This window comes from Comamonas sp. lk, from assembly GCF_900564145.1.
Taxonomy (GTDB): Bacteria; Pseudomonadota; Gammaproteobacteria; order Burkholderiales; family Burkholderiaceae_C; genus Comamonas.
The window spans coordinates 451211-777576 of the sequence record NZ_UOOB01000002.1 but is presented as its reverse complement, the minus strand read 5'-3'; the positions used below and the strand labels follow the sequence as shown (position 1 = coordinate 777576).

309 protein-coding genes and 3 tRNA genes (1 of these 312 cut by a window edge) are annotated in these 326366 nt (G+C 61.8%); 178 read left to right on the top strand and 134 right to left on the bottom strand.

Going from position 1 to position 326366, the window contains the following annotated elements:
* Window positions 1-262 precede the first annotated feature (262 nt).
* The 7 genes from EAO39_RS22400 to EAO39_RS22370 all read right to left on the bottom strand — a co-directional run bounded on the left by EAO39_RS22400 (window position 263) and on the right by EAO39_RS22370 (window position 5072).
* Window positions 263-1030: a class II glutamine amidotransferase gene (locus EAO39_RS22400; RefSeq protein WP_120971852.1), complete on the bottom strand. Its 768-nt coding sequence runs from the start codon at window positions 1028-1030 to the stop codon at window positions 263-265.
* 121 nt (window positions 1031-1151) lie between these two features.
* Window positions 1152-1340, bottom strand: a complete 189-nt coding sequence (locus tag EAO39_RS22395; protein ID WP_120971851.1) for a 4-oxalocrotonate tautomerase — start codon at window positions 1338-1340, stop codon at window positions 1152-1154.
* A 173-nt stretch (window positions 1341-1513) separates the two neighbouring features.
* Window positions 1514-1702 carry a 4-oxalocrotonate tautomerase gene (locus tag EAO39_RS22390; protein ID WP_120971850.1) on the bottom strand — a complete coding sequence of 63 codons (189 nt, stop codon included), beginning with the start codon at window positions 1700-1702 and terminating at the stop codon, window positions 1514-1516.
* Window positions 1703-1755: 53 nt separating this feature from the next.
* Window positions 1756-1989: a cysteine-rich CWC family protein gene (locus EAO39_RS22385; RefSeq protein WP_120971849.1), complete on the bottom strand. Its 234-nt coding sequence runs from the start codon at window positions 1987-1989 to the stop codon at window positions 1756-1758.
* Window positions 1990-2255: 266 nt separating this feature from the next.
* Window positions 2256-3227 (bottom strand): tripartite tricarboxylate transporter substrate binding protein, encoded by a 972-nt coding sequence (locus EAO39_RS22380; protein WP_120971848.1) that lies wholly within the window; start codon window positions 3225-3227, stop codon window positions 2256-2258.
* Between the two features lie 56 nt (window positions 3228-3283).
* On the bottom strand, window positions 3284-3673 hold the full coding sequence (locus EAO39_RS22375) for a hypothetical protein (protein WP_120971847.1): 390 nt from the start codon (window positions 3671-3673) through the stop codon (window positions 3284-3286).
* Window positions 3666-5072 carry an acyclic terpene utilization AtuA family protein gene (locus tag EAO39_RS22370; RefSeq protein WP_120971846.1) on the bottom strand — a complete coding sequence of 469 codons (1407 nt, stop codon included), beginning with the start codon at window positions 5070-5072 and terminating at the stop codon, window positions 3666-3668. The genes EAO39_RS22375 and EAO39_RS22370 overlap by 8 nt, the downstream gene beginning before the upstream one ends.
* An 80-nt stretch (window positions 5073-5152) precedes the next feature.
* Here EAO39_RS22370 and EAO39_RS22365 point away from each other — a divergent pair, with 80 nt between their 5' ends.
* Window positions 5153-6049 carry a LysR family transcriptional regulator gene (locus EAO39_RS22365; protein ID WP_120971845.1) on the top strand — a complete coding sequence of 299 codons (897 nt, stop codon included), beginning with the start codon at window positions 5153-5155 and terminating at the stop codon, window positions 6047-6049.
* Window positions 6050-6210: 161 nt separating this feature from the next.
* Here EAO39_RS22365 and EAO39_RS22360 read toward each other — a convergent pair whose 3' ends face one another.
* The 4 genes from EAO39_RS22360 to EAO39_RS22345 form a co-directional block, all read right to left on the bottom strand.
* On the bottom strand, window positions 6211-6870 hold the full coding sequence (locus EAO39_RS22360) for a DUF799 domain-containing protein (protein ID WP_120971954.1): 660 nt from the start codon (window positions 6868-6870) through the stop codon (window positions 6211-6213).
* 16 nt (window positions 6871-6886) lie between these two features.
* Window positions 6887-7255: a DUF4810 domain-containing protein gene (locus EAO39_RS22355; protein ID WP_120971844.1), complete on the bottom strand. Its 369-nt coding sequence runs from the start codon at window positions 7253-7255 to the stop codon at window positions 6887-6889.
* Window positions 7256-7268: 13 nt separating this feature from the next.
* Window positions 7269-7967, bottom strand: coding sequence for a CsgG/HfaB family protein (locus EAO39_RS22350; protein ID WP_120971843.1), 699 nt, complete (start codon window positions 7965-7967; stop codon window positions 7269-7271).
* Between the two features lie 138 nt (window positions 7968-8105).
* Window positions 8106-10295, bottom strand: a complete 2190-nt coding sequence (locus tag EAO39_RS22345; RefSeq protein ID WP_120971842.1) for a malate synthase G — start codon at window positions 10293-10295, stop codon at window positions 8106-8108.
* A 736-nt stretch (window positions 10296-11031) separates the two neighbouring features.
* Here EAO39_RS22345 and EAO39_RS22340 point away from each other — a divergent pair.
* The 8 genes from EAO39_RS22340 to EAO39_RS22305 all read left to right on the top strand — a co-directional run bounded on the left by EAO39_RS22340 (window position 11032) and on the right by EAO39_RS22305 (window position 19224).
* A complete protein-coding gene (locus EAO39_RS22340) occupies window positions 11032-11967 on the top strand; it encodes a LysR family transcriptional regulator (RefSeq protein ID WP_120971841.1) in 936 nt (311 codons plus the stop codon).
* Window positions 11968-12093: 126 nt separating this feature from the next.
* The gene (locus EAO39_RS22335; RefSeq protein ID WP_120971953.1) at window positions 12094-12540 is read left to right on the top strand and encodes a DUF2214 family protein; all 447 of its coding nucleotides are present in this window, start codon (window positions 12094-12096) and stop codon (window positions 12538-12540) included.
* 150 nt (window positions 12541-12690) lie between these two features.
* Window positions 12691-14400 (top strand): arginine--tRNA ligase, encoded by a 1710-nt coding sequence (gene argS / locus EAO39_RS22330; protein WP_120971840.1) that lies wholly within the window; start codon window positions 12691-12693, stop codon window positions 14398-14400.
* Between the two features lie 33 nt (window positions 14401-14433).
* Entirely contained in the window at window positions 14434-15174 is a 741-nt protein-coding gene (locus EAO39_RS22325) for an SPOR domain-containing protein (RefSeq protein ID WP_120971839.1), read from the top strand.
* Between the two features lie 102 nt (window positions 15175-15276).
* Entirely contained in the window at window positions 15277-15927 is a 651-nt protein-coding gene (locus tag EAO39_RS22320; RefSeq protein ID WP_120971838.1) for a thiol:disulfide interchange protein DsbA/DsbL, read from the top strand.
* Between the two features lie 156 nt (window positions 15928-16083).
* Window positions 16084-16755: a lipopolysaccharide transport periplasmic protein LptA gene (gene lptA, locus EAO39_RS22315; protein WP_120971837.1), complete on the top strand. Its 672-nt coding sequence runs from the start codon at window positions 16084-16086 to the stop codon at window positions 16753-16755.
* Window positions 16752-17528: an LPS export ABC transporter ATP-binding protein gene (lptB, locus tag EAO39_RS22310; protein ID WP_120971836.1), complete on the top strand. Its 777-nt coding sequence runs from the start codon at window positions 16752-16754 to the stop codon at window positions 17526-17528. The genes lptA and lptB overlap by 4 nt, the downstream gene beginning before the upstream one ends.
* A 97-nt stretch (window positions 17529-17625) precedes the next feature.
* Window positions 17626-19224 carry an RNA polymerase factor sigma-54 gene (locus EAO39_RS22305; RefSeq protein WP_120971835.1) on the top strand — a complete coding sequence of 533 codons (1599 nt, stop codon included), beginning with the start codon at window positions 17626-17628 and terminating at the stop codon, window positions 19222-19224.
* An 81-nt stretch (window positions 19225-19305) separates the two neighbouring features.
* Here the strand turns inward: EAO39_RS22305 and EAO39_RS22300 are convergent, their stop codons facing one another.
* A complete protein-coding gene (locus EAO39_RS22300) occupies window positions 19306-20229 on the bottom strand; it encodes an aspartyl/asparaginyl beta-hydroxylase domain-containing protein (protein WP_120971952.1) in 924 nt (307 codons plus the stop codon).
* A 372-nt stretch (window positions 20230-20601) separates the two neighbouring features.
* On the opposite strand from EAO39_RS22300, the gene EAO39_RS22295 reads away from it, so the two are divergent.
* The 9 genes from EAO39_RS22295 (at window position 20602) to EAO39_RS22255 (ending at window position 29196) form a co-directional block, all read left to right on the top strand.
* A complete protein-coding gene (locus tag EAO39_RS22295) occupies window positions 20602-21549 on the top strand; it encodes a sugar ABC transporter substrate-binding protein (protein ID WP_120971834.1) in 948 nt (315 codons plus the stop codon).
* 56 nt (window positions 21550-21605) lie between these two features.
* Window positions 21606-23126 carry a sugar ABC transporter ATP-binding protein gene (locus EAO39_RS22290; protein ID WP_120971951.1) on the top strand — a complete coding sequence of 507 codons (1521 nt, stop codon included), beginning with the start codon at window positions 21606-21608 and terminating at the stop codon, window positions 23124-23126.
* Complete coding sequence (locus EAO39_RS22285; protein ID WP_120971833.1) at window positions 23123-24127, top strand: ABC transporter permease; 1005 nt, start codon at window positions 23123-23125, stop codon at window positions 24125-24127. The genes EAO39_RS22290 and EAO39_RS22285 overlap by 4 nt, the downstream gene beginning before the upstream one ends.
* Window positions 24128-24152: 25 nt before the next feature.
* The gene (gene rbsK, locus EAO39_RS22280; RefSeq protein ID WP_120971832.1) at window positions 24153-25085 is read left to right on the top strand and encodes a ribokinase; all 933 of its coding nucleotides are present in this window, start codon (window positions 24153-24155) and stop codon (window positions 25083-25085) included.
* Between the two features lie 23 nt (window positions 25086-25108).
* Window positions 25109-25504, top strand: coding sequence for a D-ribose pyranase (rbsD, locus tag EAO39_RS22275; protein WP_120971831.1), 396 nt, complete (start codon window positions 25109-25111; stop codon window positions 25502-25504).
* A gap of 158 nt (window positions 25505-25662) precedes the next feature.
* Window positions 25663-26952 carry a THUMP domain-containing protein gene (locus tag EAO39_RS22270; RefSeq protein ID WP_120971830.1) on the top strand — a complete coding sequence of 430 codons (1290 nt, stop codon included), beginning with the start codon at window positions 25663-25665 and terminating at the stop codon, window positions 26950-26952.
* Window positions 26949-27443 (top strand): putative toxin-antitoxin system toxin component, PIN family, encoded by a 495-nt coding sequence (locus EAO39_RS22265; protein WP_120971829.1) that lies wholly within the window; start codon window positions 26949-26951, stop codon window positions 27441-27443. The genes EAO39_RS22270 and EAO39_RS22265 overlap by 4 nt, the downstream gene beginning before the upstream one ends.
* Before the next feature lie 257 nt (window positions 27444-27700).
* The gene (locus EAO39_RS22260) at window positions 27701-28021 is read left to right on the top strand and encodes a multidrug efflux SMR transporter (RefSeq protein ID WP_120971828.1); all 321 of its coding nucleotides are present in this window, start codon (window positions 27701-27703) and stop codon (window positions 28019-28021) included.
* A 44-nt stretch (window positions 28022-28065) separates the two neighbouring features.
* Window positions 28066-29196 carry a 3-deoxy-7-phosphoheptulonate synthase gene (locus EAO39_RS22255; protein WP_120971827.1) on the top strand — a complete coding sequence of 377 codons (1131 nt, stop codon included), beginning with the start codon at window positions 28066-28068 and terminating at the stop codon, window positions 29194-29196.
* A gap of 102 nt (window positions 29197-29298) precedes the next feature.
* Here the strand turns inward: EAO39_RS22255 and EAO39_RS22250 are convergent, their stop codons facing one another.
* The 6 genes from EAO39_RS22250 to ureE all read right to left on the bottom strand — a co-directional run bounded on the left by EAO39_RS22250 (window position 29299) and on the right by ureE (window position 33114).
* Window positions 29299-29919: a hemerythrin domain-containing protein gene (locus EAO39_RS22250; RefSeq protein WP_120971826.1), complete on the bottom strand. Its 621-nt coding sequence runs from the start codon at window positions 29917-29919 to the stop codon at window positions 29299-29301.
* A 93-nt stretch (window positions 29920-30012) separates the two neighbouring features.
* Entirely contained in the window at window positions 30013-30525 is a 513-nt protein-coding gene (locus EAO39_RS22245; RefSeq protein ID WP_120971825.1) for a GNAT family N-acetyltransferase, read from the bottom strand.
* The gene (locus EAO39_RS22805) at window positions 30522-30686 is read right to left on the bottom strand and encodes a hypothetical protein (RefSeq protein ID WP_162989672.1); all 165 of its coding nucleotides are present in this window, start codon (window positions 30684-30686) and stop codon (window positions 30522-30524) included. The genes EAO39_RS22245 and EAO39_RS22805 overlap by 4 nt, the downstream gene beginning before the upstream one ends.
* A gap of 529 nt (window positions 30687-31215) precedes the next feature.
* Window positions 31216-31881: an urease accessory protein UreG gene (gene ureG, locus EAO39_RS22235; protein WP_120971823.1), complete on the bottom strand. Its 666-nt coding sequence runs from the start codon at window positions 31879-31881 to the stop codon at window positions 31216-31218.
* The gene (locus tag EAO39_RS22230; RefSeq protein WP_240467178.1) at window positions 31878-32597 is read right to left on the bottom strand and encodes an urease accessory UreF family protein; all 720 of its coding nucleotides are present in this window, start codon (window positions 32595-32597) and stop codon (window positions 31878-31880) included. Before EAO39_RS22230 ends, ureG begins: the two co-directional genes overlap by 4 nt.
* Window positions 32587-33114, bottom strand: a complete 528-nt coding sequence (ureE, locus tag EAO39_RS22225) for an urease accessory protein UreE (RefSeq protein WP_120971950.1) — start codon at window positions 33112-33114, stop codon at window positions 32587-32589. Before ureE ends, EAO39_RS22230 begins: the two co-directional genes overlap by 11 nt.
* A 95-nt stretch (window positions 33115-33209) precedes the next feature.
* On the opposite strand from ureE, the gene EAO39_RS22220 reads away from it, so the two are divergent.
* Complete coding sequence (locus tag EAO39_RS22220) at window positions 33210-33746, top strand: gamma-glutamylcyclotransferase family protein (protein ID WP_240467169.1); 537 nt, start codon at window positions 33210-33212, stop codon at window positions 33744-33746.
* A gap of 10 nt (window positions 33747-33756) precedes the next feature.
* Here the strand turns inward: EAO39_RS22220 and EAO39_RS22215 are convergent, their stop codons facing one another.
* From EAO39_RS22215 to EAO39_RS22195, 5 genes are all read right to left on the bottom strand, one after another.
* Window positions 33757-34221, bottom strand: coding sequence for a GNAT family N-acetyltransferase (locus tag EAO39_RS22215; protein ID WP_120971821.1), 465 nt, complete (start codon window positions 34219-34221; stop codon window positions 33757-33759).
* 8 nt (window positions 34222-34229) lie between these two features.
* Window positions 34230-35948: an urease subunit alpha gene (gene ureC / locus EAO39_RS22210; protein ID WP_120971820.1), complete on the bottom strand. Its 1719-nt coding sequence runs from the start codon at window positions 35946-35948 to the stop codon at window positions 34230-34232.
* The gene (locus EAO39_RS22205) at window positions 35948-36253 is read right to left on the bottom strand and encodes an urease subunit beta (RefSeq protein WP_120971819.1); all 306 of its coding nucleotides are present in this window, start codon (window positions 36251-36253) and stop codon (window positions 35948-35950) included. The genes ureC and EAO39_RS22205 overlap by 1 nt, the downstream gene beginning before the upstream one ends.
* Before the next feature lie 15 nt (window positions 36254-36268).
* Window positions 36269-36877 carry a HupE/UreJ family protein gene (locus EAO39_RS22200; protein WP_120971818.1) on the bottom strand — a complete coding sequence of 203 codons (609 nt, stop codon included), beginning with the start codon at window positions 36875-36877 and terminating at the stop codon, window positions 36269-36271.
* 66 nt (window positions 36878-36943) lie between these two features.
* Entirely contained in the window at window positions 36944-37246 is a 303-nt protein-coding gene (locus EAO39_RS22195; protein WP_120971817.1) for an urease subunit gamma, read from the bottom strand.
* A 282-nt stretch (window positions 37247-37528) separates the two neighbouring features.
* Here EAO39_RS22195 and EAO39_RS22190 point away from each other — a divergent pair, with 282 nt between their 5' ends.
* The 7 genes from EAO39_RS22190 to urtE all read left to right on the top strand — a co-directional run bounded on the left by EAO39_RS22190 (window position 37529) and on the right by urtE (window position 46548).
* Window positions 37529-39592 carry a TonB-dependent receptor gene (locus tag EAO39_RS22190; protein WP_240467168.1) on the top strand — a complete coding sequence of 688 codons (2064 nt, stop codon included), beginning with the start codon at window positions 37529-37531 and terminating at the stop codon, window positions 39590-39592.
* 14 nt (window positions 39593-39606) lie between these two features.
* Window positions 39607-40338, top strand: coding sequence for a DUF4198 domain-containing protein (locus tag EAO39_RS22185; protein WP_120971948.1), 732 nt, complete (start codon window positions 39607-39609; stop codon window positions 40336-40338).
* A 219-nt stretch (window positions 40339-40557) separates the two neighbouring features.
* Window positions 40558-41835, top strand: coding sequence for an urea ABC transporter substrate-binding protein (gene urtA / locus EAO39_RS22180; protein WP_120971947.1), 1278 nt, complete (start codon window positions 40558-40560; stop codon window positions 41833-41835).
* Between the two features lie 96 nt (window positions 41836-41931).
* Window positions 41932-43554 (top strand): urea ABC transporter permease subunit UrtB, encoded by a 1623-nt coding sequence (gene urtB / locus EAO39_RS22175; protein WP_120971815.1) that lies wholly within the window; start codon window positions 41932-41934, stop codon window positions 43552-43554.
* Window positions 43555-43573: 19 nt separating this feature from the next.
* On the top strand, window positions 43574-44785 hold the full coding sequence (gene urtC, locus EAO39_RS22170) for an urea ABC transporter permease subunit UrtC (protein WP_120971814.1): 1212 nt from the start codon (window positions 43574-43576) through the stop codon (window positions 44783-44785).
* Window positions 44782-45660, top strand: a complete 879-nt coding sequence (urtD, locus tag EAO39_RS22165) for an urea ABC transporter ATP-binding protein UrtD (RefSeq protein ID WP_120971813.1) — start codon at window positions 44782-44784, stop codon at window positions 45658-45660. The genes urtC and urtD overlap by 4 nt, the downstream gene beginning before the upstream one ends.
* Before the next feature lie 195 nt (window positions 45661-45855).
* Entirely contained in the window at window positions 45856-46548 is a 693-nt protein-coding gene (gene urtE, locus EAO39_RS22160; protein WP_120971812.1) for an urea ABC transporter ATP-binding subunit UrtE, read from the top strand.
* A gap of 78 nt (window positions 46549-46626) precedes the next feature.
* On the opposite strand, the gene EAO39_RS22155 is transcribed toward urtE, so the two are convergent.
* Window positions 46627-47616, bottom strand: a complete 990-nt coding sequence (locus tag EAO39_RS22155; RefSeq protein ID WP_120971811.1) for a TauD/TfdA family dioxygenase — start codon at window positions 47614-47616, stop codon at window positions 46627-46629.
* A gap of 26 nt (window positions 47617-47642) precedes the next feature.
* Window positions 47643-48710 carry a tripartite tricarboxylate transporter substrate binding protein gene (locus tag EAO39_RS22150; protein ID WP_240467167.1) on the bottom strand — a complete coding sequence of 356 codons (1068 nt, stop codon included), beginning with the start codon at window positions 48708-48710 and terminating at the stop codon, window positions 47643-47645.
* Window positions 48711-48932: 222 nt separating this feature from the next.
* Here EAO39_RS22150 and EAO39_RS22145 point away from each other — a divergent pair, with 222 nt between their 5' ends.
* Window positions 48933-49790, top strand: coding sequence for an urease accessory protein UreD (locus EAO39_RS22145; protein WP_120971945.1), 858 nt, complete (start codon window positions 48933-48935; stop codon window positions 49788-49790).
* 26 nt (window positions 49791-49816) lie between these two features.
* Here the strand turns inward: EAO39_RS22145 and EAO39_RS22140 are convergent, their stop codons facing one another.
* Together EAO39_RS22140 and EAO39_RS22135 are read right to left on the bottom strand one after the other, a co-directional pair.
* Complete coding sequence (locus EAO39_RS22140; RefSeq protein WP_120971810.1) at window positions 49817-52165, bottom strand: cytochrome P450/oxidoreductase; 2349 nt, start codon at window positions 52163-52165, stop codon at window positions 49817-49819.
* A 123-nt stretch (window positions 52166-52288) separates the two neighbouring features.
* The gene (locus tag EAO39_RS22135) at window positions 52289-53275 is read right to left on the bottom strand and encodes a tripartite tricarboxylate transporter substrate binding protein (protein WP_120971809.1); all 987 of its coding nucleotides are present in this window, start codon (window positions 53273-53275) and stop codon (window positions 52289-52291) included.
* A gap of 222 nt (window positions 53276-53497) precedes the next feature.
* Between EAO39_RS22135 and EAO39_RS22130 the strand changes: the two genes are divergently transcribed.
* Window positions 53498-54334 carry an IclR family transcriptional regulator gene (locus tag EAO39_RS22130; protein WP_240467166.1) on the top strand — a complete coding sequence of 279 codons (837 nt, stop codon included), beginning with the start codon at window positions 53498-53500 and terminating at the stop codon, window positions 54332-54334.
* 9 nt (window positions 54335-54343) lie between these two features.
* Here the strand turns inward: EAO39_RS22130 and EAO39_RS22125 are convergent, their stop codons facing one another.
* On the bottom strand, window positions 54344-54802 hold the full coding sequence (locus tag EAO39_RS22125) for a VOC family protein (protein ID WP_120971807.1): 459 nt from the start codon (window positions 54800-54802) through the stop codon (window positions 54344-54346).
* Between the two features lie 175 nt (window positions 54803-54977).
* On the opposite strand from EAO39_RS22125, the gene EAO39_RS22120 reads away from it, so the two are divergent.
* Window positions 54978-55619, top strand: coding sequence for a response regulator transcription factor (locus tag EAO39_RS22120; RefSeq protein WP_120971806.1), 642 nt, complete (start codon window positions 54978-54980; stop codon window positions 55617-55619).
* A gap of 21 nt (window positions 55620-55640) precedes the next feature.
* Here EAO39_RS22120 and EAO39_RS22115 read toward each other — a convergent pair whose 3' ends face one another.
* The gene (locus tag EAO39_RS22115; RefSeq protein WP_120971944.1) at window positions 55641-58235 is read right to left on the bottom strand and encodes a PAS-domain containing protein; all 2595 of its coding nucleotides are present in this window, start codon (window positions 58233-58235) and stop codon (window positions 55641-55643) included.
* Window positions 58236-58504: 269 nt separating this feature from the next.
* Here EAO39_RS22115 and EAO39_RS22110 point away from each other — a divergent pair, with 269 nt between their 5' ends.
* The gene (locus EAO39_RS22110; RefSeq protein ID WP_120971805.1) at window positions 58505-59824 is read left to right on the top strand and encodes a dicarboxylate/amino acid:cation symporter; all 1320 of its coding nucleotides are present in this window, start codon (window positions 58505-58507) and stop codon (window positions 59822-59824) included.
* Between the two features lie 486 nt (window positions 59825-60310).
* Here EAO39_RS22110 and EAO39_RS22105 read toward each other — a convergent pair whose 3' ends face one another.
* Together EAO39_RS22105 and EAO39_RS22100 are read right to left on the bottom strand one after the other, a co-directional pair.
* Window positions 60311-61054, bottom strand: coding sequence for an RIO1 family regulatory kinase/ATPase (locus EAO39_RS22105; protein WP_120971943.1), 744 nt, complete (start codon window positions 61052-61054; stop codon window positions 60311-60313).
* 163 nt (window positions 61055-61217) lie between these two features.
* Window positions 61218-62963, bottom strand: coding sequence for an FMN-binding glutamate synthase family protein (locus EAO39_RS22100; RefSeq protein WP_120971804.1), 1746 nt, complete (start codon window positions 62961-62963; stop codon window positions 61218-61220).
* Between the two features lie 203 nt (window positions 62964-63166).
* Between EAO39_RS22100 and EAO39_RS22095 the strand changes: the two genes are divergently transcribed.
* The 14 genes from EAO39_RS22095 (at window position 63167) to EAO39_RS22030 (ending at window position 76772) form a co-directional block, all read left to right on the top strand.
* Window positions 63167-63964 (top strand): YecA family protein, encoded by a 798-nt coding sequence (locus EAO39_RS22095; RefSeq protein WP_120971942.1) that lies wholly within the window; start codon window positions 63167-63169, stop codon window positions 63962-63964.
* 46 nt (window positions 63965-64010) lie between these two features.
* The gene (locus EAO39_RS22090; protein WP_120971803.1) at window positions 64011-64325 is read left to right on the top strand and encodes a helix-turn-helix domain-containing protein; all 315 of its coding nucleotides are present in this window, start codon (window positions 64011-64013) and stop codon (window positions 64323-64325) included.
* 403 nt (window positions 64326-64728) lie between these two features.
* Complete coding sequence (locus EAO39_RS22085; protein WP_120971941.1) at window positions 64729-64911, top strand: Flp family type IVb pilin; 183 nt, start codon at window positions 64729-64731, stop codon at window positions 64909-64911.
* 7 nt (window positions 64912-64918) lie between these two features.
* Window positions 64919-65389: an A24 family peptidase gene (locus tag EAO39_RS22080; protein ID WP_120971802.1), complete on the top strand. Its 471-nt coding sequence runs from the start codon at window positions 64919-64921 to the stop codon at window positions 65387-65389.
* A 21-nt stretch (window positions 65390-65410) separates the two neighbouring features.
* Entirely contained in the window at window positions 65411-65911 is a 501-nt protein-coding gene (locus tag EAO39_RS22075) for a TadE/TadG family type IV pilus assembly protein (RefSeq protein WP_120971801.1), read from the top strand.
* 49 nt (window positions 65912-65960) lie between these two features.
* A complete protein-coding gene (gene cpaB, locus EAO39_RS22070; protein ID WP_120971800.1) occupies window positions 65961-66956 on the top strand; it encodes a Flp pilus assembly protein CpaB in 996 nt (331 codons plus the stop codon).
* 25 nt (window positions 66957-66981) lie between these two features.
* The gene (locus EAO39_RS22065) at window positions 66982-68337 is read left to right on the top strand and encodes a pilus assembly protein N-terminal domain-containing protein (RefSeq protein WP_120971799.1); all 1356 of its coding nucleotides are present in this window, start codon (window positions 66982-66984) and stop codon (window positions 68335-68337) included.
* A gap of 10 nt (window positions 68338-68347) precedes the next feature.
* Window positions 68348-69682, top strand: a complete 1335-nt coding sequence (locus tag EAO39_RS22060) for a histidine kinase (protein WP_240467165.1) — start codon at window positions 68348-68350, stop codon at window positions 69680-69682.
* Entirely contained in the window at window positions 69679-70998 is a 1320-nt protein-coding gene (locus EAO39_RS22055; RefSeq protein ID WP_120971798.1) for a CpaF family protein, read from the top strand. Before EAO39_RS22060 ends, EAO39_RS22055 begins: the two co-directional genes overlap by 4 nt.
* Window positions 70991-71941 carry a type II secretion system F family protein gene (locus EAO39_RS22050; RefSeq protein ID WP_120971797.1) on the top strand — a complete coding sequence of 317 codons (951 nt, stop codon included), beginning with the start codon at window positions 70991-70993 and terminating at the stop codon, window positions 71939-71941. Before EAO39_RS22055 ends, EAO39_RS22050 begins: the two co-directional genes overlap by 8 nt.
* 3 nt (window positions 71942-71944) lie before the next feature.
* A complete protein-coding gene (locus tag EAO39_RS22045) occupies window positions 71945-72895 on the top strand; it encodes a type II secretion system F family protein (protein WP_120971796.1) in 951 nt (316 codons plus the stop codon).
* Window positions 72892-74421 carry a hypothetical protein gene (locus EAO39_RS22040; RefSeq protein WP_120971795.1) on the top strand — a complete coding sequence of 510 codons (1530 nt, stop codon included), beginning with the start codon at window positions 72892-72894 and terminating at the stop codon, window positions 74419-74421. Before EAO39_RS22045 ends, EAO39_RS22040 begins: the two co-directional genes overlap by 4 nt.
* 30 nt (window positions 74422-74451) lie before the next feature.
* The gene (locus EAO39_RS22035) at window positions 74452-74862 is read left to right on the top strand and encodes a DUF3613 domain-containing protein (RefSeq protein WP_120971794.1); all 411 of its coding nucleotides are present in this window, start codon (window positions 74452-74454) and stop codon (window positions 74860-74862) included.
* 17 nt (window positions 74863-74879) lie between these two features.
* Window positions 74880-76772: a TadG family pilus assembly protein gene (locus EAO39_RS22030; protein ID WP_120971793.1), complete on the top strand. Its 1893-nt coding sequence runs from the start codon at window positions 74880-74882 to the stop codon at window positions 76770-76772.
* On the opposite strand, the gene EAO39_RS22025 is transcribed toward EAO39_RS22030, so the two are convergent.
* From EAO39_RS22025 to apaG, 6 genes are all read right to left on the bottom strand, one after another.
* Window positions 76766-77266 carry a CinA family protein gene (locus EAO39_RS22025; protein WP_120971792.1) on the bottom strand — a complete coding sequence of 167 codons (501 nt, stop codon included), beginning with the start codon at window positions 77264-77266 and terminating at the stop codon, window positions 76766-76768. The genes EAO39_RS22030 and EAO39_RS22025 overlap by 7 nt on opposite strands.
* Window positions 77267-77372: 106 nt before the next feature.
* Window positions 77373-77873, bottom strand: a complete 501-nt coding sequence (locus tag EAO39_RS22020; protein WP_240467177.1) for a phosphatidylglycerophosphatase A — start codon at window positions 77871-77873, stop codon at window positions 77373-77375.
* Window positions 77874-78013: 140 nt separating this feature from the next.
* Complete coding sequence (locus tag EAO39_RS22015) at window positions 78014-79666, bottom strand: DUF4139 domain-containing protein (RefSeq protein ID WP_120971791.1); 1653 nt, start codon at window positions 79664-79666, stop codon at window positions 78014-78016.
* Between the two features lie 47 nt (window positions 79667-79713).
* The gene (gene thiL, locus EAO39_RS22010) at window positions 79714-80694 is read right to left on the bottom strand and encodes a thiamine-phosphate kinase (protein ID WP_120971790.1); all 981 of its coding nucleotides are present in this window, start codon (window positions 80692-80694) and stop codon (window positions 79714-79716) included.
* A gap of 15 nt (window positions 80695-80709) precedes the next feature.
* Window positions 80710-82674 carry a site-specific recombinase gene (locus EAO39_RS22005; protein ID WP_120971789.1) on the bottom strand — a complete coding sequence of 655 codons (1965 nt, stop codon included), beginning with the start codon at window positions 82672-82674 and terminating at the stop codon, window positions 80710-80712.
* 91 nt (window positions 82675-82765) lie between these two features.
* Window positions 82766-83173, bottom strand: a complete 408-nt coding sequence (apaG, locus tag EAO39_RS22000) for a Co2+/Mg2+ efflux protein ApaG (RefSeq protein WP_120971788.1) — start codon at window positions 83171-83173, stop codon at window positions 82766-82768.
* 31 nt (window positions 83174-83204) lie between these two features.
* Between apaG and rpe the strand changes: the two genes are divergently transcribed.
* Window positions 83205-83891 carry a ribulose-phosphate 3-epimerase gene (rpe, locus tag EAO39_RS21995; RefSeq protein ID WP_120971787.1) on the top strand — a complete coding sequence of 229 codons (687 nt, stop codon included), beginning with the start codon at window positions 83205-83207 and terminating at the stop codon, window positions 83889-83891.
* Between the two features lie 100 nt (window positions 83892-83991).
* Here rpe and EAO39_RS21990 read toward each other — a convergent pair whose 3' ends face one another.
* The 3 genes from EAO39_RS21990 to EAO39_RS21980 are packed head-to-tail and all read right to left on the bottom strand — an operon-like array spanning window position 83992 to window position 86992.
* Window positions 83992-85029: a phosphotransferase gene (locus EAO39_RS21990; protein ID WP_120971786.1), complete on the bottom strand. Its 1038-nt coding sequence runs from the start codon at window positions 85027-85029 to the stop codon at window positions 83992-83994.
* Window positions 85026-85799, bottom strand: coding sequence for an SDR family oxidoreductase (locus EAO39_RS21985; protein ID WP_120971785.1), 774 nt, complete (start codon window positions 85797-85799; stop codon window positions 85026-85028). The genes EAO39_RS21990 and EAO39_RS21985 overlap by 4 nt, the downstream gene beginning before the upstream one ends.
* The gene (locus EAO39_RS21980) at window positions 85796-86992 is read right to left on the bottom strand and encodes an acyl-CoA dehydrogenase family protein (RefSeq protein WP_120971784.1); all 1197 of its coding nucleotides are present in this window, start codon (window positions 86990-86992) and stop codon (window positions 85796-85798) included. The genes EAO39_RS21985 and EAO39_RS21980 overlap by 4 nt, the downstream gene beginning before the upstream one ends.
* A gap of 167 nt (window positions 86993-87159) precedes the next feature.
* Here EAO39_RS21980 and EAO39_RS21975 point away from each other — a divergent pair, with 167 nt between their 5' ends.
* From EAO39_RS21975 to EAO39_RS21965, 3 genes are all read left to right on the top strand, one after another.
* Entirely contained in the window at window positions 87160-87834 is a 675-nt protein-coding gene (locus EAO39_RS21975) for a GntR family transcriptional regulator (RefSeq protein WP_120971783.1), read from the top strand.
* 281 nt (window positions 87835-88115) lie between these two features.
* Window positions 88116-88751, top strand: a complete 636-nt coding sequence (gene gph / locus EAO39_RS21970; RefSeq protein ID WP_120971782.1) for a phosphoglycolate phosphatase — start codon at window positions 88116-88118, stop codon at window positions 88749-88751.
* A gap of 11 nt (window positions 88752-88762) precedes the next feature.
* Window positions 88763-89143, top strand: a complete 381-nt coding sequence (locus EAO39_RS21965) for an S-adenosylmethionine decarboxylase (RefSeq protein WP_120971781.1) — start codon at window positions 88763-88765, stop codon at window positions 89141-89143.
* A gap of 40 nt (window positions 89144-89183) precedes the next feature.
* On the opposite strand, the gene EAO39_RS21960 is transcribed toward EAO39_RS21965, so the two are convergent.
* A complete protein-coding gene (locus EAO39_RS21960) occupies window positions 89184-89831 on the bottom strand; it encodes a chalcone isomerase family protein (RefSeq protein ID WP_240467164.1) in 648 nt (215 codons plus the stop codon).
* 446 nt (window positions 89832-90277) lie between these two features.
* On the opposite strand from EAO39_RS21960, the gene trpE reads away from it, so the two are divergent.
* The 5 genes from trpE (at window position 90278) to trpC (ending at window position 94717) form a co-directional block, all read left to right on the top strand.
* Entirely contained in the window at window positions 90278-91777 is a 1500-nt protein-coding gene (gene trpE / locus EAO39_RS21955; RefSeq protein ID WP_120971938.1) for an anthranilate synthase component I, read from the top strand.
* 8 nt (window positions 91778-91785) lie between these two features.
* Window positions 91786-92136: a chorismate mutase gene (locus tag EAO39_RS21950; protein ID WP_120971937.1), complete on the top strand. Its 351-nt coding sequence runs from the start codon at window positions 91786-91788 to the stop codon at window positions 92134-92136.
* Window positions 92137-92140: 4 nt separating this feature from the next.
* Complete coding sequence (locus EAO39_RS21945) at window positions 92141-92722, top strand: aminodeoxychorismate/anthranilate synthase component II (RefSeq protein ID WP_120971779.1); 582 nt, start codon at window positions 92141-92143, stop codon at window positions 92720-92722.
* A gap of 118 nt (window positions 92723-92840) precedes the next feature.
* Entirely contained in the window at window positions 92841-93881 is a 1041-nt protein-coding gene (gene trpD / locus EAO39_RS21940) for an anthranilate phosphoribosyltransferase (RefSeq protein ID WP_120971778.1), read from the top strand.
* Between the two features lie 35 nt (window positions 93882-93916).
* Window positions 93917-94717 carry an indole-3-glycerol phosphate synthase TrpC gene (gene trpC / locus EAO39_RS21935; protein WP_120971936.1) on the top strand — a complete coding sequence of 267 codons (801 nt, stop codon included), beginning with the start codon at window positions 93917-93919 and terminating at the stop codon, window positions 94715-94717.
* An 11-nt stretch (window positions 94718-94728) separates the two neighbouring features.
* On the opposite strand, the gene EAO39_RS21930 is transcribed toward trpC, so the two are convergent.
* Window positions 94729-95121, bottom strand: coding sequence for a winged helix-turn-helix domain-containing protein (locus EAO39_RS21930; RefSeq protein WP_120971777.1), 393 nt, complete (start codon window positions 95119-95121; stop codon window positions 94729-94731).
* A gap of 186 nt (window positions 95122-95307) precedes the next feature.
* On the opposite strand from EAO39_RS21930, the gene EAO39_RS21925 reads away from it, so the two are divergent.
* On the top strand, window positions 95308-96036 hold the full coding sequence (locus EAO39_RS21925; RefSeq protein WP_240467163.1) for a uracil-DNA glycosylase: 729 nt from the start codon (window positions 95308-95310) through the stop codon (window positions 96034-96036).
* Window positions 96037-96054: 18 nt separating this feature from the next.
* Here EAO39_RS21925 and EAO39_RS21920 read toward each other — a convergent pair whose 3' ends face one another.
* From EAO39_RS21920 to queA, 3 genes are all read right to left on the bottom strand, one after another.
* Window positions 96055-96951, bottom strand: a complete 897-nt coding sequence (locus EAO39_RS21920; RefSeq protein ID WP_120971775.1) for a DMT family transporter — start codon at window positions 96949-96951, stop codon at window positions 96055-96057.
* A 270-nt stretch (window positions 96952-97221) separates the two neighbouring features.
* Window positions 97222-98121 (bottom strand): Wzz/FepE/Etk N-terminal domain-containing protein, encoded by a 900-nt coding sequence (locus EAO39_RS21915; protein ID WP_240467162.1) that lies wholly within the window; start codon window positions 98119-98121, stop codon window positions 97222-97224.
* Window positions 98122-98205: 84 nt separating this feature from the next.
* Window positions 98206-99306 (bottom strand): tRNA preQ1(34) S-adenosylmethionine ribosyltransferase-isomerase QueA, encoded by a 1101-nt coding sequence (gene queA / locus EAO39_RS21910; RefSeq protein ID WP_120971773.1) that lies wholly within the window; start codon window positions 99304-99306, stop codon window positions 98206-98208.
* Between the two features lie 409 nt (window positions 99307-99715).
* Here queA and recG point away from each other — a divergent pair, with 409 nt between their 5' ends.
* From recG to ubiA, 3 genes are all read left to right on the top strand, one after another.
* Window positions 99716-101839, top strand: a complete 2124-nt coding sequence (gene recG, locus EAO39_RS21905; protein ID WP_240467176.1) for an ATP-dependent DNA helicase RecG — start codon at window positions 99716-99718, stop codon at window positions 101837-101839.
* A gap of 284 nt (window positions 101840-102123) precedes the next feature.
* Window positions 102124-103089, top strand: coding sequence for a LysR substrate-binding domain-containing protein (locus EAO39_RS21900; protein WP_120971772.1), 966 nt, complete (start codon window positions 102124-102126; stop codon window positions 103087-103089).
* 101 nt (window positions 103090-103190) lie between these two features.
* Window positions 103191-104084: a 4-hydroxybenzoate octaprenyltransferase gene (ubiA, locus tag EAO39_RS21895; RefSeq protein ID WP_120971934.1), complete on the top strand. Its 894-nt coding sequence runs from the start codon at window positions 103191-103193 to the stop codon at window positions 104082-104084.
* A gap of 99 nt (window positions 104085-104183) precedes the next feature.
* On the opposite strand, the gene proC is transcribed toward ubiA, so the two are convergent.
* On the bottom strand, window positions 104184-105017 hold the full coding sequence (proC, locus tag EAO39_RS21890; RefSeq protein WP_120971771.1) for a pyrroline-5-carboxylate reductase: 834 nt from the start codon (window positions 105015-105017) through the stop codon (window positions 104184-104186).
* A 232-nt stretch (window positions 105018-105249) separates the two neighbouring features.
* On the opposite strand from proC, the gene aqpZ reads away from it, so the two are divergent.
* Window positions 105250-105948, top strand: coding sequence for an aquaporin Z (gene aqpZ, locus EAO39_RS21885; protein WP_120971770.1), 699 nt, complete (start codon window positions 105250-105252; stop codon window positions 105946-105948).
* A gap of 128 nt (window positions 105949-106076) precedes the next feature.
* Here the strand turns inward: aqpZ and glpK are convergent, their stop codons facing one another.
* Genes glpK through EAO39_RS21870 form a run of 3 tightly spaced genes read right to left on the bottom strand, consistent with a single transcriptional unit; the run spans window position 106077 to window position 108820 of the window.
* Window positions 106077-107573 (bottom strand): glycerol kinase GlpK, encoded by a 1497-nt coding sequence (gene glpK, locus EAO39_RS21880; RefSeq protein ID WP_120971769.1) that lies wholly within the window; start codon window positions 107571-107573, stop codon window positions 106077-106079.
* Between the two features lie 18 nt (window positions 107574-107591).
* Window positions 107592-108059, bottom strand: a complete 468-nt coding sequence (locus EAO39_RS21875) for a GNAT family N-acetyltransferase (protein ID WP_120971768.1) — start codon at window positions 108057-108059, stop codon at window positions 107592-107594.
* Window positions 108056-108820, bottom strand: a complete 765-nt coding sequence (locus EAO39_RS21870; protein ID WP_120971767.1) for a DeoR/GlpR family DNA-binding transcription regulator — start codon at window positions 108818-108820, stop codon at window positions 108056-108058. The genes EAO39_RS21875 and EAO39_RS21870 overlap by 4 nt, the downstream gene beginning before the upstream one ends.
* Window positions 108821-109307: 487 nt before the next feature.
* On the opposite strand from EAO39_RS21870, the gene EAO39_RS21865 reads away from it, so the two are divergent.
* The 20 genes from EAO39_RS21865 (at window position 109308) to EAO39_RS21770 (ending at window position 121729) form a co-directional block, all read left to right on the top strand.
* Window positions 109308-110900 carry a glycerol-3-phosphate dehydrogenase/oxidase gene (locus EAO39_RS21865; protein WP_120971766.1) on the top strand — a complete coding sequence of 531 codons (1593 nt, stop codon included), beginning with the start codon at window positions 109308-109310 and terminating at the stop codon, window positions 110898-110900.
* A gap of 457 nt (window positions 110901-111357) precedes the next feature.
* The gene (gene rplN, locus EAO39_RS21860; protein WP_120971765.1) at window positions 111358-111726 is read left to right on the top strand and encodes a 50S ribosomal protein L14; all 369 of its coding nucleotides are present in this window, start codon (window positions 111358-111360) and stop codon (window positions 111724-111726) included.
* 12 nt (window positions 111727-111738) lie between these two features.
* Entirely contained in the window at window positions 111739-112056 is a 318-nt protein-coding gene (gene rplX, locus EAO39_RS21855; protein ID WP_120971764.1) for a 50S ribosomal protein L24, read from the top strand.
* A gap of 10 nt (window positions 112057-112066) precedes the next feature.
* Window positions 112067-112606 carry a 50S ribosomal protein L5 gene (rplE, locus tag EAO39_RS21850; protein ID WP_066541321.1) on the top strand — a complete coding sequence of 180 codons (540 nt, stop codon included), beginning with the start codon at window positions 112067-112069 and terminating at the stop codon, window positions 112604-112606.
* Between the two features lie 8 nt (window positions 112607-112614).
* On the top strand, window positions 112615-112920 hold the full coding sequence (gene rpsN, locus EAO39_RS21845) for a 30S ribosomal protein S14 (protein ID WP_120971763.1): 306 nt from the start codon (window positions 112615-112617) through the stop codon (window positions 112918-112920).
* Between the two features lie 20 nt (window positions 112921-112940).
* The gene (gene rpsH, locus EAO39_RS21840; protein WP_120971762.1) at window positions 112941-113336 is read left to right on the top strand and encodes a 30S ribosomal protein S8; all 396 of its coding nucleotides are present in this window, start codon (window positions 112941-112943) and stop codon (window positions 113334-113336) included.
* Window positions 113337-113360: 24 nt separating this feature from the next.
* A complete protein-coding gene (gene rplF / locus EAO39_RS21835; RefSeq protein ID WP_120971761.1) occupies window positions 113361-113894 on the top strand; it encodes a 50S ribosomal protein L6 in 534 nt (177 codons plus the stop codon).
* Between the two features lie 11 nt (window positions 113895-113905).
* A complete protein-coding gene (gene rplR / locus EAO39_RS21830; RefSeq protein WP_099735459.1) occupies window positions 113906-114271 on the top strand; it encodes a 50S ribosomal protein L18 in 366 nt (121 codons plus the stop codon).
* 16 nt (window positions 114272-114287) lie between these two features.
* Window positions 114288-114809 (top strand): 30S ribosomal protein S5, encoded by a 522-nt coding sequence (rpsE, locus tag EAO39_RS21825; protein ID WP_120971760.1) that lies wholly within the window; start codon window positions 114288-114290, stop codon window positions 114807-114809.
* Window positions 114810-114823: 14 nt separating this feature from the next.
* Window positions 114824-115006 (top strand): 50S ribosomal protein L30, encoded by a 183-nt coding sequence (rpmD, locus tag EAO39_RS21820; protein WP_120971759.1) that lies wholly within the window; start codon window positions 114824-114826, stop codon window positions 115004-115006.
* An 11-nt stretch (window positions 115007-115017) separates the two neighbouring features.
* Window positions 115018-115449 carry a 50S ribosomal protein L15 gene (gene rplO / locus EAO39_RS21815; RefSeq protein ID WP_120971933.1) on the top strand — a complete coding sequence of 144 codons (432 nt, stop codon included), beginning with the start codon at window positions 115018-115020 and terminating at the stop codon, window positions 115447-115449.
* A gap of 24 nt (window positions 115450-115473) precedes the next feature.
* Window positions 115474-116787 (top strand): preprotein translocase subunit SecY, encoded by a 1314-nt coding sequence (secY, locus tag EAO39_RS21810; RefSeq protein ID WP_120971758.1) that lies wholly within the window; start codon window positions 115474-115476, stop codon window positions 116785-116787.
* 134 nt (window positions 116788-116921) lie between these two features.
* Window positions 116922-117035, top strand: a complete 114-nt coding sequence (gene rpmJ, locus EAO39_RS21805) for a 50S ribosomal protein L36 (RefSeq protein ID WP_003050535.1) — start codon at window positions 116922-116924, stop codon at window positions 117033-117035.
* Between the two features lie 22 nt (window positions 117036-117057).
* Complete coding sequence (gene rpsM / locus EAO39_RS21800) at window positions 117058-117423, top strand: 30S ribosomal protein S13 (protein WP_120971757.1); 366 nt, start codon at window positions 117058-117060, stop codon at window positions 117421-117423.
* Between the two features lie 17 nt (window positions 117424-117440).
* Window positions 117441-117845: a 30S ribosomal protein S11 gene (gene rpsK, locus EAO39_RS21795; protein ID WP_120971756.1), complete on the top strand. Its 405-nt coding sequence runs from the start codon at window positions 117441-117443 to the stop codon at window positions 117843-117845.
* A gap of 88 nt (window positions 117846-117933) precedes the next feature.
* Complete coding sequence (gene rpsD / locus EAO39_RS21790; protein WP_120971755.1) at window positions 117934-118557, top strand: 30S ribosomal protein S4; 624 nt, start codon at window positions 117934-117936, stop codon at window positions 118555-118557.
* 112 nt (window positions 118558-118669) lie between these two features.
* Window positions 118670-119668, top strand: a complete 999-nt coding sequence (rpoA, locus tag EAO39_RS21785; protein ID WP_120971754.1) for a DNA-directed RNA polymerase subunit alpha — start codon at window positions 118670-118672, stop codon at window positions 119666-119668.
* 107 nt (window positions 119669-119775) lie between these two features.
* Window positions 119776-120162 (top strand): 50S ribosomal protein L17, encoded by a 387-nt coding sequence (gene rplQ, locus EAO39_RS21780; protein WP_120971753.1) that lies wholly within the window; start codon window positions 119776-119778, stop codon window positions 120160-120162.
* A gap of 39 nt (window positions 120163-120201) precedes the next feature.
* Window positions 120202-120278, top strand: a tRNA-Met gene (locus tag EAO39_RS21775).
* A 197-nt stretch (window positions 120279-120475) separates the two neighbouring features.
* Complete coding sequence (locus EAO39_RS21770; protein WP_120971752.1) at window positions 120476-121729, top strand: Hsp70 family protein; 1254 nt, start codon at window positions 120476-120478, stop codon at window positions 121727-121729.
* A 73-nt stretch (window positions 121730-121802) separates the two neighbouring features.
* Here the strand turns inward: EAO39_RS21770 and rsmI are convergent, their stop codons facing one another.
* On the bottom strand, window positions 121803-122726 hold the full coding sequence (gene rsmI, locus EAO39_RS21765; protein ID WP_120971751.1) for a 16S rRNA (cytidine(1402)-2'-O)-methyltransferase: 924 nt from the start codon (window positions 122724-122726) through the stop codon (window positions 121803-121805).
* Here rsmI and EAO39_RS21760 point away from each other — a divergent pair.
* The 3 genes from EAO39_RS21760 to EAO39_RS21750 all read left to right on the top strand — a co-directional run bounded on the left by EAO39_RS21760 (window position 122726) and on the right by EAO39_RS21750 (window position 124493).
* On the top strand, window positions 122726-123130 hold the full coding sequence (locus EAO39_RS21760) for a YraN family protein (RefSeq protein WP_120971750.1): 405 nt from the start codon (window positions 122726-122728) through the stop codon (window positions 123128-123130). The two genes, rsmI and EAO39_RS21760, sit on opposite strands and share 1 nt — an antisense overlap.
* A 104-nt stretch (window positions 123131-123234) precedes the next feature.
* The gene (locus EAO39_RS21755; RefSeq protein WP_120971749.1) at window positions 123235-123843 is read left to right on the top strand and encodes an SIS domain-containing protein; all 609 of its coding nucleotides are present in this window, start codon (window positions 123235-123237) and stop codon (window positions 123841-123843) included.
* Window positions 123840-124493, top strand: coding sequence for a BON domain-containing protein (locus EAO39_RS21750; protein WP_120971748.1), 654 nt, complete (start codon window positions 123840-123842; stop codon window positions 124491-124493). The genes EAO39_RS21755 and EAO39_RS21750 overlap by 4 nt, the downstream gene beginning before the upstream one ends.
* 58 nt (window positions 124494-124551) lie before the next feature.
* On the opposite strand, the gene EAO39_RS21745 is transcribed toward EAO39_RS21750, so the two are convergent.
* The 3 genes from EAO39_RS21745 to EAO39_RS21735 all read right to left on the bottom strand — a co-directional run bounded on the left by EAO39_RS21745 (window position 124552) and on the right by EAO39_RS21735 (window position 127733).
* Entirely contained in the window at window positions 124552-125463 is a 912-nt protein-coding gene (locus EAO39_RS21745; protein ID WP_120971747.1) for an NAD(P)-dependent oxidoreductase, read from the bottom strand.
* A 20-nt stretch (window positions 125464-125483) separates the two neighbouring features.
* Window positions 125484-126620, bottom strand: a complete 1137-nt coding sequence (locus tag EAO39_RS21740) for a PilT/PilU family type 4a pilus ATPase (protein WP_120971746.1) — start codon at window positions 126618-126620, stop codon at window positions 125484-125486.
* A 69-nt stretch (window positions 126621-126689) separates the two neighbouring features.
* Window positions 126690-127733: a type IV pilus twitching motility protein PilT gene (locus EAO39_RS21735; protein ID WP_120971745.1), complete on the bottom strand. Its 1044-nt coding sequence runs from the start codon at window positions 127731-127733 to the stop codon at window positions 126690-126692.
* A 37-nt stretch (window positions 127734-127770) separates the two neighbouring features.
* Here EAO39_RS21735 and EAO39_RS21730 point away from each other — a divergent pair, with 37 nt between their 5' ends.
* A complete protein-coding gene (locus tag EAO39_RS21730; RefSeq protein WP_120971932.1) occupies window positions 127771-128493 on the top strand; it encodes a YggS family pyridoxal phosphate-dependent enzyme in 723 nt (240 codons plus the stop codon).
* A gap of 175 nt (window positions 128494-128668) precedes the next feature.
* On the opposite strand, the gene EAO39_RS21725 is transcribed toward EAO39_RS21730, so the two are convergent.
* Both EAO39_RS21725 and EAO39_RS21720 read right to left on the bottom strand, forming a co-directional pair.
* Window positions 128669-129916 (bottom strand): branched-chain amino acid ABC transporter substrate-binding protein, encoded by a 1248-nt coding sequence (locus tag EAO39_RS21725; RefSeq protein ID WP_120971744.1) that lies wholly within the window; start codon window positions 129914-129916, stop codon window positions 128669-128671.
* A 96-nt stretch (window positions 129917-130012) separates the two neighbouring features.
* The gene (locus EAO39_RS21720) at window positions 130013-130765 is read right to left on the bottom strand and encodes a TetR/AcrR family transcriptional regulator (protein ID WP_120971743.1); all 753 of its coding nucleotides are present in this window, start codon (window positions 130763-130765) and stop codon (window positions 130013-130015) included.
* Window positions 130766-130939: 174 nt separating this feature from the next.
* Between EAO39_RS21720 and EAO39_RS21715 the strand changes: the two genes are divergently transcribed.
* The 5 genes from EAO39_RS21715 to EAO39_RS21695 all read left to right on the top strand — a co-directional run bounded on the left by EAO39_RS21715 (window position 130940) and on the right by EAO39_RS21695 (window position 138170).
* The gene (locus EAO39_RS21715; protein WP_120971742.1) at window positions 130940-132538 is read left to right on the top strand and encodes an AMP-binding protein; all 1599 of its coding nucleotides are present in this window, start codon (window positions 130940-130942) and stop codon (window positions 132536-132538) included.
* A gap of 55 nt (window positions 132539-132593) precedes the next feature.
* Complete coding sequence (locus EAO39_RS21710; RefSeq protein WP_120971741.1) at window positions 132594-135890, top strand: carboxyl transferase domain-containing protein; 3297 nt, start codon at window positions 132594-132596, stop codon at window positions 135888-135890.
* 219 nt (window positions 135891-136109) lie between these two features.
* Window positions 136110-137258: an aminotransferase class V-fold PLP-dependent enzyme gene (locus tag EAO39_RS21705; protein ID WP_120971740.1), complete on the top strand. Its 1149-nt coding sequence runs from the start codon at window positions 136110-136112 to the stop codon at window positions 137256-137258.
* A gap of 2 nt (window positions 137259-137260) precedes the next feature.
* Window positions 137261-137698, top strand: a complete 438-nt coding sequence (locus EAO39_RS21700) for a hypothetical protein (RefSeq protein ID WP_120971739.1) — start codon at window positions 137261-137263, stop codon at window positions 137696-137698.
* Between the two features lie 61 nt (window positions 137699-137759).
* Window positions 137760-138170: an FKBP-type peptidyl-prolyl cis-trans isomerase gene (locus EAO39_RS21695; RefSeq protein ID WP_120971738.1), complete on the top strand. Its 411-nt coding sequence runs from the start codon at window positions 137760-137762 to the stop codon at window positions 138168-138170.
* A gap of 32 nt (window positions 138171-138202) precedes the next feature.
* Here the strand turns inward: EAO39_RS21695 and norR are convergent, their stop codons facing one another.
* A complete protein-coding gene (gene norR / locus EAO39_RS21690) occupies window positions 138203-139795 on the bottom strand; it encodes a nitric oxide reductase transcriptional regulator NorR (protein ID WP_120971737.1) in 1593 nt (530 codons plus the stop codon).
* 149 nt (window positions 139796-139944) lie between these two features.
* Between norR and hmpA the strand changes: the two genes are divergently transcribed.
* Window positions 139945-141123: an NO-inducible flavohemoprotein gene (hmpA, locus tag EAO39_RS21685; protein WP_120971736.1), complete on the top strand. Its 1179-nt coding sequence runs from the start codon at window positions 139945-139947 to the stop codon at window positions 141121-141123.
* A gap of 57 nt (window positions 141124-141180) precedes the next feature.
* Here the strand turns inward: hmpA and EAO39_RS21680 are convergent, their stop codons facing one another.
* The gene (locus EAO39_RS21680; RefSeq protein ID WP_120971931.1) at window positions 141181-141426 is read right to left on the bottom strand and encodes a DUF3297 family protein; all 246 of its coding nucleotides are present in this window, start codon (window positions 141424-141426) and stop codon (window positions 141181-141183) included.
* A gap of 142 nt (window positions 141427-141568) precedes the next feature.
* Between EAO39_RS21680 and EAO39_RS21675 the strand changes: the two genes are divergently transcribed.
* A complete protein-coding gene (locus EAO39_RS21675; protein ID WP_120971930.1) occupies window positions 141569-142882 on the top strand; it encodes a DUF445 domain-containing protein in 1314 nt (437 codons plus the stop codon).
* 102 nt (window positions 142883-142984) lie between these two features.
* On the opposite strand, the gene EAO39_RS21670 is transcribed toward EAO39_RS21675, so the two are convergent.
* The 4 genes from EAO39_RS21670 to EAO39_RS21655 all read right to left on the bottom strand — a co-directional run bounded on the left by EAO39_RS21670 (window position 142985) and on the right by EAO39_RS21655 (window position 146079).
* Window positions 142985-143428, bottom strand: coding sequence for a hypothetical protein (locus EAO39_RS21670; RefSeq protein WP_120971735.1), 444 nt, complete (start codon window positions 143426-143428; stop codon window positions 142985-142987).
* A 45-nt stretch (window positions 143429-143473) separates the two neighbouring features.
* On the bottom strand, window positions 143474-143899 hold the full coding sequence (locus EAO39_RS21665; RefSeq protein ID WP_120971734.1) for a hypothetical protein: 426 nt from the start codon (window positions 143897-143899) through the stop codon (window positions 143474-143476).
* A gap of 116 nt (window positions 143900-144015) precedes the next feature.
* The gene (locus EAO39_RS21660) at window positions 144016-145380 is read right to left on the bottom strand and encodes a heavy metal sensor histidine kinase (protein ID WP_120971733.1); all 1365 of its coding nucleotides are present in this window, start codon (window positions 145378-145380) and stop codon (window positions 144016-144018) included.
* A gap of 3 nt (window positions 145381-145383) precedes the next feature.
* Entirely contained in the window at window positions 145384-146079 is a 696-nt protein-coding gene (locus EAO39_RS21655) for a heavy metal response regulator transcription factor (RefSeq protein ID WP_120971929.1), read from the bottom strand.
* A gap of 148 nt (window positions 146080-146227) precedes the next feature.
* Here EAO39_RS21655 and EAO39_RS21650 point away from each other — a divergent pair, with 148 nt between their 5' ends.
* The 4 genes from EAO39_RS21650 (at window position 146228) to EAO39_RS21635 (ending at window position 153481) form a co-directional block, all read left to right on the top strand.
* Window positions 146228-147481 (top strand): TolC family protein, encoded by a 1254-nt coding sequence (locus EAO39_RS21650; RefSeq protein WP_120971732.1) that lies wholly within the window; start codon window positions 146228-146230, stop codon window positions 147479-147481.
* A gap of 22 nt (window positions 147482-147503) precedes the next feature.
* Complete coding sequence (locus tag EAO39_RS21645) at window positions 147504-148823, top strand: efflux RND transporter periplasmic adaptor subunit (protein WP_120971928.1); 1320 nt, start codon at window positions 147504-147506, stop codon at window positions 148821-148823.
* A gap of 146 nt (window positions 148824-148969) precedes the next feature.
* Complete coding sequence (locus EAO39_RS21640; RefSeq protein ID WP_120971731.1) at window positions 148970-152092, top strand: CusA/CzcA family heavy metal efflux RND transporter; 3123 nt, start codon at window positions 148970-148972, stop codon at window positions 152090-152092.
* 45 nt (window positions 152093-152137) lie between these two features.
* Window positions 152138-153481, top strand: coding sequence for a D-serine ammonia-lyase (locus tag EAO39_RS21635; RefSeq protein ID WP_120971730.1), 1344 nt, complete (start codon window positions 152138-152140; stop codon window positions 153479-153481).
* Between the two features lie 9 nt (window positions 153482-153490).
* On the opposite strand, the gene EAO39_RS21630 is transcribed toward EAO39_RS21635, so the two are convergent.
* The 4 genes from EAO39_RS21630 to purU form a co-directional block, all read right to left on the bottom strand.
* Window positions 153491-155038, bottom strand: a complete 1548-nt coding sequence (locus EAO39_RS21630; RefSeq protein ID WP_120971927.1) for an FAD-linked oxidase C-terminal domain-containing protein — start codon at window positions 155036-155038, stop codon at window positions 153491-153493.
* 149 nt (window positions 155039-155187) lie between these two features.
* A complete protein-coding gene (locus EAO39_RS21625; RefSeq protein WP_120971729.1) occupies window positions 155188-156309 on the bottom strand; it encodes an ABC transporter substrate-binding protein in 1122 nt (373 codons plus the stop codon).
* 136 nt (window positions 156310-156445) lie between these two features.
* Entirely contained in the window at window positions 156446-157372 is a 927-nt protein-coding gene (locus EAO39_RS21620) for a LysR substrate-binding domain-containing protein (protein ID WP_120971728.1), read from the bottom strand.
* Window positions 157373-157430: 58 nt separating this feature from the next.
* Complete coding sequence (gene purU, locus EAO39_RS21615) at window positions 157431-158279, bottom strand: formyltetrahydrofolate deformylase (protein WP_120971727.1); 849 nt, start codon at window positions 158277-158279, stop codon at window positions 157431-157433.
* 51 nt (window positions 158280-158330) lie between these two features.
* Between purU and EAO39_RS21610 the strand changes: the two genes are divergently transcribed.
* Window positions 158331-160667, top strand: a complete 2337-nt coding sequence (locus EAO39_RS21610; protein ID WP_120971726.1) for a GGDEF and EAL domain-containing protein — start codon at window positions 158331-158333, stop codon at window positions 160665-160667.
* Between the two features lie 50 nt (window positions 160668-160717).
* Here the strand turns inward: EAO39_RS21610 and EAO39_RS21605 are convergent, their stop codons facing one another.
* Window positions 160718-161650, bottom strand: coding sequence for a ChaN family lipoprotein (locus EAO39_RS21605; RefSeq protein ID WP_120971725.1), 933 nt, complete (start codon window positions 161648-161650; stop codon window positions 160718-160720).
* A gap of 134 nt (window positions 161651-161784) precedes the next feature.
* Here EAO39_RS21605 and EAO39_RS21600 point away from each other — a divergent pair, with 134 nt between their 5' ends.
* Complete coding sequence (locus EAO39_RS21600; RefSeq protein WP_120971724.1) at window positions 161785-162879, top strand: AbrB family transcriptional regulator; 1095 nt, start codon at window positions 161785-161787, stop codon at window positions 162877-162879.
* Between the two features lie 44 nt (window positions 162880-162923).
* Here EAO39_RS21600 and EAO39_RS21595 read toward each other — a convergent pair whose 3' ends face one another.
* From EAO39_RS21595 to EAO39_RS21585, 3 genes are all read right to left on the bottom strand, one after another.
* A complete protein-coding gene (locus EAO39_RS21595) occupies window positions 162924-163211 on the bottom strand; it encodes a DUF3567 domain-containing protein (RefSeq protein WP_120971723.1) in 288 nt (95 codons plus the stop codon).
* A gap of 208 nt (window positions 163212-163419) precedes the next feature.
* On the bottom strand, window positions 163420-164574 hold the full coding sequence (locus EAO39_RS21590; protein ID WP_120971722.1) for a DUF3108 domain-containing protein: 1155 nt from the start codon (window positions 164572-164574) through the stop codon (window positions 163420-163422).
* A 23-nt stretch (window positions 164575-164597) separates the two neighbouring features.
* Entirely contained in the window at window positions 164598-165401 is an 804-nt protein-coding gene (locus tag EAO39_RS21585; RefSeq protein WP_120971721.1) for an IclR family transcriptional regulator, read from the bottom strand.
* Between the two features lie 113 nt (window positions 165402-165514).
* Here EAO39_RS21585 and EAO39_RS21580 point away from each other — a divergent pair, with 113 nt between their 5' ends.
* The 3 genes from EAO39_RS21580 (at window position 165515) to EAO39_RS21570 (ending at window position 168746) form a co-directional block, all read left to right on the top strand.
* Complete coding sequence (locus EAO39_RS21580) at window positions 165515-166570, top strand: fumarylacetoacetate hydrolase family protein (RefSeq protein ID WP_120971720.1); 1056 nt, start codon at window positions 165515-165517, stop codon at window positions 166568-166570.
* Window positions 166571-166589: 19 nt separating this feature from the next.
* Window positions 166590-167672: a TraB/GumN family protein gene (locus EAO39_RS21575; RefSeq protein ID WP_240467161.1), complete on the top strand. Its 1083-nt coding sequence runs from the start codon at window positions 166590-166592 to the stop codon at window positions 167670-167672.
* 99 nt (window positions 167673-167771) lie between these two features.
* A complete protein-coding gene (locus EAO39_RS21570; protein WP_120971719.1) occupies window positions 167772-168746 on the top strand; it encodes a tripartite tricarboxylate transporter substrate binding protein in 975 nt (324 codons plus the stop codon).
* A gap of 98 nt (window positions 168747-168844) precedes the next feature.
* On the opposite strand, the gene EAO39_RS21565 is transcribed toward EAO39_RS21570, so the two are convergent.
* The gene (locus tag EAO39_RS21565; protein ID WP_120971925.1) at window positions 168845-169747 is read right to left on the bottom strand and encodes a LysR family transcriptional regulator; all 903 of its coding nucleotides are present in this window, start codon (window positions 169745-169747) and stop codon (window positions 168845-168847) included.
* Window positions 169748-169924: 177 nt separating this feature from the next.
* Here EAO39_RS21565 and EAO39_RS21560 point away from each other — a divergent pair, with 177 nt between their 5' ends.
* From EAO39_RS21560 to EAO39_RS21540, 5 genes are all read left to right on the top strand, one after another.
* The gene (locus EAO39_RS21560; protein WP_120971718.1) at window positions 169925-170644 is read left to right on the top strand and encodes a pirin family protein; all 720 of its coding nucleotides are present in this window, start codon (window positions 169925-169927) and stop codon (window positions 170642-170644) included.
* Window positions 170645-170728: 84 nt separating this feature from the next.
* The gene (locus EAO39_RS21555; protein WP_120971717.1) at window positions 170729-171406 is read left to right on the top strand and encodes an isochorismatase family protein; all 678 of its coding nucleotides are present in this window, start codon (window positions 170729-170731) and stop codon (window positions 171404-171406) included.
* 104 nt (window positions 171407-171510) lie between these two features.
* Window positions 171511-173400 (top strand): amidohydrolase, encoded by a 1890-nt coding sequence (locus tag EAO39_RS21550; protein ID WP_120971716.1) that lies wholly within the window; start codon window positions 171511-171513, stop codon window positions 173398-173400.
* Complete coding sequence (locus tag EAO39_RS21545; RefSeq protein WP_120971715.1) at window positions 173401-173808, top strand: DoxX family protein; 408 nt, start codon at window positions 173401-173403, stop codon at window positions 173806-173808. It begins immediately after the preceding gene.
* Window positions 173798-175426: an MFS transporter gene (locus EAO39_RS21540; RefSeq protein WP_120971714.1), complete on the top strand. Its 1629-nt coding sequence runs from the start codon at window positions 173798-173800 to the stop codon at window positions 175424-175426. The genes EAO39_RS21545 and EAO39_RS21540 overlap by 11 nt, the downstream gene beginning before the upstream one ends.
* 192 nt (window positions 175427-175618) lie before the next feature.
* Here EAO39_RS21540 and EAO39_RS21535 read toward each other — a convergent pair whose 3' ends face one another.
* A complete protein-coding gene (locus EAO39_RS21535; protein WP_240467160.1) occupies window positions 175619-177199 on the bottom strand; it encodes a sensor domain-containing diguanylate cyclase in 1581 nt (526 codons plus the stop codon).
* A gap of 188 nt (window positions 177200-177387) precedes the next feature.
* Entirely contained in the window at window positions 177388-179448 is a 2061-nt protein-coding gene (locus EAO39_RS21530) for a molybdopterin oxidoreductase family protein (RefSeq protein WP_120971924.1), read from the bottom strand.
* Between the two features lie 221 nt (window positions 179449-179669).
* Between EAO39_RS21530 and EAO39_RS21525 the strand changes: the two genes are divergently transcribed.
* Window positions 179670-180881, top strand: coding sequence for a M20 aminoacylase family protein (locus tag EAO39_RS21525; RefSeq protein WP_120971712.1), 1212 nt, complete (start codon window positions 179670-179672; stop codon window positions 180879-180881).
* Window positions 180882-180957: 76 nt separating this feature from the next.
* Here the strand turns inward: EAO39_RS21525 and EAO39_RS21520 are convergent, their stop codons facing one another.
* Window positions 180958-181971 (bottom strand): AraC family transcriptional regulator, encoded by a 1014-nt coding sequence (locus EAO39_RS21520; RefSeq protein ID WP_120971711.1) that lies wholly within the window; start codon window positions 181969-181971, stop codon window positions 180958-180960.
* 154 nt (window positions 181972-182125) lie between these two features.
* Between EAO39_RS21520 and EAO39_RS21515 the strand changes: the two genes are divergently transcribed.
* From EAO39_RS21515 to EAO39_RS21495, 5 genes are all read left to right on the top strand, one after another.
* The gene (locus tag EAO39_RS21515) at window positions 182126-182974 is read left to right on the top strand and encodes a TauD/TfdA family dioxygenase (RefSeq protein WP_120971710.1); all 849 of its coding nucleotides are present in this window, start codon (window positions 182126-182128) and stop codon (window positions 182972-182974) included.
* Between the two features lie 43 nt (window positions 182975-183017).
* A complete protein-coding gene (locus EAO39_RS21510; RefSeq protein WP_120971709.1) occupies window positions 183018-184076 on the top strand; it encodes a 3-keto-5-aminohexanoate cleavage protein in 1059 nt (352 codons plus the stop codon).
* Between the two features lie 23 nt (window positions 184077-184099).
* The gene (locus tag EAO39_RS21505) at window positions 184100-185068 is read left to right on the top strand and encodes a tripartite tricarboxylate transporter substrate binding protein (protein ID WP_120971708.1); all 969 of its coding nucleotides are present in this window, start codon (window positions 184100-184102) and stop codon (window positions 185066-185068) included.
* Between the two features lie 314 nt (window positions 185069-185382).
* Window positions 185383-186498, top strand: a complete 1116-nt coding sequence (locus EAO39_RS21500) for a porin (protein ID WP_240467175.1) — start codon at window positions 185383-185385, stop codon at window positions 186496-186498.
* Between the two features lie 228 nt (window positions 186499-186726).
* A complete protein-coding gene (locus tag EAO39_RS21495; protein WP_120971706.1) occupies window positions 186727-186981 on the top strand; it encodes an acyl-CoA-binding protein in 255 nt (84 codons plus the stop codon).
* 118 nt (window positions 186982-187099) lie between these two features.
* On the opposite strand, the gene EAO39_RS21490 is transcribed toward EAO39_RS21495, so the two are convergent.
* On the bottom strand, window positions 187100-188104 hold the full coding sequence (locus tag EAO39_RS21490) for a 2OG-Fe(II) oxygenase family protein (protein ID WP_120971705.1): 1005 nt from the start codon (window positions 188102-188104) through the stop codon (window positions 187100-187102).
* A gap of 111 nt (window positions 188105-188215) precedes the next feature.
* Between EAO39_RS21490 and EAO39_RS22800 the strand changes: the two genes are divergently transcribed.
* The 6 genes from EAO39_RS22800 to EAO39_RS21465 all read left to right on the top strand — a co-directional run bounded on the left by EAO39_RS22800 (window position 188216) and on the right by EAO39_RS21465 (window position 192925).
* Entirely contained in the window at window positions 188216-188581 is a 366-nt protein-coding gene (locus EAO39_RS22800) for a hypothetical protein (protein ID WP_162989670.1), read from the top strand.
* A gap of 21 nt (window positions 188582-188602) precedes the next feature.
* On the top strand, window positions 188603-189619 hold the full coding sequence (locus EAO39_RS21485; RefSeq protein WP_120971704.1) for an ABC transporter substrate-binding protein: 1017 nt from the start codon (window positions 188603-188605) through the stop codon (window positions 189617-189619).
* Between the two features lie 12 nt (window positions 189620-189631).
* Entirely contained in the window at window positions 189632-190156 is a 525-nt protein-coding gene (locus EAO39_RS21480; RefSeq protein WP_120971923.1) for a nucleoside deaminase, read from the top strand.
* 39 nt (window positions 190157-190195) lie between these two features.
* Window positions 190196-191224 (top strand): ABC transporter substrate-binding protein, encoded by a 1029-nt coding sequence (locus EAO39_RS21475; protein WP_120971703.1) that lies wholly within the window; start codon window positions 190196-190198, stop codon window positions 191222-191224.
* Window positions 191225-191297: 73 nt separating this feature from the next.
* On the top strand, window positions 191298-192146 hold the full coding sequence (locus EAO39_RS21470) for an ABC transporter ATP-binding protein (RefSeq protein ID WP_120971702.1): 849 nt from the start codon (window positions 191298-191300) through the stop codon (window positions 192144-192146).
* 11 nt (window positions 192147-192157) lie between these two features.
* Window positions 192158-192925 (top strand): ABC transporter permease, encoded by a 768-nt coding sequence (locus EAO39_RS21465; protein ID WP_120971701.1) that lies wholly within the window; start codon window positions 192158-192160, stop codon window positions 192923-192925.
* A 73-nt stretch (window positions 192926-192998) separates the two neighbouring features.
* Here the strand turns inward: EAO39_RS21465 and EAO39_RS21460 are convergent, their stop codons facing one another.
* Entirely contained in the window at window positions 192999-194720 is a 1722-nt protein-coding gene (locus EAO39_RS21460; RefSeq protein WP_120971700.1) for a phosphoethanolamine--lipid A transferase, read from the bottom strand.
* Between the two features lie 124 nt (window positions 194721-194844).
* A complete protein-coding gene (locus EAO39_RS21455) occupies window positions 194845-196053 on the bottom strand; it encodes an aminopeptidase (RefSeq protein ID WP_120971699.1) in 1209 nt (402 codons plus the stop codon).
* Window positions 196054-196084: 31 nt separating this feature from the next.
* Between EAO39_RS21455 and EAO39_RS21450 the strand changes: the two genes are divergently transcribed.
* From EAO39_RS21450 to EAO39_RS21440, 3 genes are all read left to right on the top strand, one after another.
* Window positions 196085-196702: a hypothetical protein gene (locus EAO39_RS21450; RefSeq protein WP_120971698.1), complete on the top strand. Its 618-nt coding sequence runs from the start codon at window positions 196085-196087 to the stop codon at window positions 196700-196702.
* A 94-nt stretch (window positions 196703-196796) separates the two neighbouring features.
* Complete coding sequence (locus EAO39_RS21445) at window positions 196797-198059, top strand: class I SAM-dependent methyltransferase (protein WP_120971697.1); 1263 nt, start codon at window positions 196797-196799, stop codon at window positions 198057-198059.
* A gap of 8 nt (window positions 198060-198067) precedes the next feature.
* Window positions 198068-198397 (top strand): DUF1840 domain-containing protein, encoded by a 330-nt coding sequence (locus EAO39_RS21440; RefSeq protein WP_120971696.1) that lies wholly within the window; start codon window positions 198068-198070, stop codon window positions 198395-198397.
* Window positions 198398-198462: 65 nt separating this feature from the next.
* On the opposite strand, the gene EAO39_RS21435 is transcribed toward EAO39_RS21440, so the two are convergent.
* The 8 genes from EAO39_RS21435 to EAO39_RS21395 form a co-directional block, all read right to left on the bottom strand.
* On the bottom strand, window positions 198463-199452 hold the full coding sequence (locus tag EAO39_RS21435) for a tripartite tricarboxylate transporter substrate-binding protein (RefSeq protein ID WP_120971695.1): 990 nt from the start codon (window positions 199450-199452) through the stop codon (window positions 198463-198465).
* 193 nt (window positions 199453-199645) lie between these two features.
* Window positions 199646-200893 carry an AMP-binding protein gene (locus tag EAO39_RS21430; protein ID WP_120971694.1) on the bottom strand — a complete coding sequence of 416 codons (1248 nt, stop codon included), beginning with the start codon at window positions 200891-200893 and terminating at the stop codon, window positions 199646-199648.
* Window positions 200894-201011: 118 nt separating this feature from the next.
* Complete coding sequence (locus EAO39_RS21425) at window positions 201012-201851, bottom strand: ABC transporter ATP-binding protein (protein ID WP_120971693.1); 840 nt, start codon at window positions 201849-201851, stop codon at window positions 201012-201014.
* Between the two features lie 191 nt (window positions 201852-202042).
* The gene (locus EAO39_RS21420; protein WP_120971692.1) at window positions 202043-203359 is read right to left on the bottom strand and encodes an ABC transporter substrate-binding protein; all 1317 of its coding nucleotides are present in this window, start codon (window positions 203357-203359) and stop codon (window positions 202043-202045) included.
* A gap of 231 nt (window positions 203360-203590) precedes the next feature.
* Window positions 203591-204655 (bottom strand): branched-chain amino acid ABC transporter permease, encoded by a 1065-nt coding sequence (locus tag EAO39_RS21410; RefSeq protein WP_120971691.1) that lies wholly within the window; start codon window positions 204653-204655, stop codon window positions 203591-203593.
* Window positions 204656-204672: 17 nt separating this feature from the next.
* The gene (locus EAO39_RS21405; protein WP_120971690.1) at window positions 204673-205602 is read right to left on the bottom strand and encodes a branched-chain amino acid ABC transporter permease; all 930 of its coding nucleotides are present in this window, start codon (window positions 205600-205602) and stop codon (window positions 204673-204675) included.
* Between the two features lie 11 nt (window positions 205603-205613).
* Window positions 205614-206399 carry an ABC transporter ATP-binding protein gene (locus EAO39_RS21400; RefSeq protein ID WP_120971689.1) on the bottom strand — a complete coding sequence of 262 codons (786 nt, stop codon included), beginning with the start codon at window positions 206397-206399 and terminating at the stop codon, window positions 205614-205616.
* An 11-nt stretch (window positions 206400-206410) separates the two neighbouring features.
* Window positions 206411-208339 (bottom strand): AMP-binding protein, encoded by a 1929-nt coding sequence (locus tag EAO39_RS21395; protein ID WP_120971688.1) that lies wholly within the window; start codon window positions 208337-208339, stop codon window positions 206411-206413.
* Window positions 208340-208596: 257 nt separating this feature from the next.
* Between EAO39_RS21395 and EAO39_RS21390 the strand changes: the two genes are divergently transcribed.
* From EAO39_RS21390 to htpG, 3 genes are all read left to right on the top strand, one after another.
* Complete coding sequence (locus EAO39_RS21390) at window positions 208597-209328, top strand: Crp/Fnr family transcriptional regulator (protein ID WP_120971687.1); 732 nt, start codon at window positions 208597-208599, stop codon at window positions 209326-209328.
* Window positions 209329-209436: 108 nt separating this feature from the next.
* Window positions 209437-211581, top strand: a complete 2145-nt coding sequence (locus EAO39_RS23055) for a pseudouridine synthase (RefSeq protein ID WP_240467159.1) — start codon at window positions 209437-209439, stop codon at window positions 211579-211581.
* A gap of 204 nt (window positions 211582-211785) precedes the next feature.
* Complete coding sequence (htpG, locus tag EAO39_RS21380; protein WP_120971686.1) at window positions 211786-213729, top strand: molecular chaperone HtpG; 1944 nt, start codon at window positions 211786-211788, stop codon at window positions 213727-213729.
* Window positions 213730-213996: 267 nt separating this feature from the next.
* Here the strand turns inward: htpG and EAO39_RS21375 are convergent, their stop codons facing one another.
* The gene (locus EAO39_RS21375; protein WP_120971685.1) at window positions 213997-214233 is read right to left on the bottom strand and encodes a hypothetical protein; all 237 of its coding nucleotides are present in this window, start codon (window positions 214231-214233) and stop codon (window positions 213997-213999) included.
* A gap of 176 nt (window positions 214234-214409) precedes the next feature.
* Here EAO39_RS21375 and EAO39_RS21370 point away from each other — a divergent pair, with 176 nt between their 5' ends.
* Window positions 214410-215801 carry a PLP-dependent aminotransferase family protein gene (locus EAO39_RS21370; protein ID WP_120971684.1) on the top strand — a complete coding sequence of 464 codons (1392 nt, stop codon included), beginning with the start codon at window positions 214410-214412 and terminating at the stop codon, window positions 215799-215801.
* Between the two features lie 185 nt (window positions 215802-215986).
* Here the strand turns inward: EAO39_RS21370 and EAO39_RS21365 are convergent, their stop codons facing one another.
* Together EAO39_RS21365 and EAO39_RS21360 are read right to left on the bottom strand one after the other, a co-directional pair.
* Complete coding sequence (locus EAO39_RS21365; protein ID WP_120971683.1) at window positions 215987-217192, bottom strand: MFS transporter; 1206 nt, start codon at window positions 217190-217192, stop codon at window positions 215987-215989.
* Window positions 217193-217238: 46 nt separating this feature from the next.
* Window positions 217239-217700, bottom strand: coding sequence for a RidA family protein (locus EAO39_RS21360; protein ID WP_120971682.1), 462 nt, complete (start codon window positions 217698-217700; stop codon window positions 217239-217241).
* A gap of 152 nt (window positions 217701-217852) precedes the next feature.
* On the opposite strand from EAO39_RS21360, the gene soxR reads away from it, so the two are divergent.
* Window positions 217853-218344, top strand: a complete 492-nt coding sequence (gene soxR / locus EAO39_RS21355) for a redox-sensitive transcriptional activator SoxR (RefSeq protein WP_120971681.1) — start codon at window positions 217853-217855, stop codon at window positions 218342-218344.
* Between the two features lie 9 nt (window positions 218345-218353).
* Here soxR and EAO39_RS21350 read toward each other — a convergent pair whose 3' ends face one another.
* Window positions 218354-219565 (bottom strand): MFS transporter, encoded by a 1212-nt coding sequence (locus tag EAO39_RS21350; protein ID WP_240467158.1) that lies wholly within the window; start codon window positions 219563-219565, stop codon window positions 218354-218356.
* A 326-nt stretch (window positions 219566-219891) separates the two neighbouring features.
* Here EAO39_RS21350 and EAO39_RS21345 point away from each other — a divergent pair, with 326 nt between their 5' ends.
* Complete coding sequence (locus tag EAO39_RS21345) at window positions 219892-220359, top strand: hypothetical protein (protein ID WP_240467157.1); 468 nt, start codon at window positions 219892-219894, stop codon at window positions 220357-220359.
* Between the two features lie 24 nt (window positions 220360-220383).
* Here EAO39_RS21345 and EAO39_RS21340 read toward each other — a convergent pair whose 3' ends face one another.
* Entirely contained in the window at window positions 220384-221424 is a 1041-nt protein-coding gene (locus EAO39_RS21340; RefSeq protein ID WP_120971679.1) for a serine/threonine protein kinase, read from the bottom strand.
* A gap of 132 nt (window positions 221425-221556) precedes the next feature.
* Here EAO39_RS21340 and EAO39_RS21335 point away from each other — a divergent pair, with 132 nt between their 5' ends.
* The gene (locus EAO39_RS21335; RefSeq protein WP_120971678.1) at window positions 221557-222237 is read left to right on the top strand and encodes a 2'-5' RNA ligase family protein; all 681 of its coding nucleotides are present in this window, start codon (window positions 221557-221559) and stop codon (window positions 222235-222237) included.
* Here EAO39_RS21335 and EAO39_RS21330 read toward each other — a convergent pair.
* The 5 genes from EAO39_RS21330 to EAO39_RS21310 form a co-directional block, all read right to left on the bottom strand.
* Window positions 222234-222650 carry an organic hydroperoxide resistance protein gene (locus tag EAO39_RS21330; RefSeq protein ID WP_120971677.1) on the bottom strand — a complete coding sequence of 139 codons (417 nt, stop codon included), beginning with the start codon at window positions 222648-222650 and terminating at the stop codon, window positions 222234-222236. The two genes, EAO39_RS21335 and EAO39_RS21330, sit on opposite strands and share 4 nt — an antisense overlap.
* Before the next feature lie 180 nt (window positions 222651-222830).
* Window positions 222831-223229: a hypothetical protein gene (locus EAO39_RS21325; RefSeq protein WP_120971676.1), complete on the bottom strand. Its 399-nt coding sequence runs from the start codon at window positions 223227-223229 to the stop codon at window positions 222831-222833.
* Between the two features lie 5 nt (window positions 223230-223234).
* The gene (locus EAO39_RS21320; RefSeq protein ID WP_120971675.1) at window positions 223235-224563 is read right to left on the bottom strand and encodes a serine hydrolase; all 1329 of its coding nucleotides are present in this window, start codon (window positions 224561-224563) and stop codon (window positions 223235-223237) included.
* Window positions 224564-224584: 21 nt separating this feature from the next.
* Window positions 224585-225400: a crotonase/enoyl-CoA hydratase family protein gene (locus EAO39_RS21315; protein WP_120971674.1), complete on the bottom strand. Its 816-nt coding sequence runs from the start codon at window positions 225398-225400 to the stop codon at window positions 224585-224587.
* Window positions 225401-225475: 75 nt separating this feature from the next.
* Window positions 225476-226324, bottom strand: coding sequence for a 3-hydroxybutyryl-CoA dehydrogenase (locus tag EAO39_RS21310; protein ID WP_120971673.1), 849 nt, complete (start codon window positions 226322-226324; stop codon window positions 225476-225478).
* Between the two features lie 201 nt (window positions 226325-226525).
* Between EAO39_RS21310 and EAO39_RS21305 the strand changes: the two genes are divergently transcribed.
* Window positions 226526-228118 (top strand): choline dehydrogenase, encoded by a 1593-nt coding sequence (locus EAO39_RS21305; protein ID WP_120971672.1) that lies wholly within the window; start codon window positions 226526-226528, stop codon window positions 228116-228118.
* A 2-nt stretch (window positions 228119-228120) separates the two neighbouring features.
* Here the strand turns inward: EAO39_RS21305 and EAO39_RS21300 are convergent, their stop codons facing one another.
* From EAO39_RS21300 to EAO39_RS21290, 3 genes are read right to left on the bottom strand one after another with little or no spacing between them, the layout of a single operon-like run.
* The gene (locus tag EAO39_RS21300; protein ID WP_120971671.1) at window positions 228121-229329 is read right to left on the bottom strand and encodes a GGDEF domain-containing protein; all 1209 of its coding nucleotides are present in this window, start codon (window positions 229327-229329) and stop codon (window positions 228121-228123) included.
* Between the two features lie 11 nt (window positions 229330-229340).
* Window positions 229341-230834, bottom strand: a complete 1494-nt coding sequence (locus EAO39_RS21295) for an AMP nucleosidase (RefSeq protein WP_120971670.1) — start codon at window positions 230832-230834, stop codon at window positions 229341-229343.
* 12 nt (window positions 230835-230846) lie between these two features.
* Entirely contained in the window at window positions 230847-232916 is a 2070-nt protein-coding gene (locus EAO39_RS21290) for a bifunctional diguanylate cyclase/phosphodiesterase (RefSeq protein ID WP_120971669.1), read from the bottom strand.
* Window positions 232917-233032: 116 nt separating this feature from the next.
* Here EAO39_RS21290 and EAO39_RS21285 point away from each other — a divergent pair, with 116 nt between their 5' ends.
* The 3 genes from EAO39_RS21285 to EAO39_RS21275 all read left to right on the top strand — a co-directional run bounded on the left by EAO39_RS21285 (window position 233033) and on the right by EAO39_RS21275 (window position 236351).
* Window positions 233033-233986, top strand: coding sequence for a cation diffusion facilitator family transporter (locus EAO39_RS21285; protein ID WP_120971668.1), 954 nt, complete (start codon window positions 233033-233035; stop codon window positions 233984-233986).
* A 79-nt stretch (window positions 233987-234065) separates the two neighbouring features.
* Window positions 234066-234515 carry a D-aminoacyl-tRNA deacylase gene (gene dtd, locus EAO39_RS21280; RefSeq protein WP_120971667.1) on the top strand — a complete coding sequence of 150 codons (450 nt, stop codon included), beginning with the start codon at window positions 234066-234068 and terminating at the stop codon, window positions 234513-234515.
* Between the two features lie 54 nt (window positions 234516-234569).
* Entirely contained in the window at window positions 234570-236351 is a 1782-nt protein-coding gene (locus tag EAO39_RS21275; protein WP_120971666.1) for a dipeptidase, read from the top strand.
* A 41-nt stretch (window positions 236352-236392) separates the two neighbouring features.
* Here EAO39_RS21275 and EAO39_RS21270 read toward each other — a convergent pair whose 3' ends face one another.
* The gene (locus EAO39_RS21270) at window positions 236393-237718 is read right to left on the bottom strand and encodes an amidohydrolase (RefSeq protein ID WP_120971665.1); all 1326 of its coding nucleotides are present in this window, start codon (window positions 237716-237718) and stop codon (window positions 236393-236395) included.
* 162 nt (window positions 237719-237880) lie between these two features.
* Between EAO39_RS21270 and dbpA the strand changes: the two genes are divergently transcribed.
* Window positions 237881-239290 (top strand): ATP-dependent RNA helicase DbpA, encoded by a 1410-nt coding sequence (dbpA, locus tag EAO39_RS21265; RefSeq protein ID WP_120971664.1) that lies wholly within the window; start codon window positions 237881-237883, stop codon window positions 239288-239290.
* Between the two features lie 99 nt (window positions 239291-239389).
* Here dbpA and EAO39_RS21260 read toward each other — a convergent pair whose 3' ends face one another.
* From EAO39_RS21260 to EAO39_RS21250, 3 genes are all read right to left on the bottom strand, one after another.
* Complete coding sequence (locus EAO39_RS21260) at window positions 239390-240178, bottom strand: sulfite exporter TauE/SafE family protein (RefSeq protein WP_240467156.1); 789 nt, start codon at window positions 240176-240178, stop codon at window positions 239390-239392.
* A 126-nt stretch (window positions 240179-240304) separates the two neighbouring features.
* Complete coding sequence (locus EAO39_RS21255) at window positions 240305-240616, bottom strand: hypothetical protein (protein WP_120971663.1); 312 nt, start codon at window positions 240614-240616, stop codon at window positions 240305-240307.
* A gap of 67 nt (window positions 240617-240683) precedes the next feature.
* Complete coding sequence (locus tag EAO39_RS21250; RefSeq protein WP_120971662.1) at window positions 240684-241583, bottom strand: MBL fold metallo-hydrolase; 900 nt, start codon at window positions 241581-241583, stop codon at window positions 240684-240686.
* A gap of 79 nt (window positions 241584-241662) precedes the next feature.
* Here EAO39_RS21250 and EAO39_RS21245 point away from each other — a divergent pair, with 79 nt between their 5' ends.
* The 3 genes from EAO39_RS21245 to EAO39_RS21235 are packed head-to-tail and all read left to right on the top strand — an operon-like array spanning window position 241663 to window position 242896.
* Window positions 241663-241998, top strand: a complete 336-nt coding sequence (locus EAO39_RS21245) for a metalloregulator ArsR/SmtB family transcription factor (RefSeq protein ID WP_120971661.1) — start codon at window positions 241663-241665, stop codon at window positions 241996-241998.
* Between the two features lie 20 nt (window positions 241999-242018).
* Window positions 242019-242465 (top strand): YeeE/YedE thiosulfate transporter family protein, encoded by a 447-nt coding sequence (locus EAO39_RS21240; protein ID WP_120971920.1) that lies wholly within the window; start codon window positions 242019-242021, stop codon window positions 242463-242465.
* A 2-nt stretch (window positions 242466-242467) separates the two neighbouring features.
* On the top strand, window positions 242468-242896 hold the full coding sequence (locus EAO39_RS21235; protein ID WP_120971660.1) for a YeeE/YedE family protein: 429 nt from the start codon (window positions 242468-242470) through the stop codon (window positions 242894-242896).
* Between the two features lie 114 nt (window positions 242897-243010).
* Here the strand turns inward: EAO39_RS21235 and ybeY are convergent, their stop codons facing one another.
* On the bottom strand, window positions 243011-243472 hold the full coding sequence (gene ybeY, locus EAO39_RS21230) for an rRNA maturation RNase YbeY (RefSeq protein ID WP_120971659.1): 462 nt from the start codon (window positions 243470-243472) through the stop codon (window positions 243011-243013).
* 49 nt (window positions 243473-243521) lie between these two features.
* Window positions 243522-244535, bottom strand: coding sequence for a PhoH family protein (locus tag EAO39_RS21225; protein ID WP_120971919.1), 1014 nt, complete (start codon window positions 244533-244535; stop codon window positions 243522-243524).
* A 50-nt stretch (window positions 244536-244585) separates the two neighbouring features.
* Here EAO39_RS21225 and ruvA point away from each other — a divergent pair, with 50 nt between their 5' ends.
* Window positions 244586-245161, top strand: a complete 576-nt coding sequence (gene ruvA, locus EAO39_RS21220; protein WP_120971658.1) for a Holliday junction branch migration protein RuvA — start codon at window positions 244586-244588, stop codon at window positions 245159-245161.
* A gap of 50 nt (window positions 245162-245211) precedes the next feature.
* Window positions 245212-246780, top strand: coding sequence for a trypsin-like peptidase domain-containing protein (locus EAO39_RS21215; protein ID WP_120971657.1), 1569 nt, complete (start codon window positions 245212-245214; stop codon window positions 246778-246780).
* Window positions 246781-246802: 22 nt separating this feature from the next.
* On the opposite strand, the gene EAO39_RS21210 is transcribed toward EAO39_RS21215, so the two are convergent.
* On the bottom strand, window positions 246803-247342 hold the full coding sequence (locus EAO39_RS21210) for a peroxiredoxin (RefSeq protein WP_120971656.1): 540 nt from the start codon (window positions 247340-247342) through the stop codon (window positions 246803-246805).
* A 131-nt stretch (window positions 247343-247473) separates the two neighbouring features.
* On the opposite strand from EAO39_RS21210, the gene ruvB reads away from it, so the two are divergent.
* Complete coding sequence (ruvB, locus tag EAO39_RS21205) at window positions 247474-248580, top strand: Holliday junction branch migration DNA helicase RuvB (RefSeq protein WP_120971655.1); 1107 nt, start codon at window positions 247474-247476, stop codon at window positions 248578-248580.
* Window positions 248581-248667: 87 nt separating this feature from the next.
* On the opposite strand, the gene EAO39_RS21200 is transcribed toward ruvB, so the two are convergent.
* The 4 genes from EAO39_RS21200 to EAO39_RS21185 form a co-directional block, all read right to left on the bottom strand.
* Entirely contained in the window at window positions 248668-249387 is a 720-nt protein-coding gene (locus EAO39_RS21200; RefSeq protein WP_120971654.1) for an MgtC/SapB family protein, read from the bottom strand.
* Window positions 249388-249404: 17 nt separating this feature from the next.
* Window positions 249405-252149 (bottom strand): magnesium-translocating P-type ATPase, encoded by a 2745-nt coding sequence (gene mgtA / locus EAO39_RS21195; protein WP_120971653.1) that lies wholly within the window; start codon window positions 252147-252149, stop codon window positions 249405-249407.
* A 12-nt stretch (window positions 252150-252161) separates the two neighbouring features.
* On the bottom strand, window positions 252162-252563 hold the full coding sequence (locus EAO39_RS21190) for a hypothetical protein (protein ID WP_120971652.1): 402 nt from the start codon (window positions 252561-252563) through the stop codon (window positions 252162-252164).
* A gap of 226 nt (window positions 252564-252789) precedes the next feature.
* Complete coding sequence (locus EAO39_RS21185; protein WP_120971651.1) at window positions 252790-253005, bottom strand: hypothetical protein; 216 nt, start codon at window positions 253003-253005, stop codon at window positions 252790-252792.
* A 35-nt stretch (window positions 253006-253040) separates the two neighbouring features.
* On the opposite strand from EAO39_RS21185, the gene EAO39_RS21180 reads away from it, so the two are divergent.
* Window positions 253041-253385 (top strand): hypothetical protein, encoded by a 345-nt coding sequence (locus tag EAO39_RS21180; protein ID WP_120971650.1) that lies wholly within the window; start codon window positions 253041-253043, stop codon window positions 253383-253385.
* A 46-nt stretch (window positions 253386-253431) separates the two neighbouring features.
* On the opposite strand, the gene EAO39_RS21175 is transcribed toward EAO39_RS21180, so the two are convergent.
* Window positions 253432-255237, bottom strand: coding sequence for a lysoplasmalogenase family protein (locus EAO39_RS21175; protein ID WP_120971649.1), 1806 nt, complete (start codon window positions 255235-255237; stop codon window positions 253432-253434).
* Between the two features lie 296 nt (window positions 255238-255533).
* Here EAO39_RS21175 and EAO39_RS21170 point away from each other — a divergent pair, with 296 nt between their 5' ends.
* The 9 genes from EAO39_RS21170 (at window position 255534) to EAO39_RS21130 (ending at window position 265568) form a co-directional block, all read left to right on the top strand.
* Window positions 255534-256529 (top strand): tripartite tricarboxylate transporter substrate binding protein, encoded by a 996-nt coding sequence (locus tag EAO39_RS21170; protein WP_120971648.1) that lies wholly within the window; start codon window positions 255534-255536, stop codon window positions 256527-256529.
* Between the two features lie 3 nt (window positions 256530-256532).
* Window positions 256533-257762, top strand: coding sequence for a M20 aminoacylase family protein (locus EAO39_RS21165; RefSeq protein ID WP_120971647.1), 1230 nt, complete (start codon window positions 256533-256535; stop codon window positions 257760-257762).
* An 8-nt stretch (window positions 257763-257770) separates the two neighbouring features.
* On the top strand, window positions 257771-258508 hold the full coding sequence (locus EAO39_RS21160; RefSeq protein WP_120971646.1) for a phosphoribosyltransferase: 738 nt from the start codon (window positions 257771-257773) through the stop codon (window positions 258506-258508).
* A 348-nt stretch (window positions 258509-258856) separates the two neighbouring features.
* Window positions 258857-260365 carry an amidohydrolase family protein gene (locus tag EAO39_RS21155; protein WP_120971645.1) on the top strand — a complete coding sequence of 503 codons (1509 nt, stop codon included), beginning with the start codon at window positions 258857-258859 and terminating at the stop codon, window positions 260363-260365.
* 89 nt (window positions 260366-260454) lie between these two features.
* Window positions 260455-261552 carry an ABC transporter substrate-binding protein gene (locus tag EAO39_RS21150; protein ID WP_120971644.1) on the top strand — a complete coding sequence of 366 codons (1098 nt, stop codon included), beginning with the start codon at window positions 260455-260457 and terminating at the stop codon, window positions 261550-261552.
* A gap of 5 nt (window positions 261553-261557) precedes the next feature.
* Complete coding sequence (locus EAO39_RS21145; protein ID WP_120971643.1) at window positions 261558-262397, top strand: ABC transporter permease; 840 nt, start codon at window positions 261558-261560, stop codon at window positions 262395-262397.
* Window positions 262394-263266 (top strand): ABC transporter permease, encoded by an 873-nt coding sequence (locus EAO39_RS21140; protein ID WP_120971642.1) that lies wholly within the window; start codon window positions 262394-262396, stop codon window positions 263264-263266. The genes EAO39_RS21145 and EAO39_RS21140 overlap by 4 nt, the downstream gene beginning before the upstream one ends.
* Before the next feature lie 33 nt (window positions 263267-263299).
* Window positions 263300-264160, top strand: a complete 861-nt coding sequence (locus tag EAO39_RS21135) for an ABC transporter ATP-binding protein (protein WP_120971641.1) — start codon at window positions 263300-263302, stop codon at window positions 264158-264160.
* A gap of 34 nt (window positions 264161-264194) precedes the next feature.
* Entirely contained in the window at window positions 264195-265568 is a 1374-nt protein-coding gene (locus EAO39_RS21130) for an LLM class flavin-dependent oxidoreductase (protein WP_120971640.1), read from the top strand.
* Between the two features lie 129 nt (window positions 265569-265697).
* Here EAO39_RS21130 and EAO39_RS21125 read toward each other — a convergent pair whose 3' ends face one another.
* A complete protein-coding gene (locus EAO39_RS21125; RefSeq protein ID WP_120971639.1) occupies window positions 265698-266882 on the bottom strand; it encodes a DSD1 family PLP-dependent enzyme in 1185 nt (394 codons plus the stop codon).
* Window positions 266866-267507, bottom strand: a complete 642-nt coding sequence (locus EAO39_RS21120; protein ID WP_120971638.1) for a histidine phosphatase family protein — start codon at window positions 267505-267507, stop codon at window positions 266866-266868. Before EAO39_RS21120 ends, EAO39_RS21125 begins: the two co-directional genes overlap by 17 nt.
* A 399-nt stretch (window positions 267508-267906) precedes the next feature.
* Here EAO39_RS21120 and EAO39_RS21115 point away from each other — a divergent pair, with 399 nt between their 5' ends.
* Genes EAO39_RS21115 through EAO39_RS21100 form a run of 4 tightly spaced genes read left to right on the top strand, consistent with a single transcriptional unit; the run spans window position 267907 to window position 273180 of the window.
* Window positions 267907-269496, top strand: a complete 1590-nt coding sequence (locus EAO39_RS21115) for an ABC transporter substrate-binding protein (protein ID WP_120971918.1) — start codon at window positions 267907-267909, stop codon at window positions 269494-269496.
* Between the two features lie 6 nt (window positions 269497-269502).
* Window positions 269503-270468, top strand: coding sequence for an ABC transporter permease (locus EAO39_RS21110; RefSeq protein ID WP_120971637.1), 966 nt, complete (start codon window positions 269503-269505; stop codon window positions 270466-270468).
* Window positions 270469-270478: 10 nt separating this feature from the next.
* Window positions 270479-271426 (top strand): ABC transporter permease, encoded by a 948-nt coding sequence (locus EAO39_RS21105; protein ID WP_120971636.1) that lies wholly within the window; start codon window positions 270479-270481, stop codon window positions 271424-271426.
* A 2-nt stretch (window positions 271427-271428) separates the two neighbouring features.
* Entirely contained in the window at window positions 271429-273180 is a 1752-nt protein-coding gene (locus EAO39_RS21100; RefSeq protein ID WP_120971635.1) for an ABC transporter ATP-binding protein, read from the top strand.
* 102 nt (window positions 273181-273282) lie between these two features.
* On the opposite strand, the gene EAO39_RS21095 is transcribed toward EAO39_RS21100, so the two are convergent.
* The 5 genes from EAO39_RS21095 to EAO39_RS21075 form a co-directional block, all read right to left on the bottom strand.
* Window positions 273283-273771 carry a DUF2501 domain-containing protein gene (locus EAO39_RS21095; protein WP_120971634.1) on the bottom strand — a complete coding sequence of 163 codons (489 nt, stop codon included), beginning with the start codon at window positions 273769-273771 and terminating at the stop codon, window positions 273283-273285.
* Window positions 273772-273888: 117 nt separating this feature from the next.
* Window positions 273889-274572, bottom strand: a complete 684-nt coding sequence (locus EAO39_RS21090; protein WP_240467155.1) for a DUF4136 domain-containing protein — start codon at window positions 274570-274572, stop codon at window positions 273889-273891.
* 90 nt (window positions 274573-274662) lie between these two features.
* The gene (gene ttcA, locus EAO39_RS21085) at window positions 274663-275637 is read right to left on the bottom strand and encodes a tRNA 2-thiocytidine(32) synthetase TtcA (RefSeq protein ID WP_120971633.1); all 975 of its coding nucleotides are present in this window, start codon (window positions 275635-275637) and stop codon (window positions 274663-274665) included.
* Window positions 275631-275999: a dihydroneopterin aldolase gene (locus EAO39_RS21080; RefSeq protein WP_120971632.1), complete on the bottom strand. Its 369-nt coding sequence runs from the start codon at window positions 275997-275999 to the stop codon at window positions 275631-275633. The genes ttcA and EAO39_RS21080 overlap by 7 nt, the downstream gene beginning before the upstream one ends.
* A gap of 30 nt (window positions 276000-276029) precedes the next feature.
* Complete coding sequence (locus EAO39_RS21075) at window positions 276030-276815, bottom strand: SDR family oxidoreductase (protein ID WP_120971631.1); 786 nt, start codon at window positions 276813-276815, stop codon at window positions 276030-276032.
* Window positions 276816-276825: 10 nt separating this feature from the next.
* Between EAO39_RS21075 and EAO39_RS21070 the strand changes: the two genes are divergently transcribed.
* Window positions 276826-277941 (top strand): SAM-dependent methyltransferase, encoded by a 1116-nt coding sequence (locus tag EAO39_RS21070; protein ID WP_120971630.1) that lies wholly within the window; start codon window positions 276826-276828, stop codon window positions 277939-277941.
* 174 nt (window positions 277942-278115) lie between these two features.
* On the opposite strand, the gene EAO39_RS21065 is transcribed toward EAO39_RS21070, so the two are convergent.
* Entirely contained in the window at window positions 278116-279108 is a 993-nt protein-coding gene (locus EAO39_RS21065; RefSeq protein WP_120971629.1) for a tripartite tricarboxylate transporter substrate binding protein, read from the bottom strand.
* A 293-nt stretch (window positions 279109-279401) separates the two neighbouring features.
* Between EAO39_RS21065 and EAO39_RS21060 the strand changes: the two genes are divergently transcribed.
* Both EAO39_RS21060 and trxC read left to right on the top strand, forming a co-directional pair.
* Window positions 279402-279602, top strand: coding sequence for a DUF2905 domain-containing protein (locus tag EAO39_RS21060; protein WP_120971628.1), 201 nt, complete (start codon window positions 279402-279404; stop codon window positions 279600-279602).
* Between the two features lie 105 nt (window positions 279603-279707).
* Window positions 279708-280142, top strand: coding sequence for a thioredoxin TrxC (trxC, locus tag EAO39_RS21055; RefSeq protein WP_120971627.1), 435 nt, complete (start codon window positions 279708-279710; stop codon window positions 280140-280142).
* Window positions 280143-280187: 45 nt separating this feature from the next.
* On the opposite strand, the gene EAO39_RS21050 is transcribed toward trxC, so the two are convergent.
* Both EAO39_RS21050 and EAO39_RS21045 read right to left on the bottom strand, forming a co-directional pair.
* The gene (locus tag EAO39_RS21050; RefSeq protein WP_120971626.1) at window positions 280188-281468 is read right to left on the bottom strand and encodes a multifunctional CCA addition/repair protein; all 1281 of its coding nucleotides are present in this window, start codon (window positions 281466-281468) and stop codon (window positions 280188-280190) included.
* Window positions 281469-281498: 30 nt separating this feature from the next.
* On the bottom strand, window positions 281499-282182 hold the full coding sequence (locus EAO39_RS21045) for a glutathione S-transferase family protein (protein WP_120971625.1): 684 nt from the start codon (window positions 282180-282182) through the stop codon (window positions 281499-281501).
* A 121-nt stretch (window positions 282183-282303) separates the two neighbouring features.
* Here EAO39_RS21045 and queC point away from each other — a divergent pair, with 121 nt between their 5' ends.
* Complete coding sequence (gene queC, locus EAO39_RS21040) at window positions 282304-283071, top strand: 7-cyano-7-deazaguanine synthase QueC (protein ID WP_120971624.1); 768 nt, start codon at window positions 282304-282306, stop codon at window positions 283069-283071.
* Window positions 283072-283179: 108 nt separating this feature from the next.
* On the opposite strand, the gene EAO39_RS21035 is transcribed toward queC, so the two are convergent.
* Window positions 283180-283467 (bottom strand): hypothetical protein, encoded by a 288-nt coding sequence (locus tag EAO39_RS21035; RefSeq protein WP_120971623.1) that lies wholly within the window; start codon window positions 283465-283467, stop codon window positions 283180-283182.
* A complete protein-coding gene (locus tag EAO39_RS21030; RefSeq protein WP_120971622.1) occupies window positions 283464-284036 on the bottom strand; it encodes a 5-formyltetrahydrofolate cyclo-ligase in 573 nt (190 codons plus the stop codon). Before EAO39_RS21030 ends, EAO39_RS21035 begins: the two co-directional genes overlap by 4 nt.
* Before the next feature lie 15 nt (window positions 284037-284051).
* Here EAO39_RS21030 and EAO39_RS21025 point away from each other — a divergent pair, with 15 nt between their 5' ends.
* Both EAO39_RS21025 and EAO39_RS21020 read left to right on the top strand, forming a co-directional pair.
* Window positions 284052-286031 (top strand): lytic transglycosylase domain-containing protein, encoded by a 1980-nt coding sequence (locus tag EAO39_RS21025; RefSeq protein WP_120971621.1) that lies wholly within the window; start codon window positions 284052-284054, stop codon window positions 286029-286031.
* Window positions 286032-286381: 350 nt separating this feature from the next.
* Window positions 286382-288541 carry a TonB-dependent receptor gene (locus EAO39_RS21020; protein ID WP_120971620.1) on the top strand — a complete coding sequence of 720 codons (2160 nt, stop codon included), beginning with the start codon at window positions 286382-286384 and terminating at the stop codon, window positions 288539-288541.
* Between the two features lie 248 nt (window positions 288542-288789).
* Here the strand turns inward: EAO39_RS21020 and EAO39_RS21015 are convergent, their stop codons facing one another.
* From EAO39_RS21015 to EAO39_RS21005, 3 genes are all read right to left on the bottom strand, one after another.
* A complete protein-coding gene (locus EAO39_RS21015) occupies window positions 288790-289482 on the bottom strand; it encodes a Fe2+-dependent dioxygenase (protein WP_120971916.1) in 693 nt (230 codons plus the stop codon).
* Window positions 289483-289685: 203 nt separating this feature from the next.
* Window positions 289686-292010, bottom strand: a complete 2325-nt coding sequence (locus EAO39_RS21010) for a catecholate siderophore receptor Fiu (protein WP_120971619.1) — start codon at window positions 292008-292010, stop codon at window positions 289686-289688.
* Between the two features lie 304 nt (window positions 292011-292314).
* On the bottom strand, window positions 292315-292773 hold the full coding sequence (locus EAO39_RS21005; RefSeq protein ID WP_120971618.1) for a MarR family transcriptional regulator: 459 nt from the start codon (window positions 292771-292773) through the stop codon (window positions 292315-292317).
* A gap of 75 nt (window positions 292774-292848) precedes the next feature.
* On the opposite strand from EAO39_RS21005, the gene EAO39_RS21000 reads away from it, so the two are divergent.
* Window positions 292849-293667 (top strand): siderophore-interacting protein, encoded by an 819-nt coding sequence (locus EAO39_RS21000; RefSeq protein ID WP_120971617.1) that lies wholly within the window; start codon window positions 292849-292851, stop codon window positions 293665-293667.
* Window positions 293668-293779: 112 nt separating this feature from the next.
* On the opposite strand, the gene EAO39_RS20995 is transcribed toward EAO39_RS21000, so the two are convergent.
* Window positions 293780-294733, bottom strand: coding sequence for an MBL fold metallo-hydrolase (locus tag EAO39_RS20995; RefSeq protein WP_120971616.1), 954 nt, complete (start codon window positions 294731-294733; stop codon window positions 293780-293782).
* 213 nt (window positions 294734-294946) lie between these two features.
* Between EAO39_RS20995 and EAO39_RS20990 the strand changes: the two genes are divergently transcribed.
* The 9 genes from EAO39_RS20990 to rrtA all read left to right on the top strand — a co-directional run bounded on the left by EAO39_RS20990 (window position 294947) and on the right by rrtA (window position 305983).
* On the top strand, window positions 294947-295465 hold the full coding sequence (locus EAO39_RS20990) for a sigma-70 family RNA polymerase sigma factor (RefSeq protein ID WP_120971615.1): 519 nt from the start codon (window positions 294947-294949) through the stop codon (window positions 295463-295465).
* Entirely contained in the window at window positions 295462-296442 is a 981-nt protein-coding gene (locus EAO39_RS20985) for a FecR domain-containing protein (RefSeq protein ID WP_120971614.1), read from the top strand. The genes EAO39_RS20990 and EAO39_RS20985 overlap by 4 nt, the downstream gene beginning before the upstream one ends.
* 153 nt (window positions 296443-296595) lie before the next feature.
* Window positions 296596-299202 (top strand): TonB-dependent receptor, encoded by a 2607-nt coding sequence (locus tag EAO39_RS20980; RefSeq protein ID WP_120971613.1) that lies wholly within the window; start codon window positions 296596-296598, stop codon window positions 299200-299202.
* Between the two features lie 53 nt (window positions 299203-299255).
* Entirely contained in the window at window positions 299256-301379 is a 2124-nt protein-coding gene (locus EAO39_RS20975) for a choice-of-anchor tandem repeat GloVer-containing protein (RefSeq protein ID WP_240467154.1), read from the top strand.
* Between the two features lie 46 nt (window positions 301380-301425).
* Window positions 301426-303330, top strand: a complete 1905-nt coding sequence (locus EAO39_RS20970; RefSeq protein ID WP_120971914.1) for a choice-of-anchor tandem repeat GloVer-containing protein — start codon at window positions 301426-301428, stop codon at window positions 303328-303330.
* Window positions 303331-303425: 95 nt separating this feature from the next.
* Entirely contained in the window at window positions 303426-304073 is a 648-nt protein-coding gene (locus EAO39_RS20965) for a biliverdin-producing heme oxygenase (RefSeq protein ID WP_120971612.1), read from the top strand.
* Window positions 304074-304106: 33 nt separating this feature from the next.
* A complete protein-coding gene (gene gspN, locus EAO39_RS20960; RefSeq protein WP_240467153.1) occupies window positions 304107-304946 on the top strand; it encodes a type II secretion system protein N in 840 nt (279 codons plus the stop codon).
* A gap of 93 nt (window positions 304947-305039) precedes the next feature.
* Window positions 305040-305384, top strand: coding sequence for a YbaN family protein (locus EAO39_RS20955; protein WP_120971611.1), 345 nt, complete (start codon window positions 305040-305042; stop codon window positions 305382-305384).
* 56 nt (window positions 305385-305440) lie between these two features.
* A complete protein-coding gene (rrtA, locus tag EAO39_RS20950) occupies window positions 305441-305983 on the top strand; it encodes a rhombosortase (RefSeq protein WP_240467152.1) in 543 nt (180 codons plus the stop codon).
* Between the two features lie 84 nt (window positions 305984-306067).
* Here the strand turns inward: rrtA and EAO39_RS20945 are convergent.
* The 3 genes from EAO39_RS20945 to EAO39_RS20935 form a co-directional block, all read right to left on the bottom strand.
* Window positions 306068-306142 (bottom strand) — tRNA-Val (locus EAO39_RS20945).
* Between the two features lie 5 nt (window positions 306143-306147).
* Window positions 306148-306222 (bottom strand) — tRNA-Val (locus tag EAO39_RS20940).
* A gap of 71 nt (window positions 306223-306293) precedes the next feature.
* Window positions 306294-307991: an AMP-binding protein gene (locus tag EAO39_RS20935; protein WP_120971610.1), complete on the bottom strand. Its 1698-nt coding sequence runs from the start codon at window positions 307989-307991 to the stop codon at window positions 306294-306296.
* Between the two features lie 213 nt (window positions 307992-308204).
* Between EAO39_RS20935 and EAO39_RS20930 the strand changes: the two genes are divergently transcribed.
* Complete coding sequence (locus EAO39_RS20930; RefSeq protein WP_240467151.1) at window positions 308205-309122, top strand: alpha/beta fold hydrolase; 918 nt, start codon at window positions 308205-308207, stop codon at window positions 309120-309122.
* Here EAO39_RS20930 and EAO39_RS20925 read toward each other — a convergent pair.
* From EAO39_RS20925 to hppD, 4 genes are all read right to left on the bottom strand, one after another.
* Window positions 309119-311566 (bottom strand): DUF3772 domain-containing protein, encoded by a 2448-nt coding sequence (locus tag EAO39_RS20925; RefSeq protein ID WP_120971608.1) that lies wholly within the window; start codon window positions 311564-311566, stop codon window positions 309119-309121. The two genes, EAO39_RS20930 and EAO39_RS20925, sit on opposite strands and share 4 nt — an antisense overlap.
* Window positions 311567-311788: 222 nt before the next feature.
* Window positions 311789-312640: a phenylalanine 4-monooxygenase gene (gene phhA, locus EAO39_RS20920; RefSeq protein ID WP_120971911.1), complete on the bottom strand. Its 852-nt coding sequence runs from the start codon at window positions 312638-312640 to the stop codon at window positions 311789-311791.
* Window positions 312641-312695: 55 nt separating this feature from the next.
* A complete protein-coding gene (locus EAO39_RS20915) occupies window positions 312696-313661 on the bottom strand; it encodes a tripartite tricarboxylate transporter substrate binding protein (RefSeq protein ID WP_346427114.1) in 966 nt (321 codons plus the stop codon).
* A gap of 107 nt (window positions 313662-313768) precedes the next feature.
* A complete protein-coding gene (hppD, locus tag EAO39_RS20910; protein WP_120971606.1) occupies window positions 313769-314884 on the bottom strand; it encodes a 4-hydroxyphenylpyruvate dioxygenase in 1116 nt (371 codons plus the stop codon).
* 259 nt (window positions 314885-315143) lie between these two features.
* On the opposite strand from hppD, the gene EAO39_RS20905 reads away from it, so the two are divergent.
* The 10 genes from EAO39_RS20905 to EAO39_RS20860 all read left to right on the top strand — a co-directional run bounded on the left by EAO39_RS20905 (window position 315144) and on the right by EAO39_RS20860 (window position 324421).
* On the top strand, window positions 315144-315626 hold the full coding sequence (locus tag EAO39_RS20905; protein ID WP_120971605.1) for an Lrp/AsnC family transcriptional regulator: 483 nt from the start codon (window positions 315144-315146) through the stop codon (window positions 315624-315626).
* A gap of 141 nt (window positions 315627-315767) precedes the next feature.
* Complete coding sequence (locus tag EAO39_RS20900; protein ID WP_120971604.1) at window positions 315768-316490, top strand: GNAT family N-acetyltransferase; 723 nt, start codon at window positions 315768-315770, stop codon at window positions 316488-316490.
* 181 nt (window positions 316491-316671) lie between these two features.
* Window positions 316672-317553, top strand: coding sequence for a transporter associated domain-containing protein (locus tag EAO39_RS20895; RefSeq protein ID WP_120971603.1), 882 nt, complete (start codon window positions 316672-316674; stop codon window positions 317551-317553).
* 129 nt (window positions 317554-317682) lie between these two features.
* A complete protein-coding gene (gene lnt / locus EAO39_RS20890; protein WP_120971910.1) occupies window positions 317683-319284 on the top strand; it encodes an apolipoprotein N-acyltransferase in 1602 nt (533 codons plus the stop codon).
* Between the two features lie 225 nt (window positions 319285-319509).
* Complete coding sequence (fabA, locus tag EAO39_RS20885) at window positions 319510-320034, top strand: bifunctional 3-hydroxydecanoyl-ACP dehydratase/trans-2-decenoyl-ACP isomerase (RefSeq protein ID WP_120971602.1); 525 nt, start codon at window positions 319510-319512, stop codon at window positions 320032-320034.
* Complete coding sequence (fabB, locus tag EAO39_RS20880; RefSeq protein ID WP_120971601.1) at window positions 320031-321254, top strand: beta-ketoacyl-ACP synthase I; 1224 nt, start codon at window positions 320031-320033, stop codon at window positions 321252-321254. The genes fabA and fabB overlap by 4 nt, the downstream gene beginning before the upstream one ends.
* Before the next feature lie 153 nt (window positions 321255-321407).
* On the top strand, window positions 321408-321983 hold the full coding sequence (locus EAO39_RS20875; protein ID WP_120971600.1) for an HAD-IIIA family hydrolase: 576 nt from the start codon (window positions 321408-321410) through the stop codon (window positions 321981-321983).
* A gap of 181 nt (window positions 321984-322164) precedes the next feature.
* Window positions 322165-322905, top strand: coding sequence for a lysophospholipid acyltransferase family protein (locus EAO39_RS20870; RefSeq protein ID WP_120971909.1), 741 nt, complete (start codon window positions 322165-322167; stop codon window positions 322903-322905).
* Window positions 322906-322953: 48 nt separating this feature from the next.
* Window positions 322954-323952, top strand: coding sequence for a SprT family zinc-dependent metalloprotease (locus EAO39_RS20865; RefSeq protein ID WP_120971599.1), 999 nt, complete (start codon window positions 322954-322956; stop codon window positions 323950-323952).
* 43 nt (window positions 323953-323995) lie between these two features.
* On the top strand, window positions 323996-324421 hold the full coding sequence (locus EAO39_RS20860) for a rhodanese-like domain-containing protein (protein WP_120971598.1): 426 nt from the start codon (window positions 323996-323998) through the stop codon (window positions 324419-324421).
* A gap of 31 nt (window positions 324422-324452) precedes the next feature.
* Here the strand turns inward: EAO39_RS20860 and galE are convergent, their stop codons facing one another.
* Entirely contained in the window at window positions 324453-325475 is a 1023-nt protein-coding gene (gene galE, locus EAO39_RS20855) for a UDP-glucose 4-epimerase GalE (protein ID WP_120971597.1), read from the bottom strand.
* Window positions 325476-325558: 83 nt separating this feature from the next.
* Window positions 325559-326029 (bottom strand): peptidoglycan-binding protein LysM, encoded by a 471-nt coding sequence (gene lysM / locus EAO39_RS20850; protein WP_120971596.1) that lies wholly within the window; start codon window positions 326027-326029, stop codon window positions 325559-325561.
* Between the two features lie 173 nt (window positions 326030-326202).
* Between lysM and EAO39_RS20845 the strand changes: the two genes are divergently transcribed.
* On the top strand, window positions 326203-326366 hold the 5' end (the start) of the coding sequence (locus EAO39_RS20845; protein WP_120971595.1) for a type III pantothenate kinase. 613 nt of this gene lie beyond the right edge of the window; only the first 164 of its 777 coding nucleotides appear in the window; the start codon lies at window positions 326203-326205; the stop codon falls past the right edge of the window.

Genomic DNA, 326366 nt, shown 5'->3' with positions numbered 1-326366 from the left:
TTCCCATCCCGAACAGGACAGTGAAACGAATTTGCGCCGATGATAGTGCGGGTTCCCGTGTGAAAGTAGGTCATCGTCAGGCTCTTACAGTGAAAACCCCGTAGTCGAAAGGCTGCGGGGTTTTTTTTATGGTGGCGGCGAAAGAGCGGCCGCAAAAAAGATAGTGGCCAGTACTTGCTGCATAAGCAATGCAGTCATGAAATACAGCAGACCCAATAAAAAGAGAGCGCTATGCGCTCTCTTTTTATTGGTGCCTCAGAGATCAAAGTGGGAGGCATTGCCCGTTCGCAAACACCTTGAGTTCACCGGATTGGATGGGGGTCCAGGTTTCGTTATTGGTCAAGGGCGCTGTGACGATGATGGCGACTTTGTCCTGGGGAGTGGTTTCCCGCGAGAAATCCACGCTCAGATCTTCATCGGACAGATGTGCTTGGCAGAAGGGGTGCCGGCGCTCGATATAGCAAAGATGGGTGGTTGCGTGGGCCCAGAGAGCTTCGCCATTGGAGAGCAGGAAGTTGAAAGTGCCGTGGGGAGCGATCTTGGCGGCAAGCTCGCGCAGGGTGTGGGTGAGCTCCTCGATGCTGGGCAGGCCTGCGTGGGATTTCCAGAGCTCCTGCATGATCCAGCAAAAAGCCTGCTCGCTGTCGGTGTTGCCTATGGGCTGAAAGTGGGCGTGCAGTTTGGGCGAAAAGTTCTTGAGGTCACCGTTGTGCGCAAAAACCCAGTTGCGGCCCCAGAGCTCGCGCACAAAGGGGTGGCAGTTTTGCAGGCTGACCACGCCTTGGGTCGCTTTGCGGATGTGGGCAATGACGTTGGTGCTTTTGATCGGATATTCACGAATCAGCTTGGCCACCGGTGAGTCAATGGCGCGCTCATGATCCACGAAGTGGCGCAGGCCTTTGTCTTCAAAAAAAGCGATGCCCCAGCCGTCGGTGTGATCGCCGGTATTGCCTGCGCGCTGTGTGAAGCCCGAGAAGCTAAAACGCACATCGGTGGGCGTGTTGCAGTTCATTCCAAGCAGCTGGCACATGACAGTTCTCAAACCTGTTGATAGGGAAAAGCCTTTTATAGCCCAAGCTGGGTGCTTACCCAAGCAGACGGACATGAAAAAGCAGCCTGAGCTGCTTTGACGAGAAAGGCCGGGCTCTGGCTTACTCGCGCTCGGACCAGAGCTTGCCGCCGGTGGCCCAGTCGTGGCGCTTGATGTCGGTGATGATGATGTCTACCGATTCGGGCGAACCGCCCAGCACTTCCACGCTGACGCGGGTGATTTCTTCCACCAGCTTGCGCTTTTGTTCGACGGTGCGGCCTTCCATCATTTCTACATGGTAGGTGGGCATGGGTTTGACTCCTTGGGGGGTGAGAGGTGAAGCGACAGCCTCAGATCATAAATGTGCCGCGGTATCGCTCAAGCTTGGGCTGCCTGACATGGAATGGATTCCACAGAGCCGAGCACCATCTGATGGCCTACCTCTGAGCCGTCATCGCTGCGTGCAAGGCAGCGTGAAAAGGCTTAGGCCTGCTCAGACCAGAGCTTGCCACCTGTGGCCCAGTTTTCGCGTTTGACGTCGGTGATGATGATGTCCACGGACTCGGGCGCGCTGCCCAGTACTTCGGTGGTGATGCGGGTGACTTCTTCGACCAGCTTGCGCTTTTGTTCAAGGCTGCGGCCTTCAAACAGTTCGATGTGATAGGTGGGCATCAAGTTCTCCTGGGTGGTTTGAATGCACGAGCTGCGCAAAGACTGTCGCAGTGTCAGGCCGTTGTGGAATCTCTGTCGCTGGGCTGTGCGCAGACTGGGCAGATGCAGGCTTTGCCGCGCGTTTCGGGCGGAAGCTGGGCCAGAGCGTCTTGCGACACCGGAGTCTGCATGCACCAGCAGCTTTGCGGCGGCAGGCCAGCGGTGATGGCGCATTGATTGGCCTGGCCGCATAGCGGGCAGCGGCTGGGGTCCAGAGGCTGGATGTGGTGGAGGCTCTCGGAGGGCATGGCGCCAGTGTAGAAGCCATACCCCCAAAAAATGCACTCGATGTACGGACATAGAGTGCATTTTTGATAGCGTCTTGCGCCTGCCAATCAATAAGTACCGCTAAAAGTATAGGTGGGACTCATGCTTGGCAAGCGGTAGCTGCTCTGAAAACAGATGTGACCCATTCGATGCTTTTGGGCCTCAGGTCTGCGGCAGGGAAAGGTGTAGCCCTATTTAAAACAGCTTTTCAACGATGGCCTTGGCATTGCATGGGAGCCAAAGGCGCTCACTCCGGCGTAATGCCGGCAGCCTTGATGACCTGACCCCACTTTTTGGTTTCAGCAGACTGGAACTGGGCCAGCTCGGCAGGCGTGGTGGTCCAGGGCTCGGAGCCCGACATATCAAAGAAAGACTTGGCGGCGGCGCTGGCCACGGCGCTGTTCAGCAACTGGTTGAGCTTGGCAACCACGGGGGCGGGTGTGTTGGCCGGTGCGTAGGCCGCAAACCAGTAACCCATGTCATAGCCTTTGACGCCGGCCTCGGCAATGGTGGGCACATCGGGCAGCTGGGCGCTGCGTTTTTGCGTGGAGTAGCCTAGGGCACGCAGCTTGCCGGCCTTGATCTGGGGCACGCCGGTGGAGACATCGGTGATCATCAGATTGATCTGCCCGCCCAGCAGGTCGGTAATTGCCAGCGGGTTGCTTTTGTACGGCACGTGCAGGATATCTACGCCCGCCAGTTGCTTGAGCATTTCACCGGCCACACGGCTTGAGGAGCTGCCGCTGCCAAAGCTCAGCTTGCCAGGGTTGGCCTTGGCGAAAGCGACCAGCTCGCCCACCGATTTATAAGGCGCGCTGGCCGGTACCACCAGCACCTGACCACCCTTGCCCAGGCCGGACAACGGGGCGAAGTCCTTGACCGGGTCATAGGCCAGTTTTTTGTACAAATGCTCGTTGGCCGCGTGCGTGGTGTTGGTGGTGATCAGCACGGTATAGCCGTCTGCCGGTGCCTTGGCCACGGCCTGAGCCGCAATCATGCCGCTGGCGCCGCCCTTGTTTTCCACCACCACCGGCTGCTTGGTTTTCTCGGTGATGGACTGACCCAGAGCCCGTGCTAGCTGATCCGTGGCACTGCCTGCCGCAAAAGGCACGACAAAGGTGATGGGCTTGCTGGGGTAGTCGCTTTGCGCAAAAGCCGTGTGAGCAAAGGCGAGGCCCAAGCTGCTGGCCAGCAGGCAGCGGCGTGTGAAAGAGGTCATGGTTTGTCTCCTGATCGGGTGCTTGTGGTGGAAAAGGCGGGACGATCTGATGTCGTCTATTCGTTGTCGGCCGGGCCGGCCAGATAAGGTTGCAGCTGTGGCATGTTTTCGGCGGGTATGCGGATGGGCATTTGCAACACGCGGTAGCACAGGGTCTTGCCATGGCTGTCGAGATTCAGGGCGTCGTTGACGCCGCCATCCAGCACATCGTCCAGCACCAGATTCATAGCCTGCAGCTGCGGCAGCAGATAGCGTTTGACCTGCCTGGGGCGGCGGTCGGCAAACAGAGCGCGCACGGCATCCTCGCTGACCTGCTCGCAGATCAGCTCCCAGAACGCCGGGTGCCAGGCGATGACGCTGATGTTGGAGCGGTTGCCTTTGTCGCCGGTACGGCCATGGGCCAGGCGGTACAGCGGAATGGAGAGGGTGTTGCTGGCCTCAGACATGGCGAGCCTCCTTGGTGTTCTGGGCATGCTGTGGCTCGGCCCATTGGAATCCGGTGCGTATCTGTTCCTGCGCTACCAGGCAGGAGGTCAGGCCCAGGCGCTGGCGCATATGGGTGCGCACGCCGCCGCCGCCGGCCGGGCCGCAGCAATACAGGGCATTGATTTCGCGCGGTAGTCTGGCAGCCGTGGCGTGCTCCTCATGCTGCCAGGCCATGCGCAGGCGCACGTCGGTCGAGGCCTGGCTGAGATCGGCGTGATCAAGCCAGTCGCTGCCATCGTTGCCCCAGACGCTGGTCACGCCAATCAAGTCGGTGCGCAGCGGTGCGATGCCCGCAAGGCGCCGGGCAATGGTCTGCCCGGCTAGGCGAGCGCGCTCGGCGGAGCGCGGACCGGCATAGGAGATCTCGCCTTCGGCAAACCAGCCCGTGGCATAGCAGACATTGACCTTGAGCGTGGCCGGCCGGGGGTGGCCGATCACGCCTTGCAGGCGCACGCGGTCAGGTGCCAGGGCAATGACTTCGGCCTGCGTGATATCGGCGATGACATCGGGCGTGAAGTACTGGGCCGGATCGTGAATTTCGTAGAGCAACTGCTCCTTGACAGTGGCCGTGCTGATGCAGCCACCCGTGCCCTGGGGCTTGAAAATGCTGCAGTGGCCGTCGGCATCGATCTCGGCAATCGGGTAGCCCAACTGGTCCATGTCGGGCACATCTTTGTAGCCCGGATCGGCAAAATAGCCGCCGCTGACTTGGGTGCCGCATTCCAGCAAATGGCCGGCCATGGTGGCGCGGGCTAGGCGGTTCCAGTCATCCCAGGCCCAGCCAAAATGGGCCATGGCCGGGCCTACGACCAGGGAAGGGTCGGCCACGCGGCCGCAGACCACGATATCGGCTCCGGCCTGCAGCGCATCGGCAATCGGACGTGCGCCGATATAGGCATTGGCGCTGACCAGGGGCTGGCTGGGCATGCGCTCGGCCAGCGCATTCTGCAGCAGCGGGCGCTGATCGGGGGCGCTCAAATCGTCGCCATGGACCACGGCAATGCGCGGCGCTCTCAGGTCCAGCTCTTGCGCCAGGCGGGCAATGGCACGCGCCGCACCGGCAGGATTGGCGGCGCCGAAGTTGCTGACGATGCGAATGCCGTGCTGCAGACAGTCGCCCAGCACCGGGCGCAGAAAATCCAGCATCAACGGCTCAAAGCCTGCATCGGGATTGCTTTGGCGTGCCAGCTGGGCCAGGGCCAGGGTGCGCTCGGCCAGGGTCTCGAAGATCAGCACGGCCGGCTTGGCCTGGCGAATCAGCTCTTGTACGACCGGGCCGGCCGCATCAACGCGGTCGCCCGAGAATCCGGCGGCGCAGCCAATCAGCAGGGGGGTGGGGTAGGGCGTGGGTGATGTCATGGAATCTCCTGCTGACCACTATAGGAAGGCTTGGGTAAGCTGTGAAATCGATAATTAAGATGAATTGATTTGGAAGACAGATGAATCTTTCGGCGCGCGATATTCAGGCATTTCTGGCTCTGGCTGAAGTGAAGAACTTCACCCGTGCGGCGGTGCGTTGCCATCTGTCGCAGCCCGCGTTCAGCGCGCTCATCAAGGCGTTGGAGGCCAGCGTGGGTCTGCAGCTGTTTGACCGCAGCACGCGCCATGTGCTGCTGACACCTGAGGGCGAGCGCTTTTGGCTGTCGGCCCAGCGTATTGCGGCCGAGCTGGAGGACTGCGCCAAGGCCATGCGCGACACGGCCCAGCTGGCACGCGGCCATGTATCGGTGGCGCTGCTGCCCTCGTTGGCGGCGGGTTGGTTGCCGCAGGTGCTGGCGCAATTCATGGCACGCCATCCCGGGGTGGATTTGGCGGTGCACGATGTGCTGTCCGAGCCCTGTATTGCCGCCGTGGCCAATGGCGAGGCCGACTTTGCTCTGGCTGCCATCCGTGCCGATACGCCAGAGCTGCAGGCCGAGCCGTTTTGCCGTGACGACTTTCATCTGGTGTGCCGGGAAGACCATGCGCTGGCGGCGCAGCAGACGCTGGGCGTGGCCGATTTGCTGCCCTGGCCTTTTGTGCATCTTGCCCGTCATAGCAGCGTGCGCCAGTATCTGGATGCGGCTTTCTTTCCGCAGAGCATGCACACCCTGGTCGAGGTGGAGCAACTGGCCACGGTGATGGGGCTGGTGCAGGCCGGCCTGGGCATCAGCGTGGTGCCGGCGCTGTCGCTGTTTCACTTCGACAAGCCGGGCCTGATCACGCGGCCGCTGGCTTTGCCGGGGATGGAGCGGCAAATCTATTTGGTGCGGCGGCGAGAGCGCAGCCTGTCTTTAGCGGCACAGGCGCTGTATCGATTGATGCTGGAACAACGCCCGCAGTTCTCTGCGCCATAAAAAATGCACTTCCGAGGAAGTGCATGTAGGTTTGAATTTGCTCTTCAATTGATAGCGGTTGGCGTTCTACCCATAATGCATTCAAGAAGAATTCATTCGAAGTCTCGAGGAGTATTGCGCTGATTGCTACTGTTTTGATAGAGCAGCGAATACTAGCCGTCTCAGTTCTTGCCGTACAGAGGCGAGCGCGGGCCGTAGAGCAAGCCGTTAGGGGTGCCCGCTGCCAGCATGCGATTGGTGGCCAGGCCTGCGACGGGGTGGGCGGCATCGGTGGCGGAGTTGATGATTTGATTGACCAGCGCCGTCACCAGCATGCCGACCAAACCGCCGCCCGAGTTGTTGCCGCCTTCCTGATTGGAGGCCGAGGCACGCCCATCCCATAGCGGCTCGCCGGTACGCAGATCCACCAGCCTGGCTTCGACACTGACGACGGTGGCGCTTTGAATCACCTGGTAGCTGGTGCCGTAGCGGGTGATGCGTATGTACAGAGCGGCATCCGAGCCAAAGATCTGCTTGAGCTTGGCGGGCGCCACGTCCTGGATGTCACTGGCGATTTCCAGACCGTTTTGCCGGAAGGTTTCGCTCATCAGCGTCACCGGCATCACGTAGTAACCGGCTTCGGCCAGCGGCAAGGTGGCCTGGGACAGCACGCTGGCGCTGGCCTGGACTTCAGGGGCGTCATTGACCGGAGGCAGCACCAGAATGGAGGCCGGTTTGGCCGCACGGTAGGCGCTGTAATCCTTGCCTTGCTGTGGTGCCGCGCAACCGACCAGCCAGGCGCTGACGGCCAGTGTCGCAGCGCATTTGAGAACGCGTGCCATCAGAGGGGTGTGCATCTCAGACTCCGTTCTTCTTCATATTGCCGACCAGGTAGTCGATGTACTGAGCCGATTCGGGAAACTGCTTTTTCTCTTGTGCCCAGGCGGCCAGTGCCTGGTCGGTGCGGCCGGCGTTCAGGTATAGCAGCCCCAGATGGGCCTGGTAGCCGGGCGGCAGTTGCGCACCCTTGCTCGCCGCTTGTTGCACACCTTTTTCCAGCACCAGAATCTGCTCTTCTGCTGCGGGTGCATCGCTTTTGAGATAGCTGTACACCTGAGTCTGGTAGCCATTCCAGCTGTAAAGCGGCTGGGGAGCGGTGACACAGCCCACCAGCAAAGCCGTCAGCGCCAGCGCGCTGCCTGCGCGGATTGCCGAGAAGGTTTTCATGGCGACCTGCCTTTCAGCGCTGGCTTGTGTTGGCCGAGAGGCTGGGCAGAGCGCCGGCGTCCACGGATTCACCCAGACGGTCCACGGCTTCGCGAATGGCCAGGTCCAGCACCTTGCCATTCAGCGTGGAGTCATAGCTGGCCGTGCCGCCGAAGCCCACGATTTCACGGTTGGAGAGTTGGAACTCACCTGCGCCTTGCACGGAACGGACGACTTCCGAGGTGCGGATGTTCACGATGTTCAGCGTGACCTTGGCATAAGCCACCTGGGTCTTGCCGCGGCCCAGCACGCCAAACAACTGCTTGTCGCCGGTTTCCTTGCGTCCGAACTCCGAGATATCGCCGGTCACCACGTAATCCGCGCCCTTGAGCTGCTGCGCTGTGCCCTGGATGGCGGCTTCCTGCTTGATTTCCGCCATGTTGTCGCGATCCAGCACGTTGAAGCGGTTGGTCTGCTGCAGATGGCTGAGCAAAATCGTCTTGGCCTGGCTGCCCAGACGGTCCGCACCATCCGAGAACGCACCGCGCAGATAGCTGGAGCGATTGTCAAACTTACCGACAGCGATGGGGCGGCGAACGCCTTGATAGCTGCGCGCAGCGCTTTGCGTCTGAGCAACGCTCAGGGATTGCGAGGACTCCGTCGCGCAGCCGGTCAAAAACAGCGGTGCAGAGACAAGAGCCAGGGCGGCCAAAGCAAGTGGTGTACGCAGCATGGGACAAGCAGATGAGGTTGTTAGGGTGAGTCAATGTAACAAATAAATCTAATAGTTGATTGTTATCTAACGTGACAAAACAAAGGCACCCGAAGGTGCCCTTGTTAAGTCAGCTGATTTGTCGAATGGACTGGCGATTTAAGCGCCGGCCTTGACCTTCAGACGCCAGGCGTGCAGCAGAGGCTCGGTATAGCCCGAAGGCTGTTCCTTGCCCTTGAAGACCAGGTCCAGAGCGGCCTGGTAAGCCGCACCGTCAGGGTTGGCGACCAGGCTCTTGTAGGCGGCGTCGCCGGCGTTTTGCTCGTCCACGATCTTGGCCATGCGGGCATAGCTGTCGCGCACCATGGCTTCGGTCACGATGCCGTGCTGCAGCCAGTTGGCGATGTGCTGGCTGGAGATGCGCAGCGTGGCACGGTCTTCCATCAGGCCCACGTTGTGGATATCGGGTACCTTGGAGCAACCCACGCCCTGGTCGACCCAGCGCACCACATAGCCCAAAATGCCTTGCACGTTGTTATCCACTTCCTGCTGCTTTTCAGCATCGGACCAGCCGGTGTTGGTGGCAACGGGCACTTGCAGGATGGCGTTGAGCAGGTTGTCGCGCTCGGCATCGGCACTGGTTTTTTCCAGCTCTTTTTGCACTTCGGCCACATTGACCTGGTGGTAGTGCAGAGCGTGCAGGGTGGCGCCGGTGGGCGAGGGAACCCAGGCGGTGTTGGCGCCGGCCTTGGGCTGGGCAATCTTCTGCTCCAGCATGGCCTTCATCAGGTCGGGCATGGCCCACATGCCCTTGCCGATCTGGGCGCGGCCTCGCAGGCCCATGCCCAGGCCGACCAGCACATTGCTCTTCTCGTAGGCAGGCAGCCAGGCGCAGGTCTTCATATCGGCCTTGCGCACCATGGGGCCGGCATACATGGCGGTGTGCATTTCATCGCCGGTGCGGTCCAGGAAACCGGTGTTGATGAAGGCCACGCGTGCAGGAGCAGCGGCGATGGCGGCCTTCAGGTTCACTGTCGTGCGGCGCTCTTCGTCCATGATGCCCAGCTTGACGGTGTTCTCGGGCAGACCCAGCACTTTTTCCACGCGGCCGAACAGCTCATTGGCAAAAGCGGCTTCGGCCGGGCCGTGCATCTTGGGCTTGACGATGTAGACGCTGCCGGTGCGTGAGTTGCGGATGCCGTTGGCACCGCCCTTGAGGTCATGGATGGCGATGGCGGTGGTCACCACGGCGTCCAGAATGCCTTCGGGGATTTCCTTCTTGTCCGCGCCCCACAGAATGGCGGGGTTGGTCATCAGATGACCGACGTTACGCACAAACATCAGCGAGCGACCGTGCAGCTTCACGCTTTGGCCGTCGGCGCCGGTGTATTCGCGGTCTGCGTTCAGGCCGCGGGTCACGGTCTTGCCGCCCTTGTCAAAGGATTCGGTCAGCGTGCCCTTCAAGATGCCCAGCCAGTTGGCGTAGCCGTTGATCTTGTCTTCGGCATCCACGGCGGCCACGGAGTCTTCCAGATCCAGGATGGTGGACAGAGCGGCCTCGACCACCACGTCGGACACGCCAGCCGCATCGCTGCTGCCGATAGGCGTGGCCTTGTTGACGATGATGTCGATGTGGATGCCGTTGTTCTTCAGCAGCACGGAGGTGGGAGCTGTTGCATCGCCTTGGTAGCCGATGAACTTGGCTTCTTCCTTCAGGCCGGTCTTGCTGCCGTCCTTCAGGGACACGACCAGCTTGCCGCCTTCCACAGCGTAGCCGGTGGAGTCCTTGTGCGAGCCGTTGGCCAGAGGTGCGGCCTGATCCAGGAAGTCGCGAGCGAAGGCAATCACCTTGGCGCCGCGCGCGGGGTTGTAGCCCTTGCCTTTTTCTGCGCCGCCTTCTTCGCTGATCACATCCGTGCCGTACAGCGCGTCATACAGCGAACCCCAGCGGGCGTTGGCTGCGTTCAGTGCATAGCGGGCGTTCAGAATGGGCACAACCAACTGGGGGCCGGCCTGAATGGCCAGTTCCGCATCCACGTTTTCGGTCGTGGCCTTGGCGTCCTTGGGCTGCTCGACCAGATAGCCGATTTGCGTGAGGAAGCTGCGGTAGGCCGCCATGTCGGTGATGGGGCCGGGGTTGGCCTTGTGCCAGCTGTCCAGCTCCACTTGCAGGCGATCGCGCTCGGCCAGCAGGGCGGCATTCTTGGGGGCCAGATCGGCCACGATGGAATCAAAGCCTGCCCAGAAGGCTTGCTGGTCCACGCCCGTGCCAGGCAATACCTGGGTGTTCACGAAGTTGTACAGATCGGTAGCGACTTGCAGACCGTGGACTTGAGTGCGATCAGTCATTGGGAACCTCTGGTTGATGTCTCTGAGTGTTGACGATATCTAAAGCATTGCGATGCCCATCTTGGGCAGCCTGTATGCACACTGTATTTGATTTTTTTGAGTACATAAATATTCGAATTAGTTCGAAACTAATGATATTTTTGTGGCTAATACAGGCTTGATCTGTAGGTGCTCGCGCCGTTCTGGTGCAACCCTTGGTGGCGGCGATGCTTCGCGGGCTTTTTTGCCTAACCCAGTTCTGATGTGGGTTGAAGCGTTTGTGGCGAACGTACAGCGCAGTTCCCCAGGCCGAGGCTGGGGACAAAAGCCTGCCGGCTGGCCTTTGCGGCAGACCACCGATTTCGTGCAAGCGCGCCTTGCGGGCGGAAGAACCTGGCGCAAATCATCGCTGCCAACCCGCGATAGAGCAGGTCTGGCCCGCCTATTGATGGGCTGGAGGAATAAGCGATATGCCCGTGCCGGAACTGCTGCAAATCCATGTATTTAGGTATATAAATATTTGAGTTCTTTAAAGACTCATGACTTCTAAGTAAAAATCTAGAAAAATGAATTTCATGATCTTGACTTGTGAAAAGTGAAAACATGTGCTCAAGCTACTTAAATTGATAGCTGCAAGCGTATGAATAACGCGGATTTCAAGCCGATTTCATCCATAAGAAAGCTGCTGTTGCGGTAAATGCTCCTTGAATCAGAGCAGTCCGTGCAGGAGACAACACGCAACGAGACAGGAGCAGTCATGGACAAACTCAAGGCATTTGAGTCCTTTGTATCAGTGGCCACGCGCGGCAGCCTTACGGCAGCGGCCAAGGCCGAGGGCGTGGCGCCCGCCATCATGGGGCGGCGCCTGGACGCGCTGGAAGAGCATCTGGGCGTCAAGCTCATGGTGCGCACCACACGCCGCATTTCGCTCACGCATGAGGGCAGCGCCTTTCTGGAGGATTGCCAGCGCCTGCTGTCCGATGTCTCCAATGCCGAAGCCAGCGTCAGCGCGGGCGGCGTCAAGGCCACAGGCCATTTGCGCATCACGGCACCGGCCGGCTTTGGCCGCCGCCACGTGGCACCGCTGGTGCCGCGTTTTCGCGATTTGCACCCCGATGTGACGATTTCGCTCAATCTGTCGGACCGGGTGGTGGATCTGGCCGGCGAAGGCTTTGACTGTGCGGTGCGCGTGGGCGATTTGCCCGATTCGGCCCTGGTCAGCGTGCGCATTGCCGACAACCGCCGCCTGTGTGTGGCCACGCCCGACTATCTGGCGCGGCGCGGCACGCCCAAGCACCCCAGCGAGCTGACGCAGCACGACTGCCTGACGCTGTCCAGCGATGCTTCGCAAACCCGTGGCTGGGCGTTTCGCATTCCGCATCCCGAAAGTGGCACCAGCGAAGTCGTGCACTTCAAACCCGGTGGCCCGCTCGATTGTTCCGATGGTCAGGTGCTGCACGACTGGTGCCTGGGCGGCTGGGGCATTGCCTGGCGCAGCACCTGGGAAGTGGAGGCCGAAATCGCCGCCGGCCGCCTGATACCCGTGCTCGAAGAGTTTGCCGCCCCGCCCAACGGTATTTTTGTGGTCTTTCCCCAGCGCAAGCACATGCCGCTGCGGGTGCGCATGTGGATCGACTACCTCAAGCACTATTACAACCAGGCCGATTTCTTTCGCATAGGCCTGGCCGGCTGAAGCGTGGGGTCTGATTTTTCGCGCACGGCATGCTCCGCTGCCGGGCGTGGGAAAGGGTAGACAATGGATTTCTCGCCGCTTTGGAATTTTCTCTGGAGCACCACGGAGTTCTTCTACCGCTTAGCCATGACCCTTGAAGCTGTTCTCGCCAGCGTCCACCTGCTGGCCATCTTGACCCTGGTGGTGTTTCTCTCCAGCCAGGCGGCGCTTTGCCGTGTGGAGTGGATGAATGCCGCCGTCGTTCAGCGGCTGGCGCGGCTGGACATGATTTACGGCATCGTGGCCGTGGTTCTGCTGCTCACGGGTCTGGCGCGGCTGTTCTGGGGCGTGAAGGGCATGAGCGGCTATATGGCTTCTCCGCTGTTTCACCTCAAGATGAGTTTGTTCATTCTGGCCGCGCTGCTGTCCATCAAGCCCACCCTCAGCTTCCGCCGCTGGCGCAAGACTCTGGTTGCCTCCGGGCAACTGCCGGCCGCCGAAGAGGTGGCTCAAACCCGCAAATGGGTGATGTGGCAGGCTCATGTGGTGCCGGTGATCGCCGTGGTGGCGATTTTCTGGGCACGGGGCATGTAAAACGCCTGGGCCGGCGCAGTCCGGCTTGCCGGGTGAACCCGGTTTCGCGGGCTGGTTTCGTCCCCTCAAAATGCTGCGTTGCAACGACTTGTTGCTTGCACGCAATCCAGCGAGTCAGCGCAGGTGAGGGCAGGCACGTAAAATCCCCCGATGCTCTCCGTCAAACAGGAATTGCTCGCAGCCCTGGCTGCTGAGCTCGAAACACTCTCGCCCGGCGCTGGCGCACGCGCTGCGTTCGAAAACCCCAAAGTGGCAGCCCATGGCGACTTCGCCTGTACGGCGGCCATGCAACTGGCCAAGCCGCTCAAAGCCAACCCGCGCGCTTTGGGCGAACAGCTCAAAGCCGCTTTGGAAGCCACACCGGCCTTCCAGCAATGGGTTGATGCGATTGAAATTGCAGGCCCCGGCTTTTTGAACATTCGCTTGAAGCCCGCCGCCAAGCAGCAGATCGTGCGCGAAGTGCTGGCGCAGGGAGCCGAGTTCGGCAACCAGGCCAGCCGTGGCGAAAACATTCTGGTCGAGTTCGTCTCCGCCAACCCCACCGGTCCGCTGCACGTGGGCCACGGCCGTCAGGCTGCGATTGGCGATGCCATCAGCAATCTGTACTCCACCCAGGGCTGGAAGGTGCACCGCGAGTTTTATTACAACGACGCGGGCGTGCAGATCGACACCCTGACCAAGAGCACGCAGCTGCGCGCCAAGGGCTTCAAGCCCGGTGACGAGTGCTGGCCTACCGACGGCGAGAACCCGCTGGCCAAGAATTTCTATAACGGCGACTACATTGCCGACATCGCCAACGCCTTCCTGGCCAAGGAAGCCATCAAGGCCGATGACCGCGAGTTCACGGCCAATGGCGATGTAGAGGATTACGACAACATCCGCCAGTTCGCTGTGGCCTATCTGCGCAACGAGCAGGACAAGGACTTGCAGGCCTTCAACCTCAAGTTCGACGAGTACTACCTGGAATCGAGCCTGTACGAAAACGGCCATGTCGAGGAAACCGTCAAGCGCCTGATCGCCAACGGCAAGACCTACGAGCAAGACGGCGCGCTGTGGCTCAGGTCCACCGACTACGGCGACGACAAAGACCGCGTGATGCGCAAGACAGACGGCGGCTACACCTACTTCGTACCCGATGTGGCCTATCACATCCAGAAGTTCAAGCGTGGCTTCACCAAGGTGGTGAACATTCAGGGTACCGACCACCACGGCACCATTGCCCGCGTGCGCGCCGGGCTGCAGGCGGCCGATGTGGGTATTCCTCAGGGCTACCCCGACTACGTGCTGCACACCATGGTGCGCGTGGTGAAGAATGGCGAGGAAGTGAAGATCAGCAAGCGTGCCGGCTCCTATGTGACGCTGCGCGATCTGATCGAGTGGACCAGCAAGGATGCCGTGCGCTTCTTCCTGCTCAGCCGTAAGCCCGACACCGAATACACCTTCGACGTGGATCTGGCCGTGGCCCAGAACAACGATAACCCCGTGTACTACGTGCAATACGCCCATGCGCGTATCCAGTCGGTGCTGCGTGCCTGGCAAGAAGCCGGCGGCGCCGGCCTGCCGTCGCTCAAGGACGTGGACCTGTCGGCGCTGGAAGGCCCGCAAGCCCAGGCCCTGATGCTGCTGCTGGCCAAGTACCCCGAGATGCTGACGGCCGCTGCCGAAGGCAATGCTCCGCATGACGTGACGTTCTACCTGCGCGATCTGGCTTCCTGCTATCACAGCTACTACGATGCCGAACGCATCCTGGTGGATGATGAAAAGCTCAAGCTGGCCCGCCTGGCCTTGGTCGCAGCCACCGCTCAGGTGCTGCACAATGGTCTGGCTGTGCTGGGTGTCAGTGCACCCGAGCGCATGTAATCAAAGCGTCAAGCGGAAAGCCTTTAGCGACCTATGAAGAAGCAGCAACGCGGCGGCACCATCCTGGGACTGATTTTCGGCATGGTCATTGGCCTGGCAGCGGCTCTGGCCGTGGCCGTCTATGTGACCAAGGTGCCCGTTCCCTTTCTGAACAAGGGCGGTAACAACACGGATCGCGACGCCGTCGAGGCTGAGCGCAACAAGAACTGGGACCCGAACGCACCGCTGCAAAGCCGTGCGCCGCTACCGACTCCTGCTGTGCCGCCGGCTGCCGTGGAAACGCCTGCCGTGCCCGTAACGCCAAGCACGCCGGTGGCTCCGGTCACGGCCACAGGCACTGCTGCGCTGGACCCCGTGACCGGCAAGCCGGTCACGCCTGCCCAGCCCCATGTCGATCCCGCCAAGCCGGTCAAGCCGGCCACGGGTGATCCTCTGGGCGATCTGGTCAAGGAGCGCTCCGCTGCCGCCGAGAAGGCTGAAAAAGCCCGTGCCGACAAGGAAAAAGCAGCTGCCGTGGCGGCTACTGGCGGCGAGCCCGGCTTCAACTACTTTGTGCAGGCCGGTGCTTTCCGTGGCGAGAAGGAAGCCCAGGCGCAGCGCGCCAAGCTGGCCATGCTGGGCTGGGAAGCCCGGGTCAGCGAGCGTGAGCAAAACGGCATCACCGTGTTCCGTGTGCGCGTGGGTCCGTTCAACAAGCGCGATGAGGCCGAGCAGCTCAAGGGCAAGCTCGACGGCGCCGGTGTGGATTCCACCCTGGTTCGCGCCGCAAGGTAAAACATCTTTGAGGCCCAGGCTGTGCCGGGCTTGAGAGCTGGGTTGAACTTTTTATGGCTGATGGCCTCTGACACTGCAGACCTGATTTAGGAGTTGGTTTTGATGAAACGCCGCGAATTTTCTCTGGTTGCATCTGCTGCAGCCACTGGTGCTTTGACACTGGGTTCCTCTGCCACCTGGGCTCAGGCCGCAGGCTTCAAGGAAGGCAAGGACTACCTCAAGCTCAGCAAGCAAGCCCCTGTTAGCGCGCCCGCCGGCAAGGTCGAGGTGATCGAGTTCTTCTGGTATAGCTGCCCGCACTGCAATGTTTTCGAGCCCACGTTTGCGGCCTGGAAGAACGCAGCGCCTGCCGATGTGGTGGTCAACCGCGTGCCCGTGGCCTTCAATGCCTCTTTTGTGCCTCAGCAAAAGCTGTACTACACCCTGGAAGGCATGAATCTGCTGGGTACGCTGCACGCCAAGGCCTTCCACGCCATTCACGTGGAACGCAACCGTCTGGCCACCGATGACGCCATCTTCGAATGGGCCGGCAAGCAGGGCGTGGATGTGGCCAAGTTCAAGGAGATGTACAACTCCTTTACCGTCTCCAACCAGGTGCGCAAGGCCACCCAGCTGCAGCAGGCCTACGACGTGGAAGGCGTGCCTGCCATGGGCGTGGCCGGCAAGTACTACACGGATGGCACCAAGGCCGGCAACATGGAAAATGTGTTGCGCGTGGTCAATGCCCTGATCGTGTCCAGCCGCAAGGGCTGATACGGCGAGCGCAGCTTGTACATCCCAAAAGCCCGCCAGGTCTGCCTGAGCGGGCTTTTTCATACCCGTATGGCGAGGTTTTGATCCGGGCCAGTGTATGTTTGCGGCGGCGCCAAAAAGGGAATGACTACAATGTATGCAAGAAACGTGCCCTCCATGACCAAACGACTTCTCTCTTTCGTGCTGGCCTCGGCTTTTGCCGTATTGGCCGGCACGGCGCATGCCGAAAAGGCCGATAGCGCCAAGCCCATGAATATCGAGGCCGATGCATTGCGCCACGACGAGCTTCAGCAGACCAGCGTTTTCACCGGCAATGTGGTGATGACCAAGGGCACCATCGTGCTGCGCGGTACGCAGCTGGATGTACGCCAGGATGCCGAAGGCTTTCAGTACGGCGTGGTCAAGGCCGAGCCGGGCAAGCGTGCCTTCTTCCGCCAAAAACGCGACACCGAACCCGGTCAGCCCGATGAGTTCATTGAAGGCGAGGGCGAGGTCATCGAGTACGACGGCAAGGCCGATATCGTCAAATTCATTCGCCGTGGCGAGATGCGCCGCTACCGTGGCGGTCAGCTCAGCGACCAGGTCACGGGCTCGGTCATCGTCTACAACAACATCACCGACGTCTATACCGTCGACGGTCAAAAGACCAGCGGTGGCCTGCCCAGCTCCTCCGTGGGCCAGGGCGGTCGGGTGCGCGCCATCATGGCGCCCAAGGACGGCACGCCAGGCGCCCAGCCCAAGCCAGCCCAGCCCAAGGCCGAGCCCTTGCGCCAGAGCATGACGCTGGGCGGTGAGAAAGCCAGCGACAAGGCAGGTGACAAGAAATGAGCCGTGACAGCACCCTGCGCAGCGGCGAAGCGGACAGCCGCCTGGAGGCCAGGCATCTGGCCAAGTCCTATGGCAGCCGCAAGGTGGTCAAGGACGTGTCTTTGTCCGTGCAAAAAGGCGAGGTCGTCGGTCTGCTGGGCCCCAACGGCGCGGGCAAGACCACCTCGTTTTACATGATCGTGGGTCTGGTGCGCAGCGATGGCGGCGAGATCTTCATCGACGGCCATGCCGTGGGCAATATGCCGATTCACCAGCGCTCGCGCCTGGGACTGTCCTATCTGCCGCAGGAAGCCTCGATTTTCCGCAAGCTCAGCGTGGAAGAAAACGTCCGCGCCGTGCTGGAACTGCAAAAGGACGAGCAAGGCAAGCTGCTCTCCAAGGAAGAGATAGACAAGCGGCTGAACAATCTGCTCAAGGAATTGCGCGTGGAGCATCTGCGCCAGTCTCCGGCGCTGGCCCTGTCCGGGGGCGAACGCCGCCGGGTGGAAATCGCCCGCGCCCTGGCCACGCAGCCACGCTTCATTCTGCTCGATGAGCCGTTTGCCGGTATCGACCCCATCGCGGTGATCGAAATCCAGCGCATCATCGGCTTCTTGAAAGAGCGCGGCATTGGCGTGCTGATTACCGATCACAACGTGCGCGAAACCCTGGGTATCTGTGACCACGCCTTCATCATCAGCGACGGCCATGTACTGGCCGAAGGTACGCCAGAGCAGATCGTGGACAACGCCGATGTGCGCCGAGTCTACCTGGGTGAACACTTCCGCATGTGATGCGTGAGTTGACCACCGCGCTCCCCCGTTTCCTGTGGCTGCTGTCCCTGCATCGGGGGCATGCCGGGGTCGCTTGCACATCAAGGATGTTCAGTTGATGAAGCCGGGCCTGTCCTTACGCGTATCCCAGCATCTGTCGCTCACGCCGCAGCTGCAGCAGTCGATTCAGTTGCTGCAACTGTCCACGCTGGAGCTGGCGCAGGAAGTCGAACAGATGCTGGTGGACAACCCGTTTCTGGAGCGCGACGGCGACGACGTCGATGCGCCGATGGACGCTCCTTCTATGGAAGCGGCTGCCGCCGAATCCATGGGCACTTCAGATGGCTACTCATCTGAAACTGAATATTCATCAACACAAGCAGCTTCTGAAACCATAGCGGAAACGCCGACCACCGAAACCCCCGAGACGCTGGACTGGAGCGGCGACGGTGCCGACGGACAAGACGGGGAATGGGGGGGCGAATCCAGCAGCGAATGGGATGGCCCCTCCTCGTCCGGCAGCCGCAAAAGCGATGGCGACGAGGAAACCGACGCCATCGATCTGGCGCGCGAGCATGAAAGCCTGAGCGATTTTCTGCACCGCCAGGCGCTCAGCCTGCGCCTGAGTGCCGAGGACTGCGCGGCGCTGCGCTTTCTGATCGAATCGCTGAACGACGACGGTTATCTGGAAGAGCCTCTGGCCGATCTGGCCTACAGCCTGGCCGGTGACGACCTGGAAGAGCGCGAAGAGCTGGAGCAGCGCTTTGCCATGGCGCTAAAGTTGCTGCAAAGCCTGGAGCCCGTGGGCGTGGGTGCACGCGATCTGGCCGAATGCCTGCAACTGCAGCTGCGCGATCTGATTCGTCTGGCCGAAGATGAGGGCACGACAGCAAAGCACTGGGATGTGCTGCAACTGGCCCTGTCCATGTGCTGCCAGCCCATGGACTTGCTGGCGCGACGCGATATGCGCAAGCTCTCCAGCCTGTGCGGCGCGCGCGAGGAAGCTTTGCGCGAGGCCCTGGCCCTGATTGCGCGGCTGGAGCCGCGACCCGGCCGCCGCTTCGTGGATGTGGAGCGCCATATCGTGGTGCCCGATGTCATCGTGCGCCCGGTGCGTGTCGGCTCGGGCCGGATGGAGTTTTCCGTTCGCCTCAACACCGAAGTCATGCCGCGGCTCAAGGTGCATGACATTTATGCCGGCGTGCTGCGCCGCCACAAGAACAGCGAAGGCCATGCGGCACTGCAGCAGCGGCTGCAGGAAGCGCGCTGGTTTATCAAGAACATCCAGCAGCGCTTTGACACCATCTTGCGGGTGTCGGAAGCGATTGTGGAGCGGCAGAAAAACTTCTTTGTGCATGGCGAGCTGGCCATGCGCCCGCTGGTGCTGCGCGATATTGCCGATGCCCTGGGCCTGCATGAATCCACCATCAGCCGCGTAACCACGGCTAAGTACATGGCCACGCCCCAAGGCACGTTCGAGCTCAAGTACTTCTTCGGCTCGGGCCTGGGCACCGAGACCGGCGGCAGCGCCTCCAGCACGGCTGTGCGGGCGCTGATCAAGCAGTTTGTGGATGCGGAAGACACGAAAAAACCGCTGTCGGACGCCAAGCTGGCCGATATGCTCAAGGAGCAAGGCATTGAATGCGCCCGTCGCACCGTGGCCAAGTATCGCGAGCAGCTGAAGATCCCCACCACCACGTTGCGCAAGGCGCTGTAAGCCACGCCCAACAAAAAAGCCGCTGATGCCATGCTCAGCGGCTTTTTAATTTGGTGCGCAAAGCGCCTCAGGCGGCATCCATCAGTTCGGGATCAACCACCAGATGAATAGCGCCAGCACGGCAATCATCAGCCCAAATTTGAGGACCTTGTAGAAGGTCGGGTTCCAGCTGCGGAAGGCGCGGCGGTACTTGCCGGCGTAGAAGGAAATCTTGAAAAGCTTGCTGATCATGCCGCGGGGATCACCCTCGTTGTTGGGCGAGCTGGCGGCGGCCACCACATTCTTGCCCAGCCAGTGATTGAGCCACTGGGCAAAACCGTTGGTCATGGGGCGCTCCACATCACAAAACAGCACGATGCGATTGCCTTCCGAGCGGTTCTCGGCCCAGTGCATATAGGTCTCGTCGAAGATCACGCCCTCGCCCTCGCGCCAGCTGTAGGGCTGACCATCCACTTCGATCATGCAGCGGTCGTCATTGGGCGCCAGCACGGCCAGGTGGTAGCGCAGCGAGCCCGCATAGGGATCGCGGTGCAGATTGAGCTTGGCACCGGGCGGCAGCTCGGCAAACATGGCGGCCTTCACGCTGGGAATGGATTTGACCAGCGCCGTGGTCTTGGGGCACAGCTCCATGGCCGAGGGGTGGGCATCGCCATACCACTTCAGATAAAAGCGCTTCCAGCCGGTCTTGAAGAAGGAGTTGAAGCCTGCATCGTCATTGTTGGCGGCGGCCTTGATCTGCATGTTTTTCTGCAGATTGACGGCTTCTTCGCGGATTTCGCGCCAGTTGGCCTGCAGCGGCGCCAGCTCGGGGAAGGTGCTTGTGGGCAGATAAGGCGTGCGCGGCACCTTGCTGAACATCAGCATGAAGACGTTGAAGGGCGCGGTGAAGGTGGAATGATCAAACAATTGCTTCACCACCTTGTGACGCACCTTGCCGCGCAGGTGCATGTACAGCCCGCAACCGAAAAACAGCACTACCAATGCCAGGACGATGATTTTTGCCATGGCGGCAATTTTACCGGGGTGCTCCAGCAGAGGCCATGGCACAGGTCAAACAGCGTTTTTCTTGAGGGCTCTCAAAGTTGATAGCTGAAGGCGCTTTCTATTCAATGGCTTGAGTCGATATTGATGCCGATCTATTGGAGATAGGCCCGGCTTGGCGCCACCGGGCCGCTGGTCGACGGGAGAAATCGACGTCTAGACAGGCAGGGGATTATTCCTACCCCTATGCACAAAGCCTGAGCCTATAAAACAAGGACTCGGTTAAGGGATTGAGCGCTTGAGGTCTATTTGCGTGGGCGCGGGTTAATACCGATGGCAAACCTATAATCCGGCCCTTTTTTCCAAATTGATGGGCCTGAGGCCCGGGAGAGCGGTATGTTGCAACGTCGTCACGCAGTGGTTTCGGTCGGTCTGACAGCCTTGGCGCTGGCTGGCGTCTGGGCTCCGGCAGCTCAAGCCCAGGACAAACCCAAGGTGGCCTTGGTCATGAAGTCCCTGGCCAATGAGTTCTTCCGCACCATGGAAGACGGTGCCAAGGCGCACCAGAAAGCCCACGCAGGCGAGTACGTGCTGCTGAGCAACGGCATCAAGAACGAAACCGACACCGCCGCCCAGATCAAGATGGTCGAGCAGATGGTGGCCCAGAAGGTGGATGCGCTGGTGATTGCCCCGGCTGACTCCAAGGCCCTGGTGCCGGTGCTCAAGCAGGCGGTGGACAAGGGCGTGCGCGTGGTCAATATCGACAACCGCCTGGATGCCGCCGCCCTCAAGGAAAAAGGCCTGGTCATTCCTTTCGTAGGCCCCGACAACCGTGTGGGCGCCCGTCTGGTGGGCGAGTACCTGGCCAAGCAGCTCAAGGCTGGCGACAAGGTCGGCATCATCGAGGGCGTGTCCACCACCACCAATGCGCAGCAGCGCACGGCGGGTTTCAAGGATGCGATGACCGCAGCCAAGATGAACGTGGTGGGCGTGCAATCGGGCCAGTGGGAGATCGACAAGGGCAATACGGTGGCCGCCGGCATGCTGCGCGAAAACCCGGACCTGAAGGCTCTCCTGGCCGGTAATGACTCCATGGCCCTGGGCGCTGTGGCTGCCGTCAAGGCCGCCGGCAAGGCCGGCAAGGTGCTGGTGGTGGGCTACGACAACATTCGCGCCATTGCGCCCATGCTCAAGGATGGCCGTGTGCTGGCCACCGCAGACCAGTTTGCGGCCAAGCAAGCGGTTTTCGGCATTGAAGAAGCGCTGAAGGCCGTCAAGAACAAGACGCCGCAGGCCCAGATGCCTGCCGAAGTGAAAACGGACGTGGTGCTGGTGACCAAGTGATCGCTGCTGACAACCACCAGGGGCGGCGCGGCACGCCGGTGCTGACGCTGCAAGGCATGGGCAAGGACTATGGTCCAAGCACGGTGCTGGATGGCGTTTCCCTCGATCTGCGCGCTGGCGAATGTCTGGCGCTGACGGGAGAGAACGGCGCCGGCAAATCCACGCTGTCCAAAATGCTGTGCGGTCTGGTGACGCCCTCGCGCGGCATCATGCAGCTCGATGGTCGGGCGTTTGCGCCCAAATACCGTGCCGAGGCCGAAGCGCTTGGCGTGCGCATGGTGCTGCAGGAGCTGGGCATGGTGCCCACCCTGACCGTGGCCGAAAACCTGTTGCTCGATCGCCTGCCCCAGCGCTGGGGCTGGCTGGATCGCGATGCCCTGGCCAAGGCCGCCCATGCGCAGCTGGCCAAGATGGGCTTGCAGCATATCGATCCCTTCACGCCCGTGGGGCAGCTGGGCATAGGTATGCAGCAAATGGTGGAGATTGCCCGCAATCTGCGCGATGGCAACCGCGTGCTAGTGCTCGATGAGCCCACGGCCATGTTGACCGCCAAGGAAATCGAGCATCTGTTCGAACAGATCGATCTGATGAAGGCCCAGGGCGTGGCCCTGGTCTATGTGTCGCACCGCCTGGAAGAATTGCAGCGCGTGTCCGAGCGCGTGGCCGTGCTGCGCGACGGACGCCTGGTGGATGTGCTGCCCATGCAGGGCCTGAGCGAGCCCGAGCTGGTGGAGCGCATGGTGGGCCATGCCGTGGAGTCGCTGGATACCAAGCCGCGCCGCAAGGCCGGTTCGGTGCTGCTGCGGGCCCAGGGCTTGCGGCGCGGCAAGCTGGTGCAGGGCGTGGATGTGGAGCTGCGCGCTGGCGAAGTGCTGGGCGTGGCCGGGCTGGTGGGCGCAGGCCGTACCGAGCTGCTGCGCCTGCTGTATGGCGCCGACAAGGCCGACGCCGGCTCGATCGAGCTGACCGGCCAGGCCCAGGGCTTGTCCACCTGCTCCGTGAGTCCCAACTGGAACAGCCCCATGCAGGCTACCCGGGCCGGCATTGCGCTGGTCACGGAAGACCGCAAGGCACAAGGCCTGCTGCTGTCCCAGTCCATCCGGGTCAATACCTCGCTGAGCCATATGGGCTCGGTCTCCGGTGCGGGCTGGCTCAAACCGGCGGTGGAGTCGGATCTGGCCCGGCGCATGGTCAAGCGCCTGCGCATTCGCGCGCACAACGCCGAACAACCGGTAGGCACCTTGAGTGGCGGCAATCAGCAAAAAGTGATTTTTGCCCGCTGGCTGCACCGAGACTGCCCCATTGTGCTGCTGGACGAACCCACGCGCGGCGTGGACGTGGGTGCCCGGGCCGACCTGTATGCCGAGCTCGATGCCATGACGGCCCAGGGCAAGGCGCTGATGGTGGTGTCCAGCGATCTGCGCGAGCTGATGGAGCTGTGCGACCGCATCAGCGTCATGCATGACGGTCGCATTGTGGCCACTTTTGAGCGTGGTCAGTGGACGACCCAAGCCTTGCTGGAAGCCGCTTTTGGCGATGCGTCGCGCCCTGGCGAGTCCGTGAAAGAACAACTATGAATTCAAGCTCTTCGACTCCTGCCGCTTCGGTTCAGGAAACCAAGCCTGCGCGCAGCGCTCTGCGCCAGGAACTGGGCACTTATCTAGGCCTTTTTGTGGTGCTGGTGGCCATGGTGGCTTTGTTCGGCAGCCAGTCCGAATATTTCCTCACGCGTGAGACGTTGCTGTCCATCGCCAATGAAATTCCGGCCCTGGCCGTGATGGCCGTCGGCATGACTTTTGTGCTCATCATTGCGGGCATCGACCTGTCGGTGGGCTCCGTGCTGGCGCTGAGTGCGGCCGTGAGTGCGGCCGCCATCCTGCAATGGGGCATGGGCCCCTGGCCTGCGGCCGCTCTGGGTCTGCTGGTCGGCGTGCTGTGCGGTGCGGTGACCGGCGGTATCTCCGTGGCCTGGCAGCTGCCCAGCTTTATCGTGTCGCTGGGCATGCTGGAAGCCGTGCGCGGCGGTGCCTATCTGGTCACGGACTCGCGCACCCAGTACGTGGGCGATGCCATGGGTGCCCTGGCTGCCCCCTGGGTTGGCGGCCTGTCGGCGGCATTCTTTATTGCGCTGCTGGTGGTGGTCGTCGGGCAGCTGGTGCTCAGCCGCACAGTGTTCGGCCGCTATGTGGTGGGCATTGGTACCAATGAGGAAGCCATGCGCCTGGCCGGCGTGGACCCGCGTCCGGTGCGGATTGCGGTGTTTGCCCTCACCGGCTTGCTGGCGGCCTTGGCCGGCCTGATGCAATCGGCCCGCCTGGAAGCTGCCGACCCCAACGCCGGTGCCGGCATGGAGCTGCAGGTCATCGCCGCCGTGGTGATCGGCGGCACCAGCCTCATGGGCGGCCGCGGCTCGGTGATCAACACCTTTTTTGGCGTGCTCATCATTGCGGTGCTGGAAGCCGGTCTGGCCCAGATCGGCGCCAGCGAACCCAGCAAGCGCATCATTACGGGTGCCGTGATTGTGGTGGCCGTGATTGTCGATACCGTGCGTCAGCGCCGCGCAGCCCGCCATGCGTGAGTGCGGCATGACTTCCAGCCATCCTATGAACGCGACAACTACCTCTTCAGACCCAAAAACCGCACGCGTGGCGGTGGTGGGCAGCCTCAATATGGACGTGGTGCTGACGTTGGCCCGCGTTCCCGCAGCAGGCGAAACCGTCGCTGCCGATGATCTGAACTACCTGCCCGGCGGCAAAGGTGGCAATCAGGCCGTGGCCTGCGCCCGCCACGGCGCACAGGTCAGCCTGTTTGGCAGCGTGGGTGCCGATCACCATGGTCAGACCCTGAAGTCCGCCCTGCAGGCCGACGGTGTGAGTGTGGAGCATGTCAGCGAGCATGCCGGCGTTCCCACCGGTACCGCTGTCATCATGGTGGAGCCCGACGGGCAAAACCGCATCTGCGTGGTGCCTGGCGCCAATGCCGGGCTGGTGCTGCCCGAGGCGGCTTTGCAAGCGGTGCTGGCGCAGTCCGACTATCTGGTGCTGCAGTTCGAAACGCCTGTGGCGGTGGTGCAGCAGGCGCTGCAGGTCGCGCAAAAAGCAGGCTGCCCGGTGGTGCTCAATCCTTCGCCGGTGCGCGAGGTTCCCGATGCATGGTGGCCCTGGATTCACACCCTGGTCGTGAACGAGCACGAAGCGGCAGCCTTTACCGGAATGCCGATTGAGAGCCCGCAAGCGGCAGAGCAGGCCGCGCGCGCGTTGCTGGCGCGCGGCGTGCAGCAAGTGGTGGTCACTCTGGGCGCGCAAGGCGCGGTGGCGGTGGAGCAGGGCGCAGCCAGCTTTCACCCGGCTCCCGTGGTCTCCGTGGTCGATACCACGGCGGCCGGCGACACTTTTCTGGGCGCCATGGTCACCCGTCTGGCCGAAGGCAGCGCGCTGGCCGATGCCGTGCCCTGGGCCATACGCGCCGCCAGCCTGTGCATTGGCAAGGCCGGCGCCCAGCCTTCCATTCCCACGCGTGAACAGGTGCAGGCCTGAGGCCGCACGGTTGAGGAGTTCAGATGAAAAAAGCCTTGCTGTTGAACGCGCCCTTGACGGCCGTGATTGCTCGCATGGGCCATGGCGACCGATTGGTGATTGGCGATGCCGGCTTGCCGATTCCCGCAGGCGTGGAGCGCATCGATCTGGCCGTGAGTGCCGGCATTCCCGCAATCGCCGATGTGCTCAAGGCCGTGGCTGCCGAGATGCAGGTCGAGCGCGTGGTGCTGGCGCAGGAAACGCTGGATCGCAGCGATGTCATCCCCGGCTGGCTGCCTGCCGAGTGGGCGCAAAGCCTGGCCGAACCCGTGTCGCATGAAGAGTTCAAGCGCCAGTGCGCCACGGCGCGTGCCGTGGTGCGCACCGGTGAGTGCACCCCGTATGCCAATGTGATGCTGATTGCCGGCGTGACTTTCTAAAGCGACGTGTCAAGCATCAAATTCAGTAGCTTAAAGCGTATATCCAATGTTGGTTTGAGCCACTTTTCGATATATTTGTTGACTGCTAAAGAGCTTGAGCAAAAGTAGCCCGCCTCGCCCCGTGGCCGGGGCGTCTCGCGTATCCTTGGCGCCCTGCTATGAACCAATTGCATCTGTTTTTGCCCTGCGCCGCCGGCGTTGAGGGCTTTTTGGCCGACGAAGTCCATGCCATCACCGGCGCCACCGGGCAAGATTTGCTCGTGGGTCGCGGTGGCGTCATGTTGCGCGGCATGTGGCGCGACGCGCTGCTTCTGAATTTGCACAGCCGTCTGGCTCAGCGTGTGCTGATCGAGCTCTCGCACACCATGTACCGCAGCGAGAACGATCTGTACCGCGCTGCCAGCGAGGTGGCGTGGGAGATCTGGTTCTCGCCCAAGGAGACCTTCAAGATCGAAGTCACCTCCCAGCACAGCCCGCTGACCAGCCTGAACTTTGCTGCGCTCAAGGTCAAGGATGCGATTGCCGATCGCTTCCGCGAAAAGCGCCACGGCGTGCGCCCCAGCGTGGAAACCCACCATCCCGATGTGCGCGTGCACCTGCACCTGACCACGGACGGCGCCACCATCTACATCGACACCTCGGGCGAGGCGCTGTTCAAGCGCGGCTGGCGCGAGGACAAGGGCGATGCGCCACTCAAGGAAACCCTGGCTGCCGCCATGATTGCAGCCAGCGGCTGGAATCCGCATGGCGACAATCCTCAGCCGCTGTACGACCCCTGCTGCGGCAGCGGCACGGTGGTGATCGAGGCGGCGCAGATCGCGCGCAAGATTCCGGCCGGCATTCTGCGCCGTTTTGCGTTCGAGAAGCTGGTGCCGTTCCAGCGCCACGTCTGGGAAGCCATGCTGGACGAGGCCGAAAGCCAGATTCTGGCGGAAAGCCCGGTCGGTATTTACGGCTCGGATATCTCTTTCCGTATGGTCGATTTTGCCGAGCGCAATGCCGAACGTGCGGGCGTGGCCAAGACCGTCCAGCTGCGCGGTGGCGATGCGCTGCAGCGCATGCCGCCTTGCGATGAGCCCGGCATGATGCTGCTGAACCCGCCCTATGGCGAGCGGATTGCCGCTGCCGGTGTGGCCGGTCAGAAGGCGCAGGATCGCATGGAGGTGGTGGAGCGCGCAGGCCGCGAAACCGCGCAGACCGAAGACGGCGGCGAGTTCTTCAGCCAACTGGCCACGCACTGGAAGAAAAACTACAGCGGCTGGAGCGGCTTCATGCTGACGCCCGACCTCAAGCTGCCGGGCAAGATGCGTTTGAAGGAATCGCGCCGCACGCCGATGTGGAACGGTCCTATCGAATGCCGTCTGTTCCGCTTTGACATGATCAAGGGCGCGGTCAAACCCCGCAAGAATGCCCCAGGCTCGGCCGCCGAAGGCGACGCAGAGCAATGAAAATTGCTCCGCTGCGCTGGCCGTCTTGCAACGACGGCTACGAAGGCCCGTTGCCGCGTCCCGTGATACTGGATACCAATGTGGTGCTGGACATGCTGATCTTTGACGATCCGCACATCCCGCCCATCCGTGAATTGGTGGCCAGGGGCGAGCTGCGCTGGATTGCCGACGAAGCCCAGCGCATCGAGCTGGGTCGCGTGCTGCACTACAGCCAGATCGCTCCGCGCGTGAGCTTCTACGGCAAGACGCCCGAAGGCGTGATGGCAGCCTTTGACGCGGCCGTGGAATATGTGGCACCTGCGCCCAGAATCCGCTTTATCTGCACCGATCCCGACGATCAGCATTTCCTGGATCTGGCCAGCCAGCACCAGGCGCTCTTGGTCAGCAAGGACCGAGCCGTGCTCAAGCAGCGCAAGCGCGTGGCTACGCATTACGGTGCGACCGTGGGCAATATCGTGCTGCTGGAAGAGGCGGCAGCCGAGGCCTGCTGAAATACGGGTGACGGATTCGGTTTTTCAAGCAAAACCGGGCTGAAGCGCTGTTGAGTAAAGCGCTTTCAGCTATCAAACTGAAAGTGCAACTGTCGCGTGGCAACCACCCATGGCCCGCTCGGTAAAGCGGCTTGCCGCGGGCCTGCGCTAACATCCAGGCTTCTTTGATGCGGGGACGACCCCGCCGATTGCGGTGCAAGCTGCAAGCCCTCTTGCTGCCGGGACGACCTGGCCATCCATCTCTTCAGGAGTTAGTTATGGCTTGGGTTTATCTGTTGATCGCTGGCGTGCTGGAAGTGATCTGGGCCTTCACCATGAAGCAGTCCAATGGCTTTACCAATCTCAAATACAGCGCCATCACCATCGTGGCCATGATTGCCAGCTTTGGCCTGCTGTCGATCGCCATGCGCAGCCTGCCGCTGGGCACGGCCTATACCATCTGGACGGGTATCGGTGCCGTGGGTGCCTTTGCGGTGGGCATCACTGTGCTGGGCGAGCAGATCAGTGCCATGCGCATTGCGGCGGCGGTGCTGATCGTCAGCGGACTGGTGTTGATGAAATTGTCTGCAGGCGAATAAGTTGGTATTGCGCCGCGGCCGCACGACGGCGCGACAATAGCGGCATGACTTCCCACGCCACACCGAATAGCGGCCGCAAGGCGGCCTCCGCCGAGCAGCGTCTGCGCACGCTGGACAAGACCCGCATTGACGACACGCGCATCAAGATCGTGCGCCCGCTGCTCACGCCAGCGCTGCTGGAGGAGTGGCTGCCCATCACCGATGAGGCTTATCAGCTGGTGGAGTCCAGCCGCACGGCCATCTCGCGCGTGCTGCACGGACAGGACGACCGTCTGATCGTGGTGGTGGGGCCTTGCTCGATTCACGATCACGACCAGGCCATGGACTATGCGCGTCAGCTCAAGGTACAGGCCGATGCGCTCAAGGACGACTTGCTGATCGTGATGCGCGTCTACTTCGAGAAGCCGCGCACCACCGTGGGCTGGAAGGGCTATATCAACGACCCCTATCGCGATGGCAGCTTTGCCGTCAACGAAGGGCTGGAGCTGGCGCGCCGCCTGTTGCTGGATGTGCTGGAGCTGGGCCTGCCGGCGGGCACGGAGTTTCTGGACCTGCTCTCGCCCCAGTTCATCAGCGATCTGGTCAGCTGGGGTGCGATTGGTGCGCGCACCACCGAGAGCCAGAGCCATCGCCAGCTGGCCAGCGGCCTGTCCTGCCCCGTGGGCTTCAAGAACGGCACCGATGGTGGCGTGAAAGTGGCCAGCGATGCCATGCTGGCCGCCGAGTCCAGCCATGCTTTCATGGGCATGACCAAGATGGGGCAAAGCGCCATTTTCGAAACCCGCGGCAACCAGGATTGCCACATCATTTTGCGCGGCGGCAAGGCGCCCAATTACGACGCAGCCCATGTGCAATCGACCTGCGAGATGCTGGCCAAGGCCGGTTTGCGTGAGCAGGTGATGATTGATTTCTCGCACGCCAACAGCAGCAAGCAGCACCGCCGCCAGATCGATGTGGCGGCCGATGTGGCGGGCCAGATTGCGGCAGGCGATGCGCGCATCACCGGCGTGATGATCGAAAGCCATCTTCACGAAGGCCGCCAGGACATCGTGGAAGGCCAGGAGCTGCAATACGGTATCTCGCTGACGGATGCCTGCATCAGCATGGAGCAGACCGTGCCCGTGTTGCAGCAACTGGCCGCTGCCGTGCGTGCACGACGGGTACACGGCAGCTGAATCAGCAGCGCGTACCGCTGATGAAGCAAAGGCCTTGGCATTCATTCATGCCAAGGCCTTTTTTGCATGTGCACCAGCAGCTATTCATACAGGAGCGCTGCTTCAGTGCTTGATCTGGGTCGTGACCTTGGCGGCGGCTTTTTCCTCACGTTTTCTGCGGTTGAAGAACTGCTTCATATAGCGCACATCGCTGTCCGATAAATGCTTTTGCGCCTGGACGAACTGCTCCTGCTCCTCTTCGCGAATATGGTGCAGATACTCCTCGCGCAAGCCGGCAAAGCGGCGTAGCCAGCCCGGGCTGGCCATGTCGCGTGCTGCCAGATCTGCCAGCATGTCGTCGATTTGCTTGTGCTCGGCGACCGCATGGCGTGCGTCGTCGGTGGTCTTGGGATTGCGCATCACCGTGGACCACAGCGCCTGCTCCTCGGCGGCGGCATGGCCTTTGAGTTCCTTGACCAATTCCTTGAACAGTTTCTTTCGTTCGTCGGATTCACCGCGGGTGGCGGCAATCATGGCCAGCAGTGCCCGGTGCTGGTCATGGTCTTGCACCAGACGGCCAAAGATGTCGGGGTCGCCGCGAAATCGGGTCTGCGGCGTGCTGCCCAGCTGCACCGGCACCTCGGGAGCCACGGTTTTGGCCTTGGCAATGGAGTGGCGCTTGGCTTGGGCGGCGGGAATGATTTTGCCGACCGGCTTGCTGTGCCTGGTTTGGGTGGTGGGCATGGCGTCGTGCTTTCAATGGTGACTGTGTCACCGTTTTAGGCCGATGCGCCAGGCCTTGCTGTAGGCCATGCGCCCTCATGTGCGCCTGTCTGGCTACAGTTCCAGTGCAAGGCGCAGCATGTCCTTGTGCTGAACGCCGTGCTCCCACAGCTGTGTGGTGTAGTGCTTGAGGAAGAAATCGCGCTCCACGCTGCTCACGCGAAAGCCCGCGCGCTGGTAGAAGATCAGCTGGTCGCCAAACGTGCCCGTACCGACCTCCAGCCGGGTTGCACCTTGCTCGCGCACCCAGGCAATGCAGCGCTGCAGCAGGGCGGAGCCCACGCCATGGCCTTGCCAGGCTGTGGAGACGGCGATATTCATCAGCTCCCAGCACTGCGGCGCCTGCGCCGGCACCAGCACGGCAACGCCCACCAGCGTGCCCAGGCCGCTGGGTGTGAAATGCGCGGTCTGGCGTGCCGCAAAGCAGGTGGAGCCGCGCAGATAGCGCTTGACCTTTTCGCGCGAGGGATCGGCCAGCAGCAGCAGCGACCAAGGCGCTTCGTCCGGGTTCATAGGCATGACGCGCCAGGATGCCGGAGCGTTGGGGCCTGAGACGGCTGAACTCATATGCCATCCCTCCTGTCAGTGGCGTGAGCAGCGTTGGCCTGGCGGGCCTGGGCCTTGTCGGCCGGCAGCAGCAAACAGGCGTCGCAGCCGGGCTGGATGGCCGTATTTACGGGACGGCCCCAGCGCCTGGCCACCTGCTGCAAACCATGATCTCGCACCATCTCCACTTCCCGGGCGCATGCACAAAGAACGTGCGCGCTGCAATTTGTATTGTCAACAGCCTCTAGCGTAGCAGCCGGCGCAATGTCGCGGAGCAGGGTGGCTTTTTCGCCGGCCAAAGCGCCTGATTTTGCTGCAAAAACCACGCCATAGCGTCATGAATCCGCACCTTATTTTGCGTAACTCCCGGCTTTTTACCGCTGACAGGCGTCGTGGTGGAGATTGGCGCCAAACAGGTACTTGGCAAAATCAGACCTGTGGTTTATACTTAGCACCAAGGGTTAACACTTAGTCGTTTTCCCTGGTTTGACGGTGTTTGAGATGCCCGCCGTCCTTTGCTTGCAGTGCATCTCATGATTCAACAAAGAAAGTTCATCATGCGCCAAGCTCTCGAATCCCTGATCCAGTTCATCCAGGAAGCCCGCGAATTCCACCTGGAAGTCGCAAACCAGTAAGTCGCTTTCAGCGCAACAGAAACGGCCGCTTTTTCAAAGCGGCTTTTTTGTGCCCGTCATCCGCTGATCTGGGTGCTTAGCGCGCTGCCAGCAGGCCCTGGGATTCGATGAATGCCACTACTTCGTCCAGGCCGTCCAGGGTCTTGAGGTTGGTCATCACAAAGGGCTTGAGTCCCTTGGCCGTGGTGCGCATGCGCACGGTGTCGCTGCGCATGATGTCCAGATTGGCGCCCACATAAGGAGCCAGATCGGTCTTGTTGATGACGAACAGATCGCTCTTGGTGATGCCGGGGCCGCCCTTGCGCGGGATTTTCTCGCCGGCCGCCACATCGATCACGTAAATCGTCAGGTCCGACAGCTCCGGGCTGAAGGTCGCGGCCAGGTTGTCGCCGCCCGATTCGATGAACACGATATCGGCATCGGGGAACTGGCCCAGCATGCGGTCGATGGCTTCCAGATTGATGGAAGCATCTTCGCGGATGGCGGTGTGCGGGCAGCCGCCGGTCTCCACGCCCATGATGCGTTCGGCAGGCAGGGCGCCGCTGACGGTGAGCAGGCGCTGGTCCTCCTTGGTGTAGATGTCGTTGGTGATGGCGATCAAGTCCCATTTGTCGCGCATGGCCTTGCACAGCATTTCAAGAATGGTGGTCTTGCCCGAGCCCACGGGGCCGCCTATGCCCACGCGCAGCGGTGGCAGCTGTTTGCTGCGGTTGGGGATATGGTGCAGTGCGGAAGTGCTCATGATCTAAACAGGCGTGAATACTGGTGTTCATGCTGGGCCGAAAGTATGGCCAGCATGGGCGAGAAAGCCTGGCGTGTGCTGTCGGTCAGAGACTGCGCATGCGCCACGGCGGCGGGAATTTCCTGGGCCAGTTGCGCCAGAATGCGCTGGCCTGCGTTCTGGCCCAGCGGCACGGCCTTGATGGCGGCCTGCACCATGTTTTCGGCCCAGCCAAAAGCATAGGCCAGCAGCGCTTCTTGTACGGGTGCCTGGGCATAGGTCGCCGCCAGTGCAAAAGCGATGGGATAGCTTGGCGTTCGCTGCGAGAGCGCGGCCAGCTGGCCGATCTGCGCACTGCGTTCGGCATCGGCCGCATGCTGGTTGCGCAGCCAGTCGCTCAGCGATTTGCCCATTTGCTCGGTCTGCAAGCGCAGCTCGCTGGTCTCTCGGGTGCTGAGCACCCAGTCGTTGAGCTGTTCCACCCGCGCCAGGTCCCGGTTTTGCCAGGCCGGTAGCGCCTGGGCAATGGCCGCCATGTCGCTGCGCGACTGCGCCAGATGCAGCTGCTGCAGCAGCCAGGTGGATGCTTCTTTTTCGGTAGTAACCAGCGCAGCATTGATGGCCGCTTCAAGCACTTCGGAGTAAGAAAATCCGCCAATCGGCAGCGCGGGCGAAGCCAGCCACATCAGCTGCAGAAAGCTGTGCGGCGTCAGCCCGGCTGCAGCGTCAGTGTGCATGGCCGCAGTCGTGGCCGTGGGCATGGCTGTGGTGATGGTGGCTGTGGCCGTCATTGGTCACATGGCCGCCATAGGCGCCGCCTTCGGGCTCGAACGGCAGATCGGTTTCGATCACCGTCATATGCATGCTGCGCAACATGTCGGCCAGCACATGATCGGGTTCAATCTTCAGGTGATCGGGCTGCAGCTCGATGGGCACATGGCGGTTGCCCAGATGGTAGGCGGCGCGCATCAGATCGAAGGGCGAGCCATGCTCTTTGCAGGCCGTGATCTGCAGCACTTTTTGCGGTGCGGCGATCACGCGGATCAGCGAGCCGTCTTCGGCCACCAGTACATCACCGCCGCGCACGGCCTGGCCGCGCGGCAGAAAAATCGCCAGTGCGCGGCCCAGGCTGTCGTTGGCGGCGAAGCGGCTTTTCTGGCGCACGTCCCAGTCCAGCTCTATGGTGGCCGCGCGCTTGAGCAGCACGGCAGACAGTCCCTGGCCTTGAGGCAATAGTTTGTTGGCAGTCAGCATGGTGAATGAGGGATCAGAATAAGAGAGGTAGCGCCCAGGCTGGCGCGCATGTTGCATGTGTTGCTCATATACCTAAGCTGGATGATGCTAGCCCTATGACAACTTCTCTGGAAGCTTTTGCAGAAATGGATTCCCCGACTTCTTCGTCCGGCGCTGCGAGCGGCTGGCAGGCCTGTGGCGCGACCTGCGTGGCGGTCTACGGTACCTTGCGTGCCGGTGGTGTCAATGACATTGCCAAACTCCGCCCCGGCATCGCCTGCCTGGGAAGAACCCGCTTGAGCGGAACTTTGCACGACCTGGGCTGGTACCCGGGCCTGAGGCTTGAAGGCACGCAGACCGTGCTGGCCGAGGTCTACCCCATGGACGAGGCACTGGAGCAGGCGATGGACCGTATCGAAGGCCTGTGGCCCGAGGATCTGGGCGAATACACCAAGCGTATTCTGAGCTTGCCGGTGATGCTGACCCATGGCGGGCAGCAGACCATGATGCTGCTGGTCTATGAAGCCCTGTCGGCCACCGTGCACGGTGCGCCCGTGATTGCCGCCAGTGACTGGATTGAGTGGTTCAAAAGCCAGGGCGGCCAGCATCCGGGCACCGCGTTTGAGCTCAACTCGGCGCCGGGCAAGACTTAGCGCGGCGTTATCAGATGGCACGGCTCATGAAGCAGCTGTTGGGGTCTGGCTGATAGCTGCCAAAAGGCTCGCAGGGCAGAAAGCCGTTGCGAGCGTAGAGACGACGAGCCGGGGCGAAAAAATCTTCCGTGCCCGTCTCCAGGCTGATGCGCTGGCCGCCGCCCTGCTGGGCCTGTACCAGCACAAAATCCAGCAGCTGCTGTGCTGCACCCGTGCCTCTATGCGCCGCATCCACACGCATGCTCTTGAGTTCAAGATGGTTGCTATCGAGCTGCTTGAGGGCGCAGCTGCCGACCAGCTTGTCGCCGGACCAGGCCGTCCAGAAGCGGATATCGGGCTGGCGCAACTGCTCTACATCCAGAGCGTGCACGCTCTCGGGCGGCGAGATGCGATACATATCGTCCAGATGGGCCTGCAGCAAGGCGAGCACGCGCGGGTCGCTGGCAGGGTCGAGTGCAAATCGCAAGAGAGTCATGCTGTGCTTCAGAACAGAAAGTAGCGCTGGGCCATGGGCAGGCTGTGGGCAGGCTCGCAGGTCAGCAAATCGCCGTTGGCGCGCACGGCATAGGTCTGGGCATCTACCTCCATATGCGGTGCCAGGTCATTGTGAATCATGTGCTGCTTTTGCACACCGCGTATGCCTTTGACGGCAGATAGCGGCTTTTGCAGGCCGAAACGCTGACCTATGCCCGCAGCCAAGCCGGCCTGCGAGACAAAGGTCAGCGAGGTCCTGGCCAGGGCCCCGCCATAGGCGCCAAACATGGGACGGTAATGCACGGGCTGGGGCGTGGGAATGGAGGCGTTCGGGTCGCCCATGGCCGCCATGGCGATGAAGCCGCCTTTCAAGATGCAGGTGGGTTTGACGCCAAAGAAGGCCGGTTTCCAGATCACGATATCGGCCCATTTGCCCACTTCCAGGCTGCCCACCTCGTGGCTGATTCCGTGGGCAATCGCAGGATTGATGGTGTATTTGGCGATATAGCGCTTGATACGGAAGTTGTCGTGGCGCTCGCTGTCTCCCGTCAGTTGGCCGCGTTGCTGCTTCATCTTGTGCGCCGTCTGCCAGGTGCGCAAAATCACTTCGCCCACGCGGCCCATGGCCTGGCTGTCGGAGCTGAACATGCTGATGGCGCCGATGTCGTGCAGTATGTCCTCGGCCGCAATCGTTTCCTTGCGGATGCGGCTTTCGGCAAAAGCCAGATCTTCGGCAATGCCGGCATTCAGGTGGTGGCAGACCATGAGCATGTCCACATGCTCGTCCAGCGTGTTGATGGTGTAGGGTCGGGTGGGGTTGGTGGACGAGGGCAGGACATTGGCTTCGCCCACCACTTTCAAGATGTCGGGCGCATGGCCGCCGCCCGCGCCTTCGGTGTGGAAGGTGTGGATGGTGCGCCCTTTGAAGGCGGCCACCGTGTCTTCCACAAAGCCGGATTCGTTGAGCGTGTCGGTGTGAATCGCCACCTGGGTATCGGTCTCTTCAGCCACCGTCAGGCAGTTGTCTATGGCGGCCGGCGTGCTGCCCCAGTCCTCGTGCAGTTTCAAACCAATCGCGCCGGCGCTGATCTGCTCATGCAGGCCTTGCGGCAGGCTGGCATTGCCCTTGCCCAGAAAGCCGAGATTCATGGGGAAGGCATCGGCTGCCTGCAGCATGCGCTCCATATTCCAGGGGCCGGGCGTGCAGGTGGTGGCAAAGGTGCCGGTGGCAGGACCCGTGCCGCCGCCAATCATGGTGGTCACCCCGCTGGTCAGCGCCTCTTCGATCTGCTGCGGAGCGATGAAGTGGATATGGGTATCGATGCCGCCGGCCGTGACCAGCTTGCCTTCGCAGCTGATGATTTCGGTGCCGGGGCCGATGATGATGTCCACGCCGGGCTGGGTGTCGGGATTGCCGGCCTTGCCTATGGCCGCAATGCGCCCGTCTTTCAAGCCGATATCGGCCTTGACTATGCCCCAGTGGTCGATGATCAGCGCATTGGTCAGCACCGTGTCCATGGCGCCTTGTTCGCGGCTGCGCTGGCTTTGCGCCATGCCGTCGCGTATGGTTTTGCCGCCGCCAAATTTCACCTCTTCGCCGTAGCCGCCGGCGGCCAGGGTGAAGTCTTTTTCCACTTCAATGATCAGATCCGTGTCGGCCAGGCGCACGCGGTCGCCCACCGTGGGGCCAAAGGTTTCGGCATAGGCACGTCGGTCCATGGTGGCCATTACAAATCTCCCATCACCAGGCCGCGAAAGCCGTAGATTTTTCTGTCGCCGGCCAGGTCTACCAGCTCGACGGTACGTTGCTGGCCGGGCTCGAAACGCACGGCCATGCCGCTGGCAATATTCAGGCGCATGCCGTGGGCTTGCGCACGATCGAATTGCAGGCCCGCATTGGTCTCGGCAAAGTGGTAGTGCGAGCCGACCTGAATCGGTCGGTCGCTGGTGTTCTGCACCACCAGGGTGAGCGTGCGGCGGCCGGAGTTGAGTTCGTGCGCGCCGTCATCCAGCAAATATTCTCCGGGGATCATGGCTGCTCCTTTGCGTCAGGCCAGGCGCGTCAGCATGAAGACGCCCAATGCCGCCGTGGCTGCGCCGCCCAGGCTGGCCAACCACCGGTGGCGCTGCAGCAGGGCCTGACCCAGCACCATGCCGCAGACATGCAGCAGCGCCGATCCAAGCGCCATGCCTGCCAGCGCACCCACGGCCGCCATGCCGGTATCTGCTGCCAGCTCATAGCCATGGGCCGCACCATGGAAGAAGGCAAACATGCCCGCCAGCCCCGCGGCCGCACCCCAGGCCATTTTTTTCTGCACCGCAAGCAGCAGCCCCAGCACCAGAACTGAGGCGGCAATCATGGGTTCCACGCCGGGCACCCAGAGGCCGGCGAAGCCTGCCAGCGCACCGGCTACCAACAGCGCCACAAAAGCGAGTGGTGCGCGCCAGGCCGGAGTGACCGTCAGCGCGCTCCAGGCACCCACGGCCAGCATGGCTGCCAGGTGATCGGCGCCGGTAAACGGGTGGGCCAGGGCGTGGCTGAAGCTGTCGAGAAAATGGTGGTGACCGCCGCCATCGGCGCCCACATGGGCCATGGCGGACAGGGGAAGAGCCGCTGCAGCGGTGGCCGTAGAGAGAATGATGTTCTTGAATTTCATAGCTTTCTGCGCTTTATGGGTAAGGGCTTGAGGGCTAAAAGACTTGAGATCTGGCGAGAACCGCATTCAGGCAATCGGCTCGTGCACGGTGACGAGCTTGGTGCCATCGGGAAAGGTCGCCTCGATCTGTATGTCGGGAATCATCTCGGCAATGCCGTCCATCACATCGCCGCGCGTGAGGACGGTGCGGCCCTCGCTCATCAGCTGGGCCACGGTCTTGCCGTCGCGGGCTCCCTCCATCACATAGGCGCTGATCAGGGCCACGGCCTCGGGGTAGTTGAGCTTGAGACCGCGCGCCATGCGGCGCTCGGCCAGCAGGGCAGCGGTGAAGATCAGCAGCTTGTCTTTTTCGCGAGGCGTCAATTCCATATCGTTGCACTCAAAGCAGGGCTAGTCAGCTCGCGCGGTCGACGGCGTCGACAGAACGCGCGGTGTGATTCCATATGGGCTCCATGAAGCAAGTGCTATGCCAAAGCGGTGCGTTGGCGCAGCTGTTTCGGGGTCACAAGGCTCGGTACTTGCACTGCATTGGGGCGGTTTGGCGTGTTTGTGCACCAAAACTTTTCAGTGTGCGCAGTCTCGGTGCGTTTTTCTGCGGGGTACGAGCTGAATCGGTGCATTGCGTGGCACAAAGCTTGCGTTTGCAGTGGCATGAGAACCCAAAGGATTCCAACGAACAATGCGCAGCGCAAGGCTGCTTCACCCCGGTATGCAGCGCTGGCCATGGCCTGTTTTTCGCTGATGCATGGCCATCTGCGGGCACAGCAGGCAGAGGTCCGTCTGGCCGAGGTGCAGGTCAAGGGCCAGGTGCTGGATGCCGTGCAGCCTGCCTTTTCGGTGACCGAGTTGGGGCGCGACGAATTGCGCGAGCAGCCAAGGCCGGAAGTCGAGACGCTATGGAACAAGGTGCCCGGCATGCATGTGAACCACTATCACCTGAGCGGCGTGGCCAATGGGCTGGTGCTGCGCGGCTTTGGCGGCGGTGGTCATGGTGGCGATGTGGCCGCCACGCTGGATGGAATTCCTCTTAATGAAGCCACTTCACATGCCGATGGCTACTTCGATCTGAATGTGGTGGTACCGCTGGAGCTGGACAAGATCAATGTCTATCGCGGCCCGGTATCGGTGCTGCAGGGCAATTACAACCGCGCCGGGCTGGTGGAGCTGCGCACGCGTCGCAGCGGCAGCTATGCCGATCTGGAACTCAGCGCCGGCTCGCACGGCCTGCTGGATACGCAGGCCGCGCTGGGGCGTGAACTGCAGGGCGGCGATCAGCTCAACCTGGCGGCCCAGCATTCGCGCGGCGATGGGGGGCGGCCCAGCTCGGGCTTTGAGCGCAGCACCCTCAGCGGTCACTGGAAGCACCAGGTGCATGAAAAGCTGGACATTTCTCTGTCCGGTCGCTGGCATGAGGCGCGCGGGGATTCGCCCGGTTATCTGACCGAGGCGCAGTGGCGGCAGGATCGGCAGGGCAAGGACGCGCATGTGGTCGGCGATGGCGCCAACAAGCACTTTGGCACGCTGCGGCTGGACGCGCAGTACGCGCTGGATGCAGACATGCGACTACTGGGTTTTGTCTACGGCACGCAGCAGGACTTTGTGCGCTGGTTCACCCGCCCGCGCAGCGCCACCTGGATGCAGCGCGAGGAGCGTTATGAGCGCAGCGTGCTGGGCGCGGGCCTGAATTTGAATGGCAAAAGCCAGCTGGCCGCGCGCGAATTGAACTGGATGCTGGGGCTGGAGCAGGTGCGCGAGTCGACTGACTACGGCTACTGGGATGGCTTGGTGAACCGCCAGCGCACGGCTGCTGCGTTGGACGATCGCAATACGCGGCTGAACAACACGGCGCTGTACGGACAAGGCAGCTGGCAGGCGACAGGCTGGCTGCAGACCACGGCCGCGCTGCGCTGGGATCATTTTGACGGCAGCTGCCGCCTGCTGGGGACAGAGACCGGCAGCGATGAATGCAGCCGCATGCAGGGCCGCAGCCACGCCAGTCCCAAGCTGGGCGCGCTGGCGCAGCTCAATCCGCAGACAGCGATACGTGCCAGCTGGTCGCAGGGCTTTGCCCTGGCCAGCGACTTTGCCAAATACGCGCTGCGCAACAGCGAGCTGAGTGCCAATGTCTTTCGCCAGACCGAGCTGGGCGTGCAGTGGAAGCCGTCGGGACAGTGGCTGATTGACGCAGCGCTGTACCGCATCACGTCCAGCAACGAGATTCGCAACACCGCGCCCGGTGAATATGAAAACCTGGGTGCCACGGTGCGCAAGGGCGCCGAGCTGCAGCTGCACTGGCTGCCCAGTCGTGCCTGGCATGTGGAATGGGCCTATGGCTTCAACCGTTCCAAAGTCACGCACAACGCCGATGCCGCTTTGCTGGGCCAGCGCGTGGTGAGCGTGCCGCAGTCCACCAGCACCCTGCATGCGCGCTGGATGCCCAGTCCCGATGTCACCGTGCATGGCGTGCTGCGCCATGTGGGCCGGGCCCCCATCAATGGGGCGAATACCGAATGGGCCAGCAGCTATCACTGGCTGGATCTGGGTCTGCAATACCGCCTGCCTGTCAGTGTGGCCCGCAATGCCAGTCTGAACCTGTGGCTGCGCAATGCGGCCAACGCCCAATACGCCAGCACCACCACCATCATCGGCGGTCAGCGTCTGGTGGCACCCGGTGCACCGCGCAGCCTGCAGCTGGGTTTGCAGTTTTCACTATGATTTTTGGAGTTTTCATGTCTCAGCCATCAACCCGTAAAAGCGGGATTGCGCGCATTCTCTGCACGACCGCTACGGCCTGGCTGCTCTGTGCCAATCCGGTATATGCCCATAACGTCTGGCTGGAGCCCGATGCCCAGGGCGGCTACGTCATGCAGTTTGGCGGCCATGAGGGCAAGACCGAAACCTTCGACCCCGCCAAGCTGCAGCGCGTGCATGCCTATGACCTGCGTGGGCGCGAGGTGAGCTGCGATGTGCAGAGCGTGCGTGGCGGGATTCGCGTCAAACCCGATGCCAAGACCGCCCTGATTGCGGTGGAGCTGGACAACGGTTATTTCAGCAGTGCCAAGCCCGAGGGCGACATGCTGCCTTTGTCCATGGACAAGAACCCCGGCGCTGTGCGTGGCGTGCATGCGCGCAAGTTCCACAAGACCGTGGTGCAGTGGGGGGCGGTGCTACAAAAGCCGTTGGCCCAGGATTTTGAAATCGTGCCTTTGCAAGGCCGGTCGCCACATGCGGGGCAGCCGTTTCAGGTGCAAGTGTTGCTGCATGGAAAGCCCAAGGCCGGCGTTCGTGTGAGCTGGGGCGAACATGGATCGCCCACCTTTACCGATGTCCAGGGCAAAGCCCAGATGACGCCGACCCGGGGCAACAACAGCTTGCAAGCCATATGGCGCGAGCCCATCCAGGGCGATGTGAGGACCACGCAACGCAGCTACGAATATTTGCTGCGCTTTACGGTGCATTGAGTGTTTGTGGTGCATGGCTCACCACAACGGTGCTGCATGTGGTGCAAAGGCCGTGTATCGATCGATCTTGGTGCATGTCGGCGCGATAGACCGGCGTAATCACCATCGCGGCGGCCATCAAGCGCGCGTGGCACACCTCTTGCTAAGTGCATTGCATACGACAAGCCCTCTGCTTGCCGTAACCCATCCGAATCACTGATGCACAAGGGGTTGATCACCATGTTCAAGCGTAGAACTGCCATGAAAACTTTGGCTGCCGCCGCAGCCGTCGCCGGTCTGGGTCTGACGGGCTTGAGCGCCCAGGCTGCCGACACCATCAAGGTCGGCGTGCTGCACAGCCTCTCCGGAACCATGGCGATCTCGGAGACGGTGCTCAAGGACACGGTGCTGATGGCGATTGAGGACATCAACGCCAAAGGCGGCGTGCTGGGCAAGAAGCTGGAAGCCGTGGTGGTCGATCCCGCCTCCAACTGGCCGCTGTTTGCAGAGAAGGCCAAGCAGCTGATCACGCAGGACAAGGTGGCCGTGGTCTTTGGCTGCTGGACCAGCGTCTCGCGCAAGTCGGTGCTGCCGGTGTTCGAGCAGAACAACGGCCTGCTGTTCTACCCCGTGCAGTACGAGGGTGAGGAACTCTCCAAGAATGTGTTCTACACCGGCGCTGCGCCCAACCAGCAAGCCATTCCAGCCGTTGAATATCTGATGAGCAAGGAGGGCGGTGGCGCCAAGCGCTTTGTGCTGCTGGGTACCGACTATGTGTACCCGCGCACCACCAACAAGATTTTGCGTGCCTTCCTCAAGTCCAAGGGCGTGAAGGATTCCGACATCATGGAAACCTATACGCCCTTCGGTCACAGCGATTACCAGACCATCGTGGCCGATGTGAAGAAGTTCTCCACCGGCGGCAAGACGGCGGTGATTTCCACCATCAATGGCGACTCCAACGTGCCCTTCTACAAAGAGCTGGGCAATGCCGGCCTCAAGGCCAAAGATGTACCGGTGGTGGCCTTCAGCGTGGGCGAGGAAGAGCTGCGCGGCGTGGATACCAAGCCCCTGGTCGGCCACCTGGCGGCATGGAACTATTTCATGAGCGTGAAGAACCCCACCAACACGGCTTTCATCAAGCAGTGGGGCGACTATGCCAAGGCCAAGAACATCGCTGGCCACAAGGACAAGCCCCTGACCAACGACCCCATGGAAGCCACCTGGGTCGGCATCCATATGTGGAAGCAGGCCGTGGAAAAAGCCAAGAGCACCGACACCGACAAGGTGATCGCCGCGATGGCCGGCCAGACCTTTGTTGCGCCCGACGGCTTTACCGTGAAGATGGATGAGAAAAACCACCATCTGCACAAGCCGGTGATGGTGGGCGAGATCAAGGCCGACGGCCAGTTCAGCGTGGTGTGGAAGACCAAGGGCCCGGTCAAGGCCCAGCCGTGGAGTCCCTTCATCGCAGGCAATGACAAGAAGAAGGACGAGCCCAACGGCAAGAGCTCCTGATTCTTGAAAGCAGCGGGAGAGGTCTGGTGGGCTCTCCCGCTCTTAAAGCAATAGCTGAATGCGCTTGATGAATGAGCGCAGCGAACGGATTTCATCATGAACTACTTGCACAAGCCGTGGCGGATGGCTGCGATGGCCGGCTTGGTCAGCCTGGCTGCGCTGCTCAGCGCTCCCAGTCATGCACTGACCTCAGAACAGGCTTATGCCATGGCGGCAGCAGAGGATGCGGAGCAACGCGTGGCCGCCATCAATCAGGCCGTGCTGGCCCCCGATGCACTCAGCGATGGCGGCAGGCTTGCGGCCTATCTTGCGGCACTTGGCAATGACCAGGTGCAACTGGCCGGTGGCAAGGCCTATGTGGTGAGCGGCGAGGCCGCCACCGACCCCAGCAGCGGCACCGCCGCCACGCTGCCGGCCGATGCGCAAGAAGTCGTCAACAACAACTACATGCGTAGCGTGATCGACACCGCGCAGGCTGCGCTGGCGCTGCAAAGCGGCGATGTGCTGCAACGCCGATCGGCCGCCGAAAAGCTGGCAGCAGAACCCGACGCGGATCGTCTGCCGCTGATTGAAAAAGCGCTGGCGGCGGAGAAGGACGAGCAGGTCAAAACCCTGCTGCAGCGGGCAAAGGCCGCCAGCTTGCTGGGCAGCGACGACGCGCAGCAGCGCCTGCGGGCGGTGGAGCAGTTGTCACACCAGCAGACACCCGAGACGCAGCTGTTGTTGAACCAGCGGCTTTCTGACGAGACCGATCCTGTGGTGCAAAAAGCCATCAAGGCCGCGCTATCGGGTATTGCCGAATCGCTGAGCTGGGGCGACAGGCTGGGCGCTGTCTTCAGCGGCATCAGTCTGGGTTCCGTGCTGCTGTTGGCCGCGCTGGGCCTGGCCATCACCTACGGGCTGATGGGCGTCATCAATATGGCGCATGGCGAGCTGATCATGATCGGCGCCTATGCCACTTATCTGGTGCAAGTCGCATTCCAGCACTGGGTGCCCGAAGCGGCTTTTGGCTGGTATCTGGTGGTTTCCATTCCCGTGGCCTTTCTGGCATCGGCCTTGGTGGGGGCGATTCTGGAGCGTGGCGTGATCCGTTTTCTCTATGGTCGCCCGCTGGAGACGCTGTTGGCCACCTTCGGTATCAGTCTGGTGTTGCAGCAGACCGTGCGCAGCCTGTTTGGCGCGCAGAACGTGGGTGTGGAAAATCCCGCCTGGATGAGCGGCGGCATTGCGCTGCTGCCCAATCTCACGCTGCCTTACAACCGCATTGCCATCATCGTGTTTGCCTTTGCCGTGCTGGCTGCCGTGGCCTTTTTGATTGCCAGAACGCGACTGGGCCTGTTTGTGCGCGGCGTCACGCAAAACCGGGCCATGGCGTCCTGCGTAGGCGTGAACACTGCACGGACCGACACCTATGCGTTTGCTCTGGGCTCGGGCATAGCCGGCCTGGCCGGTTGCGCCTTGAGTCAGATCGGCAATGTGGGCCCGGACCTGGGTCAGAACTACATCGTGGACAGCTTTCTGGTGGTGGTACTGGGCGGCGTGGGGCAACTGGCCGGCACCGTCTATGCGGCTCTGGGCCTGGGCGTGCTCAGCAAGCTGCTCGAAGGCTGGACCGGTGCCGTGCTGGCCAAGATTGCCGTGCTGCTGTTCATCGTGGTTTTCATCCAAAAGCGTCCGCAAGGCATCTTCGCCTTGAAGGGCCGCAGTGCCGAGGCATGACATGACTGCTGCAAATTCAATGGCTCCAACTCTTCCGCTCCCCGCGCCGGAACCTCTGCTCAGCCGCAAGGGCTGGACGGCTTTTCTGGTCGCACTGATCGTCATCTGCGCCGTGGCTCCGGTGCTCAATCTGTGGGTGCCAGAAGGCAGCGCTCTACACCTCTCGGACTATATGGTGGGCCTGCTGGGCAAGTTCATGTGCTATGCGATTTGCGCGCTGGCCATCGATCTGATCTGGGGCTATACCGGCATTCTGAGTCTGGGCCACGGCCTGTTCTTTGCGCTGGGCGGCTATGTGATGGGCATGTATCTGATGCGAGAAGCTGCAGGCCCCGATGCGCTGCCGGCCTTCATGGGCTTTCTGGACTGGAAGACGTTGCCCTGGCATTGGGCACTGTCGGGCAGCTTTGCGGCCACCGTGCTACTGGTGTTTCTGGTGCCGGGCCTGATTGGAGGACTGTTTGGTTACTTCGCTTTTCGCTCGCGCATCAAGGGCGTGTATTTCTCCATCATCACGCAGGCGCTGACCTATGCGGCCATGCTGCTGTTCTTTCGCAACGAGACCGGCTTTGGCGGCAACAACGGCTTTACCGGCTTCAAAAGCCTGCTGGGATTTTCGCTGACTTCACAGCGCATCCAAGTGCTGCTGTTTGCACTGTCCGGGCTGGCGCTGCTGGGCTGTTTTCTGTTCTCGCGCTGGCTGGTGCGCAGCAAATACGGCCGCGTGTTGCAAGCCGTGCGCGATGCCGAAACCCGCACCATGTTCTGCGGCTACAACCCGCTGCCTTACAAGCTGTCGATCTGGGTCATCTCGGCCATGATGTGCGGCCTGGCCGGCGCGCTCTACGTGCCGCAGGTGGGCATCATCAACCCCAGCGAAATGAGCGTGGGCAACTCCATCGAAATGGCGGTGTGGACGGCCGTGGGCGGCCGTGCTTCCCTGGTCGGCCCCATCATCGGCGCGTTCGCCGTCAACGGCGGAAAAAGCTGGCTGACCGTAGCGGCTCCAGAGTACTGGCTGTATGTGCTGGGCGCGCTGTTCATCGTGGTGACGCTGTTCATGCCTGGTGGGCTGATTCGCCTGCCGCAACAGCTCAGGCAGTGGCGCGAAAAGCGCAGGGCGCAGGCTCAGGGATCGGCTGAAATCCGGTCGCCATCTCAGACGCCAGCGCAGCCGCAGGCTGCAGCCACAGAAGCCTCTGTTCCATTGAATCAAGGAGCCCGCGCATGACGCCCGATCTGATGCAGGAAGGCGCAGAGCGCCTGGCCGATTACCAGGCCCGGCAGCAGGCCGTGTTCGCCACGGAATCCGGTGGCCGCAGCGCCAGCATGGCGCGGCCCCTGGTGGCCGGCGAAGTCGATGTGACCCACGGCCGCATCCTCTACCTCGAAGGCGTGCATGTGAGCTTTGACGGCTTCAAGGCCATCAACGGCCTGAACCTCGATATCGCCCCCGGCGAGCTGCGCTGCATCATCGGTCCCAATGGTGCGGGCAAGACCACGATGATGGACATCATCACCGGCAAGACCCGGCCCGACAGCGGCACGGTGTACTTCGGCTCCACCATCGACCTGCTGCGCTACAGCGAGCCCGAGATTGCGGCCATGGGCATCGGCCGCAAGTTTCAGAAGCCCACGGTGTTCGAGCAGCTCAGCGTGTTCGAGAACCTGGAGCTGGCGCTCAAGACGCACAAGGGTATTGCGGCCTCCATGCTGTTCAAGCTCAGCGGCGCGCAAAAGGATCGCATTGCCGAGGTGTTGCACACCATTCATCTGGCCGGCAGCGTGACGCGGCAGGCGGGGCTGCTGAGCCACGGCCAGAAGCAGTGGCTGGAGATCGGCATGCTGCTGGTGCAGGAGCCCAAGCTGCTGCTGCTCGATGAACCTGCGGCCGGCATGACCGATGAGGAAACCGTGCGTACTGCCGAGCTGTTCCTGACGCTCAAGGGCAAACATTCGCTGATGGTGGTGGAGCACGACATGAGCTTTATCGACACCATCAGCGAGAAGGTCACGGTGCTCTGCGACGGCAGCGTTCTGGCCGAGGGCACGCTGGCCCAGGTGCAGGCCGACGAGCGCGTGATTGAAGTGTATTTAGGACGTTAACCCCCTGAGGCGCTTCGCGCCTTCCCCCTCTCTCTACGCGCTGCGCGCTAGGGGAAGGGGACGCAGCCAGCACGGCGGGGCGGCCCTTGCGCGGCTGCCTGGCTCGGCTTGCGCTAGTTTCAGACGCCATGCTTGCTGTGAGTAATCAAATTAGATAGCTGCTTGCGCTTGATGTGTAAGTGCTAGAGGCCAAATATGCTTAGAGTTCAAAATCTGCACCAGTACTACGGCGGCTCGCACATTCTGCGCGACGTGAACCTCACCGCCGAGATCGGCAAGGTCACGGTGCTGCTGGGCCGCAATGGCGTGGGCAAGACCACGTTGCTCAAAAGTTTGATGGGGCTGGTGCCCATCAAAAGCGGCAGCATTCAGTGGCAGGGCGCCGACATTGGCAGGAAAACGCCTTACGAACGGGCGCGCAGCGGCATCGGCTATGTGCCTCAGGGGCGCGAGATTTTTTCGCGCCTGTCGGTGCAAGACAATCTGCGCATGGGCTTGTCCTACTGCTCGGCGCGCACCAAGGTTCCCGGTGAGCTGTATGAGCTGTTTCCCGTGCTCAAGCAGATGCTCAACCGTCGCGGTGGCGATCTTTCGGGCGGCCAGCAGCAGCAGCTGGCGATTGCCCGCGCGCTGGCGCCGCAGCCGCAGATCCTGATTCTGGACGAGCCGACCGAAGGCATTCAGCCCAGCATCATCAAAGACATAGGCCGGGTGATACGCATGCTGGCCAATCGCGGCGATATGGCCATCTTGCTGTGCGAGCAGTATTACGACTTTGCCGAAGAACTGGCCGACCACTATGTGGTGATGGAGCGCGGCGAAGTGATCGCCTCGGGCCCGGGCAGCGAGATGCAGCAAAAGAATGTGCGAAGCCTGGTGGCCATCTGAAGCCAGACCGGGGCAAAAAAAGGTGCCGCAAGCGGCACCTACAAACCCCGGAGTGTTCAGCAGGAGACAAATTTGATATCAGTACGCGGCGCCATGTGCGGCCAGCACCGGGTCGCCCTGAATCGCCGTGGATTCGCGGCCGTCGGCCCCCACGGGAATCTTGCCGACCAGCGTGCTGCGATAGAGCTGGCGGTCAAACTCCAGGGCAAAAATATCCTGCGGAGCCACGTGTGCCGTCGCGCGGTTGTCCCAGAAGGCCAGCGAGCCCGGCTCCCATTTGAAGCGTACCGTGAACTCGCTGCTGACGGCGTGCTCCCACAGAAACTCCAGCAGCACGCGCGATTCGCGGGTGTTCAGGCCGCTGACGGTTTTGAGAAAACCGGGGCTGATGTAGAGCACTTTCTCGCCGGTTTCGGGGTGGACGGTGATCAGGGGATGTTCGCTGACCAGGGTGTTGTTGCGCACCAGCTCCAGATACTCGGCCGATGCCGTCGCACCTTGCGGCGCGCTGAAACGGTGCTCGCCGCGCAGAGTCTGCAAAAAAGCCTGCAGCGACGCAGACAGCGCGTTGTAGGCCGCAGCCAGATTGGTCCATTGGGTGTCGCCGCCATAGGGCGGGATGGTGACGCCGCGCAGTATGGAGGCTGCAGGCGGGCTGTGAGCCGCCGTCACATCGGCATGCCAGCCCGTCCACGGGCGCTGCTCTGCTTGGCCGCTGTGGCGGTTGGCCTTGCGGTGCTTGGCAATCGAGTACAGCTCGGGGTGGCCGTCCACATGGCCAAACACGGGGTGGCCCAGCGTGAGTTCACCGAACTGGCGCGAGAAGGCCAGATGCTGTTCGTGCGTCAGATGCTGATCGCGAAAGAACACGACTTTCCAGCGCAGCAGGGCCGAGCGCACGGTGTGCACCTCCGCCGCACTGAGAGGGCGTTCCAGCACCACACCGCTGATCAAGGCGCCGATATGGGCCGATTGAGGAGCCACTCTGACGTGGGGCGTGAGCGTGTTGGCCGCCTGCAGCTGTTCATCGAGACGCTGCAACGGGGCGTGGGGCAAGGGCATGTTCATGAGAGGCTTTCTTCGATGCTCGCGCTTCAGCGGGCTTTGGCAATGTGGACGGCTGCGGCTGGCAGCAAGCCCAGCTCGGCAAGCAGTGCATGGTTGCGCTGAACCTGGGTATGCAAGGCGCTGGCCGTTTCCTGTGGGCCGAGGAAGATGGGTTCCCACTGGTTGAGTGCCACAAAGTCCTTCCATTCGCGCGTCTCGGAGACGCGGCGCAGCGCGCCGACCCAGTAGGTCTGCTGCTGTGCGGTGGCAGCGGGGGTGGTCATCACGCCCTGAAACGAATCGCTGACATAGTCGATGCCTTGCTCCTTCCATGTGGGGGACTGGGCGAAAGCGCCTTCCAGACGCTGGTCGGCGGCGATGGCCAGCACGCGCACCCGGCCTGCCTGCAGATAGGGCAGCAGATTGGGTGTGGTGGCAGACACCACATCCAAATGCCCGCCCACCAGAGCCGTCATGGATTCGGCCGAGGACTTGTAGGGAACAATGCGCAGCTTCTGGATATTGACGCCGCCTTGCTGCAGCGGTTGGGCCACGCCAAGATGGATGTGATTGCCCAGCGTGGTGGCAATGCCGATCGAGTATTTCTCCGGGTCCTGGCGCAGCTGGGCGACCAGATCCTGCGCATTGCGGATCGGCGAATCCGCGCGCACCACCACGGTGGTGAATTCTCTGAACAAGGTCACCAGCGGCGTCGCTTTTTGCAGATGGGCGGGCAGGGCATTTTGCGCAAGACTGTTGCCGTAGCTGCTGCTGAGCGTCATCAGCGTATGCGCATCGCCGGCATGGCGGTGCAGGCTCTCCAGTGCGGAGATGGAGTGCGCGCCGGACTTGTTGCTGACTACAAAGCTGGGCGACAGGCCTTCTCTGGCCAGCAGCTCGGTGAGCTTGCGTGCCGCCACATCCAGCGCCGCACCGGCACCGCTGGGAACAATGAATTCTGGCGACTTGCTGGGCTTCCAGACGGGCGCGGCTGCGGAGCTGTTTTGTGCCGATGCGATGCCGCCCAACAGAGCGCAGCAAGCCACACCCATGACGGCCAGCCAGCGCGGCCGCTTGGGGTGAAAAGCCTGGTGTGCAAACGCTTGGGCAGACATGAAACAGCTCCTGAAATCAAGGGCCATGCGCCGTGGTCGGCATGGCATGTGAGAGACTGTAGAAGCTGCGCTGCGTTGCAACAACGAACGTTTTTCTATGAGTTAACAAGCAAAAGAGCTGAGGTGTTTTCAGCACCGGTTTCTGCGCAAGCGACGCGAGTCGGATGAGGCTGAACCGCTGTGAAAAACAAGGCAGCTGAGGCGATGAAGGATGAGACGGATATGACTTGGCACGCGCAGCTTGCGCTGAATTACAGCTCGCAAACGCTTTCCGAGGGCGCACGAAAAACCTCGGTGCACTTCACGCACGATGGTCCGCTGCGCGTACTCAAAAGCCTGTATCCGGAAGGCTCGGAGATTTGCCACAACGTGCTGGTACATCCGCCCGGCGGCCTGGTCGGCGGCGATGTGCTCGATATTGCCGTGCAGGTGGACACCGGCGCGCATGCCCTGGTGACCACGCCTGGTGCCACGCGCTTTTACAAAAGCAATGGAAAGCCCGCGCTGCAACGCACGCGTCTGAAACTGGCCGCCGGCGCGCGTCTGGAGTGGTTGCCGCTGGAAGCCATTGCCTATAACGCCTGCGATGCCGTCAATCATCTGGAGTTCGAGCTGGCCGAAGGCGCACAGCTTTTGAGCTGGGATGTGACGGCCTTGGGCCTGCCTTTGGCGGACCAGCCTTATGTACAGGGCCAGTTCACCCAGCACCTGGAATGGCCGGGCCGTTTTCTGGAGCGTGGCGTGATCAACGCCCAGGATGGCTTGCTGCTCGATGGGGCCCTGGGCCTGGCGGGGCGGCGCTGCATGGCCAGCCTGGTGTTTGCCAGCGGCTCGCCTATCTCGCGCCCGCTGCGCGAGATGCTTCTGGAGAGTACCCATGCGCTGCTGCAAACCTCGGCATCAAGCGCAGGGCAAGCGGTGGTGGCTGGTGTGACGGCGCCCAATGAACACATGCTGGTGCTGCGCGGCCTGGCGCCGGTGGTGGAGCCGGTGATGAATGTCTGGAAGCAGGTCTGGGCACATTGGCGCGCCGAACTCTGGGGGCTGCAAGGCAGCACTCCCAGAATCTGGAACATGTAGCGGCCGTCGCGCGGTCAGGCTATCGATTACAAGGCCAGGACGATCTTGCTTTCGGCGGTTCTGGCGCGCGAGCAGCAGCTCATCATCTTGGTGCAGGCGGCGCGCTCCGAACGGGTCAGCACCATGTCGCGGTGGTCGATGTCGCCGGCAAGCACGGGGACTTCGCAGGAACCGCACAGGCCTTCGCGGCAATCGCATTCCACATCGATATTGGCGCTGCGCAGAGCGTCCAGCAGGGTCTCGTCCTTGCGCACCTGCAGCGTGATGCCGGACTCGCGCAGTTCCACTTCAAAGCCGTGCTCCTTGGCCGGATCGAGTCCACCCAGGGCGGAGGAAAAATGCTCCACACGCAGGCTGTCTTCGGGCCAGTGGCTGCTGGCTTGTTCCAGGCCTTGCAGCATGCGCTGCGGGCCGCAGGCGTAGATCTGGGCGCCGGTTTTTGCGATGGCCAGCAGGCGGGGGTAATCGGCGCGCCGGCCTTCTTCGCCCACGTAAACATGCAGCCGATCACCATGCAGCTCCTGCAATGATTTCAATAGCGCCATGCGTGCACGCTGGCTGCCGCTGTAGTGGATTTCATATGAAATTCCCAAGGCCTTGGCGCGCGCAGCCATGCTGGCAATCGGCGTGATGCCTATGCCGCCGGCGACCAGGATCAAATGCCCGGCGCTTTCATCGAGCTTGAAGTGATTGCGCGGGCCGCGCATCTGCACGCGCATGCCGGGCTGCAGCTGGGTGTGCACCCATTCGGAGCCGCCGCGGCTGTGCTCTTCGCGCAGCACGGCGACTTCAAAGCTGTCGGGCTGGTCTGGGCTGCCGCAGAGCGAGTATTGGCGGGAGATGCCGGTGTCGCCGCATTGCAGATCGATATGTGAGCCCGGCGTCCAGCGCGGCAGATCGCGGCCGTCGGGGGCCTTCAGACGCACGCGCAGCACGCCCTGGGAAATCTGCTCGGTGCTGGCGACGACCATGGAGCGGCTCACGCTGCCCGAGGATTCGCCAATGCGCACGGCTTGCTGCGCTTGCAGCACGGCCGGGTCTTTGCGCTCGGGATTCTGCGCCGCATCCCACTGCACCCACAGATGCTCGGGGCCGCGAAACGAGGTGTTGGGCACATAGCTGAATTCCTGCTCGGACAGGCGCATATGCGGCAGGCGACGGGTGAATTCTTCGAGGAAGATCTGCATTTCCATGCGCGCCAGATTCTTGCCCATGCACTGGTGCGAGCCATAGCCGAATGTCAGATGGTCGCTGGCATTGTCGCGGTGGATGTCGAAGAAATCGGCGTCCACAAAATGCTGTTCATCGTGATTGGCCGAGGAGGTGACGATCAGCAGCTTGGAGCCTGCAGGAATGGCTTGACCGCCAATGACGGCATCCTGGGTGACCAGGCGTCGCCAGGCGGCGACCGAGCCGTTGTGGCGCAGACATTCCTCCACGGCATTGGCGATCAGCGAAGGGTCTGCGCAGATCTCGTGCCACACCTTGGGGTGCTGCAGCAGCAGCTTCATGGCATTGGCCGTGGCATTGGCCGTGGTTTCGTGTGCGGCGACGATGCCGGCCATCATCATGGAGTGCAGATAGGAGTCGGTCACCACCTCGGGCATCTCGCGCTGCTTGCGTATGCCGTATTGCATCCAGCCCGGCGCCTCGGGGTCGGCGCGCATCTTGTCCAGCACCTTGCCGGCGTACTGCCAGAAATTGCCCACGGCATGGGCCACGGCCACCTGCTCTTCGGGCTTGGGGCGACCCCAGGTGTTGACGGTGTGGGCAATGCTGTACTGGCGCAGCGTGTCCATATCGTCCTTGGGCACGCCCAGAAAGTGCATGGCCACCGTCAGCGGCACTTCCCACAGCATTTGATCGACCAGATCGGCTCGGCCGTCGTTGATGAAGCGGTCCACATACTCGCGGGCCAGCTCGCGCACCATGGGTTCGTGATGCTTGAGCTCTTCGGGGGTGAAGGGCGCCATCAGCGCCCGGCGGCGCGGCATATGGGCGGGCTCGTCCTCGTTGACCAGCGTGCGGTTCAATGCAAAGCCGTAGCTGGCCAGCACGGCATTGGCTTCATCGCCGGTGGGCGTGATTTTTTCCAGCGCAATCGAGGGGCTGAAGGTGAGGTTGTCGCGGAAGATGGCCTTGATGTCTTCAAAGCGGGCGACCACCCAGTAGCCCAGCTGCGGGCTGAAGAACACCGGCTCCTGCTCGCGCGCCCAGCGCACATATTCGGGCGGGTCCTGCTGGTAGGCATCGCCAAAAGGGTTGAACTCAGCCGCACCGTGGCTGATGGGGCAGCCGGTCGGGCCTTTCTGGGCCGTGGCCTGGGTGAACTGGCTGTGATCTATGGGGCAGCGGGCGGGGGCGGAAACTGTCATGGCGATCTCACTCAAGGAGGCAGATTCAAGAGGCAGGCGGATGGGTCTGGAGCCATCGAAACGGAAGGCTGAGGAAAGGCAGAGGCGGCCTGCCGCCAGCCTCTGCGGGGAGCGTGTGGAGGTTTAATCCAATGTGATGTTCAGGTCCTTGATCAGCTTTTGCCAGCGCGTGCTTTCGCTGTTGATCAAGCTCTGGAACTGCTCGGGTGTGTTGCCCACGGGCTCTACGCCAAAGTCGATCAGTTTTTGCTTGACGGCCGGCTCGTTGATGGCAGCCACGACCTGCTTGTTGAGTGCGGCAATCACCGTGGCCGGCGTCTTGGCCGGGGCCACCATGCCGACCAGGGCTGCGGCCTGCACATTGGGCAGACCCAGCTCGGCAAAAGTGGGTACATCGGGCAGCTGGGGTAGGCGCGTAGCATTGGCCACGGCCAGCGGGCGCACCTTGCCGCCCTTGATGAAGCCAGCGCCTGCGGCCATGTCCACCATCATCACGGGCAACTGGCCGCCGGCTACATCGGCCAGTGCCGGGGCCGCGCCGCGGTAGGGGGCGTGGGTGAGCTTGATGCCGGTCTCGCTCTTGAGCAGTTCCATGGCCAGATGGTGGGGGCTGCCGGCGCCGGCAGACGCATAGTTGATGCCTTCCTTGCTGGCTTTGCCTTCGGCAATGAATTCCTTGGCGGTCTTGGCCTTCTCGCCCGGACCAGCGACCAAAATCATGGGAAAGCGGCCCATGAGCGTGACCGGTGCCAGGTCTTTACCGGGGTTGTAGCTCAGACTTTTGTAGAGCACGGGGTTGAAGATCAGCGTGCCGTTGTCGGCCGACAAGATGGTGTAGCCGTCGGCCGTGGCACGGGCAGTTTCCGATGCGCCGATGGCGGTGTTGCCGCCCGGACGGTTATCCACCACGATGGGCTGGTGGATCTGCCCGCCCCAGGCCTGGCCTATGGCGCGCGCCAGGAAGTCCGAGCCGCCGCCTGCCGCGTAAGGCACGATCCAGCGCACGCTCTTGCTGGGGAATTTCTCCTGCGCTATGGCAGCTGTGGGTGCGCCGGCCAGCCACAACATGCTGGTGGCCAGAACCGAGGCGGTAAAAAGGCGTTTGTTCATCGGATGTCTCCTTGGCGAGGGTGGTGTGTTTGCGGGTTTCTCGGGTGTCGCCCGGTCCGCTGTTCCGCTTTAATACGGATTCTTGATTTGCGTAATTTTGGTACGCATTGCGTAATTTTGACGCAAGGGATTACCCGAAAACGGGCAGTTCTTGAGCGAGAATGGCCTGAAGTTGTTGATTGATAAGCGCAAGTAGCTATGAAAATTGATAAGAAAACTCGCTTGCAGACCGCCGTCCAGGCGCCGCCACCCGGCGCGAAACCGCTAGTCGAGCCCGACCAGCGCCGCCAGCGCGTGCAGGCGGCGGAAACCTGTCTGGCCGTGCTCAAGGCCCTGGCCGGCCTGGGTGGACGCGCCAGCCTGACGGCGATTGGTGCGGCGGTGGATGAGAGTCCCGCCAAGGTGCACCGCTATCTGGCCAGCCTGATGGCCGAAGGTCTGGTGGAGCAGGATCGAGGAGGCACGCAGTACGCGCTGGGCAGCGAGGCGATTCGCGTGGGTTTGGCGGCCATGCGCCAAAGCGATCCGATACGCGTGGCCGAGCCGGCCTTGGCGCATCTGCGCGAGAGTCTGCAGGTGACCAGTTTCATCGCCGTCATGGGCAACAAGGGGCCGGTCATCGTGCGCTTTGAAGAGCCTGGCCTGCCGGTGACGGTGAACGTGCGCGTGGGCTCGGTCATGTCTTTGCTGTGGTCGGCCACGGGTCGGGCATTTCTGGCTTTCATGGACGATCAGCCGCAGATCCAGGCCTTGCTGGAGCAGGAGTTGGCGCAGGCCCCCAAGGAAAAGCGGGCGTTGCTGGATAAAACCGACCCGCTGGGGCGTTTGCGGGCCGAGATTCGTGCGGCTGGCTGTGCCTCGATTCGCGATATCAATCTGCCCGGCATCAGCGCCGTGGCCGCGCCTTTGTTTGACTACACCGGCCATGTGGTCGGCGTGCTTTGCGCGCTGGGCGCCAGCGGCGGGTTCGACCCTGACCCGCAAGGCCCGATTGCCCAGGCGATCTGCGCGGAAGCCGCGCGCGTCAGCGCCTCGCTGGGTTACCGGGCCGAAGCCTGAACGAAAAAATCAGGCTGGCTGCGGTGTCTGGACGTTGACCATCCACGGCGTGCCAAAGCGGTCGGTCACCATGCCAAAGCCGGGCGACCAGAACGTGGCCATATAGGGCATGGCGATCTGCCCGCCTTGCGCCAGGCCGTCAAATACGCGCTGGCCTTCGACCTGGGTCTCCACGCCTATGGATACCCACAGACCCTGCGGTTTGCGGTAGCCGCCGCCACAGCTGTCGCTGGTCTGCGAGGGATCGGCTGGCATGGCGTCCGAAGCCATGATGGCCTGGGCGCCGACCTGCAGATGGATATGCATGATGCGTTGCTTGGCGGCATCTGAAAGCGGCGGCATGTTCTCGCCCGGCGGCATTTCGTCGAAACGCATCTGATGCAGAATCTGCCCGCCAAAAAGCTGGGCGTAAAACGCCATGGCCTCGGCGCAATTGCCGTCGAAGTTGAGGTAGGGAATGAACTGCATGGGCGTACTCTCCTGTGAAGGGTGGTGTGAACATGGGTCGCAAGGCATGGTAGGCAGGCGGTGCAGCGCTGTCCATGGGGTATTTGTCACCGTGCTGAACATCGTGTGCTGAGCTGTGACGAAGTCGCAGCCCTGTGTCAGCACGGTAAAGCGCGGCCATGGCAGACTTGCGCCTATGTCAGATCCCACTTTTCTTGTTGCCGATGATCACCCGCTGTTTCGTGCAGCGCTGATACAGATGCTGCGCGAACGCTTTGCGCTGTACAAGATTGTGGAAGCGGCCAGTGCCCAGACCGTGGGTGCGGCCATGCAGGACCATCCCGAAATCGAGCTGGTGCTGCTGGATCTGGCCATGCCCGGTGCACGCGGCTTTTCGTCGCTGCTGCATGTGCGCGGCGAGTATCCCGAAGTTCCGGTGGTGGTGATCTCCTCCAATGAGCACCCGCGTGTGATTCGCCGGGCCCAGCAGTTTGGTGCTGCAGGGTTTATTCCCAAGTCGGCTTCGGCCGACGATATGGCCGCCGCGCTGCTGGCCGTGCTGGATGGGGATAACTGGTTTCCCTCCATGGCTGCCGAGCGTTCGGAGGCCGATGCAGCACTGGCGGCCAAGCTGGCCCAGCTCACGCCCCAGCAATTTCGCGTGCTGCTGTGCATCGCCGACGGCCTGCTCAACAAACAGATTGCCCATGAGCTGGGCCTGGCCGAGAACACCGTCAAAGTGCATGTGACGGCGATTCTCAAAAAGCTGGAGTGCTACAGCCGCACCCAGGCGGCGGTACTGGTCAAAAGCCTGGAGCCGGAGAGCGATCTTGGCTAGGCTGAGATCGTCAACACGTTCTTAATCCTTCTCGCGGCGCAGCAGCATCTGGCTGATCAGCGCCCTCAAAGCTGCGGGACGTACGGGCTTGAGCAGGAAACCCCAGCCTTTTTCTGCTGCCTGGCGGCGCAGGGCAATGTTGTGCTCTGCGGTCACGAGAATGACCAGCGGCTCCTGGCCCCAGCGCTGGCACAGCTGGGGATAAAGATCGGGCCCGTAAAACTCGCCCATGCGCACATCGAGCAGCAGCATCTGCGGTGCGTTGCCGGCGGCCGTCAGATCCAGCGCGGCTTGCGGGCCGCCTGCATGCTGCACCTGGCAGCCCCAGCGTTGCAGCAGGGCCGAGGTGGCCTGGCAGCTGGGGGCATCGTCGTCTATGTACCAGGCGGTGGCGCCTTGCATGCTGTCTTCTCTGGCTGGGTCGGCTTGGGCCGGCGGGTCTGCCGCTTCGGGTGCGGGCACGGCTTCGTGGCCCAGCGGGACGACGACCCAGAACACGCTGCCTTTGCCCAGCTCGGAACGCAGGCCGATCTCATGGCCCAGCAGTTTGCCCAGCCGATCCACGATGGCCAGGCCCAGGCCTGCGCCCCGGTCCTGGTCGTGGCCCTCGTTGAGGCGGCGAAACTCTTCAAAAATCTCGCGCTGCAAGCCCTTGGGAATGCCAGGGCCCTGGTCATGTACCTCGATGCGCAAAGAGTCGCCCTGGCGGCGGCAGCCTATCAGCACCCGGCCCTGGGGGGTGTAGCGGATGGCGTTGGAGAGCAGGTTTTGCAGAATGCGCCGCAGCAGCGCTTCATCGCTATGAATGGTGTAGCGCGAATCGATGGCGGTGAGCTCAAGGCCGCGGCTTTCGGCAATGATGCCGAAGTTGTGCTGCATGACCTGCAGCAGCGGGCCCAGCGCAAAGTCGCGCCGGTGCACCGCCAGCTGGCCCGACTCCATGCGCGAGATATCGAGCAGGCTGTTGAGAATGCCGTCCTGGGCAGCCAACGCTCCGTCAATGCTGTCTGCCACGCGGCGAGAGGATTCGTCGTGCAGATGGCTGCGCAGCAGCGAGCTGAACATGCGGGCCGCATTCAGCGGCTGCAGCAAATCGTGCACGGCGGCAGCCACAAAGCGGGTCTTGTAGCGGTTGGCTCGTTCGGCCTCGCGCTTGGCCTGGGCCAGATCCCGGGTGCGCTCTTCCACGCGTTTCTCCAGGGTATCGGCCAGATTGCGCAGCTCGCGTGCCGCATTCTTGTAGCTGGTGATGTCGGCGTAGCTGGTGACAAAGCCGCCGTCGGGCAGGGGGGTGCCGCGGATTTCCAGTACCGTGCCATCGTCCTTGGCGCTTTCATGCAGGTGGGCTTTGCCGCTGCGCAAATGCTCCAGGCGCCGCTCTATGGCCTCTTCCACGTCGGCCTTGCCCAGCAGGCCGCGCCTGGCGTTGTGGCGTATCAGGGTCTCGATGGGCTGGCCCACACGCATCAGCTCGGGCGGGTAGCGAAACAGCTCCACATAGCGTGAATTCCAGGCGACCAGATGCAGTTGCGCATCGATCACCACCACGCCTTGCGGCAGATGTTGCAGGCTGCGCGAGAGGCCGGTATCGGCCTGCTTGGCGGCTTGGACAATGCCGTCCTGTGCGGTGCGCAACTCCTGGGCATGCTGGTGCAGCACGGTTTCCAGCTCCTGGCGGCTGCGCTGGCGCAAGGCTGCCAGACGCTGGCGCTGGCGTATGTAGAGCACCAGAAGCGCCACGGCCAGCCACAGGCCGCCGGCGGCCAGCGCGGCCCAGCGGCTGTGGGTCGAAGCGTTTTGTGTGTTGTGCAGCAGGTGCAGCTGCCACTGGGTATCGGGCAGGTTCAGGCTTTGCCAGAGTACCGGCGCGGCAAGCGGGGGCTCGGAAAAACGGACCAGCCGGCCGCCGTCTGCGGCCTCGTTGTCGAGCTTGTACTGCATGGGCTGCAGGTTTTCGTCCGCGAACTGGCGGGTGGCCTCCATCTCGCTGACTTCGTGTGCTGCCAGCGGGCGCAGCAGCCGGTAACGCCAGGCTTCGTTGCTGGTCAGGAAGACCACGCCATGGTCGTCGGTGGCCATCACGATATCGGGCGACTGTCGCCACTCGCGTTCCAGCTCCTGCAGCTCGATCTTGATCGCCACCAGCCCCAGTATCGCCCCCTGATCGTCGCGTATGGCCTGCGACAGAAAGTAGCCGGGCTGGCCTGTTGTCATGCCGATGCCGTAAAAACGCCCGCTGCCCATGGCCAGGGCTTGCTGCACATAGGGGCGAAAGCTGTAGTCCTCGCCCACATTGCTTTGCTTGCCGCGCCAGTTGCTGGCGGCAAGGGCTTTGCCGTGCAGATCCAGCAGGGTGAGGGTGGAAGCGCGGCTGGCGCCGTTGGCCTGCTCCAGCTTGCGGTTGAGCTGATCGACCTCGACCGCAGACAGGCGGTGGCCCAGGGCGGTCTTGAGCTGCTCATCCAGTGCCAGCACTTCCGGTAGCGTGCGGTAGCGGTCAATACGCTGGCTCAGCGTCTGGGCGTACAGCGTCAGCTGGCGCTGCACGCTGGCGCTTTCATCGAGCATGGCTTTTTGCAGAGCAAGCTGGCCGGCGACCAGCATGACGATGCACATGCTGACCAGCAAAAACAGCAGGGTCCAGATCAGGCGGTGGCGTACAAATCGCATGGGCAGGCAGGGCGCAAAGGTGTTGACAGGGCGAAATGCTCTCCAGTGTGAGCTTTTGGTGTCAAGGGATTACCCTTGGGTCGTACGGACTCTCCATAGGGAGAGCGGATTCTCTAATACCAATAGGTTATCGGCACAAAAACGGGGCAGCGGTACAACCGGACACCACGGCGCACCCACATGGTGCATTCCCATTTGCTTTTCGCAGGCACAGCATGCAAGCCATACCTACCGAAGTCGCTCAGCCCGAGCGCTTGCCTTTTTACCGCCAGCTGTACTTCCAGGTGGTGTTCGCCATCATCCTGGGCGTGCTGCTGGGGCACTTCGAGCCGGCCTATGGCGCGGCCATGAAGCCTTTTGGCGATGCCTTCATCAAGCTGATCAAGATGATCATCGCGCCGGTGATCTTTTTGACCATCGTCACCGGCATTGCCAATATGACGCATCTGAGCACCGTGGGACGCGTGTTTGGCAAGGCCATGGCGTACTTCCTGACCTTCTCCACGCTGGCGCTGATCGTGGGCCTGATCGTGGCCAATGTGATGCAGCCTGGCTCGGGCATGCACATCAACGTGGCCGATCTGGACCAGAAGGAAGTCAACTCCTACGTGGCCAAGTCGCACGACATGACGCTGACCGGCTTTGTGATGGACATCATCCCCAAGACACTGATCAGCCCGTTTGTGGGCGACAACATCCTGCAGGTGCTGATGGTGGCCGTGCTGTTCGGCATCTCGCTGGCCATGGTGGGCGAGGCGGGCAAGCCCGTGCTGAACTTCTTCGAAGCGCTGACCAAGCCGGTGTTCAAGCTGGTGAACATCGTGATGAAGTTCGCTCCCATCGGCGCTTTCGGTGCCATGGCCTTCACCATCGGCAAGTTTGGCCTGGGCTCGCTGCTCAATCTGGCCGAGCTGGTGCTGACCTTCTACATCACCTCGGCCGTGTTCGTGCTGGTGATTCTGGGCACCGTGGCTCGCCTGTGCGGCTTCTCCGTGCTCAAGCTGATTCGCTACCTCAAGGATGAGCTGCTGCTGGTGCTGGGCACTTCCTCTTCGGAATCGGCTCTGCCTTCGTTGATGCAGAAAATGGAAAAAGCCGGCTGCAGCAAGTCTGTGGTGGGTCTGGTCGTGCCCACGGGCTATTCGTTCAATCTGGACGGCACGAATATCTACATGACGCTGGCGGCCCTGTTCATTGCCCAGGCCACCGACACCCATCTGACGCTGGGTCATCAGGTCGCGTTGCTGCTGGTGGCCATGCTGTCGTCCAAGGGCGCGGCCGGTGTGACCGGCGCCGGCTTCATCACCCTGGCCGCCACCCTGGCCGTGGTGCCCGAAGTGCCCGTAGCTGGCATGGCCCTGATTCTGGGTGTGGACCGCTTCATGTCCGAATGCCGTTCGCTGACCAACTTCATCGGCAATGCCGTGGCCACCGTGGTCGTCTCCCGCTGGGAAAATGCTCTGGATTACCAGCAACTGGATGCCGCCTTGGAGGGCAAGGCGCTGCCTGAGCCCGTAGTGCAGCAGCATGCCTGATCGCTGCATACAGAGGCGGATGTCACACCTCTGACCTGCTGATACAGCCAACCGCCCCGACGGCAAAGTCGGGGCGGTTTTTTTATGGATTTTGGATTGAAGTCATTAATGAAACTGCGCAATCAGCTATGAATTTTGCAGATGTGCTGTGAGCGATTGTCACCAGCAAGAACACCTGCCAGCGCCTCTTCAATACCTAGAACTGTGTGATGAGCGCAACTTATAGCCCAACAGGTCTGACAGGGTGTTACAGAAAGCGCGGCTTTCGCTGATAGATTGTGGAGGTTTGCCCATTCACCCGGATAGAGATGAAACCAAAAATCAATTTCATTGAGAGGGAGCGCCTGTTCAGGCGTGAGCTGAAAAGACGACGAGTGAAATTCTTGCCCATGCAGGTCTTACGGCGCATGTTTGAGCAAGCCGGTATCTAGCGCCGCCAAAGCGCCCCACCGGCGGCCAGCCGCAGAAAATCGCTGAAATGCCGCTTCAGTGCTGGGGCGCTGCCGCCAGCAAGTCATAAGCCGCGCGCACGCGCAGCGCGTCGCGGCCCAGGCGGCGACTCAGCGGCAAAAAACGCACCCAGGCCAGTTTGTGCACGGTCACTGCCAGGACCTCCTGGGCATCTGCGGGCATCGCTTTCACAAAGGCCGCCCATTGCGTCTGAGCCTGGGCCATGCCCCCGCTTTGCAGCACAAACAGGGCGGTGGACTGGGCGTAGTTGAGCGCATCACGCGCCAGGCATACGGCCCGGGGCAGATGGGCGGCCGGGTCGTCTTCAAAGTCGATAAAGCCGATCACGCCATCGGCGCAGCACACCATGTTGCGGGCCACGGCCTGGCTCAGCACTTCGCCTTTGGCGTGCACCTGGGCCAGGGCATCCAGGCCCCGCTGCCAGAGGGCGAGAACGGCCTGCGCACCCTCTGGGATGGCGCTTTCTATGGCATTGGTCAGCGAGGGGGAGTCTTCGCCCGGGCGACCCAGATGGCGCATGACAAACGCCGTTTGCGAGACGGCCAGCACCTGGGGCACACGCAATCCCAGAGCCTCAAAACTGCGCAGGCGGCGCACCTCGGTGGCAAGGGATTGCGCTCCGCCGGGGTTGGGCACGGGTTGCAGCACGGGGGCGCTGAACAAACGGGCCAGCCAGCGCAGCAGCTGGTAGTTCAGGGCCGGGTTGCCCTGGGCTGCGCGTTTGACCCACAGCGTTTCATGCGGCAGCTCGTAACGCATGATGTTGTGCGCTTGCTGCTCATGTTCTTTCAGGAATACTTCGTAATTGATAGCTTTATCCGCAAGTGCTGTATTGGCTTGAGGCGAAAAATGATCAGAATTCTTGGTGTCGGACACGGGAGAGCGCTATCGAAGTAGGGAACAGGGGCAACACCTTGGAGCATCAAGTCCAGATACTGTTGCGCGACGGCAAAGCCTGCGATTGTGCCGCGCCCGAGGCCCCCGGCGCAGAAGGGCGCAGCATGGGTTCGCGCAGCGCCTGGAAACTCTGGGCCGAGGCCAGCGGCCAGTAGTTCTGAAACACCTTGTGCTGCTTGTCCAGCGAATGCAGCAAAGCACCGGGCTCTACCCGCAAAATCAGGTTGGACAAGAGGCTGACCTGGGTATCGTCCAGCCTGCGCACGATGTGGTGGGCCGTGATCTCGTTGGGATGCTTGAGGCCGGCGGCCTGCACCAGCTCCATCAGCGCATGCAAGGTGTTCTTGTGAAAATTGGCCACGCGTGTGGCCTTGTCCGGCACGACCAGGGCCTTCTGGCGCACCGGGTCCTGGGTGGTCACGCCCGTGGGGCAGGTGCCGGTATGGCAGGTTTGGGCCTGTATGCAACCCAAGGCCATCATGAAGCCGCGCCCTGAATTGCACCAGTCCGCGCCCAGGGCCATCATGCGGGCGATATCGAAGGCGGTGATGACCTTGCCCGCCGCGCCAATCTTGATGCGGTCCCGCAAATTGGCGCCGATCAGCGTGTTGTGTACCAGCAGCAAGCCCTCCTGCAGCGGCACGCCCACATGGTCGACAAACTCCACCGGGGCGGCGCCGGTGCCGCCTTCTGCGCCGTCGACCACGATGAAATCCGGGGTGATGCCGGTCTCCAGCATGGCTTTGACCATGGCAAACCACTCCCAGGGGTGGCCCACGCAGAACTTGAAGCCCGTGGGCTTGCCGCCCGAGAGGCGACGCAGTCTGGCGATGAACTGCATCAGCTCCACCGGTGTAGAAAACGCGCTGTGGCTGGAAGGTGAAATGCAGTCAACCCCCACGGGGATACCGCGAGCTGCTGCGATTTCAGGAGTGACCTTGGCGCCGGGCAGCATGCCGCCGTGGCCGGGCTTGGCGCCCTGGCTGAGCTTGACCTCAATCATCTTGACCTGCGGGTCGGTGGCGTTGACCACGAATTTTTCTTCGCTGAAGCTGCCGTCCGCGTTGCGGCAGCCAAAGTAGCCCGAGGCCACTTCCCAGATCAGATCGCCGCCATGTACGCGGTGGTACTGGGAGATGGAGCCTTCGCCCGTGTCGTGAATGAAACCGCCCATTTTGGCGCCCTGGTTAAGCGCCTGAATCGCATGGGCCGACAGCGCGCCAAAGCTCATGGCCGAGATATTGAAAACGCTGGCGTGATAAGGCTGGGTACAGCTTTCGTCGGAGGGAGAGATCGTATCTGGCGAGGCCCCGATCCAGAGGCGAAAGTCATGCGAGGGTAGCTTGGTGGGCTGCATGGAATGGTTGACCCATTCATAGCCTTGCTGGCCTACATCGAGCTGGGTGCCGAACGGTCGGTTGTCAACCTGGCCCTTGGCGCGCTGGTAGACCAGCGAGCGCTGGGCGCGGGAAAAAGGCTGGGCTTCGGTATCGCCTTCGATGAAGTACTGGCGGATCTCGGGGCGGATGAACTCGAAGATAAAGCGAAAGTGCCCCATGACGGGGTAGTTGCGCAAGATGGCATGCCGGGTCTGCAGTAAATCCCAGAGACCCAGCAAGACCAGCAGGGTCGAGACCAGCAGCCAGCCCAGGCCTTTTTGCTGGGTCAGCAGCGTGTAAAACGACAGGCACAACACCAGCGCAGAAATGATCAGCGCGCTGTAGCGCAGGGGCAGACTATTGAAGAAGCGATGCACTGCAGATACTCCCATGGCAGGGTATGTTGATGATGGCCCGCTAAAATTCGGCCCTGAACGGGCGCATCCAGCCTGGATGCTTGAGCCCCATGGTCTATCGCCCATCGCCCGGCCCTGCACTTCGATAGTGATGAAAACAGTCCGGGCCATCATAGAAGCCTTTCCCAATGCAAGAACAAGCAACAACCCCCGCCGCTGCAGATGCAGCCACCTCCGACATGCCTCAGGGCGCACTGAGCAACGAGCAGCTCGAAGAACTGGATGCGCTGCTCGACGAGCTGCGCACACGCGGCGACGAAGTCCCTCAGTGGGAGTTCTGCGACGGTTTTCTGACCGCGCTGGTCTGCACACGCCGCCCCATCGAAGCTGCCGAATACCTGCCCATGCTGCTGGGCGATGGCGAAGCACTGGACGTGGCGCAAGGCCAGCCGCTGCCCAAGCTGGACGTGTTCAAGGACGAGGCTCAGCAAGCGCGCTTCATGGAGCTGTTCGAGCTGCGCATGGCCGAAGTGCGTGAGCAACTGGGCACCGAAGTCAAGTCCCTGGCCGATGACATGGCCTTCCAGCCCGAAGCGCTGGACACCCGTGGTGCCATCCTGATGCTGCCCGAGGCCGAGCAAGCCGAACTGGCTGACGAGGAAGTGCCTTCCTTCTCCCAAGTCTGGGCTCTGGGCTTTATGTTCGTGGTGGAGAACTGGGCCGATGATTGGGCTGCACCCCGTGACAAGGAAGCCGCCCAGTGGCTGGACGCCGCCATGGAATTCATCGTCAACCTGACCGAAGACGACACCGACACGCCGGCACTGAACTTGTACGACGAAGCAGGCCCAGCCTCCACCAGTCAGGAACGTGTGGACGCTTTTGGCGAGGCCATCTGGGCCGTGTATGACCTGCACCAGCTGTGGAAGAGCATGGGCCCCCGCCAGGAAACCATCGTCAAGGGTGAACAGCCCGGTCGCAACGATGCCTGCCCTTGCGGCAGCGGCAAGAAGTTCAAGAAGTGCCACGGCGCCTGATCTAGCGATCCGCAGACGGCTTGATTGAAACCTGGGAGCATCGGGCATGACGCATATTGGTGAGCGCATCCGTGCCCGCCGTGGCGAGTTGGGCATGTCGCAAGGGCGGCTGGCCGAGGCTGCGGGCATCACGGCTTCGGCCGTGTCCCAGATCGAGTCCGGCGCCATTCGTACCCTCAAAAGCGAGACCTTGAACCGTCTCGTCTTTGCTCTGCAGACCACGGCGCTGGAGCTGACGGCCGGGCTGGGTGCCGAGAAGCAGAGCCTGCCTGCCGACGAGCTACTGCTGCTGGAGGCTTACCGGTCACTGCCGGAGTCGCTCAAGCTGATTGCGCACAAACTCATCAAAGCCCTGCAATAAGGCTTTGCCGCCCATCGAAAAGGCCTGCTAACAGCAGGCCTTTTTCGTTTTGATACGACATTGCTGCAATAAACAAGGGTTTTTGCTTATTCGCTCTGTAGGAGAAATTTCTTGGGAATGTAAGAAACAAATGATTGTTTTGTACAGGAGATAAGAAAGACGGCGTGAGACAGGTGCGATGGCTGTAAATTTTCCGACGCTTTGATTTCTAAGTATTTGTTTTTTAATGATTTTTTAAAGAAATTTATTTTTCATCTTGTCTAAACTTAGTTGTCGACTACTTCTCTGTAAGTGTCGATAGATATTTCAAATATTTCTATTTGTATCCATGTTCTCTAAGATTTATTCCACGGTGGTTCAAAGAGTCTCCGTAGTTCTCAACCTGTAGATGAAGGAGCAAATCATGAAAGACCAGATCGTTCAATTTCTGCGTGATGAAGAAGGTGCAACTGCTATTGAGTATGGGCTGATTGCGGGTGTTATTGCTGTCGGGATTCTTATCTCATTGCAGGGAGTTCGCGAGGCGATAATTACTCTTTTTGATGATATTAAAACAAAACTAGGAACTGCGGCTACTGCTAAATAAGCAGTAAATGTCACTAATTTTTTTGGGCTGGTTATGCATTTCAGCAGTTTGTGATGCTAGATATCGCAAGTGCTTTAATTGGATTGTATTTTCAGGGTTAGGGTTGGCAATAATATATGTCACCCTAATTCCTGAGCTTCATCTAGTTAATATTGATATTAAGGACAGTGTTTTTGGTGGATTTTTAGCATTTATTGTATTGCTGATATTTTACGCGCTTGGAATGTTAGGGGCCGGTGATGTGAAGTTTGCAGCGGCGCTTGGTTTTTGGATTGGTTGGAAGTTGTTGTTACCTGTCTGGGCTCTGAGTTGTGCATTTGCAGTAGCGCATGGTTTATTTGTGCGGAGTAATTTAAGATATTTTTTTGTGAAATGGATTCCGATAAATTCTGAGACAAAATTTAAAAATAAAAGATTTATTCCTTATGTAACTTATTTATCATTAGCCACAATTATTGTGTTGATGTTATATAAATGAGAAATTAGGAAAGGAGGGGTTATGCAAATAAGAAAACGTGAGCAAGGCGCTGCGGCTATTGAATTTGCTGTTCTCTTTCCGATCTTTTTTTTAATTTTCTATGCCATTGTTACTTATGGTCTGATTTTTGCTGCACAGCAAACCGTTACTTTGGCTGCGGCCGAAGGTGCACGTGCGGCAGTGCGTTATCAGGCCGGAAAAGATCAAGACGCAAGAAAAGTGGCGCGTATTGCCGCAGCCTGCGATATGTCCAATCAGGTTCTGGCGTGGATGAGAAAAACTGGTACAGGGCAGGCAACGCCTGCATCGGGAGTCTGTGCAACAGGTATTACCAAGACGGAGATAAGCACAGTCACGGCTCAATGTTCGGCGCTTTCAGGGGTTACATGCATCAAGGTACTGGTTACCTATGACTACGACCAAGCCCCTTTGATTCCTAAATTGCTGGGGCCTTTGCTGAGTCTGCCAACTCCAAAAGCCTTGCAAGGTCAGGCGGTGGCGCAAATCAGTCTGGTGGATTGAGTTCGGAGAAAGCCTTGCCAATGATGCAGGGCATAAAAAGGGGGGAGCTATGGTGAACCTGGCCAAAATTGCAGTCGGTGTGTTGTTGGCGCTTGCGCTGACCTTGGGCATTTACGGTTGGATGCTGGCAGGCTCGTCCAACACTGCCGATCCACCGAGCTCGGAGGTCCATGCCAGCCCCAGACCCGCCGCGGAGCTGGAGGTGGTGGTTGCGGCACAGACCGTGGCCGCAGGCCAGGCGCTCAAGGCAGAGGACTTGCAGCTGGCGGCTCTGCCCTCCAGGCCAGACGGTGCATATGACTCTGTGCAGGCCGCTGTTGGCGCAGTTCCCGCAGTGGATGTACCCAAAGGAGCTCCTGTCTTGGCGGGACAGATGGTGACGGGCTTGGCACTCAAGGTGCCGGATGGTGAGCGTGCCGTAGCCGTCAAGGTGGATGAAAGCATTGGTGCCGGCAACCGCATTCGCCCCGGTGACTTTGTCGATGTGTTCTTTGTGCTGCGCCGCGATGGCAATGAGATTGACCAGAGCCAGGCGCGATTGCTGCTCTCGCGCAAGCGGGTGCTGGCCTATGGTGCGGCGTCGGTGGATGCTTTGAGCAGCAGCACGGAAAAGACCGAGGGCAGGCAAAGTCCGAACAGCCCGGAAAACGCACGCACTGCCGTGTTGTCCGTGCCGGTCGATGAGGTCAGTCGCCTGGCTTTGGGCAGCTCCAGCGGCAGTCTGCTATTGGCGCTGCGCAATCCTGCCGATCTGAGCGAGCCCGATCTGGAGCGCTTTGCGCCCATGCCGGGGGTGCTGGCGGTGTCTCTGCCCAAAGGTGCTGCGGTCGCGGGCAAGCTGGAGGGGGTGGATGCGGCTCAGGCGGGTGTTGCCATGAGTTCACTGTCTGGCGGCGGCGTTGCAGCTTCTATGCGCCCTGCCGTACGAGCCGTGGTCGCTGCGCCGGTCAAGGCGGTCGCTCCACGTGTACGTTCCGCCTCTGCTGAGTCTTCGCTGGCCGTTGAGTATGTTCGCGGCGCCACCACACAAACAGTGCATTATTAATATGAAAAAAAATAGCACTAACCGGATGTTCAATAAGCCTCTGAGCCTTGTTCTTGCTCAGAAATTCGCGCTGGTGCTGAGTTTGCCGCTGCTGCTGGCAAGCGGTGTGTCGGCGCAGGATGCGCAGAGTGGCACCCACGCCGGCGCAGCGGGCGCGACGAGGCCTGCAGGTGTCAGCGAGTTGCCTCTGACCATGGGCGCTCAGCATGAAATGAGCTTTCCGGCTGGCGTGGAACGCGTTGCCATTGGTGACGATGCCGTGGCCAGCGTGAATATCCAACGCGTCGGCAAAGGCGCTGCCGCAAGAATTTTGATCACGCCCTTGAAGCCGGGCGCCACCACGCTCATGGTCTGGCCGCGCGGTGCGACGCAGGCGCACAGTTACTGGCTCAATGTCCAGCAGCGCGTTCAGCTGCGCACCAGCAAGGCATCCAGTCTGGTGGAGCAGCAGTTTGCCAGCGAGCTGGCTGCTGCCCAGGTGGCAGACAAGGTCAAGACGGTGGACCTGTCCAGCGTGCAGCTGAAAAGCAATGTGGTGCAGGTGGATGTGAAAGTGGTGGAGTTCAACAAGTCCCTGATGAAAAAAGTGGGCATGAATTTGTTCAGCACCGGTGCCAACAGCCACGGTTTCAGCTTCGGTATTCTGGGTCGAGGCACTTTTACTGGGGGAGGCAGCTCGATTACCGGAGCGCTGGCAACGCCCATGAGTCAGGCCTTCAATCTGCTCATGCAGTTTGACAAGGCAGGTATTGGTCTGAACCTGGGCATGCTGGAAGGTAACGGACTGGCCCGTGTCATGGCTTCGCCGACGCTGGTGGCCATGTCGGGGCAAAGTGCCAACTTTCTTTCGGGCGGTGAAGTGCCCGTGCCCGTGCCTGCAGGCCAGGGCCTGGTGGCCATTCAATACAAGCCCTACGGCATTGGCCTGACGGTATCGCCCACCGTGCTCTCGAATGAGCGCATCGTGCTCAAGGTGGCCCCGGAAGCCAGCGAGCTGGACTACAACAACTCGGTGGCCATACAGGGCGTCTCCGTGCCTGCGATCACCACCCGCCGCGCCGACACCACGGTAGAGCTGGGAGATGGCGAGAGTTTTGTGATTGGTGGTCTGGTCAGTCGCAACACCATCTCCTCTGCCGATAAGGTGCCGCTGCTGGGCGATATACCCATTCTGGGCGTGTTGTTCAAGCGCCAGGAATTCAGCCAGAAGGAGAGCGAGCTGGCCATTGTGGTCACGCCGCGACTGGTCAAGCCGCTGGCGCGGGACGTGAATGTAGAGCCTTTGCTGCCAGGGCGCACCGAGCAGCGCGACCCCATGGTCTGGGGGCCGTGGCTGGCTGGCGGCGCATCGCGAAGTATTGCGCCAGGTTTCTCGCGCTGAAGGGCAAGGCATGAATATGCGTATGGACCCGTTGCATGTGAAAACGCCGTCATCCCAGGGGCAGGAGAGCGGCCTCCTGCGCGTCGTGCTTGCCACCCAGTCATCGGCACACGCCTTCTGGCTTGCCAGTGCTCTGGGCGATGCTGCACAGGTGGTTCCCGTCCCTCTGGATGTTGCGCAGCTTCAGCCCTTGCTTGTTGCATCCGGTCAGGGCGCGGTGGTGGTGGATTTTTCAGCGCCGACCACCGAGGCCGCTGCCATGGTGGTTGCCGAAGTGCGTAGACAGTGGCCCGGCGTGGCATTGCTGGGGGCGGGCTCCCCCGCCGATCCGGCTTCCATGCTGGCTGCGCTGCGCTCCGGCGTGGTGGAGTTCGTGGACTGGCAGGCCAGTGCCGCAGAAGCCAGCAGCACGCTCAAGCGCCAGTTGCTGGCAAGGCCGGCCTTGGCCGCAGTGAAGGAAAGTGACGACAGTCACTTCATCTTGCCCTTGCTGGGGGCGCGGGTCGGCATGGGCGTGACCACGTTGGCCACCCATCTGACAGTAATGCTGCAGCAGATGGAAGCCCATGATGCACAGCAAGCCAGCCATCCCAAGGCGCAACGGAAATTCGGCCTGCCTCAGCCGTCACAGTCGCACGAGCACCACGCCGCCTTGCTGGATCTGGGCCTACCGGCACGCGATGGGCTGCTGTATCTGGGGGTCAGCGGCAGCTTCAGCTTTGCCGATGCCGTGCACAACCTGCGCCGGCTCGATGCAACGCTGCTGGACTCTGTACTGGACCAGCATGCATCCGGTGCCACGACTCTGGCCTGGCCGGCGGATCTTTCCAAGCTGCGCGAAGTCAGTCCTGCGTCGGCTACCAGCGTGATGCAGACGCTCAAGCCCTTGTTCAAGGCGCAGGTCGTGGATCTGGGAGGGTTGGGGCAGGTGGACTTTGTAGTGCCTGTGCTGCAAGAGGCGTCTCAGGCCTGGGTGGTTTGCGATCAGTCCATGGGCGGCATTGTCTCCACGGCGCAGATGCTCAAGGAGCTGGAATCCAAAGGCGTGGATCGCAGCATGCTCAAGCTGGTCATCAACCGCTTCAATGCACAGGCAGGCCTGCCTGCCAAAGAGCTGGCCCTGAGGCTAGGGCTGGAGCTGGTGCATGTGGTGCCCGACCGGGCCACGGCCTTGCTCAATGCCGTCAGCTGCGGACAGCTGTTGAGCGAAACCATGCGCGGCGATCTGTTTGTGACCAGCATTCGCAATATGTCGCGGGGATTGCTGGGCAGCCCGCTCAAGGATGAGGTAGCTTCCAGCGGCGTTCTGTCTCAGTGGGCCAAACGCCTGAGGAGAGGTGCATGAACATGGACATTGTGTTTGCAGCGCAGGCCAGCAAGTTCTCGGATTCCAAGCAGCTGCTGCTGATCAAGAACGTGGCACATGAGCATCTGCTGACGCGGGTGGAGGAGCTGGGTGCAATCTTTGCCAAATGGTCGGTGGGGCGGGTGCGCCTGTTTGTGCAGCAGGAGCTGGAGCAGTTTGTGCGTCAGCAGCGCTTTCCCGTCAACGATGAGGAAGTGCAGTGGATTGCCCAGGCGCTGATCAAGGAGCTATCAGGTCTTGGGCCGCTGGATGATCTGATGGCCGACCCCGAGGTCGAAGACATTTTGATCAACGGCTACGAAAGAGTTTTTGTCTCGCGCAAAGGCGTGCTCAAGCAGGAGACACTGCATTTCACCGACAACGCCCATGTGCTGCGCATCGTGCGGCGCATCATCTCGCCTCTGGGCCGCAGGCTGGACGAGTCCACCCCCATGGTGGATGCACGCTTGCCGGATGGCGGGCGTATCAATGTGGTGATTGAGCCGCTGTCGCTGGACGGCCCGGCGGTCTCCATCCGCAAGTTCCGCAACGATCCACTCAAAGTGCAGGACATGGTGCAGTTCGGCACACTGGATGAAGGCATGGCCAAGCTGTTGGAGCTGGCTGTCAGGGAGCGTTGCAATATTCTGATCAGCGGCGGCACCAGCTGCGGCAAGACATCCATGCTCAATGCCATTGCCGGCTTCATTCCTGAAAACGAGCGGGTGGTGACGATTGAGGATACGGCCGAGCTGACACTGCCTCACCCACATGTGGTACGCATGGAAAGCCGTCCCGGCGGCTTTGATGGCGCGGGTGTGGTCTCGATCCGTGATTTGCTGCGCAATAGTTTGCGCATGCGGCCCGACCGCATCGTGGTCGGCGAGGTGCGCGGTGCCGAGGTGCTGGAGATGCTGCAGGCCATGAACACCGGTCACGACGGCTCCATGGCTACCATCCATGCCAGCTCGGCGCGGGAGTGCCTGCACCGCATGGAGATGCTGGCCGGGTTTGCAGGCTTTCAGGGCAGTGAAACCAGCTTGCGCAGACAGATATCGAACGCGCTGGATTTCATTGTGCAGATCAGCCGTCTGCCCAATGGCAAGCGGCGCATCACCTCCATCACGGAAGTGACGGGCATTGTGGATAACGTGATTGCGACGCAGGAGCTCTATCGCCACGAATCCATCCCGCAAGCCAATGGCGAGGATCTGGAGCGCTGGACCAGCATGGGCCTGGTGCCGCATACGCCCAAGCTGGCCCGCTACAGAGCGGTGCTGCAACATGCCGGTGGCAATGGGGTGCGCCATGGATAGTCGTGCCTTGATCCTGCTGAGTCTGGCGTTGCTGATCGCTGCCGTCGCTGTGGGGCTATGGGTGTATGTCGGGCAGCGGCAGCGCCATCAGAAAATGGTGGCGCATGTGCAGCAAAGCCTGGTCAAAACCGCCCAGGCCGCTGCAGGCAAGGCTTTTGATCCTGCGGACGCCACGCCTGGCGAGCCGGCTTTGCCCAAGGAAAAAAGCAAAGGTTTGCCGGTGCCTGCCATGCTGTTGGGCACGGTCAGCGTGTATTTTTTCTATGCTGCGCTGGCGCTGATTGCCGTGGTGTTTTTGTGGGTTGGCGCCCAGGCCGGCTGGCTTGCCGGCGCGGCCATGCTGGTGGTCTTGTCTATCGGCTTTTTCTTTCTCCTGCTGACCCGCGTGCAGAAGTACCGCTTGCGGCTGACTCAGCAGCTTCCCGGCTTTCTGGACAACATGGTGCGCCTGGTGACTTTGGGCAATTCCATTCAGGCGGCTTTTCAGATGGCGTGCATGACCAGCAAGGAGCCGCTGCGCGTCGTGATGGAAAAGGCCGCAAGCTTGGCGCGAGCGGGCATGGAGCTGGATCAGGCGGTCGCCTTGGTGGCCCGCCAGACCCGCCTGGACGAGTTGCATTTGCTGGCCGCCATTTTGCGTATCAGCGTACGTTACGGAGGCCGGGTCGATGTATTGCTGGAGCGTGTCGCCAACTTCATGCGAGACCGCGAACAAGCCGAGCAAGACCTGTCTGCCATGACCTCCGAAACACGCATGTCGGCCTGGGTGCTCAGTCTTTTGCCGCTGGTTGTGTGCGGTCTCATCATTTCATTCAATGCCGGCTACTTTCTGCGCATGTGGGAAGACGTCAGCGGTCGCAACATCATCTGGGCTGCGGCCGCGCTGCAAGTCTTTGGCGTGCTGCTGCTGTACCGCTTGGCCAAGCTGGAAGACGGAGGCTAGACGATGGAAACCTCTCGTATGCTGGTACTGCTCAGCCTGGCCTTGCTGGTGCTGGCCCTGCTCATCGCAGCCGGTGTGATTGCCCATGCTCAGCAGCGCAAGGACCGTATCAACGGCGTGGTGCAGGCGGCATTGGATCGCCAGGGTACTGCTGCGTCATCCTCTACCCTCAACGCCGGGTTTGAAGCGTCTATCCAATACGGCGACAGCGGCGAGAAGCTGCCTTTGCACTGGCTCAATAGCTCTTTTGGCAAGGCACTGGTCGCCGACGAAGACCGTGCGCTGCTGGGTCAAAGCGGCTGGGGGTCGTCGCGCGGGCAGCTGTATTTTTTGATAGCACGCTGCGCAGCTGCTTTGCTGTTGCCGGTGGTTGCTGCCTTTGTGTTGTCGAACGGAAAATACTTTTTCCTGAGCCTGTGTCTGGCGTTTGTGCTGGGCTTTTTGCTGCCCAAATGGGTGTTGCGAAGCATGGCCAAACGGAAAAAAGCCTGCGTGGCCCGGGAGCTGCCACTGTTGGTGGATTTGCTGGGCTTGTTGCAAGGTACAGGCATGAGTCTGGATCAGACCCTGCAAGTCATTGCTGCCGATTTTGGCAATGTGATGCCTGTGCTCTCCAAGGAGGTGAACTTGGTCAATCAGCAATACAGCCATGGCAGCACCCGAGAGCGCTCTTTCATCCGGATGAGCGAGATTTACCAGAACGAGAATCTGGCCAATCTCACGGCCTTGCTGTTGCAGATCGATAGACACGGCGGTGCCGTGCAGGAGCCGCTCAAGGTTTTTGGCGAGCGTCTGCGCGAGCAGCGCAAGGCCCGCATGAAAGAAATGATTGGGAAGATCTCGGTCAAGATGACAGGCGTCATGGTGGTGACCCTGCTGCCGGCCTTGATCATTGTGACGGCGGGGCCAGGCTTTCTGGCCGTGATCCGTGCGTTGGGAGGAATGAGTCGATGAGAAAAAACCATAGCACTCTGGTGTTGCCTGCGGTGGCGGTCATCACCACCTTGCTGACAGGGTGTGCCGGGCTGGGGCTGGGTAAATCCGAGCCCATGCTTTCGCCTGCGGCCAAAGCCGCTGCGGAAATGCCTACCGCCAAGGACCCGGTCATCAATACCGAGGAAACCTATGCGGCCCTGGTGCAGCAGATGCAGGCCAAGTCTTTGTGGTTTGCCTCTCTGGCGCACCTGGACGCCATGGACAGGCAATGGGGTGTCACAACCGAGTCGCGCCTGCTGCGAGCCGATGCATTGCGCAACGTGGGGCAACTGAGTGCCAGCACGGCGCTCTACCAGGGCCTGCTGGGCACCGCCAGAGATGGCGCTGCTCGCTATGGATTGGGCCGCGTGGCGGCGGAAAAAGGTGATTTCCGCAGTGCCGCCCAGCAAATGGAGCAGGCCCGCCTAAGCAATCCCGTGGATCCGCAACTGCTGACCGATCTGGGCTATGCCTATCTGCAGGCACGCGATCTTGGTGCTGCACGCATGCCGCTGATGCAGGCCGCGCAGCTCAATCCCGAGGATGCACAAGCCAACGTCAACCTCAGCCTGTTTCTGATGATCAATGGCCAGAACCAGGAGGCCGAGCTTTTGATGAAGCAGCGCAAGCTGGATGCGCAAACCCAGCTGGCGGTGAAGCAGCAAGCCACCCAATGGCTGCAGGAGTCCGCCAAGGCCCCCAAGCCCCAAGCTAGTGCTCCGGCGGTCGAAGCCAAACCCAGCACCATGGCTGTGCAAAGCGCAAAGCCCGTGATTGCGGAGCAGGCCGCACAAGCGGCCGCCGTGGCCGTTCAGTCCGCAGCTGCTTTGGCACCCGCCATTCCTGCTCCGGCTCAGAGTATTCAAGCCGCACCCGCCGTGCCCGCCGCCCAGGAGACACGATGGATGGTGTCCGATACGCGTTTTGACTCCGCCAGGCCTGGCCGCCCTGGCTCTGAGGTCCAGGCTGTTGCTGCTTATGCTCCCTCGTCTGCGCTGGCAGCTGCCAGACCAGACCTCTCGCCCGCGATTGCATCCATTGCAGCACCCATGGTGCATTCCGCCGAAGCGGCAGTACAGTCCTCGGCCGCGCCGACGGTGCTCGTCGTATCGGCAACTGTAGAGGTGGCCGTGCCAAAGTCCGTTGCCACCTTGGTTCAGCCTGCGCACAAGCCTGATGCTCCTGCCGTCAGCTCGCGAGCAGCTCCGGTGCTGACTGCCGCTCCGGCCTCTCCGGTCGCACTCCAAGCCAAGTCGCTCGGGCAAGGCATTCGTAGCCTCAAAACAGCTGATGAACCTGCTGCTGCCTCCGTGGTGGTTGCCTCATCTGGGGTTCGTCAGGTGGCGGCGGCCGCAAGCCAGGCGCAATCCGTTCAAGCCATCGTGCCCCGGCGTGCTGTGGCGGGTGGCCTGTTTTTCGAAACACCCGACGAGCCACAGGAGCGAAACATTCAACAAGCTGCAGCATTACCCCGCGAGCGCCTGGCAGAGAAGGCCTGGCCTTGAGATGACCGGGAACCAAGCAAGGAGAGCATCATGCAAAAGCAGTCAACATTTCGCGCAAATCTGGGTAGCAGGCTGGCGTCAGTCGCGTTGCTGAGCAGTCTGCTGGCGGTGCCGCAACTGGCATCGGTGGCATATGCCCAGAGTGTCCCACCGGTGGAGGCCAAAACGGCCTCGGCAGCGCTGGCGCAAAGCCCTGTGTCCCAGGCGTCGGCACAGATCAGTCAGATCAATCAGGCCGCCCCCCCGCCCACGAATCGCGTGGGAGATGCCACCACTTATCTGATGGCATTGCAGGCCGGTGGGCAGGCGGCATCGCGCAACATCCATCCGGTGACCAGCGATGTTGCCCAGCGCAGCTATCAGCGCTATCTGGAAAGCTTTACCCACAAGATTCCGGCATATAGCAACTCCAATATCCAGGGCTCTGGCGGCAGTCGCTAAGTTTCAAAGAGCCGCCCATGCGCCTACACAGCCCAGATCTAAGCGACGCACGTACACGCCGTCAGTCCGGCTCGGTCGCCATGCTGGGCGCGCTCTGGCTGATGGTGGCCGTCATTTGCCTGGCCACCATTGATATAGGCAATGTGTTCTGGCAAAAGCGGGAGTTGCAGAAGATTGCGGATTTGGCGGCATTGGCGGGGGCTCAGGCTGAAACTGCAGGTGACTGCCAAGTCAATGCAAAACGTATTGCGACCTTGAATGGAATGGCTGGTACACCGCTCGTGGAGTGCGGTAACTGGGCTCCTGTTGCGGGAGCAATGGACTCCAAGAGCTTCTTTGTCAGCGGTGCCACGCCCATGAACGCCAGCCGGGTCACCGCATCCCGCAACGTGCCTTATTTCTTTGTCTTTTCAGCAGGGGCGAGCAATAGTCGTGATGTGCAAGCAATGGCGACTGCTGCCCGCAGCAGGCCGTTGGTACAACTCAGAGTCAGAAGCAAGCTGATTGAGGTTGATGACAAGAAATCAGCCATCCTAAACCCCATCATTGGCGGTCTTTTGGGCGGTAGCTTGAATGTCTCTGCCGTTGGCTGGAATGGGCTGGCGAATGTCCAACTCTCATTGCTGGACTTTTTCAGAGAGTTGGGGATGAAGAAGGGTTTGATTGATGTCAATGCCGCCGTCATCGATTACGAAAAAATTCTTGACACCAATATCTCGGCCCTGGACGTGATCGAGGTCATGCTCTCTGCGCTTCAGAAGCAAACCAATAGCAACAACACCCCCCAGGCCGTGAGCGCAGCGATAACAGCCTTGGGCGCCATTGCTTCGGCCAACATATCCAAGGTTCAGCTCAAACTGCGGGACCTGCTGGATATCAAGTCAGGCACCTCGGATGCGGCTTTGATGGCGCAACTCAACGCATTGAATATTGTTCAGCTGTTGGCGCAGGTTTCAGGGCAAAAGAGCGGTGTTGTGGTGAATAGTGATGTTCTGGGTGGAGTTGTCAGGATCAGCCTGAAAGTGATTGAACCTCCGCAGTCGTCGGTGATTGCTCCACTGCCGTCGATGAGTGCGACATCTTTCGAGAATGCCGCCATCGCTGTCAAAACAGCTCAGATTCAGGCGTTGATTTCTGCGGACCTCAAGGTACTGGATGGTCTCAGTGGCTTGGTTAATTTTCTGCTTGGTTTGGTGGGATTCCTGACCTCTGTATCGCCTCAACTGACTGAAATTCCCACGAGATTCGACTTGCATATAGAGGGCGTGGGTGGTCAGGCATGGGTTGAAAGCGGGCAATGCTCTCCGACAAAGCAGATGAAGGTACATGCCGAGACATCCATTGCCAAAATTCGATTTGGCAGAATGGGCAATTCGGCTGACGAAGCACTGGCGAATGCCTATAGCAAGAATCCATCAAACTATCTGCAGCCGTTCAAGATCGTTGATATTGGACGTCAGCCTATTCTTTTGGGGGGGCTTCTAGGGATTCGTGAAGCTGGATACTATGGCGGAGTGGGGCTGAAGATTGATACCGCTTCGGCATTGAAAAACAGCAAGATTTTGAATCTTTCTGCTCCCGATACCTTGCTACCCTTAAACAGCACAAAAGAGGCGTTCCAGAATTTCAGCATGATGGGAATCATCGCAAGCCTGCAGAGCTTGCTCAGTTCCGACGCGCTTCAGGTCATTCAACCGCCGACTGGACGTAATTCACCTACCGGACTGGCAGGGCTGGCGAACAATATTCTGGCGGAAGTGCTCAAGCTGCTCTCGACCATCGTCGGCAAGATACTTGCACCGTTGCTAGATCCTGTGCTGGATCAACTGCTGGGCCTGCTTGGCATTGATGTGGCCCAAGCCCAGGTCGAAGGCCGTATGGACTGCGGAGCGGTCGAGCTGGTTTACTGAGTGTGGAGCAACTGCAGATGAATTCTCTGCAGCGCATAAGCGGTCGTGGCTTGTCTTATGTGGTGTCGGCTGTCGGTAAGATTTAGCAAGGTGCTATGGATCACACCCTCCACACACCACCCCACCCAAACTGTCCCAACAGGCTTTTCCGCAGAGCCGCCGCTTGGCCCCGCAATTCCTGTCACCGCAATGCTGACCTGTGCGCGCGAGTGGCGAATTGCCCCTTCGGCCATGGCACGTACCACTTCTTCGCTGACGGCGCCGTGTTGCGCGATCAACTCGGCGGGCACGCCCAGCATCTCGGTCTTGGCTTCGTTGGAGTAGGTCACAAAGCCGCGGTCAAACCATTGGCTGGAGCCTGCAAGCTCGGTGCAGGCCGCGGCAATCATGCCGCCGGTGCAGCTCTCGGCGGTGGCCAGCATCCAGCCTTTTCCCATCAGCATGGCCGCCAGCTGCTTTACCAGCTCTTCAATGTTGTCGCTCTCGGCAGGCATGGCTATCTCCTCTCAATGGATGCTTGCACCATCTGGGTCAGGGCCGGCAGGCAAAGGCTCTAGCCTCCAGCGCCGCCTGAAGCCAGGATGGGTGTTGGCTTGCGGTTCAGTTCACAAAATGCCGCCACAGGGCAATGACCAGCAGCGTGCAGAAGGCGGCGACCAGATCGTCCCACATGATTCCCCAGCCGCCGCGCGGGCCAAAGCCTTTGAAGAGGCGGTCGGCCCATTTGACGGGTTGCGGCTTGACGGCATCAAAAAAGCGAAACACGCCAAAGGCCGTCAACTGCCCCCAAAAGCCCATGGGCATGCAGAGCCACAAAATGATCCACATGGCGACGACTTCGTCCCAGACGATATGGCCGGGGTCGGCCACGCGCAGATGCTGGGCCGTCACGGTGCAGGCCCACCAGCCCACAGGAATGCTGGCTGCGATCACCCAGCCGATCTGGGCGGTGGTGAGCCACTGGGCGAGCATCAGATAGGCCAGCCAGGCCCAGAGCGTGCCCACGGTGCCGGGTGCCAGCCGGGACAGGCCCGAGCCAAAACCCAGCGCAATCAGGTGAGCCGGGTGCTGCAGCATAAAGCGCGCCGTGGGCCTGGCCATGCCCCCTGCGGGTGCTGGCTTTCTGGCTTGAGCTGCTTCGCTATTGATAGCTGGTTGCGTAAATGCAGCAGGGGCTGCCGAGGTGTTTTCTTGTTGTGGGGGGCGGTCTTCCGTCATGGCCGACATGATACGCGGCAGCTTCATTGCAGGCCTGTGATCGGCATGTCTTCTGGGAAGCGAATCTGGTGCACGGCCTTGAACTGCGCGCTGCTGCTGGCGGGCAGCTGCAGCTCCCAGGCAATCATGCCGTTCTGGCCGTTCCAGCGGGTGTTGGCCGGTGGTGGCGTGTACTGCGATTGCACGCCGATCTTGTCGTTGCGCGAGACGGGGGCCGCGTCCAGCAGCTGCAGGGCAATGGCCTGGTTGTGGCGGTTTTCCACCGCGTAGCTGCGCACCACGCTGCGTTCGCTCTTGCTGGCCAGAAAGCCGCCGCTGCCAGTGTTGGCCTCCTGGGGCAGGCGGCGCACGATGACTTTGTCATCGCGGCCAAAAGACAGGCCCTGAGCCAGAGCCTGGGCATTGCCGAAATCGAGCCGACCGTTGCCCACAAAAGCTTCGTCGCGGAACAAGGCGACGCTGCCCGCAGGCCAGATGCCTGCCGGAGCCTGGAGCGTGGCAATCAGATAGGCGGCTTCTTCCATGGCGGGCGCAGCGCGGGTGAGCAAGCTGGCAGTCACGGTTTCCTTGCCCAGCGTGAGGTTCAGGCGCTCGCTGCTGGAAGGCACGGTGATGGGGTAGGGCACGACAAATTGCGTGCTGTAGGCGGTGTTGATGCTGGTTACGTCAAGCTGGGGCAGCTCGGGGCTGAGGTCCACCACCATCTTGGAGGCCATCATGGGTCTGCGCTCCATGGCGATGGGGGCCGGTGCCGGGGCAGGCATGGCCGGCTGTGCCAGGTCCACAATCCACGGCCGAGGCAGTACGCCTTGCGTGCTGCGCGTGGGCTGGCCGGTAGCAAGACGCAAGCGCACATTGCTCCAGTCTTCGCCGCTGCCTTGCACCACCTGGGCCTGGCGTTCCAGCTGCACCACGCCGCTTGCGGTATGGAGTTGGGCGCGATAGCTGGGTTGCCAGCTGGGGCCGCGCACCTGATAGTTCAGCCGCACATTGGCCGCGCTGTTGCTGGCCAGTTGCACCGTGACCGTCATCACCTGGGACTGCGCCGAGCCCGTGCGGTCGCGCTCGGCGCTCAAAGGTTGCAGCTGCTGCAGCAAGTCCTGCTTCTGGCGCTGAATCTGGTGGGCGCGCAGGCTGTTGTCGCGGCTGTTCTGGCGCAGGGCCTGTGTGGTGGTGGCAATCTGGGTTGCCGACACTTTCGCCGCGTCGCCGGGCTTGGTCACGCCTTGCAGATAGTCGCCCACCAGCTTGGCGGCGTTTTCTTCAGCCTCCAGCGCCGCCAGTTGATCTTCAAGGCGGCGAATTTGCTCGTCCAGCGGGCTGCTGCACTCCTTGGGCGCTGCGGTGCGGGCCTGCATCAGCACCTTCAGGTCACCGACGCGCACGCCGTTGTCGGCGCTGATCTGCAGGCTTTGGGTATCCACGCTGGCGGGCAGGCACTCAAAATGGAGCTGGCGCGTGCCGGCGTTGATTCGGGCCTCGCGCTGCACGGCGGCCACGCCGGGGTAGAGGGTGACTTCGGTGATGGGGGCGCGGCTGCCGGAGACTTGGAGACTGCTGCCATCTGCCGCCGCATGGGCAGGCAGAGGGGTCTGCATCCATGCCAGCGCTGCGACCAGGGCCGTCAGCGTGGGTAGAGTAAAGGTGGGCGATGCACGGCGGCGGCTTGGGCTCATGGGGCAGGTTCGGGTTCTGGTGAACAGGCCCCGAGCTTAACCGTAGCTCAGTTCCCGCCAAAGTGATCGAAAGACTGCCAGAGCGGCTGCATGGCCTGGCCGTCGGTGCCCAGCAGGCGCAGGCCCGGCTCGGCGTCTATGCGGCCTATGCAGCTCACGGCGGTACCGCTGGCAAGGCCTGCGGCCAGCACTTCGGCGTGGCGTTGGGCGGGTGCGGTAAAGCACAGCTCGTAGTCGTCGCCACCGGCCAGAGTGCATTGCTGCTGCAGATCAAGGCCAAATCGGCCTGTAGCCCAGAGTGGATTTGCGCTTGCAGCTATCAAAGGGGTAGTGAGACGGCTGTCCACCGTGGCGCCTATGCCCGAGAGCTCCAGGATATGGCCCAGATCGCCCAGCAGGCCATCGCTCACATCGAGCGCGCTGCTGGCAAGGCCGCGCAAGGCCAGACCCAGGGCCACGCGGGGCGTGGGGGCTTCCAGGCGTTGGCGGGTTTGCGCCAGCAGTTCTGGCGGCAGCGTGATCTTGCCCAGCAGGGCTTCGAGTGCCAGGCGGGCATCGCCGAGCTGGCCGCTGACCCAGATCTCATCGCCGGCGCGGGCGCCGCTGCGCAGCAGGGCTTGTCCGGCGGGCACTTCGCCGAAGACGGTGATGCAGATGTTCAGCGGGCCGCCCGTGGTGTCGCCGCCAATCAGTTCGCACTCATGGGCATCGGCCAGGGCCAGCAGCCCTTGGGAGAACTCGCTGATCCAGGCCTCGTCGGCCTGGGGCAGCGACAGGGCCAGCGTAAATGCCAGCGGCCTGGCGCCGCTGGCCGCCAGATCGCTGAGGTTGACGGCCAGGGCCTTGTGGCCCAGCAGGCGCGGGTTCACATCGGCAAAAAAATGACGGCCCTGCACCAGCATGTCGCTGGAGATGGCCAGCTGCATGCCGGCTGCCGGAGCCAGCAGGGCACAGTCATCGCCCACGCCCAGAACGGCGCGGCGTACGGGCCGCTGAAAGTAGCGGCGGATCAGGTCGAATTCACCCATGAGATTGATGCTTGCTTAGGGCCAGAAAAAGCTCAGCGGCTTGCGCCAGAAGCGTTGGCGTATGGCTTGGTAGATGCGCGAACGCTCCACGCCGCTGACGTTGTGTGCACGCAGGGCCACGCGAAAAGCCATGTAAAAGCTCACGCCCACATTGAGCGCCGCATTGAAGGGCAGCATGGCCACGGCCCACCATAGCAGGTTGGAGTGCAGCACTTCCCAGCCCAGCGAGGCTACGGCCACACCGATCTGGCCGGTGGACAGGGTGACGTGGCGCACCTCCAGCCCCAGGCCGAAGAAGGCGGCAAACGCGGGCACCAGGCCCAGCATCAGGCCCAGAGAGATATTGGAGGCCAGGCCCGAGATGTTGCGGCGCAAAAAGTGGGCCCAGCGGTCGGCACGCTGGCTGCCCAGCGCCTGGGTGATGCCGGGGTTGTAGCGGATCACCGAGTCGAGGTTGTGCAGCACAAACCAGTTTTCCACCCAGCCGGCAATCAGGCTGCTGGTGAACAGCAGCACGCCGGTGAAGGCGGCAAACAGCACCGAGGGACCCAGCAGGCTCAGGGACTCGAGCACATGGTTGGCATGGGCCTCGTCCAGGGCCGGATGGCCTACCAGACGGGCATAGCCCACGGACAGCAGCAGGGCCGCCGGAAACACCAGCAGCACATTGCCCAGAATGGCCGCCACCTGCGAGCGCACCAGATGCGCGACCTCATCCACAAACTCCTGTATCGAGGCATCGGTGGGCACATCCTTGAGCTTGGCGGCCATGGCAGGGGCCGTCATGGCCGGCTGCTTGGTGGCCACGGTGAAGTGCAACATCTGGATCAGCACAAAGCTCAGGGCATAGTTCAGGCCCGCCAGCATGCCGCCCCAGAACACGGATAGCCCCAGCGCGAACAGCGCAAACTTGGCCAGGGTGGTGAAGGCCATCACAAAGCCGCCGCCGGCGGCCTTGACCAGCATCTTGCTGTACTCGGCACCATCGCGGGTGATGTAGTGCTCGCCCGTTTCGGCACTGCGCTCGGCAACCTTGGCGGCCAGCAGCGAGGTGTTGGTGGACATCAGCGCACGCACGCTGCGCCGCTCGATGCCGACGGCGACCAGATTGGCCAGCAGCTCCGAGGTCTCGTAAGCCCGGTCCTGTGCCAGCAGGCAGTCCAGCAGGCGGCGCACGCGCACGATGCGGGCGCGCACCTGGCGCAGACGAAACACCAGCCCCACCGAGACGCCTTCGGCTTCGAAGTAGGTATAGACCGAGGCGACTGCCGCGCGGCAGGCATCAAGTCGCTCGCGCAACTGCGCGGCCGCCGCGTCTCGCCGGTCCGTGGTGCGCAGCGGTAGCTGCACCTCCACACGCAGGTTTTCCACGTCGTGAATCAGGGCGTGAAACGGTTTGTCGTCCCGGTTCTTCTCGCTCATGCGCAGGCGCAGCTCGGGCGCAAAGCCGGTGGAGAGAATCTGGCCCGCGCAGTAGGTGATGGCGTCCAGCAAACTGGTTTCCCAGTAATCCTGGCCTTGCTGCGTATCAGGAGCAATCAGGGCCGAGATGCGCGCCATCAGCTGCGCATCGATGGCATGCAGCCAGCGGGCGTCAAATTCATCGGGCAAGGCCAGCATGAACAGCTCGGAGGCATCCACGGTTTCGGGCGTGCTGGGCAGCAGCTTGTAGCGCAGGCGCTCGGCCACCTCGCTGATCATGGCCGTGCGCGGTGCAAAGCCAAAATCGGCCAGCAGCGCCGTGATGTCCACCGTGTCAATCAGCTTCTGCCACCACAGGCGCAGGCGCAGCAGGGCCTCGGGGTCGGTTTCAAAGGCCTCTACCAATTGGCGCACGCGCTCCACGGCCTGTTCGGTGGAGGGTTGGGGTGCGCGAATCCATTCAAACAGGTGAATCAGCCACAGATGGCGCTGGGCCAGATCGGCCTCAGGGTTCAGAGCGGCCAGCAGGGCGGGTAAATCGAGAGTGTTTCGCTTCATGCGTTCGATCAATGGCGCATATGTCGGATGCGCCGGGATTGAGGGAGCCGCAGGCCGGTATTTTTTATAGGAGTGGCCAAGGGCGATACGCTTAGTGCAGCACGCGTGTTTCCGGCATGGGCATCACATCGCCGGATTCATTCATCTGCAGAACGAAGAGCGGAATTTCGCACACAAAGGTTTCACCCTCGTGATTGACGCACAGATACGTGCCCTGCATGGTGCCCGTGGGGGTGCGAAGCTGACAGCCGCTGGAATACTCGAAGGACTCGCCGGGCTGCAGCAGGGGCTGGCGTCCCACGACGCCCAGGCCTTTGACCTCCTCCACATGGCCCAGTTCGTTGGTGATGACCCAGTGCCGCGCAATCAGCTGCGCCGGGGCATCACCGGTGTTGGTGACAGTAATCGTGTACGAAAACACATAGACGCCGGCGGCAGGAGCGGACTGCTCGGGCAGGTAGGCGGGCTGGACTTGGACCAGAAACTCGTTCATTGGCATGGCCCAATGGTAACTGCGACAATTGCAGACCATGAGCCCCACCTACCGCATTGCCCCTTCCATCCTGTCAGCCGACTTCGCTCGTTTGGGCGAAGAAGTGCACAACGTCATTGCCGCTGGCTCTGACTGGATTCACTTTGACGTGATGGACAATCACTACGTTCCCAACCTGACTTTCGGTCCCATGATCTGCCAGGCCGTGAAGCCGCATGCCGTGACGCCTGACGGCCGGCCCGTGCCCATCGACGTGCATCTGATGGTCCAGCCTGTGGATGAACTGGCCACGGCGTTTGCCAAGGCCGGTGCCGACTACATCAGCTTTCACCCCGATGCTTCTCTGCATGTGCACCGCAGCATCCAGAACATCAAAAGCCATGGCTGCAAGGCCGGTCTGGTGTTCAACCCCGCAGCTTCGCTCGAGGTGCTGGATTGGGTGATCGAGGACATCGACCTGATCCTGTTGATGAGCGTGAACCCCGGTTTTGGCGGTCAAAGCTTTATTGATAGCACGCTGCGCAAGATCGAAAAGGCTCGCAAGCTGATTGATGCTTCGGGCAAGGACATCCGCCTGGAAGTGGACGGCGGCATCAAGGAAGCCAATATCCGCGCCGTGGCCGATGCCGGTGCCGATACCTTTGTGGCCGGCAGCGCCATCTTTGGCAAGTCCGACTACAAGGCCGTCATCGACACCATGCGCAAGAATCTGGCCGCCTCCTGAGCGGCTGCCGGTCCCCCCCTGAAAGCGGCGTTGCTGCATTTCAGGGGGCAGTCCACAGAAAGCGTTCACACGTTTGACACGCGCCAGATAGCTCGATGCTTCAGGCCATGCCGCGGGAGCTAGCGTATTGCTTCGCGCATTGCCATCCCAGGTCTGCCAGCGGCCCTGCTTTTTTTCCGGTCTCCATGGCATCCTCGGAGGATGCGTTGCCGTCAGCCGCGCGCTGGGCAATCCCGTGCAGGATGGCTGCCATGCGAAACAGGTTGTAGGCCATGTAGAACTCCCAATGCTCCCGAGGGTCGCGCCCGGTGGCTTCGGCATACCAGCCTACGTATTCGGCTTCGCCCGGAATGCCTAGCGCCGCCAGGTCCAATCCGGCGATGCCACGCCACAGCGTCGGCGGTATGCGCCAGGCCATGCACTGGTAGGAAAAGTCCGCCAGGGGATGGCCAAGGGTCGACAGCTCCCAGTCCAGCACTCCGATCACGCGCGGCTCGGTGGGGTGGAACACCAGGTTGTCCAGGCGGTAATCGCCGTGCACCAGGGTGGTTTCGTCGCCGGGCGGAATATGCTCGGGCAGCCAGTCCATCAGCCGCAGCATGGCATCGCTCACGGGCAGGGTGGATTCACGGCACTGGCGTGACCAGCGCGTGATCTGACGCGCGAAGTAGTTGCCTGGCCGACCATAGCTGTCCAGACCCACGGCGCTGTAGTCCACGCGGTGCAAGGCGGCAATCACCCGGTTCATTTCGCGGTAAACGGCGCGCCGCTCGGCGGGCGCCATGCCCGGCAGGGACTGATCCATCCACACCCGGCCTTCGAGAAACTCCATCAGGTAGAACGGCGTGCCGATCAAGGTCTCGTCGTCGCAATAGGCGAACATGCGCGGCACCGGCACCTCGCTGCCCTGCAAGGCGCTCATGACGCGGTGCTCGCGATCAATGGCATGGGCCGAAGCAAGCAGTGCGCCCGGTGGCTTGGTGCGCAGAACATAGTTTTGCGCACCGGTCGTGACTTTGTAGGTCGGGTTGGATTGCCCTCCGGTCAACGGGGTGACCACCAGCGGTGTGTCATCGCTCAGGCCCTGGTTACGCAGGTAGCGGGCCAGGGGCTCCTGTAGCAGTGAAGCGGCACTCATAAGGAACTCACCAGGTGGGCGCCGTCCACCGCCACGGTGCTGCCGGACATGGCCGCGCCTGCGTCGGATGCCAGCAGCAACAGCGGGCCGTCCAGATCGGTCATCTCGCCGAAGCGCCGGCTCGGAATCCGGACGCGCAGCTTGTCTCCAGCGTCGCTGTGCAGGAAGTCTCGGTTCAAGTCGGTCACCACATAGCCCGGCAGCAGAGCATTGACACGGATGCTGTGACGCGCCAGTTCCAGCGCCATGGCCTTGGTGGCCTGGATCACGCCAGCCTTGGAAATCGCATAGGGTGCCACGCCGCCCGCGACGCGCTCGCCCAGGATGGATGCAACATTGATGATGCTGCCGCCCTGGCCAGCCGCGACCATGCGCCGTGCGGCTTCGGTTGCCACCAGCCAGTTGCCTTTGAGGTTGGTGTCGAGCACGCTGTCGAAATCAGCCTCGGTCTGCTCCAGCAACGGCCGCGTCACGGTCACGCCGGCGTTGTTCACCAGCACATCAGGAGCCCCCCAGCTGGCGAGTTCATCGAAGCACTGGCGCACGCTGGCGCCATCGGTCACATCCAGAGACAGCGCGCGCGCTTCGCCGCCGGCCCGGGTGATGGAGTCGACCACGGACAGCAGCTTGTCGGCGCGCCGCGCCGCCACGGCCACACGCGCGCCGGCGGCGGCCAACAGTGCGGCAAAGTGCATGCCAAGGCCGCTGGACGCACCCGTAATCAGCACGATGCGCCCATCGAGGCGGAAGCTATTGATGGCGCTGCTCATGCTGCGCTCCCCGTTGCCATCTCTGCGGCCTTGTCTGCCATTTGCACCAGCTTGCGCGCCATGCTCCAGCGGTGCACTTCGCTCGGGCCGTCATAGATGCGGAAGGCGCGCATGTCGGTGAAGATGCGCATCACTGGCGACTCACCCGTCACGCCTTGTCCACCCAGCATCTGCACGCTGCGGTCGACCACGCGCCACTGCGCTTCCGAGCAGACTACCTTGGCGCGGCTGGACTCGAAGTTGCATTTTTCGCCCTGGTCCAGCAACCACGCCGTGTGCCAGATGTGCAAGCGTGCGGTGTGCAGGTCCATATCGTTGTCGGCCAGCATAAAGCCCACGCCTTCATGCTCGGCCAGCGGCTTGCCGAAAGCCTGGCGGCGGCGTGTGTACGCCAGCGCCGCGTTGTGCGCACGCCGCGCCTGACCCAGCCAACGCATGCAATGGGTCAGCCTTGCTGGCGCCAAGCGCACCTGCGCATAGCGAAAGCCCTTACCCACTTCTCCCAGCACGTCGGCCGCAGGAATGCGCAGATTGTCGAAGCGCAGCACACCGTGGCCGCCGGTGAAGCAGGCATCCATGGCGTCCATGCTGCGCTCCAGCGTGATTTCCGGGCGGTCCATGTCCGAGAGGAACATGGTGGCCGAGCCGTCTTCCATGCGCGCCATGATGATGACGTAGTTGGCTCCATCGGCGCCGGTGATGAACCACTTGACGCCGTTGATCAGATAGTCGTCGCCGTCGCGCACAGCTGTCGTGGTCAGCATCGACGGGTCGGCGCCTGCGCCGGGCGAAGGTTCGGTCATAGCAAAGCACGAACGTGTCTCACCGGCCACCTGCGGGCGCAGCCAGCGCTGCTTTTGTGCGTGCGTGGCCACTTCTTCCATCAGATGGATGTTGCCTTCGTCGGGCGCGTGGATATTGAGCGCCGTTGGGCCCAGCCAGGAATAGCCAGCCTCTTCGAACACCACGGACTTGGCCACATGGCTCAGACCCATGCCGCCCATCTCCAGGGAGGCATGGGGCGTGAGCAGGCCGGCAGCCTTGGCCCTGGCTACCAGCTCGCGGCGCAGCGCTTCGCTGGGGCCGTGGTGCGACTGGCGCTCGTCGTTTTCCAGCGGGATCACCTGTTCGGCAATGAATTGCCGCGTTTTGTCGCGCAAGGCACAGAGGTCGGCGCTCAGTTCGAAGTTCATGGCTACTGTCTCCTGATTTTCACAACAGATATGACTCTACAACATTGTAGGATGATGTTGTGGATAAAAGTTGCGATGCAACGCCGCTGCGAACAGAACCGTTATGTACACTGGCTGTGCTCCCCAATGGAATACAGACCGACGTGACCACAGCTTCCCTCCCCCGTATGCCTGAAGAAGCGCCGAACGCAGGCGCCAAGACCGCGCTCAGTGCAGCCGACGTGGTGTTTTTTGGCATCGTCCATGGCCTGGAAATTCAGCGCTTTGTGCCGGGCCAGCGTCTGGTGGAAGTGGATCTGGCCCTGCAGTTCGGCGTGGGCCGCAATTCGGTGCGCGAGGCGATGCAACGTCTGATGGCCGACGGCATCGTCGATGTGCTGCGCCACAAGGGGGCGGCCATCAAGTCTTTGACTCTGCAAGAAACTCTGCATGTGCTGGACGTGGCCGAGCGCATGAGCGGCTTGCTGGCACGCACTGCCGCACAGAGCGTGCGCAGTGGGCATTCTCCCCAGGCCATTCAGACCGGACTGCAGTGGTTGGATAAGGCCGAGCAGGCACAGGATGCCGACGCCTTTGCGCGCGCGCGACGCCACTTCTACCGTGCCCTGCTTGATGCGGCAGGCAGCCGCGAACTCCGTCGCTTGTTCCCTTCGATCCAGATGCCCATCGTTTATGCCCAGCATCGCCTGCAGGGGCTGCAGAAACTCCGTCTGGCCGACTATCACGCCATCGCCCAGGCCGTGATCGCCGGCGATGCCGCTGCAGCGGACGCGGCAGGCATGGCCCATGTGCGCAATGTGCGACATGCGATAGCGCCTTCTTCGTCGGCCGATTCCGCCTGACTGTGCCTAACCCTTCTGCAGGTGTGCAGTTTGCTCCTCGTTTTGCACACCTTGGTCGTCATGGCAGACAGGTCAGTCAAAGTTACCTATCAGCGCTTGCATTGATGGAGAGTCTCAACGCCTATCGCGGGCATCCCGCTTCGGTTGATCAAATTCCAGGTGGATAGACCTGTTGGCAAACTTTTTTCTCTGAAGCGTACGATACGCTCAGGAAAAATTGCAAATTTCATTCTGTGACTCGAAAATTTAATCTCATATCCGACCTTGACATCGACGCCGTCATGGTCGATCTAGACGGCACCATGGTGAACACATTGGGTGACTTTGCCGAGGCGCTCAACCGCATGTTGGCCGACCTGCAACTGCCGTCGATTGCGCCGCAGGCCATAGAGCACATGGTGGGCAAGGGCTCGGAAAATCTGATCCGCTCCGTGCTCAAGCATGTGGGTGCAGAGCAGGCGGAGGCACTTTATCCACAGGCCTGGCTGCGCTACGAGCACCATTACCTGGCCATCAACGGGCAGTTTGCCGATGTCTACCCCGGCGTTTTGCAAGGCTTGCAGCGCTTAAAGGACGCCGGCCTGCGCCTGGCCTGTCTGACCAACAAGCCGCTGTCTTTTGCCCAGCCGCTGCTGGCCGCCAAGGGGCTGGATGGTTTTTTTGACTGCGTGTTCGGTGGTGATTCTTTCGAGCGCAAAAAACCCGACCCTATGCCGCTGATCGAAACCTGCAAGGCTCTGGGCAGCCTGCCCGCGCGCACGCTGATGGTGGGCGATTCCAGCAACGATGCACAGGCCGCCCATGCGGCGGGTTGCCCCGTGGTGCTCATGACCTACGGCTACAACCACGGCCAGCCCATTGAAGCCGTGGCAGCGCAGGCGCATCTGGATTCGATGGACCAGCTCCAGCACGGTTAAGCTCTGGGCCCATGCATGGCTTGCACCTGACCGCCGACCTCTACCAATGCCAGGGCCCGCAGCATTTGATGCTGGAGGCCGAGGCCATTGCCCAGCTGTGCCTGGCCGAGGTGCACAACGCCGGCCTGAGCCGCATGGCCGACAAATGGGTGAGCTTTCCCGGCTGCGATGGGCGGCCCGGCGGGGTGACGGGCACGGTGTTGCTGGCCGAATCGCATCTGGCTATTCACACCTGGCCCGAGAGCGGTAGCGTCACCATCGATGTCTATGTGTGCAATTTCTCGGGCGACAACTCGGCCAAGGCCCACGCTTTGATGGATGCGGTAATTGCCGCCTATGCGCCAGGCAAGCTGCTGCGCCAGCAGCTGCAGCGCGGTGAGTTAGCAAAATAGAGAGCGGCTGGCGCAGATGGAATAAGGGCTGGAGCTGAATTTAACTCTGGCTTGTGCCCAGCAAGGCTTTTTTGAGCTGCTCATCGGCGGGCTTGGGGCCCAGCCAGATGCCCAGCAGGGCATTGAAGAATTCCGGTTCCTTGAACGGCTCGCCCTGGGGCTGGCCTTTGACCAGCACCTGCGTGCCCTGGCCGGGAATCCAGTCCACTGAAAAGTTCTCGCCCGCCAGCAGCTTTTTGTGCTGGGTGAAGATGTCGCTCATGCGCATCACGCCGGGAATCAGCTTGGAGAAAGCGGCGCGCTCCATATTGTCTTCCATGCCCCGGGCGAACAGCTTGCCCAGCTCGGCCGAATCGATCTCGCGCAACATGGTCACGCTGATGCGCTTGGGGCCGTTCAACTGGCTGATCTCCTGCAGGCTGTGCGCCGGCTTTTCCAAATACAGGCCGGCAGTATAGACCTTGAAAATCGCCTTGTAGCGCGTTCCCGCGCCGTTGAGCGTCAGCGTCTTGCCCTGCGCTTGCAGCGACGGTGCATAGCTCACCCCATTGATCTGCAGCGCAGCGGCCGCTGTGCCGGTGCTCTGGGCCTGGGCGCTGTGCGCCGCCAGCAGCAGGCAGGCGCTGAAGGCCAAGGCGATGGCCGTGCCCGCATGGCGGCGCATGGAACCCGTGTGGAATACCGACATCGTGAATATCTCCTCCATGATGGTCCCGGGCTCTTTGTTTCGCCTGTGCGGCGGTCGCGATCCGGGAGTGGATCGCCATGTTGAGGTCTGCCATGACGACCCGCAATACGGGCCGCCCCGCAGAGGTGTGTAGGTGCTCTCCATGGCGATCAGGCTGGCCGCGCTGCATTTTCTGCCCGCGGTGCGGATGCGCTACACTGCTCGGATCATGTTCATTCATCGCGCGTTCATTGCAGGTTGTGGAGACCGGGGAGCCTGGCCCTGGCGTAAGCCTGCCCAACTGAACAGCTAAAGCACTCCGGCACGAGCCCGGCGTGCACCCGCGGCCCCTTGGGCCAATTGGAATGAACCGGCGCATCTCTTACGCAAACTCTCGCGTCACCTGTCACTGAGATCCAAGCAAGATCAGCAGGTGTGCCATGCGCCATGACTCCCGGAGCAAACCCGTGATCACGGAACTGGAATTCAAGTCTCTTGCGGCCCAAGGCTATAACCGCATCCCCCTGTTGAGCGAGGCGTTTGCCGACCTCGAAACCCCGCTTTCCCTCTATCTCAAGCTGGCTCACGCCAACGGCGACGGCAAGTACAGCTTTTTGCTGGAATCCGTGGTCGGCGGCGAGCGTTTTGGCCGCTACAGCTTTATCGGCTTGCCGGCGCGCAGCTTTGTGCGCGCCAGCGGTTTTGGCGATCAGGCCAAGACGGAGGTGGTGACCGACGGCCTGGTGGTGGAAACCGCCAGCGGCAACCCGCTGGACTTTATCGCCGCTTACCAAAAGCGTTTCAAGGTGGCACTCTCGCCCGGTCTGCCGCGTTTTTGCGGTGGCCTGGCCGGCTACTTCGGCTATGACGCCGTGCGCTACATCGAGAAAAAGCTGGAGCACTCCTGCCCGCCCGATTCTCTGGGCACGCCCGACATCATGCTGCTGCAGTGCGAGGAAGTGGCCGTCATCGACAACCTCTCGGGCAAGCTCTACCTGATCGTCTACGCCAATCCTGGCGAGGCCGAAGCCTATACCCGCGCCAAGAAGCGCCTGCGTCAGCTCAAGGATCAGCTGCGCTACTCGGTCAGCGCGCCGCAGATTCGTGCCGGAGAAAGCTATCCCGCAGAGCGCAGCTTTGACAAGCAGGACTATCTGGCCGCCGTGCAAAAGGCCAAGGATCTGATTGCGGCAGGCGACTTCATGCAAGTGCAGGTAGGCCAGCGGATTCACAAGCGTTTCACGGCCTCGCCGCTGTCGCTGTACCGCGCGCTGCGCTCGCTCAACCCCAGCCCCTACATGTACTTCTACCATTTCGGAGATTTCCATGTAGTGGGGGCCAGCCCCGAAATTTTGGTGCGCCAGGAAAGCACGCCCGATGGCGAAAAGGTGACGATTCGCCCGCTGGCCGGCACCCGCCCGCGCGGCAACACGCCCGAGTCGGACAAGGCCACGGAGCAGGAGCTGGTGACCGATCCCAAGGAACGGGCCGAGCACGTGATGCTGATCGATCTGGCACGCAACGACATCGGCCGCATTGCCAAGACCGGCAGCGTGAAGGTGACCGAAGCCTTTGCCGTGGAGCGCTACAGCCATGTCATGCACATCGTGAGCAATGTGGAAGGCCTGCTGCTGGACGGCATGGAGAACATGGATGTGTTCAAGGCCACCTTCCCCGCCGGCACGCTGACGGGCGCACCCAAGGTGCATGCCATGGAAGTCATCGACCAGCTCGAGCCCACCAAGCGCGGCATCTATGGCGGTGCCTGCGGCTATTTGAGCTTTGCCGGCGACATGGATCTGGCGATTGCGATTCGCACCGGCGTCATCAAGGACAACGTGCTTTATGTGCAGGCCGCAGCCGGTGTGGTGGCGGATTCGGTGCCCGAGCTGGAGTGGAAGGAAACCGAGCACAAGGCCCGCGCCTTGTTGCGCGCTGCAGAACTGGTTGAGGAAGGTCTGGAATGAGCGAAAACATCTGCAAGGCCTTTGACAAGGTCGACCCCTGCGCCAGCATGGACGAAGTGCGCGCCGGCGTGAATGCGCTGGATGACGTGCTTGTGCCCCTGCTGGTGGAGCGCAGCGCCTACATGACCCAGGCCGCACGCGTGAAAAACGACGCAGGCCTGGTGCGCGACGAGGCTCGCATCCAGGCCATCGTGGACCGCGTGCGCCCCATGGCCGTCGCCCAGGGCGGTGATGCCGATCTCATGGAGCGCCTGTACCGGGCCATGATGGAGTGTTACATCGATTTCGAACACCAGGAGCTGGTCCGTTTGCGCGGCCAAGGCCTGCAACCGCGCGCCCCAGGCGCAGCCCAGGAGTAAGACCATGAAACTGCTGATGGTCGACAATTACGACAGCTTTACCTACAACATCGTTCAGTACTTTGGTGAACTGGGCGCCGAGGTGACCGTGGTGCGCAATGATGAAACCACGGTGGCCGAAGTGGAGGCGCTGATGGCGCGCGAAGGCATAGAGCGTCTGGTGATCTCGCCCGGCCCCTGCTCGCCGGCCGAAGCCGGGATATCCGTGGCTGCGATCAAGCACTTTGCCGGCAAGCTGCCGATTTTGGGCGTCTGCCTGGGTCACCAGAGCATTGGTGCAGCCTTTGATGGCGACATCATCCGTGCCGGCCAGCAAATGCATGGCAAGACTAGCGTGATCCACACCGATCAAAAAGGCGTGTTTGCCGGTTTGCCCCAGGAGTTCACCGTCAACCGCTATCACTCGCTGGTGATAGACAAAAAGACGCTGCCTGCCTGCCTTGAAATCACCGCCACCAGCGAAGATGGTGAGATTCAGGGCGTGCGCCACAAGACGCTGGCCATCGAGGGTGTGCAGTTCCACCCCGAGAGCATTTTGACCGAGCATGGTCATGCCATGCTGAAGAACTTTCTTGAGCAGAAGTAAGCTGAATTTCACTCATTAATCAGTAGCTTTTGGCGCTTGATATGGCTTGATTTCAAGCTGGATTCCTTTGGAACTCAAGATAAAGCAAGCGCCAGCAACTCTTAAAAGTATAGAGAGATTGGTCATGATTACTCCCCAGGAAGCGCTGCAGCGCACCATCGAGCACCGCGAGATCTTTCACGACGAAATGCTGCATCTGATGCGCATGATCATGCGCGGCGAGCTCTCGCCGGTGATGACGGCCTCCATACTCACCGGCCTGCGCGTGAAGAAGGAAACCATTGGCGAGATCTCGGCCGCGGCCGAGGTGATGCGCGAGTTCTCCAACAAGGTGAACGTGCATGACAAAAACCATCTGGTGGACATCGTTGGCACGGGCGGCGATGGCGCCAACACCTTCAACATCTCCACCTGCTCCACTTTTGTGATTGCAGCGGCAGGCGGCAAGGTCAGCAAGCATGGCGGGCGCAGCGTGAGCAGCAAGTCCGGCAGCGCCGATGCCATGGAAGCGCTGGGCATCAATATCAACCTCAACGCCGCCCAGATCGCCGATTGCATACGCGATGTAGGCATTGGTTTCATGTTCGCGCCCAACCACCACCCGGCCATGAAGAATGTGGCGCCGGTGCGCAAGGAGCTGGGTGTGCGCACCATCTTCAATATTCTGGGCCCGCTGACCAACCCGGCCAGTGCCCCGAATATTCTGATGGGCGTGTTCCACGAAGATCTGGTCGGCATTCAGGTGCGCGCTCTGCAGCGTCTGGGCGCCGAACATGCGCTGGTGGTCTATGGCCGCGATGGCCTGGACGAAATCAGCCTGGGCGCCGGCACTCTGGTGGGCGAACTCAAGGACGGTGTGGTGCGTGAATACGAAATCCACCCCGAAGACTTTGGTCTGCGCATGGCGGGCACGCGTTCGCTGAAAGTGGAAAACCCCGAAGAGTCCAAAGCCATGCTGCTGGGCGTGCTGCAGGGCGAGCAAGGCCCGGCGCGAGATATCGTCTGCCTGAATGCTGGCGCTGCGCTGTATGCGGCCAACGCGGCCAGCTCCATTGAAGATGGTCTGGGGCGTGCGCAAAGCGCGATGGACAGTGGCGCGGCACTGAAAAAGCTGCAGGAACTGGTGCGCTATACACAGCAATTTTCGGCCCAGGCATAAGCCTGTGGGCCATGAGCGAATTCAAGGATGAATCCATGTCTGACATTTTGAAGAAAATCTGCGACGTCAAAGTCCAGGAAGTGGCAGCCGCCAAAAAGCGCCTGTCTTTTGAGGCCATGCGCCACGACGCCGAAAGCCGCGTATCGACCCGCGATTTCGTGGGCGCGCTGCGCGCCAAGATCTCGGCCGGCCAAGCTGCCGTGATTGCCGAAGTCAAGAAAGCCAGTCCCAGCAAGGGCGTGATCCGCCAGGACTTCGATCCTGCGGACATCGCCCAGAGCTATATGCTGGGCAATGGCAAGATCAATGCCGCCTGTCTGTCGGTGCTGACCGACCGCCAGTTTTTTCAGGGCCAGCCCGACTTCTTGAAGCAAGCCCGTGCCAGCACCACGCTGCCCGTGCTGCGCAAAGATTTCATGGTCGATCCCTATCAGATCTATGAGTCGCGAGCCATGGGCGCCGATGCCATCTTGCTGATTGCCGCCTGTCTGGATGATGCGCAGATGGCCGATATGGAGCAGATTGCCCGCAGCCTGGATATGGCCGTGCTGGTGGAAGTGCATGATGCCAAGGAGCTGGAGCGTGCGCTCAAGCTCAAGACCGAGCTGGTGGGCATCAACAACCGCGATCTGCGCAGTTTCGAAGTCCATATCGAAACCACGCTGGAGCTGCAGAAAAACGTGCCTGCCGATCGCCTGCTGGTGACCGAATCGGGAATCTTGACCTCCGCCGACGTGAAGACCTTGCGCGACGCCGGCATCAACGCCTTCCTGGTGGGCGAGGCCTTTATGCGTGCACCCGAGCCCGGCGAAGCTCTGGCCAAGCTGTTTGCTTGAGGGGTAGGGGTTCAGTCCAGAGGCTGAACTTCGGTATCCAGAAAATAGCCTGCGCTGCGCTTGGTCTTGAGCAGCACGGGCGCGCCTTTCCTGCTTTCGATCTTGCGGCGCAGACGCAGTATCTGCACATCAATGGCGCGGTCGTAGGTTTTGTCTTCGGCTTGGGTCATGTCCATGATGGAGTCACGGCTCATGATTTTTCGGGGGTGTTTGAGCAAGATCAGCAGCAGGGCGTACTCGGTCTTGGTCAGGCCCACCTCCTGGCCGTCGCAGCTGCGCAGCTTGCGTGAGCGCGTATGCAGCTCCCAGCCGGCAAATCGGAAGCCCTTGGCCGCATGGCCGGATTCCCCATGGTGAGCAGAGCTGGAATGCAGAACCTGGGTGGCAGCAGCGAATGGGTGCATAGGAACTCCTGTTCAGGCCAGTACTTGCGCCAACGGTGCGAGATAGCGATCAGCCTGGTATGCAGCAATTTTTGGTACTTTTGTAACCTTTGTCACTCACTGATATCAGGTATTTTGCCGGCCTGTTCTGTGCTTTTTCCATGCGTTGCAGCGTGAGAACCTGAAAAATCGGCAATGAGCCATACGATGACAAACTCTTCAAACTCCCACCCTGCTGGAACATCGCAGTTGCAGACGGCCCATCCTGCTGACTGGTCCGTGGCCTCCGGCTGGAAGCCGGTGGTGGATCAATTTTTCGCCGCAGCCGCAGGTCAGCGCCTGCAGGCTTATCTGCAGCAGCGTCTGGATGCGGGCGCCGTGATTTTTCCGCCTCAGCCGCTGCGGGCGCTGGAGCTGACTGCACCCGAAGACGTGCGCGTGGTCATCCTGGGGCAGGACCCCTACCATGGCCGTGGTCAGGCCGAGGGGCTGGCTTTCTCCGTCGCGCCGGGCGTGCGCATACCGCCCTCGCTGCAAAACATCTTCAAGGAAATGCTGCGGGATCTGGGAACGCCATTTCCCGCCTTTCCCCAGCCGGGCGGCAGTCTGGTGGCGTGGGCGCAGCACGGCGTGTTGCTGCTCAACACCTGCCTGACCGTGGAAGAAGGTCAGGCCGCCAGCCACAGCAAGCGCGGCTGGGAGGCGTTGACCGACGCCATCATTCGCCAAGTGGCAGAGCAGGGCCGCCCCACGGTGTTCATGCTGTGGGGGGCGCATGCGCAATCGAAGCGGGTGTTTATTCCCGAAGACAAGGGGCATCTGGTGCTGATGAGCAACCACCCGTCTCCGCTGTCGGCCCTGCGTCCGCCAGTCCCTTTCATGGGTAACGGCCACTTTGGCAAGGCACGCGAGTTCCGACTTGAGCACGGATACTGAGTCGCCTGCCGGCTGCTTTCAGCGGGATTCGCGCACCGTCAGCCAGGCGCTGAGCGCGCCGCCTAGGGCAATGATCAGCATGCCCATGACTGCCCATTGGTCGGGGATGTGGCGGTAGAGCAGCCAGCCGGCCATGGCCGCAAACAGGATCTGGCTGTAGAGGTAGGGCGTAATCGTGGCCGGTTTGGCGTATTCGTAGGCCTTGAGCATCAGCAGGTGGCCGATGGCGCTGCCGACACCCATGGCCGCGATGCCGGCAAGCATTGCCGGGCTTGACAGCGGCGCGGAGGCCGTCCAGATCCAGGGCAGGCTGAAGCTGGTCAGCAGCAGTGCGAACAGGCTGGTGTAGATCTGGGTGGTCAAGGGCTTTTCTTTGCCTGCCATGCGACTGCTGACGATCTGATAGCTGGTATTGGCCGCCAGTTGCAACAAAGGCCACAGCAAGGCAGCGCCTGAATAAGCCGTGCCGCCAGGCCGCACGATGATGAGCGTGCCGGTAAATCCCAGGGCGACCAGCACCCAGCGCAGCGGGCTGACTCTCTGGCGCAGCCACAGGGCGGCCACCAAGGTCATGGCCAGCGGCGTCATGGCGACGATGGCTGTGAACTCTGCCAGAGGCAGGGAACGCAAGCTCATCATGGCGCAGGCATTGCTCAGGCAAAACAGCAGCGCTCTGACCAGCTGGAAGCGCCAGTGTGCCGTGCAAAACACCTTCAGCCCATGGCGAAACAGGCCGTAACTCAGCGTCAGGCTGGTTTGCAGCGCATAGCGCAGCCAGAGCGCCATCAACAGGGGCAGGGCGGCTCCCACATATTTGGCGCCTGCATCCAGCACGGAGAAGGATGCGCAGGCCCCCAGCGTCAGAACAATGCCAAGCAAAGGTGTAGCGCTGCGCGATTCAGATATGGGCTTCAAGGCGTTCCGGCTTTGTTTCAGTGCTTTTTCTGCAGGTCAGCTCAGACCTGAGTGCAGGGCAATGGCCGTGATGGCAAAAAATGAGGAGTGGAGAGCAGGTGAGTAGCCGGCGGGAAGGCCTGCATCAATGCAGGCTGAGATTGGGCAGACAAACTGCACGAGCCGCGGGCTGTGCCATGGCATGCATGTAGCCAAGGCCCGATTGTAGATGTGGCCTGCAACAAAAAAGCCCGCAAGCAAGCGCTGCGGGCCTTTGGGGTGTCGCCTTGTTTACCAGGGCAGTGCGCGGCGGATTCTGGCCAGCTTTTCGGCTTGCTCTGGCGAGCTTTGCTTGGCCGTGCGCACAGCCTGGCGCGCAAATACAAACAGCAGCAAGATAAAGCCCGTCAGCACCGTTGCACCCACAGCGACCAGCGATTTCTTGGGTTTGATCGCCTGCTCGGGCAAGGTAGGCATCTGAACGATGTCATCGTTGTCCAGGCCTCCCAGGCGGCGTTCCATGTCCAGAATGGCGCGTTGCCGGGCACTATTGGCAGACAGCAGCTCGCCATAGAGGCGACTGGTGGCTTCGGTCACAGCTTTGCCGGAAGCGATGGAAGCCGCTGTATCGTGCTCAAGCTTGGAGGCTTCCTGCAAACGTTTTTTTTCGCTTTCCAGCTGCTGCTCCAGCTGTTTTTTCTCCAGACCGCGGGGCTTGCTCAAGGGGAATAGTGCGTCCAGCAAGGCTTGATTGAGCTTTTGGGCAGCTTCCGGTGATTTGGCCTGCGTCTGAATATTCAACAACTTGTCTTGCTTGCCTACGGTCACTGAAATCCGCTTGCTGAGCTTATTGATGATCTCCTCGGTGGTGAGGTGATCATCGAGCCCTGCCGTGGGAGCGATCTGGGTCAGCACGTCTGCCGACATGGCCAAGCTGGCCGCCACATTGGCAGTAAAGCCCGAGCTTCCAGTTTCGGCTTGCAGGGTCGAACTGCTTTGGTAGGTCTTGGGAAGCGCAAAACTCACGCCCAAGGCAATGATGCCCACCACGAGGGGGCCGAAAATCAGCAGTTTCCAGTTTTCAACCAGGGTGAGCAGTAAATCGAGCAAATCCAGCTCATCGTCAGGGTGGTTCAATGTATCCATCTGGGGTGGTGTCGTGCTGGTCTGACCAGTGCTGCTATTTTGCATCGTGGGAATCTATCACTGAACAACTGTAGGACGAAGACCGAATTTGCTAGTTTACGTGACTGGCTTGGCCGATTTCACCGCCATTTAACAGTCCGGTGTCTTGCTGCGCTCCAGCAGCATGGAATCCCCATAGCTGAAGAAACGGTAGTGCTGTGCAATCGCGTGCCGATACAAATCCATGATGTGCTCATAGCCGGCAAAAGCGCTGACCAGCATCATCAGCGTGCTTTTAGGCAGGTGAAAGTTGGTGATCAGCAGATCCACCACCTGGTATTGAAAACCGGGAGTGATGAAGATCTTGGTGTCGCCTGTTGTGTTGCCGAATTTGGCCCAGGACTCCAGCGTGCGCACCGTCGTGGTTCCCACGGCCACAATGCGGCCGCCGCGCTGACGGCAGCGCTCCATGGCGGCCAGGGTGGCGAGCGGCACGTCATACCACTCGCTGTGCATGGTGTGCTCGGCCAAGTTTTCGGTCTTGACGGGCTGGAAGGTACCTGCACCCACGTGCAAGGTCACGCTGGCGCGCTCCACACCCTTGGCGTGCAGGGAGACTAGCACGGTTTCGTCAAAATGCAGGGCTGCCGTGGGCGCTGCCACGGCGCCTGGATGCGAGGCGAATACGGTCTGGTAGCGTTCGCTGTCTTCTTTCTCGTCAGGATCGTGTTCGGCGTTTTGCTGGCGCTCGATATAGGGCGGCAGCGGCAGATGGCCGAATTGCTCCAGCAGCTCATAGGGCGTCTCGCCGTTGAGGCCTTTGAATGACAGGTGGAACAGTTGGCCGTTTTCATCGGGCCAGCGGCCCAGCAGCTGGGCTTCGAAGCCGCCGTTCCTGAGTCCGCCGCACAGATGAATCTTGGCGCCGGGCAAGGGCTTCTTGCTCACCCGCATATGGGCCACGACTTCGTTGTTCTGCAGCACGCGTTCGACCAACAGTTCAATCTTGCCGCCGCTGGCTTTTTCGCCAAAGACGCGGGCCTTGATGACCTTGGTGTCGTTGAAGATCAGCAAATCGCCCGCTTGCAGCAGATCGGGCAGCTCGCGGAAGATGCGATCCGTGGGCGGTGTATTGCGACCGTCGAGCAGGCGAGAAGCGCTGCGAATGGCGGTGGGATGCTGGGCAATCAGCGCTTCGGGCAGATCAAAGTCGAAGTCGCTGAGGGTGAATTCACGAGAGCTAGAAGACATGCAGGGCTTGAGGGCCGAACCAGGCCCGTTCCAAGTTCAATCAAACAAGCCGGCAATTGTCTCAAATTGGCGTAAGGGGCGCGGGCTTCAGGGATGAGCTGCCGTGATTTCGGGCTTTGCAGCCACCAGTTCCCTGTACGGCTCCCGGGCCGCAATGCCGTGAGCAGGGTGCATGTCGGCCCGGATTACGATCTCTGTTGCGATGCGAATTGAACCGTCTGCCCTCTGCTATGCTGCCGGAACTGCTGTATATGCATACACTATCCGTGCCCGGCCCAAGCATGCCGCTGCATGCGGGCGGCCGAACTGTACCGAGGAGTTCGCATTGCCTGAGACTGTCAATCCACCTGCTGCTAGCGCTGCCAAAGCGGCGACAGCTGCCAAGCCCGGGCGCGGCCGCAGCGCCAAGGTGCAGGCCGACGGTGCTGGTGTGGGCGAGCAGCCCAAGAAGGCGGCTCCCAGTCCGGCTCAGCAGGCGCTGCAAAAACTGGGGCTCAAACGCGATATCGACCTGGCCCTGCATCTGCCGCTGCGTTACGAGGACGAGACACGCATCACGCCGCTGAGAAATGCCAGGGATGGCGACACCGTGCAGATCGAGGCCACGGTGACGCACAACGAGATCCAGCTGCGGCCCCGGCGCATGCTCAAGGTTACGGTGGATGACGGCACGGGCGAGTGCGTGCTGACCTTTTTCAGCTTCTATCCCTCCCAGCAGAAAACCATGGCCGTGGGCACCCGGTTGCGCATACGGGGCGAGGTCAAGGGCGGCTTCTGGGGGCGGCAGATGATGCACCCGGCTTTTCGTGCGGCGGGCGGCGAGCTGCCGACGGCGCTGACGCCCGTCTATCCCACCACGGCCAGCCTGCCCCAGCCCTATCTGCGCCGTGCCATTGCCACGGCGCTGCTGCGCGCCGATCTGTCCGAGACGCTGCCGCCGGGTGAACGCCCTCCCGTGGTGCAGACCTATGGTCAAAACGGCACGCAGCCTTTGTTTGATCTGCGCAATGCGCTCACCTTTTTACATCATCCAACGCCCGATGTGGCGCTGGTCACTTTGGAAGATCACACCCATCCCGCCTGGCAGCGCCTGAAGGCCGAAGAGTTGCTGGCCCAGCAACTGTCGCAATACGAGGCCAAACGTGAGCGCGCACGACTCAGGGCTCCGTTGCTGCGCGCCGCCAATGAGGCCGGCGATCTCACCGAGCAGTTTCTGGCCCAGCTGCCTTTTGGCCTGACCGGTGCCCAGCAACGCGTGGTGGCCGAGATCCGTGCCGACATGGAGCGCAGCGTTCCCATGCACCGCTTGCTGCAAGGCGATGTGGGTTCGGGCAAAACCGTGGTGGCGGCCCTGTCCGCCGTGGCTTGCATCGAAGCGGGTTGGCAGTGCGCGCTGATGGCACCCACCGAGATTCTGGCAGAGCAGCACTTTGGCAAGCTGGTGGACTGGCTGGAGCCCATTCTTGCTCCGCTGGGCAAGAAGGTGGCTTGGCTGGCTGGTGCGCAGAAAAAGAAAGAGCGCGCGGCCATGCTGGCGCTGGTGGCAAGTGGCGAGGCGGCTTTGGTGGTCGGCACTCATGCCGTGATTCAGGACCAGGTGCAGTTCAAGAATCTGGCGCTGGCCGTGATTGACGAGCAGCACCGTTTTGGCGTGGCCCAGCGCCTGGCGCTGCGGCAAAAGCTGGCAGCTACCGGGCTTGAGCCGCATATGCTGATGATGAGCGCCACACCCATTCCACGCACCCTGGCCATGAGCTATTACGCCGATCTGGACGTCTCCACCATCGACGAGTTGCCGCCCGGGCGCACGCCCATCGTCACCAAGCTGATCGCCGACAGTCGCAAGGACGAGGTGATTGAACGCATAGGCGCCCAGGTATTCAGCGGCCGTCAGGTGTACTGGGTCTGCCCGCTGATCGAGGAAAGCGAGGCGCTGGACTTATCCAATGCCACGGCCACGCACGCGTATCTGAGCGAAATGCTGCCCGGCGTCATGGTTGGCCTGCTGCATTCGCGCATGCCTACGGCCGAGAAAAAAGCCGTGATGGAGCTGTTTTCCGCCGGCGTGATGGGGGTGTTGGTCTCGACCACCGTGATCGAAGTGGGGGTGGACGTGCCCAATGCCTCGCTGATGGTGATCGAGCACTCCGAGCGCTTCGGCCTCTCGCAGCTGCACCAGCTGCGCGGCCGGGTGGGGCGCGGTGCGGCGGCATCGGCCTGCGTGCTGCTGTACTCGGTCAACGACAACGGGCGGCTATCCGATACCGGCAAGGAGCGCTTGCGCGCCATGGCCGAGACCAATGACGGCTTCGAGATTGCCAGGCGCGATCTGGAAATCCGCGGCCCCGGCGAATTTCTGGGTGCTCGCCAGTCAGGCGCCGCCATGCTGCGTTTTGCCGATCTGGAGCTGGATGTGCTGCTGCTGGACTGGGCCAGAGAGCTGGCTCCGCGCATGCTGGAGCGTTACCCCGCACTGGCAGCGCGCCATGTCAGCCGCTGGTTGGGCGGCAAATCCGAATACCTGAAGGCTTGATGCCCAGAATATTGTTTTAAAACGTAAGTATTTGATTCAGTCCAGCTGTTTGTCATCGCCATAGATGCTCTGCATCAAGCATTTGCTGCTGCTGTTTTCATTGAAAATCAATGACTTATGAAAGTTGCATCAGCACGGTGCGTGATTGATACAGCGCATTTCCGAGCCGAAATGGGTGTGGTCGAATCAATCCATTTCAGTTTTAATAGCATTTGACTATTACAGGCCGGCCCGCAAGGATTACGCAATCCCTGAGCTTTCCCAGGCCCTCACCAAAGAGTTGCATGACCCTCACCGAATTGAAATACATCGTGGCCGTGGCCAGAGAAAAGCACTTTGGGCGCGCTGCCGAAGCCTGTTATGTGTCTCAGCCCACTTTGTCCGTGGCCATCAAGAAGCTGGAAGAAGAGCTGGATCTCAAGCTGTTCGAGCGCAGCGCCGGCGAGGTGACCGTGACTTCGCTGGGTGAGGAAATCGTGCGCCAGGCGCAAAGCGTGCTGGAGCAGGCCAACGAGATCAAGGAAATCGCCAAGCGCGGCAAGGACCCGCTGTCCGGCGTTCTGACCCTCGGGGTGATTTACACGATTGGCCCCTATCTGCTGCCTGAGCTGGTGCGCAACTCCATCCGCAACACGCCCCAGATGCCGCTGATGCTGCAGGAAAACTTCACCATCAAGCTGCTGGAGATGCTGCGCACCGGCGAGATCGACTGCGCCATCATGGCCGAGCCTTTCCCCGATACGGGTCTGGCCCTGGCGCCGCTGTATGACGAGCCTTTCATGGCCGCCGTACCCAGCGGCCACCCGCTGGCGGAACGAGATAGCCTCTCGACCACGGATCTCAAGAACGAGACCATGTTGCTGCTGGGCGCCGGCCATTGCTTTCGCGATCATGTGCTGGAGGTCTGCCCCGAATTTGCCCGCTACGCCAGCAATTCCGAAGGCATTCGTCGCACTTTCGAAGGTTCGTCGCTGGAAACCATCAAGCACATGGTGGCTGCCGGCATGGGCGTGACCCTGGTGCCCCGTCTGTCCGTGCCTGCCGATGCGCTCAATAGCGAGCGCCGTCGCAAGTCCGACGAGCCCCATATCCGCTATCTGCCGATTCATGACGAAGACGGCATTACCCCGCCTTCGCGCCGTGTGGTGCTGGCTTGGCGTCGCAGCTTTACCCGCTATGAAGCGATTGCTGCGCTGCGCAATGCGGTCTATGCCTGTCCTTTGCCCGGCGTAACCCGCCTGACGGACTAAGCCGCGCCGCGCTTGGGCACTCAGGCCGCTTTGCAGCGGCCTTTTTGATGCCTGCAGAGCCGGGCGCACAATAGATGCTGGCCGCATCCCACTCTTTTGCCATGACATCCTCTCCCACTTCTCCTGCGCCCGCTGTTCGGCGCAGCCGCCTCTCGCTGTATCTGGACCTGATCCGCTTTAACCGCCCCGCCGGCTGGCTGGTGCTGGTCTGGCCCACGCTGGTGGCGCTGTGGGTCGCGGGTCATGGTTTTCCGGGCTGGCATCTCTTCATCGTCTTTGTGCTGGGAACGGTGCTGATGCGCAGCGCAGGTTGCACCATCAACGATATTGCCGACCGCGACTTTGACAAGCATGTGAAGCGCACCAAGCTGCGCCCCATCACCAGCGGCCAGGTCTCGGTCAAGGAAGCGGCCATGGTGGGCCTGGTGCTTACGCTGATCGCGTTCGGCCTGGTGCTTTCCACCCGCTGGGAGGCCGTGGCCTGGTCCGTGCCGGCCGTGCTGTTCACGATTCTTTATCCCTTCACCAAGCGTTTTTTCGCCATGCCCCAGGCTTTTCTGGGCATCGCGTTCAACTTCGGCATCCTGATCGCGTTTGCTGCGGTGACGGGTGAGGTGAGCGCCACGGCCTGGACGCTGTGGCTGGCCAATATGTTTCTGGTGCTGGCCTACGACACCGAATACGCGATGGTGGATCGCGACGACGACCTGAAGATCGGCATGAAGACCTCGGCCATCACCCTGGGCCGCTGGGATGTGGCTGCCATCATGGCGTTTTTTGCGCTGTGCTGGGGGCTGACGGCCTGGGTGCTGGCACCGTATCAGCTGGGCTGGCTTTTCTGGCTGGGCATGGGCGTGGCGGCAGCGCAGATCGTCTGGCACTTTACGCTGATCAGGCACCGCACACGTGAGGGCTGTTTTGTGGCCTTCAGCAAAAGCCATTGGATAGGCGCCAGCATTTTTGCGGGTGTGCTGCTGGGCTTTGCGCTCAAGTAATCCTGTTTTGATAGCTGCTTGCGCTTTATCCAATTGGGCTTGACGGCTTAAGAGCATGAAAAAACCGGCCTGGGCCGGTTTTTTCATGTCGTCGCAGCCTCAGTGGCCGAACTCGGTGGCCAGTTCCTTGGCGCGGGCTTCGGCCTTGCGCATGGCGGCGATGAAGTGTTCGGGCAGCTTTTGCTCCTGCATATGGGTGATGGCGGCGTAGGTGGTGCCGCCCTTGCTGGTCACGCGCTGGCGCAGCACTTCGGCGCTCTCGCTGGAGCGGGCGGCCAGTTCAGCACCGCCCTGGAAGGTGGCGACCGATAGCTTGTAGGCCTGTTCGGGGCTCAGGCCCATGTCCACGCCGGCCTGGGTCATGGCTTCCAGGAACAGAAACACATACGCCGGGCCCGAGCCGGAGAGGGCGGTCACGGCATCCAGGTGCTCCTCCTGGTTCACCCAACTGATCTGGCCCGTGCTGCTGATCACGGCCTCGATCAAGGCCTTGCCAGCGGCTTCCACCTCAGGGCGGGCAAACAGTCCCGTCATGCCCTTGCCCACCAGCGCGGGCGTATTGGGCATGGCGCGCACGATGCGATGGCTGCCGGTCCAATTGGCAATGCTGTCGGTGTTGATGCCGGCGGCCACACTCAGATGCAGGGCGGCCTGGGTAAACGGGGCGGCTGCAGCGGCTGCGTCCTTGAAGGTCTGGGGCTTGACGGCCCAGACCACCAGGCCGGCCGCTTGCAGTGCGGCCGTGGCTTCGGGCAGCGCTCTGATGCCGAAGTGGCTGTGCAGGGCGGTGCGGGCCGCCTCAAAGGGCTCGACCACGATGATGTTGGCGGCAGGAACACCCTGAGCTATCAGGCCGCCAATGATGGCGCTGGCCATATTGCCCCCGCCGATAAAGGCGATGGAAGGAAAGGTGGTGCTTGCGTTCTGGCTCATGGTCGGTTCACGGATGGCGAATGGAAGTGGATGAAGACTATAAACCTGCGGCGCATCGGCCTGCGGCTTGGCCCTTCACGTGCCGAAGTCACGGGCATGGGCTGCGGTGTCGCAGATTGTTCACATTCCTGACTTGTGCGCATCACCCAAGCGTTTCTAAGATTCACGCGCAGTGCGCTCTGTGCCGCGTTGTGCGGCAGGGACTGCATTGCTCCAAGAGCGGGAGAACATCATGGCATCCAATGTCAAAAAATGGTCGGCAGAGTTTCTGGGGACTTTTTGGCTCACCTTCGGTGGCTGTGGCAGTGCGGTACTGGCCGCAGCGTTTCCCGAAGTAGGCATCGGCCTGCTAGGTGTGTCTCTGGCCTTCGGCCTGACCGTGTTGACGGGGGCCTATGCTTTTGGTCCGGTCTCGGGCGGGCATTTCAACCCCGCGGTGTCGGTGGGGCTGATGGTGGCGGGCCGCTTCAAGGCGTCCGAGTTGCCGGGCTACATCATTGCCCAGGTGCTGGGTGCGATTGTTGCTGCCGGCGTGTTGTATGTGATCGCCACCGGCAAGGCCGGCGCCAATGTCACCGATCTGGCCACCAACGGTTTTGGGGAGCATTCGCCCGGCAAGTTCAACATGCTGGCCGCCTTGGTGACCGAGGTGGTGTTGACGGCCGTGTTCCTGCTGGTGATCCTGGGTTCCACCACCAAGAAAGCGGCGGCCGGCTTTGCCGGCATGAGCATAGGCCTGTGCCTGACGCTGATCCATCTGATCTCGATTCCCGTGACCAATACCTCGGTCAACCCCGCCCGCAGCACCGGCCCGGCCCTGTTTGGCCCGGCAATTGCAGTGGAGCAACTGTGGTTGTTCTGGCTGGCCCCCATCGTGGGCGCTATCATCGGCGCGCTGATCCACAAGGCCTTGCTGGGCGACGAGGAGTAAGCGCAATGCGATTGCCCCGGCTTGACTGGGGCAAAAAAGAAACGGGATGCGTGCTGGTGGCGCATCCCGTTTTTTTTGTTGTTTTCGGGCAGTAGACCTTGCTTGGTAAGCGCTAGTTGCTCACTAATTCATAGTGATGTGGTTTGACGTACGGCCAGCTCCCAGCGTTGCATCAGCTCGTCGGCGCGGGCTTTGTCCTGTGTGGGCATGAAGCGGCGCTCGGCTTTCCACAGGGCAGACAGCTCCTCGGTGCTCTGGTACACGCCGGTGGCCAAACCGGCCAGATAGGCGGCGCCCAGGGCCGTGGTTTCCACACAGGCCGGGCGTACCACGGGAATGCCCAGCAGGTCGGCCTGGAACTGCATCAGCAGATTGTTGACGCAGGCACCGCCGTCCACGCGCAACTCGCTGACCGGGCGGCCGCCATTGGCCACAGCATCGCGGCTCATGGCCAGCAGCAAGGCCGCGCTTTGGTAGGCAATCGATTCCAGCGCCGCGCGGGCAATGTGGGCAATCGTGGTGCCGCGCGTCAGGCCGGTGATGGTGCCGCGGGCATCGGGCTTCCAGTAGGGCGCGCCCAGGCCGGTAAAGGCGGGCACCATCATCACGCCGCCCGAATCGGGCACGCTTTCCGCCAGTTGCTGCACCTGACCGCTGTGTTCTATGGCTTGCAGGCCGTCGCGCAGCCACTGCACCACGGCACCGCCGACGAAGACGCTGCCTTCGAGCGCGAATTGCGGCTGGGTCGAGGCCTGTGCCGCCGAGGTGGTCAGCATGCCGTTGGCCGAGGTCTGGAACTGCCCGCCCGTATGCATGAGCATGAAGCAGCCTGTGCCATAGGTGTTCTTGGCCATGCCGGCTTCAAAACAGCCCTGGCCGAAGAGGGCGCTTTGCTGGTCGCCGGCCACGCCGCCAATGGCAATTTCGCCGCCCAGCACATGCTCCGCCGTCTTGCCGAAGTCGGCGGCCGAAGGCAGGACCTCGGGCAGCAGGCTCTTGGGAATATGCAGGGCGGCCAGCAGCTCCTCGTCCCACTGGTTGGTGTGGACGTTGAACAGCATGGTGCGGCTGGCGTTGGAAACGTCGGTTACATGGCGTTTGCCGCCCGTCAGCTGCCAGATCAGCCAGCAGTCCACGGTGCCGAAAGCCAGTTCGCCGCGCTCGGCGGCCGTGCGGGCGCCGGGGACGTGGTCCAGCAGCCATTGCAGCTTGGTGCCTGAGAAATAAGCATCGATCAGCAGGCCGGTTTTTTGCTGGATGCTGTCGGCCAGGCCGGCGTCGCGCAAGGCGGCGCAAATAGGTTCGGCTCGGCGGTCCTGCCAGACGATGGCGTGGTGAATGGGCTTGCCCGTGGCGCGGTTCCAGACCACGGTGGTCTCGCGCTGGTTGGTAATGCCCACGGCGCGGATATCGCGGGCGCCAAGACCGGCCTTGCTCAGCGCTTCCTTGGCCGTGGTCAGCTGGGTGCGCCAGATTTCCAGCGGGTCATGCTCCACCCAGCCCGGCTGTGGATAAATCTGCGGCAGCTCCATCTGGGCCGAGGCCACTAGGCGGCCCTGGGCATCAAACACAATGCTGCGGGAGCTGGAAGTGCCTTGGTCTAGGGCAAGCAGGTAAGTCGTCATGGCTTACTCGTTTTCTATTCAGGTATTCAGGGGCAGAACAAAGCGCGCCATTTCGGCTTGCTCCGTCCAGCCCTGTTGTTGATAAAAGCCCCGTTGATACGACGGGCGCTCTCGGTTGTTGACCAGCCAGATGCGCTGGCAGCGACGTTCGCGAGCCGCCTGGGTGGCAGCGTTGAGCAGGAGGGTGCCAGCGCCCAGGCCTCGTGCACTATCGGCCACAAACAGCTCGCTGACATAGGCTTCCCAGCCTAGAAGCACGGCCGAAGGCAGCCAGTGAACTGCGCAGTAGCCGCAAATGCCTTGGCTGGCATGCTCGGCCACCAGCAGCAGGCTGGAGTGGGGCGCCGCAATCAGTGTTGCAACGGCCTGCAGGGCTTGTTCATCCGTAGCCTGCTCATGGGCCTTGAACCAGCCTATGCCCTCGAGCAGGGCGGCAATGGCTGCGGCATCCTGCGTCTGCGCGCTGCGGACGGTGATGGCGCTCATTGCGCGACTATGCACTGCACTTCGGCATCGCGCAGCAGCGCATCGAAGGGTGCGGGCGGCGGGGCGTCGGTGAACAGGCGGTCGATCTGATTCAGGCGCGCCAGTTCCACCATGGCCTGGCGGCTGAATTTGCTGTGATCGGCAGCCAGCCAGACTTCGCGCGACTGGCCGATGATGGTTTGGGCTACCTTCACTTCGCGCAGATCAAAGTCGCGCAGGCTGCCGTCGGGCTCGATGGCCGAAATGCCGATCAAGGCAATATCGACCTTGAACTGGCGGATGAAGTCCACGGCGGCCTCGCCCACAATGCCGCGGTCGCGCGTGCGCACCAGACCGCCGGCCACGATGACCTCGCAGTCGGCATTGCTGCTCAGGATGGCCGCCACGTTGAGGTTGTTGGTGATCACGCGCAGGCCACGATGCTTGAGCAGGGCCTGGGCTACCGCCTCGGTGGTGGTGCCGATATTGAGAATCAGCGAGCAGTTGTTGGGAATGGCGTCGGCCACGGCGCGGGCGATGCGGGTCTTGCCCTCGGCGTGCATGACCTGGCGCTGGGGGTGAGCCAGATTCTCTACCGTGGCACTGGGTACCCGCACCCCGCCGTGAAAGCGCACCAGCAAGCCGGCATCAGCCAGCTTCTGAATGTCTCGGCGCACGGTTTGCAGGGTGACGCCCAGCGTCTCCGCCAGTTGCTCCACCGAAGTGGACTGGCGGGCGCGGACTTCTTCGACAAGCTGCAATTGGCGGGGGTTGGAGTTCACGGCGTCAGATGGAGTAGGGTGAAAAAGTCCATGGGCGCAATACAGAGCCCAGGCGCGGCAGTGTGGAATGTAAACCGAAAACAAAGGAAGCAATTGGCCCTGCGCCTGTTTGGCTTGGGATGCGGTCTGCAGGCTGCTATTTCATAGGTTCTCGGGTGGGTTGTGCTGGAATTCTGTGTCGCTTGTAGCCGTCTGCATTCGTTGCATCTGGCCTACATCTGCTGTGAGTGAAATGTGTTTGGTCATTAAGGCGCCGCAAGATGCCGGCAAGGTAAGACATCCCACTTTTTGCGTGAATAGTGGGACTTTATCGAACTAAAACGAAAAGAAAAAACCAGAAACTATGTAGAAATTTGAAAAAAGAGCGAAAATCGCCGCTTCGTCAGTTCGATTGCGTGGTTTGCAGGTACTGGCTATAAGAACGCTGGGAGGCTGAAGCCGTCTTCGCGCCTGGGTTCTGGTGTTGTCGATGTTTTAAGAGGTGTCCATGTCTGCCGCTCCATCCCCTTTGTCCACTGCACGCGCAGATCTGCTCACGCGTCTGGCCCAGCCCGAAACCTATGATCTGGCCATCATTGGTGGTGGAGCGACAGGTCTGGGCGTGGCCGTGGACGCGGCCGCACGCGGTTTCAAGGTGGTACTGCTGGAGTCCATGGACTTTGCCAAGGGCACTTCGTCGCGTGCCACCAAACTGGTGCATGGCGGTGTTCGCTATCTGGCCCAGGGCAATATCTCGCTGGTGCGTGAGGCGCTGCACGAGCGCACCACGCTGTTGCACAACGCCCCCCACCTGGCCCAACCTCTGGCCTTTGTGATGCCGTCTTACAAATTGCTCGATACGCCGTTCTATGGCGTGGGCCTGAAGATGTATGACGCTCTGGCCGGCAAGGCGGGCCTGGGTTCCACGGAGTTTCTGTCTGCCGCCAAGACGGTGAAATACCTGCCGACGGTGCAGCAAAAAAGCCTCAAGGGCGGTGTGAAGTACTGGGATGGCCAGTTCGACGACGCGCGCCTGGCTCTGGCCCTGGCTCGTACAGCGGCCGCCAAGGGCGCTTTGCTGGTCAACTACTGCGCGGCCGAAACGCTGATTTACGAAGACAACAAGGTCGCCGGCGTGATCTGCAAAGACACGGAAAGCGGACGCAGCTTTACCGTGCATGCCAAGTGCGTGGTCAACGCCACCGGCCCGTGGGTGGACTTGTTCCGCCAGCAGGATGCCCAGGCCCAGGGCAAGCCCGTCAAACCCATGGTTGCGCCCAGCCAGGGTGTGCACGTGGTGGTGGACAGGGACTTCCTGCCCTCGGATCATGCTCTGCTGATACCCAAGACCGCCGATGGCCGCGTGCTGTTTGCCGTTCCATGGCTGGGCAAGGTCATTCTGGGAACGACGGACACGCCGCGCCACGATCTGGCGCGCGAGCCGCTGCCTTTCCCCCAGGAACTGGACTTCATTCTTTCGGAAGCCGGCAAGTATCTGAACCGCCAGCCCACGCTGGCCGATGTGCGCAGCATGTGGGTGGGCCTGCGTCCCCTGGTCAAGCCCCAGGATGACGATGGTGCGAACACCAAGAAGATCAGCCGCGAGCACACCGTCATGTCCAGCAAGACCGGTCTGGTGACGGTGACTGGCGGCAAGTGGACCACCTACCGTGCCATGGCCGAGGATGTGCTGACCGAGTGCTTCGATATCGGCCGCCTGCCCAGCCGCCCCGCTGGCGTGACCGTGCACCTGCCTCTGGTGGGCGCTCCGGCGGAGGCGCAAGTCAAGCACCGCATGAACCAGGCCCAGGGCGTGCACTCCTATGGCACGGAAGGCGCTGCAGTGCAGGCCTTGCCGGGCGCGGAAGTCTGGCTGACTGAAGGCCTGTCCGAAGCCATGGTGCGCTTTGCCGCCCGTTACGAATACGCCCGTACGGTGGAAGACATGCTGGCGCGCCGCAGCCGTCTGCTTTTCCTGGATGCCCGCAAGGCCGCCGAGGTGGCGCCGCGCGTGGCGGCTATTCTGGGCGAGGAGCTGGAGTGCGATGCCCAGCTCGACGACTTCCTGGTTCTGGCCAAGCAGTACCTGCCAGCTGTCTGAAGCGGCTAAGCCGTCAAACAAAAACGCCAGAGCCCAGGTTCTGGCGTTTTTGTTTGTGCCGAAAGCCCACATTGAGTCCCACGGGAATAAGTGGTGCGCGAATGACTGTGGCGATCGGTTTGGGTGGCTCGGAAGTAATGAATATCCATTGATATCAATGATTTAATTGCGATTGAAGTTATTTTTTTAGGAGTCGATGGGGCGGTCGTGTTGCAAAGCGCGCTGGCCCCGTGCATTGGAGGTGTCTTTGTTGGCTAAGCGCTTGACGTGCAAAGGAATTCCTGCGACAATCTATGGCTTCACAAGTAAAAACTGTGAAGTGTTCTGCCCAGTGGAAGCCTTTCGGAATGGTCCGGGAGGTGGACGACGGGCCCAAGACTGACTGGCTGCTCTTGATCGGCCCTTGAGAAGACTCTGGGGCTGTCGGGCGTTGCTGGAGCAAGTTGGGAATATTGAAATGATCCAAACAGAATCTCGGTTAGAGGTTGCCGACAACACCGGCGCGAAGTCTGTCCAGTGCATTAAGGTACTGGGCGGTTCTCATCGCCGCTATGCAAGTGTTGGCGACATCATCAAGGTGAGCATCAAGGAAGCAGCACCCCGTGGCCGCGTCAAAAAAGGCGAGGTTTACAGTGCTGTGGTGGTGCGTACCGCTAAGGGCATCCGTCGTGCAGACGGTTCGCTCGTGAAGTTCGACGGCAATGCCGCCGTTCTTCTGAACGCCAAGCTGGAGCCTATCGGCACCCGCATCTTTGGCCCCGTGACTCGTGAACTGCGTACTGAAAAGTTCATGAAGATCGTGTCGCTGGCCCCTGAAGTTCTCTAAAGGAATAGCACCATGAACAAGATTCGCAAGGGCGACGAAGTTATCGTGCTGACCGGCCGTGACAAGGGCAAGCGTGGCGTGGTTTCTCTGCGCAAGGATGACTCCCACGTTATCGTGGACGGTATCAACCTGGTCAAGAAGCACACCAAGCCAAACCCCATGAAGGGCACCACCGGCGGCATCGTGGAAAAGGCTATGCCTATCCACCAATCCAACGTGGCTATCTTCAATGCAGCGACTGGCAAGGCCGATCGCGTGGGCATCAAGGTGAACGCCGATGGCGCACGTGTTCGCGTGTTCAAGTCCAATGGCGCTGAAATCGCCGCCTAAGGAGTAACACATGGCACGACTGCAAAAACTCTATCGCGAAAAGATCGCGGCTGAACTGAAAGAAAAGTTCGGCTACACCTCCGCTATGGAAGTGCCCCGCCTGACCAAGATCACCCTGAACATGGGTGTGAGCGAAGCCGTGGCCGACAAGAAGGTGATGGACAACGCCGTGGCTGACCTGACCAAGATTGCTGGTCAGAAGCCTGTGGTGACCAAGGCCAAGAAGGCTATCGCTGGTTTCAAGATCCGTGAAGGCCAAGCAATTGGCTGCATGGTGACCCTGCGTGGCGTTCAGATGTACGAATTCCTGGACCGTTTCGTTACCGTGGCTCTGCCCCGCGTGCGTGACTTCCGTGGTATCTCCGGCCGTTCGTTCGATGGCCGCGGCAACTACAACGTTGGCGTCAAAGAACAGATCATCTTCCCTGAAATCGAATACGACAAAGTGGATGCTCTGCGTGGTCTGAACATCAGCATCACGACATCGGCAAAGAACGACGAAGAGTGCAAGGCACTGCTCGCAGCGTTCAAGTTCCCCTTCAAGAACTGAGGTAGCGCATGGCTAAAGTAGCATTGATCCAGCGCGAACTGAAGCGCGAAAAGCTGGCAGCCAAGTACGCTGCCAAGTACGCAGAACTGAAGGCAATCGCCGGCGACGCAAAGCGTTCCGACGAAGAGCGCGACGCTGCACGTCTGGGCCTGCAAAAGCTGCCCCGTAACGCGAACCCCACTCGCCAACGCAACCGTTGCGAAATCACCGGTCGTCCTCGTGGCACATTCCGTCAATTCGGTCTGGGCCGCGCCAAAGTGCGTGAATTGGCCTTTGCAGGTGATATCCCCGGTATCACCAAGGCCAGCTGGTAAGCAAGCAGGAGAGATTAAACATGAGCATGAGTGATCCCATCGCTGACTTGCTGACCCGCATCCGCAACGCACAAATGGTCTCCAAGGCCACCGTGTCGGCTCCTTCCTCTAAGGTCAAGGTTGCCATCGCACAAGTGCTGAAGGATGAAGGCTATATCGACGGTTTCCAAGTGAAGACCGAAGACGGCAAGTCCGAACTCGAAATTACCCTGAAGTACTACGCCGGTCGCGCTGTGATCGAACGTATTGAACGCGTGAGCCGCCCCGGCCTGCGCGTTTACAAGGGTCGTAACGCAATTCCTCAGGTCCAAAACGGCCTGGGCGTGGCCATCGTCACCACTCCTCAAGGTGTGATGACTGATCGCAAAGCACGTGCTACCGGTGTCGGCGGCGAAGTGCTGTGCTATGTGGCCTAACGGACATTAAGGAGAAATACTGAAATGTCTCGTGTAGCAAAAGCTATTGTGACCATCCCCGCTGGCGTGGATGTGTCTATCAACGCTGACTCCATCAAGGTCAAGGGCAAGGGCGGCGATCTGTCCCTGGTTCTGAACGCTCTGGTGGCCATCAGCAACAACGACGGCAAGCTGTCGTTCGCACCTTCCAATGATTCCCGTGAAGCTGACGCTCTGGCCGGTACTTTCCGCCAGCTGGTCAACAACATGGTCAAGGGTGTGACCGAGGGCTTCGAGAAGAAGCTGACGCTGATTGGCGTGGGCTACAAGGCTGCTGCATCGGGTTCCAAGCTGAACCTGGCAGTGGGCTACTCTCACCCCGTTAACTTCGAGATGCCTGCCGGCATCACCGTTGCTACCCCCACTCCGACTGAAATCGTGATCAAGGGTGCTGACCGCCAAGTGGTGGGTCAGCTGGCTGCTGAGATCCGCGCCGTTCGTCCTCCCGAGCCTTACAAGGGCAAGGGCATTCGCTATGCGAATGAGAAGGTCGTGATCAAAGAGACCAAGAAGAAGTAAGGAGCTGCATTATGTTGACCAAGAAAGAGCAGCGTCTGCGTCGTTCGCGTCAAACACGTATCCGCATTGCACAGCAAGGCGTGGCGCGTTTGAGCGTGAACCGCACGAACCTCCACATCTACGCCTCCGTGGTTTCGGAAGACGGCACCAAGGTGCTGGCTTCGGCCTCCACTGCAGAAGCCGAAGTGCGCGCCCAAATCGGCGCCGCTGGCAAGGGTGGCAACGTGGCTGCAGCCACACTGATCGGCAAGCGTATTGCTGAAAAGGCGAAGGCTGCTGGCGTTGAGAAAGTCGCTTTCGACCGCGCCGGTTTTGCATACCACGGCCGCGTGAAGGCTTTGGCAGAGGCCGCTCGCGAAGCGGGCCTGCAGTTCTAAGCGGAGCGGATTGAAAATGGCAAAGTTTTCCCCCAAAGTGCAAGACCAAGGCAATGACGACGGTCTGCGCGAAAAAATGATCGCGGTGAACCGCGTCACCAAGGTTGTGAAGGGCGGTCGTATCCTCGGCTTCGCTGCACTGACCGTGGTTGGCGACGGTGACGGCCGCGTTGGCATGGGTAAGGGCAAGTCCAAGGAAGTGCCTGCTGCCGTGCAAAAAGCGATGGAAGAATGCCGTCGCAACCTGATGAAAGTCGCACTCAAGAGCGGCACCATTCACCACTCGGTGAAGGGTCATCACGGCGCAGCACTCGTGGAGTTGCATCCAGCTCCCAAGGGTACCGGCATTATTGCTGGCGGCCCAATGCGTGCTGTTTTTGAAGTGGTGGGTATCACCGATATCGTGGCCAAGAGCCATGGTTCGTCGAACCCCTACAACATGGTCCGCGCAACTTTCGACGCTTTGAAGAACTCCACGACGCCTGCGAACGTGGCTGCAAAGCGTGGCAAGTCGATCGAAGACATCTTCGCGGCCTGATCGGAGTCAAGAACATGACAACGCAACAAACCGTCAAGGTGCAACTGGTGCGCAGCCCTATTGGCACCAAAGAATCGCACCGCGCTACCGTTCGTGGCCTGGGCCTGCGTAAGCTGAACAGCATCAGCGAACTGCAGGACTCGCCCGAAGTGCGCGGCATGATCAACAAGATCAGCTATCTGGTCAAGGTCCTCTGAAAGGATTGATGATGGAACTCAATAGCATCAAGCCTGCAGACGGCGCCAAGCACGCCAAGCGTCGCGTTGGCCGCGGTATCGGTTCCGGTCTGGGTAAGACCGCCGGTCGTGGTCACAAGGGTCAGAAATCGCGTTCGGGTGGCTACCACAAGGTAGGCTTCGAAGGCGGTCAAATGCCTTTGCAGCGTCGCCTGCCTAAGCGTGGCTTCAAGTCGCATCTGCTGAAGTTCAATGCAGAAGTGAGCTTGTCCGAGCTGGAACAGCTCGGCCTGGCCGAAGTGGATCTGGCTGCTCTGAAGCAAGCCGGTCTGGTTGGTTCAATCGCTAAGGTGGTCAAGGTCATCAAGAGCGGTGAAATCAGCAAGGCTGTCAAGCTCAGCGGTATCGGCGCTACTGCCGGTGCCAAGGCTGCCATCGAAGCTGCCGGTGGCAGCATCGCCTGATTAATGTTCTGAAAGAAGACATCCGTGGCTACTAGCGCAGCTCAAATTGCAAAAACCGGTAAGTTCGGCGATCTACGTCGTCGTCTGGTTTTTCTGTTGCTCGCGCTGGTCGTTTACCGTATCGGGGCACATATCCCCGTTCCGGGCATCGACCCAGCGCAGCTGCAGCAGCTGTTCAATGGCCAGCAGGGCGGCATTCTCAATCTGTTCAATATGTTCTCGGGTGGAGCGCTTTCGCGCTTCACAGTGTTCGCACTGGGGATCATGCCGTACATCTCGGCATCGATCATCATGCAGCTGATGACTTATGTCCTCCCGCAGTTCGAGCAGCTGAAAAAAGAAGGTGAATCGGGTCGTCGCAAGATTACCCAGTTCACCCGCTACGGTGCTTTGGCACTGGCAATTTTTCAGTCTTTGGGTATTGCCGTAGCTTTGGAAAGCCAAGCAGGTCTGGTTCTGAGTCCGGGTTTCGGCTTCCGCCTCACAGCGGTGGTCAGCCTCACGGCCGGTACTATTTTCCTGATGTGGCTCGGTGAACAGATCACTGAACGTGGTCTGGGCAACGGTATCTCGATACTGATTTTTGGCGGTATCGCTGCAGGCTTGCCAAGCTCTATTGGTGGTCTGCTGGAACTGGTGCGCACCGGTGCCATGAGCATCCTGGCTGCGATCTTCATTGTCCTCGTTGTGGCAGCCGTGACGTATTTCGTCGTGTTTGTTGAACGAGGCCAGCGCAAGATCTTGGTGAACTACGCACGTCGTCAGGTCGGAAACAAGGTGTATGGTGGTCAGTCTTCGCACTTGCCACTGAAGTTGAACATGGCAGGCGTGATTCCTCCCATCTTCGCTTCCTCGATCATCTTGCTGCCTGCGACTGTGGTGAATTGGTTCAGTGCAGGGGAATCCATGCGCTGGCTGAAGGATATTGCGAGTACGTTGACCCCTGGTCAGCCGATCTATGTCATCCTTTATGCTGCCGCGATCATTTTCTTCTGCTTCTTCTACACGGCCCTGGTCTTCAACAGCCGGGAAACTGCCGATAACCTGAAGAAGAGCGGCGCGTTCATCCCCGGGATTCGTCCTGGTGATCAGACCGCACGCTACATTGACAAGATTCTGGTTCGCCTGACCCTGGCTGGCGCGATCTACATCACCTTCGTGTGCTTGTTGCCGGAATTCCTGATCGTGAAGTACAACGTTCCGTTCTACTTCGGTGGTACATCGCTGCTGATTATTGTGGTGGTGACCATGGACTTCATGGCCCAAGTTCAGAACTACGTGATGTCGCAGCAGTACGAGTCGCTCTTGAAAAAGGCGAACTTCAAAGCTGGTATTTGATGAAAAAGGCAGACCTTCTGTGCCGAAGTGGCGCGAAGGCTGCCTGCTAATAGTTAGTAGACGCCCATCGATCTATCGCGGGCATTGTTTCCCGGTCGATAGGCCGAATGGATGTAGAGTTTTAGGAGAATGAAATGAGAGTTTCGGCTTCGGTCAAGAAAATCTGCCGTAACTGCAAGATCATCCGCCGCAAAGGTGTTGTGCGCGTGATCTGCACGGACCAGCGCCACAAACAGCGCCAAGGTTGATTGAAAGCATTAGAGGACTAATATGGCACGTATTGCTGGCATTAACATCCCACCGCACAAGCATGCTGAAATCGGCCTGACTGCCATCTTTGGCGTCGGTCGTACAACAGCTCGCAAAATTTGCGAAGCTTGCGGTATCGAGTATTCCAAGAAGGTCAAAGACCTGACGGACGCTGATCTGGAAAAGATCCGTGACTTCCTGAATCCAATGACCTTGGAAGGTGATCTGCGTCGCGAAACCACCATGAACATCAAGCGTTTGATGGACATTGGTTGCTACCGCGGTTTCCGTCATCGTCGTGGTCTGCCCATGCGTGGTCAGCGTACCCGCACGAATGCCCGTACCCGCAAGGGTCCGCGCAAGGGTGCAGCGGCTTTGAAGAAATAAGAGATTGAAAGATCACTATGGCTAAATCTCCCGCAAACAACGCAGCTGCTCGCGTTCGCAAGAAAGTCCGTAAGAACATTTCGGACGGCATTGCACACGTGCACGCTTCGTTCAACAACACGATCATCACTATCACCGACCGTCAAGGCAACGCTCTGTCGTGGGCTTCGTCGGGTGGCCAAGGCTTCAAGGGCTCGCGTAAGTCGACTCCTTTTGCAGCTCAGGTCGCATCGGAAGTGGCTGGTCGCGCAGCGATCGAACAGGGCATCAAGAACCTGGACGTCGAAATCAAGGGTCCCGGTCCTGGCCGTGAATCTTCGGTTCGCGCCCTGGGTGCTCTGGGCATCCGTATCACTTCCATCGCGGACGTGACACCGGTTCCCCACAACGGCTGCCGCCCTCAAAAGCGCCGTCGTATCTAATCCAAATCAAGCCCACCGCCGCCCAGATGCATTAGCATCGCGGGCGGCTCCCGTGTTTGCGCACGGTAGATGACACAAAGGAAATCAAGTGGCACGCTATATCGGCCCCAAGGCCAAACTCTCCCGCCGTGAAGGCACCGATCTGTTCCTGAAGAGCGCTCGTCGTTCCATCGCTGACAAGGCTAAGTTTGACACCAAGCCTGGTCAACATGGCCGCACTTCGGGTCAACGCACTTCCGACTACGGTCTGCAACTGCGTGAAAAGCAGAAGGTCAAGCGCATGTACGGCGTGCTGGAAAAGCAATTCCGCCGTTACTTCGAAGCTGCTGACCGCAAGCGTGGCAACACTGGTGCCAACCTGCTGTCGCTGCTGGAATGCCGTCTGGACAACGTCGTGTATCGCATGGGCTTTGGCTCCACACGCGCTGAAGCACGCCAGCTGGTGTCGCACAAGGCTATCACCGTGAACGGCCAGTCCGTGAACATTCCTTCCTTCTCCGTGAAGGACGGCGACGTGATCGCTCTGCGCGAAAAGTCCAAGAAGCAAGCTCGCGTTGTCGAAGCTCTGCAACTGGCCGGCCAAGTGGGCTTCCCCGCATGGGTTGAAGTGTCTGCCGACAAGGCTGAAGGCACTTTCAAGAAGTCTCCTGACCGCGACGAATTCGCAGCCGACATCAACGAATCTCTGATCGTTGAGTTGTACTCGCGTTAATCGTTAGCAGCGACATTTCTGTAAACCGTCCCCACGGCGCGAGGCATCGCGCCGTGGGTGCTTCACCAGCCTTACCGGTGTAACGAGCCGAGGGTATTGAGAGGAAGTCTGCATGCAAACGAATTTGCTGAAGCCCAAGACAATCAATGTCGAACAGCTTGGTCACAATCGTGCCAAGGTTGTTCTGGAGCCGTTTGAGCGCGGCTACGGCCATACGCTGGGCAATGCCCTGCGCCGTGTCCTGCTCTCCTCCATGGTGGGTTACGCAGCGACGGAAGTAACGATTGCTGGAGTGCTGCATGAGTACTCCTCGATCGATGGTGTCCAGGAAGATGTAGTCAACATTCTGCTGAACCTCAAGGGTGTGGTGTTCAAGCTGCACAACCGTGACGAAGTCACCCTGAGCTTGCGCAAGGATGGTGAAGGTGTTGTCACGGCTCGTGATATCCAGACTCCTCATGACGTGGAAATCGTCAACCCTGATCATGTGATCGCCCACCTGTCGCAAGGCGGCAAGCTGGACATGCAGATCAAGGTGGAAAAGGGTCGCGGTTATGTGCCCGGTAACGTGCGCCGCTACGGTGACGAATCGACCAAGTCGATCGGCCGTATTGTGCTCGACGCTTCGTTCTCGCCCGTCAAGCGCGTGAGCTACGCTGTTGAATCCGCTCGTGTGGAACAACGTACCGACCTGGACAAGCTGGTTCTGGAAATCGAAACCAACGGTGCCATCACCGCAGAAGACGCAGTGCGCGCTTCCGCCAAGATTCTGGTGGAACAGCTGGCTGTGTTTGCTCAGCTCGACGGCGGCGATATCGCCAGCGTGTTCGATGCTCCTGCAGGCAACCGTGGTGCCGCTACCGCCTTTGATCCAATCCTGCTGCGTCCTGTGGACGAGCTGGAACTCACAGTGCGTTCGGCCAACTGCCTGAAGGCAGAGAATATCTACTACATCGGCGACCTGATTCAGCGTACCGAAAACGAGCTGCTCAAGACTCCTAACCTGGGTCGTAAGTCGCTCAACGAGATCAAGGAAGTTTTGGCTTCCCGCGGTCTGACGCTGGGCATGAAGCTCGAAAACTGGCCACCTGCTGGCTTGGAAAAGCGTTAATCGCTATAATTGAGAGTTCCGCTTTAGGGTGGAACAGTGCCTCGGGCAGTACCTGATACGGCTGCCTGATTTAATTTAAAAAGATCTACGGATCAAAGGAAAGCACCATGCGTCACGGTCACGGCCTCCGCAAACTGAATCGCACTTCGTCTCACCGCAAGGCGATGTTGCAAAACATGATGAACTCGCTGATCGAACACGAAGCGATCAAGACCACGGTCCCCAAGGCCAAGGAACTGCGCCGCGTCATCGAGCCCATGATCACTCTGGCCAAGGTTGACACCGTTGCCAACCGCCGTCTGGCTTTCGACCGTCTGCGCGACCGCGACAGCGTGACCAAGCTGTTCAACGTGCTGGGTCCCCGCAATGCCAAGCGTCCTGGCGGCTACACCCGTATCCTGAAGATGGGCTTCCGCGTGGGCGACAACGCTCCCATGGCCTTCGTGGAACTGGTGGAAGTTGCTGAAGAAGCTGTAGCAGCCAAGGCTGAATAAGCTCTAGCAGGCCCAAAAGCCTGCTATAATTTGGAATACCGCGCGATGGAGCAGTCTGGTAGCTCGTTGGGCTCATAACCCAAAGGTCGGAGGTTCAAATCCTTCTCGCGCAACCAAATTGAAAACGCCCGCTGACAACAGCGGGCGTTTTTGTTTTTGTGGCCCGCACATCTTGTGCGCTATGGCTGTTTTTGCTGACTACCTATTACTCAAAAAGTGAGCGGCTTGCACTTGTTTCATTTGAACTTCGGCGTGAATATGCTTTGAAGTCATTTTTAAACCGGCGCTAGTTGCTCCTGTTTTTGCTTTTTCCATGGCTGACGCATTGACTGTTCCCGGTACGCTGGGCATTGACTTCGGAACCTCCAACTCGGCTGCAGCCTACCGTCTGCCCGGCCAGACTGCGCGTTTGCTGCCGCTGGAGGGGGCTGCCACCGGCATGCCCACGGCCTTGTTCTTCAACACCGAAGAGCACCGAACCTATTTCGGCCGTGCCGCCATGGGCCAGTACCTGGAGGGTGAAGAGGGCCGGTTGATGCGCTCGCTCAAAAGCCTGCTGGGCAGCGCCTTGCTGCAGGAAAAGACGGCGGTGCACGACAAGCTGATGAGCTATGAGGACATCATTGCCATCTTTTTGAAGCATGTGGCTGAAAAAGCCCGCACGGCGCTTGACGGCCGCCTGCCGGAGCGCGTCGTCATGGGCCGTCCCGTGCATTTTGTGGATGCTCACCCCGAGCGCGATCGCCAGGCCCAGGAATCTCTGGCTGCTGCAGCGCGCACGGCCGGCCTGGGCGAGGTGAGCTTTCAGCTGGAGCCGATTGCCGCAGCGCTGGATTACGAGCAGCGTCTGCAGGCCGAGTCTGTGGTGTTAGTTGTCGATATCGGCGGCGGTACCTCCGACTTCACCGTGGTGCGACTGGGCCCGCAGCAGGCGCTGCATGCCGATCGCACCCAGGACATTCTGGCCACCACCGGCGTGCACATCGGCGGTACGGACTTTGACCACCGCCTCAATGTGGAGCAGGTCATGCCGCTGTTGGGCTACAGGCATATAGGCCCCACCGGGCGTGAAGTGCCCAGCGGCGTGTTCTTCGATCTGTCCACCTGGCATCTGATTCAGTGGCTGTATTCGCCCAAGGCCTTGGCCGGGGCGCGCAATCTCAAGAGCGATTACCGCGATCAGCAACTCCACCAGCGCTTGATGAAGGTGCTGGAATGGCGCGAAGGCCACAGGCTGGCCAACACCGTGGAGCAGGCCAAGATTGCCGCATCCAGCACCAGTGCGGCGGCGGCTCTGGAGCTCGACTGGTTGGAGGCTGGTCTGGCGGCCCAGATCTCTCCCGAGGTGCTGCACAGCCAATTGCAGCATCTGCTGCTGCAGGTGGTGGCTTGCGCTCAGGAATGCGTGCAGCTGGCCGGCATGGACAAGCCCGATGCGATCTATCTGACGGGTGGCTCTTCGGCCCTGCGCACCTTGCGCGATGCGCTGCAACAGGCCTTCCCGGATACGCCTCAGGTCGAAGGCGATCTGTTCGGCGGCGTTGCCACCGGGCTGGCTTACGCCTGAAGACTCAAGAACTTTGCTGTCAAAAATAATAGCTGATAGCGCTTGATGCACAAGCGCTGCAGCTATTTTTTGTTTATTCTTCTTCGGCCTCGCGCTTGAGTTCCAGGGCGCGCTCATAGAGCGTATTGCGACCGGTGCCCGTGATCTCGGCAGCCAGTTTGACGGCGGTCTTGGTGGGCAGCTCGGCCAGCAGCAGCTTGAGCACGCGCTCGGCTTCGCCCGATTCCTGCGGCACGGCCACGGGGTGCAGCACGATGGCGAATTCGCCTTTCACGCGCTGGGGCGAGGCTTGCAGCCAGGCGGCCAACTCGCTGGCGGGCATGGTGGCAATGTCTTCAAACTGTTTGGTGATCTCGCGCGCCAGCGTGACCGGGCGCGCACCTAGCGTGGCCAGGGCCTGCGCCATATCGATGATGCGGTGCGGCGCTTCCAGCAGCACCGTGCAGCGCGATTCGCCGGCCAGCTTTTGCACGGCGGACAAGCGCTCTGCATTCTTGGTGGGCAGAAAACCGGCAAAGACAAAACCGCTTTCACCCTGGGCCGGGGTAACGGCTCCCGCCACGCTGATGGCCGATGTCACGCTACTGGCTCCGGGCAGGGGAATGCTGCGCAGGCCCACGGCCTGCAAGGCCGCGCACAGGCGGGCACCGGGATCGCTCACGCCCGGGGTGCCGGCATCGCTGACATAGGCAATGCGCTGGCCTTGCTGCAGGCGCTCTATCACCTGCTGGGCGGCTTCGGCCTCGTTGTGCTGGTGCACGGCCAGCATCTGGTTGCCCGGGCGCTCCAGCCCGTAGCTGCGCAGCATGCCTTGCGTGTGACGCGTGTCCTCGCAGGCAATGCAGTCCACGGTTTTGAGCACTTGCAGGGCGCGCAGGCTGATGTCGGCCAGATTGCCAATCGGCGTCGCCACCACATACAGGGCTCCCTGCGGATAATGCTGGGACGCAGCCGCATCATGTGCGGCAGTCAGTGCAGAGGCGAAAGAGGTAGTCAATGGATTTCCTTGGAAGCAAAAGCGCCACAGTGGCGACCACCAGCACACAGCGCGGGCAGTGGGCCGAAGAGCAGGCGCTCAGGCATTTACAGGCGCAAGGCCTGAAGCTGATTGAGCGCAATTATCGAACGCCGGGCCGCGGCGGGGGTGAAATCGATCTAATCGTGCGCGATCGCGACGGGTCTCTGGTGTTTGTCGAGGTCAGAAGCCGCAACACCGGTCGCTTTGGCGGCGCGGCGGCCAGCATAGGCCAGTCCAAGCAGCAGCGCATTGTGCTGGCCGCCCGCCACTATCTGATGAAGTTTGCCGCGCCGCCGCCTTGTCGCTTCGATGTGGTGCTGGTGGATACATCGGGTGCGCAAAACCGTGTGCAATGGCTCAAGGCCGCCTTTGATGCCCTGTAGTTACCGCGTCACAGTCTTATATGCAAAATGCGGCTGTAACACTGATGCGTAAATAACGGTTCGCTACGAAAGAGATAACAGCTGGCAGGTATCATCGGGCTTCCATGCTAGAGCAACGAATTCAACAGCATTTCATCGACAGCGCCGACCTGAAGTATCAGGCCGCACAAGCGCTGAGCCAGCCCATTGCATCTGCCGTTCAGGCCATGCTGGCCTGCGTGACCGGTGGTGGCAAGGTGCTGGCCTGCGGTGCAGGTATTTCCGCCAGTGATGCGCAATTGTTCGCTTCCCTTTGTGTGACCGGTTTTGAGCGCGCCCGCCCCGAGCTGGCCGCCATCGCGCTGGTCTCCGATGGCGGCCTGCTGGGCACCGTGGGGGCCACGGGCTCGGGCGGCAATGCCACGCAGTATCTGGCACGCCAGGTGCGGGCTCTGGGTCAGCCCGGCGATCTGCTGCTGGCCATGTCGGTCAGCGGCAACGATGCTGCGGTGCAGGACGCGGTGGAAGCCGCCCATGAGCGCGACATGATGGTGGTGGTGCTGAGCGGGCGCAGCGGCGGCAATCTGGCCGTCCAGGTGCGAGAGACCGATGTGCTGATCTGCGTGCCCCACGACCGTGCGGCACGCGTGCGCGAAACCCATACCTTGATCCTGCATTGTCTGGCCGACGGTGTGGACGCCCAACTACTAGGTGACCAGGAGATGCCTTTATGAAGTTTCAGTGGACCCGTGTGGCATGTGCTGCGCTGACGGCAGCGGCTTTGAGTGCTGCTCTGGGCGGTTGCGTGGCCCTGGTGGGTGGCGGAGCTGCCGTGGCCGGCATGTCGGCCCTGGATCGCCGCACCACAGGCTCGCAAGTCGAAGATCAAGGCATCGAGCTGCGCGCCGATAACCGCATCAATGAAGTGATGGGCGAGAAGGCCCGTGTCAGCGTGACCAGCTACAACCGCGTGGTGCTGCTGACCGGCCAGGCCGGCAATGCCACGGACAAGCAAACCATAGAGAAGCTGGTGCGCGAGCAGCCTACGGTGCGCCAGGTCTATAACGAAGTGGAAGTGCTGCCGTTCACGGCTACGCTGAGCCAGCGCTCCAAGGACACCATGATCACCGGCCAGGTCAAGGCCAGCCTGGTGAATGCCAAGGACATCAGTTCCTCGGCCATCAAGGTGGTGACCGAGAACAATGCGGTCTACCTCATGGGCATCGTGACTCCACGTGAAGCCAAACGTGCTGCCGAGATCGCACGCGGCGTGAATGATGTGACCAAGGTGGTGCGATTGTTCGAAGTGATCTCCGAAGACGAACTGGCTGCCATGCAGACCAAGTCGGCACCGGTCATCGAAGACGACACGGCCAACAAGTAAGCGCGCCAACACATCAAAAAGCCGGACCTGCGTCCGGCTTTTTTCATGCCTTCGCGGATCAGCGCAGGCGCTGGATCAGGCTGGAGGTATCCCAGCGGCTGCCGCCCATGTCCTGCACATCGGCGTAGAACTGGTCGACCAGGGCCGTGACCGGCAGGCGTGCCCCATTGTTCTTGGCCTCTGCCAGAACCAGGCCCAGATCCTTGCGCATCCAGTCCACGGCAAAGCCGAAGTCGAACTTGCCCACCACCATGGTTTGGGCGCGATTGTCCATTTGCCAGCTCTGCGCCGCACCTTTGCCGATCACGTCCAGCACCTTGGGCATGTCCAGATTGGCGCGCAAGCCAAAGGCAACGGCTTCGGACAGACCTTGCAGCAAGCCGGCAATGCAGATCTGGTTGACCATCTTGGTCAGCTGGCCCGCGCCGCTTTCGCCCATATAGGTAAAGGCGCGCGAGAAAGCTTCGGCCACGGGAGCCACCTGCTCGAAGGCGGCTTGATCGCCGCCACACATCACCGTGAGCTGGCCGTTGACCGCACCGGCCTGGCCGCCGGACACCGGCGCATCGATGAAGTGCAGGCCGCGCTTTTGTGCTTCGGCATACAGCTCGCGTGCCACTTCGGCGGAGGCCGTGGTGTGGTCCACAAAAATGGCACCTGGCGGCATGCCGGCGAAAGCGCCGTCGTCGCCCAGGGTCACGGCGCGCAAATCATCGTCATTGCCCACGCAGCAAAACACCATCTGTGCGCCGGCTGCAGCTTCGCGGGGCGTGGCGGCGCTGCGGCCGGAGCGGAACTCTTCATGCCAGCTCAGGGCCTTGGCCGGGCTGCGGTTGTAGACGGTGACCTGATGGCCGGCCTGTGCCAGATGTCCGGCCATGGGCGAGCCCATGACGCCCAGGCCCAGAAATGCCACGGGCAGGGCGGAGGTCGGGGCGTAGCTGCGGGGATGGATGGAGGTGGTGCTCATGGCGCGATACCCAGATTGAATTACACGATGGTCAGGTGTTCGGTGCCTGCGGCCAGATCCTGTGCGCGGGCACGCTGGCTGTTGAGCTTGATCTGCAGGCGCAAGTCGTTGACGGAGTCCGCATTGCGCAGCCCGTCTTCATAGGTGATGAGATTGGATTCGAACAGGTCGAACAGCGCCTGGTCAAAGGTCTGCATGCCGATGTTGCGGCTTTTCTTCATGATCTCCTTGATCTCGGCCACTTCGCCCTTGAAGATCAGATCGGAAATCAGCGGCGAGTTGAGCATCACCTCGATGGCGGCCACGCGTCCCTTGCTGTTTTGCTTGGGAATCAGGCGCTGCGAAATCATGCCGCGCAGGTTCAGCGACAAATCCATCAGCAGCTGCGGGCGGCGCTCTTCGGGGAAGAAGTTGACGATGCGATCCAGGGCCTGGTTGGCATTGTTGGCGTGCAGCGTGGCCAGACACAGGTGACCGGTTTCGGAGAAAGCAATCGCATGCTCCATGGTCTCACGGTCGCGGATTTCGCCCATCATGATCACGTCGGGTGCCTGGCGCAGCGAGTTCTTGAGTGCCGCTTCCCAGCTGTCGGTATCCAGGCCCACCTCGCGCTGGGTCACCACGCAGTTCTTGTGCGGATGCACAAATTCCACCGGGTCTTCCACCGTCACGATATGACCGAAGGAGTTTTCATTGCGCCAGTCCACCATGGCGGCCAGCGTGGTCGATTTGCCCGAGCCGGTGGCACCCACCAGAATGCACAGGCCGCGCTTGGTCATGGCCACTTCCTTGAGCACCTGGGGCACGCCCAGGCCGTCGATGGTGGGCAAGACGGTGGGAATCGTCCGCAGCACCAGGCCTACCTTGCCCTGCTGCAGGAAGGCATTGACCCGAAAACGGCCCACGCCGGCTGGCGAGATGGCGAAGTTGCACTCCTTGGTCAGCTCGAAGTCGGCGGTCTGCTTGTCGCTCATGATGGCGCGTGCCAGCGTCAGCGTGTGCACCGCCGTCAGCGGCTGGGGCGATACCTTGGTGACCTTGCCGTCAATCTTGATGGCGGGCGGAAATTCTGCCGTGATGAACAGGTCGCTGCCGTTGCGGCTGACCATGAGCTTGAGCAGATCGTTGATGAATTTGCTGGCCTGATCTCTTTCCATCGCCGTGTCTCCAGTTCAGTGGCCGGGCACAGCGAGTGTCCGGCATCCATGTGATTGCTATGGCTGGATTTAGCCGGGGAAGTTGTCTGGGATCTTGGCCTTGCTGCGGGCCTCGGCCGAGGTGATGACGTTGCGGCGCACCAGATCGGTCAGGTTCTGATCCAACGTCTGCATGCCCACGTTCTGGCTGGTCTGGATGGTGGAGTACATCTGCGCCACCTTGGCCTCGCGGATCAGATTGCGGATGGCGCTGGTGCCCAGCATGATCTCGTGTGCCGCAATGCGGCCCTGGCCGTCCTTGGTTCTGCACAGCGTCTGGGAGATCACGGCTTGCAGCGACTCCGACAGCATGGCCCGTACCATTTCCTTTTCCTCGGCCGGGAAGACGTCGATGATACGGTCTATGGTTTTGGCAGCGCTCGAGGTGTGCAGGGTGCCAAAAACCAGGTGACCGGTTTCGGCCGCCGTCATGGCCAGGCGAATGGTTTCCAGGTCGCGCATTTCACCCACCAGGATGGCATCCGGGTCTTCGCGCAACGCAGATTTCAGCGCCGCCGCAAAAGACCGTGTCATGGGGCCGACTTCGCGCTGGTTGATCAGGCACTTCTTGGAGTCGTGCACGAATTCGATAGGGTCTTCCACCGTCAGGATGTGACCGTACTCGGTCTCGTTGAGGTGGTTGACCATGGCGGCCAGCGTGGTCGATTTGCCCGAGCCCGTGGGGCCGGTCACCAGCACCAGGCCGCGAGGCTTGAGTGCCAGATCGCCGAAGATCTTGGGCGCGTTGAGCTGCTCCAGTGTCAGGATCTTGCTGGGAATGGTACGAAAGACCGCCGCAGCGCCGCGGTTCTGGTTGAAGGCGTTGACACGGAAACGGGCCAGACCTTCGATCTCGAAGGAAAAGTCCACTTCCAGAAATTCTTCGTAAGCCTTGCGCTGGGCATCGCTCATGATGTCGTAGACCATGGCATGTACGGTCTTGTGATCCAGCGCATCCACATTGATGCGACGTACATCGCCGTGGACTCGAATCATGGGCGGCAGGCCGGCGGACAAATGCAAGTCCGAAGCCTTGTTCTTTACGCTGAAAGCCAGCAATTGCGTGATGTCCACGGAAAGCCCCCTCGTGTTTGATACTCTGGCGGTAATTATGACGACGATTGAAAACAATCTGGGGCAGATTCGTGCCCGTATGGCCACGGCTTGCGCACAAGCCGGCCGCCAGGCTGACCATGTGCAGCTGCTGGCAGTCTCCAAAACCTTTGGCGCAGACGCGGTGCGTGAGGCCGTGCTCGCCGGCCAGCGCAGCTTTGGCGAAAACTATATTCAGGAGGCGGTGGACAAGATAGCCGCCGTACGTGCCATGCAACTGCCGGGTGGCGCCGAGCTGCAATGGCATTGCATAGGCCCCATCCAGAGCAACAAGACGCGGTTGGTGGCCGAGCATTTCGACTGGGCGCAGACCGTGGACAGGCTCAAGATTGCCGAGCGCCTGTCGGCTCAGCGGCCTGCAGGCATGAAGCCGCTGCAGATCTGCATTCAGGTCAATGTCGATGGCGGCGAAACCAAGTCCGGAGTGGTACCAGCCGACGCGCTGGCTTTGGCCCAGGCCGTCGCCGCACTGCCCGGTCTGGTGTTGCGCGGCATCATGAGTATTCCTGATGATGCTCCTGATTTTGAAGCGCAATGTGCAGTACATGAAAAGGCTAGAGTCTTGTTCGAGCACATAAAAAGCAGTGCGCTGCCTGGGCTTGAGCAGTTCGACACCCTGTCCATGGGCATGACGGGCGACCTGGAGGCTGCGGTGGCCGCAGGCAGCACCATGGTGCGGGTGGGCAGCGGGATTTTTGGGGCGCGTAGCTACACCCTCTGAAGAAATTGAAGGCACCCTCTGAGCCGCGTAGCGGCTTCCCCCTCTCTGCTTCGCGGAGGGGGCGATACCTACGCTGCGGAGCGGCGGGGCCACCTAGGCCCTTGCTCGGTATCTCGGGTTTGGGCCGCGCCAGTTTTTACCGCCTGAGCCCTGCCATGCCGTTCAGAGGCAGTGTTTACGGCCTTTTCATCTGGCACTCGCTTGGCTGATCGACCTGCTGCGCAGAATAGACGGCATCGGTTCTGAAGCCGTAGTTCGTACCTTCCCAGCCGGTCTTGACCAGCTTGCCGTCCACCGGTGCGATGGTGTTGACCACCTGGGGCAGCAGCAGCTGGTGATCCTTGCCGCGCATCTTCACGGGGCCGAAGACGGTGTCCATGGACATGTCTTCCATGGCCTTGGCAATCTTCACGGTTTCGGTGGACTGGGCTTTGGCCATGGCGGCGGCCAGCATGCGCGGCACGAGATCCATGCGCGGAGCCAGAAAGTCCTGATTCATCCTGGCCTTGTACTCCTTGGCGCGGGCATCGGCCTGGACGCGATCCGCCATGCCAGGGTGCCATTCGGCCACCCAAGTCACCTGGCCTGTCCTGGCCTGGGAAATGGAAGTCACCGTGCCAGGAAAGCCGCCGGCGCTGTGGTTGAAATAGCGCAGCTTGTAGCCGGCGTCGCCGGCGGATTTGAGCAGCAGCGTCAGATCCTGCCCCCAGTTGCCGGTAATGACCGAGTCTGTGCCCAGCTCCTTCATCTTGGAGACATAGGGCGCAAAGTCCTTGATGCGCCCCATTGGGTGCAGTGTCTCGCCCACAAACTGGATATTGGGTCTGGCCTGGCCCACCATCTGGCGGCCGTAATTGGCCCACTGCTTGCCGTGGGCGTAGTCCTGGTTGAGCAGAAAGACTTTCCGGATCTCGGACTGGCTCTTGATGTAGTTGGCAATCGCCTGCATGCGCATGGCGGTGTTGGCATCGAACATGAAGTGCCAGAAGCTGCAGGCCTTGCCGGTGAGTTCGGGATCGATGGAGGAGTGGTTGAGTATCAGCACCTCCTTGCCCGGATTGCGCTGGTTGTAGCGCGCAGCCGCCTGCACCAGCGCCGTGACCACGGAAGATCCTGAGCCACCCGTCACCACCACGCGGGCGCCCTGGTCTATGGCCGCTTGCAGCGCACTCTGGCTTTCCTGCGCCGATAGCTTGCTGTCGAATTGCAGCAGCTGCAGCTTGGCACCGTTGTACAAGCCGCCTTGCGCATTCACATCGTCGACGGCGTACAGCACGTGGTTGCGCATCACCTCGCCCACATTGGCAAACGGGCCGGAGAGCGGATCGATAAAAGCCATCTTGAACGGCTCGGCCGCCTGGGCTGAAAGCGTGGCCGTGCACAGCGCGGCGGCTGCGGCAAGAGCGGTGAAGCGAGGGGGCATGGATGGGTCTCCTGGAGTGGTGAGCGGGCAGCCGTCGTCCACCGGCGGTTGCGGCCTGTCTTGCTGGTGTCTGACAGACACTTCTAACGGTGGTATCTAACTCTTGGCGGCTTTTTGGGGCGCCGTTTCTGGCGGTGGTGTGGCACGGGCCTTGTTCTTCGCTGCCGCACGGGGCTTTTTCACGGCTTTGCCGGCCGCCATGGTTGTTGCGGCCGGAGTCAGCCCCAGCACGCGGGTGGCCAGCTCGGTCAGCTCGGTCACCATCTCGGCCGTGCCCAGGCGGCCATCGGGGCGGTACCAGTTGTAGAGAAAACCGGGCAGGCTGCAGGCAGCCTGGGCCGTGATGCGGGTTTCGCGAAAATCGAAATGTCCGCTGGCGCGGCCTTGCTCCAGCAGGGCGCAGAACTCCTTGTAGAACTTCTGGGCCACGGCGCGCGAGGCCTTCAGATAGGCGGGGCTGAAAGCCTGCGGCTCGCGGTAGGGAAAAAAGCCGGCCGGGTAATGCGCAATCGTGGCCGCAATCAGGCGCTGCAGCCCGTCCACGGCTTTTTCATGGGCCGGACGCGGATCGTCCGCCGCAAAGTCCAGCACCGTGAAGCAGGCCTCGGTGGGCGACCAGCACAGGGTCTCGAAAATTTCCTGCTTGTTGCGAAAGTAGTAATAGACAAACGGCTTGGTCACCCCCAGCGCCTGCACGATCTGCTCGATGGTGGTGTTGGCGTAGCCATTGCGGTCGAACAGGGCTTCGGCGGCCTTGAGTATGCGTTCGCGTTTCTCGTCCGAGCCTGCCGTGGGCAGGCGCTGGCGGCCCTTGGGCGCTGCCGGTGCAGAAGGTGCTTTCTCTTTCATTTCGGGGTGCGGGTTTTCGTGTGTCGCGATGGTTATACCGATGGGTAGTATTGTTCTACCAGCGGGTATATATTTGCAAGGCATCAAGTCCTGCATTCACTCAAGACAATCCCTGAGATCGCGGGAAACACCGCGCCAGGGCTTGATTTTCAACAGACACCTAGGAGACAAACCATGGCTGATTCTGCGTCCCTCATTCCCCTGCATGAGGTCTTGCGCCGCAACGCGCGCAACCATCCCGAGCGTGATGCCTACCTCTGGTACGGCCAGCACATCAGCTGGCAGCAGATGGATGAGAGCAGCGATGCCGTGGCCGCGCATCTGCAAGGTCTGGGAGTCAAAAAAGGCGAGCCTGTGGCCTTGTTCATGAACAACTGCCCGCAGTACATCGTGGCGCATTACGCCATCCAGAAAATCGGCGCCATCGTCTGCCCCTGCGGCCCGCTGAACAAGGAGCATGAGCTGGACTACCAGCTCAACGATTTGCAGGCCCGTGTCATCATTGCCGCCGACAGCTTGCTGCCGGTAGTGGACAAGGTACGGGCCAGCACCCGCTTGCAACATGTGCTGGCCGTGCGCTATGCCGAATGGCTGCCATCGCACGCCACTTTGCCGCTGCCGCCAGAGCTGCAACAGCCCATGCAGCCCCTGCCTGACGCGGTAATCTCGTTCTGGGATGTGATGCACAGCGCTGCCAGGCCGCAGCCGGTGGCCGTGGCCATGGACGATGTGGCGCTGATGACCTATACCTCGGGCACCACCGGTCTGCCCAAGGGCGCCATGCTCAGCTTCGGCAGTGCCGCACACAAGACGGCTGCAGCGGCCGATTCTTCCGATGTCTCGGGCCAGGACATGTTGCTGGCCGTGGCGCCGCTCTATCACATTGCCGGCATGTCCATGGGGGTGAATATTCCCGTGCACAGCGGTGCGCCCTGCGTGCTGCTGCACCGCTTTGATCCGCTGGCCGTGGCCCAGGCCATAGAGCGCTATCGCGTGAGCTGGTGGTACAGCATCGCGCCCATGAATGTGGCGCTGATGCAAGTCCCAGGCGTGGAGATGATGGACCTCACATCGCTGCGGCGCAACACGGTCACCAGCTTCGGCATTACCTATACCCAGGAGCTGGCCGAGCAATGGCGGCGCTACACGCCGAACTGTGTCTCCAGCGAGGCCGCCTACGGCTTGAGCGAGACCCACACCATGGACACCACCATGCCCGGCAACGCCATACGCTGGGGCACGCATGGCAAGCCGGTGCCGGGCAATGAGATACGCATCATCGATCCGGAAACCGGCCGGCAGCTGGTGGCCGACGAGGTGGGCGAAATCATCATTCGCGGCCCCGGCAACTTCAAGGGCTACTGGAACAAGCCCGAGGCCACGGCCAAGACGCTCAAGGACGGCTGGGTCTACACGGGCGACATGGGCAGGATCGATGCCGATGGCTATCTGACCTTCATCGGTCGCTTCAAGGAAATGATCAAGGTCTCGGGCTATAGCGTGTTTCCCGAGGAGGTGGAAACGCTGCTGATCAAGCATCCGTCGATTGCACAGGCGGCGGTGATTGGCATGCCCGATCCGCAAAAAGGCGAGATGGTGCGAGCCTTCATCGTGCGCAAGCCGGGGCAAAGCCTGGAGGTCGATGAGCTGCTGAGCTGGGCCAAGGCGAACATGGCCAATTACAAGGCGCCGCGCGAGGTGCGCTTTATTGACGCGCTGCCGGCCACGGGCGCGGGCAAGGTCTTGCGTCGCCTGCTGCGGGACATGGCTTGAAATGGGTCGCAACGCATATATGGCAATCGCTTATAGCTATTGAATTGAGAGTTCTATGTTTGAAAAAGTCCTGATCGCCAATCGCGGCGAGATCGCCTTGCGCGTGGTGCGTGCGCTGCAGGAGCTGGGTGTGGCCAGTCTGGCCGTGTATGCGAAAGACGATGCCGCAGCCGCCCATGTGGCTGCGGCAGACGAGGCGGTGGCGCTGGATGCCAGCGGCCCGTCGGCCTATCTGGACGGTGCGCGGCTGCTGCAGATTGCGCAGCGCCATGGCTGCGATGCCCTGCATCCGGGCTATGGTTTTTTGAGCGAAAGCGCAGACTTTGCCAAGGCCTGCGCCGCAGCCGGTGTGCGCTTTATCGGTCCCACGCCGGAGCAACTGTCCTTGCTGGGCGACAAGGCACGCGCCCGGGCGCTGGCGCAGCAAAGCGGCGTTCCGCTGATGCCGGGCAGCCTGAAGGCCGTCACGCTGGGCCAGGCCCAGGATTTTTTTGCAACCCAGAAAGCGGGCGGTGCCACGGGCATCATGATCAAGGCCATTAGCGGCGGCGGCGGGCGCGGCATGCGTGCCGTGATGGAGGCCGACGAGGTGGCTGCCGCCTATGAGCGCTGCTGCAGCGAAGCGCGCGCCGCCTTTGGCGTGGACGGCGTGTATGTGGAGCGCCTGATGACGGGTGCACGCCATATCGAGGTGCAGATTCTGGGCGATGGCAGCGAATGGCCGCTGGCTCTGGGCGAGCGTGAATGCACGCTGCAGCGGCGCTTTCAGAAGCTGGTGGAAATCGCGCCCAGCCCCAGCCTGACGCAGGAGCTGCGGGAGCGCATCACCCAGGACGCGCTGCGTATGGCCGGCGATATCCGCTATGAAGGCCTGGGCACGTTTGAATTTCTGGTGGACCTGAACTCCACGGCACTGCCCTATGTGTTCATCGAGGCCAACCCGCGGCTGCAGGTGGAGCACACGATTACCGAAGAGGTGTTTGGTGTGGATCTGGTGCAGGCCCAGATCCGTTTGGCGGCAGGCGATCACTTTGCCGATCTGGGCCTGAACGTGAACCAGCCGCCGCAGTCGCGCGGCTATGCCATGCAATGGCGCATCAATGCCGAAACGCTGGATGGGCAAGGCAACTCCCGCCCCGGCAGCGGCCGTATTGCAGAGCTGCACTGGCCCCAAGGCCCGGGCATTCGCATCGACAGCCATGCGCAACAGGGCGCCAGCCCATCGCCGCATTACGACACCTTGCTGGCCAAGCTCATCGTGCACAGCAACGCGCCGCGTTTTGAGGAGGTGCTGCGCCGCTCGAAGCGCGCGCTGGCCGAGTGCCGCATTGCCGGATTCGCCACCAATCTGCCGCTGCTGCAGGCGCTGGCCGAACGGCCCGAGATGCAATACCAGGCCGTGCATACGCGCTGGCTGGAAGAAGTTCTGCCGCAGCTGGTGGATGCTTCTGAAAAGATAGCTGACAGCGCTAATTTTCAAAAGAATTCAGCACTTATTTCGGCTGAAATCCAATCCAGTCAAGCGCAAGACGCTCCTGAAAATGCTGTGCTGGCGCCCATGCCGGCCAGAGTGGTGCAATGGTCTGTCGCTGCGGGTGAGATGGTCGCCAAAGGCGCGGAGCTGGGCATTCTCGAAGCCATGAAGATGCAGCATGTGTTGCTGGCCCAGCAGGCCGGCACGGTCCAGGCCTTGCTGGCCGAGTCCGGCAGCTATGTGGTGCAAGACCAGCCGTTGCTGGTGTTGCAGGCTGCCGTCGGTGATGCGGCGCAGGCCGAAGTGGCCGGACAGGCGCAGGATCCGGACCATATTCGCGCCGACCTGCAGCGGGTCAAGGACAGGCACGCTTTGACGCTGGATGCGGCGCGGCCCCAGGCCATGGACAAGCGTCATGCGCAGGGCTCTCGCAGCGCCCGCGAGAACATTGCCGATCTTTGCGATGCCGGCAGCTTTATCGAATACGGCGCGCTGGCGATTGCAGCGCAAAGCCGCCGCCGCAGTCTGGAAGACCTGGTTGCCAACACACCGGCGGACGGCATGGTGACGGGCATAGGCTCCATCAACGCCGCGGAATTTGGCGAGGCGCCATCGCGCGCCGTCGTCATGGCCTATGACGCCACGGTGCTGGCTGGTACGCAAGGGGCGCGCAACCATGCCAAGACGGATCGCATGCTGGGCATTGCCCTGCAGCAAAAGCTGCCCGTGGTGCTGTTTGCCGAAGGCGGCGGCGGCCGACCCGGCGATACCGATATTCCCGTGGTGGCCGGCCTGCATGTCCATACGTTTGCCGCCTATGCCGCGCTCTCGGGCCAGGTGCCCGTGGTGGGCATCACCCACGGCCGCTGCTTTGCGGGCAATGCCGCGTTGCTGGGCTGTAGCGATGTGATCATTGCCACGCGCAGCAGCCATATCGGCATGGGCGGGCCGGCCATGATCGAGGGCGGCGGGCTGGGCGTTTTCAAGCCCGAGGAGATAGGCCCGGTCAGCGTGCAGCACCCCAATGGAGTGATCGATATTCTGGTGGAGGACGAAGCGCAGGCGGTGGCGGCAGCCAGGCATTACCTCTCCTTTTTTCAGGGGCGCACGCAGGCATGGTCGGAGCCCGATACCCGCATGCTGCGCCATGTGGTGCCAGAGAATCGTCTGCGCGCCTATGACAGCCGCACCGCCATGCAAGGCCTGGTGGATGAAGCCAGCTTGCTCATGCTGCGCACCGGCTTTGGTCTGGGCATTCATACCGCCTTGGCGCGCATCCAGGGCAGGCCCGTGGGACTGATGGCCAACAACCCCTTGCATCTGGGCGGAGCCATCGATGCCGATGCGGCCGACAAGGCGGCGCGCTTCATGCAGCTGTGCAACGCCCATGGACTGCCCATCGTCAGCCTGGTGGATACGCCGGGCTTTATGGTTGGCCCGGAGGTGGAAAAAACGGCGCAGGTACGCCATGTCAGCCGCTTGTTTGTAAGCGCCGCCAAGCTGCGCGTGCCGTATTTCAGCGTGGTGCTGCGCAAAGGCTATGGGCTGGGTGCCATGGGCATGACGGCGGGCAGCTTTCATGCGCCCATCTTCAACGTGGCCTGGCCCACGGGCGAGTTCGGCGCCATGGGGCTGGAAGGCGCGGTGCGCCTGGGCTTTCGCAAGGAGCTTGAAGCCTTGCCCGAGGGTGCAGCGCGTGATGCCCTGTTCCAGAAACTGCTGGACAAGGCCTATGCCCATGGCGAAGCCATGCATATGGCGGCCACGCTGGAGATCGATGCCGTCATCGACCCTGCAGACACGCGGGCCTGGCTGGTGCGCGGCTTGGCCGGCAGCCAGGTGCGCGAGAGCACGGGCGGTTTCATCGACACCTGGTGAGCCGGCGCAGCGCGTCTTCAAAAATCTGCCATGAATGCGCGGATATAGCGCGTGTTTTGGAATGCTGTCACCTGTGTTTTTACCGGTGACCGGGCCGCCCGTGCATGGCCGCAGCCCATGCTAAGCTGGATGTTTCCAATGAGCAGCCCGGCAATGCACGGTGCTGCCGACCGTGCCCTTGATGTGCAGGGGTGCGGCCTTTTTGACTGGAGATGATTCATGCCCGGACTGCTTCCCGATATCGATCCCGATGGCCTGCTCGAGTTCTCGGTGGTCTACACCGATAGAGCACTCAACCACATGTCCAAGAAGTTTGTGGGCGTGATGCAGGACATTCTGGTCACGCTCAAAGAGGTCTATCACGCCCATACGGCCGTGCTGATCCCCGGCAGCGGCACTTTCGGCATGGAAGCCGTGGCGCGCCAGTTCGCGAATCGCGAGAAAGTGCTCATCGTGCGCAACGGCTGGTTCAGCTATCGCTGGACGCAGATTTTCGACGCCGATGCCGGTCTGGGCGGCGGCTCTGTGGTCTGCAAGGCGCGCAAGCAGGGTGAGGGCGCTCAGGACCCCTGGGCACCATGCCCCGCAGCAGAGGTGGCCGATGCCATTCGCGCAGAGCGACCCAAGGTGGTGTTTGCTCCGCATGTGGAAACGGCCAGCGGCATTTTGCTGCCCGATGAATATCTGCGTACCGTGGCCGATGCTGCACACGAAGTGGGCGCGCTGTTCGTGCTCGATTGCGTGGCCTCGGGTGCCATGTGGGTGAACATGGAAAGCACCGGTGTGGACGTGCTGATCTCGGCGCCGCAAAAAGGCTGGAGCAGCTCGCCTTGCTGCGCCATGGTCATGCTGTCCGAGCGCGCCCGCACGGCGATTGAAGACACGAAAAGCTCCAGCTTTTCCTGCGATCTGAAGAAGTGGATGCAGATTGCCGAAGGCTATGAAAAAGGCCAGCACGCCTATCACACCACCATGCCCACCGATGCCCTGCTGCGCCTGCGCGATGTGATGCTGGAAACGCGTGCCTACGGCTTTGCCAAGGTGCGCGAGGAGCAGATTGCGCTGGGCACCAAGGTGCGAGCCCTGTTGCAGTCGCGCGGTTTCCCCAGCGTGGCGGCCGAAGGTTTCAAGTCACCGGGCGTGGTGGTCAGCTACACCAGCGATGCCGAAATTCAAAGCGGCCGCGCCTTCATGAAGGTGGGCTTGCAAACCGCTGCCGGCGTGCCGCTGCAATGCGATGAAGGCCCGGATTTCAAGACCTTCCGTCTGGGCCTGTTCGGCCTGGAGAAATGGCATGACGTGGATCGCAGCGTGGGGCATTTGTCCAAGGCATTGGACGATATCGGCATTCCGGCTGCCAAGGCCTGAACATGAAGCCGCCGCGCATGGGCGTGCTGCCCGTCGTGATGGCTGCGGCTCTGCTGTTGTCTGGGCCCATGGCCCGGGCCGAGAGCGTGAGCCGTGCGCCCAATTCGGCCAGGCCGCCCGCCGAGGCTGCAGCCGGCAAGTTGTTTGAAGGCTCGCGCTGGGCCTTGAACTACAACGCCGGCGAAGGCGAGCGCATGTATGACGTGCAGCTGCATGGCGGCGGCCGCATGATCAATACCGATCCCAATGACCGAACCCACGACAACGATCGCTGGGAGGCCAAGGGCAAGTACCTCATCCTGCGCTTTAACGACAGTTACGCCGTTTACCTGGGTACGCTGCAAAGTGATGGCAGTCTCAAGGGCCAGGCCAGCAATGTGGTGGGTGACAGCTGGCCCTGGACGGGCCGTCCATCGCGGGGCGATACGACGGCGCGTTAATTTCCACCGGTATTTGCGCCATAGCGTATGGCGCTTTGTTTGAAGAAAAGCGAATCAGCAAATGAACACGATTGCACAGGCCCTGGTGGCCGCATCCGCACTGGCTTTCGGCTTGGCAGCGCAAGCCGCCGAGCCCGTGACCACGGCCAGCGGCCTGATCTACCAGAGCGTGACCGAAGGCACGGGTGCCAGCCCCAAGGCCTCGGACAAAGTCACGGTGCATTACCGCGGCTACTTCCCCGAGACGGGCAAGGAATTCGACAGCTCCTATGCACGCAAACAACCCATCGATTTTCCGCTCAACGGCGTGATTCCCTGCTGGACTGAAGGCGTGCAGAAGATGAAGGTGGGCGGCAAGGCCACGCTGACCTGCCCGGCCAGCATTGCCTACGGCAGCCGTGGTACCGGTCCGATTCCGCCCAATGCCACGCTGAAGTTTGATGTGGAACTGCTGGCCGTCAACGGTCGCTGAAATAGCAGAATTACAGGCTTGATGTTCCTGAATCAGGAGCGTTCAATGCCTAACCGCTTGGCGGTGCGCTGCAGATTGGCCCTGTCCATCTGCAGCTCGCGCGCTGCGGCGGCCCAGCTGCCTTGGTGGCGGGCCAGCGCATCGGCTACCAGTTGGCGTTCATAGCTCTGCAGCCTCTCGCGCAGACCGGCCTCGTCAGCCGCCTCGGGCACGGGCAGCTCTTTTGGTAGGGCCGAAGAGGGCGCTGGCGCCGGCCCGGAGGCCGGCGATGCTTCCCATAAATCCTGTACCCCTATGCTGACCATGCGCGGCCGCTTTGCCTGGCTGTCGTTACTTGCCGCCGTAGTCTGACGGCTCAAGGCCTTGAGCACGGCGCGGCTGATCAGATGCTCCAGCTCGCGTACATTGCCAGGCCAAGGCTGTAGCAGCAGGGCCGACTGTGCTTGCGCATCCAGGCGCAAGCCGCCCAGGCCCAGGCGGGAGCGGTTCTCTTCCAGAAAATATCCGGCCAGCAGCAGCACATCGCTATCGCGCTCGCGCAGCGCCGGCACCTGCAGCGGATAGACGTTGAGCCGGTGATAGAAATCGGCCCGCATGCGCCCGGCCCGCACTTCCTCGGCCAGATCGCGGTTGGTGGCCGCCACCACGCGCACGTCCACATGGTGCTCGCGGTCCGAACCCAGCCGCTGCAGCTGTCCGCTTTGCAGCACGCGCAGCAACTTGGCTTGCACGGGCAAGGAGAGTTCACCCACTTCATCGAGAAACAGCGTGCCCTGATCGGCCTGCTCGAACTTGCCGCGCCGCTCGCTTTGTGCACCGGTGAAAGCGCCGCGTACATGGCCGAAGAGCTCGCTTTCCACCAGATTGTCCGGCAGGGCCGCGCAATTGATGCTGACCAGGGGCTTGTCTGCGCGGGCGGACTGGGCATGCACGGCCTGTGCCACCAGCTCCTTGCCGGTGCCGGTTTCGCCGGTGATGAGCACGCTCAGATCGCTGGCAGCCACCAGGCCTATGTCTTTTTTGAGCTGGCGCATGGCGGGGCTGTGGCCCAGCATCTCGGGCTCGGAGCGGCTGGCTTCGGCGGGCGTGGGGTGAGAACCCTCGCGCGCCATCTGGGTGAGTTGCTGCACGCGCTCGGCCGTGGCCACGGTGGCTGCGGCCAGATTGCTGAAGGCCTGCAGCATGTCCAGCGCCGCCGCATCGGCAAAGCGGCCGGGCTCCAGTGCATCCAGCGTCAGCAGACCCCAGCTCAGGCCACCGGTTTGCAGCACGCAGCCCATGCAGTCGTGCACGTCCAGCGGACCGTGATGGGCGATCAAGCCGTCGTAAGGGTCTGGCAGAGAGCTGTCGGGTTCAAAGCGCATGGCCTGGCCTGCCGCCAGCAGCTGGGCCAGCCGGGGATGTTCGGCCAGTCTGAAGCGCCTGCCCAGCGCGTCGGGCACCAGGCCGTCAATCGCCACCGGGCGCAGCCATTCGCCTTCCAGGCGCAACAGGGCCACGGCATCGGCCGGCAGCAAGGTGCGCAGAGCGGCAAGCAGGCGGCGCAGGCGCTCGCGCTCGGGCAGGTCCTGGGCCAGATCGGCCACCAGTGGGATGACGGCGTGGAGTATTTTGGTTGCGGTCATATCGACATTGTATGCAGTCAATAAGACTGCTTTCTCATGGAGTCAATTTGACACTGTTTGCTGCAAGTCCTTGTTTTTACAGCCTGTGATAGCTGGCATGGTCTTTGCAGATATGGGTTCAAACCTCCATGAGAAACAAGGAAACCTCTATGCTGACCGATCGCCAACGTGAAATTGTTCGTTCCACCGTGCCGCTGCTGGAAACCGGCGGTGAGGCCTTGACCACGCATTTCTATCAAATCATGCTGGCCGGTCACCCCGAGGTGCGTCCGCTGTTCAATCAGGCCCACCAGCAAAGCGGCTCCCAGCCGCGCGCGCTGGCCCACAGCGTGCTCATGTATGCCAAGAATATCGATCGCCTGGAAGGTCTGGGCAATCTGCCGGCGCAAATCATCAACAAGCACGTAGCGCTGCAGGTGCAGGCCGAGCACTACCCGGTAGTCGGTGCCTGCCTGCTGCGTGCCATCCGCGAAGTGCTGGGTGCCGAAATCGCCACCGACGAAGTGCTGGCGGCCTGGGGTGCGGCCTATCAGCAGCTGGCCGATATCCTGATCGGAGCCGAGCGCAGCGTGTACGAGCAAACCGCAGCCGCGCCCGGCGGCTGGCGTGGTGCGCGTGATTTCAAGCTCAGCCACAAGGTGGCGGAAAGCGCCGAGATCAGCTCCTTCTATCTGGAGCCTGTGGATGGCGGCGCCGTCATGGCGCACCAGCCCGGTCAGTACATAGGCATGCGCCTGGTGATCGATGACGTGGAGCAGCGCCGCAATTACTCGCTGTCTGCGGCCAGCAATGGCAAGAGCTATCGCATCAGCGTCAAGCGCGAAGAGGGTGGCAAGGTTTCCAGCTATCTGCACGATGTCGTGAAGGTGGGCGATGTGCTGCAGCTGTTTGCACCATCAGGCCATTTCACGCTGAAGGATGGCGAGAAGCCGCTGGTACTGATCAGCGGCGGTGTGGGCATCACGCCCACCTTGCCCATGTTGCAGGCTGCGCTGCCCACCGGCCGTTCCATCACCTTCATCCACTGCGCACGCGAGCGCAAGGTTCATGCTTTCCGTGATGCCATCGATACGCTGGCCGCCGAGCATGCGCAGCTGACGCGCCACTACTGCTATGAGACAGTGCAAGCCGATGATGGCGTGGATGCCCAAGGCCATCTGAGTGCCGCGCAACTGGGCCAGTGGCTGCCGGAGTCGCGCGATGCCGATGTGTACTTCCTGGGCCCCAAGGCTTTCATGCGCTCGGTCAAGCAATCCCTGCGCGAGCTGGGCGTGCCCGAGGCGCAGGTGCATTACGAGTTCTTCGGCCCCGCCGAAGCGCTGGCCTGATTGCTATCTTATCAATAGCTTGAAGCGTATGTTCATCAATCGCTTCAAGCTGTTTTTTTAACGGTAGTAGGCTTCCACCGTACCCTTGATCTTGATCAGCAGGGGCTTGCCCTTGCGGTCCAGGGTCTTGCCGGCCGGCACCTTCACCCAGCCTTCGCTGACGCAGTATTCCTCCACGTCAAAGCGGTCCTTGCCGTTGAAGCGGATGCCGATGTCGTGCTCGAACACGGCGGCCACATGGTGGGGGCTGCGGGGGTCGATGGACAGGTGGTCGGGCAGTTCGGGGCGGATGGCGTCGGTCATGGTGTTCTGGGATGCAAAAGACTCAAAACCGGCATTGTCTGCGCAATCGCAAAGGCCTGTCAGGTGCCGCATCAATGCCGGATGACAGGCTTAGGGTCCGTTGCGCCTTGGCGCAGCCTTGGGCCTGCCCTATGCTTGGCCCATGCTCACATCCGAACAACGCCTGACATTGCAGCAGGCCAAGCGCCTGCCTCTGGTGCTTTTGCTGCTGGTGACCGCCGGATTCATTGCCACGGCAGTGACGGGTGCACGCTGGGAGGTCGTCCCCTTGTGGCTGGTCTGTCTGCGCGCGATTTGCGAGGCCGCCATGGTGGGGGCGCTGGCCGACTGGTTTGCGGTGACGGCGCTGTTTCGCCCTATACCGCTGCCCCTGGTGGGACGCCACACGGCCATCATTCCGCGCAACAAGGATCGCATCGGCGAGAACTTAGCCGTCTTCGTGCGCGACAAGTTTCTCGATGCTCCCTCGCTGATGGCGCTGATCGAGCGCAACAACCCTGCACAAGCCCTGAGCGACTGGCTGACCACGCCCGCCAACAGTCAGCTGCTGGGCAAACAGGTGGCGCGCATGGCGCTGGCCGGACTGGAGATGGTGCAGGACAAGCAGGTGGAGAAGTTTCTCAGCCAGTCTCTCAAGGCGGTGCTGTCCCAGCTCAATCTCTCGGGTACGGCGGCTTCGCTGCTCACGGGTCTGACCCAGGGCGGGCGCCATCAGGCCGTGCTCGACGATGTGCTGGCCCGCCTGAGCAGTGTGCTGCGCACCGAGCAGACCCATGTGCTGATTGCGCACACCATAGTCTCCTGGCTCAAGCGCGAGCATCCGCTCAAGGAAAAAATGCTGCCCACCGACTGGCTCAGCGAAAAAGGCGCCAGCGTGTTTGCGGCGGCCATGGACAGCATGTTGCAAGACATTGCCACCAACCCCGAGCACCGCATGCGCGAGGCCTTTGATGCCTCGGTGCACCGCCTGATAGAGCGACTCAAGCACGACCCCGAGTACGAGCAGCGGGTGGAGCAGTTGCGCCACTATCTGCTGCATGACGAAAAGCTGGCCAGCTATCTGCGCGAACTATGGCTGGGCCTGCGCGCCAAGCTGGAAAAAGATCTGGCTGACGAGCATTCGGCCCTGGCCCGCAAGACCACGGCCATGGGCCGCTGGCTGGGCCATTCCCTGGCGCACGACGAGGCGCTGCGCACCTCCATGAACGAGCGTCTCAAGCGCTGGGCCGGCTCGCTGGCGCCCGATGTCTCGCAGTTCATAGGGCTGCATATTGCCGACACTGTCAAACGCTGGGATTCGCAACAGCTGTCCGAACTGATAGAGGCGCATATAGGCAAGGATTTGCAGTACATACGCATCAACGGCACGCTGGTGGGCGGTGCCATAGGCCTGCTGCTGTTTGTGATTTCGCATGCCGGCGCCATCGTGCGCAGCCTGGGCACGATGGCTAAATAATGCTATTTGTTTTGTAGCAGTATGCCGTTTCTCGTCCGGCATGCATGGCGGTTTTGCCGACCTTCGGCAGCCGAACTCAGGCCGCCAAAGATTGAGCCGCCATCAGCTGGCTGCTGAGCTCTGGTTTGCCGCTGCATCAGGCTGCAGCAAATGCATGCCGATCTGCTGCCAGGCCTTGGCGGCATCGTGCTCGCCGGCAAACTGATGGCAGCTGGCGGCCGTCATGGCCACGCGGCCATCTTCCTGGTTCAGATCAAAGGCCAGCTCGCACTGGGCTGCGGCATTGGCCCACATGACGGCCGCATTGGCCGAGCCTTCTTTTTGCAGTGCATGGGCTTCGGCCATCCAGGCCTGGGCCAGGCGGAATGCGGCTTCGGGCTGGTCCATGTCGGCCTTGTGGGCAAGGTAAAACTCCTTGCCGGCGGCCTGCCACAGTGCACGTGCCTGGTTGAAGTCTTGGGTCGCCACCGACTGGGCCTGCGCGACCAGGGCATTGCCGGCCTGCAAATGGGTGGAGTAGCTGGAGGAGTTGCTGTCTTGGGACATGCCGCGATTGTCGCCAAAATTCTTCCCGCCTGTGCGCGTGGGGGGCTAGAAGCGCAAGTCCAGGCTCTGGTGTTTGGCGCCCACGCGAACCTGCCGCTTTTGATTCTGGCCGTCCTTGGTCGTGGCGCTCACGGTATAACTGCCCGCAGGCAGTTTGAGCAGGCAAACCGGGCCGCTGGCCGTGAATGTCTGGGTTTGTTTGCCGCCCTCTATGGTGACGGTGAGATCGGCCAGATACTCGCCGTCCTTGGCCGCAAACAACAGAGACAGCGGATAGTCCTTCATCGCTGAGCGCATGGCGGTGGATTCATCCTTGCCTATGCCGCCGCAGCGGTATTGCAGCGCGCCTTGTTCGCGCATGGCCGGAGCTTCATCTGCAGCAAAGGCGGGCGATGCCGTCACGCTTGCTGCGCACAGCAAGGAAGTCAGAAGGCGGCTGCGCAGCGATGGATGGGTGGTGTAGAAGTACATTCGCGTCTCCGATCAAAGAGCGCCCATGCGCTCCGCCTTCATGGTGAACCGCGAGAGATGCCGCGCATGTCGGCAAGGCCTGCGAGCGCCTGTGGGCCCGCACCGGCCTGGCGCGGTTACTGCAATGGCAGCCGCAGGCCTATGCAGGTGCTGCCGTTGCCGGATTGGGCAAACACCTGGCCGCCATGCATGCGCGCAATGGCCGCCACGATCGCCAGCCCCAGACCGTGGTTGCGGTCTGCCTGACTGCGGGCAGCGTCGGAGCGGTAGAAGCGATCGAACAGCCGCGGCAGATGCTCGGCATCGATCTCGGGGCCGGTGTTGTGCACGGCCAGTGTCAGCTGGCAAGGCGGCGTGCTGTGCGTGATCTGCACCACGATGGTCGAGCCCTTGACGGCATAGCGCGTGGCATTGCCCAGCAGATTGGACAGTGCCCGGCGCAGCAGGCGGGCATCGACTTGTGCGCTGACATCGCCATCAATGCGTACCTGCACCTCCGCTTCCTGCAATGCCGCTTCGTGAAACTCCGTCACCTCGCAGGCCAGGGCGGCCAGACTGGCCACCGCCGTGCGGCGTGCCCCTTCGCCACGGTCGGCGTGCGAGAGAAATAGCATGTCGGCAACGATGCCGGCCATGCGCTGCAGGTCTTCAAGATTGGAGGCCAGAATGTCGCGCAGTTCCTCGGCGTTGCGCGGTTTGCGCAAGGCCAGCTCGCAGCTGCTGATCAGCGTGGTCAGCGGGGTATTGAGTTCGTGCGCCACATCGGCGTTGAAAGCTTCCATTTGCCGGTAGGCTACGGCCAGTCTGGCCAGCAGCGAGTTGAACTGTGCAATCAGGGGCCGCAGTTCCTGGGGTTGGCCGCTGTCGTCCAGCCGTTTTTTCCAGTCGCGCGTCAAGTCCTGCTCGGTGAGCTGACGGGTTTGCTCCAGCAGCAAATGCAGGGGCTCCAGTCCACGGCGTACCAGCCAGGTACTGAACAGCGAGACCAGCAAAGCGCCGACGATGGAGGCCAGGCCCAGCGTCCATGCCAGCTTGCGCAGCATCGCGTCGTCGGGGTGTTTGTCCAGCATCAGCGCGACCTGTACGCTTTGCGCGGCCAGGCTGGGCGCGCGGCTGAGCACGCCGGGCAATTCCACGCTGAAGCTCAGGCGCTCGCTGCGCGGGTCGTTCAAGGGCTGGCGCAATTTTTCAAACAGCAGCTGACCGCTGGCGTCCGTGATGCGCAGCGAGAGTTCGTCGTGTCCGGTCAGAAAATCGTCCAGCATATGCATCAGCATGTCCGGCGTATGGGCGGTGCGGCCTTCCTGCAGCAAATGCTCTACCGCTTGCTGCTTGTGCAGCAGGCTGTCTTGCTGGCGCTGGGTGAGCATGATGGCGGTGACCCAGTAAACGGCCAGGCACACAAAGCCCAGGCCCAGCATGGTCTGCAGCGCCAGAGAGCGCGAGAGGCGCTTGCCCAGATGGGGAATGCCGGGTGTCATGCTTTAGCCCTGAGTAGCAGCACGCAGCTCCAGCACATAGCCCATGCCGCGCACTGTGTGCAACAAGGCGGTGTCGAACGGTGCATCCAGCTTCAGGCGCAGGCGGCGCACGGCCACTTCCACCACATTGGTTTCGCTGTCAAAGTTCATGTCCCAGACCTGGGATGCCAGATCGGTGCGCGACAGCACCTCGCCCCGGCGGCGCAGCAGCAGACTCAGCAGATTGAATTCCTTGGCCGTCAGATCCAGGCGCTGGCCGGCGCGGGTGGCGCGTCTGCGTATCAAGTCCAGCTCCAGATCGGCCATGCGCAGCAGCGTGGCTTCTGGTGTGTTTTGCTGCTGCAATCCGCGTCGCAACAGCACATGGATGCGCGCCACCAGCTCCGAAAAAGCAAACGGCTTGACCAGATAGTCATCGGCGCCGCCTTGCAAGCCCTTGACGCGGTCTTCCACCTGGGCACGGGCCGTCAGCATGATCACCGGCGTCTGGCTGGACTGGCGCAGCGCCGCGAGCACGGCCAGGCCGTCAATGCCGGGCAGCATGCCGTCGAGCACGATCAGGTCGTAAGCCTGTTCGGTTGCCAGATGCAGACCGTCAATGCCGTTGTGGGTGATATCCACCACAAAGCCTTCTTCGCCCAGTCCTTTTTGCAGGTACTCGGCCAGCTTGACTTCATCTTCAATGACCAAAAGCTTCATGGCATTGATTGTCATGCAAAGCCCCGGTTGGCGAAGATGACGAATTTGTCATCTTGAAGTCAGAGCTGTGTCGTTTTGCGCTGGCTACAGTCCCTGAGCCCCAGATATGCCTTGCAATCGTGCAGCGGCTTGCCGGGTGGAGACGGCTATGTATTTTTCCTCGAAGCTGACAGCGGCACTGCTGGCATGTGCCGGCTTGACGGGACAGCTCGCCTGGGCCCAGCTGCCGGCCATACCCGCTGGTGCGCAGCCCATCAGCTTGCAGACCGCTTTGGCCATGGCCATGGAGCGCAATGCCACGCTGCGCGCCGCCAGTCAGGCGCTGGCCGCCAGTGAAGGCGCGGTGTTGCAAAGCCAGGCGCGGCCCAATCCCGAGCTGGCTTATTCGCAGGAAGACACGCGGCGCGAGACACGCTCGATGACGCTGCAATGGAACCAGCCCCTGGAGATCGGCGGCAAGCGCGCCGCCCGTATCAAGGTGGCCGAGTACGGCCGCGAGCTGGCCCAGGCCGAGCTGGATGCCGCACGTGCCGGCTTGCGTGCCGATGTGCGTGCCGCCTTTGTCAACTTGCTGGCGGCCCAGCAGCGCGTGCAGCTCAATGAGAAAACGCTGGAGATCGCCGCCCAGGCGCGCGATGCGGCGGCCAAGCGGGTGCAGGCGGGCAAGATTGCTCCGCTGGAAGAGACCAAGGCGCGGGTGGCAGAATCCAGTGCCCAGCTGGCGCTGGCTCAGGCGCAATCGGGTCAGCGCGTGGCGCGCCAGCAACTGGCGGCCTTGTGGGGGGGCTCCGCCGCTTCTCTGGGGCCGGCAGTCGGTGAAGTCGGCCGCTTGCCCAGCGTTCCAGAACAAGCGGGCTTGCTAGAAAAAATAGAGCAATCTCCGCAATTGATACGGGCGCAGCAAGCGGTTTTGCAGGCGAAGTCTGCGGCGGACCTCGAGCGCGCCCGGCGTCTGCCCGATCCCACTGTCAGTCTGGGCATGAAACGCGCCCAGGAAGTGGGGCGCAACCAGCTGGTGATGGGCATCTCTGTGCCCTTGCCCATTCTGGACAGCAACCGTGGCAACCAGCTGCAGGCTCTGCGCCTGGCCGACAAGGCCGAGGATGAGCTGACCGCCACGCGCCAGCAGTTGCAGGCCCAGCTTTTGCAAAACCACGAGCTGTTGCAAACCAGCCGCGCCCAGGCCGAGCAGCTGAATCGCCAAGTGCTGCCCGCAGCCCAGTCGGCCTATGAGGTGGCGGCCAAGGGCTTTGCCCTGGGCAAGTTCAGCTACCTCGACGTGCTGGATGCGCAGCGCACGCTGGCAGAGGCACGCAGCCTGTATCTGGAGCAACTGGTCGCCACCCACAGCGCGGCCGCCGATATCACCCGCCAGCTCGGCGACGTACCCGGTCTTGAATGAATCTGCGAATCCGATGAACGCCATGAATCTACCCACCACCTCATCGCGCCGCACGGCGGTTGCGATTGCCGTCATTCTTGTTCTGGGCGCCGCTGGCGCTTTCGCCATTTTGCGCGGCACCGAGCCTGCCGCCGCCAAGCCGGACAGCCATGCCCATGCTGGCGCGGAAAAGAGCGGAGGCAAGAGCGAGGACCCGCACGACGACAAACACGAGCATGGCAAGGAGCAAGCCCATGACGACCACGGCGACGAGCCACAGGGCGAGCACAGCCATGAGGGCGGAGCGCATGCAGAGAAGGAGCCGCAGCAAGACCTGCTCAAGCTGGATGCCGCTGCTGCCAAGGCGGCCGGTGTGACGCTGGCCGCCGCAGGCCCTGCTGCCATCGGCAGCACGCTGCAACTGCCTGGCGAGATTCGCTTTAACGAAGACAAGACAGCACACGTGGTACCGCGCGTGGCCGGAGTGGCCGAGAGCGTATCTGCCAATCTGGGGCAGATGGTCAAGAAAGGACAGCTGCTGGCCACGCTGACCAGTCCGGCCGTATCCGAGCAGCGCAGCGAGTTGATGGCTGCGCAAAAGCGCCTGGCACTGGCACGCACCACCTATCAACGCGAAAAGCAGCTGTGGCAGGAAAAAATCTCTGCCGAGCAAGACTATCTGCAGGCTCAGCAGGTCTTGCGCGAGGCCGAAATCGCCGCCGCCAATGCCCAGCAGAAACTGGCAGCCATTGGTGCGGGAGCGGGCTCTGCGGGCGCGCTCAACCGCTTCGAACTGCGTGCTCCCTTCGATGGTGTGGTAGTGGAAAAGCATCTGTCCGTTGGCGAGGCTGTGCAGGACAGCGCTGCGGTTTTCACCGTCTCGGATCTTCGCTCGGTCTGGGCCGAGATGAAGGTGTCCGCTCCCGATCTGCCCTTTGTGCGCGTGGGTGAGAAAGCCGTGGTGCATGCCACGGCCTTTGAGTCGAAGGCCACGGGAGTCGTGGCCTATGTGGGCGCGCTGATTGGTCAGGAAACCCGCACCGCGCCCGCCCGCATCACGCTGGACAACCCGGACGGCATCTGGCGTCCGGGCCTGTTCGTGAATGTGGATCTCACAGCTTCGTCCCAACAGGCGGCTGTGGCCGTGACCACGGCTGCGATCCAGAAGATCGAGGGCGACAAGCCCGTGGTTTTTGTTCCCGTGGAAGGCGGCTTCAAGGCCCAGAGCGTGAAGCTGGGCAAGGCGGATGCCCGAAACACCGAGGTGCTGCAAGGCCTGAGTGCCGGCCAGAGCTATGTGGCGGGCGGCAGTTTTGTGCTCAAGTCCGAGCTGGGCAAGGCCACGGCAGAGCACGTGCATTGACATGTCCCCCCTGAGGCGCTGTGCGCCTTCCCCCCAAGGGGACGACACCTTCGCCTGGGCGGCCCCGCCGCGAGGCGGCTCTTGCTCGATGTCCCTTTGCCAGGCCACGCATGAGCAAAGGCCTCGGATCATGTTTTGGAGTTTGAATGTTTGAGCGCATCATCCGCATAGCCATTGCCCAGCGCTGGTTTGTCATGCTGGCCACCCTGGCTCTGATAGGCCTTGGCATCTACAACTACCAGCGTCTGCCGATCGACGCCGTGCCCGACATCACCAATGTCCAGGTGCAGATCAATACCTCGGCGCCCGGATATTCGCCGCTGGAGACCGAGCAGCGCGTGACCTTTCCGGTGGAGACGCTGATGGCCGGCCTGCCGAATCTGGAGCAGACCCGTTCGCTGTCGCGCTACGGCCTGTCTCAGGTGACGGTGGTGTTCAAGGACGGCACGGACATCTACTTTGCCCGCCAGCTGGTCAACGAGCGCATGCAGCAGGCGCGCGATGCCCTGCCCGCCGGTGTCACGCCCACGCTGGGGCCGATTTCCACCGGCCTGGGAGAGATCTATCTGTGGACCGTGGAGGCCGAAGACGGCGCGACCAAGGCCGATGGCTCGCCCTATACGCCCATGGATTTGCGCGAGATTCAGGACTGGGTCATCAAGCCCCAGCTACGCAACGTGGCCGGAGTGACCGAGATCAATTCCATTGGCGGTTTTGCCAAGGAATATCTGGTGGCGCCGCGGCCCGAGAAACTGGCCGCCTATGGTTTTACGCTGAGCGATATCGTCACGGCGCTGGAACGCAACAACACCAATGTGGGCGCCGGCTATATAGAGCGCCAGGGCGAGCAGTATCTGATTCGCGCCCCGGGCCAGGTGCACGGCATGGCCGATATTCGTGAAGTGATTGTGGGCACGGCGCGAGGCGAACCCATACGGGTGCGTGATCTGGCCGATGTGGGCCTGGGCCGCGAGCTGCGCACGGGCGCCGCCACCGACAACGGCCGCGAGGTGGTGCTGGGAACTGTCTTCATGCTGATTGGCGAGAACAGCCGCGCCGTGTCGCAGGCAGTGGATGCGCGCATGCAGCAGATCAACAAAAGCCTGCCGCCCGGCGTGAAGGCGGTGACGGTTTACGACCGAACGAATCTGGTGGACAAAGCCATTGCCACCGTCAAGAAAAACCTGCTGGAAGGCGCGGCCCTGGTCATCGTCATCCTGTTTCTGTTCCTGGGCAACCTGCGGGCGGCGTTGATCACGGCGATGATCATTCCCCTGTCCATGCTGTTCACCTTCACCGGCATGGTGCAGTTTCGCGTCAGCGCCAATCTCATGAGTCTGGGGGCGCTGGATTTCGGCATCATCATCGACGGTGCGGTAGTGATTGTGGAGAACTGCGTGCGCCGACTGGCCCATGCGCAGGCGAGCATGGGCCGCGCCCTAACGCGCAAGGAGCGCTTTGATGAGGTGTTTGCCGCAGCCAAGGAGGCACGCCGCCCGCTGCTGTTCGGGCAGCTCATCATCATGGTGGTCTACCTGCCCATCTTTGCGCTGACCGGTGTGGAAGGCAAGATGTTCCACCCCATGGCGCTGACGGTGGTGATTGCGCTGTTGGGGGCCATGCTGCTGTCCATCACCTTCATCCCCGCCGCGATTGCGCTCTTCATGGGCGGCAAGGTGGGCGAGAAGGAGAACCGCCTGATGGGTTTGGCGCGCCGCGCTTATGCGCCGGTGCTGGCCAAGGTCATGCGGGCGCCTGCCGTGGTGCTGACTGCCGCCGGCGTGGTGGTGGCGTTGAGCCTGTTGCTGGCCACGCGCATGGGCAGTGAATTTGCGCCCAATCTCAATGAGGGGGACTTTGCGATTCAGGCGCTGCGCATTCCCGGAACCAGCCTCACCCAGTCGCTGGAGATGCAGATGCAGCTGGAGCGGGCGCTGAAGGCGCAGTTCCCCGAGATCGAGCGCGTGTTCGCACGCACGGGCACGGCCGAGATTGCCTCCGACCCCATGCCGCCCAATATCTCGGACGGCTACATCATGCTCAAGCCCCGCGATCAATGGCCTGATCCGGCCCGCTCGCGCGACGATCTTCTGACTGCGGTGCAGGCGGTAGTGGAAAAGATTCCGGGCAGCAACTACGAGTTCTCGCAACCGATCCAGCTGCGTTTCAACGAGCTGATTTCGGGCGTGCGCAGCGATGTGGCGATCAAGATTTTTGGCGACGACATGCAGGTGCTGGAAAAATCGGCACAAAGCGTGGCGGCCATGCTGCAAAACATTGCCGGGGCTTCGGAAGTCAAGGTGGAGCAGACCACGGGCCTGCCCATGCTCACCATACAGATAGACCGCGAGAAGGCGTCGCGCTACGGGCTGAACATGGGCGATGTGCAGGACGCCATTGGCACGGCTTTGGGCGGGAGCCAGGCGGGCACGGTGTTTGAGGGCGACCGGCGCTTCGAGATTCAGGTGCGCCTGCCCGAAGCGATTCGCAACGACATGGAGTCCATAGGCCGTCTGCCGATTGCCCTGCCGCGCGGCGTCGACGGACGCCTGGGCTTTGTGCCGCTGTCGTCGATTGCCACGATGGCGCTGGCACCCGGCCCGAATCAGGTCAGCCGCGAGGATGGCAAGCGCCGCATCGTCGTCAGCGCCAATGTACGCGGGCGCGACATGGGCTCGTTTGTGGCGCAGGCGCAAAAAGAGCTGGAAGGCCTGAGCCTGCCCGCTGGCTATTGGACGCGCTGGGGCGGTACCTTCGAGAACCTGGAGTCGGCCCGCAAGCGCCTGCAAATCGTCGTACCGGTGGCACTGGCCCTGGTGCTCACGCTGCTGTTTGCCATGTTCGGCAACATCAAGGACGGGCTGATTGTCTTTACCGGCATTCCGTTCGCCTTGACGGGCGGGATTGTGGCGCTATGGCTGCGGGGCATTCCGCTGTCCATCTCGGCAGCCATTGGCTTTATTGCGCTGTGCGGCGTGGCCGTGCTCAACGGTCTGGTGATGATTTCCTATATCCGCTCGCTGCGCGAGCAGGGCATTGGCCTGGAGCAGGCCGTGACCGAAGGTGCGCTGACCCGCTTGCGCCCCGTGCTGATGACGGCGCTGGTGGCCTCGCTGGGCTTTGTACCCATGGCGATTGCCACGGGCACCGGGGCCGAGGTGCAGCGCCCTCTGGCCACGGTGGTGATTGGGGGCATTTTGTCGTCCACGGTGCTGACGCTGCTGGTGCTGCCCCTGCTGTACTGGCTTGGCTATCGCCAGAGGCCCTGAAGTCAGACCGTCAGCAGGCTTTAACATGGCAGGCCTGTTTAACGGATGCCTGCCATGACTTCTGCCTATCCACTGCTGCCGGACATTGTTGAAGACCTGCGCCAGGCCCGGCCCACGCTCTGGGCGGGGCGTGGCGGGCAGACGCAGTCCACACACCATGTCAGCGTCGAGCAGGTGCAGCAGGCCGTGCAGCGCTTCGAGCGCTTTGCTCCCCTGCTGGCTCAGTTGTTCCCTGAGCTGCAGGCCAGTGGCGGGCGTATCGAATCGCCGCTGGTGGCCGTGCCGCAGATGCAGGCTGCGCTAGGCCTGTCGCCAGAGCTGGGGCAGTGCTGGGTAAAGGCCGACCATGGGCTGCCCGTGGCCGGTTCCATCAAGGCCAGGGGCGGCGTGCACGAGGTGCTGGAGTACGCCGAGCAAATTGCCCTGCAGCATGGTCTGTTGAAGGACGGCGACTATCTGCAGCTGGCTTCGGACCAGGCAAGGGCGGTTTTTGCCCGGCACCAGGTGGCGGTGGGTTCCACCGGCAATTTGGGCCTGTCGATTGGGGTGATGGCCTCGGCTCTGGGCTTCAAGGCTGCCGTGCATATGTCGGCCGATGCCAAGGAATGGAAAAAGCAGCGCCTGCGCTTGCGCGGCGTGGAGGTGGTGGAGCACGCGGGCGACTATGCCCAGGCCGTGGCCGCCGGCCGCAAGCTGGCCGAGCAAGATCCGTTTTGCCACTTTGTGGATGACGAGCACTCGCTGTCTCTGCTGTTGGGCTATGCGGCAGCGGCTCCGCATCTGGCGCAGCAGCTGGGCCAAGCGGCTTGCGTGGTGGATGCCGAGCATCCGTTGTTTGTCTATATTCCCTGCGGTGTGGGCGGCGCACCCGGCGGTGTGGCACTGGGCCTGCAGCAGATTTTTGGCGAGCATGTTCACTGCTTCTTTGCCGAGCCGGTGCGCTCGCCGTGCTTTATGGTGGAGATGCTGGCCGGCGAATCCGCGCTGCCGGGGCTGGGCCCGCACCCCTCGGTTTACGAGCTGGGCATGGACAACCACACCGAGGCCGACGGCTTAGCCGTGCCCAGCGCCTCGCAACTGGCGGCCGATGTGGTGCGTGGCTTTCTGGGTGGCGTGTTCACGGTGGAAGATGCAACGCTGTTTCGTCATCTCTACCTGCTTGAGAGCACACAGGGCATGCGCATAGAGCCATCGGCGGCGGCAGGCTTCAGCGGGCCGCAGGCTTTGCTCAACAGCGAGGCAGGGCGGGACTATCTGCAGCGCCACCAGTTGCTGGAGCAGATGGCCCAGGCCACGCATATCGTCTGGACTACGGGCGGGCTGTTTGTGCCCGAAGCCGAATACGCGCAGTTTCTGGCGCGGGGCCAGAAACTTCAGCAGACAGCGTAAATCAGCGCGTCAAAAGCGTGGCAGATCGGGGTGGCTGATCTGGCCGCCGCGCACCAGCATCTTGCCGTATTCGGCGCAGCGGTTCAGCGTGGGGATCACCTTGCCGGGGTTGAGCAGCGAGAGTGGATCGAAAGCCGCCTTGAGGGCGAACATCTGCTGGTTCTCCTCGGTGCTGAACTGGGTGCACATGCTGTTGAGCTTTTCCACGCCCACACCGTGCTCGCCGGTCACCGTGCCGCCCATGGCCACGCTGGTTTCCAGAATGTCGGCACCGAACAGTTCGCAGCGGTGCAGCTCGTCGGGGTTGTTGGCATCAAACAGGATCAGCGGGTGCAGATTGCCGTCGCCGGCGTGAAACACGTTGGCGCAGCGCAGCTGGTATTTTTTCTCCATCTCCTGAATCGCCAGCAGAATGTCGGCCAGACGCTTGCGCGGAATGGTGGAATCCATGCACATATAGTCGGGGCTGATGCGGCCGCTGGCCGGGAAGGCGTTCTTGCGCCCGCTCCAGAAACGCAGGCGCTCTTCCTCGCTCTCGCTCACCGTGATGGCGGTGGCACCGGCGCTGCGCAGCACCTCGCTCATGCGGGCGATTTCTTCTTCTACTTCCTCGGGCGTGCCGTCGGACTCGCACAAGAGAATCGCCTCGGCCGTGAGGTCGTAACCGGCGCGCACAAAATCTTCCACGGCAGCCGTCATGGGCTTGTCCATCATTTCCAGCCCTGCGGGGATGATGCCGGCCGCGATCACGGCGGCCACGGCCGCGCCGGCTTTGCGCACATCGTCAAAGCTGGCCATGATGCAGCGCGCCAACTGGGGCTTGGGGATGAGCTTGACGGTGACTTCGGTGACCACGGCCAGCATGCCTTCGCTACCGATCATGGCGGCCAGCAAATCAAAGCCGGGGGTGTCGAGAGCCTCGGAGCCGAATTCAACCGGCTCGCCTTCGATGGTGAAGCCCTTGACTTTCAGCACGTTGTGCACGGTCAGACCGTATTTGAGGCAGTGCACGCCGCCCGAATTCTCGGCCACATTGCCGCCTATGGTGCAGGCAATCTGGCTGCTGGGGTCGGGGGCGTAGTACAGGCCGTAGGGGGCGGCGGCCTCGCTGATAGCCAGGTTGCGCACGCCGCACTGCACCAGGGCCGTGCGGCTGTAGGCGTCCACGTTCAGGATTTTGTTGAACTTGGCCAGCGACAGCGTCACGCCCATGGGATGGGGCATGGCTCCGCCCGACAGACCCGTGCCCGCGCCGCGCGCAATCACGGGCACTTGCACGGCATGGCAGGCCTTGAGCACGGCTTGCACCTGTGCATAAGTCTCAGGCAGGCAGACCAGCAGCGGGCGCTGGCGGTAGGCCGTGAGCCCGTCGCACTCATAAGGCGTGGTGTCTTCGCTCTGGTAGAGCAGGGCGTGGGCCGGCACATGGGGGCGCAGCGCGGCCAGCACCTCGGCCTGGCGCTTGGCTCGCTCGGAGAGCGCTGGTTGGCGATGTGCGGCGTTGGCCGCTTTGCTGGAGGCGGCAACAAGGTCGGTGAAAGTGCTGGCAGGCGTCATGTGCATCACTGTAGGGGATGTGCTGCCAGCGCGGTGTGAGCTTTATTGCAAGCCTGCTTGAAATGCGCTGCGGGCTTGGAAGTCGCCAGCCTTGCTATGCTTCAAAAAATAATAGCTTCAAGCGCTTTTTCTTATTGGGCTAGAGCCAGTTATTCTCTGAAATGTCCTCCTGCGTCAATCACGGCCAGGCCTACATAGCTGGAGCCAGCGCGCGGCATGGCAAAGCGCAGGCTCATCGCTCCATAGCGGATTTCTCCCATGGCATCCAGTGCTGCCATCAGCCCTATGCGGCTGGCTGCAGGGCCGGCCTTGCGCATGGCCTCCAGCAGAGTTCGGGTGTTGAGAAAAACTTCCAGGCCCAGATAAGAGGCGGGCGGCATGCCGCTTTGGGTCAGCAGCTGCTGATAGTCCTTGACGGCGGGGACTGCGCTTTTCCAGGGGCTTGGCACCAGCGTGGTGAACACCGTGCCGCGGGTATGCGCTCCCAGCCCCTGCACCACGGCACGGCTGGCCTGGGCCGCCAGGTTGTAGAACTGGGTGCCGACCTGGGCTTGCCGCGCCCTGGTGATCAGACCTATGGTGGCCGGAGCGCCGGCCAGCACGATGACGGCTTGCAAGCCGGGCAGGGCCGCCAGCTGCTTGGCAAGCTCGGGCGCATTGCTGCCCGAGGCCTCTATGGCCAGCGTTGCCAGCGGTTTGTGCCCTGCGCCGGCCAGCGCCGAAAGTGCGATCTGCAGGCTGTCTTTGCCAAAGCCGTCATTCTGATGAACGATGGCAATCTGCTGTTGGCCCAGAGTCTGCATCTGCTGCAGCATGGCGGCGATTTCAGCCTGGGCGCTGGCGCGCAAGGGATAGGCATAGCGGCCCGGCTGCTGGCGCATGCTGCCGGCTCCGGCTATGACTCCCACCAGAGGCGTCTGACCTTGCTGCAGCTCGGCTTGGATGGCGCTGCAACTGGCCGTGCCCCAGCAGTTGAGCAGGGCCACCGCGCCTTCATGAATCAGCTGGCGCGCGTTGCTGGCAGCGCGCTGGGGATCGTAGCCGTCGTCCAGGATCTTGAGCGTCAGCGCCCGTCCGCCCAGGCCGCCCTGACGGTTGAGTGCCTCGATCTGGGCCTGCATGATGGCCTGCCCTTCCTTGCCGGCTTCAGCCTGGGCTCCGGACAGCGGCAGGCTGGCCGCTATCGTCAGGTGATTTTCCTGGGCCTGTGCCGACAAACCGGTGGCTGCAATGGCGGCGATCAGCCAAACGCCGGGCAGTGTGCTGCGCATATGTCTCCTGTCTTTGTGTTGTCAGTCCATGGTGGATGGCTTGCAACAGGGGGAGAAGAGTAAAAGTGCTGCAGTGTCGGCAGGGGGAGACGTTAGGCTGTTTTGACCTGGGTATGGCGCAAGCACTTGATGGCTGTCAGCCCATGGCCTTGCGCAGCCATTCGGCAAAGGCCGCGCATTCCCAGCGGTCCATGGTGCCGGTTTCCCAGCACAGATAGTGGGCATGGGGGCTGGGGGCATCCACATCGAACAGACGCACCAGTGTGCCGTTTTCCATCCAGGGCGCGCCCAGCTTGTGGCGTACCAGGGCCACGCCCATGCTGGCAGCGGCGGCGTCGCACATCAGGCCGATGTCGTTGAACTGGGAGCCTTCATTGGGCTCGGCCATCTGCAGACCAGTGGCGGCAAACCAGGTGCGCCAGGGCTCCAGCGGGCTGCGCAGCAGCGGCAGGCCTTCCAGATCTTCGGGGCACTCGAAGGGACCGTATTCGCGGATGAAGGCGGGCGATGCCAACGGGGTAACCACGTCGCGTGCCAGCTCGATATGCTCCACATCGGCGTAGTGGCCGGCGCCATAGCGCACCATCAGGTCGGCATCTTCGGCAATCACATCGAGCAGCGGGATGGATACCTGCAACGCAATATCGATTTCGGGATAGGTATCGGTGAACTGGCGCAGGCGTGGAATCAGGATGACGCGTGCAAACGTGGGCGTGACGGCCAGCTTGAGCCGTCTTCTGCCCGGTGCGGCCGAGGCGCCGGGAAAGCGTTGCAACGCGCCCAGGCCTTCGCGCACATGGGCCAGGTAGGCGCTGCCGTCAGTGGTCAAAGAAAAATCGGCACGGCCAAAAAGGCGCGTGCCGAGAATCTGTTCCAGCTGCTTGACGCGGTGGCTGACGGCACTGGGGGTGACGCACAGCTCTTCCGCCGTCTGCGTGACGGAGCGCAGGCGGGCCAGGGCTTCAAAAGTGAGTAGGCACTGTATGGGCGGGATACGCCGTGCACCGCTGCTGTTCATGGCCGCGGCGCTACCGGTGACGGTGTTGGTGACGGTTATCCCCATGTGCGGATTGTGCAGTACGTCACCATTGGCATCACGGTTGGCCTATGACCCACAGGCATTAACGAAAGACCACGGTCTTGTGACCGTTGAGGATCACGCGGCGTTCGCTATGCCATTTCACGGCACGGGCCAGCACCTGGCTTTCGGTGTCGCGGCCGCGAGCGGTCAGCGTCTCGACGGTGTCGGTATGATCGGCGCGGGCCACGTCCTGCTCGATGATGGGGCCTTCGTCCAGGTCGGCCGTCACATAGTGGGCGGTGGCTCCGATCAGCTTCACACCACGGTCATGGGCCTGGTAGTAAGGCTTGGCACCCTTGAAGCTGGGCAGGAAGCTGTGGTGAATATTGATGGCCCGACCCGACAGCTTGGTGCACAGGTCGTTGGACAGCACTTGCATGTAGCGGGCCAAAACCACCAGCTCTGCGCCTTCTTCCTGAATGATTTCGTACTGGCGCTCTTCGGCCTGGGCCTTGGTGCCGGCCGTCACGGGAATGTGATGAAAGGGAATGTTGTAGCTGGCAGCGAGCTGATAGAACTCGCGGTGATTGCTGACGATGGCACGAATCTCGATGGGCAGCAGGCCGGATTTCCAGCGGAACAGCAAATCATTGAGACAATGGCCTTCCTTGCTGACCATGATGACGGTCTTCATGCGCTCGGCCTTGGAATGAAGGCTCCACTGCATTTGATATTGGTCAGCCAGAGCCGTGATAGCGGCCTTCAGCGCGGAGGCGTCCTTGTCATCGCAGGCAAACTGCACGCGCATGAAAAACAGGCCTGTGGCGGGGTCGTTGTACTGAGCGGCTTCCTCAATGTTGCCGCCTTGTTCGAGCAGAAAGCCCGAGACGGCATGCACCAGCCCTAGGCGATCGGGGCAGGATAGGGTAAGAATATAGGCTTGGGTCATAGCCGCACAATTGTCGCAGCAAGCGCGTGACTCTGCGGACAAAGGAAATACATGGAGAGCAAAGAGCGGTATCGCCGTGTCAGTTTGTGGGGACTTTTCGTCCTTTACATGTGCGCGGGGCTGCTGTGGCTGTGGGCGCAGGCAAGTGTGCTGGATTACTTCGACGCGCCAGTCAATTCTCGCTCGCTGAAGTGGCAGATTGCGCTTTTCCTCAGCTGGCTGTTGTCGACGGCGGTGGTCGGGGTCTGGTTGCTGCAGCGCATGCGCCGCGCCGAGCACCGGCGCAACGAAACCGCGCAGGAGCTGGCGCTGATCGTGCGCCACGCACCGGCTGGCATGACTCGCGTGCAGGTGGAAAATGCCGAGATCATCTGGGCCAATGACAAGCTGGCCAGCTGGCTTGGCCTGAGCGTGGAGTCCCTGGTGGGGCAGGATTTTCGTCAGTTGGTGCAGGTCGACGATGCGCAGGAGTCAAAGCGGCTGATCACGCAGTTGGTCGACGGCCATCTGACGCATTTTCAGATGCAGCGCCGCTGCGTTCACCAAAGCACAGGCCGGGTCACGCAAGTGCTGTGCACCTTCAGTCGGGTTCATACAGCGGTGGGCAAACCCGTAGCCCTGGTCTGTGTGCTGCAGGACATGAGCGAGATGCTGGCCGCCGACGAGCGTCAACGTCTGGCTGCGACCGTGGTGGAGAACACCAGCGAAGGCGTGGTCGTCACCGATGCAAACAGTCGCATTCTGTCGATCAACAAATCCTTTACCCGTCTGCTGGGTTTTACCGAAGAGGAAATGCTGGGCCAGACGCCGCGTATGTTCAAGTCCGGCCGCCACGACAAGACCTTTTACGAGCAGATGTGGGAGAGCATGCGCACCACGGGTCACTGGCAGGGCGAAGTCTGGAACAAGCGCAAGAATGGGGAAATCTTCCCCGAGCGCATGTCTCTGAGTGCCGTCAAGGACGACGCTGGCACGGTGACGCACTATGTCTGCATGTTCACCGACATCTCGGCCGAGAAGGCGCGCGAGAAGCAGCTGGAGTTTCTGGCACACCGTGATGTGCTGACCGGCCTGCCCAACCGCAGCCTGTTCACCAGACTGCTGGACGAAGCCGTGGAGCAGGCCCAGGACGTGGACCAGGGGCTGGCGGTCATGCTGCTCAATATCGACCGCTTCAAGGATGTGAACGACAGCTACGGTCACTCCATTGGCGACAAGGTGCTGCAGCATATTGCGGTCAAGGTTCAGGCGGCTCTGGGCAGCGAGGACGAAATCGGCCGCATGGCGGGCGACGAACTGGCGGTGATCGCCAAGGGTCTGGGCAGCCGAGAGGAGGCCGTGGCCCTTGCCGAGCGCCTGATGGCCGCCGCCGCCCAGCCATGGACTTCACCCGATGGTCTGTCGGTGGTGGTGAGCGTGAGCGTGGGCATCTGCCTGTACCCCGAGCATGCGAAAACCAGCAGCGAATTGCTGCAAGGCGCACATGCCGCCGTCTACGGAGCCAAAAACCGCAGCGCCAGTGCCTGGTGCTTTTTTCATGAAGACATGACGGTCGCGGCCCATGAGCGGCTGGCGCTGGAGTCGCGCTTGCGCAAGGCGTTGGAGCTGGACCATATGCGCCTGTACTATCAGCCGCAGATAGACTTGGCCACAGGCCGCCTGGTGGGAGCCGAGGCGCTGGTGCGCTGGCTGGACCCCGAGGAGGGGCTGATCTCGCCGGCGCGCTTTATTCCGGTGGCGGAAAGTTCGGGCGTCATCGGCCCGCTGGGCCTGTGGGTATTGCGGGAGGCCTGCAGCCAGGGGCAGCGCTGGCGCGAGGCCGGCATGCCGGACATTATTGTTGCCGTCAATGTCTCGCTGCACCAGTTCCTGCTCACCGATATCGCGGGGGCCACGGCCGAGGTGCTGCGCGAGACGGGCTTTCCCGCCAGTCAGCTGGAGCTGGAGATCACCGAAAGCGCGCTGGCCACCCAGCCCGAAGAGGCGCTGGCCGTGCTCAAACGCCTGCGTGAGCTCGGTCTGCGCCTGGCAATCGATGACTTTGGTACCGGCTATTCCTCGCTGGCCCACCTCAAGCGCTTTCCGCTGGATTTGCTCAAGATCGACCAGGGTTTTATTCGCGATATTCCGCACAGCACCGACGATATGAGCATCAGCAGCTCCGTCATTGCCCTGGGTCATGCCATGGGCCTGAAAGTGCTGGCGGAAGGAGTGGAAACACGCGAGCAGCTACAGTTTTTGCAGCAAAAAGGCTGCGACTACATGCAGGGCTATCTGTGCAGCCGGCCCTTGCCAGCGGCCGACTTCATGCAGCTGCTGGAGAAGACGCACGCCGGTCAGCCATTGGTGGAGCTGCTGCCTGAAGTGGATGAGACCTTCATCATTTAAAGGGCGGGTGTTCAACTCAAACAAAGAGGCGTCCGAAGACGCCTCTTGGCTTATGGCTGAGCGGGCTTGCCGCCTGCTGGCGCGGCTCGCTTTTGCCATTGTTCGCGCAGCTTGGCGCATTGATCTTCCGAAGCGGTCGCCGGCAGAACCTGCCACCAGTCGGCTGCAAAATGAAGAGCAGCTTGCGTATATTCAGCGCGGGCTATAGCGGTTTTTGGCTTGAAGTTTTTGGGCAGCCAGGTCGGCACGCCGATGTCGGCGCGCGAATGGCCGCGTCCTGCCACCAACAGCACGCTCTGGCCCGGGCTGGCCGCCTGCGCGGCCTGGGTCAGGACCTTGGCCATGCTTTCATCGCGCGCCAGCTGAATCCTGGCCATGGGGGCGAACTGGGATTCGGGCAGCAGCCCGCAGTGGCCGTCCTTGATGGCATTGAGCTGCTCCTGCCAGCCGGCAGCGCTCAGGTGGCTGTCATAGCGAGCCTCGGCCATGGCCTGCTTCATTTGCGTGCGTGGCAGATTGCCGCCCAGCACGGGCACGCCAGCGCGTACGGCGTTCATGACCACAGGGCCGTAGTCCTGCCAGGGCCAGCCGCCGGGCGCTCCACCTTGCTCCCAGAGCAGGGCGGCTTTGACCTCGGCCTCACTGGCACTGGCGGGCAGGCCCTGGGTGCTGCCGCCGGCAGGGGCCATTTCCACCACCACGGTGGCCAGCCGGCCCTGGGTTGCCAGATGGCGCACAGTCTCGGCTTCCCAAGCATGGTGGGCGCTTTGGTCGTGTTGCTCACCCAGCAAGATGAGAGGCGTGCCCGCCCATTGCTGCAAAGTCTGCTGCCACTGGCCCGGGGCCGTCAGCGGCATGGCTGGTGGCGTGGCCGTGCTGGCGCAGCCGCTCAGCGTGACGAGCGCGGCGCAGGCCAGGGCGCCCAGCGTGCCCAAGGTGTGGCGCGGCAGCGCCTTCGCATCGGAAATCCATGAAGTCCACATATCAACCAGTCCTATCTTGAAAGACGGGGCATGGCTTCGTACATGAAGGAAATCGCACCGGCTTTGCCCACCGAAATTGCCGCGATACTGCGGCAATTGCCCCGATTGTCGCGCCTAGCCGGTACCCCGTTCGCATGTCTGTCTTGCCATTCCCCGCTTTTCTGGCCCGAGCGGCCGCCACTTTGGCGCTGGCCTGGCTGGCAGCGCTGCTGTGCACGGCACTGCACACCCCCTTGCCCTGGATGCTGGGGCCGTTGATTTCCGTCTCCCTGGTCTCGATTGCCGGTGCTCCCACGCAAAGCTCGACCCGGCTGCGCAACCTGGGCCAGTGGACGATCGGTGCGGCGCTGGGTCTGTATTTCACGCCGGCGGTGACGGAGCTGATCGTCGGCCTGTGGTGGGCGATTGTGCTGGCCATTGTCTGGGCCTTGCTGCTGGGCTGGGCTTTTGGTCGCTGGCTATACCGGGTGCAGGCGCCCTCCATGCTGCAGCTGCCGGGTATGACGGCTGCCAAGTTGCGCGCCACCACGTATTTCTCGGGCTCGATTGGCGCGGCGTCCGAGATGACCCTGCTGGCCGAGCGCGAACATGCGCGCACCGATCTGGTGGCTGCCAGCCACAGTCTGCGCCTGGTGATCGTCACGGTGACGATTCCGTTTGCCCTGCAATGGGCGGGCCTGCATGGCGACCCCAGCCTGAGCTTGCCCAGCATTCGCATCGTGCAATGGCCGGGCTTGGCCTGGCTGGTGCTGGCCACGGGGCTGGGCGCACTGGTGATGCTCAAGCTCAAGCGTGCCAACCCCTGGTTTCTGGGGGCGCTGATGGTCTCCATGGGGCTGACCATGGCGGGGATTGAGCTGTCTGCCGTGCCGCAGTGGCTGATGAATGCGGCCCAGCTGGTGATCGGCGTCAGCCTGGGGGTGCGTTTTCGGCGCGAATTTGTACATACGGCCCCGCGCTGGCTGGGCATGGTGGCCGTGGGTACCGTGGGCCTGATGCTGATTTGCGCCGGTTTTGCCTGGCTGCTGCACGGTGCCACAGGTCTGCCCTGGGTCACGCTGCTGCTGGGTACCTCGCCGGGCGGCATTACCGAGATGGCGATTACCGCCAAGGTGCTGCAGCTGGGCGTGCCGGTGGTGACGGCGTTCCAGGTCTGCCGCCTGATTGCGGTGCTGTTGCTGGTGGCGCCGCTTTATCGCTGGTTGAACCCTGAGGCGCAGCGGACATAAAAAAAGCCGCTAGGGCTAGCGGCTTTTTTGAGGTTGCAACACTGTCAGTGCACGATGACTGGCTGTTGGGCCAGACCGGTATAGGTGTCCAGAATGTCCTCGACCTCTTCCTCGGTGGGCGCGTCTTGCTGCCAGGCAAGGATTTGCTTTTGGAACATTTCGGCCCAGGATCCGTCCAGATAGACCTCCTTGCCCGAGCGCTTGTCCACGATTTCAAAACCGTGGCGCGGCAGCTGAGGTCCGCTGGTGGTTTCCGAGGGTGGAGCGTCTGCTTCCATGTCTGGACGCAGATGGAGCACCGCAAAAGATTCGGAGTCGTAAAGCATTTGCATGGTGTTCCCCCTTTCACTTCCAGTTATGGGTGTCGCTTGCCATTGACATGACCCACATGGCGGCGAAGTGCTGCGTTTCAAGACCTGAGACGCCTACCCGGGCACTTGAGGACAGTATTCCACGGTTTTGCGTCGGTGCAGCCAAACCGCGACTCCTGTTTTGCGGTAGGAGAGCCGCCGTGGTGGACGAAAGCCTATTTCGGCGTTTTCATTGCGTCACCGGACGGTATTTCTTGAGTTTCAGGTCCACAAAATCGTCCTGGCCCTGGGTCAGGCGTATGCGCACTGGCAGATATTGCATGGTCGGGGCCAGCCAGATTGCGCCCTGCTGGTCGCTTTTGTTTTGGCCGGGCAGCTTGTCCAGGCGCAGGGCCATGACGCTGCCTATGGGTAGCTCCAGCGCCTCGGTGGCGCCCACCCTGAAGCGCCAGCGAACGGCGGATCTGGCGCCGCTGGTGGTCAGGTCAATCACCGTACCCTGTGGATAACGTTCGGGCCCGGCCGCCATCAGGGCCGACAGCTGCAGGAAGACGCTCAGGCGGTCCTGCACGCCCTCGGCAATGGCGGCATCGGCTGTACCGTCGCTGAATCTGGCCTTGCCGGTGGGCAGGTCAAAGCTGGCGGACTGGGTTTTGCGGCCTTTGTCGATGAAGTTGAGCGGCTGCAGGCCGTTGGGAGTGATCAGGCCTTCGCTGGTCTGGGCGCGCTCGCCCAGCAAGAACATGCTGATGGACTGGCGGGCCTGGTAGTACTGGCCGTCGTGCTGCCATTGCAGCTCGGCTCCTGCCGAGTAGTTGAAGCCTTTGACCTGGCCGGAGGCATTGAATTCCAGCGTGGCCCCGCCGGGCAGGGCGATGGGCAAGGGTGTGCCCGGTGGCAGCGGGGCACTGCCGGCCGGCGTGATCTGCATGGGCTTGGCGGTATCGCCATCGCTGATTTCTGCGGGCTCGGGTTCTGGCGGGGGCGGAGCCGGCGGCTCGGGCGCGGAGGCCGTCTGCGTGGAGTTTGCTTCTGTTTCAGGAGCTTTCGGCGATTGCGTATCGCTGGCTAGGGCCTGATTTGACTCTGATTCTGGCGCCGCAGGCTCTGGTGCAGGCGCCGGGGCGGGCACTCTGGGCTGAGGAGCTGCTTTGGGCGCTGGTTTGGGGCGGGGCGCGGGAGTTGGTTTGGGGGCCGGTTCAGGGGCAGGGGCCGGGGGGGGCGGCGGCGGCGGTGCAATCTCCACCATGCGGGTCTGCATCAGCAGCTGATCGTCCTTGGCCTGGGGTTGGATGTCCGCAGCGGGCAAGCTCCACAGCAGCGCCGCATGGGCCGCCAGGACCACGCCGGTCACGGGGATCAGGGCTTTGGAGGGGCTGCCCATGGTGGGTTCCGGTGCAAGTGCTTTCAGGTCTCTGGCGGCAGCTGCTGCGCACTGCTCCAGCCCAGATCGCTGGAGAGCTGGCGGGCTGCGGCCTGCAAGGGGGTGTCTATGGCGCCACCATATTCGGGATCGAAAGTCGCCAGCGAGCCCAAGGTCATCAAGCCCAGGACGATATGGCCCGAAGCATCGAACACCGGCACGCAAAAAGCCACGATGCCGGGCAGCACGGTATCGACCACGCGGGCCGTGCCGCGCTGAAGCACCTCGGCCAGCATGGCGTCCACGGCCTCCAGCGTCTGGGGCAGGTCCTGGCGACGGGCCTTGCGGGCGCGCTCCAGTTCGGGCTCCAGCAGCGGGGCGGTCATCTCGCGCGGCAGCCAGGCCATATAGCAACGCCCCGTGGCCGAGGCCAGCATGGGCATCACATCGCCCAGGCGCAGATTGGCGGTGACGGACTGCGCGCATTCTTCCCAATGCACGATGGTGGGGCCGTGGTTGCCCCAGACGGCAATCGCCACCGTGTGATTGAGTTCCTCCATGAGCGAGGGCATGCGGGCCCGGGCCAGCCGTACCGGATCCAGCCGGCTCAGCGAGGCCAGGCCGATCCTGAGCGCCGCAGGCCCCAGGTCATAGCGCAGGCTGCGCTCGTCCTGTGTGACCAGACCTACGCGTTGAAAGCTGACCAGATAGCGGTGAGCCTTGGCGGCACTCATGCCGGCATTGGCCGCCAGGTCCTTGAGCATGAGCGGGCCGCGGGCTTGTGCCAGGGCCTCAACTAGGGAGAAACCCACTTCAACCGACTGAATCCCTGCGCGTTCCTTGTCCATTGCAATAGAATTTGTTTTTGTTTAGTTAAATCAATTTAACCAATCGTAATTTGCTGTCGGGCTGACTGGCATGTTGCCAGGGCTTTGGCGCCCTACGATTGGCAGGAGCGGCAATGAAACTGGCAACTTACAAGGATGGCTCGCGTGATGGGCAACTGGTCGTGGTTTCGCGCGACCTGAGCCTGGCCCATTATGCGACGGGCATTGCAAGCCGCATGCAGCAGGTGCTCGATGACTGGGCCTATCTGGCGCCCCAGTTGCAGGATCTCTCGCACGAGCTCAACAGCGGCAAGGCGCGTCACGCGTTTCCCTTTGATCCTCAGCGCTGCATGGCACCGTTGCCCAGGGCCTACCAATGGGCCGACGGCTCGGCCTATATCAACCATGTGGAGCTGGTGCGCAAGGCGCGCAATGCCGAGGTGCCGGCCAATTTCTACACCGACCCGCTGATGTACCAGGGCGGCAGCGACGACTTCATAGGCCCGCGCGACGAGGTCATCGTGCCCAGCACAGCCATGGGCATCGATTTCGAGGCCGAAATCGCCGTCATCACCAGCGACGTGCCCATGGGCAGCACGCCGGAGCAGGCGCTGGACGGCATACGCCTGGTGACCCTGGTCAACGATGTCAGCCTGCGCAATCTCATTCCCAACGAGCTGTCCAAGGGCTTCGGCTTTTTCCAGAGCAAGCCCGCCACGGCCTTCAGCCCCGTGGCCGTCACGCTGGACGAACTGGGCGATGCCTGGAAGGGCGGCCGCCTGCACCTGACGCTGCAATCGACCTGGAACGGCCGCAAGGTCGGCATGTGCGATGCGGGCGAGGACATGACGTTTCACTTCGGTCAGCTGATTGCCCATATCTGCAAGACCCGCAATGTGCGTGCCGGCTCCATCGTGGGCAGCGGCACGGTGAGCAATCGCGGCGTGGAAACCGGCAAGGGCAAGGACAAGCGCATGGAGTGGCCCAAGGGCTATAGCTGCATTGCCGAAAAGCGCTGCATTGAAACCATTCAGGATGGCGCGCCCAAGACCGAGTTCATGCAGTTTGGCGACACCATACGCATCGAGATGAAGGGCAAGGACGGCCAGAGCATTTTTGGCGCCATCGACCAGAACATTGCTCCGCCCGGCGGCAGCGATGCCGCTGCAGCAGATGTCCAGTCGCTCTGAAACCGGCCTGAAAAACACCATGTCCTCTCTGAAGAAGCCTTTGCTGCAGCGCGGCCTGCTGGCTGCCGCCCTGGCGCTGTGCACGGCCATGGCCTGGGCCGCGCCGGCGATCGATCGCTCTTCCCAGGAGCCGCCCATGGCCGCGTCCACCGTGGGCTTGGTCAGGGTTGCGACCTGCCCGCCGCCGGTGCAGATGCCTACGCAGGCCGAGCTGCAGGCGCTGGCGCAGAACCTGAAGGACCGGGGCCTGCTCTGGCGGGTCGGCCATGGCGGGCGCAGCAGCTGGCTCTACGGCACCATGCATGTAGCCAAGCGCGAGTGGATGCTGCCGGGGCGCAGCATCATGCAGGCCATGGCGGGCGTGGACAAGCTGGCGCTGGAACTCAATGTGATGGACCCGGAAGTCGGCAAGGCCTTGGCGCAGGGACTCAAGGCCCGTGACGATGCGCCTGAACTGGCGGCCGCACTGGCCGCGCGCCTCGAGCTGCAGCGCCAACAGGCTTGCGCGCCGGAGCTGGCCGGTCTGCGCCCCGAGGCACAGGTGTTGGGCCTGCTGGCCATGGCGGGCCGCAGCCATGGGCTGGACGCCCAATATGGCGTGGACATGATGCTGGCGGGCATGGCCAGCGGAATGCGCAAGCCGGTGCTGGGGCTGGAAACCGTGCAGGCCCAGCTCGATGAGCTGGTCTCGGACGACCCGGCCAAGATAGAGGATGCCGTGAACGACGGCTTGAAGCAGCTGGAAAGCGGCACGGCGCCGGAGCAGATGCAGCAACTGGCCGAACTATGGGCCGACGGCAACGAGCAAAAACTGGAGAGCTACGCCGACTGGTGTGACTGCGCCAACACGCCGCGTGAGCGTGCCCAGCTCAAACGCCTGCTGGACGACCGCAACGCAGGTATGGCCGACGGCATCGTCCGGCTGCTGCAGGAAGGCCAGAGCGTGTTTGCAGCCGTGGGCGCGTTGCACATGGTCGGTCCCCAGGGCTTGCCCACGCTGCTGCGCCAAAAAGGCTACCAGGTCGAGCGCGTGAAGTTCACGCCGCCGGCCCCGAAAGCAATACCGCCAAAAACACAGTCAAAACCCATGATCACGCAATAAAGACAAGCGCCAGCTGCTATCAAAAACAATAAACGGCAGAGGGCGCGGGGTCTGAATCTCGATTTCAACACCCACACATCACCCCCAAGGAGACAAATGATGGATCGTCGTCAATTTCTGGCCGCTGTGGCTGCCAGCTCGGCTGCAGCCGCTTCGCCTTTTGCCATGGCGCAGGAATGGCCTGCCAACCCCGTGCGTTGGGTTGTGCCTTACCCACCGGGCGGCGGCACCGATGTGCTGGCCCGCACCGTGGCCGAGTCCATGCGCAAGACGCTGAACCAGACCATCGTGGTGGACAACCGCCCGGGTGCTGCCACCAATATCGGCGGCCAGATGGTGGCCTCGGCCAAGCCCGACGGCTACACCATCATGTCGGCGGACAACGCCATCCTGGCCTTCAACGAGCACCTGTTCAGCAAGCTGCCCTTCAGCCCGGAAAAAGACTTCACGTATGTGGGTGGCATCAGCCGTTTCCCGCTGGCGCTGGTGGTCAACCCGAATTTCGAAGCCAAGGATTTCAAGGAATTCCTGGCCTATGCCAAGGCCAACCCCGGCAAGCTCAACTACGCCTCGCCAGGCAATGGCTCGCCTCACCATCTGGCCATGGAGCTGTTCAAGAACCGCACCGGCACCTTCCTGACCCATATCCCTTACAAGGGCGCCGCCCCCGCCGTGGCCGATGTGATGGGCGGCCAGGTGCCTTGCATGTTCCTGGACCTGGCCTCGGGCCTGCCCATGATCCAATCCGGCAAGGTACGTGCCCTGGCCATAGGCACGGCCAAGCGCGTGCCCAATCTGCCCAACGTGCCCACGCTGGCCGAGCTGGGCGTCAAGGATTCCGAGGTCTATGCCTTCCAGGGCATTCTGGGCCCCAAGGGCTTGCCGCCAGCCATCGTTCAGCGCCTCAATGCCGATCTGAACAAGGCGCTGCTGGACCCCGCCGTGGTCAAGCGCATGGCGGACTTCGGCATGGAAGCCCTGCCCGGCACACCCGAGCAATTCCACGCCCTGGCCCGCGCCGAAGCCAAGCGCTGGGGCGCGGTCATCAAGGCCGCCGGTGTGAAGCTGGACTGAGCGTTCGGTCAGGTCATGGCGCATGGCTTGAACAGCCATGCAAGTCCTCGTCGGCCTGCATAGCAACAGCCCTGCAACCTTGCGTTGCAGGGCTGTTTTCAATAGGGGAGTATGCCGGGCAGCAACTGGCGGCTCAGGCGCTCGCGCCACCACTGCTGGGCACGGCCGCGCGCATCGCTGCGCCAGGCCAGCCAGAAGGTCTCGGGCGGGCGCGGTTCCTCCACCGGCAGTTCCACCAGCATCCCCGTTTCCAGTTCCACACGCACGCAGGCGCGCGGCAGGAAGCCAAGCCCCAGGCCGGCAAGCTGGCATTGGATTTTGGCCTGCATATTGGGCACGGTGATGCGGCGCTGACCCGCCAGCAAGCCCACCGTGCGGTCGGTCAGCGAACGCGCGCCGTCGCCCACGACCACGGCCGTGTGCTCCAGCAGATCGCTGCGTGCCAGGGGGCGGCCCAGGCGGGTCAACGGATGGCTGGCCGTCACGCAGAACACAAAATCCAGCTGGCCCACGGCCACCGCCTTGTAGCCGCCGCCGGCCGGGCCTTCACCTGCTGCCACCACCAGATCGGCCCGGCCTTCGCGCAGGGCTTCCCAGGTGCCGGTCAGTGTCTCGCTGCCTATGCGAAGGCGCGTGCCGCTGTTCAAGGCCTCGAAAGCCTGGATTTCGGGGCCGAAGGCGCTGGTGGGAATCAGTGAGTCATGCACCAGTCGGATCTCGGTTTCAAAGCCCGTAGCCACCTGATGCAGCCGGGACTCGAGTTGGCGTGCCGCCGCCAGCAGCCAGCGCCCTTCCTTGAGCAGTTCCTCGCCCGCAGGCGTGAGGCTGACGCGCGGACCGTTGCGCATGAACAGGTTCAGGCCCAGTTGCTCCTCCAGCTTGGAGACGGCATAGGAGATGGTCGACGGCACCTTGTGCAGGCGTTCGGCTGCGCTGGCGAAGGAGCCATAGCGTGCGATGGCGTCCACGAGTTCAATGGCTTCCAGGGATAGCTTGAGCATGGTGAATTGCGTAAAAAACAATCATCGAAATTTTCGATGATTAAAGCATTTTTCTTTCAACATTCCACCTTTCGTGGCCGCCGATACTCCATTCATCGCAACACGGAGCGCAGCGAAAAACGGCAAAACCGGATCGCAGCAGGAAGTGTGAAACCCATCGATTTCATAGGAGATGAAATGCTTGAAGTTCGCCAATCCAACCACCGCGGTCGCGCCAACCATGGCTGGCTGCAATCGCGCCACACCTTCTCCTTCGGCCACTACCGTGATCTGAACCAGCAAGGCTTCTCGGACCTGCTGGTCATCAACGACGACCATGTCTCCCCCGGCCAGGGCTTCGGCACCCACGGCCACCGCGACATGGAAATCTTCTCCTATGTGCTGGACGGCGCTCTGGAGCACAAGGACTCCATGGGCACGGGCTCGGTGATCCGTCCCGGCGACGTGCAGATGATGAGCGCCGGCACCGGCGTGCAGCACAGCGAGTTCAACCACTCGGCCCAGGACCCAGTGCACTTTCTGCAGATCTGGATCGTGCCTGGCGAACGTGGCGCCACTCCCCGCTACCAGCAGGTCCATGTGGATGAGGCCGACAAGCGCGGCCGCCTGCGCCTGATCATCGCCCCCGAAGACCAGGACGGCGCGCTGGCCGTGCGCCAGGACGCCCGGGTCTATGCCGGCCTGTTCGACGGCGCCGAGTCCGCCGAACTCGATGTGGGGCCAGAGCGCCACGTCTATGTGCATGTGGCCCGCGGCAGCCTGAATGTCAACGGCGAGCGCCTGTCCGAAGGCGACGGAGCCCGTATCCGCAACGCCGGGGCCCTGCGCTTTGACCAGGGCGAGCAGGCCGAGGTGCTGGTGTTCGACCTGCGCCCCCATGAGCTACCTGCTTTGTAAGCAGCTGCTTTCTGCCCCCTGTTTTCATAACGCTTTCTTGTTTCGCCCTCAACCTCGCTTTCATCTTTGACCCGGAGTACCAACATGTCCAACACCAACGCTTCCATCGCCCGTCCCGTCGCTGTCGCCCAACCCGGTGCCAAGCTGCTCAATCCCCATGACCACACGCTGATCATGATCGACTTCCAGTCGCAGATGGCTTTTGCCACGCACTCCATCGACCCCGTGCAACTGCGCTCCAGCGCCGCCCTGGTCGCTTCGGCCGCCGCCGGCTTCGGCGCCTCCACCATCCTGACCACCGTGGCCGAAAAAAGCTTCTCCGGTCCCATGTTCGAGGAAGTGACCGCGCCTTTCCCCGGTCAGACCCTGCTGGACCGTACCTCGATGAACACCTGGGAAGACGAGGCCGTCATTAAGAAGGTCAACGAGATCGGCAAGCCGCGCATCGTGCTGGCCGGCCTGTGGACCAGCGTATGCATCGTCGGCCCGGCCCTGTCGGCTCTGGATCAGGGTTTTGAAGTCTTCGTGATCGCCGATGCCTGCGGCGACATCTCCACCGAAGCGCACAACCGCGCCATGGAACGCATGGTCCAGGCCGGCGCCCAGCCCATCACCTCGCTGCAATACCTGCTGGAAATGCAGCGTGACTGGGCCCGTACCGAGACCTATGACATGACCACGGGCATCGCCAAGAAGCTGGGCGGCGGCTACGGCATCGGCATCACTTACGCCAAGACCATGTTTGGTGCCCACGAAGGCTAAAAGAGCGCACCATCTTTCTGCCGTGCAGACCGATCTCGCACCTGCGGTCTGCACGCTACGAAATCTGGCGCACTCGCCGCGCCGTTGAAATTCCAGAGACATCCATGACCCAGTCCACCACCCCCGACCTGATCCTGTTCAACGGCCGCTTCACTACGCTGGACCGCAGCAACCCAACGGCCACGGCCGTGGCCGTGAGCCAGGGCCGCTTCAGCGCCGTCGGCAGCGACCGCGAAGTCCTGCCCCTTGCCGGCCCGCAGACGCGGTGCATCGATCTGGGTGGGCGCAGTGCGCTGCCCGGACTGATCGACAACCACCTGCACCTGATCCGTGGCGGCCTGAACTTCAATATGGAGCTGCGCTGGGACGGTGTGAAGAGCCTGGCCGATGCCATGACCATGCTCAAGGCCCAGGTGGATGTGACCCCCGCGCCCCAGTGGGTGCGCGTGGTGGGCGGTTTCACCGAGCACCAGTTCGTGGAAAAGCGCCTGCCCACGCTGGCCGAGCTGAACGCCGTGGCCCCCGACACCCCGGTCTTCATCCTGCACCTGTACGACCGCGCCTTGCTCAATGCTGCCGCCCTGCGCGCCGTGGGCTACACCAAGGACACGCCTTCGCCCCCCGGTGGCGAGATCGTGCGCGACAGCGCCGGCAACCCCACGGGCCTGCTGCTGGCCAAGCCCAATGCGGCCATCCTCTACGCCACGCTGGCCAAAGGCCCCAAGCTGCCGCGCGACTACCAGCTCAACTCCACGCGCCACTTCATGCGTGAACTCAACCGCCTGGGCGTGACCGGTGCCATTGACGCGGGCGGTGGCATGCAGAACTACCCCGACGACTACGACGTGATCCAGGAGCTGGCCGATGCCGACCAGCTCACCATTCGCCTGGCCTACAACCTGTTCACGCAAAAGCCCAAGGAAGAGAAGGACGACTTTCTGCGCTGGACCTCCACCTCCCAGTACAAGCAGGGCACGGACTACTTCCGTCACAACGGCGCGGGCGAGATGCTGGTGTTCTCTGCCGCCGACTTCGAGGATTTCCGCCAGCCTCAGCCCGAGCTGGCCCCGGGCATGGAAGGCGAGCTGGAGGAAGTGGTACGCATCCTGGCCCAGAACCGCTGGCCCTGGCGCATGCATGCCACCTATGACGAGACCATCGACCGCGCGCTCAATGTGTTCGAGAAGGTCAATGAAGACATTCCCCTGGCCGGCCTGAACTGGTTCTTCGACCACGCCGAAACCATTTCCGAAAAGTCCATCGACCGCATCGCGGCCCTGGGCGGCGGGGTGGCCGTGCAGCACCGCATGGCCTACCAGGGCGAGTACTTCGTCGAGCGCTACGGCGCCGCCGCGGCCGAAGCCACGCCTCCCGTCAAGCGCATGCTGGAAAAAGGCGTGAACGTGTCCGCCGGCACCGATGCCACCCGTGTCGCCAGCTACAACCCCTGGGTCTCGCTGTCCTGGCTCATCACGGGCAAGACCGTGGGCGGCCTGCAGCTCACGCCCCAGCGCAACTGCCTGAGCCGCGACCAGGCCCTGCGCATGTGGACGGAAAACGTGACCTGGTTCAGCAACGAACAGGGCAAGAAGGGCCGCATTCAGGTGGGCCAGCTGGCCGACCTCATCGTGCCTGACCGCGATTTCTTCGCCTGCCCCGAGTCCGACATCGCCGACACCTCGGCCCTGCTCACCGTGGTGGGCGGCAAGGTGGTCTACGGCGCCGGCGCTTTCGCCGACTTCGACGAATCGGCCCCACCCCTGGCCATGCCAGACTGGTCGCCCGTGCGCACCTTCAAGGGCTATGGCGCCTGGGGCGTGCAGGAAGGCGCGCCGCTGCAGTCCGTGATGCGCAATGCAGCAGCGAATTGCGGCTGCGCCAGCAGCTGCAATATGCACGGCCACGCCCACGCCACGGCCTGGAGCAGCAAGCTGCCCGTGGCCGACCTCAAGAGCTTCTGGGGCGCGCTGGGCTGCGCCTGCTGGGCGGTCTGAATGGACACGCTGCGCACCGCCGCCACCGCACCCTGGGTGCAGTCGCTGGCCCTGCTATGTCTGTGCGCCGCCTACTTGCAAGGCGGTGTGGACAAGGCGCGCAACTTCGGCGGGGCCGTCGCCGAGATGCGCCAGTTCGGCCTGGCGCCGGCGGCGCCCATCGCGGTGGCCACCATCGCACTGCAGCTGGGCGCCTCGGTGCTGATCGTCTCGGGCTGGTACCGCTGGGCGGGTGCCCTGGCGCTGGCGGCTTTCACTGTGGTTGCGGCCTTGCTGGCCGACCGTTTCTGGTCCGCGCCGCAGGCCGAACGCCAGCGCACAGCCAACGCATTTTTTGAACATTGGGGCCTGGTGGGCGGCATGCTGCTCGTCGCCTGGCACGACCTGGGAGGCCACCGTGCCGGATAACAAAACCACCAACACCTCGGGCAGCTTCGCGCCGCTCGCCATCCCCGTCTTCGCCGTGCTGTGGGCCGCCACGGTGCTGGGCAACATCGGCAGCTTTATGCGCGATGTGGCCAGTGCCTGGATGGTGACCGAGCTCTCGTCCAGCCCCACGGCCGTGGCCCTGATCCAGACGGCGGCCACGCTGCCCGTCTTTCTGCTGGCCATTCCCGCCGGTGTGCTGTCCGACATCCTGGACCGCCGCCGTTTCCTCATCGGTGTGCAGGTGCTGCTAGGCGCCGTGAGCGGCACGCTGCTGGTGCTGGCCCAGACGAATACTCTCACAGTGGAATACCTGGTGGCCCTGACCTTTGTGGGCGGCATTGGCGCCGCCCTCATGGGCCCGACCTGGCAGTCCATCGTGCCCGAGCTGGTGCCGCGCAGCGAACTCAAAAGCGCCGTGGCCCTGAACTCCCTGGGCATCAATATCGCCCGCGCCATCGGTCCGGCCGCCGGCGGCCTGCTGCTGGCCAGCTTCGGCGCCGCCGCGGCCTACGGCCTCGACGTGCTCAGCTATGTCTTCGTGATCGCTGCCCTGATCTGGTGGAAACGCCCCAAGGCCGAAGCCTCGGCGCTCAATGAGCAGTTCTTCGGTGCCTTCCGGGCCGGCGTGCGCTATGCCCGTGCCAGCCGCGAGCTGCATGTGGTGTTGCTGCGTGCCGCCGTGTTCTTTCTGTTCGCCAGCGCGGTCTGGGCGCTACTGCCTCTGGTGGCACGGCGCATGCTGGGCGGCACGGCCGGTTTCTACGGCGTGATGCTGGGCGCCGTGGGCGCGGGGGCCATTCTGGGCGCTGTGCTGCTGCCCCAACTGCGCAAGCGCTTGGATACCGACGGCCTGGTGCTGCTGGCTTCGGTGGTCACGGCCTTTGTCATGGCCGTGCTGACCCTGGCGCCGCCCCAGTGGTTGGCCGTGGTGCTGATGCTGGTGCTGGGCCTGGGCTGGATTCTTGCGCTGACCACGCTCAACGGCGTGGCCCAGGCGGTGTTGCCCAACTGGGTGCGCGGTCGCGGTCTGGCTATCTACCTCATGGTGTTCAACGGTGCCATGGCTCTGGGCAGCCTGGGCTGGGGCCTGATCGCCGGCCAGTTGGGCCTGCAGGTCACGCTGCTGGTCGGTGCCGTGGGCCTGGTGCTGGTGTCGCTGATCTTCCACCGCATCAAGCTGCCCACTGGCGAGGCCGATCTGCAGCCGTCCAAGCACTGGCCCGAACCGTTGTTGGCCGAGCCTGTGGCCCACGACCGTGGCCCGGTCATGATCCAGATCGAGTACCAGATCGCCCGCGAAGACCTGCCCGCCTTTTTTCAGGCCATGCAGCAGGTGGCCCATGAACGTCGCCGTGATGGCGCTTATGCCTGGGGTGTGGCGGAGCATACTGGCGAGCCGGGCCGCGTGATCGAATGGTTCCTGGTCGAATCCTGGGCCGAGCACCTGCGCCAGCATGGCCGCGTCTCCAAGGCCGATGCCGACCTGCAGGCCGCTGCGCTGCGCTACCACCAGGGGGCAGACAAGCCTGTAGTCCACCATTTCTTGGCGCTGGATGGCCGCAGCGCCCAGACCGAGCCTGTCATGCCTGATCACTGAGCATGAAATCGGCGTTCACCGCCGATCTGAACCCGGCGCGGCAGGATCCCGCTGTGGTCAATCGCATGAGTGACTTCGAGATAAAAAAGGCCCGGGCATTCCGGGCTTTTTTATGTTGAATTGGCCTCAAGCCAATATCTAGTAAGCGATAGATGCTATTGAATTGCGATTTTTTGAGCGCCGAAGCAATGTTCAGATCAGGGCTGCGGGCTGTGTGGTGGGGCTGACGCTGTGGCCGTAAATCGCCACACGGTTGCGGCCGCCGCGCTTGGCGGTATAGAGCATGGCATCGGCCTGCTGGAAAACGGTCTTGATATCGGCATCGCTATCCGGCCAGGCTGACACACCCAGGGACACGGTGATACGACCTACAGCGGGCAGCGGCGTGCTCTCCACCAACGCACGCAGGCGCTCTGCCACCTGGGCCGCACTGTGCAGCGGTGCCTTGGGCAGCAGCAGCAGGAACTCTTCGCCTCCCACGCGGCAGGGAACATCGTCCAGGCGCGAAACTTCGCGCATCTGCAGGGCCAGCAGCCTGAGCACCTCGTCGCCGGCATCGTGACCAAAGCCGTCGTTGACCCGCTTGAAGTGGTCTATATCCAGGGCCACCACGGCAAACGGAATGCTCTGCGCTTGAAACTCTGCAATGGCGGCATCCAGATGGCGGCGATTGCCCAGGCCGGTGAGGGGGTCGGTGTTCACATCCTCGCGCAGCTTGGTGATGTTGCGATGCAGCAGACCAATGCCTTTGATCATGGCTTTTTTCAGCTCATGGGATTCGAAATACCAGGACTTGACGGACTGGATGTTCTGCGCGGTTTCGGGCTTGTCCATGTCGTGTGCGCCATTGGCCAGCTGTCGCAGCGGGCTGGCAATGCGGCGTGCGCTCCACCAGATCACCCCCAGCATGATGATGGCGATGGGCAGGGTCTTGTAGAGCACGGAGCGCATCAGCTCGTTGAGCGGCGCCAGAGTGGCGGCTCTGGGGCGCTGGGCCACGATGCCCCAGCCCGTGGAGGGCACGATGGCATAGCCGGCCAGCATCTCCACGCCCCGGCTGTTGACCAGCGGGACTTGGCCGGATTCTCCCTCATGGATTTGTTCGATGGCGGCATTGTTCTGAATTCTTTCCCCCACGCGCTTGCCGTCGGGGTGATAGATGATTTGCTTGCTCTTGTCCACCACATAGACGTAGGAGCCGTCGTGGTAGAAGTGCGAGCCCAGCAGCGTGTCCAGCATGCTCTCCTGCTTGAGGTAGATGCTGCCGCCCACGACGCCCAGGAACTTGCCGTCGGCCGCAAACACCGGCTGGGAAATGAAGATGATGAAATTGCCGGTGATGGCCAGATAGGGCGAGCTGATCACCGGCTTCTTGGTCTCCAGGGCCTCAAGCACGTTGGCACTTTTCAGTGTCTTGCCCTTGATCTGCAAGGTATCGGGCGAGGTGGCCAGCACATAGCCGGTGTGGTCGAGGACGGTGACGGAGTTGAAACTCTTGGTCTGCAGGCGCAGGCGCGTCGCCTCCTGGCTCAGGTAGTTTTCGTCGCCCATATGCGGGCCCAGCAGCTTGGCGCTGTAGTCCAGCTGCTGCAGGGCGGACTGCAGAAAATCATCGGTGCTGCGGGCCAGCTTGGTGGCATAGGCATAGTGGCCTTCCAGCGTGTTGTCTATCAGTTGCTGGCGCTGCACCAGATAGCCGGCGTAGAAGGTGTTGGCGAACGGGATCAGGGCGCTGCAGATGGTCAGCACCAGAATCAGGCGGCGCAGATCCATTTTGTAGCTCGTGTTTGGCATCTGCGGCCCTCAGTTACTTATGACAGTTGAATTCACTCAATATGCGGGCGTGCCGCATCCGGCCCGGCGCCACTTTGATCCAAGGTCTGCATTATGGGTGGACGCGCAAGCTGTGCTTGCAGCAGGTAATTGTTATGTGCAGAAAATCCGGCCGAGCCTGACCCGCGTCAGGCACGCTGGACCTGGACGGCACAGTCGTAAAAGCAGGGGGCCCGGCCTATGTCGGTGAGCTGCTGGTGGGTCAGCTCGTTCACATTCGTGCCGTTCAGGCCCTGTTTGCGCCACCAGATGCCCAGCCCGACCACCACGCCGGGGCGCGCTCTGCCGTTGATGGCCGCGTGGCAGACATGTTCGCCCCGGGCGTTGAAGACGCGCAAGGTATCGCCATCGGCAATGCCGCGCGCGCTGGCATCGTCGGGGTGCAGCTCCAGCAGCGGCCGCTCTTCCATGCGCTGCAGGCTGGCCACGTTGGCAAAGGTGCTGTTGAGGAAGTTGCGCGCCGGCGGCGAGATCATGGCCAGTGGAAACTCGGCCGTGGGCGGCTCGTAATTGGGCAGGTAGTCGGGCAAGGTGTTGATGCCCAGCTTGGCCAGCCGGGGATTGTCGAACTCGCACTTGCCCGATGGCGTGGCAAAGCCGCCCCGCGCAAACGGCGCGTCGGGCAGCGGAATATGTGCGTAGCCGCGCTCCATTAATTCTTCAAAATCAATAGCTGTATGCGCAACTGCTGCGCGGCATAGCGCCTCATCTGATTCTGAAAAATGGGGCGTAGCAAAGGCCGGGTCAAGCCGGGCCATGTGGGCGGCCAGATCGCGAAAGATCTGGCCGTTGCTGCGCGCCTGGCCCTGGGGCGCAATGGCCGGGCGGTTGAGCAGCACATCGGTGTGGCCGTAGCTGCCGTGAATGTCCCAATGCTCGAGCTGGGTGGTGGCCGGCAGCACATAGTCGGCATGGTCGGCGGTGTCGGTCAGAAAATGCTCCAGCACTACGGTGAACAAGTCCTCGCGGGCAAAGCCTTGGGCCACTTTAGCCGATTCGGGTGCCACCGCCACGGGATTGCTGTTGTAGACCACCACCGCTTCGACCCTGGGGCCGAATTCGGCATTGCCGGGGTGCAGCAGCACATCGCCAATCTGGCTCATGTTCAGCGTGCGCGGGCGGCGCTCGCCCAGCAACTGGGGCATGTGCAGCTGTGGCCGGTTGAAAGGCGATACGCCGGAGCTGGACAGCAGCAGACCACCGGCGCGGTGGCGCCATGCGCCGATCAGGGCCGGCAGGCAGGCAATGGCGCGCACGGCATTGCCGCCACCGCGCACGCGCTGCATGCCGTAGTTCAGGCGGATGGCGGCGTGCTCGGTGGTGCCGTAGTCGCGTGCCAGAGAGCGAATCTGTTCCGCCGCCAGACCGCAGACAGCGGCTGCGCGCTCGGGCGTCCATTGCAGCGCTCTTTCTTTGAGAGCATCCCAGCCTTGTGTGTACTGGGCAATATAGTCTTCATCTAGCCAGTTGTTGACTATGAGTTCATGCATCAGCGCCAGGGCCAGCGCGGCATCGGTGCCCGGCAGCAGCTGCAGATGTTCATGGCATTTGTCGGCGGTCTCGCTTTTGCGCGGATCGATGCAGATCAGCTTGGCGCCATTGCGCTTGGCCTCCTGCGCATAGCGCCAGAAGTGCAGATTGCTGGCAATGGAGTTGCTGCCCCAGATCAGGATCAGCCGGCTTTCGGCAAAGAACTGCACGCGCATGCCCAGCTTGCCGCCATAGGTATGGGCCAGGGCTTCGCTGCCGGCGCTGGCGCAGATGGTGCGGTCCAGCAGGCTGGCGCCCAGCTGGTGAAAAAAGCGCCGGTCCATGCTCTCGCTTTGCACCATGCCCATGGTGCCGGCGTAGCTGTAGGGCAGTATGGCTTCGGGGTCGCGCTGAGCAATCGTGTGCAGGCGCTGGGCGATGTCGGCAAGCGCCTCATCCCAGCTGACGGGAACGAACTGGCCGCTGCCCTTGGGGCCGCTGCGCTTCAAAGGCTGCAGCACGCGATCGGCGTGATAGCTGCGCTCAGTGTACTTGCTGACTTTGGCGCAGAGCACGCCGCCGGTGTGCGGATGGGCGGTGTTGCCCTGCACCTTGATGGCAGCACCCTGGGACACCGTAGTCACCAGCGAGCAGGTATCGGGGCAGTCATGCGGGCAGGCGCCTATGACTTGAACGGGGGCGTCGGAGGAGTGAGGCATGGCGTGGGGCGATTGGCGGGCCGTCTCGGGTGGTTGGAGCCGGCTCATGGATTTTTTGCGCGCTTCATTATGCGGCGCTCAGCCCTGTCAGGGCGCAAAAAATGAGGCACCTTTTGTACGGTCGCGGCCAGGGCCTGAGGTCTCTTCGGCGCGGGTCGCAGCGTGGCGCACTTTGGGTCATGATGTGCTTGTTTACATTGACGATCTCAAGGAGAAAGCTCATGACATTGCTGCCAGAGCTTCAAGACAGCGCAGAGGCTATCAGCGCCTTGCGCCGCGACATTCATGCCCACCCTGAACTGTGTTTCGAGGAACTGCGAACTTCGGACCTGGTTGCCAACGCGTTGAGCGGCTGGGACATCCCCGTCCACCGCGGCCTGGGCAAGACCGGAGTGGTGGGCATCATCCACGGCCGCGATGGCGGGCAAAGCGGCAAGGCTCTGGGCCTGCGTGCCGACATGGATGCCCTGCCCATGCAGGAGTTCAACACCTTTGCCCATGCCAGCCAACATGCCGGAAAAATGCATGCCTGCGGCCATGACGGCCACACGGCCATGCTGCTGGCCGCAGCCCAGTATCTGGCGGCCCACCGCGACTCCTTTGACGGCACGGTCTACACCATCTTCCAGCCTGCGGAAGAGGGCGGCGGTGGTGCGCGCGAAATGGTCAAGGACGGCCTGTTTACCCAGTTCCCCATGCAAGCCGTGTTTGGCATGCACAACTGGCCGGGAATGAAGGCCGGCACCATGGCCGTGGGTGCCGGGCCGGCCATGGCTTCCAGCAACGAGTTCAAGATCGTGGTGCGCGGCAAGGGCGGTCATGCGGCCATGCCGCATATGGTGATTGACCCCGTGCCCGTGGCGGCTCAGCTCATCATGGCCTTCCAGACCATTGTCAGCCGCAACGTCAAGCCCATCGAGGCCGGCGTGATCTCCGTCACCATGGTCCACGCGGGCGAAGCCACCAATGTGGTGCCCGACAGCGTGGAGCTGCAGGGCACGGTACGCACCTTCACGCTCGAAGTGCTGGATCTGATCGAGCAGCGCATGAAGCAGGTCAGCGATGCCCTGTGCGCCGCCCATGGCGCGCAATGCGAATTCGAGTTTGTGCGCAACTACCCACCCACCATCAACACCGCCGCCGAGGCCGAATTTGCCCAGTCCGTGATGCGCGAGATGCTGGGCGATGAAGGCGTGTTGCCGCAGGAGCCATCCATGGGCGCGGAAGACTTTGCCTTCATGCTGCTGGAAAAGCCCGGAGCTTATTGCTTTATCGCCAATGGCGACGGCGACCACCGTGCCCTGGGGCATGGCGGTGGACCTTGCACCTTGCACAACCCCAGCTATGACTTCAACGACACGCTGATTCCGCTGGGTGGCACGTTCTGGGTAAAGCTGGCGCAGCGTTGGCTGGCCAATCCGACACGCAGCTGATTTTTGCGGCGACAGGCATTCTGTCGGAATGCCTGTCCCGATCAAGACGCCGCTGTCAGGTGCCTAGCGCCTGGATTTACCTGCCTGGTTTGCGCGGGGCAATATGTTTTTCGCGCCAGGTTTCGGGTGAGCAATCGAAGAGGGTGGTGAACCAGCGCGTAAAAGCGCTGTGGCTGTTGTAGCCCAACAGGTTGGCGATCTGACCGACCGAATAGTCAGGGTTGCGGACGTAGCGCTGCGCCAGCTCGTAACGGACTTCCACCAGCAGATCGCTGAAGCTGACTCCTTCGCTATCGAGTTCACGCTGCAGCGTTCGCACGCTGCGCCCCAGACCTTGAGCGACACAGGTGCAGGTGGCGCTTCCCGAAGGCAGCATGAGGTAAATGGCTTTGCGCACCCGCTGGGCTACGGTGACTTGTCTGCCTTGCTGGGTGGTGTCCACCATGGTCTTGGCATAGCGCACCAGCACCGGATCGGCCAGGGGGTTGGCCGCTTCCAGGTCTTCGGTGCGCAAGACAATGCCATCGAAGTCGGCATCAAACTCCACGGGGCAATGGAACAGCTGCTTGTGCAGGCTGGTGTCTCTGGGGGCGGCGTGGCTGAAACAAACGCGCTGAGGATGCCAGCGTTCGCGCAACAAGAACTCACAGGTGCGAAACAGCACGCCAATTGCCAGCTCCATGGACTGTGGGAAGTCATCGGGGACGGTGAATTCCTCTCTCAACACCACGACACCGTTCACATCTTCCATGTGAACCAGCAGCGATTCATTGAGCAGATGAGAATGCTCGATCAGCGAGCTCAGCACCGTGCGCAGTGTGGGCTGATGCAACAGCAGCAGACTCACCACGCCGAAGTTGGAGACCTGTCGCGATTGCGCCATGCGCAGGCCAAAGTTTGTGCAGCCCGTGGTTTTTGCAGCGTCTTCCAGCAGGCGCCCGGTGAGCTGCACATCGATCAACTGGTCTTGCTCGCGCACCAGGGCCGGGCGCAGTCCCACGCGGCGCATAGCAGCATCCGGGTCTCCTCCAAGTGCACTGAAGAGTTCGGAAAAATTAGTCAGAGACGCGGCACGTACCAAATTGACCATGGCTGCTCCACAAAAAGGGCAGCGGGATTCTGGCATGAGATGCACAGCAGGCGGCATGAAATGCACAACCTATGTGACACAGGTTTTCTACATTGGAATGACCGGGCGGCGCAGTCTGCGAAAAAGCCCGGATTTAAAAGTGTAGGAGACAGTTATGCGGATAAACCCTCTGACCTGTGCCCTTGGTGCAGAGCTGCTTGGTGTGCAACTGGCGGATGCGGTGCACGATGACGAACTTTTTTCGGAAATCAGGACGCAGCTGCTCAAGCACAAAGTGCTGTTTCTGCGTGCGCAAAACATCAGTCCCGCAGAACATGTGGCTTTCGCCCGTCACTTCGGTGAACTAGAGGACCATCCGGTCGTCGGTAGCGACCCTGAACACCCGGGTCTGGTACAGATCTACAAAACGCCGGACAAGCCCGTCGACCGGTACGAAAACTCCTGGCACTGCGATGCGACCTGGCGGGAGATTCCTCCCATGGGCTGCGTGCTGCGCTGCATTGAATGCCCACCGGTGGGCGGCGACACCATGTGGGCCAATATGGCCTTGGCCTACCAGATGCTGCCTCAGCACATCAAGGAGGTGATTGAGCCGCTGCGCGCCCGTCACAGCATCGAGTGCACCTTTGGTGCCGCCATGCCGCTGGAAAAGCGCCTGGCCCTCAAGGCCCAGTACCCCGATGCGGAGCATCCCGTGGTGCGCACCCATCCCGAAACGGGCGAAAAAATTCTTTTCGTCAGCGGCTTCACCACCCATTTCACGAACTTCCACACGCCATCGAATGTGCGTGTGGGTCAGGACTTCACGCAAGGCGGCTCCAGTTTGCTGCAGTACCTGATCAACCAGGCCTCGATTCCTGAATATCAGGTGCGCTGGCGCTGGGAGCCCAACAGCATTGCCATCTGGGACAACCGGGCCACGCAGCACTACGCCGTCATGGACTACCCGGCATGCCATCGAAAGATGGATCGCGCCGGAATCATTGGCACCCCCACGTACTGAGTTCGATACCGCGCTTTTCATTCATAACAACGGAGACAACACCATGAACTTTCTCGACGGCCACCTCTTCCCCGAAAATCAGCAGCCGCTGATCATCACCGCCGCGCCCTATGCGCCATCGTGGGTCCCGTCCGACTTTCCGGGAGAAATCCCGGTCACGATGGAGGACCAGATCCAGAAAGCGGTGGACTGCTACAACGCCGGCGCCACGGTGCTTCACCTGCATGTGCGCGAACTCGACGGCAGGGGCAGCAAGCGGCTGTCCAAGTTCAACGAGCTGATCGCCGGTGTGCGTGCCCGCGTGCCCGAGATGATCATCCAGGTCGGCGGCTCCATCAGCTTTGCCCCCGAGACCGACGGTGCCGCCGCCAAGTGGCTGTCCGACGACACCCGCCACATGCTGGCCGAGCTGGATCCCAAGCCCGACCAGGTGACGGTGACCGTCAACACCTCGCAGATGAACTTCCTGGAGCAGTTCGACCAGCGCGACATCGAGGGCACCTCCGCGGAAGACCCTGTCGTCTACAACGCCTACAAGGAGATGACCGTGCCCGCGCAGCCCGGCTGGGTCGAGGAGCACATCCGCCGCCTTACGGCCGCGGGCATTCAGAGCGAGTTCCAGTGCTACAACATCAACAGCTTCGAGTCGGTCGAGCGGCTGATGCGCCGCGGCATCTACAAGGGCCCGCTGGTCATGAACTGGGTGGCCATCGGCGGCGGCATGGATGCGCCCAGCGTCTACAGCCTGGCCAACTTCATGCGCGCCGTGCCCGATGGCGCGGTGGTGACGGTTGAAAGCAATACGCTCAACGTGCTGCCGGTGAACATGATGGGCATTGCCATGGGCCTGCACGTGCGCACCGGCACCGAGGACAACCTGTGGAATCAGACCCGCACCGAAAAAATGGGCACGGTGGCACAGATCGAGCAGCTGGTGCGCTTCTCGCGCGACTTCGGGCGCCCTATCGCGACGGCCAAGCAGGCGCGCGAGATGTGCCAGATCGGCGTGTTCTACGACAGCGTGGAAGAGACGCTGGAGAAGAACGGCTTTGCCCCCAACCGCAACGGCGGCCAGCAAGGCTTTTTGCGCAAGGTCGCCTGAGAGCGTAGGCACAGGAGCACACCATGAAACGTATTGCAGTTTTTCTACCCATTGCCCTGGCCGCCGCTTTGCAGGCCGGAGGCGCCATGGCGTTCACCGACAAGCCCGTCAAACTGATTGTTCCCGCTCCGCCAGGCGGCACGATCGATGTGTTTGCCCGCATCATCAGCGACCAGTTGGCACTGGAGATCAAGCAGCCGGTCATTGTCGAGAATCGGCCGGGTGCCGGTGGTGCTCTGGCCGTCAAATACATGTTGTCGCAGCCGGCCGACGGCAATACCTTGCTGGTCACGGTGACCAATACTTTTACCGAGGTGCCGCATGTGCTCAAAGGCGGCTTTGATCCCATGAAGGACGTCAAGCCGGTCTCGCAGATGGCGCGCTCCATCATGGTGTTCATTGCGTCGCCGCAGTTCCCGGCCAAGGAGGCCAAGGAAGCCATTGCCTATGTGAAGGCCCATCCGGGCCAGGTATCGTTCGCCTCTTACAGCCAGGGAACGACATCGCAGTATGCTGGCGTGATCCTGAATCAGAAGGCGGGGCTGGACATGCAGCACATCCCGTTTCCAGGTTCTGCGCCGGCCTTGGCGCAAATCATGGGCAATCAGATTCCGTTGATGTTCGACGGATCGGTCACTTCCAAGCCCTTGATTGCCGGCGGCAAGGTGAAGCTGCTGGCCGTGGGCTACAAAACCCGTTGGGCCGATTTCCCGAATGTGCCGACCATGGCTGAGCTGGGCTACCCCGAGGTGGATTTCAGCAACTGGTCCGGCGTGTATGTCTCGGCCAAGACACCACAGCCGCTGATGGAGAAGATCCATGCCACGATGCAAAAAATCAATGCCAGTCAGACCGTGCAGGCGCGGTATCAGTCCACCGGCTTTGAGCCCATTCATCAAGCACGTTCGCTGGAGCAGCTTTCCACCGATCTACGTGCGGAGTTCGATCGCAACGGCGAAATCGTCAAGACCTATGGCATCAAGCTGAACTGAGTCCTCGCATGACGGTGGCCGGTCGCATCTGAATTTCGGGTGCGACCGGTTTTTCTTTGAGCGCATCAGAGATCGTCAACACGTTCCTAGGGATTTCACCGTGGGTCTCTGGCACCAAATGCGCAGCCGCTGGCATCAACTGCACAAGGCTGGAAGTCTTACTTTTTTAGAGTGGGTTCGCGGATCAAAGCCGCAATTTCATAACGAAAGGAGACCCAGTCGTGCCCCGATTTCCTCTGTGTTTTTTTAGTCTTTGTGCGTTGTCTGCTGCTACGGCGGCCAGCGCGCAATCCTCCGTCACTTTGTTTGGGGTGATGGATGCCGGTATCAGCCGTTATAGCGTGCACAGCAATGCCTGGGATGGTTCGGGCCGTACCGCAAGCCAGAGTGTCTGGGCGCTGTCACCCTCTGGCAATCTGGCCAGCCGGATCGGCATTCGTGCCGTCGAAGACCTGGGCGGTGGCAGCTCTGCCAGCATGTGGCTGGAAGCTCCGGTAACCAACGACACCGGCGGCGGCGCACTGAACTTTGGCCGCCGCTCCACGGTCAGCATGACGAGTCAACAATGGGGTGAAGTCCGTCTGGGGCGCGACCATACGCCCTCATTTTTGAATGACTGGGCATTTGACCCATTCAACGTCAACGGCGTGGGCGTGAACCTGATTGCCGTGGTGAGCAGCAATCTGGCCATCGGCCGTGCGTTGGGCACACAGACTACCGGTACGCTGACCGAGCGACTGTTGGGCGGTGGTTTGTCGGCGGGTACTGACAGTTATCTGCGTGCCAGCAACACCATTGGCTACCATCTTCCGCAAGGCCTGGGTGGCGTGTATGGGCAGCTGATGTATGCCTTTCCAGAGAACACCTCCAAGCGCGGCCGCTATGCCGGCGGCCGCATTGGCTGGGCACAAGGTCCTACCGATGTAGCGCTGGGCTACGGCGAGAGCATGTTGGGTACCTTCAACGGGCGCAAGGAAACCATCAAATCGCTGAACCTGGGGGGCTCGTATAACTTCGGCCCGGTCAAAGTTTTGGGTGAATGGTCTCAGGTGCGCAATGCACGCAGCGATGTGGCGGCCACCGACCGCTATGACGGACTGCTGGCCGGTGTGCAGGTTCCTGTGGGCAATCACCAGCTGCGTGCCTCTGTGGCCCGCGTGCAGTTCAAAAACGGCCAAGGCACGGGCGACGCATCGGTCAACAAATTGGCGTTGGGCTATGTGCACAACCTGTCCAAGAGCACGGCGCTGTACACCTCTGTCTCCCGCATCAGCGTGAGCAATGGAAGCAACAATCCCGGCATCATCGGCGCGACGCCACTGGCAGTCAGCAGCGCGCTGATCATGCCGCAACCGAGCTACAGCACCAGCCCCGGCATGCAGCCGCGCAGTGCAATGGGATTTGACTTCGGCCTGCGCATGATTTTCTGAACGTTCTTATCGGCAATGCTCTGCAGACTGCCGCGCAGTGAAATAGGGCGCTCATACCCTGCGGGGTAGTCTGCTGAAAAATGGTGATTCAAGGTGGGTTGGGCTGGCCGGCGAGGGCCAGCCCTTTTTTCCTTTTGAGGTGACTTACAAATAAAAAAGAACGATCGTTCTAATTCAAAGAGTTTTTCGCTACACTGATCCAAATTCTTAAAGCCCAGGAGACTCTACATGTCCGATCTCAACGCCACTTTCGAGGCTGCAGTCAAAAACTCCACCTCGATCAGCGAGCGCCCAGACAACGCTACGCTGCTCAAGATCTATGCGCTGTACAAGCAGGCCACCGAAGGCGACAACGAGGCCAAGAAGCCCAGCTTTACCGACATGGTGGGACGTGCCAAGTGGGATGCCTGGGAAAAGCTCAAAGACACGACTTCTGACGAAGCCAAGCAGCTCTACATTGACCTGATCGAGTCGCTGCGCTGATTCGCTCCAGCCGCAATCGCAAGCAAGACCCCGGATTCCGGGGTCTTGTTGTTTCAACGCCCGCATAGGCTCAAGACCGGGGTGTTGAAACGGGTGCGGCGTTGCCGCTCAGGGCGGATCAATACTTGTTCGAGAAATTGGCGCTGATGCGCTGACGCAGATACTCCGCCCCCGTGATGAGCGGATATTTTTTGCCCGGGCCTTCGATGAGCGCGTCCTCATTGGCCTGGCAGAAGAAAGCCAGGCTGTAGCGTGCGCCCTGGTACTCATGGGGCAGAGGGTTGCGCACGCGGTGGAAGTTGCTGGGCAGCTGGTCGTCGCTCCAGCGGGTCAGCATATCGCCGATATTGCAGGTGATCACGCCTTCCACCGGGTCTACCGGCGTCCATTGCTCGGATGCAGCATCCTTGCCGGGCAGCACCTGCAGTCCACCCTGACCTGCGCGCTGAAATAGCAGCGTGAGGCAATCAAAGTCGGTATGCGCCCCGGCGCGCCACAGACCTACTTCGTGCTTGAGCGCGGGGTCTGTCGCAAAGTAATGCAGCATGCGCAGCGTGCTCTGGTAGCCGGGCAGCTCCGGGTTGTGCGCGCGGGTGAAAAATTCGGCATCAAAACCCAGCTTGTAGGCAAAGCAGGAAAGCAGCTTCATGCCCACCTGCCAGCACTGGCGTTCAAAGTTCAAGGTGGCTTGCTTGAAGCCCGGCAGTTCCTCCTCTCGAGGCCACAGGCCTTCCATGCGCGGGCGGGTGACCTGGTAGGACTCCTTCTGGTCTGGCGTGCGGGTGGAAGGGCGAATCTGGGCCTTGTGCTCCCAGCCCGAGTTGCGTGTCAGCGGCCACCGGGCCTTGGTCTCACGCGGCAGGTCAAAGAACTGCTCGGCTCTGTGGAAAGCAGCGCTGACATCGTCCGGCGCAATGCCGTGGCCAGAGACCTGAAAGAAGCCAATCTCTACCGAAGCAGCCCAGAGCGCTTCGGCGATTTCGGCCTTGCGATGCTCGAAGTCGGAGATGTCGATCACGCGCACTTCACGAGCGCGGGTCTCCATGCCTTGTCCGCCCATGCGGGACTCCTTGTCCAGTTCGCCAAGGCTGTAGGGGGTGTGGTGAAGGGTGTGGCTTGTCATGAGTCGTTCACTTGCAATGGCTTCAGAAACCCGCCAGTGCAGCGTCGTGGTTCCTGAAGTGATGGATAAGGCTACGCTGCGCCCAGGGCGCCGGTACCCACTTCAAGAGCAATGACCCGCGAAGCCGGTTGGGGCTTCGTGCTGAACGCTTCTACTCTCAATTTCAGTGCAGCAAACGCCGTGCCAGCATGGCTTGCGGGCAGGACGCGCTTGATCCGAGGTGTCTTGCTTCAATCTGGTGCGAAACGCCTGCATGAATGCATGCAGGCGTTGCGCGCACTGCACCGCCTTGAAGCATGCGTACCGGGCTTGCTAGTGAAAAACCACGCCGAACAACAGCCGCCAAAAAGCAGGCACGCCAATTGCTTTGATGATGAACGAGTAGAAGCGTTCAGCCTGTGTCTTGCCGTAATGCACAGCGCCCGGAAATTGCTCATGTCCTGCCAGTCGCAGCTTCTTGCCTGGCTTTATCGCTGATAGAGACCTGAGAGTTCCACCATGCAACGTCGCCATTTCCTCGCCGCCTTACCTGTTTGTGCCGCTCCCTGGGTGCATGCCCAGGGCAGGTCGCTGACACCGCTCAAGTTCACGCTGGACTTTCGCGTCACCGGTCAGACCGCACCGTTTTTTCTGGCGCAGCAAAAAGGCTATTACCGCGACGAAGGGCTGGATGTGAGCCTGGATGTGGGCTCGGGATCGGTGGCTTCGATCACCCGGATTGCCAGTGGCGCTTACCAGCTGGGTCTGGGCGATATCAGCTCGCTGATCGAGTTCAATGCGCAGAACGCCGGCGCGCCTCGCGTGCAGGCCGTCTACCAGTACTACAACCGTGCGCCCTTCGTCATCATCGGCCGCAAGGACAGAGGCGTGACCACGGACTTTCAAAGTCTCAAGGGCAAGAAGGTGGCCGCAGCGGCGGTGGAGTCCACGCGCCGCGCCTGGCCCATGGTGGCACGCAACAAGCAGCTGCCGGTAGATCTGTTTTCCTGGTCCACCACCGAGTTTTCTGCACGCGACAACGTCATGGTGCGCGGCGATGTGGATGCCGCCACGTATTTCCACGATTCGGCCCTGTCGCTGTTCGCCCGCATCAAGCCCGAGGAGCTTTCCATACTGCGCTACACCGATGCTGGCGTGCAGCTCTATGGCAATGCCATTCTGGCTTCCACCGGGTTGATTGCCGAAAAGCCGGAAGTGGTGGCCGCCTTTTTGCGCGCCACCAACCGCGCGATTGTGGAGAGCTTTGCCAACCCGGCGGCAGCCATTGCCGCCACCCGTCAGCGCGAGCCGATTCTGGATGAAAAGCTGGAGCTGGCGCGCTGGGCGATTACCGCCCAGTACGTGGGCGCGGCCGATACCCAAAGCCATGGACTTGGGGACTTCAGCAAGCGCTTGCTGGAGCAGCAGGTCGACAGCGTGGTGGAGACTTTTGCGCTCAAGTCCCAGTCTTCGGCCGATGCCTTGTTCAACCGCAGCATGCTGCCCGCCAAGGCGGCGCGCATGCTCAAGGCCTGAGTGAGCAGCGCCATGTCTGTGTCCGCCACTTTGCCTTCTCCGCTGCCTGCACCTCAGGCGCTCAACGAAACCGACGGCCGTTATCTGCGCCAGGCCATTGCCCTGGCCGACCGTGCTCGCGTGCGCGGCAATCGCCCCTTTGGTGCGCTGATCGTGGATGCCCAAGGCGTGGTGCTGGCCGAGGCCAGCAATGCCAACGGCGAAAGCGGCGACTGCACGGCCCATGCCGAGCTGTCGGCCATACGCCTGGCCAGCCCGCAGCATTCCCGCCAGGCACTGGCGTCTGCCACCTTGTATTCGTCGGCCGAGCCCTGCGTGATGTGCGCGGGTGCCATTTTCTGGTCGGCCATAGGGCGGGTGATTTACGGCATCGATGCCGAGCGCCTGCGCGTGTTTCGCGGCGAGCGGCTGGACCAGAAGGATGCCGAGCTGTCCTGCCGCGACGTGTTCGGCCGTTCCTCGCACGCCATCGAATGCATAGGCCCGGCCCTGATCGACGAGGCCAGCGCCTCGCATCAAGGCGCCTGGAAAGCCTGAGAACCCCACCGGATTGATTTACAGAGAGGAGAAGCCACCATGACAAGCAAACGACTGTTTCTGCAAACCGCTCTTGCCCTGGGCGCCTACGCCAGCGCCACTGCCGCGTTTGCGGCCACGCCCATCAAGTTCCAGCTGGACTGGCGCTTTGAAGGCCCGTCCGCACTGTTTCTCCAGCCTGCCGCTCAGGGCTATTTTCAGGCGGCCGGTCTGAACGTGACGATCGATGCGGGTAGCGGCTCGGGTGGCGCCATCCAGCGCGTGGCGTCCGGCTCCTATGACATGGGCTTTGCCGATCTGGCGGCGCTGATGGAGTTTCAGGCCAACAACCCGGATATGAAGGAAAAGCCCGTGGCCGTGATGATGGTCTACAACAACACGCCGGCCTCGGTGATGGCGCTCAGGAAAAGCGGTATCGCCAAGCCCGCCGACCTGAGCGGCAAGAAGCTGGGTGCGCCGGTGTTTGATGCGGGTCGTCGCGGCTTTCCCCTGTTTGCCAAGGCCAACCAGGTGGGCGAAGTGCAGTGGACCAGCATGGACCCGCCGCTGCGCGAGACCATGCTGGTGCGCGGCGATATAGATGCCATCACGGGCTTTACCTTCACCTCGCTGCTGAACCTGGAGACGCGCGGCGTCAAGGCCTCCGACGTGGTGGTGCTGCCATTTGCCGACAACGGCGTCAAGCTCTACGGCAACGCCATCATCGCCAGCCCCAAGCTGGTCAAGGAGAACCCCGAGGCGATCAAGGCTTTCCTGCAAGCCTTCACCAAGGGCGTCAAGGAAGTCATAGCCCATCCTGCCGCTTCGATCGCGCATGTGAAAGCGCGTGACGGCATCGTCAACAGCCAGCTGGAGGGTCGCCGGCTGCAGCTGGCCATAGACACCGTGATCAACACCGCCGATGCGCGCGCCGAAGGCTTTGGCCAGATCGCTCCCACACGCCTGGCGCTGATGGCCTCCCAGGTCTCGGATGTGTATGGAACCAAGACGCGTGTGAATCCGCAGACCGTGTGGAACGGCAGCTTTCTGCCCTCGGCCGCCGAGCTCAACGTGCTGCCAAAGAAGTGAGATCTGCGTTCTATTTGCTTTTGATTTGATAGCTGATGGCGCTTGATTTATAGGCGCTACAGCCAGTTTTAGTATGAAACCATCACTCTCGGATACCGACGCGCCCTTTGTGGAGTTCAAGGACGTCTGGCTGGCCTACAACGAGCAATTGCTGCAGGCCAATCACTTTGCGGTGGAGGCCATCGATCTGCAGGTCCAACGTGGCGAGTTCATTGCCATCGTCGGCCCCTCGGGTTGCGGCAAGTCCACCTTCATGAAACTCACCACCGGGCTGAAGATGCCCTCCATGGGCCGCATCACGGTCGATGGCCAGCGCGTCACCGGGCCGCTCAAGATCTCGGGCATGGCGTTTCAGTCCTCGTCGCTGCTGCCCTGGCGCACCACGCTGGATAACGTGCTGCTGCCGCTGGAAATCGTGGAGCCGCACCGCTCGCAGTTCAAGCAAAAGCGCAAGGAATACGAAGCCCGCGCCGTGGCCTTGCTGGCCAAGGTGGGGCTGGCCGGGTACGAGAACAAGTTTCCCTGGCAGCTGTCGGGCGGCATGCAGCAGCGGGCCAGCATTTGCCGGGCCCTGATTCATGAGCCGCAGATGCTGCTGCTCGACGAGCCTTTTGGTGCACTGGATGCCTTCACGCGCGAGGAGCTGTGGTGCATTTTGCGAGACCTGCAGGCCGAGCAGAAGTTCAATGTGATCCTGGTCACCCACGATCTGCGCGAAAGCGTTTTTCTGGCCGACACCGTGTATGTGATGAGCAAGAGTCCCGGCCGCTTTGTGGTGCGCCGAGACATCGAACTGCCCCGGCCGCGAGACCTGGAAGTGACCTATTCCAGCGAATTCTCGGACATCGTCTATGAGCTGCGCGGCCACATCGGTGCCTTGCGCAAAAACACCGCCGCCGCCGGCGCTGTCATCAACCAATAAGGAAAGCTTTCATGCACGGAAAAACCGCAGAACGCTGGGCACCCTGGGTGCTTTTGCTGCTGATCGTTCTGCTCTGGCAGGTGGTCTGCTCGGCGTTCGAGATTTCTGAATTCATCTTCCCCAGTCCCTGGGCCATAGGCCATCAGCTGGTGGAGTTTGGCTCCATCATCGCCGTCCATGCCTGGCGCACTTACTGGGTGACCATGGCCGGTTTTGGTCTGGCGATTGTGGTGGGTGTGCTGCTGGGCTTTCTGATCGGCTCTTCGCGTCTGGCCTACGCGGCCTTCTATCCGCTGATGACGGCTTTCAATGCCTTGCCCAAGGCGGCTTTTGTGCCGATTCTGGTGGTCTGGTTCGGCATTGGTGCGGGGCCGGCGATTTTGACGGCGTTTCTGATCAGCTTTTTCCCCATCATGGTCAACATCGCCACCGGTCTGGCCACGCTGGAGCCCGAGCTGGAAGATGTGTTGCGCGTGCTGGGGGCCAAGCGCTGGGATGTGCTGATCAAGGTGGGCTTGCCGCGTTCCATGCCGTATTTTTACGGCTCGCTCAAGGTGGCCATCACCCTGGCTTTTGTGGGCACGACCGTCAGCGAGATGACGGCAGCCAACGAGGGCATCGGCTATCTGCTGGTCTCCGCCGGTTCGTCCATGCAGATGGGGTTGGCGTTTGCCGGCCTGCTGGTGGTGGGCGCCATGGCCATGGTGATGTATGAGCTGTTCAATGCCGTGGAAAAACGCACCACGGGCTGGGCACGCAGAGGCTCACAAGGCGAGTAAGAACTGCCGCCTGTCTTGGGGCGAAAAAGAGGCCTGCCGGATGTTCAATCCGGCAGGCCTCTTTTCATCATTTTCAACCGGCGTTTCGGCAGGCGGCCATGGCATCCAGCGGCTTTTGGTAGCTGGGGCTTTGCACATCCATCAGGCCCAGCACCGTGTGATACAGGTTGTCGTGCGAGACCGCCTGATCCAGTCCCTTGCGCAGGCAGGCTTGCGAGATCTGGGTGCGCGCGCCCAGGCCATGGCTCTCGCCCAGCCAGGCAATCATGGGCACATGCTTTTGCTCGTTGGGCGCCATGGCATAGGGCATGCCGTGCAGATAAATACCCATCTCGCCCAGCGATTCGCCATGGTCGGACATGTAGAACAGGCCGGTCTGGTACTGGCTTTGGCGGGTCTTGAGCCAGTCTATGGTCTGCGCCAGAAAGTGATCGGTGTAGCGTATGGAGTTGTCATAGGCATTGATCACGGTTTGCTGTGCGCAGCTGGAGAGCGCATTGGTGTCGCACTCGGGCTTGAAGAGCTTGGTCTCGGCCGTGGCACGCTTGTAGTAGGCCGGGCCGTGGCTGCCCATCTGGTGCATGACCAGCACCACGCCCTTGGCGCGGCGCTCGGGGTTCAGCTGGGCGATGCGTTCGTCCAGACCGCTGAGCAAGATGCCGTCCAGGCATTCGCCATCGCTGCTGCACAGGGCTTTGCCGTCGGGGGTACTCACGCGATCGGCGGTGCTGGCATTCGGTATGCGTTGGCACACGCCTTTGCAGCCCGCCTGGTTGTCCACCCACAGCACGGCTAGGCCTGCGGCCTGCAGCACATCGAGCAGATTGTCGTGATCTTCCTTGGCGGCGTAGAAGGCCTCGCGCCCCAGGCTGGAGAACATGCAGGGCACGGATTCGCGGGTACTGGTGCCGCAGGAAGTTGCGTTGCGCCAGCTCAGCACATTGCGCTGGGCCAGATCGGGATTGGTCTGACGGGCATAGCCGTTGAGGCTGAAGTTGGCCGAGCGGGCCGTCTCACCCACCACCAGAACGAAGAGCGGGGGCTTGTTGCCCGCCTGTGCATAGCTGGCGCCCAGGGCCACGCCGCCGGTAATGCTCTTGAAGGGGCGGGGTTTGTGCAGCAAAGGCTTGAGTCCTGCATCCACCGTGGCCAGCACCGGATTCACGGGGTTGAACATGAAACGCAGCCACAGATTGTTGCGCACCACCGGGGCCAGTTCCCGGTAGGAGATGAAGACGCTGCCCGCCAGCAAGGCTGCAGACGTCAAGGCCAGCACCAGGGTACGCATCAGAGTGCGGCCCGCAGTCCGGCTGCTGCGTATGGGTTGCTTGTACAGCCACAGCGCCGGAAGACCCACGATCACGGCAATCTGCAGCAGCAATTTGGGGTTGAACAGGTCGGCACTCTCGCGGACGTCGGTCTGCACAATGTTGTTGATCATGCCCCGGTCCATGATGGTGCCGTACTCCACCATGAAGTATTGGGAGCAGGCGGCAATCAGCAGCAACAGCAGCCAGACCGGCTTCATCCAGCGCGGCCAGGCCGTCAGGCTCAAGAGCAGCGAGGTGGCAAAAAACACCAGCGGCAGGGCGCGAAGAGCCAGCACGGCAAGGCTGCCGTTGTAGCCATCCAGCGTGGGCAGGCGCAGCCAGAGCGCCCAGTTGGCGGTCAAGGTGATCCAGGCTGACAGCAGCAGGACCACGGTTTGGGGAGAAAGCGCACGACGCTCCGCAGTCGGAGATGACGGAAGCGAGCTGGCGTGTGTGAAGTGGGGAGCAGGATAGGGCCGGGACATTGATGCGAAGCCTAAATTTGCTTTCTTAAGAGCATCTGAAGCGCGGCCCGAAGTGCTCTTCCCTGGCAGCGCACGCTTCATTGCAGAATGTTGGATTCTGAAACATTCACGCGCGCTTGTTTTTTCAGCAATCTAGGTGTTTTCCCGTGCCGCGAGGTAGGTATTGGCACAGCTGCTCATGGCGCTGCTCTGGCGGTAGTTCTGCCAGCCGGCCTACCTGTGCATAAAACGCCTGCCAGCCTTGCTCTGGCGATATGGCCTGCGCTTGCGTCTGCTGCCATAGCGCGGTGAAAGCGGGAACCCAGTCGTCGTAGGCCGCCAGGGCGCCAAAGCTGGCATTGTTGGCATTGCGCACCCAGTCATCGCTTTGCTGCAGGCGCTGCAGATAGGTCTCGCGCAGGGCCGGCGTGGTCAGCAGAGGCTGGTCCTGGCCCAGCCATTGGGCGCGCAACAGGGCATATTTCTGGCGAAAGCTTGAAAATTCTTCTGTTTTCATAGCTTCCAGCGCTTGTGCATCAATCGCTTGAGCCTTGTTTTGCTGGTAAATGTTCAGCAAGGCCTGGCGGGTCTGCAACGTCAGCGCCTGCCACTGCTGTCTGCGTGCCTGGGCTTGCTGCCAGCGCTTTTGGGTGGTCGCGCTGGCATGGCCTTCCAGCCACAGCGGCGTGCCGATTTTCTCCACCGTGCTGGCAAAGGACTCATTGAAAGCCGTGTCATCGGCCACATACAGCAGCTGATGTGCCAGCTCGTGAAACAGCAGGCCGGCGAAGTCGCCTTCCTGCCAGTTCACAAAGGTGCTCAGCAGCGGATCGCCGCCCAGCCAGTTCAGATAGCCCAGCGTGGAATAGGCGGGAACGCCATAGACATTGACTTCCAGGCCCTGGCGGGCCAGCTCGTCGGCCTGGGCCCTGGCATCGGCCGGGTCGAAATAGCCTCTATACCCCACGCAACCGGCTATGGGAAAGCACCAGCGGTGCAGCTCCAGACTGTCGACCGGTGCCGCCACCACATTCCATACCGCGTGGCTGCGCTGCAGCGCGGCATAGCGGGTGTAGCTGCTGTTGCGGGGCAGTTGCAGCGTGTCGCTGGCAAACTCGCGCATCTTCTGTGCCGCTTGCAGGCGCTGGCGCAGGGCCGGCGCCAGGTCCTCTTGCTGCAGCCAGTCGGGTATGGGCTGGGCAGCATGCATGATCTGCACCTGGCCGCGAAAGCCCTGCCAGTAAAAGCCCAGACTGGAGCAACCGCCCAGTGTCAGCGTGAATACCAGCATCGCGACAAACACGACCAGACCACCCAAGCCGGTGCGGCTGACTACACTCTGGTCTTTGCGCATCGCAACTGCCTACCTTTTTGATTTTTGCTTCATGGATTTTTTAACGCTTCTCATCATTTTGACCTCTGTACTGTATCTGCTCAAAAAGCAGGAGCAACGCCGCAACACGCAGCTGCTGGCGCAGCAGCTGGGGCGTTTTCAGATCGAAAAGCTCATGGGCTCTTTAATGGAGGGCTATCTGCGCGCCGTAGGCGAACAGGACCTGCAGCGCCGAGCCCAGGTCTGGACGGTGCTGGAGAGCACGGAAAGCAGCTTGGTTTCGCAGTTTCAGCGTTTTGCCGACGAGTTTGCCCAGCTGCCGCCGGAGCAGACCCGCGTCTCCACCCTGCCGCTGGCCCTGCCGTATATGGACAAGCTTTTTCCCGCAGCCACCATGGATGTGCGCGCTGCCATGCAGCTGCATGCCAAGGCGGTAGCCGCTGCTGCCATGCGTGACGGCATGGATGACGAAGAGCGCAAGCGCCAGGCCTTCACCATGACGGCCGAGCTCATGCTGATGCAACACACTTGCCACTGGTTCTGCAAGAGCCGTACCGTGGCCTCCATGCGCCTGATTGCACGCCACAAAACTTCGTATGAACAGGTGCTGCAATCGGTGGCTGCCAACACGCGCCAGGCCTATCAGCAGCTCGCCGGCATACGCAGCTGAGCGGGCAGCGACGGGGCCTTGATGCGGCCTTCTCCGACACATCCCTGATTGCACCGTCTTGACCCTGCAATCAGGGATGTGAAAAATGGGGTAGATGAAAAACCTGTTAAGCACATTGGAATCGCATCTGGCCACGCTGCCAGTGACCACTTCTGTGCAGCTATCCTCCGGGGAACGCATAGGCCCGGACAACAGTGCGGTTCAGCTGAGCTTTCGCTCTCCCAAGGCGCTGGCGGCACTGGCTGACGGGCAGATTGGCTCGGTGGGAGCGGCCATCGTGGAAGGCTGGGTCGATGTCAAAGGCCGTGCACGCGACATCATGGCCGTCGCTACGGGGCTGCTGCAGGGCAACCCTGTGGAGCTGGCGCCGACCTGGCTGGAGCAGTCCGTCTCCAAGGCCAAGTCGCTGGCCATGCACACGCTCACGCGGGATGCCGAGCAAATCCAGTTTCACTACGATCTCTCCGACGAGTTCTATGCGCTGTGGCTGGACCCGAGGCGGGTCTATTCCTGCGCCTACTACCGGGACTTGAGCATGAGTCTGGCGCAGGCCCAGGAAGCCAAGCTCGATCACATCTGCAAAAAACTGCAGCTGCAGCCCGGTGAACGCTTCTGGGACATAGGCTCGGGCTGGGGCGGTCTGATCTTCTGGGCAGCGGAAAACTATGGCGTGCAAGCCCATGGCATTACCTTGTCGCGCAACCAGTTCGAGTACGTGCAGCGCAAGATCGAAGCCAAAGGCCTGCAAGGCCGTGTGACGGTGGAGTTGCGCGACTACCGGCAGATGGACGGCGTGCCGCCTTTTGACAAGATTGGCTCGGTAGGCATGTTCGAGCATGTGGGCAGCGCCCATCTGGCCGAGTATTTTCAAACCATCTACCAGATGCTCCAGCCCGGCGGCATGGCCTTGGTGCACGGCATCACGGCCGGGGGCGTGAACAATGGCGAGGTGGGCGCCGGGATTGGCGGCTTCATCAACCGCTACATCTTTCCGGGCGGGGAGTTGATGCACATCAGCCGCGTGCTGCACGACCTGGGGAAAAGCGGGCTGGAGATGGTGGACGTGGAGAATCTGCGCCCCCACTATGCGCGCACGCTCTGGGCCTGGTCCGACAGTCTGGAAGCCCAGCTAGCGCAGGCGCAAAGCATTCTGACGACCCAGTACGATGCTGACAGGGCGGCCAGGGCCTTGCGTGCCTATCGCCTGTATCTGGCCGGTTGTGCCATGGGCTTCGAGCACGGCTGGGTGGCTTTGCATCAGATGCTGTGCATCAAGCCCGACGGCGATCTGCAGCATGGCGTGATGCCGGGTGCACAGAGCCGCTATGCTTTCAACCGCGAATACATCTACCGCTGAAGGACACCATGCTCTACAAATTCAAATCGCGCGCTACCGCAGATCTCATCATGCTGGAAGCCAATGGCCGTCAGGTGCTGGAAATCATGGGCAAGCCGCTAGAGGCGCACGGTATTGTCACCGTGGAGCAGATTCCTGCCGCGATTGCGGCGCTGGAAGCCGCCGTGGCCGAGGATGCGGCCCGCCGTGCCGCCACCGGTGCGGACGATGCCGATGAAGCTGAGGAAGACACGAGCTCGTCGGGTGCCAAGGACGGCGTGAGTCTGGGGCGGCGCGTGGCGCCGCTGGTGGAGATGCTGCGCCGCAGCGCCGCCGAAGGCCGGGAGGTGACCTGGTAGCCCGCCGAGCAGGCAAAAAACAAAGCCCGCGCAATGCGGGCTTTGTTGTTGAGGGCGTATGCCTATCAGTCGGCGTAGGTGCCGGCAGCCTTGATGACCTTGCCCCACTTGGCGATTTCGGCTTCCACAAACTTCTTGTGGCCGGCGGGGTTGATGCGGTCATCCGTAGCGATCACGGCGCCCAGGGCTTCCTGGCGCTTGATGAACTCGGGATCCTTGAGCGAAGTCTTCATGGCTTCGTTGATCTTCTGCACCACTTCGGCAGGCGTGCCCTTGGGGGCGTACAGGCCGTGCCAGATGGTGACGTTGAAGTCCTTCAGGCCCAGGGATTGCAGCGTGGGCAGATCCTTGAGTGCCGGCGTGGTCAGAGGCTTGGCGGTGGTCACGGCATAGGCCTGCACCTTTTTGGCGGCGATCTGCGACGTGGTGTTGGTGGTCTGGTCGCACAGCAGATCGACCTGGTTGCCCATCAGATCGGCAATTGCAGGAGCTGCACCCTTGTAAGGCACAGGCGTCATATCGTTTTGCAGGGCCGCCTGGAACATCAGACCGCAGAGGTGGGAGGCGGAACCGATGCCGGCGTTGGCCAGGTTCACCTTGCCCTGGTTCTTGCCGACCCAGTCCTTGACTTCAGCGAAGTTCTTGGCGGGCAGGGTGGGGCGGCCGATGAGCGTCATGGGCACATCGTTGATGATGCCGGCGTACTCGAAGTCGTTGAGCACATTGAAGGGCAGCTTGCGATACAGCGTCGGGATGGTGGACATGGCGATGTGCGTCAGCAGCAGCGTGTAGCCATCGTTCCTGGCGCGAGCGGCCTTGCCGATGCCGATGGTGCTGCCGGCGCCGTCGGCGTTGTCGATCACGATGGTGGCATTGCCCAGTTGCTTGCGCATGGACTCGGCCAGGTCGCGGGCCACCTTGTCGGTGGGGCCGCCGGCGGTGAACGGAACAATGATGGTGATCGTTTTGCCAGCGACAGGATAGGTGTCGGCATGGCTGCTCATGGCGGCCGCAGCAGCCAGAGCCACGGTGGCAATTTTGAAATAAGTCTTCATGGTGTCCCCCCTAAGAATCTAGTCCGAACGGGTCAAGAAAGTTGCCCGAATCAGGTGTAAGGCCGGATTCTAGGGAGTAGGACAGAGTAGGGTTTTATTTATTTTCTAAGTGTTATCCCGGGCGGCTACGGGTATTTACGAGCGGTTTGCGCTTGCGCAAATCCGCAAGCGCAAACCGGGCGGAGTGAGGCGCTTACCGGTAGGAGCGGGCGTCCTCCACCACCTTGCCGTCATTGGGCAGACTGCCAGGCGCCACCATCTGCACCTCGCCGCGCAGCTTGGTCACTTCGCGCAGGGCATCGATCACTTGCAGGGCAAAGCCGGGTGCGGTTTCCGTGGTTTCCACCAGCAACTGCATCTGGTCGTTGGCCATCTCGCCGGTGACCACCAGCCTGGCCTTGGCTATCTGCGGAAAGCGTTTGACGACCTCGGCCACCTGCTTGGCATGCACAAACATGCCGCGCACCTTGGTGGTCTGATCGGCGCGGCCCATCCAGCCCTTGATGCGGGCGTTGGTGCGGCCCGTGGGGCACTGGCCGGGCAGATAGGCAGAGAGGTCGCCTGTGCCGAAGCGGATCAGCGGATAGTCGGGGTTGAGCGTGGTGACGACCAGCTCGCCCACCTCGCCCTCGGCCACCGGGTCGCTGGTACCTGGGCGCACGATTTCCACGATCACGCCTTCATCAAGCACCAGGCCTTCGCGGGCGCTGGTTTCGTAGGCAATCAAGCCCAGGTCGGCCGTGCCGTAACACTGATAGGCATCGATGCCGTGATCGCGCATCCAGGCGCATAGCGAAGGCGGAAAGGCCTCGCCGCTGACCATGGCCTTGCTCAGGCTGGTCAGCTGGATGCCCATCTCCAGGGACTTCTCCACAATGATCTTGAGAAAGCTGGGCGTGCCCACATAGGCGGCGGGCTGCAGATCGAGCATGGCCTGCACCTGCTGCTCGGTCTGGCCGGTGCCGCCGGCAAACACCGTGCAGCCCAGGGCGTGGGCGCCGGTTTCCATCATCGAGCCTGCAGGCACGAAGTGGTAGGAAAAACAGTTGTGAACCAACTCGCCGGTGCGAAAGCCTGCGGCATACATGGCGCGGGCCATGCGCCAGTAATCGCTGCGACGGCTTTCGGGTTCGTAAATCGGACCGGGGCTGGCAAACACGCGCGGCATGTCGTGGCCGGTGGCAATGGCGTTGAAGCCGCCAAAGATTTGCTGGGGCCGCTGTGCGGCCTGGCGCTCCAGCAGCTCGCTTTTGCGCGTGACGGGCAGCTGGGCCAGTGCGGCGCGGCTGTTGATGCGGCTGGCATCCACGCCTTTGAGCAGCTCGGCAAACGCGCCGGAATGCCGCTGGGCATGCGCGATCTGTTCGGGCAGGCGCGCCATCAGCTCGGCTTCGCGCTGCTCCGGGCTGCGGGTTTCCAGGGCATCGTAGAAGTGGCTCATCTCATCTCTCCTGCACGCATTTGTTCCAGTGAATTCAGATTTCAGGCGAAGCAAGCCTTATCCGCTGGTGTCGCAAGCGGGGTTTGCTATTGAATTGGTAGTTATGTCTTTGAGGTGTTCAGGCCAGCCAGCGCTTGCGGCGCTTGTAGCTCTTCACATCCTTGAAGCTCTTGCGCTCGCCGCCGCCCACGCCCAGGTAGAACTCCTTGACGTCTTCGTTGCTGGCCAGATCGCTGGCCTTGCCGTCCATCACGATGCGGCCGCTTTCCATGATGTAGCCATAGTCGGCGTATTTGAGCGCCATATTGGTGTTCTGCTCGGCCAGCAGGAAGGTGACTTTTTCCTTGCTGTTGAGGTCTTTGACGATGTGAAACACCTCATCGACGATCTGCGGCGCCAGACCCATGGAGGGCTCATCGAGCAGCACCATGCGAGGGTTGCTCATCAGGGCGCGGCCGATGGCACACATCTGCTGCTCACCGCCCGAGGTATAGGCAGCCTGGCTGGTACGGCGGGTCTTGAGGCGCGGGAAATAGTTGTAGACCTTTTCCAGATTGGCGGCGATCTCGCCCTTGTCTGTGCGGGTGTAGCTGCCGGTCATCAGGTTTTCTTCAATCGTCAGGTGGGCAAAGCAGTGGCGCCCTTCCATGACCTGAACCACGCCGCGCTTGACCAGCTCGGCCGGGGAGAGATTCTGGATCTGCTCGCCTTCCAGGGTGATGCCGCCTTTGGTGACTTCGCCGCGCTCGCCCTTGAGCAGATTGGAGATCGCCCGCAGCGTGGTGGTCTTGCCCGCGCCGTTGCCGCCCAGCAAGGCCACGATGCTCTGGTGGGGCACCTGCAGCGAGACGCCTTTGAGCACCAGGATCACATGGTTGTAGATGACCTCGATGCCATTGACCTCCACCAGCGGCGCGGCTGCGGCAGAGGTGGAAACTGTGTGTGGGGAATCGGTCATGCGCTCACCTGGTGATATCAAAATTGATAGCTTTTTACGCTTGATAAATAAGCGTTTGAGGCTTGTTTCGTTTAAATCATGATTCGCTGCTACGGCCCTGCTCAGAGACATCGAGCAAGGGCCGCCCCGCAGCGAGGATGCCGTCCCCCTCCCGATGCGACGCAGCGAGAGAGGGGGAAGGCGCTAGCGCCTCAGGGGGTGCAGGTCCTCACCTTGACGTTCTTCTCCTTGGCGTACTTGTCCGCATATTCCTTGACCAGCGGATCGATCAAGGTCTTGTCGGACTGGTACCAGTCGGAAGTCACGGTGAACTTGGCGCCGTCCCAGGTAGCAATGCGCGCCCAGTCGGCACCCAGGTGGTTGTCACAGCTGGTCTTGAAGGGGCGGATGATCTTGCCAAAGCCCAGCTCGTTGAGGCGGGCCTGGGTCAGGTTCAGGTTTTCCAGGCCCCAGCGCACTTGCTCGGGGCTCATGACCTTGCCCTTGCCGAATTTTTCCTGCGCGGTGCGAATGGCTTCGACCTGCAGCATGGAAATCATCATGCCGCGGGTATGTGCCAGCTGGCCCAGCTCCTTGGCATCCTTGGCCGTGCCCTGGTTCTTGTCGTAGACCTGGGCCTTGACTTCGTCATGCACCTTGTCGCGCTCGGCCGTGTTGTGGATGGTCACGGTGTTGTAGCCCTTGGCGCCGGCACCGATGTCTTTGACGTCATGGTCGGAGCCGCCCCACCAGATGGCGTACATCTTCTCGCGGGGGTAGCCGGTGGCCTGGGCTTCGCGCACGGCCGTGGGGGTCATCACGCCGGCAGACCACAGCAGCACATAGTCGGGGCGGTTCTGGCGAATCTGCAGCCAGGTGGATTTCTGCTCCACGCCAGGTGCCGTCACGGGCAGCTTGATCAACTCAAAGCCTTCCTTGGCAGCGCGCTTTTCCAACAGTGGAATGGGTTCCTTGCCATAAGGCGAGTCGTGATAGACCAGGGCGATCTTCTTGCCCTTGAGGTTGCCTTTTTCCTTCTTCAGAATGTCCTGAATCATGGAGTCTGCGGCGGTCCAGTAGTTGCCCAGCAGCGGGAAGTTCCACTCGAACACCTTGCCGTCTGCCGATTGCGACAGACCATAGCCGGGCGTGACGACGGGAATCTTGTCGCCCACGGCCTTGTCCGTCACGGCAAAGGTGATGCCGGTGGACTGGGTGTCAAAGCCCGAAGCGCCGCCGTCCTTGCCTTTCAGGCGCTCGTAGCATTCCACGCCCTTGGCCGTGTCATAAGCGGTTTCGCATTCCTCGAACTTGATCTTCACGCCGTTGATGCCGCCCTTGGCGTTGATGAGCTTGAGGTAATCCTGTTTGCCGTCGGCCCATGGGATACCCAGAGGTGCGAACTGGCCGGTGCGGTAGACCAGCAAAGGCACAAACTGTTCCTGGGCCATGGCCGCAGGCGACGCCATCAGGGCGCCCATGCCAGCGGCGACGGTAGCAGCGGCAATCGCAACTTTCTTGAACATCATCAACTGTCTCCTTGGGTTGTTTGGGAAAAAGTCCCGGGCAGGCACTCTGTGGTGTCTTAAGAAAAATAAGAGTTCAGGCAATTAAAGCTGTCTTCGGAACTGGCAAGAGCCATCTCAGAGACATCAAGCAAGGGCCGCCCCGCAGCGAGGATGTCGCCGGCTGCCCGTAAGCCCTCCTCCCGCGTAGCGAGAGAGGAGGAAGGCGCGAAGCGACTCAGGAGGTGTTTCATATCAATGTGGAAACGGCCAGACGCGCAGCTTTTGGCGTGCGGTAGCCCAGAGCTTGGCCAAACCATGCGGTTCCACAATCAGGAAGAACACGATGAGGGCACCAAAAATCATGTGTTCCAGATAGGTGGCCGTTGCGGTGTACAGGGGCAGGCCCAGCCAGTGCGGCACCTGATTGAGCAGCAGAGGCAGCAGCACAAAGAAGGCCGCGCCGAAAATGCTGCCCACCACCGAACCCAGGCCGCCGATGATGATCATGAACAGCAGCTGCAGCGAACGGTCCAGGCTAAAGGCCGCAGGCTCCCAGGCGCCCAGGTGCACAAAGCCCCAGAGCGCGCCGGCGATGCCGACGATGAAGCTGCTGACGGCAAAGGCCGAGAGCTTGGCGTAGGTGGGGCGGATGCCGATCACGGCCGCTGCCACATCCATGTCGCGCATGGCCATCCACTCGCGGCCGATGGCGCTGCGCACCAGGTTCTTGGCGGCCAGGGCCAGCACGCACAGTAGTACCAGGCATAGCAGGTATTTCTCCATGGGCGTGTCGATCTGCCAGCCGGCAATGGCCAGAGGCTTGGCGCTGACCGAGCCGGACGAGGAATTGTTCGTCACCCAGGCGGCACGGGTGGTCAGCCAGTCCACAAAGAACTGGGCGGCCAGCGTGGCCACGGCCAGGTACAGGCCGCGAATGCGCAGGCTGGGCAGACCGAAAATCACGCCGAACACCATGGCTACCAGACCGCCGCCGATCAGGGCCAGCAGCAGGGGCATGCCTTCGATTCGGGCCTGCAGGTTGTAGGCTGCATAAGCGCCTACGGCCATGAAGGCTGCGGTTCCCAGAGAAATCTGGCCGCAGTAGCCCACGAGGATGTTGAGGCCCAGCGCTCCCAGCGACATGATGACGAAGGGAATCAGAATGGCCTGAAAGGTGTAGTCGCTGGCAATGAAGGGGACGATCAGAAAGGCCACGGCCAAAATGAGCCAGATGGCCAGGCGATCCTGGGTGACGCCAAAGATCTGCTGATCGGCCGCGTAGCTGGTCTTGAACTGCCCGTTTTCACGATAAAACATCTTCTTGTTCTCCCGGTTCAGACGCGGTCAATGATCTTGTCGCCGAACAGGCCTTGAGGCCTTACCAGCAGGAAACACAGGGCCAGACCGTAGGCAAACCAGGTCTCGATGCCGCCGCCCACCATGGGGCCCAGATAGACTTCGGAGAGCTTCTCGCCCACGCCGATGATCAGGCCGCCGATGATGGCGCCGGGCAGCGAGGTCAGGCCGCCCAGAATCACCACGGGCAAGGCCTTCAGGGCCACCAGCGACAGCGAGTACTGCACGCCGAGCTTGCTGCCCCAGATGATGCCCACTACCAGGGCCACGCCGCCGGCCACCGACCAGACGATGACCCAGATGCGCGACAGGGGGATGCCTATGGATTGAGCGGCCTGGTGGTCGTCCGCCACGGCGCGCAGGGCACGGCCCGTCTTGGTTTTCTGGAAAAAAATGCTCAAGGCAAGCACCATGATGGCGGCGATGCAGGCGGCGTACAGGTCTTCCAGGCTGATCAGCACGCCACCGGGAAACAGGCCGTCCATGATGAAGATGGGGTCCTTGGGCATGCCCACATCGATCTTGTAGACCTCGCTGCCGAAGACCATGGGGCCCAGGCCGTCCAGCAGATAGGCAATGCCCAGGGTGGCCATCAGCAAGGTGATGGGCTCCTGATTGACCAGATGGCGCAGGGCCAGTCGCTCGATCACCCAGGCCACGACGACCATCAGGGCCAGGGTGACGATGATGGCCAGCAGATTGCCGACGATGCCGGGCGCCATGCCCAGCCAGCCGGGAATCCATTGCGAAAAACGCGCCATGGCCAGGGCCGAGAACAGCACCATGGCGCCCTGGGCGAAGTTGAAAACACCCGAGGCCTTGAAGATCAGCACAAAGCCGATGGCGATCAGTGCGTACAGCGTGCCCACCATGAGGCCGCCGAACAAGGTTTCTAAGAAAAATCCCATGCTCTGCTCCTTCAGTGACCAGCGCCAAGATAGGCCTGGATCACGTCTGCGTTATTGCGTACTTCTTCGGGCTCGCCATCGCCGATCTTCTTGCCGTAGTCCAGCACCACGACGCGGTCGGAGATGTCCATCACCACGCCCATGTCATGCTCGATCAGCACGATGGTGGTGCCGAACTCTTCGTTCACATCGAGGATGAAGCGGCACATGTCCTGCTTTTCTTCCACGTTCATGCCGGCCATGGGCTCGTCCAGCAATAGCACCTGGGGTTCCATGGCCAGGGCACGGCCCAAATCCACGCGTTTTTGCAGGCCGTAGGGCAGCTGGCCCACGGGGGTCTTGCGGTAGGCCTGGATTTCGAGGAAGTCGATGATGTGTTCGACAAACTCCCGGTGGGCAATCTCTTCGCGCTGTGCAGGCCCTATGCGCAGAGCCTGCAGCAGGACGTTGCTCTTAATCTTGAGGTTGCGGCCGGTCATGATGTTGTCGATCACGCTCATGCCCTTGAACAGCGCCAGATTCTGGAAGGTGCGGGCCACGCCCATCTCTGCCACCTGGCGGCTGTTCATGTGATTGAAGGTCTGACCTCGGAAAGTGATGGAGCCTTCGGACGGCGTGTAGACGCCGTTGATGCAGTTGAGCATGGAGCTCTTGCCGGCACCGTTGGGGCCGATGATGGAGCGGATCTCATGCTCGCGCACATTGAACGAGATGTCGGTCAAGGCCTTCACCCCGCCAAAGCGCAGGCTGATGTTCTTGATGTCCAGAATGACGTCGCCAGCTTTTCTTGTACTCATGGCATTCCTTCTCAGGCGGCGCGGGCCGGGTGAACCTTGGCATCCAGGATGGTGAGGGTGGCGCTGACGCTGCCGGTGCGCCCGTCCTCGAACTTGACCTGGGTCTCGATGAACTGCTGTGTCTTGCCCGTGTACAGGGCGTCGACCAACACGCCGTATTTGTCGGCGATGAAGTTGCGGCGCACCTTGCGGGTGCGGGTGAGTTCGTCGTCGTCCGGATCCAGCTCCTTGTGCAGCACCAGAAAGCGCGCCACCTGGGTGTCGGCCATGCCGGCTTCGGCAGCCAGATCGGCATTGACCTGGCCTATGCACTCGGCCACCAGCTCCAGCACCTTGGCCTTGGAAGCCAGATCCACATAGCCGCCATAAGGCAGACCCTGGCGCTCGGCCCAGTTGCCCACGGCTTCGTAGTCAATGTTGATGAAGGCGCAGACCTCGTCCTTGCCGTGGCCGAAGCACACGGCTTCCTTGATGTGCGGGAAGAACTTGAGCTTGTTTTCTATGTAGTTGGGCGCAAACATGGCGCCGCGGCTGGTCTTGCCCACATCCTTGGCGCGGTCGATGATGCGCAGCTGGCCGCTGGCATCGATCACGCCGGCATCGCCGGTATGAAAGTAGCCGTTTTCGTCAATCACTTCGGTCGTGGCATCGGGGCGCTTGTAATACTCCTTGAGCACGGAAACGCCCTTGACCAGCACTTCGCCGTTGTCGGCAATCTTGAGTTCGATGCCTGGGGCAGCCTGGCCCACGCTGGACAGTTCCACCTGCCGGTCGCGCTGAATGCAGACATAGGCGCAGGTTTCGGTTTGCCCGTAGAGCTGCTTGAGGTTGATGCCGATGGAGCGGAAAAAGCGGAACAGCTCCGGGCCGATGGCGGCGCCGGCGGTGTAGGCCACACGGATGCGCGACAGACCCAAGGCGTTGCGCAGCGGCCCGTAGATAAACAGGCTGCCCAGCTGGTACTTGAGCCTGTCCAGGGCGCTCACGTTCTTGCCGTCCAGAATGTCCGAGCCCACGCGGCGTGCCACGGCCATGGCCTTGTCATACATCCATTGCTTGAAGGGTGCGGCGTCCTCCATGCGAATCGACACCGAGGTCAGCATGCCTTCGAAAATACGGGGCGGCGCAAAGTAGTAGGTGGGGCCGATCTCGCGCAGGTCGATGGAGATGGTGGAGGCCGACTCCGGGCAGTTGATGGTGAAGCCTGCCACCAGCCATTGCGCAAACGAGAACAGATGGTCGCCCACCCAGGCCGGGGGCAGATAGCAGATCACATTGTCGGAAGCGGTGAGCTTGTCGGTCTCCACGCCGCCCCGGGCGGATTCACCAAAGCTTTTGTGCGTCTGGCATACGCCCTTGGGCTTGCCCGTGGTGCCCGAGGTGTAGAGGATGACCGAGACATCGTCGGGCGAGATGGTCTGAAGCATGGCCTCATAGCCGCCGGCATGCTGTGCTTCCCACTCCTTGCCCTTGGCCAGCAGCTCTTGCGTGCTGATCAAACCCGGCTGGTCGTATTTGCGCAGACCGCGCGGGTCGTCATAAATGATGTGGGTGATGGAGGGCACCAGCTCGCGCACTTCCAGCAGCTTGTCCACCTGCTCCTGGTTTTCTGCAAAGGCAAACGCGATTTCTGCGTCTTCCATCACAAAGCGCATTTCGGCGGCCACCGCATCCTGGTACAGCGGAATCGGTACGGCGCCGCAGGCCTGCACGGCCAGAAAGCCCATGTACACATGGGGCCGGTTGTCGCTGATGAAGGCCAGGTTCTGACCGCGCTGCAAGCCCAGGGCGCGCAGGCCGCAAGCCATATGGCGTACGGTTTGCTCGGCCTGGCGCCAGCTCCAGCTTTGCCAGATGCCGTATTCCTTCTCGCGCAGGGCCGGAGCATCAGGGCGTTCGGTCGCGTGCTTGAGCAGCAAGTGCGGGAACGTGGTGGTCATGCCTAGTCCTCTGTTGCAATTCTTGGTTGTCAAAAAGCAAACAGCCGCTCGAAAGGCGAAGCACCAAACGCTGTTTACAAAGTCTTGCAGGCATCCTATGGGTGACTTTGACGTCCTGATGTCTGTCTGACGACAATTCAAGGGTAACTCTCCATAGTGGATATCCGCTGTGGCAAATGCTGCTGAAAGGGGCGCATTTGCTGCCTCGGGGGAATCCCGCTTTCCCTGGCGTGCTGCAGCGGCAATGCTCTTGCCCCATGAGTCAAGAACTGTCTTTGCACCAGAGGCGCCGAAAGCCTCGGCCCGATGAGTTGGATGGAATACCGTGGTTGTCAGTCCTGCAGCCTGCCGAGCGCGACAAAGTGTTGAACGTGCTGGTGGTGGGCGATGCCGATCCCGGCGATTACGTTTGCCGTACCGGACGTTCGCCCACCTACTGGTTTGGCGTGGTGGACGGATTGCTCAAGATGAACACCGATAGTGCCGATGGCGCCAGCATGACGCTGGCCGGCCTGCCGCCCGGCGGCTGGTTTGGCGAGGGCACGGCCGTCAAGCGCGAACCCTATCGCTACAACGTGCAGGCCCTGCGCAAAACCGTGGTGGGCGGCCTGCACATCGACACCTTTCACTGGCTGCTCGATCACTCCATAGGCTTTAACCGCTTTGTCATGCACCAGCTCAATGAGCGGCTGGGCCAGTTCATTGCGGCGCGCGAAATCGACCGCATGAGCAACCCCGACCTGCGCGTGGCGCGCAGTCTGGCAGCCTTGTTCAACCCCTTGCTCTATCCCGGCGTGGGTCAGGTGTTGCGTATCACCCAGCAGGAGCTGGCCAACCTGGTCGGCCTGTCGCGCCAGCGCGTCAATGAAGCCCTGGCCGTGCTCCAGCACGAGCGCGTGATTCAGGTCGAATACGGCGGCTTGCGGGTGTTGGATCTGGATGCCTTGAGACGTGGGGAATTCAGCCCGCCGCGCAAGGCTGCCGCTTAGCGCAATTGGCGCGGGTGGCAAGGAATCCTGGATAAAACCCGGCACCACGCTGGAATTGTGGACAAGTCGCTGATTTAAAAGGGCTTGTCGCGCGACAATAGCGGCCTGATGTCATCCAATTCCCCTAAAGATTCCGGCGCCCCAGGCGCTGGCAAGTCCTCCGCGTCGTCTGATTCTTCTTCGGCGCGCCCTGTTTTGCGTGCTCCTGCCAAGCCCGCGCCCGCTCGCGGCGCCCCGGCAGGCCGCGATGCAGGCCGAGGCCGCAGCAGTGATGCGCGAGGTTCCCGAGATAGCCGTGACGGCCGTGACGCCCCCCGTGGTGGCGATCGCGCCGAGCGCAGCGGCGGTCGTGATTTCCGAGACAACCGCCCCCAGCGTGACGAGCGACCCGCCCGCACCTCGGGCTTCGGTCGTCCGGATCAAGGCCGTCCGGCCCGTGATGCCAATCGTCCGATTCGCGAAGACGGCGAACGCCGTGGCGGTTTCTCGCAGCGCGACGGTCAGCCGCGCGAGCGTTTCGAACGCAACGAGCACAACGACCGTCCCCGTTCGGACCGTGCTTACTCTGATCGCCCCCGCTTTGAGCGCCCCCAGTTTGACCGTGCCGAGCGCCCGGCTGAGCAAGGCGAGCGTCGCTTTGGCGGCGGTGACCGTGGTTTCCGCCCCTACGGCGAAAGCTCCGGTGACCGTGGCGATCGCGGTGAGCGTCCAGAAGGTCGTGGCTTTGGCCGTTCTGATGGCGAGCGCCGTGACTTCCGTCCTTCGGGCGACCGCCCTGAAGGCCGTCGTGACGACCGTGGTTTCGCCCCTCGTCGCGATGACCGTGGCGACCGTGGTGATGCCCGTCCAGAAGGTCGTGGCTTTGGTCGTCCTGATGGTGAACGCCGTGACTTCCGTCCTTCGGGCGACCGTCCAGAAGGCCGTCGTGACGACCGCGGTTTCGCCCCTCGTCGCGATGACCGTGGCGACCGTGGTGATGCCCGTCCAGAAGGTCGTGGCTTTGGTCGTCCTGATGGCGAGCGCCGTGACTTCCGTCCTTCGGGCGACCGTCCAGAAGGCCGCCGTGACGACCGTGGCTTCGGTCCTCGTCGCGATGACCGTGGCGACCGTGGTGATGCACGCCCCGAAGGTCGTGGCTTTGGCCGTCCCGATGGCGAGCGCCGTGACTTCCGTCCTTCGGGCGACAGTCCAGAAGGCCGTCGTGACGACCGTGGCTTCGGCCCCCGTCGCGATGACCGAGGTGATCGAGGTGATCGCCCAGCGCGTCCTGAAGGTCGTTCCTTCGATCGTGGTGATCGCAAGGACTTCCGCGGTGGTTCGCGCGATGACCGCGGCGGCAGCCGTGGTGGCGAACCGCGCCATATTCCCGGCTCCTTTGTTTCCGAGTCCGAGCGCCGTCCTACGACGGGCATTCGTACCTACCGTCCCGCATCCGATGGCTCGGACCGTGCCATTCCCGTCAAGCGTGCCGAAGTCGCGGTGAACCAGGACGATCGTCCCGGTGCGATCCGCATCAACAAGCGCATTGCCGATATGGGCATGTGCTCGCGCCGCGAGGCCGATGAGTGGGTGGAAAACGGCTGGGTCAAGATCAATGGCGAAGTTGCCGTGATGGGCCAGAACGTGGTGCCGGGCGACCGCATCGACGTGGACCAGAAGGCGCAGGACCGCCAGGACCAGCAAGTCACCATCCTGCTGCACAAGCCCATGGGCTATGTCAGCGGTCAGGCCGAAGACGGTCACGAGCCCGCCGTGGTGCTGGTCAAGCCAGAAAACCGCTGGAACCAGGATCACAGCAAGACGCGCTTCAACTTCAGTCAGTTGAAGGGCCTGGCGCCTTGCGGCCGCCTGGACATTGACTCCGTCGGTCTGCTGGTGATGACCCAGGATGGCCGTGTGGCCCGCCACATCATTGGCGAGGACTCGGAAGTCGACAAGGAATACCTGGTGCGCGTGACCTTTGGCGACCGCGATGTGGATGTGCAGTCCGTTTTCCCGGCAGACCAACTGGCACTGCTGTGCCACGGCCTGGAGCTGGACGGTGAACCCCTCAAGCCCGCCAAGGTGGACTGGCAAAACCCCGAGCAGCTGCGCTTTGTGCTGACCGAAGGCAAGAAGCGCCAGATTCGCCGCATGTGCGAACTGGTGGGTCTGCGCGTGGTGGGTCTGAAGCGCATCCGCATCGGTGGCGTGACGCTGGGCAATCTGCCCGTGGGTCAGTGGCGCTATCTGGCGCCTCATGAACAGTTCTGAGGCTTTGAAACAGATTTTTAATTGAATCTGCTCTAACCCCTTTGCATATAAGCGCAAGCAGCTATTCTTTTTGAGTAGTGCTTGCGCTTTTTTCATGAGCCTGCGGCCCTTGAAATCCCGGGCTCTGTCCTTAAGTGTTGGCCAGCATCGCCATGAGTGCCTCTTGTGGCGGCTTGATTTTCTTCATTTTTCGCTCACAAATACATGACAAAGCAAACCCATTCCTTCCAGGCCGAAGTGGCCCAGTTGCTGCATCTGGTCACGCATTCGCTGTATTCCAACCAAGAGATCTTTCTGCGCGAGCTGATCTCCAATGCGTCTGATGCTTGCGACAAGCTGCGTTTCGAGGCGCTCAACGACTCCAGCCTTTATGGCGATCAACCGAATCTGGAAGTGCGTGTGTCCTTTGATGAGAAGGCCAAGACGCTGACCATCACCGACACCGGCATCGGCATGAGCCAGCAGGAGGCCATTGACAATCTGGGCACGATTGCCAAGAGCGGCACCAAGGCCTTCATGGACAAGCTCAGCGGCGACCAGAAGGCTGATTCGCAGCTGATCGGCCAGTTCGGCGTGGGCTTTTACTCCGGCTTTATCGTAGCCGACAAGATCACCGTGGAAACACGCCGTGCCGGCGCTCCGGCTTCCGAAGGCGTGCGCTGGATCAGCGGCGGCTCGGGTGATTTCGAAGTCGAGCAGATCGAGCGCGCCGAGCGTGGCTCCAGCATCATCTTGCACCTGCGCGACGATGCCCAGGAATTCCTCAACGGCTACAAGCTCAAGCAAGTCATCGCCAAGTATTCCGACCACATCAGCCTGCCCATCCTGATGGAAAAGGAAGAGTGGAAAGACGGCGAAAACGATCAGCCCGGCCAGATGGTCAAGACCGGCGAGTGGGAAACCGTCAACAAGGCCAGCGCTCTGTGGACCCGCGCCAAGAAGGACATCTCCGAAGAGCAGTACAAGGACTTCTACAAGGCCATCAGCCATGACTTTGAAGATCCGCTGACCTGGAGCCACAACCGCGTCGAAGGCAATACCGAGTACACGCAGCTGCTCTACATCCCTGCCAAGGCTCCGTTCGATCTGTACCAGCGCGACAAGAGCGCCGGCATCAAGCTGTATGTGAAGCGCGTCTTCATCATGGACGATGCCGAAGCGCTGATGCCCAACTACCTGCGCTTTGTGAAGGGTGTGATCGACTCCGCCGATCTGCCGCTGAACGTCAGCCGCGAACTGCTGCAGGAAAGCCGCGATGTGAAGCTGATCCGCGACGGTTCGGCCAAGCGCGTGCTCTCCATGCTCGAAGACCTGGCTCGCCACGACAAGCATGAAGTGGCCGCAGAAGGTGATGTGACCGATGTGGTCAGCGAAGAGGACAAGGCCAAGGAAGGCAAGTACAGCCAGTTCTACAACGAGTTCGGCGCCGTCCTCAAGGAAGGTCTGGGCGAGGACTTTGGCAACAAGGAGCGCATTGCCAAGCTGCTGCGCTTTGCCTCGACCACACACGAAGGTCTGACCGTCTCGCTGGCCGACTACAAGGCCCGCATGAAGGAAGGCCAGGACGCGATCTACTACATCACGGCCGACACCCTGGCTGCCGCCAAGAACAGCCCGCAGCTGGAAGTGTTCAAGAAAAAGGGCATTGAAGTGCTCTTGATGACCGACCGCGTGGACGAGTGGGCCCTCAACTATCTGAACGAGTTTGACGGCACGCCGCTGCAATCCGTGGCCAAGGGCGCGGTGGATCTGGGCAAGCTGCAGAACGAAGACGAGAAGAAGGCCGCCGAAGAGGCCGCCGAAGCCTTCAAGCCTCTGCTGGCCAAGCTCAAGGACGCTCTCAAGGACAAGGCCGACGATGTGCGCGCTACCAGCCGCCTGGTCGATTCGCCCGCTTGCCTGGTGGTGCAGGACGGCGGCATGAGCCTGCAGCTGGCCCGTTTGCTCAAGCAAGCCGGTCAGGCCGCGCCCGAATCCAAGCCCGTGCTGGAAGTGAACCCCGAGCACCCGCTGGTCAAGAAGCTGGACGGTTCGGTCCACTTCCACGATCTGGCGCAGATCCTGTTTGACCAGGCTGTGCTGGCTGAAGGCGGTCTGCCCGAAGACCCGGCCTCCTACGTCAAGCGCGTGAATGCGCTGCTGGCCTAAACGGCTTAGCTCCCAATGAAAATCCCCGCAGAGTGGTGGCTCTGCGGGGATTTTTTTATGGCTTGCAACGGGCTTGGAGGGCTGGAGCCGGCTAAAAGTAGACTTCTTCCCAGGTCAAGGTTTCCGTTCGACCTCCATGACTTCAACTTCGTCATCTGCAATAGCAATGCGAGGTAGCTTGCCATCTTCGATGGGGTTGCCGCTGATGGTTGTTCGACGAATGCAGGATTCATCGCCCGACTGGATATCGTTGGCCCCGTCTTGCCATCATGGCAGGCTCAAGTCCATACCGAGCATCTTGGCAATGCCGAAGGTGAAGAGCAGCACAGCCAGCAGTCCCAGCAGGAAAAGGGCCGCCACCTTGGCGACCGTGCGCAGCAACGCACCCTTGCTCACCCCCTTCTTCTTGCCTTGGTCGTAATGCCACTTGATGGCGAAGAACATGCACGTGCCGAAGATGAGAACCTTGAACGTAACGAAGACTACAGGGACCCAATCGATCATTTTGAGAATTTCCAGCCTATGACTTGACACTGTCTACCGTGAGGAACACCACCTCCCAGATGAGAGAGGCGAAAACGTCAGCGACGGCCATACAAGAATAGTGTCGCTATACGTTCTGAGGCATATTACTTAAAAGCAATTTCCATACATTGAGAGAAGCATCGCCGTTGAAATCCATGCAAGATGACAATTTGCCAATCTGGTTGCCGCGATTGGCCGTGCAGGGCGGACCCCGTTTTTTGCAGATCGCGGATGCCTTGCAGGCGGCGGTGGCCGACGGATCTTTGACCCCGGGCGACCGCCTGCCTCCGCAGCGCCGCCTGGCAGCACAGCTGGACGTTGACCTGACGACAGTCACGCGCGCCTACGACGAAGCCAGACGCCGCCACTTGTTGGAGGGCCGCGGTGCTCGAGGCACTTATGTCGCGGCGCCGAAAGTCGAATTGACCGCGGTCCTCGATTTGAGCATGAATACCCCACCACCGCCGGATGGCGTGGACTTCGACGACATGTTGAAGCAAGGTCTGTCTCAAGTCTTGATGAGGACAGATGCTGAATTGCTGATGACTTACCACTTGGGCGGGGGAAGCGACTCTGACCGCAAGGCTGGAGCCCAATGGCTTGAGCCTATGTTTGGAGCTCTGGATTCGGGGCAGGTGCTGGTCTGTCCGGGTGCGCAAGCGGCGATCGCCGCCTTGATCCTGGCTCTGACGGAGCCTGGCGATGTGATTCTGGCAGAGCCGACCAGCTATCCCGGCCTGCGTACCGCGGCAACCCAATTTGGCCGGCGCATTATTGCGGTGCAAGCGGACCAACACGGAATGCTGCCTGAGATGCTGGAGAAAGCGTGCCGCCAGCACAGGCCTGGGCTGGTCTATCTCAATCCGACATTGCAGAACCCGACCGCCATCACCATTCCGGAGCGCCGGCGCGAGAAGCTGGCCCGCATCGCCACGCGCTGCAATGTGCGCATCGTCGAGGACGATCCCTACTGGCTGCTGGCCGATGCCCCGCCACCACCGATCGCCACGTATGCCCCGGAACAGGTGTACTACATCTCAACCCTGTCGAAATGCCTGACGCCCGGCCTGCGTGTTGCCTTCGTGCTCATACGTGACCCGCAGGAGCGCGAACGTTTTCTGGTCGCGCTCAGGTCATTTGCGCTGATGGTTGCGCCTCTGACGGCCGCACTGGCCACGCAATGGATCCTCGACGGTTCGGCGGCCGGATTGATGGCAGGCGTACGCAAGGAGGCGCGTCTGCGCCACTGGATGGCCAGGGATATTCTGGCGGGGCGGTACAGCGGCTCTGGAGACGGCCTGCATATATGGCTTGAGTTGCCGGGGGATTGGAGCTCCGCACAGCTTGCGCGTGCCGCCGACAACGAGGGCATAGCCGTCACGCCGGCGGAGGCATTCACAACGGACACCAGCAGCAGCGGGTCCGTGAATGCCATTCGCATCTCTTTGGGCAGCATCAAGGACCGTGGACGCTTGCAGGCAGGTCTTCAACGGCTGTCTCATTTGCTTGCGCGGCGCCCCGAGTCGTTCAGCGCTGCCGTGGTTTAGCTGGGTAGGAAAAACGGTGCATCCCCAGGAGTTCTCTCACTGCGGTCGCACGTGGGTTGAAGCCTGTCAGCCCAGGCCAATCGCGGATTGCTTCGCAATGCCTAGGCACTCGCAGCCAAGAAACATATCAAAATAGCTGCCAGCGCTTATTTGTAAAGCGCTGGCAGCTATCAATTCAAGAGTTTTTAAAGCTTCTGCCTAGCCAGCAAGCGGCGATCCCAGATCACTGAGCCCAGCGTGATCAGGCCCAGCAGGCCGCCCATCAGACTGGTGCCGTTCCAGCCATGGCTGAGCCAGGCCCAGGAGCCCAGGGCCGAGCCCACCGATGCGCCCATGAAATACGTGGTCATATACACGGCGTTGATGCGCGAGCGTGCCTGGGGTGCCAGGGCGTAGATCACGTTCTGGTTGCTGATGTGCAGAGCCTGCAGTGCGCCATCGACCACCAGCATGCCGACCAGAAACCACCACAGGCTGCTGCCGCCCAGCCACAGGGCCAGCCAGCCCAGCAGCATCAGCACGGCACCGGCCAGTGTGCAGGCCTGCTCCATGCCCTTGTCGGCCAGGCGCCCGGCCACATTGGCCATCAGCGCGCCGGCGATGCCGACAATGCCTATCAGGCCGATCTGCAGATCGGACAGCTGAAAATTCGGCCCCCCCAGCAGCAGCGCCATGCTGGAAAACAGCACGCTCACGGTGGCAAAGCCGGCGCCGCCAATCAGCGCCCGGCTGCGCAGGCGCGGATGCTGGCGCAGCAGGGCGGCCAGAGATTTCATGACCTCGCCATAGCCCACGGGTGCGGCCGGTGCGGCCTTGGGCAGGGCGCGCGCCAGCATCACGGCCATCAAGGCAGTGCAGACCGCGCCCACCCAGTACACCGTGCTCCAGCCGCCCAGCTCCGACAGAATGCCGGCCACGCTGCGCGAGGCCAGGATGCCAATCAAGAGCCCGCTCATTACCAGCCCCACAGCCCGGCCGCTGCTGCCGGGCGCGGCAAAGCTGGCGGCCATGGGCACCAACACCTGCGCGGCCACGGAGAACACGCCGGCCATCAGCGTTCCGGCGGCCAGCAGGGCAAAGCTGCCGGTGAGGCCGCTCAGGCCCGACAGCAGCATGCCGCCGGCGGCCAGCAGCATCAGGGTCAGCACCAGGCGCCGCCGCTCCAGCATGTCGCCCAGTGGCACCAGAAACAGCAGGCCCAGACCATAGGAGACCTGGGCCATGGTGACGGTGCTGGAGGCCTTGGCATCGCTGATCTGCAGATGCTGGGCCATGGAGTTGAGCAAAGGCTGGTTGAAGTAATTGGCCCCGGCACACAGGCCGCAGGCCGTGGCCATGAGCAGCAGAGTGGGGGTCTTGAGTATGGGTTGCGCTGGGGTCGTGGCTGTCATGGGCAATCGGTGGAGCTGAAAGGGCTGAGGCTGTGTTTGGCTTGGGTCAAGCGGCAGTTGCGGGAACGGCAGCTGTGGCCTCCACCTCAATCAGCATGCCGGGCAGGGCCAGCTTGGAGACGGGAATCAGCGTGCAGGCTGGAAAGCGGGGGCGCGGGTCATCGGCCTCGCCGCTGCCCCAGTGCTGGCGCAGGCTGTACTGCCAGTGGCCGAAGCGCTCCAGCGAGTGATCGACGATGAGCACCGTGAGCTTGACCACATGGCCCATGTCTGCAGCGCCTGCCGCCAGAGCGGTCTGGATATTGGCCAGAGCCTGTGCAGCCTGCTCGGCAAAGCAGTCGGACAGCTCGGCTTCGGCGTTTTCGCCGCCCTGGCCCGAGACGAACAGCCAGCGTACGGGTTCCTGAACCGCCACCACATGGCTGTAGCCGTTGGGGCTGCTGTCATACAGGCCGGCAGGTTGAATGATGAGATGAGGCGAAGTGTGCTGCGAGTTCGCACTGGGCATGAAAATCCTTGGATGGGCCGTGACGCTGGCGTGGTTTGCCAGAAACTGTGGGTTATTCTTCAACCTTAACCAAGCTTGAGGTCAAGCATTCAGTGCCAGTGGGCCTGCGCGGAATGTGGGCATGGCGGGGTTCAACAGCCAAAGGAAGATTCATGCCATCGACAAAGCCTGCGGGCCACACCCCTGTGTTCGAGGCCGCAGCCGCTACGGGGCCGGCGCTGCAGGAGCTCAGCGTGGGCGATGTGGCAAGGCGCAGCGGCGTGGCAGTGTCCACGCTGCATTTTTATGAAAGCCGGGGCTTGATTGCCAGTGCGCGCACGGCGGGAAACCAGCGCCGCTACCCGCGTGCGGTGCTGCGGCGGGTGGCCGTGATCAAGGTGGCGCAGCGCATGGGCGTGCCCTTGGCTGAGATTGCGCAGGCGCTGAGTGCTTTGCCGCCCGGCGAGTTGCCCAGTCAGGCCGACTGGGCCGCCTTGTCGGCCCAGTGGCGGCAGCAGCTGGATCAGCGCATCGAAGGCCTGACGCAGCTGCGCGATCAGCTCGATGGCTGCATTGGCTGCGGCTGCCTCTCGCTCAAGGCCTGCCCTTTGCGCAATGGCGAGGACTGCCTGGCCCAGGCCGGGCCGGGGCCGCATTTCCGCTGAGGACGGTTCTTACTGTCTTGGAGTCGGCAGGACGCGGGCGCGCATGCACATCAGGCCCAGAAGCGTCGTCAGAATGCCCAGGCAGACGCAGAACGCTACCAGGGCGCGGGTCAGGCCGATGGAGTCAGACAGCCAACCCAGACCCAGGATGGGAACAATCGTGCCCAGATAGCCAATCACCAGATAGGTGGACAGCAGGCCGGTGCGGGAGACGGGTTTGGAGACCTTGTTGACCACGGACAGCCCGGCCAGATTGCACAGTCCATGGCCGGCGGCCGTGGTCAGCACGCTGAGGGCAAACAGCCAGGGCGAGCCTACAAAGGTGTTGACCATGAGCAGCAGATTGCTCAGCGTCAGCGCAAAAAAACCGGTGATGATCACGCTCTTGGTGGCGTAGGGCCGCGCAATCAGCTGCACGCCGGCCGAGAGAAACAGAATGATGCCTATGGACAGGCCCGAGACGGCCGGCCCGTGCCAGGGCAGCATATGTTCCATGAAGCTGGGTGCCAGAGAGGCAAACAGGCTGAACATGCCAAAGGCCGAAAACGCCGCCATGCAGCCCAGGGCATAGTGGGCCAGAAACGGCTTGCGCGGCTGGGAGATGCTGGGGCGCACGTCCCGAAGGGACAAGGGCTGGTTCGGGGCGATGACGGTATTGGCCGACTCTGGCAGGCGCAACTGGAACAGCGCATAAATGCCCAGCAGGCTGAGCAGCAGCGAGGGCATATAGGCCGTCTGCAGCGGTGCGGGCAGCCATTGCGCCATCAGACCACCGACCACGGGCCCCAGGCCGAAGCCGAAGGCGATGGTCAGGCTGGTGGTGGCGGCAGCGCGCTGCAGATCGCCGCTGTTGTTGAGCCGGGTCATGCCCACGGAGGCCGAGGTGGTGATCAGCCCCGAGGCAATGCCGATGACGAAGCGGCAGACGGCAAAGCTGGCCACATTCCATGCCAGGGCCGAGGCCAGCACGCCGGCCGTCATGAGGATCAGGCCGCTGCGCAGCACGGGCAGAAAGCCGAAGCGGTCGGTCAGCCGCCCCAGAAACAGCAGGCTGGCCAGAGCGCCGAACATATAGGCTACAAAAATCTGGGTGATGTGACTGGGCTGAAGCCCCCAGGCCTGCTGGTAGAGCGGGTACAGCGGGCTGGCCAGGGCGGTGCCCATGACGCCCACGCACATGGAAAAGCACACCCAGGGATAGGGTGTCCATTGAGTTCGCATGATGAATTTCTTGGTGTGGGAGCGGGTGGATACCGCTGAAGGCGGCCTTGACTGGATCATCCACGCGTTTCTAAGACTTTGCCAGCAGGCAGACAGGGGTGCCTGGCTGAATGGTTGGCAGCTCAGTGGGCCGATTTTAGAAAGCCTGCTTGCCGCCGGTGGTGCACCCCGTGCGTGCCCCTGGTGCAGACCCGGTCATCGCCGGCGGCGCTGGGCGAGTGCGGCTTGCTGTGCCAGCTTGCTGGCCGTTTCAGAGACCGGGCCGGCAAGGGAATCGCGCAGAAGAGGAAAATAAGGCCTGTACCGTCAGGAACCGGAGTCCCGCCATGTCACATACCCCATTCACCCCCGCCGCTTTGTCTCTGCGAACCGCTGCTTGCGCGGTCCTGCTCGCCTGCACGGCGCTGGCGGGCTGCGGCTCGGTAGGCGCGGGTGTGGGCATTGGTATTCCCGTGGGGCCGTTCTCGGTGGGCGTGGGCATGGGCAGCGGCGGCCTGAGCGCCGGTGTGGGCACGGGCCTAGGCCCGGTGGGTGTGGGAGTGGGTGTCAACCAGCGCGGCCAGGTGCTGGGCAGTGCCGGCGTGGGCGCCTCCACAGGCGTGGGCGGGGCCAGCGTAGGCGTTGGCACTTCCACCGTGCTGCACGACCCAAATCGGCCGCCAGCCTATGAGGAGAAAGCGCTTCCTGCTACTGCTTATGAAGCGCCGGTGCCAGCGCAAAATGCCGGCCAGATGCAGTGGCGCGATGCGCGCGGCCAGCCGGTGCCGGCCTGCAGGGCCGAAGGCCGCTGCTGAAGCGGCCAGCCCCTGTCTTCGCGCTCATGCGTACAGCGGCTCTCGCTGCATGGCTTCTATTTGTTCATGCAGCATGTCCACTTGGCTTTGCCAGTAGTCGAGGGTGCCGAACCAGGGGAAGTTGATGGCAAAAATCGGGTCTTGCCAGCGCCGGGCCAGCCAGGCGCTGTAGTGCAGCAGGCGCAGGGTGCGCAGCGGCTCGATCAGGGCCAGCTCGCGCCGGTCAAAGGGGCGAAACTGTTCATAGCCTTCCAGCAGAGCCGACAACTGCTGGGTTTGCTGATCGCGCTCGCCCGAGAGCAGCATCCACAAATCCTGCACGGCGGGGCCGCTGCGGGCGTCGTCCAGATCCACAAAATGCGGGCCGCCATGGCCTTGGTCGTCCAGCGGCGTCCACAGAATATTGCCGGGGTGGCAGTCGCCGTGCAGGCGAATCTGGGTTGCACTGTGCAGGCCAAAATGACCGGCATGGCTTAATCCATCTGCGGCAGGCGCTATCAGATGCAGAGCGCGCTCGCAGGCCAGCAGCCAGCGGCTGCGCACTTCCAGTGCCACGACATCGTTGTCCAGCAGGTAGTTCATGGGTTCATGGCCAAAGCTTTGCAGATCCAGCGCCGGGCGATGGGCAAAGGTCTGGGTCGAACCCACGGTGTGAATGCGGGCCAGAAAGCGGCCAATCCATTCCAGCACCTCCCAGTCATCCAGCTCGGGCCTGCGCCCGCCGCGCCAGGGGCTGACGCTGAAGAGAAAGCCGGCGTGCTCATGCACGGTTTGCCCCTGCAGCACCAGGGGGGCCACCACCGGCACCTCGCTTTCGACCAGCTCTTGCGAGAAGCTGTGCTCTTCCTCTATCTGCGCCCGGCTCCAGCGGCCGGGGCGGTAGAACTTGGCCACCACTCTGTCGCCCACATCCTGGTGGGCCAGGTACACGCGGTTCTCGTAGGAACTCAGCGCCGTCAAGCGCCCGTCCGGCACCAGCGCGGTGCTGCACAGGGCATCGATCACGCAGTCGGGCGTGAGGGCCGCATAAGGGTGGTCTGGCGCAGTGTCTGGAAGATGGCTCATGCCTGCATTGTCATGCGCAAATGCCTTGCTAAGGCGCAGATGGCCCTGGCAAAAGATTTGTTTTCAAAGTGGTAACTGTTTGCTCCGGCTGGTCCGTGAAACCGGTGAATTTTCGCTGGCACACTGGCGGCCATGCATGCTAGCGCCGAACTGTCCCTGCCCTGCGATGACCGCGATTTTGCCGAATGGCACCAGGGCTGCCCTTGGTGCGCGGTCTGGGTGGTGTGGCTGGATGATGCGGCGACCCGCCAGGCGGTGGCGGCCGGCCGTGCGGCCCTGGACGACTGTCTGCTGGCGCGCTATGCGCGCCAGCCGCATATCACCGTGGCCTATCGCGGCCTGTGTGCCGACGGTGATGCGCATGAAGCGGGGGAGTTCGGGCTGCAGGCCTTGCGCCGCGATCTGGGCTTGCTCAAAAACCTGGCACAACAACCTTTTGTGCTGCAGCTGGGTGGCGTGGGCAGTTTTACCTCCGTGCCTTATCTGGCCGTGGCCGAAGGCGGCGAGGCGCTGGCGGCTCTGCATGCGGCCCTGGTGCCGCAGCAGCCCGTGCCCGGCTGGCGCTATGTGCCCCATGTGACGCTGGGCCACTATGGGCAGCGCTTGCCTTTGGCCCAGGCGCTGCAAAAACTCAAGGAGCAGCAGGAGCTGGGGCAGGGGCTGCCGCCCCAGCCGGTCGGCCAGCTGGCCCTGGTGCGCTATGCCAGCGCCGATATGGCGGGACCGTTGGTGCGGGAAGGCTGCTTTGATCTGGCCGCCGGGCGCTACAGCGCCGCGCCCGGGGCTTTGTGGGCAGAGCTGGGTGAAGTTTAGGCCACCGTCAGCGCAACGTCGATGTTGCCGCGCGTGGCATTGGAGTAGGGGCAGACCTGGTGGGCTGCATCCACCAGCTCCTGGGCCTGGGCCTTGTCCATGCCGGGCAGGTTGATGGTCATGCGCACGGCGATGCCGAACACCTGGCCCACAGGGCCCAGGTCCACCTGGGCATCGACCGACAGGTCTGGTGGCAGCGTCAGCTTCTGGCGTGCGGCCACGGCCTTCATGGCGCCGATAAAGCAGGCCGAGTAGCCGGCGGCAAACAGCTGCTCGGGGTTGGTGCCCTTGCCGGCACCGCCGGGCGAGGTCAGCTGGATATCCAGACGGCCGTCATCGGTGCGCGATGCGCCTTCGCGCCCGCCGGTGGTGTGGGCGTGGGCGGTATAGAGAACTTTGTCGAGCTGGGCCATGGCTATCTCCTGGGGGTTGATGAATCTCACACGCTAACGCAAGCCGATGACGGCTGCGGTCTGCAGGGGTGATGGCTGTTGTGCCTGGAAGACAATAATCAGCATCGAAAGCCGTAAAGCGCTTTCAGATCAAGCGCATGCAGCTATGGTTTTTGATAGTTCTCTATCAAACAACCGACCTCATTCCTCGTCGTAAGGTAGATCGTCGGCGGCAATGCCCACAAAGTCCGGCGCTGGCGTATCGGGAAAGCGCAGGGCCAGCACATGGCTGTGGCCCTGGCTCAGGCGTTTGACGCAGCGGTGCATGCCGTCCATCAGCCGGCCTTCTGCATCCAGCAGAATCGGGTATTGGGTATCCGCTGCCTCCACCAGCTTCAGGTGCTCGGCAACCGCGCGTGGCGTGGGTTCGTCGCCGGGCTCGGTAAACCAGTAGCGCTCGCCGAGTTCGGTAATCTCGGCCAGTGCCACCCAATGGGGCTGCAGCCCCAAGGCGGCGGCTTGCGCAATCAGCTGGCGAACATCCCAGGCTTGCAGGCCTTGCGGGCCGGGGCGCAGATGGTATTGAGGTCGGATCTTCATGCACGCTATTTTTTCATGAGCGCATCGGCCACAGCCTGATAGGCGGGCAGGCTGATGGGGTCATTGGCGCCATTGGCTGCAATCGGGTGCGAGGCATAGCGGGCAATCACCATCTGGGCTTTGGGATCGATATAGACGGCCTGGCCGTGAATGCCGCGCGCCATATACGCGCCATGGTCGTTGTGCGAGACCCACCACATATTGCGGTAGGACCAGCCGGGCAGGGTGGTATAGCCGGCCTTGGCAAACTGGGCCTTGTCTGCACCGCGCTGAATGTCCTCAACCACGGCCTTGGGCAGCACCTGCTGGCCGTTGTAGCGGCCTTGGTTGCGCATCATCTCGCCAAAGCGGGCCAGATCGCGCAGCGCGGTGTTGAGTCCGCCGCCGCCCGATTCCGTGCCTATGCGATCGACCATGAAATAGGCATCTTGCTCGGCACCGATGCGGCTCCAGATGCGCTCGCTCATCAACTGGGCCAGCGATTTGCCGCTGGCGCGGCGTACCAGCCAGGCCAGGACTTCGGCATTAGCCGTTTTGTAGGCAAAGGCCTGGCCGTGCTCGCCTTCTTTTTGCAGACCCTGCAGAAACAGGTCAAAGCTTTTGGGCCCTGCATAGTCCCTGCCCTGGGGCACCATGCCGCCGGCGCGGGCATAGTCCCAGACTTCGGCCTTGGGATCGGCATAGTTCTCGGAATACTTCACGCCAATCGTCATGTCCATCACCTGGCGCACCGCGGCATCGCCATAGGCCGTGTCCTTCATCTCCGGCAGGTACTGGGTGACGGGAGCATCGGGCTTGAGCGTGCCTTCTTCGGCCAGCATAGCGGCCAGCGTGCCGACAAAGGATTTGGTCACCGACATGGCCAGATGCGGACGCTCGGGCGTCAGCGCACCAAAATATTTTTCGTAGACGACGCGGCCCTTGTGCAGCACCACGATGCCGTCGGTGTAATTGCGCTCCAGCGACTGGGCAAAGGTCAGCTCCTCGCCCGTGCCCATGACTTTCAGGCGCACACCGTCCAGATTCACCGGTGCGGCGCGCAGCGGGCTGGGTGCGCCCGTGCCGCGCCAGACATTGGCCGTGGGCACCAGCTCGCGGATATGAGAGAAGGTCCAGCGTATGCGGGGGAAGACATTTCCCACAGGGTTGTCAAAGGTGATCTGCTTGTCCGGCGGCGGTGGAAAGCCCTGCATCCAGCCCAGAGCCTGCACCGTGGTGCTGGCTGGATCGGGCAGAGCGGCGGTCTGCGCCATCAGCGGTGTGTTTGCTACTGAAAGAAGAGCTGCTAGCGTAATCGGTGTAAGCACCTGACGCGAAAAAGACTTGAATTTCATCGTGCACTCCCTGGAATGGATTCAGCGGCCGGTAAAACGTGCGGGGCGTTTTTCTATGAAGGAGCGCACGCCTTCGGCCGCGTCCTCGCTCTGTGCCAGGCGCTGTTGCACGGGAATGAAATCGGCCACGGCGGCGGCCTGGCCCAGCTCTATGGCCTTGAGCACGTTCAGGCGGGTGGCCACCACGGCTTGCGGAGCCTGGGCCGCAATGCGCTCGGCAATGCGGACGGCTTCGTCCAGCTGCAGCCCGGCGGGTACGACTTTTTGCACAAAGTTGCAGCGATAGGCTTCGGCGCTGTCGAATTCGTCGCCGGTGAGCATGTGCAGCATGGCATTGCCCACGCCTGCACGCTCGGCCATGCGCAGCGTGGCGCCGCCCGTGGGCATGATGCAGCGCTGCACTTCCATCTGCGCAAAGCGGCAGTTGTCGGCCGCCACCACGATATCGGCACCCAGCATCAGCTCGATGCCGACGGTAAAGCAAATGCCTTGCACGGCTGCCACCATGGGCTTGCTGCGGCGGCGATAGCCGGGCAGGCCGAAGTCATGGGGCTCCACCAGCCCGGGCGCAATCACTTTCTGGCCGGCTTTCATGAACTCGGCAATCGCCGGCAGATCCAGGCCGGCGGTGAAATGCTCGCCAAAAGCGTGCAGCAGGCCTACGCGCAAGTCCGGCTCGTCGTCCAGTCTTGTATAGGCCTCTCCCAGCTGCTGGAACATGGCTGGTGTCCAGCCGTTGCGCTTGGCCGGGCGGTTGATGCCTATCAGCAGCACATGGCCGCGCACTTCACAATGAATACAGCCCTCGGGCGGAGGGCTGGGAATTTCGATTTGCATGGCAGGTCTCCTGCCGCAACCTTAGAGGGCGGTGAAAAATGCCGCAGTCGCGCAGAAGACCTGTAGAGGCGCTATTTAGTAGGTGTAAACACCGCGTCCGGTCTTTCGACCCAGACGACCGGCGGCCACCATTTCCTTGAGCAGCGGGCAGGCGCGGTACTTGCTGTCGCCGAACTCCTTTAGGTACACCTCCATCACGGCCAGACAGACATCCAGGCCGACCATGTCGGCCAGAGCCAGCGGGCCGATCGGCTGGTTGCAGCCCAGCTTCATGCCGGCGTCAATGTCTTCGGCCGAGGCCAGGCCTTCGGACAGCACGAAGAAGGCTTCGTTGATCATGGGCACCAGAATGCGGTTGACCACAAAGCCGGGGGCGTTCTTGACGGTGATGGGAGTCTTGCCCAGGCGCTCGGCCATGTCCTTGACGGCGGCGTGGGTGGCGTCCGAAGTCTGCAGGCCGACAATGATCTCCACCAGGGCCATCATGGGCACGGGGTTGAAGAAGTGCATGCCGATGAAACGGTCGGCGCGCTGGGTCACGGCGGCCAGCTGGGTGATGGAAATCGACGAGGTATTGGTCGCCACGATCACGTCCTGGCCCAGCATGCCGTCCAGCTGCTTGAGGATCTTGACCTTGAGGTCGAAGTTCTCGGTAGCGGCTTCAATCACCAGCTGGGCTGGTTTCAGATCGTCATAGCTGGTCGAGATCTTGATGCGGGCCAGAGCGGCGGCCTTGTCGGCTTCGCTGATCTTTTCTTTCTTGATCAGGCGGTCCAGGCTGCCGGAGACGGTAGCCAGGCCTTTTTGCACGGCGGCTTCCGAAATATCCACCATCACCACATCGATGCCCGATACCGCACAGGCTTGTGCGATGCCATTGCCCATGGTGCCTGCACCGACGATGCCTACAGTTTGAATTGCCATAACGCTTGAGTCTCCTTGTTTGTCAATTGAGTCGAACCCGAAAATGTTAGCCGGGTTCGGCGGCACTTTCGGCATAGTCGGGCATGCTTGGCGTGATATGGGTAAAACCGGCGACTGGGTCCGGCCCTCTGCTGGCGTTTACACGCCTTTTGGCGGTGCAGGCAGGCGTCCAGAATGTGACTCTCAAACGGGAGCACAGGCATGCGTGACTTTCTGGTGATTGGTGCGGGTTCGGCGGGCTCGGTGCTGGCGGCAAGGCTGAGCGAGGACCCCGAGGTGAGCGTCACCCTGCTGGAAGCCGGGGGCGAAGACCGCAGCGTGCTGATCCACTGCCCGGCAGGGCTGGCGCTGATGGCCAAGCAAAAAACCTGTAACTGGTCCATGAGCACCGTGCCCCAGCCCGGCCTCAACGGCCGGCAGGGCTATCAGCCGCGCGGCAAGGTGCTGGGTGGTTCCAGCTCCATCAATGCCATGATTTATATGCGTGGCCAACCCCAGGACTATGAATATTGGAGCGCTCAAGGCAATCCCGGTTGGGGCTGGAGCGATGTTTTTCCCTATTTCATCAAGGCCGAGAACAACACGCGTGCCGCGGATGCGCTGCATGGCAGCCGGGGCCCGCTGCATGTGTCCGACCTGTGCGATCCCAACCCTTTGGCCCTGGCTTTTGTGCAGGCCGGTGTCCAGGCCGGGCAGGTGCACAACCGGGATTTCAACGGACCTACCCAGGAGGGCGTGGGCCTGTACCAGGTCACCCACCACCAAGGCGAGCGCTGCAGCGCTGCCAAAGCCTATCTGACGCCGGTGCGCCAGCGCCCCAATCTGGAGGTCATCACCCGGGCCAGGGTGTTGCGTATTTTGTTGGAAGACCGCCAGGCGGTGGGCGTGGAGTACGAGCAGGGCGGGCAGGTCAGGCAGCTGCGTTGCCGCCGCGAGGTGCTGCTGTGTGCCGGGGCGCTGCAATCGCCGCAGCTGCTCATGCTTTCGGGCATTGGGCCGGGTCAGCATCTGCAGCAGCTGAGCATCAAGGTGGCTCACCATCTGCCGGGTGTGGGCCTGCATTTGCATGATCACCCCGATGTGGTGCAGGTGGTGGATGCACCGCAACTGACCGACAGCTTTGGCATTTCGCTGACCGGCATCAAGCATCTCTGCCGGGGTGTGGTCCAGTGGACGCGTGAGCGACGCGGCATGCTGACCAGCAATTTTGCCGAGGCCGGCGGCTTTATCCGCAGCCAGCCACAGGAAGCGGCGCCCGATCTGCAACTGCATTTTGTGGTGGGCAAGCTGGTGGATCATGGGCGCAAGACGGTGTTAGGCCATGGCTATTCCTGCCATGTCTGTCTGCTGCAGCCGCAAAGCCGGGGTAGCGTGCGGCTGGCAAGCGCCGATGCGCGGGCGCTGCCGCTGATAGATCCGGGGTTCTTCAGCCATGAGGAGGACATGCCGCGCATGATTCGCGGCGTGCAGCGCATGCGCGACATCCTGGGCCAACCGGCGCTGGCCGGCCTGGGCGGCAAGGAATATGCAGCTTCAGCCCAGGCCCAAAGCGAGGCCGAGATCGAGCAGTTCATCCGCAACTACGCTGACACCATCTACCACCCGGTGGGCAGCTGCCGCATGGGGCCGGGGGAGCTGGACGTGGTGGATGCCAAACTGCGCGTGCACGGCATGCAGGGCTTGCGGGTGGTGGATGCCTCGGTGATGCCGCGCACCGTCAGCGGCAATACCAATGCGCCGGTCATCATGTTGGCGGAAAAAGCCGCAGATCTGATCCGCGGAGACTGGCGCTAGGTTCAGCCGCCAAAAGGCAGGGGCATGGTCCGGGGCAAAGGTATTTCAGCGACCTGCAGGGTGACGAATTCCCAGCGGCCGCGGCCCAGACGCTTGGCGTCCTGCAAAGCATTTTCTGCGTGCCGGGCCAGATCTTCGATGCTCAGCTGCTCCCAGACCTCGGACACCAGAGCGCAGCCCGCGCTGAAGCTCAGATCCACCTGCAATTCATACTGCGCGCCCAGTTGCATGGCCGATTGCAGGCGCGCGCACAGCGACTGCACGCCGGCCGCATCGGCATGCAGCAGCATGCACAAGGCCTGGCCTTGCCAGCGCGCTATCACTTCGTTGCAGCGAATATGCTTTTGCAGAATTCTCGACAGCAGCTGCAGGGCTTCATCACCCACGGCATAGCCGCGCTCCTGGTTGACGCGGTAGAAGTGATCCATATCCAGCATCACGAATGCCAGCGGCAGCTTGTCGCGCTGGGCCCGTTCCAGCATGGCCTGGCCCTGGCGCTCCAGGGCCTTGCGCTGGGGCAGGCCGGCCCAGTCATCGGGGCGGCTGTTCTGATTTCGCTTGAGCTCCTCGCGCAGCGCCCATAGCGTGGCCAGCATCAGCAAGCTGCCGCAGATGGGCGTCATCAGGCCCAGGGCAGGGTGCAGGCCGGAGTCTGCCGTGAGCATCTGGGCCCAGGACTCGTAAGGCTGGGTCAGGCCTGCCGACATCACGGCCAGGCCCAGAGATACTTCGATGCCGAACACGGTGTAGCGCCAGACCCGGGTTTGGGGCTTGCGGGGAAACAGGGCCATGCAGCCGACCAGCACGGCACACATTCCATTGATGGTGCTGAACCAGGCCAGTCTTTGTGCCGGTGAATGGATGGTGACCAGATAGCCCAGCACACCGATCACGCTCAGTATGCGCAAGCCATGGTCAAGGGCCCGGTGGCGTGGGCCCAGCCAGCCCGCCAAGGAGCGGCTTAGCTCCCATTGCACCAGCGTGGCGCAAAGAATGGCAAGCGTTGACAGCGGCTTGCCCCAGACGCTGGTGTCAAAGTACAGCTCGGCAATGCCGGCCAGCCAGGCCAGGCCTTGCAGCAGGAAATAGCGCTGCGCATGGCGGGCGCCATAGGTGAGTTTCTGATCCAGCAGCCAGGGCAGGGCGATGGCGATGACCATCAAATTGATGGCCACCACCATGGCGATGGTAAAAAAATCCGGCCCGGGCATGTGGCAAAGAGTTACTGGAAGGCGACTTCGTCGAAGCTGCGCAGCTTACGGCTGTGCAAGCGATTGGTGCCGCCTTCGCGCAGTATGTCCACAGCGCGCATACCGATACGCAGGTGCTGGTCTACGCGTTCCCGGTAAAAGTGGTTGGCCATGCCGGGCAGCTTGATTTCGCCGTGCAAGGGCTTGTCGCTGACGCACAGCAAGGTGCCGTAGGGCACGCGGAAACGGAAGCCGTTGGCCGCAATGGTGGCCGACTCCATGTCCAGCGCCACGGCACGGCTCTGGCTGAAGCGCTTTTGCGGCAGATTGTCCGGCAGCAGCTCCCAGTTGCGGTTGTCCGTGCTGGCCACCGTGCCCGTGCGCATGATGCGCTTGAGCTCGGAATGCTCCATCTGGGTGACATCGGCCACGGCCTGTTGCAGCGCCAGCTGGATTTCGGCCAGGGCCGGAATCGGTACCCACAGCGGCAGCTCGGCATCCAGCACATGGTCTTCGCGTACATAGGCGTGTGCCAGCACATAGTCGCCCAGCTGCTGGCTGTTGCGCAGGCCGGCGCAGTGGCCCAGCATCATCCATGCATGGGGGCGCAGCACGGCGATGTGATCGGTGATCGTTTTGGCATTGGCCGGGCCGACTCCGATATTGACCATGGTGATGCCGCTGGTGTCGGCACGCACCAGGTGGTAGCCGGGCATCTGGGGCAGGCGCGGCGGGGCATTGCCCAGTTCGTCCACCGCCTCGGCAGGCAGGCCCTTGCGGCGCGTGACCACATTGCCAGGCTCGACAAAGGCAATGTAGTCGCTGTCTTCCTTGGCCATTTCGGCATGGCCCAGGCGAATGAATTCGTCGATGTAGAACTGGTAGTTGGTAAACAGCACAAAGTTCTGAAACCACTCGGGCGCGGTGCCGGTGTAGTGGCGCAGGCGGTGCAGCGAATAGTCCACCCGTGGTGCGGTGAAGAGCGACAGCGGCAGGGCCTCGCCGGGCTGGGGGCGCCAGGTGCCGTTGGCGATGCCGTCGTCCATGGCTTCCAGATCGGGCAGATCGAACACATCGCGCATCAGCAGGCGCCGCTCGGGCGAGAGCGAGCCTTCGATATGGTCGTTGTCGGCAAACGAGAAGTGGATGGGAATGGGTTTTTCGCTCAAGCCCACTTCCAGCGGTACCTGGTGGTGGGCAATCAGCAGGCGCAGCTGCTCGCCAAAGTAATCGGCAAACAGATCGGGCCGGGTCAGCGTGGCCTCATAAATGCCGGGGCCTTCCACAAAGCCGTAGGTGAGCTTGGTGTCCGCACGCGCCACGGTGGTGGTCTTGATGCGCACAAACGGATAGTAGGCATGGGTGGGTACCGCCGGCGTCTCACCCGCCACAAAGCGCTGCATGGCTGCGCGCAAATGCTCGATTTGTTCGCGGTAAAGCTGCTGGATATGGGCCAGCGCCTGCTGGGCATCCGTGTGCAAGCTTGTGCTCGTTTTATGGGAAGAGGTAGAGAAATTCGAGGCCATGCACTATTGTCTTTATAGCAAGTGACAGTGCTGCGACATCCAGGCCTTGGCCTGTTCTGCCGGCAGCGGAAGCGATACCAGATAGCCTTGCATCATGGCACAGCCCAGTTGCCTCAACAAAGCCAGCTGGGCAGCGGTTTCCACGCCCTCGGCCACGATGTTCAGGTTCAGGCTGCGTCCCATCTGAATGATGGCATTGACAATGGCCCTGGCATCGGGGTTGTGCGAGATGTCGGTGACGAAGGAACGATCGATCTTGAGCGTGTCTATGGGATGGCGGCGCAAATAGGCCAGCGAGGAGTAGCCGGTGCCGAAGTCGTCGATGGCCAGGCCTACGCCCAGCGCCTTGAGCGCCTTGAGCGTCTCCGGCATCTGCCCGCTGGACTGCATCAGCGTGGTCTCGGTCAGTTCGATGTGCAGGTAGCGGGCCTCCAGCCCTGTTTCATGCAGGACCTCGGCCACCTCGCGCGCCACATCGCGCTCGCGAAACTCCTGGGGCGAAAGATTGACGGCAATCGGCACGGCGGGAAGTCCTTCGCGCTGCCAGGCCTTGGCCTGAATACAGGCCTGGCGCATCACCCAACGGTCCACGGCCGCAATCAGGCCGCGGTTCTCGGCAAAGCCTATGAACTCGCCGGGCGGCACCAGCCCCCGGTGCGGATGGCGCCAGCGTACCAGGGCCTCGAACCCCGCCAGCTGGCCGTTGGCCGTGAAAGTCTGGGGCTGGTAGTGCAGCTCAAAGTCGCCGTTGTCCACCGCGGTGCGCAGCATCTGCTCCTGCATCAGCATGCGCGTGGCACGGCCTTCCAGCATGGGGGTGTAGAACTGCACCATGCTGCGTCCCTCGGACTTGGCCATATGCATGGCGGCCTCGGCATTGCTCAGCAAGACCTCGGGGCTTTCGCCATCCTTGGGGTAGATGGCAACGCCCATGCTGGGCGAAACGATCAGCTGCGTGCCTTCGATCTCGCAAGGCGCTTCAATGACGGCTCTGAGTTTGGCGGCCAGGGCCTCGGTCTCCAGCAGCGTGGGGCTGCCGGTCAGGACCACCACGAAATCATCGCCGCCCACCCGCGCCACCAGATCGAGCTTGCCGGTGCTGCTGCGCAGCCGTCTGGCGATCTCGCACAGCACCAGATCGCCGGCCTGGTGGCTCAGCGAGTCGTTGATGGCCTTGAACTGATGCAGATCAATGCTGAGCACCGACAGCCTCGACTGCTGCTGGCCGGCCAGTGCAATCGCCTGCGTCATCAACTCGTTGAGCCGTGCGCGATTGGGTAGCTGGGTCAGCAAGTCATGCTGAGCCAGAAAGTTCATATGCTCTCTGGCCAGGTGGCTGGCCGTCATGTCGCGAAACACGACGAGGCGAAAATCTCCTTCGTCGCTGGGCATGCTCTTGCCCTGCACCTCCACCGGAATGCGCTGGCCGTTCTTGTGGATCAGTACCGACTCGTGGCGCTCCTCGCGTTCGTTGCGCATGGTCTGCAGTGCAGACAGCTGATATTCCGGGGCGACATAGTCGAGGATGGGGTTTTGGAGCAGCTCGGGCAGGCTGTAGCCCAGCAGCTGCGTCAGTGCCGTGTTGCCGTCGATGACCAGGCCCTCGCGGTGCATGGCAATGGCTTCCGTCGTCACCGAGGCAAAGCGGCGCATGCGCTCCTCGCTGGCCTGCAGTTTCTGCATGACCTGGTGGTGGTGGCTGACATCGGTGACCAGGGCCACCATGCCCTGCAACACGCCGTTTTCGCTATGGGGGCGCAGCACGGTTTCTATGTGCTGAATGCTGTGGTCGGCCCTTACCACCTGGCGGCTATAGCGCACGGAGTCGGTGACCGAAGGATTGTTCATGGGCAGGGACGATCGGATCTGGTTCCAGACCGCTTCCCCTGCAATCTCGCGCACGGTCTTGCCTACAATCTCCTGCTGAGAGAAGCCGAAGTACTCGGCGTAACTAGCGTTGGCAAAGCGGCAAGCCATGGTGGCTGCATCAAAATAGGCCAGCATGGCAGGAACGGTGTCAGCGATCAGCCGTAGCAAGGCGTCCTGACTGTCTGACTGCTGCGCGTTGAGAATCTCAGGCATTCGCCTCCCTGTTTTTGCCAGAGGTTATAGCCGAATCGGTACAAATTTAACAGCGCCAGAGTGTTGTCCAGCTTGGCGAAAGCGGCATTGTTACCACAGCGGGAGAAAAAAAGGGTATGAGCTCATCGTCTTGGTTTGCGGGCCGTGCTTCAGCCTGGTTGCAGCCGCGCCAGCTGCTGCGGGCATCGGTGGCCGTGGCATTGCTGACCATTGTGTTCAAGACCCTGGCCTGGTGGCTGACCGGATCGGTCAGTCTGTTGTCGGATGCGCTGGAATCCTTTGTCAACCTGGGCGGCGCGGTGTTTGCTCTGGCCATGGTGACGATTGCCGCCCGTCCGGCCGACGAAGACCACCCTTACGGCCACCACAAGGCCGAATATTTCTCTGCGGGCTTTGAAGGCATTCTGGTCATGGGTGCCAGCGTGGCCATTGTCTGGGCTGCGGCGCTTCGGCTATGGCATCCCCAGCCGCTGGAGCAGCTGAGCTGGGGCTTGCTGCTGTCGTTGATCAGCACCGGCTTCAATGGCGCTCTGGCCTGGGTCATGTTTCGCTCGGCCAAAGTGCACCGCTCCATGGCGCTGGAAGGCGATGCCCGCCATCTGTTGACCGATGTCTGGACTTCGGTGGGCGTGGTGCTGGGATTGCTGGCCGCCCAGTGGACGGGCTGGCTGTGGCTGGATGCGGCCGTGGCCATGGCCGTGGCGTGCAATATCTTTGTGCAAGGTGCCCAGCTGGTCTGGCAGTCATCGCAGGGCTTGATGGACAAGGCGCTGGATGCCGACTCCATCGAACGCATTCACGCCGTGCTGCAGCAGCATGCGGCAGCGCATGAGGTGCAGTTCGACAATCTCACCACCCGCCAGGCCGGCGAGCGCAGCTTTGTCGATCTGCATATGCATGTGCCGGAGGCCTGGACGGTGCGCCAGGCGGCGCAGCTGCGTTCCGAGATCGAGGCGGCGCTGCTCCAGGCGGTGCCCGGTCTGTATGCCCGCATAGAGCTGCTGCCCATGGGCATGGAAACCCATAGCGAAGCCGGCGATACTCGCGCCGTCTGTGCATCCGAAATTTGAGTCAAAACCGTCTGTAGCCTATTGTTGGTGTGCGGTTGGAATTCAAAATCAATAGCTAATATTTCGAAAGTCTCTCTTCATGATGAGCGTGATACAGCGCGTGAAAAGCGCGCAGGTGCAGGTGGACGGCCAGGTCATAGGCCAGATCGAGCAAGGCTTGCTGGTGCTGGTCTGTGCCGAGCGTGGCGACAGCGAAGCCGAGGCCGACAGGTTGCTGACCAAGCTGCTCAAGCTGCGCATCTTCAGCGACGCGGACGGCAAGATGAACCTCAGCCTGCAGGATGTGGGCTGCGGCCTGCTCATCGTCAGCCAGTTCACGCTGGCCGCCGACACCCGAGGCGGCAACCGTCCCAGCTTCACCGCCGCCGCCGCGCCCGATGAAGGCCGGCGCCTGTACCACTACTTCGTGGATCAGGCCCGTGCCGCCCACCCCCTGGTGCAGACCGGCGAGTTCGCCGCCGACATGCAGGTGCATCTGGTCAATGACGGGCCCGTGACCATTCCCCTGCGCATGGAGCCGCAGGCCTAGGCAAGGCCCGGCCTGCGACCCCATCCGTCACCACGATTCCTATAAGAGCTGTTCATGAAACAATCCAGCAAGCCCTCTTTGTCCCTCATAGCCGCCGGCCTGATTCTGGGTCTGGCAGGTACCAGCCTGCCCATCCAGGCACAGACCTTGAAGAAACCCGCGCTGGATGCACTGATCGCATCGTCCGCCCCGACCCCGGCCAAATCCTTCAAGGCTTTTGCACAACAGGCCGCAAAGGCAGAACCGATTGTGGCAACAGCCGTGCAGCACTACATACGTGGTCAGTCTCTTTCGGAGGGCGAGCTCGCGGATATCGCCCGATTGCTGGGGATATACAACCGTCTGACGCAGGAGGCTGCGGTGCTGCAAAGCCTGCAGCGCATGGTGGCGCTGCCCACGGTGCGCGATCCCAAGGTGCCTGCGCATGAAAGTCCGGCCATCCTGGACTTCGGCAAGCTCGTTGCATCCATGGCCGCCGAATTCGGGCTGCGCTTTCGCAATGTGGACAACCGCATCTTTGAAGTGACGCTGCCTGCCAATGCGGCGAGCCGCGCCAGCGAGGCGACCGAGTTCGGCATTCTGACCCATGCAGATGTGGTGCCGGTGGTGGCTGCCGAGTGGGTGCTGGACGGCAAGCAGATCAACCCTTTTCAGGTCACCCGCGTGGGCGATCGGCTTTATGGGCGCGGCACGATTGACGACAAGGGCTCTATCGCCACCGTGCTGTATGCGATGAAGGCGGTCAAGGACAGCGGTCTGCCGCTCTCGCGCAGCATTCGCCTGATGATAGAGACCACCGAGGAAACCGGCGGCGATGCCATGAAGTACTACCAGGGAAAGACCTCGCTGCCGGAGTACAACATCGTGCTGGATAGCAAGTACCCGGCCGTGGTTGCAGAAAAGGGCACGGGCGCTCTCAAGGCCTTGTTTGCGGAGGTCGCCGTGGATGCCGCCAAGCCCGCCATCACCGCCATGAGCGGTGCCGCCTCGGCCAACTCCATTGCGCAGACGGCTTCCGCCACCGTCTCCGCCACCGATGCGGCTGCGCTGGATCAGATTGCGCAGCGGCTCTCGAAGGAAAAGGATGAGTTTGTGCGTCGGCACGAGGGGCAGGGAAAGTTCGCCATCGAGGTGCAGCGCGCCGAGGGCATGCTCACGGTCAAGGTCAGCGGTGCATCCGCTCACGGCTCGCGTCCTGAGGAAGGGGTAAATCCCGTGCCGCGCCTGGCGCTGTTCCTGCAACAGAGCCTGATGCCGGAGCAGGGCGCAGCATTGGTGCAACCCAATCAGTACAGCCAGGCCGTGCGCTATATCAACGGTGTTTTCGGTCTGGACTATCTGGGTAAGCGGCTGGGCATTGACTATGCCGATGATTTCATGGGCCCGCTGACGCTGTCGCCCAATCTCATCAAGTCCGCGGACGGCAAGCTGGAGGTGACGGCCAATGCGCGCATGCCGCGGGGCAGGACGCCGGAGCAGCTGCGCGCCGAGGTGGAGCAGGGCATTGCCCGCTGGAGCGATACGGCCAAGGTTGCGGTGACGGTGCAGTACACCCAGGGCAACTGGATGGCCCGCGATCCCAAGGGCGCGTGGCTGAGCACCTTGCTCAATATCTTTGGTGACACCACGGGGCTGGATGCCAAGCCCGTGCCTACCGCAGGCAGCACCACGGCCAAGCTCATGCCCAACGCCATCAACTTCGGCCCGGCCATGCCCGGCAAGAAATACACGGCCCACAACGCGCTGGAGTATCAGGAGCTGCCGGATCTGCGCACGGACATGCAGATGTTCACCGAGATGCTGGTGCGCATCGGCAATCTGCAGCAGATGCAGTGACGCTCTGAAGGCACAGCCCCGATGGCAGGGCTGGCTTGCGGTTACTGCATCACGTTCATGACGGCCAGCGTCATGGTTTCCACACCGGTCTTGAACGTGGGTTCGGGCTCGGGGGCGAAGAAGGGCGAGTGATTGAAAGGCAGCGGCTTGCCGCCGGGCTGGCTGGCCTGCGCCACCTTCTGGGGATCGGACACGCCCAGGATGTAGAACATGGACGGCACGCCCTGGTTGATGAAGTCCGAGAAGTCCTCGCTGGCCGTGGCCGGAGGAATGGGCAGCACGTTCTTGTCGCCCAGCGCAGCCTTGAACAGCCTGACCGTGCGATTGACCAGTGCTGCATCATTGACCACGGCGTCCGAACCCTTGGTCAGCTTGATGTCGGGGGCCGGTGCACCGGACATGGCGGCCTGCGCTTTGGCGCTGCGCTCTATGCCGTCATGCAGCTTGCTGCGCACCTCGCTCTTGTAGCTACGGATCGTGCCCAGCAGCCGGGCCTGATCGGGAATGATGTTGCCTGCGCTGCCCGCGTTGAAGGCGCCCACGGTGACCACGCCGAACTCCATCGGATCTTTCTCGCGGCTGACCACGCCTTGCACGTCCACTACGAAGCGCGAGGCCATGAGCACGGGGTCTATGCCTTTGTCGGGCATGGAGCCATGGCTGCCGCGGCCGTGAAACGTGATGTCCAGCGAGTCCGAATTGGAGGTCGCCGCCCCGGCCACATAGCCCACCGTGCCATAAGGCATGGAGCCGGTGTGCAGCGCAAAAGCGTAGTCGGGCTTGCCGAACTTCTGGAACAGGCCGTCGGCCAGCATGGCCTTGGCACCGGTTACAGTTTCTTCGGACGGCTGGGCGACGAACATCAGTGTGCCCTTCCATTGCATCTTCAGACCCAGCAGCGCCTGCGCCGTGCCCAGCCAGCTGGTCATATGCATGTCGTGGCCGCAGCTATGGGCGACAAAGCTCTCCTTGCCGTTGTACTGGGCCTTGGCCTTGCTGGCATAGGGCAGGCCGGTTTTTTCCTCCATCGGCAGGGCGTCCAGCTCGGTGCGCACCATGACGGTGGGGCCCGCGCCATTGCGGTAGATGGCGACTAGGCCGGTCTTGCCAATGCCCTCGGTGACTTCAAAGCCCAGTTTGCGCATCTCGGCCGCCAGCTTGGCGGCGGTGCGAGTTTCCTCGAAACCCAGCTCGGGGTTGGCATGCAGGTCTTCGTAGATGCCGCGCATCTGCGGATACATCTGGGCGATCAGCTGCAGCAGCTGGGGCTTGAGCGGCAGGGGGTCCAGCTCCGCGGCCTGGGCCGAGGTCAGACTGGCGGCCAGCGCGGCAGTGATGCAGAACTTGCGAGTGAGGCTTGGGTGCATATGGGGTCTGTGGTTGGCATCAAACAGAAGCGGCCATTGAAGACCGTGCTTTCAGACTAGGAGCATGGCCGGCCCGGATTGAAGAGGGGCAACCCGCAAATGCCACCGTGAATAGCGATGGCACAAGGCTTTTCCGGCGCAGGCCCGGGATAATCCGCTCCTATGAATACCTCCACCAGCGCCGCCAAGGCCACTGATACCACCGCTTTCTCGGCGCTGCCCCTGTCTCCTGAAATGCTGGGCAACCTGCAGCAGCTGGGCTACACGCAGATGACGCCGATTCAGGCCGCCAGCCTGCCGTTGACGCTGCAGGGCAAAGACCTGATCGCCCAGGCCAGCACCGGTAGCGGCAAGACTGCGGCCTTCGGCCTGCCCATGGTCGATCGCCTGAACCCGCGCTGGTTTGCCGTGCAGGCTCTGGTCCTGTGCCCCACGCGCGAACTGGCCGATCAGGTGGCTACCGAAATCCGCCGTCTGGCCCGTGCCCAGGACAATATCAAGGTCGTCACCGTCTATGGCGGCGTGCCCTCGCGCAACCAGATCGCCAGCCTGGAAAACGGAGCCCACATCGTCGTCGGCACACCCGGTCGCGTGATGGACCTGATGGAGCGCGGAAAGCTGGATATCGCCAACCTCAAGACTCTGGTGCTGGACGAGGCCGATCGCATGCTGGACATGGGTTTTCTGTCCGACATCGAAACCGTGGTGCGCCAGTGCCCGGCCGATCGCCAGACCCTGTTGTTCTCGGCCACATACCCCGAAGGCATTGCCGGACTGGCCAACCGTTTCATGCGCGATCCGCAAATGGTCAAGGTGGCCGCCCAGCACAGTGCCGGCAAGATCCAGCAGCGCTGGTATGAAGTCGGCGCCCGCGAAAAAGTGGAGACGGTTGCCAAGCTGCTGGCGCATTTCCGCCCCGAATCGACAATTGCCTTTTGCAACACCAAGCAGCAGTGCCGCGACGTGGTCAATGCCTTGCAGGCCCAGGGCTTCAGCGCGCTGGCGCTGTTTGGCGAGCTGGAGCAGCGCGAGCGCGATGAAGTGCTGGTGCAGTTTGCCAACAAGAGCTGCAGCGTGCTGGTGGCTACCGACGTGGCCGCACGTGGCCTGGATATCGCCGATCTGTCGGCGGTGATCAATGTGGACGTGACGCCCGATTCCGAGGTGCATATTCACCGCATTGGCCGCACCGGCCGCGGCGATGCCGAAGGTCTGGCGCTGAATCTGGTGTCCATGGACGAAATGGGCAGCGTGGGCAAGATCGAACAGCTGCAAGGCCGTGCCTCCGAGTTCTTTCCCGTGGAAGAACTCACGCCCGCCGCCGGTGGCGAGCTGCTGCCACCCATGATGACCATCCAGATCATCGGCGGGCGCAAGGAAAAAATCCGCGCTGGCGACGTGATGGGGGCCATGTGCGCCGATTTTGGCTACAGCCGCGACCAGATCGGCAAGATCAGCGTGAACGACTTTTCCACCTATGTGGCGGTGGATCGCAAGATCGCTGCCCAGGCCTGCGCCAAGCTCAACGGCGGCAAGGTCAAGGGCAAGACGGTCAAAGCCCGTCTTCTCTAAAAACAAGCAAAATTAGCCTGTAGCGCTTATGTATAAAGCGCATGAAGCTCACAAAAAAGCCTTCTCGGACTGAGAAGGCTTTTTGCTTTGGGGCCGCGCTCAGCCCTTGGCGAAAAACAGCCCCGCCATCACCAGGCCTGTCGCCACAATGCACCAGCGCAGAATAGGTGCGGGAATCTTGCGTGCCACGCGTGCGCCGCCGTAGCCGCCTGCGGTAGCGGCAATCATCATCAGCAGGGCCAGCTTCCATTGCACAATGCCGCCCGCGGCGTAGATCACCACGGCAATGGCGGTGAGCAGGGCCGAGACCAGATTCTTCATGCCATTCATGGCGTTGAGTTGGGTCTGGCCTAGCAGGCCGAACAAGGCCAGCAGCAAAATGCCCAGGCCTCCGTTGAAATAGCCGCCGTAGATGGCGACTATCAGCATGCCCGCAGCGGCCTTGGTCACCGATGGGACGGCGTGGGCGGTATTCTTACCCGATGCCCAGGCGCGCAACTGCGGGCCGAAGGCGAACATGGCGGTGGCGGCCAGCAGCAGCCAGGGCACGACTTTGCGGAAGGTGGCATCCGGCGTGAACAGCAGCAGCGCCGCCCCGGCCGAGCCGCCAATCAGCGAGAGCAGCACGATTTGCCGCAATGACAGGCCCGGCGGCGGCCGCATGTCTTCGCGAAAGCCCCAGGCTCCGGCCATATAACCGGGCAGCAGGGCCACGGTGCCGGTGGCGTTGGCCACCACGGGCGGCACGCCGGTGAAGACCAGGGCCGGCAGCGTCAGAAAACTGCCGCCGCCGGCCACGGCATTGAGTGCGCCGGCGACGAAGGCTGCGCCCAGCAGCAAAGCGATATGTGTCCACGGGCCCATGCCCAGGGTGGCCAGGATGTCCATTTTTGTCTCTCCCTCGGTTTTTTATGCTTGCAAGAGAGCGATCTTAGTGGCTGCTCAGCTGAGTGACGCATGGGCAAAAGACAAAGCACTGCCGGGTGAGGAAGGTGCCGTGCGCGGTGTCGGTGCTCAGGAGCGCAGATAGACCCAGCCCTGGGTTTGCAAACGTGCCAGTGCCAGCACGGCCGGGCCGTCCAGCTTTTGCAGCGGTGCGCGCAGTTCGCGCTGCAGGTTCTGCAAGGTATTGGGGCATAGCCAGGTCAGGCCGTCAGTGGCTTCGTGTGCCGCATCCAGGGCCGCGGCCACGCCGCCGGCGTTGGTGATGATGCGAATCTGGGTGGCGGGCTCGGCCCGCAGAGCGTTGACGGCATTCATGCGGGCGCGTTGCAGGCCTTCGGCATCCGTGGCATGCAGCAGGATTTTCAGAGCATCGGTGGTCATGGCTTGGGCATTTCCTTGAGGTTCACAAAGACGCCATCATGCCGTCTGCGCAGACTATGCCGTCGTATCAAACTCCGTCAGCAGGCTTCTTATCGCCCAGAAAGGCATTGATGGGGATTTGCAGATAGCTGCGGCCGTCGCTGTCTGCCGGCGGCAATTTGCCGGCGCGCAGATTGACCTGTACCGCAGGCAGGATCAGCGTGGGCATGGCCAGCGTGGCATCGCGCGCATTGCGCATGGCGACAAACTCGGCTTCGCTGATGCCTTCGCTGACATGGATGCTGCGCTGTATTTGATCGACCACGCGGCACATGCAGTCGGGCGCACGGCCGTTGGGCGGGTAGTCGTGGCAGACAAACAGGCGGGTGCTTTCGGGCAGGGACAGGATGCGCTGGATGGAGCGGTACAGACTGACCGCATCGCCGCCGGGAAAATCGGCGCGGGCCGTGCCCACATCGGGCAGAAACAAGGTGTCGCCCACAAACACGGCGTCCTGGACCTGAAACGCCATATCGGCTGGCGTGTGGCCGGGCAGGTGCAGAGCCGTCACCTCCAGGTCGCCCACCTGAAAGCGTTCGCCGTCGTGCAGCAGATGGTCAAACTGGCTGCCGTTGGGCAGAAAGCCGGGCTCGAAGTGAAAGATGCGGCTGAACATTTTCTGCACGGACTGGATGTGCTCGCCAATGGCAATCTTGCCGCCCAGATGGTGGCGTATGTGCTGGGCGCCCGAGAGATGGTCGGCGTGGGCATGGGTCTCCAGAATCCACTGCAGCTGCCAGCCCTGTGCCCGCAGATAGTCAATGATGCGGTCGGACGAGGCACTGGTCAGCGTGCCCGACTGGGCTTCGAAGTCCAGCACGGGATCGATCACGGCGGCCTGGCCTGCCCCCGTGTCCGCCAGCACATAGCTCACCGTGCCGGTGACGGTATCGAAGAAGGGTTCGATGTGCATGGTCTGCATGTTCAATCTCTTGGGATGGCAATCAATATACTTTTAAATATAATATATGGAGGTAATTTGAAGTGTCGTGAAAGATCTTAAAACCATGAGTGATGACAGCGAGCAGGCACCGGCTTTGGACCTGGCGGCCATGCGCGCCCATGCGGGCGAGGCGGTGGCCATGCTCAAAGTGCTGGGCAATGAGGACCGGCTGCTACTGCTATGCCAGATCGCGCAGCAGCCGCGCACCGTGGGCGAGCTGGAGCAGCTCACGGGCATCGGCCAGCCTACGCTGTCGCAGCAGCTGGGCGTGCTGCGCCGTGAAGGCCTGGTCAGCACCGAGCGCGAAGGCAAGTTCATACGCTACCAAGCCGCAGATGCACGCGCTCTGCAGCTGATGGAACTGGTGCACCAGCTGTTTTGTGAGGGAGAGCCGAAATGACCACAGGCATGGCTACCGGCATGGGGATTGCCTGGGAGGCATTCACGCCCTTCGCCTCGCTGGCCGGCGGCCTGCTGATCGGTCTGGCCGCTGCGCTGCTGCTGGTATTGCTGGGGCGTGTTGCCGGCATCAGCGGCATCGTCGGCCAGTTGTTGCAGTCCAGCGGCTGGGGCAGCGCTGCCCAATGGGGCTGGCGTGCCGCCTTTGTGCTGGGCCTGTTGCTGGCGCCCTGGGTGTGGCAGCGGTTCGCACCCTTGCCGGCGATGGACATGCCCTCCAATCCGCTGCTGATTGTTGCCGCCGGTCTGCTGGTGGGCTTTGGCACGCGCCTGGGTTCGGGCTGCACCAGCGGCCATGGTGTCTGCGGTCTGTCGCGTTTGTCGCCGCGTTCGCTGGCCGCCACCCTGGTGTTCATGGCAGCGGGGGCTGCCACCGTGTTTGTGCTGCGTCACGTCCTGGGAGGCTGAAAATGCAAGCTGTTTTCACTTCCATGGTGGCTTTGATTTCCGGTCTGGTGTTGGGTCTGGGGCTTTTGCTTTCGGGCATGGGCAACCCGGCCAAGGTGCAGAATTTTCTGGATGTCTTGGGCCGCTGGGATCCGTCTCTGGCCCTGGTCATGGGCGGGGCGATTGCCGTGGGCTTGCCGGCGTTTGCCTGGGCCCGCAAGCGCAAGACCGCACTGCTGGGCGAGCCCATGGACCTGCCCACGGCCAGCCGCGTCGATGCCAGGCTGCTGAGCGGCGCGGCACTGTTCGGCATGGGCTGGGGTCTGGCCGGTTTTTGCCCCGGGCCGGCGCTGATGAATCTGGCCACGGGTCGCTCCGAAGTCTGGCTGTTTGTGGCGGCCATGGTGGTGGGCATGCTGGCCCAGCATGCATGGGCCAGGCGTCCGTCTTGAAGCCATGAGCCAAACAGGGCAGAACAGGACTGAAGCGCCTGATTAGGTTGCGCTGCTTGCTATCAAAACAAAAGACTCCCTGGGGAGTCTTTTGTTGTTCAGGCCGTGCGATCGTCAGTCCTTGGCGTAGGGGTCGGAAAAACCCAGCTCTTGCATGATGTCGGTCTCGTAGGACTCCATCTCCTCGGCATCTTCATCGCTGGTTTCATGGTCCCAGCCCTGGGCGTGCAAGGTGCCGTGCACCAGCAAATGGGCGTAATGCTCTTCCAGCGACTTGTTCTGCTCCTGGGCTTCGCGCTCCACCACCGGGGCGCACAGCACCAGATCGGCCATCGCCGTGGGCTCTTGCTGGTAGTCAAAGGTCAGCACATTGGTCGCGTAGTCCTTTTTACGGAATTCGCGGTTCAGGCGCTGGCCTTCTTCGGCATCGACGATGCGCACGGTGATCTCGGCATCCACGGCCAGCGCATGGCGAATCCAGCGCGTGACCTTGCTGCGGCTCAGTAGCTCGCGGTGGGCAGCCGCTTCGGGAAAGCGGCCGAATTGCAGGGACAGTTGCAGTTGATTTAAAGACATTTTGGCTTGTAGTGCTTATGCAATAAGCGCAATCAGCTATGGATTTTGATTAGAGCTCGTTGCTGTTGGGCAGGGGACGGGCGACTCGGGTACTGGTGGCGCGCACCTTGGGTGCTGTTGTTCCTTCGGACACGCGGCCGCGCGCTTCGTAGGCATCCACAATGCGGGCCACCAGTGGGTGACGCACCACGTCGGCACTGGTGAAGTGATTGATGGAGATGCCTTTGACGCGCCTGAGCACGCGCTCGGCATCGATCAGCCCGCTGGGTGCGCCCTTGGGCAGGTCGATCTGGCTGACGTCGCCGGTGACCACGGCCTTGGCGCCAAAGCCGATGCGGGTCAGGAACATCTTCATCTGCTCGGGCGTGGTGTTCTGGGCTTCGTCCAGAATCACAAAAGCGTTGTTCAGCGTGCGTCCGCGCATAAAGGCCAGGGGGGCGATTTCCAGCACATTGCGCTCGAAGGCCTTTTGCACCTTGTCATAGCCCATCAGGTCATACAGCGCGTCGTAGAGCGGGCGCAGATAGGGATCGACCTTCTGCGTCAGATCGCCGGGCAGAAAGCCCAGGCGCTCGCCGGCTTCCACGGCCGGGCGGGTCAGCACGATGCGCTGCACATTGTTGCGCTCCAGCGCATCCACGGCGCAGGCTACGGCCAGATAAGTCTTGCCCGTGCCCGCCGGGCCTATGCCCAGGGTGATGTCGTGCTGGGCGATGTTCTCCAGGTACAGGGCCTGGTTAGGCGTGCGCGCCCGCAGATCGGCGCGGCGGGTGCTCAGCTGGGGGGCGTCCAGGGGCGCTTCCAGCATTTCGGTATCGCCGGCCAGCATGAGCTGCAAGGTATCGTCGGGGATCACTTCGTCGGCCATCTCATACAGAGCCTGCAGCAATTCCAGTGCGGCATTGACCTTGGCCTTGGGACCGTCAATCTTGAACTGTTCATGTCGGTGCGCAATCCTGACGGCGAGCGCAATTTCGACGGTGCGCAGGTGCGCGTCGGCCGGGCCGCACAGGTGCGTCAGACGGTTGTTGTTGTGTGGTGTGAATGTGTGGCGCAGGATCACGCGGATAATTTCTCGCAAAGAATGGCCGCACAGTGCGGCAAAGGACTTCAATGATAGGCAAATTGACTGGAACGCTGCTGGAAAAAAACCCGCCTGAGGTATTGGTGGACTGCGGCGGTGTCGGCTACGAGGTGCAAGTGCCCATGAGCACCTTCTACAACCTGCCGGCCAACGGAGCCAAGGTCGCCTTGCTCACCCACTTTGTGGTGCGCGAGGATGCACAGCTGCTGTTTGGCTTTGCCACAGCCCGCGAGCGTCAGACCTTTCGCGAACTCATCAAGATTACTGGCATAGGCCCGCGCATGGCGCTGGCAGTCTTGAGTGGAATGAGCATCGATGATCTCGCGGATGCGGTATCACAGCAGGAGGCAGGGCGATTGGTCAAGGTGCCGGGCATAGGTAAAAAGACGGCCGAGCGACTATTGCTGGAGCTCAAAGGGAAAATTGGTGCCGATACAGGCGCGCTATCACTATTTTCTGTCAATAGCGAACACAATGATATTCAGCAGGCGCTGATGGCGCTGGGCTACTCGGACAAGGAGGCGTCGGCCGCTCTCAAGAAGCTTCCCGCTGATGTGGGGGTGAGTGAGGGCATCAAGCTCGCGCTGAAGGCATTGAGCAAATAGTCTCGCGGCTCAGGGGGCCAGAGCTATTGCGACTTGACGGAGAACGCAACATGAATTGGTTGACGCAAGGCAGACGCATGGCTCCCCGTTATGCGAGTGTGGTGGTGTTGCTGCTGGCCGCTTGCGGTGGCGGCGGTGGAGGCAGCGGAGGCGGAGATGGGGGCGGCGGAGGAGGCGGTGGCGGCTCGGTTGGCACAGGTGGCACAACCGGAGACGGCGTTACCGTCGATGTGGAGCTCACCACGCCCACGGGCCCGCCCAAGGCCTATGTGCTCGATTCTCTGGTCTTGCCGGCAGCGGCCGCAGCGTCGGCCAGAAGTACGGTGCAGTCTTCCGCAGCCGTGAGGCCCAAACCTGCGCTGCTGACATTGCCGCAATGGAACGATGCCCCGCCGGTGCCCATGCCGGTGCCGGGTGTGCCCATGCAGATCGGTGCGCCGCGAATTTTGACTTCCACCCAGACGGTAGGCGGCATGGCGCAGGTGCTGCAGTGGTCGCCGGCGCCCGACGGCGGCCAGGTCGGTGCCATCAGCTTCACCTCCGTCGGCGCTTTCGGCCTGCGTCTGGGTCTGGTGGTCGAAGGCTTGCCCGATAGCGCCAGGATTCATCTGTATCGGCAGGACCGGAGTCAAACCGGCTTTGAAACCACGGGCAAGGCCATCAATGAAGTGCTGGCCCGTAACCGTGCTGTAGACGGCAATACCCAGGCCGCAGCAACCTGGTGGTCCCCCGATCTGGGTGCGGACGAGGTCACGCTGGAAATCGGCTTGCCTGCCGGCGTTCCCGCTTCGCAGCTGCGGATCTCCATTCCCCGGTTGACGCATGCCTATGTCAATCTCTCGCTGCCTACCGAAGCGGATCTGCAGGCGCGTTATGACACCAGGAATGTGGGCGATGCTGCCTCGTGCGAGCTGGATGCCAGCTGTGCCGACCAGTACGCCACCGAGCGCAATGCCGTGGCGCGGATGAGTTACGTGGACACGGATCGTTTCTATTACTACTGCACGGGTTCGCTGCTGAACAATACCAAGCTCGACTACACGCCGTATTTTCTGTCGGCCAACCACTGTATCTCCACGCAGGCTGCAGCCAGCTCGCTGCGCACGGACTGGTTCTTTCGCTCAGCCAGTTGCAACAGTGTCGAGCCCCATCCCCAGGCTGCCACACGCCAGCGAGGCGCCAGGCTGCTCTATGCCACCTCGGTGACCGATGCCACGCTGCTGCTGCTCAATGAAGCCCCACCGGCCGGTGTGACCCTGGCCGGCTGGGATGCACGCGGACCGACCGCGAAGGGCGCTGCTGTCTATACCCTGCACCAGCCGCAAGGCGATTGGCTCAAATATGCCGAAGGCCAGGCGCAGAGCTACCGCAACTGCACGGTGAGCGGCGGTAGCGTGAGCTGCAGTGACGGGAATGCCCAAAGCAATTTTCTGGACGTAGTCTGGAGCAAAGGCATTACCGAGCGCGGCAGCAGCGGCTCGCCTCTGTTTGTCAACGGCCGCGTGGTCGGCGCTTTGTCCGGCGGCAGCAGTGCCTGCTCGGTGAAAGGCGGTGCCGATATCTATAGCCGCTTTGACAAGGCCTTCAGCGACACCATAGGTAACTGGCTGGCGCAGTAGCGCTGCCAACCGGGGCCGGCCGTCATTTGCCGGCCAGTCGCTTGACGGCAGCCTGGGTCTGCGCCACATGCTCCAGCGGGTCTGCGCTGGTATGCGCAAACTTCACCTTGCCATCCTGGCCTATCACATAGGAGATGCGGTCGGCCCGCTCGGGGCTGGCCGCAGCCGCTGCGTCATAGGCCTTGATGGTGGTCGCCTTGGGGTCGGAGGCCACGGCAAACTGGTCGCGACAGGCTTCGGTGGAAAAGCGCTTCAAGGTGTCTATATCGTCGTGCGACATACCCACCACGGTGGCCCCCATGGCCGCAAACCGCGGTGTAGCCTCGGCAAAAGCATGGGCCTCCAGCGTGCAGCCCTGGGTGAAGGCCTTGGGGAAGAAATACAGCACCACCGGCCCCTTCTTCAGGGCGGCCGCCATGTCGAAATCAAAAGCCTTGCCTGCCACGGCGGCAGGCGCCCTGAACGTGGGGGCGACATCGCCCACCTTCAAAGCGGCTTGCACGGTAGCAGTGCAGAGCAGGGCGGCGGTACAGACCAGAGTGCGTAGGCTGGAAGTCGGCATGCAGTTTCCTGAAAGTGGTTGCCGCCCATTGTGCGCAAACCCGGACGATCCAGGGTCAGGCAACTGTGGGTTTTGGTTGCTACCTGTATTTTTAATCAGTGGTAATGCCCGCTTAGGGCACAATCTGCGGCATGACGATTCATGTGGACGAATTTGCGGCCAGCCCCGCCCCTGGACAACCCGCACGCAAGGCACGTGGCGAGGCCGGCGACCCATCAGCCGCTGCGCCGCGCATGGTGTCGGCTGGGCATTCGTCCGTGGGCGAGGAAGCGCTGGAACGCGCTCTGCGCCCCAAGCTGCTCGATGAATACGTGGGCCAGACCAAGGCCCGCGAGCAGCTGGAAATCTTTATCGGCGCTGCCAAAAAGCGCAGCGAAGCGCTGGACCATGTGCTGCTGTTCGGCCCGCCAGGGCTGGGCAAGACCACGCTGAGCCACATCATTGCGGCCGAGCTGGGCGTGAATCTGCGCCAGACCAGCGGCCCGGTGCTGGAAAAACCCAAGGATCTGGCAGCACTGCTGACCAATCTGGAGGCCAACGATGTGCTGTTCATCGATGAAATCCACCGCTTGAGCCCCGTGGTCGAGGAAATCCTCTACCCGGCGCTGGAGGACTACCAGATCGACATCATGATTGGCGAAGGTCCGGCGGCGCGTTCCATCAAGCTCGATCTGCAGCCTTTCACGCTGGTGGGGGCCACCACGCGGGCCGGCATGTTGACCAATCCGCTGCGCGACCGCTTCGGCATCGTGGCGCGGCTGGAGTTCTACACCTCCGAGGAGCTGTCGCGCATCGTGCGCCGCAGCGCCGGCCTGCTCAAGGCACCGATTGACGACGAAGGCTGTTTTGAAATCGCCCGCCGCTCGCGCGGCACGCCGCGTATTGCCAACCGCCTGCTGCGCCGCGTGCGCGACTATGCCGATGTCAAAAGCGATGGCCGCATCACCCGCGAGATTGCAGACCTGGCCCTGGCCATGCTGGACGTGGACCCGCAAGGCTTTGATGTGATGGACAGAAAGCTGCTCGAAGCCGTGGTGCATCGCTTTGATGGCGGACCGGTGGGGCTGGACAATATCGCCGCCAGCATTGGTGAGGAGTCCGGCACCATTGAGGATGTGATTGAGCCCTATCTGATTCAGCAGGGCTTTTTGCAGCGCACGCCGCGCGGGCGCATGGCGACCAAGGCCGCCTATCTGCACCTGGGCCTGCCTGCGCCGGGCGACGATGCATCGACATAAGCGCTCAAACTGGCGCGCCCCATATCAGAGTCGATTCGCAGCGAAGTCGCCGTCCCATAGGGAAAGCCGCGTCAGCGGCTAAGGGAGTCAATTGTTTTGCGGACCTGCGCTCCAGAACGCTTGCAGCACGCCGGGCAGGGCTTCAATCTGGGTGATGACCTGATCCAGCTCCTGTGCATGGACAGCCGTGGCAAACAGTTCGGCCTCGATTTCTGTTTTGTTGGGCTGGATGTCGTGCTTTTCCACCGTGCGCACCGGATAGTTGGCCGCCTCCAGCAGCTCCTGAATCTGTTCGCGCACATCCGCCTGAGCGTCTTGCTGGCAAATTGCATAAAAATAGTAAGTGGCTTCGCCAGCATGCTCGGCCACCGGGTGGCGGTTGATGTAGTTGACCACCGGGCGCAGCAAGGTGTTGCTGGCCAGAACGAACAAGGTGGCGATGCCGGCCTCGGGCAGCAGGCCCGAACCGGCGCAGGCACCTACGGCGGCCGAACCCCATAGCGTGGCGGCAGTGTTCAGCCCCGTGATGTTGGCGCCTTCCTTCATGATGGCGCCCGCGCCCAGAAAGCCCACACCGGAGACCACATAGGAGATCACGCGGGTGGCACCCTCCGCACCCGCGAGGCGCATGGCCAGATCGACAAATACGGCTGCGCCCAGGGCCACCAGGGTGTTGGTTCTAAGACCGGCGGTGCGCTGGCGTATCTGGCGCTCCAGGCCAATGATGCCGCCGCAGACAAAGGCGACGAACAGGCACAGCACCGTGTTCATGGTGGCCGCCAACTGAAAGCTTTGTAGAGATTGCATGAGATGTCGTGTGTTGCTTATTGCCAGCCAAAGCGGCGGATGTAGTAACGCTTGGCCAAAGTGGTGAGAGCAGCATAGGCCAGCAGGATGACCAGCAGCCATAGAAAGTAGCTGGCGGGCAGGGTCTGGAGCTTGAAGTAGCTGGCCAGAGGACCCATGGGAAGAAAAATGCCTATGGCCATGATGACGCCCGTCATGATCAGCAGCGGCCAGGAGGCACGGCTTTGCACAAATGCAATCTTGGGCGTGCGGATCATGTGCACGATCAGTGTCTGCGTCAGCAAACCCACCACGAACCATCCCGACTGGAACAGGGTTTGCTGCTCTGGCGTGTTGGCATGAAAGACCCACCACATCAGGGCGAAAGTAGTCACATCAAACAGCGAGCTGATCGGGCCAAAGAACATCATGAAGCGACCCAAGTCCTGCGGGTTCCAGTGCAAGGGCCTGGCAACGAGTTCCTCGTCTACATGGTCAAAAGGGATGGCAATCTGCGAGATGTCATAGAGCAGGTTTTGCATCAGCAGCTGCATGGGCAGCATGGGCAGGAACGGAATGAAGGCCGAGGCGATCAGCACCGAGAACACATTGCCGAAATTGGAGCTGGCCGTCATGCGTATGTACTTGAGCATGTTGCTGAAGGTGCGCCGTCCTTCCACCACGCCTTGCTCCAGCACCAGCAGGCTTTTTTCCAGCAAGATGATGTCGGCGGCCTCCTTGGCAATATCCACGGCGCTGTCCACGCTGATGCCGATATCGGCCGCACGCAGGGCGGGCGCGTCGTTGATGCCATCGCCCATGAATCCCGTGATGTGGCCGTTGGCGCGCAGAGCCTGCACGATGCGTTCCTTGTGCAGCGGCGTGAGTTTGGCAAACAAGACCTGTTGATCCACCACGCTGCGAAGCGTGGCCTCATCCATGGCCTCGATGGTGCTGCCCAACAGGACGGAATCCACTTGCAGGCCCACATCGCGGCATACCTTGCGGGCCACCAGTTCGTTGTCGCCGGTGAGAACCTTCACGGCCACGCCGTGCTGCAGCAGCGCGGCAATGGCCGCAGGGGTGGATTCCTTGGGGGGGTCCAGAAAAGCCACATAGCCGATCAAGGTGAGTTCTGCCTCGTCGCCAATGCCATAGGTGTTTTTGTCGGGCGGCACTTCCTTCATGGCCACGGCCACCACACGCAGCCCTTCGTGGTTCAGTCCCTCGGTCACGGCGAGCACCTGGCTGCGACGCTCCGGAGTCAGCTCCAGCAGTGCATCACCCTGGCGCAGCCGCGTGCACACCTGCAGAATTTCCTCGACTGCACCCTTGCAGATCAGTTCATGGTGGTGGTTGCGTTCGGCCACGACCACGGACATGCGTCTGCGCTGAAAGTCAAACGGTATCTCGTCCACCTTGCGATAGTCTTCGCTGACATGCAGCTGTGGCTGCAGCTCCACATGTTCCAGCACGGCGTGATCCAGCAGGTTTTTCAGGCCGGTCTGGTAGTAGCTGTTCAGATAGGCGAACTGCAGCACCTCGTCGCTGGGTTGTCCCAGTACATCGGTATGGCGCTCCAGTGCGATCCTGTCCTGGGTCAGGGTTCCGGTCTTGTCGGTGCAAAGCACGTCCATGGCGCCAAAATTCTGAATGGCATCCAGCCGCTTGACCACCACTTTCTGCCGAGATAAAGCCACGGCGCCCTTGGCCAGGGTGGTTGTCACAATCATGGGCAGCATCTCGGGCGTCAGGCCCACGGCAACCGACAGGGCAAACAAAAAGGCCTCGCCCCAATCGCCCTTGGTATAGCCGTTGATGAACAGCACCACGGGGACCATGACGGCTGCAAAGCGGATCAGCAGCCAGCTGACGCTGTTGACACCTTTTTCGAATGCGGTCGGTGCACGGTCGCTGTGCGTGACGCGCGTGGCTAAAGTTCCAAAGTAGGTGTGATTGCCGGTGGCAATCACCAAGGCGGTGGCCGCGCCAGACACCACATTGCTACCCATGAAGAGCAGATTGCCGGCTTCCAGCACCGACGCTGCTTGCCCTGAGTCGCCCACTGTCGCGAATTTCTCTACGGGCAGCGATTCGCCGGTCATGGCGGCCTGGCTGACAAAAAGATCCTTGGCACTCAGCACACGGCAGTCGGCGGGAATCATGTCGCCGGCAGACAGCACCACCACATCACCCGGAACCATATCGCGCAGCGGGATCTCGTGAGTCTGGGCATCCGGGTTCAGGCCGCTGTCCTGAAAGACCGCAGGTGTTGCCGGATCGTCGGCTCTGCGCCGCACCGTGGCTTTGTTGCTGACCAAGGCCTGCAGGCGCGCGGCCGCCCGGTTGGATTTTCCTTCCTGGACAAAGCGCAGCAAGGTGGACAGCAGCACCATGGAGCCTATGACGACGGTGGCTTTTTCGTCTTCTGTGACATAGGACACGATGGCCAGCACCGTCAGCAGCAGATTGAACGGATTCTTGTAGCAATGCCACAGGTGCAGCCAGGCGGGTAGCGGTTTTTCGTGCGCGACCTCATTGGGCCCTAGCTGTGAGAGCAGGTATTGGGCCTGTGAATGGGTCAGCCCCTTGGTGCTGCTGTCCAGCTGTGTCAGCAACTGAGCGGCATCGCTTTGCGCGGCATGTTGTAGCCCCCTGTTCAGTTCCTGGGGGATGCTTTCGTCGGGCAGCGGCCCGCGCCCAGGCATGAGATGGCGTTCAAACAGGCCGGCAAAGCGACGGCTGCGCAGGAAAGCGTGAAACAGGTTTTTGAGAATTCGCATGGCCGCTTCCTCTCAGTTGTCTGCATGGTGCGTCAAGCGTGGGCGCAGCCATGACAGCGGATGACGCCATTGCTTCATGAAACGCTGAAAAAGCCGACGCCGCGCAGGCTGTTGGCAGCGCTGCGTCAAATTCCACTGTTTTTGAGCATGGCGTGGCAATTCTGCATGGATGCTGAGACGCTGCTCTGGATTGAGTAGCGAAAGCAGATCGGCACGCTGGCGCGAATTCAGGCAAATCAGTGCCTGGGCCATCAGGGCGCTGTCATGGCGCTGTGCCAGATGCCGCAGCACGTCGGTGCGGCGCTCGGCAAGCGCGGTGCTGAGAGCGTAATGCAGGCTGTGGTGGGTGGCGTTGCTGCCTATGGGAGCCGAGGTGGTGTGTTGGTGCCGGTTCAGAAAATGCAGGGCTTGCATGGGGTGAACTCCTTGGGGCGCAGCCGCAGGAGTTCAGCACCTGGCGTGACGCATCAGTTGCTGTGATCGCTGCGGGTTGCAGGGGGGAGAGCTGCGTGACGCCCAAAGGTGAACACGCAGGCGGGAGTACGCGCCATCACGGGCGCGCCGCTAGATCGACTCGGATCGGGGTCCATACCTGTTCCTTTCAAGAGGGGAATAAGCCGCTGCACAAAGCGTGCAGCGCTCAGCGGTGCTTGGCGCTCAAAAAGCTGCGAATGCGGTGCGTGGGCCAGCTGGTTTGCGCATCAAGCACCTGGGTCGAGCACAGGCTGTCTATGCAAAGGTCTGGGGCGGCGGCGCTTGTCGCGCAGCGGCTGGCCTCATCCCTGCGATGCGGCTTGCCGGCGGTGCTCAAACGGGGCAACAGCTGGCGTAGCGAATGGGCGATGCGATAGGTCATGGCGTTCTCCTGGCTGAGGCTGGGGGAGTGACCCAATGGCAATGCAGCGCAAACGTTTCAGCGCGGTCGTGTTCCACGCACAACAAGGCGAGGCTCAGACATCGGCGCTAAAAATCTCAGTGAAATGGCAAAGCCGCATCGGTTTTTCTGTGCGCTTCAGATGCGAGGAGCACACCATGGCTGCCGCAGCGATGGCAATTCTGCGCAGCAAGGCGCAGGCATCTCTGTGGAGAAAAACAGGGGATTTGCGAAAAATCGCAGGGCAAGGGAGCGGGGCTGCCGGTGCAGGCTCCCGGTCCGGGGGAGTCTGTCAGACGGCCAGCAGCGCAGCCATTGCGGCTTGCGTTAAATCACTGGTTGAACTGGCACTGTCCACGTAGGGACTCCTTGAATTGCGAAGCGCTAATTATCGCCTCGCTACCGGTATCAGGTCAAACCCGAGGGGGATGCCATGCCCGTCGATATGCTGCCCGCTTCTTCACTGGATGAGGTCGAGTCGCGCCTTTTCAAGCTGCCTTGCACAATCAAAGCCTGAGCCAGGTAGTAGCTGCTGAGCACCCAGATGGCAGACCAGGGCAGGGGCTGCACAAAGCGGTTGATGGCCAGAATCGAGTCGCTGAGCATGAAAAAACTGGCTCCCAGGGCGACCAGCAAAGTGCCGCGATTTGGCTGCACCCGGTAGCAGCCCCAGGCCTGGGCTGCCATGGTGGCTATCACGCCGACATAGGCCAGCACGGGAATGCGCAGTTCGGCGGGCAGGCCGCCTTGCCATAGATAGCCGTACATGGTCAGGGCGATGAGTCCAATCAAAACCATCGCCCTGCGGTTGGCAAACCATGGGGCGTTTTGCTTGAACAAGGCGATGTAGCAAAGATGGGCAAGTAAAAAGCTCACCAGCCCCGGAATGAACAGCCCATCCAGCATCAGAAAGACATCGCCCAGCATGGAGAGCGCCAGTGCTGCCAGCAGCCAGTGCTTTGCAGATTTGGAATGTTTTTGTGCTGTTCCCTTTTCGAATTCAGCGTATGTAGCTACATAAAAAATAGTAAAAACCATGGTCGCCGGTTTGAACAGCCAGTGCCATTCCTGCCAGCCCAGGGCTGCCGTGGCGGTGGCCAGAGCGCCCGATTGCAGCATCAACGCCATCCATGCGCCTATGCGTGCCTGCATGACGGCGCCAAGCGCCCACTGGCTGGTCAGCAGCACGCCAAACCAGATCAGATTGTTGGCCAGTGGCGACTGGTCCGCATTCCAGAGAAAAAACGAGGTGCCGGCCACCAGGACGACAAACTGCAGGCTGGCAAACCAGCGCAGCCGTTGGCTCATGGCGGGAGCGAAGAGTGTGCGGTGGGCGTCCAGATCAAAGGCCGGCTTGGGAAAGCGCTGAGCTACATCGGCCGGCCGCCAGCCCGGCGGCTTGAGCCAGATCCGGAGCTTGTCCGCCCAGTTTCTTGCGTGCCAGCTGTCATGGGCCAGCTGGCGGTACACGGTGGTATTGGCCCACAGCGGGTCCCAGCTGTTGAGCAGACCGCGCGTGCCGTAGACGCAGGGCTCGCGCTCGTCTTCTGCCTTGAAAGTGCCAAACAGCCGGTCCCAGAAGATGAAGATGCCGCCGTAGTTTCGGTCCAGATATCGGTCGTTGACGGCATGGTGCACGCGGTGATTGCTGGGTGAGCAGAACCAGCGGTCAAACCAGCCCAGCTTTTTGACCTGCTCGGTATGCACCCAGAATTGGTAGAGCAGATCGATGAGGCCGACCACGGCAAACACCAGAGGCGGCACGCCGGCCAGTGCCATGGGCAGATAGAAAATCCAGCCCAGCAGGGCGCCGGAGCTGGTCTGGCGCAGGGCGGTGGAGAGGTTGTAGGCCTGGCTCTGGTGGTGCACGGCGTGTGCCGCCCAGAGCGCGCCGACCTCATGGCCCATGCGGTGCAGCCAGTAATAGCAAAAATCGTAGAACACCAGAGCCAGCAGCCAGCCGGGCAGACTCAGCCAGAAGGCATCATTGATCCACAGGGCCGCATGGCTGGCGATGGCGGTGTAAATGCCCAGAGTCAGCAGCTTGGTGAAGACGGCGCTGGTCTGGCTCAGCACGCCCAGGTTGAGCGAGCTGATGGCATCGGCCAGGGCATAGGCATTGCGCCCACGTCGCAGGCTGATCCACCATTCGATGGCGATCAGCCCGAAGAACACCGGTGTGGCGAGAACAATGACTTGACTGGGTGTGAGCATGGCTGTTGATTCTCATCAGTCGCCATACCGCGCCCGCCCCGCATATTCCCCAATGCCAAAGACTGACCCATTTGTCTAAGGTGAACTACGCTTGCTAAGTAGTTCCTTTTATGTATTGCGGTTCGGTGCGCTGGGATAATCGCAGCCAGGCCCATAGGCCGGGAGATCGCTGCAATACGCAGTGGACTGTCTTCCCGGCTGTGCATTCAGCTGCAAGCTGCAGAGGCACCATAGCGATGGTGCGCACTGTGACGCTTGCACCTTCGTCTCCGACTCCGCTATCACGCTGCCAGCCCATGCTCACTTCACGTCGCACTTTTGTCGCCAGCTCCGCCTTGATGGTGGCCGCCACCCTGTCCGCTCCTGTCGCCCTGGCTGCTCCAGATGCATGGCCGGCCTCCAAGCCCATCACCCTGATCGTGCCCTTCAGCGCCGGTGGCAATGTGGACACCACGGCCCGTCTGATCGGCCAGAAGCTGGGTGAGCGACTCAAGCAAGCCGTGGTGGTCGACAACGTGCCTGGTGCCGGCGGTGTGCTGGGTGTGAGCAAGGCCGTGAAATCACCGGCCGACGGCTACACCTTGCTTATGGGTTTTGACGGCCCCATCAGCATTGCCCAACTGGTGAATTCCGCCGTGAGGTATGACGCCGAGCGAGATCTGATTCCCGTGGGGCTGGTCACCATCGCCCCCGTGGTGGCCGTGGCCCGTCCGGGTCTGCCCGCGCACAATCTGAGCGAGCTGATTGCTCTGGCCCGCTCCAAGCCCGGCAGCCTGACCTATGCCACCTCGGGTGTGGGCACCATGCTGCATCTGTCCATGGAAATGCTGCAGGAGCACGCCAAGGTCAAGCTGGTGCACGTGCCCTACCGTGGCGGCGCCCAGATCACCAGCGATGTGATGGGCGGCCAGGTTGACGTGGGCATGCTGGTGACCACCAGCGCCACCCCCATGATCCAGCAGAAAAAGCTGGAAGGCCTGGGCGTGACCTCGGCCAAGCGCATAGAGGCCATTCCCCAGGTGCCCACGTTTGGCGAGACCCCCGAGCTCAAAGGCTTTGACCTCAATACCTGGACCGGACTGTTTGCCCCGAGCAAGACGCCGCCAGCGGTGGTGACGCGTCTGGCCTCCGAGCTGGATGCCGTGCTCAGGCTGCCCGAAGTGAGAAAGCGCCTGGAAGACGGCGGCGCCACGCCGGGTTCTGGCACGCCGGCCAGCTTTGCCCAGTTTCTGCAAAAAGAAAAGCAGGGCTATGCCCAGATCGTCAAGTCTGCACATATCCAGGCGGAATAAGCCATGACTGCACCGCTCAACCTGGTTCACGCCGAAATCCACCCGCCGGTCTTGCCCGAGGTGGCGGCCATTGCGCCTGTCATGCTGGCCCTGCGCCACGATCTGCACGCCCACCCCGAGCTGGCCTATGAGGAGCACCGAACGGGCGACATCGTGGCCGCCAAGCTGGCTGAATGGGGCTACGAGGTGCATCGCGGCTTGGGCGATACCGGCGTGGTCGGCACGCTGTGCTGCGGCGATCATGCGAATGGTCAATCCTCAGGCAAGCGCCTGGGCCTGCGCGCCGACATGGATGCGCTGCCTATCCGCGAGACCACCGGCCTGCCCTATGCCAGCCGGCATGAGGGCAAGATGCACGCCTGCGGCCATGACGGCCACACGGCCACGCTGCTGGCGGCCGCCCAGGTGCTGGCGCGGCACAAGGACCAGCTCAATGGCACGCTGAATCTGATTTTTCAGCCCGCCGAAGAAGGCCATGGCGGCGCTCAGAAGATGGTCGATCAAGGCCTGTTTGATCTCTTCCCCTGCGACGCGCTCTACGCTTTTCACAACGAGCCCGGTTACCCTGCGGGCCAGTTCGGTTTTCGCGCTGGCGTGATGTATTCCAGCTCGGACACGGCCATCATCACCATTCGCGGCAAAGGCGGCCACGGTGCCATGCCCCATGTGGCGGTGGACCCGATTGTGGTGGCCTCGCATCTGGTGCTGGCGCTGCAAACCATACGCTCGCGCGAGATCGACCCCAATGACATGGCCGTGGTCAGCATCGGAGCCATCCATGCCGGCGATGCGCCCAATGTGATTCCCGAAACCTGCGAGCTGCGCATCACCATCCGCGCCCGCGATCCCGGCGTGCGCGAACTGCTGCGTGAACGCATCACCGCCATGGCCCACGCCCAGGCCGCCGTACATCGCGCTACCGCCGAGGTGGAATACAAATGGCGTTACCCGCCCGTCATGAATGATGCGGCCGCTACGGATTTTGCAGTGGGCGTGGCGCGTGAGTTTCTGGGCGATGCCTGGCTGATCCCGAATCTGCAGCCGCTGCAGGCCAGCGATGACTTTGCCATCATGCTCAACGCCGTGCCCGGCAATTACTTCATTGTCGGCAATGGCATGGGAGAGGGCGGCTGCATGGTGCACAACGCAGCCTATGACTTCAACGACAACCTGCTGCCGGTGACTGCCTCCTACTGGGTCAAGCTGGCTGAAGCCTATCTGCGTCGCGACTGAGTTTTTGTATGCATCCCATTGATTTGACAGGCCAGCATCTGCCCGGCTTTGACGCCACCACCGACTACTGGCAAACCACGGTGACCGAAGCCGAGCTGGCCCAGTCGCTGCTGCCGCCTTATGCCCGCAGCTATCCGGCCCTGCTGCCCGACGGCCGCTATCTGCTGCTGCCGCTGCGCGGCATGCCTTCCAGCCCGGATCGTTGCGTGGCCTCGCTGATCGCCAACCAGGCGTCGATCGACGTGGTCGAGCAACTGGCGCTGCATATGGCGGATGCGGCCAGTGCACACGCTTTTGATGTGGTCGTAGGCCTGCCCACGCTGGGTCTGGCCTTTGCGCCGCTGGTGGCCAAGCAGCTGGGCCACAGCCGCTATGTGCCGCTGGGCTATTCGCGCAAATACTGGTATCGCGATGAGCTGGCCGAGCCCGTCAGCTCCATCACCACGCCGGGCAAGGGCAAGCTGCTGTATGTGGACCCCAACCAGCTGCCGCTGCTCACGGGCAAGCGCGTGCTGGTGGTCGATGACGCGGTCAGCAGCGGCACCACCATGGTCTCTGGGATCAAGCTGCTGGAGCGCTGCGGCGCCGAGGTAGCCGCCATTGCCGTGGCCATGCGCCAGGGTGTGCAGTGGCAGCAAAAACTGATGCGTGCCGATGGCAGTGCCATTCCAGTGGTCGCTGCCTACGACTGCCCACGCATGGAAAAGCGGGCCGACGGCTGGTGGCCTGAAGGCGCTGTGAGCTAGAAAAAACAGAGCGGCTGGCGCTTTTGTTGTTTGGGTTTCAAAGATGAATTCATCTGAAATCGATAAAGATAAAACGCAGTAAGCTCTCGTTTTAATAGCTTAATGTCAAGCCGATGCACGGCATTCACCCAGGCTGAAGTTGCGCCAGCTCACATATGCCAGACCAGCCAGGCTGCTCGCCTGGCATTTCTTTTGGCGCTGGTTTTCAGGCCTGCATATGTTTGCTGGCATGGAGGAATGACGCAAACATCTAAGCTAAATAACGAATAAGAAACGCATTTTTTATTCGTTCTGTTTTCTCTCGTGATTTCGTACTCTGGCTGCACGAGTCCACGAAGGAAAACAGTCATGACGAACCGACTTCCAAACAAAGAATCCTCACGCTCCGTTGCCGTGAAATCGCGGCTGGATTACCCCGTGGTCGACACCGACGTGCATGTCAATGACTACACGCCCGCGCTGGAGGATTACGTGCAGCATTACGGCGGTTCTGCGCTGGTGGATGCCCTGAGAAAGGCGCTGGGTGGACGCTTTGCCACGCGCTCTGCCGCAGGCAAGGACTGGTACCAGCAGACGCCTGAGGAGCGCCAGCACCATCGCACCCTGCGTTCGCCCTGGTGGGCACGGGTCACGCGCAACACGCTGGATCTGGCGACCTATACTTTGCCCGATCTGTTGGCGGAGCGACTGCAGGAACAGGGTGCTGACTATTCGGTGCTGTTTCCCAACGATGTGCTGGCACCGGCCGCTGCCGGTGATGAGTTTCGCCAGCCTTTGCACCGGGCCATCAACCACTTTCATGCCGACCTCTACCGCAAGCATGCGCACCGGCTGACGCCTGTGGCGGGGATTCCCTTGAATACGCCCCAGGAAGGTATTGAGGAACTGGAGTTTGCGGTCAAGACCCTGGGGCTCAAGGTCATCAATATCGCCGGTGGCGTGCGCAGGCCGATTGCCGCCATTGCGGCCAAATATCCCAAGGCAGAGCATCCGGAGGTGGCCCGTCATGCCAGCTATACCGACTTTTACGGCATAGACAGCCCTTATGACTACGACCCCTTCTGGGCCAAGGTGGTTGAGTTGGGCGTGCCCGTGACCACGCACTATGGCAGCCAGGGCTGGACGGGTCGGCAGTCGATCAGCAACTACATGTTCAATCACATCGGTCACTTTGCCGATGGTTCGCAGGCTTTTGCCAAGGCGCTGTTCTTTGGCGGCGTGACCCGGCGCTTCCCGGGGCTGCGCGTGGCCTTGCTCGAAGGCGGTGCAGATTGGGGTTCGCATGTGTTCACCCATCTGGTGGACCGCTTCGAAAAGCGCAACCGCCATGCGGTGCAGAACTACAACCCGGCCGAGGCCGACATCGAGTTGCTGGCCGCTCTGTTCGAGCAGTACGGTGCGGATCTGACCAAGGGCAAGCCTGTGAACCCGCAGACGCTGCTGCGCGACAGCCTGGGTACATCGGCGCTGCCGCATAGCAGGGATCCCCAAGGCGATGAGCTCGATGACTTCCTGGCAGCGGGCATCGAGAGCGTGGCTGATATCCGCGACCGCTGGGTCAAACCGTTTTACTTCGGTTCGGAAGCCGATGATCGAACCGTGGCCGCCGCCTTCAACACCAAGGTGAACCCGCTGGAGACCCGAATCAATGCGATCTGGTCCTCCGATATCGGGCACTGGGATGTTCCCGATCTGACCGAGCCGCTGGCCGAGAGCTGGGACCTGGTGGAGCAAGGTGTGATCACCGCCGATGACTTCCGGGCTTTGGTCTTCGAAAACCCTTATCGCTTCTATACCGAGGCCAACCCCGAATTCTTCGCCGGCACAGCCATCGCAGACAAGCTGGCCAAGCGCTGAACGCGCTTCGGCGCTCTATCCCATTGCCCGCCGAAGGCCGTACGCATGGCGCGTGCGGCCCGGGCACTCTTTTGCCCCAAGGAATTCATATGACACACACCTTCACGCGCGCCCGGCGCACCGCCTTGCTGGCGTTTGGTCTGCTTTACGGCGCCATCAGCTACGCGGCCCCGCCCCAGGTCATCCGCATCGGTGTGGCTACCGCCGGTGGCGGCGAACCCGTCACCTGGGGCGGCTCCCCGGGTGGTGTGTTGCGTGCCAACCAGTGGCTTGAGGAGGCTTTCAAGGATTCGGGCAGTCGCGTGGAATGGCTGTTCTTCAAAGGTGCCGGGCCGGCAGTGAATGAGGCGCTGTCCAACAAGCAGATCGACTTTGCCTACCAGGGCGATCTGCCCTCCATCGTGGGCCGCGCCAACGGACTGAAAACCAAGCTGCTGCTGGCCAGCGGGGTGCGCAACAACCTGTATGTGGTGGCTCCGTCGCAGTCGGATCTCAAGAGCATCGAGGATCTCAAGGGGCGCAAGGTCTCCATCTTCCGTGGCACGAACGGCCATCTGGTCGCCATCAATGCGCTGGGCAGCGTGGGGCTGTCCGAGCGGGATCTGAAAGTGGTCAATCTCGATACCGGAAGTTCTCAGGCGGCTCTGGTATCCAGCGGCGTGGATGCCGCTTTTGGCGGCTATGAGTGGTTCAAGGTGCGTGACAAAGGCCTGGCCAAAGTCATCTATTCCACGCAAGGGCAAGACCCTGCGCTGACCCGCCAGGCCTCGCTGCTGGTGCGCGAGGATTTCGAAAAAGAGCACCCGGAGCAGGTGCAGAAGGTCGTGGATCAATTCGTCCGTGCCGCGAACTGGTCGTCGGATGAAAAGAACCGGGTCGAGCTGTTCCAGATCTGGGCGCGCAGCGGAACCCCTGTGGCCTCCTGGGAGGCCGAGCTGGACAGGCAATCGCTGGCCGTGCGCAACTCACCGCTGCTCGATGATTTCCTCGTGGCGCGCTACAAGGCGGTTTCCAGCGATGCTGCCAAGCTCAAACTGATTCGCCGCCCGGTGGCCTTGGAGGGCTGGTTTGAGCCGCGTTATCTCCAGACCGCACTCAAACAGCAGGGACTGGAAAAGCGCTGGGTGGCCTTTGACGCCAAGGGCCAGGCAAAGTCCTCTGCTTCCACACCGGTCGCTCAGCGCTGAATAGCATGGCAAAGACTCTTGCTTCCCCATTTGGAGCGCTGGATGTGAATAGCCGCTGGCGCTTGCAAAGCCTGTTGCAAGCGGCCGATCCTTTCTGGCTGCCGCTTGCCCTGTTTGCCTTGTGGGCAGTGGGTGCCGCCCAGGGGTGGATTTCCGCCCAGGTGTTGCCGCCGCCGCAGTTTGTCTGGGAGACGCTGTGCGAGCTGGCGACGAGTGGCGACCTGTGGCTGCATGCGCAAGCCAGCCTGCAGCGCGTGCTGGTGGGCTTTTTGGCAGGCAGCCTGCTGGGGCTGTTGCTGGGTACGGCCATGGGTTTGTCGAAAACGATGGAAGCCTATTTGCTTCCGACTTTCAACGCGCTGGTGCAGATCCCCGTTCTGGGCTGGATGCCTTTTGTGCTGTTGCTGGTCGGCATTGGCGAACCCTTGAAATACATACTCATCGCCAAGGCTGCGCTGGTGCCGGTGACGCTGGGCACGCTGCAGGGTTTTCGCCAGGCACCCGCCACCTTGCTCGAAGTCGGGCAGGTTTACGGGTACTCGAAGCACCAGCAGGTACTGGAGATCGTGGTGCCCACGGCCTTGCCCACCTTGTTCACGGCGCTGCGTTTGGGATTTACCAAGGCCTGGCTGTCCCTGGTGGTGGTGGAGCTGGTCGCCTCCAGCGAAGGTCTGGGCTATCTCATCGTCTACGGCCGTCAACTGTTCCAGCTCGATCTGGTGATGGCGGCAGTCATCATCGTGGGCGCTGGTGGTTATGCCTTTGATCGTCTTCTGGACTACGCCGAGCGGCGTATTGCTGCGCGCCATGGCGCCGTGCCTGCCACTTCAAGGATTGCACTATGAGCACCCTATTGACTTCATTGCAGACGGTCGGACGGCTGCCGTCGGTTGCTGCCGACAAGCAGTCAGCAGTCCAGTGCAGCAGCTGTGAAGAATCCGCCGAGCCGCGCAGCAGCAACACAAGGTTCACACGCTGGCGCGGCCTGGTGGTTCCCGTTGCAGCCTTGCTGCTGTGGTCGCTGGCATCGCGGCTGGAGCTGGTGAACTCGGCGCTGCTGGTGTCTCCCGCCCAGGTGTTCGAGACGGGCTGGGAGCTGATTGCCAGCGGGCAACTGTGGCTCAACCTCAGGGCTAGTCTGCTGCGCGAGCTGACGGGTTTTTTGATCGGTACTTCCGGCGGCCTGGTTCTGGGCGGGCTGCTGGGCCTGTGGCCTCGCTTCAATCGCATGGTGGGGCCCAGCTTCAACACCTTCAAGCAAATATCGCTGTTTGCCTGGATTCCGCTGATTTCGGTCTGGTTCGGCCTGGGCGATGTCGCCAAGGTGGTGTTTCTGTCGCTGGCGGCTCTGGTGCCGGTGGTAGTCAACACGACAGATGGCATACGCAACACACCACTCCACTTGCTGGAGGTCGCACGTGTCTATGGCTACACGCGTGCGCAGACGATCTGGCATGTGGTTCTGCCATCGGCGGCGCCGTCGATTTTCACCGGCCTTTATCTGGCGCTGGTGTATTCCTGGCTGGCCACTATTGGTGCGGAGTATCTGCTGGTAGCAGGCCGTGGCGTGGGCAATTTTCTGATCGAAGGCAGCGAGCATTTCCGTATGGATCTGGTGCTGTTCGGCATGTTCACCATCGGCTTCGTAGGCTGGCTCATGAATGCCAGCGCTCGTGTGCTCGAGCGCGCTCTGGCCCGGCGCCTGGGCCGCTGACATTGGCTTCAATTCTCAAGAAAGCAAAGCACCATGGTCACAACGATTACCGAAGATGATCTGCGTATTCACGTCGCATCCAAGCAGTTCGACAGCAGGCAATCCGAGGATGGCAGTCTGCAGGTGTTAAAGGACATCGATCTGCATATTCCCGCTGGCGAGTTCGTCAGCATTGTGGGGGCCAGCGGCTGCGGCAAGTCCACGCTGCTGCGTCTGGTGCTGGGGCTCGATACCCAATACGACGGCCAGATCGAACTGGGCGGCGAGCGCATCACCGGCGCCAGCCTGGATAGAGGCATCGTGTTTCAAGACCACCGTCTTTTCCCTTGGCTCACGGTGGAGCAGAACATAGGCGTGGGTCTGCGCAATGCGGCTTTCTCTGCAGCGCAAAAGCGCGAGCTGATTGCAGAGCATGTAGCCCTGGTCGGGCTTGAAGGCTTCGAGAAATCCTTTCCGCATCAGATCTCCGGCGGCATGGCGCAGCGTGTGGCAATTGCGCGCGGCCTCGTCAATCGCCCTCGGGTGTTGTTGCTGGACGAACCGTTTGGCGCGCTGGATGCGCTGACCCGCACACGTTTGCAGGGCGAGCTGCAGCGGATCTGGCAAAAAGAAGGCATCACCATGCTGCTGGTCACCCACGACGTGGAGGAAGCCGTGTTTCTGGGTGACCGGGTGGTCGTGATGGAGCCGCATCCCGGCCGTGTCCGGCGCATCGCTGAAGTTCCTCTGGCCCACCCTCGCAATCGCAGCGATCCCGAATTCATCCGCATTCGCGACGATGTTCTCGCTGATTTTCTGGGCCCCGACAGGCGCGGTCCGGCTGACGTGCCGCCGGCCGAGCGTCTGCCCTTGCCATCTTTTGCATTCGGCGAGCCTGTCCGCTTTGCCTGGTGATTTCCGTATTCATTCTTCCAACTGAAAGCCATCAATGACAACCAAGAAAAAGCAGATCAAGCTCGGTGCGTTTCTCATGCAGACAGGCCACCATATTGCAGGCTGGCGTCATCCACAGGCACAGGCCGATGCGGGTGTCAATTTTCGCCACTATGTACAGCTGGCGCAAAAAGCCGAGGCCGCCAAATTCGATGCCGTCTTTCTGGCCGATGGGGTGGCTGTGCGCTCCGAAAACCTGGCGGCGCTGTCGCGTACTGCGCGCAGCGATCAGTTCGAGCCGCTGACGCTGCTGTCGGCGCTGGCCGCCGTGACTGAACGCATAGGGCTGATTGCCACGGCTTCCACCAGCTATCACGAACCCTACAACCTGGCACGAAAATTCGCTTCGCTGGATCAGATTTCCGGTGGTCGGGCAGGCTGGAATCTGGTGACTTCGGCGACCAACGCCGAAGCGCTCAATTTCAGTCGCACGGCTCAGTTCGCGCATGCAGATCGTTATCGCCGGGCCCAAGAGTTCCACGATGTGGTGACGGGGCTGTGGGACAGCTGGGAAGATGATGCATTCGTGCGTGACCCAAGCCAAGGCATTTACCTGGATACCGACAAGCTGCACACCTTGAACCACCAAGGGCCTCATTTTCAAGTGAGGGGGCCGCTGAATGTGGCGCGCTCTCCTCAGGGTAGGCCGGTGGTGGTGCAGGCCGGGGCATCGGAGGACGGACGCGAACTGGCCGCGCGCACCGCCGAGGTCATCTTTGTGGCCCACCAGACTTTTGACGAGGCCAAGAGCTTTTACGCTGACATCAAGTCCAGAGTGCAGCACCATGGGCGCCATGCCGATGATGTGAAGATCATGCCGGGTATTTTTCCTGTCGTCGGTCGCACACAGGAGGAGGCAGATGCGAAGTTCGAGCAGTTGCAGGCGCTGATCGATCCTGTGGTGGGTCTTTCACTGCTGGCCGGTATCTCGGGCGAGGTGGATTTGTCGGCCTACCCGGTGGATGGGCCGCTGCCCGAGCTTCCACCCACTCAAGGCCCGCAAAGCCGTCAACGCTTGCTGATCGATCTGGCGCGTCGCGATGGGTTGAGCATTCGCCAGCTGTATCTGAAGATTGCCGGTGCACGCGGGCATCAGCAGGTTGTGGGTACGCCGCAGACGATTGCAGACCAGCTGCAGCAGTGGTTCGAGGAGGGTGGTGCCGACGGTTTCAACATCATGGGCCCCTGGTTTCCGGGCGGCCTGGATGATTTCATCGAACTCGTGGTACCCGAGTTGCGCCGTCGCGGCCTGTTTCGCACCGAGTACGAGGGGCGAACGTTGCGCGAGCACCTGGGCCTTGAGAGGCCTCAGCACCCCGCAGCATTGCGCCGTTTGCAATCCCAGTTGCCGCAAAAAATTGCGGCTTGAGGCCAGGCACTTCAAGGTGTCACTAGGATGCTTGAGAGCTCATTCAAGCGGATGGCTCTCCTCCTTTTTTACCTGCAGCCTGGCAGGCCTGTTGTATCTAGGAAGGCCATCAATGTCCCGACCCGGGTGTCAAGTCAGCGCGCCGCGTCCATCCACGCTGAAGATGCGCTCGACCACGCCTTTGAGGCGCCCGCCGCGTACGCCGATCAGAAAATCGTGCAGATTGACGGTAGGGTCGCAATGGCCGGGAATCAGCCATAGCGTCTCGCCCAGGACCGGCAGCCAGCCGCTGGTATTGCCTGCGGCGTTGTCCGGGTGCAGCACGCCGTGCTCGTCGCCGCCGTTGGCAAAGCGCAGCGCATGCTCGGCCGCCAGGGCATGCAGTCTGGGCAAGCCCGAGTCAATGGCGTGGGCCTTGTGGCCGGCGTCGCAGACGGCATGGTCGTTGCTGACCGACATGACCTGGGTCTTCACATACAGCGCATGCTCGAACACGGGCTGGGCCGCGTCGCGTTCATTGGCCGCGTAGTCAGCATCCATGAACAGAAACGAGCCGGGCTGAATCTCGCCATACACGCCGCTGCCGGCTTCGTTGACCATGGTGCCGGTGCCTGCTCCCGTAATCAGGGGGATGGCCATGCCGGCGCGGCTGAATTCATGGCTGCAGAGCTTGACCAGTCTGAGTACTTCGGCAATCGCCGCCTTGCGCTCCTGGGCTGTGCGCAGATGCTGGGCGCCGCCGTGATAGGCCTGCAGGCCTGCAAAGTGCAGCTGGGGCTCGGCCTTTATGGCCTGGGCAATCGCCACGGCGGCTGCACCGGGTTCGGCGCCGCAGCGGTTCTGGCCCACATTGATTTCCACCAGCACATCGATGGCCGATTCGGCCGCGCCAGCGTCCTTCATGGCCTGTGCCAGCCTTGCCACGCCTTCCATGCCGTCCACGGCAATCGCCAGCCTGCCGCCGCGTGTGCTCAGCCACTGGGCTAGGCGGGCAGCGCGTGCCAGCTTGAGGGGGGCGATGACTTCGTTGCTGATGAAGATATTGTTCACGCCGCCTTCGGCCAGCGCTTCGGCCTCCGAGACTTTTTGCACGCAGTGGCCGCAGGCGCCTGCATGCTCCAGCAGTAGGGCGATATGGGCGCATTTGTGCAGCTTGGCATGAGGACGCCAGAACACGCCGTGCTGCTGGGCAAAGCGGGCCATGCGCTCGATATTGCGATCCATGGCGTCCAGGTCGATCACCAGCGCCGGGGTATCGATGCGCTTGACGGCCTGGCCCACTAGGGCTTGAAGGTGTTCAGGAATGGATTTCATCGCGGCTGCCTTGGTTCAGGTGTGCAGTATCGGCCCAGCCTACCAAAGTCAGGCCTTCCGGGGTCCAGAGCAGGCGGTTGATGGCGGCGTTGCCCAGCTCCCAGCTGCGCGGAGCCTGCAACTCCTGGCGCGTCGCCAGCCGATAAAGAATATCCAGCACGCCGCCATGGGCCACGAGCACGATTTGCTCGCCTTCGTGCTGGCTGGCGATGCGATTGACCGTCTGCGCAATGCGCTCGCGCAGGGCGAGTAGCGATTCGCCGCTGCCGCCCATGGCGAAGTGTGGATCGCGGGTACGCCACAGATGGGCAACCTCGGGATGGCTGACTTCGATCTGCTTGAAGGTCTGGCCTTGAAACTCGCCAAAGCTGCGCTCGCGCAAGCCGGCATCGGCCGTCAACGGTGCTCCGCTGACCTGGGCCACGGCCTGCGCCGTGACATAGGCGCGCTGCAAGTCGCTGCTGTAGATGGCAGCAATGCTTTCATCGGCCAGGGCCTTGGCAGCCTGCTGGGCCTGCCACAGGCCTATGTCGTTGAGCGGTACGTCCAGGTGACCCTGAAGGCGGCCATCGACGTTCCAGGTGGTCTCACCGTGGCGGATGGCAATGAGGCGCGTGACGTGCATGGCGGGAGCGCAGACGGCGTGGGTAGTTGGTATCGGAAGCCATTGTCTTGCAAACAAAGCCTGTTGTTGGCAAGGCGGGCGTTGTTTGGTGCTCACAGGGGAAACATCGGATGCCGAGTCGGCAAAGCGGCCGCGCCCATTGATGGGCAAGGCGTTCCGGATGCCGGACGCCGGTTTTTTCCTTTGGAGATGGGCCTTGGCTTTCTCGGGGAATTTGGTACGCCGATTGCTTGCTCTATAGCCTGAGACGGGCCAAGTGCACGTTTCATTCATTTAAAAATAACTTTTAGTAATTATTTAAGTGATATAAAAAACTTCTGGTTATAAAAAGACGACTACATGCCAGGTTTGCAAGATGCCATCGCGGCGTTTGAAGATTCCTCTTTGTTGGAGACCTCCATGAACTTGAAGACCCTGGGCACTGCCCTGTTGGCCGCTGGCCTGTTGACTGCTGCGGGCCTGGCCCAGGCCGAAACCGTGCGCTGGGCACGTTCGTCTGACGTGACCACGCTGGACCCCCATGTGTTCAATACCGGCACCAACTTTGTGCTGATGCACCAGATGTACGAGACGCTGGTGAACCGCAGTGCGGACGGCAAGCTGGTGCCGCTGCTGGCCACCTCGTGGAAGATGACCAGCGATCCCAGTGTCTGGGAGTTCAAGCTGCGCCCCAACGTGAAGTTCCATGACGGCACGCCGTTCACCGCCAAGGATGTGGTGTTCTCGCTGAACCGGGCCAAGGGACCGAATTCACAGGTCAAGTCGCTGCTGGCCTCGGTGGAAGATATCAAGGCCGTGGATGATCTGACGGTGCAGGTCAAGACCAAGGGCCCGAACCTGATCTTTCCGAACAACCTGACCAACCTCTTCATCATGAGCGAGAAGTGGGCCAGGGACAACGGCGCGGTGGACACGCAGGATGCCACCACCAAGACCGAAAACGGTGCCACCCGCGCCGCCAACGGCACCGGCCCTTATGTATTGGCCAGCCGCGAAGTGGATTCCAGGACGGTGATGAAGCTCAACCCCGGTTACTGGGGCAAGGGGGTGGCACCGCTGCAGGTGACCGAGCTGGTCTATCTGCCCATCAAGTCGCCCGCCACGCGCGTGGCCGCGCTGCTCTCGGGTGAAGTGGACTTTGCCCAGGATATTCCCGCCCAGGATGTGGCACGCCTGAAGCAGGAGAGCAAGCTGCGCATCAACGAAGGGCCGGAAAACCGCTCCATCTTTCTGGGACTGAACGTGGGCGCTGCCGAGCTCAAGAGCAGCAATGTGAAGGGCAAGAACCCGCTGGCCGACCTCAAGGTGCGCCAGGCGATGGAGCTGGCCATAGACCGCGACGCCATCCGGCGTTCGGTGATGCGCGGCCTGTCCATTCCTTCGGGGGTGATGGCTCCGTCCTTTGTCAACGGCTATGACAAGGCCATGGCCGCCTATCCCAAGGCCGATGTGGCCAAGGCCAAGGCGTTGCTGGCCGAGGCCGGCTATCCCAATGGCTTCACCATCACGCTGCACACGCCCAATGATCGTTATGTGAACGACGAGGCCATCAGCACGGCCGTGGCCGGTTTCCTGGGCCGCGTAGGTATCAAGACCGAAGTCTCGGCCCGCCCCATCGCCATGCACAGCGTGGCCATCGTGAAGGCGGAAAGCGACCTCTACCTCTATGGCTGGGGCGTGCCCACTTATGACTCGGCCTATATCTTCGACTTTTTGGTTGCCACCCGGGGCAAGGAGGGCCGTGGCGCGCAGAACGCCACGCACTACAGCAATGCCGGTCTGGATGCCCAGATTGTTTCGCTCTCCTCCGAAAGCGACAAGGCCAAGCGCGATGCCTCGATCAAGCAGATCTGGGGCGTGGTGCAGAAAGAGCGTTTCTACATTCCGTTGCACGATCAGGTGATCCACTTTGCCTCGGTCAAGAAGATCAATGTGCCGGTTCACCCCGACAACACGATCTTGTTCAAAGACGTGAAGTTCGTGAAGTAAACGCCCATGCTGGTCCATCTGCTGCGCAGACTGGGCCAGTCAGTCCTGGTACTGCTGGCCGTCTCTTTTATTTCCTTCATGGTGTTTCGCCACATCGGCGATCCCACCATCAGCCTGCTGGGTGAGGACGCGACGCTCGAAGAGCGCGAAGCGCTCACCGAAGAGCTGGGCTTCAACAAATCCGTTCCGCTGCAGTATCTGCACTATGTGGGCAAGGTGTTGCAAGGCGATCTGGGCATTTCCTATCGCCTGAAGCGCCCGGTGGCCGACATCATCTTCGAGCGTCTGCCCGCCACGCTGGAGCTGGCGTTGACCGCGGCCGTGTTCGCGCTGGCCATAGGTATCGTGCTGGGCGTGTACACCGCGTTGCGCAAGGACGGTTTTTTCAGCCGCGCCATCATGACGGTGTCGCTGGTCGGCGTGTCCCTGCCCACGTTTTTGATAGGCATCGGCCTGATTTACCTGTTTGCCGTGGAGCTGCGCTGGCTGCCGTCCTTTGGTCGGGGCGAGACGGTGAAGATCGGCGGCTGGGAAACCGGCTTGCTGACCGCATCCGGTCTGGCCGCCCTGATCATGCCGGCCATCACGCTGGGCTTTTACAACATGACGCTGATCATGCGGCTGGTGCGGGCCGAGATGCTGGAGGTGCTGCGCTCCGACTACATACGCTTCGGCCGTGCGCGTGGCCTGAAGGAGAAAGACCTGTACTTCGGTCATGCGCTGCGCAACACGCTGATTCCCGTCATCACCATTGCCGGCCTGCAGATCGGTTCGCTGATCGCGTTTGCCATCGTCACCGAAACCGTGTTTCAGTGGCCTGGCGTGGGTCTGCTGTTCATCTCCTCCATCCAGGGCGTGGATGTGCCGCTGATCGCTGCCTATCTGATGTTCATCGCGCTGTTGTACGTGGTGATCAATCTGCTGGTGGACTTTTTGTACGTGTTGGTGGACCCCCGCCTACGCAAGAAATAAGGGCGCGGTAATGACAGAGATAGTCAAACAAGACCCCGTGGCCGCGCTGCCACGCGGCTGGAAGGCCAGCGATTCGCCGGTCAAGCGCGCTTTTGCCAAGTCGCGCCTGGTGCAACTGGCCTGCGGCACGCTGCTGCTGATCGTGCTGGCCACGATTTTTGCGCCGCTGCTGGCTTGGCAAAACCCTTTCGATCCCGCCAGCCTGGATTTGATGGATGCGTTCACGCCGCCCTGGAGCCAAGGGCTGGGTGAGGCCTTCTACCCGCTGGGTGCGGACGATCAGGGGCGCGACTTGTTCAGCGCCATTCTCTACGGCCTGCGCATGTCGGTGTTCGTCGGCGTGTCTGCCGTGGCGCTGTCCCTGGTCATCGGCGTGCCGCTGGGGCTGATTGCCGGCTATGCCGGCGGCTGGTTCGACACGCTCTTGATGCGCATCGCCGACATTCAGCTCACCTTTCCGGTGATCCTGGTGGCGCTGCTGATCTTCGGCATTGCGCGTGGCCTGCTGCCCGAGGGCTACCGTGACGATATGGCGGTGTTCGTCATCATTGTCGCCATCGGTCTCTCGGATTGGGTGCAATACGCGCGCACCGTGCGCGGCGCGGTGATGGTGGAAAAGCAGAAAGACTATGTGCTGGCGGCTCAGCTGATAGGTCGCTCGCAGACTGCCATTCTGACCAAACACATTCTGCCCAATTTGCTGGCGCCGATTCTGGTGATTGCCACCATCAGTTTTGCCCATGCCATCGTGGCCGAATCCACGTTGTCCTATCTGGGTGTGGGCCTGCCGCCCACCTCGCCTTCGTTGGGTACGCTGATCCGCATCGGCCAGAGCTTTTTGTTCTCCGGCGAATGGTGGATTTTGCTGTTCCCCTCGCTGGTGCTGCTGGCCTTGGCCCTGGCCGTGAACCTCGTCGGCGACTGGCTGCGCGACGCCCTGAATCCCAAGCTGCAATGACCATGAGAATAGACACACAAAACAAGGTGCCTGCCGGTGGTGTGCCCGCTGCTCCCGTACTTCGGGTGCGCAATCTCAGCGTCACCTTCGATACCTACAAAGGCCCGGTGCATGTGCTGCATGACGTGTCTTTCGACATCGCACGTGGCGAAATCCTGGGCGTGGTGGGCGAATCGGGCGCAGGCAAGTCCATGACCGGATCGGCCGTCACCGGCCTGATCGAGCCGCCGGGCCGCATCTCCGGTGGTACGGTGGAGCTGTTCGGTGAGCGCATAGACACGCTCACCGGCGAAGACCTGCGCCGTATACGTGGCAAACGCATAGGCACGATCTTTCAAGATCCGCTGACCAGTCTGAACCCGGTCTATACCGTGGGCCGGCATCTGGTGGAAACCATTTGCACCCACTTGCCGGTCAGCGAGAGCGAAGCCGAAGCCCGTGCGCTGGCGCTTTTGCAGGAAGTGGAAATTCCCCATGCCAGGCAGCGCATGGCCCAGTACCCGCACCAGTTTTCTGGCGGCATGCGCCAGCGCGTGGCGATTGCGCTGGCGCTGTGCGCCGAGCCCGAGCTGATCATTGCCGACGAGCCCACCACGGCGCTGGATGTGTCGGTGCAGGCGCAGATCATTGCCTTGCTGCGCCGCGTCTGCAAAGAGCGCGGTGCTGCCGCCATGCTGATCACCCACGATATGGGCGTGATTGCCGAGACGGCCGACCGCGTGATGGTCATGTACCAGGGCCGGGTGTTGGAAACCGGGCCCGTGCGCCAGGTGCTGGATGCGCCGCGCGAGCCCTATACCCAGGTGCTGATGGCGGCCATCCCCAGCGTGCACCAGCGTTTGATGCGCCTGCCCGTGCCCGAGGTGGGCAGCGGCAAGGTGACCCAGGCCGTGCCCTGGACTCCCAAGCCGATAGCAGTCGACGCAGCTGGCAGTAGCGCAACGCCGTTGCTGGAGGTCAGGGATCTGTGCAAGAACTATGAGCTGTCCGGCGGTTGGCTGGCCCGGCTGCTGGCGCATGAGGAGAAAAAAATCCTCAAGGCCGTGGATCAGCTGTCTTTCAGCATCCGCAAAGGCACGACTTTTGGACTGGTCGGCGAGTCCGGCTCAGGCAAATCCACCGTGGCGCGCATGGTGGCGGGGCTCACGCCGCCTACCAGCGGCCGGATCTGGTTTGACGGTGTGGACAAATGGAGTCCTGCGGCCCAGACCGTGGCCATGCGCCGCCGTTTCCAGATGATTTTTCAGGACCCCTATGCCAGCCTGAATCCGCGCTGGACGGTGGAGCAGCTGATTGCCGAGCCTTTGCTGGTGCTGGGGCTGACATCGGGCAAGCAGGAAACGGCGGAGCGCGTGCAGCAGGCGCTGCGCCGTGTGCGCATGAAGCCTGACGATGTCAAAAAGTACCCGCATCAGTTTTCCGGCGGCCAGCGCCAGCGCATTGCGGTGGCCCGGGCCCTGGCCAGCCAGCCGGAATTCATCATCTGCGATGAACCCACGTCAGCGCTGGATGTGTCGGTACAGGCCCAGGTGCTGAATCTGATGCGCGATCTGCAGGACGAGTTCGGTCTGACCTATCTGCTCATCAGCCACAACCTGGCGGTGATTCGCCATATGTGTGACGACATCGGCGTGATGCAGCGTGGCCAGTTGGTGGAGTCGGGCGAGGCCGCCGCCGTGCTGGACGCTCCCCAGCATGCTTATACGCGCGAGCTGATGGCGGCCATTCCCGATATCAGCCATGCGCATGCCTGAGCGCTGATCGGGCGGCAACAAAAAAGGCTTGCTGAAAATGCAAGCCTTTTTGCTTTCTAACGCTGATGGATCAAGCGCTAGTCGCTATGAATAGCGCAGTGATCAGAGCAGAGACTTGGCGTTGTCCAAGACGTAGTCGCAGGCTTTCTCCTTGAGATTGCTCTTGATCTTGTCCAGGCTGAAGGTCTGGCCGTTGGAGCCGGTGACCATGCCCATCAGGCCGTTCTTGTAGCCCTGGTCCTTGGGTTCTTCTTTCTGTCCCAGGCCTAGCTTGCCCAGCAGTTGGTCCTTGACCTGGGCGGCCTTGTCGGCATTCAGGTAGTTGTTCTTCATGCAGTAGGTGATGACGCCAGCCGCATTGCTGGCCGTGGCCGAGCCGCTGAGGCCGCCCAGGCCCAGAGCCGACAGGGCCGAAGCGCCGCCGGCGCCACTCAGCATACCGCCCAGACCCGAGGAGGCGCCTGTCGTGCTTTCCGCAGCGCCGCCGCCGACCTTGTCGCGCAGGGCATCGCCCCAGCTCGAGGCGTTGGCGGATAGGGCAGTGGCACCCAGCGTGGCGCAGACCAGAGCCGAGAGGGCAAATATTTTCATGGCATTTTCCTTTTAAGGCCTGCCTGAGCGAACACCGCTGCAGGCCAGACCATGACTCCCACAAGAGGGCTGCACATTAGCACGGGCCCATGGGGCACAACTGTGGAAGATTGCAACTCAGCGTAGCGGCGTGGCTGGCACTGGGGCTGCAGCGGGTGCAGTGGCCGGGGCTGCCGCCGGGGCCGGAGGCTGGATCACGGTGCGAACCGTGCGTGCACCTTGCGGCGGCTTGGGGAAGCCGGTCAGCGCGGCATCGAACAAGATGCCGAAGATGGCCGGGTCGTCCGTCCACACGTCCTGGCGCTGGGCCGAGGTTTCGTAGACGATTTGCTGGGTCTTGATATCGCGCATCACGATGCTGACGGCGCGGTAGTACTCCAGGGGCGGGCCGTCAAACATCATGCTGCCGCCAAAGCCCATGCCCCAGCCGCGACCGTAGTTCATGCCCCAGCCCCAGCGCGGGCCCCAGGGGTCGTAATACGGCCAGCTGGCATAGTCACGCGCGTACTTGGCCGTGGCCCTGATCTGCACGACCAGGCTGGGGTTGGAGTCGTCGCGTCTGAGGCCCACGTGGGCCAGCGCCTGCTGGGCCTGCGCCTCGATGGCGGGGAAGTGGACCTGATCCTGCTGGGAGGGCAGGGTTTCAAGGCGGTACGTGGGCGGCTGGGGCAGGGTGCTCAGCGAGGAATAGCTTTGAACCGTGCTGTTGACTTCACGGATCGTGCTGCAGCCTGTGAGCAAGGCTGTGGCTGCGAGGGCCAGCGCGCCCACCCAGCGGACATTCATCCAGCGCATCTTCATGGTGTTGCTCTCCTGTACAAAAAAAGGCCCATGGAAATGGGCCTTGCTTTGACTGCTTGCGTGCTGCTTAGTTCAACAGCGATGCCTAATTCAGGACAGTTGTACCACTTGTACGCCGGGCAGGCCAGCGAGCGTGGGCGCGCTGGGCAGCTCCTCGTGGTCGAATGCCATGTCGCCGTTGGGGTCGGCAATACCGGTGGCCTTGGCGTCTTTGAAGTTGTGCAGATTGGGGTCCATCATGTGCGTGGTCACCACATTGCCCATGGCGCGGAACATGCTCTCGATGCGGCCGGGGAACTTCTTTTCCCACTCGCGCAGCATCTCGCCGATGGCCACGCGCTGCAGGCCGTCCTGGCTGCCGCAGAGGTTGCAGGGAATGATGGGGAAGTTCTGGTACTGGGCCCAGCGCGCCGTGTCTTTCTCAGGCACATAGGCCAGAGGGCGGATCACCACATGCTTGCCGTCGTCGCTGACCAGCTTGGGCGGCATGCCCTTCATGCGGCCGCCGTAGAACATGTTGAGCATCAAGGTCTGCACGATGTCGTCGCGGTGGTGGCCCAGGGCCAGCTTGTTGCAGCCCAGCTCGTCGGCCACGCGGTACAGAATGGCGCGGCGCAGGCGCGAGCACAGGCCACAGGTGGTCTTGCCCTCGGGCACGACGCGCTTGACGACGCTGTAGGTGTCCTGGGTTTCGATGTGGTAGTCCACGCCCAGGCTCTTGAAGTACTCGGGCAGGATGTGGTCGGGAAAGCCGGGCTGCTTCTGGTCCAGGTTCACGGCGACCAGCTCGAACTTCACCGGGGCGCGCTTTTGCAGCTTGCGCAGGATGTCGAGCATGGTGTAGCTGTCCTTGCCGCCGGACATGCAGACCATGATCTTGTCGCCTTCTTCAATCATGTTGAAGTCGGTGATGGCGCGGCCCACTTCGCGGCACAGGCGCTTTTCCAGCTTGTGCTGCTCGCGTTCGATCTTGATCTTGCCGGGCGTTGCCGCTTCGGCTTCGGTGGCGTTGCCTTCTTCGGCAATCCAGGGGTTCTCAGTCACAGCGTTCATGGGGTTCACCATTGTCCGGTTTCGATGCGAATGGCTACTTCGCAGTCTTCAAAAATTTCAAGTTTGGCAATCTTCACGCGCACGCCACGCACGCCGGGCAGCTGCAGCAGGCGCTGGGCCAGCTTGCCGATCAGGCTTTCCAGCAGATTCACATGCTCGGCCGTGCATTCGTCGATGATGATCTGGCGCACCTTGCGGTAGTCCAGCACATGCAGGATGTCGTCATCACGCGGAGTCAGCGGCTGGGGGCCGAGATTGAGTTCGGCATCGACCTGAATCGGCTGAGGCTCCTGTTTCTCGTGCGCGAGAATCCCGAGGCTGGCGTCAAAGCGCAGGCCGTTGAGCGTGAGTATCTGTTGTCCGGAGGTGGTCATTGCAAGCGTGTGCGAGGCCTTGGCAGGCGCTCACATCATCGAAAAATCGCGCTCGAAGCGCTGTAAGTGCTGGCCGCCATCGACCAGCAAGGTGGTTCCCGTCATCGCCCGGTTCTCCAGTGCAAAGCACACGGCGGCAGCAATGTCCTCGGGGGCGGAGGAGCGGCCCAGCGGGCTGAGCGCATGCAGTGCCTCGAACTTTTCCTGGCTCAGCATATGGCTGGTCAGTGTCAGTCCCGGGGCCACGCCCACCACGCGCACGCGCGGGGCAAGTGCCAGCGCCAGCATGGTGTTGGCCGCTTCCAGCGCGGCCTTGGAGAGGGTGTAGCTCAAAAAGTCCGGATTCTGGTTCCAGAGCTTTTGATCCAGCACATTGACCACGGCAGCATCGGTCTCGGCCTGGCCTGCGGCCGCCCGCTCGACAAGGTGGGCATGCAGGGCCTGGGCCAGCAAGATGGGCGCGCCCGTGTTGCTGCGCAGATGCGCCTCCAGCGCCACATAGCTGAAGCTTTTGACATCGTCATGCTCGAACAGCGAGGCGTTATTGACCACGGCGTCGATGCGGCCAAAGTGCTCCACCACACGCGGCACCAGCGAACGTACCGAGTTCTCGTCAAAGAAATCAGCGTCAAAAGCGGCGCTAACTCCCGACAGTTCTGCGCAAGCAGCTACGGTTTGCATAGCTTCTTCGCGCGAGTCGCGGTAATGCACAGCCACTTGCCAGCCCGAATGGGCCAAGGCAAGCGCCATGTCGCGTCCCAGGCGACGGGCGGCGCCGGTCACCAAAACAGTGCGTGTTTGGGCAGGGATGGACATTCGTGGAAAAATGCGGGTTGTGACGACAGAACCCTTAAGTTTAACGAGCACCTTGCAATCGCGCATTGCCAAGGAAATTGCCGCCGCGGGCGGCTGGTTGCCTTTCGACCGTTTCATGGAGCTGGCGCTCTATGCGCCGGGCCTGGGCTATTACGCTAATGAATCGGCCAAATTCGGGTCTTTGCCCCAGTCTGGCAGCGATTTTGTGACGGCGCCGGAGATTTCACCCCTGTTCGGTCAGGTCGTGGCGGCCCAGCTGGTCGAAGCCATGGACCGCACCGGCACCGACGAAATCTGGGAGTTCGGCGCGGGCACCGGAGCGCTGGCCCTGCAGTTGCTCGATGAGCTGGCGGCCCTGGGACGATTGCCCAGGCGCTACACCATCGTCGATCTCTCCGGCACGCTGCGCGCCCGCCAGAAACTCAAGCTGGCCAAGCATGAGAGCCTGGTGCGTTGGGTGGATGTCCTGCCAGAGAGCATGGAAGGCGTGATCATTGGCAACGAGGTGCTGGACGCCATGCCCGTGCAACTGCTGCAGCGCACCCAGGGCCTGTGGCATGAGCGCGGTGTGGTCATGAACGGCGAAGTCTTCGCCTGGGAAGACCGGCCCAGCGAGCTGCGTCCGCCGGTGGACATTGACGGCCCGCATGACTATCTGACCGAAATTCACCGCCAGGGCGAGGCATTTATCCACACGTTGGGCGAGCGTTTGACCCGAGGTGCTGCTTTTTTCATTGACTACGGCTTTGGCGAGAACGAGTACTACCATGTGCAGCGCCACATGGGCACGCTGGTCTGCCATTACCAGCATCAGGTCGACAGCGATCCGCTGGTGCAGGTGGGTCTGAAGGACATCACGGCCCACGTCAACTTCACCGGCACCGCCGTGACCGCGCAGGATGCGGGTTTTGACGTGCTGGGCTATACCAACCAGGCCCACTTTCTCATCAACTGCGGCTTGCCAGCCAAGATGGATGCCGCCGGCCTCAAGGAACGCGTCATGGCAGCCAAGCTGATCATGGAGCATGAGATGGGCGAGCTGTTCAAGGTCGTGGCCCTATCCAAGGGCGTCGAGCCCTGGGGCCCGCTGGGCTTTGTGCAGGGCGATAGAACGCACAGGCTGTAAGCCCTGTTTTTTCGAGCAAGCCATTGCATGGCTGAGGCGAATGGCAATCCCCGGTGAGGGCTTGCCACACGCTTTTTATAGCGTCTGACGCCTGATTTAACTAGGTTTCAAGATAAAAATCATCTGAAATCAAGCCGCAGCATGCGCAAGCCGCTCCTAAAGCAAGGGCCGCGTTTACTGGCGCTGCAGTCCTGCGGCCTGGATGATGCCTTCCCAGTGCTTGAATTCGTTCTGGGTAAAGTTGCGGAAGGCAGCGGAGTCCAACTGGCGGGGTTCTCCGCCCAGAGCGGCCACCTTGGTTTTGAATTCGGTGCTAGCAGCGGTCTTGAGTGCGGCGGCCTCAATGCGCTTGACGACGGCTGCTGGCGTTCCCTTGGGCGCCAGCACGCCGTTCCAGGTGGCCGTCACAAACGAGGGAAAACCGCTTTCCTTCATGGTGGGCACATGGGGCAGCAGCGGCAGGCGCTCGGAGGAGGTGACGGCCAGCGCCTTGAGCTTGCCGCCTTGCACAAAAGGCAGGGCGGGCGTGATGTTCTCGAAAATGAAGTCGATCTGGCCGCCAATCAGGTCGGTCAGTGCGGGCGCGCTGCCCTTGTAGGGGGCGTGGACCAGATCCAGACGCGCGGCGCTCTTGAGCAACTCGCCCGACAGATGCACGGTCGATCCGGTTCCGGGCGAGCCGTAGCTCATGCCGGCACGCTGCTCACGCGCACGCCCCACCAGCTCGGCCACCGACTTGACGGGTGTCTTGGCCTCATTGACCACCAGCACGTTGGGAATGGAGGTCACCAAGGCGATGTATTCAAAATCGGCCAGATTTTTCTGGCTCAGATTCTTGTACAGGCTGAGGTTGATGGCCTGCGTGCCCGCCGTGCCGAACAGCAAGGTGTAGCCGTCGTTGCTGGCTGCAGCGACGCGGCTAGCACCAATGGCGCCGTTGGCGCCGGCAATGTTTTCCACCACCACGGGTTGGCCCAGCGTTTCGGACATGCCTTGCGACAGCAGGCGGGCTACGACATCGGTGTTGCCGCCGGGAGCGAAGGGCACTACCAGCTTGATGGGGCGGGCGGGAAAAGCATCGGCAGCGGCGATGGCCGGCATGGCAACGGCGGCGCACAGCAGTGCGGCCGAGCGCAGAAATTGCTGGCGCGATAAAAATGTGGGCATGTCATGTCTCCTGGTTATGAATTGAGCGCTTGTGCGCCGGCGCCTGCGGGCAAGCGGGCTTGCCGCCTGACCTCGCGATGGCGTGGGGACAGAAGCCGCCAGCGCCAAAAAGCTGTGCGCATGGTGGGCAGGCGGTGTGTCTGGCGTCAATCAATCTTTTGGAAGGTGATCATTCCCGGACGGAATGTCATGCCAGGCCCGTGGCCGCAACCAGGCAAAGAACGGCTTGGGGCGGGGCAGTCTTTTCTGCATGCAAGACGTTTGACTCGCGACGCCCGTACACTTGGGCCATCATGATTCGCTGGCTGATTGTTATTTTCCTGGCCTTGTTGTTGATCAACGGCCTGCACTCCTGGCTGGAGCGCATAGGCCTGGGCCGTCTGCCTGGCGATTTTCGCTTCCGGCTGTTCGGGCGCGAGCTGTTTTTGCCCGTGGCCAGCACCGTGCTGCTGAGTCTGGTCGCCGCCCTGATCGCACGCTTTGTGAAACTCTGAGCCGCGATTTCCGGGGCTTGAATCTTGCCGCCGTGGCTGCAACTATCAGGCTGCCACAAGGCCGTCCGGCCTTGTCACCCGAAACGCTTGCCGAAAGTTCTGCCCATGTCCGAATCCCTGCACTACGTCTGCCCCCACTGCCACACCACCAACCGCATTGCCAAAGAGCAGCTGGCGAACAGCCCGGACTGCGGCAGCTGCCATAAGCCCTTGGTGACGGGCGAGCCTGTGGCTCTGGATGCGGACAGCTTTGCCCGGCACAGGGGCCGCAGCCAGCTGCCGGTGGTGGTGGATTTCTGGGCGCCCTGGTGCGGGCCTTGCCGCATGATGGCTCCGGGCTTTGCCCAGGCGGCGCAGACCTTGGCGGGCCAGGCGCAGTTTGCCAAGCTCGATACCGAGGCCCATCCCCAGGCCTCGGCACCTTTTGGCATCCGCAGCATTCCCACCATGGTGGTGTTCAAGGAAGGGCGGGAGCTGGGTCGCATCTCGGGCGCGCTGCCGCCCGGAGAGATCGTGCGCTGGGTGCAGTCGGTGATTTGAGTTCCTGCTGCGTTGCTGCGCGCCTGGGCGCATCAGCGGCAGAAATCAAATGCTCTGCCGGGTCAGCCAGTCGGCAATCGCCTGCTCGCGGGCCTTGCTCACGGCTTCGCCAATGGCCTTGCCTTTGAGCCCGCGCTGGGCAGCGGCCTGGGCTACCGGGGCGGTGTCCACCGCCAAAGCCGCTTGCATGGCGCCTCCCAGGCGCTGGCGCTGAGGGTAGGCGGCATCTTCAAAACCCAGGCGGCCGCGTGCATCGCATTCGCAGGCCATCAAGGCTTCTTCAAAACGTGCGGGCTTGCGTATGGCATCGCAGCGCTCCAGCAGGCGCAGCAGGGCGGCCGCATTGAGCTCATGGCTGCGGTGAATATTGCCGTGCTCGCGGGCCACCAGGTCGGCCAGCTCGCGGCATTCGTTGGGCACGCGCCAGCGCTCGCAAACGTCCTTGAGCAGACGGGCGCTGCGCTGTTCATGGCCGATATGGCGGGGCAGCACGTCGGCGGGCGTTGTGCCCTTGCCAAAGTCATGGCACAGGCAGGCAAAGCGCACGGTCAGCGGCGTCTGCAGCCGGGCCGACATGTCCAGCACCATCATGGCGTGCACGCCGCTGTCGACTTCCGGGTGGTATTCGGCGCGCTGAGGCACGCCCCAGAGGCGGTCGAGTTCGGGCAGCAGCACGGCCAGCGCGCCGCATTCGCGCAAAAGCTCGAACATGCGCGAAGGCTGCTCCTCCATCAGGCCACGGCTGATTTCCTGCCACACGCGCTCGGGCACCAGGGCATCGACCTCGCCGGCCGCTACCATTTCGCGCATCAGCTGCAGGGTTTCGGGAGCTACGGAAAACGCGGTAAAGCGAGCCGCAAAACGGGCCAGGCGCAGTATGCGCACCGGGTCCTCGCGAAACGCTTCGGTGACGTGGCGCAGCACCTTGTCTCGCAGGTCTTGCTGGCCGTTATAGGGGTCTACCAGGTCTTTTAGCTCGCTGGCGCTTTTCCAGTCTGCGGGGGCCGCTATGGCATTGATAGTCAGATCGCGCCGTGCCAGGTCTTCTTCCAGCGTCACATCTGCGGCCGTGTGCACCACGAAGCCGCGGTAGCCCATGCCGTTCTTGCGCTCGGTGCGGGCCAGCGCATATTCCTCATGGGTTTTCGGGTGCAGAAAGACGGGGAAGTCCCTGCCCACGGCCACATAGCCGCGGGCCGTCATCTGCTCGGGCGTGGCGCCCACCACCACCCAGTCGGTATCGTTGACAGGCAGACCCAGCAACTGGTCGCGTACGGCACCGCCGACCTTGTAGATCTGAAACTCGTTGACCTTCACTTCGCTCATCCGGCAATGGTAGTGGCTATCGGCGCGCTTTCAGGGCTGGGAGCGATAAGGTTCTTCAAAGGGCCGGAAGTCGCGCTCGGCGCGCGCCGCCTGCACCCATTCCTGCACGGCGGGCAGGTTGCTGACGCGCTGTACATAGGCTTGCACGGCGGGCGAGAGGGGCAGGGCGTAGGTGTTCAAGCGCATGCAGACGGGGGCGAAGAAGGCATCGGCAATGCTGAACTGGTCAAACAGCATGGGGCCGTTGGCGGCAGCGAGCAGCGGCGTCCAGAGATCCTGCAGCAGCTGCACATCGGCGCGCAGCGGCGGGTGTTCGACCCAGAGCTTGGCGCCGACTTCTGGCAGACGGGCCTCGATATTCATGGGACACAGGCTGCGCAAGGAGGTAAAGCTGCTGTGCATCTCGGCCACCAGGCAGCGCGCGCGGGCGCGGTTGAGCAGCTGCTGGGGCCAGAGGTGTTTTTCCGGAAACTTCTCGGCCAAGTATTCGCTGATGGCCAGACTGTCCCACAGCCTCAGTCCGCCGTCGATGAGGATGGGCACGCGGCCGGCCGGCGACAGGGCCAGGGCCCGCTGCTTGAAGCTGGAGTCCGGACCGAAGCCGTCAAACCGCAGCATCTGCTCCTCGAAGGCAATCCCGGTCTGGCGCATCAGCACCCAGGGGCGCATAGACCAGGATGAATAGTTTTTGTTGCCTATGTAAAGAGTGAGCATGACAGTCTCCAGCAGTGCGGGCTCAAGCTTAGCAATGAATGGCTGAAGCTGCCTATACCTTGTCTACGGCATAGCCCGGCGGCCTCTGCGGTCGTGGGCGCGGTGATCTAATTGCAGGCCTATGTCCCAAACTACGTCCCACACTCCCCACCCCACCTCCACGCCGGCCGGCGCAGGCCATCACAAGACGGCTCTGGTGCTGTTTTCCGGCGGCCAGGACTCGACCACCTGCCTGGCCCAGGCGCTGGCCATGTATGAGCGCGTGGAGACGCTGGGTTTTGACTACGGTCAGCGCCATAGCGTGGAGATGGAGGTGAGGCTGAGCGTGCGCCAGGAGCTGGCCCGCCGCTTCCCCCAGTGGGCGCCGCGCCTGGGTGAGGACCATGTGCTCTCGCTGGATGTGCTCAAGCAGATCGGCGGCTCGTCCCTGACCGATGACGTGGCGTTTGCCATGCAGGCCGACGGCTTGCCCAACACTTTTGTGCCGGGGCGCAATCTGCTGTTTCTCACGCTGGCGGGTGCGCTGGCCTACCGCCGCGGTTTGACGGTCATCGTCACCGGCGTTTGCGAGACCGATTACTCCGGCTACCCCGATTGCCGTGACGACACCATGAAGGCCCAGCAGCTGGCGCTGAATCTGGGGTTGGAGCGCAGGCTGCGCATTGATACGCCGCTGATGTGGCTGGACAAGGCCCAGACCTGGCAAATGGCCCACGACCTGGGCGGCGATGCGCTGGTCGAGCTGATCCGCACCGAGACCCATACCTGCTACCAAGGCGTGCGCGAGGAGCTGCACGACTGGGGCTATGGCTGCGGCAACTGCCCGGCTTGCGAGCTGCGTGCACAAGGCTGGAAGCACTGGCGGGCCGCCAGCGCCGCTCAGTCCTAAAACAGGAGCATCTGTCACATGATTTCAATGGATTTCAGATAAAAATCACATTGAAATCAAGGTTGAAATTACGCTGGCTGCTCTCTAATCAGGAGCGCTGACAGCGCTTCAGCTCGGTGCTGCCGTTTCCAGTCGGGTGCTTGCGGGGCGCAGGGCTTTCTGGCCGGCATGGATCTGATCGACCATCTGGCTGATCCAGCTATGGCTTTCAGGCTGCTCGAACAGAAAATCCCAGATGGCATCGTGCTGCGCAGGCGTGAGGCTGCGCGGCCCGTGGCGCCGCATATGGGCTTGCAGACGCTGAACCTCGCCGTGCGACAGCGGTTGCTGCATGACGGTCAGCGGCGGACGCTGCCGGTAGCGGCGCTGGGGAATGTTTTTGCGCGGATGACTCATACCGGCCAGACCACGCCGTTGTCGTTGAGGATGGCGTCCAGCGGCAAATCGTGGGCTTCGGGGCTGAAGTCATCCACATAGCCGTTGGTATAGCCCAGGCCCACAGTAAAGGGCCGAGGCTGCAGCGCTGCCAGCGTGCGGTCATAAAAACCGCCGCCATAGCCCAGGCGGTAGCCGCCGGCGGCATAACCCACGCAGGGCACGAAAAGCAGCGTGGGCGTGAGCACCTCGGTATCCTTGGGTTTGGGGATGCCATAGGCATCCTCTTCCATGGGGCAACCGGGGTACCAGGCATGAAAGCTCAGCGTCTTGCGTTGCTTATCGATGACGGGCAGTCCAATCTTGCGCCGTTGTGGAGTACCCTGTAGCTCGCCATCTTCTTTCCAGCGATGCAGGGCTGGCAGCGGATCGAACTCTCCCTTGATGGGCCAATAGGCGCCAATCACGGAATCGGGCCGGTCTATCAGCCAAAAGCGCATCACCTGCTGCAGCGCCTCCGCGCGCTGCAAGCGGTCGGAAAGGTTAAGGCGCTGGTCAATCAACTTGCGGCGTAAAGCTGCTTTGTCCATCAGATAAATTCCTCCATGCACTGGCTGAAGATTTTGACACCGCTTTGTGCGGCTTCCCTTTTGACTGTAGCCGCTCCGCTGGCTCAGGCGCAAAACTCGGCAGATGCCGTCTTGCTGGACATGCAAAAAGCATTCCTCAAGCGAGACCGGTCCACGCTGGCGCAGTTGCTGCCGCAGGCCAGCGGTCACCCCCTCGAACCTTGGGCCGCGTACTGGGAACTCAAGAGCCGTCTTGAGACGGCTTCGCCCGATGAAATCCAGGCCTTTCTCACGCGCTATGCCGGCACCTATCAGGAAGACCGCATGCGCAACGACTGGCTGCTGCTGCTGGGCAAGCAGCGCGACTGGCTGACGTTTGCCCGCGTCTATCCGCAGTTCCGCATGCGCGACGACAAATCCGTGGCCTGCTACGCCGTGCTGGCCGATGCAGCGCAAGGCCGCATCGCGCCCAATGCGGGCCAGCAGGTGCGCGATCTGTGGCTGGCGCAAAAAGATGCCGATGACGGCTGCACCACGGCGGCCGGCCAGTTGTATGCGCAAAAACAGCTCACTGATGCCGACATCTGGCGCCGCGCCCGCACAGCCACCGAAGCCAACCGGCAAAAGGCCGCGCGCGATGCGGTGGCCATCGTCGCTCCCGATGCGGCCGATCAGGTAGCTCAGGTGTTTGCCTCTCCGGCCAAATACCTGTCCGGCCAGAGCAAATCCCGCGGCCGCGAGCGCAAGGAGCTGGCCTTGCTGGCCCTGATCCGCATGGCGGCCAGCGACCCCGATGCCGCCACCACGCAGATCGAAGGCGGCTGGGGCGTGCAGCTGAACGCAGAAGAGCGCAACTGGGCCTGGGCGGTGGCGGGCAAGCAGGCGGCTTTCAAGCTCTCGCCCGATGCCAACAGCTATTTTGGCAAGGTGCGCCGCAACGAAGACCTGAGCGACGACCTGCTGGGCTGGAAGGCTCGCGCAGCTCTGCGCGCCGGCGACTGGAAGGCCGTGCACCGCGCGATTGACGCCATGGGCCCCGAGCGCACCGACCCGACCTGGAGCTACTGGAAAGCCAAGGCCATGCTGGCCGGCCGCCCCAATGCCGAGGAAAGAGCCGAAGCCCGCCAACTGCTGGAAGATACGGCCGGCTCGGCCAGCTTCTACGAGCAACTGGCTCTGGAGGAAATCGGTCAGCGCATCAGCGTGCCCCCGGCTCCCGCGCCTTTGACGGCCCAGGAAAAAGCTTCGGCCCGCGCCAACCCCGGTCTGGCCCGCAGCCTGTATGCGATTCAGATCGGCCTGCGCAGCGAAGGCGTGCGCGAGTGGAACTACAGCACCAATCTGCACCAGCCCGGCGGCCTGGGCGACCGCGAGCTGTATGCCGCCGCCGATCTGGCCTGCGAGCGCCATGTCTGGGATCGCTGTATCAACACCAGCGAGCGCACCAAGACCTTTGCGGACTGGAATCAGCGCTTTCCCATGCCTTACCGCGATACCGTGCTCAGCAAGTCGCGCAACATCGGGCTGGATCCGGCCTATGTCTATGGCCTGATCCGTCAGGAAAGCCGCTTCATCATGGATGCGCGCTCGGGTGTGGGCGCTTCCGGCCTGATGCAGGTCATGCCGGCCACGGCGCGCTGGACGGCCAAGAAGATTGGCCTGAGCGACTTCACGCCGGGCATGATCAACGACCGGGACACCAACATCACCATAGGCACGGCCTATCTGAAACTGGCGCTGGACGACTTTGACGGCTCCATGGCCATGGCTGCCGCAGGCTACAACGCCGGCCCGGGCCGACCGCGCAACTGGCGCAACGGCCCGGTGCTGGATGCTGCCATCTGGGCCGAAAACGTGCCTTTCAGTGAAACGCGTGACTATGTGAAAAAAGTGTTGTCCAACACCACCAACTATGCGGCCTTGATCACAGGCCAGCCGCAGTCGCTCAAAAGCCGGCTGGGCACGGTAGGCCCGCGCCCCAGCAATGAAGCCGAGCCCATGAAAGACCTGCCTTGATCGGCTGCCATGCCTGCTAGTTAGCTATCTTTTTGCTGGCTGAAAGCGCTCACCCTGTATGGGGTTGAGCGCTTTTTTTATGCTTGTTCGGTCCAAAGGCTGCGGTTCTGGTTCGCGCACAGATACCACGGCAGCTGCACAACACAGCAATGACCTTCAAATTAATAACAAGAATGAGAATGGTTTTTGTTTGTTGAATGATAATCGCCCCCGTCGAGCCTACAAATAGAAACACAACTCAGGCTTGTCTCTCTTGCGCTGCTCCGCCAGCCGCCTCTCCGGGCTCCCCGTAGCCCGCACATCCAATCTCAGTATCAAAACGCCAACTTCTGTCTGGCGTGGGAGTCATCATGTCCAAAATTGCGACACGTCGCATGCTTTTGCAACCCACTTTGCTGGCGCTGGCCGCAGCCGCCTGCGTCAACGCAGTCGCTCAGGAAGCCCACACCATGAGCGAAGTGGTGGTGTCTGCCTCCGGCTTTGAGCAAGAGCTCAAGAATGCGCCTGCCTCGATTTCGGTGGTGATCCGCGAAGAGCTGGAAAGCAAGAATTTCCGTGATCTGGCCGAAGCCCTGCAAGGCGTGGAAGGCATCGACGTCATGGGCGGTACGGGCAAGACCGGCGGCCTGGATATCAGCATTCGCGGCATGCCCAGCGACTACACGCTGATCCTGATCGACGGCCGTCGCCAGAACGTGGCCGGCGACGTCACGCCCAACGGCTTTGGCGCGGCGCTGACCAGCTTCATGCCACCGGTGTCGGCCATTGAACGCATCGAAGTCATTCGCGGCCCCATGTCCACCCTCTACGGCTCGGATGCCATGGGCGGCGTGATCAACATCATCACCCGCAAGGTGGCCAAGGAGTGGGGCGGCGAGGTCAGCATCGGTGCCGGCATTCCGCAAGACAGCGAATGGGGCAACCAGTACAAGAGCAATATCTACATCAACGGCCCCATCAAGTCCGATCTGCTGGGTCTGGCCGTGCGCGGCAGCTACAGTGGCCGCGAGGCTTCGGACTGGGTCCTGGCTCCCAATGCCAACCAGCCGACCCAGGCCCGCAACCCGGCCCCGGCTGAAAGCCGCCAGCACAATCTGGGCGCACGCCTGACGCTGACACCCAACCGCCAGCACGATATCTGGCTGGATGTGGAGCAGGCCCGCACCTGGTACAACAACGAAGATGGCCGCCTGGGCAGCCGTGATGCGCTGACACCCAACAACCCACCCGGTTACAAGGACGCCCTGCGCTTCAACCGCGATCAGCTTGCCATCGGTCATGCCAGCCGCCTGGGCTTTGGCTTGCTGGAAAGCAGCCTGATGCACACGGAAACCGAGACCATCGGCCGTACCATTCCCGGCGCCGCCGTGCCCAAGGGCGATCCGCGCAGCGGCAGCGACCGCGAGCTCAAGACCACCAATGTGGTGCTGGACACCAAGCTGGTTGCTCCTTTGGGCGACAAGCACATCATGACCTTGGGCGGTCAGCTCTGGGATGCCAAACTCAAGGACGGCCTGTTGCCTCAAAGCCACAAGCAGACCATGTGGTCGTTCTTTGCCGAAGACGAATGGCGTTTGCGCGAAGGCCTGACCGCTACGCTGGGCGGCCGCTATGACCACCACGACGCGTTTGGCGGCCACTTCAGCCCCCGTGCCTATGTGGTCTGGGATGCAACCACGAACTGGACCTTCAAGGGCGGCGTCAGCAGGGGCTTCAAGGCACCGCGCCTGAACCAGCTGATCGACGGCGTCAGCGGCGTCAGCGGCCAGGGTACGACCATCAACATCGGCAACCCCAACCTCAAGCCTGAAGTCAGCACCAGCGTGGAGCTGTCGGCCTTGTTTGACAACAAGGCGGGCTGGACGGCCGGCGCTACGTTGTTCCACAACGACATCAAGGACAAGATCAGCAGCGGCGGTAACTGCGCTTCGGTGGCGATTTCCAGCTGTGCCTTCAACCCCACGGCCGATTACGCCATCAACGTGGACAAGGCCAAGACCAAGGGTCTGGAGCTGAGCACCCGCGCCCAGCTGAACAAGCAATGGGCCGTGCGCGCCGGTTACACCTTCACCGACAGCGAAGTGATTGAAGGCGGTGTGCGTAACGGCCAACTGGCCAACACCGCTCGCCACATCGGCAGCGCGCAGCTGGACTGGACGCCGCACAGCCAGTGGCGCTTGTGGCTGCGCGGCGAGCTGCGCGGCAAGAGCCCGCGTTTCAGCGGCTCCTACGCCAACCTGAGCAATGCCAACAAGGCCGTGTTTGACGCAGTGGGCGATATCAAGAGCTACCAGCTGTTCCATCTGGGTGGTAGCTACCAGGTCAACAAGAACCTGAGCATCAACGCCAACATCTTCAATCTGTTCAACAAGGACTTCCGCAAGTACAGCCTGGTCAACGTCAACGGCACGCCGACCTGGGTCAACAGCTACTTCCAGGGAGGTTCTTCCGTCTCGGGCGTGACGCAGGCCGGCCGTACTTTCTGGATTACGGCAAACCTGAAATTTTGAAGCTCCCCCTGAGCCGCTTTGCGGCTTCCCCCTCTCTCGCTTCGCGGGAGGGGGACAAGGTCCTCGCTGCGGGGCGGCGGGGCCGCCTAGGCCCTTGCTTGACCTTCCTGACTTGGATTGCGCCAGTTTTGGCTGTGTGTAATTTCAATAAAAGGAGCTTCTTGCGCTTTTAATCAAAGGATTTCAAGTCAATTAAGGCTTGAAACCATGATTGAGCCAGCGTAAGCAGCTCCTTTTTTATGCGCGCATTAAGTCTCTGCCCACATGCGCAGCAGGTTGTGATAGTTGCCGGTGAGGCTGACGGTCTCTGGCGTTTCGCCCAACTGGGCGCGCAAGCGGGTGATGGCCTGATCCATCTCGAATAGCAGGGCGCGGCGGCTGTCGTCGCGCACCAGGCTCTGGGCCCAGAAGAAGGAGCAGACACGCTCGCCGCGGGTGACGGCTTCGACCCGGTGCAGGCTCGATGACGGGTAGAGGATGAGATCGCCCGCGGGCAGCTTGACTTCGTGCGTGCCGTAGGTGTCCACCACCACCAGCTCGCCACCTTCGTAATCTTCGGGCTCGCAGAGAAACAGCGTGCAGGACAGATCGGTGCGCAGCCACTGGGGGCCGCCCATGGCCGCACCGGCCACGCGGCGCGCCGCGCCGTCCACATGCAGACCGTAGGTTTCGCTGTCGCTGTAGCGGTTGAACAGCGGCGGCATGCTGCGCGCGGGCAGGGCGGCGCTGAAAAACAAGCTATTGGTTGCCAGCGCCTGCTCGATGATGCGGCCCTGCTGCAAGGCGATGGGGGAGTCCTCGGGCAGCTGGCGATTGCGCTTGACCTGGGCTCCCTGGCTGCCCACGGTGGCACGGCCGTCCACCCAATCGGCCGCATCGATGGCGGCACGCATGCTGGCGACTTGCTCGCGGCTTAGAACATTGGGGATATGCAGCATCATTTTTTGAATTTCCTCGGACGGAAAAGCCCCGCAGTTGCGGGGCTGAAAGCGTAAAAAGAGCGCAGCCTTCAAGCAGGCATGGCCCAAGCCAGAGACATCAAGCAAGGGCCTAGGCGGCCCCGCCGCCCCGCAGCGAAGATGTCGTCCCCCTCTCCCGCGAAGCGAGAGAGGGGGAGGGCGCCTAGCGCCTCAGGGGGTGCTGTTTAGAACCTGAAGTTGGCCGTCAGACGTGCCGAGCGCGAAATGCCGGGGAAGTAGCGGTAGCCGCTCTTGTTGATGGCTGCCACATAGCTCTTGTCAAACAGGTTGTAGACATTCAGCTGAATGTCCAGGTTCTTGTTGACGCGGTAGCTGGCCATGGCGTCCACCACCCAGTACGACTCGGTGAAGTTGGGCGTACCCACGGCACCGTCCGTGCCGCGCTTGAGGCCACCGGAGTAGCGTGCACCGCCACCGATCGTCAGGCCAAAGGGCAGCTGGTACGTGCTCCACAGGCTGAAGGCGTTCTTGGGGGTGTAGGTCAGGCCGCTGCTGGCATCGGCCGCCACGTTGGCGCCGTTGGCCACCTTGGTGTTTTGCACGGTGTAGCCGGCGCTCATGCCCCAGGCCTTGCTGATCTGGCCGATCACGCCCAGCTCCAGGCCTTGCACGGTCTTCTTGCCGGTCTGGTTCACGCTGCCGTCGGGGTTGGTCACGATTTCATTGGTGACTTCGGTGCGGAACAGCGCGCCGGTCAGCAGCAGGTTCTTGTCCAGCAGCTCCCACTTGGTACCGATTTCGGCAGTCTTGGCCTTTTGCGGATCCATATTGGGATTGGCCGAGTTGTTGGCCACGGCAGACAGCGTGAAGTTGTTGCCGCCCGGTGGCTGCTGGGACAGGGCGTAGTTCAGGTACACGCTGCCGTTGGGTGCGGGCTTGTAGAGCAGGCCGGCCTTCCAGCTCAGCAGATTGCCGGTCTTGGACAGGCCGTCCGAGGTGGTGTGCACCACGGTGCCTACAGGATTGCTGCCGCAAGGCTGGGTGGTGGAGGTCGCCGTGCAGACGGCGCTGGCGTTGTAGGAAGACTTGTAGTGATCCCAGCGCAGACCCACATTGGCCTGCCATTGCTCGTTGAACTTGAGCGTGTCGAAGGCATACAGGGCCACCGTGTCTGTCGTGCCCTTGCTGTCGGCGCCGTTGCGCAGATAGGCAGGCAGATAGATGCTGGAGTCGGGGTTGTACACGCTGACGCGGGGCACGACGCCGGCGGTGGCCAGGCCGTAATTGGTCTGCTCCTCGCGCGTCAGTTCCAGGCCGGTGCTCAGATCATGGCGCACCGTGCCGGTGGCAAAGCTGGTGTTCAGATTGGTCTGGTTGGTCAGGATGCGGTTGACCTGATCCTTGGTATTGATGTTGCGCGCCATGCTCCAGGTGGAGGGGTCATTCGCGTTGGGTGTCTGGATGCTGTTGGTGCCGGTGCCTGCTGCCATGAAGGCGGTCAGCAGATAGTCCTGCTTGGTCTGGCCCCAGCGCGTGGTGTTGCGCAGCTTGGTGGTGGCAGAGAAATCATGCTCCACACGCAGCGTGGCCATGTCGGCGGTCACGTTGTCGCGGTCGGAGGCCGTGCCGTAGAAGTTCTTGCTGTTGACGCGCGACGCACCGGTGAGGTAAGGGCGATTGGCGGGGTCTGGCGAGCTATAGCCAGGCAGGCCTATGGTCAGCACGCCGCCGTCGGGCACATTGTCCTGCTTGACGTGCAGCAGGTTCACGAACACGCGGGTGGGAGAGTTCAGGCCAAAGGCGAACGAGGGTGCAATGCCCCAGCGGTCGTTGGCCACGCGGTCGCGACCGGCCACGCCGGAGTCTTGCACCATGGCATTCAGACGCACGGCCGTACCGGTTTCTGCATTGATCACGCGGTTCAGGTCCACATTGCCGCGCTTGTAGCTGGCCGAGCCAAAGCCCAGGGAGCCGCCAAAGCTGTTGGTCAGATTGGCCTGCTTGCTCACCAGGTTGATAGCGCCGGTGGGCGCGCTGCGGCCGTAGTCGGTGCCGGCCGGGCCTTTGGTGACTTCGATCTGCTCGATATTAAACATATCGCGCGAGATGGCGCCTATGTCGCGCACGCCATCCACATAAATGCTGCTGGAGCTGTCAAAGCCGCGCATGTATACGGCATCGCCCGTGCTGGTGTTGCCGTTCTCGCCTGCGTAGAAGGTGCCGGCGCCGGGCACATTGCGCAGTGCTTCGGTCAGCGTGGTCGCGCCTTGCTCCTGCAACAGCTGCTCCTTGATGATGGAGACGGTCTGCGTGGTGTTGACCAGAGGCTGGGTGAACTTGGGCGAGGAAATCGTGCCCGGCGTGTAGCCCGTATCGGCAGCGCTTTCGACCTTCACTTCCTTGAGGACGGGAGCGTTGTCTGTGGACTGAGCATGGGCCGGAAGGCCCAGGGCCGCCAGAGCGGTGGCCGCCGCCAGCAGGCTGACGGGTGATGTCAGGCCCGCCTGGGAGTGTTTACGGCTTTGGATATATGTGTTGGGTTTCGCCATGATGAAGACTTGGATGAAGACTGCTGGCTGGCGAGGAGTAATTTTTTTGCTTGCCTCCGGAAAGTGTGCAGACGCTTTCGGTGCAGGTCATAGTCCATGGCTGGCTGAGGCCGTACGCGGATACGGAACGCTGCGAATGATAATGATTCCCACTTGTTTCTTTGCAAATATTTACGCTGGCTTCATGGATTGTTGTTGCACTGCAACAATTAAAGATGCCTGTTGTCGGACAAACTCTATTCAATGCGTGGCCAGAAGCGTAAGTGCTTACTGGAGGTTCCGATTCGCAGTCCATTCCGCCGCATCATGGCTGCTGTAGTTGTTTGTCACGTCGTTTGGCGCCGTCGCCAGCCAGTTGCAGCAAGGCCAGCAGCTGGGCTTGCTGGGACTCGGGGCAATCCTGCAGCAAATCCCTGGCCACCTTGTCGCGCAGCTGGCGCAGCTGGACATACAGCGCCTGGCCCTGCGCGCTCAGTTGCAGGCAGCGCACGCGCTTGTCGCTTTCGCTGGCCGTGCGCAGCAGCCATCCTTTTTCTTCCAGCTGGGCCAGAGTGCGCGCCATCTGCGCCTTGTCGGCATGGCTGTGTTCCACCATGTCCTTTTGCGTCAGACCCGGGCGTCGGCCCGTATGGACCAGCACGCGAATCTCGTTGAAGGTCAGCTCCGGGTGTACGGATTCCATGGATTTGCGCATGCGCGCACGAAACAGGCGAACCAGTTCATGCAGCGCGTCAAACACGTCGGCAGACAAAGATGAATTCATGGTGTGGGAATTTATTGTTGACAAAGTCAACTTAATCTTGGATATTTGGTGGACTTTATCAACAAACTCACTCCTATGTCCATCAACGAGACAAACAGCGCCCTCGCCAGCCATGGCACAGACTCCGTGATGCAGCGCGTGCGCCATCCTTTCCGTTCCCGCCACGTGCAAGTGCTGGCGCGTGAGCAAACCAGCCCCGGCTTTATTCGTCTGACCTTGGGAGGCCCCGAGCTGGAAGGCTTTGTCAGTGCCGGCTTTGACGATCACACCAAGCTCATCCTGCCGCAGGCCGGACTGGAAAAACCCAATTTGCCGCAAATCGTCGACGGCCGCCCGCATGTGGAGGGCGAGCGCCCCACCATGCGCGACTACACGCCGCTGCACTTTGACGCGGCCGCCAACACCTTGCAAATGGAATTTGCCGTCCACGGCACCGGCCCGGCGGTGGAATGGGCGCAAAACGCTCCCGTGGGCCAGTGGCTGGGCTTGGCCGGCCCGCGCGGCAGTCTGGTGATTGCGGCAGACCTGCCCTGGCATGTGCTGCTGGGCGACGAAACCGCCATGCCCGCCATTGAGCGCCGCCTGGCCGAACTGCCCGCAGGCAGCCGCGCCATCGTGCGCGTGCAGCTGGCGAATGCTGCCGATCAGCGTGCCTGGAGCAGCCAGGCCGCACTGGATTTGCAATGGGTGGCTTCGCTGGCCGATGCCGTGGATGCGCTGGAACTGCCCCAGGGCGAAGGCTTTGTCTGGGCGGCGGGCGAGAACCGCGCCATGGCCGATCTGCGCAAGCGCATGCTGAGCAAGCCCGGCGCCAACCCCAAGCGCATGCGCATTGCTTCGTACTGGAAGCAGGGTGAGTCCGGCCACCATGAGGAACTGGGCGCCGGCAACTGAGTGCGCCGCAGATTTCTTCAGAGCTGCCGTCTCCTCCGGTTGGCGCCACGGTCTAGATATAAAACGGTTGAAACGCAATCAATGAAAGCGTTTGCTGCTATTTAATTGTGAGTCAGGCGTTATGCAGAATCTGGCGATTCTCTGCCAGCGTCTGCACGCGGGCTGCGCCGCTGGCGACCAGGCTTTCCACCAGCGATTGCTGCCATTGCTGCAGAGTCTGAACGCCAAAATAGCGGCGATGCAGCATGCCGAAATAAGCAGTGTTCTGCAGCCAGGTCTGCAGATCGTCCAGATCAATGCTTTGCCACTCCAGCAGCTTGTATTTGAGCAACACCTTGGCGGCATAGCTGGCATGGCGCTCGGGCGATTGCACAAAGCCATCCAGACGTTTGCGGGCCAACGCCAACGCTGCATCCACGCCGGTGAATACGCTGCCGTGGCCGGGAACGATGCTCTGGGGCTGCAGCTGCTCGATCACATCCAGCGTGGCCGCCACCTCGTCGAAAGCTGCAATCCCTTCGATCTCGGGAAAGACTACGCCAAAGCCGTTTTCCCAGAGCGCGTCGGCCGAGATCAGCGTGCGACTGGCGGGCTCGAACAACACGATGGAATGCGGATCATGCCCGGGCGCGGCGTGGATCTGCCAATCCAGACCCGAGAGCCGCACCGTGTTGCCCGGCTGCAGCACGCCGCTGATGGCAAAGCGCGGGCATTCCTGGCCCGTGGGCTGGTAGCTCAGTGCCGCCTCATCCCAGTCATGAACCAGGGCCGCTTGCCCGGGTGCTATGAAAGTCTGCACCTGTGGATAAGCCGCCTGCAGCGCCGCATTGCCGCCGCAATGATCGCTATGCAAATGGGTGTTGAGAATGCGTGCCAGCGGCTGTCCCTGCAAAGTGGCGGCCACCAGATCCACGGTTTGCTGTGCATGGGCCACATAGCCTGTGTCCACCACCGCAGCCCCTTCCATATCGCCGGGCTGGGCCGCGAACACGATGTTGTTGGCCGAAAGCCAGCCGCGCTCCAGCACGGTCATGCCTGCAGGCAGAGAGATAGGGCTTGGGTGCATGGGACTTGTCTCGCATCTCTTGTGTCTTGTTTGGCACAAGACTAGCAGAGCGTCGGCCAACACCGTGTCGCGGGCGGGTGCAGGCGCATGGCCCGATCTTTTCCAGAGCTTTCGCAGGGATATGTCATGCCCTCGTATCGGATGGCAACATTCAAATACAATTGAGAACGATTCTCAGTAATGTTGCTGAAAGCTCTAGGGAAATCATGAGCCATGGCTGGTGCGCAAGCTAGTTCCTCTTCGCTTTTACATACGCTTTATAGCGACCACCATGGATGGTTGGTGCATTGGCTGCACCGGCGCGTGCATTGCGTGCAGGAAGCATCGGATCTGGCGCAGGACACATTTGTGCGCCTTCTCAAACAGTGCCCGCCAGAACTGCAGGAGCCGCGCGCTTTTCTTGCCACCGTGGCGCGCAGCGTGCTCATCGACCATTGCCGGCGCATGTCGCTGGAGCGAGCCTACCTGGAGACTCTGGCGCTGATGCCCGAGCCGGTGAGCCCCTCGCCCGAGGAGCGTGCCATGGTGTTGCAGGCATTGGAGCAGATCGATCGCATGCTTGATGGCCTGGGTACCCGTGCACGCAGTGCCTTTTTGCTGGCTCAGCTCGACGGCCTGACCTACAAAGAGGTGGCCGCACGCCTGGGTGTGTCCCTGAGCTCCGTCGAAAAATACATGGCGACAGCTTTTGCCCACTGCTATCGCATCGCTTATCTGGATGCTGTGGCATGAGCGGCTTTGCCCGTGAGCCTTCGCCCGCCGTCGTTCAGCAGGCGATTGCATGGATGGTGCGGCTTCAGTCCGGCAACGCCTCGCCAGCTGCCTGGGATGAGTGCCTGCGCTGGAGAGAGGCCGCGCCCGAGCATGCCCTGGCCTGGGAGCGGTTGCAGTGCATTCAAGGCCGTTTCGCCTCCATGCCGCCCGTGCCGGCAGCCCTGGCGCAGCAAACCATGGATGCCGCCCGCAAGCACATGGGGCGGCGCAAGGCCATGGGACTGTTGGCCGTTGCCATGGGCACGGGATGTACGGCGTTGTTGTTGCGCCAGCCTTGGTCTGAAAGCGCCTTGCTTGCCGATCTGCGCACCGGTGTGGGCGAAGTGCGCCGCGTGGTGCTGGCCGATGGCTCGGTGCTGCTCATGGATACCGCGACGGCGGTGGATCTGCGCTTTGATGAGAATGAGCGCCGCCTGGTTTTGCTCAAGGGGCGGATCGCTCTGAGTTCGGGTGCCGATACCGGTGCACAGCATTACAGACCTTTGCTTGTGCAGACGATGCATGGGCGGGTGCGGGCGCTGGGAACCCGGTTTCAAACCCATCTTCAGGAAGACGGCACCCAGGTGCAGGTGCAAAGCGATGCGGTCGAGCTGCAGCCCCATGGTTCTTCCGAAGTGCGAGTTCTGCGCCAGGGCCAGCAAGCCTGGTTTGATACCGGCCAGGTTCATGAGCTGCAGGCAAGTAATGGCGATGACGACGCCTGGACGGATGGCGTACTGGTGGCGCGCAGCATGCCGCTGTCGGTGTTTGTGGCGCAGCTAGGTCGCTATCGGCTCGGTCATCTTGCTTGCGATGAGCGTGTGGCGCAGCTGCGCATTTCCGGAGTGTTCAGCTTGAAGGACACCGAGCGCAGCCTGGACTTGCTGCAGAAAACCTGGCCCATAGAGCTGCACCGACGCACGCGCTACTGGGTCACGCTGATGCCGCGTGGCTGACTTGGCACTTCTTGGTACAGCTGATATCAACAAATTTTTTGCAAAAAAATTACGGGTTTGGCGAATTGCTTCGTCCTTGTTGACAGTAGCGCCTCAAAACAGACTTGTCGTTCGGTCGGTCTGATGCGGCGGCTTTCATGAAAGGACTTTTCAATGCCCTCCCGTCGCCTGCCGCGCATGCGTGCTCCTGCCCATTGGCGCCCCACCGTGCTCGCCATGGCTGCTGCTGCCGTCAGCCTGACTTCGGGCACGCTGCTGCCGCTGGTCGCGAATGCTCAGCCTGCCACGCAAGCTTCCGACAAGGCCTTGCGCTCGTTCTCGATTCCGGCTGCGTCCGTGGAGACTGCGCTGAACCAGCTGGCTCGCGAGGCGCAGATCATGATTGCCTACGACCCCGAACTGGTTCAGGGCAAGCAAAGCCGCGGTTTCAAGGGTGTGGCCACGATCCAAGGCGTGCTGGATTCGCTGCTAGAGAGTCATCCTCTGCAAGCGCAAAGCGAAGGGCAGGGCGCATGGCGCATCCGATCGGCTCCGGCACGCGCGCTGAAAAATCCAGACGGTGTTCGAGCCCAAGCGCAGGAGCGCAACATGGGCGAGGTGACCGTGGTCGCCAAAAAGGATGCCCGCCAGCAGGTGTTTGAAACGGCCGGTTCGGTGGCTGTGGTCACACGCGAAGAGATAGACCGGCTGCCGCCGCGCAACACCGCCGATGTGCTTGCCGAGGTGCCAGGGGTGTACACCTCGCAAAGCCGCATGGACCCTGGCGTTTCGGTGAATATCCGGGGCATGCAGGACTTTGGTCGCGTCAACGTGATGATTGACGGTACGCGCCAGAACTACCAGCAAAGCGGCCATGGCTCCAATGGCTCGGTGTACCTGGACCCGGAAATGATCGGTGGCGTGGACATCTCCAAAGGTCCGACCTCCACGGTGGGCGGTGCGGGAATGATTGCCGGTGTCGTCAACTTTCGCACGCTGGAGGCCGACGATCTGGTCAAGGATGGGCAAACCCGCGGGGCACGCCTGAACCTGTCCAGCGGCAGCAATGGCTATCACTTTGCCGGCAGTGCCGCCCTGGGTCTCAAACCCAGCGAAGACCTCGATATGGTGATGCTGGTCAGCCGAAAAAAAGTGGGTGAGTTTGAAAAAGGCCGACGTGAATCAGCTTCGAGTCAAAGGGACGGGACCACCCATGGCGTGAGCCAGCTGACTTCCCAGGATCAGACCTCGGTCCTGCTCAAGAGCACCTGGCGCTTTGCACCCGAGCAGCAGATCAAGTTCAGCTATATCGGCATGGATGCCAAGTTTGGCGAGAAGCCGCAGTCGGCCAGCGGCGGCGGCATTCTCAACCATGTCCGCACCGACACCTTGCTGGCCAACTATGCCTGGAATCCGTCAGAAAACGCCTTGGTGGACCTCAAGTCCAGCCTCTACTACACCCGCACCCGCAACCAGGCCCACCGCTATGCGGGCGGCACGCTGGACTCTTACGCCTACGATCTGCGCTACCAGACCAGCACTGTGGGCGGCACGCTGGAGAACACCTCCCGCCTGAAATGGGGGCCCAAGGATGCGGCACTGGTCAAGACTGGAGCGGAGTTCTTCCATGACTGGACCGATCCGCAGGCGCAGGCTCTGTCCGTGGGGGCCGATGCGGGAACGACGGCTTTGTATTCGGGCGCTACCCCCAAAGGCAAGCGCACCGTGGCCAGTCTGTTTGGTGAAGTCAACTGGATGCACAGCGATTGGCTGGAGCTGACCGGCGGCCTGCGCTATGACTGGTATGGCATGCAGGGCGATGGTCGCATGCGTGTGGGCTCGCTGATCAATCCTCCGGGCGTGCGCCCGCCTGCCACGGCCTTGTACACCCGCTTCAAGGCGGATCGAAACGACGGTGCGTTTGCGCCCCGCCTGGCACTGGCGCTCAAACCGATAGAAGCTGTTCAGCTGTTCGCCAGCGTAGGCCGGGGCATGCGCCCACCGGCGCTGACGGAAGCGCTGATGTGGGGTCAGCACACAGGCAGCCTCTTCCCTTACTATCCCAATCCGGATTTGCGCGCCGAGCGTTCGCGCAACTGGGAAGTCGGTGCCAACGGCATGTTTGACGACGTTCTCAGCCGGGGCGACAAGCTGCGCGTCAAGGCCGCCTGGTTCAACAACAAGGTCAAGGACTATGTGACCCTGGCGCGCATCATGTCGCCCATAGATACCGCCGGCGGCGGCCTGCTGGGGCCGTATGCCTATGTGAATCTGCAGGACCCGTTTCGCAGCAAAGGCCTGGAGCTGCAGGGCGACTATGACAACGGTCGCGTGTTCGGCAGCCTCAATTACACCCACATGCTCGTCAATACCGGCAAAGGGGGGTATGACTCCTTTCCTCTGGGCAGCCTGACGGGCTACCCCAACAACAATCTGGGCCAGGCGGGTGACGCCAACATCTGGTATGTGCTGCCGCCCAAGAAAACCGCCAGCCTGAGCGCGGGTGTGCGACTGCTCGACAAAAAACTCACGCTCGGCGGTCGCATGCGCTTTCAGGCACCCAGCACCAATAGCAGCGTCTGGACGGCACAGGGCGAGCGCTACAACCAGAAGTCCTGGCGGTTATTCGATCTGTGGGCCAGTTACGAGATTTCCTCGAATGCCATCTTGCGTGTCGCCATCAACAACCTGCGCGACCTGAACTACTCAGAAATGCAGGGCGGCAGCTACTTCATCGGCCCGGGTCGCACGGCCACAGCCACCTTGTCGATCACGTTCTGATTCCCGGTCTGCGCATGTCAGACCCATCCCCCATTGCTTTGCTGGAGATCCGCATGATGTCCTTTTCCGTTTCCCATGGCATGCCATGGCGTCGCAGCGTGGCTGCCTGCTTGGCCGCCGGTGCGCTGTGCGCGGCCTTGCCATCCCTTGCACAGACCAAGGTAAGCGACGTCAAGCTGACCATGCTCACCGCGCTGCGCCCTGCCGGTGACGACGTCACCACGCCCGATGGAACCATTGGCTGGCCCGGAGCCCGTTACCCAAGTTCGCCGCCTTTGTATGCGGTGCGTCCTGGTTCAAGCGCCGGCTATCTGTTTGGCGGTTTCAACGGCGGCGGGCCGTCGATTCTGTCCTCGCAGATGTACACCTCTTTTGGCATGTACACCATGCGAGCCGGTGTCTCGGTCTACGAGCGCGTAGCCTATAACCCGGCCAATGATCTGCACGGCCGCATCTCGGGGACGCCGGTGCGCGCATCTGACGGCAGCCTGTATGCGGTGATGACGACCATCAACGGCCAAAAATATGCAGGCAAGAACCAGCCCAGCGATATTTCCTATTCCCCTGCCGTAGGTCTGGGCGTTATTGTCCGCACCGACTATGACGGTGCCAATTCCGCCTTGGTGCAGGGTACGCGCGGCCAGCTGTACTCGCCCAATGGCGCACTGGTCATCGATGCGCAGGACAACCTGTATGGTATCGACAAGGGGCCCAAGGGGCAGGGGCGGATTTTCAAGCTCCATATCGCCTCCGGCAGCGTAAGCACGCTGCATGAGTTTTCCGTCGGGCCTTCAGGCATGCGCCAGACGGCAAACGACCTGATTCTGGGCAAGGATGGTGTGCTGTATGGCGTGACCGCATACAACCGTGGCCTGCCGCTGGCTCCCACCACGCCGACAGCCCTCACTACGCCCACGGGCACGCTCTATCGCATCAATGCAGCCGACGGCTCGGGCTTTGCCGTGCTGCATACCTTCACGCTGGCCGAAGGCGAAATCAATATCCATGACAACGCCAACAGCGAAGGCTTTGTGCTCTATCCCAGCGGCATTCCGTACGAAGCGGGAGTGACGGCGGGTGGCGATGTGACCAACCGGACCATGGGCTCCGGGCAGGAGCACAGCCTGTCTTCGCTGATCGATGGTGGTGATGGATATTTGTACGGCGGGACTTCGGTAGGCGACTGCTATGTGCATGTCAACAGCAGCATCACCGGGACTTATATCAAGAGCGTCACGCGCGACAACCCGTCCTGCGGCTCGCGCAAGTGGGCGCCAAGCGCCACGCTGAGTTACATCAAGGATTTGCCCTATTACGACGGCCCCAAGCCCTATGGCGCGCTGTACCGCATTGCCAAGGCGGGCGGCCCGCTGCAGATACTTCATACCTTCAGCAATGCCGACGGTGCGACGCCGCGCGGCCCCATGGCCCTGGGGGCTGATGGGGCCATCTACGGCACCACCATGTCCGGCGGTGGCAATCTGTGCGTGCCGTCCAGCGCGGCAGCCAACTCCGAAGTCGGCTGCGGTGCGGTCTACCGTATCCGGCCGGCAAGCATGGTGGTGAATGGCGACGGCCAGGTGACGCAAAGCGGTTTTGAGCTGGTGCACTCCTTCTCTGGCAAGGATGGTCGCAAGCCCGTAGGCGTGCGCACTGGCTCCGACGGCCGTCTGTATGGCGTGACGGCCATGGGCGGCCACTATCTGAACAGTGCGGGCCTGACCGTGGCCACCGATTTCGGCACCATTTTCCAGCTCGCGGTGGATTCGGCCGAAACCCCGCGCGCTGACGCAAGCCTGGTAGCCAGCGCCGGTGAGATCAAGGCCGGCGAAACCGTCTCGCTGACCTGGATCACCAACAACACCAAGCAATGCTCGGCGGCATCGACAGCAGGTGACTGGGTGGGTTCTGTGGCTACACAGGGCAGCGTCGATCTACGTCCGGCCCGAGGCACTTATCGCTACACCCTGACCTGTGATGTGGCAGGCGGCGCAGCAGGTGCCCAGGTTTCTGCTGCCGCCGTGGTTTATGTCAGCACCCCGGCAACCGCCGAAGACGGCAATCAGGTGTCCTACGGCAATGGCGGCGGCGGGCCTTTGGCTTTGTGGCTTTTGGCTCCCTTGGCGGGCTTGGCAGTCTACCGCCGCCGCGCACGCAACTCCCAGACGCTCGGTTGAGCGTGTTCTTTTCTCATCGTTTTTCACACCAGGAAAGTCAATGGCCATGAATTCAATCCAACCCGCTCTGCGGCGTGTTGCACGTGTCGCAGTTCCCGCTCTGGCACTGGCTCTACCCTTGGCGCATGCCGTGGCTCAGACGCTGCCAGCCGCCTTCAAGCCCACGGTGCTGCACAAGTTTGGTGGCGAGAACAAGGGAGGTGCCAAGCCGGCTGTACCGCCAGTGCTGGCTACTGATGGCCGCCTCTATGGCCACACCTTCCTCGGTGCCTCGCCGAGTGCTGGTGCGTTCTGGGGGCAGGGCACGGTTTATGGCCTCGACACCACGGGTGCTAACCACCGCTTCGAACTACTGGGCAGCATCTACCAAGGGTCGACCCCGCTGGTGCCTACTGCCGATGGCGGCTTTCTTGTCTCTGGCAATGGTGCCGTTCCCCCGGGTGGCAATTTCTGGGAAACCGCAGCCGTAGTCTTCAGCATCAAGGACGGCAAGGCTGTGGCGCTGCCAGCGCCCAACTTCAAGCCACTGGGAAGCATGGCACTCGACACCGCAGGCAATCTCTACATGGGCTCGGGCGAATCCGCATCGGCTTGCAGCGTGAGTACCACGGCCAATATTTTGTGGCGCATGAATGCCGATCGCAGCTACTCCAAAGTAGTGGATTTCTGCCAATACGAGCAGCAGCAAGGCAACAAGCAGTTGCACCCCAAGGGGGGCGCGCCGGTGGCCAGTGTGTGGAGCAGCAAGGACCAGGCCTTGTATGTGCTGACCGGGGTATCGGCCGATGGAGTGGTGGACAGTGCGCTTACCACGGACTATCAGGGACGCTCGGTGGGAACGTTGGTCAAGCTGAGTAAGGCAGCCATCGAGGAAGGCGTTACCGGCAAGGGCTCGCTCGATGCGTCCAAGGTCGAGTTGTTGCACACCTTTATGCGCGCACGCGATGGCGAGCCCACGGCCAAGGGCCAGCGCATCGTCGGCATGGTCGAGGTTGGTGAATGGCTTTACGGTACAACGCAATTCAACGCGCCCACTGCGGGTAACACGATGGACAACCGCTATGGCGGCACGATCTGGCGCGTGAAGAAGTCCGACCCCAAGAGCTTTGCCGTTGTGCACTACTTCCGTGGCAGCGACACCTTGGCGAAAGATGGCACGGCACAGGCCGATGGCAGTGCGCCATCAGGCCCGCTGGTGCTGGCCGCAGACGGCAATATCTACGGTACGACGGCCACCGATGGTTCGACCATGAATACGCCAAAATCCGGCCTGGCCACGCCCTATGGCGCGGGCACGCTGTACCGGATCAAGGTCGGAGCCGCTGCTGATCACGCCGACGACAACTACGAAGTCCTGCACCGTTTCGACATGGGTAGCGAAGGCGGAACCCTGACCGGCCTGAGCGCAGGCGCGGTCGCGGGCGGTGTGCAGAAGCTCTATGGCGCGGCCAACGTCGGTGGTGACGGCCAGCCGGTGACGACGACGACGACCGCGCCCGGCAACGGTACGATTTTCTCCATCGACGTGCCACTACCCATTGCTGCATTCAGCCAGGCGCTGACGGCCTCTGTGACTACGGCTGCCGTGGGCTCCACCATCGAGCTGAGCTGGGCTACCAGCCAGGCCAGCAGCTGCAGTGCCAGCGGTGCATGGAGCGGTGCGCAGCAAACCAGTGCCAGCAAGGTACCTGTTGTATTGGCTGCCGAAGGCGAGAACAGCTACACCCTGACTTGCAGCAGCCAGAACGATGGCCAGCCTGTGAGCAGCAAAGTCAGCGTACAAGCAACTTCCGTGACAAAGCCTGACACCGGAACTGGTAACACGGGCAACAGCGGAAATAGCGGCAGCAGCAATGGCGGCGGTGGCGGACCATTGAGCGTGCTGCTGCTGGCGCCACTGGCCGTCCTGGCCTGGGCACGCCGCCGTACATCGCAGCCGTCGCAGAACTGAGGCGACGTAGATCTGCCCAGCGTTTCCCTGGCCGATTGCACAGAGATGCAATGGCTTGGGGCGCTTCATCGATTGAATGGAAGTAAGGAAATCATATGAATGCTCAAACCGACCTCGTGAGCGGGTCCAGACTGTCTCAGCGGCTCAAGATCGAGACGGCGCAGCAGCATGAGCGCATGCACGAGTTGATGGCGCAGGGCAATCCGTTTGCGGACCTTGGCAGCTATGCGCGCTTTGTGGCGGCTCAGTATCTGTTTCAACGAGATGTGGAGCATTTGTTTCATGACACCGCCGTGAAGAAGGCGGTTCCCGATCTGGAAGCGCGCGGGCGTGAGGAAGCTTCTCTGGCGGACCTGGCCGATTTGGGAGCTGCAGTGCCTCAAAGCGCGCTGGCCAGTGAAGGCGTTGGCATGCCCGAGGCCTTGGGCTGGCTGTATGTGTCGGAAGGCTCGACCTTGGGAGCGGCTTTTTTGTTCAAAGAGGCCAGGGAACGGTTGGGCTTGTCGGAGACTTTTGGTGCCCGCAATCTGGCTGCCTACCCGCAGGGCAGGGCTATGGCCTGGCGCGCATTTGTGGCGTCTCTGGATGCGCCAGCGCTCAGCGACACGGCGACGCAAGACCGGGTGATCGCCGGAGCCAATGCGGCCTATGACCGTTTTGGCAGCTTGCTAGAGCAGCACTTTCCTTGCCCTGCCGAAAGCCGGGTTGCCGGTCACAGCGAAGCCCATGAAGCAGCGCTCTAGACCATAGCTGGCATGCGATGGCGCAGAACTGAGATGGAAAAGCCCGCAACAGCCGGTGCGCCTTGGCGCTGGGCTCTGGCGGGGGCCTTGGTTGGCGGGCTGCTGTGTCTGCTGGTGTTTTTTCCTGCGCGTTGGATCGCCGATACCGTTGCGTCTGCGAGCGGGCGGCACGTCTTGTTGCAGGACGCACGCGGCTCGATTTGGAAGGGCTCTGCAGTGCTGGTTTTGGCTGGCGGGGCAGGCAGTCGGGATGCCCAGGCATTACCGGGACGATTGAGCTGGCAGCTGCATGCGGGCCTGAGCGCTGCGGTACCAGGCACTCAAGACCGTGGCTGGGGTATGGGTGTCAGCTTGGAGCATGCCTGCTGCCAGAAGCAGCGGCTACAGCTGTTCTGGCTGCCATTTCAACAGCTGTTTCAGCTGTCGGCTCTGGATTGGCAATTACCGGCCCAGGTTCTTGCGGGCTTGGGTACGCCCTGGAATACCTTGAGCTTTGAAGGCCGTATTCAGCTGTCTTCGTCTTTTCTTCAATGGTCAAAAAGCCTGGATGCGGCGTCCATGCGCGGCAGCCTGGAGCTGAAGGCTTTGTCGCTTTCGTCCCGGCTCTCCACTCTGCGTCCCTTGGGCAGCTATCGCATGGTCCTGGACGCTCGGGGTACAGAATCGGGAACGGGTCTGGGGTTTGAACTGGGCACGTTGCAAGGTGCATTGCGCCTGAGCGGAAAAGGCCAGCAGCTTGCGGGTCATTGGCGCTTTCAGGGGCAGGCTCAGGCAGAACCTGGGCAAGATGCGGCGCTGGCCAATATATTGAACCTAATAGGAAACCGTGGCGGAGATATTGCGTGGAGCATCGTGCGCCCTCAGCTTCCTTGACTCATGACAGATCCTTCTTCCTCGCCCGAAACGTCATCCGCAGAAAAGGCTGCCAGCCCACGGCCTCTGTCCCTGCCTTTGCGCTGTCTTTTGATGGCGTTTGCTGTGCTGTGCGTGGTACTGGGCTTGATTGGTGCCGTGGTGCCCGGCATGCCCACAACCGTCTTCATCCTGATGGCGGCATGGGCCGCCATGCGCAGCTCGCCAAGACTGCATGGCTGGCTCTATGCGCACTCCACGTTCGGGCCCATATTGCGCAACTGGGATGAGGGAGGGCAGGTGAGCCGCCGTGTCAAATGGACTGCAAGCGTCAGCATGCTGTTTAGCTCCGCGCTGATTTTCCATCTGTCCGAAAAACCATGGCTGACCGGTTTGGCGCTGGCTGTCATGGCCTGCGTGCTGGTTTGGCTATGGCTGAGGCCAGAGCCTGAGGCATGAGGCCCGGCCCCGGCCCTTTTGCGCTGTGGCCGTGTGCGCTGGCGCTGTGTTTGTTGATGACTGTGCTACAGGCTTTGCCACTGTCTTGGCGAGAGCTGCTGCGCTATGAGGTGCAGGCCCAGGCATTAGGGCAATGGTGGCGGATGCTGACGGCCCACTGGGTGCATCTGAGCTGGGCTCACATGGCAATCAATGCCTGTGGCCTGTTGTTATGTTGCGCGCTGGCCGATGCCATGTGGACAGTGCGGCGATTGCTCACGAGCATGGCTGTGCTTGGAGCTATGGTCTCGCTGCTGCTGTGGGGCATTTCGCCCCAAGTCAATGACTATGTCGGCCTGTCCGGCGTGCTTTACGGTTTGATTGTCTGGATGCTGCTGCCCCCGGTGCTGCTACATCGCGATGGCATGGCCGCCATGGTGCTGCTTGTAGTGATGGGTTGGCTGGGCTGGCAGTCCTGGGTCGGCCCCGATTTGCGCGAGCAAAGGCTGATCGGTGGATACATCGTTACCCAGGCGCACTGGTTTGGAGTTCTGGGCGGCATTCTGGGTGCGCTGACAGGCTGTAGCCGTCAGTTGCGTGGCCGTGAATTGACTCAATAGCCGCTAGGCGGTGCTCCACCGGATGAAGCTCAGGTACAGCAAAACAAAAAGCCTCTTGAATCGTTGATTCAAGAGGCTTTTATTTGGTGCGCGATACATGGATCGAACATGTGACCCCTGCCGTGTGAAGGCAGTGCTCTACCGCTGAGCTAATCGCGCAAAAATGGTGGGTGATACATGGATCGAACATGTGACCCCTGCCGTGTGAAGGCAGTGCTCTACCGCTGAGCTAATCACCCGAAGAACGCTATTCTAGCAGCATTATTTTTGACCTTTTGGAAAACTCGCGTTTTTTCTCGAAAAGATGAAGTCAGGGCTTGTCGCGCAGCTCGCGCCTCAGGATCTTGCCCACATTGGTCTTGGGCAGCTCGTCGCGAAACTCGATGAAGCGGGGGCGCTTGTAGCCCGTGAGCTGCTCCTGGCAGTAGCGCATGACCCGGTCTTCGGTGAGGGATGGATCGCTGCGCACCACATAGACCTTGATGGATTCGCCCTGGCGCTCGTCCTTCACGCCCACAGCCGCGCATTCCAGCACGCCGGGGCACAAGGAGATCACGTTCTCCAGCTCGTTGGGATAGACGTTGAAGCCGCTGACCACCATCATGTCTTTCTTGCGGTCAATGATGCGGGTAAAGCCTTCGACATCGAGCACGCCTATATCGCCGGTACGCATATAGCCGTCGGCCGTGAAGGCCTTGGCCGTTTCCACCGGCTGGTTGTAATAGCCGCGCATGACATTCGCCCCCTTGATGCACAGCTCTCCCGACTCGCCTATGGGCAGACTGTTGCCCTCGTCATCCTTGATGGCTACGGAAATCCCGGGAAGAGGCAGACCTATGGTGGCGCTGAAGTGATCATTGGTCACCGGATTGTTGGTGCCTATGGCGCAGGTCTCGCTCATGCCCCAGCCTTCGATCATGGCGCTGCCGGTGACCTGCTGCCACTGCCGGGCCGTGCCTTCCGAGGCCGCCATGCCGCCGGCCTGCGAAATGCGCAGCTGCGAAAAATCGAGCCGACGGAACTGCGCGTTATTGAGCAGCGCGTTGAACAAGGTGTTGACGGCCGGCAGTATGTGATAGGGGCGCTGTCCCAGCACTTTCACAAACTTGGGAATGTCGCGCGGGTTGGGTACCAGGCTCAGACTGGCGCCCAGTCGCATGGCAAACAGACAGACGGTGAGCGCGAAGATGTGATAGAGCGGCAGTGCGGCAATGATGTGGGTTTCATTGCCCTTCACCTTGCCGTCGAGTGCCGGCGTGAACCAGGCATGGGCCTGCAGCGCAGCCGCCACGATGTTGCGGTGCGTAAGCACCGCGCCTTTGGACAGGCCTGTGGTGCCGCCCGTGTACTGAAGAAAGGCCACGGAATCCAGAGTGGCAGTGCTGGGCTTGAGCGTGCGCTGTGCGCCCTGGGCAAGCGCCTGTTTGAACGGGGTGACCTGTCGGCTGCTGGGGCCGCTGCCCAGCGGCAGGTCAAATGCCGGCACCATCTTGGCCAGATTGCGCACGGCAAAGGTGATCCAGCTGCCGAAGGCACCGCCCAGCTGGTCGCCCATGGCGGTCAGGCAGATGTGACGTATGGAGGTGCGCTCCAGTACATCGGCCAGGGTGTGGGCAAAGTTTTCCAGAATGATGATGGCCGTGGCACCCGAGTCTTTGAGCTGATGCTCTAGCTCGCGTGCCGTGTAGAGGGGGTTCACGTTCACGCAGGTGAAGCCCGCGCGCAGAACGCCGGCCATGCTCACGGAAAATTGGGGAATATTGGGCAGCATGATGGCCACGCGGGCATCGGGCTCGAGACCCAGGCTTTGCAACCAGGCTCCCATCTGGGTGGAGAGCTGATTGAGCTCGCCATAGCTCATCCAGCGGTCCATGCAGACAGAGAACGGACGCTCTGCATGCTGGGTAAAAGAGTCTTCCAGCAAGTGCACCAGGGAACGGTACTGCTCCGGATGCACCTCATGGGGCACATTGGGGGGGTAGTTCTTGAGCCACGGTGCTGCGTCCATAAAGATCCCTGGTTAAGCCAGCCGGCCTGAATCACCGTTTGGCTGATTGCATACAAAGAGATAGCAAGAGAGCCCTGAATTTGCGCGCTGCCTCCCGTGGGCGCAGCTGTTGCGCAGATTCTGTCAGGGAGTTTTTCAGGGTCTACCGGGGCTTGTCCTAGGGACTGCTGCCTGGGCGACTCTCTGGTAGCGTGCATGCAGGAGATGGAATCTGTGAACGCAAGAATCTGGCAAGCCGTCGTACTTTGCAATGCCATGCTGGCTCTGGGGTGGAGTCTCTGGTGCTGGCAGCACTCGCCAATCTTGGCGCTGGCGGGCTTTGTCTGGCCGTTCGTGGTGGTGGCGCTGCACCTGGGTTCGCAAATGCTGCTGATGCGCCGTGTCTGCGCACAGCGTGGCCTGCTTTTGCCGCCCGCCGTGGTGCTGGTGCGCGCCTGGGCGAACGAGTGGCTTTTGTCGCTGCAGGTGTTTGGCTGGCGCATGCCGTTCAGGGCACAGGCTGAAGCTGATGGCTGGAGTTGCAGCCCGCAGCAGCCGGTCGGTCTGGTGCTGGTGCATGGCTATTTTTGCAATCGCGCCGTCTGGGCACCGTGGCTGCGCAAGCTCAAGAAGCTGGGGATTGCCTGCACCGCTGTGACGCTGGAGCCCGCGCAGGGCGCGCCCATGGATGCCATGGTGGCCGATCTGGCGGCCAGCGTGCAGCGCATGATGAAGGCCACCGGCCGAGCGCCGCTGATTGTTGCGCACAGCATGGGCGGCTTGGTGGTACGGGCCTGGCTCAATACCTTGTCTGCCGAGCAGCAAGTGGCCCAGGCAGCCCATGTGATCACGGTGGCGACTCCGCACCGGGGCGCATGGCTGGCCCGCTTTGCCCGTCGCTTGCCGGCACGCGATATGCGCGAGGGCAGTGACTGGATCGACAGGCTGGGCTGGCCGCCGGACGCTGTGCGTTTTAGCTGCTGGGCCAGCCGCAGCGACAACATTGTTTTCCCGTCTGATCTGGCCCTGCTGCCAGGTGCCGAGCAGCACCTGTTGGAAGACGTCGCCCATATGCAGCTGCTGTTTGACGAGCGGCTGTGGCGGGCTTGCCTGCAAACCCATGCGCAGCTGTGTCTGCAGGCGGCTGTTTAAGCAGGATCTGCCTTGGTCTGCACTTCCGCAGCAGGAGCGACTGGCGCAGCCCGGTCGCGGATCACGTGGATGTCGGTGGCAGACACCAGGGCAATGCCTTGCTCGGCGGTCTGCTTGAGCAATTCGAACAGCAGATCGCTGCGTGTGCCGTAGACATTGCGCGGGCTGGAGACATGGCCAAAGCTGGTGATGTTCACCACGCTGCCGTTGAGGGAGTCCACATACATGGCGGGAACGGGGTTTTCCAGCACGGCTTCGTGTGCCGCATAAATGCCCAGAACAATGGACTTCAGGCGCACGATGTCGGTGCTCAAAGGCACGGAAAACGCCATGGAGATGCGACCCAGCGCGCCGTCCATGGTCAGGTTCTGCACGGGCTTGGTGATCAGCTCGGAGTTGGGCACGATGAGCGTGGCCTTGTCATCGGTCTGGATCTCGGTGGCGCGCACGCTGATGCGGCGGATATCGCCCACCTGATCGCCGATACGCACGCGGTCGCCGATTTTTACGGGCCGCTCGGCCAGCAAGATGAGGCCGGAGACAAAGTTCTGCGTAATCGCCTGCAGACCAAAACCGATACCGACGGACAGTGCACTGGCCACCAGAGCCAGTTTTTCAAAGCCTATGCCAAGGGCGGCCAGCGTCCAGAGCACGGCCAGCGTGATTCCCACATAGCGGGCCACGGTGCTGATGGAGTTGCGTGCGCCTATGTCCAGCTCGGTCCTGGGCAGGTAGGTCTCCACCAGCCAGTGCTGCAAGGTGCTGAAGATGGTCCAGCCGATCACGGCCACGACGATGGCACGCACCACGGCAAAAGGCTTGAGCACGGTGCCGCCTATGGTCAGGCCTTGGGCCACGGAGTCGCCCATGCTCAGCAAGCTGCTGGAATTGCCAAACGGTGCGGTCAGTGCTGCAAGGCCGCCCAGCAACAGTGCCACACGCACCAGGGCCGAAAGCAGCACGCCGGCTTGCTCCACACGTGCGGCGCGTATGCCCGTGCCCTGGGCGATGGCGCGTCCGCTACGGCTCTCCGCCGAAAGCAACCAGGTAAAGAAGTCATCGGCAAACTTCATGAGCAGCGTGGTGGCCAGCACCACCACGGTGATCCACACCATTTGCGTGGCCACGAACACCGAGAAGTTCAGATAGCCCAGCAGCGCTGCAATCAGTGCCGCCAGCACCGTGATATGCCCACCCAGCCAGGCCAGCATCAGCCAGCCGCCACGCTGCACGGGATGACTGGATTCGGCGTTCTGTGCTTTTTCCTCGGCCATGGCGTTGTGCCGCTGGCGCTGCTTTTTGAGGGTGACCAGCACCGTCGCGATGAGGGCCACATAGGTCAGTGCAATCAGTCCATCCAGAGCCACCGTGGTTACGGCACTGGTACGCGCCGCAATGCTCAGTGCGTTGAGCAGCATGGCAAACCAGGTCATAAATGCTGCACCCCAGGCAAAGCGGGTCAGGGCGGGTGCGGCAATATCGTCGATGTTGAGCAGTCGCCATGAAGGGCGCTTGGGCATCAGCATGCAGGCGCTGACGGAGAGGAAGAAAGCCGCCACAAACGAGGACTTGATCCAGGCGTCCGCCACGCTTTGCAGGCGCGGTGCAATCGCATCGATGGAGCGCAGGCATTCGATGAACACCAGACTGGCCAGTCCGGGCAGCAGGGTGCCGACCAGCAGCAACCATACGGCCAGGCCGGTGCGGCGCAAACGGGCGTCCGGTGCTTTTTCCGACATCGCAAACTGACGCCCGGCATGGCGCAGCCACATGCGCAGAGGAAACATCAGCACCAGGGCACCCAGCAGGCCCAGCAGCGGCGTGGACCAGCCATCTTTTTCAATGGCCGCAGCGAAAGTCGTCTGACCCTGGCGGTACAGGCCGGCCACGCGCTGCAGGTCCACAGGCACATGCTCGGCAAACTGTTTCCATAGCGAGGGAGACAGGGGGGAGGCCACCTTGCGGGCAATTTGCGCATTGAACTGCTGGGTGCGCATTTTCTCTATGGAGTCCGAGGTCTGCTGCGCTTCAATGGACAGCAACTTGCCGCGTTTGATGGAGGAGTCCAGATCGCTGCGCAGCGCGTCCAGCTCTTTGCGCTGTGTGCGAATTTCGCTGTCCTCCACCGCTCCTTCGGTCACCGGGCCCAGCTGTGCAATGCGGGCATCCAGTTGTTTGAGCAAGGGCTCCAGCGCCGTCACGGCAGCATCGGCATCGCGCTTGGTCTTGAGAGATTTTTCCGAAAGCGACTGCAGTGTCTCGGGCGCATCTGCATCGTCCAGCGACTTGCGGATCTGCTCCATGGCAGCGACAGCGCTGCTGATTTTTTCGGAGGGCTCGGACTGAGCGTCGGCCAGCAAGGAGGGCTCGGCCGCGAAGGCCATGCCGATACAAAGATGCAGCGCCAGAAACCAGCGCAGCAAGCGGGTAAGGCGTTGGTGCATGTGAGAAATGAAAGTGAGCGCCTGAGGGCGCGGCCACAGTCACTATAGGGTGTGTGAGGCCGGCAGGGTTTCAATCTGTAGCGCAGAGCGTCAGGCGCTGCGTAGTTGCAATGGCGGCGGCTTGCGGCATAAAGCTATTTATTTGATAGCTTTATGCGCTTTATTCATAGCCACTAGAGCCGAATTTTGCTTGAATTCCATCGCTGGCGCCTGGCGCGCCGCTCAGACCGGAATCAACTGCTCGCCCGGTAGCAATTGCTTGGCGCCTATGGTGGGTTGCTGGCGCAGCTGCGCATACAGCGGGGCAAAGTCGGCGTTGGCCAGGTCCAGCAGCTGCTGCATGTCGTCGATGACGAAATAGGTCTGCTGGTAGGTGTCGATCTTGTAGAGCGTGCGCATGGCGCGTTCCAGCTCCAGCGGCAGGCGATGGGGCTCGGGGCTGGTCACGCTGTAGTTCAGCTCGCCGGCTGAACTCAGGATGCCGGCGCCATAGGCGCGCACGCCGCCGCTTTCACGAATCAGCCCGAATTCGATGGTGTACCAGTACAGACGCGAGAGCATCTCGCAAGCGCCCAGCTCGGCCGCTTTCAGTCCGCCCTGGCCGTAGGCCTGAACGAAGTCGGCAATCACCGGGTTGAAAAGCAAGGGGATATGGCCGAACAGATCGTGAAAGATGTCGGGCTCGACGATGTACTCGAACTCCTCCGGGCGTCGAATCCAGTCCGTGACCGGGAACTTGCGCTGGGCCAACAGCGAGAAGAACGGCACTTCGGGAATCAGACCGGGCACGCCCACGATCTCCCAGCCCGTGGCCTTGTACAGCCGCTCGTTGACTTCCTCAAAGCGCGGAATGCGCTCCTTGGCGCCCAGCGCCGGCAGGGCGTCAATGAAGTGCTGGCTGGCCAGGCCGGGCAGCAGCGCACTCTGACGTTCGTACAGTCGGTGATAAGTGCTGTGATCGGCCTCGGTATAGGCCGCGTAATCCTGCGCACAGGTGTAGTCTTCTTTGGCTCGGCTGTAATCGCCGCGCGGCGGGCGGTCGGACTGGCCATAAACCACGGGTGCTTGTCCCATCATGTTCTCCTGATGCATTCACAAACCGGCCAAGCCGCTCGCTCGCTGCAAGGGCTCAGCTGGCCTTGATCTTGGTTGCGCTGATCAAAAACTGAAATTTACGGTTTTCGCGTTTCACAAAGTCTGCGAACTCCTGCAGACGCATGTCTTCCGGGGCAATGCCCATCTTGCGGTACTGGTCCTTGTATTTGGGGTCGGCCAGTGCGGCCTGAAAAGCCCGTGCATAGTTCTGCGCATCCTTGTCGGGCAGGCTGGCGGGGGCAAACACGCCAAACCAGGTGGCCACGTCAAAGCCGGGAACCGCTTCGTTCAGGCTGGGCACGTCGCGCAGCGCGATATTGCGATCCGGCGTGGTGACCGACAGGGCCACCAGCTCGCCCGACTGGATCAGCGGCAGAGCCGAGGCCAGGTTGTCGAACACCAGATCCACCTCGCCGCTGAGCAAGGCTTTTTGCGCCGCTGCCGCCCCGGCGTATTGCTGGTTGACCATGCGCAGATTGGCCAGCGCCTTGAGCATCTCGCCAGCAATATGGCCCACACTGCCGTTGCCGGCCGAGCCCATCTTCAGACCGTTGGGATGGGCCTTGAGAAAGGCCACCAGATTGGCCGTTGTCTGCAGCTTCAACTCCGTGGCTCTGGCCTTGGTCAGCACCAGCACGTTGGGAACGCGTGCCACCAGAATCAGCGGCTTGAAATCCTTTTGAGCGTCATAGGGCAGGGGCGTGCCCAGGTGGGGCAGGATGGCGTGCGTCGCCACGGCGCCCATGACCACCAGATTGTCCTGAGGCTTGGCCTTGGCAATCAGATCGACCCCCGTGGCCCCGCCGGCGCCTGGCTTGTTGGCCACCGTGATGGCCCCCAGTGCCTGCTGTGCGCCCTGGGCGAGCAGGTGCGCGGAGATATCCAGCGGCCCGCCGGCCGGGTAGGGCACCACAAAGGACAGGGGGCGGCTGGCGTTTTGCGCCAGGGCGGCAAAAGCCGATCCACACAGCAGGGCGGCGAGTACGAGAGAGCGTTTCACAATGGTTTCCGGTTTGTCTGCCGTTGTCTGGCGCTCGGGAGTATAGAAAGCCTGGCTGCCGTGCCGATCCAGTTCAGGAAAGAAATCCCGCCCTGTGGCGCTGGGGCTTACAGCACGCCGCGGCGCATCTGGTCCAGCTCCATGGTCTCGAACAAGGCCTTGAAGTTGCCCTCGCCAAAGCCGCTATTGCCCTTGCGTTGAATGAACTCGAAGAAGATGGGGCCCAGCTGGTTTTCGCTGAAGATCTGCAGCAGCAGCTCGTCGGGCTGGCCGTCCACCAGGATGTTGCGCGCCATCAGTTCGCTGATGGGCTCCTGGAGCTCGGGGATGCGCTTGGGCAGCAGCTCGTAATAGGTTTCGCTGGTGTTGAGCAGCTTGATGCCGTTCAGCTGCAGGCCGTCCACGGTGTCGTACAGATTGGTCGATCCCAGGGCAATGTGCTGAATGCCTTCGCCCTTGTACATGTCCAGATATTCCTGAATCTGGCCGGCCTTGTCATTGCCTTCCTCGTTGATGGGGATGCGGATCTTGCCGCAGGGGCTGGTCATGGCCTTGCTCTTGACGCCGGTGGACTGGCCTTCGATGTCGAAATAGCGGATTTCGCGGAAATTGAAGATGCGCTCGTAGAACTCGGCCAGCTCTGCCATGCGGCCACGGTAGACGTTGTTGGTCAGGTGGTCGATATAGGTCAGGCCCAGGCCAACGGGGTGCAGATCGGCGCCGGGCAGTGGCTCGAAGTCCACATCGAAGAAGCTGATGTTGCCCAGTTCGCCATCCTTGGCACCGTTCTTGCCGCGCCATTTGTCGATGAAATAGATCAGCGAATCGCCGATGCCCTTGATGGCGGGAATGTTCAGCTCGCCAGGTGCGGCGTGCTGGGCATAGCCCCAGGCACCGAGGGAGATGGCGCGCTCATAGGCAAATTTGGCATCGTCCACACGCACGGCAATGGCGCAGACGCTGGGGCCGTGCAGGCGGGCAAAGCGCTGGGCAAAGCTGTCCGGCTCGGCGTTGATGATGAAGTTGATCTCGCCCTGGCGGTACAGGGTCACGTTCTTGCGGCGGTGCTTGGCCACGGCGCTGAAGCCCATGCGTTCGAACAACTCGCCCATGGCCACCGGATCGGGGGCGGCGTACTCGACGAATTCAAAGCCGTCCGTGCCCATGGGGTTGTCCCAGGTCTGGAAGCCGGTGGTGTTGTCTTTTTGCAGAGGGGCGTTCATAGAGTTCTCCAGCCAGTGAATGCACGACAGCCATGCTGCTCACACAGCGCCTCGTTTCAAGCGCGTGTCAACCGCTTCGAAAGCGTGTCGATGTTGTTCTCACTGTAGGACAGGCCTATGGCAGTGTTTTTGCAAATCTGAGGTGTGCAAAAGCCGTTGTTTGCATGAAAATTGCGCAAAACTTTAATTTCTTGCAATTTAAATGGTTATCAAGGGTTAACCCGGAAGAAAAACTGCTTGCTTCTTATACTGCCCCGCCATGAACGTTACCCACACCATCGACAAACTGGACAAGGCGATTTTGCGCCGATTGCAGGCCAATGGCCGAGAAACCTATGACGTCATCGGGGAGCAGGTCGGCCTGTCGCCCAGTGCCGTGCTGCGCCGCGTCAAGCGGCTGGAGGAAGGCGGCGTCATCGACCGCTATGTGGCGCTGGTGCAGCCCGAATCCGTGGGCCTGGGCCTGACGGCTTACCTCAATGTGCGATTGGAAAAATACACGGAAACCAGCAAGCGCAACCCTATGGACGTGTTTCGCGCCAGCGTTCAGACTTGGCCCGAAGTGGTGGAGTGCGTGTCCCTGACGGGAGAGATGGATTATCTGCTGCGCGTGGTGGTGGCCGACATGCAGCATTACAGCCGTTTCATCATGGATACGCTGCTCAAGCACCCCAGCGTGCAAGATTGCAAGACCAGCTTTGTAATGGACAGAGTCAAGGTGACAACGGCCGTGCCGCTATAGGTTTTTTTACCTGCTTCATATGGACCATGAGCTAGTGCAAATACAGAGCTAAGGTGTTGAATTAACGCAAAATCCTTACGGAAATATTGCATTGCAGCATGGGACTTGCCGATATTCGGGTTTGTACTTATATTTCTAACCATGAACGATTCCAAAGACTGGTTGAAATCGCCCTGGCAGGCCGGCGCAAGCTGGCTGCGTGGCATGGGCAAGTCCCATGACGCCGAGCGCCGCTCGCCGTCCTTGGTCCCCATTCGTACCTTGAGTGAGCGCCACCGCGAGCGCGTGACTCTGCATCTGCTCAAGCTCGATGCAGGCGACCGCTATCTGCGCTTCGGCTATGCGGCCAGCGACGAGCAGGTGCGCCGCTATGCCGAGCATCTGGATTTCTCGCGCGACGACATCTTCGGCATCTTCAACCGCCGCCTGGAGCTGATTGCGATGGCGCACCTGGCGTTTGCCGGTCACCCCGAGCATGAGAAATGCGCGGAGTTTGGCGTCTCGGTACTCAAGACCGCCCGCGGCAAGGGACTGGGCTCGCGTCTGTTTGACCGTGCCGTGCTGCATGCCCGCACCAAGGATGTGTCGATGATGTTCATTCACGCACTGTCCGAGAATACGGCCATGCTCAAGATTGCGCGCAAGGCCGGCGCCACCGTCAAGCGCGACGGCTCGGAGTCCGAAGCCTATCTGGAGCTGCCTCCCGCCGGGCTGGACACCCATGTCAGCACCTTGGTGACCGAGCATCTCGGCGAGATGGACTACCAGCTCAAAAAGCAGGCCAACAACTTCTGGGCCTTTCTTGCCGGCGTGCAGGAAGTGCGCAAAGGTGTTCAGGAAGGCCGGCACAAGTCCGCCGAGTGATAAAGGCTTGATGGGCTTGCAGCGCTTTATCTGATTGCGCTACAAGCTATCGAATTGGTAGCAATTCTGTGTCCATCGAGATAACGGCTCATGGCTTTTTCAGGACGGAAAGCCGTGCGTCAACACAATCCGCTATTCTTCTAGGCTTGTTTGACTACCGCACGTCCTGCACTCCAAGACAGTGTCCGACCCCCATCCTGCGCGACTTTCCGAGAGGGAAGACAAGCGAAGCTTCCTGCAAAAGGTGGCTGAGTTCATCCATCCGGCACCGGAATCTGCCGATGAACTGATAGAAACCCTGGCCGACGCCGAAGACAATCAGGTCATCGGCACCGAGTCCCGCGTCATGCTCGAGCGCGTCATCCGCATGGCGGATATGAGCGCTGGCGAAGTCATGGTGGCTGCGCCACGCATGGATCTGCTGAATATCGACGCCCCCTTCGAGGAAATCCTGCACCAGGTGATCACCACGGCGCATTCGCGCTTTCCGGTCTACCAGGGAGAGCGCGAGAACATCATTGGCATTCTCATGGCCAAGGATTTGCTCAAGCTGCAGCGCTCTCCCAGCCTGAATCTGCGCGCACTGGTACGCCCGGCCTTGTTTGTGCCCGAGAGCAAGAACCTTAACGATTTGCTGCGCGAGTTCCGCGCCAACCGCAATCATCTGGCCATCGTCATCGACGAGTTCGGTCGTGTGGCCGGTCTGGTGACGATTGAAGACGTGCTCGAGGAAATCGTAGGCGAGATCGAGGACGAATTCGATATCCCCGAGGACGAGGGCGATATCTTTGCCCTGGCCGACAACAGCTACCGCGTGGCAGGCGATGCCTCCATCGAGCATGTGAGCGAAGAGTTCGAAACCACGCTGCACACCAGCGTGCATGAGGCGCACTTCGACACCATCGGCGGCTTGATTGCTCACGAAATGGGCCATGTGCCCAAGCGTGGCGAGCAGATTCACCTGGGCGGACTGGAATTTACCGTGCTGCACACCAAGGGCGGTGCGGTGCGCTGGTTCAAGGTCGTCCGAGATCCCTCGCCAGACAGTGTGGTGCGCAGTTAAGCTTGCGCCATCCGTCCTTCCCGCACCCAACCCCTCGGTTGGGTGTTTTGTTCGCGCCCCTTACTTTCAGCCTTAGCAATGCAAGCCAGCCAAGCCCTTTCTGCCTCCAAGACCCAACGCTCTGGCTGGATGGGGTGGGCAAGCTGGCTGCTGGTGGCTGCGGCCGGAGGGCTGCAGGCCTTCTCTCTGGCCTGGCCCTGGGCGCGCGGTCAGGGCGATGGCTGGCTGACGCTGGTCGGCGGCTACGGCCGTCCGTTGTGGTGGCTGCAAATTCTCTCGCTGGCCGTGCTGGTCCATGCACTGCTGGCCGCGCGCAGCCCGCTGGGGGCGGCGGCCAAGGCCATGGTGTTTGCCACCAGCTGGCTGGCCGCGACCTTCTGGTGGCTGTTTATCTCCATGCATACTTATGGCGGGCTGGCTGCGCCGCTGGCCGTGGCTGCCGTGCTGGCGCTGGCAGCATTTTTGGGCAGCTATTACGCTTTTGCATCCTGGTGTTTCAAACGCTTTACCCAGGTAGATAATGCGCAGGCAGCTATTGTTTTTGCTTCGCTGTGGACGCTGGCCGAGCTGGCGCGTGGCTGGCTGTGGACCGGTTTCCCCTGGGGCGCCGGCGGCTACGCCCATGTAGAAGGACCGCTTGCCGTGCTTCCGCGCTGGGTGGGCGTGTACGGCACGGGCTGGGCAGCGGCCTGGCTGGCGGCCTGGCTGGCAGCCCTGCTGTGGCGAAGGCAGAGCGCTCAGCCGCTACCGGCCTTGAAGTGGGTCGTGCCTTCGGCGCTGGCCTTGCTGCTGGCCTGGGGCGGTCTGTGGGGGCTGCAAAACGCAAGTACCCATGGCGACAGCGGCTTGCCCGGCATGAGCGTGGAGTTGCTGCAGGGAAATATTCCGCAAGACGAGAAATTCGAAATGGGATCGGGCATTCCCGTGGCCCTGGGCTGGTATGCGCGGCAGCTGCATGCTGCCACGGCGCAGCTGGTGGTGGCACCCGAGACGGCGATTCCGCTGTTGCCCCAGCAACTGCCCGAGGGTTATCTGGACTTTGTGCGCCAGCCTTTTGTGCAGCAAGGCGGCAAGCAGGCTGCCATGCTGGGTATTCCCCTGGGTAACTGGGATCAAGGCTTTACCAATACGGTGGAAGGCTGGGCGCCCGGCCAGACCCGGCCCTATGCATACGACAAGCACCATCTGGTGCCTTTTGGCGAGTTCATTCCGCCCATGTTCCGCTGGTTTACCGATTTGATGAACATCCCGCTGGGCGACTTCAATCGCGGCGCCCTGGCGCAGCCCTCGCTGCACTGGGCCGGCGAGCGTCTGTCGCCCAATATCTGCTACGAAGATCTGTTTGGCGAGGAGCTGGGCGCCAATTTCGGCGATGCGGCCACGGCGCCTACGGTGTTGGTCAATTTCAGCAATATCGGCTGGTTTGGCAACTCCATCGCCATCGATCAGCACCTGAACATCAGCCGCATGCGCACGCTGGAGTTCGAGCGTCCCATGCTGCGTGCCACCAATACCGGCGCCACGGTGGTCATCGACCACAGGGGAGCTGTGGTCAAGGCGCTGGCGCCGTTTGAACGCGCTGTTTTGCACGCCGAGGTCAAAGGGCGCGAAGGGCTCACCCCCTATGCCCGCTGGGTGCATGCCCTGGGGCTGGTGCCACTGGCGGTACTGTGTTTTGGCCTGTTGGCCCTGGCCTGGTGGCGTGCTCGCCGAACACCTCGCAAAGCCTGAAATACTTCGGTAGTGACTTACTAGATGGTCAGGATTAAGCTGTGCCAGCACAGGCTGGCGCGGCATTTGTGGCAGAGTTTGGGGTTTTTCTACGGGTTTTTGTCGCAGGGGCGCAGTCGCCAGCCTTGATAATGCCCGCTTATATTGTTGGCCCACTTGCGGGCTGAACCGACCCAGAATTTCAGAGATACAGGCAGCCCAGGCTGCCGTGGAGCAATTTAGATAATGGCCGATTCTTTTTCCTACGAACAACTGATCGCTTCCGGCGAAGGCAAGCTTTTTGGCGCCGACAGCGGGCGTCTGCCCCTGCCCCCCATGCTGATGTTCGATCGCATCACCCACATCTCTGAAGACGGTGGTGCCCATGGACTGGGCAAGATCGTGGCAGAGCTGGATGTGAACCCCGATCTGTGGTTCTTCAAGTGCCACTTCCAGGGCGACCCTGTCATGCCCGGCTGCCTGGGCCTGGATGCCATGTGGCAGCTGATCGGCTTTTACCTGACCTGGCTGCGTCTGCCCGGTCGCGGCCGCGCTCTGGGTGCTGGCGAAGTCAAGTTCACCGGTGAAGTCGGTCCCGATGTCAAACGGGTGACATACGAAATTGATATCAAGCGAGTCATCAAGCGCAAGCTGAACATGGCCATTGGCGATGCACGCCTGCTGGCCGATGGCAAGGAAATCTATGTGGCCAATGACCTGCGCGTAGGTCTGTTTCTGCGTGAAGGCGACGGCCAGGGAAAGCCAGCATGAGCAAGAAACGGGTAGTCATCACCGGCGCGGGCATTGTCTCGTGCATAGGCAACGACTTGGATACGGTCGAGGCATCGCTGCGCGCGAGCCGCTCCGGCATCAAGGCCGTCCCCAAATTCACCGAGCTGGGCATGCGCAGCCAGGTGGCCGGTGTGCCGGAAATCGACATAGAAGCGCGCATTGACCGCAAGCAACTGCGCTTCATGGGCGATGCGGCGGCCTACTCGCAGATCGCGCTGGAAGACGCCATCAAGCAAGCCGGTCTGACGCCTGAGCAGGTCAGCCACCCGCGTACCGGCCTGATCATGGGTTCGGGCGGCGGCTCGCCTGCCAACCAGATCGAAGCGGCGGACACGCTGCGCGAGAAGGGCATTCGCCGCGTGGGGCCTTACCAGGTCACGCGCTGCATGAGCTCCACCGTCTCGGCCTGTCTGGCGACCAATTTCAAGGTCAAGGGCATCAACTACTCCATCACCTCGGCCTGCTCCACCTCGGCCCACTGCATTGGCGCTGCGGCCCAGCAGATCGCCTGGGGCATGCAGGATGTGATGTTTGCCGGCGGCGGCGAAGAGCTTTCCTGGGGCATGTCGCTGCTGTTCGACGGCATGGGTGCTATGTCCAGCAAGTACAACGAGACGCCGGAAGTCGCCTCGCGCGCCTATGACGCCAACCGCGACGGTTTTGTCATCGCCGGCGGCGGCGGCGCCGTGGTGCTGGAAAGCCTGGAGCATGCTCTGGCTCGTGGTGCCAACATCCTGGCCGAAGTGGTGGGCTTTGGTGCCACCAGCGACGGTGAAGACATGGTGGCTCCTTCGGGCGACGGCGCCATTGCCTGCATGAAGCAGGCCATGGAGACTATCGACGCTCCCATCGACTACATCAACACGCACGGCACGTCGACTCCTGTGGGCGATATGCAGGAAGTGCGAGCCATGCGCGAACTGTTCGGTGACAAGGTGCCGCCGTTCTCGTCGACCAAGTCGCTGACCGGTCACTCGCTGGGCGCCACCGGCGTGCAGGAGGCGATTTACTGCCTGATCATGCTGAACAAGGGCTTTATCGCCGGTTCGGCCAATGTGCAAACGCCCGATCCGCTGCTGGGCGACATGCCCTTGGTGACCCAGACGCGCGATGCCGAGTTGAAGACCGTGCTCTCCAACAGCTTCGGCTTTGGCGGCACCAATGCCTCTCTGGTGCTCAAGCGCTGGGAAGGCCAGTAAGCTCTGGCTTTGCCACAGGCCCGCGCTACCTTGGGGTAGGCGCGGGCTTTTTGCTGATCAGGCTTGCAGCGCGGTTGCCGCCGCGCTGACGACATCTGCACAGGGACAGGCTCACACTGTCAAACTTCGTTCACCGTTTTTGCCTACCACCCCATGAAGCTAGCAATCCTTGACCGTGATGGCACTCTGAACCAGTGGGTTGACCAGGGCTTTATCGGCCAGCCCCAGGACTGGGTCGCCGTGCCGGGTGCGCTCGAGGCGGTCTCGCGCCTGAATCGTGCTGGCTGGCATGTGGTGCTGGCCACCAATCAGCCGGGACTGGGCCGAGGGCTGTTTGACGTGATCGAGCTCAATGCCGTGCATGCCAAGATGCACCGCGAACTGGCGCTGGCTGGCGCGCGGGTGGAGGCGGTTTTTTACTGCCCCCATGCACCGGAGGAAGTTTGCAGCTGCCGCAAGCCCGGCGCCGCATTGTTCGAGCAGATTGCCGAGCGCTATGGTGCCGAGGGGGCTGAAGTCTGGGCCATTGGCAGCGGGCTGGAGCATTTGCAGGCCGGCCAGTCGCTGGGCGCGCATCTGATGTTCGTCGAGTCCTCGGGCCGTCCCGAGGGGCAGGAGGTGCAGAACTTGCCTGCAGGCAGTCAGCGCTTTGCCGATCTGGAAGCGGCGGTCAGCGCCTTGCTATCCTTGGGGGACGTTGAGGTGGCGGGCGAGGACGCGCGGCCCTGACTGAGCGCTGGCGTCAGCCGCTTGCATAGGAGGGTATTTCAATCAAAAATAGCCTCAAGTCCTTGCAGAATATGCGCGAGCTGCTATGTTTATTGTTTGGTGTGACTCTCACCATCTGCTTGTTTCCACTCCCTGGATCCGGTGCCGCGTGCACGGATCTTGCCTAGCCTGATTGATCGCCATGCCTTTGATTCGCTCCGTCCTTCACATGCTGTGGATGGCTATCACCGTGATTCCTTTCACCCTGGCGGTTTTGCTGACCAAATGGCTGGGTGGCTCTCCCGCCAAAGTCTATGCGGTGGCGCGCTCCTGGCTGAAGCTGTCCGTGGACAGCGCTCGCCCCTTGCTGGGGATTCAGTACCGCTTGCAGGGCATGGAAAACCTGCCTACCGATCCGCACCAGGGCGTGGTGTTGCTGGTCAAGCACCAGTCCACCTATGAGACCTTTCTCATGCCGGCCATCATGCCGCGCCCGCTGGCCTATGTGTTCAAGAAGGAACTGCTCAAGGTGCCGTTCTTTGGTTGGTCCATAGGCGCCATGGACATGATTCACATCGATCGTTCGCAAGGCTCCCGCGCCTTTCACAAGGTGGTGGAGCAGGGCAAGCGTCTGCTGGAAAAGGGCACCTGGGTCATCATGTTCCCCGAAGGCACGCGCATCGCCCGTGGCGAAGTAGGCGACTACAAGACGGGCGCCACACGTCTGGCCATCATGACCGGTGTGCCCGTGGTGCCGGTGGCCGTCACATCGGCCAAGTGCTGGCCCCGCAAGGCCTTTATCAAGACGCCCGGTGTGGTGGATGTTTCCGTGGGCAAGCCCATTCCCTCGGCAGGCCGCAAGCACGACGAGCTGATGGCCGAGGTGCAAGCCTGGATCGAGGCCGAGATGCGTCGCCTGGATCCCGAGGCTTATACCAAGTAAGCCAAGCTAGGGCAGGCCATTGAGCGGCGTAAGGCAAATTCCCCACCCATGAGCAACTCCTTGCAGCAAGCCTGGCAGTGGTTGGTGCCGCCTGTGGTGGAGGATGGTGCCGGCAAACTGATTGCACGCCGGCAGTTGGCTGTGTCACCGACAGCGCCGCTGCTGCCGTCGCTCCAGAGCGCGCAGCAGGAGTTGCTGGGTTTTGATATCAATCTTCCCAATCCGCATGTCTCTTCTGTGGTGGATGCTATAGAAATTGAAGATGATGCAGGCGAGCTGGAGCCCGATCTGCCGGCCCACCCTGACGCCAGCCACAGCTCGGTGTTGCAGGAGGTTGAAGTGTTCTATCTGCTGCGCCGATCCAGCCGCCGTAGCATCGGCTTTTCCGTCGGAGCCAAAGGCCTGGAAGTCACGGCGCCGCAACGGGTGGCGCTGCACGACGTTGAGTCGGCGCTGCAAAGCAAGGGCGCATGGATTGTGCGCAAGCTGCAGGAGGCTGGCCAGCGCGAGGCGCATAGAGCGCAATCAAGCATTGAATGGCGAGACGGCGGCGTGCTGGACTATCTGGGGCAGCCCTTGGTTCTGCGCTTGAGCGGGGACGGCCCCGAAGGCCTGCGTACCCGCCAGACCCACCGCGAGCAGGGTGCTGACGGATCGCAAAGCCTGCATCTGCCCTTGCCTCAGGGAGCCACAAAGGTGCAGATTCGGGCGGCCGTTCAGGCCTGGATACTGCGCGAAGCCCGCAGCCATTTCACTACTAGATTGCTGCATTTCGCCCCTGTGGTGGGCGTGCGCTGGAACGCGCTGAGACTGACCAGCGCGCGTACCCGCTGGGGTAGCGCCAACAGCGATGGCATGATTCGCCTCAATTGGCGACTGTTGCAGCATGCGCCCCAGGTCATCGACTATGTGGTGGTGCATGAGCTGGCGCATCTGCACCATATGGACCACAGTCCCCAGTTCTGGTTTGAGGTCGCCAAGGTGTTGCCCGGCTGGAAGTCGCAAAGAAATGCATTGAAGAACTACCCCCTGCCTTCCTGGGATTGACAGGGGAGTAGTGTGGACAGCAGACCCATACAAAGGATTGCCAATGACAGAACAGTCGAGACCGCTGGAAGTTCAAGCCGCCCAAGGCTATGCCGGGGATGTGCCTGCCGAGCTTGCCTGGCAATGGATACAGGCGGGCCAGGCCGTGATGGTGGATGTGCGCACCGATGCCGAGCGCGAATGGGTGGGCAGAGTGCCCGGTGCCGTGGCTGTGGCCTGGAAACAGTGGCCGGGAATGGCCGCCAACGCCGACTTTGACAGCCAGTTGCGTGCTGCCGTGCCGGATGGCCAGAAAGTGGTGCTGCTATGCCGCAGCGGCGTGCGCTCCGTCGCTGCCGCGCAGCGCGCCGCCACTCTGGGGCTGGAGGCTTACAACATTCTCGAAGGCTTTGAGGGCGACGTCGATGCCAGCGGTCAGCGCGGTCACCTAGGCGGCTGGCGCAAGCGGGGCCTGCCCTGGCGCCAGTGATTCCGGGCCAGGGTGCTGCCATTGAACGAGCTCAGCTGCTTTGATAACCGTTGGGGTTCTGGCTTTGCCAGCGCCAGGTGTCGGCGCACATGGTCTCTAGATCATATTCGGCCTGCCAGCCCAGCACTTTGCGGGCATGAAGAGGATCTGCGTAGCAGCTGGCCACGTCTCCGGGGCGGCGTTCAGCAATGGCGTAGGGCAGGGACTTGCCACTGGCTTTTTCGAATGCGTGCAGAACTTCCAGAACGCTGTAGCCCTTGCCGGTACCGAGATTGACGGTCAGCAACTCGGGTTTGGGCAGATTCTGCAGTGTTTCCAGGGCTTTGACGTGGCCACGGGCCAGATCCACCACATGGATGTAGTCGCGTACACCTGTGCCATCGACAGTGGCGTAGTTGCCGCCAAAAATCTGAAGTTTTTCGCGACGGCCTACGGCAACCTGAGCGATGTATGGGAGCAGATTGTTGGGGATATCCGCTGGGTCTTCCCCGATCAGTCCGCTGGCATGGGCTCCGATGGGGTTGAAGTAGCGCAGTACGGCGATGGACCAAAGTGGATCGGAATGAAACAGGTCGGCCAGAATCTCTTCCACCATCAGCTTGCTGCGGCCATATGGATTGGTGACCGAAGTCGGATGAATTTCGTTGAGTGGCAGATATTGGGGCGTTCCGTAGACCGTGGCTGACGAGCTGAACACCAGCTTATCCACACCTTGGGTTTTCATGGCGCGCAGCAGCACCAGCGTGCCGTTGACGTTGTTGTCGTAGTAATCCAGCGGCTGGGCTACGGATTCGCCCACAGCCTTTTTTCCCGCGAAGTGGACCACGCTGTCGATACGGTGTTCAGCCAGCACCTTCTCGAGCAAGGTCTGATCCCGGACATCGCCCTCGACGACCGGAATGTGGCGACCCGTGATGCGCTCCACACGATGTATGGCTGCAGGGTGGCTGTTGCTGAAATTGTCCAAAATGACCACTTCGTGGCCATGCTGCAGCAATTCAATGGCGGTATGGCTGCCGATGTAGCCGGCGCCGCCGGTGAGCAAGGTTTTCATGGGCTGGAGTCTAGCGTGTGTGCTCTTTGGAGTGAGATGAAAAAAGCGCTCGATGAGCGCTTTCATTGGTCAGCCAGGATGGCTTACAGGGCTGGAATACGCAGCTTCTGGCCGGGGTAGATTCTGTCCGGGCTGCTCAGCATGGGCTTGTTGGCCTCAAAAATGGTGTTGTACTTGTTGGCGTCGCCGTAATATTTCTTGGAGATGGCCGACAGCGTGTCGCCGCGCACCACGTCGTGAAACTGGGCCTCGGGTTCGGGGTTGGTGACGATGATCTGGTTGTCCACAGCCTGCACATTGGTCACATTGCCGCAGCACAGCGTCACTTTTTCCTTGACCGCTTGCGTGGGCGCATCGCCTTGCACGGTCACCTTGCCTTGCGTTGCATCAAATTGCACCTGGAGATTGGTCACATCCAGATTCTGGGTGTTGATATAGGCCGCAATAGCCTGGGCTGCTTTGGCATTCAAATCCTCTGAAGGCGCTGCTGCGTGTGCATCGCCGCCGCCAAACAGCTTTTCGCCGGCTTCCTTGATGAAACTGAAAAGACCCATGGATTGACTCCTCAAAGTGGTAAGGCAAGGTGAACGTCCCACTTTAACGATAAAAGCGATAGGTGCACGCCAGACAAATCCCTGCAGTCAGCTTTTCAAGAAATTCAACGCCAGTTGTAATGGATGTGACATCTTGACTTGGGGGTGATACAAAAGTCCCGATAATCCGCCGCATGACATTTTTGGCCATAGACATTGGCAACACCCGTTTGAAGTGGGCCATGTATGACGACTTTCGCCCGGGTGCCGCGCTGCTGGCACATGGCGCGGAATTCCTGGAGCATATCGAGCGTCTGGCAGAAGGTGCTTGGGCGGGCTTGCCTGCACCCGATCACAT

What these genes read in the sequence shown, in the direction of transcription:
- EAO39_RS22055 (WP_120971798.1), top strand. Translation starts at nt 69,679, where the DNA reads ATGAACATGGACATTGTGTTTGCAGCGCAGGCCAGCAAGTTCTCGGAT.
- EAO39_RS21760 (WP_120971750.1), top strand. Translation starts at nt 122,726, where the DNA reads ATGGATTTCCTTGGAAGCAAAAGCGCCACAGTGGCGACCACCAGCACA.
- EAO39_RS21050 (WP_120971626.1), bottom strand. Translation starts at nt 281,468, where the DNA reads ATGAGCGAAGTGAAGGTCAACGAGTTTCAGATCTACAAGGTCGGCGGT.
- EAO39_RS22105 (WP_120971943.1), bottom strand. Translation starts at nt 61,054, where the DNA reads ATGCGTTACGAGCTGCCGCATGAAACGCTGTGGGTCAAACGCGCAGCC.
- EAO39_RS21455 (WP_120971699.1), bottom strand. Translation starts at nt 196,053, where the DNA reads ATGCGCAAAGACCAGAGTGTAGTCAGCCGCACCGGCTTGGGTGGTCTG.
- EAO39_RS22190 (WP_240467168.1), top strand. Translation starts at nt 37,529, where the DNA reads ATGAGAACCCAAAGGATTCCAACGAACAATGCGCAGCGCAAGGCTGCT.
- EAO39_RS22230 (WP_240467178.1), bottom strand. Translation starts at nt 32,597, where the DNA reads ATGCACACTGACGCTGCAGCCGGGCTGACGCCGCACAGCTTTCTGCAG.
- EAO39_RS21160 (WP_120971646.1), top strand. Translation starts at nt 257,771, where the DNA reads ATGCATCCCATTGATTTGACAGGCCAGCATCTGCCCGGCTTTGACGCC.
- EAO39_RS21400 (WP_120971689.1), bottom strand. Translation starts at nt 206,399, where the DNA reads ATGAGTACAAGAAAAGCTGGCGACGTCATTCTGGACATCAAGAACATC.
- EAO39_RS21135 (WP_120971641.1), top strand. Translation starts at nt 263,300, where the DNA reads ATGGTCACAACGATTACCGAAGATGATCTGCGTATTCACGTCGCATCC.
- EAO39_RS22265 (WP_120971829.1), top strand. Translation starts at nt 26,949, where the DNA reads ATGAAAATTGCTCCGCTGCGCTGGCCGTCTTGCAACGACGGCTACGAA.
- hmpA (WP_120971736.1), top strand. Translation starts at nt 139,945, where the DNA reads ATGCTGACCGATCGCCAACGTGAAATTGTTCGTTCCACCGTGCCGCTG.
- EAO39_RS21165 (WP_120971647.1), top strand. Translation starts at nt 256,533, where the DNA reads ATGACTGCACCGCTCAACCTGGTTCACGCCGAAATCCACCCGCCGGTC.
- EAO39_RS22295 (WP_120971834.1), top strand. Translation starts at nt 20,602, where the DNA reads ATGTTGCAACGTCGTCACGCAGTGGTTTCGGTCGGTCTGACAGCCTTG.
- rpsM (WP_120971757.1), top strand. Translation starts at nt 117,058, where the DNA reads ATGGCACGTATTGCTGGCATTAACATCCCACCGCACAAGCATGCTGAA.
- rpoA (WP_120971754.1), top strand. Translation starts at nt 118,670, where the DNA reads ATGCAAACGAATTTGCTGAAGCCCAAGACAATCAATGTCGAACAGCTT.
- EAO39_RS22380 (WP_120971848.1), bottom strand. Translation starts at nt 3,227, where the DNA reads ATGACCTCTTTCACACGCCGCTGCCTGCTGGCCAGCAGCTTGGGCCTC.
- EAO39_RS21180 (WP_120971650.1), top strand. Translation starts at nt 253,041, where the DNA reads ATGGCAATGCAGCGCAAACGTTTCAGCGCGGTCGTGTTCCACGCACAA.
- EAO39_RS21985 (WP_120971785.1), bottom strand. Translation starts at nt 85,799, where the DNA reads ATGAGCAGCGCCATCAATAGCTTCCGCCTCGATGGGCGCATCGTGCTG.
- rbsD (WP_120971831.1), top strand. Translation starts at nt 25,109, where the DNA reads ATGAAAAAAGCCTTGCTGTTGAACGCGCCCTTGACGGCCGTGATTGCT.
- EAO39_RS21595 (WP_120971723.1), bottom strand. Translation starts at nt 163,211, where the DNA reads ATGCAAATGCTTTACGACTCCGAATCTTTTGCGGTGCTCCATCTGCGT.
- EAO39_RS21330 (WP_120971677.1), bottom strand. Translation starts at nt 222,650, where the DNA reads ATGGCCCAGCTCGACAAAGTTCTCTATACCGCCCACGCCCACACCACC.
- rrtA (WP_240467152.1), top strand. Translation starts at nt 305,441, where the DNA reads ATGACTGTGCTACAGGCTTTGCCACTGTCTTGGCGAGAGCTGCTGCGC.
- EAO39_RS21730 (WP_120971932.1), top strand. Translation starts at nt 127,771, where the DNA reads ATGACGACGATTGAAAACAATCTGGGGCAGATTCGTGCCCGTATGGCC.
- ruvA (WP_120971658.1), top strand. Translation starts at nt 244,586, where the DNA reads ATGATAGGCAAATTGACTGGAACGCTGCTGGAAAAAAACCCGCCTGAG.
- EAO39_RS22155 (WP_120971811.1), bottom strand. Translation starts at nt 47,616, where the DNA reads ATGAACATGCCCTTGCCCCACGCCCCGTTGCAGCGTCTCGATGAACAG.
- rbsK (WP_120971832.1), top strand. Translation starts at nt 24,153, where the DNA reads ATGAACGCGACAACTACCTCTTCAGACCCAAAAACCGCACGCGTGGCG.
- EAO39_RS21600 (WP_120971724.1), top strand. Translation starts at nt 161,785, where the DNA reads ATGTCTGTCTTGCCATTCCCCGCTTTTCTGGCCCGAGCGGCCGCCACT.
- rplN (WP_120971765.1), top strand. Translation starts at nt 111,358, where the DNA reads ATGATCCAAACAGAATCTCGGTTAGAGGTTGCCGACAACACCGGCGCG.
- EAO39_RS21100 (WP_120971635.1), top strand. Translation starts at nt 271,429, where the DNA reads ATGAGAATAGACACACAAAACAAGGTGCCTGCCGGTGGTGTGCCCGCT.
- EAO39_RS21665 (WP_120971734.1), bottom strand. Translation starts at nt 143,899, where the DNA reads ATGTACTTCTACACCACCCATCCATCGCTGCGCAGCCGCCTTCTGACT.
- EAO39_RS20935 (WP_120971610.1), bottom strand. Translation starts at nt 307,991, where the DNA reads ATGGACGCAGCACCGTGGCTCAAGAACTACCCCCCCAATGTGCCCCAT.
- EAO39_RS22805 (WP_162989672.1), bottom strand. Translation starts at nt 30,686, where the DNA reads ATGGTGCGAGATCATGGTTTGCAGCAGGTGGCCAGGCGCTGGGGCCGT.
- EAO39_RS21130 (WP_120971640.1), top strand. Translation starts at nt 264,195, where the DNA reads ATGACAACCAAGAAAAAGCAGATCAAGCTCGGTGCGTTTCTCATGCAG.
- EAO39_RS22125 (WP_120971807.1), bottom strand. Translation starts at nt 54,802, where the DNA reads ATGCAGTTCATTCCCTACCTCAACTTCGACGGCAATTGCGCCGAGGCC.
- argS (WP_120971840.1), top strand. Translation starts at nt 12,691, where the DNA reads ATGCTCTCCGTCAAACAGGAATTGCTCGCAGCCCTGGCTGCTGAGCTC.
- EAO39_RS21120 (WP_120971638.1), bottom strand. Translation starts at nt 267,507, where the DNA reads ATGCACGTCACGCGCCTCATTGCCATCCGCCACGGTGAGACCACCTGG.
- ubiA (WP_120971934.1), top strand. Translation starts at nt 103,191, where the DNA reads ATGACATCCTCTCCCACTTCTCCTGCGCCCGCTGTTCGGCGCAGCCGC.
- EAO39_RS21030 (WP_120971622.1), bottom strand. Translation starts at nt 284,036, where the DNA reads ATGGACAAAGCAGCTTTACGCCGCAAGTTGATTGACCAGCGCCTTAAC.
- EAO39_RS21440 (WP_120971696.1), top strand. Translation starts at nt 198,068, where the DNA reads ATGCTCTACAAATTCAAATCGCGCGCTACCGCAGATCTCATCATGCTG.
- EAO39_RS21140 (WP_120971642.1), top strand. Translation starts at nt 262,394, where the DNA reads ATGAGCACCCTATTGACTTCATTGCAGACGGTCGGACGGCTGCCGTCG.
- EAO39_RS22245 (WP_120971825.1), bottom strand. Translation starts at nt 30,525, where the DNA reads ATGAGTTCAGCCGTCTCAGGCCCCAACGCTCCGGCATCCTGGCGCGTC.
- EAO39_RS21430 (WP_120971694.1), bottom strand. Translation starts at nt 200,893, where the DNA reads ATGAGCCACTTCTACGATGCCCTGGAAACCCGCAGCCCGGAGCAGCGC.
- EAO39_RS22270 (WP_120971830.1), top strand. Translation starts at nt 25,663, where the DNA reads ATGAACCAATTGCATCTGTTTTTGCCCTGCGCCGCCGGCGTTGAGGGC.
- EAO39_RS22050 (WP_120971797.1), top strand. Translation starts at nt 70,991, where the DNA reads ATGGATAGTCGTGCCTTGATCCTGCTGAGTCTGGCGTTGCTGATCGCT.
- EAO39_RS22345 (WP_120971842.1), bottom strand. Translation starts at nt 10,295, where the DNA reads ATGACTGATCGCACTCAAGTCCACGGTCTGCAAGTCGCTACCGATCTG.
- EAO39_RS21550 (WP_120971716.1), top strand. Translation starts at nt 171,511, where the DNA reads ATGACCCAGTCCACCACCCCCGACCTGATCCTGTTCAACGGCCGCTTC.
- lptA (WP_120971837.1), top strand. Translation starts at nt 16,084, where the DNA reads ATGACCAAACGACTTCTCTCTTTCGTGCTGGCCTCGGCTTTTGCCGTA.
- EAO39_RS21240 (WP_120971920.1), top strand. Translation starts at nt 242,019, where the DNA reads ATGGGGATTGCCTGGGAGGCATTCACGCCCTTCGCCTCGCTGGCCGGC.
- EAO39_RS22385 (WP_120971849.1), bottom strand. Translation starts at nt 1,989, where the DNA reads ATGCCCTCCGAGAGCCTCCACCACATCCAGCCTCTGGACCCCAGCCGC.
- EAO39_RS21310 (WP_120971673.1), bottom strand. Translation starts at nt 226,324, where the DNA reads ATGGCAATTCAAACTGTAGGCATCGTCGGTGCAGGCACCATGGGCAAT.
- EAO39_RS21345 (WP_240467157.1), top strand. Translation starts at nt 219,892, where the DNA reads ATGTCACATACCCCATTCACCCCCGCCGCTTTGTCTCTGCGAACCGCT.
- EAO39_RS22150 (WP_240467167.1), bottom strand. Translation starts at nt 48,710, where the DNA reads ATGTCTGCCCAAGCGTTTGCACACCAGGCTTTTCACCCCAAGCGGCCG.
- EAO39_RS21695 (WP_120971738.1), top strand. Translation starts at nt 137,760, where the DNA reads ATGAACACGATTGCACAGGCCCTGGTGGCCGCATCCGCACTGGCTTTC.
- fabA (WP_120971602.1), top strand. Translation starts at nt 319,510, where the DNA reads ATGGCCGATTCTTTTTCCTACGAACAACTGATCGCTTCCGGCGAAGGC.
- EAO39_RS22140 (WP_120971810.1), bottom strand. Translation starts at nt 52,165, where the DNA reads ATGACAGTTTCCGCCCCCGCCCGCTGCCCCATAGATCACAGCCAGTTC.
- EAO39_RS22390 (WP_120971850.1), bottom strand. Translation starts at nt 1,702, where the DNA reads ATGCCCACCTATCACATCGAACTGTTTGAAGGCCGCAGCCTTGAACAA.
- EAO39_RS21635 (WP_120971730.1), top strand. Translation starts at nt 152,138, where the DNA reads ATGCCTGCCATGACTTCTGCCTATCCACTGCTGCCGGACATTGTTGAA.
- EAO39_RS22205 (WP_120971819.1), bottom strand. Translation starts at nt 36,253, where the DNA reads ATGATCCCCGGAGAATATTTGCTGGATGACGGCGCGCACGAACTCAAC.
- EAO39_RS22085 (WP_120971941.1), top strand. Translation starts at nt 64,729, where the DNA reads ATGAAAGACCAGATCGTTCAATTTCTGCGTGATGAAGAAGGTGCAACT.
- lptB (WP_120971836.1), top strand. Translation starts at nt 16,752, where the DNA reads ATGAGCCGTGACAGCACCCTGCGCAGCGGCGAAGCGGACAGCCGCCTG.
- EAO39_RS21470 (WP_120971702.1), top strand. Translation starts at nt 191,298, where the DNA reads ATGAAACCATCACTCTCGGATACCGACGCGCCCTTTGTGGAGTTCAAG.
- EAO39_RS21045 (WP_120971625.1), bottom strand. Translation starts at nt 282,182, where the DNA reads ATGCTCACTCTTTACATAGGCAACAAAAACTATTCATCCTGGTCTATG.
- rplR (WP_099735459.1), top strand. Translation starts at nt 113,906, where the DNA reads ATGTTGACCAAGAAAGAGCAGCGTCTGCGTCGTTCGCGTCAAACACGT.
- EAO39_RS21740 (WP_120971746.1), bottom strand. Translation starts at nt 126,620, where the DNA reads ATGGAAAGAGATCAGGCCAGCAAATTCATCAACGATCTGCTCAAGCTC.
- EAO39_RS20970 (WP_120971914.1), top strand. Translation starts at nt 301,426, where the DNA reads ATGAATTCAATCCAACCCGCTCTGCGGCGTGTTGCACGTGTCGCAGTT.
- EAO39_RS22005 (WP_120971789.1), bottom strand. Translation starts at nt 82,674, where the DNA reads ATGAAGCGAAACACTCTCGATTTACCCGCCCTGCTGGCCGCTCTGAAC.
- EAO39_RS21080 (WP_120971632.1), bottom strand. Translation starts at nt 275,999, where the DNA reads ATGACCACCTCCGGACAACAGATACTCACGCTCAACGGCCTGCGCTTT.
- EAO39_RS22400 (WP_120971852.1), bottom strand. Translation starts at nt 1,030, where the DNA reads ATGTGCCAGCTGCTTGGAATGAACTGCAACACGCCCACCGATGTGCGT.
- EAO39_RS21090 (WP_240467155.1), bottom strand. Translation starts at nt 274,572, where the DNA reads ATGAAGATGCGCTGGATGAATGTCCGCTGGGTGGGCGCGCTGGCCCTC.
- EAO39_RS21475 (WP_120971703.1), top strand. Translation starts at nt 190,196, where the DNA reads ATGACAAGCAAACGACTGTTTCTGCAAACCGCTCTTGCCCTGGGCGCC.
- EAO39_RS20995 (WP_120971616.1), bottom strand. Translation starts at nt 294,733, where the DNA reads ATGCACCCAAGCCCTATCTCTCTGCCTGCAGGCATGACCGTGCTGGAG.
- EAO39_RS21060 (WP_120971628.1), top strand. Translation starts at nt 279,402, where the DNA reads ATGATTCGCTGGCTGATTGTTATTTTCCTGGCCTTGTTGTTGATCAAC.
- rplF (WP_120971761.1), top strand. Translation starts at nt 113,361, where the DNA reads ATGTCTCGTGTAGCAAAAGCTATTGTGACCATCCCCGCTGGCGTGGAT.
- EAO39_RS22325 (WP_120971839.1), top strand. Translation starts at nt 14,434, where the DNA reads ATGAAGAAGCAGCAACGCGGCGGCACCATCCTGGGACTGATTTTCGGC.
- ruvB (WP_120971655.1), top strand. Translation starts at nt 247,474, where the DNA reads ATGACGATTCATGTGGACGAATTTGCGGCCAGCCCCGCCCCTGGACAA.
- EAO39_RS21930 (WP_120971777.1), bottom strand. Translation starts at nt 95,121, where the DNA reads ATGCACCCATTCGCTGCTGCCACCCAGGTTCTGCATTCCAGCTCTGCT.
- EAO39_RS21335 (WP_120971678.1), top strand. Translation starts at nt 221,557, where the DNA reads ATGCATGCTAGCGCCGAACTGTCCCTGCCCTGCGATGACCGCGATTTT.
- EAO39_RS21295 (WP_120971670.1), bottom strand. Translation starts at nt 230,834, where the DNA reads ATGGCCTCGAATTTCTCTACCTCTTCCCATAAAACGAGCACAAGCTTG.
- EAO39_RS20985 (WP_120971614.1), top strand. Translation starts at nt 295,462, where the DNA reads ATGAGCGGCTTTGCCCGTGAGCCTTCGCCCGCCGTCGTTCAGCAGGCG.
- EAO39_RS21460 (WP_120971700.1), bottom strand. Translation starts at nt 194,720, where the DNA reads ATGTCCCGGCCCTATCCTGCTCCCCACTTCACACACGCCAGCTCGCTT.
- EAO39_RS21405 (WP_120971690.1), bottom strand. Translation starts at nt 205,602, where the DNA reads ATGGGATTTTTCTTAGAAACCTTGTTCGGCGGCCTCATGGTGGGCACG.
- EAO39_RS21555 (WP_120971717.1), top strand. Translation starts at nt 170,729, where the DNA reads ATGTCCAACACCAACGCTTCCATCGCCCGTCCCGTCGCTGTCGCCCAA.
- EAO39_RS21425 (WP_120971693.1), bottom strand. Translation starts at nt 201,851, where the DNA reads ATGACCGATTCCCCACACACAGTTTCCACCTCTGCCGCAGCCGCGCCG.
- glpK (WP_120971769.1), bottom strand. Translation starts at nt 107,573, where the DNA reads ATGACGACTTACCTGCTTGCCCTAGACCAAGGCACTTCCAGCTCCCGC.
- urtA (WP_120971947.1), top strand. Translation starts at nt 40,558, where the DNA reads ATGTTCAAGCGTAGAACTGCCATGAAAACTTTGGCTGCCGCCGCAGCC.
- EAO39_RS21210 (WP_120971656.1), bottom strand. Translation starts at nt 247,342, where the DNA reads ATGCCGACTTCCAGCCTACGCACTCTGGTCTGTACCGCCGCCCTGCTC.
- EAO39_RS21605 (WP_120971725.1), bottom strand. Translation starts at nt 161,650, where the DNA reads ATGTGGACTTCATGGATTTCCGATGCGAAGGCGCTGCCGCGCCACACC.
- rplX (WP_120971764.1), top strand. Translation starts at nt 111,739, where the DNA reads ATGAACAAGATTCGCAAGGGCGACGAAGTTATCGTGCTGACCGGCCGT.
- EAO39_RS21245 (WP_120971661.1), top strand. Translation starts at nt 241,663, where the DNA reads ATGAGTGATGACAGCGAGCAGGCACCGGCTTTGGACCTGGCGGCCATG.
- EAO39_RS21770 (WP_120971752.1), top strand. Translation starts at nt 120,476, where the DNA reads ATGGCTGACGCATTGACTGTTCCCGGTACGCTGGGCATTGACTTCGGA.
- EAO39_RS21520 (WP_120971711.1), bottom strand. Translation starts at nt 181,971, where the DNA reads ATGGTCAATTTGGTACGTGCCGCGTCTCTGACTAATTTTTCCGAACTC.
- rpsK (WP_120971756.1), top strand. Translation starts at nt 117,441, where the DNA reads ATGGCTAAATCTCCCGCAAACAACGCAGCTGCTCGCGTTCGCAAGAAA.
- rpe (WP_120971787.1), top strand. Translation starts at nt 83,205, where the DNA reads ATGAGCCCCACCTACCGCATTGCCCCTTCCATCCTGTCAGCCGACTTC.
- EAO39_RS21305 (WP_120971672.1), top strand. Translation starts at nt 226,526, where the DNA reads ATGCGTGACTTTCTGGTGATTGGTGCGGGTTCGGCGGGCTCGGTGCTG.
- EAO39_RS21660 (WP_120971733.1), bottom strand. Translation starts at nt 145,380, where the DNA reads ATGACACCCGGCATTCCCCATCTGGGCAAGCGCCTCTCGCGCTCTCTG.
- EAO39_RS22200 (WP_120971818.1), bottom strand. Translation starts at nt 36,877, where the DNA reads ATGAAATTCAAGAACATCATTCTCTCTACGGCCACCGCTGCAGCGGCT.
- EAO39_RS21390 (WP_120971687.1), top strand. Translation starts at nt 208,597, where the DNA reads ATGAGTCAAGAACTGTCTTTGCACCAGAGGCGCCGAAAGCCTCGGCCC.
- aqpZ (WP_120971770.1), top strand. Translation starts at nt 105,250, where the DNA reads ATGGCATCCAATGTCAAAAAATGGTCGGCAGAGTTTCTGGGGACTTTT.
- EAO39_RS21720 (WP_120971743.1), bottom strand. Translation starts at nt 130,765, where the DNA reads ATGAAAGAGAAAGCACCTTCTGCACCGGCAGCGCCCAAGGGCCGCCAG.
- EAO39_RS21725 (WP_120971744.1), bottom strand. Translation starts at nt 129,916, where the DNA reads ATGCCCCCTCGCTTCACCGCTCTTGCCGCAGCCGCCGCGCTGTGCACG.
- EAO39_RS22220 (WP_240467169.1), top strand. Translation starts at nt 33,210, where the DNA reads ATGACAACTTCTCTGGAAGCTTTTGCAGAAATGGATTCCCCGACTTCT.
- EAO39_RS21945 (WP_120971779.1), top strand. Translation starts at nt 92,141, where the DNA reads ATGAAACTGCTGATGGTCGACAATTACGACAGCTTTACCTACAACATC.
- EAO39_RS21620 (WP_120971728.1), bottom strand. Translation starts at nt 157,372, where the DNA reads ATGGGGATAACCGTCACCAACACCGTCACCGGTAGCGCCGCGGCCATG.
- EAO39_RS22045 (WP_120971796.1), top strand. Translation starts at nt 71,945, where the DNA reads ATGGAAACCTCTCGTATGCTGGTACTGCTCAGCCTGGCCTTGCTGGTG.
- rpmD (WP_120971759.1), top strand. Translation starts at nt 114,824, where the DNA reads ATGACAACGCAACAAACCGTCAAGGTGCAACTGGTGCGCAGCCCTATT.
- EAO39_RS22360 (WP_120971954.1), bottom strand. Translation starts at nt 6,870, where the DNA reads ATGGCACGCGTTCTCAAATGCGCTGCGACACTGGCCGTCAGCGCCTGG.
- EAO39_RS22115 (WP_120971944.1), bottom strand. Translation starts at nt 58,235, where the DNA reads ATGTGCATCGTCATGCTGGTCGCCGGCCAGCTTGCTCTGCAAAAAGCC.
- EAO39_RS21565 (WP_120971925.1), bottom strand. Translation starts at nt 169,747, where the DNA reads ATGCTCAAGCTATCCCTGGAAGCCATTGAACTCGTGGACGCCATCGCA.
- EAO39_RS21575 (WP_240467161.1), top strand. Translation starts at nt 166,590, where the DNA reads ATGTCCTCTCTGAAGAAGCCTTTGCTGCAGCGCGGCCTGCTGGCTGCC.
- EAO39_RS21580 (WP_120971720.1), top strand. Translation starts at nt 165,515, where the DNA reads ATGAAACTGGCAACTTACAAGGATGGCTCGCGTGATGGGCAACTGGTC.
- ttcA (WP_120971633.1), bottom strand. Translation starts at nt 275,637, where the DNA reads ATGGTGAACCCCATGAACGCTGTGACTGAGAACCCCTGGATTGCCGAA.
- EAO39_RS22300 (WP_120971952.1), bottom strand. Translation starts at nt 20,229, where the DNA reads ATGGCAAAAATCATCGTCCTGGCATTGGTAGTGCTGTTTTTCGGTTGC.
- EAO39_RS22355 (WP_120971844.1), bottom strand. Translation starts at nt 7,255, where the DNA reads ATGAAAACCTTCTCGGCAATCCGCGCAGGCAGCGCGCTGGCGCTGACG.
- galE (WP_120971597.1), bottom strand. Translation starts at nt 325,475, where the DNA reads ATGAAAACCTTGCTCACCGGCGGCGCCGGCTACATCGGCAGCCATACC.
- phhA (WP_120971911.1), bottom strand. Translation starts at nt 312,640, where the DNA reads ATGGGACAAGCACCCGTGGTTTATGGCCAGTCCGACCGCCCGCCGCGC.
- gph (WP_120971782.1), top strand. Translation starts at nt 88,116, where the DNA reads ATGGTCGATCTAGACGGCACCATGGTGAACACATTGGGTGACTTTGCC.
- EAO39_RS21560 (WP_120971718.1), top strand. Translation starts at nt 169,925, where the DNA reads ATGCTTGAAGTTCGCCAATCCAACCACCGCGGTCGCGCCAACCATGGC.
- EAO39_RS21585 (WP_120971721.1), bottom strand. Translation starts at nt 165,401, where the DNA reads ATGGACAAGGAACGCGCAGGGATTCAGTCGGTTGAAGTGGGTTTCTCC.
- EAO39_RS21655 (WP_120971929.1), bottom strand. Translation starts at nt 146,079, where the DNA reads ATGAAGCTTTTGGTCATTGAAGATGAAGTCAAGCTGGCCGAGTACCTG.
- EAO39_RS22260 (WP_120971828.1), top strand. Translation starts at nt 27,701, where the DNA reads ATGGCTTGGGTTTATCTGTTGATCGCTGGCGTGCTGGAAGTGATCTGG.
- EAO39_RS20860 (WP_120971598.1), top strand. Translation starts at nt 323,996, where the DNA reads ATGACAGAACAGTCGAGACCGCTGGAAGTTCAAGCCGCCCAAGGCTAT.
- EAO39_RS21960 (WP_240467164.1), bottom strand. Translation starts at nt 89,831, where the DNA reads ATGTCGGTATTCCACACGGGTTCCATGCGCCGCCATGCGGGCACGGCC.
- urtC (WP_120971814.1), top strand. Translation starts at nt 43,574, where the DNA reads ATGGCTCCAACTCTTCCGCTCCCCGCGCCGGAACCTCTGCTCAGCCGC.
- EAO39_RS21075 (WP_120971631.1), bottom strand. Translation starts at nt 276,815, where the DNA reads ATGTCCATCCCTGCCCAAACACGCACTGTTTTGGTGACCGGCGCCGCC.
- EAO39_RS21260 (WP_240467156.1), bottom strand. Translation starts at nt 240,178, where the DNA reads ATGGACATCCTGGCCACCCTGGGCATGGGCCCGTGGACACATATCGCT.
- EAO39_RS22255 (WP_120971827.1), top strand. Translation starts at nt 28,066, where the DNA reads ATGACTTCCCACGCCACACCGAATAGCGGCCGCAAGGCGGCCTCCGCC.
- mgtA (WP_120971653.1), bottom strand. Translation starts at nt 252,149, where the DNA reads ATGCGAATTCTCAAAAACCTGTTTCACGCTTTCCTGCGCAGCCGTCGC.
- EAO39_RS21360 (WP_120971682.1), bottom strand. Translation starts at nt 217,700, where the DNA reads ATGCCCAGTGCGAACTCGCAGCACACTTCGCCTCATCTCATCATTCAA.
- EAO39_RS21150 (WP_120971644.1), top strand. Translation starts at nt 260,455, where the DNA reads ATGACACACACCTTCACGCGCGCCCGGCGCACCGCCTTGCTGGCGTTT.
- EAO39_RS21445 (WP_120971697.1), top strand. Translation starts at nt 196,797, where the DNA reads ATGAAAAACCTGTTAAGCACATTGGAATCGCATCTGGCCACGCTGCCA.
- EAO39_RS21185 (WP_120971651.1), bottom strand. Translation starts at nt 253,005, where the DNA reads ATGACCTATCGCATCGCCCATTCGCTACGCCAGCTGTTGCCCCGTTTG.
- EAO39_RS21410 (WP_120971691.1), bottom strand. Translation starts at nt 204,655, where the DNA reads ATGTTTTATCGTGAAAACGGGCAGTTCAAGACCAGCTACGCGGCCGAT.
- norR (WP_120971737.1), bottom strand. Translation starts at nt 139,795, where the DNA reads ATGACCGCAACCAAAATACTCCACGCCGTCATCCCACTGGTGGCCGAT.
- EAO39_RS21515 (WP_120971710.1), top strand. Translation starts at nt 182,126, where the DNA reads ATGCGGATAAACCCTCTGACCTGTGCCCTTGGTGCAGAGCTGCTTGGT.
- EAO39_RS20980 (WP_120971613.1), top strand. Translation starts at nt 296,596, where the DNA reads ATGCCCTCCCGTCGCCTGCCGCGCATGCGTGCTCCTGCCCATTGGCGC.
- EAO39_RS22365 (WP_120971845.1), top strand. Translation starts at nt 5,153, where the DNA reads ATGAATCTTTCGGCGCGCGATATTCAGGCATTTCTGGCTCTGGCTGAA.
- EAO39_RS21370 (WP_120971684.1), top strand. Translation starts at nt 214,410, where the DNA reads ATGCAAGATGACAATTTGCCAATCTGGTTGCCGCGATTGGCCGTGCAG.
- EAO39_RS21365 (WP_120971683.1), bottom strand. Translation starts at nt 217,192, where the DNA reads ATGACAGCCACGACCCCAGCGCAACCCATACTCAAGACCCCCACTCTG.
- EAO39_RS21285 (WP_120971668.1), top strand. Translation starts at nt 233,033, where the DNA reads ATGAGCTCATCGTCTTGGTTTGCGGGCCGTGCTTCAGCCTGGTTGCAG.
- EAO39_RS22370 (WP_120971846.1), bottom strand. Translation starts at nt 5,072, where the DNA reads ATGACATCACCCACGCCCTACCCCACCCCCCTGCTGATTGGCTGCGCC.
- EAO39_RS21590 (WP_120971722.1), bottom strand. Translation starts at nt 164,574, where the DNA reads ATGGGCAGCCCCTCCAAAGCCCTGATCCCCGTGACCGGCGTGGTCCTG.
- EAO39_RS21865 (WP_120971766.1), top strand. Translation starts at nt 109,308, where the DNA reads ATGTCTGCCGCTCCATCCCCTTTGTCCACTGCACGCGCAGATCTGCTC.
- EAO39_RS21915 (WP_240467162.1), bottom strand. Translation starts at nt 98,121, where the DNA reads ATGCAAAATAGCAGCACTGGTCAGACCAGCACGACACCACCCCAGATG.
- EAO39_RS20965 (WP_120971612.1), top strand. Translation starts at nt 303,426, where the DNA reads ATGAATGCTCAAACCGACCTCGTGAGCGGGTCCAGACTGTCTCAGCGG.
- EAO39_RS20865 (WP_120971599.1), top strand. Translation starts at nt 322,954, where the DNA reads ATGAGCAACTCCTTGCAGCAAGCCTGGCAGTGGTTGGTGCCGCCTGTG.
- EAO39_RS21990 (WP_120971786.1), bottom strand. Translation starts at nt 85,029, where the DNA reads ATGAGTGCCGCTTCACTGCTACAGGAGCCCCTGGCCCGCTACCTGCGT.
- EAO39_RS22075 (WP_120971801.1), top strand. Translation starts at nt 65,411, where the DNA reads ATGCAAATAAGAAAACGTGAGCAAGGCGCTGCGGCTATTGAATTTGCT.
- EAO39_RS21700 (WP_120971739.1), top strand. Translation starts at nt 137,261, where the DNA reads ATGAAGCCGCCGCGCATGGGCGTGCTGCCCGTCGTGATGGCTGCGGCT.
- EAO39_RS21510 (WP_120971709.1), top strand. Translation starts at nt 183,018, where the DNA reads ATGAACTTTCTCGACGGCCACCTCTTCCCCGAAAATCAGCAGCCGCTG.
- EAO39_RS21300 (WP_120971671.1), bottom strand. Translation starts at nt 229,329, where the DNA reads ATGCCCGGGCCGGATTTTTTTACCATCGCCATGGTGGTGGCCATCAAT.
- EAO39_RS21170 (WP_120971648.1), top strand. Translation starts at nt 255,534, where the DNA reads ATGCTCACTTCACGTCGCACTTTTGTCGCCAGCTCCGCCTTGATGGTG.
- EAO39_RS22305 (WP_120971835.1), top strand. Translation starts at nt 17,626, where the DNA reads ATGAAGCCGGGCCTGTCCTTACGCGTATCCCAGCATCTGTCGCTCACG.
- EAO39_RS21270 (WP_120971665.1), bottom strand. Translation starts at nt 237,718, where the DNA reads ATGCACCCAAGCCTCACTCGCAAGTTCTGCATCACTGCCGCGCTGGCC.
- EAO39_RS21015 (WP_120971916.1), bottom strand. Translation starts at nt 289,482, where the DNA reads ATGATGCTGCATATCCCCAATGTTCTAAGCCGCGAGCAAGTCGCCAGC.
- EAO39_RS21065 (WP_120971629.1), bottom strand. Translation starts at nt 279,108, where the DNA reads ATGCCCACATTTTTATCGCGCCAGCAATTTCTGCGCTCGGCCGCACTG.
- EAO39_RS21315 (WP_120971674.1), bottom strand. Translation starts at nt 225,400, where the DNA reads ATGCAAATCGAAATTCCCAGCCCTCCGCCCGAGGGCTGTATTCATTGT.
- EAO39_RS20870 (WP_120971909.1), top strand. Translation starts at nt 322,165, where the DNA reads ATGCCTTTGATTCGCTCCGTCCTTCACATGCTGTGGATGGCTATCACC.
- EAO39_RS21500 (WP_240467175.1), top strand. Translation starts at nt 185,383, where the DNA reads ATGGATGCCGGTATCAGCCGTTATAGCGTGCACAGCAATGCCTGGGAT.
- EAO39_RS21650 (WP_120971732.1), top strand. Translation starts at nt 146,228, where the DNA reads ATGTATTTTTCCTCGAAGCTGACAGCGGCACTGCTGGCATGTGCCGGC.
- EAO39_RS21215 (WP_120971657.1), top strand. Translation starts at nt 245,212, where the DNA reads ATGAATTGGTTGACGCAAGGCAGACGCATGGCTCCCCGTTATGCGAGT.
- EAO39_RS21975 (WP_120971783.1), top strand. Translation starts at nt 87,160, where the DNA reads ATGCCTGAAGAAGCGCCGAACGCAGGCGCCAAGACCGCGCTCAGTGCA.
- EAO39_RS21485 (WP_120971704.1), top strand. Translation starts at nt 188,603, where the DNA reads ATGCAACGTCGCCATTTCCTCGCCGCCTTACCTGTTTGTGCCGCTCCC.
- EAO39_RS21900 (WP_120971772.1), top strand. Translation starts at nt 102,124, where the DNA reads ATGACCCTCACCGAATTGAAATACATCGTGGCCGTGGCCAGAGAAAAG.
- rpsH (WP_120971762.1), top strand. Translation starts at nt 112,941, where the DNA reads ATGAGCATGAGTGATCCCATCGCTGACTTGCTGACCCGCATCCGCAAC.
- ureG (WP_120971823.1), bottom strand. Translation starts at nt 31,881, where the DNA reads ATGAGCACTTCCGCACTGCACCATATCCCCAACCGCAGCAAACAGCTG.
- EAO39_RS22120 (WP_120971806.1), top strand. Translation starts at nt 54,978, where the DNA reads ATGTCAGATCCCACTTTTCTTGTTGCCGATGATCACCCGCTGTTTCGT.
- EAO39_RS22215 (WP_120971821.1), bottom strand. Translation starts at nt 34,221, where the DNA reads ATGACTCTCTTGCGATTTGCACTCGACCCTGCCAGCGACCCGCGCGTG.
- apaG (WP_120971788.1), bottom strand. Translation starts at nt 83,173, where the DNA reads ATGCCAATGAACGAGTTTCTGGTCCAAGTCCAGCCCGCCTACCTGCCC.
- EAO39_RS21350 (WP_240467158.1), bottom strand. Translation starts at nt 219,565, where the DNA reads ATGCGAACTCAATGGACACCCTATCCCTGGGTGTGCTTTTCCATGTGC.
- cpaB (WP_120971800.1), top strand. Translation starts at nt 65,961, where the DNA reads ATGGTGAACCTGGCCAAAATTGCAGTCGGTGTGTTGTTGGCGCTTGCG.
- rplE (WP_066541321.1), top strand. Translation starts at nt 112,067, where the DNA reads ATGGCACGACTGCAAAAACTCTATCGCGAAAAGATCGCGGCTGAACTG.
- EAO39_RS22145 (WP_120971945.1), top strand. Translation starts at nt 48,933, where the DNA reads ATGACTTGGCACGCGCAGCTTGCGCTGAATTACAGCTCGCAAACGCTT.
- thiL (WP_120971790.1), bottom strand. Translation starts at nt 80,694, where the DNA reads ATGGGTGAATTCGACCTGATCCGCCGCTACTTTCAGCGGCCCGTACGC.
- EAO39_RS22090 (WP_120971803.1), top strand. Translation starts at nt 64,011, where the DNA reads ATGACGCATATTGGTGAGCGCATCCGTGCCCGCCGTGGCGAGTTGGGC.
- EAO39_RS21070 (WP_120971630.1), top strand. Translation starts at nt 276,826, where the DNA reads ATGCGGGTTGTGACGACAGAACCCTTAAGTTTAACGAGCACCTTGCAA.
- EAO39_RS21480 (WP_120971923.1), top strand. Translation starts at nt 189,632, where the DNA reads ATGTCTGTGTCCGCCACTTTGCCTTCTCCGCTGCCTGCACCTCAGGCG.
- trpC (WP_120971936.1), top strand. Translation starts at nt 93,917, where the DNA reads ATGTCTGACATTTTGAAGAAAATCTGCGACGTCAAAGTCCAGGAAGTG.
- EAO39_RS21530 (WP_120971924.1), bottom strand. Translation starts at nt 179,448, where the DNA reads ATGCCTCACTCCTCCGACGCCCCCGTTCAAGTCATAGGCGCCTGCCCG.
- purU (WP_120971727.1), bottom strand. Translation starts at nt 158,279, where the DNA reads ATGACCCAAGCCTATATTCTTACCCTATCCTGCCCCGATCGCCTAGGG.
- EAO39_RS21435 (WP_120971695.1), bottom strand. Translation starts at nt 199,452, where the DNA reads ATGAAGACTTATTTCAAAATTGCCACCGTGGCTCTGGCTGCTGCGGCC.
- EAO39_RS21535 (WP_240467160.1), bottom strand. Translation starts at nt 177,199, where the DNA reads ATGGATCTGCGCCGCCTGATTCTGGTGCTGACCATCTGCAGCGCCCTG.
- EAO39_RS21025 (WP_120971621.1), top strand. Translation starts at nt 284,052, where the DNA reads ATGCACTGGCTGAAGATTTTGACACCGCTTTGTGCGGCTTCCCTTTTG.
- EAO39_RS22015 (WP_120971791.1), bottom strand. Translation starts at nt 79,666, where the DNA reads ATGAGCCCAAGCCGCCGCCGTGCATCGCCCACCTTTACTCTACCCACG.
- rplO (WP_120971933.1), top strand. Translation starts at nt 115,018, where the DNA reads ATGGAACTCAATAGCATCAAGCCTGCAGACGGCGCCAAGCACGCCAAG.
- EAO39_RS20905 (WP_120971605.1), top strand. Translation starts at nt 315,144, where the DNA reads ATGAACGTTACCCACACCATCGACAAACTGGACAAGGCGATTTTGCGC.
- rpsE (WP_120971760.1), top strand. Translation starts at nt 114,288, where the DNA reads ATGGCAAAGTTTTCCCCCAAAGTGCAAGACCAAGGCAATGACGACGGT.
- urtD (WP_120971813.1), top strand. Translation starts at nt 44,782, where the DNA reads ATGACGCCCGATCTGATGCAGGAAGGCGCAGAGCGCCTGGCCGATTAC.
- EAO39_RS21125 (WP_120971639.1), bottom strand. Translation starts at nt 266,882, where the DNA reads ATGAAATCCATTCCTGAACACCTTCAAGCCCTAGTGGGCCAGGCCGTC.
- EAO39_RS21340 (WP_120971679.1), bottom strand. Translation starts at nt 221,424, where the DNA reads ATGAGCCATCTTCCAGACACTGCGCCAGACCACCCTTATGCGGCCCTC.
- EAO39_RS21675 (WP_120971930.1), top strand. Translation starts at nt 141,569, where the DNA reads ATGCTCACATCCGAACAACGCCTGACATTGCAGCAGGCCAAGCGCCTG.
- EAO39_RS21625 (WP_120971729.1), bottom strand. Translation starts at nt 156,309, where the DNA reads ATGCGCAGCACACTGCCCGGCGTTTGGCTGATCGCCGCCATTGCAGCC.
- gspN (WP_240467153.1), top strand. Translation starts at nt 304,107, where the DNA reads ATGGAAAAGCCCGCAACAGCCGGTGCGCCTTGGCGCTGGGCTCTGGCG.
- EAO39_RS23055 (WP_240467159.1), top strand. Translation starts at nt 209,437, where the DNA reads ATGTCATCCAATTCCCCTAAAGATTCCGGCGCCCCAGGCGCTGGCAAG.
- EAO39_RS20990 (WP_120971615.1), top strand. Translation starts at nt 294,947, where the DNA reads ATGGCTGGTGCGCAAGCTAGTTCCTCTTCGCTTTTACATACGCTTTAT.
- EAO39_RS21320 (WP_120971675.1), bottom strand. Translation starts at nt 224,563, where the DNA reads ATGAAATTCAAGTCTTTTTCGCGTCAGGTGCTTACACCGATTACGCTA.
- htpG (WP_120971686.1), top strand. Translation starts at nt 211,786, where the DNA reads ATGACAAAGCAAACCCATTCCTTCCAGGCCGAAGTGGCCCAGTTGCTG.
- EAO39_RS22080 (WP_120971802.1), top strand. Translation starts at nt 64,919, where the DNA reads ATGTCACTAATTTTTTTGGGCTGGTTATGCATTTCAGCAGTTTGTGAT.
- EAO39_RS21630 (WP_120971927.1), bottom strand. Translation starts at nt 155,038, where the DNA reads ATGACGCCTGCCAGCACTTTCACCGACCTTGTTGCCGCCTCCAGCAAA.
- EAO39_RS21715 (WP_120971742.1), top strand. Translation starts at nt 130,940, where the DNA reads ATGGCTGATTCTGCGTCCCTCATTCCCCTGCATGAGGTCTTGCGCCGC.
- EAO39_RS21545 (WP_120971715.1), top strand. Translation starts at nt 173,401, where the DNA reads ATGGACACGCTGCGCACCGCCGCCACCGCACCCTGGGTGCAGTCGCTG.
- EAO39_RS22025 (WP_120971792.1), bottom strand. Translation starts at nt 77,266, where the DNA reads ATGCCTGCCGAGAGCGACAACATTGAAGAGCTGGTAAAGCAGCTGGCG.
- lnt (WP_120971910.1), top strand. Translation starts at nt 317,683, where the DNA reads ATGGGGTGGGCAAGCTGGCTGCTGGTGGCTGCGGCCGGAGGGCTGCAG.
- EAO39_RS21420 (WP_120971692.1), bottom strand. Translation starts at nt 203,359, where the DNA reads ATGATGTTCAAGAAAGTTGCGATTGCCGCTGCTACCGTCGCCGCTGGC.
- EAO39_RS22395 (WP_120971851.1), bottom strand. Translation starts at nt 1,340, where the DNA reads ATGCCCACCTACCATGTAGAAATGATGGAAGGCCGCACCGTCGAACAA.
- EAO39_RS20925 (WP_120971608.1), bottom strand. Translation starts at nt 311,566, where the DNA reads ATGCACCAACGCCTTACCCGCTTGCTGCGCTGGTTTCTGGCGCTGCAT.
- EAO39_RS21275 (WP_120971666.1), top strand. Translation starts at nt 234,570, where the DNA reads ATGAAACAATCCAGCAAGCCCTCTTTGTCCCTCATAGCCGCCGGCCTG.
- EAO39_RS21640 (WP_120971731.1), top strand. Translation starts at nt 148,970, where the DNA reads ATGTTTGAGCGCATCATCCGCATAGCCATTGCCCAGCGCTGGTTTGTC.
- EAO39_RS21115 (WP_120971918.1), top strand. Translation starts at nt 267,907, where the DNA reads ATGAACTTGAAGACCCTGGGCACTGCCCTGTTGGCCGCTGGCCTGTTG.
- EAO39_RS21705 (WP_120971740.1), top strand. Translation starts at nt 136,110, where the DNA reads ATGCCCGGACTGCTTCCCGATATCGATCCCGATGGCCTGCTCGAGTTC.
- EAO39_RS22350 (WP_120971843.1), bottom strand. Translation starts at nt 7,967, where the DNA reads ATGCTGCGTACACCACTTGCTTTGGCCGCCCTGGCTCTTGTCTCTGCA.
- proC (WP_120971771.1), bottom strand. Translation starts at nt 105,017, where the DNA reads ATGAGCCAGAACGCAAGCACCACCTTTCCTTCCATCGCCTTTATCGGC.
- EAO39_RS21980 (WP_120971784.1), bottom strand. Translation starts at nt 86,992, where the DNA reads ATGAACTTCGAACTGAGCGCCGACCTCTGTGCCTTGCGCGACAAAACG.
- EAO39_RS21200 (WP_120971654.1), bottom strand. Translation starts at nt 249,387, where the DNA reads ATGCAATCTCTACAAAGCTTTCAGTTGGCGGCCACCATGAACACGGTG.
- EAO39_RS21325 (WP_120971676.1), bottom strand. Translation starts at nt 223,229, where the DNA reads ATGAAGATCCGACCTCAATACCATCTGCGCCCCGGCCCGCAAGGCCTG.
- hppD (WP_120971606.1), bottom strand. Translation starts at nt 314,884, where the DNA reads ATGAACGCCCCTCTGCAAAAAGACAACACCACCGGCTTCCAGACCTGG.
- EAO39_RS21395 (WP_120971688.1), bottom strand. Translation starts at nt 208,339, where the DNA reads ATGACCACCACGTTCCCGCACTTGCTGCTCAAGCACGCGACCGAACGC.
- EAO39_RS21450 (WP_120971698.1), top strand. Translation starts at nt 196,085, where the DNA reads ATGGATTTTTTAACGCTTCTCATCATTTTGACCTCTGTACTGTATCTG.
- EAO39_RS21375 (WP_120971685.1), bottom strand. Translation starts at nt 214,233, where the DNA reads ATGATCGATTGGGTCCCTGTAGTCTTCGTTACGTTCAAGGTTCTCATC.
- EAO39_RS22185 (WP_120971948.1), top strand. Translation starts at nt 39,607, where the DNA reads ATGTCTCAGCCATCAACCCGTAAAAGCGGGATTGCGCGCATTCTCTGC.
- ureE (WP_120971950.1), bottom strand. Translation starts at nt 33,114, where the DNA reads ATGCTGACTGCCAACAAACTATTGCCTCAAGGCCAGGGACTGTCTGCC.
- rpmJ (WP_003050535.1), top strand. Translation starts at nt 116,922, where the DNA reads ATGAGAGTTTCGGCTTCGGTCAAGAAAATCTGCCGTAACTGCAAGATC.
- EAO39_RS22100 (WP_120971804.1), bottom strand. Translation starts at nt 62,963, where the DNA reads ATGGGAGTATCTGCAGTGCATCGCTTCTTCAATAGTCTGCCCCTGCGC.
- EAO39_RS21610 (WP_120971726.1), top strand. Translation starts at nt 158,331, where the DNA reads ATGGAGAGCAAAGAGCGGTATCGCCGTGTCAGTTTGTGGGGACTTTTC.
- EAO39_RS22040 (WP_120971795.1), top strand. Translation starts at nt 72,892, where the DNA reads ATGAGAAAAAACCATAGCACTCTGGTGTTGCCTGCGGTGGCGGTCATC.
- EAO39_RS21095 (WP_120971634.1), bottom strand. Translation starts at nt 273,771, where the DNA reads ATGAAAATATTTGCCCTCTCGGCTCTGGTCTGCGCCACGCTGGGTGCC.
- EAO39_RS22320 (WP_120971838.1), top strand. Translation starts at nt 15,277, where the DNA reads ATGAAACGCCGCGAATTTTCTCTGGTTGCATCTGCTGCAGCCACTGGT.
- EAO39_RS21110 (WP_120971637.1), top strand. Translation starts at nt 269,503, where the DNA reads ATGCTGGTCCATCTGCTGCGCAGACTGGGCCAGTCAGTCCTGGTACTG.
- EAO39_RS22335 (WP_120971953.1), top strand. Translation starts at nt 12,094, where the DNA reads ATGACCCTTGAAGCTGTTCTCGCCAGCGTCCACCTGCTGGCCATCTTG.
- EAO39_RS22250 (WP_120971826.1), bottom strand. Translation starts at nt 29,919, where the DNA reads ATGCCCACCACCCAAACCAGGCACAGCAAGCCGGTCGGCAAAATCATT.
- fabB (WP_120971601.1), top strand. Translation starts at nt 320,031, where the DNA reads ATGAGCAAGAAACGGGTAGTCATCACCGGCGCGGGCATTGTCTCGTGC.
- EAO39_RS21290 (WP_120971669.1), bottom strand. Translation starts at nt 232,916, where the DNA reads ATGCCTGAGATTCTCAACGCGCAGCAGTCAGACAGTCAGGACGCCTTG.
- EAO39_RS21005 (WP_120971618.1), bottom strand. Translation starts at nt 292,773, where the DNA reads ATGAATTCATCTTTGTCTGCCGACGTGTTTGACGCGCTGCATGAACTG.
- EAO39_RS22375 (WP_120971847.1), bottom strand. Translation starts at nt 3,673, where the DNA reads ATGTCTGAGGCCAGCAACACCCTCTCCATTCCGCTGTACCGCCTGGCC.
- EAO39_RS21750 (WP_120971748.1), top strand. Translation starts at nt 123,840, where the DNA reads ATGAAGTTTCAGTGGACCCGTGTGGCATGTGCTGCGCTGACGGCAGCG.
- EAO39_RS21155 (WP_120971645.1), top strand. Translation starts at nt 258,857, where the DNA reads ATGACGAACCGACTTCCAAACAAAGAATCCTCACGCTCCGTTGCCGTG.
- EAO39_RS22095 (WP_120971942.1), top strand. Translation starts at nt 63,167, where the DNA reads ATGCCTCAGGGCGCACTGAGCAACGAGCAGCTCGAAGAACTGGATGCG.
- lysM (WP_120971596.1), bottom strand. Translation starts at nt 326,029, where the DNA reads ATGGGTCTTTTCAGTTTCATCAAGGAAGCCGGCGAAAAGCTGTTTGGC.
- dtd (WP_120971667.1), top strand. Translation starts at nt 234,066, where the DNA reads ATGATGAGCGTGATACAGCGCGTGAAAAGCGCGCAGGTGCAGGTGGAC.
- EAO39_RS21710 (WP_120971741.1), top strand. Translation starts at nt 132,594, where the DNA reads ATGTTTGAAAAAGTCCTGATCGCCAATCGCGGCGAGATCGCCTTGCGC.
- soxR (WP_120971681.1), top strand. Translation starts at nt 217,853, where the DNA reads ATGCCATCGACAAAGCCTGCGGGCCACACCCCTGTGTTCGAGGCCGCA.
- EAO39_RS20900 (WP_120971604.1), top strand. Translation starts at nt 315,768, where the DNA reads ATGAACGATTCCAAAGACTGGTTGAAATCGCCCTGGCAGGCCGGCGCA.
- EAO39_RS22065 (WP_120971799.1), top strand. Translation starts at nt 66,982, where the DNA reads ATGTTCAATAAGCCTCTGAGCCTTGTTCTTGCTCAGAAATTCGCGCTG.
- EAO39_RS21495 (WP_120971706.1), top strand. Translation starts at nt 186,727, where the DNA reads ATGTCCGATCTCAACGCCACTTTCGAGGCTGCAGTCAAAAACTCCACC.
- EAO39_RS21525 (WP_120971712.1), top strand. Translation starts at nt 179,670, where the DNA reads ATGACATTGCTGCCAGAGCTTCAAGACAGCGCAGAGGCTATCAGCGCC.
- EAO39_RS21190 (WP_120971652.1), bottom strand. Translation starts at nt 252,563, where the DNA reads ATGCAAGCCCTGCATTTTCTGAACCGGCACCAACACACCACCTCGGCT.
- EAO39_RS21645 (WP_120971928.1), top strand. Translation starts at nt 147,504, where the DNA reads ATGAATCTACCCACCACCTCATCGCGCCGCACGGCGGTTGCGATTGCC.
- rpsN (WP_120971763.1), top strand. Translation starts at nt 112,615, where the DNA reads ATGGCTAAAGTAGCATTGATCCAGCGCGAACTGAAGCGCGAAAAGCTG.
- EAO39_RS22340 (WP_120971841.1), top strand. Translation starts at nt 11,032, where the DNA reads ATGGACAAACTCAAGGCATTTGAGTCCTTTGTATCAGTGGCCACGCGC.
- EAO39_RS22800 (WP_162989670.1), top strand. Translation starts at nt 188,216, where the DNA reads ATGACCCGCGAAGCCGGTTGGGGCTTCGTGCTGAACGCTTCTACTCTC.
- EAO39_RS21570 (WP_120971719.1), top strand. Translation starts at nt 167,772, where the DNA reads ATGGATCGTCGTCAATTTCTGGCCGCTGTGGCTGCCAGCTCGGCTGCA.
- EAO39_RS22110 (WP_120971805.1), top strand. Translation starts at nt 58,505, where the DNA reads ATGCAAGCCATACCTACCGAAGTCGCTCAGCCCGAGCGCTTGCCTTTT.
- EAO39_RS20955 (WP_120971611.1), top strand. Translation starts at nt 305,040, where the DNA reads ATGGCGTTTGCTGTGCTGTGCGTGGTACTGGGCTTGATTGGTGCCGTG.
- EAO39_RS22020 (WP_240467177.1), bottom strand. Translation starts at nt 77,873, where the DNA reads ATGGCCAGGCCCACGGCGCGCTTTATGCTGCAGCACCCGGCTCACCTG.
- dbpA (WP_120971664.1), top strand. Translation starts at nt 237,881, where the DNA reads ATGAATACCTCCACCAGCGCCGCCAAGGCCACTGATACCACCGCTTTC.
- EAO39_RS22035 (WP_120971794.1), top strand. Translation starts at nt 74,452, where the DNA reads ATGCAAAAGCAGTCAACATTTCGCGCAAATCTGGGTAGCAGGCTGGCG.
- EAO39_RS21680 (WP_120971931.1), bottom strand. Translation starts at nt 141,426, where the DNA reads ATGACCGACGCCATCCGCCCCGAACTGCCCGACCACCTGTCCATCGAC.
- EAO39_RS21175 (WP_120971649.1), bottom strand. Translation starts at nt 255,237, where the DNA reads ATGCTCACACCCAGTCAAGTCATTGTTCTCGCCACACCGGTGTTCTTC.
- EAO39_RS22290 (WP_120971951.1), top strand. Translation starts at nt 21,606, where the DNA reads ATGGGCAAGGACTATGGTCCAAGCACGGTGCTGGATGGCGTTTCCCTC.
- EAO39_RS21875 (WP_120971768.1), bottom strand. Translation starts at nt 108,059, where the DNA reads ATGAGCGCCATCACCGTCCGCAGCGCGCAGACGCAGGATGCCGCAGCC.
- trxC (WP_120971627.1), top strand. Translation starts at nt 279,708, where the DNA reads ATGTCCGAATCCCTGCACTACGTCTGCCCCCACTGCCACACCACCAAC.
- EAO39_RS21745 (WP_120971747.1), bottom strand. Translation starts at nt 125,463, where the DNA reads ATGAGCACCACCTCCATCCATCCCCGCAGCTACGCCCCGACCTCCGCC.
- EAO39_RS21000 (WP_120971617.1), top strand. Translation starts at nt 292,849, where the DNA reads ATGTCCATCAACGAGACAAACAGCGCCCTCGCCAGCCATGGCACAGAC.
- EAO39_RS22285 (WP_120971833.1), top strand. Translation starts at nt 23,123, where the DNA reads ATGAATTCAAGCTCTTCGACTCCTGCCGCTTCGGTTCAGGAAACCAAG.
- EAO39_RS21965 (WP_120971781.1), top strand. Translation starts at nt 88,763, where the DNA reads ATGCATGGCTTGCACCTGACCGCCGACCTCTACCAATGCCAGGGCCCG.
- EAO39_RS21010 (WP_120971619.1), bottom strand. Translation starts at nt 292,010, where the DNA reads ATGGCGAAACCCAACACATATATCCAAAGCCGTAAACACTCCCAGGCG.
- urtE (WP_120971812.1), top strand. Translation starts at nt 45,856, where the DNA reads ATGCTTAGAGTTCAAAATCTGCACCAGTACTACGGCGGCTCGCACATT.
- EAO39_RS21755 (WP_120971749.1), top strand. Translation starts at nt 123,235, where the DNA reads ATGCTAGAGCAACGAATTCAACAGCATTTCATCGACAGCGCCGACCTG.
- EAO39_RS21020 (WP_120971620.1), top strand. Translation starts at nt 286,382, where the DNA reads ATGTCCAAAATTGCGACACGTCGCATGCTTTTGCAACCCACTTTGCTG.
- rplQ (WP_120971753.1), top strand. Translation starts at nt 119,776, where the DNA reads ATGCGTCACGGTCACGGCCTCCGCAAACTGAATCGCACTTCGTCTCAC.
- EAO39_RS21670 (WP_120971735.1), bottom strand. Translation starts at nt 143,428, where the DNA reads ATGTCCCAAGACAGCAACTCCTCCAGCTACTCCACCCATTTGCAGGCC.
- EAO39_RS21490 (WP_120971705.1), bottom strand. Translation starts at nt 188,104, where the DNA reads ATGACAAGCCACACCCTTCACCACACCCCCTACAGCCTTGGCGAACTG.
- EAO39_RS21505 (WP_120971708.1), top strand. Translation starts at nt 184,100, where the DNA reads ATGAAACGTATTGCAGTTTTTCTACCCATTGCCCTGGCCGCCGCTTTG.
- queC (WP_120971624.1), top strand. Translation starts at nt 282,304, where the DNA reads ATGTCCCAAACTACGTCCCACACTCCCCACCCCACCTCCACGCCGGCC.
- EAO39_RS22195 (WP_120971817.1), bottom strand. Translation starts at nt 37,246, where the DNA reads ATGGAATTGACGCCTCGCGAAAAAGACAAGCTGCTGATCTTCACCGCT.
- EAO39_RS21035 (WP_120971623.1), bottom strand. Translation starts at nt 283,467, where the DNA reads ATGAGTCATCCGCGCAAAAACATTCCCCAGCGCCGCTACCGGCAGCGT.
- queA (WP_120971773.1), bottom strand. Translation starts at nt 99,306, where the DNA reads ATGTCTTCTAGCTCTCGTGAATTCACCCTCAGCGACTTCGACTTTGAT.
- EAO39_RS21465 (WP_120971701.1), top strand. Translation starts at nt 192,158, where the DNA reads ATGCACGGAAAAACCGCAGAACGCTGGGCACCCTGGGTGCTTTTGCTG.
- EAO39_RS20975 (WP_240467154.1), top strand. Translation starts at nt 299,256, where the DNA reads ATGATGTCCTTTTCCGTTTCCCATGGCATGCCATGGCGTCGCAGCGTG.
- EAO39_RS22030 (WP_120971793.1), top strand. Translation starts at nt 74,880, where the DNA reads ATGCGCCTACACAGCCCAGATCTAAGCGACGCACGTACACGCCGTCAG.
- EAO39_RS21105 (WP_120971636.1), top strand. Translation starts at nt 270,479, where the DNA reads ATGACAGAGATAGTCAAACAAGACCCCGTGGCCGCGCTGCCACGCGGC.
- EAO39_RS20875 (WP_120971600.1), top strand. Translation starts at nt 321,408, where the DNA reads ATGAAGCTAGCAATCCTTGACCGTGATGGCACTCTGAACCAGTGGGTT.
- EAO39_RS22060 (WP_240467165.1), top strand. Translation starts at nt 68,348, where the DNA reads ATGAATATGCGTATGGACCCGTTGCATGTGAAAACGCCGTCATCCCAG.
- ureC (WP_120971820.1), bottom strand. Translation starts at nt 35,948, where the DNA reads ATGGCCACCATGGACCGACGTGCCTATGCCGAAACCTTTGGCCCCACG.
- EAO39_RS22135 (WP_120971809.1), bottom strand. Translation starts at nt 53,275, where the DNA reads ATGAACAAACGCCTTTTTACCGCCTCGGTTCTGGCCACCAGCATGTTG.
- EAO39_RS21925 (WP_240467163.1), top strand. Translation starts at nt 95,308, where the DNA reads ATGACAAACTCTTCAAACTCCCACCCTGCTGGAACATCGCAGTTGCAG.
- EAO39_RS21255 (WP_120971663.1), bottom strand. Translation starts at nt 240,616, where the DNA reads ATGACCACCGATGCTCTGAAAATCCTGCTGCATGCCACGGATGCCGAA.
- ybeY (WP_120971659.1), bottom strand. Translation starts at nt 243,472, where the DNA reads ATGTCTTTAAATCAACTGCAACTGTCCCTGCAATTCGGCCGCTTTCCC.
- urtB (WP_120971815.1), top strand. Translation starts at nt 41,932, where the DNA reads ATGAACTACTTGCACAAGCCGTGGCGGATGGCTGCGATGGCCGGCTTG.
- EAO39_RS21235 (WP_120971660.1), top strand. Translation starts at nt 242,468, where the DNA reads ATGCAAGCTGTTTTCACTTCCATGGTGGCTTTGATTTCCGGTCTGGTG.
- EAO39_RS21145 (WP_120971643.1), top strand. Translation starts at nt 261,558, where the DNA reads ATGGCAAAGACTCTTGCTTCCCCATTTGGAGCGCTGGATGTGAATAGC.